The organism is Tardiphaga sp. 709, assembly GCF_032401055.1.
In the GTDB taxonomy this organism is placed as follows: Bacteria; Pseudomonadota; Alphaproteobacteria; order Rhizobiales; family Xanthobacteraceae; genus Tardiphaga.
Genome location: NZ_CP135529.1, coordinates 5,361,964 through 5,823,336, shown reverse-complemented (window position 1 = coordinate 5,823,336; position 461,373 = coordinate 5,361,964). Strand labels below are relative to the sequence as shown.

The following is a 461,373-nucleotide window of genomic DNA, read 5'->3' as shown; positions in this document are numbered from 1 at the left end:
TGCGGCGGATGTTAAATGGAAATGGTACCGCATGATCCGGCGCCTTGCTGGCCACTTGCGGCAGTGTCTTCAGATAGGCAAACAGGTCCCTGATATCCTCCACCTTCATGTGCTGATAGGACGTGTATGGGAACGCTGGAAAGTAGTGCGAGCCGTTCGGCGAAGTGCCTTTCATCAGTGCCGTGACGAAATCAGCTTCACTCCAGCGTCCGATACCGGCGGCAGGATCAGGCGAGATATTGGGCGCATAGAATATACCGAACGGCGATGTCAGCGGGAGCCCGCCCCCGAGCTTGAGCCGATCCTGCTGCGCCGGCGTCGCATGGCATGACGAGCAACCACCGGCATTGAAGACCACCGCGCCATTGCCGGGATTGGGCGTGTGCGGCGGCAGCGTGCTCGCAGCCACTGTCACTGGGATCGTCAGCCACCAGAACACGCCAAGGCCGATGATGGCCGCGACAAATGCGAGAAGGAAAAGCCGTTTCAGCACGTGCATGTCTAATCGGTATCCTGGTCAAACTTCAGCACATAAAGCGAGTCGAACAACCGCTGCCGGAACGAAACCGTGATCCATCCCTTAGGCTCCGGGGGGAATGAATTGGCGTCTCGGATGTTTCCAGCCATGACGACCTCACCATCATCAGGGAGAAAACCATGTCACCTCGTTCGATCAAGCTCGCGTCCCTCGCACTCGGCGCCAGCATCGCCCTCGCCGGCCCCGCTTCCGCCGATAAGATGAAGGCGACGCTCGACGGCGCCTCCGAAGTGCCCGCCACAACCACCGCCGGCAAGGGCACCGCCGATATCGACTTCGATCCCGCCACCAAGAAGCTGACCTGGAAGCTGACCTATTCCGGCCTCACGGGTCCTGCGACCATGGCGCATTTCCACGGCCCCGCCGAAGCCGGCAAGAATGCCGGCGTCGCCGTACCGATCACGCCGGCCACCAGCGGATCCGAAGGCAGCGCCACGCTGACCGACGCACAGGCCGCCGACCTGTTGGCCGGCAAGTACTATGTCAACGTCCACACTGAGGCGAACAAAGGCGGCGAGATCCGCGGACAGGTGACGAAGTAACATTCGAAGCGAAGATGGTTGAACAAAAGGGCGAGCGCTGCGGCGTTCGCCCTCTCATTCAGAGTTCACAATTGAGTTCAGACCTTTAGCCTGAACGTCTCGTGGCAGCCGCCGCATGCCTTGCCGATGCCGCCGACATTCGCCTTGAGGCTGTCGAGATCCTTGATCTTGGCCTTGGCGTCGGTGACGGCCTTGGCGAAGGTGACGATGTGGGCATCGAAACCGGCCTTGTCTTCCCAGACCTTCGGCGACGTCGAATAGTCACCCTCGGCCTTCAGACCCTTGGTGCTGTCCGGAAACAGTGTCGGCAGCTTCTTGGCGGTTTCGTCCAGCACGGTCAGCGCGGCCTCGACCGCGGCCTGATCATAGGGCTTGTCGCCCTTGGCCATCGCGCTGAGCGTGCCGCCAAGAGCGCGACCATTGGACTTCATCAGCGTCTGGCGTTCCTTGACGATCTCCTGCTGGGCCGAGACCGCCCCCACACCCAACAGCAAAGCTCCGACAACGAGAAGCGCACGTTTCATCAACCAATACCCCTGTTTGGAATTCAACTAGGACTAGTTCGCAACATGTAGATGAACCCCGCCGCCATCCGGCTATTCCCGGCGGCGGCGCTCTACAGCGTGTGGAGCCGTTCGTGCTCGCGGATCGCCATCCACACCCGCTCCGGGGTTGCAGGCATGTCGATGTGCTCGATTTTGTATTCGCGATAGAGACCATCGATAATGGCGTTCACTACGGCGGGACAGGAGCCGATGGCTCCGGCCTCGCCCGCCCCCTTCACCCCCAGCGGATTGGTCACGCAGGGGATATTGTGGGTCTCGAACGAAATCGGCGCGCCGTCGGCCGCGCGCGGCAGCGCATAGTCCATGAAAGTGCCAGTGACCAGCTGGCCGTCCTCGGGATCATAGACCGCCTGCTCCATCAGCGCCTGGCCGATGCCCTGCATGGTGCCGCCATGAACCTGGCCGGCCAGCAGCAACGGATTCAGCGTGACGCCAAAATCGTCAACGATGACGTAATTGACAATGGCGATCTTGCCGGTCGCGGGATCGATCTCGACTTCGACCAGATGGGTGCCGTTCGGAAAGGTGCCGTCGGCGCTGCTGAAGGTTTCGGACGCATTGAGCTTCGACGGATTGGCCTTCTTAGCGAGATCGGCGAATGACACAGAGCGGTCGGTGCCGGCGATCTTCACCACGCCGCCATCGATTTCTAGGTCGGCGGCGCTGGTTTCCAGCACATCCGCCGCGAGCTCCTTGAGGTTGATACCGAGCTGCCTGGTGGCGCGCTGCACGCTGACGCCACCGGTCGGGATCGATGCGGAGCCGCCGGTGCCGAGACCGGTCGCGACCTTCGCCGTGTCGCCCTGAATGATGTGCACGCGATCCGGCGTCACGCCGAACTGTTCGGCAACGATCTGCGCGTAGGCCGTGTGGTGGCCCTGTCCTGTGGATTGGGTGCCGATCAGGATGGTGATGTCGCCATCAGCGCCAACAGCAACGTTGGCGGTCTCGTCGCCCATGGTGCCGCAGACCTCCACATAGGTGGCCATGCCGATACCGCGAACCAGGCCCTCTTTCTTCGCAGCCTTGGCCCGCTTTGGAAATTCCTTCCAGTCCGCCACATCCATCGCGCGTTTCATATGCGCGGTGAAATCGCCGGAGTCGTACACCTTGCCCGTCGCGGTCTTATACGGCATCGCCTTCGGCAAAATGAAATTCTTGCGGCGGATCGCATCCGGCGTCATGCCGAGCTTGCGCGCGCATTGATCGACGAGACGCTCGACGACATAGGCCGCCTCCGGACGGCCGGCGCCACGATAGGCATCCACCGGCACTGAATTCGTGAACACCGTGCGGACGCGGCAATGGAATGTCTGGATATCGTAAAGACCCGGCAACATGCCGGCACCGCCATGCGGAATGTACGGCCCGAAGGTCGACAGATACGCGCCCATGTCGGCCATCAGGTCGACATCCATGGCGAGAAACTTGCCATCCTCGCTGAGCGCCATGCGTGCATGGGTAACGTTGTCACGGCCCTGCGCGTCGCCGAGGAAGTGATCGGTGCGGTCCGCCGCCCACTTCACATTCTTGCCGAGCTTCTTGGCGGCAAAGGCCACCAGCGCATATTCACGGTAGGGAAACAGCCGCGTACCGAAACCGCCGCCGACATCGGGACAGATCACGCGCATCTTGTCCTTGGGCATCTTCAGCACATTATCGCAGAGGATGTCGCGCAGACGATGGCTGCCCTGGCTGCCGATGGTCAGCGTCATGTAATCGCGCTTGGCGTCGTATTCACAGATCGCCGCGCGGGTCTCCATATAGTTGATGATGACGCGCGGATTGACGATCTTCACTTCGGCAATCACGGGTGCCTTGGCGAACACCGCATCGACCGCCTTCTTGTCGCCGATCGGCACATCGAACAGCACATTGCCGGGATGCTCGGCCCACACCTGCGGCGCGCCTTTGGCGACGGCATTGACCAGACCGTTCACGGACGGTAGCGGCTTCCAGTCGACCTCGATCGCCTCAATCGCATCGCGCGCCTGCGCGACAGTCTCCGCAACCACGAAGGCCACGGCGTCGCCCACATGGCGGACTTCCTTGGCAGCGAGGATTGGATAATCCGGCCCGGTGAAAGGATGATCTTCGAGATTGAACAGGCACGGCAGACCGCCGAGGTCCTTGGTGTCCTCCGCCGTCAGAATCGCGGCGACACTTGGAAGCATGCGCGCCTTGGTCACATCGATGGTGAAATGAGCATGGGCATGCGGCGAGCGCAGCATCAGGGCATGCAGCGTGACGGGCGCATGATCGTCGGTATAGCGGCCACGGCCACGAATGAGGGCGTCGTCTTCTTTGCGCAGGACACTCTGTCCGACGCCGAATTTGATGGGGGCCATCGTTCCTCCGCATGCAGTTTAGACTCAATCTACACTGCGGGAGGACGGCGGCAAGTGGCACGGGGCGTCGCCCTGCCCGACTTTGGGACACGATGAAGCGAGCTATCTGGCGCGGACCAGGCTGCGCAACCAGCTTTTGCCGAAAAGCGTCAGGACCAATGCCGAATAGACCAGGATGGTCACGATGATGAGAACTCCCAGCGTCGCTTCGTCGCGGAGGCTGGTGAGGCCCGCGAACTGCTCCGCCGCAAGACGCGCGGTCCCCCATAGCGCCGCAGCGAGGACCACGCCGGTCAGCGCGAATTTGCCGAGCGCCAGCATAAAAGCGCGATCGAATTCGAGATAGCCGGCCCGCATGGCGAAGAAGATGACCAGCAACAGATTGATCCAGGCTCCTGCCGCGGTGCCAAGCGCGAGGCCGATCTGCGCCAGAGGTCCCATCAGCAGAATCTTCAGCGCGACGTTGACTGCGATGCCGGTGAGCGCGGCAATCATCGGCGTCGTGGTGTCCTTGCGGGCGTTGAAAGTTGCAACCGCGCTGCGGATCATCACGAAGGGGATGAGCGCAATGGCATAGGCGGCGAGTGTCGCCGCAGCGACGGCAGCATCAGCCTTGGTGAAGGCCCCGCGGGCAAACATCGCGCGCATGATGACATCGGGCACCACGAGGAATGCAGCGACGAAGGGCAGCGAGAACAACAGCGTGAACAGGAAGGCGCGGCGCTGCGCGCCCATGGCGCCGACATGATCGTCTGCCGCCATCCGCCGCGACATTTCCGGCAAGAGTACCGTGCCGATGGCGATGCCGATTACCCCGATCGGCAACTGGTTGAGACGGTCGGCATAATACAGCGCCGACAGCGCGCCGACCGGCAGGAAGGTCGCGATGATGGTGTCGGCAAACAATGCGACTTGCGTGCCCATGGAGCCCAGCGTCGCCGGGCCGAGCGCGCGGAAGAAGCCGCGCACGTCCTCGTCGAGACGCAGCGGCGCAAAACGAGGAAGTCCGCCATGACGCTGCAAGTCACCGGCGAGCAGGAAATATTGCAGAAAGCCCGAAATCAACACGCCCCAAGCCGCCGCGTGACCTGAACTCGGAAAGAACGCGGCCAGCGCCAGCGTCGCCATCATGGAGATATTGAGGAAGATCGAGGCCGCCGCGGCACTGGCAAAGCGCTGCATGACGTTCAGCATGCCGCCATAGAGCGTCACCAGCGTGATCAGCAGCAGATAGGGAAAGGTGATGCGTGTCAGCTCGATGGCGAGATGACGCTGCGCGGGATCATCGGTGAAGCCCGGCGCGAGGACGCTCATGGCCTGCGGCATGAACAAAATAGCCAGGATGAGCAGCACGACCTGTGACGCAAACAGCAGCGTGAAGATGCGGTCGGCAAACAGATGCGCCGATGCCGGGCCGCCCTTACCGGTCACATGGGCATAGGCCGGCACAAAAGCGGCATTGAACGCGCCTTCGGCGAAAATAGCGCGGAAGTGATTGGGCAGTCGCAGCGCCACGAAGAAGGCGTCAGCCACCGGCCCGGCACCAAGGATCGCCGCGAGCATGATGTCGCGCGCGAAACCGGTGATCCGCGAGAGCAGTGTATATCCGCCGACGGTGAAAATGCGTCCCAGCATCAGCCGCTTCTACAGCATGAAGCGGCGGTGCAAAACGCTCAACTTAGGTCGCCAGCGCGTCGCGCACAGCCTGGATGACGCGGTCCTGGGTGGCCTCGTCGAGATAGGCGTGCACCGGAAGACTGATGACGTCGGCCGACAACGCCTCGCAGACCGGCAGACCGCCATCGACAACCGGATAATCCCTGTAGGCGGTCTGCATATGCATCGACTTCGCGTAATAGATCGCAGTCGGCACGCCCTGTGCCTTCAGCGCATTGGCGAAGGCGTCGCGGTCGGTGCCCTTGGGCAGGCGGATCACGTAGCAGGCCCAGATCGACGTATTGCCTTCGGCGACACGCGGCACCGTGACGATATTGCCAAGGCTGCGGGCGTAGCGGTCGGCTACTTTGTTGCGGGCGGCGATTTCGTCGTCGAAGATCTTCAGCTTTTCCAGCAGCACCGCGGCCTGGATGGTGTCGAGGCGGCCGGTAATGCCGAGGCGGATATTGTCGTATTTGTCGGAGCCCTGGCCATGGATGCGGATGCTGCGCAGGTCCTCGGCGAGTTGGTCGTCATCGGTGAAGATCGCGCCGCCGTCGCCGAAGCAGCCGAGCGGCTTGGCCGGGAAGAAGCTGGTGGTAGTGGCCAGCGCCGAGGTGCCGACGCGCTTGCCCTTGTAGGTCGCGCCGAAGGCCTGCGCGGCGTCTTCCAGCACGAACAGCCCCTCAGCCTCGGCGATGGCGTTGATCGCGTCGAGATCGGCGGGCTGGCCGAACAGATCGACCGGGATGATCGCCCGGGGCTTCAGGCCGGCCTTCCTAGCCGCGGCAATGCCACGTTTCACGGACTCTGGGCTGATGTTGAAAGTGACGTCGTCGACTTCGACAAATACGGGCGACGCGCCAACCAGTGCCACAGCCTCGCCGGTGGCGCAGAAAGTGAAGGACGGGCACAGCACGGCATCGCCCGGGCCGATCTTCTTAGCCATCAGCACCATCATCAGCGCGTCGGTGCCGCTGGCGCAGCTGATCACATGCTTGGCGCCGCAATATTTGGCGAGTTCGGCCTCTAACTTGGTGACTTCCGGGCCGTTGATGAACTGGCAGTGATTGAGCACGCGGGTGACCGCCTCGTCGATCGATGTGCCGAGCCGCTGACGCTGCGCATTGAGATCGATGAAGGGAACGGGGTCGATACGGGTGTGCTGGTTCATGATGCCTGGCCTGCAGAATGTCGTCTTGAAGTCTGAATACTGGAAACCGGCGCATGCTTGCGCCGGGTCGCGCTTGCGTCAGCCAACCACCTTGCGGGGCGCCGGGCGTGATGCCGTGGCCGCGCGCTTCTTCGGCGCTTCCAGGCACTGGATCGCGATCTCGAGGGAGGCGACGCCCTCCTCGCCGGTCACAGCCGGCACGCCGCCGGTGCGCACCGCATCGAGAAACGCCATCAATTCGGCGCGCAACGGCTCGTCCTGCCCGACCGGCAGATGGCGCATCGAATAGCTGCCATCGGTCTTGAAGCCGAAACATTCGGTGACCTGCCGGGTCAGCAGATCTCCCATCACATATTTGCCGCGCGTTGCGACCGTGACGGTGCGCGCCTTGAACGGCGTCAGCCAGTTGGTGTTGATATGGGCAAGCACGCCGGATGCCGTGCGGAACTGCAGCAGCGCGATGTCTTCGCGCTCGGCGACGGCGGAGGCGAGCTGCGGCTGCACCTCGACGATGTCGCTCTCGGTGAACCAGCGGATCAGGTCGATGTCATGCACGGCGAGATCGATGACAACGCCGACATTGGACATGCGCGGCGGGAACGGGCCGACGCGTGTGATGCCGATCGACAGAATATCCTCGCCCTCGATCGCCTTCTTGATGGTGGCGACGGCGGGGTTGAAACGCTCGACATGGCCGATCATCAGAGTCACGCCAGCCTTTTGCGCGGCATCGACGATCTCGCGTCCCTCTTTCACGGTCGATGCTATCGGCTTCTCGACCAGGACATGGATGCCCTTGGCGATGCAGGCGAGCGCAACTTCGTGATGCAAGTGAGTGGGCGCTGCGATGGTCACGGCATCGACGCCAGCGGCCAGCAGTGCGTCCAGATCGGCAAAGGTCTTGCAGCCGATCAGTTTCTCGGCGCGGGTGCGATGTTCGAGCATGGGATCGACGATGCCGACCATTTCGATGCCCGGCAGCCCGGCCAGCACGCGGCCATGATTGGTGCCCATGACACCTGCGCCCACGACGCCGACACGCAGCGTGCGCACCGCATCCTTCGCTGCGGAAGTTTCTTTCGACACCATTCAACAAACCTCAGAATTCTTAAGAGCCGGCGCGGCGATTCACCATACTTGCGCCGCGAGTTCTCCTAGCATGCCCGCCACAGATGTGGCGATTGCCCCGCGGAGCTACCCAAACACGTTTTGATTCAAAGAATTACACCAAGTCGTGAGACCGGCCAACCGCCCCTCATTAACCCGGCCCATGGGCGCCCCATCCATTGATATGACAGCACTTTTGCTGCATCCTTGGGATGTCGCGACGCGCTGTTATCACCCGCCAATCGAGAGAAATTCCATGTTTCGGAAGCCGGTCGTCGCGCTGAGTCTCGTCATAAGCACTCTGGCGGGAACCGGTTCCGGAACCGCCCTTTGGGCGCAGACGCCCTCGCCGGTGCCGCCTGCAGCGACACCGTCTGTCGTCGAGCGGACCGCCAAGGGCCCGACCGCGCGCAACTTCCAGGTCGGCGTTTATCTTAACGTCCAGCCCGACTGCACCTCGGGCACCCTGCCCGCTTTGCGCATGGTGACCCCACCTGCGAACGGCACCGTCAGCATCAAGCGCGGCAAGGTGAGCGCCACCAACTACAAACAGTGCCTCGCGCTCGAAGTGCCAGGGTTCATCGCCTTCTATCAATCGAAGGCGGACTTCGTCGGCAGTGATGAAGTGACCATCGAGGTGAAGTATCCGGCCGGGCGCACGGAGGTGCAGCGGATCAGGATCGATGTGGGCGGGAGTGGCAGCGTTCCGGCGGGGCCGAAGACACCGGCGGGGCAGAAGATTTAGGTACACCAACGAGTTCAATCATACGTAACCAAATGAAAAGCCCCCGATCATCGGGGGCTTTTGCAATTCGTTGAAGCAACACGGCCGGGATCGCCAGCCGCGTCGGTCATCAGACAGTCATTGAGTGATCTGTGTTCTTGAACACCATGTTCACGATATCAGCATTGCTGGTGCCATAGCCGACCAGCGTTGCAACATCATGCGTGTTGCCGGAGAAATTGCCGGCACCGGTCGTATCGACCTGCACGAGGACATTGCCTCCGTTCTGCGTCAGATGAACGTAGTTATTGATGTTCGAACCATCCGCTTGCACGCCAGCAATGCCGTCGAGCAAGCCCGATATATCGATCTTGTCGCCTTCGGCGTTGCTGAAATCGAGGATCGAATCGAGGTTCGCCGCGCCAATGTGACCCGCACCGAACTTGAACGTGTCGGCTCCCGAGCCGCCCCGCAAGACGTCGTTACCAAGCCCCCCCATCAAGATATCGTCTCCGGCTCCGCCCTGGATCAGATCATTCCCGGCACCGCCCGACAGTGTGTCATTCTGGCTGCCGCCGAAGATCAGATCCTTGGCGCCGCCGCCCGTGATCACGTTGGCAGCACCATCCTCGCCCGCAATGAAGTTCTGCGCGGACGACGCGGAGAGGTCGATCGTGCGGGCACCGCCTGCGTTACTCGGATCGGCGTTGCTGATGGCGTAGGAGGAGGTACCTAGGTCGTAGCCGTAGACCGAGCCACCATCGAATGCGATCGATTCGATCGAATTCGCGCCCGACGAACCGCCGTCAAAATGATTCATCACCGTGACCTGCTGGCCATTGTACTGGATCACCAGATCGCCGTGCGTGGTGCCGTTGTTGTTGTCCGTCGCCGTGAGCATCGACATCGCGGCACCGTGCGTTGCGATGAAGATCGCATCGGTACCGCTGACGTCGGTAATCCGATCGGTCCCGTCGGTCATGCCGAAAGCGTAGACGTCGTTGCCAGTACCGGCGCTGAGCGTGTCATCGCCATGTCCGCCAACGATCAGATTATTGCCGTTTCCGCCGGCGAGGATATCGCTCTGGTCTCCGCCGAAGATTAAATCATTACCGCTGCCGCCAGTGATCTTGTTAGCGGTATCAAGTTCGCCGGCAACGAAGTTGTTTCCAGATGACAGGGAAATCGTGCGGTAGCCGTTGACTTCGGACGGATCCGCAGTGAGGCCGTTCACGATCGCATAGTCGCTGGTCCCGAGGTTGTAACCGTATACCGAACCACCGTCGAAGTTGATCAACTCGACCTGGAAGCCATTCATATAGAAATGGTTCTGAATCGTGACCTGTTGGCCGTTATACTGGATCACCAGGTCGCCGTAGAACGTATTGGGATCATTGTCATAGGCGAACAGACCGGACATCGCCGCGCCACCTGTCTTGATGACGATACGGTCGAAGTCGCTATTGCTGGCCCAGTAATCATTGATCGTGTCGTTGCCGTCGGCGAGGCCAAACACATAGGTGTCGCTTCCGTTTCGACCGCTCAGCGTGTCGTCGCCGAGACCCCCGACGATCAGATCGTTGCCGAAACCGCCGGTGATGGTGTCGCTGCCGCCGTTACCGAACAACAGGTTGTTGCCGTTGGAATTGAGAGTGCTGATGGTATCTCCCGCCTCCGATCCAGCGATAATGACCATGCCAGCGGTCGTGGTCGTCATTGCGCGCGACACAACATAGGCAGACGACGAAAGCGAGTACCCCAAGTAGCTCCCACCATTCTGAAATTGGAAACTCTCGAACGTATTATTGTTGCTGCTGCTGGTGAAGACATACTCGTCAAGCAGTGTCGCATACCCCGTCGCAGAACTGGTAGACCAGCCAACCTCAAGATTGTTGCTGCTCTGCAGGAAGTTCAGGTTTGTGAATGTCGTAGCCGACGACGCGTTGATGCGAAGCGTATCGCCGCTACCGCCGTTCTCGAAGTAAGAGACGTAGCCGGAGTTCAGCGTAACCTGGGTTGTATCCGTGCTCCCACCGCTTGCCGTAGTGTCAGTACGATCCGTCCCGTCGAATGCAAGAGTCATGGTACGGGCCGTGGCGTCGCTCATGCCAGTTGCGTCCTTTACCTTGAAGGTGAAGGTGCCACTGCCGCTAAAGTTATTATCCTTCGGCGCAAAACTCAGCATGCCGGCAGCAATGTCGGCCGCAGAGATGAACTGGTTAGCCGTGACCGCGGAACTTCCATACAGCAGTATGCCCCGGCTGCTGCTGATCGATAGCGATGTAATGGTCACGCCCGCGGCTACGTCGCCGTCGGCATCGCTGTAGCCGAAATCGCTCAGCGTCAGGACGCGCGTCACGTCTTCGGTAATAGCGAGCGTACCTGCTTGACCCGTCGGTGCGACCGGCTCGTTGGTGCCGTTGATCGTGATCGTCACCTGCTGGGACGTGGTGCCGCCCTGGCCGTCATCGATCGTGACCGTATAGGTCTCGGTCAAGGTCTGGCCTGCGTTCAGGAACTGGATCGCACTGTCAGCGATGCTGTGTTTCCACGCGACTGATCCCTGTCCGGTCCCCGTGCTGTCGGTCGCGTTCAATGTCAACGAGCTGGCATTTGTCAATGCGGTGATCTGGGCCTGCGACAGCGAGCCGCCCGACCATGTGAACGTCGGCCCACTCGCCGCGACGGTGTGGGTGTCCATCAAATCGGCGTCGGTATAGGTGATCGTTCCCGCGTTCGTTTCGATCCCCTCGACGATGTGCTTGGTTCCCGCCTGGACCGAAACTTCGTCAATGTCGGCGCCGTTCACGCCCGTGGTGGCGAAGGACAACACGGTCGATGTCGACGTCGCAGTAAACGTCACCGAATATTCTGTCCAATTCGGGACGACGTTGCTCGTTGTCCAGACGGGTGTTCCGTTGACGCTGACGCTGAACGGCGTGCCGTAATTGTGCATGAAGAAGTCGATCGTGTAGGTCGTTCCGATCTGCGTCGTGATGGTCTGGCTGAGCGTCGTGTTTTGATCGAGGTAGGCTGCATCGACGCTGCCGTTGGCGCCGCTGCCATAGATGTGCGCCACGCCGGCACCGCTGACGGTCCACGGCGTCAGCACAGGATTGTAGATGTTCGGCAATTCGAAGGTCGGGTTCTGGACCAGATTGACGATGCCGACCGACGCATCCTCGGTTGCAAAGCCGGCCTGGGCCGACGAGGTGATGACCGGCGCCGCGTCGATATGCTTGGCAAGCGTCACCGTCACGTTCTGCGTATCGAACCCGCCATGGCCGTCGTCGATCTTCAACGTGTAGGTCTGATCGACAGAATTGGAGGACAACGCCTGCAGGGCACTGTCGCTGGCGTAGAAAGTCCACTTGACCTGATGGGTGGCCTCATCGACCGTCGACACGAAGTTGCCGATATAGTTGCTTCCCACCGGCGTCGTGACCGTTACCGAGTGAACGTCCGACACATCGGCGTCGCTGAACGCGATCGTTCCGCTGGTCGCTTCGTAATGCGTAGCCGGCGTCAGCGAAACCGCGTCAAACCGCCAGGAATCGTAGGTTGCAGGATTGTTGTTCGGATCGTCGACGGCGAACTGAAGGGTGTCGTGTCCTGTCCCCGTGACCGTGGCGGTGAAGGTGTGATAGCCGCCTATAGCCTGACCAGTTGCAACGGCCAGGACCTGCGTGCCGTTCCAGTTCACGAAGACATGGCCACCGGGGGTCGTCGACACCGTATAGACTTGGAAAGACAAGGTGTATTGGAGACCCGGAAGCGTATCGACGACCTGCGTCAATTGCGTCTGGATGCCTGTGACCTGGCCAAATGAGTTGGCGGTGAAATTCCCCGAACCATCAGCCGGGAAGTTCGACGAGAAGGCCGCGCCACCTGCCTGGCTTGCAACGGTCCATCCCGTGCCCCCTGACTCGAAGCTGCCGTTGACCAGCGCGCTGGCTGGCAACGCATGTACCTGCCCCGTCACCGTGCCACCGTAGGTCCCATTGACGAGATCTGGCGCATGGTTGTTGTCGGTACCAAGGATGTTCACGGTCAAATCATGCGCGGTGCCGTCGGCCGAGTGGACCGTCAGCTTGTCGGTGTAAGTCTGACCCGCGACGAACTCGCCATGCGCCGAGTTCATCGTGTAGGTCCAGGTGCCGTCGGCATTGACGTTGAAGACGCCGTAGTTGTTGCTGCCTGCCGCGTTGGCCTGCGGCACGAGCGTGTCGGCGCCGTCGACGTCATTGACAACAAGCGTGCCGCCGGTCGACTGGGCCACGTTTGACTCGGTCAGACCCGTCGTATCGATGCCGGTGAACACCGCGGGATCGTTGCCGCCGGTGATGTGGAACGTCAGGAAACCGCCATGGGCACTGTTGCCGTCCGATGCGCCGTACTTGAACACGTCAGTGGCTGATACGCCCGCTCCGAGCGCATCGTAGTTCGCATTGGGCGTATAGGTGTAGGTGCCGTCCGGATTGATCGTGAGATCACCATAGACGCCGTGCGCAACCGTCGTGGCGCCGTTGAGATAGGTCGGGCCTGACTGCGCATCTGGCCGGATCGTGATCACCGTGAGCGGGTCGTTCTCTGCGTCGTGATCGTTGGCCAGAACACTGCCGGCAAACGTTTTCACCGTACCCGCGTCGATAGCCGCGGTATCGGTCAGGTTCTGATCGTCGTCGACCGGGACCGGAGTATCATTAACACCGGTGAGGTGAACCGTCAGGTACTGCGCGACATCGCCGCCGTTACCGTCGGTCGCGACATACTTGAAGACGTCGGTCTTCTGGACGCCATCCGCCAGCGCATCGAAGGCGGCATTCGCTGTATAGGTGTAGCTACCGTCCGAATGCATCACGAGATCGCCGTAGATGCCATGCGAAGTCGCATTGCCGCCCGGAGCGATGGCGATGGGACTTTCATCGGTCGGGACGCCGTTCGCCGCCCGGATGGTCTTGACGCTGAGCGTGTCGCCATCGACGTCGTGATCGTTGCTCAGGATATTGCCGGTCGTGCTCAGCAGCCCGGCGTCCGTGCCCGCCGTTTCGGTGAGCGTCGCATCGTCCGCCGTCAGCACCGGCGCATCGTTAACAGGATTGACCGTCACTGCGATCGTGCCAGTCGACGTCGCAGTATCGGTTACGAGGCCCGTGGTGAGCGTGGCGTGATCGACGACCGTCACACTTACACCGAGGTTGAACGTACCGTTGTAATTGGTGGGTGTCGTTGCGGTGAGGTGCGCGAGGTCGATCCCGGCAGGATTGTCGATGACCCAAACGCCGCCCTGCAGCGAACCCTGATTGAAGGTCGTCCCGGCGGGATAACCGCTGAGTTCGATATGGGTGGCCTTCTCCGAACCGTCGGTATCGCCCAAGGCAATGTGGATGGCAAAGGCGTTGTCTTCGTTGCCGCCCGAGGCCGTCAGCACCGCCGCGTCGGCGACGGGGCGAACATTGACCGTGATGGTGCCCTGGGTTGACAGGGTTCCGTCGGATGCCTGATAGGTCAGGATCACGATGCCGCTACCGTTCACGGTGGGCGTTACGGTCAGATCACCGCTTTGCGTCAGACTCGCCGATGCAAACGGCCCCAAGAAGCCACCGAGATTGCCGACCCTCTGGAGGGTACTGCCCTCGGGATCGCTGTCGTTCGCCAGAACGTTGACGCCCGTCAGGATCTGATCTTCATTGATGGTGTAAACGTCATTCACCGTCACCGGCGCATCGTTGGCGCCGTGGATGGTGACCGTCACCACTTGCGGCGTGCCATCCGCGGTCTTGACCGTAAAGGTGTCGGTCAAGACCCCACCAGCGCCGAGCGCCTGAACCGTCGGATTGGCGTTGTTGAGCGTATAGGTCCACACGCCCCCAGCAGTCAGCGCATAGGTGCCGTAACCACCCGTTGTGGCCGCACCGGCCGCGACCGCCTGGAACGTATTCGGCGTGTTGTCGACGTCCGTATCCGTCAGCGTGCCGGTCGCCGTCGGCGTGCCAACAATGCCGTTGTCGACGCCACCAGCCTCGATCACACTTCCGGAGGTAATGCCGGAGATCACTGCGGCATCGTTGGTGCCATTGATGGTCACGGTCACCACCTGCGACGTGCCATCCGCCGTCTTGACCGTGAAGGTATCGGTCAGCGTGTTACCAGAGTTCAGCGCCTGAACCGCAGGATTGCTGTCGTTGAGCGTATAGGTCCACACCCCGCCGGCAGTCATCGTATAGGTGCCGTAACCATTGGTCGTGCCGGTCGCGGACGACACTGCCTGGAAGGCGTTCGGCGTGTTGTCGACGTCGGTGTCGGTCAGCGTGCCCGTCGCAGTGGGCGTGCCAGCCGTCGCGTTGCTGACACCGCCGGCCTCGATCACACCGCCGGTGGTCGTACCCGAAATCACCGCAGCATCGTTAGTGCCGTTGATAGTCACGGTCACCGCCTGCGACGTGCCATCCACCGTCTGCGCGGTGAACGTGTCCGTCAGCGTCTGGCCGACATTGAGCGCCTGCACCGCGGCGTTGGCGTTGTTCAGCGTGAAGGTCCACACCCCGCCTGCGGTCATCGTATAGGTGCCGTAACCGTTGGTCGTACCGGTCGCCACCGATACAGCCGTGAAGGTGTTCGGCGTATTGTCGACATCGGTGTCAGTCAGCATGCCTGTCGCAGTAGGTGTGCCGGTTACCGCGTTGTTGACACCTCCGGCCTCTATGACCGAGCTCGTGATCGTGCCCGAAATCACTGCCACATCGTTGGTGCCATTGATGGTGATCACAAGTTGGGCGGTATCGGTCAGATTGCTCGGATCCTTCACCGTGTAGGTGAAAGTATCGGTCAGCGTTCCACCGACATTCAGCGCCTGGACGGTGCCGTTGTTATCGTTGAGAACATAGGTGTAGCTGCCGTTAGCATTCAGCGTCAGCGTGCCATAAGTGCCCAGCAGCGACGAACCAACCGTGCCGGACGCGCCGCTGCCGGCTTCCGTACCGGTCCGAACGGCAGAGACGATCAGCGATGCGCTGGGAGTCTCGGCATCGGTGTCGTTGCTCAGCACATTGCCGGTAGCGTTGCTGCCGCCGGTGCCGTTGGCCACGCCGCCCTTTTCGGTCGCCGCGCCGGTGTCGTTCACCGCCAGCGGTGCGTCATTGACAGCGATCACATGGACGACAGCCGTTCCGGTATTGGAATTGTCGTGTCCGTCATTGACGGTGATCTGGAACGAGCGATCCGTCGTAGACGGATTCTCGCTGGTGCTGGCGTATTTCACCGCCTCGATGGCCAGCTCATAGGCCGCCTTGGTCGCGGCCCCGCTGAAGGTAATGGTGATTGCGCCAGCGGATTCCGCCACCAGGTAGGACACGCCGTTCACGGTGCCGGTCGAACCGTTCGACAGAGCCGTGCTGTTGATCCAGAGCTGATCACCCGCTTGCTTGTTGGTCAGGACAACTGTGGCCGACGCCATGTTTGCATCGTCGACATCGGACAGCGTCGCGTTGGTGATAATCGCGACCGCCGAGCCGTTCTCGGTGAAAGTTGGCTCGTTGCTGTAGGAGATATTGACGTTATCGAGATAGACGTAATCGCTGTCGCCAAGCCCACCCGACGCCACAAAGCGAATCGTCGTTGTGCTCGAACGGTAGGCTGAGAGATCTATGCTGGCGCTCAAGAAGCCATTGTCGTCGAAGTTTCCACCACCGATCACAGCAATTTGCGTGAAGTTCACGCCATCGGTCGAGACCTGCACGAAAACCTGGTCACTCGAACTATCGAGATCAACGCGCCGATAGTCGAAGGTCAGCGTGGCCGACGACGTCCCACTGAGATCGACCGTGCGTTGCAAGGATGAATTTGAACCGTCGCTATCACCCAGTCGGACGTAAGAGTTACCGCCGCTGGATGAAATTCGGATGTCGCCGTTGCTTGATGAGTTGTTGTCGCCGACTTCGGTCCAGTTGGTGGTCCACAGGTTCGGGCTGCCGGTCGAGCCGGTATAGCCGCCGCTCTGGAAGCCGTCGCCGATGCTGCCGCTGCTGCCATTGGTCACGGTCAGCACAGGCGCGTCATTTGTGCCGGCGATGTTGATCACAACCGTGGTCAGGGTGCCATCCGCTGCGCTGACAGAGAACGTGTCGGTATAGGTCTGACCGACCTGGAACTCGTCATGGGCGTTATTAGCGGTGTAGGTCCATGCCCCTGCAGAGGTGATGGAGAACTTGCCGTAAGTGCCGTTGACATTGTTCTGGGCGACAAAGGTCGCAGGGTTGTCGACGTCAGTGATCGTCAGCGAGCCCATGGTGCTGATGGACGCAGCCGAATTGGTCTCGGTGAGGTTCACCGTTGCGGAAGACACAACTGCAGCGTCGTTGGCACCGTTGATGGTAACGTCGATCTGCTTCGACGTACCGTCCGCCGTTGTGACGGTGATCAGGTCGTGAAGCGTGCCGCCGTTGTTAAGGCCCTGAACCGTGCTGTTGGCGTTGTTCAGATTATAGGTCCAGGCGCCGTCGGCACCGATCGAGAAGGTGCCGTAGCTGGTCGTGACATTGCTCTGCACCGTGAAGATCGCAGCATTGTCCACATCGGTCACGTTGAGATCGCCGGTCGCAGTCGGGATTCCGGGCGTAGCGTTGGCAACGCCGCTCGCTTCCGTCACCGAGCCGGTGACGTTACCGGTGATGACAGCCGCGTCGTTGGCGCCATTGATCGTGATCACGAGCTGGGCTGTGTCGGTAAGACCACCCGCATCGCGCACCGTATAGGTGAAGGTTTCGGTGACAGACTGACCGACGTTCAGAGCCTGGACCGTGCTGTTCGTTTCCGTGACCGTGTAGGTGTAGCTACCGTCGGAATTGAGCTTGAGGCTGCCATACTGGCCAGCCAGTGACGAACCGACTGTACCTGCCGTGCCCGTGCCGGCTTCTGCGCCGGTGCGAACGGCAGAAATGACCAGCGAGGATGTCGTGTTGTCGACATCGCTGTCGTTGGTCCGCACATTGCCCGTCGCGGTGACACCGCCGCTACCGTTGCTGACGCCGCCCTTTTCGGTGGCGCTGCCCGTATCGTCGGTCGCCACCGGTGCATCATTGGCACCGTTGATGGTGATCGTGAGCTGGGCCGTATCGATCGCACCGCTCGGATCCCGGACCGTATAGGTGAAAGTATCCGTGATCGTGCCATTGACGTTCAGTGCCTGCACCTGCGCATCGGTCTCGTCGATGACATAGGTGTAGGTCCCGTTGGCATTGAGGACCAGCGAGCCATGCGCGCCGGTCAGAGTCGAACCGACGGTCCCGGTGCTGCCAGCGGTGCCGACGCGCACGCCGGAGACCACCAGCGAGGTCTGGAGATCGTCGACATCACTGTCGTTGCTGAGCACGTTGCCGGTGGCATTGCTGCCGCCGGTGGCATTGGCAACGCCGCCCCTCTCCGTAGCCGAGCCCGTGTCGTTGATGGCAACCGGCGCATCGTTCACCGGCGTCACATGGATGGTGACAGTCGACGTATCGGACAACGCCGGGCCGCTGCCGTCATTGCCGCCGTCGTTGAAGGTAACGGTCACCGTACGATCTGCTCCGGTCGGGTTCTCAGAGGTCGACTGATAGGCGAGAGCCTTCAGCACCGTTTCCACATTGCCGTCGGTGGCGCCGGCCGCGAGGCTGATCGTCATGTTTGAAGTGCCGTAACCGCTCACGGTTCCGACCACGGTGAAACCAATCCAGATGACATTGCCGACCAGCGAGACGCCGCTACTACCGGCGAATACCAGCTGGTCGCCGCTGACCGCGGTCGCACCGAGCGAGGCGGTGATCGAACCGCCCACGAAGCTCGACGGGCTATCCGGATCGGTCACAGATGCAGTCGGCATCAGCTTCAGCGCGCTGCCGTTTTCCGTGTAGCTGACGGAATTCGAGTTCGGCGCCAGCACCGGCGCTTCGTTCACATTGGTGACGGTGACGTTGATGGTCTGAACGGCCGTACCCCCATTCCCGTCCGACACGCGAACGTCAACCTCGTAGGTGTTGTTGCCGTTGGTGCCGCCAACATCGGTCGGATTCTCGTAATCGGGCGCGTTGACGAAGCTCAGGGCGCCTGTAACCGGATTGATCGTGAACTTCGCGAAGTCGGTGCCTGCGGTCTGCACAATCGAATAAGTCGGCGTGCCGCCATCCGGATCGGTCGAGGTCACAGTGGTGACCGCCGTGCTATTTTCAGCGACCGAAACCGAGCGCTCGGAACCGCCGGCGATCACCGGCGCATCGTTGACCGGCGTCACATGGACGGTGACGGTTGAGGAGTCGGACAGTGCGCCGCCGCTGCCGTCATGGCCGCCATCATTGAAGGTGATGGTCGCCGTGCGGTCCACGCCGGTCGGATTGTCGGAGCTCGAATAGAACGCCAGGCTGCGGACGACAGTCTGCACATCAGCCACATCGGCATTCGAATTCAGTGTGATAGTGACGGACGTACCGCCGAAGCCGCCGGCCGAAATCGTGCCGATCGTCGTCCAGCCGCCGAAGCCGTTGGAGATCTGCACGTTATTACCTTGCAGGCGCACATTGCTGTTGTCAGCAATCTGCAGCTGGTCGCCAGCAACGGTGTTGCCGAGCGTGACGGAGATGAAGCCGCCATTGAGCGAGGTCGGGTTGTCCGGATCGGTAATCACTGCGTTCGACAGCAGCTTCAGATCGTTACCGTTCTCGATATACGAGACTTCACGCGTTTCCGGCGTGATGACGGGCGCATCGTTCACCGGGTTGATGGTAATGGCGATCGTATCGGTGTCGCTCTTGGCGCCCCCCACGCCATTATTGCCGTTGTCGTTGGTCACGATCGTTAGCGTATCAGCGCCGTTGTAGTTGTCGGACGGCAGATAGCTCAGGCCGTTCAGCGCGGAATTGATTGCCGCAACCGTGCCTGTGACGGTTACATTGCCCGTGCCATTTCCGGTCACGGTGAGACCGCTCAGACCCGACAACGTCAGATTGCCGTGCAGCACCGACAGCGTGACGGTTTCGTTGCCACCGTTGTGATCGGCATCCGCGATCGAGATCGCGTTGTTATTGCCGGAGCTGAAAACGATCGCCGTGTCTTCATTCACAACGCGCGCGGTCGGAACGGTGTTGGTCGGCGCGTCGTTCACCGCGGTGACGCTGATGACCAGATTGGCGCCGGCGGTGTCCTTATCGCCATCGATCAATGTGTAGGAGAACGTTTCGGTCGTGTTGGTCACGAGCTGGGACGGCGCGTTGTAGCTCCAGGCGCCGGTCGAGAAGTTGAAGTTCAGGTGACCGTTGATGCCTGTGTCGATCGACAACGCATTGCCGGAGATCGTACCGGTTTCCCCCCACTCTTGGTGATGGTCGACGAGCCGTTCCAGGTATAGGTGACGCTGCCGATCATGATGGACAGAATCCGCCCGCCATCGGCGCCGAAGTGGTCATTGCTGAGAATATTGCCGGCAACCGAGGTCGGCAGCGTCGGCGTGATGGTGCCGAGCAGCGCCGGATCGTTGGCCGTTGTGATGATCAGCGGTGAGCCGGGATAGGCGACATCGTTGAGGTCGGGATCGTTGGCGCCGATGCTGTTACCCACGCCGACGGCGTAGGACGTCATGCTCTTGCTTTGCAGGAAGCTTTCCCATGCAGCACGTTCCGTGCTGTTGAGACCGCCGCTACCTGTCGGCTGGCCATCGGTGAAGAAGTAGACCGAGGTACCGCCAGACGGAATCGTGGCGCCCTGGATTGCGGCCGTGGCGTTGTCGTAGTCCGTGCCACCGTTCGTTCCCGGGAACGAGTTGCTGTTGATATACGCGATCGCCTGCGCCTTGGTCATCCAGGACGAGGACGTGGCGTTGTCCGAGAATGTCACAATCAGAACCTGATCGGCATTACTCGTATTCAAGAGATTAATGGCTGCAGCCTTCGCCAGCGCAAGGCGCGACGAGAAACCACCCGAGCCATCCGGATCGTCACTCATGCTTCCCGAGCGATCGAAAGCCAGAATGATATTGCCGGTGCCCACAGCCGGCGACGCTTCCGCCACCGTGGCGGTTTCGCCAGCGGCAGTCGGAGCATCGTCGTTGACGGTGACCTTGAAGGATGACGTGGCCGTATCGCCATCGCTGTCCGTCGCGGTGAAATTGAAGGTCAGGTCGATATTGTCTTCGGTTGTCGTGTCCGGATGGTCGAGCTTGCCCTTGAGCGTAAAGATGTACGAACCGTCGTTCTGGTCGGACAGCGTGACGCTGAACACTTCCGCCGTACCGGCCATGCCCTTCAGCACCGTGCCGTTGTTGCTGATGACATAGGTCAGCTCAACGCCGCCCTGAGAGAGATGCTGCGAGGTCAGCGCAGCCGTCGTCGCGCTATCGAAGGTGACGGCGCGATCGCCGTTCACCGACGCGCCGCTAACGCCGCCGTTGACGGAGCTGTTGCCGTCGTCGGCGCCCCACGAAATGCCGAGCTTGCCGCCCACGGTCAGTCGGCTGCTGTCGGTATCGACCGTCACATCAGTGATCGGCACAAGGCCATCATGATTTCCGGCGGAGAGATCGTCCTCATCGACTCGCGATGCAGCCGGGCTGCCGATGGTGGGAAGATCGTCGTTGACGGCGACCGCAAAGGTGGAGGTCGCCTTGTCGCCATCGCTGTCGGTGGCGATGAAACTGAAGGTCAGATTGAGACTATCTGCCGTGCCGTGGGTCGGATGATCGAAGCTGTCGACAAGCGTGAAGATGTATTTACCCGAACCGTCATCCGACAGCTGCACCGTGAACACGGTCGCGCCGTTGGCCTTCGCCGTCAGCAGTGAATTACCCGAGCTGTAGCTATAGACCAGAGACGTACCGTCATGGGTCAGATGAAGCGCGTTAAGTGCCGTATTGGTCGCGTTCACATCGAACGTCACGGCGCGATCGCCGTTGACCGAGGAAGCACCGGTAATGCCGACATTGCCGAGATTGTTGCCGTCGTCGGCACCCCAGGAGATATTGAGTTTGCCGCCGACCGTCTTGCTGTTGCTGTCGGTATCGACGCTCGAGTCCGTGATGATCGACAGACCTGACACATTGCCGAGCGCACTGTCATCGGCCTGGGTCGATGCCGGAGTGCCGATCACAGGGCTATCATCGTTGACCGCAACATCGAACGTCGCAGTCGTTGCATCGCCATCGGAATCCGTCGCGATGAACTTGAAGGTCAGGTTCAGATTGTCCTCACCCGAGTGGTCGGGATGGTCGAGGTTACGCGTCAGCGTGAAGATGTAGGAGCCGCTGTCGACGTCAGACAGCTTGACGTTGAAGATCTCTTCGCCATTCGCCTTCGCAGTCAGGGTCTGGCCGTCGGCACTGATCTGATAGCTCAGCGCCGCTCCGTTATGCGTCAGGTTCAGGCCAAGCAGCGTCGTGATATTCGACGCGTCGAATGTCACGGCGCGATCGCCGGCCACCGGAGCGCCGGTGATGCCGCCATTGACGACCGTATTGGAATCGTCGCTGCCCCAGGAAATGTTGAGCTTGCCGCCGACTGTGCGGTTGTTGTTATCGGTGTCGATGGCACTGTCCGTGATCAGGCTGAGCCCGGCCGGATTGCCGAATGCGTCCTCGTCCGCCTGAGCGGACGCAGGTGTCCCGATCGTCGCCTTGGTGTCTGCGACGGTGATCGTGAAGGTGCGATCAACCGTATCACCATCGCCATCGATCGCATGCGCCGTAAAGGTGAGCGTCAGGCTGCTGTCGTTACCAGCGCCTACATGGTCGAGATTCTGGAACAGCGTGGCAGCGAAGGCCGGATTGACCAGACCATTCAGCGCAACGATGAAGACCGGATGGTCCACAGTGTCGCCGACCTTGTAGGCGACGAGCTCTTCATCAACACCGTTGGCCGCGAGGCGCACAGTGTAGGCAAGCGCAACACCGTCCGAGGTCAGACCCTGCGGAACGATGGCCAGGCCATTGGAATCCTTTGCGAATTCAAGATGGGCCGAACCACGATCATCGGCATTCCAGTCGATGCCAAGGTTACCAAAGGTCGACGAGACTGTCGGCAGCCCCGCTTCCGTGAGCGCGCCGATGTCGGCATTACCGACCAGCAACGGCACGTTGTCGGTAACGACAATGTTGAAATTGGAAACCGGCGTGGTGTCGCCGTCGCTGTCGGTCGCGGTGAAACCGAACGAGAGATTGAGCGACGTCCCGTCGCCCGTCTTGTGATCGAGATTGTCGTAGAGCTTGAACGTGTAGCTGCCGTTGCCGAGATCCGACAGTTGCACGCTGAACACGCGTGCAGCATCCGATGGCGAGGTACCGAGATTGCCGCCACCGACTCCGATATAATTGGTGCCGTCGAAACGATAGGCCGTCAGCCCGGTGCCGTCAGCCGACAGCACATAGATCAAGGCAACGCCGTTCGAAGTCAGACCGCTCGGTGCCGTACCGGCGAGCGCGGCATCGAAGGCGACAGAGCGATTGAACGCGCCGGAATTGTTGTCGTCCGCGCCCCACGAGATATTCAACGAAACGTCAGACAGAGTCTGAGTCAGGAAGGTATTGGAGAACTCGGTGCTGGTGGTTTCTGCAATCGTCTGATCGCCGATCTTGCCGATCGACGGAGCGTCGTCGTTGACCAGAACCGCAAATGAAGTGGGAATGCTGTCACCATCGCTGTCAGTCGCACGAACCGCGAAGTTCAGCGTCACGTTGTCTTCGACCGAATGCAGCGGGTGATCGATGGTGCCGGTCAGCGTGAAAGTGTAGGAGCCGCTGTCCACGTCGGACAGTGCGACGTGGAAGATCTCTTGCTCTCCTGCCGAGGCGATCAGCTTGGTGCCGTCGGCAGAGATTTGATAGGTGATCACGGTGCCGTTGTGGGTCAGGCCCAAGGCCGACAGTGCGCTCACATTCGACGCATCGAAAGTAACGGCGCGGTCACCATTCACGGGCAAGCCCGTGATGCCGCCATCAACGACGCTGTTGCCGTTGTCTGAGCCCCACGAAATATTCAGCGCATGAGTGACCACGGTCGCCTGCCCGGCGACATCGCCGACACCGCCTGCCACGCCGTTGGCCAAACCGTCTTCATCGACGATGCCGACCGCCGCCGCCGTCAGGCTGACATTAGCGAGGAAGGTGCCGCTGTTATCGATGGCGCCCGTTTCCTTGAACGACAGCGTGTTGCTGGTGCCATCGGCAACGACAGTCAGATCAATGGTCTGCATCGCGCCGGTTTGTGGCGAATAACTGCCAACCAGGGTGCCGTTCCAATACACTTCCAGATGTGCACCATACGGCCCCGTCGCTTCGCCGATCGCGAAGGACAGATGATAGGTCTGGCCGGTGGTCATGTCGCCAATGGTCTGGGACAGAGTCAGGTCGCCGGGCGAGGCTTCCAGATCCACCATGTGACCGCCATTCGGCAAGGTCGCACCTAGATAGCCACTATTGACGCGCTCGAGACGGTCGCCGGTGATGGTCCAGCCGGTGACATTGGTGCTGTAGTTGCCCCAGCTCGCGACGCCCGACCAGTCGCCGGCGGAGAAGTCGCCATTGACAATCAGATTGACCGGCGTGGTGACTGGCACCACTGGCGCGTCGTCGTTGATCGTCACCGAAAAGCTCGAAGAGATCGCGTCGCCGTCGCCGTCGCGCGCCGTGAAATTGAATACCGGCGTCAGATCGTCTTCAACGCCCGAAATCGGGTGATCGAGATGACCCAGCATCGTGAAATTGTAGGAACCGTTGCCCTGATCGGACAGCGTGACGGTGAACACCTTGTCGCCATCGAGACGGCCTGAACCCTGATAGGCCGTCAGCGTCGTACCATCGGTCGACAGGATATACTGCAGCGCGACGCCATTCGACGTAAGGTTCTGCGCCTGAAGCGAACTGACGGCATTGCTCGCAAAGACCACCGAACGGTCGCCAGCACTACCAGTGAAGCCGCCATCGACCACGTTATTGGCGTCGTCCGCGCCCCACGCGATGTTCAGCGATGCAGTTGCGGTCTTGGCTTCGCCAGCGAGATCGCCGGACGCATAGGTGTCGCCGGCATTGCCCTCCTCATCGACAAACTGGGGCGCGACGCCTTCGGAGGTGAAGGACGGAGTTTCGTCGGTAATGTTGACCGTGAAATTCGCTGGAGCCGTCGTGTCACCATCGCTGTCGGTCGCAATGAAGCCAAATGTCAGCGCCTGGCTGCCTTCGGAGCTGCCCCGATGGTCCAGATTGTCCAGCAAGGCGAAGTCGTAGCTGCCATTTCCGCTGTCGGACAACTGCACGGTAAAGATGGTGCGCGCGCTATGGCCTTCGGTAGCAGCAGTCGTTGCCGTCAGCAAAGTGCCATCCGCGGAGATCGTGTAGATGATCGTCGCGCCGTCGGAAGTCAGGCCGAGGTTCTCGAGAGCGGTTTGCGTCGCAGCGGTGAATGTGACCGAGCGATCATGCGTAGCACCCGGGGTGTTCGGATTTTGATTATCCGAACGCCAATCGATGTGCAGTGATACGGCGCCGGTGTCCTTCGGCGTAAACGAACCGCCGACCACCAGCAAAGAGGGCATGTCCTCGCCACCTTCGCTCGGCGGCGTTTCGCCGTTGCCTTCGCTCAGTGTGCTTGCGTCGGCCGGACCGGTCACAACCGGCACCGTATCCGCGATCACCGCATGCAGCGTGCCGTTGACCGTATCGCCATCGCTGTCCGTCACGGTGAAGTTGAAGGCTAGATCGATGTTCTGGAACGTGGCTGAACCATTGTCGTGATCCAGCGAACGATACTGGGTGACGACATAGCTGCCGCTATTGCTGGCGTCGGACAGGGTCACGACGAAGACGACGTTGTTGGCAATCCCGCCTTCGCCACCCTCGCCTTCACCGCTCGGCGTGCCGCTCTGCTGCAGGCTGGCAAGACTCGTCGGTGCCGTGTCGCCGGTATAGGCGACCAGCACAGTCCCGTTTTCGAGCAGCACGTAGTGCACCGTCTCGCCATGCGACGTCAGCGTGCCGATCGCCGTCGTGCCGTCGCCAGCGGCCGTCACCTGCGTGTTGGCAAACACGACCGAGCGATCGCCCGTTGCGCCGGTGGTCGCGGATACGCCGCCATCGACATGATCGTTATAGCGGTCGGCGCCCCATGAGATGCCGAGTGAGCCCGTCTGCGTCGCTGGATTGCCGGACAGCGGATCCGTCAGCGCGGCATCGGCAGGCGTGCCGATCACCGGCGTATCGTCGTTGATGCCGATCGGAATCGTGACGGCCACAGTGTCGCCACTACCATCCGTCGCGATCACGTTGATCGAGAGATTGATCGTGTCTTCGGTGCCATGGATCGGATGATCGAGCGGACGCAACAGCGTGAAGGTGTAGCTGCCCTGCAGCGATGAAGCATCGAGGGATACCGTGAAGACCTGATTGGCAGCGACATTGAAATCGCCACCGACATAGCCGATCAGCACGGGCTGGCCGTTCACGGTGGTGAAAGCGAGCTGAACGGTCTGACCATCCGAGGTCAGGCCGGCCAGCGTCGGCTGATTGAGCGAGAACGCGAAGCTGCGATTCGAACCATCGGTACCGAAATCGACATTGAGCGAACCGGTCACGGACGTCGCGGTGCCGCCCGTGTCACCGGTGCCGCCGAGATTGCCTTCCGCAAAGCCGTCTTCATTCAGCGTCACAGCCGTCACGCCGCCCGGAATCGGCGACGGATTAGGCGTTCCATCTTCCAGCGGATCGAAGCCGCCGCCAGTGTCTTCGCCCGTCAACAGCGCGAGACGCGCGCCCGAGGCACCGAGCGCACCAACGGTCGCATCACCGAAATTCGCGCCGCCCGTCGGGCCCGTTGCACCGCCGGCTGCGGGCAGAACGGACTGATCAGTGGTGATCGGAAATGTTTGCGCGAACTGCTCGCCTGTCAGCGTGCGATCGGAGCCCATGTCGAATGCGAGATCGGTGAGCGGCTTGCCCATCGAGTCGAACACTGGATCGACAGTCACCGTCGACTGATTGTCGAAGAGGATGATGAGCTTTTCACCGACCTTGACGAAGGTCAGCTTCTCGCTCGCGATATCAGCAAAATCGAGCTTGGTGTTCCCGTCTAGATGAACCGAAATCGCCTGCCCATTTTGCGGCTTCTCGAGCTTCAGGTTCTTCGGAGACTGCGGGGTCTGCGTGGTGGAACCGGCGAGCTGCGCGAGCAATACGGGAGCGTTCATGACTACAACCTCAAGCTGATCGGACCGAAAAACGTCCAAGTCCTGCGAGGGTTAAAATATTCTTAAGAACGCAGAGACGTCAATGAATACCTGTAAAATTTGAAGCGTTTTCGTTGCATTGGTTAAGTTCAAAAATGAAACAGCGAATTAATAAAGATGAACCGCTCGACAGTAATACTTCTTCTAGACAGTCTATTTTTGGGAATGCCCGGAAAAATCCACAAATCACGGCGTATCTATTGTAAAAATAAGAAAGTATTCGAAAAAACGACTTATTTTATACTTTGCAAGATGACTTCTCATTTCGCACTGAACAACGAAATCAGCTCACAACCACAGGCACCTCCGCCAATATTGGACGGGCGGCTGAATTTGCTTTCGCGAGCCGATATCGACAGTCGCGCGAACCGTCGCGTAGTGGTCGCCCTTCGCGAGCAAATTTCGAAATGGGACAGTTGCTTAAAGCGCATTCGCATCACAGCCAGATGGCAAGGTCGCCATTTGCAGTGCGCATTCCGCGAATCTCTGGGATCGCGGACTTCTTCTCCGGGCACAGACGTGAATCAGCAAGCTGCGCAGATACGCAACTCGCTATCGCAGGACTGCTATCGCAGGAGATAATTGATAGGATAAAAGTCTAGATGCGGGTAACGACGCACGCGACCGGGCTATACTTGGCCCGATACAACAGCGCGTGCTCGCGAATGCCATCCAGCCATACGCCACGGCCTGCATAGCGATATCCTTCACCCATCGGGATCAGGCGAACAGGCATTGCACGGTGCGGTGTCAGGTACAGATGGCCGGTGACGATATCACCGGGAAAGGTCACACGGCCGGAGGTCAGCTTGTAGACCGCCCCATTCTGACAATCGACGGAGAAGGCAGCGCCTGGAAGCAGGCCTTCGGCATGCGAGACAGTTGCACCGGAAGCCATTCCAGCCGCCACCAACAAACCCAACAGCGTGTGCTTGAAGCGCATCTCAATCCCCTCGTCGACCTCACCCTGGCGCATTAAGAGCCCAAGATGCACGGAAGTACAAGATCGCGAAGCGCATAAAACGTCGATATCAGGCCGATTGTCGACGTTGTGTTGTCGAACTATCTCAGAGCGCCAGCGGCAAGGAAGAGCCGCCGCCGAAGCCGTCCACCTCGGCCGCGGGCAACATGTCGGTCTCGCTCTCATGATGCGGACGCGCGGCATAGGGCGCGGCGAACAGGCTGACGCCTTTGTGGTCGATAGCGAAAAGCGGCATGAAATGCGGCAGATCACGTGTTTCCGACAGTCGGGAGTAGCGATTGTCGAGAACCAGCCAGCGGCCATCGACACGGACGGTGAGCACCGCATGGTCCTGGCGCACCGCCATGTCACGCACCAGCATCATCTTGATATCGGCCTCCGGCACGCCCGTTGCGGCGAGCATGGCGAATTTGGCGATCGCATAGTCTTCGCAGTCGCCGATACCCGCGGACAGCGTCTCCAGCGGCGAACTCCACAGATCGGCGACGCCGTGCTGCTGATAGTCCCCGACATAGCGGATCGCATAGTTGACGTCGCGATTGATCGCCTCGACGCGTGTGCGCAGATCCAATTCGGCAGCGGAACGCGTGACGGCGACAAACTTGCGCGCACCGGCGACGCAGTTCTCGCTATCAGCCTTGCAATCCTCGATCGATTTCAAGTCGGCGCGCATACGCGTTTCCACACCGCGCCATTTCGTCCATAGCAGCCCTTCAGGCGCGCGGAACGTGAACAGGCCGAACGGCTCCTCGCTCGTGGCAGGCAGGATCGCGGCCGGAGACGGCGCATCACTGATCACCTTGGCATCTGATCCCTGCGGCGCGTCCAAGGATGCGAGTTCGATATTGCCGGGCTTTGCACGGTTCTCGCTGTCCCGCTTGGCCAGCACCTGGTTGATCGTGAAGAACCGGACCGGCGGCGCGGTCATGCCCGCGATCGGCGTGTCCATCACGGAGCGCTCAAGCACCGTCTTCTTCGCGCGTGATTTTGCAAATGCTCCATCGCAAGCGCTGACGCTTACGACACCGGCGAGCACAAACCCCAGCGCACGCGGGAATGCCCGCGCCTGATCGATACGCAACATGACTGACGCCCCGTTGTCCGGAGCATCGGCCGACGTCATTGCGTCGATCCCCGTCCGGATCTTGTGGCATCAGGGATAAATCGGGGGCTGCTTCAGGCCGGTTAAAACACGTCAACCTGTGCGGGTATGTCGTTGAACGCGCTCAATCGGCTACCAACGCATTCGCTCGAATTTTAGCGAAACCTGCGTTTTAAGAGTTCGTTGACTCTGACGGGCTGGGAGCAAGGTAACATACGGAGCAGCGGAAATGCTCCGTAGCGCTATCAGCGTTCGCGAAACGCCTCATCACGCAGCATACGCGCAGGCTTCACGAGATAATCCAGCACCGACTTCTTGCCGGTCAGGACTTCCACTGTCGCCACCATGCCGGGAATGATCGGCAGCGGCTGCTCGGCAGTGCCGAGGTGGTTCTTTTCGGTGCGCACCATGACGCGGTAGAACGTCTCGCCGCGCTCGTTCTTGTCACCCTTCTCGTCGGTGATGGTATCGGCGCTGATACGTTCGACCCGGCCGTGAAGCGATCCATAGACCGAAGAGTCGTAGGCGCTGAGCTTCACCACCGCCTCATGGTCCGGACGGATGAAGGCGATGTCCTGCGGACGAATGCGCCCCTCGACCAGCAGCGTATCCTCAAGTGGCACGATCTCCATCACGCTGGCGCCAGGTGCAACGACCGCACCAATGGTGGTGACGTTAAGTCTGTTAACGATGCCGTAGACCGGCGACCGCAGTTCGGTGCGCCGAACGCGATCCTGCGCGGACTTGATGTTTTCGTCGAGGACCGCGAGATCGCCGCGCGATTTCGCGAGATCATCTTCCGCCGTGGAACGAAATGCCGTGGTGATATTCAAAAGCCGCGACTGCGCTTCCTTCACGGCGGCCTCGGTCTTGACCATGGTTGCCTGCACCACCGCGAGCTGACCGCGCATGTCGGTGGCCTGCCGGTCGGACCGCAGCATCTCGATCTCGGGAACGACCTTCTGCTCATAGAGCCGGCGCGTCAGCAAGGTTTCGCGGGTCAGCAGCGTCAGCGTCTCGGAGAAGCGGGTTTCCGACGCACGGAGCTCGTCGATTTCCTTTTTCTTCTGCCATTCCTGCTGGGCAATCACGTCGATGTCCTGCGCAAGCTTGCGCATATGGGCGTCGAATACGCTGCGTTCGGTCTGAACCGCACGCGGTGCAAGCTTCGTGAGTTCTTCCGGAAACTCGACGTTGGTCTTGCCGAAGGTCTCTGCTTCCAGTCGGATCACGCGGGCAGCCATGGCACCGCGCCGCTCGCGGATTTCGCCGAACTGCGCCGCGAAGTTGGTATCTTCGATGCGCGCCAGCGGCTGATCTTTCCCGACGATGGCGCCTTCCTGAATCAGCAATTCGCTGATGATGCCGCCTTCGAGCGATTGCACCACCTGGGTCTGGCGCGACGGCACCACCTTGCCATTACCGCGCTTCACTTCATCCAGCACGGCGAAGTGTGCCCACAGCAGGAACACGACGAGCAGACCGGTGACGGTCATCAACAACATCCGCGCCGTACGCGGCGTACGCATTTCCATGGCCGCACGAACGTCGTTCGAAAATGCGAAATCAGACTGCGACATTGACCGGCCTCCCCGCGGCTTGAGGAGCCTGCGGCTGCGGGCGCAAGCGCGTCAGGATCTGATCGGCGGGGCCGTCGGCGACGATCTTGCCGTTGTCGAACACGAGAATGCGATCGACTAGCGACAGGAGCGACGGGCGATGCGTCGAGACGATAATGGACATCTCACCCTTGGCGAGCGTCTTAAGGCGATCGAGGAATTCACCTTCACTGCGCACGTCGAAATGCGCAGTGGGTTCGTCGAGAAACAACACGCGCGGCTTGCGGATCAGCACACGCGCGAGGCCGATCGCCTGTTTCTGGCCGCCCGACAGGCTACGGCCGCCTTCGGCAACCATCATGTCGTAGCCCTGCGGATGACCGGCGATGAAGGTCTCGACGCCGGACAGCCGTGCAGCCGCGAGCACTTCCTCATCGGTCGCATCGGGACGGCCCAGCGTGATGTTGTCGCGCAGCTTGCCATAGAACAGATCGGTATCCTGCAGCACAAAACCGATGCCGGCGCGCAGGTCCGCCGGGTCGTATTGCCGGATATCGATGCCATCGATCAGGATGCTGCCTTCGCTCGGCGGATAGAACGCCGTCGCCAGACGGCCGACCGTGGTCTTGCCTGAGCCGACTCGGCCGATGATGCCGATCTTCTCGCCAGGCTTCACGTGGAAAGAGATGCCCTCGAGGGCTTTCGCCGGGCTGTCCGGATAGGAAAAGCTGACATTGCGGAATTCGATGCTGCCCTTCGTGATCTCGCGGGCCACGAAGATCTTTTCCGGCGGCCGCTCGCGCTCCGTCGCCATCAGGCGATCGATTGACCGCAGGGCCGACATGGTCTGTGTCGCGCGCGTCATCACGGCCGCGATGCCGGCGATGGGACCGAGAATGCGGCCCGACAACATATTGGCCGCAACCAGCGCACCGACCGACAGTTTGCCGTCGAGGATGAGGAACACACCGACCACGACCAGCAACAGGCTGCAGAGCTGCGTCGCCACGCTCGCACTGGTCATCGCCAGCGAGGACCAGAACTGCACGCCTTCGCTGGAACGTGCCGTCGCTGCGACGGAACGTTCCCACACTGTCTGGACCCGGCTCTCGCCAGCAACTGCGCGAACGGTCTCGATGCCATTCAGCGACTCGATGAGAATGCCGTGACGCGCAGCCGACTCTGCCTGCAGGCGCTTCATCGCACGATCGAGCGGCCGCTGGATCAAGAGACCGACGAGGATCATCACAGGCAGCATCGCGAGCGGGATCCAGGCCAGCGGGCCGGCAATCACGAACAGCACTGCGATGAAGATGATCGCGAATATCATATCGGTCGCCGACACAACCGTGCCTGACGTGAAGAATTCGCGGACCGAGTCGAAGTCGCGCATCTGATTGGCGAGAATGCCGACCGAGGGCGGACGCTTGTCCATCTTCAGCGCCATCACATGTTCAAAGATGTTCGACGCCAGCACCACGTCGATCTTCTTGCCGGTCATGTCGATGATGCGGCTGCGGACCACCTTGAGCAGGAAATCGAAAGCGATCGCCAGCGACAGGCCGATACCAAGCGCGACCAGCGACGGGATTGCGCCATTCGGGATGACGCGGTCATACACGCTCATGGTGAACAGCGGCGCGGCGAGCGCCAGCATGTTCACGATGAAAGCTGCAATGGCGACATGGCTGTAGTTCGAGCCGAACCGGCTGACGACAGACCAGAACCAGTGCGCCTTCGGCAGATCGCCGGCGGCGATCGCGCGCGGATCGCTGACGGACGCCGGACGGACGAAATAGACGAAGCCGGCATATTTCTCTTCGACGGCTTCGATCCGCTCCATGGCGATCGCACCGTCACCGACGGGGGTTGCCAGTGTCAGACGGCCACTCGCCAGATCGATGCCGCGCAGAATCCGCGTCGAACCATCGTGAAACAGAAGCACAGCAGGCAGGACCAGCGCAGGGATATCCTTGAGCGGTCGCTCGTTCAGTTCGGCCTCGAGGCCCGCCCGCTGCGCCGCGCGCTCATACAGAGCCGTTGTCAGCACGCCGCGCTCGACCGGGAGACCGGCAAGCAGCGCACTGCGGCTGACAGCTCTGCCGTGGTGAGCGGCGAGATAAAGCAGGCTGTCCGTTAACGGATCGGCATGCTGATGCTCGACCTCCGCTACGGGCGCAGCCGGCAGGTCCATTGCAATATCGAACTGGGGTGAGCGAATGTTCAATGCAGCCTCGGAAATTCCAGGCGCCTTGTATGACCCGTGCGCGGATCTACTGGCCTTACAAAATATGACTTGCCAGCTTTACAGGCGATCCTTGCGGAGCGCCTGTACTATTTCGCGGTTCAGACGAATTGCTGAACTTACGGTAAACCCGACCGCGGATTATGAATCTGCGTACTTAACTGGTTAACGGCGCCCCGCAGAAGCATCGGCCGACACGCTGCCCTGCCCGACCTGGCCCGATGTCACGAACAATGCGTTGGCGTTCGACAGATCTTGCGAGGCCCAGCGATCACCGAACAGCACGGCTTTCGGTTCCAGCGCCGGTGCGAAAGGCGAATTCCAGGTCTGGAAGGGCAGAACCGTATTAAGCGGTTCGGATCCCGGCTCCGGCGCCGTCAGCAGGATCGGCGGCAGGCGATACGGGATAAGACCGGATGCACGGCTCTCGATCGGCTCAGACTCCGGCGGCTTGCCGGTCTTCAGATAGGACAGCAGCTGTCCCATGGCCGCCAGCAACTGATAGTCGGCGAACACGGTGACGCCGCGTGCAGACACCAGCGAGACGTTGGCGTTGAAGTACTGGTTCTGCGAGTTCAGCAGATCGATCAGCGTGCGCTGGCCGAGCTCGTATTCCTTGTTGTAGGCTACGAAAGTACGGCGGGCAGCTTCAACTTCACGCACCAGCGCTGCTGCACGCTCCGTCGTGATCGTGCGCGCAGCCCATGCCTTGTCGAGCGACTCTAGCGCATCACGCTGCAAGCGTGCATGGCGCTGCTGCTGCTCGATCATGCGTTCGCCAGCTTCGGCGCGCTTCCACGCATCCTGACCGCCGCGGAAGATATCCCAGCTCACAACAACCTTGCCGCTGACTTCGTCGCGATTACCCGGATAGGTGATCGAGTCCTTGCCGCGCAGCGCGCGGCCTTCCAGGGCGACGTTCGGAACGAATGCGCCGGCGGTCGAGTCGAAAGCACGCTTGGCCGCATCGACATCTGCACCAGCGGCGCGGATCGTCGGATTGTACTTGAAGGCGACGTCGAGCGACTCGTTCTTGGTTGCCGGCATATCCGGCAAGCGACCGGGGAAACGCACATTGAACGGTTCAAGACCAACGGTCTTGCGATACTTGGCGCGTGCATAATCGAGGCTGAGGCGGAAATCCGACAGCACGGCTTCCGCTGCGGCTACACGCTCTTCCGCCTGCTGGGTATCGCCCTCACCGGCGCGACCACCAGCGAAACGCGCACGGACATTGGCGCGCAGTTCGAGATGAACCTTGAGATTTTGTTCGGCAAGCGCAACCAGTCGCAGATAGCGCGTCACATCGACATAGGCTTCAGCCGCATCGAGCGCGATCAGTTCGGTCCGTTCAAGCACCCGGAACGCCGCAGCATCCACGCGCGCAGCCTGACGCCAGATGTCGTTGATCGACGCAAAGCCGTCGAACACCAGCTGGCGCACCGTTACCGACGCTTCGCTGCCGTTGACATAGGAGCCATTGCCGGCCGGCGCAGGAACGATCGCCCGGTTCAACATCTCGGGGCCGGTATTCGCCTGCAGCCTGATCTGAGGCAGCAAAGTACCTTGGCTCTGGCGAAGTTCGGCTTCGGTGGCACGGCGATTGGCAGACGCCTCGCCGACACCTGGGTTCGTCTTTACCGCCTGATTGATGGCGTCAAGAATGAAAAATGGCTCGGCTGCATGAGCGAACTGGCCGCTCGATCCTAGCAATACAACTACAAGGAAAATCTTTGCGATCTGCTTCATGGATTGAGCGCTAACAAGAAACGGAACTTGCCGCAATCCGAAAGCCACATTTTGGATCGAAAACTGACTCATTGTTGCAAGAATGCATTACCTCGTCCGGAGGCGGCACGGTCCGCTTATCCGTCACGGCACTGTCATTTTCGTCCCTGATTTCAGGCGTTTATCAATGCCTAACAACAGGTTAACACGATTTCGTGAGTGGCAGAACCGCCCTCAGGACGATGAATGCGCGCTGGGCGGGCCAGAGCGCGCCCAATTGTGGCAATCATCGCTATTTCGTAAAATGGAAAAAGATACGACATGAAGGGATCGTGGTAACCCCTCACCGGCACCAATTCAGGCGAATGCACGCTGTGGGTGCATTGATTCGGGCGAGTATCGCCCGGCGGCCGCTAGTTCCGCTTATAGTCATCCTCGATGCGAACGATGTCGTCCTCGCCAAGGTAGCTGCCCGTCTGCACCTCGATCAGCTCGAGCGGGATTTTACCAGGGTTTTCCAGACGGTGCGTGGCACCGAGCGGGATGTAGATCGACTCGTTCTCGTGGACGGTCTTGATCTGATCGTTGATCGTCACCTTCGCGGTACCACGCACAACGATCCAGTGCTCGGAGCGATGGTGGTGCATCTGGAGTGACAGCCGCTCGCCGGCTTTCACCACGAGGCGTTTCACCTGATAGCGCTCGCCATCCTCAAGGGCCTGCACAGATCCCCACGGGCGATGCACCTTGAGATGATCCTCGGTGACCTGCGGCGCCGTGACCTTCAGCTTCGCCACAAGCCGTTTCAAGCCGTTGGCATCCTTCTGACGGGAAACCAGCACGGCGTCGTGCGTCGCCACCACCACGAGATCGTCAACACCCTCCAGCGCCACCACCGGACCATCGCTGGCCACATTACAGTTGCGCGAGTCCTCGAACACCGCCACGCCCTGCGCGGCATTGCCCTGCGCATCCTTGTCGGACAGCTCCCACACTGCGAGCCACGAGCCGACATCCGACCAGCCGCAGGACACCGGCACCACAGCCGCCTTCGTCGTCTTCTCCATCACGGCATAGTCGACAGAGATCGATTTTGCCTTCCCGAAAGCGTCCGCATCGAGCGTAAAGAAGCCGAGATCGCGGCCGGCCTTCGCCACAGCGCTGGTGATGGTCTCGACACTATCGGCGTCGACACCACGATATTCATCGAGCAGCATCCCCGCCCGAAACATAAAGTTGCCGCTGTTCCAGAGATAGCCGGCCTCAATATAACCGGTTGCCGTCTGCAGGTCCGGCTTCTCGACGAATTTGGCGACGCTCTTCACCTTGTCAGAAAGCGATTGGCCTGGTGAAATATAGCCGTATTCGGTGGCCGCACGCTCCGGCTGCACGCCGAACGTCACGATATGCCCGGCATCGGCAACCACCAGACCTGCGCGGCACGCCGCCACGAAAGCCGGGACATCACGCACCACATGATCGGCGGCAAGCGCAAGCACGACCGCGTCCTCATCGCGGGTCTGAGCGAACGCGGCACCGGCGGCAATGGCCGGACCTGAATCGCGCCGAGCCGGCTCGAGCAGGATGTCTGCATCGAGCCCGATCTCGGCGAGTTGTTCGCGCACCATGAACCGATAGGCGGCGCTGGTGATGACAATGGGACGATCGAACAAGCCAGCATCGGATACGCGAATCACCGTGTCCTGAAAGGTCGAGCGCGGTCCGAACAATGGCAGAAATTGCTTCGGGCGCCCCTCACGCGACGACGGCCACAGGCGCGTACCGGCACCGCCACACATGATCAGGGGAATAATGCGCTTGCTCATCAGTCGCTCTCAACCCTTCGCGTTCAGATTACCGTAGTGGCTGCGGTACCACGTCACGAATTGCCGAATCCCCTCCTCGATCGAGGTATCCGGCTTGAAGCCGACGTCACGCATCAGATCGTCCACATCGGCAAAAGTCTCAGGCACATCGCCCGGCTGCATCGGCAGCATCGTCTTGATCGCCTCAAGCCCCAGTTCCTTCTCAAGAACCGAGACCACATGCAAAAGGTCCTCTGGCTTGTGGTTACCGACATTGTAGATTCGCGCTGGCGCCTCGTCCTCACTACCGGTCGGCACATGATCAATCAGCCGCCCGATAGCACCGACAACGTCGTCGACATAGGTAAAGTCGCGTCGCATGTTACCGTGATTGAAAAGCTTGATCGGCTGCTTGTCGAGGATCGCCTTGGTAAACAGGAAGATCGCCATATCCGGCCGGCCCCATGGACCGTAGACGGTGAAGAAGCGCAGCCCGGTGGTCGGCAGGCGATAGAGATGGCTGTAGGAATGCGCCATCAACTCGTTGGCCTTCTTCGTCGCAGCATAGAGACTGACCGGATTGTCGACCCTGTCGCTGACGGAGAACGGTTTCTTCTTGTTGGCGCCATAGACCGAGGATGACGACGCATAGAGCAGATGCGCGCAGCCATTGTGCCGGCATCCTTCGAGGATATTGAGAAAGCCCTCGAGATTGGCATCGGCATAGGCGTGTGGCTGCTCGATGGAATAGCGCACACCCGCCTGCGCAGCGAGATGAATGACAACAGGAAATTTGTATTCGCTGAACAACGCCGAGATCGCGGGACGATCTGCCAGATTCGCCCTCACAAAGGTAAAGCGGGGCTGGCCCTCCAGCAGCTTCAACCGCGCCTCCTTCAGCGCCGGATCGTAATAGCTGTTGACGCTATCGAGGCCAACGACCGTGCGGCCTTCGGCCAGCAGTTGCCGCACCACATGGAAACCGATGAAGCCCGCAGCACCGGTGACAAGAATGGGTTGTTCAGACATCGTGTCCCCAGACATTCGCCAGGAGTCGCCACATTGCATGACGATCCGTGTCGCATACCATTAGCCATCCAGGCGATTATGCTGCAACACTTCGGCATCGCAACACCCGATTGCGTCAGAAGCGCGGCCTTCGCCGCTACCTATGCCGTAGAAACAGGATAAGAAGAGCCGCCGTGCATAACTCCGAACTATTTGTCTCATTGCGACCCAAATCTTCCTTGCAACGCATGTCATTCCTGCGACCAATGTCATCCCGATGTCGTCATTTGAATTGATTACAACCTTCGTCGCCCTGGTTGTAGCCGCCGTTCTGTCCGCGGTTTGCATCAAGGCCATTCATCCGCTGCTGATCCGCTACGCAATGGCGCGACCGAATGCCCGATCGTCCCACAAGGTGCCGACCCCGCAAGGCGCAGGCATCGCGGTGATATCAGTCACGCTGCTGGTTGCCGGGTGCTCGATTGCAGTTCTTCCCGTTTCAGCAATACCGGCACTGTGGGTAATGTTCGGGGCAACGATCCTGATCGGGGCCATCGGCGCGATTGATGATCTGCGTCCGATCTCCGTGACGCCGCGACTGCTGCTGCAAGCCGTCAGTATTGCCGCGATCCTGTTTGCCCTGCCCGCGACATTGCAGATCGCACTGGCCCTGCCTCTCTGGATCGAACGCGGCTTGCTGCTGTTGGCCGCACTCTGGTTCGTCAATCTCGTGAATTTCATGGATGGGCTCGACTGGATCACAGTGGCCGAAGTGATTCCGATCACCGCGGTGCTGGTACTGATCGGCTTCTCCGGGCAACTGCCGTTATCGACGGCGCTCATTGCCGCTGCACTTTGCGGCGCCACGCTTGGCTTTGCGCCGTTCAATCGGCCCGTCGCGAAGATGTTTCTGGGCGACGTCGGCAGCCTCCCCATCGGGCTGTTGCTGGCCTGGTGCTTCCTGCAGCTGGCCTATGCGCACCATCTGGCTGCCGCCATCCTGCTGCCGCTGTACTACCTTGCCGACGCGACCATCACCCTGCTCCGGAGGCTGGCAAAACGCGAGCCGGTATGGCTGGCGCATCGCTCGCACTTCTATCAGCGCGCGACGGACAATGGCTTCGCCGTGATCGAGGTTGTGCGAACGGTGTTCGTGCTCAATATCGGCCTGGCGGCACTGGCCGGGCTGTCGATCTATTTCCGCTCAGGTGTCGCCGACGCAGCTTTGCTTGTACTTGGCAGCGTCGCCGTCGCCACGGCATTGCGGGCATTCTCGACGCCGCGCCGCTGACGCAGACTCACTGTGCCGCCGCCCGATATTCCGGCACCGCATCCTTCAGCGTCGCCACAGCGACCTCGTGTTGATCCGCATCAATGGCTTTTCGCAAGATCGCAAGCCAGCTGTTCAGCGTCTCCAGCGGCAGTTCGTTCGGGCGGGCAGCGACGATGCCGGCGATACCGATCTCGCTGGTTGGCTCCTGCTCGGCGAACAATATCTCGTTGAGCCGCTCGCCCGGTCGAACACCGGTGAACACTATATCGATATCGTAGCCGGGCTGAAGGCCGGACAGCCGGATCATGCGGTCGGCGAGATCGACGATCTTCACCGGCTGCCCCATGCTGAGCACATAGACCGACGCATCGGCATGCTGCGCATTCATCGCATGGGTTGCAGCGGTGACAACCAGATCGCAGGCCTCGCGGATGGTCATGAAGTAGCGCACCATATCGGGGTGCGTCACCGTCACCGGCCCACCGGCTTCGATCTGCGCCTTGAACTTCGGCACGACGGACCCATTCGACGCCAAAACATTACCGAACCGCACCGAGATTAGCCGCATGGGTGATTTGGCGTCACTGCCGCTGATGGCGTCGCCATCGAGCGCTTGGCAATACATCTCGGCAAAACGCTTGGTGAGACCGAGCATCGACACCGGCTCGATTGCCTTGTCGGTCGAGATCATCACCATCGCATCAGCGCCCGATGCGAGCGCCGCATCGGCGACATTCACAGAACCGAAGATGTTGGTCTTGACACCCTCGCCCCAGTCACGCTCCAGGATCGGCACATGTTTCAGCGCGGCTGCGTGAAACACCGCATCCGGCTTGAAGGCGATCATCAGTTGATGAATGCGCTCGCGGTCCCTGACATCGGCGATGCGGCCCTCGATCGCTGCGCTGGTGACTTTGGCCGCCAGCTTTTCCATAGCCGCATGAAGCGCCGGTTCTGAATTCTCGATAATGAGCAGCCGTGCCGCGCCGAACGTGATGACGCGGTCGCAGATCTCGTAACCGATCGAGCCGCCACCGCCGGTCACGACGATCGCCTTGCCGCGCACGAAATTCTCCAGCCGGGCATAGTCGATCTTGACGCTCGGTCGCAGCAACAGATCCTCGACTGCCACCGGCGCCAATTGCGGCGTATCGCGGCTTTCCTCGAGTGACGGAATCCGGCTGACCGTCAACCCGAGCTTGCGCGCACGCATCAATACCGACTCGGGCAACGCCTCTGCTTCAAACGCCGACGGCGTCATCACGATCCGTTCGATCGGGCGTTGCCGCGTGCTGAAGTCATCAACGACATTACCGAGATCATCGATGCCGCCCAGGACCGGCACACCTCGGATCGCCTGTCCGCGATCGGACATCGCCGGCGACAAGATACCAACCGGCCACATGCGCTTGACGGCACCACTCTCAATGCCGCGCAAGAACACCTCGGCATCGGCCGCACGACCAATCAGCAGTGCCGGTGACGCATCCATCGCGCGCGCCTGATTGCGCGTACGTGTATAACGAAAATAGCGATAGGCCAGTCGCGATCCGCTCAGAAAGAATATCTGGATAAACCAGTAGATGATGATCGTTGTCTTGCCGAGGAAGAACGTGCCGTACACGTTCGGCGCCAGGAAGATATAGTCGAGCACCAGAAGCGCGCCCGTCAGCACCGTGGATGCCTTGATGATATTCAGCAAATCGGGCAGCGAAATGAAGCGCCACTTCGTCGTCGTCAGATTGAACAGGTAACAGACGAAAAAGCTGAAGACGACGAAGTACGGCAGGATCTTCAGGAGCAGCGGCAGCCGATCCCACAGATTTTCGCCATCGAAACGCAGCACGAAGCTGAGAACGACCGCGGCCGCCGTGACGATGGCGTCATGCGTCGCAATCAGCCAGTTGCGGGCAGAAAACTGTGTGATGCGTGTCATGACTGTCCGCTGCGCGCGCGCTCGACCAGCGACGTCGTGCTGTGGCCTTGCAGGATATCGATCAGGATCACCTCTCCGCCGTTGGCGGCGACAACCTCATGGCCGACCACCTGCTCTCGCGTGTAATCGCCGCCTTTGACCAGCGTCGCCGGCGCGATCTGCGTAATCAGGTTCAGTGGGGTATCCTCTCCGAAAATCACGACCAGATCGACCGCTTCCAGCGCCGCAAGCACTTCTGCGCGAGCGCGTTCGTCCTGCACCGGGCGCCCCTCGCCCTTCAGACGCTTCACCGACGCGTCGCTGTTGAGGCCGACGATCAGGCGATCACAGGTCGCGCGCGCTGCCGTCAAAACCTTCACATGGCCGGGATGCAGGATGTCAAAACAGCCATTGGTGAAACCGATCCGCAACTGTTGTTTGCGCCAGTCGACCAATTGCGCATTGAGCTCAGTTGATGCCACGATTTTCTCTTCGGCGGCCAGAAACGCATGCGGCAAAATCCGGCGGCGCAATTCAGACGGTGTCACCACCGCCGTTCCTTTCTTGCTGACGGCGACAGCGGCAGCGGCAGTTGCCGCGCGCAATGCCGCTTCCCAATCTGCCCCGGCCGCCAGTGCCACGGCCAACATGGCTGCAACAGTGTCGCCGGCACCCGAGACGTCGCGCACCTTGACCGGCAGCGCCGGCACATGGACGGGCTCGCCATCGCGTGGCACCAACGTCATGCCATGCTCGCTCTGGGTCACCAGCATCGCGGCGCAATCCGCCAGGATCATCGCTTCCTGCGCAGCGGATGCGATGTTGATGTCGCTGTCGGCGCGACTGCGTGTTGCCTCGGCGAATTCCTTGCGATTCGGCGTCAGCAAGGTCGCGCCACGATAGATCGCAAAATTTGCGCTCTTGGGATCGACGATGACGCGCTTGCCGAGCTTCTTTGCCGCGTCGATGACGTTGCGGATCACCCGCGCGGTCAGCACACCCTTGGCGTAATCGGACAACAACACGATATCGGCGCGCACGAGCTGCGGCAGAATCGTATCGATTAATTGCTTCTCGATGACCGCAGACGCCGGTGCAGCCAGCTCCCAATCGGCACGCAGCATATGCGTTGAGAAATGCTCGGACACGAAGCGCACCTTGCGCGTCGTCGGACGCGATGAATCCCTGACCAGCAATGCTTCGATCAGAGACTCCTGCGCGAGCGCATTCTTGAGCGTTGCGCCGGCATCGTCCTCACCGACCAGGCCGACAAAGATGCATTTCGCGCCGAGGGCTGCAATATTGCGTGCGACATTGCCGGCACCGCCGATATTGATCTCGCTGCGCTGAACCGCGATGACCGGCGCAGGCGCTTCCGGCGAAATGCGCGACACCTCGCCATAGACGAATTCGTCGAGCATCAGATCGCCGACACAGAGCACCGTCTGATCGGCAATCGCGTGCGACAGGGCGTCGAAATCAAACATCACACCGGTACCTGTTGCGCGTTCAGCGGAAGCGATCGGGCTGATCGAGAAAGCCCTTCACATAATGGGAGACGGCATCTTCCAATGTTGTAAAATCGCCGTTGTAGCCGGCGCCGCGCAACCGATCGACTTCGCTCTGCGTGAAGTACTGATAGCTGCCGCGAATCTGCTCGGGCATGTCGATATAGTCGATGTTCGGCTTGGTGCCGAGTGCAGCATAGGCTGCCAGCATCAAATCCTTGAAGCTGCGTGCGGTTCCCGTCCCGACATTGAAGATGCCGCTGACATTGGGTGACGCCAGCAGCCACATCATTACGCGGACGACGTCCTCGACATAGATGAAGTCGCGGCGCTGATCGCCATCGGCAATACCTTCGCGGTGCGACTTGAACAGCTGAATGCCGCGGCCGGCCTTGATGTCGTCGAAGCGCCGCGCCAGCACGCTCATCATCGAGCCCTTGTGGTACTCGTTCGGCCCGAACACGTTGAAGAACTTCAGGCCTGCCCATTGCGGCGGCATCTTTTCGCCCTTGGCGACGCGCTCGGCCACCGCGAGGTCGAACAGGTGCTTGCTCCAGCCGTAGAGGTTCATCGGCCGCAGTTTTTTGAGTTCGGGAATGGTCTGCTCATCGCGAAAGCCCTGCGCACCATCGCCATAGGTCGAAGCGGACGATGCATAAATCAGCGGCGTCGCATTGGCCGTGCACCAGTCCAACAAGCGCATCGACAGCCGGAAGTTCGTCTCGATCACAAGATCGCCGTCGGTCGCTGTGGTTTCCGAAATCGCGCCGAGATGAATGACCGCATCGAGCTTCCTGCCCTTCAGCCAGTCCGTCAGCTCGGCTGGCGGCACCACATCCGCAAGTTGCCGCTTGGCGAGATTACGCCATTTTCCATCATGGCCGAGCACATCGCAGACAGCCACGTCCGCGCGGCCGGCGTCGTTCAACGCAGCCACGACATTCGATCCGATAAAACCGGCTCCCCCGGTCACAAGCAGCATGAAGTCCCCGATCTCATGATTGACCCACCTTTGCCTCAACGCTGCCCCACAGGCAACTTGGGCAACGGGATGTTCGTTGCCGCCATGGGGACATGGTTGGAAACATCCCAAATGGCTTTACCTGCAGGAATGGAGCGGGTACCGACGTGAGCCGGATATAGCCCGCGGCAGAACAGCGAAGTCCTTGAAAGAATGAACGTAAATTCCCCATACCAGGGCGTGATGGTCGATCCGGATGATACCCGGCCGATCCTGGTCGTGCCCTATATGTGGATCGGTGATTTCGTCCGGGGTCATACGGTCGTCCGGGTCCTGAAAGAGCGCTGGCCGAACCGGCCGGTCGATTTGCTGGTGACCAAACTGGTCGCCCCGCTCGTCGACTACATGCCGGGCGTCCGCTCAGGCATCGTCTGGGACCTGCCCCGCAGCCAGCTCGCGCTCGCCAAGCAATGGGAATTGGCGGCCACCCTCCGCGCACGGAACTATGGCACCGTACTGGTGATGCCCCGGACCTGGAAATCGGCGCTGGCCCCCGCTTTGGCCGGTATCCCGGAGCGCATCGGCTTTGTTGGCGAGGCCCGCTTCGGCCTGATCAATCAATGGCGCTGGGGCGAAAAGAAGCTGCCGCGCATGATCGACAAGAAATGCGCGCTGGCGCTGCCGGACGGCACGCCGCTGCCACCGGAATGGCCGGTGCCCCAGTTCCGCGTGCCCGCCGACGAGATCGCGCGCTGGCGGCAGACCAATGGGCTGGGAACCGGTCCGGCCGTGGCGCTCGGGCCCGGCTCGGTGGGCTCGTCCAAGCGCTGGACCTATTATGCCGAGGCCGCAAGACTGCTGGTCGAGCGCGGGCTGGACGTCTGGGTCATCGGCGGTCCTGGCGAGAAGGACCTCGCCAATGAGATCATTGCCGCCGCTAGTCCCCGCGCCCGCGATCTTACGACCAACGACCTGCGCAATGGCGTGATCGGCATGGCCGCCGCCAATGTCGCCGTGGCCAACGATTCCGGCCTGATGCATATTGCTGCGGCTGTCGGCACGCCGACCATCGGCATTTTCGGACCGACCAGCCCGCAGCTTTGGGGACCGCTCAATCCGCTGGCGGCGACCGTGCAGACGAAGACCATCGTTCCGTGCCAGCCGTGTCACAAACCGGTCTGCACCATGAACAATCATGCCTGCATGCGCGACATTCCGTCCGACGATGTCGCCGGGATTATTCAAGGCGTGATGGCCGAGACATCCAACAGAAGCGCGCAGATATGACCACTCAAGCAAAGCCCGCAGCGTTTCTCGATCGCGACGGCGTCATCAATTACGACGACGGCTATATGGGCACATCCGATCGCATCCGCTGGATGCCGAATGCGGCCAAGGCCATTCGCAGGCTCAATGACGCCGGCTATTTCGTCTTCCTGTTTTCGAACCAGTCCGGCGTCGCACGCGGTTATTTCACCGAAGACGAACTCAATACGCTGTTTAAGTGGATGCGTTCCGAACTCGCCGCGCAGGGCGCCCGCATCGATGATGTCCGCTATTGCCCGCACCATCCGGCCGGATCAGTTGCAGGCTATCTGGAAGATCATCACTGGCGCAAGCCGAGCCCCGGCATGATCCTCGACCTGATGCACCACTGGCCTGTGCAACGCAAAGGCAGTTTTGCCATCGGCGACCGCGATACGGATATCGAAGCGGCCAAGGCCGCGCATCTGCCCGGCTTCCTGTTTGCAGGCGGCGACCTGGACGCGTTCGTTGCGGATATCCTGCAGGGTCAGAGCAGCCTGCGATAAACCTCGGCGATTCCCCGCGCTTCCGCATCAAGGCTGAATTTGTCGAGCACACGCTGGCGCGCATGTGTGCCCATGGCTGCAGCGGCATCGGGATCGCGCATCAGCGGCTCCAACGCCTGCGTCAGTGCTGCCGCATTATCGGTCGGGACGAGTTTCCCGGTAACCCCCTCTTCAACGGCAATTTCAGCAGCGCCGGCCCGCGTCGCGACGAGCGCCGCGCCCACCGACATCGCCTCGATCAGTGTCAGACCGAAGCCCTCATTGCGCGAGGTAAATGCGTAGATCGTCAGGCGTCGATACCATCGCTCGACCTCTTCGATCGGCAATTCGCCGGTGATGACGATGCGCGACTGCAGACCGGCGTCAGCGATCTTCTTCTTGAGCTCATTGGCAAAGCCGATCTGGTCCGGCGTGATTGCCCCGACAATGACAGCGGTGAAATCCGGATAGCGCGGCAACAACTCGCACATCGCGTCGACAAACAGATCAGTGCCCTTCTGCGCACGCACGCGGCCGAAGCAACCAATCGCATAGCGCCCCGGCAGGTTCGTTTCCGCAAACGCCGCCGCACGATCAATGGGCGGCGCGTAGCGATCGGTATCGACACCATGCGTCACCACGGTCGCAGACCGTTTCAGATATGATGCGGAGATCTCGCTGGTCGCGATGATGGCGTCCATCCGGTTGATCAGCCAGCGCGTGATCCAGGTATGATGGCGCTGCGCTGCCGAGGTGAAGAGCAGTTTCAGCGGCCACCCGAGGGCCTTCAGCAGAACGCCGGCAATCATCTCGTTGTTGCGCCGCGCGTGCCAGATCACCGGCTTGCGGCGCAGCCACAATTTCACGAGATCGCCGATATCCATGCGCGCAATGCCAGCGGGCGCGTCGGATCCGAGCCATGCCGCGTCGAACATGTCTGCGAGTTTCGGCGCCACCATGCGGTTGGTTGCCGTCACACCGGAGTAGCGCCAGTGCAGATTCGTGACGATCAGCTGCAGTTTATCGGCCGTTTTGCCCGCAATCGGCACAGGTGACTCCATTTCGCCTGATTTCCTATACGCAATATTAAGCATAGTGGCCAGTTGCCGGCCGTCGAAACCCACTCTTCACCCCGGGCGCGATAGCGTTCCCAAAACGGGAGAGTGAGTAAATCCAATGACCGTCCTTGTCACCGGCGGCGCCGGTTATATCGGAAGTCACATGGTCCATGCGCTGGTGGAAGCCGGCGAGAGCGTGGTCGTGATCGACAATTTGTCGACGGGCTTCTCAGCATATCTCCCCGAGGGCGTTCCGCTGTTTATCGGCGATGTCGCTGATGAGAACCTTGTCGAGGGCGTCATCGCTGCCCATGGCATCGACGCCATCATCCATTTTGCAGGCTCTGTCGTCGTGCCGGAATCGATGCGTGACCCGCTTGCCTACTATCGCAACAACACGATGACGACACGCAACCTGCTCAGCGCAGCAGTGAAGTGCGGCGTCAAGAAATTCATCTTCTCATCGACCGCTGCCGTCTACGGCAATCCCGATTTCACGCCGGTGGCAGAAGATGCCCCAACGCGTCCGCTGTCGCCTTACGGATCATCGAAGCTGATGACCGAGATCATGCTGCACGACATCGCACCGGCCTATGGCATGGAGTTTGTCGCGCTGCGTTACTTCAACGTCGCCGGCGCCGATCCGCAGGGCCGCACAGGCCTCGCCACCATGGGCGCAACGCATCTGCTCAAGATCGCCGTGGAGGCCGCCACCGGCCAGCGCAGCAAGATCGACGTGTTCGGAACCGATTACCCGACGCCCGACGGTAGCTGCATCCGCGACTTCATCCATGTGAGCGACCTCGTTCAGGCCCACCGCGCCGCATTGAGCTACCTGCGCGAAGGCGGCGCATCGACTACCCTGAATTGCGGTTACGGCCGCGGTTATTCGGTGCTGGAAACCATCGAAGCCGTGCGCCGTGCATCCGGCCGAAATTTCGCGGTTCAATACGCCCCGCGCCGCGACGGCGACATCATGACCATGATCGCCGATACCACCCGAATCCGCGCGACGCTCGACTGGACGCCCCAATACGACGATCTCGAAACCATCGCCCGCCACGCGCTGGCCTGGGAAGAGAAGCTCGCCCGCGAGCGCCATGGCATCGAATTGATGGCGAAATCGGCCTGAGTAGTTAGATCAGCGCCGGCACTGCGTCGGCGTCTCGCCGAAACGCCGACGAAATCGCTGATTGAAGTATGAGATCTCGTTGAAGCCACTGGCTAGCGCGATTTCACTGATCTTCAGCCGATCACCCTGCTCGTTCGTCAGCAAACGCATTGCATGTTGCAGACGGCGCTCCAGAAGGCGTTCGGTGAAACTCGATCCGGTATCTTGCAGAAGGTCCTGGAGATAGCGCGGCGACACATCCAGTCGGCGCGCGACCTGCCCCACCGAGAAACCCGGCTCCGCGAAATGGCGATCGATCTCGGCGATGATTTCCTGCGTTCGCGACGCGCGCAGACCGCGCATCGACGCAAGTTGTGCAGCGTCGCCGCGGGCACCTAGCGCGAGCGCCGTCAGATCCAGCAATGTCGTGCTGATATGGCTGTCGAGCTCCGCATCATGCGGATCGCGCAGCAGATCGACCGAGATGTCGATGTAGCGTCGCAGATGAGCCACGGCTGCGCGCCGTTCGTCGAGCGGCTGGATCAGGAGATCGTCGACATTTCCAATGAGAGGCAACAGGCGCTCCCTACTGACGGTCAACGTCGTCGACGAGAAATCCGCATCTGATCGCAAATCTGCCGGACGTCCGTTCGTGCCGAGAAAAGCGCAGTCTGACGACAAGGCCGTTTCGCGCCCCACCTGATCGACGACCAGCGTCCCCTCGCCTCGATGAAACATCAAACAGAAATCATCGTCCGGCCCGCGCGAGATTGCCGTTCTGGATCGTCGGATTCGACTGAACGTGCCGCCGAACCGGGTGACCCGCACATTCGAATAATCTGCCCAGTGCACGAAAGCCGAGAATGGCCGATCTTCAGCACGTGTGATGTCCACGCAGCAGGTGAGCGCTTCCATGTTCTCGCACCACAGCGCGAATTTCTGGTGATCCAGCAATTCCGGATCAAATCCATCTGAGACGAAACTGGCCTGATGCATATGTCCAACTCATGTCCGACGAATAGTGTAGCAACACAGAACAAACTCATCACGAAAAATCTCGGCAGAGCGGCGTTCTGTAACCGTAGTTGTATAGTGCGCATATGTGCTGTTGCGACAACGCCACATCGACGCGAAGTTTGGTGACGGTGCGCGAGAACTAAAATCTGCTACGCGCGTGAACAAGACCTCTCCGCCAGCCCTGTCATTGTGCACGTGGAAGCCGCGAGTCCCGGCATCATTCGCAGATGCCTTGGCTCGACGACACTTCACATGCGATCGCCGATGACGGCGAAGCATCGGAAATCACTTGCCGTGCGCAAGAAACTGAGGGGCCTGATCATGAAGAGATTATTCGCTGGCGCAGCACTGCTTGTCGGTGCAGCCGTTCCTGCCGTTGCGGCCGACATGCCTTATCCGGTGAAGGCGCCAGTCGCGCCCGTCCAGGTGTTCTCCTGGACTGGCTTCTATGTCGGCGCCAATGTCGGTTTTGGCGGTGACAAGTTCGACTATCCATTCCAGGCTACCCAACGGCAGTTGCAGGCCGAGGCAGCCGCGCGCGTTGCCAGCACAAGCGGCAATTTCAGCCTGACCTCAAGCGGCTTCTTTGGCGGCGGACAGGCTGGCTACAACTATCAATACAATGGTGGCTTCGTCATCGGCATCGAGACGGACTTCCAGTGGTCCGGCATCAAGGGTCGCTTCGAGGGCAATCAGACGCTGAACAATAACGGCGTGACCACGTCCGCGGCATTCGGCACCGGCTCCGAAGTCGAATGGTTCGGCACGATTCGCGGACGGCTCGGCTATGCATGGGACCGCGTGTTCCTGTACGGCACCGGCGGCGGCGCCTATGGCCGGGTCAACACCAACGGGAACTTCACTCTGACCGGCCCGAATGGTGTGCTCGGCCAGGTTGTGGCGGTATCGGCCGGCCAGACACAGTGGGGCTGGACCGCCGGCGCGGGCCTCGAATACGCATTCGCCCCGCAGTGGTCGTTCAAGACCGAATATCTCTATGTGGACCTCGGCCGGAGCACGCTGTTCTCCACTGCCGTCAACGACGTCGCCAATGGTTTCTCCTCCAACTCCAGCATCTCGGTCGATACCAGGTTCCACACCATGAAAGCGGGTGTGAATTACCGGTTCTGATCGGGTTACACCCCGCCAACCGGAAGCACGGCGCGTACCCGTCGCGTGCCGTGCTTCCGAGAGATTCTGGGACCAAAACGGCCCGAATCCGGCGGGGGACGCCATTGAGCCAACGGGTTAACAAAGTCTTGGCAAGCCCGATTTTGGCTTGAAAAACCGCGATTTAACGGGCAATCAGGCGGCTGTTTCGCAAGCTGACCGGGCTCCCTGGCAAATCCCTGCCCGGCGCCGTCGCTGGACCGCGGATGGCCAAGATTACTCGCAAAGTCACTGACGATCCTTACGGCGCCTGGGCGCTGATCCGCCGTCTGATCGCCGAACAGGCGGTCACCTATTGGCGGCGCTACCTCTTAGCCTTCCTGCTGATGGCCGTCTCCGCCGCGACCACCGCGGGCGCCGCCTATATGCTCGGTGAGGTGATCAACCAAGCCTATGTGGACAAGAGCATCGAGCGCATCGCGCTGTTCTCGGGTTTCGTGGTGGTGATCTTCCTGATCAAGGGCGCCTCAACCTACGGCCACACCGTGATTCTCTCGAAGATCTCCAACGCGATCGTCGCGAACAATCAGCGCCGGCTGTTCGCCAAGCTGATGAACGAGAGCATCGGCTTTTTCTCGGAGCGGCATTCGTCGGAATTCCTGCAGCGGCTCACTGCCGGCGCCAATTCGGTGACGCAGGTGCTCAGCCTGCTGATCAACGCCGTCGGCCGTGACCTGCTGTCGCTGATCGCGCTGGTCGGCGTGATGGTGATGCAGGACCCCTATATGGCGCTGTTCGGCTTCCTCGTCGCGCCGCCCGCGATGCTGGTGCTGCGCAAGCTGGTCCGCCGCATCAAGGGCCTCGCGCGCAACCAGTTCACCGGTACCACCGAAATTCTGGAAGTGATGCAGGAATCGCTGCAGGGCATCCGCACGGTGAAGGCCTTCACGCTCGAAAAGACCATGCAGCAACGCATGGAAGCGAGCATCACGGCTGTCGAGCAGAACGCCAACAAGATGGCGCGCGTCTCCAGCCGCTCCAGCCCTCTGATGGAAACCCTCGGCGGCTTCGCCATCGCCGCATCGCTGATGTATGGCGGCTATCGCGTGGTCGCGATGGGCGCAACGCCCGGGCAATTCTTTTCCTTCGTCACCGCCTTCCTGCTGGCCTATGAGCCGGCGAAGCGGCTGGCACGGCTGAACATCGACCTCAACAGTCAGATCATCGGCGCGCATACGCTGCTGGAAATCGTCGACAGCCCGGCTTCCGAACCGAATGACGACCACAAGCCGGCGCTCAAACTAACCGATGCGCGCGTCGAGCTGCATGACGTGACGTTCCGCTATCGCCCCAACGAGGTCGTGCTCAACCGCATGAGCTTCGTCGCCGAGCCCGGCAAGGTCACCGCGCTGGTCGGTCCGTCCGGTGGTGGCAAGTCCACGGTGCTGGCACTGCTGCTGCGGCTCTACGAGGTCAGCGAAGGCGACATCACAATCGACGGCCAGTCGATCGGCCAGGTCTCGCGGCGCTCACTGCGCGGCCAGACCGCCTATGTCGGACAGGATGTCTATCTGTTCCGCGGCACGATCCGCGAGAACATCGCCTTCGGCAAACCCGGCGCCACGGAAGACGAGATCGTCGCGGCAGCCAAGGCCGCCTGCGCCCATGATTTCATCATGGGCTTCCCGCTCGGATACGAGACCCCGGTCGGCGAGCATGGCGCACAACTCTCAGGCGGCCAGCGCCAACGCATCGCCATTGCGCGCGCGCTGGTGAAGAACGCGCCGGTCATCCTGCTGGACGAGGCGACAGCGGCGCTGGATTCCGAATCCGAGAAATCGGTGCAGGAAGCCATCGAGCATCTCTGCCAGAATCGTACCACGATCGTCATTGCGCATCGCCTGCACACCATCATGCATGCTGATGCCATTCTGGTGGTCGAGGGTGGCGAGATTGTCGAGCGCGGCCGCCACGACGACCTGTTGCGCCGTGGCGGGCGCTACGCCTCGTTCTTCCGCTTGCAACATCGTGATGCTTCGCCGCTGGCACCGCTTGATGCGTCGGCGTAAGACTTGCTTCTGTTTTCTGCCGCGCAAGCGCGGCATCCGTTTTGATCCCCGCCTTCACAACCAGCCCGAGAGCCGTCCATGACCGCATCGTTCGTTATCGCTCCTCCGCCGCAGGCCGCCATCGCCGTTCAGGGCGAGACGTCGAAATTCCCGGTGCGCCGTGTCTGGTGCGTGGGCCGCAACTATCTCGAGCACATCCGCGAACTCGGCAATGACGAGCGCAACCCTCCCTTCTTCTTCGCCAAGCACGCCGACATGATCGTGCCGGATGGCAGCGAGATCCCTTACCCGACGCTGACCAAGGACATGCAGCACGAGGTCGAGCTCGTCGTCGCGCTGAAGAGCGGCGGCCTCAACATCTCGCCGGAAAAGGCGCTCGATCACGTCTGGGGCTATGGCGTCAGCGTCGACCTCACCCGCCGCGACTTGCAGACAATTTCGCGCAAGAAGGAGCAGCCCTGGGAGATCGGCAAGTCGTTCGACATGTCGGCACCCACCGGCGCGCTCGTCCCCGCTTCGAAGGTCGGCCATCCCTCCAAGGGCAAGATCTGGCTCTCGGTGAACGGTACCGAACGTCAGAAGGGCGACCTGTCCGAGATGATCTGGAACATCGCCGAAATCATTTCCAAACTCTCGCTGCAGGTCGAACTCGGTGCCGGCGACGTGATCCTGACCGGCACCCCGGCTGGCGTGGCCGCGCTGCAGCCCGGCGACAAGGTCGAATGCGGCGTCGATGGCATCGGCACCTTGAAGTTCGAAATCACCAAACCCAAGTAAGGCACGCACGCCTTCATTGCGAAAGGCCGCGCATGATGCGCGGCCTTTTTCGTTTTGGCTCCATCAGGGAAGCTATCCATGCCGCTCGAACTAGGTCTCGACACGTTCGGTGACGTCACACGTGGCGCAGACGGCGAAATGCTGTCACATGCACAAGTCATCCGGAATGTCATCGACGAGGCCGTCCTCGCCGATCAGCTCGGCGTCGACTTCTTTGGTGTCGGCGAGCATCACCGCGCAGACTTTGCCGTATCAGCGCCCGAAGTCCTGCTCGCGGCCATCGCCGCACGCACCAAACGCATTCGCCTCGGTTCCGCCGTGACCGTGCTGAGCTCCGACGATCCGATCCGCGTCTTCCAGCGTTTTGCCACCGTCGATGCTGCCTCGAACGGCCGCGCCGAGGTCATTCTCGGCCGCGGCTCGTTCACCGAATCCTTCCCGCTGTTCGGCTTCAAGCTCGACCAGTACGAGACGCTGTTCGAGGACAAGCTCGATCTGTTCGCAGCGCTGGCGTCCGAGCCGGAAGTAACCTGGAGCGGCACGACCCGCCCGCCACTCACCAATCAGCGCGTCTATCCGCCGATCGAGGCCGGCAGGCTGATGACCTGGATTGGCGTCGGCGGCAGTCCTGAGTCAGTCGTTCGCGCGGTGCGCTATGACATGCCTTTGATGCTGGCGATCATCGGCGGCGAGCCCGAGCGATTCAAACCCTATGTCGATCTCTATCATCGCGCCTATGCCGAGATTCAGCGACCGGTGAAGCCGATCGGCGTGCATTCGCCGGGCTATGTCGCCGCCAGCGACGAGCAGGCGCGTGAGGAACTGTGGTCTGATTACAAAGCAATGCGCGATCGCATCGGCAAGGAGCGCGGCTGGCCACCGATGCAGCGCCGCGAATTTGATCAGGAAGCCGAACACGGATCGCTCTATGTGGGATCGCCAGAGACCGTGGCGAAGAAGATCGCGAAAACCGCAAAGGCACTCGGCATTTCGCGCTTCGATCTGAAATACAGCGCGGGACCATTGCCGCACGAGAAGCTGATGACGTGTATCGAGCTGTACGGCCGCCGAGTCATTCCGATGGTGCGGGAGATGTTGGGCTGAGGCTGCCGCTCCGCCGTCTGTCGGCGCGCGCGCATCCGTCTTGCATCGTCGTGCCATTCAGGCGCGTCGATGCGGAGCGATATCAGGAACGGTAAGTCCTGATGTGTTGCCAAAGCGCAATGCGCGCATTAGATATATGAACAACTTTAGGTTTATTGCGTTTGCTGGTCAAGGAGGCGTCCGATGGGCACCAAGTTGAGCTTTGCCTTTTGGTGCGCAGTGCTGACCATGATCGGCGGCAACGCCTCCGCTGCTGACATGCTGGTTAGGACCCCTCTTGATGCGCGCGTGTGGATCAATCCCATCCTCATCGCGAATACGCAGGTCGGCCTTGGCGTTGTCGGGCATCGCGTCGACTACAACGAGACGACATCGCAAGCTCCGCGCTTCAGCAGCGAAAAAGGCTGGCTGCCGGGCCTGCAACTTGGCGTATCGGCCATGGCTCCCATCGGCGCGGTGACCAACATCTACTTCATGGGCGTGTTCACATGGATCGCGGGAAAAACGGAATACGGCGCGTCAGGCGGTCCCGTAACCAAGGATTTCAGCGGCGCCGATATCAGAAACCTGGATCTTCGGTTCGGCAAAGGTTTCGATGTCGCTGCTGACTGGATGATTACGCCCTATCTCGGCGCCGGCTATCGCGGATGGGAACGCAATCTAGGCAACGGCAACAGTCCTTCCGGATATCGCGAACTCTATGAGCACGGTTATGCCGGTGGCGGGTTGCTGGTTCAATGGGCCGCGAGCGACAGGATCGTTTTATCCGCCTCCGGCTTGATCGGAACAACGCTTGCCCCGAAAATGACGACGTCGTTCAACGGCGGCGTGCCTATCAATCCACTGACCTACGATCTGGGCAGTTCAACCATGTATATGGCTGGACTCTCGGCAGATTACGCCATTACGCGGGAATGGCACGCAAATGTGGGTATCGACTTTCTCAACTTCCGATATGGCGCATCCGCCGTGGCATTTGACGGCTCGCTGGAACCGGACAGCCGGACCTCGAATTGGACCATCAAGGCGGGCTTTGGCTACAGCCTCTTCAAACCAGCCGTGATCACGGCAAACAACTGACGATCGAACCAGCAAAAAGCCCCGGATCGCTCCGGGGCTTTTCTTATTCAATACGGCAAACCAAACTCAGTAGCGGTAGTGATCCGACTTGAACGGACCTTCCTGCTTCACGCCGATATAGTCGGCCTGGTCCTTGCGCAGCTTGGTCAGATTCACGCCGATCTTGGCGAGATGCAGCATCGCGACCTTCTCGTCGAGCGACTTCGGCAGCACGTACACTTCCTTCTTGTACTTGCCGTCGTTGTTGTTGGCATAGAGCTCGATCTGCGCCAGCGTCTGGTTGGTGAACGACGCCGACATCACGAAGGACGGATGACCCATGGCATTGCCGAGGTTCACCAGGCGGCCTTCCGACAGCATGATGATGCGGTGACCGTCAGGGAACGTGATTTCGTCGACTTGCGGCTTGATGTTGTCCCACTTCAGGTTCTTCAGCGACGCGATCTGGATCTCGTTGTCGAAGTGACCGATGTTGCAGACGATGGCACGATCTTTCATCGCGCGCATGTGCTCGATGGTGATGATGTCCTTGTTGCCGGTCGCGGTGACGAAAATGTCGGCCTGGGGCGCGGCGTCTTCCATCGTGACGACCTGATAGCCTTCCATCGCCGCCTGCAGCGCGCAGATCGGATCGACTTCGGAGACCATCACGCGGCAGCCGGCCTGGCGCAGCGAAGCAGCCGAGCCCTTGCCGACATCGCCGAAGCCAGCGACCATCGCGACCTTGCCCGACATCATCACGTCGGTGCCGCGGCGGATGCCGTCGACCAGCGATTCACGGCAGCCATAGAGATTGTCGAACTTCGACTTGGTGACGGAGTCATTGACGTTGATCGCGGGCCACAGCAGCGTGCCGGCCTTCTGCATGTCGTACAGGCGATGCACGCCCGTTGTGGTTTCTTCCGAGACGCCCTTGATGCTCTCGGCAATCGCCTTGAAATAGCCCTTCGGCTTTTCCTTGAGCTGCTTCTTGAGCAGCGCGAAGAACACTTCCTCTTCTTCCGAAGCGGGCTTGTCGAGGAACGCCGTGTCGCCGTTCTCTGCCTTGAGGCCGAGATGGACATACATGGTGGCGTCGCCGCCGTCATCGAGGATCATGTTGGGGTGACCGCCGCCATGCCAGTCGAACAGCTTTGCGGTGTAGTCCCAGTATTCGGTCAGTGTTTCACCCTTGATGGCGAACACCGGAATGCCGGCAGCGGCGATCGCGGCTGCGGCGTGATCCTGAGTCGAATAGATATTGCACGAGACCCAGCGGATGTCGGCGCCGAGTGCCTTCAGCGTCTCGATCAGCACGCCGGTCTGAATGGTCATGTGCAGCGAGCCAGCGATGCGGGCGCCCTTCAGCACCTGCTTCGGGCCATATTCCTCGCGGGTGGCCATCAGGCCTGGCATCTCGGTCTCGGCGATCGAGAGCTCCTTGCGGCCGAAGGCGGCGAGGTTGATGTCTTTGACGATGTAGTCGGTGAAACCGTTGGGGGCGGTCATATTTGAATCCTTGTTCCTATAGAGCGAGAGGTTCTCGCGGACGCTCATAATTGCGCCCTCTCCCCTCGCGGGAGAGGGCTGCACAGACGGTCACGACATACTCGGTTCGGAGAGGGGCTGGTCGTAGGCCCTCTCCCGCCTTCGCTTCGCGAAGGCACCCTCTCCCGCTGCGCAAAGCTTCGCTTTGCTGGGGGAGAGGGAAAGTAAGATCAGACGTTACGCTTCAGCGCATCGACGAGGTCGGTCTTCTCCCAGGAGAAGCCGCCGTCGGCATCCGGCGTGCGACCGAAATGACCGTAGGCCGACGTGCGGGCGTAGATCGGCTTGTTGAGGTCGAGATGCTTGCGGATGCCGCGCGGCGTCAGATCCATCGCGGCAGCAACGGCCTTCTCGATGGCATCGTCAGCGACCTTGCCGGTGCCGTGAGTGTCGACATAGATCGACAGCGGGCGCGCCACGCCGATGGCATAAGCGAGCTGCAGCGTCGCCTTGTCGGCCAGACCAGCAGCAACGATGTTCTTGGCAACGTAACGCGCAGCGTAGGCAGCCGAACGGTCCACCTTGGTGGAGTCCTTGCCCGAGAATGCACCGCCACCATGCGGGGCTGCGCCGCCGTAGGTGTCGACGATGATCTTGCGGCCGGTGAGACCTGCGTCGCCATCGGGACCGCCGATGAAGAACTTGCCGGTCGGATTGATGTGCCAGATCGTCTTGTCGCTGATCCAGCCATCCGGCAGCGCTTTGCGGACGTAGGGCTCGACGCGTTCGCGCACCTGGTTCGAGGTCATGTCCTCAACGAGATGCTGATGCGAGACGACGATTTCGCGCACGCCAACCGGCTTGCCGTTTTCGTACTGCACGGTGACCTGGCTCTTGGAGTCCGGACCGAGCACCTTTTCGGTACCGGCATGACGGGCTTCCGAGATCAGGCGCAGGATCTTGTGCGCGTAGAAGATCGGCGCCGGCATCAGCTCGGGCGTTTCGTTGGTGGCGTAACCGAACATGATGCCCTGGTCGCCAGCGCCTTCTTCGGCATTGGTCGGCTGCTTGGCATCGACGCCCTGTGCGATATCGGCCGACTGCGGATGCAGCAGAATCTCGACGTCGGCGGTCTTCCAGTGAAAACCGTCCTGCTCGTAGCCGATGTCCTTGATGGCGGCGCGAACGACGGCTTCGATGTGGTCGTTGGTGACGGTGGACGGACCCCGGGTCTCGCCGGCGATCACAACCTTGTTGGTGGTGGCGAGGGTTTCGCAGGCAGCGCGAATATCCCAGGGATCGATGCCCGCCTTCGGGCCTTCGCGGAAGAACAGATCGACGATCTCGTCGGAGATACGGTCGCAGACCTTGTCGGGATGGCCTTCGGAAACCGATTCACTGGTGAAGAGATAAGACGCGCGCATCAACTGGTCCTCTTTATTTGCGCCGGGTACGGCAGCCTTCGTCACATTGTTCCGGAAATGTCAGTCGCGACGCCGCGAGATGACGTAGGATTCGTCGTAGAACCAGAGACCGTTGTGCTTGCGCAGAACCTCTCGGGTGGCATCCAGGTAACGGCCGCTCTGGGTCACTTCCGTCAAACGGTCATCCTCGATTTGAGCCACGTAAACCGCCGCGTTCCACGCTGCAAAAGCCGTCGAAGTTCCGATCGATCCGGTCACCTCGTTCGGCAGCGCCTCCATGGCGTAGCGAAAGATCGACCGCTGGTCGGAATAGGCATTGAAGTTCAGATCGCGGCCGGCTGAACCCAGCTCATATTTCACCGCCCGCAATAGCTCATGCCGGCTCACGGCGAAAGGATTTTCTTTGGGCCAGACGGCTTGAACGATCTCCATACCGGGGTCCTGCCCATGCGAATGGATACCGATCAGTCGCCCACCGGCCCGCAGTGCCCGGGCCAGCGGCGCCATGATCCGTTTGGCCCGAAATTGCACCGAAGACTTCGCCCGATAGGGCTGGGAGGCGATAATCAGATCGAAATTGGCCTCCGTGCGCCCTGCCCGCGGGATAATCGAATCCAGCAGGAACCTGTGATCCTCGCGATAGACCACCAGCGCCACGGGCCGTTCATAGGTCGGCATGCCCGATCTGGGGTTGATGCTGGCCCGCCAGTTGTCCTCAAGAAAAGCTCCAAGTCCGGCGATCTGGTCGGCGAATTCGCCGGACGAAGCCCCCCGCAGTGGAACTTCGTGCCAGATCATGGCGGCGGCAGCGACCGGCGATGCCGGGGTCAGGGTGGGCGCCTCGGCATAGTGCATGTTGGTCAGGACGAAGACCGTGGCGGGATGTTCAAACAGCCGATCCGGCACCTTGTCCAGCGTCAGCCGGACGTCCTCCAGGCTGAGCTCCTTGCCCGCGATGTAGAACGGCATATGCGGAAAACGGCCGTGCATCGAGCGCATCACCCGCGCCAGCACCGTGCCGTCGCCAACGCCCGCATCGAACACCCGCAGCGCTGGCGGGCGCGGATGGATGCTCGCCAGTTCAAGCCCGACGCGATCGGCAATCACCCGCTTTTCCGAGCAGGTATGGACGAACAGCAGGTATTTCTGCCGGTTCTCGAAGAAGCGGAAATTGCTGCGCGGATCGCGCCGTTCGATCGGCGGCTCCAGCCCGCGTGGCGGCGGCACGCCCTCTGGCATCGACTGGGCGATGAAGGCCTGGATCCGCTCCAGCGTGTCGATGGTGATGCGTTTGCCCTCGCGCAGGCGGTTGACCAGCTTGCCGTCGTTGACGGCCCGTCGACCGAAGGTCGACTCTGCCATTTCCGCCTGTCGGCAAAAATCGGAGATGATTCCGAGGATCTGATCGTTCTTCATGTGCGGGGATGTGACCGGAAGTGGGCAGAATTATGCTTGGCCCACTCTCTAGCACAGTCTGCCCACAGATGAAATGCCCGCTCGCTGCACCTGCCGTCGTGTGAAAGTCGCGCGCTTCTGTTAAGGTACGGCAACTTCAATTCTCGCCTTTCCGACTACTCAAAACGGGCTTTCCCCATGCGCATCGCGATGATCGGCACCGGTTACGTCGGCCTTGTGTCCGGCGCCTGCTTCGCTGACTTTGGCCACCACGTGACCTGCGTGGACAAGGACAGCAGCAAGATCGACGCCCTGCTCCGTGGCGAGATCCCGATCTTCGAGCCCGGCCTGGACGCGCTGGTGGCCAGCAATGTGAAAAGCGGCCGGCTCGGCTTCAGTCTCGACCTCAGTGAGGCCGTGAAGACGGCGGATGCCGTGTTCATCGCGGTCGGAACCCCGTCCCGCCGCGGCGATGGCCACGCCGATCTCAGCTACGTCCACGCTGCCGCGCGCGAGATAGCCGCCAACCTGCGCGATTTTACTGTTGTGATCACCAAATCGACCGTGCCGGTCGGCACCGGCGACGATGTGGAACGCATCATCAGGGAAGCCAATCCCGACGCCGACGTCGCCGTCGCGTCAAACCCGGAGTTCCTGCGCGAGGGCGCCGCGATCCGCGACTTCAAGCATCCCGACCGCATCGTTGTCGGCACCGACGACGAGCGCGCACGCACAGTGATCTCGGAGATCTATCGCCCGCTTTATCTCAATCAGGCCCCCATCATGTATACGGGTCGGCGCACCGCCGAGCTGATCAAATACGCCGCCAACGCATTTCTCGCGACCAAGATCACCTTCATCAATGAAATCGCTGATCTGGCCGAGCGGACCGGTGCGGATGTCCAGGACGTCGCGCGTGGCATCGGCCTCGATAACCGCATCGGCGCGAAGTTCCTGCATGCAGGCCCCGGCTTCGGCGGCTCGTGTTTTCCGAAGGATACCCGCGCACTGGTCAAGACCGGTCAGGACTACGACGCGCCGTTGCGGATCGTCGAGGCTGTCCTCACCGTCAACGATAACCGCAAGCGCGCCATGGCCCGCAAGGTCTCTGCCGCGCTTGGCGGCAATCTGCGCGGCAAGACCGTCGGCGTGCTCGGACTGACGTTCAAGCCCAACACCGACGACATGCGCGAGGCGCCGTCGATCCCCTTGATCACCGCGCTTCAGGATCTCGGCGCAACCGTGCAGGCCTACGATCCCGTCGGTATGGAACAGGCCAAGCACGAACTGCCGGATATCACCTATTGCGACGATGCCTACGCATGCGCGACTGGCGCCGACGCGCTCGTGATCGTGACCGAATGGGAGCAGTTCCGCGCACTCGACCTCGCGCAAGTGAAGCAGAAGATGAAGCAGCCGGTCATCGTGGATCTGCGTAACATCTACCGCCCCGAGGAGATGGAGAAGGCCGGCTTCACCTATGAAAGCGTGGGCCGCGGCAAGTCTTGAGAGCTCATCGTCAGGAGGCTGAAATGCAAATGCCCGGCAAAAGCCGGGCATTTGTGTTGGCGAGCCGCCGGTCAGGCGACAGCGGGCTTACTTGCCCCAGAGCTCGTTCGCGACATCGACAGCGAGCTTCAACTTGGCCCACTGCTCTTCCTCGCTGAGGATGTTGCCTTCCTCGGTGGAGGCGAAACCGCATTGCGGCGACACGGCAAGCTGGTCGAGCGGCGCAAACTTCGCAGCTTCCTGGAGGCGAGCCTTGATGTCTTCCTTCTTCTCGAGCTCACCGAACTTCGAGGTGATAACACCGACCACGACGACCTTGTTGCCCTTCGGCAGGAAGCGCAGCGGTTCGAAGCCGCCGGCACGATCCGAGTCGTATTCGAGAAAGTAGCCGTCATAGTTGGTACCGGCGAGCAGCGTTTCAGCCACTGGTTCGTAGCCGCCCGACGAAATCCAGGTGGAGCGGAAGTTGCCGCGGCAGACATGCGTCGTGATCACCATGTCCGCAGGACGCTCGGCGATCGCGTAATTGATGATGCGCGAATAGATCTGTTGCAGATTGTCAGCATCCTCGCCGCGCGCACGGACCTTGTTCAACTCATCTTCCGAGCAAAGATAGGCCCAGACGGTGTCGTCGAACTGCAGGTAGCGGCAGCCGGCGTCGTAGAACGCCTTCACCGCCTTGCGATAGGCCTTGGCGAGATCCTCGAAGAACACTTCGATATCCGGATAGACCTCCTTCGAGATCGCGTTGCGACCGCCGCGGAAATGCAGAACTGCCGGCGACGGGATGGTCATCTTCGCGGTGACGCCCGCCGTGTCGCAATGCTTCTTCAGGAACTTGAAGTGCGCCAGCATCGGATGATCGTCGGGGAAATCCACCTTGCCGATCACGCGCACCGAGTCATGACGGGTCTCGACGCCGGTGAACTGGATGCCGGTGTCGGGATGATAGAGCTCGCAGCCGGTCAGCTTGGCGAGGAAGTCGAAGTGCCACCACGAACGACGGAACTCGCCGTCGGTGGCGAGCTTGAGGCCGGTCGAGGCCTGGCGATGCACAATCTTCTCGATCTCGATATCTTCGACCTTGCGCAGATCGTCGGCCGAAATGTCGCCCTTCTCCAGCTTGGCGCGTGCTTCCTTGATCGATGCTGGCCGCAACAGGCTGCCGACTTCGTCGGCACGGAACGGGGCTTTGGTTCTCTGCATAGTCGTTACTCCAGGATGCTCGGTTTGCAGATTAGCCGGGTGTGCCGGCCGTGTGATTATTCTTGCTGCCGGCCGCGCCGGCGACGCCGAGGAAATGCTCCAGCACGCCAGGATCAGATTTCAACGCTGCACTCGTTGCATCATGCACGATGGTACCGCGTTCCAATATCACGACACGATCGGCGAGCCCGAGTATTTTTTGTGCATTCTGTTCCACGATGATAGAACAGATGCCGCCGGCACGTGTGATCTTGCCCAGCGCTGCCAGCAATTCATCGACGATGATCGGCGCAAGGCCTTCAGTCGGTTCATCCAGCAGCAGAACCTGCGGATTGAGCGTCAGCGCACGGCCGATCGCCAGCATCTGCTGTTCACCGCCGGAGAGTTGGTTGCCGAAATTATTCTTGCGCTCTTCGAGCCGCGGAAACATCTCGTAGATCTTCTTGACGTCCCATGGCCCAGGCTGCGCCACAGCGGTCATGTTTTCTTCCACGGTGAGCGAGCGGAAGATATTGCGCTCCTGCGGCACCCAGCCAATGCCGGCGCGGGCGCGCTGGTCCGGCCTCAGCGACGTGATGTCCTTTCCGCCGAGCTTCAGCGTGCCGCTGAAGCGGCGGGTGACGCCGACGATGGAATTGATCAGCGTGGTTTTGCCGGTGCCATTGCGTCCGAGCAGTGCCAGCACCTGGCTTTCGCCGAGTTGCAGCGTCATCTTCGGAATGACCACGGCTTCGCCATAGCCCGCGCGCAGGTCATTGATGTCGAGAAGATCAGACATCGGCGCCCTCGCCCAGATAGACGGCCTTGACGCGCGGATCGCGCGCCACTTCGTCCGGCGGGCCTTCCACCAGCATGGCGCCCGCGACCAGCACAGAGATGCGATCGGCAAAGGAGAATACCAGATCCATGTCGTGCTCGATCAGCAACACGGTGACGTCGCGCGGCAGGCTGGCGACGGCCGAGAGAATATCGTGGCGCTCGCTTTCCGGCACACCCGCAGCCGGCTCGTCGAGCAGCAGCACACGCGGCTTGGTGGCGATGGCGACGGCGATCTCGAGAAGGCGCTGCTTGCCATAGGGCAATGTCGCCGTCGGCTCATTCATGACGTCGAGCAAATGAAAGCGCGCGAGGTTTTCCGCGATCGCGTCATTGACGTCACTGCGGGTGCCCATGCGACGCCACCAGTCGCTGCCATGTCCGAGATGTTCGGACGCAGCGAGACCGACCGTCTCCAGCGGCGTCATGTCGGGATAAAGCTGATTGATCTGGAAGGTGCGCGACAACCCGCGCAGCACGCGCTTGTGAACCGGCAGGCCGGTGATGTCGTTGCCTTCGAGCAGGATGCGGCCGGAGTTGGGCTTGAGCACGCCGGTCAGAAGATTGATCACCGTCGTCTTGCCGGCACCGTTCGGACCGATCAGCGCATGGCGCGCGCCGGCCTCGATCTTGAGCGACAGATCGCGGGTGACCCGGAGCCCGCCGAAGGACTTTTCGAGATTGACGGTTTCCAGCGCGATGGTCATGGCGCCTCACCTTCCGGCGCAACGACCGGCGTCTTGGCACGGCCGAACTTGCTCGCGATCAGCCGCGGCAGAAACAGCGCCCAGCGATGCATCCGGTCGCGGCCGATCAGCACGATGACCACCAGCACGGCGCCGATCCAGAACTGCCAGTATTGCGGCGTCAGCGTCGAGAACAGCTCCTGCAGCAGTTTGAAGATCACTGCACCGATCAAGCCGCCATAGAGATAGCCGGTGCCGCCGATGATCAGCACCAGCATCAGGTCGGCCGAGCGATCGAAGGCAAAACCGTCGAGCGAGGCGAGCGCTGTCGTCTGCGTCGAGAGTGCACCGGCAACGCCCGCATAGAAGGCGGCGATAGTGTAGATCGCGATCAGCCGGCGATTGACGGGAATGCCGATCGCCGAGGCGCGCAGCGGATTGTTACGGATCGCTCGCAGCGACAGGCCGAATGGCGAATGCACGATGCGGCGTGCCAGCAGGAACAGGACAAACAGCACGCAGAGGCAATAGATGAAGCCGACCTTGCCGAAGATATCGAAGGAGAACTGGCCGAGGATCGGCGCCATCTCGATGCCCTGAAGGCCATCGGAACCACCGGTTATGTTTGAAAAGCGGTTGGCGAGTTCGCGCAGCAACAACGCGATTCCGAGCGTCACCATCAGCCGCGTCAGATCCGAACCGCGCATGACGAGGAAGCTTGTCACAAAGCCGAGCGCCATCGCGGCAAGACCAGCCACGACCAATGCAATCACCGGTTCGGTGACGATGCCGTGCAATGCGAGCAGTCCCGCCGCATAGCCGCCGAAGCCGAAGAATGCGGCGTGGCCGAGCGAAACGATGCCAGCATAGCCGAGGATGAGATCGAGCGAGAGCGCGAACAGCGCGAGCCAGGCGATCTCGGTGAGGATCAGGTAGCGGTTCGGAAACAGCAGGATGCAGCCTGCAGCGGCGAGCCAGAACACGACTTCGGGCCAGCGCCATTGCGCGCGCGCCATGGCGAAGGTGCCGACTTCCGGATGGGTGGTGCTGTTGGCTGTCATGACGCCCTCACCGCGCCGCCGTACGGCCAAACAGGCCGTTCGGGCGCCAGATCAGGATGACGATCATCATGGTGTAGATCACGAAGGCGCCAAGCTTCGGCACGTAATATTTACCGGCGACGTCGCCGATGCCCAGCAGCAGCGAGGCCAGGAACGGCCCGGTGATGCTGGACGAACCGCCGACCGTCACCACGATCAGGAAGTAGATCATGAACTTCAGCGGGAAATACGGATCGAGGCCGAGGATTTCCGCGCCAAGTGCGCCGCCCATGCCAGCCAATCCGCAGCCGAACGCGAAGGTCAGCGCGAAGACCTGCGGGACGTTGATGCCCAAACCTGACGCAGCCCGCGGATCGTCGACCGCGGCGCGCAACCGACTGCCGAAGCGCGTTTTCGACAGGATCATCTGCAATGCGATGGTGAGCAATCCGCAGATCACAATGATCATCAGGCGATAGCGACCGACGCCAAGGCCGAACAGATTGATCTGGCCCTGCAGATAATCCGGGAGATGGATAAAAGTCTGCGCCGAGCCCATGAAGTAGTCCATCGCCGTCACGGACATGAAGACGAGGCCGATGGTGAACAGCACCTGATCAAGATGGCTGCGCGTATAGAGATGGCGATAGAGCGATCGCTCAAGCACGGCGCCGATCGCCGCGCTCACCACAAAAGCAATCGGCAAAGCCGCAAAGAATGGCAGGCCGGCGCGATTGACCAGGATCGCGCAAGCATAGCCGCCCGCCATGGCGAAGGCGCCGTGCGCGAGGTTGACGAAGTTCATCAGCCCCAGCGTCACCGCCAGCCCGCACGCCAGCACGAACAGCAACATGCCGTAGGCGACGCCGTCGAACAGAATGGTGAGAAGGGTCATGAAAGCGAGTTAGCCGTGATTAGAGAAACGTGAGATCGATATTTTAAAGCGACGTCATGGCCGGACTTGTTCCGGCCATCCACGCCTTGGCCAAAACGAAGACGTAGATGCCCGGGACATCCCGCGAAGCCGCGCTTCGCGCTTTGCCCGGGCATGACGTGGAGAGCGCGGTGCCAAACACGCGCTCCCTCCACGCAGCATTACTTCTTCGTCTTGCCGGGATCCTTCACCGCCTCGAACGTCGCGAATTCGATGTTGTAGAGTTCGCCGTCCACCTTCTTGACCTCACGGATATAGATGTTCTGCACGATGTCGCGGGTCTCCGGATCGATGGAGATCGGGCCGCGTGGACTTTCCCACTTCATGCCCTTCATCGCCGCGATCAGGCTGTCGCCGTCGGCCTTGCCGCCGGTCTTCTTCAGCGCCTCATAGACGAGATGGATGCCATCCCAGCCGCCGACTGCCATGAAGCCCGGACGGGTGTTGTAGGCCTTCTTGTAGGCCGCGACGAACTCCTTGTTCATCGCCGAGGGATGCGCTGCCGAATACAGATGCGCGGTGACGGCGCCAAGCGCTGCATCGCCCATGTTGTTGAGCAGGTCGTCGTCCATCACGTCGCCGGGTCCGATCACCTTGATGCCGGACTTGTCGAGGCCACGCTCGGCATACTGCTTCATGAAGTTACCGCCCTGCCCGGCAGGCACGAACACGAACACCGCGTCGGGCTTTGAGTCCTTCATGCGCTGCAGGAACGGCGCGAAATCGGGATTGGCGAGCGGCACCTTGACCTCTTCGACGATCTCTCCGCCGCCGGCGGTGAAGTGTTCCTTGAAGAATTGCAGTGCGTCGTTGCCCGGTGCGTAGTCGGAGGTCAGCGTCGCGACCTTCTTGATGCCGTTCTTGGCGGCCCAGTCACCGATAATGGTGGAGGACTGCGCCAGTGTGAACGAGGTGCGCACAATATAGGGCGAGCGCTCGGTGATGATCGAGGTGCCAGCGGCCATCACGATCTCGGGCACCTTCGCCTGGGTCGCGAGCGGCGCAGCGGCGAGCGCAGCCGGCGTGACGCCGAAGCCGGCGATGATGTTGACCTTCTCGTTGACGATCAGTTCCTGCGCGAGGCGCTTGGTGTTGTCAGGCAGCGCCGCGTCATCCTTGAGGATGATTTCGACCTTCTTGCCGGCAACGGTGTCGCCGTTCTTCTGCTGATAGAGCTTGATCGCGTTGTTGATCTGCTGGCCGGTCGAAGCCTGACCGCCGGTCATCGGCACGATCAGACCGATCTTGACGGTCTCCTGCGCCTGCGCAAAAGCGCCGATGGACAGCACGCCGACAGCAGCCACGGTCGCGGAAATGAAATTCCTCAGCATTAATTCCTCCTCTGTAGGTGATGCCGGCTCTTCAAGGCCGTGAAGTCATAGTCCCCATACGCTGTCGCCCGCGATGATGATCGCCCGCGATAACGGAGCCATGTTGACCTGTCAACGGCTGGGTTGACAACACAACGCGGTCTGTTGAACTGCGTAATTCCGACGCATCGTGGCATGCTGCTAAAGTCTAGCCAAGCATTCACGGGCCGCTCGATTTCCGTTCATTTCAGATTGCAGATCGTATCCAGATGACAAAGCCGGTGATCAACCATGGACGATATGTACCGGCGCTCATCAATTTCCTGGGCAACAAGCTCGCCGCGGGTGCCTCGAGCGCCTATCGGCGCGAATTCGGCGTCGGCGTCACGGAATGGCGAATCCTCTCGAAGCTCGCCAGCGAAGACGCGTGCACCGCACAACAGATTTGCCAGTATTTCGATCTCGACAAGGGGCTGGTCAGCCGCACGCTTAAATCTCTGGTCGATAACGGCAGCGTGACAGTGACCGATCTGGCCGGCGACAACAGGCGCGTCGTCATCCTGACCAAATCCGGCCGCGCGCTGCATGACCGGATCATCGAGCTGGCGCTGGACCGCGAACGGGTCCTGCTGGATTGCCTCGATGAGAAGGAAGTCGAAAAGCTGATCGACATGCTGGGCCGCCTGCTGGCACAGGCACCGGCGGTCAATGCGGTACAGGTTCGCAAACCCGCCGCACCGAAGCGCAAGACCACGGCGTGAGACGACAGGGCTGAGTGCGGCCACGCGCCGTCCTTGCCCGCGCCTGAGCGCCTGAGTGGCAGTCCCCGGTGGCCTCCCTCAAGAATGAGGGAGATGAAGCGCCGAAAGGCGCGACTTGGGTACAGTGCCGCAGCGTGCTGTCCGGATCGCCGGACATCAGAGGCCGCGGAAACGCCTTTCGACGCTCCATCGTGGCGATTTCTGTCCTCGGGACCGTTCTTCCGGGCAAAGGCGCAGACCTCCGCAGTCCGCTTATCCCGACGGTTTCCCGCCGTTCACCAATGCCACGTCCAGCCAGCATGAGTGGCAGACCCCCGTAGTGGGGCCGGACGGTGACCCAAGGCCTCCCGAGTGCGTGAGGGAACGTCTCCCTCCCGCCCGCAGGCGCCACATCCCGCCCCGCGCTAACAAGCGTCCCTGGCAACGCCCCTCAAAGTGGGACGGGATGCAGGAGAATATAATCTGAATTGAAACGACGTCAAGGATTATTTTCAGATTTTTGCCGAACGAATGCGCGCAGCGCACCGCGCCCTCGGCACCTGCTACCACGTATAACGCGCAACACCCTTGCCGGCATAGCTGCGCGTCACATCCGAGAACTCGCCCTCGAACGTCGCGGCCAGCGAGAAGCCGCTGACGAAGCTCATCTCGGCCGAGGCCGTGGTCAGCGCCGCGTCGCGTGCCGGCGCTGCGCCTGCCACCGTGAACGATGCGCCGGGCAGCGACTGGAACGTGGCGGCCACGCTGCGATCGCTGTTGAGGTCATGCGCCCATGCCGCGCGGCCACGCAGCGTCAGGATCGCATCAGCCACGGCGAAGGATTTGTCGGTGCGCAGGCCGAGTTCGCTGCGGGTCGATGTCACTGTCTTGCCCGCGTAGTTCAGCGCAAAGGTGCTGGCTCCGCCGTTGACGGTTTCCGCATAGGACGGCAGGTCGAATGCGATCACCTGCGCGGCGACATAGGGCGTCACGCCGACACCGCCGAGCCATGAACTCACTGTGCGGTTACCGCCTTCGACCCGCGCAGAATAGGAATTCGCATTGAACTGCGCATGCAGGCGATCGATACCGGCGACGGTCACGATGCGATCGGTAGTGATGTCCTGCCAGCCATAGGCGGCCGCGGCGGTGATGTAAGCGGACGACATGCTGTGACGCACGAAGGCACCGGCCTGGAACATATCCGAATGGCCGCTGCCGCCATTGGCCACGGAGAAATTCGTGCCGCCGCCAGCGAGCGAGAAACCGGCAATGGTGGTCGGCGACAACAGCACATCGGCACCGACGGCGGTGCCGCCGATGCTGCTGCGCGCGGTGTTCGATCCCGTCGTCGCATTGCCGTCGGTGGTCTGCGAGCCGCCGAAGCCCGCGGCCCACACGCTCCAGCGTGGATCGTAGGATTTCGCGAGCGGCGCCTTGGTCAACATCGCGAAAGCGTCGGCAGGTTTACGCGTATCCGCATATTCCATCGCGCCCGGCGTATCAAAACCCCTGCCCGCACTGAACGGATCGGTCATCAAGCCAATGAACTGCGTCATGGCGTTGAAGGTCGTCTGCTGCGATCCCGTCGCCGTCTCGCCCGAGGCCTGGGTCAGCGCGTTGCGTAGCGCGTCGCCGGTGAGCGCAAACAGCGCGTTGAACTGGTCCGGCATCGTGCCGCCGCTCATGAGCGCATTGTCGATGGCGGTTGCGACGCCTTTCTGATTGCGGCCGGCACTGTCCGGCACGTTCGGGCTGAGCAGACCGGGATCGAGGGTCAGCAGCACCGCGTTGCCCACATAGCTCAGCCGCGCGTTGCGCGCGAAGCTGTTGACCACGGTTGTCGTGTCGAAGCTGCCGCTGAGCGCGCCAGCATTGAGGATCGTATAGGTCGTCGTCGCGGCGAGGCGCGCCAGCGGATCGACTGCGAGTTTGCCAGCCAGCGTCGCGGTGCCGGTGACGATGGTCTTGTCCGATGATGCTCCGGAGATCTGCACCAGATAGGTCGATGCCGCTGTCATGGTCAGGCTGCCAGTGACATTGAGCGTGCCGATCGAATTGCCCGGCGCCAGCGTGCCGCCATTGATCAACGTGTCGCCGACAAAGCCGTTGCCGCCGAGCGTGCCGCCTGAATTCACCGTGGTCAGCGACGACGACGCAATCGAACCGTTGACGCTGAGCGTGCCGGCGTCGACTGTCGTCGTGCCGGTATAGGTGTTGATCCCGCTCAGCACGGTGTTGCCCGCACCGGTCTTCACCAGTTTGCCCTGGTCGGCGCCGCTGTCGGAAATGACTCCGTCGAAGCTGTAGAAGTTCGAGCGATTGAAGATCAGCGTGCCGCCGTTGGTGACATCGCCGACAATCGAACCGGTGGTGCCGCCATTGCCGATCTGCAGCGTCGAGCAGAAGCAGATCGCGGTGCCGCCGGTATAGGTGTTGGCGCCGGTCAGTGTCGTGACGCCGGTGCCGTCGATCCACAGCGACATCTTCGCCGCCGCGCCATCCTTGATCACGCCGGCAAAGGTCGTGCTGCTGTTGTTGAGGCCGACGACCAGAACCGCATCGGCGGCGTTGGCATTGGTCACGCTGCCGGCGCCGGCCAGCGAGCCGATAAACTGGAACGGGCTGTCGAGGGCCAGCGTGGCGCCGGCCGCGATCGTATAGGCGCTGTCCGGGCTGAGCGAGCCGCTCGCGAGCAGCGTGCCGGCAAGAATATTGGTGGCGCCCGTATAAATGCTGTTGCCGGTGAGCGACAGTGTACCGGCGCCGGTCTTGTTCAATGCGCCAGGCGTCCCGCCGCTGTCCGCGATATTGCCGGACAGTTCGAGAGTGCCGGTATCGACCTGCAGGGTGCCGCCGCCAGTGCCCAAAGCAATGCTGCGCGCCGATGAAAAGCCGGCAGTCGTCTGCAGCGTGCCGCCATTGAAGGTCAGCGCACCCGCTGCACCGCCGAGGTTGGCATTCTGCGCGACGCTGATGGTTCCGCCGGCGAAAGTGGTGCCGCCGGTATAGGTGTTGATCCCGGACAGGATCATCGTGCCGGTGCCGGTCTTCACCAGTGAGCCGCCGGTGCCGCCGTCGGCGATGACCCCGGTGACGTTGGTCGAGAGGTTGTTGCCGCCGACCGTCAACTCGTTTTGGCCCAGTCTGAAAGTGCCGCCGCCGTTGATCGAGCCGGCGCTGAGCTTGTTGTCGCCAAGGGGGCCGGTCGATCCGCCGAAATCCGTAGTGCCCGCCGCGCCATTGGTGATGGCCGCGTTGCCGGCCGTGCTGGTGTTGATGAATTGCAGTTGGAAGTTGTTGGCGATGGTGGCACTGCCGGCCGTGCTGGAGTTGGCGAAAGTCATTACGCTGTTGTTGGTGATGTCGACTGAGCCGCCGTTGACGACGATGCCGGCACCGACGAAAAAGAGACTGCTGCCGACGGTGAAGCTGTAAGACGAAGCACCGGCATTGAAGGTCCAGCCGCCGAGGGTCGTAGAGGCCGAAAATGACAGCGCGGCGACGCCGGACGAGCCGAAGAACGCGGTGCCGGTCGGCACCACGGCCGGGCCCCAGTTCGCTGCCGTGTTGAAGTCACCACTGGCGGGCGCGTTCAGCCAGGTGGCGTCCTGCGCCGCCGCAGGCAGCGTCGCCCAAAAGGGCGCCAGGCACAGCGCCGACGAGGCCAGCAAAATGGCCCGCCACCGGCGCGCTGCGCCGAATCGATCGTTGAGACCCCGTATCGCCACCCGCTCACCCCGTTGCATTTCGACGCTCAAGGGCGCGGCGAAGCCGTATATCGGAGCGGACCCTGCCACAATGGAACCGCGCCGTCGTCGCATTTTGCGCAAAGCGACGCGCGGGCCCCCAAATTGGTCGGTTCGGCAGGAGATTCCCCCGCAATGTCGCCCGAAAGTCACAGCCCGTTGGCGTCCTTGCACGACGACCGTGCCGACGCCGCCCGTGAAGGTTCAATCACCATGTGTAGCGCACCACGCCCTTGCCGGCATAAGAGCGCGTGACACCCGAGAACTCGCCTTCGAAGGTGGCGGCGAGCGAGATGCCGCTGACGAATGTCATCTCGGCCGACGCCGTTGTCAGCGCGGCATCGCGCGCCGCTGCCGCGCCGTTGACCACAAACGACGCGCCGGGCAGTGCAATGAACGTCGCCGATGCGGCGCGGTCGGTATTGAAATCATGCGCCCAGGCGGCGCGGCCGCGCAGCGTGAGGATCGCATCGTTGACGGCGAAGGACTTGTCGGTGCGCAAGCCGAGTTCGCTGCGGGTATCGGTCACGGTCTTGCCGGCGTAGCTGAGCGCAAATGCGTTGCTGCCGCTGAAAGCGGTTTCGGCATAAGCGGGCAGCGCGATGGCGGTGACCTGAGCGGCGGCATATGGCGTCAGACCGAGGCCGCCGAACCACGAGGTGACGGTGCGGTTGCCGGCCTCGAAGCGTCCCGAGAACGTGTCGGCGTTGAAGTGCGCCTGCAATTGATCCGTGAACACGGTGCGATTCGTCGTGACGTCCTGCCAGCCATAGGCCAATGCGCCGGACAGATAGGTCGAGCCGATGGTGTGGCGCACGAAGCCGCCGATCTGGAACAGATCGGAGCGGCCAGAGCCGCCGCCTATCACGCTAAAGTTCGTGCCTCCGCCGGCCATCGCGAAACCGGCGACGGTGGCGGGCGATATCAGATAGTCGGCGCCAACGGCGACGCCATAGATGCGGCTGGTCGATGTATTCGAACCGGCAGCACTGTTGCCGTCGGTGGTTTGCGTACCGCCGAAGCCCGACGCCCACACGCTCCAGCGCGGATCATAGGCTTGCGCCAGCGGCGCCTTGGTGAACATCGCAGTGGCATCGCGTGCGGCGCGGCCCTTCTCTGTCGATGCATAGGCGCTGGCATTGCCTTCGTCGGCGAATCCCATCGCGCCCGGCGCAGTGCCGCCGCGACCTGCTGCAAAGACGTCGGTCATCGATCCCATGAACTGCGTCATCGCACCTATGGCGATCTGCTGCGATCCCGTCGCGGTCTCGCCGGAAGCCTGCGTCAGCCCGGTGGGTGTCAGTCCGCCATAGACCAGCGGAATGCCGCCATTGCGGTTGAAGTAACTGACCAGCGCGTTGCCGACGCCGGACTGGTTGCCGCTGAGGCCGGTGTTCGGCGGCGCAACGAAGGCAAGCGCCAGATCCAGATAGGCATTGTTGGCGTCGTAGCTCAGGCTGGTCCTGAAGCCTGACGGCAGATTGCTGTTAACGAGCGCGTTGAAGGTGGTGCCACCAAGACCGCCGGTAGCGTTGAGGATGGCGTATTGCCTGACAACGTAAGAGCCCGCCGCGAAGCTGGCATTGACAGTGCCGCCGTTCAGCGTAGCGCTGCCGGTGACATTGGTGCGGTCGGATGAATACGGCGAGACCTCGACATTGTAGTTCGACCCGGCGCCGAAGGTCAGGTTGCCATTGACGGTGATGGTGCCGATCGAGTTGCCCGGCGCCAGTGTGCCGCCCGATGCAATCGTCGTGTTGCCGAGCGTGCCGGTGCCACCGAGCATGGCGCCATTGTTGACGGTGAGCATCAATGACGAGGCAATCGAGCCATTGACGATCAGCGCGCCGCCATTGACCGTGGTCGCACCGGTATAGGTGTTGGCGCCGGACAATGTCAGCGTGCCGGTGCCGGCTTTGACAAGCGACCCGCCGATGCCGCCGGCGCCATGGCCACCATCAGCAATGATTCCGGTGACATTGGTCGACAGATCATTGCCGCCGACGGTCAGTTGGTTGGCGCCGAGGGTGAACGAGCCGCCGCCGGCAATCGAACCGACGCCAAGCGCGCCGACATGAGCGCTGAAATCCGTGACGCCTGCCGCGCCATTGGTAATCGCAGCGGTGCCACCCGTACTCGTACTTATAAAGTTTAGCAAACCGCCGTTGGTTATCGCCGCACTGCCGGCCGTGGAGGCGTTGTAGAAATACATCAAGTTGACATTGAGAATGGACGCGTTTCCGGCGCTGCTTGTGTCAAGAAAACGCAGCAAGTTTGAATTGGTGATCGTGGCGCCGCCAGCCGTCGCACTATTACTGAAAAACAGGTCATTGGTACTGGTAATGGTCGCGCTGCCGGCTGTGCTGCTCGCGTTGAAAGCGAGATTGCCGGTATTCGTGATCCTCGCATTGCCCGCTGTCGTCGTTCCGTTGAACGACATCGAATTGCTGCTGTTGATGGTAGCGTTTGCGGCCGTGCTGTTATTATAAAACCCCAAAACGTAGGTGTTGACGATATTGGCGCTGCCGGCCGTGCTGGTTTGATTAAAAGACAAAATACCCGGGTTCGTCAGCGTGGCGCTGCCAGCGGTGCTGGCATTGTTGAAATTCAGCAGTCCGCCATTGATAAAATTGACGCTGCCGCCAAGGACGGAAATGCCGCCGCCGCTGAACTCAAGCGTTCTGAGATTGTCGCTTGAGAACGTGTAGGCCGGCGCCCCGGCGGAAAAAATCCAGCTGTCGAACACAATATCGGCAGTGATAACCACAGAGGCGGCGTTCGTGACTCCGAATGTCGCGGTGCCGGTCGGCACCCCCGCGCTCCAGTTACCAGCCAGGTTGTAGTTGTTAGAGCCGGGATTGAGCAGCCAGGTCGAATCCTGCGCCGCCGCCGGCAGCGCCGCCAAAACGGGCGCCAGGCCCAGTGCCGACGACGCCAGCAAAATGGCCCGCAGCCGGCGCGCCGGCCCAAGTCTCTGGTTGGCGAGTCTCTGGTTGAAAAGCCCTAGCGCCACCCGCCACCCCATTCCAGTTCGCCGTCGCTCGGGCATTTCGGCAACCGAAGGCCCGAGACGGCAGAATCAACGTCGCACGGGTGGCGCGCGGGCGTCCTGAAGCAGCGCGCGTATTTTCTGAACTTTTTCTGATATCTTGCGATCAGACGCCCGCACGGCGCGTTTTCTGGTAATTGCTGGCCCCGGACGGTTTCGGGAAACCGCGGAGGCACGGTGTACCGTTTTGCTGGCTTTGAATTTGATCGGCTGCGCGCCGAGCTGCGCGGGCCAGACGGCAAAGCCATCAAGCTTCGGCCGAAAACCTTCGATATGCTGGCGCTGTTCGCAGCCAACGCCGGCCGCATCATCAGCAAACAGGAGCTGATGGAGGCGGTCTGGCCGAACGTCCATGTCGGCGAAGACAGCCTGTTTCAGTGCATCCGGGAGCTTCGTACCGCGCTGGGCGACGATCAGCGGCAGGTGATCAAGCTCGTGTCCGGCCGCGGCTATATGTTCGATGTCGAGATGTTGGCCGAACCGGCCGCCGTGGAGACGCCAGCCGCGTTGCCGCTGGCCGCCTTGAGCGGGGAGCCTGCCCGCGCCGTGGCCGCCGCTGAACCCGTCGAACGGCGGCGGTTGTTCGGCTTGCGCGGACCCGCGGCACTCGCCGCAATGGCGGGGCTCGGCGCGATCGTTGGACTGGCCGTTGCCGCCCCGATCTTCGGTCCGGATGTCATCTTCGGGCGAGCGCCGCCGACCATCGCCGTGATGCCGATCGCCGGTGTGGGCAGCGACAGTCAGGTCGCCGAGACGGCAGCGAACGTGACCACGCGTCTCGTCGATGGCCTGGCGAAGATCGACAATATTCGCGTGATGACGCAAACCGCGCCGCAGCCGGCATCGCCACTTGCGACACAACCGGACTTCGTCGTGAATGGCGAACTGGCGAAAGGCGAGCGGTCGTGGGAGCTGCGTGCGCGCATGACTAGGACGGCGACCGGCGAAGTGGTGTGGACTGTGCCGGTGGCCGTCAGCTTCAAGGATTCAGACCTGGAAGAGCCAGACCTCGGGATGCAACGGTCCCGGCTGGCGGCGGGACTTGGACATCCGCTCGCGCTTCGCATCAACGCGCTTCTTGAGCCGGGTGCACGAACCGCTGCAACCGTCGGCCGTTCGCCCGGCAATGCCAGGGTTGCGATCGAGCAGGCCATCGCCTCAATCAACCAGACCACACGCGAGCGTTTCGCCACGGCGCAGGCGATGCTGGACAAAGCGCTCGCCGAAGAGCCCAACAATGCCGACCTGCAAGTCGCGCTCGCGGCGCTGCAAATGCGCGGCATCCAGATGGTCTGGTACGGCCCGGACGACGCCGCCGCAGCGGAGAAAAATGCCAAGGCCATGCTGGAGCGCGCGGTGCGGACCAGACCCAGTTCTATTCCGGTGCTCGAAGCCTATTGCCGCTTTCTCAACGCGACCAATGAATTTGTCGAAAGCCTGGTGGTTTGCGCCAGAACATTGGCGTTCGATCCCTGGAACGGAATGGCGTTGTACCACATAGGCCTCGGGCAACTTCCGCTTGGCCGGTTCGAGGACGCGCTGGCAACGTTCAAGCAAGCCAACCGGTTTGATACGCCGCCGGTGTCGCGCTGGACCTGGCTGCTTGGCGCGGGAGTGAGCTACCTGATGATGGGCCGCGACGAAGAAGCATTGCCCTGGCTGCAACGGTCCATCGCCATCACGCCGGCCTCCGGGCGTCCGCTTGTGCTGCTGGCCGCGGCCTACCAGCGGTTGGGCCGCACGGACGAAGCACAGGCGGCTTTGACGCAAGGCTTGAAGCTGCGGCCCGGTTCGACAGTGAGCAACATCGGGATCCCGACCAAGAATGTCAGCGCCGCATATATGGAAGCGCGCGGCCGGATCGAACAGGCGCTCATCGCGGCCGGATTGCCGGAGCGCTGAGGCCGTCCAGCCACGCTCCGTAATATTTGACCATTGATTTGCCGTGAATTCTCGGCAAATCCCGTCGCAGATCTGCTATATTCCGCAGACCGCCTCAAATGATGTTGCCGCCATGCCAGTATCCCGCCGCGTACCCGCCCTCGCCTGTCTCGTGCTGCTGTCCTGCAGCCTTGGCGGTTGCGGCTCGATCAGTTCGTTCATGGCCGGCGGCATGGCCGACCTGATCCCGGCATGGGCTGGCGGCCTGCCAGCGGACGCGCCGCCGCGTCCGGGCTCTCCCGAATACGAAGCCTATGCGAAGCGGCACGAGCAGCAGCAATCCGGCGCCATGACGGGGCCGGACCCCGCCACATCGCCCTCTGCAGAGGCTGTTCGCTGATCGCGCTATCGTCCGACGCCGCGACGGCGTCGCTCAGTTCATGAAAACGACGGTCTTCTTGCCGTTGAGGATCACACGATCCTCGAGGTGATACCGCATGGCGCGCGCCAGCACGCGGCGCTCGATGTCGCGGCCCTTGGCCACGAGTTCTTCCGGCGTGTCGCGATGGCTGATGCGCTCGACATCCTGATCGATGATCGGACCTTCGTCGAGATCGCTGGTCACGTAATGCGCTGTCGCGCCGATCAGCTTGACGCCGCGCGCGTGGGCCTGGTGATAGGGCCGCGCGCCCTTGAAGCCCGGCAGGAACGAGTGATGGATGTTGATGCACTTGCCGGACAGTTTCGCCGACATCTCGTCCGACAGGATCTGCATGTAACGCGCCAGCACCACGAGCTCGGTTTCGGTCGTGCCGACCAGATCCCAGATCGCCTGCTCCTGCTCGCGCTTGGTCTCCTTGGTGATCGGCATGTGGTGGAACGGGATGTCGCCGAAATCGAGATCCTTGAAGGCGTCGCGCGGATGGTTCGAGACGATCGCGGTCGGGATCATGTCGAGATCGCCGGTGCGCCAGCGATACAGGATATCGACGAGGCAGTGATCGGACTTCGACACCAGCAGCATGACCCGGCGACGGGTCGCCCGGTCGCGCATCTGCCAGTCCATCTTGAAGCGCTCTGCAATGGCCCCGAAGCCGGTCTTCAGCGCCGCCAGCTCGACATTCACATCCGCGGCGTTGAATACCACGCGCATGAAGAAGTGGCCGGTCTCGACATCGTTGAATTGCTGGGCATCGAGAATGTTCTGGCCATTTTGGGCCAGGAAGGTCGATACCGCGGAAACGATGCCAGGGCGGTCTGGGCAGGACAGGGTCAGGACGAATTGATGGGACATGGCTTATAAGAACCTGGGGCGAGCTGATCTGCTTCAAGTGAAGCGGAAATTGGAGCCCTGCTCTATCATCCGCGACGGCCTTGCGCCAATCCAATTGCGCGCTGCAATATGGACGTCATTGCCAGCGAATTAACGTGCGAAAACAGGCAGAAAACAGAGATGGCTGACAAGCTCAACGGTTACCGCATCCTGATCCTGGAGACCCGCGAGGAAGCGCAGTTCTCCCGCCTGCTGACCGAACAGGGCGCCAATGTGCTGCAATGTCCGATGTTCAACATCGAGGACGCGCCGGATCCTGCCCCGGTCGAGGCCTGGATCGGCCGGTTCATCGCTAACCCGTTCGACGACCTCGTTCTAATGACCGGCGAAGGGCTTCGCCGGATGATGAAAATCGTGCGTCACCGCGGCATCGAAAAAGAGTTCGTTGCGGCCGTCGGCCAATCCCGCAAATTCGCACGCGGCCCGAAGCCCGGTCGCGCCTTGCGCGAGATCGGGCTAGAGGCCGATGTCACCACCGAGAAGCCGACCTCCGAAGGCGTCGCCGAGATGCTCTCGCGGCTCGATCTCAAAGGCCATCGCCTCGGCCTGCAGCTCTATCCCGAGAAGGATCACAGCGTTCTGATATCAGCGATCACCGCGTGCGGCGCCGAGGTCGATACGGTGCTGCCTTACGTCTACGACTCCAAGGCTGCTGAAACGAATATTCTCTCGGCCATCGACGAAATGGAAGCGGGCCGCGTCGATGCCATCGCGCTGACGAGTTCGGGTCAGGTGCGTCGCCTCGTCGATGCTGCGAAGGCGCATGCCCGCGAGGATCAATTGCGCAGTGCACTTGCGAAAACACCGATCGCATCGGTCGGTCCCGTCGTGTCGGACGAGTTGAAATCGTACGGCCTCGAAGCCGACATCTATCCGGCCAATGATGCGTTCTTCATGAAGCCGTTGATTTCGGCAATGTCGATCGCGCTCGACAAGGCCGCCGCGCGCGCCGAATGACTTGACGCCTGCACGCATCTCGACATGATGACCCGACATAAGAAAAGATCGGGTGGAAATGCAGAAACTGCCATTGTCGGAATTGCGCGTCGTGGAAATCGGATCTGGCGATACGCTAGATTACTGCGGCAAACTGTTTTCCGATTTCGGCGCCGAGGTCATCAAGATCGAACCATCCGGCGGCGATCCTGCGCGGCACTATCCGCCGCTCGTCGATGCCGGCGACGGCCGCCGCGAGAGCGGATATTTCGCCTGGCTGAATACCAACAAGCGCAGCGTCATCGCCGATCTCGACAAGCCCGATGATGTGGCGCGTGTTCGCGCATTGCTTGCGACATGCGACCTGCTGCTCGATGCACGCGCGCCTTCGGAGATTCCGAACTCACTCCTGACGCATGACGACCTGCGCAAGGAACAACCCGGCCTCGCCATCACTGCCATCTCTTGGTTTGGCGAACACGGACTCTACAGCAATTATCAGGCAACGGACTCCGTCTGTCGCAGTCTCGCGGGCAGCGTGAAACTGGTCGGTGCGCAGGAAGGCCCGCCGGTGCTGCCGCGCGACGGACAGATCGCCGTCATGGCCGGCCTCACCGCGTTCATTCCGACGCTGGCCGGCATGTATGGTCGCGACACCGGCGCGCGGCGCTTTGCCGTCAGCGCGCATGAAGCGATGCTGCAGATCAGCGAATTCGATACCGGTCTCGCGCTGGAAGTCGGCTTCACGCGGCCGCGCATGGCCATCAACCGGTTCGGCCGCGGCTATCCCGTCGGCAATTTCCCGACCAAAGACGGCTGGCTCGGCATCACCGTAGTGACGCCGGCGCAATGGGCTGCGTTCTGCGTGATGCTCGGCCTTCCCGAACTAGAGACAGAGCCGCAGTTCAACGACGGTCTCGCGCGCACCAATAATTCGAAGGCGCTGTTCGATATCTTCCAACCGATCCTGATGCACAAGAGCGCAAACGAATGGTTCGAGAAAGGCATCGAGCTGCGTCTTCCGCTCGCGGTGGTGCCGGACATGGAGACGCTGCTGAAGCAGCAATACTACCGCGATCGCGGCGCCTTCGCGAAAGTCGAGATTGGAACAGCATCATTCGATGCGCCGGTACTGCCGCAGACTCTTACCGGCTCACGGCCGAAGCCGAATGGCCGCGCGCCATTTGCCGGTGACGACAAGATCGACGCCCTCCCTACGCGTCAGCGCATGGCGACACGGCAGGCAACACCAGACGATCCGCAGCCGCTGAAGGGGCTGCGCATTATCGATCTCACCATGGGCTGGGCCGGCCCATCGGCAACGCGGCAGATGGGCGATCTCGGCGCCGACGTCATCAAGGTGGAGTCCTGCCAGTATCCCGACTGGTTTCGCGGCACCGATCCACGCGGCCCGTATTTTCCGGAACGCACCTACGAGAAGATCTACTGGTTTCAGCAGATGAACCGCAACAAGCGCGGCATCACGCTGGATCTCACCAATCCCCGCGGCAAGGAGCTGCTGAAACAACTGCTCGCCGGCGCCGATGCTGTGATCGACAACTATGCAGCCGATGTGCTGCCACGCATGGGCCTCGATGCTGCAGCGATGCACAGGATCAATCCGCGTCTCGTGGTCGTGACCATGCCCGCCTTCGGCATGACCGGTCCATGGAGCGGCGTGCGCGCCTATGGTTCGACGCTGGAGCAGGCATCAGGCCTGCCATCGGTCACCGGCCGCGAAGGCGATCCGCCGACCATGCTGCATGCCGCGCTCGGCGATCCCTTCGGCGGCGTCAGTGCTGCGGCGGCATTGATGCTCGGCTTCATGCATCAGAAGAATACCGGTCTCGGACAGCACATCGATCTCAGTGCGACGGAAGCCCTGCTGCCTCTTGTCGCACCCTCTGTCATCGAGCAATCGGCCACCGGCAAATCCGGCCCGCGCATCGGCAACCGGCATCCACGCTTCGTGCCGAACGGTTGCTTTCCCTGTCTCGGCGAAGATCAGTGGATCACCATTGCCGTGCGCAGCGACGAGGAATGGCGATCGCTGTGCAAGGTCATGCATCGCAACGACCTGGCTGAAGATGCTGCACTTGCCACAGCGGAAGGACGCCGCGCCGAAGAGGACCGTATCGAGGTCGCGGTCCGGCATTGGACGACGACCGTGCGGCCGGATCTGGCCATGGTGACGCTGCAGGACGCCGGCGTGCCCGCGGGTACCGCGCGACTGCCGCTGGATCTGGCCGGCGATCCACATCTGCTCGTAGTCGGACATTGGCAGCCTGTGACCAAGGTATTTATGGGCCCACATCTGCTGCCCTCCGTTGCCTATCGCGAAGGCAGTGCAAAACTGCCCTACCCGATCACCCGTCTCGCGCCGACGCTCGGCCAGCACAATGAGGAAGTCCTGCGCGATATCCTGGGCCTCAGCGCCACCGAAATCGACGAATTGCGCGCCGCGGAAATCATTGGCGACGCTGCGATATCCAAGAAAGCGAAGGCCGCGCCTACGACCAAGTGAGGCTGCAAGTGAGGCTTGCAGCTTCTACCGCCTTGGCTCACACTCCCGGCATAAGGCCAGCGACGGATGGATCAAAAGATTCGGCGTCGCGACAACGGCCAGCACAAATGCTTCCAGGGAGAAACACCATGCGCAAACTAGCCCTCATTGCGTCTATTGCGCTGCCATTGCTCGGCAGCACGGCGATGGCGCAGGAGACCGTGAAGATCGGTTATATCGATCCACTGTCCGGCGGCGGCGCCAGCGTCGGCGAAGTCGGCCTCAAGACCTTCCAGTTTCTCGCCGACGAGTTGAACGCCAAGGGCGGCATTCTCGGCAAGAAGGTCGAAATTGTCCCACTCGACAACAAGACCAATCCGCAAGAGAGCCTGATTCAGGCGCAGAAGGCGATCGATGGTGGCATTCGCTACATCACCCAGGGCAACGGCTCGTCGGTCGCCGGTGCACTGTCGGATTTCGTCACCAAGTTCAACGACCGCAATCCCGGCAAGGAAGTGCTTTACTTCAACTATGCGGCAGTCGATCCGGTGCTGACCAACGAGAAATGCAGCTTCTGGCATTTCCGCTGGGATGCCAATTCAGACATCAAGATGGAAGCGCTCACCAACTACATCAAGACCGTGCCTGCGGTGAAGAACGTCTACCTGATCAATCAGGATTACTCGTTCGGTCAGTCGGTGCGCAGCCAGGCGCGCGCCATGCTCGGCGCCAAGCGGCCCGACGTGAAGATCGTCGGCGACGAGCTGCATCCGCTGCTCAAGATCACCGACTTCGCGCCCTATATTGCTAAGATCAAGGCCTCCGGCGCCGACAGCGTCATCACCGGCAACTGGGGTCAGGATTTTGCCCTCTTGCTGAAGGCTGCGGCTGACGCGGGCCTCAAGGTGAGCTGGTTCACTTATTATGCCGGCGGCACCGGTGGCCCGACCGCGATCAAGCAGGCCGGCCTGAATCATCAGGTGTTCCAGATCGCCGAAGGCATTCCAAATCTCGGCCATGCCTCGGCCGACGTGTTCGAAAAGGCGCTGCGCGCGAAATATGACTTCAGCCTGTTCTATCCGCGCGCTGTGAACGAGATGCGCATGTTCGCCGCCGCCGCCGAAAAAGCGAAGTCGCTCGATCCGGTGAAGGTGGCCGCAGCCCTCGAAGGCATGGAGTTCGAGGTGTTCGACGGCGGCAAGGGCAATATGCGCAAGGACGACCACCAGTTCTTCCAGCCGATGTATATCGCCTCCTTCGGCGAACGCACCGACAAGGAGCCGTTCGACGAGGAAAAGACCGGCTGGGGCTGGAAGCTGGCCGCGAAGATCGACACGCCGCAGACCGTGCTGCCGACGACCTGCAAGATGGAACGGCCGTAAGCGCGCAAGCGGACGCGATGCGGATGGCCAGGGAGCCAACCACAAACGCCGTCATGCCCGGGCTTGTCCCGGGCATCCACGCCTTAAAGTCACGACCGCAGGAAGACGTGGATGGCCGGGACAGGCCCGGCCATGACGGCGTTTTTTTCTATTCTCATTCGCGACCAGTTAGACACCGAGGTCCTTTGTGCTTGAACTGATCGTCATCTCCACGCTCAACGGCGTCCTCTACGGCATGCTGCTATTCCTGATGGCCTCGGGCCTGACGGTGATCTTCAGCATGCTTGGCGTGCTGAACTTCGCCCATGCCAGTTTCTATATGCTCGGCGCCTTCTTCGGCTTCCAGATCAGCCGATGGTTCGGCTTCTGGCCGGCGCTGATCCTTGCGCCACTGCTAGCCGGCGCGCTCGGCGCCGCCGTCGAACGCTATGGCCTGCGTCACGTCCACAAGAACGGCCACGTCGCCGAGCTGCTGTTCACCTTCGGACTTGCTTTCGCCATTGAGGAGATCGTGCAGATCATCTGGGGCAAGAGCCCGGTCGATTTCCGCGTACCGCCGCTGCTCGACTTCCCGGCCTTCACGCTGTTCTCCACCAACTATCCGGCCTTCAAGATCTTCATGCTGGTCGTCTCCATCGTGATCTTCATCGGATTGCTGGTAGTGCTGAAGCGCACGCGCATCGGCCTGATCGTGCAGGCGGCGTTGACCCATCCGCATATGGTCGGCCATCTCGGGCACAATGTCGGGCGTATCTTCATGCTGGTGTTCGGCGTTGGCACAGCGCTTGCGGCCGTCGCTGGCGTGATCGCAGGCCCGGCCCTGGTCACGCAATCCAACATGGCCGGTCTGCTGGGTCCGATCCTGTTCGTCGTCGTGGTCGTTGGTGGCCTCGGCTCGCTGCCCGGTGCCTTCATCGCATCATTGCTGATCGGCCTCGTGCAGACTTTTGCTGTGTCGATGAACGGCTCGCTGGCCGGCGCCTTCGGCCCGCTCAGCCCCGACTATGCCACCACCTGGCTGTCCGACATCTGGAACGTCACCGTCGCCCAGATCGCGCCGATCATGCCCTATCTGCTGCTGGTGCTGATCCTGATCTTCCGCCCGATGGGCCTGCTGGGAACACGCGACACATGAGCGACGCCACCGCCAAAATTCCGGCAACCATCGCGCCGCCCCGCCCCGCCGCCTCCGACCGGCTGAAGTTCTACGGCATCTGGATCGCCGCCGCGCTAGCGCTGCTGGTGCTGCCGAAACTGTTCTCGTCGGGCGGATCGCTGACCACCTTCAGCCTGATCGGCATCTCGATCATCTTCTCGCTGTCCTACAACATCCTGCTCGGCCAGACCGGCATGCTGTCGTTCGGCCATGCCGTTTATTACGGCCTCGGCGGCTTCCTCGCGATCCACGCCATCAACATCATCGCCAGGAACAAGTTCGCGATCCCGCTGCCGCTGGTGCCGCTGGTCGGCGGCGCGGCTGGCCTCATCTTCGCCATGCTGCTCGGCTGGGTGTCGACGCGGCGCTCCGGTACGGCCTTTGCGATGATCTCGCTTGGCGTCGCAGAACTCGTCGCATCCTCGGCGCTGATCCTGCGCACCTTCTTCGGTGGCGAAGCTGGCGTCTCCGCCAACCGCACAAAGGTGCTTCGTCTGTTCGACTGGAGCTTCGGCCCGCAGATCCAGATCTATTATCTGGTCGCGGCCTGGACGTTGATCGCCGTCATCGCGATGTATGCCCTCACCCGCACGCCGCTCGGGCGCATGTGCAACGCCGTGCGCGACAATCCCGAACGCGTGCAGTTCGTCGGCTACGATCCGCACATCATCCGTTATATCGCCTTCTGCTTCTCTGGCCTGTTTGCCGGCATAGCAGGCGCGCTAGCCGCGATCAATTTCGAGATCGCCAATTCGGCCTATCTCGGCGCCGTGCAATCGGGCACCGTGCTGTTCGCCACCTATATCGGCGGCGTCGGCTTCTTCATCGGCCCGATCGTCGGCGCGATCTTCGTGACGCTGCTGTCGCTCGGCCTCTCCGATCTCACGCAGGTCTGGCAGCTCTATTTCGGCCTGATTTTCATCGCCGTGGTGATGTTCGCGCCCGGCGGCATCACCGGACTGCTGATGATGCACCGTCCGCTGCTGAAAGGCGGCACGCTCAGCCGCGTGCTGCCGAGCTATCTCGTCGCCTTCGTACCGACGCTGGCGATGATCACCGGCCTGATGCTGGCGATCGAGACCACCGTCCACTTCACCGTCAATCCCGGCGAGGATTCCCACATCAAGGCGTTCGGGATTCCGTTCGATGCGGCGAACCCTGCGATATGGGCCGTTGCCGCCGTGCTGCTGATTGGCGGCTTCATTATCGCGCGCAAGACCTGGGCGCGCGTCGCCGGCAGTTGGGACGATGCCCTCACCGCGGCGCGCGAGAAGGGAGTGGCCGCATGAGCACCGCCATCGAACTGCGCGGCGTCGAAAAGACCTTCGGCATCACCTCCGTGATCCGCAACGTCAACCTGACGGTCGCGCAGGGCGAACGCCACGCGCTGATCGGCCCCAACGGCGCCGGCAAGTCGACGCTGTTCAATCTGATATCAGGCTATATGAAACCATCAGTCGGCAGCATCCTGCTGCGCGATCAGGTGATCTCCGGCCTGCCGCCGTTCCAGATCAATCGTCGCGGGCTGTCGCGCAGCTTCCAGGTTACCAACGTGTTCGCCAAGATGAGCGTGTGGGAGAACCTGCGCTGCGCTGTGCTGTGGGCGACCGGCCATCGTTACGCGTTCTGGAAGAATGTCGACAACCTGCCCGAGGTGCGCGACCGCACCGCGCAGATCCTGCAGGATATCAACCTCGTATCGCGCCGCGACGTGCCCGCGGGTCTTTTGACCTATGCCGAACAGCGCGCGCTCGAAATCGGCATCACCATTGCAGGCGGCGCCGATGTCATCCTGCTGGATGAGCCCACCGCCGGCATGAGTCACGCTGAGACCGAGCGTGCCGTGGCACTGATCCGACGGCTGACCGAGGGGCGCACGCTGCTGATCGTTGAGCACGACATGAGCGTAGTGTTCGGCCTCGCCGACCGCATCTCGGTTCTGGTCTACGGCCAGATCATCGCCTCGGGCACGCCGGAGGAAATCCGCGGCAATCCCAAGGTCAAGGAAGCCTATCTCGGCGAGGAAGTGGCGTGATGCTCCAAGTTCAGGACCTGCACGCCTATTACGGCAAGAGCCACATTCTGCAGGGCGTCGACCTACATATCGATGCCGGCGAAGTAGTCTCGCTGCTCGGCCGCAACGGCGTCGGGCGTTCGACCACCGTGAAGGCCATCATGGGCGAAGTGCCGCCACACGGCACAATCACCTTCAAGGGCACCAATATCGCCGGCCTGCCGAGCTTCAGGATCGCACATCTCGGCCTCGGTTATGTGCCGGAGCATCGCGACATCTTCCCGGGCCTCACGGTGCGGCAGAACCTGATGCTGGGCATCAAGGACCCGCGTCATCCCGGCAAGTGGAAGCTCGATGACATGCTCGGCATGTTCCCTAACCTTGCCGCCCGCGCGGACACCGCCGCCGGCGTGCTGTCCGGCGGCGAGAAGCAGATGCTGACGATCTGCCGGACGCTGATGGGCGATCCTGAACTCGTGATGATCGACGAGCCCACCGAGGGCCTTGCGCCGATCATCGTCCAGCAGGTCGGCGATCTCATCGCCGAGATCGCGCGCCGCGGCGTGGCGATCCTGCTGGTCGAGCAGAAGCTCTCGATCGCGCTGCGCATCTCGCACCGGGTCTATGTGATGGGCCACGGCCGTATCGTGTTCGAAGGCACCCCCGCCGAACTCAAGGCCAATGACGCCGTGCGCAGGGAATGGCTGGAGGTCTGAGCGTCGCTTAATCGCCGTAGCTGCCCAGTCTTTCAAGATCGACCACTGTCACGCCGCCATATTCCAGGCGCAGCAGACCCTCCTTCTCCAGCGTCTGCAGGCACTGGTTGGCCTTCTGCCGCGAAATGCCGGTGATGGCACCGAGCTCTTCCTGGGTGATATCCAGATGCCTGGTCGCGTCGCGATAGAGGATCGGGTTGAACAGCGAGGCAATGCAGCGCGCGAGACGCCCGGTGGCATCGAGCCTTCGGCCATATTCCGTCAGTGCGATGAACTGACCGAGCCGTTCGTTCAACAGCGAGACCAGGAAGCGGTTGAAGCCGACACTGTTCTCGAACAGCCACATAAATGCCGGGCGCTCCATGAATGCCAGCTTGGAGTCGCGTAGCGGGACAATGTCGTAACGTCGCGGTTCGTTCTTCAGCACGCTGCCCTCGCCGAACCACGCACCGGCCGTGAGGCCGGTGATGCTGACCTCCTTGCCGCTGCGCGAGATGGTGCCGATCTTCGCCAGGCCGCTGACAACGCCGGTCCAGTATTCGAACTGGTCACCGCGCATACAGACGAATTCATTCGCCTTGAACGACTTCTCGACGATGCCCGCGCGCGCGACCTCGATCTCCTTCTCGTTCAGGTCCCGCGCCCAGGCCGCGATGCGCTTGAGATGATCTGCAGCAATCATAGGGTCCGCTTCACTTCGAATGTTGCAGCGCAAAAGAACGCTCGCGCGACAAATTGGCAGGCAGATTGTCCGCCGCGAGACATTTCAGGATACCGATTTGACGTAGGGAAGACCACCGCGAAAGGTCATTAGTAGAATGGCTTAGCGTAACCGGGCGATATAGGCTCGGGACCATCCGAGGAACGTGGATAAAGAGCGCGACAAGCGCCGTATCTGGGAGGATTTGAGTGGCGGTTGCTCTGGACGTGCGCGGGGTGTCACTGCGCTTTGGTGGCGTTCGCGCGCTCACCGATGTGAGCTTCGCTGTCAATGACGGCGAGCTGTTCTCGATCATCGGGCCGAACGGCGCCGGCAAGACCTCCATCGTCAACTGCATCTCTGGCCGCTATCGCCCAACCGAAGGCCAGCTGTTCTATCACGGCAAGGATATCACAAGCCTCAACCCGAATGCCCGTCCGGGTCTCGGCATCGGCCGCACCTTTCAGAACCTCGCGCTGTTTCATCATATGAGCGTGCTCGACAACATCATGGTCGGGCGCCATCACCTCCTGAAGAACAACTTCCTCACCGGCTCGCTGTACTGGCTGACCGGCGCGCGCAAGGAAGAGCTTGAGCATCGCCGCAAGGTCGAGGAGATCATTGACTTCCTCGATTTGCAGAGCGTGCGCAAGGCGACCGCCGGCACGCTGCCCTATGGTCTGCGCAAACGCGTCGAACTCGCCCGCGCGATGGCGCTGGAGCCGAATCTCATCCTCCTCGACGAGCCGATGGCCGGCATGAACTTCGAGGAGAAGGAGGACATGGCGCGTTATATCGTCGATCTCAACGAAGAATACGGGATGACGGTGATGATGATCGAACACGACATGGGCGTCGTGATGGACATCTCCCATCGCGTGATGGTGCTGGATTTTGGCCGCAAGATCGCCGAGGGCGATCCGGCTGCCGTGCTCGCCGACCCGCACGTCAAGCGCGCCTATCTCGGAGAAGAAGACGAAGCCCTCGTCGATCCCGACGACACGCCTGTCGCTGCGGAGAGCGCCGCATGATGGACTATGCCGGACGCGTCAAACAGGCAGATACCTATCCGAAGCTGCTGCGCCTCAATGCCAAAGAACATGGCAGCGAGATCGCGCTGCGCGAGAAGGATTTCGGCCTGTGGCGGGAGTTCACCTGGAACGATTACCATGCCCGGGTGAAGGATTTCACGCTCGGCATGGTCGAGCTCGGCATCGCCCGTGGTGATGTCATCGGCATTATCGGCGACAACCGGCCGGACTGGGTCGCTGCCGAGATCGCCGCGCATGCCGTCGGTGGCATGAGCCTCGGTCTCTATCGCGACGTGCTCGATGAGGAAGCCGCCTATCTCCTGAACTATGGCGAAGCGAAGATCGTATTCGCCGAGGATGAAGAACAAGTCGACAAGCTGCTCACCCTCGCCGACCGCGTCCCCGCCTTGAAGCACATCGTCTACAGCGACCCGCGCGGGATGCGGAAATATGACGACCCGCGCCTGTTGGAGGCCGACAGGCTCGCCCAGATGGGCCGCGACCGCGCCACACGCGAACCCGGGCTCTACGATCAACTGGTCGATGCGACGCAGGGCGAGGACGTCGCGATCCTCTGTACCACGTCGGGCACCACGTCGAATCCCAAGCTGGCGATGCTCGCGGCAGGCCGCGTGCTCGGCCACTGCGCAGTGTATCTGTCGTTCGATCCGAAGGGACCGGATGACGAATATGTTTCGGTGCTGCCGCTGCCCTGGATCATGGAACAGGTCTATGCGCTCGGCAAAGGCCTCCTGAGCCGGATGAAGGTCAACTTCGTCGAGCAGGCCGATACCATGATGAACGACTTCCGCGAGATCGCACCGACCTTCGTGCTGTTCGCGCCGCGGGTCTGGGAAGGCATCGCGGCCGATGTGCGTGCCCGGGTGATGGATTCGTCGCCGTTGAAGCAGAGCCTGTATGAGATCGGCATGAAGTCGGGCCTTTCCGCACTCGCGCAAGGCAAGCGCTCGGCCGTTGCCGATACGCTGCTGTTCCGTGCCCTGCGTGATCGTCTCGGCTTCACACGGCTGCGCTCGGCCGCCACCGGCGGCGCGGCACTGGGCCCCGATACATTCAAATTCTTCCGCGCCATGGGTGTGCCGCTGCGCACGCTCTATGGCCAGACCGAAACACTCGGCGCCTTCACCCTGCATCCGCCGGACGCCGTCGATCCCGACACCACCGGCATTGCCATGGGCAGCGGCATCGAAATCGAAGTCCGCGATCCCGATGTGCAGGGCGTTGGCGAGATCGTGGTGAGGCACCCCAATATGTTCCTCGGCTATTACAAATCGCCCGAGGCCTCCGCCGCCGACCTGCGCGACGGCTGGATGCATTCCGGCGACGCCGGCTACTTCAACGGCAACAAGCAACTCGTCGTCATCGACCGCATCAAGGATCTGGCGCAGACCGCGCGCGGTGAACGCTTCTCGCCGCAATATATCGAGAACAAGTTGAAATTCTCGCCCTATATCGCCGAGACGGTGGTGCTCGGCGACAACCGCGATGCGCTCGCGGCGATGATCTGCATCCGCTTCTCGATCATCTCGAAATGGGCCGAGAAGAACCGCATCTCGTTTACGACCTATACGGACCTGTCGTCGCGCCCGGAGGTCTATGAGATGATCCGCAAGGAAGTCGAGACGGTCAATGCCACGCTGCCGCCCGCGCAGCGCATCGCCAAATTCCTGCTGCTCTACAAGGAGCTCGACGCCGACGACGGCGAGTTGACCCGCACCCGCAAAGTCCGCCGCAGCGTCATCAACGAGAAATACGCCGATATCATCGACGGCATCTATGGCGGCGCGCGGGATATCCCCGTCGACACAACGATCCGCTTCCAGGACGGCACGTCGCAACGCATCCGGACGCGATTGGTCGTGGTGGACATGGCGCGGGATGGCGCGCGCATGGAGGCGGCGGAATGAGACCGACAGCATGAACACGCAGTTCCTCCTCCAGCTTCTCGTCAACGGCCTCGTGGTGGGCACGCTGTATGGCGTGGTCGCGATGTCGTTCGTGCTGATCTACAAAGCCACCCAGGTCGTCAATTTCGCACAAGGCGAATTACTGCTGATCGGCGCCTGGGTGTGCTGGACGTTGCTGACCAAATATCAGGTGCCGTTCTGGCTCGGCATGCCTATGACCCTGGTGTTCATGTTCGCTTTCGGCATCCTCGTGCAGGTCGTGATCCTGCGGCCGCTGATCGGCGAGCCGATCATCTCGGTGATCATGGTGACCATCGCGCTGTCCGCCGTGTTTCAGGCGGCACTGAAATGGATTTATGGCGTCAACCCGCAGCCGTTCCCGCGCGTCTTCACCAGCCAGTCGGTGACGATAGGTAGCCTACAGATCCAGACCGTCTATGTGATGAGCCTGGTTGTCTCCGTCGCGATGATGATCGGCATGGCGTGGTTCTTCAAAGTGTCGAAGTGGGGTCTGGCGATGCGCGCCACCGCCTTCAACCAGCAGGTGGCGCAATCGCTGGGCATTTCCGTCAAAACCGTATTCGCAATGGCCTGGGCAATCTCGGCCATGGTCTCCGCGGTCGCCGGCGTCGTCGTCGCCGTCGTCAACGGCGTGTCATCCGGCCTGTCGATCTACGGCATCAAGGTGTTTCCGGCGGTCATCCTCGGCGGCCTCGACTCCATTGGCGGCGCGGTGGTCGGCGGCATCATCATCGGGCTTCTGGAGAACTTCGCGCAGTTCATCGACAGCGAATATCTGCACTGGGGCAATCTCTATGAAGTGGCGCCGTTCTACGTCCTCATCATCATTCTCATGATCAAGCCTTACGGCCTGTTCGGCACCAAAGACATCGAGCGGGTGTAAGCATCATGGCCAGTCCCTCCCTCATCCCAGCCGGCGACTTCCGCAGCAGCTATGCGGTTGACACCACCATCTTCCCGACTAGGACCAGCCGCAACGCGGCGATCCTCGGCGTGGTGCTGATCTGCTTCGCGCCGCAACTGTTCAGCGAATACTGGCTCAGCCAGCTGATCATGATCGGCATCTACGGCATCGCGGCGCTGGGGCTCAATATCCTGGTCGGCTTTACCGGCCAGATCTCCATCGGCCACGCTGCGTTCTTCCTGTTCGGCGCTTTCACCTCGGCCTATATCTCCAACAACTATCCGATCCCGGTGTTTTTCTCGATTCCCATCGCCGGCGTGGTAACGGCCATCGTGGGACTCATTTTCGGCCTGCCAGCGGCGCGGTTGAAGGGGCTGTACCTCGTTATCGCCACGCTGGCCGCGCAATACATTCTGCTCGACTTCTTCTCCCGCGCCGACTGGTTCAGTGGCGGCTCGGTGCCGGCGACGGCCAAAGCCTTCTCGATCTTCGACTATACGCTGCGCGGCGACCGGCAGTATTTCTATGTGGTGCTGGCCTATGTGGTGGCGAGCTATCTGCTGGTTACCAACCTGATGCGCTCGCGCGACGGCCGCGCGCTGGTGGCTGTGCGTGATCACTATCTCTCGGCCGAAATCATGGGCATCAATCTCACCAAATATCGCACGCTGTCCTTCGGTCTCGCGGCGTTCTTCGCCGGCATCGCCGGCGCGCTGTACGCGCATAACCAGCTCGTGGTCTCCAACGAGGGTTTCGGCATCGAGCGCTCGATCCTGTTCCTGGCAATGGTCATCATCGGCGGTACCGGCTCGATCATGGGAACGCTGATGGGCACAGCCTTCGTGGTGCTGGTGCCGGAAGCGATGGAATGGATCAGCATGGAGCTGAAGGGCGGCGTCATCGACAAGGCGCTGGCGCTCAACAACAACCTGACCTTCCTGCGCGAGATCGCCATCGGCGTCATCATCATCGCCTTCCTGGTTTTCGAACCCGATGGGCTCGCGCATCGCTGGCGACAGATCAAGACCTACTGGAAACTCTACCCGTTCTCGCATTGAGAACGGGACAGACTGGACGACACGACAAATTATAAAAACCAACGGGAGAATGCTCATGACGATGAAATCATTTCTAACGTCCGCATCCATTGCCCTGCTGATCGCGGGCGCCTCCGCCGCTGCGCAGGCGCAGATCGCCGTCGGCCACCTCGCCGATTATTCCGGCGGCACCTCCGACGTCGGCACGCCCTATGGCCAGGGCGTGGTCGACACCTATGCCTGGATCAACAAGAACGGCGGCATAGGCGGCAAGCAAGTCAATCTCGATAGCAATGACTATGGCTATCAGGTGCCGCGCGCGATCGCGCTGTACAAGAAGTGGTCCGGCGCCGACAAGGTCGCGGCGATCATGGGCTGGGGCACGGCAGATACCGAAGCACTCACCGGCTTCCTCGCGCAGGACAAGATCCCGGATATCTCGGGCTCCTACTCGGCGGCACTGACCGACCCGACCGGTGCCGGCGGCAAGGCCAAGCCCGCGCCCTATAATTTCTTCTATGGCCCGTCCTATTCGGATGCACTGCGTGCTGAGCTGACCTGGGCAGCGGAAGACTGGAAGTCCAAGGGCAAGTCGGGCAAGCCGAAATATGTCCATATGGGCGCCAACCATCCCTACCCCAACGCGCCGAAGGCCGCGGGTGAAGCGCTAGCCGCCGAACTCGGCTTTGAAGTGCTACCGCCGCTGGTCTTCGCACTCACGCCCGGCGACTACTCTGCACAGTGCCTCAGCCTGAAGAGCGCCGGCGCCAACTACGCTTATCTCGGCAACACCGCGGCTTCGAACATCTCGGTGATGAAAGCCTGCAAAGCAGCCGGCGTCGACGTGCAGTTCATGAGCAATGTATGGGGCATGGACGAGAACGCCGCAAAGGCTGCAGGCGACGCTGCCGACGGGGTGATCTTCCCGCTGCGCACGGCAGTGAGCTGGGGCGGCAACGCGCCGGGCATGAAGACGGTGCAGGAGATTTCCAAGATCTCCGACCCGTCGGGCAAGATCTATCGCCCGGTGCACTACATCGCTGCCGTCTGCACCTCGCTTTACATGAAGGAAGCGCTCGACTGGGCCGCGAAGAACGGCGGCGCCACCGGCGAGAACGTCGCCAAGGGCTTCTACCAGAAGAAGGACTGGGTGCCGGCCGGCATGGAAGGCGTCTGCAATCCCTCGACCTGGACCGACAAGGATCACCGCCCGACCACCAAGGTCGATCTGTATCGCTCGAAGGTTTCCGGCGCGACCGATGGTGATCTGAACGACCTGATGGCCAAGGGCACGATCAAGCTCGAGAAAGTGAAGACCGTTGAGCTGCCGCGCAAGCCGGAATGGCATGGCTGGTAGTCCTCCCTTCTCCCCGCCCGGCGAAGCGGAGCTTCGCTAGGCGGGGAGAAGGTGGCGCGGACGTAGTCCGCGTCGGATGAGGGGGAGCCTCCGCGGGCTCGGAGCAAGTGGAGAGTCCCCCTCACCCGCCCCGGCTTCGCTGCGCTACGCCGGGTCGACCTCTCCCCGCAGGCGGGGAGAGGTTAGCACCAGCCGATCTCAGGAGCGTCATTGATGCAGACAGCTATCGACACCAGCGCGCAAGTTTCAACAGCGCTCACCCCCGCCCCCCTGCTCGACATCCGCAACATCGAGGTCGTCTATGACGACGTGATCCTCGTGCTGCGCGGCTTGAGTATGGAGGTGCCGAAGGGCGCGATCGTCGCGCTGCTCGGTGCCAACGGTGCCGGCAAGTCGACCACATTGAAGGCGATCTCCGGTCTGTTGAAAACCGAAGACGGCGAAGTCACGCGCGGCGAGATCCTGTTCGATGGCGCGCGCATCGACGGCATCGATCCCGACAAGATCGTCCGCCGCGGCATCTTCCAGGTGATGGAAGGCCGCCGCATCGTGTCCGACATGACCTCGCTGGAAAACCTCCGCCTCGGCGCCTTCACCCGGCGCGACAACGAGGTCGCCTCCGATATCGACATGGTGTTCGATTATTTCCCGCGCCTGAAGGAGCGCACCGGCCTCGCCGGCTATCTCTCCGGCGGCGAGCAGCAGATGCTGGCGATCGGGCGAGCGCTGATGGCGCGGCCGAAGATGATCCTGATGGACGAACCCTCCATGGGCCTGTCGCCACTGCTTGTGAAAGAGGTGTTCGCCATCATCAAGAAGATCAACCGTGATCTCGGCGTCACCATTTTGCTGGTGGAGCAAAATGCCCGCGCGGCGCTATCGGTCGCGAGCCACGGCTACATCATGGAACAGGGCAAGGTGGTGCTCGACGGCACCGCTGACGAACTCCGCGATAATGAGGACGTGAAGGAGTTTTATCTCGGCGGCGCCGGCGACCAGCGCAAGAGTTTCAAGAACCTGAAGAGCTTCAAGCGACGCAAGCGATGGCTTTAGTTGCTCACGGTCCCGCAGGTCGCGATGCCGGTCTTGCGCGCAAGGATCGCACGAATGCGGCGCGACACCAGCAACAGGATGACGAGCACAATGACCAGGGTCATGGCAATCAGCACACGGTTGAGCGGCACTGGACCATCATCGAGCAACAACGCCCGTCCGGACGCACCGAGATACACGTAAAACACGATCTGCGGCAGCGTGAACAGGAAAGTGACCAGGGCGAACGGGAGCAGTCCGATATTTGTCAAACCGAACAGATAATTTTGCACCGAATTGGGCAATGGTCCGCCGAACCGCATCAGTGCGACGATCCGCCAGCCCTCGTCATCGACGGCCTGGGCAACGAGGCGCCAGGCCGCATGTTTCTCGGTCTGCCGCTCCACCCAGCCGCGCAGAACGGAGCGCGCCAGCATGAAGGCCAGAGCGGATGCAGCCGCGGCGACTGGAAGAATGACGACGAGAGAGCGCAAACCGAATGCAGCACCGGCGCCGAGCACGACGAATGTTCGCGGGACCGGCAAAAACGAAGAGGCAACCACCAATGCGGCGAGCACAACGGCAGCAGGAAGATCAAGTTGGCCGAAGCTTTCGAGCCATTGGACGATACGTTCTGACGACATGATTTCCCACTAGCACGGCGCCACAGGCTACCGGAATAACCGCGACGACACCAAACCACCAGGACACACCCAGATGCGCCACTTCGACACACTCGAAAATTGCGATCCGTCGCAGCGCCAGGCCAATCTGTTTTCGCGCCTACCGGATGTGCTGCGCCACGCGATGCAGGCGCCCGCCTATGCGGAGCATCTCAAGGGCATCGATCCCGCTGCGATCGTCAGCCGCGCCGCGCTGGCGCAATTGCCGGTGCTGCGCAAATCCGACCTGCCGGCCCTGCACAAGGCCAGCCCACCGTTCGGCGGCTTCGTGTCAGGCGCGACCGGCTCGTTCGGCCGGTTGTTCACCTCGCCGGGGCCCATTTTCGAGCCGGAGTCGAAACAGGCCGATCCCTGGCGCGGCGCGCGGGCGCTCTATGCCGCGGGTTTCCGCGCGGGCGACGTGGTGCTGAATACTTTCAGCTATCACCTGACCCCCGGCGGCTTCATCTTCGACGGCGCCGCGCGGGCGCTGGGCTGCGCCGTTATCCCCGCCGGTCCCGGCAATGTCGAGCAGCAGCTGGAATTGATCGAGGCCTATCGTCCATCAGCCTATAGCGGCACGCCGGATTTCCTGAAGATCCTGCTCGATGCCGGGAAAGCCGCCCAGCGCGACATGTCATCCATCAAGCGCGCCATGGTGTCCGGCGCGGCCTTCCCACCCTCGCTGCAGGCCGAGATCGCATCGCGCGGTGTCGAGGCCTATCAGGCCTTCGCCACGGCCGACCTGGGCTTCATCGCCTATGAGAGCACCGCCCGCGATGGCCTGATCGTCAATGAGGACCTGATCCTGGAAATCGTGACCCCCGGGACCGGCGCGCCTGTGGCCGAGGGCGATGTCGGCGAGATCGTGGTGACGTCGCTGGATCCACACCACCCGTGGATCCGGCTGGCGCTGGGCGACCTGACGGCCGCCCTGCCCGGCCCCAGCGCCTGCGGCCGGAGCAATATGCGCATCCGGGGCTGGATGGGCCGCGCCGACCAGGCCACCAAGGTCAAGGGCATGTTCGTGCGACCCGAACAGGTCGCCGAAATCGGCAAGCGGCACCCGGAACTCGGCCGGCTACGGCTGGTCGTGTCCCGAGACGGCGAGAATGACGCCATGGTGCTGAAAGCCGAAGTGGCGGCCCAGGACAAGCCCGGCCTGCAGGAAGCCGTTACAGCCACGCTCAGGGCCGTCAGCAAGCTCGGTGGGGCCGTGGAGCTGGTGGCGCCGGCCTCGCTGCCTAATGACGGCAAGATCATTGCGGACGAGCGCGGGAACTGACCGGGCGGGACTGCCGCGGCGCATCATAAAAAGCCGGACTTCCCCGGGCGATCCTGCTATGCAGCCGCCCAGATCGAGGATGCCTGCTGCCGTGAGACTGATTTTACCACAAATTGTCGAGACCTGGCTGTCGCGCCCCACGGTGTCGAAGATCATCAGCTTCGGCGTGATTGGCCTCGGCAACACCCTCATCGATCTCGCCATCTTCACCCTCGCCTATCAGGTGCTGAAGCTGCCGCTGGTGCCCGCCAATGTCATAGCGTGGCTGGTGGCCGTATCGTGCTCCTACGTGATGAACACCATGATCACGTTCCGCGCCGAATCCGGCCGCGTGCTGCGACGAAAGGATTATCTCAGCTTCGTCGCCTCGGGTGTATTAGGCGTGATCGCAACCACCACCACGCTGGTGGCGCTGTCGCACTTCATGCCGGTCTATGCCGCCAAGCTTCTGGCCATTTTGGTCAGCTTCATCGTGAACTTCACGATGTCGCATTTCGTGGTGTTCCGGACCAAGCCGACGGATCCGAACGAAGCCATCCGCTAGATCGCACAGGCAGTCAGGCGCCGAGCACCCGTTCGGCTTCGGCAACCGCGCATAGAATATGATAGAAGGATGACGCCGGGATCGCATCCACCAGCGAGCGTCCCTCACCGTCGAACTGATCGTACCAGCCGCCTTTGACGGGATGCTGCAGATAATATTTGTCGAGCCGCATCAGCGCCGCCCGTGCCTCGTCGGCTGCGCCCTCGACGCCTGATTCCGCCTGCGCGACGAAGGCCTTGATGATCTCGGTCTGCGGCCAGCAGCGCCGTGTTGCCTTGACGATATTGCCCTGGGCGTCGCCTTCGTCCACCAGACAGCCGGTGGCGTCACGATAGCGCAGCGCGGATTCGAGCAACGCGGCACGCTGCTTGCCGGTCGGGCAGCCGGTGATGCGCTCGAAGCCCTTGAGCAGCCAGACCCATTCGGCCTGATGGCCTGGCTCGACGCTGACCGGCTCGATCCGCGACCAGTCCTGTTCGAAATATTCGCCGAGCACACCCTTCTTTGCATCGAACAGATTCGACGAGAACAGACCGAACAGATCGCCGGCCCGCGCCTGGAATGCCTGATCATGGGTCGCGTCAAAGGCGGTGATGAAGGCCTCCAGCAGATGCATCTGCGGATTCTGCCGACGCGGCATCGAAGCCGGCACGCCCTCGAGATAACCGCCATCTGGCGAGCGCAGTTGCGTATCGATGAACTGCATCAATTCGTCGATCTCGGCGCGCACCTCTGCATCGCGATCCAGCTGATAAACCGTCGCCAGTGCCAGCAGGACGAAAGCGTGGTCATAGGTGTCACGCAGCGGGTTCAGCACCGAACCATCGGGCGCGAGAATATGCACGAAGCCCGGCTTGCCATCCGGCGCCTTCGCCTTGGCCAGCATGTAATCGAGACCCTTGCGGGCAATCTCGGCCCCCTGCGGATACCATCCGAGCTGCGCCGCCTTGGCGAAACAGTAGATCTGGCGAGCCTGAACGCGGACACGGCGAGGGGCGGATGTGTCGGGCGTGCCATCGGCAGCAAGACGTTCGATGAAGCCACCGGCTTGTGCATCCCAACCTTCCAACGACCAGAGCGGCAGTGCATCAGCGACCATCCGGGATTTGAGTACGCCGACAATATTGCCTGTGTTGGCGTTCGGATTCGTCATGCCTGCATGCTCGCTCATTTCAACCCTTGCGATTGTAAACTGCCATCGAAGGTACTCCTATCACCTTCATGAGGCTTTTGCTTGGCGGATGTTCCCATACTTGCCCGAACGAACCAAACCGTTGTAGCTGTCCAAGGCGGGGCGCACAGTATTTGCGTCCATCAGCAACCACCCGAATCCCGTTCTCTCTCTCTTCATGAGCTTGCGCGCTCAAAGGACATTTCACCAACGTGGCATTAGAGCGGACGATCAAAGTTGGAATTGAAATGAGGGTCATGGCCGGTCCGATGACCGGGATCGGCAATTATTCGTTTCATTTGATTCAAGCGTTGTTGAAAGATGAGCCGCGCCTGCACTTTTCGGGATTCGGCCTCACGTCATGGCTATCGCTCGACGCCGGTGAACTGGACCGCCTCAGCGCTTCGAAAGAAGCCGCGCGCGCAAGCAAGCCTGCCGCCAAAGGCATCGGCCGGTTGCGAAATCTTGCCGTCGAGAAACTTCGTCAATCGAAGCTGGCGCCGGCAATCTATCGCGCGCAATTCGTGCGAACCGTGAAGCGACAGTCGTTCGATCTCTTCCACGCCTTCAATTTTCTTCCATTCGCAGATCCAGGCGTCGTCACTCTTCCCGTCGTCTACGATCTCTCCTTCGTTCGCTATCCGCATACGCATCCACGGGAGCGCTTGCGGCGGCTTGAACGGCTGCCTCAGTTTCTCGAGGATGCACCACTCGTGCAGACGATCTCGGAATTCAGCAGGGACGAAATCACCAGCGTCTTCGGCTGTCCGAAGGACAAGATCATCGTCGCCCCCCCCGCCGCTAGCGATATCTTTCGACCGCTCGGTCCTGAGATCGTGCAGTCGCAGCTCGCGCAAATGGGAATCACCGGGGATTATTTCCTTGCCGTCGGCACACTTGAACCGCGCAAGAATTTGCGCACTCTGATCCAGGCTTTCGGCCGGCTTTCAAAGACGGAGCGCGCGGCGGCGCCCCTGCTGATCGTCGGTGGCGGTGGATGGGGCGCGCTGGAGCTTCCGCCAGAAACCGAGGCACTTCGATCAGAGGGAAGTCTCCGATTTCTGGGGACGGTGTCCAACGCCGAGCTCAGGACCCTGTACGAAGGCGCACTCGCACTGATGTTTCCATCGATCTATGAGGGCTTCGGCATGCCCGTGGTGGAAGCCATGGCCTGCGGAACCAGGGTTGTGCACAGCTCGGGAACGTCCATGGACGAGATTTCCGACGGATTGGCCATCAAGGTGGGAGCGCTCGACATCGACGCGTGGACTGCCGCATTCCGCGCCCTGACCGATTCGTCCGAAGCAACTTTGGATGGTTCCACGGCGTTGCGCGCGCGCGCAGCTCACTTTGACTGGCATCGCAGTGCCGCCCGGATCAAAGACGCCTATACGACACTCGTGAACACCTAGCGTATCGCCACGATCCGCGATTGGCCGCCCCGACGATCCATGCACAGGGCTAAACCATATGGACTCGGTAACAGAGATCATTATAACGGCCCGCGTGTCAGGGTCGTGCGGGCACCCCTTTGCCTTGATCCGGAAGCAGATTTCGCCGTAGCTCCATTACATTCATCTATCGGTCACAAGCCCGATGTGGATGTTTTTCCCATCGACGTCAACCCAATCGCCTCGCTCAACCGTTCCCTGCCTGCGAGGTGAGTTTTCATGAGATCAAAATGAACTCCGTGAACCAGCCTCCGCGCATTTCGATTATCGGTCTCGGCAAGCTCGGGTCGCCGATGGCAGCCGTGATGGCAGCCAAGGGCTTCGACGTCATCGGGCTCGATCTAAACGACAAGCTGGTCAACGCGGTCAATCAGGGCCAGGCAGCGGTCGATGAGCCGCAGCTTCAGGAGTACATGGACAAGGCGCGTTCACGGCTTCGGGCAACCCATTCGTGGGACGAAGTCGTCCAGGGCTCCGACGTCACATTCATCATCGTTCCGACTCCCAGCGGCAACGACAAGCTGTTCTCGAACAAGTTTGTGCTGTCGGCTGTGCGCTCGATCGGTGAAGCGCTTCGCAGCAAGAAAGAGCGCCACGTCGTGGTCGTGACGTCCACCGTGATGCCCGGCTCGACCGGCGGCGAAATCCAGAAGGAACTCGAAGACGCGTCCGGTCGTGTCGTCGGTCCGCAGCTCGGTCTCGCTTACAATCCCGAATTCATCGCCCTCGGCACCGTGGTGCGCGACATGCTGCGCCCGGACTTCATCCTGATCGGCGAATCCGACACCACCACCGGTGAAATGCTCGAACGCCTCTACAAGCAGTCCTGCGACAACGACCCGATCATCCGCCGCATGAGCTTTGTGAATGCCGAATTGACGAAGATTTCGGTCAACACCTATGTGACGACCAAGATCTCCTACGCCAACATGCTCGCAGAGATGTGCGACAAGCTTCCGGGCGCCGACGTCGATGTCGTCTCCACGGCTGTCGGCTCCGACACCCGCGTCGGATCGAAGTATATCAAGGGCGCCATCGGTTACGGCGGCCCCTGCTTCCCCCGCGACAACAAGGCGTTTGCGGCGCTCGGCCGCATGATCGGCGCCCGCTGCGATCTCGCCGAAGCAACCGACAAGATCAACGATCACCAGATCGAGCGCCTGATCGGTGCGGTTCAGGCCCACGCCGAACCGCCGAGCCGCGTCGCCGTGCTCGGTCTGTCGTACAAGCCCGATACGCCCGTGGTCGAGGAAAGCCAGGGTGTCGCGCTCGCAGCCCAGTTGAGCGCAGCCGGTTATGTGGTGACGGTCTACGATCCGCTGGCCATGCAGGCCGCCGAAGTCGTTCTTGTCGACCAGGTCCTGTTCGCGAATGATCTGGCCGACGCCGTCGCCGCCGACGTCATCGTGATCACGACCCCATGGCCGCAGTTCAAGGGCCGCAACCTGTTCGATCTGGGCGCCAAGCCAAAGGTGATCATTGATCCATGGCGCGTGGTGAGTGCCGAGGACGTGCCGGCTGGCACGACGCTGGCCCGCATGGGCTACGGCAGCCGCTAACAAAAAGGGCCGGCCCGGACATTGTCCCGGCCGGCCCGTTCATTTGATGAGCGAACGCTTCGTCGCGAGGTACCGCCTAACAGCTTATCGCCTCGCTCGGCACATCGATCTACGAACTTTTCGGGCTCGCATCGCCTATACGGGAAACCTTGATCGATTGAACGACGCCGCCGGCACCGCCAAGCGCCTGCAGGCGGATTTCGACCGGCACGCTGGCGTCTGTCTCGTTCGGATGAAGTTCGAACGCCACGCGGCTGTTGCCCTGCGCTCCATTACCACCGATCTCGCCGGTGGCACGCACTGCGTCGTCGGAGACCACCTCGGCGCGCAGGAACGGCCGGTCGCCCTTGCCCTTGAACTGGATCACTGCCTCATAATGCCCTGGCTTCAGGGCACGCGATCCACTGTTGGCGATCGGCCCGCTCTCGCCTGAACCGACAGACAGCGCTCCGCTCGCAGTCCAACGACCGAAGAGACGGCGCATCTTAGTGCTCCCCTGCGGCGAAACACCGACAACCGAAGCGCCCAGCAGCCAGTCGACATCTGCGGCAGGATAATCCATCCAGGGTGAATCCTGTACGGAATCGCCCAGCCGCCGAATTCGCAGATACTTGATCCGGCCACGATGCCCCAACGCATGGATGAAGAATTCGACGGGGATCTCGCCATCGGGCGACTCGTCGACATGCACCTCGAATTCACGCCGGATTTCGCCGGCGCGCGCGTCTTGCCCGGTGATGAAATCGGCGCACCGGACGCGACCCTTCGAATGCACGCCGAAAAACAGCCAAGGCTGATCGGCCGGCGCTGCCGTCTCGAGACCAATCAACATCTCATAGCGTCCCGCCATGAGCAATGCCTGGGGACCGGTGGCAACCGACGACCGAGGGCCGGCAAGCAGCATGCGTGCGGTGCTGAGCAGGTTACGTGCGGCGTAAGCGACGTCCCGCTTGTCGGATTTGCGCGCACCAGCCGCGGCGATCAGGAAGCGGGCAGCGTCGGGCAGCAGATCCTTCGCTCCGCCGGCAACGGTAACGCTCAGATCCTTTCGCCAGCGGCCCACCGGACCGAGGCGGAAAGCGGACAGCCAGTCCGAACCGCCGCCCAACGACCGAACATCCGAAAACGAGAAACTCTCGACGCGCTCGCAAGTCAAGGACAAGACGGTCAATCCAATGGCCCGCGACGCGACGACTCTGGTCTGCAGCAGGCTTGCCGACTGGCCAAGCAGCATCTTGTCGGCTTCCAGCTCGAAGGAGACCTTGCCTGCGGCAACATCCGCGAACCGAATGGGCACATAACCGAAGTTGTATTCGCTGCCGATGAGCTCGATCACACCTGCCGGCGCATGCGACGGCGCATAGGCAGGCAACTGCCCCGACAGCTTGAATTCAATCCGGTACCCCCCTTGGAGAGATGCTGGTATGGGCCAAAGCAGATCATGCCGGTTGCGTCTGGCCGCGCACGAATGACTGTTCCTTCCCGCTCCGCAGCGTCCGTCGGGCGAAGCAGCGCGGTCCAGTCCTGCGGTCCCACGATCGGAGGCAGCACGAAGCCGTGACGCATTCTGGTCGCGAATGGCGTCAGGCCGGCGGCCACGTTCGCCGCGACCAGGGATTCATAGGGCGTATGAATGGCGTTCAGCGATACCACGCGCCGGGGGGCTTTCCCGCTCGCCATGCTGGCGCGCTCTGCTTCCACCGTCTCAAGGAACAGATAGGTCAGCATGTTCTTTTGCGTCGACGTGAGCTGTGCGCCGATCTTCGGCGCACCGAAATCGATCACGAACGCACCGGCGCGCGCGAACAGATCCACCTGACTCACCGCAATAACGTTAGGAATGTCGTTCAGATTGCTGCCGCGGGCCAGTGTTTCATCGACCAGGATCGGCTGGACGAAGCCCTGCTTCGCCCAGACTTGGGCGAACATTTCGAGCGTCTCGCGCCGGATTCCCATCCATCCGATCACCATCGTCTGCACATTGGCGGTGATGAAGATATCTAGCAGGAATGAGAGGATATGCTTCGGATCGTAGTCGACGAAGCCATACGACTCCGATGAGTACTTGACGATCGGCGGCTTCTCCAACGGCGCTCCGATGGCGGAGCGCAGCGCTGCGACGTAACCGGACGAGAAACCGCCGGACAGCCTGACCTCTTCGATATCCTCACCATTGCAGCCCCAGATGTCGGACTGCTCGGGAACGCCCGGCTCCTCAACATTGTCGATGAAGCGCCGCCAGTCATTTTGCGTGCGCGAATGGCTGTGCATCGGCGTGATCTGCCGGGTGTGGTCGCAGTGATAGCCGTAGACAAGTTCCCCGAGATCGCCCACCGTGCCGTGCACGAGATAGAGACGCTTGGCGATGTTGGAGTCGACGTGCCAGCCGAGGAGCATCTCCTCATGGAAGCCGTCGTAGCGGAACAGATCGGAGCGCTCCATCAACTGAAAGTCGCCGGGACCATCGTAAAGGATTGTCTTTGCACCGAGGACGATTTCGTTGAGGTGCAGCGTCGTGCCCCAGTCCTTGATCATCTCGATCGCGCCATGAGAGTTCTGGCGGTCGAGCCCCTCCCACAGCGTCTCGGGAATCTCCAGGCGTGGCGCGTGATAGAAACCATAGGGTAGATCGCGCGATATGTCGGACAGCGACCACTGTCCGGTCTGCGGCACGAAAATCATGTCGGTATTGGTCGACAGGATCCAGCGGTTCGCCGGGTTTGAACGGCGGACGGCGACATTGCGTGAGATCGGCTCCAGCGCGACGAGACGCGTCTTGCTGCGAAACCGTTCATGGATGCCCGGCCGGACACGCAGGATGCGCAGCCGCTTGCGCGCCAATGGCGTTAGCGTGTCCTGAATGGCTTCGGGGAAAGTCGGGAAGTCGTCGGGCGTATTGTAGTCGACGAACAGGATCTCATCGTCATCATCCGTCAACAACTCGGCCATGCAATTGAAACTAAGCGCCGCGCGCTTGTGCAGGTTGTATCCGTAGCTGTCATTGCGGCCGTAAAGAACGATGGAAATCATGAAAGCACAACTTTCCTGAGACAGGTACGGTGCCGCCGAACTGGCGGCGGAAATATGTTGCTGTCGAATAATCCAGTTGTACTTCAGGAAGCAAGTCGTCTGACCGGCAATCCAAGGAACATCGTCTTATTCTGTCGATGACCACCGCATTTCCAGTGCCCCGCAGGACAGTCCGGCATACAAATCTTCCACCTCGGTAACGTGGACTATAATCTCCGCGAAATACACATGGAAATGCTGGTTTCCGCTGAAACCGGGAACTCAGGACGGTGCCAAATAAACAGGCCGTTCAATGAGATAGCTTTCCAACTCAACCTCCACCGCGCGCCGCGAACGACAGTGAACTGAGGCGCTTTTGTGGTTGGCAATCCAGCGCTGATCGACTAGCTTCCGCCGAAATTTCGTCCCTGACAGACACCCCAATTCATAGGTTCCCATGAGCAACTACAAGCTGGAAAAGAATGATCCCGTGCTGATCACGGGAGCCGGTGGTTTCATTGGTGGCCATCTCGTGTCGGACCTGCTTGGCCGTGGCTTCACGCGCATTCGCGCTGTGGATCGCAAGCCGCTGAAGGACTGGTACCAGCATTTCCCGGAGGTCGAGAGCCTCGTCCTCGACGTAAGCCTGCTCGACGATTGCCGGAAGGCGACCAAGGATATGGTCAACGTCTTCAATCTCGCTGCCGACATGGGCGGCATGGGCTTCATCGAGAACAACAAAGCGCTCTGCATGCTTTCGGTGCTGACGTCGACGCACATGCTGATGGCAGCACGCGATGCCGATGTGAAGCGCTTGTTCTATTCATCATCCGCTTGCGTCTACGCCGCCGGCAAACAAACCGATGCAAACGTCACCGCGCTCAAGGAAGCTGATGCCTATCCGGCCATGCCGGAAGACGGCTACGGCTGGGAGAAACTGTTCTCCGAGCGCATGGCGCACCATTTCATGGAAGACTTCGGCATCCAGAGCCGTGTCGCGCGCTACCACAACGTCTACGGCCCCTGGGGCACCTATGATGGCGGCCGCGAAAAGGCCCCGGCCGCGATCTGCCGTAAGGTCATTCAGGCCCAGTTGTCTGGCTCCAACGAAATCGAGATCTGGGGCGACGGCGAGCAGACCCGCAGCTTCATGTATATTGATGATTGCGTTCAGGGCACCAAAGCGATCCTCGAAAGCGAAATCCTGTATCCGATCAATCTCGGTTCCAGCGAGCTCGTCTCGATCAACCAGCTGGTCTCGACGGTCGAGACCATTTCCGGCGTCAAGCTGAAGCGGAAGTACAAGCTCGACGCGCCGAAGGGTGTCCGCGGGCGCAATAGCGACAACACGCTTATCGTGTCCGAGCTCAACTGGGAGCCATCGGTCAAGCTGATCGACGGCATGGCGAAGACCTATGCCTGGATTTACGACCAGATGGCAGGCAGCGCCAACTCCAAGCAGCGCAATCTGACCTTCGTCAGCTAAATCGCATCGGGCGAATGATCTTCTCGCCTTGCTTTGGCACCAACATGAGCGTCGACCGTGACATTCGGCCGGCGCTTTGTTTTGAATATGTATTTACATCGCCGCGCCGCTGAACTTTGCTGCGCGACGCACGGGATGAGCAATAGCGCCACCTGAATATCGCTTATCAATAATAAGGGGCCGTGGTAGGGGTCGATCATGGAAATGCTTGGTCACCGCGGCGCGTTCGCTGCATTCATCGCAAAGTCTCTCAAGGACGAAGATTTCGTACTGGTCGACGTCGGATGCGGCGGCGGCATCGACGGAACATGGCGCGTGTTTGGTGACCACCTCGCTGCCGTCGGCTTCGATCCGAACATCGACGAGGTTGAGCGCCTTCAGCGCGCCGAGACCTCGAAGAAGATCAACTACAAGGCTGCATTTGTGGGCGTGCCGGCAGAAAATCCGATCAGCATTCGCCGCGGCGGCCGACTGCCCAATTCGCGCAATCCATGGAACCGGTTTGCGGTGAACCGGACCATGAGCATCATGGCCGAGCAGATCAAGAACTTCTCCCCCACCGAAAAGGTCGAGATTAATGCCTGGCCACAGGCAAAACTGACGGAGCCGGACAGGCTATTCCTGCCGGACTATCTCGATCAGATCGGCTTCGGTTCAGTTGACTTCATCAAGATCGATATCGATAGCGACGACTACGACGTTCTGCAGTCGCTCGAGGAAAGCTTGAGCAACCGGCGTATTCTGGGACTTTGCGCAGAAGTGAATTTCTACGGATCGGATGATCCGACCGAGCACACATTCCACAATACCGATCGCTTCATGCGCAAGAACGGCTTCGATCTGTTCGGTCTCACGACGCGATCCTATTCGGCGGCTGCGCTTCCGCACCGCTATGAGCTCCGCATGCCCGCACAGAGCATCGCCGGCCGGCCCTATCAGGGCGACGCGCTCTATCTTCGCGACGTCGGCAGTGAGGAGTGGAGCAAGTCCGCGCCGTCTTTCGGACCGGAAAAACTGTTGAAGCTCGCAGCCCTGTTTTCACTGTTCGGCCTGCCCGATTGTGCGGCGCAGGTTCTAGTCACCTATCGCATCCGGCTGCAGCCCCTGATCAATGTCGATGCCGGCCTCGATCTTCTTGTGGCGGAAACCGATCTCGGCGCGTCCACCGGCATGAGTTACAAGGAGCTCATGGCGGCCTTCGAAGCCAATCGTGATATTTTCTACCCCGGGAACTCGTCGAACGCGCCTGCAGCCGGCATGGTGCAAAGCGTGGCGCCTGCACACCCCCTGCTCCCGCCATGACAAGGCTGCATCCGCGCCGCATTGCACGCGCGCTATTGTCGCGTATCGCGCCCCGTAACTGAGAGGCCGCGGGCCATCGGGTCGGGCACGGACGACAGAACCGGCTTCCGCGCCTCAGGCCCGCGCCCGCTTCAACCGACCGGCTCTGTGGCCGATCTGCGCTAACGTCCCAGGTTCTGCAAAAGGGTCGGCGACAAATAGAGTCGACCAAGACTACAAATCGGTCCCAGCGAGTTTACAGAGGCGTATTGATCATGGACAAAGCAATTACACACGTGCCTGGCCATGAGCCGATCGAAATGGTGGCCTATTACGAGAGCTTCACCGATTACTATCCGTACTGCGAATTGCAGACCAAGCGCTGGTTCGTCGAAACGGCACAGCCGGATTGGACGATTTTCGATATCGGCGCCAATGTCGGGTACTATTCGATCCTGATGTCACGGCTCTGCCCGCAGGGACAGATCCACTCCTTCGAGCCGACCTCCACCATTGAGCTTCTGAAGAAGAACGTTGCCCATCACGGCCGCACCAATATCACGCCGCATCAGATTGCCCTCGGAGCACGCTCGGGACGACACGAAGACGGCATCTTCCGCATCTGGGGCAAGGATGCGGAGAAGCAGGAATACGACTTCCTGACCCTCGACGATGCCGTCAAGCGGCTGAACGTCAAGCGCCTCGACTGCATCAAGATCGACGTCGACAGCTTCGACTTCGAAGTGTTGCGCGGCGCCGAGAACACGCTGCGCAAATTCAATCCGTGGGTCGTTGTCGAGCTCAACCATGCGCTCGACAAGCGCGGCCAGAGTGCGAATGAGGCCTTGGAATGGCTGGTCTCGCAGGGCTTCCGCAATGCGCTCGTGCTCGACCACGAAAACTTCGTACTGCGCCGCGCCGATGCGCCCGCGCCCGCCACCGGCGGCCTGTCGCTCAGCTTCGAACAGCGACCGATTTTCATTGAGAGCCAGTTCAAGAAGGATCGGCCCCTTCCCGAATTCTTCAAGCCCGCGCCCCAGTCGCACAACGATGGTAAGGTCAGTGGCAAGCTCGGCACGGCCGAAGGCGTGACGCTCGACCTGATCGCGCCGCGCTGGTCGTATGGGCTGTCATTCGTCCGCAGCACCGGCTATGCCGACCTGAAGGAGCCGATTGTCGTCGAAGTCGAACTGGAGGTGAAGACCGGTTCGCTCGGCATCGGCTGCGTTGGCGAGGACTACTCGACCTATGCCGGCGTTGAAGTAGCGGTCAAGGCCTCTGGCGGCACGCAGAAGATCTCGCTTGCTGTGCCCAAGCCTGAGCTCCTTCATGCCATCGTCTTCCGCAATGTCGATGAATTCGAGACGTCTGCAACGGCCCGCATCATTGATATCCGCGCTTTTACAGGAAACACCGTCGTGACGAGCTCGACCGCTTTCGCGCTGCGCAACGATATCAGCACGCTCACCCAGGGCGATCTCAAACGCATGGTTTCGATACCGGCCGAACCTGCGGCCGCCGACGTAACGATCGATATCGTACCCTCGGAGACGCTAGGCTCCTATCTGGGCTATGCAGAGAACTTCATCACGCCTTTCAAGACCTATTACCGTCCGCTGTCGTCGTTCAAGATGGAAATCGACGACGCGCCGATCCTGAAATATCTGTACAGAAACGCCCAGCCCAAGCGTCATCTGGAATTCGGAACGTGGCAGGGCTTCGGTGCTACGCTCTGCGCCGATGCCTGCGACGCCGAGATTTGGACCCTCAATCTTCCGGAAGGCGAACGCAGCCAGAGCGGAGAGATGGTCTATTCGTCTGGCCAGGATGCATCCGATTCTGGCGACATGATCGGCTGGATGTACCGCGCCGCCGGACATGGCGCGCGGGTGCATCAGATCCTCGCAGACAGTCAGCAGTGGGATACGTCAGGTTTCGAAGCCGGTTTCTTCGACAGCGTGCTGGTCGACGGCGGTCACACGCCCGACGTGGTCAAGAACGATACGGAGAAATCGCTCCCACTGCTCCGGTCCGGTGGCATGATGCTGTGGCACGATTTCTGTCCAGATCAGGACACCGTGGAGGCACTTTCGGCCAGCCGCGGGGTTGTGACGGGCGTCACCGAAAATCTGGCCGCCTGGGCACCTCATTTCAGCAAACTTTTCTGGATTCGCCCGAGCTTCCTGCTCATCGGCATCAAGGCTTGATGTGAGGCCCTCGTCCACGGCACGAGGGGTGATTGGTTGCACTAATTTAAACTCGTTGGGCCGGGGGGCTTGAATGTCTTTTTCGATTGCTATGCGGCGACCGAACCGCGCTGAACTGATCGAACATCTGCTCCCGCTCGCAATCTGCTTTGGATTCGCTCTCCTGATCGTGTCGACCGCTTCGACACTGATTCTGCAGGCCGGCTTCCTCGATCCCTATGTCTATGCCGGTTACGTCAACGACTACTTCGGAACCTATCACCGATACGGTCACACCTACTATTCGTCGCGTATCGCCTATATTCTTCTCGATCGTGCATTCCTGCTTGTGTTCGGCCAGACCAATGGGCTGTTTCTGTGCCGTCTGCTGGTGCTCACCTCGGCAGCCTATGCGGCCTTTCGGATAGCGCAGCGCTATTTCGGCTTCGCCACGGCGGTCCTCACAATATCCTGGCTCTGCTTCATTCCATGGCTGCTTCGCTCGATTTCGTGGACGCACTATGATGGATTCGCGACGGTCTACTTTCTGGTGGCACTCGCATTCATTCTCGTTCCTCAACGCCATCGCGTTCCGGCCTATGTCATCGCGGGCTTTTCGCTCGCTCTCGCCGTCAACTGCAACCTACATCTCCTGATGATCGCTGGTCTCTTCGTCCCCAGTTGGTTCTGGATGAATCGAAAGATCGGCATTCTTCCGGCAATCCGCCTGACGCTTGCGATCATCTTCGGCTTCATCGCCGGCTATGCCATGCTCCAGGTGCTGTTTTCGCTTGCGACCGGCACTTCGCGCGTCTTCATTGAAGCCGCCGCGTTCAATTCTGCACGCACCCTTCTCGGCGGGCAGATGTCGAACTGGTTCCATTCGCTGAGCAACATCATTGCGATCGGCAACCTGATCTTCCTGCTGCCGATTTTCTTCTGCGTCGCCGTCATCCTCGCCACGGCGCTGAATAGGTCTGCGCTCCAGCAGGAGCAGCGTGACTTCTGCATCGGCGCGGCGCTGTACATTACGCTTCTCACCACCGCCGTGTTCGGCCTGCATTTCATGGGCCATGGCTGGCTGTCGTTGTTCTATTACGTGGTCTACCTGCTTCCCGGCTGTCTCCTGGCTCTGATTGCCATCGCCGGAATAGCCTCAACCCGCACGCCGACCATTTTCCGGGTCATCTGCATCGGCACCGCCGTCGGGCTCGCGGGACTCTGGTTTGCGCGGCAGGCCATGCCCCCCACGATCCCCAACGACATACGGATCTGGATTGCCCTGGCTGCCATCACAGTGGTGCTCGCCCTGCTCCGTCCACGGATCACCTCGGCGCCGGCCCTGCTCGCGGGCCTGATCGTGTCCACCACCCTCATGTTCTATTGGCAGCCGCGGGTCATAATCCAGTACGCGTCCTGGCCCGGCCTCAAAGAGAAGGCAGAGCTTGAAAAAGACGTCTATGCGGGCGCGGTATTTCTGCAGAAATTCGTGCGAACGCACGTGCCGACGCCTACGGCAATCGGATTCTGGTACAGCAACGCGCCAGAGAACGTCAATTTGAACTCGATGCAATCGATGTTTCTCTGGGGTTACAGCCGCGTTCAGGGCTTTACCGGTCCGGGCATGCCGGTGATCGACGACGCCGTCAGGCAATCCGTGCATCAGAAGCCGTTCATCGGCGTTATCGCGCGTAACGACAAGGAGCTCGACGAGGCCTTCGCAGCACTGAAGAGCATACCCGCGAACTTTACCGAGATCGCGCGCGCGAACTACACGGCGCCCGTCGAGTCCTACGTGATCGCCATCGTCGAGCTTGCTCCCGTCGCGTCGCCCATAGGCGCCCGGATCGGGGAACTCGCCCTCTATCCCATCATGCCTCAGAATGGCGGCGCGATCGGAATCGCTTCCAACGGCATCGCCTTGACAATGCCCGCATGCCAGTGGTGCTACGGAGCAACCGCTTTGTTGTCCCCGGAGCACATCGAAGGGCTGCAGCACATCATCATGCGGGTGACCCTGACGGTCAGCGAAGGCCAGATCGGAATTGCAACCGCAACCTCCGACAACATCAGCGCGCTGCAAAATCCTGTATCGGTCGGCGTCCGCGCGATCGATCAGACCGTCGATATCAGGCTTCCGATTCCGGCCAATAATCCGACCCTTGTTTTCAGAAACGAGTCACCCAACGGCATCAGCCGGGCGACAGTTCGGTCGATCGAATACTACAAGGAAAACTAGGCCCAGAACGCCGGATCAGGGCCCGACCGCACCCTGTTCCTTGGATGGAAAGACAAAATACTTCAGCAGAAAGAAAATCGGAATCGCAATCACCACCCCTAGAACGGCCTGAACCAGAAAGTGACTGAATCCCAAAGAGGTCGTCGCCCACTCCAGCAGAACGAGATTCAGGGCCAACGCGAATATGTAGACGCCCATATAGCGCACGAACTGCCAGTTCAGGTGATCGCGATCCCGGAAGACAAATGCCTTGTTGAACCAGAACGCATAGACCATTCCGAAAACAAAGACGATCACCACAGCGGTCTTGGGCCCTACCCCAGCCAGCGCGAGCAGAACATAGAGCAAATAGTAAACTGCGTTGCTCTTCAGCCCGACGATCACGAACCGGACGGCTTGCAGGCGCGCCCCGTCGTCAGCAACAAACGCCTTGAAGGCGCGGGAGAGCGCACTCTCGCCGGGACCAAGGTCGCTCATTTGCTCTGCGGCTTGCGCGCGATTGCAATGAGGCTGGTGCCGGCAGGAAGCGAATATCCGCTGGAGATCGCGCCAATCTCGAAACCGGACAGCGAGCCGATCAGACGGGAGACGAGCCCCTCCTTGTGATGGGTGACCGCCTGATCAGCCGAAGTTACTTTCCTCCGGCCAAATCTGCTCGGCAGAGTGCGCAATAGTAATAGTGGCAAAACCAGCAGTAGAAAGAACCCGCTCACCTGAACAATCTGAAAGCCGGAAACTTCAAGCACTGAAGCCAGCCCCGACCGTGTATAACGCCTGTAGTGACCGGCATATTCGTCGTCAGCAGACCATAGCGCCGGTTGCGCTGGAACTGAAATATAAACAAACCCACCGGGCTCCAGAGCGCGTAGACAGGCAATCAGGAACTCCTTGTCATTGGGTACGTGCTCAATCACATCGAAGAGTCCAATTGCTGGCAAGCTATCAGCAGCAAAGAGATCATCAGAAAACGCACTATTGACGACCGTCAGCCCGCGTTCAGCGGCAATCGCGGCTCCATCCACGCCTGGCTCCACAACCACGGTGGAGACGCCGGCCTGCTGGAGCCCAAGCGACACAAAGCCATTGCCGCCACCAATTTCTAAAAGAGGTCCCGTCTTCGAGAAGCGCTTCACAACCGCCGAAATGATCCTGTTTCGGTGACTGAACCAAAAAGATGAGCTCTCGACATTGGCAAGCGCCGTATGAGCGCCGCCCGGATATGAAACTGGCGCCACATCCGATGCGCACCAGAAGTTTGGGCGCACCTCTGTCAGGCCTGATGCGGTCCTACGCAGAAATGCATTGAGGTCATTGTCCATCTTCATAAATTCCCAGCCGCGCCATTCTCGAGCTCAAGAACAATGTCGGCATCCGCGACACGAACGACATATTCGGCAGAATTTTCAGACAAGATCGTACCCGGCTCAACTAAGGATGGCTCCAGAATTTGCGTGAGCCGACGGACCCGACGCCCCCCCAGCAAAGCCAAAGGCCAATCTCGCAACGCGTTAACATGCCGTCGGATCTGATCAGCGCTTTCGTTGGTATCTATTTGGAATGCCGCCTCATCCAATCGAGGGTAAGATGTCGCAAACCGGGCATCCTGTTCTTTGAATACCAGCGTTTCACTTCGAAATTGATTCACGATGTCCACCGACATCTTTCCGGCCACGTGAGCTAACCTATGACGTAAAAGGGTCTGGGTCTCGTTCGGACCGACATCAATCGATGCTTGCATGCAGATCGGCCCATCATCGACCCCTTCGGTTAATGCATGAGCAGATACTCCAGCCGATTTGTCGCCGTTTCGAAGTGACCAGAAGAACGGATTAGACCCTCTGTTATGCGGAAGTAATGAAGGGTGAAGATTGATCGCCGTTTTGAAATTCTGCAACACATTGCGACGTATAATCCGATGATAGGTCGCAACTAATAGTAACCCATCGCTACACGAGGCGAACGACTGATCATCCGGTGAGCACGTATTCCAAGGCACGTCGCTTGAAGATGCAAGATCACCAATGAAGGGAATAGGCTCGTAGGGATACGCGCCTTTTTCTTCTCGGGTGATCAGCAGGTCCGGTCGAATTCCGCGATCCAACAGGGTCCGCAAAACAACATTTCCTAAGCCAGTCAATGCGAACAGAACGAATTTCACGCTTTCTCCGCCTCCAACTTTCTGCGGTCATCTAGACTTCAGAACTACCTTAGATTCCCCGCCGCAATTCAGGAGAAGATCAAGAGCTGAGAGATGAGAAACAAACTCTCCATGAAGCTGCGGATAGATGGGATGGGTATATCCGTGCCACCTCACCTCAATACCATGATCGGAGAACAGCCCTATATCGAGATAGTCACGTGCTGCATCGCCAGTCAGATATTTGGTCGCACCAACGAGCTCACACAATTTCAGCAGCCTTTCGTTCTTATCTCCGGCGATTCCAAGTTCGGACGAACGAAGCATGCGGGTCTCAATTCGGAACGCCTGTAACAACATGTCTGTCATCGCCAAATTGAGATCCACGAGAGATTCCCATTTTCGATCGATGACTTCCGTCAGTTTTGGCAGCCAGTCCTTGAGATACGGTGCCGATGCATACATTTGCTTGATCGTCGCCAAATGCTTGCGTTGCCAGTTCTGCTGGGGGTCAATTCTCACCTCGTTTATCAACTGGCCGAACTTTCCTGAGTGAAGAACCGGAACGGTAAGCCAAACGGGCCCATTGAGAGCCTTGACGCGATTCCTATTCCGCCAGCCATGCTTATCGAACGGCACGTCATCATAGTGAACGAAATAGTCAGCTTGTGTGACCTGATCAAAATATCCGAGCCATGGCAAATATCCCGGTTGAAGAACTGCAAGGGTGGTCACAGCAGTGACCATGCTATGGAGCCATGGCACCAGAACATGCCATCAGTTTTCTTCATCATCGTCACCACCTCTGCGTTAGCGCGTTAACTCACTGATCACATAGAGCGGACGACGCTTCGTCTCCTCAAATATCCGACCGATATAAATGCCGATAATTCCGAGTGCGATGTTGGTTATCCCCCCGATGAACAACACTGCCGTAAACACGCTGGGCCAACCCGGAAGAGGTTTTTCGGGATACATCACCTTCTCGAAGAGAATCGCCGAGCCCATGACGAGGCTTAAAAGCGCTAACAAAAAACCCAACGAAATCGACAAGTAGAGCAGTCTGGTCGAGAACCCGATGATGAGCTTGAGAGCCCAGAACACTCGCCTTTTGATGTTGTAGTTGGTTGATCCAGCTTGGCGGGTTCCGTGTTGCGCAAGAATGCTGGTCTCGGGAAAGCCAAGCCACGACAACATGCCACCATAGAATCGCGAAGATTCAGGCAGTGATCGAAAGGCGATGACTACCTTTCGGGAAATAATCGAAAAGTTTCCATATAGCCGGTTGTACTCTTGTCCCGACAAAAGATTCAGAACCTTGTAGAAAAAGCGAGCGCCTCCTCGATACAGCAGCGACTCTGGTCGCAGCTGCCGTCTTACAAATACGACATCAAAACCTTCGAGCGCCTTTGCATATAGCTCGGGAATTACTTCCGGCCGATCCTGCAGATCGGAATCCATTACAATAACCCAATCGCCCTCAGCCTTATCAATTCCGGCGGAGATAGCCACGTGCTGGCCGAAATTGCGGGCGAACCGCAATCCGAGAACGCGAGGCTCATTCGAGCTTGCTGAGCGTATGGCCTCCCACGTCTCCCGTTTACTCCCATCATCGACGAGTATGATTTCGTAGTCGTCGGTGATATCGGCGACCGCTAGCGCAACTCTGCTGGTTAGCGCTGTAACGGTGCTCAGAGGCTCGTTATAGACCGGGGCTACAATAGATAGATGAGGCATTACCGCTCCAACACCTGCACAGTTCGAGCCGATCGGCGTCTAAATCAAGGAAATTCCGCTCGCGAAGCGAGTTCGCTCACCTCAATGCATCATGATCTCGCCGGACGAGGTCTTGATCGGGATCTCACGCATCCACTTCTGCTTCTCCCACCAGGACACGTTGTTCCGGAACCAGTCGATGGTGCGGGCGAGGCCCGTGTCCCAGTCGACCGCGGGCTTCCAGCCAAACTGCTTGGCAATCTTGCTGCCATCACCGGTGTGTCGAAGGACCTGGCCCGGCCGATCACCGATATTCACGATCAGCCCGGGATCGCCGCCCATGGTGCGAATGATCTCGGCCGCGATGTCGCCCATTCCGCGGTCGATACCACTCGCTACGTTGTACACTTCGCCCGAGATCTGCTCGACGGGTGCATGCATCAAAACATCAATGGCACTTGCAGTGTCGTCGACATACACGAAATCGCGGGCCGCCGATCCGTCCCCATGGATGGTGAGCGGAGACTTCGTCAGCGTATTGGTGATGAAGCGCGGGATTGCCTTTTCGAGATGCTGCCGCGGGCCGTAATTGTTGAACGGACGCACGATGACAGCGGGCAATTTGTATGTCGACCAATACGAATAGACCAGACGATCTGCTCCGCATTTGGCGCTGGCATAGGGGCTCGCGGGATTGAGCGGATGATCCTCATCGATCTGCGGCAAAACTGCTGTGCCATAGACTTCCGACGTCGAGATATGGATGACGCGCTCGATTCGCTTCGAATGCTTCAGCACGGCATTCATAATGGTCTGCGTGCCGATTACGTCGGTCTGGAAGAACAACAGATTGTCGTAGATCGACCGCGTGACGTGAGTCTCGGCCGCGAAATGCACGATGATATCGGACTGTCCAACCAGTGTGTCCATCAGCTCGGCGTTGCAGACATTGCCATACCAAAACGCGAAACGGTCGTTGTTCATCGCGTTGACATCCGGCGGCAAGTTATCAACCGAGCCGGCATAAGTGAGCGCGTCCACCACTATGATCCGGTAATCGGGGTAACGATCGTACAGATATCGCACGAATCCCGACCCGATAAATCCTGCGCCGCCTGTCACCAGCACGGTCTTGCGCGACTTCTGCAACTCAATACCCCCAGCCATTCTACTCTCCAAAAATCTCAGCGAACGTCAGCCAGCCGCCGCCTGAATACAGTATTGACGATCAGCGCGAGGCAGCCGACTGCTCTCGCTCGATCATCGGTACGATCTGATTGAGCACGGTCTCAACGACATGCGTCTGCTCATCCTTCGTCAGGGACGGAAACAGTGGCAGGCTGATCGCGCCAGCGCCCCATGCCTCACTGACAGGATAGGCGTTCGGCGCAAAGCCGTATTTCTCGCGATAATAGGTCACTGTGGGAACCGCGCGATAGTTTACCGTCACGCCGATGCCGTGCTCGCCCAGAACCTGAATGGCATCGTCCCTGATGGATGGCGGCACGTGGATGACGAACAGATGGCGGGCATGCCGCGAATTACCGATGGTCGACGGCAGCCGGATCGGCGCACCCGCGAAAGCGCGCTCGTAAACGGCAAACAGGTCGTCGCGCCGCGGCAGTCGTTGATCGATCGTATCGATCTGCGCCGGGAGCAGGCAGGCGAGCAAATCCGGAAGATTGGCCTTCATGCCCATCTGCTTCATGTCCCAGTGCCGGTAGCCACCGAGCTTGAAGCGGTCGATCGCGCCCGCCGACATGCCGTGCATCCGGGTCTGCAACAGCCGCTCGTACAGCGCCGTATCATTGGTCACCAGCGCACCGCCCTCGCCGCAGGTGACATTCTTGGTGGCATAGAACGAGAAGATCGCGCAACTCGAGCGCTTGCCAGGCTTCTCACCGTTCAATTCGCCTTCGAAGCAGTGCGCAGCATCTTCGATAATGGTGATATCGGGTCGGTCTTCCAGCGCGTCCTGCAGCGCGGCGATATCGACCATCTGTCCATACAGGTGCACCGGGATGATCGCGCGGGTACGCGGCGTGATCGCCGCGCGAACGCTGTCCGGATTCATCAGCAGTGTCGCGGGGTCGACATCGACGAACACGGCCTTCGCGCCGATCAGTTCGGCCACATTGGCGGTCGCAATGAACGTCTGGGCAGGCACGATGACTTCGTCGCCGGGACCGATATTGAGTGCCAGCAGGGTGGCAACGGCACCATTCGTCCAGCTATTGACGAGCAAGGCATGCTTTGTGCCGAAATATTCGCAAAGGCGATCCTCGACGGCACGACCCACATTTCCCGAGGTCAGAAACGGGGTTTGCAGAACGCTCGCAACGGCGCCGGCGTCGGCGGCCGTCAGGTCATGCCGATAGAAAGGTACGTTCATCCAGAAGGGTCTCCCCGCCACCAGGTTTTCTGCCGCTCTCATACAGCAATTCCCGCAGGAGTCGAAGGCCGAGGCCACCGAAATCCGTTCCATTAACTGGAAATCCCTAGATTCATCATCCGCTTGTGGCCCCCGAGCTCATAAGCCGGTTTGATTGTCGGGCTGAACCGGATATGACATCCCCGGTCTCACAAATGCGTCCTAGCAGGACCGCTCGGGCCCGCTCCTTCGGGAACTCAGATTATGAAAGGGTTAGCTTTGCCGAACGATCACGCGACCTCCAAGCCGCGAACCGTGGAGCGCAGCAGGACCCCGATTTCGCCCTGGGTCAATCTCGAGGCGGTTTCGGCCATCATGCCCGGCGGCACCGAACCTGTGACCTATCACGCGATCGGTCAGGCCGATTACGTCCAGGTGCTGTGCCTGCATGAAAACGGCTCGGTTGTACTGGTCCGGCAATATCGCCCGATCGTCGATTGCTGGACCCTCGAATTCCCCGGCGGCCTGCGGGACGGCGACGAGCCGGCCTCCGAGACCGCCCGCCGCGAGGTTGAGGAAGAGACTGGCCTCACCGTTCTGCACACGGTGAGCCTGCTGGACTGCTTTGCCGACGTCGGCCGGATGACCAACCGCGTCTACGGCTTTGCGGCACTGGTCCGCGGCGACTTTCACCAGACCGAGCCCGGCGTAGAGGCGATGTTCGTGGCTGGCCCCGAATTACGTCGGCTGGCGAACGAGGGACAGCTCGCAATTCCGGGCAATCTGGGCCTGCTGTATCTGGCCGCGGGCAATCCCGAGCTACCCACCATATGCGAGCAGCATGGAATTAGCGAACCGCCGTGGATGATGATTTAGATACAAGCTGCGATGCCCCGTGGCACGACGCCTGCCCAGCATAAGGCCCACCGATGTTCGATAATATCTACAATCATGGCTTCGCACGCGTCGCGGTCTGCATTCCGCAGGTCAAGGTTGCCGAGCCTGCCGCCAATGCGGCCGAGACGATGCGGCTGGCCCGCGAAGCCCATACCATGTCATGCGCCCTCGCCCTGTTCCCGGAACTTGGCATCTCCGCCTACACGAACGAGGATCTGTTTCATCAGGACGCCCTGCTTGAAGCGTCCGCGCGCGAGATCAACGGCATCATCGAGCAGAGCCGCGATCTGATGCCCGTGCTGATCGTCGGAGCGCCCTTTCCTCTTCAGGGTCGCCTGTTCAACTGCGCTTACATCATTCACCGCGGCAAGCTGCTGGGCATCGTCCCCAAATCCTATCTGCCGAACTATCGTGAATTTTACGAAAAACGTCACTTTGCCGCGGGATGGCTGCAAGGGTCGCGCGTCGTACAATTCGCGGGACAGGATACGCCGTTCGGCACTGACCTGATCTTCTCCGCGAAGGACATGCCCGACTTCGCTATCCATGTGGAAATCTGCGAGGACGTCTGGACCCCCGTCCCGCCGTCGACTTTCGGCGCGCTCGCCGGGGCGACCGTTCTAGCCAATCTCTCGGCGTCCAACATCACCGTCGGCAAAGCCGACAATCGCCGGATGCTGTGCCGTTCGCAGTCCGCGCGGTGCATTGCCGCCTATCTGTACTCCGCATCAGGCCCCGGCGAATCCACCACCGATCTGGCGTGGGATGGACAGGCAGCCGTGTTCGAGCTTGGCGAGCAGCTCGCGGAAGCCGAGCGCTTCCCGCAGGAGTCCCAACTCATCACCGCGGATATCGATCTTGAGCGGCTGCGTCAGGAACGCATGCGTGTCGGATCGTGGGGCGATTGTGCGGACTCACAGTCCGACAAGGTGACAACCTTCCGGAAAATCGAATTCGCACTTGCGCCTCCCGTGGAGGACCGCGTCTGCCTGAACCGAGCCATCAACCGCTTTCCGTTCGTGCCGGACGACGCCAAGCTGCTGGATGAAAGCTGCTACGAGGCTTTCAACATCCAGGTCCACGGTCTGGTCACGCGCCTGCGCGCGACCGGAATGACCAAGGTCGTCCTCGGAATTTCCGGCGGACTGGACTCGACCCACGCTCTCATTGTCGCCGCCAGGGCGTTCGATCGTCTGAACCTGCCGCGTCAGAATATCCTCTGCTACACGTTACCGGGCTTCGCGACGTCCAAGCACACCAAAACCAACGCGCATGCCCTGATGAGCGCCATGGGTGTGAGCGCCGAGGAAATCGATATCACGCCGGCCTCGCGACAGATGCTGAGCGATCTCGCGCATCCCAATTCGAAGGGACTGCCCGACTACGACGTGACATTCGAGAACGTTCAGGCCGGTGCACGCACCTCCTTGCTGTTCCGCCTCGCCAATTTTCACAACGGCATCGTTGTCGGCACCGGCGACCTATCCGAACTGGCGCTCGGCTGGTGCACCTATGGCGTCGGCGATCACATGTCGCACTACAACGTCAACGCTTCGGTTCCCAAGACGCTAATCCAGCACCTGATCCGCTGGGTGGCTGACCGCCGGGAATTCGGCGACAGCGCATCGACCATCCTGCGGTCGATCCTTGCCACCGAGATTTCGCCCGAGCTGGTTCCCGGCGACGGTGACCGTCCTGCCCAAAGCACCGAACAGATTGTTGGCCCGTATGCCCTGCAGGACTTCAACCTCTACTACATCACACGATTTGGCTTCCGGCCGAGCAAGGTCGCCTTCCTGTCCTGGAACGCTTGGCGCGATGCGAAGGCGGGCGAGTGGCCACCCGGCATGCTGGAGCAGGACAAGCACTCATTCGAATTGGCGGTCGTCAAGAAGTGGCTGCGGACCTTCGTGTACCGGTTCTTTCAGATCAGCCAGTTCAAGCGCTCGGCCATTCCGAACGGCCCCAAGGTCGCATCAGGCGGCTCACTATCGCCGCGCGGCGACTGGCGCGCACCCAGCGATTCCTCGGCCAGGATCTGGACTGCGGAACTCGACGCAAATGTTCCGGATGAGGCCTGACGACGTCTAGTCAGGCCTGCTTGCATTGGCTTCGTCATTGCGGCAGTGGTATCAAATGGCTACCAAAACGGCGTCCGGCCGGCCGTTTCAAAAGACATTTTGACAAAGCTCTTTGAGAGATCTGCAGTTGTTCGGACGCGTCCCACCCATCTTTCAGAACCTTGCCCGACGACGCTACGGCGCGGCGCTGATCAGCGCCGGCATTCCGCTCGGCCTTGTCCAGCGACTTAACAAGGCATCAGGACGCGGCACTACAGCAGAGCGCGGCGTGCGTCTTGCACGTTTCCTGACGGTCAAGGCGCTGGTTCGCGCCGGGCTGATGAAGCAGCCGGTGCCGGTCAATCCGCGGGTCAAATCCGCGGGCGCATTGCAGGCAGCCGTCCCGTATGTCGGCGGGCGCACGCAGATCCGCACGGTGCATCAGTTTCATTCCGGATCCGCCGTAGGCGACGCGGTGACGAACTCGCTTTTTCTGGTTCAGCGTCTTCTGCGCGGTCTCGGCTATGAGAGCGAAATCTTCGTCGAGCACCGCGACCCGAGATTGTCCGACGTGCTTTTTCTGGCGGACGACCTGCCCAATCACGACGACTACGTTCTGATTGTCCATCACTCGATGGGTCATGGCATTCTCGACTTCATCCTGTCGCTCGATGCCCGCAAGATCCTGATGTATCACAACGTGACGCCGCCTGAGTTTCTCGGCGATGCGCCATGGATGATCCCCTATTCCGAACTAGGCCGACGGCAACTGGTCGATATGCGTCCACATATGCTGGCTGCGCTTGCGGACAGCGAGTTCAACATGCTGGAGCTACAGCGTTGCGGCTACGAGAGCCCCGCGGTCAGTTCGCTTCTGTTCGATCTCGACACGTTGCGGCCGCGTGACGCCGGGCAGCCTCCTGCCAAACCGAACGTGACGAACGCCGATCCGTTTACGGTGCTGTTCGTCGGGCGGGTGACGAAGTCAAAGGGACAGGCCGATCTCGTCGACGCCTTCGCGGAATTCGCACGACGATATGCTCGGCCATCGCGCCTTGTCATCGTCGGACGCTTCGACTCGATAGAGGACGCCTACCCCGCCGAAATTCGCCGCCGCGCCGCGCAACATCATCTGGATGAGCACGTTATCCTGACAGGCGCCGTCTCCGATGAGGAACTGCATCGCTGGTTCAATACGGCGCACGCCTATGTATCCCTGAGCTACCACGAGGGCTTCGGCGTTCCGCTGATCGAGGCCATGGCGCACAGCCTGCCGGTCATTGCATGGCCCTGTTCCGCGATCGCCTATACGATCGCGGATGCAGCCATCTCTTTGACCGAACGTTCTGCCAATGCGGTGGCGGACGCTTTGATGCAACTCGCAACAGATCAGGACTTTCGGGACCGGGTCGTCGCACGCCAGCTCGCCTTCATCAGTCGATATGAGCTCAACCGTCATGTCCCGGCGCTGCTGCGCGCACTGGCAGCGGCCGGCGCGAGACTACCGCTCGACCCCGATACGAGGCGTGGGATATTCCGCAATCTGCACACAACATTCGTCGGCCATGTACAAGGCGCCTACAGCCTCGCCGCCGTGAATCGGTCCATGGCGACGACGATGGAAGCTGAACGTCCGGGCCACCAGCGCGTCATACCCTGGGAGAACGGCCCCGTCCCGGACTTCGGCGATGAATCGGCGGCGCAGGCCAACATCATCGCATCGCTGGTGTCACGCGACGAGCCACCGACAGAACCGCAGATCGTCATCAGCCAGCATTATCCCATCTACGTGCCGGACGTGCCCGGGCACAAGTTTGCGATGCTGTTCTGGGAAGAGTCCCTGCTACCGCCGGCCATCGTGGAGGCGCTCAATGAGGACTTCGAGGCCATCCTGGCTCCAACCACATTCGTCACGAAGTCGCTGATCGACTCCGGCGTCTGGCGTCCGATCCTCGATGTCGGCTATGCGCCCGACCTGAGCGGCTATCGCAAGATCGGCCTCGAGCGATCCGCAACGCTTGCCGAACGGCCGTTCACCTTCTTGCACGTGTCGTCCTGCTTTCCCCGAAAGGGCGCAGATGTCCTCATCGCCGCCTATGCGAAAGCTTTTCGCCGGGAAGACACGGTGCGGCTGATCATCAAGACCTTCCCCAATCCTCATAGCGACATCGCCGAACAGGTCGCCAGACTGAGGCGTGAAGATCCGGAGATCGCGGATATCACCGTGATCGAACAGGACTTCGACGACGATCAGATGCTCGCGCTGTTTCGCGACGCCGACGCCATGGTGCTGCCGACCCGCGGCGAAGGCTTCAACCTTCCGGCCGCGGAAGCCATGGCGGCAGGCATGCCGTTGATCGTCACCGGCTATGGCGGCCACGCGGACTTCACGTCATCGGACTATTGCCGCTTCGTGGCATTCCATTTCGCACGCTCGGCAAGCCACGTCGCCGACAATTCATCCTTGTGGGTCGAGCCGGACCTCGACGACCTCACAGCCGCCTTCCGCGAAATTCACCGGGAGCGTCTCGACAGCAACAGCGCGTCAAGGCAGAAGGCCCGGCGCGCGGCCGCCGATATCGAACGCTCGCTGGCGCAGGCACCCTGGGTCGAACGTCTGGTGAACGGCGCCGTGGACGTCATCTCCACACGCGCCAAAATACTGCGCGTCGGCTGGATATCGACCTGGGACGTAAAATGCGGCGTGGCCGAGTATTCGCGCTTCCTGCTCGACAGAATGATTGAGAAGACCGCTCCGGACGCGATCAAGCTCACGATCCTGAGCGACGACCGGACACGGGTCAAAGACGGCGCCACCAGACCGCAGATCGTTCCCGCATGGACCATGCTCGAAGAGAGCGGCGTCATGGATCGTCTGGCGCGCAGCGTGTCAGTCAGTGATCCTGAGGTTCTTGTCATTCAGCACCAGCCCGGCCTGATATCATGGCAGGACCTCGCAAAGCTGCTCCGGGACACACGCCTCGCCACGCGGGTTACGGTCGTCGTGCTGCACTCCGTCCCGACCCTCGCAAAGCTCCCTGAAGACGAACGAAACTCGATCATCGCGGCGCTTCGCCGTTCGACGCGCGTTCTCGTTCACCAAATCGCCGACCTCAATCGCCTCAAGGATTGGGGCCTGATCGCCAACGTCACATACTTCCCGCATGGCGCACCGCAGCGTTTCAATGCTTCCGAAGCTCGCCAACTGATCGGAAGCAGCGCACCGGTCATCGGCTCTTATGGCTTCTTCCTGCCCGGCAAGGGGCTGTCGAAGCTCATACACGCTTTGGTCAGCCTCAGGCAGAAATGGCCGAACATTCGGCTGCGGCTCGTCAACGCCGAGTATGAATCGGCGACATCCACAGACGAAATCGCGCGCTGCAAGGCGCTGGCAAAAACGCTTGGCGTGTTTGAACTGATCGAGTGGAAGACGGATTTCCAGACCGACAACAACAGCCTTGCCCAGCTCGCAGAATGCGACCTGTTGATCCTCCCCTATGATGAGAGCCCGGAATCCGCCAGCGGCGCCGTTCGCATTGCGCTGGCCAGCGGCACTCCGGTCGCTGTCACGCCCGCGGCCATCTTCGACGAGTTGGGGACCGCAGTCGTGAGGTTCGATGGATTTGAGCAGGACGCCATCGACCGCGGCATCGCGCAATTGCTGGGCGATCACGACGCGAGGAAAAAATGCAAACCAATGCGGCCACATGGCTAGCGCAGCGCAACTGGCAGGTTCTGGCGAGCCGCTTGAACGGCATGCTCCGCGGGCTCCATGCGAGCCGCGCCATAGACCGGTCCTAGCCGCCCTGCAGGATGCGGATTCGCTCATTCACCATCATGTCGACCAGCGCATCGAAACTGACTTTCGGTTTCCAACCAAGCCGCGCAGTCAGCTTTGACGCGTCCGCCTGGGTAAAGGGTGTGTCGACGTTGCGCTCCAGCGCCTGATCGACGACCACGTGGTCCTCCCAGTTAAGGCCGACATGGCGAAACGCCTGCTCGCAGAATTGCGCGATCGAGCGACTCTCGCCAGTGCCGATGATGTAGTCGTCCGGCTGGTTGCTGGTAACGATCAGATGCATCGCCACCACGACATCGCCAGCGAAACCGAAATCCCGGCGAACATGGATATTGCCGAGATGCAGCTTGCCTTCGGCAACGATCGGCCGCTCGCGTTCATCTAGCTCACGAGTCTCCCGCATTCCCAACGAGATAGCCGCCGCCGCATGGGCGATTTTCTGCGACACGAAACTGAGCCCGCGACGCGGGCTTTCGTGATTGAACAAAATGCCGCATGACGCGTGCAAACCTCGCTGTTTGCGAAATGCGCCGACGGTCCGATGCGCGAATGTCTTCGATATTCCATAGGGCGACTGCGGATTGAACGGCGTGGTTTCGCTCTGGGCCTGCCCATGTTCGCCATCGAACATTTCAGACGTCGAGGCTTGAAACAGCCGGCATGAAGAACCTGCCTGAGCCAGCAGGTCGCAAATGCGCTGCGGCACCAGAGCATTCAGAACTGCCGTCTGCTCCGGGTACTGCCACGACAATCCGGGGCGCGTGATCGCTGCAAGATTGTAGATCTCATCGGGCGAAGTGTCGCCGATCAATCGCTTCAGAAATTCGCTGTCAGCGATGTCGCCAGCGTGCCAGGTGACCGCCGGTCTGGTTTCGACAGCCCCGGCCGGATCGCGCGACTGCGCGTGCACGTGATAGCCACGCTCAAGCAACAGCTCGATCAGATAGCTACCGTCCTGTCCGGACGCACCGGTCACCAAAGCTGTCTTGCTCAACGGTCATTCCGATCGAAATCCGGGTTCAACATTTTCAGCGTTTCACAGTTGTTTATCGCAGGACCTGCGTTGTCTCGTCAGTCTAGCGGAATGATACCGATAGCGGAAACGCCCAACGTACCGTTACCCGCAAAGTGCGTCCGGGCCTCGAGATTGATCACGTCACTGGGAAGATCGACGTCGACCGTCACCTCCTGCCCGACCTTGTCGGTTGGGGCAAACGTGCCTTTCGCCAATGTACGCATGCCCTTGCCGGCATCCGGCACTACGACGTCCCATTCCTGCTGACCGGAGCTCGGACCGTATTTGAAGACAAACCTGTATTTTCCGCGCGACAGTGACGCATAGGGCCCGAAGGTGAGATAGCCCGTCTTCGATTTGCCGTCCGCCAGGCGGCCTTCACCGCGGATCGTATCTCCCTCGATCGTCGAAGAAAGCATCGATGCCGGGATCGCAGAACTCTGTTTCTGAAACTTTGCGAAAACGGCGGGAAAGCCGATCCGGTTCGTTACCTCGAACTGCGACACATAAAATGTACTGCTCGATGCGCCCAGACGGAACGACGCGATCGGCTCGATCTTGTCCACATTCGGCCCAAGCAATCGCGCGGCCTCATTGGGATCCTTGATGGTCGAGCTAAGCAAAAACACCTTGCTCTTGTACCACATCGCCTGCGGCGGAAGCTCCGGAAAATTCTGTCCGTGCATCCACCATGCCCGCTCGGTGAAGGTGCTGATCACACAGGCAAGAATAGACCCATAGAGCGGATCCTTGTCCGACGTAATGAACCGCGGAAGGTCATTTCCGGCCAGCAACTGAATGAGCGCATGGGCTTGATAGATCGTCTCGTTCTGTGCGAACGGCCACACAACGAAGAAACGCGCGACAATGACGACAACCAGCGCGGCTGCCATGATCGCCGCCCGCCGCACATAGAAACCCAGACTGAGGGCCAGCGCGATCACCGCCGCCAGAATGCGTCCATCGACGAGATGCTCATCGAGATGCAGGCGCAGATTGGCTGCTAGCGCGAGGACGCAGATCGCAACCACGGAACTGGTAGCCCAACGCGGTAGCGTCCCCCCGATGAGAAACGGCAGACAGAAATACGACGCTGTTAGGAAGAAGGTCATGCGCAAACCTTCACGCATGGTGAAGTTCGAAAAGCCTGCCGCATCGACCGCAAAGAGTGCCGCATAGAGGACGACGACAGACGACAGCCAGACGATGGCTGGACGTTCGAAGCGCACCCGGCCGAGCAGGTTGAGGATCAGCGCCGCTACGGATGCGAGCCAGATGCCAAAGTGGACGGTGACCCAGGGACCATTCCGCAGCAGCGCAAACGGGGATTCCCAGCTCGGATTCGTCTTCAACTCGATCTTGCCGACCGCCAGTTGCTCAAAGAGGAAGAAGAAGCGGCTGCCCCAGATCGCCTTGTTCAGAATGCCGAACAGCAACTGCGCAATGACGGCGCCGACCACGATCCCGGCAATGGTCCAGTTCATGCCCCGGCGTGTGCGTGCCTCCGGGATGCGATACCAGACATAGGCCAATGCAGGCGCAGCGAGGATGGTCGAGCCCAAGTGAATGAACAACATGCAGGCAAAGGCAAATCCCGCCAGCGCCAGTTTGACGAAACGTCCCGCCTGCTCCTTGCCCGCCCACGTCAGCGCGGCCATACCGATGGTGAAATAAGCGAGAACGCCGATATCGACATAGTTCCAACCATAGCCGCGAACGAAGAAAACATCCGTCGCGAACAGCGCAGTGACCAGCATCGCCTTCTGGCGGTCGAAATTCGCAGCGACGAGATAATAGAAACTGGCGGTCGTCACCGCATAGCTCAGGTAGGCCAGAATGAACTTGGCCCATGTCTCGGAGAACAGCGAGAAGATGATGTAGCCGGGAATGAGGTATGGCAACCGGGTCTGGTAGTAGTTGTTGCCGATGAAGGCATCGACATTGCGGTACTGCCCCAGCGACGTGAAGTGGCCGTAATAGAACCAAGTGTCGATATCCGCGACGCGATTGCCCAGCACCTCATAGTTCGCGAGAACCACGACAATCGGAAGAATGGCGAACAGAGCAAGGATGACGCGAGACCCGCCAGAGGACGGAAGCAAGGATGGCAAGAAGGAGGTCCGCGTCATAGTCACCTTGTCGTCTTCAGGTCCTGTTTCGGCGGTCGTTCAGCGCGAGAATCTCGGTCGAAAAACCGCCGACATCACGCCACTGGCGTCGCCGAACTCAACTCGTTCCGTGTTTAGTCGCAACGATACTCAGAAATGTGTAGCTGATCCGCGACAGGTCTTCATCGACATACGCTGATAGTGACACGGCGGCGCCCGGGAAGAGCGCCTTGTAGCGCTCAGCAGTGCGGACATACTGGCCGCGATCCCAGTCTAGCAGCGTCTTCCGGAACAGCGTCTGTCCGGGAATATAGCATCCGTCCAGCGTGAAAATTCGGCCGCCCGGGCTCAGCGCGGAAACGGACGCCGCCAGAAGATTGCGTGCTTCGTCGTCGGTCAGGTGGTGCAACAACCCGTTCATCATGATGATATCGACAGGAGTAACTTCGGCCGCTGCAGCCTCGTCGAAGATCTGGCAACGATAGCGATCCTGCGGCTGCTGCGTTTTTCGCGCGCGCGCGATGTAGCGCTCGTCGGTGTCGAAGCCGAAATACTGAGAGGATCTCGGCAGAAAATCCCGCAAGTAGCCGGGACCGCAACCCACGTCGACGATCCGGGTATCCTCCGCGATGGGCAGATACCTCTGCATCGCGGTCAGGCGCGCGCCAAAGAAGCCACCGGCCCTCTGAAAGCCTTGATAGATTTGAGGAATCGCAAGAACGTCACGCAGATCAGCCACTTCATCGTCCTTAGAAAGCCGCGTCGGTTCTAGGTGGAAAGACCCAGTAATTCAACAGCGTGAACGTCAGGACCGGCGCCACGACGATCCCCGAGGCGATGACCGCATAGGTCGGCCATTGCATGACATTGGCGGCAATGTAGGAGACCCCGGATACAACCGACATCACCCCGGCCTGGGCGACGCCGTATTTGACCATCTGGCGTTTCCAGGAACCGCCAACCAGAAACGTGAAATTCCTGTGCATTAGAAAGCCCGCCGCAAGGCCCGCGAGGTAGCCGACGCACGACGCAGCAGAACTCGGCAAATTTAGAAACCGTAGTGCTGCGAGAAATCCGGCAGCATAGACCATGCCGTTGAACAGACCGGAAACTGAAAACCGCACGAGCAACAGACCAAGACGGCGACGATCAGCCGCACTCGGCATTAGCATCAAACGTGGCCCATCGAGAAATATTGAGCACCCAGCGGGAGCCTTCCGAACGACTGATCCAGCATGCGCGTTACCTTGTTGAATGACGGGATGGTCAGAATGAAGCGCGACCGGACATCCTTGAAGCCGCCATTCGCGAGCAACCCTTCGGCTTCAGCGCTCTTCAGAAGAATAGCGTCCTTGTCAAACACGCAACGATTGACCACGCGCATCGTCAGCGGGTTAATGGGATTGTGCTCGAAGATGACGAAGATGCCGCCATCGCGCAGCACGCGCCTGGCGTCTTCGATCAGCGCCGCCCGCGCCGCGACGGGAATATGATGAAACACGCAGACGGCGAACACGACGTCGAACGAGTTCTCCGCGAACGGAATATCCGAGCCATCGAACGCCTTGTAGTTCACATCGGCATTTCTGGTCGTGGCGATCTTGATGCTTTCGCTCGAGACGTCGATGCCCGCAAGCGACCGGAGCGAAGGCCGGAGCAGTGCGTGATAATTTCCGATCCCGCAGCCGAGGTCTAGCACGTCGACCTCTGTCTTGCCGAAGGTCTTGAGCAGAATGTCCTTCAGATACTCTGCCTTAACCCGCGTAAAGTAATCGACGTCCAGCCCCGAAAACGCCAACGATTCGTTGACGAGGGACTTGTAGTCGTTGCTATAGGGATCAAATTCTGGGGCGCTCATGGCGTTATCCTACGACCATTTCTTCCACGGAGGATTCTCGGACCAAAGCTGCTCGAGTTCCCGCTTGTCGCGCAGCGTATCCATGGGTTTCCAGAACCCGGAATGTCGGTACGCGACCAGTTGTCCGTCCTTGGCCAGCTTCTCGAGCGGCTTGCGCTCCCAGATCGTGGTCTCATCCTCGATATAATTGAGCGCTTCCGGCTGCAGAACGAAGAAGCCTCCGTTGATCCAGCCCATCTCCGCATGCGGCTTCTCCAGAAATTCATCAACGCCGCCACCTGCATTGATGTCGAGAATGCCGAAGCGACCCGGGCTCGGTACGGCAGTGATCGTAGCCAGCTTGCCGTGCTTCTTGTGCGCGTCGATCAGCGCTGCGATGTCGATGTCCGAAACGCCGTCGCCATAGGTCACGCAGAAGGCTTCATCTTTCACTAGATGACGAACTTTCTGAAGGCGCCCACCGGTCATTGTTTCAAGACCGGTATCGATGACGGTAACCTTCCAGTGTTCTTGCACCGACGTCGACAGGTATCGAATGCTTCCCGTCAACGTGTCGACTTCGATGTCGTTTTCTTCGAGGCGATAGTTCGCGAAGTAGCGCTTGATCATCGAGGCCTTGTATCCGCCGCAGATGATGAAATCCCGGATACCGGCGGCATCATACATTTTCATGATGTGCCACAGAATGGGGCGGCCGCCGATCTCGACCAACGGCTTTGGCCGGAGATCGGTCTCCTCCGAGAGTCTGGTGCCCAATCCGCCGGCGAGAATAATGGCCTTCATTTGGATCGAATCTCCATGTTCTCTTCATGCTCGATAGCAAAGGAATCGATGCGGTCGGAGACAATTGCAACGGGACCGCCGCGTACGGTGCTGAATATTCGGCCGATATATTCACCGAGCAACCCGACGAAGGCTGCGTTCAGCCCGATGGAAGCCAAGGTCAGGAGAACTAGCGTCGTAAAGCCGCGCGGATCGGTTCCGCTGGTGAAGATATAGTCAATCAGATACGCGACCATCAGCAGGATTGAAATGCCGCAGACCGCGAAGCCGAACATCGTGATGTATTGCAGCGGCTTCGTCGACTGGCTGCACACGCCGTCGATCGATAGCGTCAGCAGCTTGAAGAAATTGAACTTGCTCTTGCCGACGGTTCGCTCTGCACGGTCATAGACGATGCCGGCCTGCGCATAGCCGATCGACGCGATGATTCCGCGAAGATATGGCGACCGATCCTCGAAGCTGCGTAGGTGCTCGATGACCGAACGATCGATCAGGCGGAAATCGCCCGCATCGACAGGGACTTCGACTTCGCTCAGCATTCGCAGCAGCCGGTAGTGTATCTTACGCGCCCACAGCAACGCGAGATTTTCCTTGCGCTTACGGCGGATGCCATAAACGACCTTGAAACCGCGCTCCCACTTCTCGAGAAACTGCGTGATCAGTTCGGGCGGATCCTGCAGGTCGGCATCGACCTGAACGGCGGCATCGCCTCGGGTATTCAGCAAATTGAACAGGATCGAGCGCTGGAAGCCGAAATTACGCGAGAACTTGAACACGCGAAGCCGAGCTTCTGCTACCGCATGTTCGGCGAGCTTCGCAAATGTTTCATCGGTGCTGGCATTGTCGGTGACGACGAACTCGAAATCATATGCGGGATTATCGCGGGCAACGCCCTGCAGACGCAGGATCAACTGGTCGATATTTCCCTCTTCGTTGAGAACGGGTACCGAGATAGAAATCAGCCGCCGTTTTATTTGCTCAGCAGTACCGTTCATGTTCTCGCTCGAATTGTCATACCGTCGATTGCCGCACGTATCCCGCTCGCTAATGTGTGAGCGGGCTTCCAGCCCGTAAGCTCAAAAAGGCGCTGCGGGTCGCCTGCAAAACAGGCAACGTCGTCCGGCCTGGTGTCGATATCGCCGAAACCAAGCAGGGATCGCGGCGCCTGCAATGTGTCCGCGACCATTTCGGCAAACGCGCGCACCGTCTGCGCATCCCCCGAACTGATATTGACGACGACCTGCGGCTCTCGTTTGACGCACAGCGCCAGTTCGATCAGGGCCGCAACTGCATCGTCGACATATAGCGCATCCCGGCGCTGCAAGCCCGCCGACAGCCGCACGCGCTCATTGTTCTGTAGACTATTCACCAGACTGGGCAGCAGCCGGTGCGGCGCTTCTCCGGGGCCAAATACGCCAAACAGCCGCCCCACGACAAGGGGCAAACCGAGATCTCGCGCCATGGCCAGCGCGCAGAGGCTCGCGGCGGCCTTGGAAGCCCCGTACAGCTTGAATGTTTCGAGAGGCTGCTGCTCCGTCACCGGACTGGTGACGCCCGCGAGGTCGTATTCGCCCCCGCTGCCGCTGATGACCGCAGCCTTCGCCCCGCAGAATTTGGCCTGCTGCACCACACTCCGCGTCACATCGACATTGACCCGAAACATGGCCTCTGCGTCGCGCTCGGTAGGGTTGACGCCATAGCTAGCCAGATGGAACACGAGATCGAAGGACTGGCCGGACAAGGCATGCGCAATGGCCGACGGCTCGAATTCCGGCACTACGATAGTCGCGCTCACACCATCGACGGGGGTATCGGAGCGCTGCAGCGAGGTGACGGCATAGCCCAGCCCCGCAAGATGCCGGGCCAAGTGGCGACCGATGAAGCCGGTCGCTCCGGTTATCAGAACTGCGCCGGAATGGGTCAACGGTTCGGCGCCATCATGTTCTGGAACGACTTGATTTGCGCGAATGTCATATCGCGTGCGCGCGCAGGAGCTTCATAGTAATCCCTGTACCAATCAACGGTCCACGTCAGCGTGTCTTTGACCGCGAGACGCGGTCGCCAGTTCAGGCGCTGGAGCGATTTCTCGATATTCAAGCGCAGCAATTGCGCCTCGTGCAGCGCCGCGCGCTCCACTTCCACCGGATGCTCGGGCAGCTTCCATAACGCCAAGGCCAGCTTGACGAGTTCGCTGACGGTCAGTGTGCTTTCAGCCATCGGGCCGATATTCCAGGCGTCGGCAATATCGCGCTCATCGGCAAACAGTCGCGCGCCCAGCTCCAAATAGCCCTCGCACAGTTCGAGAACATGCTGCCAGGGCCTGACGGCGGCAGGATTGCGCAGCTTCAGCGGTTGCCGCGCGGCCAGCGCGCGCACTATGTCCGGGATTATCCGGTCCGCGCACCAGTCCCCACCCCCGACAACATTGCCGCCACGGGCTGTCGCGATCAGAGGCACGCCACCAGCGCGATGAAAATTGCGCTGGTACACATAAGCGACCAGCTCCGCGCAGGCCTTGCTGGCGCTGTAGGGGTCGAGCCCGCCCAGCCTGTCGCCCTCGACATAAGGATGATTTTCTTCCTTATTCAGATAGACCTTATCGGTTGTCACACAGACAACCGCTTTCACTGAGCCGCATTGTCGGCAGGCATCGAGCACAGCCGCAGTGCCAACGACATTCGTCGCAAATGTTTCAATTGGGTCGCTGTAGGACTTGCGGACCAGCGGCTGCGCGGCGAGGTGAAAAACAATTTCCGGTGCACAGGCCTCGACGGCCTGCCTGACATCGGCAGCATTACGGATATCGATGATCTCCGAATGCATCAGATCGCCAAGACCTATCGCGTTGAACAGGTTGGGAGTTGTGTCCGGCTCGAGGCTCATGCCGTAGACATCGGCACCGAGCAGATGCAGCCAGCTGGACAGCCAGCCCCCTTGAATCCGGTATGGCCGGTGACCAGTACCTTGCGGTTCCTGTACACAGTTTCAAATTGGGACGACATCGTCTCTCTCGGTATTCCGGATCGCGGACAGGCTCCGGCCCAACCGCCCTCAAATTCGCACAATCTACCGCGAAGGCTTACCTGCTTATGGGCTCCGCGGATATGCTCACAGGTAAAAAATCAGTGGGATTGCATGGGATTTGATCGCCATGCTAAGGCGTGCCGGTCCGATCAAAATAGTTGATTTGACTGGCAAATTGACTATTCACTGGGGTTGCAGTCGACAGCTCCCATCGCAACAATCTGAGACCCAATCTCCCTTAGCAGAGCGGCTTGCACCATGTCTTCTAAAACCGCATTGATTACCGGTATCACCGGCCAGGATGGCGCCTATCTGGCGGAACTCCTGCTGGCCAAGGGCTATGCGGTGCACGGCATCAAGCGGCGAGCCTCGCTCTTCAATACTGATCGGATCGACCATCTCTATCTCGACCCGCACGAGCAGAATTTCGACCTCACGTTGCATTATGGCGATCTGACGGATTCCTCTGCATTGGTCCGGATTGTTGCCGAGGTGCAGCCTGACGAGATTTACAATCTCGCGGCCCAGAGCCACGTGGCCGTGTCGTTCGAGGAGCCGGAATACACCGCCAATTCGGATGCGCTCGGCGCGCTCCGCATGCTCGAAGCTATCAGGATAGTGAAGCGTGAGAAGACCACCCGCTTCTACCAGGCATCGACATCGGAACTCTATGGCCTGGTACAGGAAATTCCTCAGAAGGAGACCACCCCCTTCTATCCGCGATCGCCCTATGCAATCGCAAAACTGTATGCCTACTGGACCACGGTCAATTACCGCGAGGCCTACGGGATCTATGCCTGCAACGGCATCCTGTTCAATCACGAGTCCCCTCTGCGCGGCGAAACGTTCGTCACGCGCAAGATCACGCGCGCACTCGCGCGCATCCACCTGGGTCACCAGGAGCGGCTGTATCTCGGCAATCTCGACGCCAAGCGCGACTGGGGACACGCCCGCGACTACGTCGAAATGCAGTGGCTGATGCTACAACAGGAGACCGCGGAAGATTTCGTGATCGCGACCGGTGTCCAGCATTCGGTGCGTGATTTCGTCGACCTTGCGGCCGCCGCGATCGATCTCAAGATCCGGTGGGAAGGCACCGGCGTCGATGAAAAGGGCTACGATGCCGCATCCGGGAAATGCATCGTTGCCGTCGACCCACGGTACTTCCGTCCCACCGAAGTTGCGACCCTGCTAGGTGACGCCTCGAAGGCCAAGCAGAAGCTCGGTTGGCATCCGAAGACCACCTTCGAAGAACTCGTGACCGAGATGATGACGGAAGATCTCAAGCTCGCAAAGCGTGACGAGCTGATCAAGACCCACGGCTTCCGCTACTTCACGCGCCGGGAATGACGGCTGATCGCTTCGGCACATGGCTCGAAGCACTCTCGATCGTCATAGAGGCTCTAGACCCCGCGCGGTCCCTGCAACAGACGCCTCCCTTTTCGCTCCGCTCTGTCTGAAGCCATTCGTGGCGGACGTCCCTCGGATAGGATAGTCCGTCTCCGACTGAAACATCTCATCATGAAAGTCCTTCACAGCTACAAGATCTATCGACCCGACGTGGATGGCGGCATCCCATTCGTGATCGCCGAGCTGTGCAAGTTTCCACACGATAAGGTTGACAACGCTATCCTCGTCGCTCGCCGCAAGGGCTTGTCACGCGAATACGAGAATGATGGCGTGCCGGTGGAAGCCGTGACGTCTCTCGGAACGTTTTTCTCGACGCCATTGGCTCCAACATTTCCACTTCGACTGCTGCAGCGCGGGAAGTCCTGCGACGTTGTCGTCCATCATGCTCCCTTCCCGCTCTCGGACCTGGCAGTTGCCCATCTGCCCGCAAGCACGGCGCTGATCGTCTACTGGCACGCCGACATCGTCGGCTTTTCGCTGCTCAGCAAGCTGGTCACGCCGGCGATCATGGCGACGCTGCGCCGGGCCGATAAAATCGTCGTCAGCCATGAATCGACGGCGCAAAGCTCACCGATCTTGGCAAGCTTCCGCGAGAAATGGGTCGTCGTTCCCTACGGCGCCGACGTTGACGCCTGGAGCAGTTGCACGGCTGAAGAGCAGGCCCGCGCGCAGGAGCTGAGGCAACGGTATCCTCGGATGATCCTCGGAATCGGCCGCCTTGTCCCCTATAAGGGATTTAAGCATCTGATTGCAGCGCTTAGCGACCTTGATGCGCAGCTTGTACTCATCGGCGAAGGCGAACTGCGCAGCGAACTCGAACAGATGGCACTGAGACTGGGAGTTGCGGATCGTGTGACATTCGCCGGCCGGATACCAACCAGCGAGGTTAAGGCCCATCTGTATGCCGCACGCGTCTTCGCGTTCCCCTCGGTGACACCCGCTGAAGCGTTTGGTATTGTCCAACTTGAAGCGATGGCGGCCGGATTGCCCATCGTGAATACTGCACTCCCCACCGCCGTTCCGCACGTCGCCAGGGATGGTCAGGAAGCCATCACCGTGCCGGTCGATGACGTTGCAGACCTGACGTCGGCGCTTGAACGTATCCTTGACGATCCCTCGCTGGCCAAGCGTCTTGGCGATGCCGGTCGCAAGCGGGCACACGAAGAATATGGCCGGGAGCGGTTTCTCTCCCGCATGAAAAACGTCTACGAAGATGCAGTTCGCCAGCGTCGCTCGGGGCGATGACGAAAGATCGGGTATCTCTACACATGTCACAAACGCTGCACGCACATAGCAGTTCAAACGCCCCCGTTGTCAGCCACAGCGGCGGCGACAACGCACTGTCGACCGCGACCGAAGACATCGTATCGGGACTCGGGATGTGGCGGCTTTGGGTGCGGCTCGGGTGGAACGATATCCTCCAGCGCTATCGCCGATCGCTGTTGGGACCGTTCTGGCTGACGGCCAGCATGGCCATCATGGTGGTCGCGCTCGGCGTCGTCTATGCCGAGCTCTTCAAATCGCCGATCGACGAATTTCTTCCGTTCCTCTGCGTGGGACTTCTGGTCTGGACGTTCCTGTCCAGCTTTCTGACCGAGGGCGGCACCCTGTTCACGGGCGCCGAGTCCTACATCAAGCAGATCCGGCTGCCCTACACGGTCTATGTCTATCGATCGACCTGGAGCAAGTTCGTCATCTTCGCTCACAACTTCGTCATCTACTTCGGCGTGCTACTGTACTTTCAGATCTGGCCCGGGCCCGTGATGTTGCTGGCGATCCCGGGACTGTTCTTCATCGTGCTCAACGGCGCGCTCGCCACCATGTTTATCGGAATGCTGTCGGCGCGCTTCCGTGACATTCCGCAGCTCATCAATTCGATGGTTCAGATTGTCTTTTTCATCACCCCGATTTTCTGGAAGCCGGAGCTACTGAAGAACAAGGCCTTCGTTGCCGACCTGAATCCGTTTTTCCATCTCATCGAGATCGTTCGCGCGCCGCTGCTTGGCACCGCACCATCCATGAAAAACTACGTCGCCGTTCTACTGATCACGGCGATCAATCTGACTGTTGCGGGTGCGTTCTTCACACGCTTCCGTTCACGTATTTCCTACTGGGTCTGACAGTCATGCGTATCGCCGGAAGCACATCCGCAAATGAGACGTTGCTCGCGCTCGACAACGTCAGTGTTTCATTTCCGATCTATCATGGCGGTTCTCGCTCATTGAAAAAAAGCCTACTGTTTCGCGGCTCTGGCGGACAGCTCGCCAGCGACGCCAATCAGCGGATCTCGGTCGAAGCGCTGCGGAATGTGACGCTCAACATCGAGGCCGGCGACCGCGTGGCACTAATTGGTTCCAACGGCGCAGGAAAGACAACTCTGCTGCGTGTGATGGCCGGCATCTATGAGCCTGTTGCGGGCATCGTACGGACCCAGGGACGCATCTCTCCGATGTTTGACATCAGCCTCGGAATCGACGGCGAGGTCAGCGGCTATGATAATATCAGGTTACGAGGACTCATCCTCGGCCTGACGGCTCAGCAGGTTGAAGAGCGGATCGCCGAGATCGTGGAGTTTACGGAACTCGGCGACTATCTGGATATTCCGGTCAGGACCTACTCATCGGGCATGATGACGCGTCTGACATTCGCCGTTGCCACCTGCTTCGCGCCCGAAATCCTGCTGATGGACGAATGGATCGTCGCCGGCGATGCGGGATTTCTTGCAAAGGCTCAACACCGTATCGAATCCTTTGTCGAAAGCGCCAACGTGCTTGTGCTGGCATCCCACAGCCCGGAGATTTGCAAACGCTGGTGCAACAAGGCGATCTGGATGGACAAAGGACAAGTTAGAGCGATCGGCCCGGTCGACGATATGATCGAGGCCTATACGTTCGACAAGGAAATTGTCTGAGCGCCTAGGCGCGCAAACATGACTTCGCTCACCCTCGCATGTTGTATCGCTACAGGTTATCGAAGCGCGGACGAAAACCGCGTGGATTCCAACCGAAATCCTCACGCGCGGGCCTAGCGTCAAAAGTCATGTCTTTCGACATCCGGGTTCCCATGGAGGCGTTCGCATTCGGGAGCCAGCGCTGCAGCAAGAAGAAAGCCACCCGCCAAAGCGCCACCGGCACCGGAACGATCCGTCGCGGCTTCCCAAGTCCGTCAAAGATCCGGCCCACCATTTCGCGGTAGCTGATCGTATCTCCCCCCGGCAGCGCATAGGTGTTGTTCCAAGCCGCCCGACTGGCTGCGGCTTGAAGCGCACCAACGGCCAGGTCCTGCGCGTGCACCGGTTGCCGTAGTCCTGCTCCCCACCCCGCCAAGGGCAGTACACCGAACTTCGCTATCAACCGGGCAAGTCGCGAAATATTCGCATCGCGTCCTTCATCGTAGATGATGGTCGGGCGTAAAACCGTCCATGCGATGCCTCGCTCTTCGCAAAACGCAATCGTCGCCGCCTCTCCTGCAGCCAGCCGTTGAAGTCCCTCACGCTCGTATGCCACATCGGAATTAAGCTTGGTAACGACGCTGGAGGATGTGAAAAGCACGAGGCGCTGAACGCTCGGACCTACCAGATGAGGGAGCCCGGCGGCGAGCGAGCCCGCATGGGCGGTACAGTATATTGTGGAAAAATCAGGGAGAGCCAGTGCCGAAAGGTCGGTTAGATCGCCGCGAAACCAGCACACGTTGCGGGCATCTTGCGCCGGCGGCGAACGCGACAATGCAAACGGCATTTGCCCGGCCTGCAGCAGTTGTTCGACAATGTATCCCCCGACGACGCCGGTGGCGCCTAGCACAATGCTTCGCATAAGTGTCTAATACCTTTCGGGCCATCCTATTTGACACTATGGCCCCGGAATAAAAGTCTGATCACACCGTCCGCACCCAGTACATCGGATCGAGTACTTTATAAATGCAATCGAATGCGCCTGCAGCTCCATTGGACACCAACCGGAACAACCAGTTGGACGGCCTTAGAGGATACGCAGCTCTCGTCGTCGTCGTGTTCCATACCATTCTGGGCATCGACCCGACCCAGATTTCCCGCATTCTCTATGAGAGCATTCTAAAGATCGATGACACCTACGGGCGTGCGACAAAGATCGTACTCAAGCTATTCAACGGCGAGACAGCAGTCGTTATTTTCTTTGTTCTCAGCGGAGCCGTTCTCTTCAACAGCTTGCGGAACAATACTGAACGCTTCGCACCGATGTCGCTTAAGTTTTTGGTGCGCCGTTTCCTGCGTATTTATCCCGCGCTGTTCGTCTGCCTTGTCGCTTGTGCAGTCGTGTTTCCCCCCGCAGGCATTCCTGTCTCATTCGACAGGTTTCTCCTGAATGCTACGCTCTACGAAATAACGATCAACGGTGCGACCTGGACGTTGAACGTCGAGTTCATTGCAGCGATCTTTCTTCTGCTCGCTTATGCCGGGTTCCGGCTGGGCGGCGAATGGGGCCTGTTTGCCATATCGCTCGCCCTTGTTGTGATCTTCAAGGCCGCCTGGCTGAAACCCTACATGATGTACTTCAAGCAATTCTGGGTCTGCTTCGCACTCGGCGCGCTGATCCCAACACGAGCTGGCGCCTGGATCGCGCGTTGCCTGCCGTCGTGGGGCTGGCTCGTGGCTCTTCTGATTGTGATCATCTTCAGATCGACCCTTCAGCACGTCGCTGCGGCAGCGCTGGTGACCGCACTCTATTACGGCAAGGGCGGCTCATTTGGCGTTTTCCTTGAAAGACCCGTATCCGTCTTTCTCGGACGAATCAGCTACAGTTTCTATCTCTTCAACGTCGTCTTTCTCGAAGTCATCTGCCACTATCTGCGCAGCCAGCCATGGGCAGTAGCTCGCCCGATTGAGGTCGGACTAGCGACTTCTCTTGTTATCATCCTGCTGACGATCCCGGTCGCCTGGCTGTCGGTCAAGCTGATTGAGGAACCCTCGATCCGCCTTGGCCGCCGCCTGACGTCTACCCGACCGGATCGCCACGCCCCCCTGCATTGACCCAGCCGATAGAGTCACCGGAGAGACTGGTAACGCCGCTGCACTCAGTCCCCGATCGCTCACCGCAGGCTTCCTGAGCGGGCTTCCGTTCCATTGACGAGGGCATGGCCGGTCGTTGATATGCGACGGCTTTGCCGGATGAAGGTTTCCGACAACGGCATGACGATAAAGGCCCGGTAACTGATGAACAAGCGCATTATTCCCCTGATCATGTGTGGCGGAGCCGGAACCCGGTTGTGGCCGTCATCGCGCGAAGGACGTCCGAAGCAGTTTTTGCCTCTGTTCGGAGCCCGCTCGACCTTTCAGGATACGATACTGCGTGTCACGGACCCCATTTTATTCGAGCGTCCCATCGTAATCACCAGCGCCTCCTATCGCTTCATGGTACGTGAGCAGCTCGATGAGATCGGGCTCGACGCCGATGTGCTGCTCGAGCCCACGCGCCGCGATTCCGGACCGGCGATCGCAGCTGGCGCCGCCTTCGCGCAGACACGCGACGAAGATGCTGTGGTACTGGCGCTTGCCGCCGACCATGTCGTTACGGACACGCCCGCCTTCGTTGCTGCCTGCCGTCAGGGACTGGTCGCCGCCGATAGCGGTCATATTGTGACGTTCGGCGTCAAGCCGGAACGGCCGGCCACGGAATACGGCTACATCTCGCCGGGACGGCCGATCGCTGGCGATGTGAAGAGTGTATCCAAATTCGTCGAGAAGCCCGACCTCGCAACAGCAACCGGCTATATCGAGGCCGGCTATCTCTGGAACAGCGGCAACTTCATGTTCCGCGCGGCGATGCTGCTGGACGAATATCGCAACGTTGATGCGGATAGCGTTGAAAACATCGCTGAGGCTATCGAGAAGGCCGGGCGTGACCTCGGCTTCTTCACCCTCGATGCCCGCGCCTTCGGCAAGGCGAAGTCGATCTCAATCGACTATGCGGTGATGGAAAAGACCACACGGGCCTCCGTCGTGCCGGTGTCCTGCGGTTGGTCGGATGTTGGTTCATGGCTTGCGGTCTGGGAGCTCTCTGCAAAAGACGCGCAGGGCAATGCTGCACAGGGCGTCGCAGTGTTCGAGGACTCGCGCAACTGTCACGTCGCGAGCGATGGCCCGGTGGTCGCACTGGAAGGCGTCGACGATCTTGTGGTGGTGGCGACGCAGGACGCGGTCCTGGTATCGCGCCAAAAGGATGCCAATGGCCTGAAGCGCCTCGTTACGAAGCTGAGGGTGGCCGCACCACAAGTCACTGAAGACCATCTCAAGGTACATCGCCCGTGGGGGTCGTATCAATCACTCGTGGATGGCGCGCGCTATCAGGTCAAACGTATCGTGGTGAAAGCGGGCGAGAGACTGTCGTTGCAGATGCATCACCATCGCGCCGAACACTGGATTGTGGTGCGCGGTACAGCCAGAGTGGTTATCAGCGAACTCGTCAAGATCGTTCACGAGAACGAGTCGATCTACATTCCGCTCGGTGCCATCCACCGGCTGGAAAATCCCGGCAAGATTCCGCTGGAGCTGATCGAAGTACAAACCGGCAGCTATCTCGGCGAGGACGACATCGTCCGGATCGAGGATGACTACAAGCGCGTATAGCTACAGCTTGCCGCGATGCGCTGGTCCACTTGAATGAACTGGCCATGCAGCACGTCCGCCCTCCGGGCCATCAGCCGCATTGCCAGCGTATAGCCGACCACAAAAGGATAAGTCCAAGCAGAATACCTTCAAACATACGCAAAACTCCAAATACTGCCCGAGTATTCAACCAGTTATGCGGATGCTCAAGCGATCACGCGAGCTCCTCCAAAACTGCAACCATTTATAGCGTTCCGGTCCCAAGGATTTTCGCACAGCTTACCGGGGATGCAGGCCACCCCATGCCGCTCCGGGGCATGACAAGCCTGCCGGTTTGCGCGAAAGGTAAGGCACCTTCCGACCTCCCGCCCCACGGAGCCCTCTGAATGCCCTTCCCGCGCGCCTCGCAGGCCCTCTCCCGCTTTACCGTGCTCGACCTGACCCGGATCCGCTCGGGCCCCACAGCGGTCCGGCAGTTCGCGGATTGGGGCGCCAATGTCATCAAGATCGATGCGCTGAGCGACGACGCCGGTTCCGAGCAGCCCGGGGGGCCCCGGCAGGGCTCGGACTTCCAGAACCTGCACCGCAACAAGCGGGCCATGACCCTGAACCTGAAGGACCCGCGCGGTCTCGCAGTGTTCAAGCGGCTGGTCGAGAAAGCCGATGTTGTGGTCGAGAATTTTCGCCCGGATGTTAAGGCCCGACTCGGCATCGATTATGAGAGCCTGAAGGCGATCAATCCCGGTATCGTCTATGGCAGCATTTCGGGCTTCGGTCAGGACGGCCCCTATCACAAGCGGCCGGGGTTCGATCAGATCGCCCAGGGCATGGGCGGACTGATGTCCATTACAGGCGCCCCTGGCGAGGGCCCAATGCGGGTCGGCATTCCCGTGGCTGATCTCACCGCCGGGCTGTTCTGCGCGCTGGGCGTCCTTACGGCGCTGCTGGAGCGCGACGTCTCCGGCCAGGGCCAGTGGGTCCAGACCTCGCTGCTGCAAGCGCAGATCTTCATGCTGGATTTCCAGGCAGCCCGCTGGCTGATGGAGCAGGACGTGCCGAAACAGGCCGGCAACAACCACCCGACCAGCATTCCCACCGGCGTGTTCAAGACCTCCGACGGCTACATCAATATCGCCACCACCGGCGGCAAGATCTGGGAGCGCTGCGCCCAGGCGATCGGCGCCCCCGAACTGATCACCCATCCTGATTACGCCACCGGCCCTGCCCGCTCGAAGAACCGCGACGCCCTCAACGCCGCGATCAGCGCCTGCACCGAAAAGCGCACCACCGAGGAATGGGTCAACGACCTCAATGCCGCCGGCGTGCCCTGCGGTCCGATCTACTCCGTCGACCAGATGTTCGCGGATGCGCAGGTCAGGCATCTGGGCCTCGCGCAGGACGTTCCCAACGACCAGAACCGCAAGATCACGCTGGTCGGTCAGCCCTTCACGCTGTCACGCACGCCGAGCCACATGGCTGCGCGGCCGCCGGAAGTCGGCGAGCAGACGGAGGAGCTACTCGCCGAGTTCGGCTTCGGCGCCGAAGAGATCGCCGAATTGCGACGAGGCAAGGTGGTCTGAGGCGGCGAGCTGTCAAATACTGTGAAAATTAACGTCATAGGCTGCATTAATCGGGAGCAAATCTTCGTCCGGGTGCAGTCGATCGGAGATCGTGCTGCGCCTCGAACCCGCCGGAAAGCTCCATGACCGCACCGCACCGCGTCGCTATCCTGATCCCCTGCTTCAATGAAGAGATCGCAGTCGCAACAGTCGTGAACGATTTCCGGAAGGCACTGCCCGCCGCCGCGATCTATGTCTACGACAACAACTCGACAGATCGCACACGTGAAGTCGCGTCGCAGGCGGGCGCGGTTGTTCGCAGCGAGCCCCGTCAAGGCAAGGGTCATGTCGTCCGCCGCATGTTCGGTGACGTCGATGCCGATGTCTATGTTCTCGTCGATGGCGATGCGACCTACGACGCGACATCCGCGCCAGCCATGATCGAAGCGCTGTTAAACGATCGCCTCGACATGGTGGTGGGCCGCCGCATTGAGCAGCAGGTTGCTGCCTATCGCCTTGGCCACCGTACCGGTAACTCACTGCTCACCGGCTTTCTGTCAATGACGTTCGGTCAGAACTTCAAGGATGTGCTGTCAGGCTATCGCGTATTCTCGAGACGCTTTGTCAAATCCTTCCCGGTGCTGTCCGATGGTTTCGAGATCGAGACTGAACTGAGCGTTCATGCGCTGCAGCTCGCACTGCCGGTCGCTGAAATCGAAACGCCGTATTTCGCGCGACCGCAGGGCTCCATCAGCAAGCTCAGCACGTGGAAGGACGGTTTCCGGATCCTCGGCACCATCATGAAGCTCTATCGTTCGGAAAAGCCGCTGCGCTTCTTCGGCACAATTGGCCTCTTCTTCGGCATCGTCTCCATCGGCCTCGCGATTCCCGTCACCGTCACTTATCTGGAAACAGGTTTGGTGCCTCGGCTGCCCACCGCCGTGCTCTCGACCGGCCTGATGATCGTCGGCGTGCTCTCATTTTCGTCGGGCCTCGTGCTTGACACCGTCACCCGCGGACGCCGCGAGATAAAGCTGCTGGCATATCTCGCGCAGCCGTCACTGCCGGATTAGGCCTCCATCCAGCCAGGCGCGAGCACGACTTACGTCGTCACCGGCGTCGGCCGCCAGATGCGTGCAACGGCCGCAAAGGCACGATCGATCACCGGCCAGAACAGCAGCGTAATCGCCAGCGTGGTGATGGTGCCAACGAGGCCATTGGACCAGAACACGCCGACGCTGCCGCCGGAGCCGATCATGGCGAGGCGGAATGCATCCTCGGCGCGGCTGCCAAGCACCAGCGCCAGCGTGAATGGCGCCAGGGGAATGCCGATCTTCTTGAAGACATAGCCGACCACGCCGAAGCCGAGCATCAGCCAGATGTCGAACATCGCATTCTGGATCGCATAGGCGCCGATGGCACAGGACACCACGATCATCGGCGCCACCGCCGCAAACGGCACGCGCAGGATCGAGGCGAAGACCGGAACAGTGGTCAGCACGATGACGAGGCCGACCACATTGCCGAGATACATCGAGGCGATCAGGCCCCAGACGAAGTCCTTGTGCTCGACGAACAGCAACGGCCCGGGATTGAGCCCCCACACCATCAGGCCGCCCAACAGGATGGCTGCAGTGCCCGAGCCGGGAATGCCCAGCGCCAGCATCGGCAGCAGCGCTGCGGTGCCAGAGGCGTGCGCCGCGGTCTCCGGCGCGAACACGCCCTCGATACGGCCTTTGCCGAAGCTCTCGGGATCCTTGGAGAAGCGCTTGGCGAGATTATAGCCCATGAAGGACGCGGCGATGGCGCCGCCCGGCGTGATGCCGAGCCAGCAGCCGATCACCGACGAGCGCAGCAGCGTCACCCAGTATTTCGGCAGATCCATCCAAACCTTGAGCACCGTACGCAGGCTGATCTTGGCGGCGTGGCCACGCAGCGCGAGGCGTTCTTCCATGGTCAGCAGGATTTCGCTGATGCCGAACAGGCCGATCACCGCGACGAGGAAGTTGATGCCGCGGAGGAGATTGTCCGAGCCGAAGGTCATGCGCAGATTGCCCGACACCGTGTCCATGCCGATGCCGGCGATCAGCAGGCCCAGCGCCATCGAGATGACGGTCTTGTGCTTGGCCTCGCGGCCGAGACCGACGAAGGAGCAGAAGGTCAGCAGATAGACCGCAAAGAATTCCGGCGGGCCGAATTTCAGCGCGAAGGATGAAATCATCGGCGCCAGAAATGTGATCAGCATCACCGCTACCAGCGATCCGATGAAGGACGAGGTAAATGCCGCCGTCAGCGCTTCCGCAGCCTTGCCTTGCTGCGCCATCGGATAGCCGTCGAAGGTCGTGGCCACCGACCACGCCTCGCCGGGGATGTTGAACAGGATCGAGGTGATGGCGCCGCCAAACAGCGCGCCCCAATAGATGCAGGACAGCATCACGATGGCCGAGGTCGGATCCATGGTGAAGGTCAGCGGCAGCAGGATGGCGACGCCGTTGGGGCCGCCGAGGCCCGGCAGCACGCCGACAAAGATGCCGAGCACGAGACCGACGACCATCAGCGAGATGATCTTCCAGGTCATCAGCACGGCAAAGCCGTGCATCAACAATCCAAAGGCTTCCATAGTTAAAGTCCTAGCGACCGAGAGCCGATCTCGATCGGCCCCTTCGGCATGATGACGTCGAAGGCGACATCGAAGGTGACGAACATGATCGCGGTGAACACGAAGGCGGTGAGCAGCGACTTCCACAGCGCGATCTTGCCGACCATGCGCATGAAGCCGGCGATCAGCACGAAACTCGCGACATAGATGCCGAGAAACTGCGTGGCGAGACAAAACAGTGCGGTGGGAATGAACACCAGCGCCACGCGCCGCAATTGTGCGCGGGTGACGAAAGTGCCGGAACCGCCACTGCGGGCGAAGAAGGTCGTGATCAGCCCGTAAAGGCTGGCGCCGCCGAGAATGACCGAGAGATAGAACGGGAAGTAGCCGGGCTGAGGGCCGGTGGAATCCCAGGCGATGCCGGTGCGCCAGTTGTCAAAGCCAAGCATGATGGCCAGTGCCAGCAAGACCAGCGAGACGATGATCTCGATGGTGCGCGTGCTGACGACGGAGGGAGAGTCGTCCTCCGGAGCGGTCGGATCTTCGACGATGATTTCGAGGTCGGTGTTGGACATTGGCATGGTTTCTGAGGATGGAGAAAGGATGCACACTCGTACATCAAAGAAACTTGTCATCACCCGCGAAAGCGGGTGATCCAGTATGCGGAACCGTCAGTGGCTTTCTCGCTGTCGATGTTTACTGGAGGCCCCGCTTTCGCGGGGCATGACATTCGTGGCTTACTTCGCCACGAATCCCGCTTCGGTCATCAGCGACTTGTTGAGCGCATCGTCCTCTTCGAGGAACTTGAGCATCTCCGGCCCCTTCAGGAAGATCGGCTTCAGCGCCTGCTTCTCCATGTAGTCCTTGTATTCGGCCGTCTTGGTCACCTTCTCGAACAGGTCGACATAGAAAGCCTGCTGCTCGGGCGTCACCTTGCCGGGCAGGAACATGGCGCGCAGCATCAGATACTGCACGTCGAGGCCCTCTTCCTTGCAGGTCGGGATGTCGTTCCACGACTGCGTCTCGGTGACCTTGGTCTTGTAGGAGATGCGTTCCTTGTCGAACACGCAGAGCGCGCGCACCTGACCGGCGCGCCAGACTTCGAGATTCTCACTGGGGTTATTGACGTTGGCTTCGGTGTGATTGCCGACCAGCTGCGTCGCCGCCTCGCCGCCCGACTTGTAGGGCAGATAGGAGAACTTGGCGCCGGTCTGCTTTTCCATGAACACGGTCAGCACATGGTCTTCACGCTTGGATCCGGTGCCGCCCATCTTGAACGGCGACGATGCAGCCTTGGCCGCCGCGATGAATTCCTTCACCGTCTTGGCGCCACCCGCATTGTCCCACAGCACGAACTGGTCCATCGCGACGACGGACACCGGTGTGAGGTCGCGCCAGTTGAACGGAATCTTGGCCGACAGCGGCAGCATGTAGATCAGCGAATAGGCGATCAGCACCTTGTTGGCGTCACCGTCGCTGGACTTCATGTAGATCAGCGCTTCCGCGCCGGAGGCCCCGCCCTTGAGCGACACCACCACCGGCGCTTTCATCAGATTGTTCTTCTGGATCGCGGCCTGCATCATGCGCGCCATCTGGTCAGAGGCGCCGCCGGCGCCCGCTGCAACGACGATTTCGACGGGCTTCGTGGGCTCCCAGGCGATGGCCGGCGATGTGGCCGATGAGAGGATGGGCGCACTGGCGAGCACGGCTGCAAGCGCAGCTGTGGCCCTGATCGACTTGGACATTGGTTTCTTCCCTGTAGAGACCGGCGGGCATTGGATGCCCGCCATTTTTCATTGGTTCTATTGTGCGGGGATTTTCGTGAGACTTCAAGCGTGCCGGGAGCGGGCCTGGACTGACTTTGGTCAGGGGCGGTGCGTGCCGGCCTCCAACGGCTATTTACAGACCTCTCCGACGTTGCTCCAAGGCTCTCAAAGTGTCATCACCGTGACGCCGCACAACCTCGTCCGTCCAGCGAAACCATAGAACAGCAGATTTGGAGCGAAATCGCAGCATATGCTTGGCTAATCAACACAAATTGGAAGCGGCTGCTTTCTTTCCAAGACCAGCGCGCTAAAGTCGGTTGCACAACCATCTGCCGTATCTTTGATTGGAGCTTGAATGAGTATTTCACTGCGTGACGGGCTCGAACGCAGGCGCTGGAATAATTTCACATGGTCGAGAAATTTGTCTCACCCTAAGGTGATATTTGATGTCGCGCTGATCTGTTCCATTCCACTTTTCCAAGCGCTGATAAACAGCAGCTGGATGTTTAATTCTTATGATTGGCTCGATCCGTGGTATTATCACGGGTATGGCCTCAGCTATCTGTGGCCGGATTTCCATAACGATTATTATAAGGCCGCACGCCTTCCTTGGATCTGGCTCGAGTTCGTCGTAAGAAACTTCTTCTCCCCAACGGCGGCGAGTTGGCTTCTTCAAATAAGCCTGCTCGCTGCCGGCTCGTCATTTCTCTACGCAGCTTTTTCAAGGCTGGTTGGGCGCTCATCTGCTTTCATTGCAGCAGCATTCTTTGCGTCAAACTATTTCGCCCATGCCAGCGGCGGCGCTGACTATCAGAACACCCTGGCAGGTCCGCTATTCGCCATGAGCTGGTGGATGACGATCAGGTCTGCACAGGATGGTTACAGACCCCTTGGGCTATTTCTCACTGGCGCAGCCTTCGCCGCGACCGTTCATACCAATATCGTTTTCGTCAACCTCGCGCCCATCCTGATTGCTCAGTACGTTTTTTGTTATCGCGAGCGGTTCGGCCGAATTCCGTCAATATTGCCGACCGCGATGCTAGCAATATTTGGAGCCATTGCGCTCACCGCATTTATGGGACTTGTGAACTGGCTTGTCGGCCGCGATTTCTTCTTCTTCATGAAGATATTCAACCTGGCATCTTCTTTCGTGAAAGACAGCTCACAGCAAAAGGCCTGGTGGAATCCTTGGACCACGGGTTGGTACTGGACGGCGGTGCATTTAGGGCAATTCACCGGGGGCATGATTTTGGCCGTTGCAGTTTGTGCCTGTGTCGCTCTTCGAAAGTCCGAAGCGACGACGAAAGAACGGAACGCTGTCGTTCTGGCAATTGGATTTTTGTACGCTTGGATACTTTGGCTGTGCTGGCAAACCGCTGGCCAGACCGCGCTGGACTGGGGCTATTTCGCCTACCCGATCGTCTTGCCTTTGAATGGAGCAATCGCCGCTTCGGCGGCAATATGGCTCAGGCTTCCAGAAGTGGGAACGAAGGCAGTTCTATGGAAACTCGCCACGCTCGCTCTGTTCATCGCGCCGATCCTCATCCCGCAGCCACTATTGGCACTGTGGAAACACAACACGACGTTCCTGTTTTCGGCGGCGTTCTTTGCTCTGGCTTTGGGCGCGGCCCTCTTGGCCGGCCGACGGATACTGGGAGGTCTGGTCTTCGTAGCCGCCCTATCCTACGGGCTCGCCTTATCGTATCCGTGGATCAATATCTTCATGCCGAGTTCCTGTCAGATCGGTCACCATATCACGACCATCGTCGACAACTCGCATCGTTATCTAAGACAGCGTGGCTACACTTTCAGTAGCGTCTTTCTCTGGGGGGACATGAATGAGGACATAGCGGCCGGCGCTGGATGTGTTGGAACGCAGAGCGTCGTAAAGCTGAAATATATGGCAAGCGCTATCAGAGCGACGGGGTTCTCATTCCTCGCGGACGGCGTCATGGATCAGGTCGACATCCCGGCTGAGCGTATTGCTGCTGTCGCAGAGGGGAAGCATCTTATCGGGTATGTCACCAATGATAGATCGCGCGTCGAGAAACTAGCGGCGGCATTTCAGGCATTGGGTCGGCGAACGAGTATTATCGATCCAAAAGACTTCGAATCCGGACCGATCCGGGTCCAGATTTATCTCTTGCAGATTTCGACTTAACGGATCCGGCCGGTCATGAATATCAGGAACAACGATACCGTGCAGACCTTGTTGCGGTTCGTGGTAATCGGCGGTCTTTCTACACTGACATACCTGCTGATCTCGATCGGGCTCGTCAAAGCTCTGGGCGTTCGGCCCTCGATTGCATCAATTCTGGCAATCCTTTGCGGGTTCGTTGTTTCATACGTTGGACACCATCAGTTCACATTCCGTATGACCGGCCGCCATGCAGTTCACTTGCCGCGCTTTGGCGCCATGCAGGCGACAATTTTCATCGTGTTGGGCTCTCTCAGCACATTCATATTAGAGCATCATCTGGCGGACCCGACGATGACATCCCTCGGAATCGCAGCAGCCTGGCCGCCTATCAGCTTTTTGATCAGCCGACTTTGGGTTTTCAAGCATGCGGCTTCAAAGTGAGAACCGGAAGTTCGATCTTGAATACACGAGAGCTCCGCTTTGCCGAGGCGTTTTTCTCGACACTGCAGACCTATTTGCTTTGCGGCAATCGGTCCTCGTTGGCATCCTATCAAGCGTTGCAAGTTACCAAGTGGCTGAGGAGTCGCAGGCTGATTTGAAGCACTCAGTTCAAGTGATCGAACGTTCCGAAACGGTCATCGGCAATTAGTGGGATGCCCTTGATGCTGAGCAGGTCGAAAAGCTGGCAAAGCGACCGTGCAATCCCATTTAAGGAGAAAGTCCAGGTTGTGCACTTGAATTCACTGGGGAAATTCATTTGCATCGAGCATCGCCACGACCTTAGAACAGCTAAATGGAAGGCAAGTATAGCACAGCGGCGGCTTTAAGTTGCCGTCGAATATCGTCGTGGAAATTCTCGTCCATGATCGACCCTGTTGGTGGGTAGAAGCACGGAAGAGTCGACCGAGAATTTTAAATTTGTAGGCATTTGACCTTAGCTGCCTAAAAGATAGCCGCCTGGTCGACCCAGATCGTGACGTACTCCCCACCATCGCCTAAACGGACCGTACGCCACAGGGGCAGCGACGGTCATGGTGAATTCTCAGATCTTGGGAGTTTACGCGCTGAGATTGCGAATATAATTTGCCTACAAACTAGGGGTAACATGTTCCGAATAGCCTTACGCTTACTGCCTCCTGCGTTGCGAAGAAGGATTAGCCGCGTTCGCCAAATCCACCGACTGAAAGACAGCCATTTTGATCTTTCGAAGTATCGGACATGCCGATCGTTCGAGGGGATACATGTTGCTGTAGCAGGCGTGTTCAGCGCGGGCAGCGGACTAGCGCGGGCCGCCGAACTGGTAGCAAGAACACTTGAAGACCGAGGATCGATCGTAAGCCGCATAGACTTAACCTCGTGTTTGGGTCTTACACCCAGCCCCAATGCCACCTCATACCTTTCCCCTGCAGACTGTTATAATCTGAATATCTCGGATGTCGTTTTCGTCGCCAACCCAGATCAAGCAGCAATTGCTACATTTGATAGGTCGTGGTTAGTCGAACGCACTATCATCGGTCACTGGATATGGGAGATCGAAACGCTACCTAAGTTTTGGATCAAGGCCACACGCACTTACGACGAGATTTGGGCGCCTACCGATATTCTGCAGAAGTGCTTCGCGAAAAATCTTCGTAAATTCTCCGGGCCGATCAAAGTTGTCCCATACTCGATCGCATCAGAACCTTTCCCGCTCGTCGATAAGCAACACCGGGCGGCAATCCGTGCCGACCACGGCATTTCAATTAGCTCGTTTGTTGCCGGTTATTCATTCTCGGTAGATTCCAACTACTATAGAAAAAATCCAGAGGACGCGGTGAGGGCTTTTTTCGCCGCATTTCCCGTGCGAGGCACCGAGCAGCTGCTTCTGCGTTGCAATGATCTTAACCACCGACCATTCGAAAGAAAGATGCTGGAATCAGTGATTGGTGGAGATCCACGAGTCCAGATATTCGATTCATCAAACCGAATAAGCATAGCTGATTTCTATTCGCTCATTGATGTATACGTCTCACCGTCTCGCTCGGAGGGTTATGGCCTTAATCTCGTAGAGGCATCTCAATGCGGCTTGCCAGTCATCACCGGCGGCTGGAACCTCGCAGCAGAAGTTCGCGATCTGCCGGGCCTCGTCGAGGTGCCGTTTACACTCATCCCCTTGAAAGACCCCCAAGGTCACTACGCGGACCTCACGGGGGCAGTTTGGTCCGCCCCCGACATTTCAGCTCTCGCTCAAGCCATCTGTCGTTCCAAAGAGTTGCGATTTTCCGCTTAGTTAAGGGAGCAAGACGACCACACACGGCGATCGACGTCGGCAGGACGTTCGGGTGCGCCTACCCACCGCCCGTTCCGACATCAGTTGTGAGTGAGAAAGCGTGAACATGATCAACAGGGCATTAGCGTTCCAGACTGATGGGATACCGCACGATGGCGCGACCGAAAGTTTGCCTACGCTTGGTCTAGGCAAGAGATCGCGCCCGCCCTACTAGAAGCCAAGGTGGTACAGAGAACCATCGGCGTCGGAAATTGCCGTTGAACGCGAGCCTAAATCAACCTATCAAACTTGGATCATGGTTGCGTTGGCTTCGAGATAACAATGACAAACGAAAAATTTTGGAAGATCCCGCTTTGGCTCGGCGTGCATCAGCATATAAACCGAATAGTTCGCGAGCCCGACAAGAACATTTGCACATCAAGCAAGGTCCAAGGCTCATATAGTCTAGTTTATAAAATTCCGGGGCCGATCAAAGCTTGCCGTTCCGACCTCACGGTGACCTTTGATGCCGACGTACTCTCGGGCGTTATTGGGTTCGGCGCCATCCAAAGTGACGGCTCGTCATTCCTGGCTGAGACGGCCTGCGAAGCCGGCGCGCAACCGGCTGCGTTTACTATTCAGGCGGACGATATCGCAAAGCTCGCTAACTTGGTTATTCGTAATCTCGCATCCGGCGACTCACAGTCTGAATTTGTGGTCAGATCAATCACGGCCGAGGCGGCTTAGCTGACTCGTACTACAGGGCAAGGATGACGCCCTCCCCGCCATCAGCTAAAATAGCGGGATGGCATAAGCAAAATCATGGCATTCCAAGCTGCTCGACAAGCCGAGGATGGGCTTTGTTGGAGAGGATGACTTACAAAGCCAGACGTTGAAGCGCAGCGTATCATTCTTTAAGTCAGGACGCGCAAAAGGCGGCTAGCGCGGAGACCGCGAAACGCACCTATTTGATGTGATCACAGCACTGTTAGGGTCGCAACTGATCGAAACCGTCGTGCCGCGCCGACATTTCGCGGCTCATTTGCCCTGCCAGTTCGGCTTGCGCTTGTTCAGGAACGCATCCATGCCCTCGCGGAAATCCTCGCTCATATAGGCCTTGAGCACGAGATCCTTGCCCTCCTCACGGGTCAGGGTCGGGCGCAGCCGACGCACGGCTTCCTTGGTCACTTCGAGGGTGATCGGCGCATGGCTGGCCACCAGTTGCGCGAGTTCCAGCGCGCGGCGCTGCAGCGTCTCGACATCGGGCACGATCTCGTTGATCAGGCCGAGCGCCAGCGCCTCCTCCGCCTCGATCAAGCGTGCGGTGAAGATCATGTCCTTGGTGCGGGCCGGTCCGACCAGCGCCATCACGCGGCTGATATTGGACATCGACAGGCAGTTGCCGAGGGTGCGGGCGATCGGGAAGCCCATGCGCGTGGCCGCGGTGCCGATACGCAGGTCGCAGCAGGCGGCGATGCCGGCGCCGCCGCCAGTGCAGGCACCCGCGATGGCGGCGATGGTCGGCACCCGGCAGGTCTCCAGCGCGGTCAGCACACGGTCGATGCGCGCTTCGTAATCGAGCGCGTCCTGCGCCGTCTTGAATTCACGAAACTGCGAGATGTCGGTACCCGAAGCAAAGGCCTTGTCGCCGGCGCCGGTCAGGATGATTGCCTTGATCGAGCGGTCCTCATTGGCGGCCTGGCAGATCTCCGCCATCCGCTCATACATCGAGAACAGCATGGCATTGCGCGCCTGCGGACGGTTGAAAGTGATCTTCGCGATCCCGTTCTCGACGGAATACAGCAGGTCTTCAGAAGCAGGCGTTGACGCGTTCATAGTGATTCTTCCTCTGGTGCAGAATTCTGCTGCAACATATTGAAAAGGCTGGAGCGATTATGCTCCAGCCTCCAGTAGATTGTTAGGCCTCAAAGACGGGAATTCGTGGGCTTTAAGCCACCGCCGCTTTGGTCATCGGCACCACGCTTTTGCCGGTCAGCACATCCATCGCTGCCATCACGCCGCCAGCGCGGTGCGGGACCTTGGCGACTTCGAGACCCATCTCGACGCCGGACAACGTGCCCATCAGCATCAGGTCGTTGAAGTGGCCGATATGGCCGATGCGGAAGATCTTGCCCTTCCATTTGTTGAGGCCGGTGCCGAGCGACATGTCGAAATTGTCCAGCACGACCTTGCGGAACTTGTCGGCGTCATGTCCGTCCGGCATCAGCACGGCCGTTAAAGCCGGCGAGTGATCATGCGACTCGATCGAGACCGTCTCGAGACCCCACGCCTTGACAGCGGCGCGAGCGGCAGCGCCGTGACGCTTGTGGCGCGCGAACACGTTGTCGAGCCCCTCCTCCTCCAGCATCGCCACTCCTTCCTTCAGCGCGTAGAGCAGGTTGGTGGCAGGCGTGTAGGGCCAGGAGCCGAGCTTGTTGGCGGCAATGATCTCTTCCCAGTCCCAGTAGGAGCGGAAGGAGTTGTTGGTCTTGGAGGCTGCGAGCGCCTTGTCGGACACGGCATTGAAGCCGAGGCCCGGCGGCAGCATCAGGCCCTTCTGCGAACCAGCCACGGAGACGTCGATGCCCCAGGCGTCATGTTCGTATTCGAGCGAGCCGAGGCCGGAGACCGTATCGACCATCAGCAGCGCGGGGTGCTTCACGCGGTCCATGATCTTGCGGACATCCTGCGGATGGGTGACGCAACCGGTCGAGGTCTCGTTATGGACGATCATCACCGCCTTGATGGCCTGCGACTTGTCGGCGGCGAGACGCTTCTCGATCTCGGCGAGATCGGCGCCGTGGCGCCAGTCGCCCGGCACGAAGTCGATGTCGAGCTTGAACTTCTCGGCGAGGCCGCGCCACAGCGTGGCGAATTGGCCGGTCTCGGCCATCAGCACCTTGTCGCCCGGCGACAGCGTATTGACGATCGCGGCTTCCCAGGCGCCGGTGCCCGAGGACGGATAGATCATGACCGGCTGCTTGGTCCGGAATACACGCTGCATCGCAGCAATGACGTGGAGGCCGAGCTCGGCGAATTCGGGACCGCGATGGTCCAGCGTGGGCATATCCATCGCCCGCAGCACCCGGTCGGGTACGTTGGTCGGGCCAGGAATCTGCAGGAAATGCCTTCCGGTGTGCACGGTCATGTCTCGTCCTTCCCAGGGAGTCCATTTTTATTGAAACGCCCGGATAGCACCTTTCAAACGGCTTGTCCCGCGTCTGGTATACCAGAGCGCTGAAGAAAAACGTGGGGCAGCCATGAGGATTTCTTATCCCTCCCGTATCTCCTTGTTGCCACTGCCGGAGCGCGTCACCTCTGGGTTGCCAAGCCGGAATCCGGATGCAAGACAGGACGATAGAGGGACAAGGCGGGAATCCATGGCGAAGGCGGCAATCATTCGGAGCACGGCTGCAGACAGCGCGCTGGCTGCCAGGCTGTCACGAGAAGTCTCCGGCGACGTGTTCTTCGACCCGTTCAATCGCGGCCGTTATGCCACCGATGCCTCGTTCTACCAGATCGTACCGTTCGGTGTGGTCGTTCCGCGCACCATCGACGAGGCGCTGCGCGCGCTGGCGATCTGTCGCGACGACGACCGCATCGTTACGCCGCGCGGCGGCGGCACCTCGCAATGCGGACAGACCGTCAATGACGGCATCGTCGTCGACCTCTCCAAACATCTCAACAAGCTCATCTCGCTCGACGTCGAGAACCGCACCTGCATCGTCGAGCCCGGCATCGTGCTCGACGATCTCAACCGGCAGCTGAAGAAACACGGGCTGTGGTTTCCGGTCGATGTGTCCACCGCCTCCCGCGCCACCATCGGCGGCATGGCCGGCAACAATTCCTGCGGCGGCCGTTCGCTGCGCTACGGCACCATGCGCGACAACACCATCGCGATGGATGCCGCACTGGCTGACGGCAATCTGCTGCATTTCGGCGAAGTAAGTTCCGGGGACGATGCGCCTGCTTTGTTTCGCGACATGCTGGCGCTCGGCGAGCGCGAAGCGACCGAGATCGCGGAGCGCTTCCCGCAGGTGCAGCGCCGGGTCGGCGGCTACAATCTCGATGCGCTGACGCCGCGCAACACCGCCAACAACATGGCGCATCTCCTCGTGGGCTCCGAAGGCACCCTCGCCTTCACCACGCAGGTCGAACTCAAGCTGTGGCCGCTCATCGGCAGCAAGGCGCTCGGTGTCTGTCACTTCGGCAGCTTCTATGAAGCGATGGATGCGACCCAGCATCTGGTCAAGCTCAAGCCCATCGCCGTCGAACTGGTCGACCGCACCATGATCGCGCTCGGCCGCGACATTGCGATGTTCCAGCCGATCATCAAGAGTGCCGTACGGGGCGATCCGGATGCACTGCTGATCGTCGAATTCGCGGAAGAGGATCAGGCCGCCAATGCCGCCAAGCTGAAAGAGCTCGGCGACTTGATGGGCGATCTCGGCTTTGGCTGGAACAACCCGACGCGCAAATGGGGCGGCGTCGTCGATATCACCGAGCCTGCTCTGCAATCGGGCATCGCCGAATTCCGCGCGGCCGGCCTCAATGTCATGATGTCGATGAAGCAGGACGGCAAGCCGGTCTCCTTCATCGAGGACTGCGCGGTGCCGCTGCCGCATCTGGCCGACTATACCGAACGCCTGTCCGCAATCTTCAGGAAGCACGACACCACCGGCACCATGTATGCGCACGCCTCGGAAGGCTGCCTGCATGTCCGCCCGGTGCTGAATCTGAAGCTCGACAAGGACGTCAAGGCGATGCGCGCCATCGCCGAAGAAGCCTTCGCGATGGTCCGGGAATACAAGGGCTCGCATTCCGGCGAGCACGGCGACGGACTCGTGCGTTCGGAATTCCACGCCGAAATGTTCGGCGAGCGGATCATCGGCGACTTTGCCGAAGTGAAGCATCGCTTCGATCCGCAGAATATCCTCAATCCCGGCAAGATCGTCGATCCGCCCAGGATGGATGATCGTTCGCTGTTTCGTTACACGCCGGACTATCGCGTCGGCGAACTCAAGACCGCGCTCGACTGGTCGGCATGGCCCGGCGCTGGCGGCGGCTTTCAGGGCGCCATCGAGATGTGCAACAACAACGGCACATGCCGGAAGTTAGAGGGCGGCGTGATGTGCCCGTCCTATCGCGCGACGCGCAACGAGAAGGATGTCACCCGCGGCCGCGCCAACACGCTGCGGCTGGCAATCTCCGGCCAGCTTGGCCCGGATGCGCTGACGTCGGATGCCATGGCCGACACGATGAAACTTTGCGTGTCGTGCAAGGCCTGCCGCCATGAGTGCCCGACCGGCGTCGATATGGCCAAGATGAAGATCGAGGTTCTGGCCGCGCGCGTCACGAAGCACGGCCTCACGCTACGCGATCGCCTCGTCGGGTATCTGCCGCGCTATGCTGCACTGGCCGCGCGCGCCGCGCCGCTGGCGAATTTGCGCAACAAGAGCCCGCTGCTGCGCAACCTGCTGGAACGCTATGCGGGCATCAGCGCCAAGCGCAGCCTGCCGGAATGGCGCAGCGACGTGTTTCACAGCGACGCCGAAGCCGTCGGTCCCATCGATGGCCGCGAGGTCGTGCTGTTCGCCGACACCTTCAACCGCGCCTATGAGCGCGAGAACCTCGACGATGCATTGCGCGTTCTCACCGCCGGCGGCTATCGTGTGCATCTGCCGAAGCCGGTGGATCGCAGCAGCCGCGCATTATGCTGCGGCCGTACGTTCCTCTCGGCGGGCCTTGTCGATCAAGCCCGCGCCGAACTCGACCGTCTCGTCACCACCTTTGCGCCCTTCGCGGCACGCGGCGTCCCCATCGTCGGCCTTGAGCCGAGCTGCCTGCTGACGCTACGCGATGAATTGCTGTCGCTACGTTCCGACGATACGGCCAGGAGCGTCAGCGCGCACGCCATGCTGTTCGAGGAATTCCTGGTCCGCGAGGCCGAGGCCGGCCGGCTGCAACTGCCGCTGAAGCCGATCGCGCCGAAGGCGATGGTTCATGGCCACTGCCATCAAAAGTCATTCGGTGCGTTCAAACCGGTCGAACAGGCCTTGCGCCTGATCCCGGATCTGAAGGTCGAGACCATCGAATCCAGTTGCTGCGGCATGGCGGGCGCGTTCGGCTATGGCGCCGACACCTATGACGTCTCGATCCAGATGGCCGAGGCGTCCTTGCTACCCGCCGTGCGCAAGGCCGACGCCGATACGCTGATCGTTGCCGATGGCACCTCCTGCCGCCACCAAATCGCCGACGGCGCCTCGCGCCATGCCCTGCATGTCGCGCGCGTGCTGGCCATGAGCCTCGACGGCGCCGCAACAAACGTCCATTCTTCCACGCTCAACTAGGAAACAACCGATATGGCCGACCTCACCCTCTATACAGCCCGCAAGATCATCGATGGCGCTCTCGCCAAGGTGATCGAGATGAAGCTCAAGCCGATGGTCATCACCGTGCTCGACGCTCGCGGCTGCGTGAAGGCCACCATCGCGCAGGATGGCACCAGCCTGATGCGCGGCGAAGTCGCCCACGGAAAAGCCTATGGCGCATTGGCTATGGGGCTCGGCTCGCGGGCTTTGTTCAAGCGTGCTGAGGAACAGCCGTTCTTCATCGATGCTGTGAATACCATGGCACGCGGTGCGCTGATCCCGGTGCCGGGCGGCGTTCTCATTCATGATGCATCGGGCAGCCTGCTCGGAGCGATCGGCATCTCCGGCGATACATCGGACAATGACGAGATCGCAGCCGTCGCGGGCATCGAGGCAGCCGGCCTCAAGGCCTCGACCGGCTAGATCGACGTTGACTCAGCCACCGCATCCCCCGATCGACGACAGCGCGCTCCGCCCGCTGATCGACCGTATCGGGGATGCGCATGTGCAGGCACGGCTGGAGATCGAGACCCATCGCGATCACCAGCTGTTCGGCCAAGGCCGCCTGTTCTTCAATCTCGAGAACTGGCTCACCGCACCGCCGATCGTCCGCACCGCGCTGCAACTCGCCGGCCTCTATGGCCGCGCCCGCCGCGAGGCTAACCGCGTGTTGGTCCGCGAGAATATCGTCGCCTCACCGCGCCTGCCCGCCGCGTTCGACGGCTTCACGATCCTGCATATCAGCGATCTCCACGTCGATCTCAGCGAGGATGCGCTGCGCCACCTGATCTCCTTCGTCGGCGATCTCGATTACGACATCTGTGTGCTGACCGGCGACTATCGCGGCAAGACCTATGGGCCGTATCAGCGCGCCACCGAAGGTGTCGGTGAACTGCGCGCGAAGCTGCGCGATTCCGTCTATGGCGTTCTCGGCAATCACGACAGTATCCGCATGACGCCGGCGCTGGAAGCCATGGGCATCCGCATGATGTTCAACGAATGCGAGACCATCACCCGCGGCGATGACAACATCTATCTCGCCGGTGTCGACGATCCGCATTTCTATCTCGCCGACGACATCCCGAAGGTTGCATCGCAAATTCCGACGGACGCCTTCTCGATCCTGCTGTCGCACACGCCCGAGACCTATGCCGAGGCGGCCGAGCACGATTTCGATCTGATGTTGAGCGGCCACACCCATGGCGGCCAGCTCTGCCTGCCCGGCGGCTATGCCATCAAGCTGGAAGCCGTGTTGCCACGCCATATGGGCAACGGCGCATGGCGCCATGAAGGCATGGCCGGCTATACGTCCGTCGGCGTCGGCACCAGCCTGCTCCCGGTGCGACTGAACTGCCCGCCGGAAGTGACGCTGCACCGCTTACAGAGCGAGCGCCGATAGCGCGCCGAGACACTAACGTCGCAACCATAGACTGCGGACACATTTACCTGCGATTAAGCATAAACATCCATAGTCAGCCTCGAGGCTAACGTCATGGATGGCTCAGATGGCTTCGTTCAACCAGATTTTGCGTTTGGTCAGCCTGCCAATTGCGGGCGGCGTTTTCCTGATCGCGGTTCAGCTCTCGACCGGCATGGGATTTCGATAACCGCCGCTTGCTCTGGCGGCCGCCGTCGCACGCATATTACTTCCCTGGCCACACCGGCTTGCGCTTCTCGCCAAACGCCTTGAGGCCTTCTTTCGCATCCTCAGTCATCGACAGGATCGCGATCTGGCTTTCGGTATAGGCAATACTCTCGTCGAACGACATCGCCGCGATGGCGCGCATCGCATATTTGCCGCGGCGGATCGCGGTCGGCGACTTGTCGGTGATGCGCGAGATCAGCCAGTCGACCTTGCCGTCTAGCTCGGCCGCCGGCACCACGTGATTCAGCAGGCCAGCGCCAAGCGCGGTCTGCGCGTCGAACGGCTCGCCGGTGATGCACCATTCGTTGACCAGGCGACGTGGTGCAATGGACTGCAGCAGCGCCAGCACCTGCATCGGAAACACGCCGACCTTCACCTCGGGCAAACCGAAGATCACGTTGTCCGCGGCCACCGCCATGTCGGTCATGCACAGCAACCCCATGCCACCGGCCATGCAGACGCCGTTAACGCGGGCGATCGCGGGTTTGGTGGCGTTTTGCGACAGCCGCATCAGATCGGCGAGATCCCCATTGGGCTTGGAGAAATCCATCGAGAAGGCCGCACCCGCATTCGCCAGATCAGCGCCGGCGCAGAACGCCTTCTCGCCCGCTCCGGTCAGAACGATCACCCGTATGCCCGCATCCTCGTGGGCGGTGCGATAGCCGTTGGCAATGCCGGCGATGACATCGCCATTCATGGCATTGCGCTTCTCCGGCCGGTTGATGGTGATCCAGAGTGCGGCGCCCTTCTTCTCCAAGATTACGCTATCATCGGCCATCGGTCTGCTCGCTTGGTTGAAGTTGATGCGGCTGGTATAGCCGCTCAGAAGCGGCGCTCCAAACCCAACGCGTCGCCGGCGCGGTTCTCGGACTCAACCGCGCGCAGGTAACCCTCGCGCTGCTGCAATCGCGCCCAATAGGCTGTGACACTCGGCCCGAATTGCGATGCAAGCCCGAGGCGGCTGGCCAGCATCAGCGCATAGCCGACGGAAATGTCCGCAGCGGTGAAACGGCCGGCGCAGATATAGTCGTTGTCGGTCGTGATGGTCTCGATCACGCGCAGCCGGCCAAGGAAGAATTTCGAATAGTCCTCGACCACCTGCGGATGACGGCGCTCCTCCGGCTCGAGCTTCGAATAGCGCAGCACCAGTGCCTGCGGGAAGGTCAGCGTCGCCTCGCCGAAATGCAGCCAGTTCAGGAACGGGCCGTAGTCCGGCTCGTCGATGCCGACGGCCAGCGGCGTCGGGCCGTATTTGGTCACCAGATATTGCGCGATCGCCGCCGATTCCGTCATCCGGATCTCGCCATCGAGCATCAGCGGGATAGTGCCGAGCGGATTGATGCCGAGATATTCCTTGGCAAAGACACGCGGCGGGAACGGCAGCATCTTCAGCTCATAGGGTAGCCCGAGCTCTTCAAGCGTCCATAGCGGGCGGAACGAGCGCGCGCGGGCGCAGTGATAGAGCGTGATCATCGGGCGAGACCTCCAAGCTGGCACGGACTATCGCCGTGCTGCCAGCCAATGAGAAGCAGCCGCGACGCTTCGTCAAGTCTTGCCCTTCTTCGTCAAGACTCGCCCCTCGCTACATGGTCCCGGCAGACCGGTTTCGTCCTCCCCAATCGACGACACCTGTCACCACGCGCACGTCACCGAGACCGATCACGGCGGCTTCGCGCCTTGGTTGCAACTGATGCGGCCAGCGGAAACGCTCCTCCACCGACAATGACCAGGTGTGTTCCAGCGGGTTCGGCACCGCATGCAGTGGATGATAGAAATTGAACGTGTAGGTCAGAAGGCTCAGCGTATCCGCCGGACCCAATCTGAAGATGAAGTAGCAGACGAGCACCGTGAGGTAATAGACCGGGAAGATGCGCAGCGCCCGGCGCATATAGAAGTCCTTGAAGGAGATGCGGCCGGTCTTGGCCCGTTCGCGCAGCAGCAAACGCGTGATTGGGTAAACACCACCACGCCAATCCCCCGAAAGCCGTCGAAAGCCGGAAATTTCTCTAGCCGCTTGGCGACGCCTGCATTCTCCGACATTGCGATCTCCCCGTTTGAACCGGGGATAGCAACGGTGCGAATAACGAGGGTGAAGGCGATTTACATGCCTACCACCTCAGGCGAAATGTTCGGGCCTAACGTGAATGTCCGTTTGCGCGGGAGTATTAGGGTCGACGCCGCCGCGTTTACCACAATCAGGACAATCTTCACTGCGAATCCAGCGCCGCTTACGATCCGTTAAGCATCTGGGAACAGGCTGGGAACGATCGAAATTGACTCAACTTGTATCGGCAAGTGTGAGGGCAGCAGATGACCAGGGTTCAATATCTCAGGGAACAAGCGATCCGCGCCGAACGGTTGGCAAAGACTATTCTGGATGCGGTCACTGTCACGCGACTTGTCGAAGCATCGCACGCATATCGCCAGGAAGCCGATCGCCTTGAGCAATACGAGGCGAGCGATCAGGCGACAACGATGTGGATGCCTCACTAGCGTCAAAAAAGACTGAGCGCCTGCTTGGCGCGGCCCAGATCTCAGATCACTGGGCCGCCAAGTAATAAATGCAACGTCGCTGTTTCATGCTCACACCCCATCTTTGCTAAAAGATGAGAGTGTTGCGCCGACCGGTTGAGCCCGTCGCCAGAAGCGGACATCATATCCAAATGCGGTCGCTCTCACGAAGCCGACTGCCCTTCTCAGCTCGTTCCAAGGTCGATGTTCTTGAGCGGCAAATTCCGGACTCGTTTTCCGGTGGCAGCGAAGACAGCATTCAGCACTGCGGGTGCAGCGACTGCGATCGTCGGCTCGCCGACACCACCCCAGAAGCCACCTGACGGCACCGTGATCACTTTCACCTCCGGCATCTCGTCGAGCCGCATCACGTTGTAGCTGTCGAAGTTCTCCTGCTCGATCCGGCCGTCCTTCACGGTACACTCGCCATAGAGCATTGCGGAGAGACCATAGACAAAAGAGCCTGCGATCTGCGCCTCGATCTGCTGCGGATTGACGACATGGCCGGGATCCGTGGCGGCAACGATCCGGTGGATCCTGAGGCGCCCCTTGGTCACCGAGACTTCCGCCGCGGCGGCGACATAACTGCCAAAACCCATGACCTGGGCTAGGCCGCGATAGACGCCCGCCGCCGGCTTGCTGTCCCAGCCGATGCCCGTCGCAGCCGCTTCCAGCACGGCGAGATGCTTCGGGTGATTGGCCATCAGCTTGCGCCGGAACACGAGCGGGTCCTGACCGGTGGCATGGGCTAATTCATCGACGAAGCATTCGAGATAGACAGCGTTCTGATTCAGGTTCACTCCGCGCCAGGCGCCGGGTCGTACATGCGGATTGTACATCGCATGATCGATCAGGAGATTCGGGAATGTGTAGCCGATCGCCATTTCGGCACCGCCCGGCATCAGGCCCTGGAATGCGAAGGGATCGCCATTCGCCGTCATGACCGACGGGCGCATATAGGCCATGATCGACTGGCCGGAAATGCGCATATGAAGCGCTTCGACATTCCCCGCCGGATCGAGCGCCGCGCGCATGCGGCACTGGGTGACCGGGTGGAAGCGGCCCTGCACCATGTCTTCCTCGCGCGTCCACATCATCTTCACGGGCACGTCGGGGATCTGCTTGGCGATCAGCACAGCCATCCGCACATAGTCGGTGAAGAGGCGTCGGCCAAAGCTGCCGCCGATCCGCATCGGATGAACCATGCAGGATTCGATCGGCAGGCCGGACGCGGCGGCCACGGCTTCGAGCGCCGCTTCGGCGACCTGGGTGGGGCCCCACATCTCGCAGCGTTCGGGCGTCCAGCGGATGGTAGCCGACATCACCTCCATGGGGGCGTGGTTCTGGTACGGGAAGCTGTAATCCGCCTCGATGATGCGGATTGCCTTGGCCAGCACAACTTTCGCATCGCCCGTCTTGTTGCCAACGAAGTTCGTTTCGGCGGAGAGCCCTTCGCGCAACTTCGCGGCGATAGTCTCGCTCGAAACCTTCGCACTATCTCCTTCGTCCCAAACCACTGGCAATGCGTCGAGTGCGGTCTTGGCGCGCCAGAATGTATCAGCGACCACGGCGACGGTTTCATCGTCGACCCGCAGCACATGCTTCACGCCGCGCATCTTGGATACCGCGGCAGCATCAAAGCTCTTCAGCTTGCCACCATGCACGGGACACGCCTTCGGGATCGCCACCAGCATGCCGGGCATCCGGATGTCCATGCCGTAGACCAGCGAGCCGTTCAGCTTGTCGCGCGTGTCCAGCCGCTTCAGCGGCTGTCCGGCGATGGTCCATGTCTTGGGATCCTTGAGCTGGACCTGCGCAGGCGGCGTGATCTTGTTCGCCGCGGCGGCGACAGCCCCATAGGTCGTGCTGCGCTTGCTTGCCCCGTGGGTGATGATGCCCTTGACGACGGTGCATTCCTCGGGCTTGACGCCCCAGCCTTGCGCCGCGGCCTGGACCAGCATCGAACGGGCGGCGGCACCGGCCGTGCGCACATATTCCTGCGAGCCACGGATCGCGCGCGAGCCGCCGGTGGACATGTCGCGCCACACCTTGCCGCGCTTCAGGTTCTCATGCGGCGATACCAGGTCGAAGCCGACCTTGCTCCAGTCGCATTCGAGCTCTTCCGCGACAAGCTGCGCAAGGCCCGTCAGCGACCCCTGCCCCATTTCGGCGCGGGCGATGCGGATCTGGATGCTGTCGTCAGGATGGATCACCACCCAGGCATTGACCTCGGCAGTCGCCCCTTGCGCCGCTGCGTTCATGCGCGGCGGAATCGTGAAGCCGAGCACGAAGGAGGCAGCGGCGGCACTGGCGAGGAAACCACGACGTGAGACGCTGGTGGGCGCAACATCGCCGCGTGAAAGAGTTTTCGTATTCATGTCACGATTCCCTCAGCCCTTGTTCGCAGCCATGCGCTGCGCTGCGAGTTGCACGCCGGCCAGCACCCCCGGATAGGTGCCGCAACGACAGATGTTCGAGATCTCCGAGCGGATATCGTCCTCGCTCGGCTTCGCATTCTGCGCGAGCAGTGATGACACCGCCATGATCATGCCGACCTGGCAGTAGCCGCATTGGGCGACATCGAGTTCGGCCCAGACCTGCTGCACCGGATGCTGCTTGTCGGCACCGAGTCCTTCGATGGTGACGATCTTTTGATCCACAGTCACCGCGCTCACGGGCAGCGCGCAGGAGCGCGTCGCGACGCCATCGACATGCAACGTGCACGCGCCACACTGGCCAACCCCGCATCCATATTTCGTTCCAGTGAGACCGACATGGTCCCGGATCACCCACAAAAGGGGCGTGTCCTCTTCGACATCCACGTCGAGGAGCTTGCCGTTGATGTTGAGTCTGGCCATTCGGGTCTCCCGATCGGGTTCAATATTGCGATTGCTAATTGGGCAGGGTCAGGGTCTGGAGATAGCTCACGATACTGGCGCGGTCCTGCTGGACTGACACCGCAGAAGTCACGATCGCTACGCCGATCGAAAGTAAACTGCACTTCACCATTGCGTATTACGGTTTCATTTTCGGTTGACTGGCACCGTGGTGCATCCGGTACTGCTCGTCGGTCACCTTCTCGAGCCAGTCGACCGACTTTCCGTCCTGAGCCTCGGCAATTGCGATATGGCTCATCCCCGACGATGCCGAGGCGCCGTGCCAGTGCTTGACGCCCGGAGGGATCCAGACCACGTCGCCCGCGCTCATGGTCTGGATGTCGCCGCCTTCATGCTGAACGAGCCCGGCGCCGGTGACGACGATCAGCGTCTGCCCCAGTGGATGCGTATGCCACGCAGTATGGGCACCGGGCTCGAAGGTCACGACGCCGCCGCCGATGCGGGCTGGAGCGGCGCGCTGGAAACGCGAGCCGACGCGGACCTTGCCAGTGAAATTTTCCGGAGCGCCGACACTGTCCGGCTGCGAACCGCTCCGGAGAATCTCGACCTCGCCCTCGGCCTTCCTGACTGGCGCCGGAGAGTTGACGGTCTCGAACGCCGCTTTCGCGAGCGGCACCGCCGACATGGCCTTCGGCCATCCGGCATAGAATGCCAGATGTGTGATGGTTTCCGAGATTTCGGTTCTCGTCAGCCCGTTATCAATGCCTCGCGACAGATGGAACGGCAGTTGCGTTGCTTCGCCTGTCGCGATCAGCGAGGAAATCGTCACCAGACTGCGGTCGCGCGGCGACAAATCGGGTCGTCGCCACAGGTCGCCAAACAGGACATCGTTGGTATAGGTCGCGAGTCCGGGGATGACATCGCCAACCGCGCGGTCCACCGACGCTGCGCGCCGGGCTTCACTCTCGGCATCCAGCTTGATCCGCTCGCCCGCAGCAGCGACGAGGTCGGATTGAGCAATCCCGCGCTTGTCGAACACATCCTTCGCGACGGTGACCGCCGATATGGCATTCGGCCAGCCCGAATAGAACGCCAGATGCGTGATGATCGCGGCGAGCTCGCCGGGCTTCACGCCATTGTCCAAGGCCCGATTGAGATGCCCCGTGAGTTGCGCGGTCTTTCCGCCGGCGATCAAGGCCGCCACCGTGACGACGCTGCGGTCGCGCTGCGACAGGCCGGGACGTTCCCATACCTGACCGAACAACAGTTTCTCGGTGTAATCGGCGAGTTCGGGCGTGATGCTTCTGACGTCGGCTGGGGCTTTAACTGCGGCCGTCTGCCGTTCCTGCGCGACGGCTTCTCCGATCATCGTCGAAAGTGCCGTTGCCAATATCGCGGTCATCTTCATCCGTGGTGCTCGTCAGGTGGGCCGAAGCAGGACTCGGTCCTTCACCGGTCAGTGTAACGAGGCCCGCGGAGAACGATTAGGTCACACCCACGGCATGGACTTATCTCTCCGGCTCATGAATTCCGCGCCGAATTGTCACAGCATTCCGCGTCGATCGCCTAGGCCGGCAGCTTTTTTTGCCCCGCGCTGCAACCAACGGGGCTCACGGATGTTGCAGCATTTGCTGGGTGGCCGTCCATAGGAGCGCATCCATGTGTGATTACAGCCTGCACGCGGTCGCCAACCGTCCCGCAGAGGTGGCGGATAGGTTGGTATCGGCAAGATTTCCTTCGACGACAACTAAAGGGTTCGCAAGCTTCGACGATCCAAACGTTGCGGTATGCCTTCGCCCTGGCACCGAGATCGCTTTTGAAGAAAACGTCCGAGTCGATGGATGGGTGTTTCGCCGCAACGTCAACGATCGACTAGCCCGTTTTCGCCAAATTGACATGGGCCAATATCACAATCACCACGACGCACTGGAATTCTCAAATGGCAGGATTGTTCTCGTCACAGACCTGAGGCCCGGGCAGAAGGCAACCGTGCTGCAATTACCGGTCAGTCACGCAATCCAGAAAACCAGGACCACTGAGCCTGCAGCGACGCCTCGGGTCGCCCGGAGCGCTCCCTGACGAGCCATATCGCCAGTAAGTAGAAGAGACCCGCCGGCGCTACTCGGCGGGTTTTCATTTCATGGGTAGGGCCTTCGACGCCTGGCGACGGCCGAACCGCAGACCGCCATAACCCGCTCGATACCCTCGGGCGTTTTTTTCTTTGGCTCCCTTGAACCTTTCAGCCACGTCCATCGTACCAATTTGAACTGGGGATTTGAGGGCCCAGTGTTTAGCCAACGTCGCCGGGGCGATCATACTCCGCTCCGGGCGGCGTTGCGCGTGCGATCCCCACCCGCCCTCACCCGCGGGCTTTTGCAGAACGCATGTCATCGGCTAGAATGGCGGAATGACGAACACAAAAACATGGCAGTCCAAGCTGCTCGACGAACCCAGGATCGGCTTTGTTGAAGAGCACGGTTCGCGCGCGGCCAATGCGGAGCGTGCCATGGTCGTCGAACAACAGCAGAAACCGACGCCGCCCCCTCCGCCGCCGCCGAAACACGATCCACTGGCGAAGATCCTGAACGAACCGCGCGTGGGCTTCGAGACGATCCATCGATCCGCCCCCAGGTCGCCAAAATGAAAGAGCCGCCCACTGAGGCGGCCCTACGGACGGCCATTCCTAGGCAGCCATCAAATCAGACCGCTGCCATTTCCAACCAGGCCATTGAGGTCGAAAACCGGCCAGGACGAATAGTCTAGAGCTTCGCCTGGACCGTCCAGAATGATGCATCCTTATCGGACAGATCATTGTGGATGGTGCTGTCGCTCGGAGCGTGTGGACGCAGCCGCCAGGCCTCCGAATTGATCTCCATTTCGAGCTCGTTGTGCGAAGCGGAGATCACCTTACCTGACACCCGACTTTTGTTTGGATATTCGAGCGCAAGAATTTCTCCCGGCGCGACCGATCTGGCGACGACAGAAATCACAGTACCGGTTCTGATATCTTTCTCGTTGATGTAGGCGCTGAGCATCGACAAACTCCCATTTGCGACTTCGTGACTGGACTTGAATGCAAAGCGCGCCGCACGACGGCACCAGAATGCTGTTTCTCCACATGTAGGAACGTGCACGCATCCCGGCGGTTCCATCTGGCCACCTCCCGCAGAGGCTCGGGACCAGTAGCAAAACTGGTCCGTGTTTTCGCTCGGATTCGTAAGGATCACAGGATCGGTCGCTACAGCGCGCCGAGGAGGCTCAAAGGGTTTTCGACGTTTTGGGCCTTCGTGGCTTGGTCGTCCGGCTGACTGATGGCTCAGCGAAAGAACAAAAACCGGCGACGAGTCAGAATGACGTACGACGTCCGGTCGGAACGACTGACCACCGAAATTCTAACAATCTGATTTGTTGAGATTTTTTGGTGGGCGCACTAGGGCTCGAACCTAGGACCCGGTGATTAAGAGTCACCTGCTCTACCAACTGAGCTATGCGCCCGGATCCAGATCCGGATATCCCCGTGGGGACGGCGTCGTTTAGCAAAGCGATCCGGGGATGTCCAGCGACGGCTGTCACAAAAATTGCACCGTTTTTCGCAATCGCAAAAATGCGAAAAAGCCGCTGGATTTCAGCGGCTTCTTCGTCATTGCGACCGTGGAAAACTGCTCCGGATCAGAGCCGTTCGGCGCCCGGCGCGGGGTTGCGCTCGAATCTGTCGCCGGGGCCGCCGGGACCGCGATCGCCGTCATCGCCGAAACGTGGGCGGTCGACGCCGGGAGGGCCGAATCCCTCGCCCTCGAAGCTGCCGCGCTCGAAGCCGGGTCGCGGTCCGTGGTGACGCCAGCCGCCCTCCCCGCCACCGAAGCCGTGGTCCATATGGGTCAGTACCGCCAGTCGCCGCTTCTGCCCGTCATCGAGGGTCTTGTAGAGCGGGTCGGCGGCATCGGCGATCTTCTTCAGCGCGGCCGCCGTAGTGGCCATGTCGCCGGCGCGCTGCTGCAGGCGGGCGACCGGATTGTCCGGGGTGTCGGTCCGCTTCGCGTCGTCGTCGCGGTTCTTGCGCTCTTCCATGCGCGCATTGGCGCGGTCGATGCGCAGCTTGGCGAAATCGCGCACCGCGCTCTCCACCGCCGGCCAGAGCTTCTCCTGGTCCGGCGTCAGCTTGAGCCCGGCCTTCACGGCAGCGATGCGCGCATCGGCGAAGGCAGCGCGGTCTTCCGGATTTATCCGGACGTGATGATGCATCCATGGACGGTGCTGGGCATAGACCGCGGTAGAACCGGCGATCACGGCAACTGCGGCACCGGCGAGCAAGATCTTCTTCATGGCAACCTCCTTTGGAAAGTCACCTGAAGATGATCCTGCGCTGCCGCGCGTTCAACTTACGCTTTGGCCATGTGGTGTCGCGATGTGTTGTCGCAATATTTATAGCCGCAATTTCGTCACAGCATCCCGAGAACGCGCGGCAGCCATAGCGAGATCTCCGGGATGAAGGTCACCGCAACCAGGAACATCAGCATGGTCAGCAGCCACGGCCACACCGCGATGGTGAGTTCCGTGATGCCCATCTTGGCGATGCCCGACGCGACATAGAGATTGAGGCCCACTGGAGGATGGCACATGCCGACCTCCATATTGACCACCATCAGGATGCCCAAATGCACCGGATGCACGCCGAGCTTGACCGCGATCGGGAACAGGATCGGCGCGGTGATCAGCACGATCGATGACGCCTCCATCACATTGCCGGCGACCAGCAGCAGGATGTTGACGAAGATCAGGAACGTCCACCAGTTGACGCCCATGTCGACGATCCAGGCGGTGAGCTGCTGCGGAATCTGTTCCGACGTCATCAGGAACGAGAACAGCACCGCATTGGTAATGATGTAGAGGATCATCGCGCTCATGCTGGCTGAGCCGAGCAGCACCCGCGGCACGTCCTTCAGGCCCATGTCCTTGTAGACGAACACCGCGATGATGAAGGCATAGACGGCGCTAACCGCCGCAGCTTCCGTCGGCGTGAACCAGCCACGATAGATACCGCCGAGCACGAGGAAGATCAGCAGCAGGCCCCAGATGCACTCGCGGAACGCCTTGAAGCGCTCGCCCCATGACGCCCGCGGCAGCCGCGGATAATCGAACTTCCAGGCGCGATATACCGTGGTGGCGCCGAGCAGCGTCGCCAGCATCAGGCCGGGAATGACGCCGGCGATGAACAACTGGCCGACGGACGCCGAGGTGACGCGCGCGCCATCGGGGCCGAGCGCGACGCTGCCGCCGGTCGCTACCGCATAGATCACCATCACGATCGACGGCGGGATCAGGATGCCCAATGCCCCCGACGTCGTGATGACGCCGGCGCCGAACCGCTTCGGAAAGCCCTGCGCGACCATGGCGGGCAGCAGGATCGAGCCGATCGCGATCACTGTCGCCGGTGACGAGCCGGAGATCGCCGCGAACAGCGCGCAGGCCATCACGCCGGCGAGACCGAGACCGCCATACCAGTGCCCGACCATCGAGGTCGCGAAATTGATCATGCGTCTGGCGACGCCGCCATGGGTCAGGAAGTTGCCGGCCAGGATGAAGAACGGGATCGCCATGATCTCGAAATTCTCGATCCCGGTGAACAGCTTCAGCGCCACCGCCTCGATCGGCACCTGCGTCAGGAAGAACAGGAAGGTGAGTACCGTCAGGCCGAGTGCGATCGAGATCGGCATGCCGGTGAGCATCAGCGCAATGAGCAGTGCGAAAATGAACAGCGTGGTCATCGGGCGCCCTCCGGCGTCGGACCAACCGCCGTGTCGACGTCGATGCCCTCCACATGGGTGTGATCATGATGCGGCAGATCGTCGAAGCGGAAATAGCTGTAGGCGACCTGCAGGAAGCGGAAGCACATCAGATAGGAGCCGAGCGGAATGCAGAGATAGACGATCCAACTCGGCAGCTCGAGATCGGGCGATGTCTGGTCGGTCTGCGACAGACCCATCACGAAGCTCGCGCCCATGGTGCCGATGATGCCGGTGAACAGCGCGCCGCAGAGAAGCCCGAACAGGATGGTGCCCTTGCGCCATTTCGGCGGCAGTTGCAGCACCAGCACATCGACGCCGACATGGATGCCGGTGCGCACGCCGTAAGCCGCGCCGAACTTCGCCATCCACACGAACATGTAGATGCAAAGTTCCTGCGCCCAGGACAGATGGATGCTGGCGAGAAACTTATAGGCGGCCATCGCGCCGGGCAGATTGCGATACGACACCACGAAATCGGTGGTGTAGCGATGCGCCACGGCAACGAAGATCACGACCGTCGCGGCGCCGATCAGCGTCGCGATCAGGGTTTCCTCGAGACGATCGAGGATGCGTAACAAGAGCCGCACGAGATTTGTCCCCTTCCCCACATTCCGTCATGGCCGGGCTTGTCCCGGCCATCCACGTCTGCCCCGTACGCTTCAAGACGTGGATGCCCGGCACAAGGCCGGGCATGACGACGTTGAGAGTGCGTCCGTGCTCAATTGGTCTTCGCGTTGGCTTCTTTCTGGAACGCCGCAATCAGATCCTTGCCGACGCGCGACGCCATGTCAGCGGTTACCGGCTCCAGCGCCTTCATCCATTCAGCGCGCTCTTCCGGCTTCAGCTCGTAGAAGGTGGTGGTACCGGCCTTCTTCATCGCGACGATGGCGTCGTCGTTTTCCTTCTGCGACAGGCCGTTGGCGTAGGCGGTAGCATCATCCATCGCCTTCTCGACCTGCGGCTTCACGTCGGCCGGCAGACCGTCCCAGAACTTCTTGTTCACGATCACGGCGTAGCCGATATAGCCGTGGTTCGAGAGCGTTATGTGCTTCTGCACTTCGTGCATCTTCTGGGTATAGACGTTGGACGGCGTGTTCTCGTTGCCGTCGACGACGCCGGTCTGCATCGCCTGATACACTTCCGAGAAGGCCAGCACCTGCGGGATGGCGCCGAGCGCGCGCATCTGGGCTTCCAGCACCTTCGACGACTGGATGCGCAGCTTCATGCCCTGGAAGTCGGCGACCTTATGCATCGGCTTGTTCGAGGTCATGATCTTGAAGCCGTTGTCCCAGTAAGCGAGACCCTTGATGCCCTTGGGCTCAAGCTTCGCCAGCAGGCCCTTGCCGATCGGCCCGGTGGTGATGCGGGTCAGCGCCGCCTTGTCCGGCAGGATGTAAGGCAGGTCGAACACCTCGAATTCCTTGACACCGAGCGGGCCGAACTTGGCGAGCGAAGGCGCCAGCATCTGCACGGCACCGAGCTGCAGCGCCTCGACCTCTTCCTTGTCCTTGTAGAGCTGCGAGTTCGGATAGACCTCAACCTTCACCTTGCCATTGGTGTATTTCTCGGCGAGTTCCTTGAACTTCTCCGCGCCCTGGCCCTTCGGCGTGTTCGGCGCGACGACATGGCTGAATTTGATGACGATGGGCGATTGAGCGGAGGCCGGACCGGCCAGCGCGAGCGCTGCGATCGACGCTGCGGCCAAAATAAACTTGCGCATGATGTTCTCCCTGTTGGCCGCGCGGAGCTGTTTTAAGAAGTCGCTGCGCTTGGATGCCACAGGGAGCTTTATCGTCATCGGCAATCAAACGCCATCGCTCCCTTCGCAGGGGTAGCAGCAAAAGCTTTACTGCAATGCAAAAACGCGGCGTCTTGCGACACCGCGTTTCATTGCGCGTATAGGTTTTGGGAAGCGCTCAGCTCGCGGCAGCGACCGGCACCGGCATGTCGCGCTCGCGCTTCATAACGATCTTGTTGAGCGCCCCCAGATAGGCCTTCGCCGAAGCAACCAGCGTGTCAGGGTCGGCCGCACGCGACGTCATGGAGCGGCCTTCGTGCGCCAGACGCACCGACACTTCTGCCTGTGCATCGGTGCCTTCGGTCACGGCATGGACCTGATACAGTTCCAGCTTGGCTTCATGCGGCACCAACGCCTTGATGCAGTTGAACACCGCGTCGACCGGGCCGTTGCCCTCGGCTTCCTCGATCTTGGTCACACCATCGACATTCAGCTTCATTGTGGCACGCTGCGGACCGTGGGTGCCGGCGATCACCGTCAGCGAGGTCAGCTTGATGCGGTCATGGGCCTGCACGATCTCCTGATCGACCAGCGCCTCGATGTCTTCGTCATAGATATCTTTTTTGCGGTCGGCCAAAGCCTTCATGCGGATGAAGGCGTCCTCGATCTGGTTCTTGCCCAGCTTGTAACCCAGCTCTTCCAGACGATGGATGAAGGCGTGACGGCCGGAATGCTTGCCGAGCACGATCGACGACTGTTTCAGACCGACCGAGGCCGGCGTCATGATCTCGTAGGTCGATGCGTCCTTCAGCACGCCATCCTGATGGATGCCGCTCTCATGGGCGAAGGCGTTCCGGCCGACGATCGCCTTGTTGTATTGCACCGGGAATGAGGTCGCTGCCGAGACCACCTTCGATGCCCGCGTCAGCATGGTCGGGTCGATGTTGTTCCAGTACGGGAATTTGTCGTTGCGCACATTGATGGCCATCACGACTTCTTCCAGCGCGGCATTGCCAGCGCGCTCACCGATGCCGTTGATGGTGCACTCGATCTGACGCGCACCGCCGTCGATACCGGCGAGCGTATTCGCCACCGCCATGCCGAGATCGTTATGGCAATGCACCGAGAAGATCGCCTGATCGGAATTCGGCACGCGCTCACGGATGGCGCGGAACATGCGGGTGTATTCCTCCGGCGTGGTGTAGCCGACGGTGTCCGGCAGATTCACCGTGGTGGCGCCGGCCTTGATGACGGCTTCGGTGATACGGCAGAGGAAATCGATGTCGCTGCGGGTGGCGTCTTCCGCCGACCATTCGACATTGCTGACCATGTTGCGCGCGCGGGTGACGCCGGCCACCGAGGCGTCGATCACCTGCTCCGGGGTCATGTTCAGCTTGACGCGCATATGCAGCGGCGAGGTCGCGATCACCATATGCACGCGGGCGCGGTCGCCGGCAGGCTTCACCGCTTCGGCGCAGCGATCGATGTCCTTCGGATTGACGCGGCCGAGGCCGGCGATGACCGACTTCTTCGAGCGCTTGGCGATCTCGTGGACGGCTTCGAAATCGCCTTCCGACGAGATCGGGAAACCGGCTTCGATGATATCGACGCCCATATCGTCGAGCATCTCGGCGATTTCCAGCTTCTCCTCGAAGGTCATGGTGGCGCCGGGGCACTGCTCGCCGTCGCGCAAGGTGGTGTCGAAAATGAAGACGCGGTCCTTGTCGGACTTGTCCTGAACGGACGGGGTGGTCGAAGTCATGAGATATTCCTTAGGTCGGGGCGCACGTGTCTGGGCGCCAGAGGGAGCTGATGGTTCTGAATGTCATGATCCCCTGAGTACCCAGGCCAAACGGCCCAGACGGCGCTCAGGGGCAGATAAGCAGAAGCAGCCCGCCAAGAAGGAGGTTGGAGCGCAGCGCAGCCGGAATCGCGTCGGGACCAGCGGCAACAGCCACTCCCCCGGAAACTCCAACCATGTCGCTGCGAATCAGCATTGCCACACCTTCAGGCCCACATCCTCGGCCAAAACCAGTCTCAAGGAAAACCCTTGATGGTTCGTTGCCGACCGGAGCCTGAGGTCGTTCTAGACGACAATCGCGGGAGGCTGCAACGGCTAAGAAGGTCAGAAATGCTGACCTAAATCCTCCTAGGAGAAGTTCGGGCGCGCGGCCGACTGGCCTAGCCAGAACATCGCCAACTGGACGTTTTCGCAGCCACCCTTTTGCCCTAAGACCGAACGGCAATTGCGAGGACAGGACAATGACTTTCGCTAGGGGATTATCCGCTTTCCCGATCACGCCGATGAATACGAATGGCCGTGTCGACACCCCCGCGCTGCGGCGGCTGGTGGCGCCGCTGGCCTCAGCCAAGGTCGATTCCATTGGCCTCCTAGGCAGTACCGGATCGTATCCGTTTCTCAGCCGTGACGAGCGCCGCCGCGCCACTGAAGCCACCATGGCGGAGGTGAACGGCCGCGTCCCCGTGCTGGTCGGCATCGGCGCGCTCCGCACCGACGAGACGATCGAACTCGCCCGCGATGCCAAGGCGGCCGGCGCTGCCGCAGGCCTGCTGGCGCCGGTATCCTATACGCCGCTCACCGAGGATGAAGTCTTCGAGCACTTCAAGGTGGTGGCCGGTGAAAGCAAATTGCCGATCGTGATCTACGACAATTTCGCCACCACGCATTTCAAGTTCACGCCCGACCTCGTCGGCCGCATCGCACGTATTCCCGGCGTCGTCGCGGTGAAAGGCACCTCCCCGAAGCCAGCCTCGCCGCAGATCACCTGAAGCAGATGCGCGCCGCCGTGCCATCAGGTTTCTCGGTCGGCTATGCCGGGGACTGGAATTCGATGGAGACGCTGCTCGCCGGCGGCGATGCCTGGTATTGCGTGGCGGCCGGCCTGTTTCCAAAGAGCTGTCTAGCCATCACCCGCGCGGCGCAGGCCGGCAATGCCGACGAAGCGCGCCGCCTTAACGGCGCGATGCAGCCGCTGTGGGATCTGTTCAAGCAATTCTCCAGCCTGCGCGTGATGTATGCGGCAGCCGAGCAGATGGGGATCACTGATGCGAAGCCACCGCGCCCGGTGCAGCCGCTGACGGATGCGGCGCAAGAGAAGGTGGCAAAGGTGCTGAAGGAATTGAAGCTGAGCTAGGCGTTACACACTGTCATTCCGGGGCGGGATCGTCGCCAAAGGCGACGAGACCGAGCCCGGAATCTCAACATGGGAGTCTCCGTAGAGCCAAGCACTCCGGGATTCCGGGTTCGCGCGAGCTACGCTCGCACGCCCCGGAATGACGAGCCAGATCCTAGTGTTTGGCCGCTTTCTTCTTCGCCACCTTCTGTTTGGCCACCTTCTTCTTCGCGACCTTCTTCACCACAGGCTTGCCTTCCCGCGGCGGCCCTTCCTTCTCCAGCGCCTCGCGGATCAGCGTAAAGTCCTTCTTCGCCTCGCCGTCCACGGTGGGGAAGTGCAGGTCCAGCTTCTCCAGCGCGTTGACGATGGCCGAGCCGATCACCACGCGTGAGAACCATTTGCGATCCGCCGGCACCACATGCCATGGCGCTTCCTCGCAGGACGTATGCTTGATCAGGTCCTCATAGGCCTCCTGATACTTGTCCCATAGCGCGCGCTCGGCGATATCGGCCGATGAGAACTTCCAGTTCTTCGCCGGCTGCTCGAGACGATCGAGGAAGCGCTCGCGCTGTTCTTCCTTGGAGACGTTGAGAAAGAATTTCAGCACCACTGTGCCGTTGCGCGCGAGATATTTCTCGAAGGCGGTGATATCCTCGAAGCGCTCGCGCCAGATATCCTTCGTCACCAGCTCCGCTGGAATTTTCTGCTTGGCGAGAATCTCCGGATGCACACGGACGACAAGACATTCCTCGTAATAGGAGCGATTGAAGATTCCGATACGTCCGCGCTGCGGCAGCGCGATGCTATGGCGCCACATGAAATCGTGATTGAGTTCGTTCGACGACGGCGTCTTGAACGAATGCACCTCGCAGCCCTGCGGATTGATGCCGTCGAACACGCTTTCGATGGCGCTGTCCTTGCCGGCGGCGTCCATACCCTGGAAGATCAGCAGCAGCGACCAGCGATCCTGCGCATAGAGCTTTTCCTGCAGTTCCTGCAGCCGGCGGCGGTTGGCCTCGATGATCTTCTTGCCGGTCTCCTTGTGCAGCCCGCCGCTGGCATTGGTGTCATGCGCCTTGAGGTGGAAAGCCTTCGACCCGTCGATGCGATACGGCTCGATATAGGACTTCAACGCAGACACAACTGGCTTGGCAGACATGAGATCGGCAACTCCGGGACACAGGAGCTGCAAGCGTAGCGTGCCGCTCCCGGCAATACCAGCAGATCACATCGCCGGCGTCAGTTGCGCTGTCATAAACGCTGTCACAAACAGCGGCATCGTCGGGGTGAAGTCGGCTTCGCTGCGCACCAGATGAACTCCGCTGAGCTCCGGAGCGGCCTGACCGGCAAGATTGACCTCGATGATGCTGCGCAGCGTCTCACCCGGCTGATCCGCATCGAGAAGACGCATCATCGCCACCGAGAAATCCGTCACGACGCAGGACCAGCCAGCGTCGGCGCGGTAATCGGCTTCTGTGAGGCCGAGCTCTTCCTCGACTTCACGCGTCACACTGCCAGCGATATCGACGACATCGCCGCGCAGGTCGTCCAGATCAGGCGTGCCCGCGGCAAAATAGATACGTCCGGCATTGGATGTATGCTGCCCCATCTCGCCAAGCACGAAGGCGCCGTCGCTGGCACGCAGCGCACCCATGCCAAAGCCGTTGAACACATCCGGATCGGGACAGCGCCAATCCCGCCACGCCAGGAAGCTCGCAAAATCGGTCTCGAAATATTCCGCGCGAAACTGATCGCCGGTGAACTGCGCATTGCGCGCCAGCAACACGCGCCCATTGAACAGTTGCGGCTTCTCGGCGCGCTTGCTTGCGAAGTGAGCGTCGATCTCGTCCCGCCGCTCATGCGCGAACGGCCACTGCCAATCGCTGCGCGTGAGGTCGAGTTGCGTGACGCGGTGGATGACCGGCGTCATCATGCGCAGAACCTACTTCGCATTCGTCCCCATCGTCTTGGTGAACTGTTCGACATATTTGTTGGTGTAGGTCTTGCTCACATCGATATTGGCCTTGGCCACCTCCGGCGAGCCCTCGCTGAACACAGCTAGCACAGCCGCCGCGCCCTTCGGATCCATCAGCCCCGTTTCCGAATACATCGGGATCGTGTTCTTGAGCGCTGCGAGATAGAGCTCCTTGTCCTTGCCGACGATGCCTTCGGGCATCTTCGCCATGATCTCTTCCGGCGTATGGCTGTGGATCCATTTCAGCGTGCTCATGATCGCGTTGGTCAGCCCCTGCACTTCCTTCTCGTGGCCCTTGACCCATGCGGTCGTCGAATACAGCGCCCCGCCGGGATATTCGCCGGAGAACACCGCAAGCGTGTCCTTCTGCGTCCGGGTATCGCTGAGAATCGTGAGGTCTTTGTGACTGCCCTGCAGCACGGTGACGGCAGGATCGAGCATCACCGCGGCTTCGATCTGCCCCTGCTCCATCGCCGCCACCGCGGTCGCGCCGAGGCCCACGCCGATCACGGCGGTACCGGCTGGATCGAGACCGTTCTTCTTGAGCTGATACTTCAGGAAGAAGTCTGTCGACGAGCCCGGCGCACTGACGCCGACTTTCTTGCCGGCGAGATCCTTGATCGACGTGATCTTGCCGGTGTGCTTCGGCGACACCACCAGCACGAGACCGGGATAGCGGTCATAGACCACGAAGGACTGCAGCTCCTGCTTCTTGGCGGCGAGATTGACGCAATGATCGAAATAGCCCGAGACGACATCGGCGCTGCCGCCGAGCACCGCCTTCAGCGCATCGGAGCCACCCTTGAGATCGACCAGTTCGACCGCGAGACCCGCCTTCTCATATTCGCCGAGCTGCTTGGCCAGTACGGTCGGCAGATAGCACAGGCACGCCCCGCCGCCGATCGCGATGGTCACCTTGGTTTGCGCTGCAGCGGGATGAACGAGAAACAACGACAAAAGGCTCGCAAGGAAAAAACGTGCAAGGAATAAACGGCTCAAGCCGGTTTTTATGTTTGTTGTCATTATTTCCTCCGCTGCTATCAGGCGCGGAGGATAGATGAGCCTCTGCCGGTTGGAAAGCCGGCACTGGTCAACGCATGCCGCGCGACATAGCATCCGCGCGGCAAATCACTGTCATCCAGGGGGAACGTTCATGAAGCGCATCACCGCAACACTCTCGATCACTGCCGCCTTCGCCGCCGGCTGCCTGATCACGCATCTCGTGCCCGAGGGCATCACGCCGGCACAGGCTGCGGAAAACATCACCGCCCAGGTCATCCACGTCCCCGAACTCGTCGGCGACGCGCTGGGCCCGGCCTCGCCCACCGGCTTCCGCTCCAAGATGTTCATGTCCGCCGACGGCGCGACCATCTCGGTGCAGGACGGCAATGTGGTGAAGCACATGCATCCCAACACCAACGAGATCCAGTACATCCTCGAAGGCACCGGCACCGTGTGGCTGGGCGACAAGGAAGTTCAGGTCAAGGCCGGCGACCTCATCATCATCCCGAAGGGCACGCCCCATGGCGGTACCAAGCCCGACGGCAAGCCGTTCCGCGCCATCGCCATCAAGACCCCGCCGCAGGCACCGGACGACACCAAGCCGCTGCCGTAACGACAAACTGTCATTCCGGGATGCGCGGCGTTCGGCAACGCCGGACAAAGCGCAGACCCGGAATCCCAACATGTTCATCACCTCTCGATGCTAGGCGATGAAGATATGATGAACATCTCGAGGTTCCGGGTTCGTGCGCAAAGGTGCGCACGCCCCGGAACGACTGTGTGGGACAGCCTCAACTCCGCCCGTCACCCACCACCGGCTTCCACACCAGCAACCGCTTCTCGACCACCGACACCAGCACATCGATGGCGATAACGAAGGCCGACAGCACGAACATCCCCGCGAACACGCCGGCCACATCGAACGTGCCTTCCGCCTGCTGGATGACATAGCCCAGCCCCGCCGCCGAGCCGAGATATTCGCCGACCACGGCGCCGACGACGGCAAAGCCCACCGCCGTGTGCAGCGACGAGAACATCCACGACAGCGCCGATGGCCAGAACACATGGCGCATCAATTGCCGCTCGCTCATGCCCAGCATGCGGCCATTGGCGAGCACCGTCGGCGAGACTTCCTTGACGCCCTGATAGACGTTGAAGAATACGATGAAGAATACCAGCGTGACGCCAAGCGCGACCTTCGACCAGATGCCGAGGCCGAGCCACAGCGCGAAGATCGGCGCCAGCACCACGCGCGGCAGCGCATTGGCCATCTTCACATAGGGATCGAAAATCGCGGCGAGGCGCGGCTGGCGCGCGAACCAGAAGCCGATCAGCACGCCCAGTGTCGAGCCGATCACAAAGGCCAGCACGGATTCCAGCAGCGTGATGCCGAGATGCTTCCAGATAATGCCTGACGCGAACCAGCTAACAATCTGGCTACCGACATCCCAGGGGTTGGAGAAGAAGAATGGCGGCAGCAGGATGCGGCCGAGCACCGGCACGGTGGTGAGCAGGTGCCACAGCCCGATGACGACCACGGCGACGAGCACCTGACACAGCAGCAATACAGGACGCGTCATGACGCGGCTCCCATGCCAGCCGACTGCGCATAGCCCTTCATCACTTCGTCCTTCAACACACTCCAGATCTCGCGATGGAGCGTGTGAAAATCCTTGTCGAGCCGCACCTCGAAAATATCGCGCGGCCGCGGCAGCGGCACCTTCCAGTCGCCAATGATGCGCGAGCCCGGCCCCGCCGACATGATGACGACGCGATCCGCCAGCGCGATCGCCTCTTCGAGATCGTGAGTAACGAACAGCACCGCCTTCCGATCCCTGCTCCACAGATCCAGCAGTAGGTTACCCATCACCTGCCGGGTCTGCGCATCCAGCGGCCCAAACGGTTCGTCCATCAGCAGGATCTTCGGATTACGGATCAGCACCTGCGCAAGACCGACGCGCTTGCGCTGGCCGCCCGACAGCATATGCGGGTAGCGCCCCGCGAAGGCGCCGAGCCCGACGGAGGTCAACCACTCCTGCGCCCGCGACAACGCGTCGTCGCGTGCGATGCCGGCGATCTCCAGCCCAATGGCGACATTGTCGAGGGCGGTCTTCCAGGGAAACAGCGCGTCGGCCTGAAACAGATAGCCGGCCTGCGCGTTCAGTCCGCCCAGCGGCTGACCGAATATCCGGACAGCACCGGAAGCTGGCGCCAGCAGCCCGGCAGCGACATTCAGCAAAGTGGATTTCCCGCAGCCGGTCGGCCCGACAATGGCAACGAACTCGCCATCCGCCACCCGCAGTGTCGCCTTCTCCACCGCCGTATAGATGCGATTGTCGGCGACGCCGAAGGCCACCGTCGCGTCATCAAGCGCCACCGCCATCGATGCCGCGGCCTCACCTGCCTGCACGCGCGTTCCCCAAAAGTGTTTTTGTTCCGCCACTGGCTTAGCGCTGCGGGGCAGACAATTCAACGGTGGGGCGGGTTGGTGCGGTCGAAGCCGCGTGTTAGCTTCGGAAAGCCCCATCAACATGTCGTCCCCGCGAAGGCGGGGACCCATAGCCTCAGGAGTTATAGTCTTGCGCTGTGGGACCGACTGGGCCTTACCTTCTTCCTTGGAGGTTATGGGTCCCCGCCTTCGCGGGGACGACAGCTGAGTATGTCGAGCCCTCCCCTCATCCGCTTCTCCCATGTCAGCAAGAGCTTCGACGGCGGCCACATTCACGCCGTCGACGGTGTCTCGCTCGATATCGCCGAGGGTGAGTTCCTCGCGGTGGTCGGCGGCTCCGGCTCTGGCAAGACCACGCTGATGCGGCTGGCCAACCGGTTGATCGCGCCGGACGCGGGACACATCACCATCGCCGGCGAGGACGTGGCGCAGGTTGATCCCATCGAACTGCGCCGGCGCATCGGCTATGTGTTCCAGAGCGGCGGGTTGTTTCCGCATATGAGCATCAAAGACAATATCGGCATCACGCCCAAGTTGCTTGGCACCCCCCTAAGGAGATCGCCGGGCGCGTCGATGAATTGCTCGATCTCGTGCGCCTCGACCGCACACAGCATCGCGACCGCTTCCCGCACGAACTCTCCGGCGGCCAGCGCCAGCGCGTCGGCGTCGCGCGTGCCCTCGCCGCGAAGCCGCGCATCGTGCTGATGGACGAACCGTTCGGCGCGCTCGATCCGCTGACCCGCGATGCGCTTGGCGACGACTACCGCGCGCTACATCGCAGCCTGGGCCTCACCACCATCATGATCACCCATGACATGACAGAGGCGATCCTGCTCGCGGACCGGATCGCGGTGATGCGCTCCGGCAGATTGCTGGCCGAGGGCACGCCAACGCAATTGACCGAGAGCAGCGACGCCTATGTCGGCGAGTTGCTGGGCACACCGCGCCGGCAAGCGGAACGACTTCAGATACTGCTGCCGAAGGATAGCGCGGCGCCCCAAGGCGGCGCGACATGAGCCTGTTCACCGATCCGCGCTGGAGCGATGCGCTTGGACACCTGCCGGATTATCTCGGCAGCCATGTCCGCGTCAGCCTCGCAGCACTGGCGCTCGGCCTCATCATCAGCCTGCCGCTAGCTATCATTGCGCGGCACCGTCCGGTGACGCGCGGCGCCCTGCTCGGCATCGCCAGCATCGTGCAGACTGTGCCGGGGCTTGCATTGCTGGCCCTGTTCTATCCGCTGCTGCTGGCGCTCGCAGCGCTGTCACTGCAATATTTCGGTGTCGGCTTCTCGGCCTTCGGCTTCCTGCCGGCGGTGCTGGCGCTGGCGCTGTATTCGATGCTGCCGGTGCTGCGCAACACCATCACCGGTTTGAACGGCGTCGATCCCGCATTGACCGAGGCCGCTCAAGGCGTCGGCATGACGCCGCGGCAATCGCTAACCATGGTCGAACTTCCGCTCGCTCTGCCCGTCATGATGGCCGGCATCCGTACCTCGGCCGTGTGGGTGATTGGCACCGCGACGCTGTCAACGCCGATCGGCCAGACCAGTCTCGGCAACTACATCTTCGCGGGGCTGCAGACGCAGAACTGGGTGCTGGTGATCTTCGGCTGCGTCGCTGCTGCAATTCTTGCGCTGGCCGTCGATCAATTGCTGGCGCTGATCGAAACGGGCATCCGCCTGCGCAGCCGCAGCCGCACGGCCATCGGCGTGCTCGGTATCGCGGCGCTGGTGATCGTCACACTCGCGCCGTCATTCGCCCGCTCCGGCACGCGTATCGTGGTCGGCGCCAAGACCTTCACCGAACAATACGTGCTCGCCGCCTTGATGTCGCAGCGCCTGCAGGCAGCGAACCTACCCGCCACGACGCGGCAGGGTCTCGGCTCCAGCGTGATCTATGATGCGCTGGCTTCCGGCGATATCGATGTCTACATCGACTATTCCGGCACGCTGTGGGCCAACCAGTTTCACCGCAGCGAGATCCTGCCGCGCGAGCAACTGCTGATCGAGCTGAAGACAACGCTTGCCAAGCAGGGCATCACTCTGTTCGGCGAACTCGGTTTCGCCAATGCCTATGCGCTGGTGATGCCGCGCGCAAAGGCGCAGGCGCTGGGGATCACGACCGCGACCGATCTCGCGGCACTAAGCGGCAACATGACCATCGCCGGCGACTACGAATTCTTCTCGCGGCCGGAATGGGCGGGACTGAAAGCGGCCTACGGCCTGTCGTTCAAGACCCAGCGCACCATGCAGCCGGACTTCATGTATGCCGCCGTCGCCTCCGGCGAGGTCGATGTCATCGCCGGCTATACCAGCGACGGGCTGATCGCGAAATACGATCTCGTGGTGCTGGGCGATCCCAAACACGCGATCCCGCCCTATGACGCGATCATGCTGCTAGCGCCGAAGCGCGCAGGTGATGAGAAGCTACGCAGCGCGTTGCAGCCAGTGCTTGGCAGGATCGACCTGACCTTGATGCGCGAGGCGAACCTGCGCGCAGCGGGCAATGATGCGACGAGTTCGCCGGAGAGCGTGGCGACGTGGCTGTGGGAGAAGATCGGGACGAAGTGACACTTCTCTTCCCCTCTCCCCTGTGCGAAACGAAGCTTCGCTAGGCGGGAGAGGGTAAGAGAAGGAAGCGCGTTACAAATTCTTGATCATCCCCGCATCGATCAACAGGCGATTGAATCTTCGCGCTTCCGCCCCGTCCTTGCAGGCGTAAAATAGTCCCTTGCAGCGAAGCATGATCTTCTTTTGCTCCTCGAAGGACGGGTCCAGCGGAATGCCCGCGGCCTCCTGAATGACCAGCGGCAGATACGGCCCGTCGATCGTGTCCATCACCGTCGCGCTCCTCACCGGTTCGAAATTGATCGCATCGATGGCGTAATAGGTCGCGTAGTAGCGTGGGTCGTAACTCTGCAGCTTCTTGCCGAGGCCTGCTTCATCCATGTTGGGATCGAGAATGCCCGGCGCGAACTCCGGCTGATGATCGCCATAGCGTACGATCAGAAACGGCTGCGCTGGAAACTGCTTCTTCAGCTTCGCGACGAACGCGCCATAGTGATCGACGCTCATCGCCTGTCGGCGCAGATATTCGTCGACCACCTGCACATTACCGGGCGCACGCCAGCCCGGTGTCATGTCCGGGCGAAACTTGGTTTCCCACGGAAAGTGATTAGCGGCGAGATAGACGAACATGAACAGCGGATTGGCCGGCGGCTGCTCGGCCATCAGGCGCGCCGCTGAATCGTAGAAGAAGCTGTCGGGCTCGACGCCCTTGGCGCCGAGATCCTTGGCGTCATAGAAGCGCTCGACGCCAGTGGTGGTCTGGAAGCTGCGCGCGCTCATGAAGGCGCCGAAGGCCGGATAGAGCGAGATAGTGCTATAGCCGCAGCGGCGCAGCGCCAGTGGCAATCCGCGCTCGACGCGGCCCGAAGCGATCCGCGTGACGAAATAGGAGAACGGCCCGAACGAGCGCGACGAGAGTCCGGCCAGTACGTTGTATTCGGTGAACCAGCTCGGCCCGCCATTGCTCTCGGCGAGAAATTTGCGCGCCTTGCCGTCCCATGAATTAAAGTGGCTGCCATAGCCTTTCGGCGTCTTCACGCCGGCGGCCTGACGGATGTCGAAGGACGACTCGTCATGCACCATGATGATGTGCGGACGACGTCCCGCCGGATGGCAGGAATCCTCCAGCGGCAACTTCAGCCGCTCGGTGATGACCGCGTCGGACTCCATGAAACCGTAGCTGCTGAAGTCCGACACGGCAGTGACGCCGGAGCGCGCGAATTTCGACAGATAGCCGTCATCGTAATAGCCGCGCCAGGCTTCATCGGGCCAGGCCAACGCATATCCCGTCAATGCGGCGAGGCAAGCCGTCAGTGCGGCCAGCGCCGGCAGCCGCCGGATGCGGAACGGATCGAGCCACCACAGCGCATACATCAGCGGCACCACCACCACGGCAGCGCCGATGGCAGACCAGCGCAGGTTCGGAAAGATCGTGAACAGGAAAGCCGCGGTGTCACGGTCGATCACCATCAGGTCGACGAAGTTCGCGGTCATCTGCACCACGTCGTGCTTCAGCCGCGACAGCAGCACCAAGATGACGACCAGGGTCAGCGACAGCGCCCCAGACAGCGCGGGGCGGCGCAAGAGCGCAATCCAGAACAAGTTGAGGATGGCCCAGGCCAGCACGAAGCCGATCCGCCCCACCAGATCGGTCTCGGTCTGGAACATCACCAGCAGCGCGCCGAAATGCGGCGCAGCCACGGCCAACAGCCGCCACACGCTGGTCGGCGCGGCGACAGCAGTTGTCGAGACGCTGGGTACTGGATTGAGCGGAGGCGCCATGGCGGCACGCAACACCACCGGCGAAGCCTCGGGCCTGGGCTGGCGACGGCCAGAGGGCGCATGTCGCAGCCGGAAACTGCGACATGTCATTAATTTGTAATGTAATCGTCATGAACGAGCAATGAACTTGGCTCGAACGGGACGGGCGGAACCAGCAGACACCCTGCCCTCATCACTGCAGCCGGCCGGGTCAGAGATCTTTGATCAGCCCTGCATCAATCAGCCAGCGATTGAACCGGCTCGCTTCGTCGCCGCCCTTGCAGCCGTAGAACACGCCCTTGCAGCGAAGCATGATCTTCTTCTGCTCGATGAAGGACGGATCGAGCGGCACGCGTGCGGCCTCCTGCACCATGAGCGGCAGATAGGCGGCATCGAGCACCGGCAGTGCCGATATCAGTTCGGGCCGGTAGTTCAGCGCGTCGATGGCGTAATAGGTCGTGTAGTATCTGACATCATGCGTCATGATCCGGTCGGCGCGCTTCGGCTGCGGCAGTTCGGGCTCCAGCAGTTTCTGCGCGATCGCCGGTTGATGGTCGCCGAACCGCACCAGCAGGAACGGCTCGGTCGGATGGTCCTTCTGGAGCTGCGCGACGAAGGCCTTGTAGTCCGCAGCCGTCATCGCTTGGCGGCGGATATATTCGTCCACCTCAGCCGCATTGCCCGGCGCCTGCCAGCCGGCGGGCGTGAGGTCGTCGCGATAGGTCGCGGTCCATGGGAAGTGATTGGCGGTGAGATAGACCAGCACGAAGACCGGCTGGTCGGTCTTGCTTTCGCGCGCGATAAGATCCCTGGCCTGATCGAAATAGAACCTGTCGGGCTGCATGTCCTCGCTGACGCCCATCGCCGCCATGTCGATGAAGCCATCGATGCCGGCGCCCTCTTGGAAGCTGCGCGCGCTGAGGAAATTGCCATAGGTCGGATAGAGCGAGAAGGTCTTGTAGCCGCAGCGCTGCAGCGCCTGTGGCAGGCCACGCGAGATCTTTCCGGCGGCGATACGCGTCACATAGAATTTCAGCGCACCGAAAGAGCGTGCCGACAGTCCGGTGAAGATATTGAACTCGGTGTACCAGGTCGGGCCGCCGCTGGATTCGGTAATCAACGCGCGCTGCTGGCCGTCGGCAGATTTGAAATAATCATGATAGCCCGCCGGCACCTTCACGCCGGGTGCCGCCGACACGTCGAAGGACGACTCGTCGAGCACCATCACGATGTTCGGCCGCTTCACGCCGGGCTCGCAGGTGGTCATCGGCGACGCCTGCGCCGAACTCACGAGGCTCTTGGAGTCCGCCTCGATCCAGCCGGTTGCCGTCAGATGCGAGACCGAGACGACGCCGGAGCGCGCCAGATTGGAAATGTGGTTGACGCCCTGGAACGGCTCCCATGGCTTCTCGGGATTGGCCGCCGACAGACCGACTATCCCCGCCAGGCAGGCGCCCGCACAGGCCAGCGCCGTGCGGCGGCGCAGGCGGAACGGATCGGCGCGCCAGATCAGCCACAGGATCGGCAAAGCGACGGCAACGGCGATCAGGAGCCAGGTGCGCAGCTGCGGGAAGATCGAATGCAGGAACGAGATCGTGTCGCGATCGATGATCAGGAAATCCAGGAAGGTCAGCGTCAGTTGCGTGATGCCGAACTTGAACTGTGACAGCACGATCAGCGCCGTGACCAGCAGCAGCGACAGCACCGCGCTGACGCCGGGCCGCTTGAACAACGCGAGGAACAGAAAATTCAGCAAGGCCCAGGTGAGTAGCGCCAGCGTCATTGCGAACGGGCCGTATTCGACCGAGGCCAGAACATAGAACGCGAGCGTATGGATCGCAGCGATCAGCGCCGTGCGCAGCGGCCAGTGCCGAACATACTGCCAGGCGGCCGCCAATCGCTCCTTGAAGCGGCGGCCGGCTTGCGCCGGAGAGACTGAGATCGGCGACGGCAGCATGGCTTGCCTGCGAACACCCGGCAAGAAGACTGCCCTGTCTGGCGACGACCAGCCGGCTCACACCGCGACCGGACCCTGCGGAATGTCACAAAATCGTAATACAGGCGTCATGAACGGACAATGAACCTTTCGACGCAGGCGGTGCCGGTCCGGGCGCCGCCTGCCGTCGTCATCCCTCGCCTACCGCACTGCGGTTGGCGTCTCGCCCTTGATGATCTCGCCGAAGCGCTGCCAGCGCTCGCCCTTGAAGCTCATCATCTGGAACTGGTCGATGGGCGAGAAGTCGGTCGGGCTGGTGTTGACCGTCACGCCCGGCAGCAGCCCGTCGAGCTGCACGTTCTTGAGGTTGGCGGCCTGTTTCATCAGGTTCTCGTGGGTGAGATCGTCGCCGCACTGCCGGAGCGCCTCGACCATGGTCTGGGCGATGCTGTAGCCGGACAGCACGGTGCTCTCCATCGCCTTCCCTTCCGGAATGTACTTTTCGACATAGGCGTAGAATTTCTGCATGCCCGGATCGTCCTTCCACTGCGGGTCGGTAGGATCCTTGGCGAAGGTCGCGGACACCACGTCCTGCGCATTGTCGAGGCCCGCCGGACGCAGCACACTGCCGAGCGACGAACTCGCATTAGGCACGATGTGCAACGGCTTCCAGCCGAGCTCGGCAACCTTCTTAATCGACTGCGCGGCGAACTTGCCGGTGGCGAAAGAGAAGATCGTATCGACGCCGGCCGCCTTCAGCTTGACGATGTGGGAGTCGACGGTCGGCTCGGAGACCTCGTAGCTCGTCTCCATCACGATCATTGTTGAGGCCTTGTCGCCAAGGCCTTCCTTCAGTCCCTTGACATAGTCCTTGCCGAAATCGTCGTTCTGATAGAACACGCCGATCTTGGCATCCGGCTTCTCCTTCAGGAGATACTTCGCATAGGCCGCGGCTTCGGCGTGGTAGCTCGGCAGCCAGCCCATGGTCCACGGAAACTGCTTCGGATCGTTCCAGCGGGTAGCGCCGGTCGCGAGAAACAGTTGCGGCGTCTTCTTGGCATTGACGTATTTCTGGATCGCGGCGTTCGCGGCGGTACCGACATTGCCGACGATGGCCATCACCTCGTCGCTCTCGACCAGCTTGCGCGTCTGCTCCACGGTCTTCGGCGGCGAATAGGCGTCATCATAGGAGATGAAGACGATCTTGCGCCCGTTGATGCCGCCCTCATCGTTGATCTTCTTGAAATAGGCGCCGTAGGCCTTGCCGAGAATGCCGTAGGCTGAGGCCGGACCGCTATAGGGCACCGTGTTGCCGATCTTGATTTCGGTGTCAGAGGCGCCGGGGCCGTATGTCTTCTGCGCCAGTGCGGGGCTTGCTGCCATAGCAATCGCAGCTGCGAACGCAGCCATGGTGCTGGCGGCCGCTGGCGCAGCCCTGGAAGTCGTGGTGATACGCATTTTCTGTCCTTCTTTTGCGTTTCCATAAGTGACGGCCGTTGCCGTATTCGATCCGAGCCTTCCCGTTTGTCGGGATTGTTGAACGGCTCGTCAGATGCGTGTGTTCGTCGTGATCAGTCCTTAACGTCGGAGTCCGTGGCGCCCTGCTCGGCCAGCGCTCGCACGTCTTCGGCGGCGGTCTGCACGTGGCGATGCACCAGCATCGTGGCTGTCGCCTCGTCGCGCGCTGCGATCGCCGCAACGAAAGCGCGGTGATCAATGAGCGAGCGCTGGCGGATCTCGGCGGAGGCGAAATAGCGGCGACGCCAGCCCGTGCTCATCAGCATCAGCGGTGTCAGCGTGCGCACCAGCACGCGGTTCTGGCTCGCCGCGACAACCGCGAGATGGAATGCGACGTCCTCATCGGCGAGGTTGCTGCCCTTGGCGACGAGCGCCGCATAGGTGTCGAGCAAGTGATGCAGCCGGGCGAGATCGGCGTCGGTGCGGCGCTGACAGGCCAGCCGGAACGCCTGTTCCTCGCAAAGGATTCTGGCCTCGGTGACATCGCGCGTCACCTCCGCGCTGAACGGCAGGCCAAGGTCGGCCTGCAGCACCAGCGCATCGAGCCCGCTGTCTTCCAGCGCGTTGCGCAGATAGATGCCTGATTTGGGCTTCCGCTCGGTGATGCGCATGGCATCGAGCACAGCCAGCGCCTCGCGGACGGAGCCGCGCGTCACCCCGAACCGCTCCGACAGATCCCGCTCCGACGGCAGCCGGTCGCCTTTCGCCAGCCGGTGGTGCCGGACGAATTCGAGCGTTTTCCGAACAGCGTCGGAGGTATCGGTGCTGACTGCGGTAAGCATGGACTGACCCTACCAATCTGGTAGGACCAGATCAAGACAGGTAAATGCGGCCCATAAGCGCGGCAAGACAGGTCTCGGCCGTCATCCCAGTCTTGCGGGTGCCATCTCCGCAATATAATACCTATGGTAGCAGCCAGCCAAACCGCCCTCATCGTCATCAGGATAACCACGCCAATGTTCGTCCCGTCAGGACGCCATGATGCGGGCCTGCGCGATACGCGCACCCGCTCGATCGCTTCGGCCGTATCGCTCGTACTCGCCGCACTCGTCCTTGTCGCGTTCGCGGCGCAGGTACAGGCGCGCAGTGTCGCTCATCCACCTCATGAATGCGCGAGATCCGAAGAACCGCATTGCGTTGCTCTGCGGGCACGCGTGCGAGCCGCCGAAATCGCCCGCCTGCGAACAAGCATTACCTATCGCATCCTCGGCTCCGTCCAGTATCCGCCGGAGGCGGCCATGGAGGGTGAAGGCGGCATGGCCCTGGTTCATTTCGTGCTCTTGCCGTCCGGCAGGCTGACGAACATCGGGATCATCAGGAGTTCGGGATCTGCAGCGCTCGACCGCGCGGCCCGGCAGGCCGTCCAGCTCGCCAGTCCCATCCCTCTCGGTCCCAACGGCCTTCCGAAAAAGAAGCTCGTTTTCACTGTGCCGATCAGCTTCAACAGCAGATAGCGATCACGAGGCCTGCATGGATGCGACGACATCAGACACGCTGACCTGCTTACTGCTGCACTTGGATCCGAGTATTCCCGAAAGTCCCGTCGTATGACCCGTCGTCACGCGCCTTTTCTCGCAGCCCTGTTACTCGTTCTTGTTGCACCTCTGCTTGGCCCTCCCGAAGCGAACGCACAGTCCTCCGCGCCCAGCCAACGCGGCCCGGCCATGGCGGAGTGGCGCCGCGGCGTCGATATCAAGATCAATCGCACGGCCCGCAATCTCGGCAGGCTGTCGGTGCGGGGACAAACCGTCGTCGGCTTTCGCGTCGACCGCAGCGGTCGCCTGATCGAGTCAAAGGTTCTCCGCAGCTCCGGGGATACCGAACTCGACGGTGCGTTCCTCGCCGTCGTTCGCGTGGCTGGCCCATTCCCTCCTCTTCCCTCCGGCTATCCGAGCCCGACACTGGCAACTGCGATCACGATGACGTCCGGGCCGCGCAAAGGTGATTTTCACGGCATGAGGCCGCTCAGACCCTTCCCGGCTGAGTTCTAAAAGCCAGCTCGCTTGCGCGACGCCAACCCAAGTTGGCGGCCGATCATGCGATCGAGCCAACGCTTCGGCAGCCAGCCGGCGACGAAGGTCTGGACCGGTTGCGGCGACGCCACCACGCGTAGCTTCGGGCGGGATGCGGTCAGCGCCCGATACACCAGTTCGGCGATCCGCTCCGGCGGCAGCCCGTTCTTCGCCAGCTTCATCAGCATCTCGCGCAGCTTCGTTAGCGCCGGCAGAAACGGCGACGCATCGAAGCGCACCATATCGATCGCCTCGGCCTTATCCCAGATCGGCGTGCGCACGGCCCCCGGCGCGATCACCAGCACCTCGATGCCGAACAGCATGAATTCGCGGCGCAGGCTCTCGGCCAGTCCCTCCAGCGCGAATTTCGACGTGCTATAGGGCGACAGCAGCGGATTGCCGAACTGGCCGGACACCGAACTCATCATCACGATGCGCCCGGGCGCGCCCGTCAGCGCGGGATCGGCGCCGAGCAGTGGCGCGAAGGCCTGGGTGACGATCACCGGGCCCATCACATTGATCTCGATCTGCGCGCGAAACTCATCCACCGACAGATCGAGCAGCGCGCCCGGCACCGCAACGCCGGCATTGTTGACAAGGCCTGCAAGCGTCTCGCCATTCAGCGCGGCGCGTACCTGCGCAGCGGCGGCCAATACAGCTGCCTCATCCGTGACATCGAACAGCAGCGGGACGAAGTTCGCGCCGAACTCGGCTTGCAAGCGCTCGGCATCGACCTGCCTACGCACGCTGCCGAAAACGCGGAAGCCTCGCGCAAGCAGGACTTTCGCAGTGGCGTGGCCGATGCCCGTGGAGACGCCGGTGATGACAATGGATCGCATGAAAAGCACCTGAGATGTGATGGCCCGTAAATTCGGCCGAGACCGAGACCGCATCGCCGCGGTCACAGCGAGAGTTACGGATCACGGCCTCATTGGTTTTTGACGATCGGCGCGCTCTTGTCCATCTGCGACTGCAAGCCGCGCAGGTTTGATAAGTATTCGAACGGATTTCGCCGCTCAGACAGGCTTTGCGATCCCATCAACGAACAGCGTGATGATCGCCTCCGCCATCTGATCGGCCTCGGCATTCGCGACACCCCAGCGCGGAAAATGCCCGTCGATATTCATGCGGGCGAAGCCATAGACCAGCGCGCGACCTGCGATCTTCATGATGCGGAGATCCGCGGAGCGCAACTGGCCCCTGTCCTGCGCATCGCTGAGCAATTGCCCGGTCATGTCGATCAGTTCGGCATTGTCGTCACGCACCACCGCCGACTGGTCATGGGCGAAATACTTCCCGCTCGAGATCACCTCGAAATGCGCAGGATTTTTCATCGCCCAGCGCAGATAGGCCAGGCCAAACGCGCGAAACCGAACCAGCGGATCCTCGGAGGACGTTTCGGCGATCGCGGCAGCAATCGCACTACGGAAGCGGCGCTGTGCCTCTTCCGCCACCGCGCTCATCAGGTCATTGCGGCTGGGGAAGTGCCGGAACGGCGCTCCCGGCGACACGCCGGCGCGCCGCGCGGCCTCGCGCACGCTGACGGCATCCGCACCACCTTCCTCGGCCAGTTCAAGCGCCGCCGCAATCAGCACACGGCGCAGATCGCCGTGATGATAGGTCTTCGGCGGCGGCGTTCGACCTTTGGCAGCGCGCGGCGCGGCGGATGGCTGAACGGCTCGTTTCCGGACCGGCGACTTTGGCGCTGATTTGGACGACGGCGGCTTTGCGGACCTGGACATGCCCGAGCATAGCATCACCGTATCGTGAATGTAATCACCGATTACACAATTGACCGGACCGGCCGCATCGAATGTAACTGATGATTACATACGGCAGCACAGGGGAATGTCATGACACGGGATCGTCGCAACTGGTTCGAAGGCTGGCGGCTGCTCGCCGTACTGACGCTGGTCCTCACCGCGCTCAGCGTCTGGATCGCTGGCATGCGCGGCTTCGAGGTCGATGGCATCAGGATGGTAATCCGGTTCACGGCGCGCAGCTCGCTGCTGTTCTTCTGCCTCGCCTTCGCGGCATCTGCGCTCGCCCTGCTCTGGCCCACATCCGGCACGCGCTGGCTGCGTCGCAATCGCCGCTATCTTGGGCTCACTTTCGCGGCGTCCCACGCCGTTCACGCTGTCGCCATTATCTGCTTCGCCGTGATGGCGCCCGCTGACTACGCTGCGGCAACGACGCCCGCCTCCTATATCTTCGGCGGCATCGGCTACGCCTTCATCATCGCGATGGCGGTAACGTCATTCGACCGCTCGGCGGCCGCCATTGGCCCACGTGCATGGCGCATCCTGCATACGACAGGCATCTATTATCTCTGGTTCCAGTTCATGGTGAGCTTCGGTATGCGCATTCCGCAAATGCCGAACTATGTCTGGTTCCTGATGCCGTTGCTGGCGGTGATGGGGCTAAGGATCGCAGCGGCCGTGCTGAAACGTCGCCGGGCGCGCGTGGCAGTGCCTGCAAACTAAAACGGGACCGCGTTGCCGCGGTCCCGTTGGTAGCTGCGATGTGAAAAGCGCTTAGTTCTTGGTCTTGTCGACCAGCGCCTTTTCCTTGATCCACGGCATCATGTCGCGGAGCTTGGCGCCCACTTCCTCGATCGGATGGGCGTTGTTGCGCTGGCGGGTCGCCTTGAACGAGGCCTGGTTGACCTTGTTTTCCAGCATCCAGTCGCGGGCGAACTTGCCGGACTGGATGTCGGTGAGCACGCGCTTCATCTCGGCCTTGGTTTCCGAGGTGACGATGCGCGGGCCGGTGACGTATTCGCCATACTCGGCCGTGTTGGAGATCGAGTAATTCATGTTGGCGATGCCGCCTTCATAGATCAGGTCGACGATCAGCTTCAGTTCGTGCAGGCACTCGAAGTAAGCCATTTCCGGCGCGTAGCCGGCTTCCACCAGCGTCTCGAAGCCGGCGCGGATCAGCTCGACGGTGCCGCCGCAGAGAACGGCCTGCTCACCGAACAAATCGGTTTCGCACTCTTCCTTGAACGAGGTCTCGATGATGCCGGCGCGGCCGCCGCCCACTGCCGAGGCATAGCTCAGGCCGAGGTCATGGGCGTTGCCCGAGACATCCTTGTGAACCGCGATCAGGCAGGGCACGCCGCCGCCGCGCTGATATTCCGAACGCACGGTGTGGCCGGGGCCCTTCGGCGCGATCATCAGCACGTCCAAGTCTTCACGCGGATCGAGCAGGTTGAAGTGCACGTTGAGGCCGTGTGCGAAGACGAGCGCAGCGCCCTTCTTCATGTTGTCGTGCATGTGGTCGCGATAGATGTCGCCCTGCAATTCGTCCGGGGTGAGCATCATCATCAGGTCGGCCCACTTGGCGGCCTCGGCAACTTCCATCACCTTGAAGCCGGCGGCTTCCGCCTTCTTCGCGGTGGCCGAGCCCTTGCGGAGCGCGATCACGACGTCCTTGACGCCGCTGTCCTTGAGGTTCAGCGCGTGGGCATGGCCCTGGCTGCCATAGCCGACGATGCAGACCTTCTTGCCCTTGATCAGGTTCAGGTCGGCGTCGCGATCGTAATAAACTCGCATGGGTATTTCCTCTCTTCAGCAACTATATTTCAAAGCTGCCCGTTCGAACGGGTCACCACCGCGTGGTGGATGACCATGAATTGCCGCCGGTTTCTAGGGCGACGGGTGCCGCGAGACAAGCCCGCGACGGTGATTTTACGCTGCGCGTCGGGCTCATAGCTCGACCAGCACCGGATACAGGGAGGCCAGCAGCAGCAGCCCCATGACGATATTGAACGCCCTGACCGCGCCAGGCGATTTTACCAGCGATTGCAGCGATGTGCCGCACAGCACCCAGGTTACGCAGGACACGAACCCGAGCAGGAGCGACAGGGTGACCTGCAGCAGGATGTTCCAGGGATAGTTCGCAATCGCCGCATAGGCGGTGATGGTGCCGATCACCATCACCCAGCCCTTGACGTTGACCCATTGAAACAGCGCGGCGCCGAAAAACGTCATCGGCCGGCGCCGTTCGGCGTCACCGGGATTGGGCGGACCGGACATCCCGATCGCAAAGGCGAGATAAACGAGATACGCCGCGCCGGCATATTTCAGGATGGTGTGCAGCACCGGATAGGAGGTGAAGACCGCCCCCAATCCGAGGCCCGTGACGGCGACCATGAAGGCAAAACCAACGGTGACGCCGAAGACATGCGGCAGCGTGCGACGAAAGCCGAAATTGAGCCCTGACGCGAGCAGCATGACGTTGTTCGGGCCGGGCGTGAAGAACATCACGATGGCGAACACGATAAAGGCGAACAAGAGTTGTTGCGACATGACCTCAAACCACCTCGACAAGAATGGGTGGGCGCTTCGACAGCAGCATCACCGCGATGCCCAGCACAACAACGATCATGCCGGCGAGACGCAGCGGTCCAAATGTTTCACCGAACGTGACGCTCGACGCGGCCGCGCCGATAAACGGCACCAGTAGCGCGAACGGCACGACCTGTGCGGCGGAATAATCACCCAGCAGCCGGCCCCAGATCCAGTAACCCAGCGTGGTGCCGACTACCGCGAGAAACAGCACACAGGCGAAGGCCTTCAACGAGGCATGCGTGAGCGACTGCCACGTCGCGCTCGCGCCATCGACACTGAACAGCACAACCAGCAGCGGCAGTAGCGCAACGAGACTGATCCAGGCGAACAGGTCGAGCATCGGCACGCCCTGCGCGCGCCGCAGCAGCAGATTGGAAAACGCAAAGCTCACCGGCGCGGTCATCAGCACCATGAAGGGGAACACGCTGAAGTCATAACCGACCGTGAAGCAGACCATCAGCAACCCGCCCATGGCGATGACGATACCCGCGACTTGCTGCCGCGTCGGCAATTCGCGCAGGAATAGCGCGGCAGCCCCAACCGTGAACAGCGCCTGGCTCTGCACGATGACAGAGGTCAGCCCAGCCGGCACGCCATGCGCCATGCCGTAGGTCTGCGCCAGGAATTGCGCCACCAAAAGCCAGCTTGTGGCGACGATCAGCAGCCATGACATTCTCGGCTTCGGCAGGAACAGGCACGGGAGTGCCGTGATGCCGAAGCGGATTGTGGTGAGCAGTGTCGACGACATCTCGTCGACCGCCATCCGGGTCAGCACGAAGCCGACGCCCCAGATCACGGCCACGGCTATGGCCAACGCGATGTCGAGAGGTTTCATGACTGCGATGCGCGGAGGCTACATCCCCTCCGGTCCGCGGCTGATCGCAGCGACGCCGGTGCGCGAGATCTCGACGAGGCCAAGCGGCCGCATCAGGTCGATGAACTGGTTGATCTTGCCGGTGTTGCCGGTGATCTCGAACACGAAGCTCTCGATGGTCGCATCGATCACGCGGGCGCGGAACGCTTCAGCGAGGCGCAGCGCCTCAACGCGATGCTCGCCGGTGCCACGCAGCTTGACCATGGCAAGCTCACGCTCGATGGAGCGGCCGGTCAGCGTCATGTCAACGACGCGATGCACCGGGATCATGCGATCGAGCTGATGCTTGATCTGCGTGATCACCATCGGCGTGCCTGTGGTGACGATGGTGATGCGCGAGACGTGCTTGTGGCTCTCGGTCTCCGACACCGTGAGACTTTCGATGTTGTAACCGCGGCCCGAAAAAAGCCCGATGACGCGCGCGAGCACGCCCGGCTCGTTGGCGACGAGCACCGTCAGCGTATGCGTCTCGTTGGGATCGTGACGCTCTTCCATGAAATAGGCGGAGGCAGGCTGTTCCATTGTCGTTGTCTTTCCAGAGCTTGTCAGACCAGCGCCTTACCGCCGGCAAAGGCCGCCGCGGTGGCTTCATCATTCGCTTCCAGCGGCAGCAGCATTTCGTTATGCGCCTTGCCGGACGGGATCATCGGGAAGCAGTTCTCCAGCGCCGCGACGCGGCAGTCGAACAGCACCGGCTTCTTCACCTTGATCATCTCCTGCAACGCACCGTCGAGATCGCCCGGTTTGCTGCACTGGAAGCCGACGCCGCCATAGGCTTCCGCCAGCTTGACGAAATCAGGCAGCGCTTCCGAATAGGAATGCGACAGCCGGTTGCCATGCAGCAACTGCTGCCACTGGCGCACCATGCCCATATATTGATTGTTCAGGATGAAGATCTTGATCGGCAATTCATGCTGAACCGCCGCCGACATTTCCTGCATCGTCATCTGCACCGATGCGTCGCCGCCGATATCGATGACCAGCGAATCCGGATGCGCGACCTGCACACCCAATGCCGCCGGCAGGCCGTAGCCCATCGTGCCCAGACCGCCCGACGTCATCCAGCGATGCGGCTCGTCGAATCCGAAGAACTGCGCCGCCCACATCTGATGCTGGCCGACTTCGGTGGTGATGTAGGTGTCGTGGCCGCGCGTCGCCTCGAACAATCGCTGGATCGCGAATTGCGGCAGGATGACATCGTTGTTCGTCTTGTAGGCCAGCGAATTGCGCGCGCGCCAGGTGTTGACCTGCTTCCACCAATCCTTGGTGTCAGGCTTCTTCGCCTCGGATTTGAACACCTGCAGGATGTCGCCCAGCACATTGCCACAATCGCCGATGATCGGGATATCGACGCGGATGTTCTTGTTGATCGACGACGGATCGATGTCGATATGGATCTTCTTCGAATTCGGCGAGAACGCATCGGTCCGGCCGGTGATGCGGTCGTCGAAGCGCGCGCCGACGCACAGCATGACGTCACAGTCATGCATCGCCATGTTGGCTTCGTAGGTGCCGTGCATGCCCAGCATGCCCAGCCAGTTCGGGCCGGATGCCGGATAGGCGCCGAGGCCCATCAGCGTCGAGGTGATCGGGAAACCGGTGACCTCGACCAGCTCGCGCAGCAGCTTCGAGGCCGCGAGGCCCGAATTGATGACGCCGCCGCCGGAATAGATGATCGGCTTCCTGGCACCCGCCAGCAACGACACCGCCTTGCGGATCGCATTGGCATCACCCTTCACGCGCGGCGCATAGGAGATGTGGACGTCCGACTTGCGCGGCGGATGATAGGTGCCGGTGGCAAACTGCACGTCCTTCGGAACGTCGACGACGACCGGGCCCGGACGGCCGGTGGTGGCAACGTAGAAGGCCTCATGCAGCACCTTGGCGAGATCGTTGACGTCGCGGACCAGCCAGTTGTGCTTGGTGCAGGGCCGCGTGATGCCGACGGTGTCGCATTCCTGGAACGCGTCGTTACCAATGAGATGCGTCGGGACCTGTCCGGTGATGCAGACCAGCGGGATCGAATCCATCAGCGCGTCGGCCAGCGGCGTCACCATATTGGTGGCGCCCGGACCGGACGTCACCAGCACCACGCCCGGCAGGCCGGTCGAGCGCGCATAGCCTTCGGCGGCATGGCCGGCGCCCTGCTCGTGGCGGACCAGAATGTGCTCGACCTCGGACTGCTGATAGATCTCGTCATAGATCGGAAGCACCGCACCGCCGGGATAGCCGAAGATGTGCTTGACGCCATGATCCGCAAGCGCGCGCACGATCATCGCTGCGCCGGTCATCTGATTGGGATCGTGAGGCTTGCTGTCGCTCATGGTTCGCTCCGGATGCGCTCTGCGGCGCGGCTTGGTCTGGATGGTCGCTGGGTTCGGAAAGCTTGAAGTTCAGACAATAAAAAAGGGCCCGTTCAGGACCCTGTGCACACCGCTCGGTTCGTGGGTAGCCGTCAGCTACCCCCGGCGGTGCGCCAGGGTACCACGATAATAAGGAGATTTGTAACTTTGTTGCGCACAGGATCAGTCCGACTTTTCAAAACTTGCGCGGAACATAGCCAGCAAACGGGGGATGTCAAGGGAAGTTGCCGTGATCGCGCTGATTTTGGAGCCTAGCCGGGTCTTTGGCGTTCGGCGAGCGGAAAAATCGGGCGGGCTGGTATGCGGTAAGAAGAAATGCACGCCTAAGTTCACCAATCCGAAAGCCCCCTCTGAAATTGTAGAAAAATGCTGGTTTGGCTCATCCCTCCGCTGTTCTTTTTTCTTGTCGGAGCGACGGTTGCATTGCTTGCGGCGAAACGGGCTGAGCCCCTGGTCAGATGGACTATTATCGGCATCTCGTCAGCGATACTTTTGACGTTCTTTGTCTTGGTCAAGACGAACTATGGACCGTATCGCGCGGTCAGCGATGGTTTGTACGTCTGGGCCGGCCCTCACCACGTGGGTTTGGCTTTTGCATTCGCCATTTTCTATCGGCTGATGACTGACGGGTGCGCAGCGTTACTCGTTGGATGCATCGTTGGGACGTTGAATAGCGCTGTCCGCCAACGCCAATCGCCGGATCATCGCGACACCCGCAGTGGGGTGGACTAGCGAAGCGCGGTATCCTCCAAGGTGCGCATTGCCTCCTCCACCGTCATCCATTCAAACTCCGGCAGTTGATGCCGAAACCACGTGAACTGCCGCTTGGCATAGTGCCGCGTGTCCGCCTGCCCGATTGCGCAGGCTTCCTCGCGCGAGGTCTCGCCGCGGATATGCCGTATCAGCGCAGGCACGCCATGCGCTTTCAAGGCCGGCAGCAGCGGGTCCAGACCGCGTGCCGCGAGCGCCGCGACCTCGTCCAGCGCGCCCTCATCCAGCATACGCTCGAACCGCGCATCGATCCGCGCATAGAGTTCGTCGCGCTCCGGCGTGAGAAAAATCGCGGTGAATGTGCCCGGCGGCAGCAGCGGCGGCAGGCCCTCGCCGTGCCAGTCGGCGAGCGAACGTCCGGTCGCTTCCACGACTTCCAGCGCGCGCGCGATGCGCGTGCGGTCGCGCAGATTGAGCCGCGCGGCGGAGACCGGATCAACCAAAGCGAGCTGCGCATGCAGCGCCTCCGGCCCATCCCTTTCCAGGCGCGCGCGTACATCGTCGCGCACCTCGGCGGCGACGGGTGGTACGGCCGAGAGCCCGCGCGTTAGCGCCTTGAAGTATAGTCCGGAGCCGCCGATGAAGATCGGCAGCCTGCCTTGCGCCCGCACCTCGGCAAGGACGCGCGCGGCTTCATCCACCCACGCCCCGGCGGAGAAGTTCACGGCAGCATCGACACTCCCGTAGAGCCGGTGCGGCGCCAGCGCCTCTTCCTCAACCGTCGGCCGCGCGGTGAGCACGCGCAGGTCGCGATAGACCTGCATACTGTCGGTATTGATGACCACGCCGTCCCGCGCGCGCGCCACGGCCAGCGCCAGCGCCGACTTGCCGCTGGCGGTCGGCCCTGCGATAAGCAGCGCTCTGTTGTCTGGCCTGGAACTCACGTCATGTCTCTCGTTGCGACCCTGATCTGCAACCCCGCCAATCCCGCTCTCGATAGCACGGTGGTCGACGGTCTGCGCGCACTTCTGCCGGGCGACACCGAAGCGCACTGGCTGAGCGACGGCGTCGCCGCCGACATCCTCTTCACCAGCGACCACAACGTGCTCGCGCTCGGCGACCGCCTGCGCGCAGCCCGCGGCGACATGCCGATCGACGTTGTCGTGCAGCCTGTCAGCGACCGGCGCAAGAAGCTTTTTCTCGCCGACATGGATTCCACCATGATCGGCCAGGAATGTATCGACGAGCTCGCCGACTTCGCCGGCCTCAAGGCCCATGTCGCCGCCATCACCGAACGCGCCATGCGCGGCGAGATCGAATTCGAGCCGGCGCTGCGCGAACGCGTTGCGCTCCTGAAGGATCTGAAGGTCGACGTTGTCGACGAGGTCCTGGCCTCGCGCATCACGCTGACGCCCGGCGGCCGCGAGCTGGTGCAGACCATGCGCGCCAATGGCGCCTATACGTGTCTGGTCTCCGGCGGCTTCACGCTGTTCACCAGCAAGGTCGCCGAGCTCGTCGGCTTCCAGGAAAATCGCGCCAACGTGTTGCATGTCGCTGATGGCAAGTTGACAGGCACCGTCGCCGAGCCGATCCTCGGCAAGGCTGCGAAACTCGCCACGCTGGTCGAGCTGCGCGAGTCCTTCGATCTCGACAATCTCGACACCATGGCCGTCGGCGACGGCGCCAACGATCTCGCCATGATCCAGGACGCCGGTCTCGGCGTCGCCTATCACGCCAAGCCTGCGGTGGCAGCAGCGGCAGCGGCGCGGATCGATCACGGCGATCTGACCGCGCTGCTCTATGCGCAGGGCTACAAGCGCAGCGAATTTGTGAGCTAGAGCCTCACTCCGAAAGCCCCGGTTTTCGGGCAGGATCGCGCTCCTGCGAGAAAGCCGGCTGTTTCCGTCGTCCCGGCGCATGCCAGGAGCCACGACCACCGTTAGCATGGCGAAGCGGCAGTCACGGCAGCGCTCTCATCCAAGAGCTCAATTGTCGAGCTGAAATCCCGATTGTTTGACGACCGGAGCCCAGCGCGCTGTCTCCTCCTGAATGCGGCTCGCAAGCTGCTTGGAATCGAGCGTGTAACTGTCAAATCCCATTTGCTCAAAAAATTCTGCGACCGGCTTCGCCTTCATCGCGGCGTGAACCATTTGCTGCAATTGTTCGACGATCGGCTGCGGCGTCTTGGCGGGCGCGAAGAGCCCGTACCAATCAACTCCGGTGACCTGGTCAAAGCCGAGTTCGGCGAATGTGGGCACATTCGGCAAGAAGCGCGATCGCTGCGCGCTCGTGACCGCGAGCGCGCGCAGCGCTCCTGATTCTACATGTTGGCGAATGTCGCCGGTCACCGCCATCGATGTCGGCATCGTGCCCGACAGCAGGTCCGGCACAATCGCCGCCATTCCGCGATAGGGCGCATGAGTCATCTCAATGCCGGCCTGCTGGGCAAACGCCCAGCCCTGGAAATGCATGATCGAGCCGGCAGCCGGCGTGGCATAGAACGTCTTGTTGACTTTGGCCCAGCCAATAAAATCCCGCAGTGTCTTGACCGATTCAGGGACGGCCTTTCCGACGACGAAGGTTTGCGCATTCGAGCACACTGGCGTGATCGGAATAAGATCCGCGACCGGATCATAGCTCAGCTTCGTGTAGACATGCGGAAAGATGACGATCGGCGAGGATGGCGAGAGTACGATGGTCGTGCCGTCAGGCGTGGCAGTTTTGGTGGCGTCGATCGCGATGCGACCACCAGCGCCGGTACGACCTTCGACGATGACCGAGTCGGCAAAATTCCCGCCGAGCTGATCGGCGAGCCGGCGGCCGATCACGTCGAGCGTCCCACCAGCCGCGAAACCAACCATGATCCGGGCCAGCGATGGTCGCGCCAACGCGCGACCACTCCAGAGTGCGGCTGAAGCGGCGACGCCCTGCAAGAGATGGCGGCGTGTCATGGGCATGGGTAATCCTCCGGACAAGGTCAGGTGCGGGATTGGGGCAGGTAGGCGATAGCCTTGATCTCGATCAGCAGATGCGGATGCGGAAGCTGGTGAACGGCGACCGTCGTCCGCGCGGGACCGTCGGAGCCGAAAAATTCGGCGTACACGTCGTTGTACCCGCCAAAGTCGTTCATATTGACGAGGAACGTGCTGACTTCGACGATATCGGACAGTCCGCCGCCGGCCTCGCTTATTATCCTCGCAATATTCTCGATCACCGCGCGGGTCTGTAACTGGATATCGACCGTCACCGTTCCCATGGCATCGGCGCTCGCGCCGGCTATCGTGTTATCCGCGCGTCGCGAGCTTGTTCCGGAAACGAAGACCAGGTCGCCGGCACGCTTGAAGTGCGGATAGCGACCGCGCGGCGTTGCAATGCCCTCCACGACAACTGCTTGAGGATCGGTCGTCATGTTGCTCTCGCCTCGTCGCACGTCATGCAGCATCTCGCAAATTTGTACGTATACGTCTCTTATCAAAAGCTAGCGATTGCCCCGACTACTGTCAAGAAAACGGAACTCGCACCGACTACACTGAAGTCAGCAGAAGTTACGGCTCGTATCGAAGAAGCCGAAGTATGCTGCTATCTTGTTGGGCTTTCTACGCAGTGCTAGAGCGTGAACTGCCTATTCGTGCATCGCGATGTGATCGCTCGTACGGCAATATCTGCAGATCGTGTCGGACCCCCATGACCAGAACAACGACCAAACGCCGAACCAGGATGTCGAGCTCATCGCGCAGAACGGCGACCGGCAAGGCTTCCGCATCGTCCCTGCCTTCCCGTGGCGCCGAGGCCGCGCTGACGGCGCCGGTGCGGTCCATCCTCGACCGCTTTCGACTCGAAGACGTCGTGTCGCATTTATTGCGCAGGGCACATTTCGCCGCTGAGGAACGGTTCTCGCGCGAGTTTGCCGATGAGCAGATTACCCCGCGGCAGAAGGCGACACTGGTTGCGATCTACCAACGTCCCGGCCTCAGCCAGAACATGCTTGCCGAGCATCTTTTCTTGGATCGCAATACCGTCGCCGAAATGGTGAAGCGACTGGTGGAGCGACACCTGCTTGAGCGGCGACCGGCGCCCGGAGATCGACGTGCCTATGAGCTGTTTCTGGCACCTGACGGTGCAGCCATGCTGAATCGCGTCATGACACGGGACGCGTCAGTCGAGCGAGCTATCCTGCAAAGACTCCCCAAGGGAGCCGAAAAGAAATTCATGAAGTGTCTTCGGCTGATCGTTCAGACGCCACACTAGCAAGCGCCGCTGCGCGGGCATCATGGCGCATGCCACAGGTCGTCCGGGGCAGAGAGGCCATCGATACCAAGCCCAGCAGGGTCCGCGTATCGTCCCGCCGTGCCCTGGGATGACAGTTTTTTTGGGGGGACGCGGAGCCGCATCAAACATTTTTTCCTATCTCTCGTTGACAGCATCCCCATAAGGTTTATATTCCCTTCGTCCTGCCCCACCAGAGGGGCGATCGCGATCGTCACGTTCGCGGGGTGGGATGCGGTGGACGCCGGAGATGCGGCGTTACGCGGTTTGGGGGTGACGTCTGTCTTCGGGCAGGACGGATCTGCGCCAGCACTGCCACTGGCAAGGAGACGGCCGACTCTGGGATGGAAAGACCCCTGGACAGTGTGACGGACGACCAAATCGAAACGTGTCCGGCTTTCTCGCTTGAGGCACCCTGTCCCTCCGCCCTGGGACTGTAATTTTGGTGATGGGATCGTTCGCCATGGCAACGCGCAAGCAACCGAAAAAACACCGCAGGCGGAACGCTGGGCACTTGCTCGGCGCCTCCGAAAGTCCTGATGCATAACATCATGCGGAAGACCGCATTCGCATCAGGCCCAAGGGTGCAACGGGCACCCGGCGTTCCGCACGCCCTCTCAAGGGAGGGTGGGAATGCGAAACACGACGGCGCCCCCGCGCCGCAAACAATGGGGGCGATGACGCATGTCTGAAGCACCGTGGCTGTTTGACAGTTGAATCTGAAATCGCGTGACGCGCGAACGCCCGAACCAAACGCCGTCATGCGCGGCGAATGCCGGGTATCCACGACTTGGCCACAAGCAAGACGTGGATGGCCGGAACAAGTCCGGCCATGACGTGGGGAGAGAACGGACAACCACTCGCCGCGCTCGAGGGAGGGAGAAGAAAGCGCCCTACTGCACGCTCAGCGCCACGAAGCGCAACTCGCCTTCGGCATTCGACACCAGCAGCAGCACCGACTTCTTGCCGTCCTTCTTCAAGGCATCGACGCGCTTCTTGACGTCGGCGGCATTGGTGACCGCTTCCTGCGCGACCTCGACGATGACGTCGCCGGCAGCCAGGCGCTTTTCGGCGGCGTCGGAGCCAGCATCGACGCCGGTCACGATGACACCCTTCACGCTGTCTTTGATCTTGTACTTGGTACGCAGATCCTTGCTGAGACCGGTGAGGTCGAGGCCCAGCGCCTTCTGCGTCGCCGGCTTCTCGGCTTCCGGCGTGGCCTTGATCGAGGCCTGCACCGGCTTGTCATCCTCGAGACGTCCGAGGGTGACCTGCTTGGTCTCTTCCTTGCCCTTGCGAATGATCAGCACATTGACGGCCTTGCCGACGGCGGTGCCGGCAACGATGCGCGACAGGTCCTTCGGCTCCTTGACGTCACGGCCGTCGAACTTGATGACCACGTCGCCGGGCTCGAGTCCGGCAGGCTTGGCCGGGCCCTTGTCATCGACGCCGGCAATCAGCGCGCCGCGGGCGGGCTTGATGTTCAGGCTCTCGGCGATCTCGTCCGTCACCGGCTGGATGCGCACGCCGAGCCAGCCGCGTCGGACTTCCTTGTATTCGCGCAGCTGTTCGATGACGCCGACCACGGTCTTCGACGGCACGGCGAAGCCGAGGCCGATGGAGCCGCCGGTGGGCGAGATGATCAGCGTGTTGACGCCGACCACTTCGCCATCGAGGTTGAACAGCGGACCGCCCGAATTACCGCGATTGATCGAGGCGTCGGTCTGGATGTAGCTGTCATAGGGGCTGTTGTTGCTGATCTCGCGGTTACGCGCCGAGACGATGCCCGCAGTGACGCTGCCGCCGAGCGAGAATGGATTGCCGATGGCGATCACCCATTCGCCGAGCCGCAGCTTTTCACTGTCGCCGAACTTCACGGCGACCACCGGCTTCACCGGGGTAAACTTCAACACCGCCAGATCGGTCTTCTTGTCGACGCCGACCAGCTCGGCCTTGATCTTGGTGCCGTCATTCATGATGACGTTGATCTCGTCGGCGCCGTCAATGACGTGGTTGTTGGTGACCACAACACCCGAGGCATCAATGATGAAACCGGAGCCCAGCGAATTGGTCTTGCGCGGCTGCAGGCCGCCATTCTTGTCGCCGCCCGGGCGGCCGCCGCGGTTCTTGAAGAAGTCGTCGAAGAACTCTTCGAACGGCGAGCCTGGCGGCAGTTGCGGCATCGCCCCGCGGCCACCGCCCTCCCCCTTGTCGCTGTTCTTCGCCTCGACGGTCGAGGTGGTCGAGATATTGACCACGGAATCGATCACCTTCTCGGCAACGTCGGCGATCCCGTCCGGCCCGCGGGCCGAAGCCGGCGCGGAAAACGCGGCGACCGCGGCGCCGAAACAAAGCGCCGTCAGCAGCGGACGCAGGCCGCTATACGGTGCACGGCGCGAAACGAGGCTCAGAGAGGAATGAGCGATGGACATGTCGGAAACGTCTCCAAAAGAGAGTCGGCAAATTTGACTGAGAGTGCGCCCGAACGGCGACATCGCGCAAGCCTTCGCGCGGGCCATCCGGCTGGCCCATCTGGGACGTGGATTGCGGCGGAATGCGGACGTAAACGTGCACGATCGCGTTGATCGGGAAGAGCTTTTTCGGACGCCCCGGAGAGATTACGAGCGGCGGCTAGCGCCGGATCGCCCAGATCAGGATCAGGCCGCCGACGGCCGAGACCAGACCGGCGATGCGCAGGATATTGTCAGGGCTTTGCAGCGCGCTCTTCATCGCGCGGCGCATCCATCCGGGAAATGCCAGGAACAGGATGCCTTCGAACATGAACAGGATTCCGATGCCGATGAGGAAGTCGGCAAACGCTATGGACCTCATCTGACGTCAACTCCCGAACCTTCGCACCCTGGCCGCAGTTTCTTGGCAGTTTTCTTGGCGCTTTTCTGAAAACAAATGAGGCGCACCACGATGGCGCGCCTCATCCTTAGATCAGAGTGGCAGCGAACGCAAAACAGGTATCCGCGTAAGCTTAACCGGCGACGCCGTTACTGCGGCTTTGCCGCGGGGGGCTTTCCCGACGGATTGGCGAAGAAGCGGAAGAACTCCGAATCCGGCCGCAGCAGGAAGCGGGTGTCGTTGCTCTTCAATCCGTTCTCGTAAGCCGTCATCGAGCGATAGAACGCGAAGAACTCCGGATCCTGGCCGTAGGATTCAGCGAACAGGCGGTTGCGCTCGCCGTCGCCGGCACCGCGGGTCTGTTCAGCGGTCGAGTTGGCATCGGCGATGATCACCGTTGCTTCACGATCGGCCTTGGAGCGAATCTCCTGCGCTTTCTGGCCACCACCCGCGCGGAATTCAGCAGCTTCCCGCTGACGCTCGGTCTGCATCCGCTGATACACCGCCTGGCTGTTTGCCTCCGGCAGATCGGCGCGGCGGATACGAACGTCCACGACGGAGATGCCGTAACCATCGGCTTCCTTGTCGAGCTGCTCGCGGATCTTGTTCATCAGGTTCTCACGCTCGTCGCGCACGATCTGGATGAAGGTGACCTCGCCGAGCACACGGCGCATGGCCGCATTGAGCAGCGTGGTGAGCTGGATGTTCGCCGCCTGGATCGACCCGATGCTCTGATAGAAGCGCAACGCATTCTTGATCTTGTAGCGGGCGAAGGCATCGACCACCAGACGACGCTGGTCGTTGGCGATGATTTCCTGAGCCGGATTTTCCAGATCGAGGATACGCTTGTCGATCGAGATCACGCTGTCGATGAACGGGATCTTGAAGTTCAGACCGGGCTCGGTGACCACGCGAACGGGCTCGCCGAGTCGCACCACGAGGGCCTGTTCAGTCTGGCGCACCGTATAGATCGAGCCGAAGCCCACGATGACCAGCACCAGCACTACAATCAGTGCAACGATACCTGAGATGCCGGTTTTCATCGGGTGCTCCCGCTCTGCTGAGGCTGACCAGATGGCGCCGGAGGCTGACGCCGCGGCGTCAGTTCATTCAAGGGAAGATAAGGCACGACGCCTTGCGAAGCGCCGGCGCCCTGGCCGCCGTCATAGACCAGCTTCTCGGCACCACCGAGGATCCGCTCCATGGTTTCGAGATAGATACGCTGACGGGTTACGTCAGGCGCCTTCTTGTACTCGTCATAGACCTTCAGGAAGCGCGCGCTCTGGCCCTTGGCTTCGGCGATCGCCTGTTCGCGATAGCCTTCGGCAACCTGCAGGATCTGCGCAGCACGACCGCGCGCATCGGGAACGACGCGATTGGTATAGGTCTGGGCTTCGTTCTGCAGACGCTGGGCGTCGGCCTGTGCCGCCTGCACGTCACGGAATGCATCGATCACCTGTGCCGGCGGATCGACCTTCTGCAGCTGGACCTGCTGGATCAGGACGCCGGCGCTATAGCCGTCGAGCGTCTTCTGCATCAGTTCCTGCACCTGGGTTTCGGTGGTGGTGCGTGCGCCGGTGAGGATCGGCTGAATGTTGGCGCGGCCAACGACTTCACGCATCACACTTTCGGCGACCGCTTTCACGGTGCCTTCGGGGTTCTGGATGTTGAACAGGAAGTTGCCGACACCGTCGGGCTTGATACGCCACAGCACGGTGAAGTCGACATCGACGATGTTCTCGTCGCCGGTCAGCATCAGGCTTTCTTCCGGCACATCCCGGATGGTGCGGCCACGGCGACCGGTGTCTTCCAGGATCGACATGCCGACCGACAGGGTCGATACGCGCAGCGCCTTCGGCAACAGCACGGTCTCGATCGGATAGGGCAGATGATAGTTCAGGCCGGGCTGCACGGTGCGAACATGCTTGCCGAAGCGCAGCACGACACCGAGCTCTTCGGACTGCACGCGGAAGAAACCGGACAGCCCCCAGATCACGAGCGCCACGGCGAGCACGAGCGCGATGCCCATGCCGCTGACGAAGCCGCCGGGCAGCATCGACTGCAGACGGTCCTGCCCCTTGCGCAACAGATCCTCAAGATCAGGCGGCCTCGGTCCGGACGATTGCGGACCAGAACCCCAAGGTCCCTTCGGACCAGAGCCCCATGGGCCTCCGCCTTGATTCTTCCACGGCATTCAACACTCTCCTCTGCGCGGCCGGACATACCGGTCTCGCCACGTCTGCATGGCTTTATAGGGGACGACCCCAGCTCTTACAACGCGGGGTTCTTGATCGCTGGAGCTATGCCGGAGGTCGCAAATGTCAATGTTAACGGGCGGAAAACGCGGTTAACGGGGCGCTCTCCGGCAATATGTCACATAGGAGAAATCGACGCTGTCCTCGCCCGCCGCGGCGTTCCTGACGCGCGCAACTTCTTCCCACACAGTGAGATCAACCGGCGACATAAAGGTATCGCCGGTCGGCTGCGCGTGAACTTCGGTGACTTCGAGACGGTCGGCGATCCCCATCCATTGGGCATAGATCTCGGCGCCGCCGATCACGGCAATCTCAGTGACCAAACGCCGCAGCGCGTCGCCAGTCGCCACCGCGCGTGCATCGGCAAGCGACGTGGTGACTACGGCTCCTGCGGCCTGATAGCCCGCATTGCGCGTGATGACGATATTGGTGCGTCCCGGCAACGGCTTCGGAAACGACTCGAACGTCCTGCGCCCCATCACGATCGGCTTGCCCATCGTCAGCGCCTTGAAGCGCTGCATGTCCGACTTCAGCCGCCATGGAATGGCATTGCCCTGCCCGATCACGCCATTCTCGGCGACGGCATAGACGAAGACGACCTGGGGGACAGCCGTCGTTGCGGTCAAACCGCAACCTCGGCCTTGATATGCGGATGCGGATCGTAGCCTTCGAGGGTGAAGTCCTCATAGCGGAACGCGAAGATGTCCTTCACGTCCGGATTGATTTTCATCACCGGCAGCGTGCGCGTCGGCCGCGTCAGTTGTAGCCGCGCCTGCTCCAGGTGATTCGAGTAGAGATGCGTGTCGCCAAGGGTGTGGACGAAGTCGCCGGGCTTGAGACCCGTGACCTGCGCGATCATCATCGTCAGCAGTGCATAGGAGGCGATATTGAACGGCACGCCGAGGAAGACGTCGGCCGAGCGCTGATAGAGCTGGCAGGAGAGCTTGCCGTTGACGACATAGAATTGGAAAAGACAATGACATGGCGGCAGTGCCATCTGATCGATCTCGGCCGGATTCCACGCCGTTACGATCAGCCGGCGCGAGTCCGGATTGCGCTTGATCATGTCGATGACATTGGTGATCTGATCGATACTGCGTCCGTCGGGCGCCGGCCACGAGCGCCACTGCGATCCATAGACCGGACCGAGATCGCCATTGGCGTCTGCCCATTCATCCCAGATCGAGACGCCGTGGTCCTTGAGATATTTGATGTTGGTGTCGCCTGCCAAAAACCACAGCAGCTCATGGATGATCGCCTTCAGCGACAGCTTCTTGGTGGTCAGGACGGGGAAGCCATCGCTGAGCTTGAAGCGCATCTGATGGCCGAACACCGACAGCGTGCCTGTGCCGGTGCGGTCGTGCTTCTCGGCACCGTCGCTCAGGATTCGCTCTAGCAGGTCGTGATACTGGTTCATGGTCGATCTTGCGGGCTCGTGAGCGGGCGAACTTATCGCCTCGGCCGGTGGTCGGACACGCCGATTCCCGGATTATACCCGAAAAAGTGTGTCCCTGCCCCGCAAACGGCAAGGGCTGTATCCGTGAGGACCCAGCCCTTGAAATCAATTGGTTAGCCGGTTCCCGATCACATTGCGGGCTTGAGCACCGCTGACCACTTCTCGACTTCGCTCTTCACCAGCGAACCGAGCGCAGCCTGGGTGCGGGCTTCCGGCTTCGGAATGTCCGACCCGAGATCGAGCAGACGCTTCTTGACGTTCTCGTCGTCCAGCGCCTTGGCGGCCGCGGCGTTCAGCTTGGCGGTGATCGCGGCAGGCGTGCCCTTGGGCGCGAAGATCGCGTTCCAGGCCGAGGCCTGATACTTCGGCAAACCGGCTTCGATGGTGGTCGGGACGTCCGGCAGCGACGGGTTACGATCGGGCGTCGCGATGGCATAGGCCTTGATGGTGCCGCCCTTGATCTGCGGAACCGCATTGACGATCTGGTCGCACATATAGTCGACCTGACCACCGACCAGCGCGTTCATCGCCGGACCGGTGCCATTGAACGGCACACCGGTCGGCTTGATATCCAGAACCGAGCTCAGCAATTCGCAGGACGAATACGACACAGAACCGACGCCGGCATGGGCCATGTTCAACTTGTCGCTATTGGCCTTCACATAGGTGACGAATTCCTTGAGATCCTTTGGCGCGAAATCCTTCTTCGCCAGGATCAGAATCGGCGTGCCGGCCAGCAGCGCGACGGGCTCGAAATCCTTCTCGGGGTGATAAGCGAGCTTCGGATACAGCGGCACGGCCGCAGCATGGGTGCCCATGTGGCCGGTGATGATCGTGTAGCCGTCATTGGCCGCACGCGCTGCACGCGTCGCGCCAGTCGTGCCGCCAGCGCCGACGACGTTCTCGATGATGATCTGCTGGCCGAGCGTCTTCGACATGTCCGCGGCGACGATGCGCGCGATCACGTCGGTCGGGCCACCGGCCGCGAACGGCACGATCATGGTGATGTTGCGGGTCGGGTATTCCTGCGCCTGAACAGCGGTTGCCAGTGCACCAAAGCCGGCGACGGCCGCCAGGCCACTGATCGCAACTCTGCGATTGAACAGCTTCATTTGATTTCCTCTCCGAGAATATTTTTGCCGCGAAATGCCGACAGTCGCGGGACTGAATATAAGCAAAGGCCCGAAGTCTATTCGACTTCGGGCCGTGGCGTAACGACGCAGATGCGTGGAGAGCTTCGTCAGCTCTCGGATTCGACGAAGACTTCGTCGCGCTTCTTTCGCAGTGCGGGAAGCACAGCGAGGATCAGCAGGAACGCCGAGATTGCCATCAGGGTCGCCGACAACGGACGGGTGAAAAACACCGTCGCGTCGCCACGCGAGATCAGCAGCGCACGACGCAGGTTCTCTTCCATCAACGGACCGAGCACCATGCCGAGCAGCAGCGGCGCCGGTTCGAAGTCGTGCTTGATCAGCCAGTAGCCGAGCAAACCGAACACGCCTGCGAGCACCACGTCCATCGGTGCGTTGTTCACCGAATAGATGCCGATGCTGCAGAACACCACGATCGACGGGAACATCAGGCGATACGGCACACGAAGCAGCCGAACCCAGATGCCGACCATCGGCAGGTTGATGACGAGCAGCATCAGGTTGCCGATCCACATCGAGGCGATCATGCCCCAGACGAGTTCCGGCTGCTTCTGCATCACCTGCGGACCCGGCACGATGCCATGGATGGTCATCGCGCCGACCATCAGAGCCATCACCGCATTCGGCGGAATGCCGAGGGTGAGCAGCGGGATGAACGAGGTTTGCGCTGCGGCGTTGTTGGCGCTTTCCGGTGCCGCAACGCCTTCGATCGCTCCACGACCAAAACGCTTCGGATCCTTCGACAGCTTCTTCTCAAGCGTATAGGCCGCGAAGGACGCGATGACCGCGCCGCCGCCCGGCAGAATGCCGAGAATGGAGCCGAGCACGGTGCCGCGCAGAATTGCAGGCGCAGAGTCCTTCAAATCCTTCTTGGTCGGCATCAGGCCCGTGACCTTCTGCTGCACGAGCTGGCGATCTTCCTCACCGCCCGCATCCAGGTTGCGGATGATTTCAGCAAAGCCGAACAGGCCCATGGCGACCGTGGCAAAGCCCAGGCCGTCAGCAAGTTCAGGAATGTTGAACGACATGCGCGACGCGCCGGTTTCGATGTCGGAACCGACCATCGACAACAGCAGACCGAATACGATCATCGCGATCGCCTTCAGCACCGAGCCCTTGGCAAGCACCACGGCAAAGATCAGGCCGAGCACCATCAGCGAGAAGTATTCTGCAGGACCGAACGCAAGCGCGAGCTTGGTCAGCGGCGCGCCGAGCACAGCGATAAGGACCGTCGCAACGCAACCCGCAAAGAACGAGCCGATTGCTGCAATCGCGAGCGCCGGACCGGCACGGCCCTGCTTCGCCATCTGGAAGCCGTCGAGCGCAGTCACAACGGAACCCGCTTCACCCGGAATATTGACCAGGATCGACGTGGTCGAACCGCCATATTGCGCACCGTAATAAATGCCGGCGAGCATGATCAGCGCGCCGACCGGCGGCAGACCGAACGTGATCGGCAGCAACATCGCCACGGTGGCAATGGTACCGATGCCCGGCAGCACACCGACGAGCGTACCGACCAGCGCACCGATCAGACAGAGTAGAATATTGATCGGAAGCGGGATCGACATTCCGCCGAGGAACGCCGGCGTCCACTGCACGAACTGGAAGACGGTGCTGAAGCCAAGACCGAGATTCGAAAAAAGATCACCCATGACGCCCTCGTTCTCAGCGGATCAGAAATGTCGGCCACATCTGCAACGGCAGACCAAGCGCGTACGGGAACAGCAAGGCGCAGAAGCCCGTGAGGCAGGCGCCAACGATGATCGTTTCTTTCCAGCGCGTCTCGGGCGTGCCGAGCGCAGCAATCAGAAAACTCGACATCGCCGCGAAGATCATGCCCATCGGACGAATGCCGACCGCAAAAACCAGAATGGCCAGCGCCACAAAAAACGGACCGCGCCAGTGGAACTTGGAGAGCCCAGGGCCTTCTGTGAAAATGCCGACAACGGTCACGGCTGCACCAAGACCCAGCAGCAGAATGCCGAACATCCGCGGCGCGGTACCTGCTCCGAACGAAAAGCCATGCATGCCCTGGAGATCGCTGGATGCCCACAGAGCAAATGCAGCAATCGCCACCAAAGCAAGGCCGCCGATAAAATCTTGAGGGCCTTTGACCCAGCTCGGTAAGATGGATTTCTCCGGCGCATGGCTCGGCGCATCACTCATTGGTACGTTCCCCTGTCACGAGCTTTTAGCCCAAACAACATCGTTCGGAGACCGCCCAACGGCTCCGTGGTCAAGCTTGCTAGCGATTTTCGTCAGAGAACGCCAGCGAAACCAAGAAGGCCCCCGGCAACTAACAACCATAGCGGGTTAAGCCGCGTGGCAAACGCCAAAACGGCGGCACTCCCCGTTACCAGAAACGCCATCCAGGTGGTGTCGGAAGCAAAAAGCAGAACCAGCCCGCTCGCGCTCATGAGGCCTATCGATAAGGGGACCAGCGCTGCCTGTACGATTCCCGGCCATTGCGCGTGGCCCGACCGCGCAAGCAATTGGCTGACAAAATAAGCAAACACGGCCGTTGGCCCGCACATGGCGAGTGTTGCAACCATCGCGCCGAGGATGCCGGCGACCTGATAGCCGATCAGCGTCACAATGAGAACGTTCGGCCCCGGCGACAGCTGCGAGATCGCAAACACATCGGCGAACTGCTTGTCAGACATCCAGTGGTTGACGTCGACCGCGAGCCGATGAATTTCGGGAATGGCCGAATTGGCGCCGCCCACGGCAAAAAGCGACATCAGCCCGAACGACCAGGCCAGCGTGACAAGCGATCCGGGGGTGGCGTCGTTCATGCTGCCACCCGCCGTCGCATCAACATGGTCAGGCCGATACTGACGGGAATCGATACCAGAAGAACGGTCGGCAATGGCCATCGCATCACGCCAACGGCGACAAAAACGGCGGTCAGGAGCGCCAGGCTGACCGGCTCACGCTTCTTCAGAAGAGGCAGCATCATTCGGAAAATTACCGCGAACAGCAGTCCGACGGCAGCGCATGAGACGCCGGCCAGTGTGCGCCGCAGCACTTCGATATCCCCAAAGCGTGCATACAGGATCGCCAGAATGGTCACGATGATCACGGGCGGACCTAGCAATCCCGCAAAGGCTGCAATGGCGCCAGGCACGCCGCGAAACCGCGATCCAAAGACAACCGACAGATTGACGATATTCGGCCCGGGCAAGAAGTGGCAAAGCGCAAAAGTCTCGTTGAATTCCTCGGGCGTCATCCAGCCGTGCTGGTCGACGATCGCCCGGCGCGCCCAGACCAGAACGCCACCGAAACCGGCCAGGGACATCTTTGCAAAGGCAACGAACAGCGTCAGCAGTCCCGGCGGCGATGCCGACGCGAGTTCCGCAATGGGGGCGTCAGCCTGTGGTGAACTTGGACGCATGGTCCAGAACTAGGGCCATCCGCCCATCGGGCCAATCGATTTTTGCCTGTTTCCACGCCAATCGGCGGTTGAAATGACCGCCCGGCTGTATCGCGTCCAATTTGCGTCATATATAGAGGGCGCCAGCTTTTCCGGCTGCTGACCTCGGGTCAAGACCGGGATAGAATAGATAGAACAGTATGTGACGCGAGTCGGCCTCCGACCTCGCCCTCACTCCATATATGGCCATGACCAAGACAAGCGACGGGACCGACCGATGGCAACCGATCATATTCGATACGATGTGCTGGCGCGCGACGCCCTCCGTGGCGTTCTGCGCCGCGTGCTGATCGACGCTGCCGAGCATGGCCTGCCGGGCGAGCACCACTTCTTTATCACCTTCGTTTCAACGGCCGACGGCGTCAAACTGTCGCCGCGCCTGCTGGCCCAGTATCCAGAGGAAATGACAGTGATCCTGCAACATCAGTTCTGGGATCTCGTGGTCACCGAAGATCGCTTCGAGGTCGGCCTGTCCTTTAACGGCATCCCCGAGCGCCTCGTCGTGCCGTTCAACGCCATCAAGAGTTTCTACGATCCCTCGGTGCAGTTCGGCCTGCAGTTCGAAACCGAAACCGCTGTAGAGACCCCGGCCGCCGGTGCGACATCCGCAGCCACTGCGGCATCTGCTCTCGCCGCCCCTCCGGCTCCGCCCGCGCCTGCTTCAGAGGAAGAACCGCAAAAATCGGGCGAAGGTGCAGAAGTCGTCCGTTTAGACCGCTTCCGGAAAAAATAATCGCAAGACGTTGTAAGGTGCCGGGGCCGCGTTCGCGCGGCCCCATTCTTATGCGCCGCACCCGCCAGAAGTCTCTGCAGGGAGCGCGGCATCGCAAGGACCGTACCCATGGCCAAATCCTCGAAGACCTCCGCCACTGCCATCACCCGCACCGAAACCGACAGCTTCGGTCCGATCGAGGTCGCAGCGGATCGTTATTGGGGAGCACAAACGGAACGGTCGCGACAGAATTTCAAGATCGGTCACGATCGCATGCCGATGCCGATCATTCGCGCGCTCGGCATCGTCAAGCTGGCAGCGGCCGAAACCAATCGCGAACTCAAACTTCTCGAGCCCAAGCTTGCAAAGGCCATTGTGAGCGCGGCACGCGAAGTCATCGACGGGAAGCTGGATGATCACTTCCCACTGGTCGTCTGGCAAACCGGCTCCGGCACGCAGACCAACATGAATCTCAATGAGGTCATTGCCAATCGTGCGAACGAACTCCTTGGCGGAGAACGCGGCACCAAGAAGCCAGTGCATCCCAATGACCATGTCAACATGAGTCAATCATCCAACGATTCGTTTCCGACTGCGATGCACATTGCGGCAACGCAGGGTATTGTTGAGTACCTCATCCCCGCACTAAGCGAACTACATGCTGCGCTGCGCAAGAAGGAAAAAGCCTTCGCAAAGATCGTGAAGATCGGACGCACGCATACACAAGACGCGACGCCGCTCACGCTCGGACAGGAGTTTTCAGGCTATGCCGCACAGATCGAAAGCGGCATCAAACGCCTACGAAGCGTCGTGAAGGATCTCTACCCGCTCGCCCAAGGCGGAACTGCAGTCGGGACCGGCCTCAACTCCAAGCCTCATTTTGCGAAGTTGTTCGCGAAGCACGCAGCAACAATTACCAAGCTGCCTTTCATCACTGCACCGAACAAATTCGAAGCACTCGCATCAAACGACGCCTATGTGTTTGCACACGGTGCGATCAACTCGGTTGCAACTAGTCTATTTAAGATTGCAAATGACATCCGGTTGCTCGGATCCGGGCCCCGTTCCGGACTCGGCGAATTGATACTTCCGGAGAACGAGCCTGGCTCATCGATCATGCCTGGAAAGGTAAATCCGACACAATGTGAAGCAATGACAATGGTATGCTGTCAGGTATTCGGTAACCACACGGCAATTACGGTGGCCGGCAGTCAGGGGCACTTCGAGCTCAATGTCTATAAGCCGGTGATGGCCCATTGCATGATGCAGTCCATCCAATTGATTGCGGACGTTGCGCGATCCTTCACAGAGCACTGCATCGACGGAATTCGCGCCGATGAAAAACGAATTCATGAGTTGATGGAACGATCACTGATGCTCGTGACTGCACTCGCACCGAAAATCGGTTACGATAACGCGGCGAAAGTAGCTAAGGTTGCTCATGCAAACGGAACGACATTGAAAGAGGAAGCGCTGCGGCTCGGTTTTGTTAGTGCAGCAGAGTTCGATCTTCTTGTTCAGCCGGCCAAAATGATACATCCTGGGTAAGCAAGAATATTTGCTCACAGCTTGTTGAGAATAACTCCAGAAGGAAATAGTTATAATTCATATCTGCTAAATGGTTAGAATGGTCGCATATCAGACGTTTTTCCTTGTGATACAGCAGAAGGTGATCTGGTTACGCTTCGTAGATGACTTCATTTTTCTGCGGAGCTTGTTTGGAACTACGGAGAATATTTTAGGATGGATACCGAAACCGAATTCACCCTCGTCTCGTACAACTACTGGATGGTGAAGACGACGTTTCCCACCCCATCATTTTTTAAAGACAGGAGCGATCATGGGTGACCTGATCAATCTCAATCGCTTCAAGAAGCGCACTGCACGAGAGGAATCGGCAAAACAGGCCGATATAAACCGTGTGCGTTTCGGACGAACTAAGTCAGAACGAACATTGCAGGAGCAGCGCACAGTCCGTGCGAACAACGTGCTGGATCAGCATCACATCGATGGCGAGGACGCATCATGAAATCGCCCGTAGTTAAGAGATCGATCGTTGTTGCGGGTCACAAGACCAGCGTGAGTCTCGAAGAGGCGTTCTGGAACGGCATGAAGGAGATTTCAGAATCTTCGCGACATGACGCTTTCCGAGCTGGTTGGTGAGATCGACACAAACCGTCAGCAGGGCAATTTGTCGTCCGCGATTCGGCTGTTCGTGCTCGATTACTTCCGTACACGTGCCGTTCCGCAACAGCGGATGCCGGAGCACAATCTCTCGGCGTAAACACAGCCGGCCTTAAGCGAATCGCTTCGCCGCCGGTCGTGTTTGCTGAGTCATCGTCAGAACGTCGGCCGCACTGAACTCGCGGTCGGCGGTGTCAGTACTAGCGGAGGCGCGAGCCTCGGCCTTGGTGCGCGTGCAGCACCGGGTGCCGGACGAACTTCAATGGGTGCTGGCAGCGGCGCAACCTGCTGACTTGCAACAGGCGGTGTCGCAGGACGAGGCGTAGCAGCCTTCGGTGCAAGACGGCGCGGATCGCGACCGGGAAGAAGTACATCGGAGGGCGCAGAGGCTGTCGGTGGATCGCTCGCAGGCGTCTGCGTGTCGACGGGCAGCGAGGCGGACGGCGGAGGAACGGCAACGGGCACAGCCGCCGGAGGCAACTCACCGCGTTCAAGCGAGATCAAGCCGGCGCGTCTCGCGATCGATTGCGCGCACTGCGAGCCAGGATGATAGCGCCGCCACATCTAGCGTGCGATCGAGCTTGTCAGGCGTCCCCACTGCGAAGATCTGAACTTCCGGTCGAACGCTCGACGTCCCCGCGCTCGTGCCGGTCAATGTCGCGCGCATATCCACCTGGTCGGCAACGATATCGTAACCTCCGGACACAATCGCACGCCCTCCTTCGCCATCGAGTGTCGTCGCACCAACGCGCAGACGGCTGTCCTTGATACTGAACGGCACCTGCACCGAAGCTACGGACAATGCACCGCCGGTGATCGCGGTATCGACGATCTGACGCAACTTGGCGTCATTCGTCGCCTGCCCGGAATCGCTGGCGCGAATGGCAATGTCGAACGCACGTGGATCGAGGCCATTGATGCGCGCCCCGTCGATCGTCAGCAATCCACTGCCGGACAATGCGCCTTCCAGAGCCGAGGCACTGCGCCCCTGACTGGCCAGCGTCATCCGCAGCGACGTCTTGCCCGCGGGCATTGTCAGAGAGCGATAGCGCAACGCTGCTCCATCTACGCCGGAAAATTGCACGCGGGCGCCAAGCGCATATCCGGTGATCGATGGCTTGAGATCGACATCAGCCGTGATCTCGCCGCCACCGACAGCCCCCTTGATCGTATCGATCGTCAGGGCCTGGCCATCACTCTTCACAGTGCCACTGATGGGACGCAATTCAACACCGCCGGGCAACGTCCCGCGCAGCGCCTGAAAGGCCAATTGCCCGCGCCATCCCTGCAGCACACCATGCCCGAGCGGATCCGTGGCATCGCGACCTCTCGTGCCTATAGCAAAGCCGAAGGCCGGCCCGAGTTCGATCGCATCCATGCCGATCTGACCATCGACGGCTTTCTCGGCACCAAGCGTCAGCGCAATACGGCCGCGCACGCGTGAACCAGCCAGCGTACTGTCGATATCTTCCAACGTAACTTTGTCGCCGTTCAATGTGAGCCGCGATGACAGGCTGACATTCTGCACGACGGCATCCGACGGCTTGAGAGCGACCAGCGGCGCCAGATTGGCGCGGCGTATCGCAAGCGTGAGCGATGCTTTCGGTGATCCCGCCCAAGGCTCCGCACTGCCCTGAACATCGGCATCGACATCCGTGCCAGACAGTTTTGCCGTGACGCGCAGCGGCGCGCGCCATTGTCCTTTTGCCGATCCTTCGAAATTCACAATGGCGTCGCTTGCGGCGATCACGTTACTCAGACCCAGCAATGCGAGAAGTGGTCCACCCTGCCCGGCCAATTTGGACTCGAGTGCCACATCGCTGCGCGACAGCTCATTGAGGTCGACGCCACGCATCGCCGCTATGGGAAGAGATGCGGTCAAGGTCGTCGTCCCCTTCACCTGCGACGCATCGATATCGAATACGGCGCGCGCATTTGTGCGATCGGCGCGCTGTTGATCCTTTGCCAGATCGAGCGATAGTTTGACGCGAACCGCGCCGGGCGCTGCAGCCATGGAGTTAAGCCTCGACGCAACAGATGGCGCAAGCGGCATAAGCATGTTGCTGATCTGACTCATCGATGCGGATGTGGCGTTGAGTGTCAGTCCGCCCGTGGCCTCCATGCGATCGAACGAAGCGCGGCCGTCGAGCATCAGGCCGGTGGCTTCACCGACTTTGAAGCGATCGATCAAGATCGTCTTTGGGCTGTAGGCCAGTTGCGCCACGAACGGACGCATCTCCTGCCCGGCTGACACAGCACGCGCGATATCGAGTGACATCTGCCCTGCATCTGGCCACTCGGCCTGCGGCTCGCCAAGTGATCGGATCAAAGCCACCGCTGCGTCGAGATCGAGCCGGTCGGCCTTCAGGTCGGCATCGAAGCGGGAGCCGCCAGCGGCCGACGGATACGAATATGCAGCACGACCTTCGACCGTTCCACCGTCGATCTCCGCCTTGAGTGCCTCGATGGCCAGGCGATTGGACATCGAAGTAATATTGCCGCGAATGCGTAGCGGCTTCTGATTGCGCAAGCCAATGTCGGTTCGGCCCTTGAGCCACGCAGCAAGCGCATCCGGATCGGACGACTCGACCGCGATCGCCCCCTTGAAGCCGCTCGATGCACCTGGCTGTGCTGCGCCGCCGCTCAACGTGACGCGGGTCGCGCCTGGCGCGCGAAACTCGAGACGATCGACCGTCCATGTTGCTGCATCGCTACGCAGGTCAGCGCCGATATTCTGCACAGGCTTTCCGCCGAGCATGATCTGCTCCACGCCAATCTCGATCTGTGTGGCGAAGGGCACCATCGGCATGCTCGCCAGCAGCCTGCGTAGCACCGGCAACGGTGTGACGGCATCGTTGGTCGCTTGATCCCTGGAGAGCAGGCGGTCGGCATCAAGCTGCTTTGCCGACAGCACCGCATGAAGCAGCGGCGAAGCGCCAAAGCGCATGTCAGCAAGACCAGCGAACCTGAAAGCGGTCTCTTCTGCGCCATAGCTGGCTTCAAGCGCTTCCATATGCGCAGAGGCCGGATCGGCCTTGACCTTGGCGAAGACTCGCCACGGCGTCGGCGGTTGATCGCCCGCGCCATTCGCCTTCAGGCCGGCTGGGCTTGCGAGAGTCAATGCGCCGTCGAAGCGTGGCGTGCGATTGTCGAAGTTGAGCACGCCATCGAGATCGACGGACAAGGGCTTCTCGCCGGGGTCGACAGTAAAACGAACGCGCGTGCCGTTGCCGTCACCGGTCGGCCCGGAGGACAAACGGAACGGATAGCGCGCGCCCGACAACAGGAAATTGCCGTCGCCGCGCATGGCGCCGGCCGCCAATGAGCGAACATCGCCGCTGAAGGCGACATCGTAGAATTCGAGCGTGCTTTTGCTCGCAGCATCATGGAGTGCGGCACGACCGGTGACGTTCAACCGATCTATCGCCAGCGCGCCAAGATTGAATGGCCCTGTGGAAGCCGGAAGTTCGATACGCCCCTGCGCATTGAGGCCGAGATCGACCGCAGCGCCGCCGATGGTGAGTTCTGTCGCGCGCCATTCGCCGCGCATCAGCGAACTCAGGCTGAATTCCACATCGAGATTGTCTGCACGGATCCTGCCGAGATCGTTGGGACTGCCCACCGTGATCGACTGCAGCCGCAGCGACGGCGCCGGCAGCAGCCGCGCCTCCAGCCCGCCGCTGACGCGAACGGGCGCACCGACCACGCGCGTGGCTTCAGCCTCGAATTGCGGGCGGAACTGATTCCAGTCGACGAAATAGGGCCCGACCAGAGCAGCAACCAGCGCCAGGATAAATGCAATTGCCAGGCCGAGCAGTGTCGTCTGCACCGAATCTCCCCTCAAGCGTTCCGGCAGAATGTCCGCCTGCCTGCCAGGCAAAGTGCATTGCAACACGTCACCGGGCAATACGCCTTACAGACGTTGCATGGCCACGCAGAAATACGCGGGAACGCATCTATTTATAGAACCAACTGTGGCGAAGTCACAGCACGCAATACATGGCCCAATCAGCCATCCCTCGCCATCCGCTTGCGGCAAATCGCCCGGCTTCGATCAAGTCGAAGCACCCTGCTCCAGCGGTTTCGCGGCGCCATGGGCGCGGTGCAAACGTCCGGCCACCGCCCTCACCTTGCCCGGCGACGCCATCCAGACCGCGAAGGTCGCAAGGAAGCTGACTGCGATTCCAAGGGCAAATGCAGGCGTATAGGTACCAAAGTGGTCGTGCAGGACACCCGTCACCAAGGGACCGGCGGCGCCGCCGGCCAGCGCGGCCAGCATAAGGGTGCCGAAAATACTGCCAAAATGCTCGCCCTGGAAAATCTCGGAAACCACGGCACCCATGATGGACGTCACGCCATAGCCCAGCAGGCCCTGCGAGATCACCATGACATAGACGAGTGCCAGACTCGGCACGGACTCCAGCGCAATCAGGGACGCAAAGCAGATTGCGAAACCGACACCGCTGACAGTCCAGATCCATTCGCGGCCGATGCGATCGGACAGATGGCCCAGAAATATCTGGCCGGGCACACCGAACAGACTGACCATACCGAGCGCCCAGGCGGCGACACCCGGCGTAAAGCCGATGTCGAGCAGATACTTGGTTTGATGGACCTGGACGGCATACCAGGCATACAGCCCACCGAACAGGCCGAGCGCGAGCCACCAGAACCGCGCCGTTCGTATGGCGCGTGCCAGGGTCCAGTCGATACTGGCCCAAACCGGGTCAACCACATTGGAGACATGCTTCGCCGACGAGGTCGGCGCCTGATCGCCGTCCGGCAAGAGCCCCATGTCCTGCGGGCGTTTGCGCAACAGCAAATTGATCGGCACGAGCACGACCAGCACCACGAGCCCGACCGCTGTGCAGGCCGTGCGCCAACCGGTCTGCTCGATCATCACCTGCACCCAGGGAAGCACGGTCACAGAGCCGATGCCGACGCCGGCGAATGCGAGGCCGACCGCGAGGCCGCGCTTGCGGCTGAACCAGTTCGGCAGAAACAGCGATTGTCCGGAATAGCCGAGGCAGACGCTGCCTGCGCCGACCAGAACGCCGATAGTCAGATAGAGATGCCACGGCTGCGTCGTCAGCGGCGCCAGCAACAGGCCAGCAGCCATCAGCACCGTGCCAAGTTCCATGACGGCTCGCGGGCCGCCGCGGTCCATCAGCCTGCCCATCAGCGGGCTCATGATCGCTGAAATCAGAAAGCCGAATGAAAAGGCACCGGCGGTGACGCCACGGTCCCAGCCGAACTCCTGGAGAATTGGCGGGAAGAACAGCGAGAACGATGTCCGCGCATTGACCCCGATGGCCATGGAAACGAACGTGACGGCGACGATGACCCAACCATAGAAAAACGGTAGCCGCATCGGATGATGCCTTTTTATTGGACGCATTCTGCGTCAAAGCTTTTTGATCGCACCTTCCGTAGCCGAAAAGCGCAATCCATGCTGGTATATAATTATATCCACAACTTTAAACTTTTTAAGAATAGTTAAGCATTATCGCTGCTGCCGAATTTTCCTGCCCGCATTCGGCCTGACCGGATACGGCAACCTGGCGTCACGCCTGCGGCAGGATTTTCCCCGGATTGAAGATATTGTCGGGATCGAGCGCATTCTTGAGCGCCCGCATGGCGTCGAGCGCCTCACTGCCCAGTTCGGCCTGCATGTACTTTTGCTTGCCTTGCCCGATGCCATGTTCACCCGTGCAGGTGCCCCCCATCGCCTGCGCCCGTTGAGCGAGGCGGTGCATGAAGTCCTCCGCGCGGGCGACCTCGTTGGCGTCATTACGATCGCAGACCATCGAGCAATGAAAGTTGCCATCGCCGACGTGGCCGACGATGGGCGCCAGCAGGCCGAGCCGCGCGAGATCCTCTTCCGTCGCAGCGACACATTCCGCGAGTTTGGAAATCGGCACGCAGACGTCGGTGGCCGCGACATCGGAACCCGGTCGCAGGCTCTTCACCGACCAATAGGCATCGTGACGGGCCTGCCAGAGCTTGGTGCGATCCTCCGGCTTCGTCGTCCAGGAGAAATCACCACCGCCACATTCCAGTGCGATCTCGTGAAAATTCCGCGACTGCTCGGCGACTTCGGCCTCGCTGCCATGAAATTCCAGCAGCAGCAGCGGCGTTTCCGGCAGTGTCAGCTTGGAATAGGCATTACAGGCACGCACTTGTGCCTCGTTCAACAGCTCAATCCTTGCAACGGGAATGCCGGTCTGAATCGCGAGAATCGTCGCCTGACAGGCGCCTGCCACCGTGGCGAACGAACATGACGCAGCAGCCATGGTTTCAGGAATGCCACGCAGCTTGACGGTCAACTCGCTGATAATACCCAATGTGCCCTCGGCGCCGACAAACAGATGCGTCAGGTCGTAGCCAGCCGAAGACTTCTTCGCGCGGGTGCCCGTCTTGATGATCTCACCATCGGCGCGCACGACCTTGAGCGCGAGCACGTTGTCGCGCATCGTCCCGTAACGCACCGCGTTAGTGCCGGAAGCGCGCGTCGACGCCATGCCGCCAAGCGACGCATCGGCACCGGGATCGATCGGGAAGAACAGGCCTTGATCGCGCAGATTTTCGTTGAGCGCCTTGCGCGTAACGCCGGGCTGAATCACGCAGTCGAGGTCTTCGCTGTGCACTTCCAGAATCTGGTTCATGTCGCGCATGTCGATGCAAATGCCGCCTGCCGGCGCATTGACCTGACCTTCCAGCGACGTGCCGGTGCCGAATGCGATCACCGGAACTTTGTTCGCTGCACAAATCCGGACCACGTCCTGGATATCCGCGGTTTCCTGCGCGAACACGACGCCATCCGGCGGCTGATTGGCAAGCCATGTCGTGGTATGGCCATGCTGCTCGCGAACCGACTGCGACGTCACCAGCCGATTACCAAAACGTGCCGTCAGCGCTTCAAGCGCCGTGGCCAAGGCCTTCGGCTGCGGACGTTTCAAATTGTTCGCAATACTAGCCACAGCAGTCCCTCCGACGCGGCGGGACCGTGGCAAAGGTTGTATAACGGGTCAAGAGACGTGAGAGCGGGACAGGAATTACCGATGATTGAGCCAACCGACGATCTGCTGCTGCAATCCGTCCCTTTCCGGGCGCATGTCATGCAGATCGAACCGCAATGGATCGACTATAATGGCCATCTCAACATGGCCTATTACAACGTGCTGTTCGACCGGGCGATCGACGACCTTTGGCTCAAGATCGGGATCGGCCCCGAATATATGAAGGCCCGCAACAACTCGACTTTCACGGCTGAGTGCCATGTTCGCTATGTCAGGGAGATTCATCTGGGGGATCCCGCGCAGGTGTCGATCCTGATTGTCGCCGCGGACGACAAGCGCATTCACACCTTCAAGGAGTTGCGCCACGCCACGGAGGGATGGCTGTCGGCGACGTCGGAAAACATGACGCTCCACATGGACATGACGGCCCGGAAGGTTGCGCCGTTTCCGCCTGATATCAGCGCCCGCGTGCAGGCGCTGGCCAATGCGCACCGATCCGTAGATCGTCCCGAGGGCATCGGCCGATCGATCGGGATGCCCTCGAAGAAATAACCGTCAGACCCGCGTGCGGCCGCGGACGAGGCCTACAACGGCCGAGATCAGGAACAGGACGATGGCGATGAAGAAGATCGCCTTGGCGATTTCGATGGAGGCGCCGGCGACACCGCCAAAGCCGAGAATGCCGGCAATGAGAGCAATGACGAGGAAGGTAACGACCCAGCTGAACATGGCACAAACCTCAGTTTTTGGTTTTTGACGCGGCATTCGCCGTCGCGCTTGATGCTGAAACAAGCCGGAGCGAAAACGAAAGTTCCCGACCCACGTACCAGCCAACATCACTGAAATGAGAGCGCTCCTGCGTGCCGACGGGCGTCAGATGAGCCCCATGCGGGGATAAGTCTGTCGCCAGAAGCCTCTCGCTCCTATATGCCCTCCTATCCTGCTAAGAAGGCTCCCCTTTAAGGCCCCACGGTGCCAACGTGGGCGGAATACGATTCGCATGAGTGACGCACGCAAAATGCCCGCCAACGATCTCCCTGCCTACCAACCGGCGGCGGGCGGCATTGGCGCGCGTGCGCGCGCTGCTGCGGCGCCAGCGGCACAGTATCTGAGCGGGCTCAATCCGGAGCAGCGCGACGCCGTCGAGACCCTCGACGGCCCTGTCCTCGTGCTCGCAGGTGCCGGCACCGGCAAGACCAAGGTTTTGACCTCGCGGATCGCCCATATCCTCAGCATGGGCCGTGCGCGGCCCGGTGAAATCCTGTCGGTGACCTTCACCAACAAGGCCGCGCGGGAGATGAAGCACCGGCTCGGCATCATGCTCGGCCAGGCGGTCGAGGGCATGCCGTGGCTTGGCACCTTCCACTCGATCGGTGGCCGCATCCTGCGCACGCATGCCGAACTGGTGCAGTTGAAATCCAATTTCACGGTGCTCGACACCGACGACCAGATCCGACTGCTCAAGCAGCTCCTGCAGGCTGACAATATCGACGACAAACGCTGGCCGGCGCGAATGCTGGCGAACCTGATCGACGGTTGGAAGAACAGGGGACTAACGCCATCGCAGGTGCCGTCAGGCGAAGCCGCCGTGTTCGGCAATGGCAAAGGCGGCAAGCTCTACGCCGCCTATCAGGATCGATTGAAGACACTCAACGCCGCGGATTTCGGCGACCTCCTGCTGGAATGTATCCGGCTGTTCCGCGAGCATCCGGACGTGCTGAAACAGTATCAGCAGCGCTTCAAATATATCCTCGTCGACGAATATCAGGACACCAACGTCGCGCAGTATCTGTGGCTGCGGCTGCTGTCGCAGGCGCCGGGGCAGCGTGTGCTGCCGGAAGCGGACGCGCCATCAGCAGATAACAAACCGACCGCACCGCTCAAGAACATCTGCTGCGTCGGCGACGACGATCAGTCGATCTATGGCTGGCGCGGCGCCGAGGTCGACAACATCCTTCGCTTCGAACATGATTTTCCCGGCGCCAAGGTCGTCCGGCTGGAGCGCAACTATCGTTCGACCGGCCATATCCTCGCCGCGGCCTCGCATCTGATCGCGCATAACGAGGGACGTCTCGGCAAAACGCTGCGCACCGAGGACGTCGATGGCGAGAAGGTCACCGTCACCGGCTCATGGGATTCCGAGGAGGAAGCCCGTGCGATCGGTGAAGAGATCGAACAGTTGCAGCACGAGGGCAACAAACTCAACGACATCGCGATCCTGGTGCGCGCCTCGTTCCAGATGCGCGAGTTTGAAGATCGCTTCGTCACGCTCGGCCTGCCCTATCGGGTCATTGGCGGCCCGCGCTTCTATGAGCGCGCCGAAATCCGCGACGCACTGGCCTATCTGCGCGTGATCAATTCGCCGGCCGACGATCTCGCCTTCGAGCGCATCGTCAATGTGCCCAAGCGCGGCCTCGGCGATGCCACGGTGCAGATGCTGCACGATCATGCCCGCCGGCGTCGCATTCCGCTGTCGGAGGCTGCACGTCAGGTTGTCGAGACTGACGAGATGAAACCGAAGGCGCGCGGCAGCCTGCGCGACCTGATGATGAGCTTCGAACGCTGGCGCAAGCAAAGCGAAGTGATGCCGCATACCGAACTCGCCGAAGTCGTGCTCGACGAAAGCGGCTACACCGATATGTGGCAGAAGGATCGCTCCGCCGATGCTGCCGGCCGCCTTGAAAACCTCAAGGAACTGGTGCGCTCGATGGAGGAGTTCGAGAACCTGCAGGGATTCCTCGAACACATCTCGCTGGTGATGGACCGCGAGGGCGGTGCAGACGAGGATGCCGTGTCGGTGATGACGCTGCATTCCGCCAAAGGCCTCGAATTCGACAACGTATTTTTACCCGGCTGGGAGGAAGGCCTGTTTCCGCATCAGCGGGCACTCGACGATCAGGGCCGCGCCGGGCTCGAGGAAGAACGCCGCCTCGCCCATGTCGGCATCACCCGCGCGCGCCGCCGCGCCAAACTCTATTTCGCCACCAACCGGCGCATTCATGGCACTTGGAACACGACGATGCCGTCGCGCTTCCTCGATGAATTGCCGGCAGCCAATGTCGAGATCACGGAATCAAAGGGCGGTTCGGGCTGGGGCGGCGCCGGAGGCTACGGCGCGTCGCGCTTCGACAACGTGGAATCGTTCGGATCGAGCTACTCGACACCGGGCTGGCAGCGCGCGCAGGCCAATCGTTCACGCGGCGGTGGACAGGGCGGCAGCGGCTTCAGCGAAGGCCAGTCGCCTTTCGGCGGCTCCTCTTCATCGCGGAACAAGCGGCCGATGACTATCGAGGGCGAGTTGATCGCGAAATCCACCGGCACGGAGTCCGACTTCACGCTGCAGGACCGCGTTTTCCATCAGAAATTCGGCTACGGCAGTGTGACCAAGATCGACGGCAACAAGCTCACCATCGTGTTCGAGAAGGCGGGTGAGAAGAAGGTCGTCGACAGTTTCGTGGAACGCGTCTGACAATGCCGGTCTACATCGCGCTCATTCAGAAGGATGCCAGCGGTATCTTCAACGTTTCCTTTCCCGACCTGCCCGGCATCGTCACCTCCGGCGACACCCTCGATGAAGCGATCGAGGAAGCCGAGGAAACGCTCGAATACGCGGCCGGAGACTGGCGCAATCTGGACGGCTCAAGCGGCCTTCCGACGCCGCGCACCATCGAGCAATTAACCAGCGACCCTGCATTTGCCGATGCGGCCGACGGTGGCACGATTGTCGAGATCGACTACGAAGCCGCAGAATAGCCCTAAAATCGCCTGTTCCGCGATTGCGCCGGCGCATCTTCATTCCTATGTACGCACCCCGCGCCCGACAAAGCCGTTTCGGCTGCGCCGTTCGTGCGTCCCGGTATGACCGCCCGGTCCTCTGCCTTCCCCTTTTCGAACGATCATATCGCCGATGTCACCCATCATTTCCGTTTCTAATCTGACCAAGAGCTATGCCTCGGGCTTTACGGCCCTGAAGGGTATCGACCTGGACATCAACCGCGGCGAGATCTTCGCGCTGCTGGGGCCGAACGGCGCCGGCAAGACGACGATGATCAGCATCATCTGTGGCATCGCCAATGCCACCTCCGGCAAGGTCATGGTCGATGGTCACGACATCGCCCGGGACTATCGCGCCGCGCGGTCGCTGATCGGGCTGGTGCCGCAGGAACTGCACACCGACGCCTTCGAATCGGTTTGGGCCACGGTCAGTTTCAGCCGCGGCCTGTTCGGCAAACCGAAGAACCCGGCGCTGATCGAGAAAATCCTGAAAGACCTCTCGCTGTGGGACAAGAAGGATAACAAGATCATCACGCTGTCCGGCGGCATGAAGCGCCGCGTGATGATCGCCAAGGCGCTGTCGCACGAACCGCAGATCCTGTTTCTCGATGAGCCGACTGCCGGCGTCGACGTCGAATTGCGCAAGGGCATGTGGGAAGTCGTGCGCACGCTGCGCGCTGCCGGCGTCACGGTCATCCTCACCACGCATTACATTGAAGAAGCCGAGGAGATGGCCGACCGCATCGGCGTCATCAACAAAGGCGAGATCATCCTGATCGAGGAAAAGACCAAGCTGATGGAGCAGCTCGGCAAGAAGCAGCTCAAGCTGTATCTGCAAGGCAAGGTCACGGAGATTCCAGCCAGCCTGGCTCACTACAACCTCGAACTGGCAGCGGACGGCCATCAGTTGATCTACAGCTACGACACCAAGAGCGAGCGCACCGGGATCACCAGCCTGCTCGGCGATCTCCGCGAATCCGGCATCCGCTTCTCCGATCTCGACACCACGCAGAGCTCGCTCGAAGACATCTTCGTCAGCCTGGTGAGGAAGTAACATGAACTTCAGAGCTGTCCGCGCCATCTATCTGTTCGAAATGGCGCGCACCTGGCGCACCGTGCTGCAGAGCATTGTCTCGCCGGTGATCTCCACGTCGCTGTATTTCGTGGTGTTCGGCGCCGCGATCGGCTCGCGCATCACCTCCATCGAGGGCGTCAGCTACGGTACCTTCATCGTGCCTGGCCTGGTGATGTTGTCAGTACTCACGCAGAGCATTTCCAACGCCTCCTTCGGCATCTACTTCCCCAAATTCACCGGCACGATCTATGAATTGCTGTCGGCGCCGGTGTCCTATGTGGAGGTTGTGCTTGGCTATGTCGGCGCCGCCGCGACCAAGTCGATCCTGCTGGGCCTGATCATTCTGGCCACTGCCGGACTGTTCGTGCCGCTGCACATTCTGCACCCGTGGTGGATGCTGACCTTCCTCGTGCTCACGGCCGTCACATTCAGCCTGTTCGGCTTCATCATCGGCATCTGGGCCGATGGTTTCGAGAAACTGCAGGCGATCCCGCTGCTGGTGGTGACGCCGCTAACCTTCCTGGGCGGAAGCTTCTACTCCGTCAGTATGCTGCCGTCGGGCTGGCGGACCGTCACGCTACTCAATCCGGTCGTGTATCTGATCAGCGGCTTCCGCTGGAGCTTCTACGAGATCTCCGACGTCAGCGTCGGCTGGAGCATCGGCGTCACCTGCATGTTCCTGGTGATCTGCATGTTGGTCGTCTGGTGGATTTTCAAGACCGGCTACAAACTGAAAAACTGAAATCGCTGATAACAAAAATGGCCCGGTTTGAACCGGGCCATTTTCATTTCAAATCAATATCCGCTTAGCGATAGCAGCGGAATTTGCCATGGCGGTTGTAATAGCCGCGGCACTGTGTCCGTCGACCCTCGGGAATACCGAGCACGCCCTTGACGCCGCCCACGGCCGCGCCGACGCCAAGGCCAACTGCGCCACCGACCACACCGCCGACCGGTCCGGCGGCGCGATTGCCGTCACGGTAACCTTGGTTGGCACCCTGCTCACCACCCCGGAATACGCCCTGCGCCTGCGCAAAATGCGGCATGGCGACCAGAGCCAGCACGCCCGCGGCGAACGCCAGGCGGGTCTTCATCGACGAACTGATCGGCAATACAGCGGTCTTAACGGTCATCTGGAGCTTCCCTCTGAGCGGCGAGAATTCGCCGCTTGCAATTGTGGGAGGGCAACGCGCGACCTAGGAACCGGTTCCATCTGCCTCCATGAGAAGCTTCCTATCGCGCATCCACGGGTCGGGCCGAGCCCTCTTTCGGCCCGGTCGCCGCCTTGGTGCCGCCTAGCCCAACATTAAGGATGCACGAAACTGTCACTGGCACGCGGGCCGCCCGATATGCATATTGGGTGCGGGACGGTAGGCGGTACAACAGGTTACGGCCCGGAGGCCAAGGTAAGATGCGTTCGTTTTATATGACCCTTGCGGGTCTCGCCGTTTTCGCCGCCACCAGCACTGCGCAGGCCAAGATTGCCATTACCGTCGACAAGGATGCCCAGCAGCTGACCGTCGTGCAGGACGGCGTTGAGAAATATCGCTGGCCGGTGTCGTCAGGCATCCCGTCCTATGAGACCCCGAATGGCAGCTTCCAGACATTCCGCATGGAGGAGGATCACTTCTCCAAAGAATTCGACGACGCGCCAATGCCCCATGCCATCTTCTTCACCAAGAAGGGCCACGCCATCCACGGCACCGATTCCGTGAACCGCTTGGGCTCGCCGGCCTCCCACGGCTGCGTCCGGCTGTCGCGCGAGAACGCCGCGACCTTGTTCGCCATGGTCAAGGCTGACGGGGTGCTTAACGCCACCGTCACGCTGACGGGCTCCTCGCAGGTCGCGCTCGCCCGCAATCCGCGCCCGGCGAAGCCGTCCGCCGTCGCCCGCCGTGATATCGCTCCTGCCTCACCGTCCTATGACGCCGCCGGCAATCCCATGGATCTCACGCCGCAGGTCGTGGCACCGAACCGCCGCGTTGCGCGTCAGGTACAGGCGGCCGATGATGATCGTTACATCTATCCGGCCGATGGCAATGACGGTCAGCGTTATCCGGCTCCTCCCGGCTATCGCCGCATGACGGAAGCCGAGACCCAGCAGTATTACGCCAATCGTGGCTATTACAGCCGGCAGTCTCCACCGCAGGCCTACGCGCCGCGGCCGTATCAGCCACGCGGCTTCTTCGGCGATTACTGAGCGAACATGTGTGACGCGTTTTGTTGACGCGAACCGACGTCCGCCTCGCTTGAAAACGCTTTAGTTGTCTCCGTCCCGTAGCCGGCGCCACACGGCGCCGAGCACGTTGGAGTAATCGTCGGTCCAGACCCGCTGATCGTCGTTCGCCTCAGTCAGGGCCCATTGCGATGACGTCGCGATGGAGCCGACATCGGCGGCGTCATGGGCCGAGATGACCACGTTGGTCGAGAAGATATATTCGTTGTCGCGGCCGGAATCCTCCGAATAGACCCAACTCTTCATGTCATTGGCATCGGCGATGCCGACCACGACACTGGCGAGTTCGAGATGCCGGTTCGACACATGCATGACGACGGCGCCCTGCGGGGCGAGCTTTTCCTTGTAGATCTCCATCGCCTCCTCGGTCGCCAGATGGATCGGGATCGCATCCGACGAATAGGCATCGACGATGATGAGATCGTAGACTCCGTCAGGCTCCTTCGCGAAGGTCAGCCGCGCATCGCCGATCACCGGCTTGACGTCCGGCTCGCACTTCTGGATGTAGCTGAAATATTTCGGATCCTTGGCGGTATCGACCATCGACTGGTCGATCTCGAAAAACTTCCAGTCCTCACCCGGCGCTGACGCACAGGTCAGCGAGCCCGAGCCGAGCCCGATCACCGCCACGCGCAGCGGTGCCCCCTTGCGGGCGCGCACCGCCGTGATCGCCTGCCCGATGCCGCCGTCCTTGTAATAATAGGAGATCGGCTCCGGCCGGCCGGTCACCGGCGTGCCATCGTCGTTGAGATATTTCTCGGCGCCATGGATCGTCGTGCCATGCATCAGCACGTGATACTGGTTGTTCGGCGTCACCACGATCTTGTGCACGCCGAAGAAACTACGCACGGTTTCGACCCGACCATCGTCCGCCGGGTAGAAACGAATCAGCGCCAGCGCAAGAACAGTGATCGCCACGAGCTTGAGCCGGTCGGCCCGCAGCAGGATCGCAACGATCATGCCGAGGACGGCAACGACGCTGACGACATAGACGCGTTGGGTATCGATCCACGTGAACAGCTTCCCGGTCGTGTAGCTCGGCACGATCAATGCGATTGCGGCAACCACGAGCGCGATCCAGTACCAGCGCGCCCAGCCGGAATAGCGCTCCGGCAAAGACGGCCGACACAGCACGGCAAATGCAATCAGGATCGGATATTCGGCGATCCATGAGAATGTGAACGGCGCGATGAGGCCGGCAAACAGACCACCGACCATGCCGCCGAACGACAGCGCGACGTAGTAGCCCGTGAGATACCGCGCCGCCGGACGCTGCCGGGCCAGTTCACCGTGGCAGGCCATGGCGATGATGAAGAAGGCCAGCAGATGACCGCCGAGCGTGAGCAGAAGATTCTGTTCCCCACCCACCGCGAGCAACACGATGACGCCGGCAATCGCCAGCGGCTGCAGCATGAGAATCCACGCATGCGGCAGCAGCGGCCGCGACTGGAACACCAGCACCCAGGTCAGCAGATACAGCGACAGCGGCAACACCCAGAGCAGCGGCGCGGCTGCAACGTCGGTCGAGATATGCGCGGTGACCGCGATCAGCAAGCCGGATGGGACAGCGGCAAGGAAAATCCAGCGTGCACGCAGCGCCCAGCTCGGCGCCGGCGCGTCGATGGCATCAGCACCCGGTGCAGCGACAGCAACCGGCGGCGACTTCAGCAGCAACACGCCGCAGCCGGCGATCAGCAGGATCAGCAGGCCATAGCCGGACGTCCAGATCAGGTTCTGCGTGCGCAGCGAAAACATCGGCTCCAGCAGCACCGGATAGGTCAGCAGCGCGAGAAAGCTCCCGATATTCGACGACGCATAGAGGAAATATGGATCGTGGCCGTTGGGATGACCGGTGCGCACGAACCAGGCCTGCAGCAGCGGATTGTTCGCAGCAAGCGCGAAGAACGGCAGACCGATCGACACCGCGAACAGGCCGAGCAGCCAGAACGCATAGCCACTCTCCGGCGGCGTGCCCCAGCCCGATGCGATGGACAGCGGCAGCGTCAGCAGCGCAACAACCAGCAACAGGAGATGAATGACGACCGGTACCAGCCGGCTGCGCAGCTGCATCAGATAATGCGCATAGGCATAGCCACCGAGCAGCAGCGACTGGAAGAACACCATCGCCACCGACCACACCGCCGGCGAACCGCCAAGCCGCGGCAGCACCATTTTGGTGAACAGGGGCTGCACCGAGAATAACAGGAGTGCGCTGGTGAAGATTGCCGCGGTGTAAACCACCAGAAGAAGCCGATTGCGGGAGGCCGAGTTTGGGGCGGCGACGGGCTGCGACGAACTCATGAAGGCTCCAGCATATTGCGCGGCAGAAAAGCGAGAATCCGGCCGGTAACCGGCGGGCGGGAATGGAGCATATGGCACCGTTTCGGGCAATGCGCGCTAACTATGGAACCACAATCGTGATGGGCGGCCTTGTGCCGCGCGCGCGCCTCTTCGATAAAGAGGGCCCCTAGCAGGCTTTTTGAAGCGGACATGTCAGACACCGACGTTTTGATCATCGGCGCCGGCCATAATGGCCTCACTTGCGCGGCCTATCTCGCCATGAGCGGGTTGCGCGTGAAGGTGGTCGAACGACGTTCGGTAGTTGGCGGCGCCGCGGTGACGCAGGAGTTTCATCCCGGCTTCCGCAATTCGGTCGCGGCCTACACTGTCAGCCTGCTCAACCCACAGATCGCCTCCGATCTGAAGCTTGCCGAACACGGCCTGCGGATCGTCGAGCGCAAGGCGCAGAATTTCATCCCAGCGCCGGACGGCAGCTATCTCCTCACCGGCGAAGGCCGCACGCAACAGTCGGTTGCCAAGCTCAACGCGCGCGATGCCGAACGGATCGGCGCGTTCTCGCATGAGCTCGAAGTCATTGCCGACGTGCTCAGGGATTTCGTGCTGCGTTCACCGCCGAACGTCGTGCAAGGTTTCGGTCTCGGCGCGATCAGCGAAGCCATCAATGCGCTCGGCACCGCCAGGATTCTCAACGCACTGACCATCGAACAGCAGCGCGTATTGCTCGATCTGTTCACCTGCTCCGCCGGCGAGATGCTTGACGACGTTTTCGAGCATGATCTGGTGAAGGCATTGTTCGGCTTCGACGCCGTGGTCGGCAACTATGCGAGCCCCTATGCCGCCGGCTCGGCTTACGTGATGCTGCACCACGCCTTTGGCGAGGTGAACGGCAAGAAAGGTGTCTGGGGCCACGCCATCGGCGGCATGGGCGCGATCACGCAGGCCATGGCCGCCGCGGCGCGCTCGCACGGCGTGCAGATCGAACTCGACAACGGCGTCCGCGAAGTGCTCGTGGAGAACGACAAGGTCGTCGGCGTCATCCTCGACAATGGGGAGAGTATCCGCGCGAAATATGTCGCCTCCAACGTCAATCCGAAGCTGCTGTATACGCGGCTGATGCCAGCGGATGCGCTGCCCAAGCCATTCCTCGATCGCATCCGCAACTGGCGCAATGGCTCCGGCACATTCCGGATGAATGTCGCGCTGAACGCCCTTCCCTCGTTCACCGCGCTGCCCGGTAACGGCGATCATCTCTCTGCCGGCATTATCATCGCGCCGAGTCTCGCCTACATGGATCGCGCCTGGCTCGATGCGAAGCAACACGGCTGGAGCCGCCAGCCGATTGTCGAAGTGCTGATCCCCTCCACTCTTGATGACAGCCTCAGCCCACCGGGCCAGCACGTCGCCAGTCTCTTTTGCCAGCATGTTGCGCCTACACTCCCGAACGGCGCATCGTGGGATGACCATCGGAACGAGGTCGCCGATCTGATGATCAAGACGGTGGACGACTACGCACCCGGCTTTGCCGCCAGCGTTATCGGCCGACAGGCACTATCGCCGCTCGATCTGGAGCGCGACTTCGGCCTGCTCGGCGGCGACATCTTTCACGGCGCGCTCAGCCTGAACCAGTTGTTCTCGGCCCGCCCGATGCTCGGCCATGCGGATTACCGCGGACCGCTGAAGGGCCTCTATCATTGCGGCTCCGGCGCACATCCCGGCGGCGGCGTGACGGGCGCGCCCGGTCACAATGCGGCCAAGGCGATCCTCAGGGACCACCGGGCGCTGTTCGGCTGAGGACATCCTGTGGATAAGCCTGTGAACAGGCGGTGGATGATCCCTGAATAAGCCTGGGCGGAAGCTCGGGAGGACGGCGGTATAATCGGCTTACAACCCTGTGCGCAGCCGCTGTATCGCCCCTGTATCCCCGCCGGTATAAACCCTGTACCAAGCGCGCCTCAGCTGTGCAGAGCCTGTTTACAACGCCACCCGGACCCGCGATGACCACGCCCCAAGGAACCAGCCGCGCCACCTTTGCTGTCGGCGACGAATTCAGCGCCAAGCGCATCGTCGATCTCCTCACCGAGAGTTTCGAGGAAGGCCAGGCCGCGATCGCTGCATTCGAGAGCCCCGAGGGCCGCTGGGACGTCACCGTTCATTTCGCCGATCCGCCGGACGAAGTGTCGATCCGCGACCTCGTCAGCCTCGCCTCGGACGACACCGTGGCGGCAAGCATCGTGTTCGACAGCATCGAGGCCAAGGACTGGGTCAAGGAGAGTCTCGAAGGCCTCGTTCCCGTGCGAGCCGGCCGCTTCATCGTTCACGGCCAGCACGACCGCGACAAGGTGCGCCCCAATCAACTGGGCATCGAGATCGAAGCGGCGTTGGCTTTTGGCACCGGCCATCACGGCACCACGCGCGGCTGCCTCATCTATCTGGATTATGTGCTGCGTGCGAAGGCGCCGAAACGCATGCTCGATCTCGGCACCGGCACCGGCGTGCTGGCCATCGCTGCCGCGAAGGCCACCAAGCGCCGCGTGCTGGCGACCGATATCGACCCGATGTCTGTGAAGGTGGCGCGCGAGAATATGCGGCTCAACGGCGTCGGTAATCTCGTCGATACTGTTTGCGCAACGGGCTTTTCCTCGCCGGCTTTCGGCGATCGGGCGCCGTTCGATCTGATCCTCGCAAACATCCTCGCCAATCCACTCCGCGCGATGTCGACCGACATGAGCCGGCATCTCACGCGTAATGGAATGGTGATCCTGTCCGGGCTTTTGCCGCATCAGGCGATGAGCGTGATCGCCGCGTATCGCGCCCGCGGGCTGGTGCTCCGCAAGCATCAAATCATCGAAGGCTGGAGCAGCCTTCTTATGCAGCGAACAGGCTGATACGCCATTCGTCATTTTCCGAACTCCGGAATAACGACGGGCGATCTGGCTAAAGCTGACGGCGGAGTTTGCTACTTCGGGGGCGGCACGTCGCGGCGACGGAGCGTTGCATTTTCCAGCCGTTCGACGCGCGTCACGCGGGCTTCGACGAAACGGCCCAGAATCTGGATGATGCCGCTGCGTTGATGCGGCTGACTGGGCGGCGTCTGGGTGGACTGCACCTGGGTAGGCTGGGAATGGCCAAGCGTGGCGGGTGGCGAAATTTTCTCGAACGTAAAAGCAGGCATTGTGTATCCCCTCTTCGTTGAGTTGAGACACTCTGAATGGCCAAGCATCGCACCGACAACACAAGCCGGGGGACGTGGTTCCATCCGGTTGAACACAACCATCAGCTTTCAAGCATAACTTGTGCCAAATCTGCGCAACCCTGCCCCTCGATTGCAGGCCTGACAGCGCACCCATAGGATGATCCCGCGATGTTCGAAGCCCATTTCCAGACGTTCGAAGAGCCCGAAAGCGGCGTGGCGCTGACTGCGCGGCTGGCCGCATTTCGCGAGGAATTGCTGCGCCGGAAACTGACAGGCTTCCTGATTCCCCGCGCCGATCAGCAGCAGAACGAATATGTGCCGCCCTCCGACGAGCGGCTGGCCTGGCTCACCGGCTTCACCGGATCCGCCGGCATGGCCGTGGTGCTGCTGCAGGAAGCCGCCGTGTTTGTCGACGGCCGCTATACGCTGCAGGCGGCCAAACAAGTCGATGTGAACGCGTGGAGCATCCAGTCGCTGGTCGAGCCGCCGCCGGAAAGCTGGCTTGCCGATCACCTCAAACCCGAAGATCGCCTCGGATTTGATCCGTGGCTGCACACTTCTGCGGCAGCGGAGCGGCTGGCTACCGCCTGCGCCAAGGCCGGCGCTGAACTGGTGGCGGTCGACAGCAATCCGCTCGATTCGGTGTGGGCCGAGCGCCCGGCGCCGCCGCTCGGCGCGGTATCGATTCACCCACTCAACTATGCCGGCGTTTCCGAAGCCGACAAGCTCGCCCAGATCCGCGGCGAGATGGAGCGCCTGCGCGTCGATGCGCTGGTGCTGTCGGATTCCCATGCGGTCGCCTGGGCCTTCAACATCCGCGGCGCCGACGTCTCGCATACGCCGCTGCCGCTGTCCTATGCGCTGGTGCCGAAACACGGCCGCCCGCAGATCTTCGTCGATCATCGCAAGCTCTCCAACAGCACGCGCGACCATCTGGAAGTCTCGGCCGATGTGCAGGAGCCGGATGCGCTGACATCGGCGCTCGCAGAGCTCGCTGCCTCCGGCGCGTCCATTGCGCTCGACAATGCGACCGCCGCCGATGCACTGAGCCGCTTGATCACAGCCGCAGGCGGCAAGCCCGTGCGCGGCAATGATCCCGTCGCGCTGCTGAAGGCCGTGAAGAATCCCGTCGAGATCAAGGGCACGCAGACCGCGCATCGCCGCGATGCTGTGGCACTGGCGCGCTTTCTCGCCTGGATCGACCGCGAGGCGCCGAAGGGCAAGCTCACCGAAATCGACACCGTCGAGGCGCTGGAGACATTCCGCCGCCAGACCGGCGCGCTGAAGGATGTCTCGTTTCCGACCATCGCCGGCACCGGCCCGAACGGCGCCATCGTGCATTACCGCGTCACCCGCAAGACCAATCGCCGTATCGCGCTGGGCGATCTGCTGCTGATCGATTCCGGCGCGCAATATGAAGACGGCACCACCGACGTCACCCGCACCATCGCCATCGGCGAGCCGACCGACGAGATGCGCGATCGTTTTACGCGCGTGCTGCGCGGCCATATCGCCATTGCGCGCGCTGCGTTTCCCGATGGCACGACGGGCGCGCAGCTCGATACGCTGGCGCGCCAGTTCCTCTGGCATGCCGGCCTCGATTTCGCCCACGGCACCGGACACGGCGTCGGTAGCTATCTGTCTGTGCATGAAGGCCCGGCGCGGATCTCCAAGCTCGGCACCACGCCGCTCAAGCGCGGCATGATCCTTTCCAACGAGCCCGGCTACTACAAGACCGACGCCTTCGGCATTCGCATCGAGAATCTCGAACTGGTGGTCGAAGCCCATATCGAGGGCGCCGAGCAGCCGATGAATGCATTCGAGACGCTGACACTGGCGCCGATCGACCGCCGGCTGATCAATACGCATCGCATCAGCAAGCGCGAGCTGAAATGGATCAACGACTATCACGCCCGCGTCCGCCGCGAGGTGATGCCGCTGCTCGATGATGAAGCGACGCGCGTCTGGCTCGAAGCAGCGACCGAGCCGCTGACGCAGCCGCAATAGCGAGAGAACAGCCACCACGTGAATTACAGCCCGCCTTTTCCAAAAGTCGACACCGTCGACCTCTCCAAATCGCGGGTGATGCTGCTGTTGCTGGTGGTGATGACCGGCATCGCGCCGATCTCGCTCTATATGCTGGTGCCGGCGCTGCCCGAACTCGCCCGCACCTTTGGCGCCGATATCTCGATCGCGCAGATGACGGTGTCGCTCTACATGGTCGGCCTCGCTTTCTCACAGCTCATCATGGGGCCATTGTCCGATAAATTCGGCCGGCGCCCGGTGCTGCTTGCCGGTCTCGGCTTGATGGTGATCGCCGGCATCGGCTCGAGCTTCGCGTTCACGCTGCCGCAACTGATCGCCGCGCGGTTCTTCCAGGCACTCGGCGGCGCAACGGGCATGGTGATGAGCCGCGCCATCATCAGGGATCTCTATCCGCGCGAGCGTGTCGGCGCGATGATCAGTCTCGTCATCGCCGTGATGATGATCGCACAGATGCTGAGCCCGCTGGCCGGCGGTCTCTTGGAAACCGGCTTCGGCTGGCGCGCGATCTTCTATGTGGTCACCGCATCCTCGCTGGTCGTCACACTGGCCATCGCATTTTTTCTGCCGGAGACGAGACGGCGCGCTGCCAGCGATAGCGGCGGCGGCGGCTTCATCGCGGACTCCCGGGTGCTGCTGCGCAGCCGGACCTTCATCGGCTATCTCCTGTGTTACGTCGTGGCCTCCTGGATCATCTTCACCTTTGCCGGCGGCGGCCCCTATGTGGTCGTTACGCAGATGGGCCGGACATCCGCCGAATATGGCGCATGGTTCGCGACCTCCGGCCTCGCTTACCTCGTCGGCAATCTGTGTTGCGTGCGCTTCGCGCCGCGCCGGACCATCGAACAACTGATCTGGTTCGGCCTCGCGCTGCAATTCGGCGGTGCCCTGCTCAATGTGGTCTGGGGCCTCACCGGGCTGAACCAGAATCCTGCCTGGCTGTTCCTCACCCATATGATCGTGATGTTCGGCAATGCCTTCGTGATGTCGAACGGCGCTGCCGGCGCCCTCAGCATTCGCCCGCAGGCCGCAGGCACGGCATCCGGCATGATGGGCTTCCTGCAGATGGGTCTGGGCTCGCTGTGCTCGCAATTCGGCGCCTGGCTGGGCGGCCATTTCGCAACACCAGTGCCGCTGAACATCGCGCTTGTCGTGCTGTCCTGCGGCTGCGCAGCCGCGATGATCTTCCTGGTCCCCCGCCGCAAGACCGTGGTGACGGAAGAACTGATCGAACAGGCCGAAGGCGAAGAGAGCGGGTTGTTGTAGGCGCCTTTTCTCTCAACGTTATGGCCGGACGGCGCGAAGCGAACTTCGCGATGATCTCAGACCTTTCCCCACGTCATGGCCGGGCTTGTCCCGGCCATCCACGTCTTCCTCTTTTTGCGGCCAAGACGTGTATACGCGGGACAAGCCCGCGCATGACGGCTGAGTATGCGATGACGGCTGCGCGTCGTTGCCTATTCGAATTTCAAACAGCCACTGCTCTGCAGACATGCGTCATCGCCCCCATTGTTAGCGGCGCGGGGGCGCCGTCGTCTTTTGCATTCCCACCCTCCCTTGAGAGGGCGTGCGGAACGCCGGGTGCCCGTTGCACCCTTGGGCCTGATGCGAATGCGGTCTTCCGCAATTGTGAGTGCATCAGGACTTTCGGAGGCGCCGAGCAAGTGCCCGACGTTCCGCATACGGTGTTTTTTCAGCCTGCTTGCACTTTGCCTTGGCGAACGGTCCGATCACCAAAATGATGGTCCCACGGCGGAGGGACAGGGAGCCTCAAGCGAGTAAGCCGAACGCGTTTTGATTTGGTCGTCCGTCACACTGTCCAGGGCTCTTTCGATCTCAAGACCGGCCGTGTCCTTGCCAGTGGCAGTGCTGGCGCAGATCCGTCCTGCCCGAAGACAGACGTCACCCATGAACCGCGTGACGCCGCATCTCCGGCGTCCACCGCATCCCACCCCGCGAACGTGACGATCGCGATCGCCCCTCTCGGTGGGGCAGGACGGAGGGGAATATAAACCTGATGAGGATGTTGTCAACGGAGGCTAGGAAAAAATGTTTGGGCGCTGTCCTACTGCCCCACACTGTCATTCTCCGGCAAACCAATTGGTTTGCCTGAGGGCGCGAGGAGACGCCGAAGGCGGCGTATCGCGAACCCGGAATCCCGACATGTTCAGCGCAAAACACTCTGAGATTCCGGGTTCGCATTGCAGCGGCTTCGCCGCTTTCATGCGCCCCGGAATGACGAGTGTGGATCGAGGTTCGTGCTCTGCCGGCTTCGCCGGCGACGCGCGCCCCGGAATGACAGTGGAGAGATGAGCGCCCCGCAATAGCGGCCGACCGCACCTACCCGCCGATCAGCGCCAACCACTCATCTTCCGTGAGCACCGCGACGCCGAGCTCGCGCGCCTTGGTGAGCTTCGAGCCGGCATCCTCGCCGGCCACCACATAGTCCGTCTTCTTCGACACCGAGCCTGCGACCTTGGCGCCGAGGCGCTCGGCGCCGGCTTTGGCTTCATCACGCGTGAACTTGGTCAGCGAGCCCGTGAACACCACCGTCTTGCCGGCCACCGGCGTATCGGTCTTGGCCTGTGCGACATCGAGCACCTCGATCTCACCGAGCAATTCATCGAGCGCCTTGACGTTACGCTTCTCGGCGAAGAACTCGACGACCGCGTCCGCGACGATTTCACCGACGCCGTCGATGGCGTTGAGATCGGAATAGGCTTCAGACGTATTACCTTCCGCGCCCTGCCCCGCAGCAGCCGCCAGCATCGCATCGCGGAACGTTGTGAATGATCCATAGTGTCGCGCCAGCAGCTTGGCATTGCCTTCGCCGATATGGCGAATGCCGAGCGCAAAGATCAGACGATTGAGCTCGATCTTGCGGCGATCGTCGATGGCGGCAAACAGATTGCGCACCGAGGTCTCGCCGTAACCTTCACGGTCGCGCAGCTTCTTGGTGTTGCGCTCGTCGCGCTTTTGCAGCGTGAAGATATCGACGGGATGCATGATGATCCCCTCGTCGTAGAATTCCTGGATCTGCTTGTCGCCGAGGCCGTCGATATCGAAGGCCAACCGCGAGACGAAATGCTTGAGCTTCTCGACCGCCTGCGCCGGGCACACCAGCGCGCCGGTGCAGCGCGTGACGACTTCGTCATTCTCGCGGATCGCATGGCTGCCGCAGACCGGACACTTGGTGGGAAATTCATACGGCTTTGCGCTCTTCGGACGCTTGTCGAGGTCGACATTGACGACCTGCGGGATGACGTCGCCGGCGCGTTGCACGATCACCGTGTCGCCTTCGCGAATATCGACGCCGTCGCGCAGCGGCTGGCCGTCATTGCCGATGCCTTTGATGTAATCCGCATTATGCAGCGTGGCGTTCGACACCACGACGCCGCCGACCGTAATCGGCGTCAACCGCGCCACCGGCGTCAGTGCGCCGGTGCGGCCGACCTGAATGTCGATCTTTTCCAGCACCGTCGTCGCCTGCTCGGCCGCGAATTTATGCGCGATCGCCCAACGCGGCGCGCGACCGGCGAAACCGAGCCGTGCCTGCCAGTCGATGCGATCGACCTTGTAGACGACGCCGTCGATGTCATAGTCGAGCTTGGCCCTGATCTCGCCGATGCGGCGATAGAAGGCGAGCGCATCGTCGACGCTCCTACACAGCGTGATCTCGGGATTGACCGTGAAGCCGGCATTGCCCAGCCACGCGATCATCGCATGCTGGGTCGGCTGATCCATCGGATAGTCTGACATTTCGCCCCAGGCATAGGCGAAGAATTTCAGCGGACGAGACGCCGTGATTGCCACGTCCTTCTGGCGCAGCGAGCCGGCCGCGGAATTTCTGGGATTGGCAAAGACGGTGTCGCCAGCCTCTTCCTGCTTCTTGTTCAGCGCGAGGAAGTCGCTCTTGAGCATATAGACCTCGCCGCGCAATTCGCAGGCGGTGGGGATGTGCTTGCCCTTCAGCGTCGTTGGAATGTCCTTGATGGTGCGGACATTGGCCGTGACGTCCTCGCCGGTGAATCCGTCGCCCCGCGTGGCGGCGCGGATCAGTTCGCCATTCTCGTAGCGCAGCGACAGCGACAGGCCATCGATCTTCGGCTCGGCGACGATGGCCGGGATTTCATCGAGCTTGAGGAAGCGCTGGATGCGCTCCACGAATTCGGTCACTTCCTCATCGCTGAACGCATTGCCCAGCGACAGCATCGGCACCACATGCTGCACCTTGGCAAAGCCGCGCGCGGGCGCTGCGCCGACCGTCTGTGTCGGCGACGCGCCGGTGACAAGATCGGGGAATTTGGCCTCGATCGCCTCGACCCGGCGCCGCAGCGCGTCATACTCCGCATCCGACACCGTCGGCGCGTCGTCCTGATAGTAGCGCTTGTTGTGCGCCTCCATCTCCAGCGACAGCCGCATCAGCTCGATCTTGGCTTTGGGCTTCGTGAGCGTGGAGATGTCGGGGGGAATTTTTGCGGGTTTTGCCATACGCGGTCACCGATGTTCGTCATGGCCGGGCTTGTCCCGGCCATCCACGCCTTGAAGCGCTGTTGTAAAGACGTGGATGCCCGGCACAAGGCCGGGCATGACGGAGTACAATGGTGAAACAAGGCACACGTCGCGGTTCCGGGTCCGCTCGCAAGCGCGAGCGCCCCGGAATGACGTTCAAATCAGGCCGCGCCCTTGAGCAGCCGCTCCGCCGCGGCCCGTGCTTCGGCGGTGATCTCCGCACCCGCCAGCATACGCGCGATTTCCTCGCGGCGGTGATCCTCCGCCAGCGTGTTGACGCGGGTGGCCACGCGCTTGCCCTTGTCGAGGGCGTCCTTGGAAATCAGCAGATGCTGGTCGGCGCGCGCCGCCACCTGCGGGGCGTGGGTGACGGCCATCACCTGGACCTTGCCGGCGAGCCGCGCCAGGCGGGCACCGATGGCGTCGGCCACCGCGCCGCCGACCCCCGTGTCGATTTCGTCGAACACCAGCGTCGGTGCCGAGCCCTTGTCGGACAGCACGACTTTCAGCGCCAGCAAGAAGCGCGATAGTTCGCCGCCGGAGGCGACCTTCATCATCGGGCCCGGGCGGGTGCCAGGATTGGTCTGGACCCAGAATTCGACGCGGTCGATGCCCTGCGGGCCGGGCGCCTGCGCATCGCTATCGACCTGGGTGATGAACTTGGCGCGTTCCAGCTTGAGCGGCCCGAGTTCGGCGATCACGGCCTTGTTGAGCTTCTCTGCGAACTTGACGCGCGACGCCGAGAGCTTGGTCGCCGCAGCACTGTACTTCTTGTCGGCCTCGGAGGCCGCGGTTTCCAGTCCCTTGAGCTGGCCGGCGCCGGCATCGATGGTGGCGACATCGGCAAAGTATTTCGCGGCCAGCGCGGCGAGCCCGTCGACCGGCGTCGAATATTTCCGCGCGGCGCCGCGCAGCGCGAACAGCCGCTCCTCGATGCGCTCGAGTTCGGCGGGATCGAAATCGGCGGCGATGAGCGCAGCGCTGAGATGCTGGTCGGCCTCTTCCAGCGCGTTGATGGCGATGTCGATCGCTTTCACCGCGGGCTCGACCAGCGACGGTGATGAACCGGCGCGGCGCTCCAGCCGGCGCACGGCGGCGGCCAGAGACGAGATCGGCGAATGATGGCCGGACACGGCCTCCTGCGCCTCGCGCAGATCGGCCGCGATCTTCTCGCCCTGCATCATACCGGTGCGGCGTTCCGCAAGCTTGCTCTCCTCGCCGTCCTTCGGGTTGAGCTTCTTCAGCTCATCCGCAGCGTGGCGCAGATAATCGGCATCGCGGGCGGCGCGCTCCATATTGGCGCGATGGGCTTCCAGCGCCGCATAGGCGGTCTTGCGGGCGTCCCAGAGCGTCTCCAGCGCGGTGACGTCCTTCTCCAGCCCGGCGAAAGCGTCGAGCAGCCGGCGATGGGTGGCGGCGTCCACGAGGGCGCGCTCGTCGTGCTGGCCGTGGATCTCGACCAGCGCCGCGCCGACCGCCTTCATGGTCTGCACGGAGATCGCCTGATCGTTGATGAAGGCACGGGTGCGGCCGTCGGCGAGCTGCACGCGGCGCAGAATCATCTCGCCGGAATCGTCGTCGAAGCCGTTGTCCCTGAGAATCGCCAATGCCGGGTGGCCCTTGGCCAGGTCGAACACGGCCGTCACCTGGCCCTGCTCGACGCCATGGCGCACGAGGCCGGCATCGCCGCGGCCACCGAGGGCCAGCGCAAACGCATCGAGAAGAATGGATTTGCCGGCGCCGGTTTCGCCGGTCAGTACTGCAAGACCGCGGGAAAACTCGATATCGAGCCGTTCGATCAGGACGATGTCACGGATCGACAGACGGGCCAGCATGGGAGGTCAATTCCTAACCGAGGCCAAATCTCTTGAAGGCCTTGCTCAGGTAAGACCCCTTGTTCTCGCTCGGCTCGAGACCGCCGGACTTTACAAGATTGTAGGCGTCTTTGTACCACTTGCTGTCAGGAAAGTTGTGGCCAAGCACGGCGGCGGCGGTCTGCGCCTCGCCGACCACGCCGATCGCCATATAGGCCTCGGTCAGGCGCATCAGCGCCTCCTCGACGTGACGCGTGGTCTGATACTGCGTCACCACCGTCTTGAAGCGGTTGATGGCGCCGGTGTAATTGCGCTTGTCGAGATTATAGCGGCCGATTTCCATTTCCTTGCCGGCAATCTGGTCGCGTGCGCCTTCCAGCTTCTTCTTCGCCGAGGTCGCATATTCCGAGGTCGGATATTTGCGGACCACTTCCTCGAGCGCAGCCATCGCCTTTTCGGTACGGCCCTGGTCGCGCGAGATGTCCGGAATCTGGTCGTAATGCGAGGCGGCGATCAGATACTGCGCATAGGCCGCATCCGGGCTGCCGGGATGCAGCGTGACATAGCGTGTCGCCGAGCCGATGCAGGTGTCGTAGTCGGCGGATTCGTAGGCTGCATAGGCCGACATCAGCAACGACTTGCGCGCCCATTCCGAATACGGATGCTGACGATCGACTTCCTCGAATTTCTTCGCGGCGGCCTTCGGATCCTTGTTCTGGTTCATGAGGTACAAGCCCTCATTGTAGAGTTTGTCGGCGGGCTCCTCGACGAAGGTGTCGTCCTTGGTGCCAAACTTGTCCCAGATCGCGCCGGTGCCGCAGCCGCTCAGCGGCACGGCCAACACGATGAGGCCCGCGGCAAACCGCGCCTGGCGGCCGAAACGGGTGAGCAGTGAACCACTGGATTCAAGCGTAATGCGCTGTGCCGACATATATCTGAGACCTGACGCCTTCATGCGGTGTCTGCGCGGTACGCGCACAATCACGGACCAACCGGATACGCGCCCGCAGCTTCGCTTGACCGCGTGCTCTATCTACCCGAATGACATCCGTTAACCAACCGGATACGGAGCCATTTCGCCCGGATTAAGGCGAAGGATGTGGAGATACAGGCGGTTATGGTTACCGGGGATGTCCCGATGCACGCAAAGGTCCGCGCTCGCGCAAAAGCGCAATGCAAAATACCGGCAGTAGGTAGAAGGAGGCCAAAAGCCCGATCTTAGGAAACGTCCGGGCCGAAGGCCGGGGCGATCATGCCGCCAAGCATGCCCGACGTGACATCGGCGCTGGCGCGGCCGCGGCGGACAGGGACGGCATCGGCTTCGACGATCTTCCAGGCGGACCGATCGGCCATCAGGGCGCGGAGCACGGCATTGTTGAGCTTGTGGCCGCCGCGCACCGAGCGGTAGGCACCGAGGATCGGCAGGCCGGCCAGTGCCAGATCGCCGACGGCGTCCAGCACCTTGTGGCGGGCGCATTCATCGCTGTAGCGCAGGCCTTCGGTGTTGAGCAGCTTGTCATCGTCGAACACGACGGAATTCTCGAAGGATGCGCCGAGCGCGAAACCGGCGCTCCAGAGACGGGCCACGTCGTTCATGCAACCGAAGGTACGTGCACGGGCGATATCGCGGCGGAAGGATTCGGGATTGAGATCGAGCACGTAGCTCTGGCGGCCAATCACCGGATTGGCGAAGCTGATTTCGACTTCGGCGCGGAAGCCCGCAGCGTGGGGGCGGATTTCGCCGAACGAGTCACCGATGGCAACCTGCACGGGTTTGAGAACCTGAATGAAGCGGCGACGGGCGCCCTGCTCCACAACGCCGGCCTGATCGATGGCGGCGACGAAGGCGGCTGCGGAGCCGTCCATGATCGGCACTTCTGGTCCATCGACTTCGATGGTGGCGTTGTCGATGCCCATGCCGCGCAGCGCAGCGAGAACATGTTCGGCGGTGGAAACGATTGGGCCTTCACGATCGCCGAGCACGGTGGCAAACTCGGTGGCGATAACGGATTTGGCGTCGGCCTGGATTTCGCGATCAGCACCTTCAAGACCGGTGCGAACAAAAATATAACCTGCATCGACGGGCGCAGGTCCAAGCGTGAGACTGACAGGCTTTCCGGAATGGACGCCGACACCGGTAACGGTGGCTTGCGATCCAAGCGTTGTCTGTCGGCTGAAAGTCATAAGGTACCCACCCAAGTAGCCTCTCGTCATGAGAGGGACTCTCTCAGTCGAACCTTGCGGCCTCCTGAGTCCCCGAGTCGCAGTCACATTAACCCCTGCCACAAAGTGCGCCAACTCACGCTTTTTTACCGATTGTTACCCCACCTTTGCCGCAATCAAGCCAGGGGTTTACCAATATTTCTGCCGGTTCCACGTCTGTTTCGAACCTTGGCAGAGCGCGTCGGTAAAGATTAATGACTTACTATCAATAGGTTAAGAAATCCTGCGCCTTTTGGCGGCTGTAACAAACGAAAGCCCCGGCTGATAGAGCCGGGGCTTCTGTCGTCGTCACGATTGTAACAAAGGTCAGCTGGTCTGGCGGCGCAAGAAGGCCGGGATATCCAGATGGTCGTCGCCCTGTGGCGCCGGCGCAACAGGTGCCGGGCGACCGTGCGAATCGAGGCCCTGCGGAGCCGGGCGGCGGGCGTATTCGGACACCGGTGGCTCGTTGCCCATCTGCTGGGCGACGCTGCGCTGTGGCTTACGCTCGGGCAGCGGCGGCATCGGAGCCATCGGCGGGGCCGACGGACGACCGGAGACCGGCGCTTCCGTTTCCTCGTCGCGGCGGCCGAGACCGACATTGGCCAGACGCTGCAGCAGCGACAGACGAGCCTTCTGCGGTTCCTCTTCCGATTCGCCACGCGCCTGACGGATCTCGTTCTGGGCCGGCATCGGCAGTTCTTCGAATTTCGGCATCCGCGGAGCGCGCAGCGGAGCACGTTCGGCCGATGGCGGAATGAACTGTTCGGGGATCGGCGCTTCGACAGGGGCTTCCTGACGCGGCGCTTCCGGGAACAGCGAGGGCTTCTGCGCGATCGGACGTACCATCACGTCGCCATACTGCTGCGGCGCAGCGGCTTCCGGAGCCACGGCAGCGGCGATGGCGGCGAGCGCGGCACGCTCATGGCTGGTCGCCGGCGCACGGGGCGCAGCAGCAGGCGCCGGACCGCCGGCAGACTTGGCAGCCGCTGCGGCAGCGAGACGCTGGTTGTCAGCGCGAAGACGCGCGGTCAGATCGGCCAGGCGGGCATCCGGAGCGCCGTTGCCAGCAGGAGCAGCAACGGCCGAGGTCACGGTGGTGACCGGAGCCGAGGAATTGCGGGCCAGCATGGCCTGCTCGATGCCGGTGGCGACGACCGACACGCGGATCACGCCATCGAGGCTCTCGTCGAAGGTGGCGCCGACAATGATGTTGGCGTCGGCATCGACTTCTTCGCGGATACGGGTCGCGGCTTCGTCGACCTCGAACAGGGTCAGGTCCTTGCCGCCGGTGATCGAGATCAGCAGGCCGCGGGCGCCCTTCATCGAGCTATCGTCGATCAGCGGGTTGGCGATCGCAGCTTCCGCTGCGGTCAGCGCGCGCTTCTCACCGGTAGCTTCGCCGGTGCCCATCATCGCCTTGCCCATCTCCTTCATGACTGCGCGCACGTCGGCGAAGTCGAGGTTGATGAGGCCCTCCTTGACCATCAAATCGGTGATGCAGGCAACGCCCGAGTAGAGCACCTGGTCGGCCATCGCGAAGGCGTCGGCGAAGGTTGTCTTCTCGTTGGCAACCCGGAACAGGTTCTGGTTCGGGATGATCAGCAGCGTGTCGACCACCTTGTGCAGCTCGGCAATGCCGGCTTCGGCGGTGCGCATGCGGCGCTGGCCTTCAAAGTGGAACGGCTTGGTGATCACGCCGACGGTGAGGATGCCCATGTCGCGCGCGGTCTTGGCGATGACGGGCGCTGCACCGGTGCCGGTGCCGCCGCCCATGCCGGCGGTGACGAACACCATGTTGGCGCCGGTCAGGTGATCACGGATTTCGTCGATGACTTCCTGCGCGGCGGCAGCGCCAACGTCGGGCTGCGAACCGGCGCCGAGGCCCTGAGTGACCTGCGTGCCCATCTGCACGATGCGCTGGGCCTTCGACATGGTCAGCGCCTGCGCATCGGTGTTGGCGACGACGAAATCGACGCCCTGCAGACCGGCGGTGATCATGTTGTTGACGGCATTGCCGCCAGCGCCACCGACACCGAACACGGTAATGCGGGGCTTCAGCTCGCTGATATCAGGAACGTTGAGATTGATGGTCATGAGGTTGCCTCTCGATTACGCGCGCGTTGTGTGGTCATGCCATTGGCCGGTGGCCGATGGCGTCGGAGATGGAAAAAGCACTGGCCGGAAAAATTTCATCAGAAGCCCTCTCGAAGCCATCGTCCGACCTTTCCGAAATAACCGTCACTGGTCGCTGTCTTGAGCTGCCGCGTATGCCGCGGTTCGACATGTTCAAGATGAGCGAATTGCGGATAGACCAAGAGGCCCGACGGCACCGCGAACGAAGCGCTCTTGGCTTCATTGGGCAGCCGGCCGAAGCCGAGTGGTCGTGCAATGCGAACGGACCGTCCGAGGATCTGGCTGCCGAGTTCGGCGAGGCCCGTGAGCTGCGACGCGCCGCCCGACAGCACCACGCGTGCGCGCGGTTCTGCAGCGAAGGGCGAATCCGCCAGCCGGTCCCTGACCATCTCAAAAATCTCCTCGGCACGCTGACGCACGATGTTCGCAATCGTGGCGCGGGACACGACCTGCGGAAAATCGCGATCGTTATCACCAGCCGTCGGCACGTTCATCAGTTCGCGCGCATCGGAGCCACCCGTCAGCACCGTGCCATATAACGTCTTGATCCGCTCGGCATCCGCGATGCAAGCACCGAGTCCGCGCGCAAGATCCATGGTGATGTGTTGCCCGCCGACCGCAAATCCCGAGGCATGCACGAAGCGTCCGCCGGAATAGGTCGCGATCGTTGTCGTACCTGCGCCCATCTCGACGACGGCAGCGCCGAGATCGGTCTCGTCATCGGTGAGAACAGAGAGACCTGCGACATAAGGCGCCGCAGCCATGGCTTCGACATTGAGATGGCAGCGCTCGACGACCAGCATCAGGTTACGTGCGACCGTCGCGTCCGCAGTGACGACATTCATATCGACGCCGAATTGCGAGGCGACCATGCCCTTGGGATCGCGAATGCCCTTCACGCCATCGAGCGAATAGCCGACCGGCAATGCATGGAGCACCGTGCGGCCCGGCGGCGTTGCGTGGCGCATGCCGGTCGAGGTGACACGTGCGATATCGGACGCCGTGACGGCGCCGCCCTTGATATCGGCTGACGCTTCAATCAGTTGGCCCTGCAGGCGACCGGCCGAGACCGACAGCAAAACGGATTCGACGCGAACCTTGGCCATACGTTCGGCCAGCGCCACCGCCTGACGGACGGCCTGCTCGGCCTCGCCCATATCGACGATCGCGCCGGACTTGACGCCGCGCGACTGGATCTGGCTGTAGCCGATCAGTTCAACCGCATGGCTGCGGCCGCGCAGGGCTTCGTTCGGCGCCGATGGCCGCAGACGCGCGATCATGCACGCGATCTTGCTGGTGCCGACGTCCAGCGACGCCACCAGCGCGGTGCGGTTGGCCGCCATCTGACGCGTTTTCGGCGCCTGGTTGCGATCGAGACCGGTCATGCCGCGCCAGCCTTCTTCTTGGACTTGTCTTGTGCCTTGAACAGGTCTTCGCGCGCCTTCGCGGCGTCTTCCGACAGCCGCACGGTCAGCCGATCCGATAGCCGCATGTCGATGGCGACGATGTCACGCGAGAACAGGCGATCTTCCTTGTCGAGCTTGCTGAGCATGGCCAGCGCGTTGCCGACGTCGATTTCCGGGAGGCGGATGTCGAGGCCATCCTTCAGGCGGAGATTCCAGCGGCGCTCACCGACAAAGATCGCAGCCTTGGTGACCGAGCGGACCTGCGGGTAGCGATCCAGCAGCGCGAGAAAATCCCTGGCGTTGCTGTCGGCGCCCTTGCCCACCACCAGCGGCAGCGACATGAAGCGGCGCGACACGTAGTTTTCGAGAACGGCACCGTCATCGGCGATCACCGAGAGACGACCGTCCTCCTGCCACAGCGCAAAGGCCGTGCGCTCGGTGACATCGATCTGCAGACGGTTCGGATACAGCTTCAGCACATTGGCGTCAGCAATCCACGGATTGGCCTTGAGCTTGTCGCGAACAGCCGCGGCATCGAGGAAGAACAGCGAGGAGCGACCATTGACGCCGCCGATGGCCAGGATCTCGTCCTGGGTCAGCTGCTTGCGGCCGTTGAGAATGACGGAGGCAATGCGGAAGCCGGCGGCATTGGCCGCGGCATTGCGCGTATCTTGGAAAGCGGCGACGACTTCATCGACATGGCCACCCTTGACCACGCCGAACGCAACGCTGCCCGTCAGCATCAGCACGGTGGCCGCAATGCCGACGCGGCGCGGCACGTAACGCTCGAGCATTGCGATGAAACGATTGGAGCTCTGTTCGCGGACGGCAGGCTTGGCGGCACGAAAACGCGCCCAGAAGCGGGCGAACGGGCTCAGCTGCTCACGCAGCAGAATGCCTGCCCCAAGGGCAGCCATTTTAAGATCAGCTTGGGGCCTCAAGGGTCGCACCGACCGAGAGAGGCGTCCTCCACCATCCATACCACGAGCTCGTCACAGGTTATGCCCGCATTGGCGCGGGGCCAAATCACAGGCCATGACACGGGTGACGTCTCGGTCATGCCAGAATGGATTCAAGCCTTTGAAAAAGGCCGGTTTTCCATCGATACGCGTCGTCACGGAATCCCCGCAAAGCTCACGCCTCGGCAGCCAAGCGCAACACGCGCCGCCAGCGTTAACCTTCGGCCTTCCTGGTAAACAAAGTGTAAAGGGGATGGGCGCAGAGCGCGATTTGATGCGGCTGTGGAAGACTTTAGCCGAGGTGTGGCTGACGTGCCCGAGGGAACTGCGGCAGCTTCGTGGCCGGCGTCGCCGGGTTGCCGGAATTAACGCGGGTGATCGGGTGCTGCGGCAATGCTAGCGGTTGAAACTCCGTCATGCCCGGCCTTGTGCCGGGCATCCACGTCTTCGCAGCGAAGTAAGGCGTGGATGGCCGGGACAAGCCCGGCCACGACGGAGCGAGATGGCAGACCGCCTACCCACCTGCCCGCTTCACCGCCAGATCGATCTGCCCGTTCAGGAAGTCGACGAAACTGATCCCCTGCGCGTTCAGCGCCTTGGGATAGAGCGAGGCCTTGGTCAGACCCGGAAGCGTGTTGGTCTCCAGATAGACTGGGCCTTTGGCCGACACGATGAAGTCCGACCGCGAATAGCCGCGGCAGGACATCGCCCGGTGCGCCTTGACCGCGAAATCCATGATCGCTGCCGCAATCTCCGGCGTGAAGCGGCCCGGGCAGATCTCCTGCGTCGATTTGGCGAGATACTTCGCCTCGTAATCGAAACCACCGTCGGCCGGGATGATCTCGATCGGCGGCAATGCGATCAGCGAGCCATCGGCCTGCTCGAGCACGGCGCAGGTGGCCTCAACGCCGGCGACGAACGGCTCAATCACATAGTCCTCGGTCTTGGCCGCATTGCGCACGGCGACGAGATCCTGCTTCGCATTGACGAACATCAGGCCGTAGCTCGATCCATCACGCGCGGGCTTGGCGATCAGCTTGCCGTATTCGGCGAGTGCGGCTTCCATATCGTTCAATGCGACACCTGCCGCGATCGGCACACCCGCGATGGCCGCGAAGCGCTTTGCGCCGACCTTGTCGAAAGACAGATTGGATGACGCTGAGCCGGAACCGGTGAACGGGATGCCGCGCATTTCGCACATCACCTGCAGCTCGCCATTCTCCGCAGCGCCACCATGCATGCCGAGCACTAGCACACGGTTCTCGGCTTGGGCCTTGTCGAGCGCCTGCGTCAGCACGCCGATGCTGCTGCCACCGGGCTTGAACGGATCCTCGAACGGACGATCATGGGAGAGCAGCGCCGTGCCCGATGTCTCGTAGACGCGGTCATCGGCATCCCAGAACCACAGATCCGCATCGGGCAACGCGCTGTGCAGCGCCTGTGCGGAGGCCACCGACACCAGGCGCTCCTTGTTCAGGCCACCAAACATGATGGTGATCCGCTGAGGTCTCGCCTGCTCCGTCATCGTGTCGTCTCCGAACCCATCCGCGAATCGCGCCTTTACCGACAAGGCAATAGCATCACGCTAGCCGAGTCATATAATGCCTTGTCGGAGGCGGTTTTGCGAGCCCGCCCCGCGGTGACATGGAAGCGACCTGATGATCAGAGCCTGGCTCGAACTCTCTACCTTCGGCATCTTCGCGACGCTGGGCACCATCTATTACGGAGTCGCACTGATCCTCGTGGGGCTGACCTCCAGCCGGCTGCTGTCGACGCGGCTGAGGTCCATCCACGGCATCGTCGCGCCTTTCTTTTCCTCGGTGGCCATCCTGTTCGGCCTGCTCACGGGCTTCCTTGCCAGCGACGTCGGCGACCGCAACCGCCAGGCCGTCCGCGCCGTTCAGATCGAGGCCGGCGAGCTACGCAACATCCATACGCTGAGCGTGGCATCGGTCACTGACATGTCCAACATACGCGCCGCGCTGAAGGCCTATGTGACATCGGAAGTGACGGAGGAATGGCCGGCAATGCTTCTCGGCCTGAAGTCGCCGCGCACCGATGTGGCCTATGACAGCCTGCTGCGCGAAATCAGCGATCCCGCCATCACGCGCGACGCCAGCAACACAGTGCATGGGGCGCTGATGGGCGCCTCGATCCGCGCCGGGACCGCGCGCAACGACCGGCTCAGCCTGTCGACCGACCACACCAACGATCTGAAATGGACGTCGGTCCTGCTGCTCGGGCTGATCACGCAACTGGCGCTGGCGCTGGTGCATTTGGAACGTCCGCGGGCCATGCTCGCGGCGCTCACGGTGTTCGCCAGCGGCGCCATCGTCGCGCTCGGCATTATCGCGCTGCAGGAACATCCGTTCGACGGCGCCTTCCGCGTCGCCCCTGCGCCACTGGAAAATCTGCTGAGCATCAGCGAGGCCGGGCCTGCGTCGGCACTACCGCCACCGCCGAAATAGCAGCCAAAGCGTTTCCGAGCGAAGTGGTGCCGGTTCGCGTCAAGGAAACGCGTCAGACATATTGTGCTACGGCGCAACGCCGATCCGCTTGATTTCCCAATGCAGGTCGATGCCCGACTGCGCCAGCACGCGTGCACGCACGGTCTCGCCGAGCGTTTCGATATCGCTCGCCGTGGCATCACCGGTATTGATCAGGAAATTGCAGTGCATCTCCGACACCTGCGCGCCGCCGACGCGCAGGCCGCGGCAGCCTGCAGCATCGACCAGCTTCCAGGCGGAGTGACCGGGCGGGTTCTTGAACGTCGAGCCACCGGTCTTTTCACGGATCGGTTGCGCGGTCTCGCGATGCGCCTGCACCTCGTCCATCCGCGCGCGAATGGCTGCCGGCTCTGTAATCGTTCCGCGAAATCTCGCCGAGGTGAAGATGATCGACGGTGAGACGCCGGAATTGCGATAGACGAATTGCATGCCGGCATTGTCGAAGACGTGCTTCGTGCCATCGCGGCCGATGCCGGTCGCCTCGATCAGTACATCCTTGGTCTCGTCGCCATTGGCACCGGCATTCATCCGCAGCGCGCCGCCGATGGAGCCGGGAATGCCGAAGTAGAATTCGAGCCCGCCGATACCAGCCGCTGCTGCCGTCTCCGCCACGCGCTTGTCGAGCGCAGCCGTGCCGGCGCTCACGATATCGCCTTCGGCTGATGTTGCGCCGAAGCCGCGCGGGCTCAGGCGAATGACGACGCCTTTGATGCCGCCATCGCGCACGATCAGATTGGAGCCGACGCCGACGACGGTGACGGGAATGTCGGAGGGAAGCTTCGAGAGGAAGTAAGCGAGATCGTCCTCATCCGCCGGCGTGAATAACACCTGCGCCGGACCGCCGACACGAAACCATGTCAGCGGCGCCAAGGATTCATTGGCAAGCAACCGCCCGCGCAAATCGGGCATCGCGGATTTGAGATCGGGGGCGATGTCGGGAAAGTCAGCCACGCTTAGCCCAGCGCCTTCAATTCGCCCGGCAATGCGTAAGCCCATTGCGTGATATTGCCTGCACCCAAGCACACCACCGTATCGCCGCTCTTTGCAACGCCAGCCACGAGACCAGCAAGCGCCGCAGATTCCTGCAGCGGGATCACCTCGCGATGGCCGTGGGCGCGCAGGCCGAGCACGAAATTGTCGCGATCGATGCCCTCGATCGGCGCTTCGCCCGCGGGATAGACGTCGGCGACGATCACCGTGTCAGCGTCGTTGAAGCAGGTGCAGAATTCCTCGAACAGCGACTGCAGGCGCGTGTAGCGATGCGGCTGCACCACGGCGATCACCTTGCCTGCGGTGCTCTCGCGCGCGGCGCGCAGCACGGCTGAAATCTCTACGGGGTGATGACCGTAATCGTCGATGATGGTGACGCCGTTCCACTCGCCGGTCTTGGTGAAGCGGCGCTTGACGCCGCCGAAGCCGGCGATGGCCTTGCGGATCGCCTCATCGGACATGCCGAGTTCATGCGCGACGGCAATCGCCGCCGTTGCATTGAGGGCGTTGTGACGACCAGGCATCGGCAGCAGCAGATTGTCGATCTCATGCGCGGTGCCGGCCTTACGATCGCGGAACGCGACTTTGAAGCTTGAGCCGCCATTGGCAGGTTTAAGATCGACCAGCCGCGCATCGGCCTGCGGGTTCTGTCCGTAAGTGATGATGCGGCGATCCTCGATCTTGCCGACGATGCTCTGCACCACGGGGTGATCGATGCACATCACGGCGAAGCCGTAGAACGGCACGTTCTCGACAAAGTGGCGGAACGCGTCCTGCACGGCATCGAAGGTCTTGAAGTGATCGAGATGTTCGGGATCCACATTGGTGACGATGGCGACATCGGCCGGGAGCTTCAAAAAGGTGCCGTCGCTCTCATCGGCTTCCACCACCATCCACTCGCCCGCGCCGAGCCGCGCATTGGTGCCATAGGCATTGATGATACCACCATTGATGACGGTCGGATCGAGCTCGCCGGCATCGAGCAATGCGGCGACCATCGAGGTCGTCGTGGTCTTGCCATGGGTACCGGCGATCGCGACGCAGGATTTGAGGCGCATCAATTCGGCGAGCATCTCGGCGCGGCGCACCACGGGAATGCGCTGCGCGCGCGCAGCCATCAGTTCCGGATTGTCGCGCTTGATCGCGGTGGAGACCACGAGCACGTCGGCGCCTGAGACGTTATCGGCCTTGTGGCCGACATGAATGGTGATGCCCTTTTCTCTGAGGCGATTGACGTTGGCGCTTTCGGAGGCGTCGGAGCCCTGCACGGTGTAGCCGAGATTGCACAGCACCTCGGCGATGCCGCTCATGCCGATGCCGCCGATACCGACAAAGTGAATGGGTCCGATTTCGCGCGGCAGTCTCATGGGGTGTCTCTATCGTTCGTCATGCCCGGCGGCGCGCAGGGCATCCAAGCTCGTTCGAGCAGATGACTCCTTCAAACAGACGTGGATGGCCGGGACAAGCCCGGCCATGGCGAAAAAGACGGAAATTTGGCTTGCGGATCAGACGAATCCGCCTTGAGCCCCCTATTCCGCCGGTGCTGGAACCACTGCCGGTGCGCGATCCGCACGATTGGCAATGAGCGCCACGGCGAGCCCGGCCAGCGGAGCGAGCGCCGCAACCCATGGCACCGCGCTCAGACCGCCATGCGCGATCACCGCGCCGCCAAGCCAGGCACCGATGGCATTGCCGAGATTGAACGCGGCGATATTGAAGCTCGATGCGAGACTCTGGCCGGCGCCCTGGGCCTGACGCAACACGGCCATCTGCAAGGGCGATGCGGTGGCGAAGGCCGTGGCACCAAGCAGCGCGATGGCGATGATGACGGCGACCTGATTATGCGCGGCGAAGGTGATCAGCACGAGCGTCACGGCCAAGGCCAGCAGGCTGCCGAACACGCTGCCCGCCGGCCAGCGATCGGCCAGACGTCCACCGGCGAGATTACCGACGATGGCGCCAGCGCCGAACACCAGCAGGATCGGCGATACGGCCGCATCGGAAAAGCCGGAAATCTTCGTCAGGATCGGCGCGACATAGGTGAACAGCGCGAAGATGCCGATCCAGCCCAAAATTGTTGTGAGCAGACCGAGCAGCACCTGGGGCCGCACCAGCACCGCAAGATCGTCGGACAGCTTGCTGTGTTCTTCCGGTGCCTTCACATCAGGCACCAGCAGCGCCACTGCTGCCATCGCAACCATTCCCACCAGCGTCACCGCGTAGAAGGTCGCACGCCAGCCATGGCCCTGCCCGAGCCATGTGCCGAACGGCACACCGAGAATGGTCGCCACCGTCAGGCCGGCGAACATGATGGAGATCGCCGACGCCTTCTTGTTCTCGGGCACGAGGCTCGTCGCCACCACCGAGCCCACGCCGAAGAACGTGCCATGCGCGAAAGCCGTGAGCACGCGTGCCGCCATCAGGCTCCAGTAATCCGGGGCCAGCGCACAAGCGAGATTGCCCAGCGTGAAGATGCCCATCAGCACCAGCAGCACGGTTTTGCGCGGCCAGCGACTGGTGGCGATGGTCATGATCGGGGCGCCGAGCACGACACCCAGCGCATAGCCCGAGATCAGCAGACCCGCGGCCGGGATCGACACGCCGAGGTCGCCGCCGACCTCGATGAGGAGACCCATGATGACGAATTCGGTGACGCCAATTCCGAAGGCGCCGGCGGTAAGCGCGTAAAGTGCGAGAGGCATGATCCTATCCCGTGCGTGAAACGGGCCAGATGCCCGACAGCGGGAGATGTGGACCTCCTGACATTGATGAGATAGACGTGGCATAGGCACAATATTTGTGAATTGAATTCACTCAATAGATTGAAGCCAGATGTCACGACTGGACGTCAACCGCTCCGGCGAGATGGAAGTGTTCACCCGCGTGGTCGAGCTCGGCGGTTTTTCGACCGCGGCGCGGGCCTTCCGGATGACTCCCTCTGCCGTCAGCAAACTGGTGGCGCGGCTGGAAGCAAGGCTCGGCGTGCGGCTGATCAACCGCTCGACGCGCAAGCTCCAGCTCACACCGGAAGGCAGCGCGTTCTATGAGCGCGCACTGCGCATTCTCGACGAGATGGGCGCGGCCGAGCGCGAGGCTGCCATCGGCGCAACACCGAGCGGTCTGCTGCGCGTCAATACCAGCGTGCCGTTCGGCCTGCGTCTCCTGCTGCCGCTGCTGCCGGAATTCGCGAAGCGCTATCCCGAGATCAAGGTCGAGGTCGTTCTGACTGATCTCGTGGTGGATCTCCTGGAAGAGCGCGCCGATGTCGCCATTCGCGTTGGCTTGATGCGCGAGTCACGACTGCTGGCGCGCAAACTCGGCGAGAGCCGGATGGTCGTGGTCGCCTCGCCCGGCTATCTCGCCGAGCGCGGCACACCAAAGACGCCGGACGATCTCGCTGACCATAATCTGCTGCGCTTCGGCTTCGCCAAGTGGGAGAACGGCTGGCCGTTCAAGTTCGGCGGCGAGACAATCGCCGTGATGCCGTCGGGCAATGCCCTCGTCAGCGACGGCGAAGCGATGCAGCACCTCGCCGTGGCCGGGATGGGCCTCGCGCGGCTGGCCCGCTTTCATGTTGAGGCCGACATTGCGGCGGGACGGCTCGTGCCGCTACTCGAAGCATTCAATCCCGGCGACATCGAGCCGATCCACGCGGTGTTCGTCGGCCATGGCGGACAATTGCCGGCGCGGGTGCGGGCGTTTCTGGATTATCTGGTGGAGACCGTGAGGCTGTAGCGTTTCAGCACCTCGTCGTCATGCCTCCGCTGTGCCCATCACTTGAAAGGCACTGATCGGCGGAGGTAGCCCCGGCGGTTTCTCGCCCGTGAAAAATGCGGCGAGATACATCTTTCCAAGCAGATGCCTGGTCTCCAACGCGTCGGGCGCCAGCCGCCCGTCGCGTAAGGCCTGCTGGAATTCCGCAAGTGTAGGAGCCGAGAGATCCGTGTCCGGCACCGAGCGCGACGCGGTCGCTACGGCGCTGAACTGGACGCCCGCATAAAACAGACGAGTAAGCGCGCGCATCAATTCGAGACGATCGCGCAGGCTGCGATCGGGCGGGTGACCAAGCCATGCCTGCAAAAACACCTCTTCGAGTTCAGGTGACGGCGCAAAATTGTCGAGCATGGTCGCCATGTCGACGACCGGATCGTTGCAATAGGCCGACTCCCAATCGACCAGCCACAACCGCTCGCCGTCGAACAGAAGATTGCGCGGCAGGATATCGTTGTGGCTGGAAACCGCCTCGTCGCTATTCCACGTATAGGCGCCGCGGAGGTCTGCCAGACGCTGTGTGTGGGCATCGAGCACGCCGGGCGCAAACAGATTTGTGCGGCAGACATGGGCCCACAGCCGGGCAACGATCTCGGGATATTCGACGAAGCGCCCGAACCTTGGCGTCCCCTGCAGCCGCCGCGGCATGTCTCCCAGCGCCTGTGCCAAAGCGTGAGGGCCGCCGGGATAGGTGTTCAATGGTTGCTCGACGATAAAGTCCATCACCGCGACACGTGCGGTCTCATCCACATGGTGCAGCCGCGGCGCGATCCCTGCCTCTGCAGCGATGCGCATCGACGTATATTGGTGCGGATTACGCAGCGGACTGGCAAGGCCCTCCATCCGCAACACGTAGCGGCGGCCGCCGGCATCCACGCGATAGACGAGCGCGCCCGAGACGCCACCCGGAATCGGCCGGATGGAATCGATGGTTGCAGAACCGACGGACGCCCTGAGCGCAGCCTGCGCGATCTCGCGGTGCGTCATCGGAATATTGGAAAGATACTCTCCGCTCATTGTCCCCCCGGCGAACCGCGTGGGGACAACGTGTAGCAGAACCGATGACCTAAATCTTCGCGACCTTGGCCACGAGGTCCGCCAGCCGTTCCGCTGCATCGAGCCGGCCGACCTTGCGCGCACCAGACGCCATTGCAGTCAGCCGCGCCGGTTCGCCGGCCAGTGCCGAGATTTCCGCTGCCAGACGATCCGGCGTGAAATCGGCCTGCGCAATACGAAGCGCACCGCCCGCATCCGCGAGCACGCCGGCATTGGCGAACTGATCCTGATCCAGCGCGCCGGGCAGCGGCACCAGAATGGAGGGCCGGCCGATGGCACCGAGTTCGGCGACGGTGCCCGCACCGGAGCGCGAGATCACCAGTTGGCTTGAGGCGAGACGCGCAGGGAGATCGCCGAAGAACGGCGCGAGCTCGGCCTTGATCTTAAGCTTGTCGTAGACGGCACGCACGCGGCTCATGTCTTCGTCGCGCACCTGTTGTGTGAGCACGAGGCGATTCCACAGCGCGGGCTCGAGACGCTCGATGGCGCCAGGCACGATATCAGCCATGATGCGCGCGCCCTGGCTGCCACCGACCACGAGCAAGCGGAATGGTCCGGTGAGATCCGGCGCCGCGTAGGGGACGGCAGCAGCGGCGAGGATCGCCGGGCGCATCGGCGTGCCTGTTGTGGTGGTCTTCTTCGACAATTCGGGATCGCGGTCGAGCACGCCGGGCAGCGATGTGGCGATGGCGCTAACCTTGCCGGACAGCATGCGATTGGCGCGGCCCATCACCGCATTGGAATCGTGGATCAGGCTAGGGATGCCGAACAGGCGCGCGGCGAACAACGGCGGCACGGTCGGGTAGCCGCCGAAGCCGATCACCGCCGCTGGCTTCAAACTGCGCATCAGATTCAGCGCCATCACCGTGCCGGCGGCGAGCATGATGCCGGTGCGGGCCAGCGAGATGGGATTGCGGGAGCGCACGGTCTCGCTCGGCACCACATCGATCATCTCGCGTGAAAACAGCCCGCTATATTTCAGCGCTCGCGCATCCGTCACGAGCCGGACGCGCAGCCCGCGCTTCATCAGCGCGACGCCGAGCGCTTCCGCCGGAAACAGATGTCCGCCGGTGCCGCCCGCCGCAAGCAATATGAGGGGCGCGGTACTCATCACGCGTAAGTGCGCGCGACGTGGGCGTCGATCGCCTCGACTTCGGTGCGCGGGCGCATACGCGTCAAAGCGAGCAGCATGCCGACGCTGTAGGCCAGCGAGATCATCGACGAGCCGCCATAGGAGATGAAGGGCAGCGTCATGCCCTTGGCGGGGATCAGATGCAGATTGACCGCCATGTTGATCGCCGCCTGCACGCCAAACAGGATCGCGAGACCCGACGCAGCGAAGCGCGAGAACAGATCTTCGGTGGCGTAGGCGCGCGACATTGCGCGGATCACGATGAAGGCGAACAGGCTGAGCACCGCGAGGCACAGCAGGATGCCGAATTCCTCGGCGCCGACGGCGAAGACGAAGTCGGTGTGGCTGTCCGGCAGGCTGCGCTTGGCGATGCCCTCGCCCGGCCCGAGGCCAAACCAGCCGCCATTCGAAAACGCCTCCATCGCCGTATCGACCTGGAACGTATCGCCCGAGGCGGGATCCATGAAGCGTTTGATACGGCCGGCGACGTGCGGCACCAGGAAGTAAGCCATCAATAGCCCGCCTGCCGCGGTGGCGCCGAGGCCGAATACCCAGACCATGCGCATGCCGGCGATGAAGAACAGCGAACCCCAGGCCATCAGGATCAGCATGGTCTGACCGAAGTCAGGCTGCATCACCAGCAGCGACACCAGCATCATCAGCAGGACAATGGCCATGGACGTCGCGGGCATCTCTGGCTTGCGCGCGGACTCCGAGAACAGCCAGGCGGCGATGACGACAAAAGCAGGCTTGGCGGATTCCGACGCCTGGATGTTGATGCCGAGAATGGTGATCCAGCGCTTGGCGCCCTTCACCTCCGGCCCGATCAGCAAGGTCGCCAGGATCAGCGCGATGGAGATCGCGAACACCACCAGCGCCGAGCGGCGGATCTGCCGCGGCGTCATGAAGGACACGCCGATCAGTACGATAATCGACGGCACCAGGAACAGGATGTGGCGGTTGAAGAAGTGGAACGGATCGAGCCCGATGCGCGTCGCCACCGGCGGCGAGGCGGCCAGCGACAGGATCACGCCGGCCAGCATCAGCGCGATGATCGCCGCCAGCAGCAGGCGGTCCACGGTCCACCACCATTCGCTGAGCGGTGTGCGTTGTTCGCGAGAGATCATAAGCGCGTCCTGCGGGTCGATGAACTCCTATCGATGGGCCATCGTGGTTGCCAGACGGTTAATGGATTGTGAAAATTTGGCCCCATTCAGGGCGGCCAGCGGCGGGCTGTGACTGCAGGGTGCGTGAAATCGGAATAGTCGATGACGAGATCCGCGCGGTTTTGCGGGTCGTTCTCTTGCAGATACAGGCGCTGGCCTTCGATGTAGCGCCGGTTGGACGCGGCATCCACATCAGCCGATCCGTATCCGGGGCCGCGACCGGCGCCGCGCGGGATGGTGATGGCGAATGGCGCATCCAGAAAAATCGACAGGTCCCAGACGTCCCTGAGTTCCGGGCGGTGCAGAAAAATGCCATCGAGGACGAGGACAGCATCGGGATCGGCAATCGACCAGCAAGCGGCGACCGGGGCGTTCACGGTGTGATCGAAGATGGCAGGGCAATAGACGCGCGAGCCGCCGGGTCCGAGAGGATCGAGCAGTACTTTCCGCAACTCAACATAATTATAGGAGTCCGCGTAAAAGCCATGTGGAGAGGTTTTGCCCTGCCGGTATCGGATCTCGCGCGTGTTGTGAAAGCTGTCCACGGAGGCGCGGATAACGGGCCGTCCGAGCGTGCCGATTACACGCGCGAGCGTGTCCGCGAACACCGTCTTTCCTACACCGTCCACGCCATCGATGCCGACGCGGAGGATCGAGCCCGTCGCATGATGCCGAATAAATTCGGCGATCTCTGCGATCAGCGGCGACGTGTCCTTGCGATCATCCGACGGCTCAATCATCAACGCCCCCTGCACGGTGCGATCAAATGACCTCGACTGTTGGCTCCCAACAGCCGCGTGATATTCCTTCGACTGAGCCAGAACACGTCGGCTGATACTGGATCGTGAAGATCACGCCTTAAACCGCCCTCACCCCGTCCAGCGCCAGCACCAGTTCCCTGAACCGGTCGCCTCGGATCTCGAAATTGCGGAACTGATCAAACGAGGCGCAGGCGGGCGACAGCAGCACAACGGGTTCAGCGAGCCCGGCTTCCGCCGCATCGCGCGCGGCATTGGCCACGGCGACGTCGAGACTGACGCTGATCTCGTAGGGCACCTTGCCGTCCAGCGTCTGCGCGAAATCGTTGGCGGCTTCGCCGATCAGATAAGCGCCCCGGATGCGCAGGAAGAATTCGGCCAGCGAGGTGATGCCGCCCTCTTTCTGCTTGCCGCCGGCGATCCAGAAGATGTCGTTGAAGGACGACAGCGCCTTGGCAGCGGCGTCGGCATTGGTGCCCTTGGAGTCGTTGACGAACAACGTCGTGCCCTGACGCCCCACCTGCTCCATGCGATGCGCGAGACCGGGAAAGCTGCGCAGACCCTTTTGCAGCACCGCAGGGCTGACGCCGAGCGCCAGCGCTGCGGCGGAAGCACAGGCTGCGTTCTGCGCGTTGTGCAAGCCGCGCAGCGAGCCGATACCAGCGATGTCGACGACATCGCTCTGCGCGCCGCCGGCATTGCGCACGATGGTGCTGCCCTTGATGGTGAGGCCATCGGCCAGCGGATGTTCGACGGAGACGCGCACCACGCGCTTGCCGGACTGCTCGATGCGATCGGCTGATTTGCTGCACCAGTCGTCATCGACGCCGATGATCGCCGTGCCGCCAGCCTGCACACCGGCAACGAGACGCTCCTTCACGGCAGCGTAATGCGCCAGCGTGCCGTGACGATCGATATGATCGGGCGTGACATTGAGCAGGATGCCGACGCACGGATCGAGCGAGGGCGTGAGATCGATCTGATAGGACGACATCTCGATCACATGGACGCGGCCGGCGCGCGGCGGCTCCAGCGACAGGATCGCGGTGCCGATATTGCCGCCCATCTGTGTATCGAAACCGGCCTCGCGCATCAGATGCGCGACGAGCGCCGTGGTCGTCGATTTGCCGTTGGTGCCGGTGATGGCGACGAAAGGCGCATCGGGCGCGTGCAACTTGCGCTCGCGGCAGAACAGTTCGATATCGCCGATCACTTCGACGCCCGCGGCCTGCGCGGCAACCACCGTCCAATGCGGCGCCGGATGCGTCAGCGGCACGCCGGGCGTCAGGATCAATGCGGCAAAGGCACCCCATGCCACCGTGCGCAAATCGGCGGTAATGAAACCGGCCTGCGTGGCCGCGACCATCCTGTCGATGCTGTCGTCACAGGCGATGACTTCGGCGCCGCCTGCCTGTAGCGCGTGGCAGGACGCAAGGCCGGAGCCGCCGAGGCCGAAGACGGCGACGGTCTTGCCAGCAAATGAGGTGACGGGGATCACGATCTCACCGCAGCTTCAGCGTGGAGAGGCCGACCAGCGCCAGCATCACCGAGATGATCCAGAAGCGAATGACGATCTGCGGCTCGGTCCAGCCCTTCTGCTCGAAGTGGTGATGGATCGGCGCCATCCGGAACACGCGCTTGCCGGTGAGCTTGAAGGACGTGACCTGCACGATCACCGAGACGGCTTCGAGCACGAACAGACCGCCAATCACCGCGAGCACGATCTCGTGCTTCACGGCAACCGCGATGGAGCCGAGCATGCCGCCCAGCGCCAGCGAGCCGGTATCGCCCATGAAGATCGAGGCCGGCGGCGCATTGAACCAGAGGAAGCCGAGGCCAGCACCCAGCACCGCACCGCAGAGCACGGCGAGTTCGCCGGTGCCGGCGACGTAGTTGATCTGCAGATAGTCGGAGAACACCGCGTTGCCGGCAAGATAGGCGATCATGCCGAACGAGGCCGACGCGATCATCACCGGAACGATGGCGAGGCCGTCGAGACCATCGGTGAGGTTCACGGCATTGCCGGCGCCGACCACGATGAAGGCGCCGAACAGCACGAAGAACCAGCCGAAATTCACGATCACGTCCTTGAGGAACGGGATCACCAGCGAGGAGGACAGCGGATCGCGGCCGAGCTTGACGAAAGCGAAACAGGCTGCGCCAGCAATGATAAATTCGATCAACAGACGCGTGCGACCGGCAAAGCCCTTATGGCTCTGCTTGGTCACTTTCAGATAGTCGTCATAGAAGCCGACGAAGCCGAAGCCGAGCGTCACGGCCAGCACGATCCAGACATAGGGATTGCGCGGATTGGCCCAGAGCAGCGTGGAGACCACGAGGCCGGACAGGATCATCAGCCCGCCCATGGTCGGCGTGCCCACCTTGACCAGATGCGACTGCGGCCCGTCGGTTCGGATCGGCTGGCCCTTGCCCTGGCGCAGACGCAGATTGTCGATGATCCAGGGTCCGAACAGGAATACGAACAGTGCGCCGGTGACCACCGCGCCGCCGGTGCGGAAGGTGATGTAGCGGAACACGTTGAACACCGGCACGGTGCCCGCGAAGTCGATCAGCCAGTAGAACATTCAGTCCGCCCTATACCGCGGCGTCGTCGAGCGCGGCGTTGCCGGGAAAGCGCTTTTCGAGCGCGGAGACAATCGGTTTCATCTTCGAGCCGAGCGAGCCCTTGACCATGATGGCGTCACCGGCGCGGATCGCGGCCAGCACCTGCGATTCGAGCGCCGCCGCATCCCCGGCATAGCCGCCCCGCTTGCCCGTGGAAAGAGCATCCCAAAGATTGCGCATCAGGGGACCACAGCAAAATACCAGATCGATGCCATTGGACTGCACCGCATCCAGCAGCCCGGCGTGAAGTTTCGCGCCATCGGCGCCGAGTTCGAGCATGTCGCCGAGCACCGCAATGCGGCGGCCCTTTGGCCCGATGGCTGCTGCGCCGAGCACATTGATCGCCGCCGCCATCGAGGCCGGGTTGGCATTGTAGCTCTCATCGATCAACGTCGCCTCGCCGCCCCCGACTTCCAGGACATGGCGGACGCCGCGGCCCGCGGCAGGCACGACCTGCGACAGCGTCAAGGCGGCATGGACGAGATCGGCGCCCATCAGTTCGGCCGCGGCCAGCACCGCGAGGGAATTCATCGCCATATGGCGACCGGGCATGCCGAGCTTGTAGGTGACGTCATGGCCGAGAATGTTCGCATGCACCGCCGAACAGGTCGGATGCAATGAGACGTCGAGCAGCCGTGCTTCAGCCTTCTTGTCGGCCCCGAACGAGACGATGCGCGAGACACCGGCTTTCTTTGCACTCTTCTGTAGCCGCGCGAACTGCGAATTATCGCGATTGAGGATCGCGACGCCATCAGGCTCTAGCCCGGAGAAGATTTCGGCTTTCGCGTCGGCAATGGCTTCGACACCGGCGAAGAATTCCAGATGCACCGGCTCGACGGTGGTGATGACGGCATAATGCGGCCGCACCATCTTCACCAAGGTCTCGATTTCGCCGGCATGATTCATGCCGATTTCGAAGATCGCGAAGCGCACATCGGCCGGGCAGCGCGCCAGCGTCAGCGGCACGCCCCAGTGATTGTTGAACGACGCGACCGAGGCATGTGTCTTGCCCTGCGCTTCCAGCACGCGGCGCAGCGCTTCCTTGGTCGAGGTCTTGCCGACCGAACCGGTGATCGCAATGATCGGCGCCTTCAGACGTGCACGCGAGGCGATGCCGAGTTCGACGAGCGCTGCGAGCACGTCGTCGACCACCAGCAGGCGCGCATCCGCGGGAAACTTGTCACGCTGCGCGGCTTCGACGACAGCAAGACCAGCACCGGCCTTCAGCGCGGCCTCGACGAAGGCGTGGCCGTCATGCACGTCGCCCTTGATCGCAAAGTAAGCCTCGCCGGGCTTGATGGTGCGCGTATCGATCGAAATGCCGGTGATGCCGTCGGGCAACGCGCCCTGTTTTGTGGCGCGCATCGCATCTGCCATCGCGGCCGATGTCCAAAGAAACTCGCTCATGCAGTCCTCTTGGCAAGCGCCGCTGCGGCGGCCTCGTGATCGCTGAACGGCAGCGTGCGATCACCGACGATCTGTCCCGTTTCATGGCCCTTGCCGGCAATCAGCAGGGCATCGCCGGGCTGCAGGCCTTCGACGGCCACGCGGATGGCTTCGGCGCGGTCGCCGATTTCGGTGGCGCCCTTCGCAGCCGCCATGATGGCCGCGCGGATGCTTGCGGGATTCTCGCTGCGCGGATTGTCGTCGGTGACAATCACGCTGTCAGCATTTTCGCTGGCGATCTCGCCCATCAGCGGCCGCTTGCCGGCGTCGCGATCGCCGCCGGCGCCGAATACCACGACGAGTTTCCGCTTGGCATAGGGACGCAGTGCTTGCAGCGCCTTCGCGAGCGCGTCGGGCTTGTGGGCGTAATCGACGAAGACCGGCGCGCCGTTGTGCGCACCGACCTGCTCGAGACGCCCCTTGGCGCCCTGGAGATGTTCGAGCGCGGCGAATGTCGCATCGACGTCGCCACCGGTGCCGATGACAAGGCCGGCCGCAACGAGCGCGTTCTCGATCTGGAATTCACCGACCAGTGGCAGCTTGATCTGATGGCTCTTGCCGCGATGCTCAAGTGTGAGTTTCTGCGCGAAGCCTTCGACCGTGGCATCGACAAGGCGAATACCCTCGGCTGCACCGTCGCCCTTGCGGCCGACTTTCATCAGACGCAGGTGGCGCGACTGTGCAGCATGGATCACCTGCGGCGAGTGCTCATGATCGGCCGCGATCACGGCGACGCCACCATCCACAACCAGATTGAGGAACAGCCGCAGCTTGGCACTGAGGTAGTGCGCGACGTCCGGATGGTAGTCCATGTGATCGCGCGACAGGTTGGTGAAGCCGGCGGCAGAGACCCGCACACCGTCGAGCCTGAATTGATCGAGGCCGTGCGACGACGCTTCGAGCGCGAGATGCGTCACGCCCTCGCCGGTGATCTCGTCGATCTGCTGGTGCAGCGAGATCGGATCCGGCGTCGTGAGCGAGCCATAGACGGTGCGCTTCGGCGAGACGAGACCGATGGTGCCGATGCTTGCTGAGGCATATCCGAGACGGCCCCAGATTTCGCGCGCAAAGGATGCAACCGATGTCTTGCCCGACGTACCCGTGACGGCGGCGATGACCGCGGGCTGGCGCGGATAGAATTTGGCGGCAGCCAGAGCCAGCGCAAGGCGCGGATTGGGCGTGCGCACGAAGGGCACGGACAAACTGTCGGGCTTGTGGGCACCGGCGACGGCGACGGCACCCGACGCCAGTGCCTGCGCGATGAAACGCGAACCGTCGGTTTTCGCACCGGCGAGTGCGAAGAACAGATCGCCCGGTTTCACTGCGCGGCTGTCCACAGCCAGTCCGGTGACGGTGACATCCCTTGCGGACGGCTCCATCACGGCATCAGGGTTGAACAAATCGCGTAGTTTCATGCTGCTCCGGGCAGGCCAGATCGAGTGACACATCGGGTTCCGCAACGCCACGCAAACCGCATTTTGCACCGGCTGTAAAGCGCAGATGCGGCGTTACTGAGTCACCTTGGATGTCGCAAGAATAAGGCGGTCGGACGGCGCCAGATCGAAGCGCGGCTCGAGCCCCAACAGCGGCGCGATACGGGCGATCACGTTGCCGCCCGTCGGCACCGCATTCCAGCCCGAGGTGATGAAACCATGGGTTTCCGGCAGCGCCTTCGGCTCGTCCAGCATCACCAGCACCTGGAATTGCGGATTATCCATCGGCAGCACGGCGGTAAAGGAATTCAGCACCTGCTTCTTGGAATAGCGGCCGTTGACGACCTTTTCGGCCGTGCCGGTCTTGCCGCCGAGATAGTACCCCTTGGCCCTGGCTTCTGCCTGCCGCGCCGAACCGACCTCGGCATTCAGGCGCATCATGTAGCGCACCTTGTCGCTGGTCTCTTTCTTGATGACGCGCTTGCCGATCTCCCGCGCTTCCTCTTCGGTGCGCTTCAGGAAGGTCGGCGGAATGAGCAGACCGCCATTGATCATCGCATTGACGCCCATCACCGCCTGCAGCGGCGCCACGGCCATGCCGTGACCGAATGCGATGGTGATGGTGTTCAGTTCACCCCAGCGTTTCGGCACGATCGGCATCGCGCTTTCCGGCAGTTCGGTGCGCAGGCGATCGAGCTGGCCGACTTTCTTCAGGAAGGCCTTGTGCGCTTCGACGCCCTGCCCGAGCGCGATCTTCGCAGCACCGACGTTTGACGAGAAAGTGAAGACTTCGGCGAGCGAGATCGGACGCGGCACCGGATGGGTGTCGTGGATCTTGAACTTGCCGTAGCTCAGCGGATAGCGCGCGTCATACATCGTATTGAGATTGGCCTTGCCGCTGTCGAGCGCCATCGCCAGCGTCAGCGTCTTGAAGGTCGAGCCCATTTCATAGACGCCGGTGGTCAGGCGGTTGATGCGGTCGGGATCGTGCGCTTCCTTCGGATTGTTCGGATCGAAGTCAGGCAGTGAGACCATGGCGACGATCTCGCCGGTCTTCACGTTTGACACGAGACCGGACGCCGCCTTGGCGCTGTACTTCGCCTTGGCCTTGAGCAGTTCATCACGCAGCGCGTGTTCGACGCGCAGGTCGACGGCGAGTTCGACCGGCTTCTGCAGACGATCCGAAGCAAAGCCCGCGCGATGCAGATCGGCAAGGCCATTGCTGTCGAGCCATTTCTCGATGCCGGCAATGCCCTGATTGTCGATGTTGGTCAGGCCGATCAGATGCGAGACCGCCGCACCGCTCGGATAGACGCGCTTGTTCTCGCGCAGGAAGCCGATGCCGGGAATGCCCAGCCGGTGAATGTCGCGCTGCTGCTGCGGCGTGATCTCGCGCTTCAGCCAGGCAAAGCCCTTCTTGCTCATGATCCGCTCGCGCACTTCGGCGCCATCGAGATCGGGCAATGCGCCAGTGAGCAATTCGACCGCTTCGTCCTTGTCGATGATACGGCGTGGCTCCGAGAACAGCGACGGTGACTTGACGTCGGTCGCCAGGATCGCGCCGTTGCGGTCGACGATATCGGGACGTGCGGTCGCGATGGCGTCACGCGTGGAGCGGCGCTCGGCATGGGTGTCGCCGTTGACGGCAAACATGATCAGACGCACGGCAATGATGCCGTACACACCACCGAACGCGATCATCGCAAGACCGACGCGCGCGCGCGCCTTCGCTGCACGATCGACGTTGCGTCCGTAGAGCAGACTGCGGATCAGACGCTGACGCCAGGGCTCGGGCGGCCGGGTGATCGGTTTGTTCGGGTCGAGTTGCGGACCTGTCACTGCGGATCCTCCGGCGCCGGCAGCGAGCCGGTCACGATATCCGGATCGATGGTGTGGATCATCGCGCCGATCGGATCGGGCTCACCGGGCTTGGCGAAGTTCGGCGGCCGATCCGGCAGGTTCTTCATTGTGTCGAACTGCTGCGCCGTCACCGGCTGCAGCTTGAGATGGCGTTCGGCCAGACCCTGCAGCCGCATCGGCGCATCCAGCTTGGCCCATTCGGCGCGCAGCGACGCGATGGCATCGCGCTGCTCACGAATATCGGCGTGCAGGCGCAGCACCTTCTCGGTGCGCACGGTGGATTCCATCTTGATGCGATAGACATAGGCGGCGGCGAAGACGAGAACGGCGATCACGAGAAGGTGGATGATCCGCATGGTCAGCCTCCCCTCAACACGGAGGCGAGCGTCGGCCAGCCCGGCAACGGGCCGGCATCCTGCGCCGGCGCATCGGTGCGCTCGGCGCCGCGCAGCTTCGCAGAGCGCGCGCGCGGATTGGCCTTGAGTTCTTCGTCGCCCGCAGTGATCGGGCGCTTGTTGACGAGCGAGAAGCGCGGACGGGATTGCGCGACCTCGGGCAGATGCCGCGATCCGCCGCCGGTCTTGCTGCGCTCGGTCATGAAATTCTTGACGATGCGGTCTTCCAGCGAATGGAACGAGACTACCGACAGCCGGCCACCCGGCTTCAGCACGCGCTCGGCAGCGGCGAGCGCGGTATGGAGTTCGTCGAGCTCCGCATTGACGAAGATGCGCAGCGCCTGGAACGTGCGCGTCGCCGGATGGATTTCACCGGGCTTGGCCCACACAACTTTCTGCACGATATCGACAAGCTGCTTCGTCGTCTCGATGTCAGCTTCCTTGCGTGCCGCAACGATCGCGCGCGCGACAGAGCGGGAATGCCGCTCCTCGCCGAAGATATAAATGATATTGGCGAGATCGGCTTCGGAGGCCTTCGCCACCACGTCGGCCGCGGTTGGCCCGTGCTGGCTCATGCGCATGTCGAGCGGGCCGTCGAAGCGAAAAGAGAAGCCGCGTTCGGCCTGATCGATCTGCATCGACGAAACGCCGACATCCATCACGACGCCATCGACGAGCGGCTCGCCCTGGGCAGCACACACATCAGCGAGATTGGAGAAGCGATCCTCGACCAGCGTGAGACGGCCGTCGGATGCGTCGACCAGATCGAAACCACCGGCGATGGCGGTCCGGTCGCGATCGATGGCGATGACGCGGGTTCCCTCGGTCGCGAGAATGGCGCGGGAATAGCCGCCGGCGCCGAATGTGGCATCGACATAAATACCACCGGCGCGCGGGCTCAGCATATCGACGGCTTCAACGCCGAGAACAGAGATATGCCTTGTATCGGGCGTGCTCATGCGCGGGCCTGCCGGAAGCACGCAGACAGCGCGTTCCGTTCCTTCGCATCGAGGCGCAAAATCAAACTGGACACGAACAGGCCCATGTCGCCTCAATTGTCGGCGCGGCACCCGGCTTTTCCGATCAAAAAGCCCGATCGCCGCACGATTGCGGGTTCCATTCGACGCGCCGCCCGCGTTTTGCGCGAGGCAGGCCTGATGTCCGCATGGATTCTTCGGGATTGCCATGGGATCAGAACGCCGGGATCTGAGCGTCAAAATGGAACTTTGGCCGCCCTTTTCAGGTTGGCTCTTCACCACTCAGTAACGGCACTTAGCGTTAAGAAAGCGTTGATGGGTTGGAGAGCAGTCGATCAATTGCAAGTGCCGGTTTCATCGTAGTGCTGATGCTTTAAGCCCACAGTGGATAAAAATGGGGCAAAACTGTCATGCAGTCGTTGCATAGCAAGGTGCCAGTCGAGGATAGTACGCGCCTGCGGCGCAACCCTGATGTGCCGCTGTTCTCGTGACTGATTTGAGTTTTCTGATGGCTTCACCTTCGTCCGCACCCGCTGGATCCGACTCCAAGCGTCAACGCGCCCTCCCGATTCCCAAGGGCGCCGCGGACATGCCGACCTTTACCCCGGATTCATCCGTTGTTTCCGATGTGATCCCGTCGCCGAATTTCGGTGACCGCAACAAGGGCCTCGTGCCCGATATGATCGTGCTGCACTACACCGGCATGCCCGATCCGGAAGGCGCGATCACGCGCCTGTGCAGCGCGGGCACCGATGTCTCTGCGCATTACATCGTGCTCGAGGATGGCCGTATCGTGCAGACAGTGCCGGAAGCCAAGCGGGCCTGGCACGCCGGCGTCGGTTTCTGGGCCGGCGAAGAGGACATCAATTCCTGCTCGATCGGCATCGAGATCATCAATCGCGGTCATGACTGGGGCTATCCGGATTTTCCAAGCCGGCAGATCGCCGCCGTCACCGCGCTGTGCCGCGGCATCATGCTGCGTCATGACCTGCAGCCGCATCGCGTGCTCGGCCATTCCGACGTCTCGCCCTCGCGCAAGAAGGATCCCGGCGAGAAATTCCCGTGGCACTCGCTGGCCAATTCCGGCGTAGGCCACTGGGTGATGCCGGCGCCGATCGTGCGCGGCGAAACCATGAAACTCGGCACTGCGGGCGACGACGTACTGGCGCTGCAGCATGCATTGGCGCGCTATGGCTACGGCATCGAGACCGATGGCCAGTACAATGCCCCGACCATGGAAGTGGTCACCGCCTTCCAGCGCCATTTCCGTCCCGAGCGCGTCGATGGCCTCGTCGATCATTCGACGCTGACCACGCTGCAGGCCCTGCTCGCCAGCCTGCCCAGCGAAGCGACAGCCTAGATCTCCGGATCGGTCATCTCGTCCAGCTCAGCCAATCGCCGCGCGTAAAGCCGGCGTAGCGGTGCCAGTTGCGTGGCTGCACTGGCCCGATGATACGCATCGCGGGCGGCATCGCGCCGGCCGAGGCGGCGCAACAGGTCGGCGCGCACCGCGGGCAGCAGATCGTAGCCGTCGAGTCCGCCCCTCGCCTCTAGTGCGTCGATCAGATTCAAGGCACGCAGCGGACCATCGACCATCGCTACCGCGGCGGCATGGTTGAGCTCGATCACCGGCGATGGCCTGATCCGCAGCAGGACTTCATAGAGCCCGGCGATCTGCGGCCAGTCGGTGGCTTGATAGCTTGGCGCCTGCGCATGCAGCGCCGCGATCGCGGCCTGCACCACATAGTCATCGGGTCGGCCGGGAGCGTGCAACGCGTCCTCGACCAGCCGCAATCCCTCGGCAATCTGTTGATGATCCCACCGCGACCGATCCTGCGCTTCCAGCAGCACGATGTCGCCGTCCGCCGTCGCACGACCGGAGCGGCGCGCGTCGTGCAGCAGCATCAACGCCAGCAGGCCTTTGATCTCGCGTCGCTGCGGCAGCAATGCATCGAGCAAACGAGCCAGCCGGATTGCTTCCCGCGCCAAGTCCGGCCGCATCAGATCGTCGCCTGACGTGGCAACGTAGCCTTCGGTGAAAACCAGATAGATCACGGCCAACACGCCGCGCAGGCGCTGTTCGAGCGCATCTCGCACAGGCACTTCATAGGGAATTCCGGCGATGCGGATCTTCTGTTTGGCTCGGACCAGCCGTTGCGCCATGGCGTCTTCGCCGATCAGAAACGCCCGTGCCACCTGAGCGGTGCTCAATCCACAGACGGTCCGCAGCGTCAGCATCACCTGCACCTCCACGGCGAAAGCCGGATGGCAGCAGATGAAAATCAGCCGCAGCATGTCGTCGTCGAGAACAGCGTCATCACAGCGATCGTCATTTGCGCACGCATTCAGCAACAGCTCGTGCGTCACCTGTTCCTGCTTGTCGCGAAACGATACCAGACGCCGGACACGGTCGATCGCCTTGTTGCGCCCGACATTGACAAGCCACGCGCGCGGATTTGCCGGCGGCTCGGCGGTTGGCCATTTTTCAAGCGCAACCGCAAAGGCATCCTGCAACGCATCTTCAGCCAAATCGAAATCGCCGACGAGGCGGATCAGCGTCGCCAGCGCGCGACCCGCTTCGTTGCGAAAGATCCTGTCGATTTCGGCTGACGTCATGGCGTCAGTTATAGACCCAGATAGGCCGCACCTCGATTGAACCGATCCGCGCGCTGGGAATCCGCGCCGCAATCGCCAATGCGGCATCGAGATCCTTCGCGTCGACCAGATAGTAACCAGCGAGCTGTTCGCGCGTCTCGGCGAACGGACCATCGGTGGTGAGCATCTTGCCGTCGCGCACCTGCACCGTGGTCGCTGTGGTCGTCGGCTGCAGCCGGTCAGCTGCCTTGAAATTGCCGCTCTGGACGATGGACTGGGTGAACGCGCCATATTCCTCAAGCATCTTCTTGCCTGTGGCGGCGTCCATTTTCGCGTACTCGGCTTCGTTCTGGTAGATCATCAGCAGATACTGCATTGCGTTCTCTCCTCTTGAGCGGCGCCATTCGCCGTGACATGGGCATGATCGGGTCCGAAAACTGGTTTCCATTTTCCGGGATCATGCCGTCAGTCGAACGAACCGGCAGCAGAACGACATCTTCAGGATAATTTATTTTGGCAAAGACTGCGCGCGTTCCTGGCTTGACGCCACGGCCCTGAGCCTCCATGCCTGTGCCGTCAGTCGGCTGGACGGCCGCTCCCGCTATGGTCGAAAGGCTGTGGGAGAGGAAAGTCCGGGCTCCATCGACATACGGTGCCGGATAACGTCCGGCGGGGGTGACCCCAGGGAAAGTGCCACAGAGAACGAACCGCCTCGCCTCCCTCCGCAAGGAGATGGCGCGGTAAGGGTGAAAAGGTGCGGTAAGAGCGCACCGCGTATCCGGCAACGGAAACGGCATGGCAAACCACACCGGGAGCAAAACCGAATAGGGACGGCAAAGCAGTCAGTTCGCTCACCCTGAGCGATAACACTGCGGGGCAATGTCTTGCTCGCTGTCCGGGTAGGTTGCTTGAGGCCATAGGCAACTATGGTCCCAGAGGAATGGCCGTCACGCATCGCCGATGCAAATCGGCGATGCCCTACAGAACCCGGCTTACAGGCCGGCTGATAACTTTCTGAACAACGAAGGGCCCGGCGCAACACGCCGGGCCCTTCGCCAGTTTTGGCGCCGATGACCGCACCGAAATCTGCTTCAGTCCCGTCCTGCCTGAATGATCGCCTCTGCGAGGCGTGCAGGATTGCTGAAGAACATTTCATGGCTGCCCGGACATTCGACCAGCCGAAACAGACCAAGACGTTCGGATAGTTGCGGATGCCATGGCAGGCTATGTGGCAGCGCAATGTCCTGCTGACAATTCACGTAGGATTTCCCGACCGCAAGTTCGGCGAGAGGCTTGCTCAGCGAAATCTTGTCGGTGAATGTCTTGTAGGGATGCGGATTGAGTTGCTCATAGGCTGACTTCGCCAGTCCGAAATCGGCATCGTTGATGAAAGCGTCGCGCCAAATTTCGAACGGCAGCATCACCGCGTTGTTGTTGGCGGCAGCGATGGAATCGAACAGGCCAAGGTAATGCGGCGGCACCATGTCGTTGAGCGACTGTCCGTCCAGCGGAACGAAGGCGTTGACATAGACCAGGCGCTTGATGCGTTCTGCCATACGGTCCGCAACGCCCGAAATCACCATGCCGCCATAGCTGTGTCCGACAAGGCGTATGTCCCGCAGATCTTCCTTCTCGATATAATCAGCGATCGAAGCGATAGCCTGTGCAAGCCCAACTGCGCTGCGGTCGTCATTCGCGTTGTTGCCAGCGACCGTCGGGCAATGAACGACATGCCCGCTTGCCCGCAGATGACCGGCGACCGCGTCCATCTCCTTTCCCGTGTGCCAGGCACCGTGAACCAGGACGTATAGATCTGCCATGCACTCCTCCCGATGTTCCCCGGACATTCATAAACACCGACATGCCGGGCAGATGGCCGGATTGCGCCAGCCCAATCGACGATTTGCGTCACAGGCTATCGTCGGCGTCTGAACTCGCCAGGTGTCACACCCAGATATTTGCGGCACTGGCGGATAAAATGTGATGGATCTGTCAGGCCGACCTTCTGGCCGATGCCACCGATACTCACACGGTCGAAGCGCGGCTCGACCAGCATCTTGCGGGCCATCGACATGCGGCAGTCGGCGAGCAGCCCGCTAAAGGTTACGGACGCACTGGCGAGACCGCGATGCAGCGTGCGCTCCGAGATTTGCAGTTGGGCGGCGATCGACGCTGCAGTGAGGCCGGGCTCGGCATAACGTTCGCGCAGAGCGCGACGAATCCGATCAATCAGCGTGGCCGTGCCGGACGTCTCCGCCGGCGACTGCGTCACATCGCCTTCCAGTGTCAGAGCCAGCAGGGCTCCCAATTGATCGACAAGGAGAGACGCCGGCAGCGGACTGCGAACGGCCAGTTCCGGTGACCATTGCCGAACGAAGCCGCTCAGTGCCAGTCCCCAGCCAGACTGTCCATCAATCACCCGGCCAAGATGCTGCTCGGGCGCGGTAAGCCAACGCTCGACGCATCCCATCGGCAGCTCCAGCGAAATCGTGTCCGACGTCACCGGAAAATGAAATTCATAGGGGCGCCGCGAATCCACCAGAAGAAGATCATGGGGGCGCAACATCGCCGTTCTCTCGCATTGCGTGGCCGACCAGTTCCGGTCGGTCTTGCAAAGCAGATAGTAAAAATTGGACTGGCCGCGCGAGATGGCGCGTCTGGTGCGATAGACATGCTGGGGATCGCCTCGAACGTGATTGACCCCAATCACATCGAGCTGCCCGCGCTGTAGTTCGGACGCAAAGCTCGCGGACGCGAGGCTGGCGATATCCATCTCCAGAAAGCCTTCGCAGACCGCGGAAATCCAGTAGTCCAACCGTCGTTCCGGCTCAACGAGAGCCGTGGACCATGTCTGAATGTCCGGCGAGCAATCCATCGTCGAGCCCCAATACGGTCTATACTGGTCGCAGGATCGACAGAGTGTTGCGCAAAGCAGGAACTGTCAACGACATCCGATTTTGCGACGACGGGCGTCACCGTGCGGGTGTCGCCACGATCGGCTCGCCCCACGGGGGACGAACGCATTGACGACATGCGCCGAAATGCGAACGAGGGCCAACGGCGGCCCCCGTTCCTTCCTGATATCATTCCGCGGCAGCGGTGCGATCGAGATCCAGCACCTGCCGTTCGAACAGGCCGCGATAGATGCCGTTCGGCCGGGCCGTGAGCGTCGCATGGGTGCCCTCTTCCGCGATGTGCCCGTGATCGAACACCAGAATGCGATCGAGGCTGCGCACCGTCGACAGGCGATGCGCGATCACGATCGAGGTGCGGCCTTTCATCAGCCGCTCCATCGCCTCCTGGATCAACGCCTCCGACTCTGAATCGAGGCTCGATGTCGCCTCGTCCAGAATCAGCACCGGTGCGTCCGCCAGGAATGCACGCGCCAGCGCGACACGCTGCCGCTCGCCGCCCGACAGTTTCACACCACGCTCACCAACCAGCGTGCCGTAACCTTTCGGCAACCGGATGATGAAGTCATGCGCATTCGCCAGCCGCGCCGCCTGTTCAATCGCCGCCATGGTGGCGCCGGGCCGGCCATAGGCGATGTTATCGGCCAGCGAACGGTGAAACAGGATCGGATCCTGCTGCACGATCGCAATACGACTACGCAACGACTCCTGCGTGACATCGGCGATGTTCTGACCGTCGATCATGATCTGGCCACCCGACACATCGTAGAGCCGCTGGATCAGCTTCACGAAGGTCGTCTTGCCGGAGCCCGAACGCCCGACCAGACCGACGCGTTCGCCGGCGCGGATGTCGACCGACAGCCCGTCATAGAGCGGCGTGGCATGACCGCCATAGTGGAACGTCACGCCATCGAACAAAATGCGCCCGCCGGTGATGGCAATCGGCTGCGCATCCGGCGCGTCGGCGATGCCGAGCGCGACGTCATGGATCGCGACAAGCTCCTCCATGTCGTTCACCGAACGCTGCAGGTTGTTGATGTGCATGCCGACATCGCGCAGATAGCCGTGGATCACGACATAGCTCGTCAGCACATAGGTGACATCGCCTGCCGTCGCCTGACCTTGCAGCCACAGCCACAAGGCGCCGCCGATCACCGCTGTGCGCACGCAGAGCAGCACTGCGAGCTGCACCGTGCTCGTGGTGTTGTAGCGATACCATGTCCGCGCCACGCGCACGCGCCAGCGGCCGACGACCTGCCCCAGCCGCTCGTCTTCGCGGCTTTCCGCGCCGAAGGATTTCACCACGGCGTTACAGGTTAGGGCATCCGCCAGCGTACCGCCGACCTTGGTGTCCCATGCATTCGACACGCGCGCGGCCGGCGCGATGTAACGCGTGGAGAACCACATGGTCATGGCGATATAGGCGACCGTGCCGACAGCGATCACACCGCCCAGCGCCGGCCAGTGCCAGCCGAGCAGCAGCATCGAGCCAAGCAACACCACCAGCGACGGCAGCAGCGCCATCAACAGCGTGTCATTGAGCAGATCGACCGCCCACATGCCGCGCGTGACCTTGCGCACCGTGGAGCCCGCAAAGCTGTTGGCGTGCCAGTCCGTCGAGAAACGCTGCACGCGCGCGAAGGCCTCGCGCGACAGATCCGACATGATACGCAGCGTAAACGGAACGATGGCGTGGATGCCGAGCAGCCGCAGCAGCATCGACGACGCGCCGAGCGCCACGATGGCGCCGAAGGCCACATAGGCCGCATGCCGCGCCGCCGGATCGGCGCCGCCTTTGGTGACGGCATCGACCAACTGGCCGGAGAACAGCGGCATGAACAGGTCAGCCACCGTCGCGCCGAGCAAACCCGCAGCGGTCACCGCGACACGGCCGGGCTGCCGGAACCAATGCCGGATCACGAAAGGGATCACCACGCGGATAGCGGCGGCGCGGTCTTTGGGCTTCAGAGTCATGACTTCATCCGGCAGCGCTCCTGCGCAGACCGGCTCCATGGTTTGACGCGCAACGGGCAGACCGAGCGCGAGCGTCCTAAAAGTACAGAAACGGGAAAGATCAGGATGATCGGGACATCAGGCCCGACCGGCAGAGGCGGAACCGGGGCTCAACGAGCCCGCATAAACCCGCATGCGTGCACCGAACCGAGAATTCCGGAGAGCAGATCAATCGACTTCATGCAGACTCTCCCTCGGGTTCGAGCAATGGAAGGTAGTTTTATAGATGTGCCGCCGACTTTTGGCAACATGATGGCCCGCAGGAAAGCGTCGGCTGGCGATAGAACCGCTCCAGCCGCGCCTAGTGCCCGCCGCCTGCATTGGCGGGATTGCTGGGCTTGTTCAGCAGCATCACCATGAGGCTGAGACCGACATAGAACACCGACAGCGCGAAGAACGCATCGCCAAAGCTCATCACCACGGCCTGACGATGCACGATCTGCGACAGCTGCTTCATCGCCATGCGCGAGGCGTCGCCCATGCCCTGGAACTTCTGGGTGAACATGTTCAGCGTTTCGACGGCCTTGGCGTTGCCCCAGGTCACCTTGTCGTGCAGCCGCGTGATGTGGAAGTCGGTGCGGTGATCAAGCACGGTGTTGATCAGCGCGAGGCCGAGCGCGCCGCCGAGATTGCGCGTCAGATTGAACAGGCCGGAGGCGTTCTTCAGCATCTGCGGCGCCAGCGTGCCGAGCGCAATGTTGTTGATCGGCACCATGGCCATCATCATGCCGATGCCGCGCAGGATTTGCGGCAGCAGCAATTCGTAGAAATCGAAATCGCGCGTCACCCATGTCATTTGCCAGGTGCCGGCAGCGAACAGCGCCAATCCCGCCATGATGAGATAGCGCATGTCGATCTTCTGCATCAGACGCGCCACCAGCGGCGCCGTCAGGAACATCGCAACGCCTGAGACGAACATCGTCTCGCCGATCATCAGCGCGCTGTAGCCGCGGATCTCCGCGAGATAACGCGGATAGAGATAGGTCAGGCCATAGAGCCCGATGCCGACGCAGAACGAGAACAGACAGCCCAGCGCGAAATTGCGATCTGTGAAGGCACGGATGTCAACGATGGGTTCCCGCGCCGTCAGCACGCGCCAGAAAAATGCGATGGCCGACAGCAGGCAGATGACCGCGAAGATCGCAATCGACGTGTCCTGGAACCAATCGTTACGCGGCCCCTCTTCCAGCACATATTCCAGCGAACCGAGGAAACCCGCCATGAAGCCGAGGCCCCACCAGTCGAAATGATCAAGCAGTTCGAAATGCGGCTCGTCGAAATCCACCAGCGCGAGCACGCCGATGGTGATGCCGATGCCGGGGACCACGTTGATGAAGAACAGCCAGTGCCATGACAGCGCATCGGTGATGTAGCCGCCCACCGTCGGGCCGATGGTCGGCGCCAGTGTCGCCACGAGGCCAATGATCGGGCCGACGATATGGAATTTGGAGCGCGGAAACACCGTATAAGCCGAGGCGAACACCGTCGGGATCATGCCGGCGCCGAGGAAACCCTGGATCGCGCGCCACAGGATCATCTGCTCGATCGACGAGGTGAAGCCGCACATCAGGCTGGCGAAGGTGAAACCGGCGGCGGAGATTGCGAACAGAAGACGCGTGCCGAGTGCACGCGACAAAAAGCCGGACAGCGGAATCGCGATCACTTCCGCGATCAGATAGGCGGTCTGCACCCAGGAGACTTCGCTGGATGATGCGGACAATCCGGCCTGGATTTCGGACAGCGAAGCCGAGACGATCTGAATGTCCAGGATCGACATGAACATGCCGAACACCATGATCAGAAACGCGATCAGGCGTTTCGGCGCGACATAGTCCGCAGCCGAAGCGGCCGGCGGTGCGCCTGATACGGTGGTGGTCGTGGACATCTGCTTGTCCTCGCTCAACGCGCGGGTTCTGCACCCGGCTTGGTGTTGACGCGGACATAGACCGACATGCCGGCGCGCAGCAGGTTTTCCTTGGCGACGTCAGCCGGCACCCTGAGACGCACAGGCACGCGCTGCACGATCTTGGTGAAGTTGCCGGTGGCGTTATCGGGCGGCAGCAGCGTGAACACCGAGCCCGCGGCCGGCGCGAGGCTTTCCACCGTGCCTTCGATGGCGCGGCTGCTATCGGCGTCGAGCTCGATCGAGACCGGCTGGCCCGGCTTCAGGCGGCGCAGCTGCGTCTCCTTGAAATTGGCATCGATATAGACGTCGTTGAGCGGCACGACATTGCCGAGACGCTGGCCGGCGCTGATGAAATCGCCGGTCGAAACGAGGCGGTTCGAAAAAATGCCATCCACCGGCGACTTCACGGTGGTGAAATCGAGATCACGCACGGCCTTGTCCAGCGCGCTCTGCAATTCGGCGAGCTGCGCACGCGCTTCGTTCTGCTGCGCCTTCGTCACTTCGACGCTGCTCTTGGCGGAGTCGACGGATGCCTTCGCGGCCTTGACGGCAGCCGAGGTCTGGTCGCGGTTCGACTGCGAGGTCTCGTAGACCGAGCGCGAAGCAAAACCCTGCTTGCTCAGCGTTTCCTGACGATCGAATTCAAGCGACGCGCGATTGGCGGCGGCATCAGCCGATGCGAGCTGGGCCTGCGCCTGCTCGACGGCGCTTTCCTGTGCGCCGACCTGACGGCCGATCCGTTCGATGGTGGCCTTCTGGGTGTCGATCTTGCGCTTGGCGGCATCGACGGCGATGCGATAGTCGCCGTCATCGATCCTGAAGATCACCTCGCCGGCCTTCACCGCGACGTTGTCGCCCGGCAGGATCTGCGCAATGTGGCCCGATACGCGCGCACCCAGCGTGGTGTTGCTGGCGCGGACATAGGCGTCGTCGGTCGACACGATGAAGCGGCCGACCAGATAGTAGTTGATGCCGTAATAGACGCCAGCGACGGCGAGCAGCGCGCCGACACCGAGCAGCACTTTTTTCTTCTTGCCGGACTTTGGCGCAGCGGTCTGCGCAGTTGCCGCCGGTGCTGCTGCTGTGGCGGGCTGTTCAGGTGCGGGCGCATCCGCAGGACCGCGGGCTGCGGGTTCATCCGCTGCGGGCGACACGACGCGCACCGGCGCGCTGTCAGCCTCGCCTTCGGGGCGAATGATACGGGCAGCCTGGTCGCGTGGTCCGGCCATTCCGGCCTCCTCAAACGTGAGAATGCGGAGACCATCGGACATGCTGGGTCCCCGCTTGCTGTGACATTATCTAAATTGACCGAACGGTTCGGTCAAGATATAGTTCGGCCAGTTCATCACGATTTCGCGTTATTCCGGTTTCATCGCGGGCGATATCCCGCTGATTCATCGAACAGGCTGAACGAATGGTTGCCTCCCACCCTGCCCCCTCTCGCCTGTCGGCGAGGAAGACAGCGCCAAGCGCCGCCAAATTCTCGACGGTGCGCGAAAAGTCTTCCTGGATCTGGGCTTCGACGGCGCCAGCATGGGCGAGATCGCGCGTGCCGCCGGCGTCTCCAAGGGGACGCTTTATGTCTATTTCACCGACAAGAGCGCGCTGTTCGAGTCGATCGTCGAGCAGGAGAAGCTTGAACAGGGCAAGGCTGTCTTCAATCTCGATCCGGAACGCGATGCGGTGACCACGCTCGGCGAGTTCGGCCGTGCCTATATCCAGTTGCTGTGTCGGCCCGGCGGCGGCTCGGCGATCCGTACCGTGATGGCGATCGCGGAGCGCATGCCCGATGTTGGCAAACGCTTTTACGAAGCGGTGCTGGCGCACGCAATCCGGCGCGTCGCGGACTATCTGGACGCCCGCGTGGCGGCGAAGGAACTCCGGATCAATGACACCGAGCTGGCGGCAGCGCAGTTCATGATGTCCTGCCAGGCGACGCTGTTTCAGCCGTTCATCTTCCAGGCCAAGCCGACTCCGACGCGCGCGGAAATCGACAAGGTCGTCGACAGCGCGGTGCAGATGTTCCTTGCCGCCTACCGCATCTGACGCGCTCGTCTATTCGTTCTCGTAGAAGTCCTCGTCATCGGGCGATTTACGCGTCGACTTCTTGGCCGTGCGGCCGATCGAGCCGGTCACGCCGCCGTAGTCACTGTTGCGGCTGGCATAGGGGTTGCGGCTTTGCGCGCGTGCGGCAATTTCCTCGCCCGACACGGCAGCCGGCTGGCAGATCACCGGGCGCTTGGGCCGGCGCATCAGATCCACGTGAATGTGATCGTAGTGATAGACGTTGGAGCCCGGCGCCAGCACGGTGTTGAAGACTTGGCACGCGCCGCCCTGGATGTCGCGCAGGAAGCCCTGCTCTTCCGGCATCCCCTTCCAGCCTGCCTTCACCGAGACGCTGCGACCATCGGCGAGCACGAAGGCGGAGATATCGAGCGCGTTGCCGAATGCGTGTTCGGAGATGTGTGCGCGCGAATTGCCGTTCATGCCGCGGCAGGAATAAGCGGATATCTGCTTGATCTCGGCGACACGAACGCCAAACCAGCGCATCGCCGCCGGCTGCACGGACTCCGCGAGCCACTTGTCGAGTGCCGAGACGATCGGACAGGCCAGCGTCGCCGTCGGTTTCACGACGACGGGCCCGACCGAGCCCGTAACATTGCCCTGTCCCGGTCCGAGACGCTGCGGGGCATAATCCTGCGGCGGCTGGCTCTGCTGCACACCTGAACTGTAACGGCCGTAAGGCGCGCGCGGCTGCGGCTGCGGTGCCGGCATTGTTTGCGGCGAGCCTTCCGGCGGCAATTCGATCTCGTCTTCATTCTCCGGCGGCACGCCCGGCGCGTTCAGCGAGATCGGCCCGTTATTGGCAGCGCCGCCGTAGGACGAACCACCATAGGACGGCTGCTGCGGCGCGGTTTGCGGATAGGAACTTGGATAGTTGCTCGCGGGGCGCGCCATGGTTTGTGGCTGCTGCTGCACCGGCCAACGCGGCTGGCTTGCACCGCTGATGCCGCCAGGCGGCCGCAAGGTTTCATCGGCAAAACCATAGCTGCTGCTGGCCTCGCCGAGGGCTGCGACCTTCAAGGGAAATTCTGCGCCGCAGACACCGGGCCCGGAAATCGGGTTGATCCGAACGAGATCAGCGCCCTCTTTCACCGTGCCGGATTTGAGACATGCGACTTCTGCCTCGGCACGCCATGGTTCACGTTCCTGGGTCTGAAACAGACCGCGTCCGCAACCCGCAAGCGAAACAAGGACGACGGAGCCGACGAGATACAAACGAACTCTGCGCGTCATTGGCGCAAGGTGGTCGAAATGTTTTAAAGACTCTTCAACGCATTGAATTCACATTTGATTTACCATGTTGCTGACGCTCGTACCGCTACGGCCGCAGTTGGTCGACTTCCTTCTCTTTTCTGCGGGAACGGACTGCCAGCTTTCGCGTTACTCAGCGCGACAACGTCAAAGGGAGGGTTCCCATGACTATGTTCGGCCAACTCAGCGTTGTGGCCGCCTATGCGGCAATCGCCTTCGTCGGCGCTATCGTATTTGGCGTGCTGTAGAGCCCTAATCCCATAAAGCTTTCTCATCTATGGCGTCCGCTCTCCCGAGCGGGCGCTTTTTGCTGCCGTAACCTGCCAATAGCCGATTGACAGTTTGACGCAGGCCGGGGCCTGATACCCCCGTTGCGAGCGCTTGCGCATCAGCCGGGACGATCGCCCGCGCAGTAGACCAGCGCCGAATTCAGAAGTCAGGAAACGCCTATGCGCAAATTCTTTGCCGCAGCCATTGCGGCTGTATCACTCGCCGCCGCACTTGCAGCCCCTGCTGCGGCGCAAACCCCGATCAAGATCATGGTTGGCGGTATCGACAAGCAAATCTATCTGCCGGCGAAACTCGCGGCGCAGCTCGGCTTCTTCAAGGAACAGGGGCTCGACGTCGAGCTGTTCAACTCCACCTCCGGTTCGCAGGCGGCGACCGCCCTGCTCGCGCGCGAAGTGCAAGGCGTGGTCGGCTTCTACGATCACACCATCGACCTGCAGTCCAAGGGCAAGTTCATCACCTCGGTGGTGCAATTCGCCGTCGCGCCAGGCGAAGTCGTGCTGGTGAAGGCTGCCGACGCCGACAAGCTGAAGGATCCCGCCAACTGGAAGGGCCAGACGCTCGGCGTCACCGGTCTCGGCTCTGCCACCGACTTCCTGACCCGCGCGCTCGCCGCCAAGGCGGGCCTGAAGATGCAGGACTACACGCTGGTGCCGGTCGGCGCCGGCGATACGTTCCTGGCTTCCATGCAGCAGGGCAAGATCGTGTCCGGCATGACCACCGAGCCGACGGTGGCGCGCGCGGTGAAAAACGGCACGGCTAAAGTCGGCATCGATCTGCGCACACCGGAAAGCACCCGCGCTGCACTTGGCGGCGATTATCCGGCCGCGTGTCTCTATATGGACCGCGCCTGGATGGAAGCGAACAGGGAGACGGCACAGAAGGTCGTCAATGCCTTCGTGAAGACGCTGAAGTGGATGAACAGCCACTCGCCGGAGGAAATCGCCGCGCAGATGCCGAAGGACTATTACGCCGGCGAACTCGATCTCTATGTGCAGGGCCTGAAAGAAGGCAAGCCGCAATACTCCGTAGACGGCATGATGCCGGCGGGTGCGCCGGAATCGGTGCTGAGCGTGCTGAACAGCTTCTCGCCCAACCTCAAGGGCAAGACCATCGATCTCGCCAAGACCTACACCACGGATTTCGTGGTCAAAGCCAACGCGACGAACTGAGCATGTCAGCAATTGCATCGCCCTCCGCCGTCGCGCTGAAGAACGTCGCGCGCCGCTTCGTCACGCCATCGGGTGACGTTCTCTCCGCGCTGGAGGATTTCGACCTCACCATCGCGCCCGGCGAATTCATGGCCGTGGTGGGCCCGACCGGCTGCGGCAAGTCAACGACGCTCGGGCTAATCGCCGGACTCGCCCGCCCGCAAGGCGGCGAAGTCACGTTGTTCGATTCACCCGTGACCGGCGTCGATCGCCGCGTCGGCTTCGTGTTCCAGCAGGATGCCGTGTTTCCATGGCGCGACGTGCTCGGCAATGTCATGGCCGGGCCGTTGTTTCGCGGTGTCGCGAAAGACAAGGCGGAAGCCACTGCGCGCGACTGGATCATCCGCGTCGGCCTGAAGGGCTTCGAACATCATCATCCGCATCAGCTTTCTGGTGGCATGCGCAAGCGCGTGGCGCTGGCGCAGACCTTCATCAACAATCCGCAGGTCCTTTTGATGGACGAGCCGTTCTCCGCGCTCGACGTGCAGACTAGGGAATTGATGCAGGAGGAACTGCTGCAGCTGTGGGCGCAGGCGAAATCCGCGGTGCTGTTCGTGACCCACGATCTCGACGAGGCGATCCTGCTCGCCGATCGCGTCGCCGTGCTGACCACGCGACCGGCGCGGGTCAAGTCCGTCCACACCATCGACCTGCCGCGTCCACGCGATGTCGCGACGCTGCGCTATGACGAACGTTTCATCGCCATTGCGCGCAAGATCTCTGACGACCTGCGCGAGGAAGTATTGCGCGCACGGGCGGGGCAGTGACATGACCGAGACAACAGTGACCGCCCCCCTCGCCACCGACGGCCGTATCGAAACCGCCGTTCAGCGCCTGCGCCGCCATCAACGCCTGGTGCTGGCGCTGCGGCTTGCCGTTCTCGTATTCCTGATCGGCGGCTGGGAATTCGGCGTCCGCCTCGGCGTGATCGATCCGTTCTTCTTCGGCCAGCCATCCGGCATCGTCACCAAGCTGATCGACTGGACCGAAAACGGCACCTCGATCGGGCCGCTGTGGAAACAGATCTGGGTGACGATCTACGAGGCCGGCGCCGGCTTTCTGATCGGCTCGGCCATGGGCATCCTGTGCGGCATCGCGCTTGGACGTAACCAGCTCCTGTCGGACGTATTCTCGATCTACATCAAGGTCGCGAATTCGATCCCGCGCGTCGTGCTCGGCTCGATCTTCATCGTGGCCCTCGGCCTCGGCGCGGCATCGAAGATCGCGCTGGCCGTCGTGATGGTGTTCTTCGTGGTGTTCGCCAACGCCTTCCAGGGCGTGCGCGAGGCCGACAAGAACCTGATCGCCAATGCGCGCATCCTCGGCGCCAGCAACTGGCAGATGACCCGCGCGGTGGTGCTGCCCTCGGCCCTGTCCTGGATTCTCGCGAGCCTTCATGTGTCGTTCGGCTTCGCGCTGGTCGGCGCCATCGTCGGCGAATTCCTCGGCGCCCGCGAAGGCATGGGGCTGCTGATCGCAACCGCACAGGGCTCGTTCGATTCCAACGGCGTGTTCGCCGCGATGATCGTTATCGCGATCGTGGCACTGCTGGCCGAATGGATCCTGACCATGATCGAGAACCGGCTGCTGACCTGGCGCCCGGATACCACCGTTAACGAGTGACCACCGAAGCCCGGCGCGCTTGATTCAAATCGGCGCGCCGACGGTCATTCCCGATGCAACAATGTTGCCCCTATCCCCTGCGACGACACATTTCCCCGCCGCGACGAAACCGTTTTGCAGAATTGACGCAAATCTCCTGAAACGGCCGCTGGGTACATCTCCTGCCAACGAGGCGCCGAACGGGCGCTCATTCACAGGCGCTCAAACGGAGATTCCCATGATCACCCTCGCTTCTTTCGAACGAAAAATTCGCCGTGCTGCCGTCGCAATCGGCGCGCTCCTTGCCGGCGCATTCTCCTTTGCCCACCCGGCAGCCGCAGCGCCGCTGCCGCTGTTTCCGTTCTTCATGGCGCCGCCGGTCCAGAGCGAGCCTGCACCCTATATGCAGTCGCCGCAGGTGGATGACGAACGCCAGGCCATCGAACAGCCGGCGCGCTTCAGACGGCAGATCGTCAACTATCCGACCCGCGAGGCCCCCGGCACGATCATCGTCGATACGCCGAACACCTATCTTTATTACGTGCTCGGCAACGGTCAGGCGATCCGCTATGGCATCGGCGTCGGCCGCGATGGTTTCACTTGGTCCGGCGTACAAACCGTGACCCGCAAGGCCGAATGGCCGGCATGGACCCCGCCCGCTGAAATGATCGCACGCCAGCCCTATCTGCCGCGCCACATGGCCGGCGGCCCCGGTAACCCGCTTGGCGCCCGTGCCATGTATCTCGGCGGCACCATCTATCGCATCCACGGCACCAATATGCCGGAGACCATCGGCACGCAGGTCTCGTCGGGCTGCATCCGCCTCACCAATCAGGACGTGTCGGATCTGTATTCCCGCGTCACCGTCGGCACCAAGGTCGTCGTGCTGCCGATGGATCGCCGTGCAGACAGCGCAAGCGGCAAGCGTGGCTAAAGTCGGGCACGGTTCATAACTGGCGCGCATCACCACAGCATTGTAATGTCCCCGCGTTTTCGAGCGGGGACATCATGCGTCTGAAACCAATTCTCATCGGCGTGGTGCTGGTCGCCGTCTTTTTCGTGGTCGCACTCAAGGTGATGGACTACGTGGCACCGCGCGGCGCTGGCCCGGCGCCGGTGCTGGTCGCATTGCCGCCACTGCCGCCCTCACCCGCACGCAGTTCAAGCATCATCGCGCCGGTCGCCATTGCACTCACCGCGATCCGCGATGCCGCCGACCGCGGCGCGCCGCGCAGCTTCAGCGGCACGGCTGACAATCCTGTACAGCAATTGCTACAAGATGCCGATATCAAGTGGACCGCCGCACGCGGCCCGATCGCGGCGACCGGCGCGCAGGACACACTGACCATGTCCGCGCCCCTGACCGGCACGCTCAATGTCACCGGCGCGATCTCGACGAATGTGCGCGACGCACTGGGCGGCGCGCTCGGCAGCCTGCTCGGCGGCAATGTGGCCAAGCAGCTTGGCAACATCAACATCAAGAACGTCAATGCCAATGCGGAAATCCGCGGCAATGTGGTGGTCTCGGCGCAACCACGGCTGACCCCGAACTGGCGGATCGAGCCGAACCTGGCCGCTCAGGTGACACTCGGCGATACCAATGTCGCGGTCGCCGGTGCCCGCATCAATGTGCCCGCGCAGGTCAAGCCGATGATCGACAATGCGGTGAACGAGCAGATCATCGCCCTGCAGCAGCGCCTGCGCAACGATCCCGCCTTCGAGCAGAATGCCCGGCGTGAATGGGCCAAACTCTGCCGGTCGATCCCGCTGCAAGGTGCGAGCGCATTGCAGAACCTGTTCATCGAACTGAAACCGACGCGTGCCGTCGCCGCTCAGCCGCGCATTGACGCCAGCAATTTGACGCTGACACTCGGCGTCGAGGCCGAAACACGCGTGACCTCAACACAGACGCAGCCGAATTGTCCGTTCCCTGCCACACTCGCCATCGTGCCGCCCGGCCCCGGCAAACTCAGTATCGGTGTGCCCGTGGACATGCCTTTCACTGAACTGAACAAGATCATCGAGGCGCAGCTCGCCGGCAAGACATTCCCGGAAGACAATTCCGGCGCGGTCGCAGTGACGGTGAAGAAGGCAACTGTTTCCGCATCCGGCGACCGCCTGCTCATCTCATTGCTGGTGAATGCCAAGGAGAAGCAGAGCTGGTTCGGTCTTGGCGGCGAAGCAACCGTCCATATCTGGGGCAAGCCTGCGCTCGATCAGGCGGCACAGACGCTGCGCTTTACCGATCTGGAACTTGCCGTTGAATCAGAAGCGGCCTTCGGCCTGCTCGGCGCGGCAGCTCGTGCAGCTATGCCATTGCTACAGAAGACACTGGCCGAACGTGCGACCATCGATCTGAAGCCCTTTGCCTCGAACGCACAAAAGAAGATCGCCGCCGTTATCGCGGATTTCCAGAAGAACGAAAACGGCATCCGCGTCGGCGCCGAGATCAGCAGCCTCCGCCTTGGCGGGATCGCCTTCGACTCCAAAACGCTGCGGGTGATCGCGGAGGCCGACGGCGCCATCAATGTGAATGTGACGGCCTTACCGGGGCTATAGATTTAACGCGATGACGCGGCGAAGAGCGCACCCGCGAAATGGGCGCGCTCTTATCGTTGACTTGCTGCCTATTAACTCACGTTGTCAAAACGTGACGCAAAAACGGCCTACATCGCATACTTGAACTCAGGCATCGCCTTCAGTTGATCCTTGCTGGCACCGCTGAGCACCGCATGGTCAGGGTACCAGGGATTCGCCTTGGCGGGCGTAGCGGCCGCCGGCGTAGCACCCGTGGTGGCTGCACCCGTGGTCATGCCGCTCGACGTCGAGGTCGACTTCATGCCCGAAGAACCGCCAGTTGAAGACGCCATTGTTGAGACCGGCTCGTTCACGAATTTGATCTTGTCATAAGGCACGGCGATCAGGTGTTCGCCGACGCCCAGAAAACCACCGACGCCGATCACCACCGCCTTGATGTTCCCCTGCTTGTCGGTCAGGAGATCGTTGATCGAACCGAGGCTCTCATTGGCTTCGTTATACACGCTCAGACCGACCACCTTCGATGTACGCCAGTTGCCATTGAACGTCGTATCAGATGCGGTGACCGGCGCAGCCGCCGGAGTTGTGGTTGTCGTTGTTGCGCTCGGGCTCTGCGCGAAAGCTGCAGTCGCCAACAGCGCCGAACCAACGATACCCGCCGTCATATATTTCTTGAACATATGTTCCTCCTTTCGTTGTGGGTGGTACAAAACCAACGCGGAGGTACAATGACTGTTCCGGTTCCAGCCAAAATTGGGCGTTAGAATTCCCCCCAATAGGGTGCGACGCCATAGTGGCGATGCAGCGCCTCTTCCTGCGACCTGTCGCCCCAGTCGAATTCGCGCTTCTCGGTGAATGACGGCGCGCTGCGCAATTCTTCTTCGCTGATATCAAGTTGATACGCATCGAGCGTGCGATTGAAGGTCAGCCGCGCCCAAGGCAGCGGCAGCAGATTCGAACCGAGGCCGAGAAAGCCGCCGAAGCTGAGGATGGCGTAGGACACTTTGCCGCTGATCTTGTCGATCATCAGCCGCTCGATATGACCGATGCGTTCGCCGCTCGGACGCCGGACGGCTGTTCCCTCGATCCGGTCGCTCGCAATCAGGCTATGCGGCTTCGTCATGACGTCGGGAGTCATTGTCGCCTCCATAAATCACTTGAAGGGATAACAATGCCCGGACGTGTTCCTTGTTCCGGCAATAGCGCGAAAGTGACGTGCACAAAAGAAACCACCACCTTTCCCTTGCGGGAAAGATGGTGGCGTCTGCCTGGTCGTACGCGTCGCCGTCTTCGTATCAGGTCTGGTAGTCGATCAGCAGCGCGGTGAAGGAGGTCTTGCTGCTGGATGCCGTCGTACTGGTCCCGCTCGCGCTATAGGCACTCGAGGACGAGGCCTCGAGCGATTGCTTCAGCGAGTCCAGGAACTGCTTCATGATATCGGAGATACTGGTCGCACTGTTCGTATCATCGGTGCTGTCGGTACTATCGGCGCTATCCGACGGCGGAGGGCCGCCGGGGGGTGGACCGCCGGCACCCTTTGGGCCTCCTGCCCCACCCGGGCCGCCATCGGCGAAGGCCGACTGGAACACGCCCTGCAATTCGGTGGCCTGGTCGGAGGTCAGCTTGCCGCTGGACACCTGGGCACTGATGAGATCGTCGATCTTCGATTTCATCTCGTCCGGCGACGGCCGGCTGCCGCTGCTCTGGCTCGAACGGTCGGCCTGCAGCGACGAGTCGATATCGGTTAAAGCAGAGGACAGCGCATCCTGATCGCCGCTGCTGATCTTTCCGGAGGAAAGCTCGGCCTGCAGCTCCTGCTGCAGTTTTTGAAGGGGGGATTGGTAGGAACTGCTGGACGCAGCCGAGATAGAGGTCATGATCTGCTCCAAGGTGCTTGCTTAGTGCTCGCAACATGCGGTTAACCTTCTTAACGAGGTCTTGTTATCGCCTTGCTGACATGTTGCGGGTTGTTGCGCCCCAGCCACCAGCAATAGTCCGAAACAAAAAACTTCTGCAGCCCGCGCCGATCCCGGCCAAAAGAGTTCGCATGGCAAACGTACCGAACATCCTGGTCGTAGAAGACGACCGCGAAACCCGTACGCTGATCGCGAAGTATCTGCGTACCAATTCCTGCAACGTCACCACAGCTGCCGACGGGCGCGAGATGGAAAAGGTGATGGCCGACACCCGTGTCGACCTGCTGATCCTCGACGTGATGCTGCCCGGCGAAGACGGCCTCAGCCTGTGCCGCAAGGTGCGCGCCGAGTCGCAACTGCCGATCATCATGCTGACCGCGCGCGGCGAAGACGTGGACCGCATTCTCGGCCTCGAAATGGGCGCCGACGACTACCTGCCAAAGCCCTTCAATCCGCGCGAATTGCTGGCACGCATCAATGCGGTGCTCCGCCGACAGGCCACGGCGCTCAATGCGAGCGCTACGCCGAACGCCACGGCGCTGTCATTTGCTGGCTGGCAGATCGATCTGCGCCTGCGCGAATTGCGCAATCCCGAAGGCGCCCGCGTCGCCATGACCTCGGCCGAATTCGATCTGCTGCGCGCCTTTGTCGAGCGCTCCGGCCGCGTGCTGTCGCGCGACAGCCTGCTCGATCTCACGCAGGGCCGCAGCGCCGGATCGTTCGAACGCAGCATCGACGTGCTCGTGAGCCGTATCCGCCGCAAGATCGAGATCGACCCGCAGGACGCGCAAATGATCAAGACCGTGCGTTCGGGCGGCTACATGTTCACGCCGACTGTGGAAGCGGTCGCCACGGCGACGACCAACTAGTTTCATCAGGATGTTCAGCGTCCTCAATCTGCGTCGGATCAGCGGCCAGATCACCGCCCTGGTGGTGATGTCGATCGTAGCTATCCACATCGTTCTCTCGCTGCTGTTCACGCTGATGCGGCCGGACCCGAATGATCAGGAGCGGGATCGTGGCCACGGCGAGTTGATCGCGATCGTTCGCTTGCTGAAGGCGACACCGATCGCCGATCGCCCGGAACTTCTGGTCAATCTGAAAAACGCCTTTCCCAAATTCGATATCCGGCCAGTCCCTCGGGATGCAACGATCACGACCGACAGTGGCCCCGACTATCCGCGTCACAGCTTACGCCGGCTGCTTGGTTCCGACGCGCGACTGCTGACGATCGGTGACTCGCCGGACCGGATCGGGATCACCCTCCCGGACGGCGACATGTTCTCCTTCAGTAGTCTGCCGGAGCGACGACCAGGCTTCTTTCTGGGCGGTCCCTGGGTTCTGACGTTTCTGTTCGTGGTAATCAGCCTGACCCTGCTGGGCCTGTGGGCGGCCCGCATGCTGTCCGCGCCGCTTTCGGCCTTTGCCAAGGCAGCGGAAGAGTTCAGCCTGAACGGCTCGGCTGAGCCCCTGCCCGAGCGCGGCCCCGAAGAAATTCGCTCGGTGGCACGCGCGCTGAACCGGATGCGCGAACGCATCGGCACATTGATCGACGACCGCACCAAGATGCTCGCCGCCATCAGCCATGATTTGCGTACGCCGATCACCCGTCTGCGGCTGCGCTCGGAATTCATCGAGGACGACGGCCATCGCCGTCACATGCTGCGTGACCTCGATCAGATGCGCTCGATGCTCGAAGCGGTGCTATCGTTCCTGCGCAACGACCGCCGGCTGGAAGAGATGACGCTGACGGATATCGCCACAACCCTGCAGCTGATCGCCGACCAGTTTGCCGACATCGGCCATATGGTGACCTACCAGGGCCCGTCCCATGCCATGGCGATGGCAAGACCTGACGATCTGCATCGCGCAGTGACCAACCTGGTCGAGAACGCCGTGAAGTTCGGATCGGAAGCGAATATCTCTCTGACGATGTCCGAGGGCGGCGCCATCATCGACGTCGCCGATGATGGTCCTGGCATTTCGGACGCACAAAAGAGCGCGATGCTGCAGCCCTTCGTGCGCGGCGACGACGCCCGCAACATGGATCATGAAGCTGCCGGCTTCGGTCTCGGCCTGTCGATCGCCCGCGCCGTAACGCTGGCCCATGGCGGCGAATTGACATTGCTGGATCGCCAGCCTCGTGGCCTGATCGTGCGCATCACGCTGCCGGCACGCGATACGGACAGAGCCGCAGCGTAGCGCTCAGTTCGCCTTCACCGCAGGCGCAACGCTGTGGACCGCACCCGGTTTGCGCAGATGGATCGTGGCGATGTCATCGCTATAGATCTTTTCCCAGCCATCGACGCGATCGAGCAGCTTGGTCGCCGCGCTCTGGGTTCGCAGCAAGGTCGCCTCGATGTCGTAGTCCTTCAGCAGCCGGAAAAGATCATCAGGCTCGATCAGACCGCTGGCATTGTTGTGATCGACCATCAGCTTTGTCCCGAACAATTCGGTACGGCCGTCGATGAAGGTCGGTACGCCACGCGCGATCAGATAGCCGCCGAAGTCGTAGTCGTTGAAGACGCGGCTGAGCTTGAGTTTCTGGAGTTCAGTCACGGCCTTTGCAGGCGCAGCCGCCTCGCGCGGCATGTAGCGCTGCATGGACGCCAACACGAATGTGCCTGCGATCAGACAGATCGTAATCCCAGCGAACAACAGGCCGCGCTGCGGCGATACATGATTGGCCTCTGGCCGCTGCGGTCCGCCGATCTGCAAGCCAAGCGGCGTCGCCAGGACCAGCGGCGCCAGCAACGCCAGCACTTCCGCGTTGCGCACATGGCTGAGCGCCATGAACACGAAGCCGATCACGAGCACGATGCGCATCGGCGGCAGCGTGATGCCGCGCCATAGCGCCAGCGCGAACGCCACCAGCACGGTCAGTTCCAGAGGCCCGGCATGATTGAAATTCGCAGGCCGCCACTCGCCGATCAGCGCCAGCGCTTCACCGAGATTGAGAATGCGACGCGACGCCAGCAGCGAGTCCCAGCCGTAAGGAGTCACGCAACTTGCTGCCAGCGCGGCAATGCCGAACAGCGCCCAGCGCAGCAGCAGCGCGCGCTGCATCGTCTTCGGTGCATGCCAGATCGCATCGATCCCGATCGGACCGATCAGCGCCAATCCGAGAATGAAGCCGCCATGCAGGTTGGCCCATAGCGCCATCAGCGGCAGCAGCCAGAACGATGGCACGCTCCTGCGATCCATCGCATTTACGAGGCCGGCGACCCATGCCACCGTCACCGGCATCGCCAGCAGATGCGGCCGCGCGACAACGTGCCCTGCCATCAACGCCAGTGCCGTGGCAACCAGCACTAGCGTTGCTGTGGTCGGCAGCCGTTTGTCGAGAAACCGTGTCAGCATCGCGATGGTCACGGCGACAGCGACAGCGCCAAGCACCACGGGGCCGGTCCAGCCGGCCACACCATAGACCAGCGCATAGAGCACCTGCGCTAGCCACTGCGTGGAGATCCATGGCTGGCCTCGCATCGTGAAGGAATAGATGTCGGTCTGCGGCACCGCGTGGTGATCGAGAATCCACTGCCCCACTGCGATCTGCCAATAGGTGTCGGGATCGTTGAGCAGCGCCTTGCCCGCCGCCAGCAGCAGCGCATAGACCGCAATCCCTGCCCAGAGCGGGAGCAGCCCGTGCATCGTCTTGCGGGTTACGACGGGATGGGTGGCGGACATCGTCATGCTCGGCATGCCCCTGGAAAACCGCAAGAAAAGCGCTGGAATACCGCAGCAAACCACGACAGGGCATAATTTGGGGTAAATATCGGGCCGAACTGGCGAATCTGGCCTACAGAAAGACTCAATTCGAGCCCTCATCTCGGATAATTGAATCGGATGGTTTAGGCCGTCTGAAAGACTGCCTCCGCTACTGGCGGAGAACGAAGTTTTCGAGACCATTCATGAAACGTATTTCTCTATCCCTGGCGACGATTCTGGTTGTTGCCGCGCTTCCGCAACTGGCATCCGCGCAGCAGCGTGCCGACTACGACGCCATGGTTGCCACCCATGCCCAGGCCAATGGCGTGCCCGAGGCGCTGGTACATCGTGTGATCGTGCGCGAAAGCAAGTATCACCCCAATCTGATCGGCCGCGGCGGCACCATCGGCCTGATGCAGATCAAGCTCGCGACCGCCCGCGGCGTTGGCTACACCGGCACTGCCGAAGGCCTCCGCGATCCCAACACCAATCTCACTTATGCGGTGAAATATCTCGCTGGCGCCTACCGCGCCGCGGACGGGAATCACAACCGCGCGGTGTCCTACTATGCCGGCGGCTACTACTATGCCGCGAAGCGCCAGCGCCGTGACATTTCCGCGCCGCCGCATCAGCCGATCTTCGCCAAGGATGCCGAGCGCCTGCACCTGCAGAACACGGCCAATGCCAACGCGCAGGCTCCAAAGCCCTAATTGTGCGTGATCAGGTGGAATCCCGGGGAATTCCTGGGGCGCGTTGACACGCCCATCCATAGGTTTACATTAGAGTCGTTCCGAGGGGGGCTCCGACGAGGAGCTGAGATACCGCAAGCTTGCACTTTTCCGGTTCCGGAAGAGACGCGCGAGACCGCGGTGACCCTTTGAACCTGATCCGGGTCATGCCGGCGAAGGGACAGGGATGTTTCAGACTACGCAATCTCCGCGCGGGGACTCTCCCGTGGCGGGTCAATCGATATCAGTCATTGGCGCTGGCATTGCCGGCGCTTGGCAAGCGTTGATGCTGGCCAAGGCGGGCCACGCCGTGACGCTGCATGAGCGCAGCGACCAGGGTATGCGCGACGCCACCAGCCATTGGGCCGGCGGCATGCTGGCGCCCTGGTGCGAAGCCGAGGTCTCCGAGCCCGTCGTCTCCCGCCTGGGCTTGCGCGCACTCGATCTGTGGCGCGAGGAACTCCCCGACACACCGTTCAATGGCTCGCTGGTCGTTGCGCATGCGCGCGACCGCGCCGATTTCGAGCGCTTCGCGAAAATGACCTCCGGCCATACGCGGCTCGATGCGGCAGGCGTCGCCGAGATCGAGCCCTCGCTCGAAGGCCGGTTTCGTGACGGGCTGTTCTATCCCGGCGAAGGCCATGTGGAGCCGCGCCGCGTGCTCCCGCAACTCCATGCGCGGATCACCACCGCCGGCGGCATCATCAAATACAACAGCGAGCAGCAGCCGAAAGATCTCGACGGCCTGGTAATCGACTGCCGCGGGCTTGCGGCACGTGATGATGCCAGCACGCCGAAGCTGCGCGGCGTCAAAGGCGAAATCATCATCGTCGAGACCGACGAGGTGCAGCTCTCGCGCCCCATCCGCCTGATGCATCCGCGCTGGCCGCTTTACGTGATCCCGCGCGCGAACAATCGCTTCATGCTCGGCGCCACCTCGATCGAGGGCGAAGACACCGGCGTCAGCGTTCGCTCCGCGCTCGAACTGCTCGGCGCCGCCTATGCGGTGCATCCGGCCTTTGCCGAAGCGCGCATTCTCGAATTCGGCTCGGGACTTCGTCCGGCCTTTCCCGACAACCTGCCGCGCATTGCGATCGACAAGAACATGATTGCGGTGAACGGCCTCTATCGCCACGGCTTCCTGCTGGCGCCTGCGCTGGCGGAGCTGACGCTCAACTATATCAAGCGTGGCGAGATCGACAATGAGGTGATGCAATGCAAGTGATCGTCAATGGCGAGCACCGCGAGATCGAGGCGTCGCATGTCGGCGCGCTGCTGCAGGAACTGGACTATGAAGGCACGCATTGCGCCATTGCGCTGAATTTCGACGTGGTGCCACGCAGCGCCTGGGCGCAGACGCCACTGAAGGCCGGCGACGAAATCGAGATCATTACGCCACGGCAGGGAGGCTGATTCCTGATGGTGAGTTTTTACGGCAAGGAATTCAAATCCCGCCTGCTGATCGGCAGCGCGCTCTATCCGTCGCCCGCGATCATGCAGGACGCGATCCGCGCCTCCGGCGCCGGCATCGTCACCGTGTCGCTGCGGCGTGAATCCGCCGGCGGCAAGACTGGTGATGCGTTCTGGTCGCTGATTAGAGAGCTCGACGTTACCGTACTGCCGAACACCGCGGGCTGCCGCAGCGTGCGCGAAGCGGTAACGACCGCAAAGCTCGCGCGCGAATTGTTCGGCACGTCCTGGATCAAGCTTGAAGTGATCGCCGACAACGACACGCTGCAGCCAGATGTGGTCGGCCTCGTCGAAGCCGCCGATATCCTGATCAAGGACGGCTTTGAGGTGTTCCCCTATTGCACCGAGGACTTGAGCGTCGCGATGCGTCTGGTGGATGCCGGCTGCAAGGTGGTGATGCCCTGGGCCGCGCCAATCGGCTCGGCACGCGGCATCATCAATGCCGACGCCTTGAGGCTGATGCGCGACCGCCTGCCCGATATCACGCTGGTGGTTGATGCCGGCCTCGGCGCGCCATCGCATGCCGCCGAGGCGCTCGAGCTCGGCTATGACGCCGTACTGCTCAACACCGCTATCGCCAAGGCGGCCGATCCCGTTGCCATGGCCAACGCCTTCCGCCTCGCCGTCGAGGCCGGCCGCACCGGCTATGAGGCGGGCCTGATGGGCGCACGCGACTTCGCTTCTCCTTCCACTCCAGTCATCGGGACACCGTTCTGGCATGCCGTATCCTGACCGTTTCTATCCCGTCGTCGACACCGTAGCCTGGGTGAAGCGCCTCACGCAGCTGGGCGTCGGCACCGTGCAGCTTCGCGCCAAGGATCTTGACGACGCAGCGGCGACGACGCTGTTTCGCGAGGCGCTGGCCATCACGAGCGACACGAAAACGAAGCTTGTGGTCAACGACTACTGGCGCGTCGCCATCGACCTCAAGGCGCAGCATCTGCATCTCGGCCAGGAAGATCTCGCCGAGGCCGATATTGCCGCGATCCGCAAGGCCGGCATCACGCTCGGCCTCTCCACGCATGACGAGGACGAACTCGAAACCGCATTGCGCGCCAATCCGGATTACGTCGCGCTCGGCCCGATCTTCTTCACAACGTTGAAGTCCATGCGCTTCGCGCCGCAGGGCATTCCGAAAATCTCGGTCTGGAAGAAGCGCATCGGCACCCTGCCGCTGGTGGCGATCGGCGGCATCAAGTTCGAACAGTCCGCAGAGATCTTTGCCGCCGGCGCGGATTCCATTGCCGTCGTCAGCGACGTCACCCAACACGCAGACCCGGACGCCCGCGTCCATCAATGGCTTGGCGCATCCGCCAAAGCCGCCTGACATTTCAAGAACGACAACGGAGGATTAGTCCATGAACATCCGCTCCAATCCCGACACCACCCTGCCCGCCGTCACCACCGGCAACCTGCCCTCGTCACGCAAGATCTACGCGATCCCGGAGAGCGCGCCCGATCTTCGCGTGCCGCTGCGTGAGATCATTCTGAGCGAAGGCGCCGGCGAGCCGAACCTGCCGGTCTATGACACGTCGGGTCCCTATACCGATCCGGACGTGCTGATCGACGTCAATAACGGCCTGTCCCGCGCGCGTCTCGATTGGGTCAAGGAGCGCGGCGGCGTCGAGGAATATCAGGGCCGCGAGATCAAGCCGGAAGATAACGGCAATGTCGGCGCAGCCCATGCTGCGAAGTCATTCAAGGCCTATCACAAGCCGCTGCGCGGCACCGGCGATGCCATGATCACGCAATATGAATTCGCCCGCGCCGGCATCATTACCAAGGAAATGATCTACGTCGCCGAGCGCGAGAATCTCGGCCGCAAGGTCCAGCTGGACCGCGCCGAGGCCGCGCGTGCCGACGGCGAGAGCTTCGGTGCCGAAGTGCCGCTGTTCGTCACGTCGGAATTCGTGCGCTCGGAAATCGCGCGCGGCCGCGCGATTATCCCCTGCAATATCAACCACGCCGAGCTGGAGCCGATGATCATCGGCCGCAACTTCCTCACCAAGATCAATGCCAATATTGGCAACTCCGCCGTGACCTCGTCGGTCGAGGAAGAAGTCGACAAGATGGTGTGGGCGATCCGCTGGGGCGCCGATACCGTGATGGACCTCTCGACGGGCCGCAACATCCACACCACCCGCGAATGGATCCTGCGCAATGCGCCGATCCCGATCGGCACCGTGCCGATCTATCAGGCGCTGGAGAAGTGCGACGGCGATCCGGTCAAGCTGACCTGGGAACTCTACAAGGACACGCTGATCGAGCAGTGCGAACAGGGCGTCGATTACTTCACCATCCATGCCGGCGTTCGGCTGGCCTACATCCATCTCACCGCCAACCGCGTCACCGGCATCGTCTCGCGCGGCGGCTCCATCATGGCCAAGTGGTGCCTCGCGCATCACAAGGAGAGCTTCCTCTACACCCACTTCGAAGAAATCTGCGACATCATGCGCAAGTATGACGTGTCGTTCTCGCTCGGCGACGGCCTCCGTCCCGGCTCGATCGCCGATGCCAATGACCGCGCGCAATTCGCCGAACTGGAGACGCTCGGTGAGCTCACCAAGGTGGCATGGGCGAAGGGCTGCCAGGTGATGATCGAAGGCCCCGGCCATGTGCCGCTGCACAAGATCAAGATCAACATGGACAAGCAGCTCAAGGAATGCGGCGAAGCGCCGTTCTACACCTTGGGGCCGCTGACCACCGACATCGCGCCGGGCTACGACCACATCACCTCGGGCATCGGCGCCGCCATGATCGGCTGGTTCGGCTGTTCGATGCTCTGCTACGTGACGCCGAAGGAGCATCTCGGCCTGCCCAACCGCGACGACGTCAAGGTCGGCGTCATCACCTACAAGATCGCGGCGCACGCCTCCGATCTCGCCAAGGGCCACCCCGCCGCGCAGCTCCGCGACGACGCGCTGTCACGCGCCCGTTTCGATTTCCGCTGGCAGGACCAGTTCAATCTCGGCCTCGATCCGGAAACCGCCGTCGCCTATCATGACGAGACGCTGCCGAAGGACGCCCACAAGGTCGCGCATTTCTGCTCGATGTGCGGACCGAAGTTCTGCTCGATGAAGATCACGCAGGACGTCCGCGACTATGCAGCAACCCTCGGCGACAACGAAAAGGCCGCGCTGAACCTCGGCGGCACAGCGACGATGGGCATGTCGATGAGTGGCGTGATCGAGGACGGCATGGCCAGCATGAGCCAAAAGTTCAAGGACATGGGCCAGCAGGTCTATGTACAGGCGCAAGCGGTGAAGGACAGCAACAAGGCGCTGTAAAACGGAGCATTTGAGCTATCGACGGATACGGCGCCGATATTAGAAAGCGTCGTATTCGTCTTGGTTGTATAGAGTATCTTACTCGCCTAGATTGGCGGAGGCCGACTTTGCGAGAAATATTTTATGACTGGAATCCTAGAGCCATTTACCGTTGCTACAAGCTACGAGTTGATAAAAATTGCGAAAAGGGAAGGTTGGCTCAAGCAATTGATCGACTTGGCTCGTAGAAAAAATCACGCACTGCTTCTCGGTTCAACGGGAGCAGGAAAAACTCAGTTTCTACGATCAACCAATGAGATAATTTCACCTGCAATCTCGCCAGCCGCGCGAACCGAGTTTGCGACCGTTGGACGCTTCGAGATCAACGATTCATTGTTCGACTTGATAGACACTCCGGGGCAACTAGAACACCGCCCAAGAAGGGATGCAGAAACAAAAGAGGCCATCAAACAAAAGCTACATGGAATTATAAACTTTGTTTCTTACGGATTTCACGAGTACGGCGTTCCACTTCAAGACGTAATTTCTGGCGAACAGGTTAAACCTGAGTATCTACAGGAGCATCAAAAACGAGAGATTGATCTAATAGCGGAGTGGGCACCGCTAATGTCGACCGAGTGGGTTCTTACTGTCGTCACAAAAGCGGATATCTGGTGGGACTCGCGCGAGACAGTCGCGCAACACTACCAAGGAGGAGCTTATCAGAAGCGTCTGGCTCGGCTCTTCCCGAACGCTCACCACATTGTGCGCCCCTACTCTTCAATTTCTTCGCGCTTTTATGGGACGATTCCAGGCTCTGGGAGCTTTGACGATTCAGTTCGTTCAGCTTGCCGAGCGGAAGTCTTTCGAGTTCTCGCCGAAGCAGCAAAAGCCGGTACGAAAAGAAAATGAATCTAAATGAATTAACAGAGCGCGAAGACGAAATCCGCGAAAATTACGGATCTAGTGTGTACGCGAGTGTACTCTCTCTGGCTCGTCTGACTCGACGGATTGAAAAGCTCGCGACTTTTAATTTTCTGCTGTTGATATTTCAGCTCGCCACTCTGCCATTTCAGTTTCTACAACTGAGAGGGCTTTATCCTCCATTTTCGCAAACAGAGCTGCTGTTTCTATCAAGCATTTTTTTCTATATGAGCCTAATCGCTCTTTTTATGTACGAACGATCGAGAAAGCTTGGAGACACGATCTTCAACGAAGTTAGCGACGAACTACAGTGGAATCTCATCAATGAAAGATCTGAATTTTCGCCACATGAGAGACGTGGGCGCCCTCAACTTACAATAAGAATTGCGCTTCGAAATTTTATAGCAGGCACAGACTTGCCCTTGGTAGCAGGGCGACAGGGGGCTGCTATCTATCTTACGTTTAACTTTATACTTTGGGCAGCACAGTTTGCCGGACTAATATACGGAAAGAACTCACTATACTAGCACGCCAAGTTGGATGAGTAAGACGAAGCTTCGCTATAGAAGGTTCTGCGACATAGCGTCATACGCGATCTACTCTGGCTGCGCTCGCATCACTCCCGTATCTTCGCCGCCATTACGAAGCGTGCCGCTGCTTGGCGTCGGAGACCTGATCGATGATTTCTTTTCGCGCACTCGCTGCTGCCGCCAGCGCGGCGCTCACGCTGACATCCATCACCGGCGCCGCCGCCGCGACCCAAACCGCCACCGCCACCGCCACCGAAAAGCTCAACGCCTATGTCGGCTGCGTCAACAGTCTTTCCGAGCGCACGCTGGACTCGCGGACGCGCCACTTCAGCTGGGCGCCCAAATCCGCCGCGACCGGCAAGGAGCGCATCGTCTACGGGCTCTACAAGATCTCCGCAGCAGTGTGATAACATCCATCACTGAACGACGACACGATCGGTGGAGGCCAGAACCATGCATCACCTTACGCCTCTCTCTGGAATCGTCGGCGGTGCGCTGATCGGGCTCGCTGCCTCCATGCTGATGCTGCTGACCGGACGCATCGCCGGGATCAGCGGCATTTTCGGGGGGCTACTCCAACCCGGTGCCGGCGATCGCGGCTGGCGCATCGCCTTCGTCGCCGGACTTCTGGCAGCGCCCCTGCTCGCTTCGCTTTCGGGCACACCATTGCCAGCACCAGCGATGCCGGCGAGCCTGATCGTCATCGTTATCGCCGGGCTTCTGGTCGGTTTCGGCAGCCGCATGGGCGGCGGCTGCACATCCGGCCATGGCGTATGCGGTATCGCACGCCTGTCAGCACGTTCAATCGTCGCCACAGCGATCTTCATGGCCGCAGCGATCGCCACGGTCGCCGTCGTGCGTCACGGTATCGGAGGCTGATGCAATGTTACTTGTTTTCGTCAGCTTTGCTTGCGGCCTGGTGTTCGGCATCGGCCTCCTGATCTCGGGCATGACGGACACCGGGAAAGTACTCGGCTTCCTCGATATCTTCGGGGCTTGGGACGCGACGCTGGCTTTCGTGATGGCCGGCGCAGTCGCGGTCACCGGTCTTGGCTTCGCACTGGCGCGGCGGCGCGGCACACCTGTCCTTGCCGCAAAGAACCTGTGGCCGACACGCAGGGACGTCGACACGCCGCTCGTTATCGGGGCCACGCTGTTCGGGATCGGCTGGGGCCTCGTGGGGCTCTGTCCTGGCCCAGCGCTGATCAACCTCGCGGGGCTAGGCCTTCCCGTGATTGTGTTCGTCGTGGCAATGGCACTGGGCATGCTCGGTCACGGCGCATGGAGCACACGTCGCACGCTCATGCGACAGATCGGGAAAGCGTAGATTGGGTAACGGCCTGAACCAATCGTCACCTTGAAAGCGACCAATAACAGTACCCGCGGCATGGCGTCATAAGCGGCGATCACTGGCTGCGCTCGCACCACTCCCCTATCCTCACTGACATCACAAGGCATGCCCGCCCTGTGCGCTTATCGACATGCCGGGTTCCAGGGCGCCAGGGCAGACAAAGCGACTTTCTTTGTTGCAAAATCCTGGCGGCACACCCAATGGTACCCATTGATTAACCTTTCGTTAACCAATCGCGCCCAACCTGCCGCAACGCAACGGCTGGGGGCTGTTCGTTCTCGATGTTGTTGCTTCGCGCAACGAAGCAGGCGTTGATCGGGAGATACCCATGATCCAGGAATCCCTTTACGAGTCCCTTGGTCGCCCGCGTGACGATTCGCCGGCTGAAATGGACATGTTTGCGCCCTCGTCAGATCCCAGCGAGGTCGTGACGATGCTGATCGGCGCGACTGTTCATGAGGTGGAACGCGAGCTGATGCTGCAGACGCTGGCGCGCTGCGACGGTAATCGCACCCATGCCGCCCGCGTACTTGGCGTCTCCGTCCGGACCATGCGCAACAAGATCAGGCAGTATTCGGCCGATGGCGCGGCCGTGCCGGCGCATGCACATGGATAGCTGATAGCACTATTGCAGGAGCGTGCTGGCATCCAGCACCCATGTGGAGCCCTGCAACCGGCCTTCGGTCTGCATCTCGACATCGACCAGATGCGCCTTCGGCTCAAAGCCGCGAATTCTGACAGTGAGCGGCCTGGTGAATTGCCATGCCGCGCGCGCCTGCAGCAGGCCATCCTGATACGACGCCAGAGCTTTTGAATCGCCGGCTTTCTTCAGTGCCTGCCATCGCGCCAGCTTCGCGCGATCCTCGAACCAGATCGAATCCGGTTTCACCTGCATGGACGCCCCTAGGCTTATCTCGCCGGCATGCGTTGCGCTCGTGAGGGCCAACAAAGTCAGCAGCGCCAGATATGATTTCATATGTCGTTACCCGTTGCCCTGATGAGAGCGTAAGTCGCCGCGAATCCCGTTCCGGTTCGACAGGGCTCGGCAATTCGCGGGCGCACCTTGCGTAGACCTGCTACGCTGCCTCGTCACACATGAGCGCGAGGCCTGATCATGCCCATCCAGCACTTCCCGCCCCCTCCCGGAATCAAGGCGCCGCCGCTGTCCTATGCGGCGCGGGTCGGCGATCTCCTGTTCGTCTCCGGCATTCCCGGCTTCGACGCCAATGGCCAGTTGCCGGAACAATTCGAGGCGCAGTTCGGATTTGTGGTGCGCACGATCAAACGGGTGCTGAAGGATGCCGGCACCGACATCTCGCACCTCGTCAAGGTCAACGTTCTGCTGACGCGTGCGTCCGACGTGGCTCCCATGAATGCTCTGTATGCCGAAGCCTTCGGACCACCGCCCTATCCGGCGCGCACCACCTGCGTGGTTCAAGCGCTGCCCAATCCGGCGATGCTGATCGAGATCGAGTGTGTGGCTTCGCTACCGTGAGGGCGCTCATCGGCCGGCCATCGCATCCTTCACCGTCTCGCTGACGAAATCGGCGGCGCGGCGGAACGCGGTGTCAGTATCGCCGCGGAAGGTGACGGCGCGACGCATCACCAGCTGCTCGCGCTCGACATCGAACAACTGCACCTCGCCCCATTGCACCAGCGTGCTCATCTTGCGGATGCCGCCATAGACCAGGTAACGCGCGCCGTCGCGCCGCGCTGCGGCGACCAGATCGTCGGGTGCCATACTGACGGCAGTGCAGGCGGACTGCGGACAGGCCGGACGCACCACGCGATAGTCGCGCTGCGCCAGCCCGTCGCGCAGCAGTGCAGCGAAGACGGTCATGCGGTCGCGATGCTGCGCGGACTGGTCGGCCTCCTCGCCGGACGTGTCGCTATAATCGAAATCAGCCACCGCGACGGCGAGCTGTCCGGCAGCCGCGGCCGGCGCCGGTGCTCCCAGCAGCGCTACAGCGCCGCACAGCAACCACAGGACCTGTCCTCTCCGCATGTCCGCCTCCCTGATCTTCTGTTCGTCGCCACGCCAAACTGGCGCGAGTGCCAGCAGGTCAAGCGACAACCGATGCTAGTCCGCATGTGGTGAAGCGCAACCGGCAATGTCTGTGGTGGCATGGCAGCAGCGGCGAATTGAAGCCGTCATCCATCCCCTGTTAAAAGCGGCCGGACAGAATCAATACGGAGTGTGAGGCGTGGCAAAAGATACGATCAGCCAAACCGGATTACGCGGCCCCCGCGGCGAACCGGGGCTTCCCGGACCGCAGGGCCATCCCGGCCGTCCGGGACCGGAAGGCGCGCAGGGCAAGCCGGGCCTGGCCGGCAAAGCCGGCGCCAATGGCAAGCCGGGGCCGCAAGGCAAGCGCGGCGAAGCCGGGCCGCAGGGCAAGGCTGGCGTCAATGGAAAGGCTGGCGCCGACGGCAAGCCTGGTCCGATTGGACCGCAGGGCAAGGCCGGGCCGCAGGGACCACGGGGTGAACAGGGCCTTCAGGGCAAGCCCGGCGTGCAGGGTGAACCCGGGCCGCGCGGCGAGCAGGGTCCTCCCGGCACGCTGCCGACCCTCGAGCAGATCATGCCATGGCTGCACATGGTGTTCGATGCCTGGGAAGACCACCGCCAGATGCGCGCACGCGAAGCGCAGGAGCGCGAGGAAGCCCTGCGGCTTGAGCAGCAGCAGGAAGTCGTCGAGCGCGTCGCTGCGCTGATCGAAGCCGACACCACAGCAGCCGACGAGCCGGCTGACGACAATGACGGCGAGAAGAAAAAGAAGAAGCGCAAACACAAGAACAAGGACGACTGACGCATCGTCATTGAAGCGGCACGGACATGGTCCGTGCCGTCCTGCCCTCGCCTACATGGTCCGCTGCGGCGCGGTCTGCAGCAACTCCTGCAATTGCTGTTTGTAGAATTTCGCACCGCCCGTGGTGAGATGACCGCGGGTCTCGGTGCTCGCCGGTATCAGCAGCATCTTCGCATGTTTGATCCGCTTCAGCGCGGCATCCATCAACCCGGTCTCCGGCGGATTGCGCTCGTCATCGGCAGCGTTGATCGCGAGCACGACGGATGTGATTTTCTCCAGACCTGCTGATGGATTGTAGTCGCGCGACGATTCCCACTGATAGATGAAATCATTTGCATCGGCGACAAACGGCGCCCTGAGCCGGTCATCGACATTCTTGTCGGCGGCCTCGCCGGTCGGCGCCAGCATTTGATAGGCCAGCGTGCCGCCGGCTGTTGCGATGCCATACATCACACTGGCAAATTTGATCATGCCAGGCTGGGATGTGTAGTTGCCGGCCTTGTAGTCGGGATCGGCACGCACGGTCTCGATCATCAAGCGCCGCATCATCCAGTTTCGCGCGCTCATCTCGGTCGGTTGCGACGCCATCGGCACCAGGACGTCCATCATATCAGGATATTTCGTGCCCCAGATCCACGCATGCATGCCGCCCATGGAATTGCCGATCACCATGCGCACATTCTTGATGCCGAGCCCTTCGATCAGCAGCCGGTGCTGGGCATCGACCATGTCGTCGTAATTGTACTTCGGAAATGCGGTCTTCATCCCGTCAGAGGGTTTCGACGATTTGCCGTGGCCGAGCGCATCGGGAATGATGATGTAGTATTTTGTGGCATCGAGCGGCTGGCCCGCGCCGAACATCTCGCCCGCAAAAGCTGGCGTCAACATGTTGAGCGCCGAACCGCCAGTGCCATGCAGCACCAACACCGGCTGGCCGCTCGGCTCACCCACCGTCGTGTAATGCAGCTTCAACTCCGGCATCACATGGCCGGTATGAAACTTGAAATCCTTCGCGATCCAGTCGCCCTGTTTCGGCGCCGGATAATCGGCGGCGAACGCGGTCATGGCAGCAAGCCAAGCACATGTCACGACGGCAGCAGCGCACAATGCGTGCATAGAACGGCTGGGCATCGTCATCCTCCCCGGCGCAGCCATTTGATCGGGCCGCTTGACACAGATGCTAGCATGGCGACGCAGTCTAGGAGACCAACAGATCGATACTGCAGCGCAGCGATCCCCAGCTCGTCGCTCCGGGTATAATTTTTGGGCAGGCGTCGCCGCCATAGCTCGGGCTTAATCATCGCAAGAATCCGAGTCGTCCCGTGCGGCACCCGGCGTCCGCGCGTGATGCAACACCGATGTGAGGTTCGCATGCGGGGATTGATTCAAGTGGTGCTGCTGGCAGCCCTCACCGTGATTGCGACGACCGCTCACGCCATCGATCGCGGCCAGTTCAACGATGTGCCCGACGATATCCGGAACTGGTTCAAAAGCGTGATCAGCCCTAATGGCGTGCCGTGTTGCGATATCTCCGACGGCCATCGCACCGAATATGACGTCCGCAACGGCGCCTATTGGGTGCCGATCGAAGGCATATGGACGGAGGTGCCGACGCGCGCCGTGATCCGCGATCGCGGCAACCCCGTCGGCGAAGCCGTCGTCTGGTATGTGCGCCATCGCGGCGAGATCATCATCAGCTGTTTCGTTCCAGCTGACGCCGTGTGATGACGATCACGAAACGGTGCCAGGGTGCGGCCTTGCAATCCACAGGCAATCGGGCCCAATTTGAGGCTAATTCTGCGCGCGGCGCGTTAGGTCATTCTGGCCTCGCCGTCACCTCGCCGCGGGCACTACAGGATGAAGAGAGACTGATATGACGGAAGTGACCTATGTGATCGTCGAGCATGATGGCGGTTGGGCCTATAAGGTTGGCGCCGTCTTCTCCGAACCGTATGCGACGCACGCACTCGCCACCGCAGCCGCCAAGCGCGCCGCGGCCGAGCAGAGGGTGCCGGGACGCACCGAGGTGATTGCCTATGAGGACGAAAAAGGGCAGTGGCACGAGGAAACGGCCTCGGGCAGTGATCGTCCCAACACCCACATCATCGACAAGGCCTGATCGCGAAGACAGGTGAATGATCCAACTGACGTCAACGCGTCCAATGGCGCCGGCATTCCGTATCTCGCCATGCCGGAGAAGTTGTTGCTCATCACGACCGCCTGGGCGCCCTTCGCACGCGAACTCATCATCGCCAGCGGCGTCATTGAAATTGCAGCGCTTGCACTCGTGACACGCACGCGGTTGCGTTGGTGGGCCCGCGTCATCAATTGGCCCGGGCCACACAAAGACGCCACAGACTCATAGCGAACGGGCCAAATCAGCAAGCAGCATTCGTTAGGGAGTCACATGGTGACTCCGGCGTCGGTTGCGGTGCTGTCTGCGCGACTTTTCCGCAAGGCGCCACCATGCTAGTTTTGCGTTTTCAAATCATATCGGGAGAGCAGACGTGACCGACGTCGCAGCAGACGAACTCCGCACCATTTATCCAACGCCGCATCCGCGCGTGATCGCCAAGGCGCGGCCGACGCTCGACATGCATTCCAGCAAGTTCATCTCGCTGTCCCCGTTCTGCGTGCTGGCCTCGTCGGGCCCGGATGGCACCGTCGACGCCTCGCCGCGTGGTGGCGGCGTCGGCTTCGTTCGGATTGCCTCGCCGACCGAGCTGCAGATGCCGGATCGTCCTGGCAACAATCGCATCGATACGTTCCAGAATCTGATGGCCGGCAGCGGCCATGTGCAGCTGATCTTCTTCGTTCCGGGCATCGACGACACCTTGCGTGTCAGTGGCGTCGCCAGGCTGATTAAAGATCCGGAACTGATGGCGTCGATGGAAGAGTTCGGCAAGCTCCCGCGCGCAGTGTTGAGCATCACCGTGACCGAAGCCTATTTTCATTGCGGCAAGGCACTGATGCGTTCGAAGCTGTGGTCGCCTGAGGTGCAGGTGAAGCGCTCGGTGATGCCGAGCATCTCCGAAATGGTTCACGACCAGACGAAACTCGGTGAACCGATGACCCAGGAACAGATCGACGTCGCCTATCGCCAGCAGTTGTAGCTCGTCAGCCTCGTCCGGATCCAAAAGGAGCGCCGGCAGCCGCGGCCATCCACGCACAACCTCTATTTGAAATTATCACCTAAGGTTGTATAATCACGACGCTTGGGGAGAGCGTTGTGCGTGGCGTTGCGTTGATCCAGTTGATGACGGTCGCGGGCCTCATCCTAGGCGGCTGCGTGCGTGATCCATTCGTGACGGAACGGGACGAAACCTATGCCGGCGAATGGTTGATCCCGCACCAGATCGACCGCATTACCGGGGCCGAACTACCGAGCGCCTATGTCTTTGCCGAAGCATCAAACAGCAATGTGGATTTTCCACGCGTCTCGTCATTGCTGCTGACATGCATCGATGGCGCGCCGCTGATCCGCTTCGCCTTTGATTTCAAGATCGGCAGCAACCGCAACACGGTGCTCGGCTATCGCTTCGATGGAAAACCTGGTCACGACGACGTTGGCTCGCGGGTCGTGCGGGGAAACCAGATCATCGTCATCGAAGACAAGGCGGAAATCGCAACCTTCGTCAGCGAGCTTGCCGGCGCGAAGACACTCTATGTCCGGATCAGGTCGATCAACGGCGGCCGGACAGCCGTCGAATATCCGCTGGAGGGATCGACTGCGGCGATCCGTGCGGCATTCGCGAAATGCGATATGCCGAAACCGCCCCTGCCGGAACAGGGGCGGACGACATTGTCCGGCGTCTATTGAGCCGCCACAAACGATCCAGGCTCAGAACTCGCTCTCAAGGCCACCCATGTGCTTCTGGGTGTAGAGATCGATGCCGATCCGCTCGATCAGATCGAGCTGGGTTTCAAGGAAGTCGATGTGACCTTCCTCGTCCTTCATCAGGTTTTCGAACAGATCGCGCGAGACGTAATCCTTGACGCCATGGCAATAGGTGGCGGCTTCTTCATAAAGCGTGCGGGCGCCAATCTCGGCGGCCAGATCGCATTCGATGATTTCCTTGACCGTCTGGCCGATGCGCAACGGATCGAGAACCTGCATGTTCGGGAAGCCGTCCAGGAAGAGAATGCGATCGGTAAAACGATCCGCATGATTCATCTCTTCAATGGATTCCTTGCGCCACATCTTGGCCATGTCGACCAATCCCCAGTGATTCAGGAGCCGGAAGTGCAGCCAATACTGGCTGATCGCTGTGAGCTCACTGCGCAGGCCCTTGTTGAGGAATTCGATGACCTTCGGGTCGCCCTTCATGATGTTCTCCTGTCTGCCGAACCCGTCCGAAACAGGCCCTCATCTAAATTTAGAATCCTTCTAAATCAGATTCAACAACAGGACAACCCTTCTTTGCCCAATTCGGCAAGGGGCGTGAAAAAGCTGGAAAGCTGTAGAATTTATAAGAGCTTAGGCTGCCGCTTCGATCGAGGCAATATCTGCCAGTTCGATATGCGCATGAGTCTCGGTGTGAGACTGCCCATGAGCCGCCGTATGCGGACAGCCGGCACAGCAGGATTTGGCACAAGCGCCCAGCGCTTCGTCCATGATCTTCTTGATCGTCCGTACGCACCGTCCGCACTGGGCGCTGCAGCCGAGGCATCCATAGACCTGCCCCGGCGTACGCGGCGGACGCGCTCCGGCAACGGCACTACGGACATCATGGTCGGAAAAGACGTTGCAGGAACAAACGATCATGAGATGAAGGCGAACTCGCAGGTCAGGACCCCTCTTGGATATGGAAGAGGCCGACCCGATGCAAAAGGAAAACGCCGACTTTGAAGCTATTCCAAACTACTGATCGCATGGAAGAAATTGGAACGAATCTAAAATTCGTCTGAGCGCTCGCAAGCCCGTGATCAGAAGACGGCTAGCCGACAGAATGCCCCTATCCAGCAACCGCCTGCGCCGCGGCATGCCCTTGGGGAGGGTTACGGACCTCCGTCCGGAATGGCTTTAATATCAAGATGTAACCTGGATCGCGCGGTCCCGTTCATTGATCATTCAAGTGAAGTATGAAACTTTTCGCGTCAGGCAGCGCTATGTGTGAGCGAAGCCCGATTGAGAAAGGGAATGCCATGAAGAAAACTCTGATGGCCATTGCCGCCGTTGCCACCCTGGCCGTTTCCGCCATGGCTCCTACATCGGCAAGCGCGCAGCATTGGCGTGGACATGGCGGCGGTGGCGCGGTGGCTGCAGGTCTGATTGGCGGCGCCCTGCTTGGCGGCGCGATCGCTGCCGGCTCGGGATACTATGGTCCCGGCTACGGCTATTACGGCCGTCCTGCCTATGTGGCCGGCCCGGGCTATTACGGCGACTGTTTCTGGCAACGTCAGCGTTTCTGGGACGGCTATGGCTGGCGCATTCGCCGCGTCCGCGTGTGCGGCTGAGATCGCGGGATCATGTGATCTCTGAGATCACTGTGATCTCCTGTCACGCATCGGAAACCTACGACATTTCCAGTGCGTGATGCTTGCAATGGCCCGAAAAAACCGCTTTTTCGGATCACTGACTGGCTAACGTTTACATCGAATTGACGGATGGGCGCTTCTAAGTGAGACCGCAGTTCGAATCGCAGCGTGAGTAGACCTTAAACCGTGCGTCGCTTGCGGCGCCCTTCTGGAGAGACTTGAGATGAAGAAGACGATTTCCGCCTTGCTCGCCGCCGCGACGGTTGCCGGTTCGCTGGTTGCTGTTGCGCCTGCCGCAAAGGCTGACGGTGGCCGCATCGCCGCTGGCGTTGCCGGTGGCCTGATCGGTGGCGCTCTCCTCGGTGGCGCCATCGCAGCCAGCCGTCCGGCTCCGGCCTATGGCTACGGCTACGCCCCCGCTCCGGTGTATGTCGAACCGGAATGCCGTGTCGTCCGCCAGCGCGTCTGGGACGAATATCGCGGTGTCTGGCGTTCGCGCCCGGTCGAAGTTTGCGATTGATCTGATCTGAAGGCCGCGCATTCGTGCGGCCTCTCAAATTCAAAACCCGGCCGTTTACGCGGCCGGGTTTTTCGTTGAGTGATCAGATTTCGGGCGGCTTTGATCTCGAACTATCTCGCGTTCATCGCGCGCAACACCGTCTCGCTGGGCCAGCAATCGACCTTGAGGCCCGCTGACTTCTGATAGGCGCCGAGCGCGGCGCGCGTCTTCATGCCGGCCTTGCCGTCCATCTTGTCGGCATAGAGACCAAGCTTCGTCAGGTGCCGCTGCATGGCCTCGACATCGGTGCTGCGCAACTGGTTCGATGCCGACCACGGCGTTGCAAAGGGCTGCGCATTGGCCATTCGATCACTGAGATGGCCGACGAACAGCACATAGAGATCGGAGAAATTGTATTCCTTGATGACGAAATAGTTCTTCGTCGTCAGGAAGGCCGGGCCATAGATGCCCTCTGGCTGCAGCAGCGATGCCGGCTGCGCCTGCTCCGCCGCGCTGAGCTTCTCGCCACGGACCGGAATGAAGCCGGCACGAATCCACTCCCCAATCGGCCGGGTGACCTCTGGCACACCCATCGTACAGTCGGCATTGGCCGGCGCACGCACTTCATAGGCCCAGCGCAGACCGCGCTGCCAACCCTTGTTGGTGAGTTGCTGCGCCGCTGATGCCAGCGCATCCGGCACCGACTTCCAGATATCGACACGGCCGTCGCCGTCGAAATCGACGCCGTGTTTATCCAGTTCCGACGGCAGGAATTGCGTGAGCCCCGTCGCGCCGCCCCAGGACACGCGCAGATCCTTGCGCGATACGTCGCCGCGCTCGATCAGCTTCAATGCCGCGATGAACTCGCCGCGATACTGGTCTTTGCGGCGACCGACATAGGCTTGCGTCGCCAGCACGCGAATGCCGTCATAGGGCAACGCATACCGACCGTAATCCGTCTCGCGCCCCCAGATCGCCAGAATGATTGTCGCCGGCACGCCGAAGCGCTGCTCGATGGCGGTGAGTGTCGCGCGGTGTTTCTGCAACAGCCGCTGCCCCTCGCCCGCCAGCCGGATGACGCTGGCCTCCTTCACATAATCCGCAGGCACCTGCACGAATTCTGCCTGCGACGGCGCACCGGTGGCAGGACGGCCGGGCAGAATGAGATCCGGAAGCTTGTAGTCCGGCTCCAGCCCGCGTGTGGCCTCATCGAAGGTTTTACGCGAGACGCCAGCCTGTTGGGCTTCGGGCCAGAGCGAAGCAATGAAGGTGGTGAAGCCGGCGTCAGGTGCAGCAAACGAATGAACCGGAATGATCACCAGGCACAGGACAACGACGACTGAGAGCGGTCGCAGTGTCGTCCACATGCCCGGCTTCATCTTCAATGCGCGTGGCCTCCATGGCCGTGCTTGCCGTGACCATTCTCTGGCGGATGCGAAGCAACTCCGTTCGAGAGCTTGTCGACATAGGCAATGCCGACGGCCGAGAGAATGAACACTATGTGGATGATGGTCTGCCACATCACGCCGGTCTCTGTGTAGTTCGTCGTGCGCGCGCTGGTGCTGCCCAGATTGCCGGCCTCGATGAAGGTGCGCAGCAGATGGATCGACGAGATGCCGATGATCGCCATCGCCAGCTTGATCTTCAGCACGCTCGCATTGACGTGGCTGAGCCATTCCGGCTCGTCCGGATGGCCGTTCAGATTAAGCCGCGACACGAAGGTCTCGTAACCGCCGACGATCACCATCACCAGCAGGTTGGAAATCATCACAACGTCGATCAGACCCAGCACGACCAGCATGATCTGCTGTTCGCTGAAGTCGAACGAGTGCGCGATGAGATGCCAGAGCTCCTTGAGGAACAACACGACATAGACGCACTGCGCCACGATCAGGCCGATATAGAGCGGCAGCTGCAGCCAGCGCGAGCCAAAAATCAGCGCAGGAATCGGTCGCATCGCCCCGCCTTTTCCTCTGGGTGGCAATGGCGTTTCTGGCGTCATGGACATGGGGGCTCGCTATGGGTCGAATCGGAATGCAATGGAAGCGCCGATCTTATAGCGGCGCGTACTGGACGCGATGATGTCGTGAATGCGCGGCAACTGGCCGCATCAGCTATTTGACAGCGACGATGAAGATCCGCGGAAATTTCAGCAGAACCTTGCCATCCGCCTGCGGCAAATAGCTCGCGGCGATGCGCGCGGTATACTCAGCGATGTAAGCCTTGCGTTCCGGCGGCTCGAGCGGGTCGACGAACGGACGCAAGCCCGTTCCCTTCACCCATTCCACGATGGCGGCGGCATCGGCGAGCGCATGATTGTAGACGGTGTGCCAGATCTCGACGCGTGAACACAGTGGCTGCAGCGCATCGTAATAGGCCCCGGGTTTCGGCAATGAGTCACGCAGCTCCGCAGCCTTCGAGAGCTGCGCGCGCCACGGCTCGAGATAGGCGACCTCGCGCATCAGGATATGCGAGGGCTCGTCGAGATTGTCCGGCATTTGTACGGCCAGCACGCCTCCATCAGGCAAGGCACCGACCAGACGCTTCAGCTGCTTGATGTGATCCGGCACCCACTGAAACACGGCATTGGCAAACAAGACATCGGAGCCGGCCGGCGCTACCCAATGGGCGATATTGGCCTCGATGAACGTCTGCGCGGGCAGACGTTCCCGTGCCTGTCGCAGCATATCGGCCGACGTATCGACACCGATGACCGATGCGTCGGGCCAGCGATTGACCAGAAGCTCCGTCGAGTTGCCAGGCCCGCAGCCGATGTCGACGACCTTGCGGGCATCGAGAAGCGGAATCTGCGCGAGCAGATCCCGTGCCGGCCTGGTTCGCTCATCCTCGAACTTCAGATACTGCTGCGCGCTCCAGTCGGCCATTTTAGAGTTCTCCTCAGCGCGTCAGTTTCTTGTATTTCACGCGATGCGGGATGATCGAATCCTGCCCGAGACGACGCATCTTGTCCTTCTCGTAGTCCTGGAAGTTGCCTTCAAACCATTCGACATGGCTGTCGCCTTCGAAAGCGAGCATATGGGTCGCGATACGGTCGAGGAACCAGCGGTCATGGCTGATGATCACGGCGCAACCGGCGAAGTCTTCCAGCGCCTCTTCCAGCGCACGTAGCGTGTCGACGTCGAGGTCGTTGGTCGGTTCGTCGAGCAGTAACACGTTGGCGCCGGACTTCAGCATCTTGGCGAGATGCACGCGGTTGCGTTCACCGCCGGACAATGCGCCGACCTTCTTCTGCTGATCGCCGCCCTTGAAGTTGAACGACGAGCAGTAGCCGCGCGAATTGACTTCCTTCTTGCCGAGCAGGATCAGTTCGTTATTGCCCGAGATTTCCTCCCATACGGTCTTCTTGCCGTCGAGCGCATCGCGCGACTGATCGACATAACCGAGATGAACGGTCTCACCGACGGTGATCGTGCCGCTATCGGGCTTCTCCTGGCCGGTGATCATCTTGAAGAGCGTCGTCTTGCCGGCGCCGTTGGCGCCGATGACGCCGACGATACCGCCGGGCGGCAGCTTGAAGGTCAGATCGTCGATCAGCACGCGATCGCCATAGGCCTTGGTGAGACCTTCGAAGTCGACCACGTTGTCACCGAGACGCTCGGCCACCGGAATGGTGATCTGCGCACCTTGGGTCTGCTTCTCGCTGGCCTTCTTGAGCAGCTCGTCATAACGCTGGTAGCGCGCCTTCGATTTGGCCTGACGGGCCTTGGGCGACGAAGCGATCCACTCCTGCTCACGTTCCAATGTCTTCTGGTGGGCTGCGTCTTCGCGGCCTTCCTGCGCCAGGCGCTTCTGCTTCTGCACCAGCCAGGACGAGTAGTTGCCCTCGTAGGGAATACCGCGGCCGCGATCGAGTTCGAGAATCCACGACGTTACGTTGTCGAGGAAATAGCGGTCATGGGTCACGATCAGGATCGCGCCGGGATAGTTGCGCAGATGGCCTTCCAGCCATGAGACGGACTCGGCGTCGAGATGGTTGGTCGGTTCGTCGAGCAGCAGCAGTTCGGGTGCATCAAGCAGCAGCTTGCAGAGCGCAACGCGGCGACGTTCGCCACCGGAGAGCTTGGTGACGTCGGCATCGTCAGGCGGACAACGCAGCGCGTCCATCGCCTGGTCGACCTTGCTGTCGAGATCCCAAAGGCCTTGCGCCTCGATCTCGTCCTGCAGCTTGGTCATCTCGTCGGCGGTCTCTTCCGAGTAGTTCATCGCCAGCTCGTTGTAGCGATCGAGAACAGCCTTCTGCTTGGCGACGCCAAGCATGACGTTCTCGCGGACGTTCAAAGAGGCATCGAGCTGCGGCTCCTGTTCGAGGTAGCCGACGCGAGCCCCCTGCGCGACCCAGGCCTCGCCGGTGTATTCCTTGTCGAGGCCCGCCATGATTTTGAGCAGCGTCGACTTACCGGCGCCGTTGACACCGAGCACGCCGATCTTGGCGTCCGGATAGAACGACAAATGGACGTTATCCAGCACCTTGCGGGTCGGATAGGCCTTGGTCAGACCCTGCATGAAGTAGACGAATTGGCGAGCCATCGTGATCCTTGAAAACCGTCGCGGGCGTGAAAAATGGGTTGTCGCTGATGTAGCGGCGTGGCCCCGAAAGGGCAACCGGGGGTCTTAAGGATTTGGTAACTCTGCACTTCTTCGAGGCAGCCATTATGACAATTAAAACCGCTTTTTAACGACTTCCGCCAAGAGTGCTCCCAGGGCGATCAATCATGCCCCTCGCGACTGAAGTCGCGGGCAGACAGGCGGAGCCTCGTCATGGCGATCATTACATCAGTCCCCTCTCCAGCCGCCGCCGAAACCCGCGCGGCGCGCCCAGGCCTACTCCACGAAATCCGGACGTTCTGGCAGCTGTTCTTCGTCGCCGCATTCGACCCCTACCGGCCCGAGCAGCACTACATGCGCGGCCCCGGCCCCGCCTGTCGCGCCAAGGATCCGTCCGCGCCGGTCCCGCCCTCACATTAAGCTGATCGCACTGCCGCCGACGATGCAGACGCTTGCGCACGCCCGCGAGGCGCGCAATGTGTCCATCCCCTGACGGCCTCACCTGCCGTCATCACCACACCGGATGGACGATCCCATGACGCGGCTGCGCTGTGCAATTCTCGACGACTACCAGAACGTGGCTCTGACGCTTGGTGACTGGAGCGCACTCGCCGACCGCATCGAGATCACCGTCTTCGACAAGCCGTTCGCCTCAGCGGACGAAGCGGCTGCAGCGCTGAAGGATTTCGAAATCATCTGCGCCATGCGCGAGCGTACGCCATTTCCGCGCGCGATGTTCGAGGCGCTGCCGAAACTCAAGCTGCTGATCACTTCCGGCATGCGCAATGCCGCGATCGATTTTGAAGCCGCCAAGGTTCATGACGTCACCGTCTGCGGTACCGCGATGGTGGGCAATCCGACGGCCGGCCTGACGATCGGCCTGATGCTGGAACTGACCCGCAAGATCGGCTTTGAAAACGCACGCATGAAGGCGGGCAAGCCCTGGCAGGTGACGGTCGGCGAGGACATCGAAGGCAAGACGCTCGGGATCATCGGCCTCGGCAAGCTCGGCAGTCAGGTCGCTGGCATCGGCCGCGCGTTGGGCATGAAGACCATTGCCTGGAGCACCAATCTGACGCCCGAGGCCTGCGAAAAAGCCGGCGTGACCTACGCGACCAAGGAAGAACTGTTCGCCCAGGCCGACATCATTACGATCCACCTCGTGCTGAGTGATCGCTCGCGCGGATTGGTGTCACGGGCGGATCTCGCACGCATGAAACCAACCGCCTATCTCATCAACACAGCACGCGGCCCGATCGTGGATGAAGTCGCACTGCTCGAGACCTTGCAGGCCGGGAAAATTGCCGGTGCAGGTGTCGACACCTATTCCCATGAACCACTGCCGCTCGACAGCCCGCTGCGCAAGCTCGACAACGTGGTGATCACGCCGCATCTCGGCTACGTCACCGCCGAAAATTACAAGCGGATCTATGCAGAGATGATCGAGGGCATCGGCGGCTGGTTGAACAGCGCCCCCGTCCGCAAGCTCAACTGACGCAAGCGTTCACTGCATAAAAGAAAATGGGCGCCGTGTGATCACACGGCGCCCGTTTTCTCGAAATCAGCTGAAAGAAATCAGCGAATGCTGACCGGAGCCGGTAGCGGCTGAACGGATGTCGGCTGGGTACCGGGCAGCGGCGCTGGAGCAGCGCTGGCGCTCGGACCGGGCACCGGCTGCGCGGAAGCGGTCGTTGCCGGAGCCTTGCCCGGCATTACCACCACGCGGGTACCGACCTTAACGCGCTCGAACAGATCCGAGACGTCGTCGTTGAGCATGCCGAAGCAGCCCGACGACACCGACTTGCCGATAGTCGACGGCTGGTTGGTGCCGTGGATACGATACACGGTGGAGCCGAGATACATCGCGCGGGCACCGAGCGGATTGCCTTCGCCGCCGGCCATAAAGCGCGGCAGATAGGGCTGACGCTCGATCATCTCGGTCGGCGGATGCCAATCCGGCCACTCAGCCTTGCGAGTGATCTTCTGCACACCATTCCAGGTGAAGCCGTCACGGCCGACCCGGACGCCATAGCGCATCGCGCGGTTGTTACCGAGCACATAGTACAAATAGAAGTTCGGCGTATCGACGACGATGGTGCCTGCGGGCTCCTTCGTGACGAAATTGACTTCCTGCCGGCGGAACTGCGGCGGCAACTGCGCCGGACCGGTTTCTGGCTGATCTTCCGGAGGCAGTGAAGCCACCATCACGGAGCTGCCATTGGCGCCCAGACCCTGCCCCTGAACGGAGCCGGTCACAGGGGCACCCTGCCCGCCCATGCCTTCAGGCGGACGCACTGCGCCATCACCGTTGCCACGGTTCGAATAGACCACCGCCGGCGGCGCCATCGGGCGACCGTAACGCGGGTCGTCGGGCGACATCACCGGGCCCTGCGGCATGGCGCGATCGGAATAAACCGGGGCAGCACCAGCAGGGCGACCGTAGCGCGGATCATCCGGAGACATCACTGGGCTCTGGGGCGCAATTCCGGGCGCGGACAGCCCCGTCATCGGCCGACCACCGCGAGAGGGCGGCGCGTCATCTTCGTCGAGTGCGTCAAAGTCCGGCATGGCGTCCAGCGCGCGATCGGCGCGCGAATTGGCCGGATAGCCCCCCGGGGGGTAGTTGGGGTCGGCCGGGATCGAATAGCCGCTTGGCGTGCCCACAGGATAGCCCTGCGCCACCGCAAGCGAATGACCCGCGACGCTACCGAGAGCCACGGTCGCCAATGTCGTCAAAACACGCTTGATCATCATTGCCCTTGTATAAGCTCAAGCAAAAACCGGAACATGCTGTGAGATCGCGCAGGATAGCGGCGCATTCAAGACAATTCCGGAAAAAAGCTTCCCATTTCGGTCATATTCGCGAGATCACACGCCGGCGTGGCTATCTTGCCTCACCCCCGCTGAAATCACTGCTCAGGAATGCGTCCTCTGTTGTGCATCTCACTTTTTAACAAACGGTTCCTGAGGCCGTGCGTTATCCTCAAATGGTCCTGATTCGCGACGCTTTGGCGGCAGCCGATTCTGCGGAACGGGCCGCTTCCAGTGTTGTCACCGCGTCCCCGTCGTTCGAAAGCCTTCCACGGTCTGTCCGAAGGCGGAACTGCCATTCATGCTTCCGGGTTTCCGATTTCTGTTCGCAGCCGTCCTGCTCACAGTCTCGTTGGTGGTCTTCGGCCTTGGTGCCGCAGCCCTGCTGCGCTCTGCCCATCAGGAATTCGCGACCATTCCGACCAGGCGCGCGGCGCCGACCGTCTTTGCGCAGCCGCCCGTCGAAGCTCCGCCGACATTGGCCATGCTGCGCGTCGAGGCAGCAGCCCCCACCCCTGAGACTGTCGCGCCACCAGCGGTCTCCGTGACATCCGCGGCAGAACAAGGGCCCCCCATCGCGGCTCCCGCGGAGCCGGAAAAGATCGCCTTGCCCGAGACCGCCGCGCCCTTGTCGACGCTGGCCGCACCGGTTGTCGAGATTACTGCCCCGGCGGCGGCGACGCCGAAGCCTGAAGTTGCAACGAAGTCGGAAGCAACGAAGATCGAAGAGCGGGAACCTCTAACGACGGTTGCCGTCGCACCAGCGACCTCCGTCGAACCAGTTGCTGCCCCTCCCCCCGAGCCTGCCACCATTCCAGCACCAGCCGCCGCAGCAGAGGTTGTAGCAACGCCAGCGGGGCCACAGCCAACAGCCACGCTGACCGATGACGACGCAAGATTGTCTTCGACGAAAATTGCGATGCTGGGCGGACCGCCCGTCGATACCGAGTCGGTTCCACTGCCGAAAGCGAAGCCTGCTGCAGAGCCCGCCAAGAAGATCGTGAAGAAGCACATCGTCGTCAAAAAGCGGCGTGTGGCCGCCCGGCCTATGGCGGCTGCTGCACCACAGCCAACCGACCCGTTCGGATTGCCGGTTGCGCGCTGACCTCGACCCCGGTTACGCCGGTCCGGTCGCGACGGGCGGACCGTCGGGCTGCCCCCATTCCGACCACGAGCCGTCATAGAGCGCTGAACCGCGCACGCCGAGACGATAAAGCGCCAGCGTCAACACCGCCGCAGATACGCCCGAACCACATGTGGTGACGATGGGCTTGTCGAGATCGAGCCCCGTGCCGGTGAAGGCTGCGCGCAATTCTTCGAGCGGCTTCATCGTGCCGGTCGCAGCATCGAACAGCAGATTGTAAGGCAGGTTACGGCTGGCGGGGATGTGACCGGAGCGAATGCCCGCGCGCGGTTCAGGGACACTTCCCTCGAAGCGATTAGCGGCACGCGCGTCGATCAATTGCTCTTTGCGCGAATCCAGATTGGCAACGACCTGCGCCTTGCTGCGGATGTACGACTTGTCGAGCGCGGCGCTGAAAGTGCCAAGCTTCGGTGACGACTTTCCGGTTTCTATCGCACGCCCTTCGGCCTTCCATTTCTTCAATCCGCCATCGAGCACCTTCACATTGGCGTGGCCGTAAGAGAGGAACATCCACCACGCCCGCGGCGCCGCGACCCAGCCACCCGCATCATAAGTGACGACCGTATCATCAGAGGAAATGCCGAGCGCGGCGATGTCGCGCGCGAACTGGTCAGCATCCGGATACATATGCGGCAACGGCACGGAGTGATCGGAGATCGCATCGACGTCGAAGAACACCGCGCCCGGAATATGCGCGGCGAGATAGTCATCGACCGGCAGCGGCAACACGCCGGGCATCTTGAACGACGCGTCGACAACCTTGACTTTGGGATCGCCGAGATGCGCGGCGAGCCATTCGGTCGAGACGAGAGGATCTGTGGATGTCATGCACAAGTGCCCTTTTATTTTGAAACACCGTCATGGCCGGGCTTGTCCCGGCCATCCACGTCTTCACTCGCGGCAAGACGTGGATACCCGGCATTCGCCGGGCATGACGGCCGAGAGTTACGAGTTCTTCGACGCCTTCGGCTCGACCTTCTCGACCGCACCGCCGGCATTGCGCCAAGCGGTGAAGCCACCGCCCAGATGCGCCACCGGCTTCAGGCCCATATCGGCCGCGGTTTTGGCCGCCAGCGCCGAGCGCCAGCCACTGGCGCAATGGAAGATGAACTTCTTGTCTTCCTGAAAGATCGGCTTGCCATAGGGGCTTTCCGGATCGATCCAGAATTCCAGCATGCCGCGGGTGCAGGAGAACGAGCCGGGAATCTTGCCTTCACGTTCGATCTCCCGGGGATCGCGGATATCGACGATAACGACATCCGGGCTTTCCACCGCTTTCATTACATCCTCGACGCTCATGGTCTCGATCTGCGCGTTGGCTTCGTCGAGCAGCGCCTTGTAGCCGCGGGTAATCGTCTGCGTCATGCTTTCCGCACCAGTTCCTTCATTGCGCCTTCGAGACCTTCAATCGTCAGCGGATACATCCGTTCCGAGAACAGCCGCCGAATGATGGTCGTGGACTCCGAGTAGTCCCAGTGCCGCTTGGCGACAGGATTGAGCCACACCGCATTCGGATAGGTCTGCGTGATGCGCTCCAGCCAGACCGAGCCTGACTCTTCGTTCACATGCTCGACCGAACCGCCGGGCACCATGATCTCGTAAGGCGACATCGAGGCATCGCCGACGAACACGATCTTGTAGTCATGGGCATATTTGTGCAGCACGTCCCAAGTCGGCGTGCGGTCCGTGAAGCGACGTTTGTTCTGCTTCCACACGCCTTCATAGAGGCAGTTGTGGAAGTAGAAATACTCCATGTGCTTGAATTCGCTCTTCGCCGCCGAAAACAGTTCCTCGACTTGCTCGATATGCGAATCCATGGATCCGCCGATGTCGAAGAACACCAGCACCTTGACCGCGTTGCGCCGTTCCGGCCGCATATGGACGTCGAGATAACCGTGATTGGCGGTCTCCCGAGATCGTGGTGTCGAGATCGAGCTCATCGGGCGCGCCGGTGCGGGCAAACTTGCGCAGACGGCGCAGCGCCACCTTGATGTTGCGGATGCCAAGCTCGACGTTGCCATCGAGATCCTTGAACTCGCGCTTGTCCCAGACCTTCACCGCGCGCCGGTGGCGGCTCTTTTCCTGGCCGATACGGATGCCTTCGGGATTGTAGCCCTCAGCGCCAAACGGTGAGGTCCCGGCCGTGCCGATCCATTTGTTGCCGCCTTGATGACGTTCCTTCTGCTCTTCAAGGCGCTTCCGCAGGGTTTCCATGAGCTTGTCCCAGCCCATGGCCTCGATCTGCTTCTTCTCTTCCTCGGTGAGATATTTCTCGGCGAGCTTCTTCAGCCACTCGGCCGGAATCTCCGCCTTCTCCATGGCATCGAGCAGGCTTTCCAGCCCCTTGAAGACCGTGCCGAACACCCGATCGAACTTGTCGAGATTGCGCTCGTCCTTCACCAGCGCTGCGCGGGACAAATAATAGAAATTCTCTACCGACTGATCTGCGAGGTCGGCGTCGAGCGCCTCCATCAGCGTGAGATATTCGCGCAGGGTCACCGGGACCTGTGCATCGCGCAGCGATGTAAAGAATTGCAAGAACATGATTGACAGATTGCCCGACCACCCGCGTCCGTCAAGGGCCGGATGTGGTAGAAGCCTACACAGCTCCGTGGCTCGCCATCGCGGCGCACATCCGAAATAAGCGAGATTTGTCAGTCAAACCGGGGCGAATTCCGCTCCGCGGCATGGTGAAGCAATCACTTTTCAGATTGCAGGTATTTGTTTCAACAATTCCCGCGTCAGTAACCACGCAACGCGGTGTCCCGCCATCGGCGGGCATTCTTAGCTATCGTGAAAGCAACGACGGCCATGGTGATGGCCTGTTTTGCAGTCAACATAGAACCGAATGACCGTACCCACGACACTGACCAGCAGTTCGCCGAGCCGACTCTCCGCGCCAAGTGTGATCGTCACGCTGTTCGTGCTGGCGATGAGTGCGTGCGTGCTCGGGCTTGTCGTCTGGAAGGCGCTCGATGCCCGCCAAGCCGTGCTGGCGCAAAGCGAGACCGACAGTCGAAACCTCGCACATTCGCTGGTCGAACATGCTTCGCGCTCGATACAGGCCATCGATATCGCCGTGAGCGGGATGGCAGATCTGCTGAAGTACCAAAACCCGCAGCCGGATCGCTTCAACACGTTTCTGGCCAATACGGCGAATGCACTGCCACAGCTCCGCGAAATCGGTGTATTCGATACGCTGGGGAACTGGCGTTATTCCTCGTTGCCGGAAACGCCAACGCACAATAATTCCGACCGCAACTATTTCACCTATCATCGCGATCACACCGACTCCAATATCAGGATCAACGCTCCCATCACGTCGCGACTAACCGGCCGCACGTCAATCATCCTGTCGAAGCGGATCGACGGGCCCGACGGCACCTTCAAAGGTGTGCTGACGGGCGCAATCGACAACCAGTACTTCAGCGATTTCTACAAGACATTCCAGATCGGCGAGAGCGGCGGCATCAGCCTGATCCGAAGCGACGGCATACTGCTGATTCACTGGCCATCGATGGAGGTTGGGAAGGATCTCTCCGGAACTCAGCTCATTCAGACTCGTCTGAAACACAGTCTGGCAGGCTTCTACAAGATCGATTCGCCATTTGACGGCATCGCCAAATATTTCAGCTACGAGCAAACTACGCAGTATCCGCTGATCGTCACGGTCGCGATTCCGGAAGATCAGGTGCTGGCGATATGGAAGAGCAATCTGCTCTCCGACGTTATCGTTGCTTCAGTCCTGCTCTGCACCGTGATCCTGCTCGCCGCCCTGCTATCGACCCAGTTTCGCTTCCGGCTCAACATGGAACACGCGCTCCGCGAGCGCGAGTCCCACTATCGCCTGCTTGCCGACAACATCGCTGATGTCATCATTCTGCTCGATCGCTTCGGGAACATCGTCTTCGTCTCGCACTCGGTCGAACTCGTCCTGGGACACAGTCCGAACGAGCTGCTCGGGCGGTCCTGCTTTGAACTGGTGCATCCAGACGATGTCGAAACCGTGAAGGCTGCCAGCGCGCAGCTTACAGATCTCACCGCAAACCGCACAGTGATCTTCAGGACCTATCGCCACGACAAGTCACTGGCGTGGGTAGAAGTAAACTTCAAGCTGGCCATGCGCGCGACGGATCACGAAAAGGTCGAGATTGTCGGCGTGCTGCGCGACGTCACCTTGCGCAAGAGGATGCAGGACGAGTTGACCGCGCTGAATTCCAAACTCGCCGAACTCGCGACCACCGACGGGCTGACGGGACTGGCAAACCGGCGCACGCTCGACGGCTTTATGCGCCGCGTTTATGAGCAGCATGAGCAGCTGTCGGTGCTGCTGATCGATGTCGACAACTTCAAGGGCTATAATGACAGCAACGGCCATCAGGCCGGCGACGAATGCCTGAAACGCGTCGCATCCGTCATCGCCGACGCCACGATCAATACGCCGGCATTGTCCGCACGCTATGGTGGCGAGGAGTTCGCCATCATTTTGCCGGACGTATCCGAGGCCGATGCGATCACTATCGCGGAAGCCCTGCGCCTTCGGGTCAGGGCATTGGAGATTCCAAATATGGCATCAACCCGTGGCCACCTGTCGATCAGCGTCGGCGTCGCCAGCCGGAACAGCCTAACATCGAACGAAGCCGTCCTGGTCGGCGAGGCCGATCTGGCGCTTTACGAGGCCAAACGACGTGGTCGAGATTGCGTTGTCGCCAATTCGGCGCTGCAACGCGAATATTTCAGCGCGGGCTTTTCGCACAACGGCTGATCCGCCCATTGCCGCCAGACCGCCCGGCTTTTCCCCGCCATGATATGTTCTTCGTCATCGCAAAAGGTCCCGCGAAGTGCCCGGAATGGTGGCTGGACCTGACCAATAATTCAATTAAACTTCGCCCGGAAACGTGCCGGCTGGCCAAATTGGCCGGACGGCTGATGATCACAACAGGAATGGCGCGTCACTTGATGTCGCCCGCGAAGGATTGATCCATGGGAATTCTCGCAGCATTGCTGATCGGTGCCATTGCCGGCTGGTTGGCCGGGTTGATCGTTCGTGGCGCCGGCTTCGGCCTGCTCGGCAATATCGTGATCGGCATCATCGGCGCACTGGTCGCTGGCTGGCTGCTGCCGCGCCTGGGTGTGAGCCTTGGCGTCGGGGCGATCCGCGACATCATCAACGCCACCATCGGCGCGGTGATCGTGCTCGTCATCCTGTCGCTGATCCGGCGCTAACGTCGCATCCCCTCACTCTGCGATCGCCTACCGCGATTCCTATCATTTCGGCGGCGCGCGTCCGCGCGACAAGAAGAACAAGGCAAAGTCTCCATGAAATTTACCGGCACCGAAAACTACGTCGCGACCGATGATCTCAAGGTCGCGGTCAATGCCGCCATCGTGCTCGAACGCCCGCTGTTGGTGAAGGGCGAGCCGGGCACCGGCAAGACCGTACTGGCCGAGGAAGTCGCCAAGGCGCTGGGCGCACCGCTGCTGACCTGGCACATCAAGTCGACCACAAAGGCGCAGCAGGGCCTCTACGAATACGATGCCGTCTCGCGCCTGCGCGACAGCCAGCTCGGCGATCCCCGCGTCTCGGATATCGGCAACTACATCAAGCGCGGCAAGCTGTGGGAAGCTTTCACCCACGCAGAGCGACCGGTGCTGCTGATCGACGAAATCGACAAGGCCGACATCGAATTCCCGAACGACCTTCTGCTCGAACTCGACCGCATGGAATTCCATGTTTACGAGACCGGCGAGACCATCAAGGCGGCAAAGCGCCCGATCGTGATGATCACATCGAACAACGAGAAGGAATTGCCCGACGCGTTTCTGCGCCGTTGCTTCTTCCACTACATCAAGTTCCCCGACATCGACACCATGAACCAGATAGTCGAGGTCCACTTCCCCGGCATCAAGCATCGCCTCGTCGCCGAAGCGATGCGTATTTTCTTCGAGGTGCGCGACGTGCCCGGCCTCAAGAAGAAGCCATCGACGTCGGAACTACTCGATTGGCTGAAGCTGCTGGTCAATGAGGACATGTCACCGGAAATGCTGCGGGAGCGCGACCCGCGCAAGCTGATCCCGCCGCTGCATGGTGCGCTGTTGAAGAACGAGCAGGACGTGCACCTGTTCGAGCGGCTGGCGTTTTTGAACAGACGGGAAGTCTGATCCACCATCGAGGTATACAGCCTTCACGGAAAACCGCCCTTACCGGCGGTTTTTTAATACCTATTCGCAGGTATTAGCCAATTTCAGTATACATAAATTGGTTCTCATCCTTATTTTATTGGAGTATCGTCCCTTCAAATGCCGCTCTTGTATACAGACAGGACTCAAGAATTGCACCATGGAGGAACACGATGCCCGCTTCATTCCCGCTGAACGCCTGGTACGCCGCCGCCTGGGATGCCGACATCAAGCACCAGCTTTTCCCGCGCACGATCTGCGGCAAGCATGTGGTGATCTACCGACGCTCCGATGGCGGCGTCAGCGCGCTGGAGGATGCCTGCTGGCACCGATTGGTGCCGCTCTCCAAGGGACGTCTCGAGGGCGACACGGTGGTCTGCGGCTATCACGGCCTGAAATACAACGCGCAAGGCCGCTGCACCTTCATGCCCTCGCAGGAGACCATCAATCCCTCCGCTTGCGTGCGCTCCTATCCCGTGGTCGAGCGGCATCGCTTCATCTGGCTGTGGATGGGCGACCCGGCGCTGGCGGATCCGGCACTCGTGCCGGACATGCACTGGAATGACGATCCGGAATGGGCCGGCGACGGCAAGACGATTCACGCGAAGTGCGACTACCGCCTCGTGGTCGACAATCTGATGGATCTCACCCACGAGACCTTCGTGCACGGCTCCAGCATCGGTCAGGACGACGTCGCTGAATCTCCTTTCGATGTCACCCATGGCGACAAGACCGTCACCGTGACGCGCTGGATGAAGGGCATCGAAGCGCCGCCATTCTGGGCCGCGCAGCTGCGCAAGCCTGGCCCCGTCGATCGCTGGCAGATCATCCACTTCCAGGCGCCGAGCACGGTGAATATCGACGTCGGCGTCGCACCGGCGGGAACCGGCGCGCCGGAAGGCGATCGCTCGCAGGGCGTCAATGGCTTCGTGCTCAACACCATGACGCCGGAAACCGAGACCACCTGCCACTATTTCTGGGCCTTTGTGCGCAACCACCGCATCACCGAGCAGAAGATCACCACGGAAATCCGCGAAGGCGTCTCTGCAATCTTCCGCGAGGACGAGATCATTCTCGAAGCGCAGCAGAAGGCGATGAACGAGAATCCCGACCGCGTCTTCTACAATCTCAACATCGATGCCGGCGCGATGTGGTGCCGACGGGTGATCGACCGCATGGTGGCGAAGGAAAGCACGCCACCCAAACTCCAGGCGGCAGAGTAAAATCATGAGCGAACGCGATACCGAACGCTCCGTCTCGCAGACCGTCCGCGCGCAGCTCGCACTGCGCGACATGATCCTGTCCGGTACGCTGCGCCCGGGCGAGCGCATCAGCGAATTGCAGGCTGTGGATATCACCGGCGTGTCGCGCACGCCGGTGCGGCTCGCGCTGGTGCGGCTGGAGGATGAAGGCCTGCTGCAGGCGATCCCGTCCGGCGGCTTCATGGTGAAGGCGTTTTCCGAGCGCGACATTCTCGACTCGATTGAGCTGCGCGGCACGCTGGAAGGCCTCGCCGCCCGCTTCGCTGCGGAGCGCGGCGCCAGCGCGCGCAATCTCGAACCACTGAAGGAATGCCTGTCCGATCTGGATCAGTTGGTGCGGCAGGATCCGATCTCGGTCGAGGCCTTTTCAGCCTATGTCACCATGAACGCCCGCTTCCATGCGCTGCTGACCGATCTCTCCGGCAGCGCGCCGGTGATCCGGCAGATAGATCGTGTGTCGGCGATGCCCTTTGCCTCGCCCAGTGCCTTCGTGATGGCGCAGTCGGCGCTGCCGGAAGCGCACAACATCCTGCTGATCGGCCAAGAACATCACCGCATCGTCGTGGATGCCATCGAAAATCGCGAAGGGGCACGCGCTGAGGCGATCATGCGCGAACACGCGCGGCTCGCCGTGCGCAATCTGCGGCTGGCACTGCGCAATCGCAATCATCTCGATCTGCTGCCTGCACTGGCATTGCTGACCTCGACACCGGCGGATTGACGGAGACCTTTCATGCGTTTTGCAGAACACTGGATGGGATGCCGCGTCGAGGCCACGCGTAATGTGGCGCCGAACATTCGCGAGATCACGCTGAAGCCGGATACACCGCTGCCGTCCTACCCTCTCGGCAGCCACATCAATGTCAGCCTCCTGATCGACGGCCAGCCACAGACGCGATCCTATTCGCTGGTGGGAGAACGCAGCAACGAGTTGCTGCGGATCGCTGTGCGGCTGGCACCGGATAGCCGTGGCGGCTCCAAAGCCATGTGGGCATTGCAGGCCGGCGCGCGGCTGGAGATCTCCAGCCCGTCATCGCTCTACGACATCGACTGGAATCGCGGGACATACTGCCTGATCGCTGGCGGCATCGGCATCACGCCGATCACCGGCATTGCCGCAGCGCTCCACAGCAAAGCCATCGATCTGCAGCTGCATTATGCGGTGAAGGCTCGCAACGAAGCCGCCTATCTCGATGAACTATCGACGCTGCTCGGCGACCGCCTGACGGTGCACGCCAGCCTTGAAGGTGCTCGACTGGATTTCGACGCGACCTTTGCCGCCTTGCCTCCCGATGCCATCGTCATCCTCTGTGGCCCGATGCGGATGCTGGAAGCGGCCCGGCGCGCATGGAACGCCGCCGGGCGCGCCCCCGCCGATCTGCGCTATGAAACCTTCGGCTCCAGCGGTCTCCTGCCAACCACGGAATTCCGCGTTCGGCTGAAGGGCAGCAGCGCGGAGATCGTTGTTCCGCAGGGTCGCTCGATGCTGGCAGCGCTCAACGACGCCGGCTTCGAGGTGATGTCGGACTGCGAGCGCGGCGAATGCGGCGTCTGCGCCATCGACGTGCTCGCTGTCGACGGCGAGATCGATCATCGCGATGTCTTCTTCAGCGATCACCAGAAGAGCGGCAACACGAAGATCTGTCCCTGCGTCTCGCGCGTCGTCGGCACGGTGACGGTGGATACATTGTATCAGCCGGACGCTGTCTGACCGTCAACGTTCACCGCGCAGCGACGCAATCATCGACATGATCGCGAGCAGGATGACCACGGCGCCATAGACATAGGCCACGACGGCCAGTCCGGCATATGGCACAGCCACGCCTGCAGCGAGTGCCGGCAGGCTGAAGGCCAGATAGGACAACACATAGAACGCCGCCAGCAAACCGGCGCGCTGATGCGCCTCGGCGGTCGGCAGCAGCGTGCTCAGCGAGCCGGCGAATGACGCGCCGAAGCCGAAACCTGCTATCACCGAACCAGCAAACAGCATCGCAACGCTGTGCTGCCAGATGCCGAGCAGCGAGACGAGGACGCCCAGCGACAGTGCGGCCGTGCCAATCACCAGCAACCGCTGCGCCGGAAGCTGCCGAAGGGCGGCCACGGTCAGTGCTGCGGCGAGCATCAGGGTCGCGACCACGACGCCGCCGAGCCAAGGCGCGGAGACGCCCATCGTTGTCGCGACCACCGTGGGCATCAAGGACAGACTGAAGCCGCCCAACGCCCATGTGGCGACGGTGGCCGGTGCAACGCGCAGCAGCGCGGCGCGCGACTGGCTGGGCACGCGCACATGCGGCCGCAGCGAGGCCAGCGCGCCGGATTTGCGCGACACGGTCTCGGGCATCACGAACAGCAGCGCAATCATCACGGCCGTCAACGCGAATAGAACCTCATAGACCAGATGCAGCGGATCGGGCGCGAAGGTGACGAGCGCCGCCGCGCCGAGCGCGCCGACCATCAGGCCAAGAAAGGCGGTAACGCTGTTGAGGAGCGGTCCGCGCTTGCGGTCGGTATCGAGGATCGCAGCGCCCAATGCCGTTGTCGCCGTGCCAACGCACAGGCCCTGTACGGCACGCGCGAGGATCAATTGCCCGACGTCACTGGCATAAGAGAACAGCACCATCGCGATGGCATTGAGCAGCAGACCGCCGAGAATGACCGGACGGCGTCCGACATAATCGGACAGGCCGCCGACGGTCAGCAACGCCGCCAGCAGGCTGATCGCATAGACCGCGAACACCAGCGTGATCATCAGCGGCGAGAGGTGCATCGACTGTTGGTAGAGCCGGTACAGCGGCGTCACCGCGCTACTGCTGGCCGCGACCAGTGCGGCCCCGGCGAAACTGAATGCCGTCATGGCCGACGGCTTGAACACCCAACCGGCTCTGGCGGGTGATGCTTGAGCATTGGAAACACACGTCTTTTCGGCGCTGCCTTGCATAGCTCATTCCTAAAAGCTAAATAGTTGCATTAGGCATCTAGGTCGCCCGAGACCTTAATGCAAATATTTTGCGTTAAGAATCTCATTTTTTGCACATGGCAACGCTGCCGGAGAACGAAGTGACGGTGAAAGAACGGGTCCGGATCGGTGGACGCAGCGCGCGTATTCAGAACGCCGTGCATGATGCTGTCCGCAAATTGGGGGCTCTTTCCACCCGAAACCAGATCACCGTGCCCCAGATCGCTGCCGAGGCTGGCGTGACGCCGTCAACCATCTATCGACGCTGGGGCGACCTCTCCGCGCTGCTTGCCGACGTCGCCGTGGCGCGGCTGCGGCCGATCGCGGATCCCGACGACACCGGTGCGGTCGAAACCGATTTGCGCGCCTTCATCGAGCAATATGCCGAAGAAATGTCATCTCCGGTCGGCCAGGCGCTGATGCGGGACGTGCTGTCGGCCCTCAAGGAAGGACTGCCCAGCGCCTGCGCAGGCTTCACCTGCGATCACCTCACCACCCTTAATGCACGCGCCAAAGCGCGCGGCGAGACGCCGTTCGATATCGACGAGGTGATCGACCATGTGGTGGCGCCGATCATCTATCGCGCGCTGTTCAGCGAACAAATACCGACATCCGATTATTGCAATCGCCTGATTGACCGGATTTATCCGCCTGCCCGCAAGCGACGCACCGCCAGTTGATCGTCAGTGCGGCTTCTCGTCCAGCTGATAGGTCAGATGCGCCTTCACCGTCGGCCATTCGCCGGGCAAGATACTATAGACAACCGTGTCGCGCAGCGTGCCATTCGGCGCGATCTGGTGATTGCGCAGGATGCCGTCCTGCTTGGCGCCGAGTCGCTCGATGGCACGACGGGACTGATGGTTGAAGAAATGCGTGCGGAATTCCACTGCGATGCAATCCAGCTGTTCGAAAGCATGCTGCAACAGCAGGAGCTTGCACTGCGTATTGAGCGCGGTGCGCTGAACCCATTTTCCGTACCACGTCGAGCCGATCTCGACCCGGCGGTTGGCGGCATCGACATTCATATAGGTGGTCATGCCGGCGATCTTGCCGTCGGCGTCCTTCACCGTGAATGGCAGCATTGCGCCCGATGCCTGCAATGAAAGCCGACGCTCGATCTCGGCGCTCATCTTTTCGGGCGTCGGGATCGCGGTGTACCAGATCTTCGAGAGGTCGCCTGACTTGGCGGCCTCGATCAGACCGTCGCAGTGTTCCTTGGCGAGAGGTTCGAGCCGCGCGTGAGGGCCAGAGAGCGTTACAGGTTCAAGCCACGGCATCGATCATTCCTTCGTTTAGGCGCGCGATCACGCGCAAAACCGGCTTCCGCTTTTGCTGATCGCGCTCAGGCTACTTGTTCAAGAAGTTGAGCGGTAAGCCACCGCGCGGCCAATCCATCGCAATCAGCTCGCCCTTGCCTGACAGCGTGATATAAGCCGTCTTCAGCTCGGGGCCGCCGAATGCGATATTCGTGGTGACGCGGTCGCCAGTGGGGACTTGTTCCACCAATTTTCCATCCGGCGCAATCACCGAGATGCAGCCGCTGACCAGCGTTGCGACACAGACATTGCCGGAGACTTCGACCGCGAGAGAGTCGAACATCTGGTAGCCGCCAAGGCCCGCGATGGGACGCCCGCGCTCGCCGCGATAGATCACATCAGCCGGCTTCACCTCACCGGGTGCACCGACGTCAAAGGCCCACAGCCGCGCCGTCGGCGTCTCGGCCACATAAACGGTCTTCTCATCGGGCGACAGGCCGATGCCATTCGCGGGCAACATGCCGAAATGACCTTCGACGACCTCGGTGGCACCCGGCTTCATGTAATAGAACGCGCCGACATCCATGTCGCGATGGCGACGCTTGCCGAGATCGGTGAACCAGAGCCCGCCCTGCTTGTCGAACACCAGATCGTTCGGCCCCTTCAGCGGATGCGCGCCGCATTTGTCGAACAGGGTTTCGACCTTTCCGGTGGCGAGATCGACGCGCTGGATCGAGCCACCGATATACTCATGCGGCTCCGGCGCACCGGGCATGATGGCGCCGCGCGATGCCGCCCAGCTGAAACCTCCATTGTTGCAGAGATACATTTTGCCGTCGGGGCCAAGCGCAGCGCCATTCGGGCCGCCGGGAATTTTCGCGACCACTTCCTTGCGGCCATCGGGCCAGACCCGCGTCAGCTGCTGCGCACGGATCTCGACCAGGACGACAGAGCCGTCTGGCATCACCACCGGGCCTTCGGGGAATGCGAGATCGGTGGCGAGGACGCGGATGTTGGGGCTGGACATGGAAACTCCCTGACATTTTCTTGGTTTGTTATGGCGCCTTTGGCGGGTGACGCAACGTGACCGAAGTAGAGCAAACATGTCCGGCGCTGCCAAGCCGCGCAAATGCATGGCCACTTGCGTGGAATTTCCATTCGGCTTTAGCTGCGACCAACGAAAAATCAAAAGCCCAGGGAAGCCCGATGCTGACCGACACAACAGTTGCGCCTGAAACCGATGACGAAGTGCTCTACTCCGTCATCGTCCCCAACGGTTGAACACGATCTCACGTGAGATGCTGTCGCAGCTCAGCAACCTGTTTCTGAGAGCCGATGCCGATCCCGACGTGCGCGTAATCATCCTGACGGCCACCGGCCGCGCCTTCTGTGCCGGGCTGGACATGGCCAGCGCCACCAAGAGCACCGGCATCGGCTCCGCCAATGACGCCAACAACAGCCGCACCACGCTCGATCTCAAGACTGCGCCTCCGATCGTCATGTTCAACATGGAGAACCCGACAATCTGCGCCATGAATGGCGCCGCTGCCGGCTATGGCATGGACGTGGCGCTGGGCTGCGACATGCGCATCATGGCGGAGAGTGCCAAATTCGCCGCGGCCTTCGTCAAACGCGGCGTGGTGCCTGAATCCGGTGGAACGTGGTTTCTGCCGCGCATGATCGGCTGGGCCAAGGCCGCCGAGCTGATCTTCACCGGCCGCACTTTGTCAGCGCGCGAGAGTCTCGCGATGGGCCTTACCAACGAAGTGGTTGATGATGCCGAGTTGATGACGCGCGCCAATGCCGTGGCTGCCGAGATCGCCGCCAATGCGCCGCTCGCAGTGCAGGCTGCCAAGCGCATGATGCGTTCAGGTCTGTCGGAGAGTTTTGGCGACCACGTCCATCACGTCTTTCTGCAATTGCTGCCACTGTTTCGCACAGCGGATTTCCGCGAAGGCATGGCGTCGTTTCTCGAGAAGCGCCCGGCCAAATTCACCGGCAACTGAACATATCGACGCGGTGTTGTGCGCCGCGTCACGCTTTACTGATTAAGTCAGCTTTCCAACTTCAAGGCTTGGTGCATACTCCCGCATTCGAGCCGCATCACAAAAACCTGCGTAGACGGGTCGATGCGGTTGATCGAACCACAGGGAGGACACTTGACCATGCAGCATGACTGGAAAGTTCTGCGAGTGACTTTGCTCGCCGGCGTTGTCGTAGCGCTTACGTCCACCGCAAGCCACGCGCAGAAGAAATACGATACTGGCGCCACCGATACCGAGATCAAGATCGGCAACATCATGCCGTATAGCGGCCCGGCTTCCTCCTACGCGACGATCGGCAAGACTGAGGCCGCCTATTTCAAGATGATCAACGAGAAGGGCGGCATCAATGGCCGCAAGATCGCCTTCATCAGCTATGACGACGGTTACAGCCCACCGAAGACGGTGGAGCAAGCACGCAAGCTGGTCGAGAATGACGAAGTGCTGTTCATCATGAACCCTCTGGGAACGCCGGGAAACACGGCGATCCAGAAATACATGAACACCAAGAAGGTGCCGCAGCTGTTCGTCTCGACGGGCGCCGCTAAATGGGCCGATCCGAAGAACTTCCCATGGACCATGGGCTGGCAGCCGAGCTACCAGGCCGAGGCACGGATCTACGCGCAATACGTCATGACGAATCATCCCGGCAAGAAAGTCGGCGTGCTCTATGCCAATGACGACTTCGGCAAGGATTACATCATCGGACTGCGTGAGGGCTTCGGCGACAAGGCCAAGGACTACATCGTCTCTGAGGTGCCCTACGAGACGGCGTCACCGACGGTGGATTCACAGATCGTGCAGATCAAGGCAGCAAATCCCGACGTCTTCATCAACATCGCCACGCCGAAATTCGCTGCGCAGGCGATCAAGAAGGTCGGCGAAATGGGCTGGAAGCCGGTCCATATCGTCACCAACGTCTCGGCATCGGTGGGCAGCGTGATGAAGCCCGCGGGCTATGCCAACTCGCAGGACGTGCTTAGCGCGGCCTATATGAAGGATCCCAAGGATCCGACATGGAAGAACGATCCCGGCATGCTGGAATGGTCGGCCTTTATGGACAAGTACTATCCCGAAGGCGACAAGGAAGACGGCGCCACCGTGTTTGGCTACGGCGTGTCGCAGGGCATCGTCCAGGTGCTCAAGCAATGCGGCGATGACCTCACCCGCGAAAACATCATGAAGCAGGCGGCGAGCCTGAACATGGAGATCGGCATCTATCTGCCGGGTACCAAGATCAAGACCAGCCCGACCGACTTCAGCCCGCTGGAGCAGCTTCAGATGCAGCGGTTCAAGGGCGAAAGCTGGGAGCTGTTCGGACCGCTGATGTCCGGTGAGAAGAACTCGTAAGCGATACGCGCCGGCGTCCCCCCTGAGCCGGAGGGGACGCACGCGTGCTGAGCCACGCGCTCTCGTTGCTGGCCCCCTCTCCTCAATCGTGCATACTCGACGCAAGCCGCGGCGATCGACGGTCCATTCAGATGGACCGCATCGCGGAAATACAGAACGTCAGAGGAAACGATGCACAGGACACTGGCTCGCGGGATGTCTCTCGCACTTTCCGCGCTCATGTTCGGCGCGCTGGCCACGCCATCTCACGCGCAGAAGAAATACGATCCCGGCGCCAGCGATACCGAGATCAAGGTCGGCAATATCATGCCCTATAGCGGGCCGGCGTCATCCTATGCCTCGATCGGAAAATCCGAGGCGGCGTATTTCAGGATGCTGAACGATCAGGGCGGTATCAACGGCCGCAAGATCAATTTCATCAGCTATGACGATGCCTACTCGCCGCCGAAGACCGTCGAGCAGGCGCGCAAGCTGGTCGAGAGCGACGAAGTGTTGCTGTTGTTCAATCCGCTGGGCACGGCGACCAATTCCGCGATCCAGAAATACATGAATCTCAAGAAAGTGCCGCATCTCTTCGTATCGTCCGGCGCCTCGAAATGGGCCGATCCAAAGCACTTTCCGTGGACCATGGGCTGGTCGCCCAGCTACCACAATGAGGGGCGCATCTGGGCTGCATGGATCCTGAAGAACCATCCCGATGCGAGGATCGGCGTGCTGTTCCAGAACGACGACATGGGGAAGGACTATTTCAGCGGCGTGCGCGAAGGGCTCGGCGACAAGGCGGACAAGATGATCACGGTGCAGGCGAGCTTCGAGACCAGCTCACCGACAGTGGATTCGCAGATCGTCCAGATCAGGACCGCCAACCCCGACGTGTTCCTGAACATCGCCTCGCCCAAGTTTGCCGCGCAGGCGATCAAGAAGGTGGCCGAGCTGAACTGGAAGCCGGTGCAGATGCTGGTCAACGTATCGCAATCGGTCGGCTCGGTGATCAAGCCCGCAGGCTTCGACAATGCGCAGGGCGTGATCAGCGCGGCCTATATGAAGGATCCCACCGATCCGCAGTGGAAGGACGATCCGACCATCAAGGAATGGCTTGCCTTCATGGACAAGTATTATCCCGACGGCGACAAGAACGACATCTACACGCTGTACGGCTTCGGCATTGCGCGCACGCTGGCGCATATCTTGGAGCGATGCGGCGACACGCTCACCCGGGAGAATGTGATGAAGCAGGCCACCAGCCTCGATTACGAGGTCGGCATCTTCCTGCCCGGCACCCGCGTCAAGACCAGCCCAACCGACTACAGCCCACTGCAGCAGTTGCAGATGATGCGTTTCAAGGGCGAACGCTGGGAACTGTTTGGACCCGTGCTGAGCAGCGAGTAGGACGAGCGCCCTACTTCGCCGCATCCTTGGCAGGCGCTGGCGCATCCTTGGCCGCCGGCGCGTCTTTCGCGGCAGCTGGAGCTGGAGCTTCCTTCGCAGCTGGCGCCGGCTTCTTCTGCGCCGCCTGCAGCTCCTCCACCGTTTTCTGCAGGGCAACGACGGTAGCCTTTAGCGCCTCGACCTGCCGATTGGCCGCATCCAACCGTTGTTGCTGATCAAGCCGCAGCTTTCCCAGCGTCTGCTGCAGGAAATTGACGTTGCTTTGCAGGCAGCTGGTGCGGCGCTCCATGGTCTTTTCGACCGTGCAGATCTCGATTCCCGGCACATCCTGCGCCTGCGCCTTGGCGGCGCCCAAAATGGTCAGCAATGTCGTCGCAAGGACTGTTCGGCCGCGCATCGTTTTCCCCATCATGTCCGTCATGCCGCCAAGACCAAGCGGTGTTGGCGCCCGGCTGTCAACCAGGTGTGATGGGAACGAAGAAGATGTCCGCCCGTTCCTTGGACCGGAGCACCTCATGGCGACGCGTGAACGACGGCTGGCCGAATTCGATGGCCAGGGTGATCCTGAGCCTGATCAGGTGGTGCAAGTGTTGTGCGAGGACCACAGCGGCACCTATCAGCTGCCCTTTCCTTGCCAGTTCGTCGATGGCGAATGGCGCAATGCCGAGACGGGCAGCATGGTCGAGGCACGCGTGGTCGGATGGCGGCTACCACGTACAGCGTGATGGCCGCGTGCCTGTTTTAGGAGACGGGGGTGCACTGCGCCGAGCGGCGCTTACGCGTACAGATAGCCGACAGGCTTGCCCTCGGTCCGCAGGGGACGGATGTCCTTCTGTGTAATGATCTTGGCCGCTAGGCCGTCGATTTCATCGCGCTGGGTCGGCGTCCAGCTTCGAAGCTGCTCCATGCCCTTCAGAAGGCCGAGCCGAAGGACTTGCGTATTTTCGCCCATCCCGATGAGACTGGTCGAATTCTTGCCCGCCGTCACAACATCACCGGCCGCAAGTTCGAACGTCTTCCCAGCACTATCCACGAATTCGGCCGTGCCGCGAATGACGCGATAGATGACAACCTCACCTTTCGTGAAAGACGCGGCATCCACGGCCGCCGAGGAGCTCTTAGGCAAGAGGGACTTGCCATGCGGATCGGTTGCGATGATATGACCGGTGACAAGATGACCGCTCGGAGCCTCGATGCCAATATCGCGCACATAGACGGACGCCGCCGACTTGATGGTGTCATCAGCCAGCAGCTTGAAGAGCGCGTCCAGTGCCAGCGGATCCTGAAGCCAGAAGCCTGCATCGTCCGGGCGATCATGCAGCGCATGGGTCCAGGCCATACGTGGCGTCTCGGCTTCGTTGATCTGATCCGGACCCACGATTGTCGGGTTCGGGAAGGTCGTCGGATCGGTTACGAAGGCTTCGAGAAACTTGCCGGAATAGCCCATGGAGAGAGGATCGGGCACCACCGTCTGCGGCGTCTTCAGGTTCTCCTCGGTGGACAAACCCGACCAGGTGTAAAACAGCTGGCGATGCACTATCGCGCTTTGCAGCATCACCGCCCCGGGGCCTACATTGTAGTAGCGGCCGTCGTAGTCGAAGGTGAACATGCCCGACGTGACCAACACGAGCTGGAAGCCGCCTGGTGGCAGGTGAAGATGGAAGTCGGTAGGGCCGGTGTCTTCGCGATAGATCGGCAGATTGGTCGCGACCTCATGAAGGAGGAAGGTTTCGTTGTTGGCGTGAAAGCCTTCATTCGCGCGGCTATAGAGTGCCTGCGGGCGATAAGTCGCCTCGTATGTCGTGTCTTTGTGCCGATCGATCGCTACGAAATCCCCAGGATTCAGGCGCAGAGGATCGCCGTTCGGGTGCTTAAGCCCAGGCCATTTGAGGTCGATCGCGGCATGTACATTCATGAAGATCCTCCATGTGTCTAAAAAACACCCGGGGACCGAACTGTGATTGGCGTCCAATCGATCGGCAGCCAACGCAATGCGGCTCGCGAGAAATTGTTGCTATGCGAAAATCGCGCCAGCTGGCGTCAAAGGCGTTTTGATACCAATCGCGCTCGTTTAGCAGGTGATCTGGCGGCCAAACCGCGCAAATCCCCAGGCGAGCGCTACAAATTCTGGATACAAGTTGAGCACGCCCTGCCCGATCCGTAAGCCGGCATGGCGTTGCCGAACTATCAATCAGTACTCAACTTCGAGCTCTTCGATATCGGTAGGCTCCTGCCTGGCCGCGGCAATCCATTCCTGCATTTCGGGCAGGTTCATCACCATGCTGGCATAGGCTGATAGCTGCGGATCGAGCTTGACGTCATAGGTCGCGAAGCGCGTCACCACCGGCGCATACATGGCGTCCGCCATGCTGCGGGTGCCGAACAGAAACGGCCCGTCGGACTTCGACAGACACTCGCGCCAGATCGTGCAGATCCGATCGATATCGGCTTGCGCGCGCGACCAGACCTTGAAGTTCGGAAAATGCCCCTTGATGTTGACCGGCAGCGACGCCCGCAATGTCGTGAAGCCGGAATGGATTTCGCCCGAAATCGAACGGCAATGCGCCCGCAGGATGCGGTCCGCCGGCAATAGCATTGCTTCCGGCATGATCTCGTTGAGATATTCGGCGATTGCCAGCGTATCCCAGACCACCGCCCCTTCATGGCGCAGGCAGGGCACCAGGATCGATGAGGACAGCAACAGAATCTCGGCCCTGGCGGAGGCATCGTCCGGCGCCGTAACGACCTCGTCGAACTCAAGGCCTGAGAATTTTGTCAGCAGCCACCCTCGCAATGACCACGACGAGTAATTCTTGCTGCTGATGGTGAGTGTCGCGTTGGCCATGACTTAATCCCCTTACGCCCGAACCCAGACAGCCCGTCAGCCCTCGGGTAACCGGTGCCCCGCTGCCCTTTGCTTGTGCTGCTTTAATTTTGTTCAGCAAACCACGTGCCAGTTTTCCAGACGAATTGACTCTTCTCTGGCTTCAATATTGCATAGCAACGAAGCAGGGATAGCTCCGGATGATGTCAATGATGTATCAGGCCTACCAGAATCACATGGATCTGACAGCACCTTGGCGTACCGGTGCGGCTGCCGCATTGAAGTACCTCAATCTCGTCCCGGCCGGCACGTCCGAGAAGCTGTTCGGCCGCCTCGCGGCAGCACTTGAGCTGATCTCACGCTCCGCCCTCACCTATCATCGGCCCGAATTCGACATCGGCAAGGTAATGGTCGGCAATGACGAGCATGAGGTGACGGAAGAAGTCACCTTCAAGACGCCATTCGGATCGCTGCTACACTTCAAGAAAGAGAATGCACCGGAGCAGCCGCGCATGCTGCTGGTGGCGCCGATGTCCGGCCACTTCGCGACGCTGCTGCGCGGCACCGTGAAGACCCTGCTGCAGGATCATGACGTCTACATTACAGACTGGCACAATCCGCGCGACATACCGCTCAATCAGGGCAAGTTTGGCCTCGACGAATACACCGAGCACCTGATCACATTCATGAATGAGCTCGGCCCGCGTTCGCACATGGTCGCGATTTGCCAACCATCCGTGTCGGCGCTGGCTGCAGCAGCGATCATGTCGGAGGACAATCACCCTGCGCGCCCGGCAAGCCTGACGCTGATGGCGGGCCCGATCGATACGCGCATTCAGCCGACCAAGGTCAACGAGTTCGCCAAGAGCAAATCGTTGAAGTGGTTCGAAGACAACATGATCAATTACGTGCCATTCCAGTGCAAAGGCGCGTTCCGGCAAGTCTATCCCGGCTTCATTCAGTTGACGGCATTCGTCTCGATGAATCTCGAGCGGCACATCAAGTCACATGTCGATCTCGCCGATCATCTGGCCAAGGGCGAGATCGAGAAGGCGGAAGTCATCAAAACGTTCTACGATGAATATTTCGCCGTGATGGATCTGCCAGGAGAGTTCTATATCGACACCATACGCGACGTGTTCCAGGAGCATTTGTTGCCGCAGGGCAGGCTGACCTACAAGGGCCGGACCGTGAACTGCGCCTCGATCAAGCGCATGGGGCTGATGACGGTCGAGGGCGAGAAGGATGATATCTGCTCGATCGGCCAGACTCTAGCAGCCCAGGATCTCTGCACCGGCGTGCGAGCCTATCGCAAAGTCCATCACATGCAGGCCGGTGTTGGTCATTACGGTGTATTCAGTGGACGCCGCTGGAACAACGAGATCTACCCGCTGCTGCGGGATTTTGTTCACGTGAATTCCTGAAACCCTGCGTTGTATACAAATAGTCGGGCGCTTCACCCAAATTGGTGACGCGGATGTCGCAGGAATAACCTACGTCGATACCGGGAATCGTTTAGCGGCCGCGTCAGTAACATGACAGCGGTTTCCTATTACCGCTTCGGCGGACCGTGTATTGACGACTGCACGATTTTCACCGGACATACTTACGCATCAAGGCCGGCCATCGTGCCGGCCTTTTTCGTGGATTTTTCAGGCGTCCCGGTCCGGGATCAATTGAACTCGCGGCTGACCCAGAAGCCGAACCAGGTCCACCTGCCGCTCGACACCGGTTTTCAAGAAGACGGATTTCAGCTGGGTCCGCACGGTGTTCAGGCTGACGCTCTGCATTTTCGAGATGGCGGTGACTGAGTTGCCATCGATCAAAAGGCTGGTGATCCGCGCTTCGGCCGGCGTCAAATCGAACAAAGCCTGCAGAAGCTCCGGACCCGGGCTGCGCTGCTGGGTGATCGGCGTCAGGAGCAGGATAGACACAGCGCCCGCAAAAACATCCAGGCCAGCCAGACGGAGCGGCAACACATGTGCGATCAAGGGTGAGCTGTGCTCAGTCCCAGAAATTGGAATTGAACGGCCCGTCTTCGACAGAGACAAGGGCTTGGCCAGCGCCTCGATAAACATGGCCTGAGCGACCTGCGAGACGAACTGCACCTGATCCTGCGCGCCAGTGCCGACAATCGTCGTGCTGGAACTGAACCCAGGATTGGCCGCGATAACGCGCCCCTCCTGACTGACCGCAGCGGCAGGAAGACCGATCATCTGAAGTGTCGCAACCGCCGTGCGGGCGCGCTCGAAGCCCAGCCGACCGGACAGCACCGCTGCACGGGCCAGATGGGGCCGGAGGCCATCCAGTTGATCCGCTACCGCGCGTTCAATCGGCCCTTTGGGGTAAGCCTTCTCCACCGAAATCACGAGCGTATCACCGGAGGGAGACCGTACCGAGGTACCGGCACACCAGCCGAGGCCCGCCGGCCGGAGAATGTCCCGATAGAAGCTCTCATTGTCGAGTTCTTCCATTGTGAACCGGTCCAGGTCCGTCAGAAACCACGGCTCGTTTTCTGCGATTAGTCTGGCGCTTCGTGGATTCTTGGTCGCGTACGGACTCTTGGTCCAACGATCGATCCGCTCGCGAATCTTCTCAGATGACGTCCACCGCGGAACACCCGGCGCGGACGCGAAAATCATGGCGCCTTCGGCATCTGCCAACTCCGCCAAGCGATCAAACACCTGCGGCCAACGCTCCGGCAAAACTCCCGCTTCATAAATCTCGTCAACGAGCGTTTCAAAATTCACGGATGTATCCAGCAAAACGATTCCCGGCGGCTCGCGTCTCGGTCATCACGGTCAGAAAGCAGCACCCATCATGCAACACCGCAGACACCAGACAATTCTCGAGACCATTCGGAAATCTGCGATCGCTATGCTGATGTGCGCGAAATGCCACTTTCGCCAGCCGCCGTTCAGGAGGCGAATGGTATTCACCGCCTAAATAGACCGGTCTCGCGCTGCTCGCCAGTGTAAAGCGAGAAGTTTTACGCCACAGGCGCTTTTGCTGGTGGCAACTCCCGCGGCAAAATCAATGCGGCCACGATCACCAGTGCCGACAAGGCGGCAAAGGCGTGCAACATCATGATGAAGCCACCCTGCTCGTACAACCATGCGACAAGCCCGACCGAGGCTCCCGCTGCGGTAAAGCCAACGAAATAGCGCACGGCATAAGCGCGCGAGCGCCACTCCTCGCTTGTATACTTGCCGACAATCGCCTCGTTGACGGTGATCTGCCCGAAAAGACCAATGATGATTCCGATCGCGACGACAATCAGCGAGATGTTCGACTGCGACGCTGCGAAATACAGGAACGGCGCGAGCACCAGCGATAACGGAACGCTCACCGCCCTCAGCGAGTGCTTATCGATCAGCTTGCCGATGTTGTACTGGGTGGCCGCGCCGAAGACGTAAACGCAGGCGGCAATGATGCCGAGCAATGCCGGGCTGTCCGTCATGTCGGACAGACGCTCGGCAAACAGTTTTGGCAGCGCGACGGTGATGGCGTTGAAGACGGTGGAAATCGCGACCACCGTGACCAACAGTGCAAGGATCACACGCCACATGTCGGACTTCGCGACGCGCGCTTGCGCCGCGGCCTGTTTGAATCCCGAGCGATCTTCATGTGCGACCTCGCGCATGAAGACAACACCAGCTGCAACAGTGAGGAGGCCGGGAATGATGAAGGCCCAGCGCCAGCCGAGGAACTGACCGAGTACGCCGGTGATCAGTGCGGAAGATGCCACGCCGAAATTACCGAACACGCCGTTAATGCCCATCGCGCTGCCGAGCTTGTCGGCATAGGAGACGATCATCGCCGTGCCGACCGGATGATAGATCGACGCGAATAGGCCAACCGAGAACAGCGCCGCACCAAGCTGCAAAGGCGCCTGCACCAGGCCGACAGCCATCATCGACAGACCGATGCCATAGAAGAAGATCACCATCATGTGGCGACGGCTCCAGCGGTCCCCGAGCCAACCGGTCACCAACGAGCCGGCCCCAAACGCCATGAAGCCCGGCGTCGCATAAGGCAGCAGCTCGGTATAGGTCATATTCATGGCCGGACCCATCACGAGCACCGCTGCCGCAAAGATCAGCATTGCGTAGTGATCGATGAAGTGGGCGACATTAACGAGGGTGATGACCCGGCTGGGGACGTTCATGAATCGATTCCTTGGCAACCTTGGAATGCCGTTATATGAGCTTGCTCTAACGGGATGTTGCCAATGAATGTCGCCGAACCGCCAATCCTGGACTTATCCGAGCGACGGCGCTCTGCGATCGACGGCGTCCACATCCTGGCGACGCGCTACCGCAAGGGTATCCGACTGGACACCCATGCCCATCGCGAGGCGCAACTCGTGTTCGCCGCTGCGGGCACTATGCAGGTCACGACTCCGAAGGGCCGTTGGCTGGTGCCACCGGACCGCGCGGTCTGGGTCCCGGCCCACCTGCCCCACGCCATCGATGTGCTGGCCGACATCGAGATGCGTTCGCTGTATTTCAATGTCGACTGGCTCGCGCGGGATCGACGCAATGGCGATCTCGCAGCGGAGTTCGTGGTTCGCGTGTCGCGCCTGTTGCACGAGTCGATCCTGGCGCTATTCGATGGGCGCGATGACGTCACGCGCAATCAACTATTGATCGAGATTGCCATGCTCGAACTGCATCAGGCAGGCGATCCCGCGACCTTCATGCCGCTGCCGCAAGAGCCGCGCTGCCGACGTGCGGCGGAGATGGTGCTGGCCGATCCCACGCAGACTTACGAGATCGAAACACTGGCGCGCACCGTCGGCACATCCGCACGTACATTATCGCGACTGTTTTCGGCCGAGACGCAACTGAGCTTCAAGAGCTGGTGTCAACGCGCCCGGATCGCAGAGGCGATCGAACGACTGTCGATGAACCGCAACGCGTCGGTGAAGCAGCTCGCTGCCGATCTCGGCTATGCCAGCTTCTCGGCGTTTTCACACGCGTTCCGGCAAGTGACAGGCAAGAGCCCGACAGAGTTTATCGAGGCGAAGTAGCGCCGCTTAACGCGGCACCACCGCAGTCGCCTCGATCTCGACGCGCGCAGCGAGTTCGACCAGCCGCACGACCTGCACCAGCGCCATGGCCGGATAGTGCGCGCCGAAGACTTCGCGATAGGCTTGGCCGAGCGCTTTGAGATTGCCGAGATATTCTTCCATATCGACGACATACCAGGTCAGCCGCACGAGATGCTCGGGCTTCGCGCCACCTTCCGCGAGGATGTCGGAAATGTTCTGCAGTGCCTGACGCACCTGCGATACAAAATCCGGCTTCAGCTTCTCCTCGGCGTCCCAGCCAATTACACCACCGGTCACGACGATGCGGCCATCTGCCGTCATGCCGTTGGCATAGCCTTTGGGCTTCGGCCAGCCACTCGGCTGCAATGCGCGCGAAACGGATGCTGCAACATCGCCCTTTGCGTTTGGCACCACGGTCAATGTCGGGCCCTTTGGTGCATTCACCGGGCAATCCTCCCTGAAAGAAACGTCTTCAAACTTATGCAGCAACGGTCGGTGACGCGCCCGCCGCGGCCTGCTGGCGAAGCGCAAAGCGCTTCAGCTTGCCGGTCTCGGTCTTGGGCAGTTGCGTCACGAATTCGATGGCGCGCGGATATTTGTAAGGCGCGATCTCGCGCTTCACGTGGTTCTGCAACTCGATCGCCAGCGCGTCGCTCCCCGCTCGACCGGGAGCCAGAACGACATAAGCCTTCACGATCATGCCGCGGTCGGCATCGGGGCAACCGACAACGCCGCAATCGACCACGGCTTCATGGGTGAGCAAAGCCGCTTCGACATCGGGGCCAGCGATATTGTAACCCGCCGACACGATCATGTCGTCCGAGCGCGACTGGTACCAGAAGTAGCCATCCTCATCCATCAGGAAGGTGTCGCCGGTGATGTTCCAGCCGTTCTGGACAAATTTGAGTTGACGCGGATCGGCGAGATATTTGCAGCCGGTCGGGCCCTTCACGGCGAGACGGCCTAGCGTGCCGGGTGCCACTTCGTTGCCTTCGTCGTCGATGATCTTGGCGACATAGCCGGGCACGGGCTTGCCGGTCGAGCCCGGGCGAATTTCCTCTTCGATGGCACAGATGAAAATATGCAGCATTTCGGTGCCGCCGATGCCGTCCATCAGCTTGATGCCGGTCGCCTTCAGCCACGCATCATAGGTGCCCTTCGGCAGCGTCTCGCCGGCGGAGACGCATTTGCGCAGCGTCGAGAGATCATACTGGTCAATCTTGCCGAGGATGGCCCGATAGGCGGTTGGCGCAGTGAAGCACACAGTGACCTTGTGCTTGGCAACGGCCAGAGGCAGCTCTTCCGGGCCGGCCTTCTCGAGCACCACGAAGGACGCACCGATATGCAGCGGAAATAGCACGCCGCCAAAGCCGAACGTGAAGGCCAGCGGCGCCGAACCGATGAAGCGATCTTCCGGGCTGGCACGCAACACGTTGCGCGCAAAGCCATCGCACACCGCAAGCATGTCGCGATGGAAATGCATGGTGCCCTTCGGGTCGCCCGTCGTGCCCGAAGTGAAGGCGATCAGGCAGATATCATCCGAAGCCGTATCGACAGCGGTGAATTCCGGGCTCGCCTCGGCGATCATCTTGTCGAGTTCGGCTTCGCCGGTGCCCCAGTAGACCACGCGCTTGAGTTCAGGCGAAACCGCCTTGGCCTTCTCCATCTCGTCGGACAGCTTGCTGTCGCACAGCGCCAGCGAAATCTTCGCCTTCTGCAGCGGATAGGACAGTTCCTTCGCACGCAGCAGCGGCATGGTCGACACGCAGACGCCGCCGGCCTTGATAATCGCGAGATAGGTCGCAACCATCATCGGATTGTTGGCCGAGCGCAGCAGCACGCGACCGCCGGTGACGAGGCCGAGCTTGTTGACGAGCACGTTACAGATCTTGTTCACGAGCTCGTAGAGCTGGCGATAGGTATAGCTCTCGTTCAGGCCGATCATGCACGGCGCATCGCCGCGCCCTTCTGCGACCCAGCGATCGAGAAACGGCACCACGCAATTGATGCGCGGCGGATAGTGAAATTCGGGGCGGGTAAACAGAAACTCCGGCAATTGCTCCGGCGGCGGCATATTGTCCCGCGCAAACGTATCAACATGCGCCGTATAAGGCTTTGTCAGCTGCGTATCAGCGGCCATTGCAATGCTCCCGTCACGTCAGATGCCCGGCAACGTCATCCAAATATCATTTTAGACTTAAAACAGTTTTCCGCAACTGCGGAGTCTTGCGGCACGCCGAAATTTTCGGCGGAGGATGCGAATTTGCGCAGTTTGTTTAGGCAAGTCAGCCTAAAGCGTGGCCAGCGCCTTCAGCCGCAGCACCATGGCGGACTGCGGATCGGCCAGCGGTGCCACGGCGGTAAAATGATTTGCGCCGGGAAGCGCTTCGAAGCGCGCGGGAATATGGACACCCCAGGCGTCGACGATGCTTTGGCTCTGCCGCAAATATTCGACACCCTCGTCGCCACCAACCACCGCATCGAGAGCCCCACGCGAAGGCACCGGCCAGAACAACGGACTGACCTCACGGGCGCCGGCATCGTTCAAATGCAATGCATTGTTGATGGACGTCGGCACCAACGGCGCCAGATCGAACAGCCCAGAGATCGCATAGGCGCCGACAATCAGGTCCTGCGGCAGCGCGGAGTCGAGCGCGCACCAGTCCGTTGCCAGCATGCAGGCCGCGAGATGACCGCCCGCCGAATGGCCCGACACGACGAGCCGCCGGCCGAGCTTCGCCAGTTCGCGGGTCGCCGCACGCATCTGCACGATGATATCACCGACCGAGACGGTCGGGCACAAATCGTAGCTGGGGATCGCCACGCTGATGCCATGGCTATTCAGCCCCCGCGCCAGATGGCTGAAGTAAGAGCTGTCCAGTGCCTGCCAGTAGCCACCGTGAATGAAGACGACAATCGGACCTTTGTCGCCGGCGGGGAAGTAGTCGATCGTGTGCCGTGCGCCTGAGCCATATGGAATGGCACGCATCAGCACGCCGCTGTCGCGATAGGCTTTGGCGTCTTGTGCCCAGCCGGCAATCAGCGCAGAGCTTTCCGGGACTTTTGCGCGATTGTTGTATTCGGCTTCGAGATCGATCACTGCACTCACCGCGTCGCGTTTACGGCGCCTTGCCGTTCGCTGCCTTTTGCGCCGCCTTCTGCGCGGAAGCCTTGGTCTTGGCGAGCAGCCGCATCAGTTCGCGAACATCCTTCGGCGCCAGATCCGTGAAGATTTCGGCGATCCAGGTCTCATGCTCTTCGGCCATCTTGCGGAACTCCGCGCGGCCAAGTTTGGTGAGCCGGATCACCTGCACCCGACGGTCGGTGTCGGAGGTGCGGCGATCGACGTGGCCGGATTCGACAAGACGCTCGACCAGGCCGGTCACATTGCCGTTCGACACCATCATCCGCTTCGAGACATCCGACAGGGTCATACCGTCGGGCACCTTGTCGAGCTGGGCCATCAGATCGAAGCGTGGGAGCGTGACATCGAAGCGTTCGCGCAAGCGGCTGCGGACTTCACCCTCGATCAACGTCGTACAGGTCAGGAGCCGGAGCCACAGGCGCAGCTCATCGCCGTGATCATCGGGAAGTTCGACGGCCTTGGTCTCGGAATCGAGAATCATGATGCAATCTTACCTGCTTGAAGCTCCTGCGGCGGCCGAGAGACCGGCAATCCACAATCTCGTACCGCCCCATACCGATCCTTTGACCTTCAAGGAATTTCCGTCCGACCGCAAGCCAAAACGCCGCAGCGTTGACCCCCGTCGATTTTGAATATTTCTTTAAGGTTCAAATAAATTGGCCTACGGTTTGCATAGCGTATTCGACTGATTTCTGACGCCTGGAAGTCATTTACATTGCTTGCGGCTGCGCCCGTCGTGAGCATAATCTAGGCAAAAGAACAGAATTCTGGGTTGGCACGTTTTTCGGCTGCCTGTCGCGGCCGAGTGGAGGAGAAGTTAATGAAGCAGTCTCTCAAATTGGCCGGTTTGGCCGCCCTGATGATGAGCGTTTCGGCCATCCCGGCCATGGCGCAGGAAAAGATCAAGGTCGGCGTGATCGTGTCGCTGTCGGGCGCCGGTGCCGTGCTCGGCCAGCAGGCGCGCGACGGCTTCAACCTCGCCGTCAAGGATCTCGGCGGCAAGATGGGCGGCAAGGATGTCGAAGTCATCGTCGTCGATGACGAACTCAAGCCCGACGTCGCCGTCACCAAGGTCAAGGGTCTGCTGGAGCGCGACAAGGTCGACTTCGTGGTCGGTCCGATCTTCTCGAACATCCTGGGCGCGATCCACAAGCCGGTCACCGAGAACAAGACCTTCCTGATCTCACCGAATGCCGGTCCGTCCAGCTACGCGGGCAAGGAGTGCAGTCCGTACTTCTATGTGACGTCGTATCAGAATGACCAGATCCACCAAATCCTCGGTAACGTGGCCCAGAAGCGCGGCTACAAGAAGATCTACCTGATGACCCCGAACTATCAGGCCGGCAAGGACTTCGTCGCCGGCGTGAAGATGGACTTCAAGGGCGAGATCCTCGAGGAATCCTTCATCCCGCTCGGCACGCTCGACTTCCAGGCCGAGCTCTCCAAGATCGCATCGATGAAGCCTGATGCCGTGCTCACCTTCATGCCGGGCGGCATGGGCGTGAACCTCGTCAAGCAGTACAAGCAGGCCGGCCTGCTCGACCGCATTCCGTTCCTGTCGACCTTCACCGTCGATGAATCGACGCTGCCGGCTCAGCAGGACGCGGCGATCGGCATGTTCGGTGGCTCAAACTGGGCACCGACCCTCGACACTCCGCAGAACAAGAAGTTCGTGGCAGAATACGAGAAAGCTTATAACAGCGTGCCGGCGACCTACGCCTTCCAGTCCTATGACGCGGCCATGCTGATCAACAGCGCCGTCGTTGCCGTGAAGGGCGACCTCTCGGACAAGGCCAAGGTGGCTGAAGCCATGAAGAAGGCCGACTTCCCGTCGATCCGCGGCGGCTTCAAGTTCAGCAACAACGGTTACCCCGTTCAGGACTTCTTCCTGACCAAGGTTGCCAAGCGCGCTGACGGCAAGTTCCAGACCGAGATCGTCGAGAAGGTGTTCTCGAACTACGGCGATCGCTACGCCAAGGACTGCGCTGCGCAGTAATCGCCCTGGCGATCGCTCATCACCGGGCCGTTGCCGCGAAGGCGGGACGGCCCGGTGTTTTATCGGCCCGTGTTTATCTCAGTATAGAAACCAAGTTATCTGATGACCCTCACGCTTGCCCTCGTCCAGATCCTGAACGGCCTGCAGTTCGGATTGATCCTGTTCCTGATCGCCGCCGGCCTCACGCTGGTGTTCGGCGTCATGGACTTCATCAATCTTGCACATGGCGTGCAATACATGGTCGGCGCCTATCTGGTTGCCGCCTTCACCACCATGACCGGCAGTTTCGTCGCCGGCCTCGCACTGGCGCTACCTGCTGCACTGATTTTCGGGCTCCTGCTGGAGATCCTGATCTTTCGACATTTGTATGATCGCGACCATCTCGATCAGGTGCTCGCGACGTTTGGTGTCATCATCTTCCTCAATCAGGCCGTAAAATACATCTGGGGCGCTGCGCCGCTAAATGTTGCAATTCCTGACGCGCTGTCGGGCGCGATCGAGATCACCGACGGCATGCTCTATCCGGTGTGGCGTCTCGTCATCATCGCCGTCGGTCTTGCTGTCGGCCTCGCGCTCTATCTCGTCGTCAACAAGACCAAGCTTGGCATGCTCGTGCGTGCCGGCGCCAGCAACGCTGCCATGGTCTCCGCGCTGGGCGTCAACATTCGCCTGCTGTTCACCATCGTGTTCGGCGTCGGCGCCATGCTCGCTGGCTTCGCCGGCGCCATGGTTGCACCGATCCTTTCCGTCGAGCCAGGCATGGGCGACAATGTGCTCATTCTTGCTTTCGTGGTGATCGTCATCGGCGGCATCGGCTCGATCCGCGGTGCCTTCATCGCGGCGCTGCTGATCGGTCTCGTCGATACGCTCGGACGTTTCTTCGCGCCCACGCTGCTCAAGCTGCTGCTCGATCCCTCGGCGGCCAGCCAGACCGGCCGCGCCATTGCGCCGATGCTGATCTATATTCTGATGGCTGCGGTGCTGTTCTTCCGGCCATCCGGCCTGTTCCCGTCCAAGCAGTAACGGGAGCAGACCATGAACAATCTCGTCGACCTCGACACCCCCGCTTCGCCTGCCCTCGCAACGCCTCCGCGTGCCAGCCGGGCCTATCTGCTGCCGCTGATCGTGTTTGTGATCTTCGCCCTTGTGCCGCTCTCGGCACTATGGGGATCGCAGAGCTTCATCCTCGCGCTGGTCACGCGCATCATGATCCTGGCGCTCGCCGCCATGTCGCTCGATCTGCTGATCGGCTACGGCGCCATGATCTCGTTCGGCCATGCCGCCTATGTCGGCCTTGGCGCCTACAGCGTCGCGATCCTTGCCAGCCACGGAATCACCGACGGCTTCATCCAGCTTGCGGTGGCGCTCGGTGTCTCGCTCATCTTCGCTCTCTTCACAGGCGCGATCTCGCTGCGGACCAAGGGCGTCTATTTCATCATGATCACGCTGGCTTTTGGCCAGATGCTGTTCTTCCTCGGCACTTCGCTGGCTGCCTATGGCGGTGACGACGGGCTGACGCTGGCATCGCGCAGCATGTTCTTCGGCTCGAAGTTCTTGAAGAACGATGTGGCGATGTATTACGTCGCCTTCGGCGTGCTGCTCGGCGCTTATCTGCTGCTCCGCGCTATCGTCGCGTCCCGCTTCGGTCGGGTGCTGCGCGGCATTCGCGAGAATCCCGTACGTATGGAAGCGATCGGCTTTGCGCCGTATCGTTATCAGCTCACTGCCTACGTCATTGCCGGCATGATTGCCGGCGTGTCGGGCTTTCTGCTTGCCAACCAGACCGAATTCGTCAGCCCGGCCTATACGGCCTGGCAGCGCTCCGGCGACCTGATCTTCGTACTGGTGCTCGGCGGCCTCGGCTCGCTGCATGGCGCAATCATCGGCGCCGCCGTGTTCAGCCTGCTGGCAGATATCCTGTCGCATTACACGGAAAACTGGGCACTGATCTTCGGACCCATCCTCATTCTCGTCGTGCTATACGCCCGCGGCGGCATCACCGGATTGTTCGGGAGCAAATCATGAGTAGCGCTCCGCTTCAGTTGCAGAACATCTGCAAGAACTACGGCGCCCTGCGCGTCACCGACGACGTATCGCTGAACATCGAGGCGGGCGAATTGCACGCCATCATCGGCCCCAACGGCGCCGGCAAGACCACGCTGATCCACCAGATTTCCGGACACGCACAATCGGACTCCGGCCGTATCATATTCGACGGCCAAGACGTGTCGCGGTTACCGATGGCAGAGCGTGCGCGGATGGGCCTGGTGCGCTCGTTCCAGATCACCTCGATCCTGCCGCGCTTCTCCGCACTGGAGAATGTCGCCATCGCCGTTCAGGCACGCAGCGGCTCGAGCTTCAGCTTCTTCGGCAATGCGTCGAAGGAATCAGCGCTGAACGACACCGCCATGGCGCTGCTGTCGCGCTTCGGCCTCGCCGCTCGCGCAAGCGTGCCGGCCGAGCAGATGTCGCATGGCGAGAAACGCCAGCTCGAAATCGCCATTGCACTGGCGGCGCAACCAAAACTGCTGCTGCTCGACGAACCGCTCGCCGGCACCAGCCACGATGAATCACAGCGACTGATCAACACGCTGCAGGAGCTGCGCAAGGAACTTCCCGTCGTGCTGATCGAACACGATATGGACGCCGTCTTCGCACTGGCTGACCGCGTCTCGGTCCTGGTTTACGGCCGCATCATCGCGTCCGGCTCGCCGCAGAGCATCCGCGACAATGCAGAGGTGCGCACCGCCTATCTCGGCGAGGAGGCCGCCTGATGCTTTCAGTTTTAAATCTCCAGGCTGCTTACGGCGCCGCCAAAGTTCTGTTCGATATTTCGTTGAATATCGGCACTGGTGAGGTCGTGACCCTGCTCGGTCGCAACGGCATGGGAAAGACGACCACCATCAACGCCATCATGGGGCTGATTCATCCGACTGGCGGCACCGTCACCTTCGACGACAAACCGATGGCCGGGCTGCCGTCCTATCGCATCGCCCAGGCAGGCATCGGTCTGGTGCCCGAAGGCCGCCAGATATTTCCCACACTGACAGTGGAGGAAAACCTGGTCGCTACCGCCGCCGTGCGGCATCCACCTGCGCGCTGGACGCTGGACAAGATCTACGAGCTGTTTCCGCGCCTCAAGGAGCGTCGCAGCAATCTCGGCACGCAGTTGTCGGGCGGCGAGCAGCAGATGCTGGCCGTTGGCCGCGCGCTGATGACCAACCCGAAGCTGCTCATTCTCGATGAAGCCACCGAAGGCCTTGCACCGCTGATCCGCCTCGAAATCTGGAATTGCCTGAAGAAACTCAAGGCTGAACATCAGTCCATTCTGGTCATCGACAAGAACGTCGATGCGCTCGCCGGCTTTGCCGATCGCCATGTGGTGATCGAAAAAGGCCGCGTCGTGTGGACCGGCACATCCGAGCAACTGAAGAGCGACTCGACCGTGAAGGACCGTTTCCTCCACGTTTGATCAACTGTTTTCGAGTACCACCCGACGCGTCGTAATGCGTGACCCAAGGAAGGACACCCCAATGAAAACCGAGATCGCCGGCATCACGCGTGCCAATGAGGGCATGCAGGGTATCACCTGGAACATCCTCGGCCAGACCTATGTGCCGAAGAACTGCACCGAGGATTCGTTCTCGTGGCACGCCACCTTCCCGCCCGGCACCTTCGTGCCGCCGCACATTCATCCCGACCAGGATGAGTATCTCTACATCCTCGAAGGCAAGCTCGACTTCTTCCTCGGCGGCTCCGAGACTTCGGCCACGCCGGGCGATCTGGTGCGCCTGCAGCGCGGAATTCCGCACGGCATCTTCAACAAGTCCGATCAGAACGCCAAGGTGTTGTTCTGGGTGTCGCCGAGCCGCCGGCTCTATGACCTGTTCTGGGCGATCCACAACATGAAGGAGCAGAAGCCCGAGGACGTGGTGGCGCTCGCCGCCGAATACAACATCCACTTCCTGCCGCCGCCTCCCGGCGCGTAAGAGGCGGCTCTTCGTTCAGGCCACATACCATCATCGACGTCATGGCCGGGCTTGTCCCGGCCATCTACGTCTTAAGCTGCACCCAAAACGTGGATGCCCGGGACAAGCCCGGGCATGACGAAAGCTAAATTCTCGATTTGCAGCGAGCTAGATCAGCCGTTCACCACCGCCAGCCCGGGCTGCGCTGCGAACCCTGCCTTGTGCGCATAGCCCTTCACGATGGCTTCGCGCTGCGCGTAGCTCAACACGTTCTCGACATTGTCGAACCCGTCCGGGGCGATCTGCTCCACGGCATCAATGACGCCTTCCGGACCGCCGCGGCGGTTGGAGCGCACGATCTCGGCCGTCATAGGCAGGCGCTTGCGCTCATAGGCCATCAATGCCTGGCGCGGATGCTCGGCATGAGCCAGCGAGTCGGCCAGCGCGCGCGCATCAAGGATTGCCTGTGAGGCGCCGTTGGAGCCGACCGGATACATCGGGTGCGCGGCGTCGCCGAGCAGCGTGACGCGTCCGCCAGACCAGTATGGCAGGGGATCGCGGTCGCAGCAGGGATATTCCCAGAACTCCGGGGTCGCCGTGATCAGCGCCGGCACATCGATATGAGGCACATTGAAACGCGCCACATGCGGCATCAATTCGTCGCGCTTGCCGGGACGTGACCAGTCCTCGCGGCGCGGAGGCAGCGTGCCACCCTCGCCGGTCTTCACCAGCACGGCCCAGTTGGTCAGCCGATTACCCGCAGTCTCACCTTCGGCAATTGGATAGACCACGACCTTGGCGTGGAGACCGCCAGCGACAATCATCGAATTGCCGGTGAGGAAAGCCGGCCAGTCGCGCGCACCACGCCACAGCATCAGACCGTTCCAGACTGGATGTCCTTCGTTCGGGAACAGCGTGCTCCGAACCTTGGAGTGGATGCCGTCGGCGCCGATCAGGATATCGCCGCGCGCGGTCTCGACATGATTGTTGTTGCGATCGAAGAAATAAGCGGTGACGCCGCCTTCGTCCTGCGTGAAGTGACCGAGTCGGCGACCCGTGTGGATCGCCTCGGCACCGAGGCGCTCTTCCACCGCGCGATGGATCGCGGTCTGCAGACGGCCGCGATGAATCGAGAATTGCGGCACGTCGTGACCGGCGCCGAAACCGCGCTTCTCGCGCCAGACTTCCTGACCGTGGCGGTTGAGATAATGCAATTCATCGGTGCGGATCGCGACGGCATCGAGCCTGTCGAGCAGACCGAGGCCGGCGAGTTCGCGGATCGCATGTGGCAGCGTATTGATGCCAACGCCAAGCTCGCGGATGCTGTCAGCCTGTTCGTAGAGTTCGCAATTGATGCCCCGCGCCCGCAGCATCAAGGCAGTGGTCAGACCGCCGACTCCGCCGCCCACGATGATTGCTCTCATCAGCCCTACTCCACTTTACGCAACGCCCAGAATTTAGCCGCTAAACTCGCATGCCCAATCATTCAGCTGCAAGTGGCTTTGCCGCCTCCGCACGCATCTCGGCGCGGGTCTTCGGCTTAGCCTTAATTTTCAGGTCTTCGAAATCCTGCTTGTCCCTGACGCTGTTGCGGAAAATCTGGTCCTTGCCGGGCATATATTGGGGCGGGCAATAGGCGTCTTTTGCACCATACCAAGCGGCCGCCTTGATGGTGAAGGACGGGTCGGTCAGGTGCGGACGGCCAAGTGCGACGAGGTCCGCACGGCCGGCGGCCAGGATCGTGTTGACCTGATCGGCGGACGTGATGTTGCCGACGCACATGGTGGCGACGCGGGCCTCGTTGCGGACCTGATCCGAGAACGGCGTCTGGAACATGCGGCCGTAGATCGGACGCGACTCCTTGACGGTTTGCCCCGTGGAGATGTCGGCGAGGTCGACACCGGCTTCGGCGAAGGCGCGGGCGATCTGCACCGCATCGTCGCCGGTGTTGCCACCTTCGGCCCAGTCGGTCGCCGAGAAACGAACCGACATCGGCTTGTGCGCCGGCCATGCCGCACGCATGGCCTCGAACACTTCGAGGGGGAAGCGCAGCCGGTTCTCAAGGAAGCCGCCATATTCATCGGTGCGTTTGTTGGTCAGCGGCGACAGGAAGCTCGCCAGCAGATAGCCGTGCGCCGTGTGCATCTCGAGCATGTCGAAGCCACAGCGATCGCCGCGGATCGTAGCGGCCACGAACTCTGCCTTGACGCGGTCCATACCAGCGCGATCGATCTCTGCCGGAACCTGACTATCCGGATAATACGGCAGCGGCGATGCCGACGTGATGTCCCAGGCGCCCTCGGACAATGGCCGGTCCATGCCGTCCCACATCAGCTTGGTTGCGCCCTTGCGGCCGGCATGGCCGAGCTGCAGACAGATCTTGGCCGCGGACGTGTTGTGCACGAAATCGACAATGCGCTTCCACTGCGCTTCCTGCTCGTCGGTCCACAGACCGGCACAGCCGGGCGTGATGCGCGCGTCGCGGCCGACGCAGACCATTTCGGTGAAGACGAGACCGGCACCGCCAATGGCGCGCGAGCCGTAATGCACCAGATGGAAATCGTTCGGCACACCCTCTTCCGCCGAATACATGCACATCGGCGATACTACGGCGCGATTGGCAAGCACCATATCCCGCATCTTGAATGGCTGGAACATCGGCACTTCCGGCTTATCGACATCGACGTCGAAGCCCTGCGCGCGCACCTTCTGCGCAAACGACTTGTCGACTTCCTTGACGAAGTCCGGCGCGCGCAGCGTCAGGTTATCGTAGGTAATCGCCTTGGCGCGGGTCATGACGCCGAAGGCGAACTGCACGGGGTCGAAGTCCCAAAAGCGGTCCACGTGCTCGAACCAGACTAGCGACACGTCCGCTGAATGCTGGATCTTCTCGACCTCCTCGCGGCGACCGTGTTCGTAGTCGTGCAACCCAGCCTCGACAGTGGGCGCCTTCGCCATCGCATCATACAGCGCGATGGCATCTTCCATGGCGAGCTTGGTGCCGGAGCCGATAGAGAAATGCGCTGTCGCCTTGGCATCGCCAAGCAGTACCATGTTGTCCTTGACCCAGCGCTTGTTGCGGATCATCGGGAAGTTGCGCCACATCGAACGGTTGATCAGCAGCTTGTGGTCGCCGAGGAACCACTTGAAGATCTCATGCATCCGATCGGCGGACTCCTGCTCGCCGAGGCCTTCCAGGCCGGCGCGCTTGAAAGTTTCTGGATCGGTCTCGAAGATCCAGGTCGACCGGCCTGCTTCATATTGGTAGGCGTGGGCAATGAACGGACCCCACTCGGTCTCCTGGAACAGGAAGGTGAAGGCATCGAGCGGCTTGGTTGAACCCATCCAGGTGAACTTGTTCGAGCGCAAGTCCACTTCGGGCGCGAAGTGCTCGATATATTTGTTACGGAAGTGGCTGTTGATGCCATCAGCCAGCACGATCAGATCGGCATCGGCGAAACGTGCTTCGTCGGTGATATCGACTTCGAACAGCAGATGGACGCCGAGTTCGCGGGCGCGATCCTGCAGGATCATCAGCAGCGTGCGGCGCGAACAGCCGCAGAAGCCGTTACCGCCGACGCGGTGGACAGTGCCGCGGAAGTGCACGGCGATATCGTCCCAGTAGGCGAATTCCTGGGTGATGCGCTGATAGCTCGGAAGATCGTATTTCTCGAAATTGTCTAGGGTGGCGTCGGAGAACACCACGCCGAAGCCGAAGGTGTCATCGGGACGGTTGCGCTCATAGACCGTGATCTCCGCCTGCGGTCGCTGCTTCTTCAGCAGGATCGCAGAATAGAGACCCGCCGGCCCGCCACCGATAATCGCGATCTTCATGACAGCCTCCGCAGTCGTGCCTGGATGGAGATATTTTAAACCTAAAACAATTCCTGGCAAGCCTGAGAAACCGGCAATTCGCCAGCTTTGATGCACATCAAATTATCAATTTCCACTCCGTCATGCCCGGCCTTGTGCCGGGCATCCACGTCTAAGCCGCAAATAAGAAAGACATAGATGGCCGGGACAAGCCCGGCCATGACGGCGCACTTATCGCCTTTAATTACCCTCAAACTTCGGCTTCTGCTTGTTCGCGAAGGCGTGGAACGCCCGGGCAAAATCCTCGGTGGTCATGCACAGAGCCTGCGCCACGGCCTCAGCTTCGATCGCCTCTTCCACCGACATGGCCCATTCCATCGACAGCATGCGCTTGGTCATGGTGTTGGCATAAGTCGGCCCCTCGGAAATCTGCTTGGCCAGCATCTGGGCCTGCGCCAGCACCTCCGCCGGCGCAACGATGCGGCTGAAGAAGCCCCAGCGCTCGCCTTCCTCGGCCGTCATGAAACGGCCGGTATAAAGCAGCTCGGACGCCCGGGACTGGCCAATGATGCGCGGCAGGATCGCGCACGCACCCATGTCGCAGCCGGCCAGACCTACCTTGTTGAACAGGAATCCGACCTTGGTGCCGGTCGCCGCGAGCCGCAAGTCGGACGCCATCGCCATGATCGCGCCGGCACCGGCGCAGATGCCTTCCACCGCCGCAACGATCGGCTGCGGAGCGGCTCGCATCGCCTTGACCAGATCGCCGGTCATGCGCGTGAAGGCGGTGAGATCCTTGGTGTTCATTTCGATCAGCGGACCGATGATCTCGAACACGTCGCCGCCCGACGAGAAATTGCCGCCCGCGCCGGTGACGACCACGACTTTGACGTCGTCATCCATTGCGCAGGCGCGAAAGAAATCGGTCAGTTCGCGGTAGCTCTGGAAGGTCAGCGGATTCTTGCGCTCCGGCCGGTTCAGCGTCACCGTCGCGATGCCATCTGACACGGCCAGCAGGAAATGCTCAGGCTTGAACTCGGCCAGCGGCAGCGTGACGGGATTGGCGACCTTGTTCTTGACCATGACTGACATATTGGCTCCCAGTAATTTGTTCGGTTCTTGTTGTTGCGGTTCGATCAGACTTCACCACCGGCGACGGCGATGCTCTGTCCGGTGATGGAACTGGCGCCGGCGCCGCACAACCACAACACGGCATCGGCGACTTCGCCGGGCGTCACCAGACGCCCTTGCGGATTGTGCTTCGCCAATTCGGCAACAGCTTGTTCGCGCGTACGGCCAGTCTTGCTCATGATGTTGTCGATACTGCCTTCGAGCAAATCGGTTTCGGTAAAGCCTGGGCACACTGCATTCACAGTGACACCGCTTTTCGCGACCTCCAGTGCCACCGAACGTACCAGACCGATCACGGCGTGCTTCGCAGCGCTATAAGCGCTCACATAACCATAGCCCTTGAGGCCAGCCGTCGAAGCAACCGCAACAATGCGGCCACTCTTGCGCTTGACCATCTCGGGAAGCACGGCCTGCGTTGCATAGACGACGCCCATGAAATTGACGTCCATCATGCGCTGGAACAGCGCTGCATCGGATTTCACGAAGGGCGCGGATTCTGCGGCGCCTGCATTGGCCACGAGAATATCGATCGGCTGGCGCTTCCCAGCATCGGCGATCGCAGCATTCAGCGCAGTCTGATCGGACACATCGGCGGTGATGGCGTAATGCGCGTCGCCGGCCGCGACGACCTCGTTCAGCACGGTGAGATTGCGCCCCATGATGGTCACGGTGGCACCGGCCTGCGCGAGCGAGGCTGCGATGGCACGGCCGATGCCGCGGCCGCCGCCGGTCACCAGAGCGTGGGAGGAGCGAGACAATCCGGACATGCATCACCTTCCGCAGGCTCTCCATGAGCCTGCCTGGATATTATTTTAGACTTCAAGCTTTTGCAAGAAAGCGGCAGGCCATGCTGCTAGCGGCTGCGGCGGAGCGTATCTGACGGGGTCTCGCCGTAACGGGCGCGGTAGAAGCTGGCCATCCGGCTCGGATGGGTAAAGCCAAGATCGAAAGCCATATCAATAACGCGTTCGCCCGGCGCGGCCCGCAGCAGTCGTGCATTCAAATGCGTTAGCCGGATATCGAGCAGCGCATCGGAGATCGACATGCCGAAATGCTTCTGGAAGCCGAGCTGCAGCGAACGTATCCCGATGCCGGCTGCGCGCGCGAGCCGATCGAGATCGAGCGGCTCAGTGGCATGAGCCTCAAGATAGTCCCGTGCCTTTCTCAGCACTGACGGCAGCGGACCAAGGCGCGCGAGCGTGCGATCGATAGTGTCGGTGAGCGTATGTCGCTGACCGGTCAGCAACAGTCCAATCACAGAGTCACGCAGGGTCGCCGCCATCATCGGCGAGATCTGCTGCCCTGGCCCACGATGCTCCGCGAGATCGACGAGGTATTCGATCTGGGAGCGGATCGCCAGACCAAACGGCGTATTGAGGTCGACCTCCGGATCAAACTCGATGATCGCTCCGGATCTCTCCGCAAGCGCCGCCGCGCGCTCCTCGACGAGCCGTCGTTCGACCAGCAGGATCAATTTTGCGCAATCGTCCTGCCAGACCATCTTTGTAGGCATGGTCGGTGACAGCAAGGACGCGGAACGCCCTGCCGACACCTCAATCGTCCGGCCGGCGGTATCGATCCGGGCGCCGCCATGCAGCGGCAGCTGCAGCAGAAAAAAGCGATCGAGACAGCCAGGGTCTATCGATACCGAACCGCCATAGGAGACGTAGTTCACGGAGAATCCCTCGAACGCCGCGCAATTGTGAAGCGCATGAAAATCTGGCCAGGAGCGCTGCAAGGGATCGAGCGCATGCGGGCAGAAGATGCGCCCGATCGAATCGGCAGCCTCGTCGATATCCCTGGTGAAAACGCGAGAGAATGCCGCAAGCCTTGCGGCGCGGGTCGGCTGAGCATTCCTCGATACGGCTGCGTCCAACACCATGGTCCGATCGCCTGCGTTATTTGAAACCTAGACTATCCATGTCGCATCACGCCGCATAGTCGGCGCCGCGCCGCAAATATTGCCGTGCTGCACAACGAATGCGCAGGCCAGCACGTGCGAGAGAGGCGTGTGCAGCGCAGCGTGGCCGCCCCTTCTCTGCACCGGTAATTATTTCGTCGTTTGGATAGCGGATTCGTTCAGCGGCTAGAGACAGACCGGCAGGTCACGCAGCATCCTTGCAGACGTGAAACCCAAGGGAGCAATACCATGGCGGCACTTGAAAAAGGCATCACCCAGAACGGCACGGGATATGGCGGCACCACGTGGAACATCCTCGGGCAGGTCTATTTCCCGAAGGCGGTGACCGACTCCACCTTTGCCTTCGAGACCAACAGCGATCCCGGCCAGTTCGTACCGGTGCATATCCATCCGACGCAGGAAGAGTTTATCCTGGTGCAGGAGGGTATTCTCGACCTCAAGCTCGACGGCCAATGGGTGCGCGCCCATGCCGGCGATCTGGTCCGCCTGCCCCGCGGCATTCCGCATGGCTATTTCAACAAATCGGACAAGCCGGCCCGCGCGCTGTTCTGGGTGTCGCCGACACAGAAACTCGAAGCGCTGTTCAAACAATTGCACAATATGAGCGACATCGAAGCCATCGTGCGGGTCTCTGCCGAGCATGAAGTGAATTTCCTGCCACCAGAAGCCAACGACTAGGCTTCAACAGCCGAACCCATCTTTCACGCTTCGCGGACGTTCCGCGCAGACGCTCGTCTGCGCGCATGAGCCCGCACGCGCGCGATACAGCGCTGCATTCAGACAGGAGACGAGCCATGGTCAAACAGAAGAACGTTTGCGTCATCGGCGCCGGCATCGCCGGCCTTGCCGCCGCCAAATCCTTCACAGCGCAGGGGCACAAGGTGACGGTGCTGGAACGCAGTGGCGATCTCGGCGGCGTCTGGGAGCCAGCCCGCTCATATCCAGAGGTGCAGACCCAGAGTCCCAAGGAACTCTATCGCTTCACCGGCAAACCGATGCCCGCGAGCTATCCGGAATGGCCGAAGGGGCCGCAGGTCCATGCCTATCTCACCGACTATGCACGCGACTATAATCTGATCCCGCTGATGCGTTTCAATATGACCGTGGTGAGCATGAAACGCCGCGACGATAACCTGCCCGGCTGGACACTTGAGACACGCGATGCGGCTGGCAACACCGCGCAGGAAACATTCGATTTCGTCGCGGTCTGTACCGGACAATTCAACGAGCGCAAGGAACTGCATCATCCCGGCGAAGACAAGTTCAAGGCCGCCGGCGGTGTCATCCTGCATTCGGCGGAGCACACGGATTCATCCATCGTCAAAGGCAAAAAGGTCGTCGTGCTCGGCGGCTCGAAATCGGCCACCGACATCGCCGTGCATTCGGTCAATGCCGGCGCCAGCGCCGTTACCTTTGTCTATCGCGAGCCGGTCTGGCGCATTCCCTATTTCATCGGCGGCCTGATCAACTTCAAGCGCATCCTCTATATTCGCGCACAGGAGGAGATGTTTCGGGGCTGGGGCCTGAGTGCGCTCTCCCGGCTCAATCACGCCATTGCCAAACCCTTCATCTGGGCCAACTGGCGCGGACTGGAGGCCATGTTGAAGACCCAGCTGAAGCTGAAGAAGTGCGACATGGTACCGGAAGGCCGCATCGAGGACGGTATCAACTGCTCGGTGCCGATCGCCACGCCGAACTTCTTCCCGATGGTTGCCGACGGCCGCATCAAGGCTATCCGCGGCACCTTCGATCACTACGATGGCAAGACCATCGTGATGTCAGGCGGCCAGCGCGTCGAAGCTGACGTTGCTGTGCTGGCTATTGGTTTCACGCTCGGCGTGCCATTCCTTCCGCAGCAATATCGCGACAAGCTCATCCAGGCTGACGGGCAGTATCGGCTCTATCGCGTGATCGCCAATCCGGATCTGCCGGACCTGGGATTTGTCGGTTTCAATTCCAGCTTCTGCTCGGTGCTGACAGCGGAAATGGCCGCCAACTGGCTGGTGCGCTATGCCGACGGCAAGCTGGCGAAACAGCCAACGCCTGCCGAGATGCATCGGGACATGGACAAGATGCTGCATTTCAAGCGCGTCGAACGCCCCGCAGCCGGCGTCTATGGCGGACTATGCGTGGCGCCTTACCACTTCAAGCATTTCGACGAATTGCTTGACGACATGGGCGCCACCAGCAAACGGCGCGGCGCGCTGGTGGAGAAATTCACACCACCGGATGCCGATGCCTATGCGCGTTTTCTCGCCTCGGCGCCGAACTACAAGGCGGAAGCGGCGGCCGCGTAGCTTCACCCTCCATTGTCGTCCCCGCGAAGGCGGGGACCCATAACCACGGTCAGCGTGTTCCAAACGGCAGAGTTACCTCGACCGCGTTCCGACCAGATCTCCAGCGTGTATGGGTCCCCGCCTTCGCGGGGACGACACATGGATAGATTGGCGACTAACCACTACGCCCCCGTCTGGGCGCTCTTGATCAGCTCGCGACCGATGATGACCTTCTGGACCTCGGTTGCGCCTTCATAGATGCGTAGCGCACGGATCTCTCGATAGAGCTCCTCGACCTTGACACCCGACTGCACGCCGAGACCGCCGAAAATCTGCACAGCACGGTCGATCACTGTCTGTGCCGCTTCGGTCGCAAACATCTTGGCCATGGCGGCTTCGCGTGTGATGCGCGCGGCGCCCTGATCCTTAGTCCAGGCCGAGCGATAGACCAGCAGGGCCGATGCATCGATGGACGTGGCCATCTCCGCGAGTCCCGCTTGCGTCAGCTGAAGATCGCTGAGCGTATGGCCGAACATCTTTCGCGTGACCGAGCGATGCAGCGCCTCGTCGAGCGCGCGTCGTGCGAGGCCGAGCGCGGCTGCACCGACTGTCGAACGGAACACGTCGAGTGTCGCCATCGCGACCTTGAAGCCTTCACCGTCCTTGCCGATGCGGTTCGCCAGAGGCACGCGGCAATCCTCGAATTTCAGCGTCGCCAGCGGATGTGGCGCGATCACGTTGATACGTTCCGCGATCGTGAAGCCCGGCGTGTCCGCATCGACCACAAAGGCGCTGATGCCGCGCGCGCCGGATTCGCCAGTACGCAGGAACACCACATACTGGTCGGCAATGCCGCCATTGGAGATCCAGGTCTTGAGGCCGTTGATGCGGACATGATCCGGACCATCAGGCACCGCCGTCGTCGTCATCGCAGCGACATCCGACCCTGCATCGGGCTCTGACAATGCGAAAGCCGCAATAGCCTCGCCACTGCCAACGCGCGGCAGATAGCGCGACTTCAAGGCCTCCGAGCCGAACAGGCTGATCGGGCCGGTGCCCAGTCCCTGCATCGCAAAGGCAAAGTCTGCGAGACCAGTCTCATAGGCCAGCGTTTCGCGGATCAGACACAGCGAGCGCACGTCGAAGGTTGGAAACATTCCGCCATGGCTCGCCGGCACTGCCGCGCGCAACCATCCGCCGTCACCCAGCGCCTTCACCAGACGCTTGCAGGAGCCATCGACGTCATGATGATCGACCAGACCGGGCAATGTCGTCTTGGCCCAGCGCGACAGGCCCGTGGCCAGCTCGCGATGATGGTCTTCGAAAAACGGCCAGGACAAAAATGACTGATCGGACATGGCTTCCTCCCTGGATGCGTCGGCAATCGACATTGTTTTAAACCTAAAGAAATTTCGGACAAGGGCGATTGCCGGGCACCACACCATTGCCAAGCCTGCGATGCATTATCCCTCGATTGGAGGCGTGACCGGAGAAACCGGCCGTGCCTCCGGATGAGGCAATCCACAACCCTTTAAGTCTAAAACTATCGCTTTTCATATATCTCGGACATGCTAGGATCACCTTGTCCGACAGCACAGGAGGCCTATGCGTGCCAAATTCTGCAGCCCTGACGACGAAGGACGGCCGCTTCGGTTTTGAAGCCAAAGGCTCCCCCACGGCGACACCGCTGGTGTTTCTGCACGGGATCGGCGGCGCCGGCCGCGGCTGGCGCAACCAGCTCGAGGCGTTCGGCGACCGCTACCATGCCATCGGCTGGGACATGCCGGGCTATGGCGGTTCGAAGCAACTTGAGACCCCCAGCATCCCAGCCTTCGCCGAGGCGCTGAAGGACTTTCTCGCGCAGATCGGTGCCGTGAAGCCCGTGCTGGTCGGTCATTCCATCGGCGGCATGATCGTGCAGCGACTGATGGTGGACTATCCACACATCCCCGGCGCCATCGTGCTGGCGCAAACCACTTCCGCCTTCGGCAGCTCCGACGGCGAATGGCAGAAGAACTTCATCGACGCGCGGCTTGGCCCGCTCGACCGCGGCGAGACCATGGTGTCGATGGCACCAAAGCTGGTCGCCGGCCTGATTGGTGACGATCCCGATCCCGCCGGCATTGCGCTGGCGCAGGACTGCATGGCCTCGGTCAAACCCGACACCTATCGCGCCTCGATGAAGGCGATGATCGGCTTCGATCTCCGCAAGAACATCGCGGATATCAAAATACCGACTTTAGTCCTATCCGGATCGAAAGACAACAACGCGCCCGCGAAAACCATGGCCAAGATGGCCACACTCGTGCCGGGCGCGACCTATGTCGAACTTGAAGGCGTCGGGCATCTCGCCAGCTTCGAACGCCCGCGCGAATTCAATGAAGTACTCGCCGACTTCCTCAAAACCAGCCACAACCTTTCGGGGTCATCCTCATGAACAAGCCTGCCAGCAAGCCCGATCTCGACAGCATCGTTCTCGACAAGCCGATGTTCGATCCGAAGGCCTATCGTCTCGACGACGAACAGGCCGGGCTGATCGCCAAGGCGCGCGAGCTGGCGCAGGCTAATTTCGCCGGTCGCGCGGCGAAGTGGGATACCGAGGCCACCTTCCCGCTGGAAAACTACAAGGACCTGCACAAGGCCGGCCTGCTGGGCATCTCGATCCCGAAAGCGAATGGCGGGTCGGGCGCCGGCTATCAGACCTATTCGCTTGCTGCTGCCGAAATCGGCCGCTATTGCGGCGCCACCGCGCTGACCTGGAACATGCATGTCTGCTCGACGCTGTGGTCCGGCCCGCTGGCCGACGACCTCGACATGGATGACCAGATGCGCGCCGAACAGCACCGCCGCCGCGCCGTTCACTACAAGCGCATCGTCGAAGACGGCGCGATCTATTCGCAGCCGTTCTCGGAAGGTGGCGCAGCGGCCGCAGGCGGCGTTGCATTCGGTACCGAAGCCAGGCCCGTCAAAGGTGGCTGGATCGTCAACGGCAAGAAGATCTTCGCGTCGCTGTCGGGCTTCGCAGATTACTACGGCGTGCTGTGCACCGAGGTCGCTGAGGGTGAGAAGGCTTCGCGCCGCAATACGCTGTATCTGGCGATTTCCGCCAAGTCCGAAGGCGTCTCCGTCGTCGGCGACTGGGATCCGCTGGGCATGCGCGGCACCGTTTCGCGCACGCTGATCTTCAAGGACGTGTTCGTGCCGGAAGATGCAGCGCTGATGCCGCGCGGCGTCTACTTCCAGGCCGCGATGCGCTGGCCGCACATGTTCCTGACGCTGTCACCGACGTATGTTGGTCTCGCGCAGGCATCGTACGATTTCACTGTGAAGTATCTCCGCGGCGAAATCCCGGGCATGCCGCCGGTCAAGCGCCGGATGTACCCGACCAAGCAGATCGCCGTGGCACAGATGCAGATCAAGCTCGAGCAGCTCAAGTCGACCTGGTTCCAGGCCGTGACCGAAGCCTGCGCCAATCCGTCAAAGGAGCAGGTGCTGCGCGCCTACGCCGCCCAGTACACCGTGATGGAAGGCGCCAACGAACTCGCGGCGCTGGCGATCCGCACCTGCGGCGGTCAGGCCATGCTGAAGACGCTGCCGCTGGAGCGCATCTATCGCGACAGCCGCTGTGGCGCGCTGATGCTGCCCTGGACCGCCGAACTGTGCCTGGATCGTATCGGCCGAGAAGCACTCTATGAGGCCGGTGAGAAAGACGAGTAATCGTGGATCTCGCCAGCCTCATCGCCCGCAATGCCGCATTCACACCGGACAAGCCCGCGATTCATTTCGAGGGCAAGACACTCAGCTATGCCGCATTCAACGCCCGGATCGAGGCAACCGCGAAAGCGTTGAAGGCAGAATGCGGCGTCGGTCGCGGCGATCGCGTCGCGATCCTGAGCATGAACCGGCCCGATTATCTGGTTCTGCTCTATGCCTGCGCCCGCCTCGGCGCGATCATGGTGCCGCTGAACTGGCGCCTCGCGGTCGCCGAACAATTGTTCATCCTCTCTGACGCCTCCGTGAAGGTGCTGGTGCTGGAAGAAGGCTTTGCGGCGATCCTGCCATCGCTTGCGAAGGACTTGCCGGATACCCGCGTGATCGCGCTCGATTTCGCGCCACCCGCACCCGGCCAGACATTCGACGATCTGCTGTCATGCGCATCCGGTGACGGTCGCAATCCGCATACCAACCTCTCCTGCCCCCTGCTGATCGTCTACACGTCGGGCACCACCGGCCGTCCGAAAGGTGCCGTGCTGCGCCAGGAAGCGCTGCTGTGGAATGGCGTGATGAGCCAGCACATGCACAGCATCACGTCAGACGATCACGTGCTGACCGTGCTGCCATTCTTCCATGTCGGTGGCCTCAACATCCAGACAACGCCTGCGCTGCATCATGGCGCGACCGTCACGATCCATGCGCGCTTCACGCCAGACTCAACATTGGCCGCGCTTGCCCAGGAGCGTCCAACGCTCACCGTCTGGGTACCCGCAATCATTCAAGCGATGAGCGAGCATCCCGGCTGGGCTGCGACCGACGTGTCCTGCCTCAAGGCCGTCTCCACCGGCTCCAGCATCGTGCCACCGCATCTGATCGAGCGTCTGACGGCGCGCGGCATTCCCGTGCTGCAGGTCTATGGCTCGACCGAGACCTGTCCGATCTCGGTCTATACGCGGCTGGGCGGCGACCTGTCGCGTACAGGATCGACGGGTTTGCCTGGCCTGTGCTGCGAGGCCATGATCATCAACGACGGCGGCCATGAACTTCCCGCGAATGCCACCGGCGAGATCGCGGTGCGCGGCCCCAACGTGTTCTACGAATATTGGGGCAACGAGGCCGCGACGCGCGAGGCGCTGCATGACGGCTGGTATCGCACCGGCGATATCGGCACACGCGATGATGACGGATACTTCTGGGTCCACGACCGCAAGAAGAACATGATCATTTCAGGCGGCGAGAACGTCTATCCCGCCGAAGTCGAGCGCGTGCTGCTCGAACATCCCGATGTCGCCGATTGCGGCGTCGTCGGCGTGCCCGATCCGAAATGGCAGGAAGTGCCGGTCGCCTATGTCCTGTTGCGGCCGAATTGCAGCGTAACGGCCGAGGCGCTGAAAGCCCATGTTCTGACGCAGCTCGCGCGCTACAAGCAGCCGCGCGACATCGTATTCGTCACAGATTTGCCGCGCACTGCGCTCGGCAAGGTGCAGCATTTCAAACTGAAGCAGGTTCAGGCGGCAACGCCGAGCGACGGAGAGACCAATTGAAGATCGCAGTATTGGGTGGCGGTAACGGCTCGTTCGCAGCCGCGGGTGATTTCGCACTGCAGGGCCATGACGTCCGCCTGTGGCGGCGCGATGCCGAGGCTGTTGCCGAACACAAGAAGGCCGGCTCGCGTATCAAGGTCAAGAATGCGCAGGGCACGCACGATACGCAGTTGACGCTGGTAACGACGGACATTGCGGAAGCGATCAAGGACGTCGAACTGATCCTGTGCCCTGCGCCTGCCTTCGCACAGCCCGATATCGCCAAGCGGATCGCCCCGCACCTCAAGGACGGCCAGGTCGTCTATCTGCCGCCCGCGACCTTCGGCTCGATGATCTTCGCCAAGGCTGCGCATGATGCCGGCAACAAGGCCAAGGTCGCCTTTGCGGAAACCGGCACACTGCCCTGGCTCGCGCGCAAGCATGGTCCTTTCGAGGTCGCCATCACCATCCGCGCCAAGCGGCTGCCGACCGGCGTATTCCCGCTGCATATGTTGGACTATGCCTGCAAGGTCATCGACAAGGCCTTCCCTGGCGTCATCGAGCCGTGTGGTGACGCACTGTCGGGCGCACTGATGAATGCCGGGCCGATCATCCATCCGCCGCTCATCGTGATGAATGCCGGCCCTCTTGAGCATTTTCCGACCTGGGACATTCACAAGGAAGGCACCCAGCCGGCGATCCGCCGCGTTACCGACCAGCTCGATGCCGAGCGCATCGCGATCCGCGAGGCCTTTGGTTACGACGGGGCGCATTTTCCGCTGGCGGATCACTACGCCAAGGAAGGCGAAGAGTGGATGTATGGCCGCGGCTCGCATGATCGCCTGACCGACTCGGGCGACTGGCGCGAACACATCGTGCTCACCGAACATCGCTACATGCGCGAGGATCTGCGCACCGGCCTGTCGTTCTTCCTGTCCTGCGCCACGCTTGCCGGCATTGAGACGCCGCTGGTCAAGGCGTTCCTCGCCATCGGCGGCGCGATCTGCGGCGAGAACTTCCTGCAAGGCGGCCGCACGCTTGAAAGCCTCGGCTTCGGCGACCTCGATCAGGCCGCGCTGCTGAAGCTGCTGCGCGAAGGGTTCGCTGCATGAGCCCCCGTCCCGCCATCGCCTGTCTCGGCGCCGGTCGCATGGGCCGCGGTATTGCCGTCGCCTTTGCCTATGCGGGCCACAATGTCGCGATCGTCGACTTCAAGGCGCGCGACCTCGACAAGTTCAAGGCGCTCGAAGCCGAGGCGCTTGGCGAGATCCGCAAGACCTTTGCCAGCATGGCGCGTTTCGGTCTGTTGAAAGAGACCGATATCGAAACGCTGGTGTCGCGCGTCAGCGTCGTGCCGGAAACCGGCGCGGGCGCTGCGCTGAGCAATTCGGCGATCATCTTCGAGGGCGTACCTGAGGTGCTCGACCAGAAGCGCGAGGCGCTGGCGCGGGCCTCACAACTCGCAGGCCCAACGCCGATCATCGCCTCGACCACCTCGACCATCCTTGTCGACGACATTTCCAGTGCCGTCGACCATCCCGAGCGTTTTCTCAACGCGCATTGGCTGAACCCCGCCTATCTCGTGCCGCTGGTCGAAGTCTCGCCAGGCGCCAGGACCGATCCGGCGATCACCGCGCGCGTAAAAGAGCTGCTCGAAGGCATCGGCAAAGTGCCGGTCGTCTGCTCCGCCTCGCCCGGCTATATCGTGCCGCGCATCCAGGCGCTGGCGATGAACGAAGCCGCGCGGATGGTCGAGGAAGGCGTTGCCTCGCCGGAAGATCTCGACAAGGCGATCAAATACGGCTTCGGCTTTCGCTTCGCGGTGCTGGGCCTCTTGGAATTCGTCGATTGGGGCGGCGGCGATATTCTGTATTACGCCAGCAAGTACCTGACCGGCGCGCTCAACAACGACCGCTACGCGTCGCCGGAGATCGTCGGCCGCAACATGGCCGAGGGGCGCATTGGCCTCAAGACGGGCGAAGGCTTTCTCAATTATGAGGGGCTCGATGTCGATGCCTATCGCGAGGGACGGCTGTCGGCGTTCGTCGATTTGCTGAAGCACTTCCAGTTGCAGAAGCCGCCGGTGCTCTAAAGCACTCACGCGCAACTTAAACACTGTCATGGCCGGGCTTGTCCCGGCCATCCACGACTTCCTTCGTTTCCAGCCAAAGACGTGGATGCCCGGGACAGGCCCGGGCATGACGAGTTTCAACTATTCGCAGTGAGCTACACTTCCGGGAAGCCCCTCAGCAGATAGCTGCGCAGCCAGTGCAGCAGGCTGTTCAGGATCAGACCGAGCATCGAGATCATGATCAGCGGCACGAACATGTCCACGGTCTGGAATGTGCGCGCAGCCTGCACCAGCATGTGACCGAGGCCGTCGGTCGAGGTAATCATCTCGGCGAGGAATACCACGATGCAGGAGATCACGAGGCCGATGCGGCAGCCGGTGAGAATCGACGGCATTGCGGCCGGCAGCACGACCTTGAACAGGATCTGCCAGCGCGGCGTACCGGCAGCCATCGCCGACCAGATCAGCTTCTGCTCGACCATCGACGCACCGTAATAGGTCGACAGCAGGATCGGGAACAGCGCATCCGCGGTGACCAGCGTGATCTTCGAGGCATGGTCGAAACCGAGGATCAGCAGCAGTGCGGGATACAGCGCGATCTTCGGGATCGGCGCCAGCACGCGCACCAGCGGCTTGACCACGGCATTGACCGCCGGGCTCACCGCTGCAGCAAGACCGATGAACACGCCGACGACCACGGCAATGCCGAAGCCGGCAAAGAGACGGATCAGCGTCGCGGCGATATCGTGCAGGAAGTCGCCGTTGAAGAAGTCCTTCGCGAGCTTTCCAAACACCGCGCCCGGCGGCGGCAACAAGCTCGTCGGCGCGAAGCCGAACGAGATCAGCGATTGCCACAGCGCAATGAACAACACGATCGGCGTGATGCCCAGCAGAACCGAATTGATGCGTTCCTGGTTCATGTTGCGCTCACGTGAAGCTGAGAGGCATGTCGTCACGCGGCTGCGACCAGCGCACCAGCGACAGGCGAAGCTTCTCGAAGGCCGCATCGAAGATGATGCCCATGGCGCCGATGATCAGGATCATCGCGAACACCGTGTCGTATTGCGCCATGTCGAGTGAGTTGAACAGGATGTTGCCGGCGCCGGACTGGCGCGCGATCATCTCGGAGGTGATCATGGTGATCAGCGCCAGCACGAGGCCCGTGCGGCAGCCCGTGAGAATTTCAGGCAGCGCCGCGGGCAACACGATGCGGAGCATGCGCATCGGCGCCGACATGCCCATCGCCGCACCGGACCACAGCATCTTTTCTTCGACGGCCTTGGAGCCCTGGAAAGCGTGATAGATGATCGGCAGGCTGACGCCGAGGAAGATGACGAGGATCTTGGAGACGTCGCCGACGCCCATCCACAGCATGATGATGGGCATCAGCGCCGCTTTTGGCACCGGATAGATGATCATCATCAGCGGATTGAAGAAGGCCGCCACAGCCTTGATGCGCCCCATCAGCAAACCGAGCGGGATCGCAAACATCACCGCGAGCACGAGGCCGATGGCCATGCGACGGATGGAATCGAGAATGTTCAGCAGCGATCCCTTGTCGCCGAGGATCGAGGGAATGGCCTTGATCGATTCCAGTGCCGTTGGGAAGCTTTCGGTATCCAGCCGCAGCGAGGCAATCTGCCAGACACACAGCAACCCGATGCAGGCGAACAATGGCGAAAGTGTCTTGAGCACCCCGCGCATGGTCATCACAGATGGTCCTTGCCGTCGTCGATCATCTTCTCGATATCGACAATGTATTTCTGGAAACGTGCGTCGAGCAGCAGATCGGCGCGCTTGCGCGGCCGCGGCAGATCGATATCGACGATTTCCTTGATGCTGCCCGGCGAGCGCGACATCACGATCACCTTGTCGGAGAGATAGACGGCTTCCTCGACCGAATGCGTCACGAACAGCACGGTCTTGCGCTGCGTATCCCAGATGTCGAGCAGGTCGTTCTGCAGCCGCGTGCGGGTATGCGCATCGAGCGCGCCGAACGGCTCGTCCATCAGCAGCACGGCGGGATCGTAGGCCAGTGTGCGCGCGATCGCGACGCGCTGCTTCATGCCGCCGGAGAGTTCTTTCGGATAGAAATTCTCGTAACCCTTGAGGCCGACCATTTCGAGCAGCTTGCGGCCGCGCGTTTCGGCTTCAGCCTTCTTCATGCCCTGCTGGCGCATGCCATACATGACATTGCCGAGCACGTTCTTCCACGGAAACAGCGCAAATTCCTGAAACACCGGACCGCGATCCGGACCCGGTCCCGTGATCGCCCTGCCCTTCACCTTGGCAACGCCATCGGTGGGCTGCACGAAGCCGCCGACGATATAGAGCAAGGTCGACTTGCCGCAGCCTGAGGGTCCGAGGATCGAGACGAAGGCGCCGTCTTCGATGGTGAGGTTGATATCCGACAGCGCCAGATGGCTTTGCTTGCCGGAGGTCTGGAAACGCTGCGAGACGTGATCGATTTCGATCATGGCTGAAGCGGGTTTGCGGCCGGATAAAGGTTCCGACTCGGCGTGAGCGTCCGAACGTAGCGACACCACCTGCATTCCCGGTCCTTCATTTGCCATGCACGCATTGCAATCACGACGGCCCGACTGTGTCCATCATGCTGACGGACGCAGCGTAGCCGGAAACTGCAATTACTTTAAGCTTCAAATTTATGCGGGCAACGCCTTTTTGCTAGTCAGCGCCTGCCGCGAACAGGGCAGCTTCCCGCAGCAGGGCTTTCGACGCGTTTTCCGCGTTTAGTCGCGGAAATACGGCTCCACAGGGCCCGACAGCTTGATCAGCAGCGGATTGCCGTACCGGTCCTTTGCCGCACCGGCGGGCACCTTCACCCAGCCTTCGCTGACGCAATATTCCTCGACATTGGTCTTCTCGGCGCCCTTGAAGCGAATGCCGACATCGCGCTGCAGCACTTCGGCATTGTAGAATGGGCTTCGCGGATCGGTGGACAGGCGATCTGGCAGATCGGCTGATGCGTTGGTGTTGTCGGTCATAGCAGCGCCTCGATTTTCTCTCGCAGTGATTCAGGTTTGGCGGTCGGCGCAAAACGCTCGACGACCCGTCCGGAACGGTCGATCAGGAATTTGGTAAAATTCCATTTGATTCCCGAACCCAGCAATCCGGACTTTTCAGATTTCAGGTAATTATACAATGGATGCGCCTTTGCGCCATTCACGTCGATCTTCTCAAACAATGGGAAGGTGACGTGGTAATTGGCCTCGCAGAAGCTTTCGATCGCTTTGGCGTCGCCGGGCTCCTGCGCGCCGAACTGATTGCAGGGAAAGCCCAGCACGGAAAATCCGCGCGGCGCAAAATCCTGCTGCAGTTTCTCCAGCCCCGCATATTGCGGCGTGAATCCGCAGGCGCTGGCGGTATTGACGATCAGCAGCACCTTTCCTTCGAACTGCTTCAGCGCGACCGGCTCACCGGACAGTGCATTTGCAGAGAAATCGGAGATGCCGGTCATCGCACTGATCCCTTCTCAGGCCAGAACAGGATCGCAGGGCATCGGCGGCGTGCCGCCGGCCTCGATGGCTTCGCCGGCGAGCAGACACAGATCCTCGCGATAGCGGCCGGCGACCACCTGCACGCCGGTCGGCGCACGGCCGACAAGACCCGTGGCAACGCTCAGCGCCGGCAGGCCCATGAAGGGAATACCAATCTGCGGCATCTGTGCAGCCCAGACGCGGTCGAAGCCTTCCTGGCCCTGCAAATCGAGATTGTCGGGGAACGGCAGTTCGCCGGACATCGGCATCAGCACCACGCTGTAGGTCTGCAGGAACAGCTCCCAGTCGCGCACGAAGGTGGAGCGGCGTACCAGCGCCCGTGACAGGCCGCCATTCTCGAAGTCCTTGAGCTTGTCCTTCTGTCCGCGCAGACAGACGAGTGCTGCGGGATCGCCCTCGCGTTCGGCCGCGTCCAGCATGCCCTGATAGCCGTCGCCGAACCAGAGCTGCGTCTGCAAGGCGGCAGCCTCGCGCAGGGCCGGCGTGTTCTCGACTTCCTCGACGATCCACCCTGCCCGCTCCAGCCGCTTGCCGGCATCGCGCACGGCGGCCTCGACATCGGCTGATATGGCGAGCCCGTCGGGCCGCAGACACATGGCGGCGCGCTTCTCGCGCGTCGGGCCTTCAAGCGGCGCTGGCACCCACCAGGGATCGCGCGCATCGGGCTGCGACATCGCCGCAAGCCCGAGACGGACATCATTGATGGTGCGCGCCAGCGGGCCGGACACCGCGGTGATCTGGCCGGAAATGATGCGCTCGGGCAGCGCCTGATTGTAAGCGGCGATGCGACCGAGCGTCGGACGCAGACCGTGTACGCCGCAGGCATAGGCGGGATAGCGGATCGAGCCCGCGATATCCGTGCCGTGCGCGATGTGACCGATACCGGCGGCGACCGCGCTGCCCGCGCCACCGGACGAGCCGCCCGGCGTCAGCGACGGATCGCGCGGATTCTTGGTGTCGCCATAGAGCTGATTGGTGGTGAACCAGCGATAGGAAAATGCCGGGCAATTGGTGCGGCCGATGATGACGGCGCCGGCCTTCAGCAGATTGTCGATCACCGGGCTGTTGGTCGTCGCGATGATCTCGTTCTGGATCTTCACGCCGTTCGAGGTGGGATAGGTCGCGTAGTCGATATTCACTTTGACGGTGATCGGCACGCCGCCGAGCGGACCGACATCCTCTCCATCAGCGATGGCCGCATCGACCGCATCCGCCCGTGCCAGCGCTTCATTGGGCCGATGGTCGACCACCGCATTGATGGCGGGGTTCACCGCATCGAGCCGCGCGAGCCCTGCAACAGTGGCCTCACGGGCGGACACTTTGCGGGTGCGAATGAGTGCGGAGAGGTCGGTGGCCGACAAACGCCAGAGATCGTTCATAGAATGCTCCATTGCTTGTCGCTTGTTAACGCAGGCGGGCGGAGATTGCCAATCAGACAAACGCTCGCATTCTCGCGGCGCCGAAGCGTCCGAGTTGTGCGCATTCCTTCCCGCCCCCTTGTGAGAGGGCGTGCGGAACGCCGGGTGCCCGTTGCACCCTTGGGCCTGATGCGATGCGGTCTTCCGCATGGATAATGCATCAGGACTTTCGGAGGCGCCGAGCGATTGCCCAGCGTTCCGCCTGCGGTGTTTTTTCGGTTGCTTGCACTTTGCCTCAGCGAACGATCCGATCACCGAATTAAAGTCCCAAGGCGATGGGAAGGGAGCCTCAAGCGAATAGGCCGGACACGTTTTGACTTGGTCGTCCGTCACACTGTCCAGGGTTCTTTCCATCCGAAGGTCGGCCGTCTCCCTGCCAGTGGCAGTGCTGGCGCAGATCCGTCCTGCCCGAAGACAGACGTCACCCCAAACCGCGTGACGCCGCATCTCCAGCGTCCACCGCATCCCACCCCGCGAACGTGACGATCGCGCTCGCCCCTCTCATCGGGGCCGGACGAAGGAGAATATAAACCTTATGGGGATACTGTCAACGGTGAATAGGAAAAAATGTTTGAGGCATTCTCAACTGTCGTCCCCGCGCAGGCGGGGACCCATACACGCTGCGAGAACGGTTGAAGCGAGATCGCCGTAACTCTGCCGTTCTAACCACACTGACCGTGGCTATGGATCCCCGCCTGCGCGGGGATGACAACGGAGAGTGTAGCGTGAACTCCCCTATTTCACCCTTGCGAGGAAATACGCCAGCTCCACGATCTGCGCCTCGGAGATGGACTGCATCACATCGGCCATCGTCGCATCGTAGCCGTGGCGGGAGTTGTCCTTGTATTCGCGCATGGTCTTGGCGAGGTAGTCCTCGCGCTGATTGGCAATGCGCGGGATGTTGTCGCGGCCGGAGAAATCCGCGTTGTGGCAGCTATCGCAGCGGAATTGCGAGGTCAGCGCCTTGGCGGCCTGCATCCGCGCGGGATCCCCGGCTTCGCGCGCGACAGGCTTCGGCAGCGTCGCCAGATAGTCCGAGAACAGGCGCAGATCATCGTCGGTGAGCTCCTTGGCCATGTCGTTCATGGGCTCGGCGACACGAAGCTTCTCGCGAAACATATAGAGCTGGATCAGCGAATAGGCCGGCTGCTGCGCACCGAGCGACGGCGTGTTGTCGGTTTCGGAAACGCCCTTCTCGCCATGGCAGGCAAGGCAGGGCGCGGCGCGCTCGGTGATGGGTTCGGCACTCAGTGACGGCTTGACGATAGCGGATAAACAAAGCGCAGACATGGCAAAGACAGCTAGCAGGCGCATCGGGTTCTTTCTTTATGCCTCTCACTCGTCATTCCGGGGCGCGCTGAAGCGACACCGTCGCGTAGGCGCGAACCCGGAATCTCGACATGGATGAACACTTCTGGATTCCGAGTTCACGCGCGAAGATGCGCGTGCCCCGGAATGACAGTTTGCGGCAGTGAGCGGCGGCGCGACAATGACGGCGCCGCCACGCCCGTTACTTCGCCCCCGCCACCTTCTGCTTGCCATAGGTGATGCGATAGATCGCGCCGTTCCAGTCGTCGGACACCAGCAGCGATCCGTCCTTCATCTGCAGCACATCCACCGGGCGGCCGACATATTTGTTGTCCTCGATGAATCCGGTCAGGAACGGCTCGACGGACTTCACCGTGCCGTCCTTGTTGAGCTTCGCGACAACGACGTCGCCGCCGAGCTTCTGCGTCTTGTTCCAGGAGCCATGACGCGCGATGAAGATCGCGTCCTTATAGGCCGCCGGGAACATCTTGCCGGTGTAGAAGCGCATGCCCAATGCCGCCGTATGCGCACCGAGCAGGCCGACCGGTGCGGTGTAGTCGGCGCAGGACTTGCCCCAGCCGAATTCCGGATCGAGAATATTGCCCTGCAGGCAGTATGGCGCGCCGAAATCTTCACCCGCCTTGGTGACGCGGTTGAGTTCATCCTCCGGCACCGCTTCCGACATCCAGTCGCGGCCGTTGTCGGTAAAGTACATCTGCTTGGTGGTCGGATTCCAGTCGAAGCCGACGGTGTTGCGGACGCCCTTCACATAGATTTCGGCGCCGGTGCCATCGAGATTCATGCGGCGGATCTGGCCATGGGCCTCGTCATGCAGCACATTGTTGCCAGGCTGGCCGACCGGCACATAGAGCTTGTTGTCGGGGCCGATGCCGATGAACTTCCAGCCATGGGCTTCGTCCTTCGGCAGATTGTCGTAGATCATCACCGGCTTCGGCGGATTTTCGAGATTGTCTTCCACCTTGTCGATCTTCGAGATCTTCGACAGTTCGGCGATGTAGAGCGTGCCGTCCTTGAAGGCGAGACCGTTCGGACGATAGAGGCCGGAGGCCAGCACCTTCACCTGGCGCTTGCCGTCATTGTTGATGACCGCATAGACCTTGTCGACAAGACGGGAGCCAACAAACACCGTGCCCTTGTCGCCTTCGCGCATCGAGCGCGCATTGGCCATGCCGGCCGCATAAACCTCGATATTGAAGCCCGCGGGCACTTTCAGTTTGGCAGTCGGCAGCTTGTCGGCAGCGGACGGAATCGGCGGCGGCGCGACGGGCGCGAGCTTGGCTGCGGCAGCGCCATCGGGACGACCGATCAGCGGCGAGCCGGGCGGCAGCGCCGGTGCAGCGGCAACGGCCGGTGCTGCGGGCGCCGGAGCGGCAGCCTGTGGTGCGGCCGGCGCCGGTGCAGGAGCCGCTGCGGGAGCAGCAGGCGCTGCACTTGGCGCGGCTGCAGGAGCCGGTGTTGCAGGTGATGTATCGGACTGCTGGGCAAAGGCGCCGCTTGCAAAGACGCCGATGAACGCACCGGCAAGCAATGCCCGGCGCGCGGACGTGTAAACACTCATGGATCTCTCCCCTTTTTACGGAAGCCTTCTCTGCTCGCAGCACATGAGATGCGCCGCCCCCGAGGCTTTCCGGATCGCACTGTTGGATATTTTTATGTCGCCGCGCAATCAAAACATGGCGCGCGAGCAAGTCTGCACGGATTCCCGCGATCGACTAGAGCCTTTTCGGTTCTGATAGAATCAGAACCGAGGCTCTGGCTTTTTGTATTGACGCGTTTTCTTGACGCGAACCGGTGCCCACTTCGCTCGAAAACGCTCTAATGCCGCGTTGCGGACTCATCGGTGGCATCGAGCAGTGCTTCGGTGAACGGAAATTCAAGCACGATCTCGCCGTCCTTGTCCGTGACTTCCAGCACCGCTTTGAGCAGATCGCTCGGCGTGCCCTCGGAGCGCAGCAATTGCAGGATCATCGACCGCGCCACATCCCAGGCATGATCGGGATCCCGCAGCTCCTCGCCTTCGGGATCGACCACCAGCTCGTCGTTGATGCGTGTGTTGAAGAAATAAAGCGGCATGGCAATTCTCTTGGCACTAGGCTTGGGCGCGGGCGCAGAAGACCTCAGACCACGCGAATATCCCGGAAGATGCGACGGGCTGAGTACGAAACGATGCCTTTCAACCAAAGGCCTTCGCTATCTATGGAACGTTCTCGCCATTGCAATGTTGCAGCGCAATCGATTGTGCACTGCACGCATATTGTACCCCTACCGCTTCAAATTGTGATGACGAAGTTGTTGGCGAACCTTTAAGCAGAGAATAGAGTTATGGTTATGCAGTACCTGACTGCAGAGAAGCGGGAGAGAAATATGGCCTGGAAAGCACCTAAGATCGTCGAAGTTGCAGTCGGCATGGAAATCAACATGTACGCCTGCGCGGCGCGCAAGTAAGACTTGAGCTCAAGCTAAGTTTTGGGGGCGCCTTCGTTGACGACGGGCGCCCCGCGTCTTTTTGCGAGACGCGAATTCGCATAAATTACAAATAGCCGGATTCAGGGCGATCTCATGTTGCGTGTTGTCGTTCTTGGAGCCGCGGCCGGCGGCGGTGTTCCGCAATGGAATTGCGGATGCCGGATTTGTCGTGCCGCGCGCAATGAGCGGCCAGACTTGCAGAGCGGTCAGGCCTCGATCGCGGTGTCGGCCGACAATGCCAACTGGTTTCTGATCAATGCCTCGCCCGACCTGCGACAACAGGTCACCGATACGCCCCAGCTTCATCCCCATCCCGATCATGTCAGACACTCGCCGATCGCAGGCGTGATCCTCACCAATGGCGAGGTCGATGCGGTGGCCGGGCTCTTGTCGATGCGGGAGGGTTCGCCATTTACAATCTATGCGCACACACGTGTGCTGGCGATCCTGAAAGCCAACAGCATCTTCAACGTGCTCTCGGACAAGAACGTGCGCCGCGAAGCCATCGAGATTGATATGTCTTTCGAACCGAAGCTGCAGGACGGCACGTTCTCCGGTCTTGAGGTGCTGCCTTTCGTCGTGCCCGGCAAGAGCGCATGGTATCTGGAAGGACAGGCGCATCCGGCGGGTGAGGATGGCGACGGCGATACGCTGGGTCTGCGGATCGCCGAGAAGGCCACCGGCAAGCATTTCTATTTCATCGCCGCCTGCGCGCGGGTGACGCCCGAACTGAAACAACGCATAGCAGGCGCGCCGCTGGTGTTCTTCGACGGCACCGTCTGGCGCGACGACGAACTCATCGCGGCAGGATTGGGCCAGAAGACCGGCCAGAGCATGGGGCATCTGTCGATGTCCGGCGCGGATGGCGCCATCAGTGAACTGGCCGATGCCGGCATCGCCAGAAAGTTCTTTCTACACATCAACAATTCGAACCCGGCGCTGCTGCATGATTCCACCGAGCGCGCCGCATTGACCACCGCCGGCTGGCAAATCCCCGGCAATGGCATGGAGGTCACGCTGTGAACGCCCCAAGTGCAAGCACGATCGCTGCAAACACGATCGGCGACAACGCCATTTCCGCCTATTCGATTTCGCCAGGGGTGCCGCTGGACAATGCCGCGCAACTCGAAGAGACGCTCCGCCATATCGGCGCGACGCGCTATCACAGCCTGCATCCGTTTCATAAGCTGCTGCATGGCGGCAAGCTCAACAAAGGCCAGGTGCAGGCCTGGGCGCTGAACCGCTACTATTACCAGAGCACGATCCCCATCAAGGACGCCGTGGTGATCTCGCGCTTCCGCGACCGTGCGACACGCGTGGAATGGCGGCACCGCATCGAGGATCACGACGGTGATACCGGCGCAGAAGGCGGTATCGAGCGCTGGCTGAAGCTCACCGAAGGGCTCGGCCTCGACTCAGCCTATGTGGAATCCACCGAGGGCATCCTGCCGGCGACGCGTTTCGCCGTGGAGGCCTATGTGCATTTCGTCCGCGACAGGACACCGCTGGAGGCCATCGCCTCGTCGCTGACGGAACTGTTCGCACCCAACCTGCATGAAGAGCGCATTTCCGGAATGCTGAAGCATTATGACTTCGTCAATCCGGACATCATGAGCTATTTCAGCCGCCGCCTGACCCAGGCGCCGCGCGATGCCGGCTTTGCGCTGGATTACGTCAAACTGCACGCCAACACCCCGACCGAGCGCCGCGCGGTTTGCAATGCACTGATCTTCAAGACCAATGTGTTGTGGGTGCAGCTCGATGCGCTGTATCATGCCTATGTCGATGGCCATGTGCCGCCGGGCGCGTTCGTCCCGGCCAAGTAAGAAGGCAACGATGACGGAGTTGCGCAGCAATCGTCGGATCAGTGTCAGCGAGGCCAGCAAGCCGATCTTGCCGCGCCACGCCAGGCTGAAGTTCGACGAGACGCGCCAGCGCTGGGTGATCCTGGCGCCGGAGCGCGTGCTGGCGCCGGACGATATTGCCGTCGAAATCCTGCAGCTTTGCGATGGCGAACGCAGCGTCGCCGATATCATCGATCTCCTGGTCGCCAAATATGCCGCGCCCCGCGACGATATCGGCACCGATGTCGTGGCCATGCTGCAGGACCTCGCCGACAAGGGCTTTCTCACGCAAGCGCGGGAGAAGACATCATGAGCCCCACCCTCACCGACGCCAGTCCCGTCTTCACCGATCCCGCCGACAGTCTCGCGATCATGGAGCGCACGCGCTCGACTGCGGAGACATTCGGCATTCCCCTCGCCGTGCTGGCCGAACTCACCCATCGCTGCCCGCTGCAATGCCCATATTGCTCCAATCCTGTGGAGCTCGACCGCGGCAGCACCGAGCTGACCACCGACGAATGGAAGAAGGTGCTGTCCGAGCTCGCCGAAATCGGCGTGCTGCAGATCCACTTCTCCGGCGGCGAGCCGACCGCGCGCAAGGACATCGTCGAGCTGGTCCAGCATGCGACGGATGTGGGCCTGTATTCCAATCTCATCACCTCGGCGGTGCTGCTGACGCGCGACAAGCTCTCCGCGCTCGCCGATGCCGGGCTATGCCATGTGCAGATCAGCTTCCAGGGCAATGAGCCCGTGGTGGCCGACCGCGTCGGCGGCTATCGCAATGGCCACGCGAAGAAGCTCGAAGTCGCCAAATGGACGCGCGAACTCGATCTGCCGCTGACGGTGAATGCGGTGATGCACCGGCAGAACCTGCACCAGCTCAGCGATATCATCCAGATGGCTGTCGATCTCGATGCCGACCGGCTGGAAGTCGCCAATGTGCAGTATTACGGCTGGGCGCTGAAGAACCGCGCCGCCTTGATGCCGACCATCGATCAGATCGACGAGACCAGCCGCATTGTCGAGGATGCGCAGCTGCGCCTGAAAGGCATTCTCGATATTGACTATGTGGTGCCGGACTATTACGCGCTGCGGCCGAAGAAGTGCATGGGCGGCTGGGGCCGGCAGTTCTTCAACATCTCTCCGGCCGGCAAGATCCTGCCCTGCCACGCCGCAGAGACCATCACCGGGATGGAATTCGAATCCGTGCGCTCCAATCATTCGATCGCCTGGATCTGGCAGAACTCCGAAGCCTTCAACCGCTATCGCGGCACCGGCTGGATGCCCGAACCGTGCCAGAGCTGCGCATTCAAGGAAATCGACTTCGGCGGCTGCCGTTGCCAGGCCTTCGCGCTGACCGGCGACGCCGGGAATACCGACCCCGCCTGCACGCTGTCGCCTGTTCACGCCGAAATCTTCAAAATGGCCGAGACGGAGTCCACTGAGGGCCGCGACCGCTTCATCTATCGCAACTTCAAAGGCGGCACGCTGGAGCCGGACGCGGACGACGTCCATGGCCGCTGATGTCCCCGCCCTGGCGAGCGCGGACCTGTTCGCGCCGCTGACCTCGGAACATCTCGATGTCGGCGACGGCCACGCAATCCATGTGGAGAGCGTCGGCCGCAGGGATGGCATTCCCGCGGTCTATCTGCATGGCGGCCCCGGCTCCGGCTGCCAGCCCGATCACCGCCGGCTGTTCGACCCGCAGCGCTTTCACACCGTTCTGTTCGATCAGCGCGGCGCCGGCCGCAGCAAGCCGAAAGGCAAGCGCGAGGCGAATACGCTGCCGCATCTGATTGCGGATATGGAAACGATCCGGCAGACATTCGGCTTCGACAAATGGCTCGTGGTCGGCGGCTCCTGGGGCGCAACGCTGGCGCTCGCTTATGCACAGGCACATCCGGATCGCGTGACCGGCATCGTGCTGCGCGCAACGTTTCTCGGCACACGGGAAGAATTACACGATGTCTTCAACGTCATGCTGCCGCGGCACTATCCCGGCCTGCATGGAGATTTTCTGAGCGCCCTTGCCGAAGCCGAGCGCACCGATCCGCTGCCGAACTTCTATCGCCGCATTCTCGATGCTGATCCGGCCGTGCATGTTCCGGCGATCCGCGCCTGGGGCGGCACCGAAGCCATCCTGTCGGAAATCGCGCCGAAGCGCATACGACTCGACCGTGCCGAACTCGGCAACACCACGCGGCCGATGCCGGCCACGCCGGCAATGGAAGCGCATTACTTCAAGCACGACTGCTTCATGCGGCCGCAGCAGCTCATGGAAGACGCCGGCAAACTCACCGGCATTCCCGGCGTCATCATTCAGGGCCGTTACGACTTCCTCTGCCCGCCCGCCACATCGCACGCCCTGGCCAGGCGCTGGACGAATGCCGAGGTGCGCATCGTTGAAGGCGCCGGTCACAGCCTGTATGACCCCGGCATGCGCGATGCGGTCATGAAGGCCATCGCCGATGTGGCGTCGAAATTGAAATAGGACTTCTGGAATGCCGATCAAAGGCACGGGAATGCTGATGACGTCGATGGATATCGACGCCAGCCATGAGCAGGAATTCAACGCGTGGTACGACCGCGAGCATCTTGCCGAGCGCGTCGCCATCGAGGGCTTCAATGAGGCGAGGCGCTATGTGGCCGTGAATGCCAGGCCGAAATATCTCGGCCTGTATTCGACCGCGACATTCGACGTGCTGGACAGCGACGCCTATCGCGCGGCGCTGGCGAACCAGACCAAGTGGTCGCTGACCAATATCGGCCGTTTCCAGAACATGCTGCGTTCGGTGGCGCGGATCACCGTGAGCCGCGGTCAGGGCCGCGGCGCGGCGCTGGGTCTGGTGCGCATCCGGCCACCCGCCGAAGGCGCGGACAAACTGCGCAGCGCCATCGAAGCGCAGCTCGATCCGGGCGATATCAACGGCATAATCTCGATGCATCTGATGGAGAGCGATCCCCGCCTCTCGAAGCCGCTGACCGACGATCCCGCCGCACCCAATCCCGCCGCCCGCGACTGGTATGTGATGATCGACGGCACGGATGTCGAAGCCGTCGCTGCGACCATGAAGGGCCGCTTCACTGCGGCCATTGCAGCGGCAAAGGCAGAGCTGATTTCCGAGGGGACCTACCGGCTGATGTGGGACCTGGCGAAGAGCGATCTTTGACTGGGCGATCTCTGATTGAACGCATAGTACCGCTGACGCGACCAAGGTGAACTGGCCCGCAACGGGCCGCTTCATCTTGAGAGATGCCAATGACCGTCCGTGTGCTGTCCCTTGTGGTTCTCACCGCCGCTCTGATCGTCGGCAGCCCGCTGGCTCGTGCCGAGGACGAGCCGGCCAAGGTCGATGCGGTGAAGGCAGCCGAATTCAACAAGCGCATGTTTGGCGGCCCGCTGGGTCCGAAGCTGACCTATGCCTGCTTCGTCCGGCGTTACGACGCCGAGCATCTGGCACGGCATCCCAAACAGAAGGTCAGCACCATGAAGCTGCTGGTCGTCGCCGGGCATCCGCCTGAAGAAAGCTACACGCCCTACTCGTTTCGGCTCGGATTCAAATATCGCCATCGCAAAGGCGACTGGGATTCCAGCGGCTCCTGCGGCCAGATCCAGGACACCGACAAGGGCCAGGAAGTGAAATTCGCATGTAGTGTCGATTGCGATGGCGGCGGCATTGCGATCGGCCTGGCCAAAGACATCGACGCAACGCTGGTCCGCGTCGAGCGCGTACGCATCTGGCAGAACAGCAAGCCCGATGAAGAACCCGGCACCGACGCGCTCACCGGCGGCGAGGACGACAAGATTTTCCGGCTCGACCGCACGGACCTGAAGGAGTGTGAATCGTTGATCACGGACCGCAAGGAACTCGCGGCGATGCGCAGCAAGTGAGCGTGATTGACGCCAAATCGGAGCGAACCATGAATCGACGCAGCCTATTGTGGACCGCCCTGTCGTCGGCCGGCGCGGGACTATTGGCATCGCGAGCGAATGCCGTGACGGCCGACGAGAAGCCGCCCGCCAGGCTCAAGGTCGTCTACCATCTCGCCGATGCCGACCGGGTAAATTTCGCCCTCGGCAATATCCAGAACCACTTCGATGGCGTCGGCGGCCCCGACAACGTTACCATCGCCCTGGTCGTGCTCGGCCCGGCGCTGAAATCATTCGCGCTGGCCTCGACCAATCCTGACATTACCGCGCGGATCGGTAAATTCGCCAAGGCCGGCCTGCAACTGGCCGCCTGCAGCAACACCATGAAGGCGCAGGACGTGACGCTGGACGGCCTGCTGCCGGGCTTCACGATCGCCGACCGCGGCGGTGTGGTCCGGATCGCGGAGCTGCAGTCGCAGGGGTATCTCTACATTCGTCCGTGAGCCTCTCCCAGCGCATCAAACCGACGCACAAAATTTACACAATCGTCATTTCACGCACCGTTCTGGCCAAACACGGAATTGCGATCCGGCTCCCACGACCAGAATGGAACCGTTCGGCTTGCCATGCGTATGGGTTTGGGGCGATCATTGGAACCGGGCCGCGGACGTTTCGCGCGGCGATCGGCCTTTTGATAATTGTAAGCAGAACAAGGCATCATGAATCCCGTCAAAGCACTCGAATCCCATGGTCAGGCCGTCTGGCTGGACTTCCTCGCCCGCGGCTTCGTCGCCAAAGGCGACCTCAAGAAGCTGATCGACACCGACGCCGTGAAAGGCGTGACGTCGAACCCGGCGATCTTCGAGAAGGCGATCGGAAGTTCGGACGAATATGATGCCCCGATTGCCGAGGCGCTGAAGTCAGGCGACAAGTCGCCTGCCGACCTGTTCGAGCACATTGCCGTCGAGGATATCCAGCACGCCGCCGATGTGCTGAAGCCGGTCTATGACAAGATGAAGGGCGACGATGGCTTTGTCAGCCTCGAAGTCTCGCCCTATCTCGCCAATGACACCAAGGGCACGGTCACCGAGGCCGAGCGCCTGTGGGCAAGCGTCAAGCGCCCGAACCTGATGGTGAAGGTGCCGGCGACGCCGGAGGGCCTGCCCGCGATCCAGCAACTGATCGGCGAAGGCATCAGCATCAATGTGACGCTGCTGTTCGCGCAGAAGACCTATGTCGAGGTCGCCGAAGCCTATCTGAGCGGTCTCGAAAAGTATGTCGCCGTGGGCGGCGATCCCTCGCATGTGGCGAGCGTCGCCTCGTTCTTTGTCAGCCGTATCGACGCACAGGTCGACAAGCAGCTCGACGACAGGATCGCCAAGGCGAATGATCCCTCGGAGAAGGCGCGGCTCAAGGACCTCAAGGGCAAAGTCGCCATCGCCAATGCGAAACTCGCCTATCAGGAATACCTGAAACTGTTCGCCGGCCCGCGCTGGGGAAAACTCAAGGCCAAAGGCGCCAAACCGCAGCGCCTGCTCTGGGCCTCCACCGGCGTGAAGAGCAAGGACTATCGCGACACGCTCTATGTGGAAGAGCTGATCGGCAAGAACACCGTCAACACCGTGCCACCCGCCACGCTGGACGCCTTCCGCGACCACGGCGAAGTGCGCGACAGCCTCGAAGAGAATGTCGAGGACGCGAAGAAGGTGCTGGCTGATCTCGCCAAGACCGGCATTTCGCTGGACAAGATCACCACCGAACTGGTGATCGACGGCGTCAAGCTGTTCGCCGATGCGGCCGACAAGCTGTATGGCGCGGTGGCGCACAAGCGCGCGACGTCGCTGGGTAACGGGATCGGATCGCAGAAGCTGGCACTCGGCGACGGCATCAACAAGAAGGTCGCAACCTCCACCGAAGAGTGGCGCGGTTCGGCGAAGATCCGCCGGCTCTGGCACAAGGACAAATCGGTCTGGACCGGCGCCGATGAAGACAAGTGGCTGGGCTGGCTGAACAGCGCTTCTGCCGAGAAGGCCAAGCTCGCTGATTATGCCGACTTCGCCACATGGGTGAAGGCGCAGGGATTCACCGACGCCGTGGTGCTCGGCATGGGCGGCTCGAGCCTCGGGCCGGAAGTGCTGGCGCAGACTTTTGCGAAGGTCTCGGGCTTCCCGAAATTGCATGTGCTGGATTCGACCGATCCCGCACAGGTGGCGGCCATGGGCAAAGCCGTGAAGATCGCCTCGACGCTGTTCATCGTCTCCAGCAAGTCCGGCGGCACCACCGAGCCGAATGTGATGAAGAACTATTTCTTCGACGAGGTGACCAAGGCGGTCGGCGCCGACAAGGCCGGTTCGCACTTTGTCGCCGTCACCGATCCCGGCTCGTCGCTGGAGAAGGTCGCGAAGACGCAAAAGTTTGCCCGCATCTTCCATGGCGATCCGACCATCGGCGGCCGCTACTCGGTGCTGTCGCCGTTCGGCCTCGTGCCGGCCGCTGCGGCGGGTGTCGATCTTACCAAACTGCTGGATCTGACGCTGTCGATGGTCCGCTCCTGCGGACCCGACGTGCCGCCTGCTGAAAATCCCGGCGTGCAGCTCGGCCTTGCCATGGGCAATGCCGGGCTCGATGGCCGCGACAAGGTCACCATCCTCTCATCGAAGAAAATCGCCGATTTCGGCGCATGGGCCGAACAGCTCATCGCCGAATCCACCGGCAAGGATGGCAAGGGGTTGATTCCGATCGATGGCGAAACGCTTGGCGAGCCCTCCGTCTATGGCACGGATCGGTTCTTCATCGACCTGCGCACATCGGGCGAGGACGACAAGGTACATGACGACAAGCTCGCGGCGCTGGAGAAAGCCGGTCATCCCGTTGCGCGCATCGTGATGCCGTCCATCGACCATCTCGGCCAGGAATTCTTCCGCTTCGAGATCGCGACGGCCGTTGCCGGCTCCATACTCGGCATCAATCCGTTCAACCAGCCGGATGTGGAAGCCGCCAAGATCAAGACACGCGAGCTGACACAAGCGTTCGAGAAGACCGGTTCGCTGCCGCCGGAGACGCCGGTGGTGTCGTCGAAAGAGGCCGATCTCTATACGGACGACAGCAATGCCGAACTGCTGAAGAAGGCCGGCGCCGATGGCGATCTGACCTCGTGGCTAAAGGCGCATTTCCGCCGCGTGACGCCCGGCGACTACGTCGCCCTGCTCGCTTATGTCGAACGCGACGGCGCGCATATCGACACGCTGCAGCAGATGCGGATGGCGGTGCGTGACAAGAAGAAGGTGGCAACCTGCGCCGAATTCGGACCGCGCTTCCTGCATTCCACCGGCCAGGCCTACAAAGGCGGGCCGGATACCGGTGTATTCCTGCAGATCACCGCGGACGATGCCAAGGATCTCGCCATTCCCGATTACCGCGCCTCGTTCGGTGTCATCAAGGCGGCACAGGCGCGTGGTGACTTCGGCGTGCTGACCGATCGCAACCGCCGCGCCTTGCGCGTCCATCTCAAGGGCGATCTCAAGGCCGGACTTGCTGTTCTCGACAAGGCGATTACTGCCGCATTGAACTAAACGACGACCCGCATGGCCCGGACATTGCTTCGGGTCATGCGCAATTAATAAAGGACATCACACAATGCAGCTCGGCATGATCGGTCTCGGCCGAATGGGCGGAAATATTGTCCGCCGCCTGATGAAGAACGGTCACACCGCCGTCGTCTATGACAAGGACGCCAAAGCCGTCAGCGGCCTCGCCTCCGAAGGCGCCACCGGCGGATCGTCGCTGGAAGATTTCGTCAAGAAGCTCGACAAGCCGCGCGCGGTCTGGGTGATGCTGCCCGCCGGCAAGATCACCGAGACCACCATCGATGCGCTGACCAGGCTGCTGGAGCCCGGCGACACCATCATCGATGGCGGCAACACGTTCTGGCAGGACGATGTCCGCCGCGGCCAGGCGCTGAAGGAAAAGGGCCTGTTCTATATCGACGTCGGCACATCCGGCGGCGTCTGGGGCTTTGAGCGCGGCTATTGCATGATGATCGGCGGCGACAAGGAAGTGGTCGACCGTCTCGATCCGATCTTCAAGACACTGGCGCCGGGGATTGGCGACATCCCGCGCACGCCGGGCCGCGATAACAGCGATCCTCGCGTCGAGAACGGTTACATCCATGCGGGCCCGGTCGGCGCCGGGCATTTCGTCAAGATGGTCCATAACGGCATCGAATACGGATTGATGCAGGCCTATGCCGAAGGCTTCGACATCATGAAGAATGCCAATATCGAGGCGCTGCCGGAAGCGCATCGCTTCGATCTCAATTTGCCTGACATCGCCGAAGTCTGGCGCCGCGGCAGCGTGATCCCGTCATGGCTGCTCGACCTCACCTCCATGGCGCTCGCCAAGAACGAGACGCTCGATACCTATTCCGGCTTCGTCGAGGATTCCGGCGAAGGCCGCTGGACGGTGAATGCCGCCATCGACGAGGCTGTCCCCGCCGAGGTTCTGACTGCTGCGCTGTTTGCGCGGTTTCGCTCCCGCAAGGAGCACACATTTGCAGAGAAGATTCTATCCGCGATGCGCGCCGGTTTCGGCGGCCACAAAGAGCCTGATCAGCATCCGGATCCAAAACGGCAGGACGCGCCTGATATCATCAAACCAAAGGCGTAGCCCGCATGACCGAGATACAAGCTCCAGGCCCTGCCAAATCCAAGAAGAAGCCAGATCCTTGCGCATTCGTGATCTTCGGCGTCACCGGCGATCTCGCCCACCGGCTGGTCATCGCGGCGCTGTATAACCTGCAGGCGGCCGATCTTCTGCCGGAGAAATTCTGCGTCGTCGGCATCGCCCGCAAGGACATGACTGGCGCGGAACTCCGCGACGACCTGATGAAGGGCCTGAAGCAATATGCGACGCGCCCGGTTGATGACGCCATCGCGCAGAAGCTGCTCAATTGCGTCACCTGCATCGAGGCCGATCCAAGCGAGCCGGAATCCTTCGATCGCATGCGCGAACAGCTCGACAAACTCGAGGAAGCGCGCGGCACCGGGGGCAATCGCCTGTTCTATCTAGCAACGCCGCCGTCCGCCTTCGCGCCGATCGCGCGCCAGCTCGGCCGCACCGGCATGCTGAAGGAGAACGCCTCTTGGCGTCGCCTCGTGGTCGAGAAGCCGTTCGGCACGGACCTCGAATCCGCGAAGAAGCTGAACAACGAACTGCTCGGTCTGATGAACGAGCAGCAGATCTACCGGATCGATCACTATCTCGGCAAGGAGACGGTGCAGAACATCCTGGTGCTGCGCTTTGCAAATGGCATGTTCGAGCCGATCTGGAATCGCAACCATATCGATCACGTGCAGATTACCGTGGACGAGAAACTCGGCGTCGGCCATCGCGGCTCGTTCTACGACGCCACCGGCGCGCTGCGCGACATGGTACCGAACCATCTGTTTCAATTGCTGTCGCTGGTTGCGATGGAGCCCCCCGCGCGGTTCGAGGCCAATGCGGTTCGCTCCGAGAAGGCCGAAGTGCTCGCCGCCGTCACCACGCAGACCGAAGCCGAAGCACTGCAGAATTCGGTGCGCGCGCAATATGTCGCCGGCCATGTGGGCGATACCGACATCGGCGACTATCTGAAGACCAAGGACGTCAAGGAGGGCAGTACCACCGAGACCTATGCGGCGATGAAGCTGTCGATCGACAACTGGCGCTGGGCCGGCGTTCCCTTCTATCTGCGCACCGGCAAGGCACTCGGTATCAAGCGCACCGAAGTCGCGATCAAGTTCAAGCAGGCCCCCTTCGCCATGTTCCGCGATATGTCGGTGGAAAGTCTCGCCGAGAACTTCCTCGTCATCGCCGTGGAGCCGAACGAAGGCATCTCACTGAAGTTCAATACCAAGGTGCCCGGCCCGGCCGTGGAGATCGACGGCGTCGAGATGAAGTTCCGCTACAAGGACTACTTCCAGGCTGCACCAGCCACGGGTTACGAGACGCTGATCTATGACTGCATGATCGGCGACAACATCCTGTTCCAGCGCGCCGACAGCGTGGAAGCCGGCTGGCGCGCCGTGCAGCCGTTCCTCGATGCATGGAAGAAGGCCGGCAAGGATGGGTTGAAGACCTACAACGCCGGCAGCGAAGGTCCCGAAGAAGCCAACGACCTGCTCAAGCGCGACGGTCGTAGCTGGCGCGTGCTGAGCTGACGCGATGACAGCGCCCAATCGCCATATCGTCGTGGTCGAGGATGCGGTGGCTCTCGCCGAGGCCGCAGCCGAACGTCTCGTCGAGCGCATCGAGGCCAATCCCGGCCGCATCGCCATCTGCATGACCGGCGGATCGAGCCCCAAGCGGCTCTATGAACTTCTCGCCACCGAACCCTATCGCAGCGAAATCCCCTGGGATCGCGTGCACTGGTTCATTGGCGACGACCGCTTCGTGCCGTCAGGCGATCCCAACAACAATATGACAATGGCGCGCACTGCGTTTCTGGATGCATGCGCACCGCTCGCGAATGTGCACCCGATCAAGACCGATGCGGCGGGTCCGGATGAAGCCGCCGCGCTCTATATGCGCGAACTGCAGTCTTTCTACGGCACCGACAAGCTCGATAAAGCCAAACCGCTGTTCGATCTGGTGTTGCTCGGCGTCGGCCCCGACGGCCACGTGGCGTCGTTATTTCCAAGCTATCCCGCCATCGAGGTGACAGATCGCTGGGTGGTCGGCGTGCCCGAAGCGCATGTGAAGCCGTTCGTGCCGCGCGTCAGCCTGACGCTGCCGGCGCTGGCCTCATGCCGCGAGATGCTGTTCCTGATGAGCGGCGAGGACAAGTGCGCGATCCTGACGCGCGTGCTGAAGGGCGAGGATCTGCCAGCCAATCGCGCGCGGTCGGATGGCGAAACCGTGTGGCTGTGCGACAAGGCCGCGCTGCCGGACGACGCGCGTGGCTGACACCGCGTCCAAGACTCTGGCACCCAAGGCTCTGGTGGTGATGGGCGTCTCCAGCTCGGGCAAGAGCACGATCGCGAAGACGCTTGCTGAACGCCTCGGCTGGCGCTTCGCCGATGGCGACGATTTTCACCCGAAGGCGAATATCGAGAAGCAGCGCGCGGGCCAGCCGCTCACCGACGACGATCGCTGGCCCTGGCTGCAGAGCATTGCCGACGAGATCGACCGCGTCACCGCGTCCGGCGAGAGAATCGTGGTTGCCTGTTCTGCGCTCAAGCGCGCCTATCGTGATCTGCTGTTGCACGGCCGCGACGACATTCGCATCGTCTATCTCGACGGCTCCAGGGAGCTGATCGCCAAGCGCATGGCGGCGCGAAAGAATCATTTCATGCCGCCGACGCTGCTCGACAGCCAGTTCAAGACGCTGGAAGTCCCCGGCCCAGACGAACGCCCGATGACAGTATCCATCGACGACGATGTCGACGGCATCGTCTCCGCCATCATCAAACAACTGCCGACCTGAAGGATCAGACCATGACCAAGATCGCTCTCGTGGTGTCCGATGTCGACGGCACGCTTGTCACCCACGACAAACGCCTCACCGACACGGCCAAGGCGGCCGTGAAGAAACTGGAAGACGCCGGCATCGGCTTCACCATCACGTCGAGCCGCCCGCCCGTCGGCATGCGCTTCCTGGTGAAGCCGCTCGGGATCACGCTGCCGATCGGCCCGTTCAACGGCAGCTCCATGGTGGACGGTGACCTCAAGCCGATCGTGCAGCACCTGATCCCGGAGGCCGCCACCAAGCGCGCCATCGAAGTGCTGGAAGACCACGGCGTCGATATCTGGCTTTTCACCAATGACGAATGGGTGATCAAACGCGACGACGGCAAATATGTGCCGCATGAACGCGACACCATCCAGCATGAGGCCGTGATGGTGGATGACTTCTCGCCCTATCTCGCCAAGGCCTGCAAGATCGTCGGTGCGAGCGCCGACTTCCCGCTGCTGGAACGCTGCGAGGGCGTCATGCAGAAGGCGCTGGGCGATACGGCTGTCGCGGTACGCTCGCAGAACTATTATCTCGACATCACGCCGCCCAATCAGAACAAGGGCACCTTCGTGCAGGCAATGGCGCAGCGGCTAGGCATCTCCCTTGAGGCCATCGCCACCATTGGCGACATGCGCAACGACCTTCCGATGTTCAAGGTGTCGGGCATGTCGATTGCCATGGGCAATGCGAGCGACGACGTGAAATCGCAGGCAACGGATGTGACGACGTCGAATGAGGAGGAAGGCTTTGCGGGGGCGGTAGAGATGATTTTGAAGCGGAATGCGGGCGGCTGAAGCGTACTCCGTGGACCCCCTCCCCTTGCGGGGAGGGCTGGGGTGGGGGTAGCCACACGGTACGGCGCTTGTGGCTACCCCCACCCGACCGGCCTTCGGCCGGCCACCCTCCCCGCTTAGCGAAGCTTCGCTTCGCGCGGGGGAGGGACAAGAAAGTCCTACTTCGCCCGCTCCACCTTCTTCTCATGCGGACGCTTGGCGCTTGCCAGATTATGCGCCACGGCGATCAACGCGATATGGGTCAGCGCCTGCGGGAAGTTGCCGGTCTGGCGTTTGACGCCGCTGTCATATTCTTCCGCCAGCAGGCCGACATCATTGGCGATCGCAACGACGCGATTGAACAGTTCTTCCGCCTTGGCGATCTCGCCCATCTTGATATAGGCCTCGGCCAGCCACAGGCTGCAGGCGAGGAACGCGCCCTCGGCGGGCTGCACCTCGCCGGTGACCGCGCGCGGATCGTGGCGCAGCACGAAGCCGTCACGTATCAGATATTTCTCGACCGCCGCGATCGTGCCCTTCACGCGAGGATCGTCGGCCGGAAGAAAACCCAGAGCCGGCAGCAACAGGATGGCGCCGTCGAGCACGTCCGAGCCATAGGATTCCACGAAGGTGTTTTCGCGGGGATCGAACCCCTTCTCGCAGACGTCGCGGTGAATCTCCTTGCGCAGCTCCTTCCATTTGTCGACGGGGCCTTTGAGATTAAAGGTCTCGGCGCTCTTGATGGCGCGGTCGAACGCAACCCAGCAGCCGACTTTCGAGAGCACATAGTGCTTGCCGGGGCCGCGGAGCTCCCAGATGCCGTGATCGGGCTTGTTCCAGACCGAGGCGAGATGTTCGAGAATCGCGCATTCGACCGCCCAGGTGTCGCCATCGAGTTCTAGTTTGGCGACGCGGGTCTGATGGAAGGCATCGATCAGTTCGCCATAGACGTCGAGCTGCAATTGCGCATGCGCGGCATTGCCGACGCGCACCGGCAGCGCGCCGCCATAGCCGGGCAACCAGTCGGCCTCCCATTCGAGCAGGCGGCGCTGGCCCATGATGCCGTACATGATCTGCATCTCGGCCGGTGCGCCGGCGACGGCGCGCAGCAGCCAGCGATGCCAGGCGCGCGCCTCATCCGTGTAGCCGCTGTTCATCAGCACCAGCAGCGTGAGGGTCGCATCGCGCAGCCAGCAGAAGCGATAGTCCCAGTTTCTGGAGCCGCCGAGCTTTTCAGGCAGCGACGTGGTCGGCGCCGCGACGATGCCGCCGGACGGCGCATAGATCAGCGCCTTCAGCGTGATCAGCGAGCGCATCACGAGATCGCGGTGCTCGCCTTTGTAGGTGCAGCGGCTGCTCCATTCCTTCCAGAATTCCTCGGTGTCCTTCAGCGCCTCGTCGACATTGATCGGCGCAGGCACTTTGAGATGCGACGGTCCGTAGGTCAGCACAAACGGGATATTGTCGCCCTGTTTGACTTCGAATTTCGCGACGGTCGTGAGGTTCTCGCCATGGGTCTCGACCGGCGTATGCAGCACGGTCATGTCGGGCCCGCAAATCGCCAGCACTCCGCCATCCTTGTCGCGCTTCACCCACGGGATAGCCGCGCCGAATCCGAAGCGAATAATCAGCTCCATCCGGACCGTCACCGTGCCGCGATCGCCGCGGACGATGCGCACCACATCAGAGGCGGCGCCGCGCGGCGGCATGAAGTCGATCAGCGTGATGGCGCCGTCGTCGGTCTCCAGCGTGGTTTCCAAAATGAGCGAGTCGCCGCGATAGCGCCGTTTGCACGCCTTGATCGGAGCGTCGGGCGTGATTTGCCAGCGACCGTGATCCTTGGTGCCGAGCAGCGCGGTGAAGCATGCGTCAGAATCGAAGGCCGGCCAGCACAGCCAGTCGATCGATCCGTTGCGGTTGACGAGAGCGGCGGTCTCACAATCGCCGATCAGCGCGTAATCTTCGATATTGCTGTACAATGTCTTTCCGCCACCTGACAAAATTTACGTCAATGCGGACGAACTCCTGTCCGCGGTTGCAATGTGCAGCGCGTCACGATCGATCGACGTGGCCATCGTCTCCACCGTGGCCGGCAGCCGCTGCCGCCAGTTCGGATGCTCATTGATGGTGCCGGGAATATTCGGCTGATCGATCACACCCAACAGGTCTTCCAACGCGACGGCCAGCAAACGGGTCCGCGTGCGCGCGAGAAAGTGAGCGACGGCGTAGAAGTCTTCGGTATTGATACCCTGCGTCCGCAGCGCTTCGCCGAGCATCTGCAGCGCGTAACGCCGGGCATCGTCGCTCTCGCCGGGATCTATGCCCAGCGAGCGCTTCAGCTGCAGATCGTGCAGGCTGCGCCAGCCGGCATAGGTCGGCAGATCGTGGGTATTGAAGGTCACCAGCGCATTCGGTGCGTAATAGTCGATACCGCGGAAGGCATAGCGTTCATCACGCTCGAACATCATCACCAGATACGACCAGATGCCCCAGGACGCGAGATGATCGCGGAAGCCGTCCGGCACGGTACCGAGATCCTCGCCGATCACCACGCAGCGATTGGCGACGCTCTCCTGCGCCGTCACGGCCAGCAGGGCTTCCAGCGGCATCTTCACATAGGCGCCGTTATCAGCGTCGTAGCCGTGCGGCACGACGTAAAGGCGATTGAGGCCGAGCACGTGATCGAGCCTGATAGCACCGGCATAGCGCATCGAGGCACGCAGCATGTCCTTGAACGGTGCGAAGCCCTGTACTTCCAGCCCCGCGGCATTGAAGCCCGCGAGACCCCAGTTCTGCCCGGCGGGCTGCAGCGCATCAGGCGGCGCACCCACGGAGAGATGACGCGAGATCGCGATCTGCTCGTTCCAGGCATCGAAGCCGCCGGACTGCACGCCGACGGCGACGTCCAGATAGAGGCCGACGGGCATGCCAAGCTTCGTCGTCAGATCGAAACACGCCTTGAGCTGCAGGTCGGCATTCCACTGCACATATTCGATATAAGCGACTTCCTTGCCGTCCGGCCCGGCGCGGAAAGCTTCGCAGGTCGCGTCATCGGGCAACAGCCATTCCGACGGCCAGTCCCACCATGCGGTCTGGTGCTGATGGCGCAGTACTTCGAAACAGGCAAAGCGCGTCAGCAGTGGCGCGCGTTCGGCGCGGAAGGCGGCAAAGGCTTTCTGACGCTCGGAAGTCGGATCGGCACAAAATGTCTCAAAGGCGGCAAGCATCGCTGCCGACTTCGTCGCAGCGATATCGACATAATCGACGAACTTGCTGGCGCGCAGATCGGCAAGCCTGTTGCCGCTGTCACCTGCGGCATATTCGGGCAGCGCCTCGACATCGATATAGAGCGGATTGAGAAACAGCCGGCTGTTCGGCGAATAAGGGCTGCATTCGGCAGGCCGGTCATCGAACAGCGCATGCAGTGGATTAAGGCCGACACCGCCGGCGCCGAAACTGGCGGCCAGTCTGATCAGGCCCTGCAGATCGGTGAAGTCGCCGATCCCCCAGTTGCGCTCCGAGCGCACACCATAGAGCTGCACGGCGACAATCCACGAGCGATCGAAGGTGCCGGGAAATGCCTTGGATGGTGCCACGATGAAGGGCGCTTCGTCCGGGAAGTTCCTGGCGTCGACCAGTCTGAGCTTGTGCACGCCGACCGGCAGGTCGCGCGGCCAGGTGATCTCGCGCCCCCCCGTCGTTCCCTCGGCGATAACCTTAACTCCGTCGAGAATTTTCCAGCTCAGGGGAAACGTGGCAGCCTCATTGAGGACCGTGCGGGCGCCCTCGCCGGCCCGGACCACGACCGGGCTCTCGACGAAACGATGCGGCGTGCGCACCGGCATGGCGTCCAGAATGAGCTTAAGGGCGGCTTCGCCCGTGGTGTGCCACTGACCCTGACCGTCGTGAAAACCGGTCTGGATTCCGAGTTCGGCAGCTTTGGTGAAAAGATCCATTCGGCACGCTGTTTGCAGAGCAACAATCGAAAGTTGCTGGGAAATTTCTGAATTTGCGGAAGAGGATAGCCGATTTCAACGCATCGATCTAAGCTGAGTTCCATGGGGAACCAAACCCCTGTCACGGGGCTTTGTATATGATCGCACCGTCTCTTTTTGAAAAATCGAACAGGGACGACACCTCATGATGGCATCACCGTGAACAGAACATCCCAAATCGTGGACACCGCCGGTATCGGCGGGGCTTTCCATATCGAAAACATCTATCCGATCATCGACGCTGGCCGCTTCCCGGTCAAACGCATCGTGGGCGAACCCGTCTCTGTCTATGCCGACCTGTATCGCGATGGTCACGAGATCATCGCCGCTGCCATCGTCTGGCGCCGTGAGCAGGACCGCGAGTGGAATCGGGTCCCGATGACGCTGGAGGTCAACGACCGCTGGGGCGGCTCGTTCATTCCCGATGGCATCGGACGCTATGTGTATGCCATCGAGGCCTGGACCGACGAATTCGCGACCTGGCGCCACGGCTTCGAACTGAAGCTGAAGGCCGGACAGGACGTCACGCTGGATGCGCTGGAAGGCGCCGGCCTGATGACCAAGGCGCAGAATGGCGGACCCGAGGCTTCGGCGCTCATCGTCAAGCAATGTGAGAATTTTCTGCAGACCGGCGACAATGAGCCGCTGTTGTCACCCGAGCTGCGCACCGCCATGGCCGAAGCGCAATTGCGCCCGGACCTGACGCGCTCGCCTTTGCTGCCGCTGATGATCGACCGTGAACGTGCCCGCAACGGCGCGTGGTACGAGATGGTGCCGCGCAGCCAGAGCACGGTGCCCGGCCAGCATGGCACGTTCCGCGACTGCATTGCCCGCCTGACCGACGTGCAGGCCATGGGCTTCGACGTGCTGTATTTCACGCCGATCCACCCGATCGGCAAGACCAACCGCAAGGGCAAGAACAACTCGCTGACCTCCGAGCCCGGCGATGTCGGCAGCCCCTATGCCATTGGCGGGGCCGAGGGCGGCCATGATGCGCTTCATCCCGAACTCGGCACCATGGAGGATTTCCATGCGCTGATCGCTGCGTGCAAAGAGCACGACCTGGAAGTCGCTATCGACGTCGCCGTGCAATGCTCGCCGGATCATCCGTGGGTCAAGGAGCATCCGGACTGGTTCAAGCGCCGGCCAGACGGTTCGATGAAATACGCGGAGAACCCGCCGAAGAAATACGAAGACATCCATAATCCCGACTTCGATTGCGAGGATGCGGGATCGCTGTGGAACGCGCTCCGCGACATGCTGCTGTTCTGGTGCGATCAGGGCGTGAAGATCTTCCGCATCGATAATCCACACACCAAGCCGCTGCGGTTCTGGGAATGGGCGATCCATGAGGTGCAACTGAAGCATCCCGACGCGCTGTTTCTGGCGGAGGCCTTTACGCGTCCGAAGCTGATGAAGGGCCTCGCCAAGCTCGGCTTCTCGCAGAGCTACACCTATTTCACCTGGCGCACCGCGAAGTGGGAGATCGAGCAATATCTCAACGAGCTATGCGGCTATCCCGAGCGCGAATTCTATCGCCCGAACTTCTTCGTCAACACGCCGGACATCCTGCCCTATCACCTGCAATCCGGCGAAGCCTGGATGTTCAAGGCGCGGGTGGCGCTGGCGGCCGCACTGTCGTCGACCTACGGCATCTATAACGGTTTCGAACTGCTCGAACATGAGCCGATCCCGGGCAAGGAAGAATATCTGAACTCCGAGAAATACGAGATCAGGACCCGTGACTGGAACGCGCCGGGCAATATCAAACCCTATATAACCGCGCTGAACCACGCGCGCCGCGCCAACTCGGCGCTGCAGCAGACGTCAAACCTGCGCTTCATGCCGGTCGACAACGACAACATCATCGGCTTCGTGAAGCAGTCAGTCGACGGCACCAATACGGTCGCCGGCGCCATCGCGCTGTCGCGCGATCCCTATGAATTCTGGCTGCCGATCGACACGCAAGTCACGGTCGATGGCGAGAAGCGCAACGTCGCCGCCGTCGAAAACATCATCACCGGCGAGCGCTACGGCGTCGAATGGGGCGGCATCCGCCTGCGTCTCGACCCCCAGCGCGATCCCGCCGTCTTCTTCCGTTGCCTCGCCTGAAAGCGTCACCAATGAACGTCATGACCGAAATCGACGCGAAAACGAAACAGCGCGCAGAGGAGATCGACAAGCTCTGGTACAAGGACGCCATCATCTATCAGCTGCATGTGAAGACCTTCGCTGACAGCAACCATGACGGCATCGGCGACTTTATCGGTCTGACCGAGAAGCTGGATTACCTGCAGGACCTCGGCGTCACCACCATCTGGCTGATGCCGTTCTATCCGTCGCCTGGCCGCGACGACGGCTACGACATCGCCGACTATGGTTCGATCCATCCCGACTTCGGCACGATGAAGGACTTCAAGCGCTTCATCCACGAAGCCAAGCGCCGCGGCTTGCGCGTGATTACCGAACTCGTCATCAACCACACGTCGGACCAACATGACTGGTTCAAACGCGCCCGCCGCAGCCCGGCAGGCTCATCCGCCCGCAACTGGTATGTCTGGAGCGATACCGACCAGAAATATCAGAGCACCCGGATCATCTTCACCGATACCGAAAAGTCGAACTGGACCTGGGATCCGGAAGCCAAAGCCTATTACTGGCATCGCTTCTTCTCGCATCAGCCGGATCTGAATTTCGACAATCCGCGCGTCGTCTCCGCCGTGGTGCAGGTGATGAAACGCTGGCTTGATGCCGGCGTCGATGGCTTCCGTCTGGACGCGATCCCCTATCTTGTCGAGCGCGACGGCACCAATAACGAGAACCTGCCGGAGACGCACAAGGTCATCAAACATCTGCGCGCCGAGCTCGACGCCTATGCGCCGGGCAAGCTGCTGCTCGCCGAGGCCAATCAATGGCCGGAGGACGTGCAGGAATATTTCGGCAACAGCGACGAATGCCACATGGCCTATCACTTCCCGCTGATGCCGCGCATCTATATGGCGCTGGCGCAGGAAGACCGCTTCCCGATCACCGATATCATGCGGCAGACGCCAGACATCCCCGGCGACTGCCAGTGGGCGATGTTCCTGCGCAATCACGACGAGCTGACGCTGGAAATGGTCACCGACGTCGAGCGCGACTATCTGTGGTCGACCTATGCGAACGATCCGCGCGCCCGCATTAATGTCGGCATTCGCCGTCGCCTGGCGCCCTTGATGGACAACGATCGCCGCAAGATCGAGCTGCTTGATTCACTGCTGCTGTCCTTCCCCGGCACGCCGATCATCTATTACGGCGACGAGATCGGCATGGGCGACAATATCTATCTCGGTGACCGCAACGGCGTGCGCACACCGATGCAGTGGGCACCGGACCGCAATGGCGGCTTCTCGCGCGCCGATCCTGCGCGGCTCTATGCACCGCCGATCATGGATCCAATCTACGGCTACGAGTCGGTGAACGTGGAGGCGCAGTCGCGCAGCCTGTCGTCGCTGCTGTCGGCGACCAAGCGGCTCATTGCTGTCAGGAAATCGACGCTGGCTTTCGGCCGCGGCACCATGACCTTCATCCGCCCCGACAACCGCTCTGTTCTCGCTTATGTGCGCCAGCTCGGCGACGAAGCGATTCTCTGCGTCGCCAACCTGTCGCGCGCTGCGCAGGCCACCGAACTCGATCTGTCGCCATGGAAAGAACGCGTGCCGCTGGAAATGCTCGGCCGCACCAAATTCCCGCCGATCGGCGATCTGCCTTACATGATCACGCTGGCGCCTTACGGCTTCTACTGGTTCCAGCTGCAGCTCCGCGATGTCTCCGAACATTCGCAGCCGCCGGTGGTGCCGGAATTCGAAACGCTGGTGGTGCCGCTTGGTTCGACCTGGATGACTCTCGCCCGTACGCGCGGCGTGTTCGAGCGCGACGTGCTGCCTTCCTTCCTGGCACGCAGCCGCTGGTATCCGGAGCGACAGCCAAAGGCGATCCAGCCCGTACTCACCGGCGCGATCCCGTTCTGCGAGATCGGCGACAACCGTCCATGGCTGGTGTTTTTTCAGACCACGCAGCGCAATGTGGCGACGCGCTATCTGCTGCCCATGCAGATCGAGTGGACCCGCTTCGACCGTGAACGTTATAATCCGAAGGCCTTTGCCGCCGTCCGCCAGGGCGCACGCGAAGGTACCCTGCTCGACGTCGCCACCGACCACATCTTCATTGCGCTGCTGCTGCACAATCTGCGCACGTCGCTGACGGTCGAGGAAGAAGGCAATCGCCTGGAGTTCCGGCCGACCACGAAGCTTGCCGAAAAACCTGCTGCCTCGCTCGAGAATATCCGTGCGGTGGAGACCGAGCAGTCCAACAGCACCGCTCTGGTCGATAACGACTATGTGGTGAAGATCTATCGCAAGCTGCAGGCCGGCATCAATCCGGAGATCGAGGTCAGCCGTTTCCTGACCGACATCGCCGGCTTCACCAACACGCCGGCTCTGCTTGGCAGCGTCGAACTGGTCGAGGGTGATCAACGCAGCGCCGTCGCCATCGTGCATGCCTTTGTGCAGAATCAGGGCGATGCCTGGACGGTGACATCGGCCTATCTCGACCGTTTCGCCGATGAGCAGCGCCTGCTGGCGGTGGATGACCACGCCCCGCACAGTGAAGAGCAGGTGCCGTATCTGCTCTATATGTCGCAGACCGGCCGCCGCGTCGCCGAGATGCAGATGGCGCTGGCCAGCCGCGACGACATCCCGGATTTCAAGCCGGAGCCGACATCGCCTGACGATATCAGGCTCTGGATCAATGAAATCGTCACGCGTGCGGAGCCGGTATTTAGTGCGCTCGCCCAACGTCGCAATGCTGCAAAGGATTCGGATCGCGCGCTGATCGATCAGGTGCTGGAGCTGCGCCACGGCTTGCGGGGGTGGCTGACCGAGCTGCTGCCGGAGAATATCGACGGACTGAAGATCCGCCATCACGGAGATTTCCATCTCGGCCAGATGCTGATCGTCAAGGATGATATCTTCATCATCGACTTCGAGGGTGAACCGCGCAGGCCGATCGATGAGCGCCGCCGCAAGGCGCCCGCTGCACGTGATATCGCCGGGCTCATTCGCTCGATCGATTATTCGGCAACGGCAGCGCTGGAACGCGCGCTCAAGGTCACTTCGGACGACACCGGCAAGCTGGCTGCGGCACTGGACGCCTGGCGGGAACGTGCCACCACGGCTTTCGTTGACGCCTATCGCGAGACCATGACTGATGCGCGGCTGTGGCCGGCAGACGCGGGGGCCACCAAGGAAATGCTGAACTTCTTCCTTCTGGAGAAGGCGCTTTATGAAATCGAATACGAACTCGCGCATCGGCCAGATTGGCTGCGGGTGCCACTGACTGGCATTCTGCGCATTCTGAACCAGTATTCTGAGGAAGCCGTATGACCAATTTGCCCGCCGAGGCTTACGCAATCGTCGAAGGCCGCCACTCCGATCCATTTCACTATCTCGGCCCCCACAAGGAAGCCGACAAGACAGTCGTGCGTGCTTTCCTGCCCGAAGCCGTGAAGGTCGATGCCATTGATGATCACGGTGCGACAACCGCGTTGGAGCGCGTGCATGACGCCGGGCTGTTCGTCGGCGCGCTGGCCAATGGCTCGACCAAATATCAGTTGCGTGCGCGCTATGGCGACAGATCCGTCGATCTTGAGGACCCCTATCGTTTTCCGCCAATCCTGACTGAATTCGATCTCTATCTGCTCGGTGAAGGTACCCATCAGCGGCTCTATGACAAGCTCGGAGCCCATCCGATGGTGCTCGAAGGCGTCAGCGGCGTTGGCTTCGTCGTGCTTGCACCCAATGCAAAGCGTGTCAGCGTGGTCGGCGATTTCAATTTCTGGGACGTGCGGCGTCATCCCATGCGCGTGCGCGGCGCCGGCTACTGGGAGCTGTTCATCCCGGGCGCGACGCCCGGCGATCACTACAAGTTCGACATCATCGGCCCGCATGGACAGTTGACGCAGAAATCCGACCCGATGGCCTTCGCCGCCGAACTGCGGCCCTCCACGGCGTCCATCGTGCTGGACGAAACCAGGATCCCGCATCCACGCCCTGCCCCGGATCACATCAATGCGCTGAACAAGCCGATGTCGATCTATGAGGTGCATCTGGGCTCGTGGCGCCGCAAGGGTGACAATGAATGGCTGACCTATCGCGACCTCGCGGAGACGCTGCCGCGCTATGCTCGCGATCTCGGATTCACCCATGTGGAATTCCTGCCCGTTAACGAGCATCCGTTCGACGGCTCCTGGGGCTATCAGCCGACCGGCATGTATGCGCCGACCAGCCGCTTCGGTACGCCGGCAGAATTCGCATTGCTGATCGACGCCTGTCACGCCGAGGGGCTCGGCGTGCTGCTCGACTGGGTGCCCGGGCACTTCCCCGACGATCCGCACGGCCTCGGCAATTTCGATGGCACCGCCCTTTACGAACATGCCAACCCGCTGCAGGGCCGGCACATGGACTGGGGCACGCTGATCTACAATTACGGACGAACGGAAGTCGTGAACTTCCTCGTATCCAATGCGCTGTTCTGGCTCGAGCGCTACAATGTGGATGGCCTCCGCGTCGATGCCGTCGCCTCGATGCTGTATCTCGATTACAGCCGCGAAGCCGGCGCCTGGATTCCGAACAAATATGGTGGCCGCGAGAATATCGAGGCCGTCAGCTTCCTGCGCCGCTTCAACACCGAAGTGTTCGCAAAATTCCCGAATGCGACCACTGCAGCGGAGGAATCCACGGCATGGCCGCAAGTATCGCGTCCCGTCGAATTCGGCGGGCTGGGCTTCGGCTACAAGTGGAACATGGGCTGGATGCATGACACGCTGAATTACATCAGCAAGGATCCGATCTATCGCCGCTTCCAGCACGGCGACATTCTGTTCGGGCTGCAATACGCCTTCTCGGAAAATTTCGTGTTGCCGCTATCGCATGACGAAGTCGTGCACGGCAAAAAATCGATCCTTGGCCGCATGCCCGGCGACGACTGGCAACGGTTCGCCAATCTGCGTGCGTATTACGCCTTCATGTTCGGACATCCCGGCAAGAAGCTGATGTTCATGGGCTGCGAATTTGCCCAGGAGCGTGAATGGAATCACGACACGTCGCTGGACTGGCACCTGCTGGGGCAGGACAAGCATGCCGGAATTCATTCGCTGATCCGCGATCTCAACGAGCTGTATCGCAACCAGCCGGCACTGCATGAACTCGATTGCGATCCCGCCGGCTTCGAATGGATGATCACCGACGATGCCGGCAACAACGTGTTTGCGTGGCTGCGCAAGGGCGCCAACCCGCGCACGCAATGCCTCGTGGTCGTGAACTTCTCGCCGAATGTCTATCATGATTACCGCGTGCGCGTGCCATTCACCGGCACCTGGCGCGAGGTGCTGAATTCCGACGCCGCGCATTACGGTGGCAGCAATGTCGGCAATTCAGGCGAAGTCATTGCCAAGGGGCTCGTCCCCGAACTCAGTCTGACCCTTCCACCGCTGGCCGCACTCTTTCTCGTACCGGAATTCTAGAGCATGAGATTATCCGCCGGCACGCCCTCCCGCCTCGGCGCAAGCTGGGACGGACGGGGGACCAACTTTGCCTTGTTCTCTGCGAACGCCACCAAGGTCGAACTGTGCCTGTTCGACAGCCAGGGGCGGCGCGAGCTCGAGCGCATCGAACTGCCGGAATATAACGAGCACATCTTTCACGGCTATCTCAACGATGTCTCGCCGGGACAGCTCTATGGCTATCGCGTGCACGGCCCCTATGAGCCGGAGCATGGGCATCGCTTCAATGCGCACAAGCTGCTGCTCGACCCCTATGCCAAGAAACTGGCGGGGCGTCTCGTCTGGAGCGATGCACATTTCGGCTATCGCACCGGCTCGTCGCGCGAGGATCTGTCCTTCGACCGCCGCGACAATGCGCGCGGCATGCCGAAGGCTGTGGTGGTCGACGAAACCTTCAACTGGGGCCGCAAGGAAGCGCGCCCAAGCGTGCCGTGGGAAGACACCATCATCTATGAGGCCCATGTCAAAGGCCTGACGCAGACCCGCAAGGACGTGCCGCCAGGGCTGCGCGGCACCTATCGCGGCCTGTCGTCGCCGTCGATGATCGAGCATCTCAAACGGCTTGGCGTCACCACCATCGAGCTGCTGCCGGTGCACAGCTTTGTCGATGACCGCCGGCTGGTGGAAATGAAGCTGGTGAATTACTGGGGTTACAACACCCTCTCATTCTTCGCCCCGGAAGCGCGCTACGGCACCGACAATCCGCTCGATGCCTTCCGCACGACGGTCGCGCGGCTCCATGACGCGGGCATCGAGGTGATGCTCGACGTGGTCTATAACCACACCGCCGAAGGCAATCATCTCGGCCCGACGCTGTCCTATCGCGGTATCGATAACGCCTCCTATTACTGGTTGATGCCAGATAATCCACGCTTCTATGACGACTTCACAGGCTGTGGCAGCTCGGTGAACCTTACGCATCCGCGCGTGTTGCAGATGGTGATGGATTCACTGCGCTACTGGGTTGAGGTGTGTCACGTGGACGGCTTCCGCTTCGACCTTGCAACCACGCTGGCACGCGGACCGAACGGCTTCGATCGCAATAGCGGCTTCCTCACCGCGATCCGGCAGGACCCTGTTCTCGCGAACGTCAAAATGGTCGCCGAGCCCTGGGATCTCGGCATGGGCGGCTACCAGGTCGGCGCGTTCCCGTCGCAATGGTCGGAATGGAACGACAAATATCGCAGCGCCATGCGCCGCTACTGGAGCGGCGAAGGCTCACTGATTGGCGAAGTGTCCAGCCGCATGACCGGCTCGTCTGATGTGTTCAATCATGACGGACGCAAGCAACGCGCCGGGATCAACCATGTCACCGTGCATGACGGTTTCCCGCTGGCCGACCTCTTTGCCTATAACGAGAAGCACAACGAGGCCAATGGCGAGGACAATCGCGATGGCTCCTCGGATAACCTCAGCAACAATTTCGGCGTCGAAGGCCCGACCGACGATCCCGAGCTGCTGGCGCTGCGTCGACAGCTGCGCAAGAACCAGCTTGCCTGTCTGTTTCTCGCGCAGGGCGTGCCGCTGCTGCTGGCTGGCGACGAGGTCGGCAATACGCAGGGCGGCAACAACAATGCCTATTGCCAGGACAACGAGATCGGCTGGGTGACCTGGGACAATCTCGGCGACAAGGACGAGGACCTGACCGACTTCATCGGTCATATGGCCCAGCTCCGCAGCCGTTTTCCGCAAATCACGACCCAGCGCTGGCTCGACGGCCGCCGCGCCGACGGCAGCTATGGCGTGCTGTGGCTGACCCCCTCGGCCGACGAGATGACCGAGACCGACTGGGCGTTTCCCGACGGGCGCTTTCTCTCTTATGTACTCAGCGCTTCCGGTGAAAACACCAACCCGATTTTCATCGTGCTGAATGCGGCGCCCGAGGGCATTCCGTTCAAGCTGCCGAAGATGCTGGAATACAAGAACTGGCGGCAGGTGTTGAACACCGCTGACGAAAAGCTCTCCATCGCTATCCTGCCTCCCGGTAGCGACATCGATGCGCCGCCGCGCTCGGTGCTTGCCTTTGCGGGGACGCCGGCATGAGCGCTCATTCGTTCGGACCCCGGCTGACTGAGAAAGGCGCGATCTTCCGCCTCTGGGCACCGGCTGCGCAACGCGTCGACGTGGTGCTTGGCGATCAATCCCATCCCTTGAAGCCCGGCGATGACGGCTGGTTCACCGCGGAGGTCGCAGGTGTCGAGACTGGCGACACCTATCGCTTCAGGATTGACGACAAGACCGACGTGCCCGACCCCGGCTCACGCTTCCAGCCGGATGATATCAATGGCCCGTCGCAAGTCATCGATCACGGGACATATGCGTGGCGCGCAGCGGACTGGCGTGGGCGGCCGTGGGAAGAAACCGTGCTGCTAGAAACCCATGTCGGCACCCACACGCCGGAAGGCACCTATCGCGCCATGATCGACAGGCTCGATCATCTCGTCGCCACCGGAATCACCGCGCTTGAGCTGATGCCGCTCGCGGATTTCGCCGGCAAGCGCAATTGGGGCTATGACGGCGTATTGTGGTACGCGCCGGATGCGATGTTCGGCCGCCCCGAGGACCTGAAGGCCTTGATCGACGAAGCGCATCTGCGCGGGCTGATGGTGTTTCTCGACGTCGTCTACAATCACTTCGGACCGGAAGGGAATTATCTCGGCCTCTATGCGCCGAATTTCTTCGGCGGTGCCGATACGCCATGGGGCTCGGCGATCGACTATCGTCTGCCGCAGGTCCGCGCTTATGCCATCGAGAACGCCGTGGCATGGCTGCGCGATTATCGCTTCGATGGGCTCAGACTCGACGCCGTTCATGCCATAGTCGAACAGGGCGAGATCCCGATGCTGCATGAGCTGAGCCGCGAAGTCGGCAAGCTCGTCGCCGATACCGGCCGGCACATCCATCTCGTTCTGGAAAACGACGACAACCGTGCCACCCTGCTCGATCCCGCCACCAACCCGCCGTGCGGCCAATATCGCGCACAGTGGAACGACGACTATCATCACGCCTGGCACGTGCTTCTGACCGGCGAAGATAACGGCTATTACAGCGACTACGCGCAAAAGCCGCTCGATCACATCGTGCAAGCGCTGGGCTCCGGATTCGCCTATCAGGGACAACCCTCAGCGCATCGCGCAGGCGCTGAACGCGGCGAACCATCAGGCGAACTCGCACCGGCGGCCTTCGTGAATTTCCTGCAGAACCACGACCAGATTGGCAACCGCGCGCTTGGCGATCGGCTGGAGACTTTGGCCAAACCCGAGGCCATCGAAGCTGCACTGGCCATCACATTGCTGGCGCCGATGGTGCCGATGCTGTTTCAGGGCGAGGAATGGGGCTCGAAAGTGCCGTTCCCGTTTTTCTGCGATTTCGAAGGCGATCTCGCCGATGCCGTGCGCAATGGCCGCAAGAAGGAATTCGCCAGCGCCTACGAAAAGTATGGCGACGAGATCCCCGATCCGCTGGACGAGAGCTCCTTCCGCTCGGCCTTCATCGATTGGGACAATCGCGAAACGACGGCGGGCAAGAGACGGCTGACGCTGGTTCGCGAGCTGCTCGCGCTGCGCAAGCAGCACATCGTGCCACGCCTCGCCGGCGCACGCTTCGGCAAGGCAGAGGCTGATGACAATGGATTGCTGACCGCGTTCTGGAAGATGGGCGACGGCAGCCGGCTGCATCTTGCGGCCAATCTATCCGGCACAGCGGTGACCGCGACACCGCCGACCGGCGGCACGACGATTTGGGGCAACACCAGCACCGGCGTGGGGACGCCGTGGTCCGTCATATGGCGGATCGGAGACACATAATGGCCCCTGCGATTCCCGTCGCGACCTACCGTATTCAACTCACCAAGGATTTCGATTTCGATGCCGCCGCGGGCATCGTGCCCTATCTGAAAGCGCTCGGCATCACCCATCTCTATGCCTCGCCCTTCATGAAATCACGCGCGGGCTCGACTCATGGCTATGACATTGTCGATCACACCAAGCTCAATCCAGAGCTGGGCGGCGACGAAGGTTTCGAGCGCCTGAGTGCCGCGCTGAAGGCCAACGATATCGGCCTGATCCTCGACTTCGTGCCCAATCATGTGGGCGTGCATTTCGCTGACAATCCGTGGTGGCTCGACGTGCTGGAATGGGGACAGACCTCGCCGCACGCCGTCTCCTTCGACATCGATTGGGACACCCTTCCCTATCGCGCACGCGGCGGCTTGCTGCTGCCGATCATCGGCAGCTCATATGGCCAGGCGCTGGACAATGGCGAGATCGAGCTGAAATACGACGCCGAGGAAGGCAGCTTCTCGGCCTGGTATTTCGAACATCGGCTGCCGATCGCACCGGAGCGCTACAGCGAGATGCTGCGCACCATCGTCAAGGAAGCCGATGCCGGCAACACGCCAGCCGGCCGGGCAATGCTGACACTGGCGGCCAAGCACAAGGGCCTCCGCCATCCCAACCGGCGGGAAGCGCCGGCTTTCAAGCAGCAGCTGGTGTCGATCGACGGCGCTGCCGAGGTTATCACGCGCGGCCTCGACGCCTATCGCGCCGGGCCGGATCGGGCCGCCCAGATTCAAGCCATGCACATGTTGCTGGAGCGCCAGCACTACAAGCTCGGTCAGTGGCGCCTGGCATCGAGCGAGATCAACTACCGCCGCTTCTTCGACGTCAATACGCTGGCTGGTCTGCGTATCGAGGACGCCGATACGTTCGAGGCGATCCATTCGCTCGTCAAACGGCTGATTGCCGAAGACAAGCTGCAGGGGTTGCGGCTGGACCACATCGACGGCCTTCACGATCCCTCGCAATATTTCCAACGGCTGCGCCGGCTGATCCGCGAGGCGCATGGCAACGGTACCAAACCATTCTATGTCGTGGTCGAGAAGATTCTCGGCGAGCACGAGAAGCTGGTGCCCTTCGCCGGTGTGCATGGCACCACCGGCTATGAATGGCTCAATGTGATCACGCAGGTGCTGGTCGAAGAAAAAGGCCTGGAACCACTGGGCGAAACCTGGCGACAGGTAAGCAATGTCTCACCGAAATTCGAACCGCAACTGGTGGAAGCCAAGCGCCGCGTGCTCGATACGCTGCTACTCAGCGAATTCACCGTGCTGACGCGTCTGCTGGCACGGATCGCCAACGGACATTATTCGACACGCGACTTCTCCGCCGACACGCTGCGTCAGGCTTTCGAACTCTACGTGCTGCATTTCCCGGTCTATCGCACCTATCTCTCCGCCGCCGGCCCATCGGCCCTCGATCGGCAACTGATCGCCACGACCATCGAGAAGGCTCGCGCCGAGTGGTTCGGCGCCGATGAAGGCTTGTTTGACTTCCTGCGCGACGCTCTGACGCTGGACCTGCTGAAGCCCGGCCGCCCCGCGCATAGCAAGCCGCGGGTACGACGCTTTGCATTGAAGGTGCAGCAGTTCACCGGGCCGACGATGGCGAAGTCGCTCGAAGATACCGCCTTCTATCGCTATCATCGCCTGCTGGCGTTCAACGAAGTTGGCGGCGAACCGGCAGCGGAAGCGATACCTGTCGCCACGTTCCACGAGATAATGATCACACGCGCGCTCGAGCGGCCGCATGGCATGACCTCGACCGCCACCCACGATACCAAGCGCGGCGAGGATGCCCGCGCGCGTTTGCTGGCGCTGGCCGAAATGCCCGGTGAATGGGCCAGTGCGGTCGGTCGCTGGAAGTTGCTGAACGCGCCGCATCTGGTTGTTGACGGCGAGATGCGCGCGCCCTCCGCAGCGTTCGAGTATATGTTGTACCAGGCGCTTATCGGCGCCTGGCCGCTCGGCGGGCGGGACAATTCCTTCCTCGAGCGGATGCAGGCCTATGCGCTGAAGGCGGCGCGCGAGGGCAAGCAGGAAACGAGTTGGCTCAACCCGAACGACGCCTATGAGAAGGGTCTGCGCACGTTTCTGGAGCGCATTCTCGACCCGGCCCAGTCGCCGGAATTTCTTGCAGCGCTTGAGACCTTTGCCAAACGCACATCGCTGATCGGCGCATTGAATTCACTCAGCCAGATCACGCTGAAAGCGACCATTCCCGGCATGCCAGACTTCTATCAGGGCACCGAATTCTGGGATTTCTCGCTGGTCGATCCCGATAACCGCCGCCCGGTGGATTTCGCCGAACGCGCGAAAGTGCTGGAGGCACTGCAGCAACCGGATTGGGCGGCGCTGGCGCAACACTGGGATGATGGCCACCTCAAGCTCGCCTGGACGCGCGAGCTGTTGAAACACCGCACCGAGATGGCAGCCGTCTTCACCGATGGCGATTACGAACCACTTGAAGTGACCGGACCTCATGCCACGCACATCATCGCCTTCGCGCGGCGGCATCAGCGCGACGCGGCAATCGTCGTGATCCCGCGCGTCTTTTTCGAAGCGACGCAGGGCGGGCGGCATTGGCCGGAGCCGACGGCGTTCGACGCAACCGTGATCGCGCCCGGCTACCTCGTTGAAGGTTCTCCGCCGAAGAATGGCACGAGCGAGCTTTCCGTTGCCAAACTCTTCAGGCAGATTCCGATGGCGATCGTGAAGGCACATGCTGCGCCGAAACGCATTCGTTCGACGCGTTTGCGATAGCACACACGACAAGGCCGCCCGGGATCGATGGCCGGACGGCCTGGCGGATGTCGTGCCGACTCGCGAAAGGTCGGTTCCCTTCCTCCGCGTGCTCAAAGCTTTTCATCAAATTGTTTGCGAGTGGTTTACGATCAAACTCGCGTGCGCCGCACTATCGCGCGATATTTTTATGCTGCACAGCAACAGATATTAAAGATGCGAGAGATTTTCTGCACGCCGCAACGCCGCTTCAATTCTTTTTCGTGAGCAGCAGATTTCCGCGCGATTTGATCGCTACCTGCGCCACCTCGGCGAAACGCTGCAGCAGCCAGGGCAGCACCACTTCGACGGTGACATGATCCTCGGCCACATCGACATGACCGGACGCCGCCTGGCCCAGGGCATGGACGCGGAAGATCATCCGGTCGCCGTCCCAGCGCTCCTCGTCAACTTTCAACATTGGTACATTAGTTGCTGCGCGTGTCAGTCCTGTCTTGAGCCGGCGCGCAGCTTCCTCGCGGCCGAGGCTGTGAGGGATAGAGACGACGAGCGGTGCAGACATCAAGGCATCCTTTGTTAGTTCATATGTAGGCGCGAATTCGTCCAGCGGTAGTCGCAATGAAGGTTTCAACCCTGGAACCTTGCGGGCGCCTGCGCGTTTTTACCGCATGAAGGCAGCCGGCTCGTCCGTCTGCCAGGCTGAGGAGACATTCATGTCCATTGGTACGATTATTCTGATCATCCTGATTATCGCCTTGCTCGGTGGTTTCAGCGGTATCGGCGGCGGTCCGTTCTACGGCACCGGCTATTACGGCGGCGGCGGCCTTGGCCTCATCGTGGTAATTCTGCTGATCCTCCTGCTGCTTGGTAAGCTGTAAGAGCGGATATTGATTTCAAGGCGCGCGGTCCGGAAGGATCGCGCGCTTTTCCATACGCGTACGCTCTCACCGTCATCACCCGCGAAAGCGAGTAATGACAGTGAGAGTCATTTCATTTTTCCGATCCCAGCCTTGATCGACGACGCAGCATCCTCGTAACCCGTCCACGCCTTGCTCTTCGCCAGCAGCGCCGGGACGCTGCGCACAGTGAAATTCTTCGGATCCAAATCTTTACGCAGCTGCGCCCATGTCAGCGGCATCGACACCGTGGCCCCCTTTCGCGCCCGCGGCGACAGCACCGAGACCGCGGTCGACATCCGGTCGTTGCGCAGATAATCGAGGAAAATCTTTCCACCACGCAGCTTCTTCGACATGTTGAGCAGATAGCGCTCGGGGTCGTCACTGGCCATCTGCTGGCATACGGCCTGCGCAAACGTCTTCGCCGTCTTCCAGTCAACCTTGTCCTTCGCGCCGTGCAGCAGCGGTGCCACCACATGCAGGCCCTTGCCGCCGGTCGTCTTGCAGAAACTCTCCATGCCGAGACCCGAGAGCCGTTCGCGCATCTCGCGTGCCGCATCCATGACGGCAATGAACTCCACATCAGGCGCCGGATCGAGATCGAACACCAGACGCCCCGGTGTATCCGGCGCGTCCGGCGCGCAATTCCAGGGATGCAGTTCGAGCCCGCCGATCTGCGCGACAGCTGCTAGACCCTCGATGCGGTCGATCTGCAGGTAAGGCTTGCGGTCGCCGGAGACTTTCACGAGTTCGAGCAGGTTCGATGTCCCCGGCATTGCGTGGCGTTGGAAGAACTGCTGCCCGTCGATGCCATCGGGCGCGCGCACGATCGAACATGGGCGCCCCTTGAGATAGTCCATCATCCAGTCGCCGACGGCTTCGAAATAGGCCGCGAGATCGCGTTTGGTGACCGGCTCGCCATCGCCAGCATCCGGCCATAGCTCCTTGTCAGGCTTGGAGATCGCCACGCCCATCACGACCGCGGAGCCCGCTGCCGCCCTTGCTGGCACGGCTTTCTTTGTGGAGGTTTTCGCTGCCTGCTTCATACTGCCCTTCGGCTTCGGTTCGGCGAGCGCGGTCTTCTTCGGAGTTTCAGCCTCGACCTCATCGGCCGGCTTGTCCTGCCGCAGCCCCTTGAACGACGCCTGACGCACCATGCCGGCGCTGGTGAAGCCAGCAAACTCGATCTCGGCCACCAGTTCGGGCTTGAGCCAGTGCACGTCCCGGCCACCCGGCGGCGTCTCCTTGCCGCCGAACGGGCTGGTCTTTGCCGCCGCTTTCTTCAATGCCGGCATGATACGCGTGACCTTGTCCTGGCCGAAGCCGGTACCAACGATCCCGACATAAGCGAGATGGTCGCCTCTGTTGACGCCGACCATCAGCGAGCGGAATTTTCCCACATTGCTCTTCCATGCACCGATCACGACCTCATGGCCCGCGCGGCATTTCGCCTTGGTCCAGTTTTGCGAGCGGCCCGACAGATAGGGCTCCGACAATTTCTTGGAGACGATGCCTTCCAGCGACAGTTTGCAGGCCGACTGCAGGATGGCGTCACCACCGCTCTCGAAATGATCGACATAGCGAATCAGATTTTCCTTGCGACGACCGCGGGCTTTGTCGAGTAGCGCCTTCAATCTCTCCTTGCGATCGCCGAGCGGCAGCTTCCGCAGATCTTCACCTTCGGCGAACAGAAGGTCGAACGCGAAAAAAATGAGGGTATCGGTCTCGCCATCCGACAGCGCCGCCTGCAGCGCCGCGAAGTCCGGGGCACCATTGGCATCGAGGCCGACAATTTCGCCATCGATGATCGCGTCCGGCATGCCGGTGGCTTCTTTGGCGATGGCCTGAAATTTGTCGGTCCAGTCGAGCCCCTTGCGTGTCTTCAGCGTGGCCTCATCGTCTTCGACGCGGAGTTGCACGCGGTAACCGTCGAACTTGATCTCATGCACCCAGCCATTCTCGGAGGGCGGCCGCTCCACGATGGTGCAAAGTTGAGGTGCGACGAAGCCGGGCATCTTTGCGACCTTGACCGGCTTCGCCGATGGTTTGGCCGCTTTCTTTGTCACGACTTTCTTCGCTTCAGTCTTTTGTGCAGCTTGGCCAACATCAGCCTTGGTCTTGCCGACCTTGCTGGCGCGCGCATCGGCAGCACTGCCCTCGCTGGAATCCCAGATAGCATCGGGTTTGATCTTCGCCGTCCTGGCGATCATGAACGGTTTTGGCGCCTTCCCTTTTCCTGACGCGATGACGCTCATGGTCCGGCCGGACGCAACTGACTTGTCGTTGTCGAGGACAGTGTTGGCCTTGCCCTCCTTCACGAACTCATCGCGATGCTTGATCAGCAGCCAGTTGGTCCGCTTGCCGCCATTGCGGTCATGCTTCATGCGCACCAGCACGAAGCCACCATGCAGCTTCTCGCCATCCAGCGTGAATTTCAGATCGCCCTTCTTGAGGCCCTTGTCCGGGTCGTCGCTCTCCCAATAGCCGCGGTCCCAGAGCTGCACGGTGCCGCCGCCATATTGTCCCTTGGGAATTGTGCCTTCGAAATCGCCGTAATCGAGCGGATGGTCCTCGACCTCGACAGCAAGGCGCTTGTCGGCGGGGTCCATCGATGGCCCGCGCGTGACGGCCCAGGACTTGAACACCCCGTCCATCTCCAGCCGCAGATCGTAATGCAGCCGCGTGGCATCGTGTTTCTGGATCACAAAACGGCGACGCTTCGCCGGCGCGACCACGATCTGCCCGGAGGGCTCCTTCGTCTGCGCGAAATCGCGTTTCCGGCGATAAATCGATAGCTGCTTGTCGGCCAAGGCAAACCTCACTCAACGCGTCATAAGCCGCAGGATCCGGCCCGGAACCAAAACCGGGAACTACCGTTGAAGTTCCTGGAAATCCACGCCAGCGCAATGCTTTGCGGCCTGCGTGCTTCATTTTTGTCGATCGAGTTGGAGGACGAGTATGGCCCCGCCCCGCGCCTATTGGAAAGGCTCTCTCAAGCTGTCGCTCGTCACCTGCCCGGTGGTGCTGTATCCGGCCGCGACCACGATCGAGAAAACCAAATTCCACATGATCAACCGTGAGACCGGCAATCGGCTGAAACAGCAGATGGTGGATGCCGAGACCGGCGACGTCGTGGAGAAAGAGCAGAAGGGCCGCGGCTATGAGATCAGCAAGGGCGAATATGTCGAGATCGAGAAGGAAGAGCTCGAAGCCGTGCAGATCGAAAGCAATCACACCATCGATATCGATAATTTCGTGCCGCGCGACGAGATCGACCGGCGCTATCTGAACAACCCCTATTACATCGCGCCCGACGGCAAAGCCGGCGCCGATGCATTCGCCGTGATCCGCGATGCCATGAAGGACAAGGACCGCGTGGCGCTGGCGCGCATCGTGCTCACCAATCGGGAGCACATCATCGCCATCGAGCCGCTCGGCAAGGGCCTGCTCGGCACCACGCTGCGCTTCCCCTATGAAGTGCGCGACGAGGAGGACTATTTCGACGATATCAAGTCGCCGAAGATCTCTAAGGACATGATCGACCTTGCGGTGCATATCCTCGACAGCAAGGCTGCGCATTTCGATCCCAGCAAGTTCAAGGATGAATATGAGACCGCGCTGAAGACGCTGGTGAAGCGCAAGGCCGCGGGCAAGCCGGTGAAGGTCGTCGAGAAGGAGGAGAAGCCGGACAACGTCATCAACCTGATGGATGCGCTGAAGGCGAGCCTCAAGGGTGGCAAGGGCAAGTCGACCAAACGCGCTTCGTCGTCACGACCACATGTGGCGCGCAAGCGTCCGGCCAAGAAGGCCGCGCGGTCATCAGCGCGGCACCGCAAGGCAAGCTGAGCGCATGAAGGTTTTGGGAATAATCATAGGCATCGCGTTGACGTCGACCGTGGCAGCGCAGGCGCAGCAGCTGCAGACACGGGAATGCAACGCCTCGAATATCGCCTTCGTCGCCGAAGCCATCGCCAAGATGGCCGATGGCAAGCAAAAGAAGACCGCCTCCGACGAGATCGGCCTGGCCAGCGAAGCAATGGCGGAGGGCAAGGACGATGAATGCAAGGACCACCTGCTGAAGGCGACACTACAGACAAAGTGAGGCGATGCCACTTGGGTCGAAACTGTCATGGCCAGGCTTTCCCGGCCATCTACGTCTTTTCTCCCGCCAAGACGTGGATGCCCGGGACAAACCCGGGCATGACGAAGATTGGTTCATATTCGTCGATCAACGTACATCGGCGGAGCCTCAGGCCTTCGTCGACTTTCGGGATTTTTTGGCCGCTTTCTTTTTCCCCGCCGTCTTCTTGCTGGCTTTCTTCACCGTCTTTTTCTTCGGTGCCTTCGGCACTTTCTTGCCCTCGGCGCGAGCCTCGGACAGGCCGATGGCAATCGCCTGCTTCTTGCTGGTCACCTTCTTGCCCGAGCCCCCGCTTCGCAATGTGCCGGCCTTGCGCTTCTCCATGGCCCGCGCGACCTTTGCGGCGGCCTTCTTGGAATATTTCGCCATTCCATGCTCCCTGTGATCGAAACGATCAATCGCCATCGCGAATGATGGTTCCGCGTGGGTGATGTGCGAACGAACGCACTTATGAAATCCCTATAACGCGGCACCGCCGCTCATCTCGTTTTCAAACGGGCGGCCGATCATCTTGCAGCCATTCGCTCAAGCGAATGAACTGGAGACTGCAAGTGATCACCATCGAACCTCCCTCGTGTAGCTCATCCCTCGTTTTTATAGGCAAGAATGGCCGCGGCCAGTGGGTCGCGCAGGAACAAAACGGTCTATTCGGCGGGTTGTTCGTCAGCCGCGCGAATGCCGTGCGTTATGCTCTGTTCGAGAACGGCCATCGCCCCGAAGCTATCATTGAGACGGCGGGCCTCATCGAACTCGATATGAACGCCCTGCCTTTCACGGCAGCAACCTCTGTCGAACGGTTACAACAACGGCGCGTCGCCTGAGCTTCCCGCCATGTCCACAGTTGCTCTTCGGGCTCATGCCCTCCCGCAAGCTCATGCCTCCCATCGCGCCAACGACTGGCTGCACGGCATCGTCGCTGACGTGCCGACACCGTTTGACACGCATGGCGCGCTTGATCTCGTCACTTTCGCGCGGTTGTGCGAGCGTCAGGTCTGCGCCGGCGCCAGCGCCATCGTCATCGGCGAGAGCGCTGGCGAAGCCAACACGCTCACCTCGAACGAGCGCGCCACGCTGATCCGGACTGCCGCCGGCATCGCCCGCGGGCGCATCCACATCATTGCCGGCGCGGGATCGAACTGCACCAGCCGCGCCATTGAATCGACGCGGCTGGCATGGGCCGCCGGCGCCGATGCCGTCATGTCGGTCGTGCCGTATTACAACCGCCCGACGGCAAGTGGCATCGCAGCGCATTTCCGTGCGATCCTGGAGGCGACATTGCTGCCGGTCATTGTGCATGACGCACCGTCGCGTTGTGCTCGTGCGCTGACCGACGACACGCTCATCGGTCTCGCCGCCTCGCCACGATTGATAGGCCTGCGCGACGACACCGGCGACGCCGGGCGACTGGCGCGATTGCGGTCGCTGCTGCCAGTGGGTTTCCGGATGCTGACGGGACAGGACACCGCAGCCCTGCCTTATCTGCTGCTCGGCGGCGACGGCGTTGTCTCCGCGATGGCCAATGTGGCGCCGCAGCTCTGCCGCGGCATGTATTACGCGGCCCGCCAGGGATGCCCGCGCTATGCGACGACCATCTCCGACATGCTGGCGCCGCTCGCCACAGCCCTGCCGCCGGAGCGGGTCACATCGGCAGTGAAATATGCATTGACCTTGCGGGGCCTGGGGAGTGCCGTCGTGCGCCTGCCGCTGACCGAGCTGACAGATGCCGAGCAGCAGCAGGTACACACGGCGATGGACGCGATCTGGGCACAACCCGACGACGCGCCGCCCCTGCGCCGCGCCCGCTAGGCTTGCGGGCGCTCGTTCTTCTCACGACATTTCGGGCCGGGTCCGCGCATATAATGCGCGGCCGGCCGATAGACAGCAGGTCCAATGACGAAACGCCATAGCCGGGCGAGAATGCCCGGCATGATGGTCGCATAGGAGGCGATACGCGCGAACAGCGCTGCAGAACGGTCTTCCCTCATGGCACGCTCCGGCGATCCGGAAGCACCGGCGTATCGGCGGCGCGCACACGGACGCGCGCCAGTTCACGCCGCGCGCGGCGCATCTTGTCGGCCACCAAAGCCATATGGATGGCGGCGAAGAAGCCCTTGATGTGGTTACGCGTCAGCCTGATGGCTACGCAGAGCCGCTTCCATTGGATATCACTGGAGTGATGGACGATCGGCGGCTGATTGCGGCTGATGAGGTAGCTGCGGTAGGCGCTGTCGGCCGAGAAATCGTGCAGCTGGGTATCGCGATTGTAGAACATCGTCATGGTCGTTGTCCGTCTTCTCAAATCCCTGGCGCATGAGCGCGTCGGGATGCCTGGAAGATGCGGACAACGACATATGAAATCGAGACGAGCGGCCGCGCTCGTTCATAAGCGCGGCATAAAGATCACGAGGCTGGAAGTGTCGGAAATACCAGCGCTCGCTCAGCTCTTGGCCATGCAGTCTTCGATGTAGAACCAGCGGTCGTCGCCGGCGAGGCCCTTGACCTTGACATCCTTGCGGCAGGCCTTGAGCTTGCCCTTGTTGGCGCTCCACTTCGCTTTCATGTCCTTCAGACTCTGCTTGTTCAGCTTCATCTTTGCGGGCGCAGGAGTTGCCGGCGTCGCAGGCGCCTGCGCCGAAGCAACGCCCATTGAAGTCACAACGAACAGTGCGGCCACGAGGCCCGTAGTGATGCGTGTCATCGTTATCCCCGAATGTGCTTGTTTTGAAGATCGTTCGTCAGATGTGAAACGGGACCGGAAGCTTTCGCTGCCGGTCCCGCGCAGGTTTTACTGGAAGATACGCGCGGCGCTCTGCAGCGTCAGCCAGACGCCCCAGCACAGCGGGACACCGACAAAGGCCCAGAAGGCAATGGCTGCGCCGTCGAAACCGCCCTTGCCAATGCCATAGGAGCCTCCACCGGCCGACGCCGCCTCGGCGCCCTTGGCCTGCAACTTCGCGACTTCCTCCGGCTTCATGAACCAATGCGGCGCCAGCGGCTTCACCAGCATGTTGCAGATCAGGCCGAGCACCAGCATGCCGGCGAGGATGTACATCGTGAAGTCATAGACCTGCGCCCGCGGCACGCCGGCGGCGATCTGGAATTCACGGATGTAGTTCACCACCACCGGACCGACGATGCCCGCAGTCGCCCAGGCCGTCAGCAACCGGCCGTGGATCGCACCCACGAACTGGGTGCCGAAGATATCGGCGAGATAGGCCGGGATGGTCGCGAAGCCGCCGCCATACATCGAGAGGATGATGCCGAAGGCCAGCACGAACAGGACCTTGCTGCCCATTGCCGCGAAGGTCGGCACCAGTGCATAGAGCACGATGCCGAGAATAAAGAACGTGTAGTAGGTGTTCTTGCGGCCGAGCTTGTCCGACAAAGACGCCCAGAAGAAGCGGCCGCCGATGTTGAACAGCGAGATCAGACCCGCGAAGCCGGCTGCGATGCCGGCAATCGCAGTCTTCTGCGCTGCCGAGAGTTGGCTGAAGGAGAGGTCGGGCGCGCCGATCAGCTTGCCGGCGAAGATTTCCTGCAGCATCGGCGATGCCATGCCGATGACGCCGATGCCGGCGGACACATTCAAGCAAAGCACGCCCCAGATCAGCCAGAACTGCTTGGTCTTGTGCGCATTGTCGAGATGCACGTGACCGGTGGTGATCATCGCATTCGCGGTCGCTGGCGGCGTCCAGCCTTCCGGCTTCCAGTTCGGTGGCGTGATGCGATAAGAGAACGCGCCAATGGTCATGAACACGAAGTAGATGACGCCCATGGCCAGGAAGGTTTGCCAGACACCAACATCGGTCGGGGTCTTGAAATAGTTCATCAAGAGGTTGGCGAGCGGCGAGCCGATCATCGCGCCGCCGCCAAAGCCCATGATGGCCATGCCCGTCGCCATGCCGCGACGATCCGGGAACCACTTCACCAACGTCGATACCGGCGAGATGTAGCCAAGGCCGAGACCGATGCCGCCGATCACGCCAGAGCCGATCCACAGCAGCCAGAGCTGATGCGTGTAGACGCCGATCGAACCGAGCACGAGACCGCCGCACCAGCACATCGCCGACACGAAGCCGGCCTTGCGCGGACCGACCCGCTCGAGCCAGCCGCCCCAGATGGCGGCGGAGACGCCGAGCAGCACGAAGAACAGCGTGTACATCCAGCCGAGGCTGGCGACCTTCCAGTTGCACGTTGTGGTGAAGAGCTCGGTGGCGAGGCTCATGCCGTCGCACACTTCCTTCGACGCGGGTGTCGTGATCGCCTGCGACAGTGGCAGCCAGAACACGCTGAAGCCGTAGGCCATGCCGATACAGAGATGGATACAAAGTGCGGCCGGTGGAACCAGCCACCGATTGAAACCTGCCGTCGCAATGATGCGTTCGCGTTCCAGCAATCCTGGCTTGGTGCCAGACAGTGTTCCGGCGTTGCCCACACTTGTCATGAAAGTTCTCCCCTGCAGCCGACCCTTCTGAGCCGGTCTGCGATTTGAAAAAGTCGCTTCGTCAATTCCCCTACGGCGCGCGGACAAGGATTCACGCGCACTCGCACTTTAGAACAGGGCCAGAAGCGACTGCGGGAGTCGATAGTCCAAAGGTATCAGGAGCGAAAATTTCTCAATGATTTCCACTGCATCGCAGCAATTCAATCGCGATTTGCAATCGCAGCATTTCGTTTTTCGATGAAGAAGATCATCACATCGCCGCTGCGTTCAGAGGTCTCGATCTGATCACCGCTCTGCTGGATCAACGCAGGGATGTCGATCACTGCGAGGGGGTCCGTGCAGTGGACTTCGAGCCGGTCGCCGACCGACAGTGCCTTCATCGCCTTGCGCGTCATCAGCGCCGGCAATGGGCATTTCAATCCGGTCAGGTCGAGCTTGGTCACGGGCATCGCGCAGTTCCACTTGGTGCAACTGCGTTATATCGGGCCAGCGCCAAATGTCATATGCAGCGGTATGGCGATGGCGAACACATATCCGGCCACTCTGGGCGCGCTTCTCGCGGGCGGTCTGGCTCGCCGGATGGGCGGCGGCGACAAGCCGATGCGCGAGATTGGCGGCACGACGATCCTGGCCCGCGTGATCGCGCGCGTCGCACCGCAATGCGACGGACTGGTGCTGAACGCCAACGGGGATCCCGCGCGATTTGCGTCCTTCGGACTGCCCGTGATTGCCGACGACGTCGCGGATTTTCCCGGCCCCCTCGCCGGCATCCTTGCGGGTCTGGAATGGACGGCCGCCAACCGGCCGGACGTCACATGGATGCTCAGCGTCGCCGGCGACTGCCCGTTCCTGCCGCGCGATCTTGTTACCCGTTTGCATCACGCCCGCATCGCGGAGAATGCGCAGCTTGCTGTTGCCTCGTCCGCAAGACAGTCGCACCCCGTCATCGGCTTGTGGGACGTCTCCCTGCGCCGTGAGTTACGGCACGCGCTCGTCAATGACGATATCCGCAAGGTCGGACGCTGGACGGCACGCTATCGTCTCGCCACCGTGGAATGGCCAGCCGATCCCGTCGATCCATTCTTCAATGCCAATACGATGGATGACATCGCGGAAGCCGAGCGGCTTGCATTGCTCGACGACCGGGGCTGACCTAAGCTCACTTCCATCACGCGGCCGAAGTGTCGCGACATATGGGAGAAACTTCATGCGCGGTACTTCGCTGTCCGTGATATCTGGTCTTGCCTTCGCTCTCCTCGCATCAACCGCCTCGGCGCAAATCTCCGACGACGTCGTCAAGATCGGCGTGCTCACCGACATGAACGGCCCGGCCTCGACGCCCTCCGGCCAGGGTTCGGTGACGGCCGCACAGATGGCCGTCGATGATTTCGGCGGCACCGTACTCGGCAAGCCGATCAGCATCATCATCGGCGATCATCAGTTGAAGCCCGATGTCGGCGCATCGCTTGCGCGGCGCTGGTACGATGTCGATCAGGTCGATCTCATCGTCGACGTGCCGGTGTCTGCCGTCGGTCTCGCTGTGCAGAACGTCGCCAACGACCGCAAGCGCCTATTCATCACCCATTCGACGGGCGCTGCGGACTTCCACGGCAAGTTCTGCTCGCCCTATACGATGCAATGGGTATTCGACACCCGCGCGCTCGCCGTCGGCACCGCGCAGGAAGTGGTGAAGCGCGGCGGCGACAGCTGGTTCTTCATCACCGACGATTTCGCCTTCGGCCATGCGCTGGAGCGCGATGCATCTGCCGTCGTCACCAAGACCGGCGGAAAGGTGATCGGCTCGGTGCGTCCGCCCTTCGGCGCGTCGGACCTCTCGTCCTTCGTGCTGCAGGCGCAGGCCTCGAAGGCCAAGATCATCGGCATCGCCGGTGGGCCGCCGAACAACATCAACGAGATCAAGACCGCCGGCGAATTCGGCGTGTTCAAGGGCGGCCAGCAGATGGCCGCGCTGCTGGCGCTGATCACCGACATCGACTCGCTGGGGCTACAGACCGCACAGGGCCTGCTGCTGACCACCGCCTTTTACTGGGACATGGACGACAAGACCCGCGCCTGGTCGAAGCGTTTCTTCGAGAAGACCAAGCGCATGCCCACCATGTGGCAGGCCGGTGTCTATTCGTCGACCATGGTCTATCTCAACGCCATCAAGGAGGCCGGCACAGACGAACCGCTGAAGGTCGCCGCCAAGATGCGCGAGAAGCCGATCGAGGATTTCTTCGCGCGCAATGGCAAACTGCGCGAGGACGGCTTGATGGTGCATGACCTGATGCTGGTGCAGGTCAAGTCGCCTGAGGAGTCGAAATATCCGTGGGACTACTACAAGATCCTCGCGAAGATTTCCGGAGAGGAAGCATTTGGACCGCCTGATCCGGCTTGTGTGTTGGGGAAGAAGTAGACGATCAACTACTTCGCCACCCCGATCTCCTTGAAATACTTCAGCACACCCGGATGGATCAGCGCCACATCAGGCGCTGACGCCACCGTGTTACTAGCCGTCGTCTCCTTCGCCTGTGCGAGTCGTGCGCCCAGCGTAGCTTCGGCGCCGTGCAGCGTCTTCGCCAGCCGATAGGCGACATCATCCGGCAGCGTTTCGCTCGCCAGGATGTAGCTCCACGAGCCCACCGATGCGATCGGCGCCGGCTGGTTCGGATAGCTGTTCGCTTCGACCAGCATCGACTTGAGGAAAGCGTGCTTGGCACGAATCTGCGCGATCTCCGCCGCATCGGGCGCAATGAAGCGGGCGCCGCCGGGGCTTTCGCTCATCGCCTTGAAGCCGGGCCAGCCCAGGCCTGCACCCCATAATGCGGCCACGCGGCCGTCCTGCAGCATCGCCGGACCGTCGCCCGCGCGGTCGAGATAGACCGCCTGAAAATCCTTGTCCTGATCGAGGCCGAGTCCGTCCAGCACATAGCGCGACAGGAACACGAGGCCGGAGCCTTTCGCACCGAAGGCGATCGGCTTGCCGACAAGATCGCGGATCGTCTTGTAGGGACTGTCGGCACGCACCACGAACATGCCGGGGTTGGAATACAGCGCCGTAATGATCTTCAGCTTCGTCGGCGCCCGGCCGATGCCCTTGAACGCTTCATAAGCAGGTTCACCGGCCACCAGCGCAAGATCGAGCTGGCCGGCTTCGAGCAACGGGATGTTCTCGGTCGACCCTTTGGTGTTGCGCGTCGCCAGCGTCAGCGACGGATCGGCCTTGTTCATGACCTCGGCAAAGGCATCGCCATAGAGCGGGAAACCGCCGCCGGGCGTCGCCGTACCGAGACTCAAGCTGAGAGGGGTGGTGGTCGGCATCGGTTTGGCTCCCTCCAGCGCAATGGCCGTTGTGACAGTCAGGAATGCTGCGCAAACAAGCGGCATCATTTTCATGGGGTACCTCGACGTCGTTCGGCCTGCATCGTTCGACCAAGCTTGTAGGCAAAATCCGAATTCTATGAAAGCATGGAGGTAACGGGCGGCAAGCCCGATCGAACGACGTCGCGCATCAATGCCGCGACTTTCATCTCTGGGAGGGATTATGATCGCTTTTCTGCGTGCTGCTGTGCTGTGTTTCGTCGGCTTTGCCAGCCTTGCCACGGCGACCCTTCCCGCCTCTGCCGCCGGCTATCCCGATCGCCCCGTGCGCTGGCTAATCGGCTTCGCCGCCGGCGGCCCTGTCGATATCGTGGCGCGCATCATGGCGCAGTGGCTGTCGGATCATTTCGGCCAGCAATTCGTCGTCGAGAACCGCGCAGGCTCCGGTGGCAACCTCGCCGCTGCCGCCGCCGTGACCTCGGCACCGGATGGCTACACGCTGTTGTTCGTCGCGCCGAACAACGCAATCTCGGCCTCGCTCTACAAGAAGCTGCCTTACGATTTCATCCGCGACACCGTGCCGGTCGCCAGCATCATGCAGCTCACCAATATGCTGGTGGTGTCGAATGGCATGCCCGTGAAAACGGTCCAGGAGTTCATCGACTATTGCAAGGCCAATCCCGGCAAGATCTCCTATGCGTCATCGGGCAATGGCACCTCGGTGCATATGTCAGCCGAATTGTTCAAGGCGATGACCAAATGCGACATGATCCACGTGCCCTATCGCGGCTCGGCGATCGCCTTTCCTGACATCATCTCCAACAAGGTGCAGTTGATCTTCGACAACCTGCCCACGGCGCTCGAACAGTCGCGGGGCGGCACCGTCCGCGCGCTCGGCGTCACCTCGCCGCAACGCTGGCCCATCGTGCCGGACGTCCCGGCCATTGCCGAGACGGTGCCAGGCTTCGAGTCCATCGGCTTCTACGGCATTTCCGCGCCGAAGGGCACGCCGCCCGAGGTGATTGCCACCCTCAACAAGGCTGTGGGCGAAGCGCTGAAGGATCCGAAGCTGATCGCACGGCTCGCCGAGACCGGCGGCGTGCCGAAGCCGATGACGCCTGAGGAATTCGGCAAGCTGGTTGCCGCCGAAACCGAGAAGTGGCGCAAGGTGGTGGAATTCGCCGGCGTGTCAGTCGACTGAGCCAAGGTCGGTTGATCCCGGGGCGACTGAGCTAGACACTCACGGCGACCATGGCGGGCAGCAGCTCCGAGCTGCTGACCGCCCCGGCGACCAGATAGGCGAAGCCCAGCAAAGCCAGGAAGCCGAGGAAGAACAGCGCAAAGAGGATGATCGAGAGCTTCTTGGCGAAAGCCGAGATGTTGGTGAGGCCGAGGCCGCCGGCAATCAGGGAAATGATCAGACAGATGACAGCCCAGCGAAACACCCGCGCCTCCCAACGTTGAAATTGCGCAGACAAACGCCACCGCCCGGCCAAAGTTCCGCCCCCGGGAACGCGGCATTGCCCACAGGCGATGGCCGATATAAGGAATGCCTGCACCGCCGTCCCCGGTTCTCACGCCCGCTGGACGCCGGCGGGGCCTGTAGCTCAATGGTTAGAGCCGACCGCTCATAACGGTCTGGTTGCAGGTTCGAGTCCTGCCGGGCCCACCAATGATTTCAGTGGGATAGCGTCCCTTCGCCAAGACGCTATTTCTCGCGGCCAATCATTCGGTACGCGATCCTCTGTGCTATCTGCGTTCGTTCTTTCGAGTCCAAGGATACATGTACTTTGGACACGCACGCTTGTTCAGGCGCATCATCGTCTGCCACAACTAGCTTTAGAACGCCGTGGGGGACCGTATGCGCGCCTTTTTTAGCAATGCCTTTTTTGTTGCGCTCGCAACAATTGAGCTTTGGTGGCCCAAGGTTTGGGGACGCACTAAGTGGCTGCTCGACGGGATTGGTCTCGCGAAACTGCCTGATGACCTCAGTGAAATATTCGGGGGCAAGGGCATGAGCACGCTGGGCTGGTTGCTGCTCGCCATAGCTGTAGTGGGACTATATGTGAGCAATCAACAATTCTGGCACGACCTAGTAGGTAGAAGTTCGGACATAGCCTCTGAAAAGGAAAGAAAATCTGGAATCGTGATAACTTTCAGCCGCGCTATTTTTGGCGCGCTCAAAACTAGGATTGCTTGGGTGCTTCCCATTCACGTCATAACTATTGGTATCGCAATCGTGCTTGCGGGCGTGATTTGGCAATACATGCGACCGCAAGAGCCGCGGCAAGTAGTGGCGACACATCTAAATCTAGGTCCGGAGCAAAACCTAGATAAAAAAAGCGGAGCTGTGCCGCTGCCTCAAAATCAAACGGAGGCGCGGAAGGCAGAGGTGCCTCCTCAGCGCCCTCTAACCCCTTACGAGGCGGAACTCAAACTTAGACCGATCGATCGAAGTTTAAAAATTCTCTCGATTGAAATGCAGGACTTGATCGAAAAATACCCGCCGCTCCAAAGTTGGTGGAACGCGATCAAGGACCCTACTAACAATCCTGATTTTGGTGATCGACTGTTAGCGTTCAGAGATCAGTTCAAGATCGTATGTTTGAGTCTAGACAAACTGAGAAACGATATTCCCGAGTACCAAGATATCGTCCGGTTCATTTCTCAACCGAACTATGAAAGTACGTTGAAAGATATCGAAGCGTACATGATCATGTTTATGTACGTTCAAAACTCGATCAAACTAGACGCCCCAGGTGACGCTTTAAAGGCGTTCTTAGACCCGCGCATGTCGGATTTCACGGCGTCAATGCAAAGGTGGATCACATGGCGAAACGAAACCAAGGAACATCTGCTGTCGCTCCGGCGGCAGATTTCGTCATAAAAACGCAACCAGCGAGCAAGCTTCGATCATTTGGCGCAAGCAATGGTCACTGCCCTCCGAAAATGTATAGTCAACGCTTTTTAAAGGCCACCACCTGTCCCAGTCACCGCGGCAGCACTTGCTTTGCTGGCTCCGGCGGATCGTCTGGAAAGAACCGTTTCCACCGACAAATCGAATAGCCGTGCAGATAGTCCACCATCGCTCAGTGTCGGTCGCCTCGCTCCAGGGCATCGGATCCGGCTCTGAGCCATCTTCATCGTCGGTACGCGGGATGGGTATAGGGATCGCCGGACTGGTCCACATAATGCCGCCAGGAACACTCAGCCTGGCGTACTCGCAGTCATCCGGTTCGGTGCATTCGTTGACGATGATGATCAGTTGAAGGATGTTGTCGGCCGAGAAGACCCCGACGAGATCGCGGGTCTCAATTATTCTAACGAGATAGGTTGGCATGCCATCTTACCGGCCCCGGTAAGGTCTCCCGAAACTTCATGATAACATGAGGGATCGCGCGGGTCACCTCGGCGAAGATGGTAGGATGGAGTATGTTAGCAATCATCTACGCCGGAGCTCTTTTGACAATCCTCCTCTGGTTCTCATTGCCGGCCTACATTGCACAGCCTCCGCACTCACGAATAGCACCACCTCGATCAAGACGAAAAAACCCGGACTACGCCGGGTTTTCAGTTTGGTCTTCTGGAAACTAGATAAAGCTTAGTAAGCCCAGTTGCCGAGCTTATAGTTCACGCCAACACGAACGATGTGGTCCTTAAACTCCGAGTTCGAGACCTGGCTCAAGCCAGCAGCACCGGCAACCTGAACAAAATTGGAGGTGCCTTGTGTGCCGAGGTCCATATAAAGATACTCGGCCTTGGCCGTCCAATTGCTATTCCAAAGACGGGTTTCGATGCCGCCGCCGACCGTCCAACCACCCTTCACGCTTTTAACAGATGATCCAGCGATAAAGGGAACGCCGTTCTCTGGGATGCTGCTGAAGTTGCGCTGTTCGGTTTCACCGTAAGCATAGCCGCCAGTGACGTAGAGAAGCGTGTCAGGCGTCGCGGTCCAACCAAGGCGTCCGCGGACCGTTCCGAACCAATTCAGGCGTGTCTCAGCTGAAATGGTTGCTGCTGGTGGGCCAAAGAAGGCACCGGAAATAACCGAGCTACCTTTTTGATCGGCTGCCTGAATGTCGGCCTCGATGCCAAACAGCCAATTCGGCGCAAACATCTTGTTCCAACCAATCTGGCCGCCGCCGATGACGCCGTCAGCTGTGAGCCTATCCGACGAAGCCAAAACAGATAACGGAGGCGTAAACGGAGCGACGAGCGAGTTGGTCGACGGCGATCGGCTGATGCCATAACCGACGTTGCCGCCAATATAAAATCCTGACCAGTCCCACATCGGAGCCATGGCGGGCGCCTTGGTGTATGGGCGTGCTGCCATATCAGCGGCAGAGGCCGACACCGTGCCAAGTGCGATAAGTGTGGCCGCAGCCAAAATGCTCTTCATAAGTTCACTCCCAAGATAAAAACTAAAAATCCAGTGATGGAACCGTGGAGGAGTCTGGGGATGTTGGCTGTAGCGGGGCAGCAACACACAGCTTGTTGGTCCGCCAATTACGTCAGTGGACCGTCATTTCAGCGTTATTAATTCTCGCGCGGGCTGCTGTCGGTTAAAATTGGGAGCCGAGCAACTTCTGCCGGTCCAGCAGTACAGTCGCGGCGGCTGTTACGCGGCTAGCCTGGACGGTCGATAATTTCGCGATCCTAGGAGAACGATGACGCCCTCCCCGTCATCGGGTAAAATGGCGGGATGCCGGAACGTTACGATCTGCAAGCCGTTCGTTCATCCATGGCGGCAAGGTGCGGCCACAAGGATGTGTCCGATGCCAGCCGATCAAGAAACAGCCGTCGCCCCTCACGAAACTCCACAGACCGATCACACTCCTGCCCCAGCCAAAATGCTGACAATCGGCCTCGTCGTTTGGCTCCTCGTAGGCGGGTTAGCAGTGTTAGGCGCGTATGCCTTCCTCCTTCGAGGTTGATGAAGCCGCACCTGGACCGATGGCCCTATGACCTCAATCCTTAGATGGCTCACGGAAGCCGACGCAAAGACTATGCGGCTTTGCGTAAAAATACTGCGCGTCCCCGGTGATAGCGCCGACCATCTCGTCGATTGCCTTTTGCAATGCGCGAGCAGCAATCGAGTGCGGGTTCGGTATCCACCAAGCGCTCGGGATTCTCTTTCCCCAAGAACGGCTCGCGTTGACTGGCTGCGAAGTCTACATAACGAGGTCATCTTCGGTGGACAGTATGGAGAGGACAAACCCGCTGGCGTTCACAAGAACCAGCGTCTGCGTCTCTCTCCGGAAAAAACTAGCGCGAATAACAGCGGATTCTCGGTGTCTTGCGAAATCGAGTCGTTCTCAAAGCGAAAAACGGGGGTATCGAGTCGTTCTTAAAGTCAAAACCGAGTCGTTTTCAAAATGCGGGATCGTGGAATCTCAACGAGATAGCCGAGTCGTTCTCAAAGTGGCCACACAGACTGTTGGTATCGGTTCACGAAGCGCTGAATTTCGACCGCCAACGAAACGGTGCGTGTTCTGTCCCCGGAATCCGCGCCTGTCCTCGCCGCAATTATGGGGGCTGCTTTCCTTGCTGTTGTGGCCTGGACAGTTCTGCGACAACACAGACTGCCTATCGGCGCGACTGTTCAAGACATGGTCGATGCCCAACGGCGCAAGAAGTCCTGACGCCAGTGGAACCGGCTCGTGGCCCCGCGGTCATGTAATAAGAATGGTTAGACTATGAGCAGCATGGCGGAACGCATTGCGGCCAAGCAAGGTGGGGCAAGGTCTCAGTGCTCGTTGACCGCAGCGCCGAGCTTGATCAGGCTCAGCGAGCGGTTGGCGGTCTCGCGCAGGCGGCAGTAGCTCGCACTGCCCCGGTACATGCCGGGCTCGACTTTGTCGAAGACCGCGCAGAAGCGATCACGCGACGCGGCGAAAGTTTTCTCCGAGTCCTGGACCGCCTTGATCACGTCGGCGAACCCGCCGGCCTGAACCTTCTTTAGCGTCTCATTGGTTTTCTGCGTCCAAATGGCGAGTTCGCGCGCCGCGCAGGCTTTCCATTTGGCGACATCGTCATTCACGCCCTCCGCCTTTTTGATGCAGGGGTCGGCGACGAGCCCGACACACGCGCCGCCGAAACCGCCGGTTTCCTCCGCGATCTTCAGGCAAGCATCGATCACTTTAACGTCGGCGGGCGCGGTGCCCTGGGCGAAAGCCATCGATGCGAGCGCGAGGCTTGCGGCGAGCATCGCGGCGGAAAGTTTGAGCTTCATGGAGATCTCCGTTCGCGACTTTGGTCTTCGAAGGACCAGCGTTGGTTCACCTGAATGTGGAATATGACGGTGGCCTCGATTAAATCACGCGCCGGCGCGCCGTCGGCAACGCTGGGTTCATGCGACTTAGAAGTTGAACAAAATCCCCTCCAAGACAGACCAAGGTAGCATGAAGCGCTTTCTGATTTTCGCGGCTCTCTTCCCGCCTCTCGGGATGCTTGTTTTCAACGCCCCTGACGTGGTCTCGAAAGGCATTCCATCGAGCGTAGATCTGTTGGCATGGCTGATTGCGTCGTATCCGATTGCGATTATCCCGGCGTTGTTGATGGCGGGGGTGGACCGGGCACTATCGAAAAAGCCTCTCCACGTTTTGAAAACGACGGCCGTGGGAGGTCTGATGTCCGCGTCAGTCCTGATCTTTCTCTGGAGTGGGTTCGCGGAGTTTTGGTCAGTTGTGATGGCCATTCTTTTAGGAGCAGTTCCAGCCGCGGTGTGTTCTTGGCTGTCAGATAAATCAATAAGAAGCGTAAATGCATGAGCGGCCTGGAGTCACGACCAATCCCAGTGACGCTCTATTCAAAGATTGATGAGCGCCCAATCCCATGCAGTTTTTCTTCTATGAAATTGTCGCCCGCGTTGTTTCAGCTTATTTGTGTTTCGATACCTACCGCACACTTCGCCGCGGGCTTACCGACGGGACATTCGTGCCCTTCGAACCCGATGGGGTGAACTGGATTTTGGACTCGTTTAGGGACCGAGCTGCACTGACCGTTCATCGCGACGCCACTCCAACGCGGTTTTGGGTATCCATCGGCCTGGAAGTGCTGCTTCTCCTCGCCTGTCTCTACGTCGCTATATTTGGCTGGTCGCAGACAGGCGCCTGATGAGCCGCTGCATCTCCGCGCACACGACCAATGAAAAATTGCGCAACCACAACGCGTTCCATGCCGTATGACATAGCCTCGATCAAATGCTGAAATTTACAACCAGGGCCTAGCCGATCTATTTTGAGCGGCCGGCGGCATTTCCGCTGGACATCAAGTAACTGCCCCAAGCGATGCCCGCGCTTGGGGCTTTTTTCCGCATCGACTAAAGTGGCCGGCATGAAAGCAGACAGTCGGCTAGCAGTGTTTTGTCTCGTGTGCTTCGCTATCCTGATAGCGGGCATCATGGTGGAGAAATACTGGGATTGCCGCCTCGGGACGAAGCTCTCCCAAAACGCGTGCCTGTTTGGGCCACGGTGACAGCGAAGCTACAATCGAAGAGGCGGCCTTAGCCATAGGCCAGCGCTGCATCGTTGATTGCCCTGTTCCAGCCTCGCCCCTGGTTCTGCAAACGCATCTCAGATTCACCAAGCGCATCCAGAACGATGATTGCGCGTTTGATCACAGCCTTCAGGGCTGCATGAAATTTAGGTACGGACGGTGCACTCATTTATATCACCTGCAAAACATATCGACTTGAGCAGAGCATGGGCCGGGCTAGGCTTGATTTCGCAACGACGCGCTCAGACCCGGACCATCATGCCTAAGAAGCCAATTCCCGCCGACGAGCTGATCTGGCTCTTTCACGAGAAGCTTGCAGGAACGGCCGTGCCCAGCGCCACGATTGCAATTGTCCCCGGTGGTAATAATTGGACGGCGCTGACTAACGCTGCCGACTGTCGGCGTCACCCTGAACTTGCGACCACCGTGGCGCGCATCCAAAAGCAGCTTCGCTCCCGGTACAGCCTGAAATCGGTTTGATCTGCCTTTGTGAGCAGGAACTAAGCTGGCAACTGCCTGTTCTATGGTCTCACCGACCAAGGCGGCATTTTGACCAATACGAACGGGTTTGACCGACAGAGCGCCCAAACGGGCGACGAACGAAGCCTCATCAAAGGCCGTTACTGTCGATCGATCTTGAAGGTCGCCGCGATCAGCACCGACCATGAAGCCCGCATTCTGCTTAACGGCCTGGCCACCGAGCAACCGACGCCGCACGCGTCTGCTGCGATGACCGACGCCGAACGAGCCGCCTTGGCCGCGATCCGCGAGCTTGCCGGTCATCAGCACGCCAGAAGCGCGCCCGAAGGCTCCAGCGAGTGGATGCGTGCCGCGCGAGCAATCCAGTTGTGGCTGAACGTTCAAGATCAATAGACATCGTGCGCGCGTCATGCGGGGAAATGACAGTATGGCCTAATCAAGCGCCAGACCGGTGCTACTTGCGTGCACTGGCGTGATCCCGCCTGCCCTCTCGACAACAATAATATTGAAGGGCAAATTCTCCCTAGGGCGAGGGCCACGATGTCTGCTATTGGGGCAAACTGAGAAAGGACGTTCGGGCGGCCAAGCGGCGCGCGCCTACGGCGCCGCTCAGCTCACGGCGCTTCGCCGACCAAGTCGTTGATCGCGCGAATGTCGGCTCGTTAGGATTTAGCGGACATGTACATTGCGCGCTCGTACGGACGCGAATGACTCCATCCGGATATCGCAAGCTTGCGAAGCACAGCCAAGTCTCGCGCTTTGGCCGGACAGAACACGCTTATCGCGACAGTCCGAGTACCGCCCGCGGCAGAATTACACGTCAAAACGCGCTATGATACTTAGCCTGCAACCTGGGAGGCGGCCGACATCAGCTCTCGGGGGGTCGGAGCTCCAAACATGCGACGGCCATCCTCGGGAACTTCGGTAAAGCTCCAGCGCACGATACCCTCCCGATCAAGCAGGAATTGGCCAAAGAGTTGGCCATGGCCAGTTGCCTTCATGTGCTCGTCGGCCTCGGTCATTTCGTAGCCGTCCTTATTGTTAAGGAGATCAGCCGCGGCCATTGGATTCATCGGCTCGGGCAGCTCGCCCGGCATGTCTATCCGCATGGTCATAACAGCGTCCATCCCTATCTTGTGCGGCCACTCGCTTTCACTCTCCGTAAACTCGAGATTGGGCAAGCCAAACGCGCGGTGCGAAACGCGCTCGGGGTCGGACGCGGCGAGCAGATTGGGCAACGGATGATAACGGAAATAGAGCCGCGCACGCTCGATTGGCGTGTTGACCACCACCAGACTCTCGACGCCTTTCTCGCGCAGGGCTGGGTCAAGTTGCGCTTGGGTCGCGAGATGGCGCCGGCAGAACGGGCAATGCAGGCCTCGGAATAAGCCGACCAATACTGGGCTGTGGCCGCGAAAGTCATCAAGCGCGATCTTGCCGTCGCGTGTGATCGCATCCAGCACAATGTTCGGTGCGCGGTCGCCCGGGTGGAGTGGCCCATCGACATGATGTTCGGACATGGTCAACCTCCTTCGGTTTGCTAATCAAGAAATGGCAGTACGATCAGAGCTTCAGGATCAAGCCCGTGGAGGGCGCAAACATCGTGCGCCAAAGCGAAATACCGCTCGGCCTCAGGCATGTCGCCTCGATCGAGGTTCAGCGTTGCAAGACCATCATAACATGGAAAGAGCTGCTGTGGCTCGCCCGTTTCGCGCGCCACCTCAATTGCCTCATTGTAGCAGCGGGCCGCAAGTTCCGGTTGGCCATGGCATTGATGAATTTGTCCGAGCACAATCAATGGAACAGCGAGATGCTCGCGCTGATCGAGTGCACGGTCGAGTTCGATGGCCTTTTCGGCAGCCGGCACGCCTTCGTCGGCACATCTGTCCGTGAAAGTGCAACAGGCGACAGCGAGATTGGCAAGAAGACGCGCCTGAAAGCCGAGATCTCCGATACGGCGCGCGACATCAAGGCCGCGCCGGCATACCTCCATGGCTTGAGCCGGATCGACCATCGTGTAGAGCACACTAAGATTCGTGTAACCGCGACAGGCTGCGCTGAGGAGGCCAGCGGCTTCGGCGACTGCGACGCTACGCTCCACCTCGCGTACGGCCTCCCGGCTTCGGCCCAGCCGCGCCAGTGCACCCCCTTTGGTATTGAGCGCCTCTGCGGTAGCGCGAGCCGCCTCAAGCCCGGCTTGTATATTTACGTCCGGCGGCACGGATTGAGCGTAACGCAGCGCATCGTCTGCCCATCTCGCAGCCGCGGCGTGATCGCCCGTGCGAAACGCGAGGTGGCCGCGCTCTTGCAAGAGATGCGCCCACTCGATCGGCGCATCCGTTCCCTCAAGCAGCGCAGCCGCCTCGGCGTAATGCGCCTCCGCCTTGGTTCGTTTGCCAGCGTCCCACATCAATCGACCAAGCTTGCGAAGTATCCGCGCTGCGGCGGCGCGGTCCCCGGCCGCGCGGTGGGCCCCCAATGCCGTCTGGTAATGTTCGTCGGCCGTGTCACGCCGGCCTGCCGCTCCACACAGGTCGGCAATTCGTTCGTACAGCACAAGCCGTTCCGGTCCTTGATCGCCAGAGGTCAACAAGACGGCGAGTGCCTGCTGATAGAGGCGGATGGCGTCATCGTTGGCGTAGATCGCGCGCGCTCGATCACCTGCTGCGCTCAGGTAATATGCGCCCTTCGGCTTGCTCGCACTGAGGCTGAAATGATGTCCCAGCAGCGTAAGGTCTTCGAGCCGCTCGGGATCATCCCCGCACACCCGCTCCAGGGCAGTACCGATCCGCCTATGCATCTCAATACGCCGTTGCAGAAGGAGGTTTTGGTAGATTACATCCTGAAGCAGAGTTTGCGTGAAACGATAGGATTGCAGCGAAATCGAGCTCGCCCCCGCGATCTCCTCGACGATCTCGGCGTCGCACAGCAGCTCAAGCCCTGCCTCTACTTTTACCGGGTCGGTTGCCGTGGCACCGAGAAGAGCAGCATCAAAGCGCGGGCCGATGACCGCTGCCTCCTGAGCCAACCGACGCACGTCGTGTGGCAGTCGGTCCACTCGCGCGAGCAACAAGGCCTGAATGCTCGCCGGGATGTCAGCGGCCGCTTCATCGGACTTGATCTGCCAATGCGAGCCGTCACGCGCTAAAACGCCAGCTTCGATAAGACCGCGTATGATTTCTTCAACGAACAGCGGATTACCGCTCGCGCGTTCAAGAATTCGATTGAATAGATTTCCGGAATATCCATTCCAACCGTGACCGAAGAACGCCGCGAGCAGCTTTTTTCCGTCAGCGACGCAAAGGGGTGCCAGCCGGAGTGTTGTATGGCTAATTCGACTTGACTCGAGCGGATCCATTTCAAGCGTCGGTCGGTGTGTGAACAATAGCATCAGCCGCCTGCGCTCCAGCCGATCCATCACGAACCGCAGTACCTCAAGCGACACGGCGTCCGCCCAGTGCAGGTCCTCGACAATAATCAGGAGGGGCGATATGGCCAGACGCCGTTCGAAGACTGTGCGGATCGCGAAAAAAATCTGTCGCCGGAGCTGTTCCGGCTCAACATGCTGCAAAGCGGCATCGGGGTCGCCGAGACCAAGAACATAGAAATAGAGGGGCATCAGCGGCTCGATTTCTTCGGTCGCCAGGCCAAGTTCCGACAGCGCTTCGGCCAGCTTGGCCTGCGCCTCTGCCACCGAAGCCTTGTGCGCGATGCCGTAAGCACTGCGCAGCACCGCGGCGAGGGTACCGTAGGATTGCTCACCCAAGGGCGAGCAAACGGCCCGTCGGATCGCCACGCTCGCGAAGCGGTCATCATCGCGAGCGCGGGTAACGAACTCATTCATCAGGCGCGTTTTTCCGATGCCGGCTTCGCCGACCAGCCGCACCAGTTGAGCAGCTCCGCCACACGCCAGTTTAAGGCACCCCATCATACGGGCGATCTCTGCGTCGCGTCCGATCAGCGGCGCGCTAAGGCCCAGTATTTCGAGTCCTCGTGCCGCACGCGGTGTGTCGAGAGGTCCCCTGAGACGATGTACCAGGACGCTGCCAACCTTGCCGCGAAGCGCAACGTCGCCAAGTGATTCATACGAGAATGCATGCCGCGTGAGGCGGTAGGTGAGCGGCCCCACCAGCACTTCGCCCGGGGCTGCCATCGATTGCAATCGCTGAGCGGTATTCACCGTGTCACCGGTCACTGAATAGGATTTGGCAGCGCCCGCACCAAGTCCCCCCGCAACCACGTGCCCGGTGTTGATACCGATATGGAGCACGAGCGGCGAACCTGCGTATGCCTTCAAACGTTCTCCCAGGTGCGCCGTTCGCTTGATCATGTCGAGGGCCGCGCGGAGCGCCCGCTCAGGGTCGTCTTCGTGCGCGGCCGGCGCACCAAACAGTGCGAGCAGCGCATCGCCGATGAATTTGTCCACGAAGCCGCCAAAATTTTGCACCGCTGCCGTTAATTCCTCAAACAATTCGTTCTGAAGAGTCTGCATGACTTCCGGGTCGAGCCGCTCGCTCATCGTGGTAAAGCCACTGAGATCCGCAAACAGCACGGTCACGGTGCGGCGGTTCGCTTCGGTATCGACCTTGTGGGGTGTTCGCCGAGATGCTCGCTCGATCTCGACAACCGGGCTCGGCGTGAGCGCTGGTCGATCGGGCCCTACCGGAATCGTCGGTGATGACGCCTCCCGTCGGTCGCCGGCATTAGAGGCGTCATCGACGTGGGCGCCACATTTCGGGCAATACGTAAAATCGGGTGCGCATACATAGCCGCAACTGGGGCACGAGTTCGGCTGCTTTGCACCGCACTTCGGGCAGAAAGCAAAGCCGCTCTGAACCTCGAAACCGCAACGAGAGCAGGTCATGGATCAAGACCTCTCGGGAGTCGCGATGGCGCGATCTGATCTTGGACCTCACCGAATGGGCCCTAGATCCTTGGTAAGAATGGCCTCACAGCGTCGGAAGAGCAAGCGGGGGTTCTAGTATGGACGACGAGGATCATAGCGCTGAACTTCGGCCACCAGATCCGCCAATGAAACGGTGCGTGTTCTGACCCGGGGAATCCCCCACCTTCGTTCTTCGCTCAATCACCCAACGAGACATCGACCATGTCGTTATGCATGATCGTCTGAAGGCCGCGATTGTCCCACTTGATGACGACACAGCTCCAGGTGTTCTCAGTAACGGTGCCGGCGTCGCCTACGTCGTTCTTCCAATGGACGCGATCGCCGATTTTCAGTTTTCTCGATTGATCGCCGGTCATGGACACAGCCTTTTCAGTGCATGTTAATCGAGAGAACAGCCGGATATCGGATTGCCCGCCCAGGCAGCGCCAGCCGTGATGGAGATCAAAGCCGGAGCCACAAGATGGCAGTGCCGTGGGGCGACGAGCGGCACCGTCACGTTCAAGATACGTGTCAGTGTGAGAATGGGTCCAGCAAATCGTCAAGCCCGCTTCTTAAACGGCGCCACATGGTCACTTCTCACCCGCTGAGAAGGTGATGTCGAATTGCAACGGCCCTCGCTGTTCCGCTCGCTGGAACCGAGATGCCGCTTCGTTAATCGGGGTCTGTATGTTTTGTTTAGTACGCCGGAGGGGGTTTTAAGTACCAATCGATTTTGGAATGCTCCGGCAGCCGCCGTGCGAAAATGCCGGCGGTTTTTTATTGCGAACGAGATTTTCAAACAGGCTACTGTGAACGCTGAACCGACCGCGCGTTCGGTTCGACGCGGTCCGTCCGCATGCATGAGCAAGATCGTCCAGGCGAAAAAAGCCACCCACTGAGGCGGCCCTATTTTGCGAACACGAGCGTCGCGACTATCGCAACGGGGATTAGCCCCAACACGATGACGAACACACTAAAGATGCGGTCGAATGCAGAGGACGCGCTTAGGCGCGACGCCTTGCGGGCGATCTATCGGCAGCTCTGCAAGGGTGGCGTATTGGTGTGCAACATCCAACGGAATGCAACCTCACCGATCGGGGTGGTCAGTCGTATCCTGAACTGGGCGTATCCAAGAAGCCCCGAAACACCCTGACTTTGGATCAATTTTCGAGAGTGCTGTCGGATCAGGGATTGAGGTAATTGTGAGCACGTATTCCCGGGTTTTCTCGCGGTCGCGAAAGGCGTAGCGCATCTGGCCCGCCCCATTTATGAGTTCCCGCCAAGGAGCGATGTGTCTTCGCAGCTATCGCTGCCCCGCTGACGAGATCCTCACGCTGTAAAGAGGCTGCTCGCTGGCGTCCAACACTTCAAGCCGCCATTCGTCTCCCGGGCGAAAGCCTCCGTTAAAACCCTTCATGAGCTCGCTACAGGTCATGGTAGCTTCCTCCCAAGCAGCTTCATCGCTTTCGAGCTCAAGGCTGATTGCCGCCATCCGTATTCGGTTGGGCTCAATGATGTTGAACGAATACAACGGCATCCGATTCTCCCCGGCCACCCAGTTATATCAGGTCGCACATCGATAAGTCGTAATTACGACATATAAATTTTCAGCACCTTCTGCGACTTGGCGACTTCCTTGTCCATGAATGTCGTAATCCGGACGGAAGACATGGGTTGATCCGTCTAAAGTGACGGAAGCGGAGGCGGTTCTCGGACGCCGGTATGATGACCCCGCGCCTACGGCCCAGACCGACCGGGCGGGATAGCAAGTGTCCAGAAATCCGCTCGACAACAAATTGCTGGCGAGTCTGCCACGTTTGGACTTCGACGCACTGATTCAGCGCTCAGCAGTGATCGAATTATCGCAAGGAACAATCGTCTGTGAAGCAGGCGATGAAGCGTCCGAAATTCTTTTCCCAATTTCTGGCATGATTTCACTAGTCGTGGTCATGAAGAGCGGCAAAGCCATTGAGACCGCAACAGTCGGTAAAGAAGGCGTCGTGTCTGCAATGGCGGGGCTAGGCATCTATGTATCTCAGGTGAGAGCAGTTGTTCAGATCTCCGGGTCCGCCTTAAGAGTGCATGCAGCACCATTCCGCAAACTTGTCGCAGCGTCGCCGTCTATTGGTGATCTTTGCATTCGCTACAATGAGACACTTTTAGCACAAGCGCGCATCACCACCGCATGCAACGCACTCCATGCCGTTGAAGCGCGCTTTTGTCGCTGGTTGCTTCAGACCGGCGACAGGGCCGGCCCCGAGAAGATCACGCTTACGCAAGAGTTCTTGTCGGAGATTCTTGGTGTACGGCGCACTTCAGTTACCGATGTTGCAAGACGGATTTCTGAAGCCGGCATTATAACCTACTCGCGGGGAGTCATTACGGTTCTAGATCGCAAGCGGCTCAAGGAATTGTCGTGCGAATGTTATGAGACGATGCGAGAGCAGGCACCGACGTAAGGCCAGATCATCTCCACAAAGTGATGCGCTCAGGATCGGCCTTCTGGAGCTCAACTGGGTGGTGGGCTTGGGCTCCGGGCCTGCGTCACCCGAGACCGTCCTTCGGAAGTGGTGCCCCCTGACGCCATACTGGCTGGCGATGCAGGTTTCCTCATGCCGACGTTGATCGAAATCGCCCAGTCGATAAACTTCTGGGCAGATGCCAGCGATGTGAAAATGCACATAGCAAAGCGCACGCTCAGAGCAGGCAGACCATTGAGGTTCCTTGCGTCGTGATGCGAATTATCGATGAAAAGCTTGATACCCGGAAGCATCGCTTGGCTCGGCGCTAGAGCGACCTACGCGCTGTAGTTTTTGATACTTTTGTATCAGGGAACTACACTTATCTTTACAACGTTGGATCAGTGCGACCGTAGCTCTGCTGAATGGCGGAGTGGATAGTGGCGGATTGAAACCGAGGACGTCGATGGTTCTGACAAAGCCCCAACGAGAAGCGATCGCAACGGCTGCACGATTGAGATCCATGTCTCGAAGGTGCAAAAAATTTGCTAAGTTTGTCGGATATCGGTCAGTATCAGATCGGCTGAATGCGTTGGCGATGAAATACCAGGAACAAGCTTGGGCAGTTGAGGAACGCGCTGGATTGCACTCGAACGGGAGCGATCCTGTCGGGCCCCTGTGATGATAAATTCCAAGCCCCCTTGCGCTATTTGATCAGAGACGAGATATCTTGCGTGCCGTCGGGGCAGTAGACCGAGGGGCCGCTTGGGATATTTCCGTTGCCGATCGGCTAGCCGGCCTGGGGCTAGATCCCCACCCAGCGCCGAGCCGTCTATTTAAGTGTGAGCACCGGGAGGGCTTCGGATGAAGCGCACCGTCGCTTCCGTATAACCATACGCTAGCGCAGAATCGTTGATCGCCTGGCTCCAGATTTTATCCTGACTTTAAAATCGTATCTCCGATTCGCCAAACTCAATCCAGGACGATGATCGCGCTTGATCACGGCCTTCAGAGCGGCGTGCAGTTGCTATGGGTCGTGCCGCCACCCATTGCGTATTGCTGGCTCTGTGGCACGATAAAGCGAATTTCAGCAGTCGGTTTGTGTGCAAATGATCTTTGAACCAATTCGATTGATGCCTGAGGCGCCCGGGCAAACCCCGGCGAAGAACCGCACGATCTTTTCTCTCCTGGCGGCGATCAGATGGGTCCAGCGTTACGTTGACAGCGAAGCCAAGACAACGCCGCGGTGGACGAAGCTGATCGCTGTTCTGAATGACGCGACCGTCGGGACAATTGAGCCACCCGACGTTCGAGCCGCGCTCCATGTCGCTTTAATGGCTGAAGGATGGGCGATGCCGGACGAGCTTGAGCAACCAGATATATTCACGTCTGGCCGAGCGGATTTCCCGTAACACGAGCCGGATCGCAGATCCATCGATCGCGCTGCCACCTTCAAGTGGACGCCGACATCTGCCATAGTGCAGGCCTCACTGCTCGGAGAACGCTCATGTTGTTCCCTGTCGGTAGTCGATCGCTCGCAGCAATTCTCGCGCTGACATTTTGCAGCAGCGCGAGCGCCGGCGATGTGCTCTTCGAAAATGTTCAAATCTTCGACGGAAGAAGCGCCACTCTTTCCGCTCCGTCACATGTGCTGGTCAAGGGCAACGTCATCGAGCGTATTTCTACGGCACCGATAGCAGCGGCAGACGCTCAGCGTGTCGCAGGAAGCGGGCATACGCTGATGCCCGGCCTGATCGACAATCATTGGCATGCGATGTTGATACGAGTGACGCCGGCACAGGCTTTCGGTGACGTCGGCTACAACAATCTGCTGGCTGGCAACGAAGCGACTGACACTCTGATGCGCGGCTTCACCACCGTTCGCGATGTTGGCGGGCCGGTGTTCGGCCTCAAGCGTGCCATCGACGAGGGCATCGTCAAGGGCCCGCGCATCTATCCGTCCGGCGCCATGATCACTATCACGAGCGGGCATGGGGATTTCCGGCAACTGACCGATCTGCCACGCACGATCGGCGGCATGCTCACGCGCATGGAGCAGGTCGGTGGCGCTATAGTTGCGGACAGCCCTGACGAGGTGCGCGTGCGCGCGCGCGAACAACTCATGCAGGGCGCCTCCCAGGTCAAGTTGACGGCGGGCGGCGGCGTGTCGTCCCCCTTCAGTCCGGTCGACGTAACCACTTTCACCGAAGCCGAATTACGCGCCGCCGTTGAAGCGGCCGAGAATTGGGGCACATATGTCGCCGCGCACGCCTTTACTCCGGCCGCGATCCAGAGAGCCGTCGCCGCTGGCGTGAAGTGCATCGAACACGGCATGCTGATGGATGAGGCGACCGCCAGGTTGCTGGCCGAGAAGGACATCTGGTTGAGCTTGCAGCCCCTCCCCGAGGATCTGAGGCTTGGCTTTCCGGAGGGGTCAGTCCAGCGGGCCAAGGCGGATGAGGTCTGGCCCGGCATAGCCAGGTCTTACGAGTTTGCCAGGAAGTACAAGATCAAGACGGCGTGGGGCACCGACGTGCTGTTCTCGCGCGCGCTGGCGCAGCAACAGGGCGCAATTCTGGCCTCGCTCACACGCTGGTACACCCCCGCCGAAGCGCTGGTCATGGCGACATCGACAAATGCCGAACTGCTGGCGCTGTCCGGCAAGCGCAATCCCTATCCCGGCAAGCTCGGCGTCGTGGAACAGGGCGCGCTCGCGGATTTACTGCTTGTCGACGGCAATCCGCTGGACAACATCAACCTGATTGCCGATCCCGCGAATAATTTCAAAATCATCATGAAGGACGGCGTCATCTACAAGAATACTTTGAGCAAGTGAGCCTATGCGCAGCCTCCTCTTTCTTGTCGTCATAGTGATCGGCCTCGCATCGCCTGTCCGTGCTGCGGACCATGTCGCGGCGGCGCAGAAGATCATCCGCTCCCAGGCCGATGCGCTGGTGCGCGACGACGCTGTAACTGCCTATGGGTTCGCAGCGCCCGACATCCAGAGCATTTTCACCGATCCCGACAGTTTCATGGACATGGTGCGCAACGCCTATGCGCCCATCTATCGCCATCGCAGCTTCGAATTCACCGAGAGCAATATGTCCAGTGGCATCATCGAGCAGAAAGTCCATATCGTCGATACCGATGGCGTGCCGTGGGATGCGCTTTATACGGTGGAGCCGCAACCTGATGGCAGCCTGAAGATCAGCGGCTGCATGTTGCTGAAGGTCGGCCAGGCTGTGTGACACCTCACAGCGGCATTCACATTCGCACCTCACATCATCTATAATAGGTCCTGCACGTCTCTCGTCCTACGGTTGCTTCCCGGGTGAATCTGTTGCGGTACCTGTCCCTCAGCACACTGTCTCCCATTGTTCTGGGCAGCCTGTTGGCGTGCGGGGTGTCGACCATCGCGATGGCCGACGTGCGTCGCCTGTCCCTGATGCCCGATCCGCGTGGTGAATTCATCCGGCTCTGTGCGCCCTTCATGGTGTCGCGCTATGCGCATCCCGAGGCGATCTGCGACTGCGTCCGCACCGCGCTGATCAACGAGATCGGCGATCGCGATATTCTCGACGCGATCCTGTACGGGGTCACCGAGCGCGGCGTCCCCACGCTGAACGAGAACTGGCTGCCGCCGGACAAACGAACCTTGATCCCGCGGACCATGACGGCGATTGCCGAGCCGACGCTTGATTGCATGTTCGGTAACGGCCCGGTCAAACGCGCGCTCGAAAACGTACCGATCGATGGACTTCCGGCGATGCCGCCAGTGCAGGATCTGACGCCTTAAGCGACAGACGCGCCCGGCGCGAAAGCCGTGCGGCGACGCGCGCGCAACATCAGCGCCGTGATGATAGTGACGTTGAGCGCATTCCAGGCGAGGCCGTTCATGAACGCTGCCGCGTAGGAGCCCGTGGCGTCGAAGATGACGCCGGACATCCAGCCACCAAGTGACATGCCACCCACCGTACCCAGGATAACGATGCCGACACGCGTAGCCGCCTGCGAGGCCGGCATCGCCTCGCGGATGATAATGGCATAGGCCGGCACCAGACCGCCCTGGAACAGGCCAAACATCGCCGAGATAATGTAGAGCGAAGCCAGACTGTCGAAGAACAGATAGAACAGCAGCGCAAAGCCCTGCAGCAACGAGCCAATCAACAGTGTGCGAATGCCGCCAATACGATCGGCGAGGAAGCCCGAGCCGACACGGCTGACGATGCCGCAGGCCAGCATCAGCGACAGCATCTCGGCGCCGCGTGTCACGCCGTAGCCGAGATCCCCGCAATAAGCGACGATGTGGACTTGCGGCATCGCCATGGCGACACAGCAGCCAATGCCAGCCACGAAGAGAAGCGTCGTCAGCGTGTTGTTGCTGAGCTGGAGATCGACCTTCGGCGGCGGCGCGTTGACGTGACTGCGTCGTGTGGCCGTGCCCATCTGCACACGCAGAACCGCGAGCATCAGCAGCATCAGGACGGTCGTAACGACCCCGACACTGATATGCGTCGAGCGCCAGCCGAAAGTCAGAATGCCCCAGCTGACAATGGGCGGCCAGAGCGTGCCGCCAATATAGCTGCCGGTTGCAGCGACAGTCACCGCGATGCCGCGCCGGCGCTCGAACCAGTGCGACGCCTCCGCCATCAGCGGTCCGAAGGTTGCCGACGACCCTGCCCCTATTACCACGTGAATAAGATTGAACTGCCAGAGCGCCGTGGACTGCGACGCGAAAAGATAGCCGGCGCCCATCAGCACCGTCGCAAGCGCGATCGTGGCCACGATGCCAAACCGGTCCGTGAGCCTGCCGGCGACCACGCCGCCGAGGCCGAAGCCGACCATGGTCAGGGTAAAGGCCAGCGACGCCGCGCCGCGGCTGGCCGCGAAATCGGCCTGCACGGCCGGGAGCGCCACCACCACCGACCACATGCCGACTGACCCCAGCGAGCCGATGATCAAGGCAAGCGACAGCCGGATCCAGGCCTGACGGGAATCAGGCAGGAACGGCGTCGAATCTGAGGTGGGGGTCGCGATGGTCACGGCGGCAACATCCTCGGCGTATGCCCGCAGGTCAAGCGATCTGCCGAAGGATTAGGCATGCAGAAGCAGCGCAACAGACCCGTTCGGCCAAAACTAGCTCCGGGCTGGTGGCAAAGCCGCGCAGTAACGTCTCGTTAACCCTTTGCTAACCATACACACGGCAAAAATTGCCGAGTGGAGTCGCGTCTCGTCAGCCGACCGGGGGAATGCCCGTGGATGCCAGTGCGGTGCCTCACTTGCGGATCGGCGGCCCTTCGGCCGCTGCGCAGACGTTCGGCAGTCGCGAACGACATTCGCGCGGGGAAGCGGCATCGATGACGGATTTGATCGCGGGTCAGGGTCTGGGCGCACCCAAGAGCGGCGGTTTCGACTTCGCCAGCATCAGGACGAACGTCTTGCGCGGCGATATCGGCCTGGCATTTGGCGTTCTGATCATCCTTGTCGTCCTGATCATGCCGCTGCCAGCCATCGTGATGGATCTGTTCCTCGCGATCTCCATCACCATGTCGGTGCTGATCCTGATGACGGCGCTGTTCACCCAGACGCCGCTGGAATTCTCGTCATTCCCGACCGTGCTGCTGATCTCGACCATGTTGCGGCTGTCGCTGAACCTGGCCTCGACCCGCCTGATCCTGTCCCATGGCCACGAAGGCACCGCCGCGGCCGGCCACGTCATCGAGGCGTTCGGCAATTTCGTGATGGGTGGCAACTTCGTCATCGGCATCGTCGTGTTCGCGATCCTGGTGATCGTGAACTTCATCGTCATCACCAAGGGTTCGGGCCGTATCGCCGAAGTCGCGGCACGCTTCCAGTTGGACTCGATGCCCGGCAAGCAGATGGCGATCGACGCCGATCTGTCGGCCGGCCTGATCGACGAGGCCACCGCCAAATCGCGCCGCAAGGACCTTGAAGACGAAAGTGGCTTCTTCGGCGCCATGGACGGTGCTTCCAAGTTCGTCCGCGGCGATGCCATTGCCGGCCTGCTCATCACCGCCATCAATGTGATCGGCGGGATCATCATCGGTGTCGCGCAGCAAGGCCTGTCGTTCTCGGAAGCCGGCCGCACCTATACGCTGCTGACCGTCGGTGACGGCCTGGTCACCCAGGTTCCGGCGCTGATCGTCTCCACCGCCGCAGGCCTGCTCGTCTCGAAGGCCGGCATTACCGGCGCCGCCGACAAGACGCTGATCAAGCAATTCTCCGGCTATCCGCAGGCGCTGGGCATGTCGGCCGGCGTCATGCTGACGCTGGCGCTGCTACCGGGCATTCCGATGCTGCCGTTCCTCGCACTCGGCGGCGGCGCAGCCTACCTCGCCGTCACCGCTAACAAGCGCAACAAGGTTGCACGTGCCGAGGTCGCGCATCAGGCTGCAGCGCCCGCCGCCGCCGCAGCAGCACAAGCCGCCGCCGCGGACGAGCCGATTTCCGCATCGCTGAAGATCGACGATCTCAAGATCGAACTCGGCTACGCGCTGCTGCCGCTGGTCAACGGCCCGGACGGCACCGATCGCCTGACCGAGCAGATCAAGGCGCTGCGCAAGTCGCTCGCCGTCGAAATGGGTTTCGTGATGCCGTCGGTCCGAATTCTGGACAACGTGCAGCTCGAAGCCAACACCTACATCATCAAGATCAAGGAAGTGGACGCCGGCACCGGCCGCATCTGGCCGAACCAGTTCATGGTCATGGATCCCGGCGGCAATCAGGTCAATGTCCCGGGCATTCACACCACCGAGCCGACCTTCGGCCTGCCCGCCACCTGGGTCGATGCCGGCCTGAAGGAAGAAGCCTCGCTCAAGGGCTACACCGTGGTCGATGCCGCCACGGTGCTGTCGACGCATCTGACAGAGCTGCTGAAGGGCAATATGTCGGATCTCTTGTCCTACGGCGAAGTGCAGAAGCTGTTGAAGGACCTGCCGAAGGAACAAGGCGAACTGGTCAAGGATATCGTCCCGTCGCTCATCACCGTGTCGGGCATCCAGCGCGTGCTGCAATTGCTGCTCACCGAACGTATTTCGGTGCGCGATCTCTCGACCATCCTCGAAGGCATTGCCGACGCCCTCGCCTTCTCGCGCAACCCGTCGACCATCGTCGAGCATGTACGTGCGCGCCTCGCGCGACAGATCTGCGCGCAGAACACGTCCTACAACGGATACCTGCCGCTGATCGCACTGTCGGCGCAGTGGGAGCAGGCCTTCGCGGAATCGATCATCGGCACCGGCGAAGAACGCAGTCTCGCGATGCAGCCATCGAAGCTGTCGGAGTTCATGACCACCGTGCGCGATCGTTTCGAACAGGCCGCGCGCGAAGGCGAAGCGCCGGTGCTGGTCACCTCGGCCTCGATCCGGCCGTTCGTGCGCTCGCTGGTGGAACGGTTCCGTGCGCAAACCACCGTGCTGTCCCAGGCGGAAATCCACCCCCGCGCGCGCCTGAAGACCGTCGGAAGCGTCTGATTCGGCGGCAAGAGGCTAGCAACCTTGCCCGAAACCGATGTAAATTCGTCACAGACAAGAGATTTGCCAGAATGTCGCAGCCCGAGGCCATTTCGGGGCGATGGTGCAAATCATACTCAACGCCCTGATAATAAATAATAATTCGTGAATTTCAGGACCAGGCCGGGTGCTTCAATCGCGCCAGATCACGTCTTATCACTGCTTTGTGATCGACTATTTGGAACGGAACGGCCCAACACCACGTTTCCTATGCGTGATGAGTTGAACCTGCCGACGCGGACACGACACAAACGGTCGTAGGCAGAGTAAGACGGCAGGGAGCGTTTCCAATGAACCACTCGATTTACAGCGCGGATCGCATGACCCACCTCAAGGTGGTGATCGTTGCTCTGGTCGCCGGTATCTTCGTGGCAGGCTTCGGAATCTCGGCCCGCATGAATGCTGACGAAGGCTACAGCCAGACCGCCAGCGCTCGCGTGATCAAAGCAGGCCAGCCGGTTGCTGTCACCAATTCGAATGCCAGCATGGTCCGCTAAGGAATTCAAGAATTCGCGTGGCGATGTCCCCCAAGGTCGTCAGGTGAATACATGAAGCTCCACTTCCCCCCGAGTGGACTTCTGAATGGAAAACGCCCGCTCCCCACGGGCGTTTTTCTTTTGTGGGGTGCTTTGTTTGCGACGTCATCTGCACCACGATCACGGCGTAACGGATCGGTAAAGCGCCTTCGCGAAAGCCACCCTACGACCTCCCTGAATTTGAATGTCAAACAGCACTGCCCTTCGGACATGCGACATCGCCCCTGTTATTTGCGGCGCGGGAGCGCCGTCGTGTTTCGCATTCCCGCCCCCTTGTGAGAGGGCGTGCGGAACGCCGGGTGCCCGTTGCACCCTTGGGCCTGATGCAGAATGCGGTCTTCCGCAATTGTGAGTGCATCAGGAATTTCGGAGGCGCAGGGCAAGTGCCCAGCGTTCCGCCTGCGGTGTTTTTTCGGTTGCCTGCACATCTGCCATGGCGAACGGTCCCATCACCAAAATTAATGTCCCAGGGCGGAGGGACAGGGTAGCCGCAAAGCACTTGGCCGAACGCGTTTCGAGTTGGTCGTCCGTCACACTGTCCAGAGGGTCTTTCCATCCCAAGGTCGGCCGTCTCCTTGCCAGTGGCAGTGCTGGCGCAGATCCGTCCTGCCCGAAGACAGACGTCACCCCCAAACCGCGTGACGCCGCATCTCCGGCGTCCACCGCATCCCACCCCGCGAACGTGACGATCGCGATCGCCCCTCTCGGTGGGGCAGGACGAAGGGGAATATAAACCTTATAGGGATGCTGTCAATGAGGGATAGGAAAAAATGTTTGGGTGCGCCAAACTGTCATTCCGGGGCGCGGCCGGCTCTTGCCGGACGCGACCCCGGATCTCAGCATGGGAGTCTTCAACCGCACCAAACACTCCGGGATTCCGGGCTCGCATTGCAGCGGCTGCGCCGCTTTCATGCGCCCCGGAATGACGAGTCCCTTCACCGTGCCGGCGGCACCGTTTCGATCAGCTTGCCGGTGAACACGATCGGGCCCGTGGCTGCACCGGTCGGCGAACCGCCTTCCGGCTCGACGGTCACGGCAAAAGTCGCCTGATTGACGACGTCGGGATCATAGGCAGCGAGTGCGGCACGCGATGTGAAGTCGTTGCTGCCGATCACGCCGAGCGAGCGCGGGCGCTGCAGCTTGTCGGACACAATCCAGAGCTCGTAGCTTTTGCCGGCCTGCGGTTCAGCCCCAACCTTGCGCACTGTAAAGTTTTTGGTCGCCGCATCGACAGTGAGGATGAATGCGGGCGACGCAGCGTCGGTCTGCAGCAAGGCGACGTATTGCGCCTGAGCTGGTGCGGGCGGCGCGAGCGGCGCTGGCGCCTGCACCACCTGTTGCGCTGCCTTCGGGCGTAAACCTGCCGGCAGCAATTCGGGGCGATAGGCCTGCACGGCAATCAGCGCAACAAGCATGGCGGCAATCGCGGTCATGCCTGTGGCGACACCGCGCCAGCGTTTTGCCTGGACCGAGAAATCAATCACGTTCGAACGATCGAGCGTCGAACGATCGATCGCCGGCTGCTCAGCAACAACCGCCGCTGCAGCGACCGGCTGCGGCGCTTCCGGATGCACGATCGCTTCTTGCGTACCGGCCAGACCGATCGCAACGCGGATTTTCTCCCAGACTTCAGGACGCGGCTCGACAAGGCCGACCATCTGATTCAGAACGCCGAGCTTGCGCTCCCACGCCTCGACCACAGCGGCAAAATCCTTGTCAACGGACATCATGGTCTCGACCTGCACGCGCTCTTCGGCACTGAGCGTGCCAAGCGCATATTCCGCGGCAAGCGCGATATGGTCTTCGCTATAGGCCATCATGTCAGTCCCAGACACTCCCGGATGTCCATCATACTACGGCGCAGCCACGTCTTCACTGTATTGACCGGCGCTTCGAACTTCGTCGCGAGTTGTTCGCGGCTCCAACCATTGTAGTAAGCAAGCAGCACCAGTTTCTGCCGGTCCGGCTCAAGCCGGCCCACGCACTCCAACAAGCGCTTCAATTCTTCGGTCATTTCCTGTCGCGCGAGCGGGTCAGGTGTATCGGCTGCCACTTCCATTGCAGCCGGCTCTTCCTCGATAGACGTTTCGCTTCTCTTGCGAACGACATCGATAGCGCGGTTACGAGCGATCGACGCCATCCACGTGATCGGCGAGGCAACACCGGGATTGAATTGCCCGGCGCTGTTCCAGATCTTGACATAGGCCTCCTGGATGACTTCCTCGGCGAGATCCTGTCTGCGCAAGATACGGATCACGACGCCAAAGAGTTTCGCGCGCGTCGCTGCGTAGAGTCGCTCGAAGGCGGCTTCATCCCCTTTGGCAACTGCGGCAAGAAGCCAGACCAGCTCAGCCGGCGTCAGCATTACGTCTCCCCAACCTCAATATACCTTTCGCCTTACGGAGGTGCCGCCCGGCGGTATTCCCTGTCGTAACATAGATTATAGCAAGCGGGCCATGTCGCTGTTTATGCTGTGGATAGACCACAAACAGCAAACCCGGACCTCACGGCCCGGGCTTGATGACTTCAATCTTTGAGGCTCGTTGGCCCGCCGCTTCTGCGGATCAGGCCACTGCGCCGATGCGGGCACGCATCAGGCCGATGCTGTCGAGGTCGGCCTGTTCGCGTGCGTTCTCTTCGTCGCGCGCGCGGGCCTGATCGCGCTCATCGAGCAGTTCGACCTTCTTGAGTTCTTCGAACGCTTCGGTGAGCAGTGCCTTCGCGTCTTCGAGCTGCACGCGCAGCTCATCGGCTGAGCGCGTCAGATTCTCGCGACGTTGAATCGCAGCCTTGGCGTAGGTCGGATAGGCAAAGTGAGTGGGATCCTGAATACCGGCGCGATCCTGTTCGGTCTGGATCTCGCGCTCGAGATCGACCGACATGCGCTGGAAATCCGCAATCATGCCTTCGATCTGATTGACCCGTCGGCGCTTCTCATCGACCTGGAACTTTTTCAGGCGGATCAGTGTGTCACGTGACTTCATCGACTCATACTCCCCAGAAGTCCCAGTCTCAACGCGGGACACAACCGGCCGACCGCAAGGGGCAGGCCGGCCGAAACTCGTCTCTGAGGGTCATGATGGCCTGACAAAGTTAGCGTTCCGTTTCCAAACTACCAACGATCTGTTGCAGTTGCTGATAACCTTGGGCCAGTCCGCAGACTTCGTCCTTCCGTTGCCGCAGGAATGCCTCGAGCGGCTCATGCAGCCGGATCGCCTCGTCCACTTCCGGACTGGAACCGGCGCGATAGGCGCCGAGCCGGATCAGCTCCTCCATATCGGAATAGGTCGCCATGATCTGCCGGGCCCGCGTGATCGTCGGCAAATAGGCTGGATCGCAGGACCGCGGCATGGTTCGCGACACCGACTTCAGGATATTGATAGCAGGATAGCGGCCGCGCTCGGCGATACCGCGTTGCATCACGATATGGCCATCGAGAATGCCGCGCACGGCGTCAGCAACGGGTTCGTTGTGATCGTCGCCGTCGACCAGCACCGTGAAGATACCGGTGATCGAGCCTTCGTCGGTGCCCGGCCCTGCCCGCTCCAGCAGCTTCGGCAGTTCGGTGAACACCGTCGGCGTATAGCCTTTAGCGGTCGGCGGCTCGCCGACGGACAGACCGATCTCACGCTGCGCCATGGCGAAACGCGTAACCGAGTCCATCATGCACATGACGTCCTTGCCCTCATCGCGGAAGAACTCCGAGATCGACAGCGTCAGATAGGCCGCTTGCCGCCGCATCAGTGCAGGCTCGTCCGAAGTCGCCACGACCACGACGGCGCGTGCGAGACCTTCTTCGCCCAAGTCCTCCTGCAAGAACTCCTGCACTTCACGGCCACGTTCGCCGATCAGGCCGATGACCGAGACGTCGGCATCGACATTACGTGCCAGCATCGACAACAAGACCGACTTGCCGACGCCGGAGCCCGCAAAGATGCCCATGCGCTGGCCGCGGCAGCAGGTCAGGAAGGTATTGAGCGAGCGCACCCCGAGATCGAGCGGCGCGCCGACGCGTTTGCGAGAATGGGCGGGCGGCGGAGACGCGCGATACGGCATTGGTGCCGGCCCCTGCAGCAACGGCCCCTTGCCGTCGATCGGCTCGCCCATGGCGTTCACGACGCGGCCGAGCCAGGCAATCGAGGGCCGCACCTGGCTGGCAGCATTGGCAATCACCGCCCGGCAGCCGCGACGTACGCCTTCCAGTCCGGCGAAGGGCATCACCACGGCGTTGTCGCCACTGAAACCGATCACCTCGGCGGGGATGGAACGGCTTGTCCCGGTCTCGATGGTAATTCGGGCACCGACCGACATCGCGTGGATCGGCCCGGCCACCTCAACCATTAACCCGCGAACACCGACCACCCGGCCGTAAATATTGACGCCATCGAGGTCAGTAATCTGTTCCGCAAGGGCTTTCATTGCAAAACCCTTAAGTTTCGCTTCATTGCCGGCTCGGCCTTAACCCCGTGTTTACCCGCATCGTTAATCATTACGTCACTGTCTTGGATGACTGAGAGCATTCGCGCCATCAGAATGAAGGGGCGAGTCGGTGGAGTCGGTTAAGTCCGGCTCTTAATGTGGAGCTTGAACGGGTACGGGTACAAAAAGAGTCTTTGCTGCAACATCTTATGGCGATTCGACAAAAATTGCACGATTAGAGCTTGCGCTGAAGAATCAGGTTTTGTTAACCATATCCAGTCAGGATCCGAATCAGTTGTTCGTAGGCGTTTTTTGGTGCCGCAAGTATGGCGGCCGACCTGACGCCCGGAGCGGCGACTAAAGGGGACTGGCATGCGCGTTTTGCTAATTGAAGATGATAGCGCCGTTGCGCAGTCGATTGAGCTGATGCTCAAATCCGAGAGTTTCAACGTCTATACGACGGATCTCGGAGAAGAGGGCGTCGATCTCGGCAAGCTCTACGACTACGATATTATCCTGCTCGATCTCAATCTGCCGGACATGTCCGGTTACGATGTGCTCAAGCAGCTGCGGGTGTCCAAGATCAAGACCCCGATCCTCATTCTCTCGGGCCTCGCCGGCATCGAGGACAAGGTCAAGGGTCTCGGCGTCGGCGCCGACGACTACATGACCAAGCCTTTCCACAAGGACGAGCTGGTTGCCCGCATTCATGCGATCGTGCGCCGCTCCAAGGGCCACGCCCAGTCGGTCATCCAGACCGGCGACCTGGTGGTCAATCTCGATACCAAGACGGTGGAAGTCGGCGGTCAGCGCGTCCATCTGACGGGCAAGGAATACCAGATGCTGGAGCTGCTCTCGCTCCGCAAGGGCACCACCCTCACCAAGGAAATGTTCCTCAACCACCTCTATGGTGGCATGGACGAGCCCGAACTGAAAATCATCGACGTTTTCATCTGCAAGCTGCGCAAGAAGCTGGCGAATGCTTCCGAAGGCCGCAACTTCATCGAAACCGTCTGGGGCCGTGGCTATGTGCTCCGCGAGCCGCACGAAGAAGAGATCCGCATCCCGGCTTGAGTTTCAAGCTGGCTTGAGCGTCACTCCCCGAAAGTTCTCACGAAACCCCGCCGAAAGGCGGGGTTTTTGTTTGCGTGGATGAACTCTCCCATTGCTCGCTGAGACGAATACAATAAGCGGTATCGAGCGATGTCGCTTGAAGCGCATTCGGGGGCGGAATGGTTCTGCAATCTCTGGTCGGGCTGCCAGCCTTTCTCGTTTACTTCTGCACCGGCATCGTCGCCGTGATGCTCTATCTGTTCGTCTATCTGCGCGTGACTGCACATGACGAGTTCGCGCTGATCCGCAAGGACTGCGCGCCGGCAGCGATCGCGCTGGGGCTCAGCCTGCTCGGCTTTGTGCTGCCGGTGGCTAGCGCCATCGTCCACTCCGCCAATGTGATCGACTGCCTGATCTGGGCGATCATCGCACTGATCGTGCAGATCGCCGTCTATTTCATCTTGCGCATTCCGGTGCCGCAATTGTCGGATCGCATCGCCAATGGCGAGATGGCCCCGGCCCTCTGGCTCGGCCTCGCCTCCCTTGCCGCCGGCGTGCTCAACGCTGCCTCCATGGTGTATTCGCCATGACAAGCGAGCCCGCAAAGAACTTCGGCAAGCGCCAGCCCGTGCAGCCAATGCATGAGGAGGCCCCGTCGCGCAAACGCTCCAACCATGTGGCGCTGCTGCTGATGGGGACGATGGCCCTGGGCGGCGGCGCCTATGCGCTGATGCCGAGCGAACATTGCGACCCGAACCGCGCGGCCATCGCCGGCCAGCAGCAGGAGTGTCAGCAGCGCAGTTCGTCGTCATCCTCCGGCGGCCATGGCTATTCAGGGGGCAGCAGTTCCTCGGGACGCAGCAACTTCGCCAGCACCGGATCGTCATCCGGCAGCGGATATGACAGCTCGTCATCCAGCAGCAGCCACGTAACCCACGGTGGCTTCGGCTCCTTCGCCTCGCATTTCTCCGGCGGCGGCTAGTTTCTCATGCAACGCATCGCATGTTCCGAGCGTGACGATTGGCAGGCCACCGCCGCCGCGACGGGCTTCGTGTTTCATACCGAAGCCGGCGACCGCTATTGGGATGAGCGCGCCTACTACGCTTTCACGCTGGATGAGATCGAGCGTCAGATCGAAGCCCCGACTGCCGAACTCAACGCGATGTGCCGCGAGCTGGTCAGCCGCGCGGTCAAGGATGAGCGCTATCTGCGGCTGCTGAAGGTTCCGCAGGCTTACTGGACCTTCATCGCCGCAAGCTGGCAACGGAGCGATCCCAGTCTCTACGGCCGTTTCGATTTCCAGTTCGACGGCAAAGGCCCGGCAAAGCTGCTCGAATACAATGCGGACACGCCGACCTCGCTGTTCGAAGCCGCGGTGTTTCAATGGACATGGCTCGAACAGGCGATCGAGCGCCAGATCATTCCGAAACGCGCCGACCAGTATAATTCACTGCATGAGCGACTGATCGAAGCCTGGCGCAAGATCGGCGCGGGCAAGCCGCTGCATCTCGCAGCCGCCATGGACAATGCCGAAGACCGCGGCACCGTGCAGTACCTCGCCGATGTCGCACAACAAGGCGGGCTCGCACCAACACTGATCGACATCAAAGAGATCGGCTATGCCGACACCGGGCACTTCGTCGATCTCGAGGACCAGCCGATCGACCTGATGTTCAAACTCTATCCGTGGGAATGGATGTTCCGCGAGGCATTCGGCGGCCGTCTGAAAGGCGCATCGACGCGCTGGATCGAGCCACCGTGGAAAGCCATTCTGTCCAACAAGGGCATCCTGCCGCTGCTATGGGCGATGTTTCCGAACCACCCGAACCTGCTGCCCGCGTATTTCGACGATGATGCTGCAGCCGCTGAGCTCGGCACATCCTATGTGCGCAAGCCGCTCTATTCGCGCGAAGGCGCCAATGTCACGCTGGTGAGCGGCGGCGGCGCCATCGATGCGCAGCCCGGTCCCTATGGCGAAGAAGGTTTCATCCGGCAGACGCTAATGCCGCTGCCGAACTTTGCGGATCAGTATCCGGTGCTGGGCAGCTGGCTGGTCGAAGACGTGCCATGCGGGCTCTCGATCCGCGAGGATGAGAATCCGATCACCGGCAACATGTCACGCTTCATTCCGCACGCGATCCTGTGACGGAGCTTAGCGCGCCGGCGCAGCAGCAGCCTTCAGACCCACAGGCGTCATGCTCGGCACGATCGACGGTGCGGCACGGACGACGTTCGGACGGTACAGGCCACGCTTGTCGGCATGCGGCTTGAACGCGTCGGTCAGACCGACAACGGTCTCTGCGGCGCCCAGCGCCAGGAAGCCATCGGGCTCCGTGCACTTGGCCAGACGACCAAAGATCTGCGTCTTCATCTCCTGATCGAAATAGATCAGCACGTTGCGGCAGAAGATGATGTCGAACTTGCCCATGCTGGAGAAGTCCTGAAGCAGATTGAGCGGCTTGTACTGGATCATCGACCGGATCTCCGGATTGATCTGCCACATTTCGCCGGTCTGCTTGAAGTATTTGACCAGCAGCTGGATCGGCAATCCGCGCTGGACTTCGAACTGAGTGTAGATGCCCGACTTCGACTTCTCGAGCACCTGCTGCGAGATGTCGGTACCGATAATCTCGATCCGCCATCCGGCGAGCTGGGCGCTCATTTCCTTGATCGTCATCGCGATCGAATACGGCTCCTGACCGGTCGACGCCGCCGCACACCAGATCCGCAGGCTCTTGCGGGCCGCGCGCGCCTGGATCATCTCCGGCAGCACGACATCGCGCAGATGGTCGAACGGGACCTTATCGCGGAAGAAGAAGGTTTCGTTGGTGGTCATCGCTTCGACCACGTCGGACGCGAGCGTGGCTGCGCCGTTCTTGATCTTCTGCACCAGCTCTTCAAGACCCGACAGGTTGGCCTTGCGTGCGAGCGGCATCAACCGGCTTTCGACCAGATACTGCTTGTCAGCAGACAGATCGAGACCCGAACGCTCCTTCAGAAACTTGCGCAGGAAATCATAGTCTGCCGGTGTCATGACCGATCTCCCGAGAAAAGACGAACCACTTTCGAACCGATCTGATTGAGCGGCAGGATAGCCGAGCAGATGCCCGCATTGGCGGCAGCGCCGGGCATACCCCACACCACGCTCGATGCTTCGTCCTGCGCGATGACGTTGCCGCCGGCGGCAACGATATCCTTGCCGCCGCGCATGCCGTCCGAGCCCATGCCTGTCAACACGACGGCGAGAATGGCGCCGTGCCAGACGTCGATGGCAGACGTGAACAGCGGATCGACAGCAGGCTTGCAGAAGTTCACCGGCGGACCGTCATCGAGCGCGATGGCGATGTTGGCGCCCTGCTTGACTGCGCGCATATGCTTGCCGCCCGGCGCGAGATAGATCTGACCGGCCTTGACGAGTTCACCATCGACACCTTCGCGAGCCGGACGCTTGCTGGCCCGGGCGAGATGTTCGGCGAGAATGGTCGTGAAGGTCGGCGGCATGTGCTGCGTGATCAGAACAGGCACCTTGTCGATCACGGCGCCGATTTCGGCAACCAGCGTCATCAGGGCCTGCGGCCCGCCCGTGGACGAACCGATCAGCAGCGCGCGTGGCATCGTGGCGCTGAAGGGACGCTTCACGAGCTGCGCCTGCGCGGCGACGGATGACACGGACTTGAAAGACGGCGCAGCGTCGCGCGCCGCGGGAGCCGGCACGATGGACGGCGTCGTCGCTGACTTCAGGCGCCGAACCTTCGCGCCAAGATGACGGATCTTCTGCAGCAGGTCATGCTTGAAGACGTCGGCAGCGGAAATTTCCCGGGTGCTCTCCGGTTTCGGAATGTAATCGGCGGCGCCGAGCGACATCGCCTTGAAGCTGATCTCCGCGTTGCGGCGGGTCAGCGTCGACGCCATGATGATGATGAGGTTGCGCTTTTTCGCCAGCAGCTGCGGCAGCGCCGAAATGCCGTCGAGCTCCGGCATTTCGATATCGAGAATGGCAACGTCGGGATTGATACGTTCGATCTGGTTGACAGCATCGAGACCGGTGCGAAGTGAGGCCGCGACCGACATATCCGGCTCGGCTTCGATCCAGCGCGAAATCAGGCCGCGAATGACGACAGAGTCGTCCACCACCATGACTCGCAGTGGTTCATACCGCGAATCGACGACAGGAGGACTTATCACATCAACACTCATGAACTCACCGGACGCAACACAACGCGACAAATGCACTGACAAAACAAATGCACAAACAAAAAGGCAGGCGCCGGAAGTGGAATACGCAATTCCGGCGTGAAAGTTAGATCAGGCCAACTTCCTGAAACTTCGCCGACACGATTTCCTTGTCGAACGGTTTCATGATGTATTCGTTCGCGCCGGCATGCAGAGCGCGCGCGATGTGGGCCACGTCGTTCTCGGTCGTGCAGAACACGACCTTCGGAACATCGCCGCCAGGCATGCGGCGCAGGTTACGCAGGAATTCGTAACCATCCATCACCGGCATGTTCCAATCAAGCAAAACAGCGTCCGGCAAGTTCTGCTTGCAGATTTCGAGCGCTTTCTCGCCGTCTTCAGCTTCGGTGATCTCGAAATCGAGACCTTCGAGAATCCGACGGGCGACCTTACGGATGACACTGGAGTCATCGACAACCAGACATGTCTTCATGTGAGCCTCATTTCCACCGCGGACAAAATTGTCCAAGTGCTGGTCTTAGGCGGCCAGCTTGTCGGGCGAGATTTCAAGAATACGATCGACGTCGAGCACAACCATCAGCTGGCCATCGAGACGATGGACACCATCGGCCATCTTGGCCATCCGGGGATCCAGATTGACCGGATTCACTTCACGGCTCTCATCGGCGAGCTTCAGGACTTCGCCGATCGAGTCGATCAGCAAGCCGTAGGATTCACCGCGGAGATCAACGCCCACCGCCATCGGCGGCTTGCCGTCTTCGTTCTTCGGCAGGCCGAGACGCGAGCGCATGTCGATCGCGGTCACAATTCGACCGCGCAGATTAAGCACACCGGCGACATCGCTGGAGGACAGCGGCACGCGGGTCAGGCGCTCCGGCATGAACACGTCCTGGACGCGCGAGATCGGCATGCCGAACAGCTGTCCACCGATCATGGTGGTCACGTATTCGGTGATTGCACCGTCGGCGATCGGAGCCTTGGTCGTCGTGGTGGCAGTAGTGGTGGTGGTCATTGCGATTTCCCTCACGCAGCCTGACGAACTTCAGTGGTCTGTTCTTTGAGCGCCGCGATCAGGCCGGGGCGATCGAACTTGGCGACGTAGTCATGGAAGCCTGCGAGGCGACCGCGCTCGATGGCAGCCGGAGAGATCATCGCCGAGAGAGCGATGATCGGTGTGTGGCTGAGTTTCTGATCCGCACGGATGGTCTCGGCGAATTCGAAGCCGTTCATGTCCGGCATTTCGATGTCGGTGAGGATCACGTCGACCTCCTGCCCCGAGCGCAGGAATGACAAGCCTTCCTGGGCGTTGGTGGCGACGCGCACCTTGTAGCCGGCAGCCTTGAGCACGGGCGAGAGCATGTTGCGGAAGAAGGCGGAGTCGTCGACCAGCAGCACCGATTGGGCGGTTGCCGAGACACGCATTTCCTTACGCGAGAACCAATCGGCGAAAGCCATCGGCAGGAAGTGACCGACGTCGATCACTTCGGTCGCGAGACCCTTGATGACAGCCGAGCCGAGGATCCCCTCGCGACCGCTGGCCACTTCGATATGCAGGCGCTCTTCGACGATATCGACGATTTCGTCGACGACGAGACCCATCGAGCGGCCGTCGTCTGCAAAAACGAGGATCGGCTGGGTACCCGACGTACGGACGGTCACGCCTTCCATCTGCACCAGCGGCATCAGCTGATCGCGGTACTGGACCATGTAGCGGCCGTTCGACAGCTCGACCTTGTCAACACCCACTTCTTCCAGACGCGTGACGAGACCGAGCGGCACGGCCTTCGGTTGTGCCGAGCCGGCGCGGAACACGAGCAACGATGTCAGCTGTTCTGCATTCATCGCGCGCATTGCGGCGTTCTCGTCGGCGATCTCGTGAGCGTTGGATGCCAGAGCACCAAGCTCCTGCGCGATGCCGTTCGGATCGACGATCATGATCACCGCGCCATCGCCCAGGATGGTGTTGCCGGAGAACATACCGATGTGACGGAGCTTGGTGGACATCGGCTTGACGACGATTTCTTCGGTGTGGAAGACGCCATCGACGACGATGCCGAAGGTCTGGTTGCCCACCTGGGTCACGACGATGAAGCCGTTCTCCGGATCGGCCGACGAGCCGTCATCGATCTGCAGCAGCTTCTTCAGATGCATCAGCGGCAGCAGCTTGTTGCGCAGACGGAGCACCGGGGTGTCCTTGATGCGCTCGATGCGATGTTCGGAATTGGCGCGCGCACGCACCAGTTCGACGACCGCGAGCTGCGGGATCGCGAAGCGATCACCACCGGCTTCGACGATCAGCGCGGACACGATGGCCAGCGTGAGCGGGATCTTGATGGTGACGCTGGAACCCTCGCCGGCCACCGACTTGATGTCGATGGTGCCGCCGATCTGATCGATATTGGTGCGCACCACGTCCATGCCGACGCCGCGGCCGGAGACGCTGGTAATTGCAGCAGCAGTCGAGAAGCCCGGCGCGAAGATGAACTTGTGGATCTGGGCTTCCGACATCTTCTCGATATCGGCTTCGGTGGCCAGACCGTTCGAGATCGCCTTCGCCTTGATCCGCTCGGTGTTGAGGCCACGGCCGTTGTCGGCGATACAGATCAGAATGTGGCCGCCTTCATGATAGGCGGACAGACGGATCGTGCCCTGCTCCGGCTTGCCTTCGGCAGCGCGCTCGGCCGGCGTTTCGAGGCCGTGATCCGCCGAGTTGCGCACCATGTGGGTGAGCGGATCCTTGATCAGGTCGAGCACCTGGCGATCGAGTTCGGTATCGGCGCCGTGCATCTCGAGTTCGATCTGCTTACCGAGTTCGCCGGCCAGATCGCGCACGATACGCGGCAGCTTCTGCCAGGCATTGCCGATCGGCTGCATGCGGGTCTTCATGACGCCGTCCTGCAGTTCGGCCGTCACGGTGGACAGGCGCTGCAGCGGCACCTTGAATTCGGTGTCTTCGTGACGACGGCTGATTTCCAGCAGCTGGTTGCGGGTCAGCACCAGCTCGGAGACCATGGTCATCAGATGTTCGAGCGTGTCGACGTTCACGCGGATCGACTGGTTCGCGACCTTGTCGGCTTCTGGCTGGTCGACCTCGACTGCAGTCTTCTTGGCGGCAGGCTTCGGAGCAGCAGCCTTCGGCGCGGCGGGCTTTTCAGCAACCGGAGCCGGCGGCGCGACGGGCGCTGCAGGCGCTGCAGCTGCTACGGGCGGTGCCACTTCGATGGCGGTTTCCTGGAAGGCGCGCTCAAGCTCTTCGAGCGAGACTTCGCCTGGGCGCAATTCACGCTCCAAGGTCGGAACGACCAACGGGGCCGACTCGGCCACGACAGGCGCTTCCGGTGCGATCGGAGGAGCAGATTCCGTCATCGATTCCATGCCTTTTTCGACCATGTGATGCAGTTCGCCAATCAGATCCTCGTCGACGCCTTCAGGCTCCGCTTCCGTGGCTTCGAGCTGACCGAGGATTTCCTTGATGCGATCGATCGTGGTCAGGATGAGCGTAACCGCTTCTCCGGTGACCGGCATTCCATCGCGGAATTTGCCCATCAATGTCTCGGCGGCGTGGGCCAGGGCTTCGAGACGGGGCAGTCCGAGAAATCCGCACGTGCCCTTGATGGTGTGAACCAGGCGAAAAATATTATCGAGAATTTTCGCGTTATTCGGGTCCTGTTCGAAACGGACCAGCTGATTGTCAACCGTATCCAGGCTCTCGTTGGTTTCCGTCAAAAACTCGCGGAGAAGATCATCCATGAAAATAGGCCTTCACACTCCAGGCTCGCGACTTTCGCTACGCCTTTCGAAGTCTGGCTACTTTCCCCGCAAAGCGTTTAATATTAGTTGAGCATTCCCAAAAACAATGAATGCGACATTTAGCTATATGCACGCACGCGTACGAGCCCGCCAAACGGCGGACTCGTAAAGAGTTCATTAAGAGTTGAATGAGTTTGCGATCAGATCGCGGTGACGACAATGGCGTCGCCTTCGGGCACCAAGGTCACCTTGAGGCCGCAAGCCTGCGCCAGGAGCCGCGTGTAGTAAGGCTGCACGGCATGGGCATCGATGCTGCCAACTTGTTCCGAGGCCAGCATATCGACGATGGCCTGCGGCAGGCGTGCGTTGAGGCCTGCAGCGGTGATCTTGAAACCCTGCGGCTCACCTTCGCCGATGCCATCGATCTTGAGCACGCCGCCGCGCGGGATCGTCTGCTGCGCGATGACCAGCATGTTGAGCAGCAGCTTGACCTTGTTCTTCG

General features: G+C 61.2%; 399 protein-coding genes, 2 tRNA genes, 1 other RNA gene, 3 pseudogenes and 1 riboswitch (2 of these 406 cut by a window edge). Of the genes and pseudogenes, 190 read left to right on the top strand and 215 right to left on the bottom strand.

Annotated elements, in window-relative coordinates; all coding sequences use genetic code 11:
- Nucleotides 1-493: the 5' portion of a cytochrome c gene (locus RSO67_RS27885; RefSeq protein ID WP_315841498.1), read on the bottom strand. Its footprint begins 428 nt before the window's first position; the window shows 493 of its 921 coding nt (coding positions 1-493); the start codon lies at nucleotides 491-493; its stop codon lies beyond the left edge, outside the window.
- Between the two features lie 164 nt (nucleotides 494-657).
- Here RSO67_RS27885 and RSO67_RS27880 point away from each other — a divergent pair, with 164 nt between their 5' ends.
- The gene (locus RSO67_RS27880) at nucleotides 658-1,080 is read left to right on the top strand and encodes a CHRD domain-containing protein (RefSeq protein ID WP_315841497.1); all 423 of its coding nucleotides are present in this window, start codon (nucleotides 658-660) and stop codon (nucleotides 1,078-1,080) included.
- 77 nt (nucleotides 1,081-1,157) lie between these two features.
- On the opposite strand, the gene RSO67_RS27875 is transcribed toward RSO67_RS27880, so the two are convergent.
- The 5 genes from RSO67_RS27875 to RSO67_RS27855 all read right to left on the bottom strand — a co-directional run bounded on the left by RSO67_RS27875 (nucleotide 1,158) and on the right by RSO67_RS27855 (nucleotide 7,913).
- The gene (locus RSO67_RS27875) at nucleotides 1,158-1,604 is read right to left on the bottom strand and encodes a cytochrome c (RefSeq protein ID WP_315841496.1); all 447 of its coding nucleotides are present in this window, start codon (nucleotides 1,602-1,604) and stop codon (nucleotides 1,158-1,160) included.
- 92 nt (nucleotides 1,605-1,696) lie between these two features.
- Nucleotides 1,697-3,994, bottom strand: a complete 2,298-nt coding sequence (locus RSO67_RS27870; RefSeq protein ID WP_315841495.1) for a xanthine dehydrogenase family protein molybdopterin-binding subunit — start codon at nucleotides 3,992-3,994, stop codon at nucleotides 1,697-1,699.
- 102 nt (nucleotides 3,995-4,096) lie between these two features.
- Nucleotides 4,097-5,629 carry a murein biosynthesis integral membrane protein MurJ gene (murJ, locus tag RSO67_RS27865; RefSeq protein ID WP_315841494.1) on the bottom strand — a complete coding sequence of 511 codons (1,533 nt, stop codon included), beginning with the start codon at nucleotides 5,627-5,629 and terminating at the stop codon, nucleotides 4,097-4,099.
- 43 nt (nucleotides 5,630-5,672) lie between these two features.
- Nucleotides 5,673-6,824 carry a DegT/DnrJ/EryC1/StrS family aminotransferase gene (locus RSO67_RS27860; RefSeq protein ID WP_315841493.1) on the bottom strand — a complete coding sequence of 384 codons (1,152 nt, stop codon included), beginning with the start codon at nucleotides 6,822-6,824 and terminating at the stop codon, nucleotides 5,673-5,675.
- Nucleotides 6,825-6,902: 78 nt separating this feature from the next.
- On the bottom strand, nucleotides 6,903-7,913 hold the full coding sequence (locus RSO67_RS27855) for a Gfo/Idh/MocA family oxidoreductase (protein ID WP_315841492.1): 1,011 nt from the start codon (nucleotides 7,911-7,913) through the stop codon (nucleotides 6,903-6,905).
- Between the two features lie 274 nt (nucleotides 7,914-8,187).
- On the opposite strand from RSO67_RS27855, the gene RSO67_RS27850 reads away from it, so the two are divergent.
- The gene (locus RSO67_RS27850; RefSeq protein WP_315841491.1) at nucleotides 8,188-8,676 is read left to right on the top strand and encodes a hypothetical protein; all 489 of its coding nucleotides are present in this window, start codon (nucleotides 8,188-8,190) and stop codon (nucleotides 8,674-8,676) included.
- 109 nt (nucleotides 8,677-8,785) lie between these two features.
- On the opposite strand, the gene RSO67_RS27845 is transcribed toward RSO67_RS27850, so the two are convergent.
- From RSO67_RS27845 to RSO67_RS27805, 9 genes are all read right to left on the bottom strand, one after another.
- Nucleotides 8,786-19,963 (bottom strand): VCBS domain-containing protein, encoded by an 11,178-nt coding sequence (locus tag RSO67_RS27845; protein WP_315841490.1) that lies wholly within the window; start codon nucleotides 19,961-19,963, stop codon nucleotides 8,786-8,788.
- Nucleotides 19,930-26,847, bottom strand: a complete 6,918-nt coding sequence (locus RSO67_RS27840; RefSeq protein ID WP_315841489.1) for a VWA domain-containing protein — start codon at nucleotides 26,845-26,847, stop codon at nucleotides 19,930-19,932. The genes RSO67_RS27845 and RSO67_RS27840 overlap by 34 nt, the downstream gene beginning before the upstream one ends.
- A gap of 637 nt (nucleotides 26,848-27,484) precedes the next feature.
- Nucleotides 27,485-27,829: a hypothetical protein gene (locus RSO67_RS27835; protein ID WP_089268234.1), complete on the bottom strand. Its 345-nt coding sequence runs from the start codon at nucleotides 27,827-27,829 to the stop codon at nucleotides 27,485-27,487.
- A gap of 124 nt (nucleotides 27,830-27,953) precedes the next feature.
- Nucleotides 27,954-28,991 carry a transglutaminase-like cysteine peptidase gene (locus RSO67_RS27830; protein WP_315841488.1) on the bottom strand — a complete coding sequence of 346 codons (1,038 nt, stop codon included), beginning with the start codon at nucleotides 28,989-28,991 and terminating at the stop codon, nucleotides 27,954-27,956.
- A 224-nt stretch (nucleotides 28,992-29,215) separates the two neighbouring features.
- A complete protein-coding gene (locus RSO67_RS27825; RefSeq protein ID WP_315841487.1) occupies nucleotides 29,216-30,550 on the bottom strand; it encodes an HlyD family type I secretion periplasmic adaptor subunit in 1,335 nt (444 codons plus the stop codon).
- On the bottom strand, nucleotides 30,537-32,723 hold the full coding sequence (locus RSO67_RS27820; RefSeq protein WP_315841486.1) for a type I secretion system permease/ATPase: 2,187 nt from the start codon (nucleotides 32,721-32,723) through the stop codon (nucleotides 30,537-30,539). Before RSO67_RS27820 ends, RSO67_RS27825 begins: the two co-directional genes overlap by 14 nt.
- Before the next feature lie 216 nt (nucleotides 32,724-32,939).
- Complete coding sequence (locus tag RSO67_RS27815) at nucleotides 32,940-34,523, bottom strand: TolC family outer membrane protein (protein ID WP_315841485.1); 1,584 nt, start codon at nucleotides 34,521-34,523, stop codon at nucleotides 32,940-32,942.
- 392 nt (nucleotides 34,524-34,915) lie between these two features.
- Entirely contained in the window at nucleotides 34,916-36,328 is a 1,413-nt protein-coding gene (locus tag RSO67_RS27810) for a mannose-1-phosphate guanylyltransferase/mannose-6-phosphate isomerase (RefSeq protein WP_315841484.1), read from the bottom strand.
- Between the two features lie 9 nt (nucleotides 36,329-36,337).
- Entirely contained in the window at nucleotides 36,338-37,336 is a 999-nt protein-coding gene (locus RSO67_RS27805; RefSeq protein WP_315841483.1) for an NAD-dependent epimerase, read from the bottom strand.
- Nucleotides 37,337-37,592: 256 nt separating this feature from the next.
- On the opposite strand from RSO67_RS27805, the gene RSO67_RS27800 reads away from it, so the two are divergent.
- On the top strand, nucleotides 37,593-38,606 hold the full coding sequence (locus tag RSO67_RS27800) for a glycosyltransferase family 4 protein (protein ID WP_315841482.1): 1,014 nt from the start codon (nucleotides 37,593-37,595) through the stop codon (nucleotides 38,604-38,606).
- Between the two features lie 7 nt (nucleotides 38,607-38,613).
- On the opposite strand, the gene RSO67_RS27795 is transcribed toward RSO67_RS27800, so the two are convergent.
- The 3 genes from RSO67_RS27795 to rfaD are packed head-to-tail and all read right to left on the bottom strand — an operon-like array spanning nucleotide 38,614 to nucleotide 42,993.
- The gene (locus tag RSO67_RS27795; RefSeq protein WP_315841481.1) at nucleotides 38,614-40,524 is read right to left on the bottom strand and encodes a nucleoside-diphosphate sugar epimerase/dehydratase; all 1,911 of its coding nucleotides are present in this window, start codon (nucleotides 40,522-40,524) and stop codon (nucleotides 38,614-38,616) included.
- Entirely contained in the window at nucleotides 40,521-41,990 is a 1,470-nt protein-coding gene (gene rfaE1 / locus RSO67_RS27790; RefSeq protein WP_315841480.1) for a D-glycero-beta-D-manno-heptose-7-phosphate kinase, read from the bottom strand. The genes RSO67_RS27795 and rfaE1 overlap by 4 nt, the downstream gene beginning before the upstream one ends.
- 22 nt (nucleotides 41,991-42,012) lie before the next feature.
- On the bottom strand, nucleotides 42,013-42,993 hold the full coding sequence (rfaD, locus tag RSO67_RS27785) for an ADP-glyceromanno-heptose 6-epimerase (RefSeq protein WP_315841479.1): 981 nt from the start codon (nucleotides 42,991-42,993) through the stop codon (nucleotides 42,013-42,015).
- A gap of 192 nt (nucleotides 42,994-43,185) precedes the next feature.
- On the opposite strand from rfaD, the gene waaF reads away from it, so the two are divergent.
- Entirely contained in the window at nucleotides 43,186-44,259 is a 1,074-nt protein-coding gene (gene waaF / locus RSO67_RS27780; RefSeq protein WP_315841478.1) for a lipopolysaccharide heptosyltransferase II, read from the top strand.
- Nucleotides 44,256-44,783 carry an HAD family hydrolase gene (locus RSO67_RS27775; protein ID WP_315841477.1) on the top strand — a complete coding sequence of 176 codons (528 nt, stop codon included), beginning with the start codon at nucleotides 44,256-44,258 and terminating at the stop codon, nucleotides 44,781-44,783. The genes waaF and RSO67_RS27775 overlap by 4 nt, the downstream gene beginning before the upstream one ends.
- Here RSO67_RS27775 and RSO67_RS27770 read toward each other — a convergent pair.
- A complete protein-coding gene (locus RSO67_RS27770; RefSeq protein ID WP_315841476.1) occupies nucleotides 44,765-45,823 on the bottom strand; it encodes a glycosyltransferase family 4 protein in 1,059 nt (352 codons plus the stop codon). The genes RSO67_RS27775 and RSO67_RS27770 overlap by 19 nt on opposite strands.
- 115 nt (nucleotides 45,824-45,938) lie before the next feature.
- On the opposite strand from RSO67_RS27770, the gene galE reads away from it, so the two are divergent.
- Entirely contained in the window at nucleotides 45,939-46,952 is a 1,014-nt protein-coding gene (gene galE / locus RSO67_RS27765) for a UDP-glucose 4-epimerase GalE (RefSeq protein ID WP_315841475.1), read from the top strand.
- A 9-nt stretch (nucleotides 46,953-46,961) separates the two neighbouring features.
- Here galE and RSO67_RS27760 read toward each other — a convergent pair whose 3' ends face one another.
- Nucleotides 46,962-47,846 (bottom strand): AraC family transcriptional regulator, encoded by an 885-nt coding sequence (locus RSO67_RS27760; RefSeq protein ID WP_315844379.1) that lies wholly within the window; start codon nucleotides 47,844-47,846, stop codon nucleotides 46,962-46,964.
- A 423-nt stretch (nucleotides 47,847-48,269) separates the two neighbouring features.
- On the opposite strand from RSO67_RS27760, the gene RSO67_RS27755 reads away from it, so the two are divergent.
- The 5 genes from RSO67_RS27755 to RSO67_RS27735 all read left to right on the top strand — a co-directional run bounded on the left by RSO67_RS27755 (nucleotide 48,270) and on the right by RSO67_RS27735 (nucleotide 54,088).
- Entirely contained in the window at nucleotides 48,270-49,079 is an 810-nt protein-coding gene (locus RSO67_RS27755; protein WP_315841473.1) for an outer membrane protein, read from the top strand.
- A 245-nt stretch (nucleotides 49,080-49,324) separates the two neighbouring features.
- Entirely contained in the window at nucleotides 49,325-51,127 is a 1,803-nt protein-coding gene (locus RSO67_RS27750; protein WP_315841472.1) for an ABC transporter ATP-binding protein, read from the top strand.
- A gap of 78 nt (nucleotides 51,128-51,205) precedes the next feature.
- Entirely contained in the window at nucleotides 51,206-51,904 is a 699-nt protein-coding gene (locus RSO67_RS27745) for a fumarylacetoacetate hydrolase family protein (protein ID WP_315841471.1), read from the top strand.
- Between the two features lie 78 nt (nucleotides 51,905-51,982).
- Entirely contained in the window at nucleotides 51,983-53,008 is a 1,026-nt protein-coding gene (locus RSO67_RS27740) for an LLM class flavin-dependent oxidoreductase (protein ID WP_315841470.1), read from the top strand.
- A gap of 228 nt (nucleotides 53,009-53,236) precedes the next feature.
- Nucleotides 53,237-54,088, top strand: a complete 852-nt coding sequence (locus RSO67_RS27735; protein WP_315841469.1) for a hypothetical protein — start codon at nucleotides 53,237-53,239, stop codon at nucleotides 54,086-54,088.
- Between the two features lie 66 nt (nucleotides 54,089-54,154).
- On the opposite strand, the gene ahcY is transcribed toward RSO67_RS27735, so the two are convergent.
- The 3 genes from ahcY to RSO67_RS27720 all read right to left on the bottom strand — a co-directional run bounded on the left by ahcY (nucleotide 54,155) and on the right by RSO67_RS27720 (nucleotide 58,395).
- A complete protein-coding gene (gene ahcY / locus RSO67_RS27730; protein ID WP_315841468.1) occupies nucleotides 54,155-55,576 on the bottom strand; it encodes an adenosylhomocysteinase in 1,422 nt (473 codons plus the stop codon).
- A 209-nt stretch (nucleotides 55,577-55,785) separates the two neighbouring features.
- Nucleotides 55,786-56,979: a methionine adenosyltransferase gene (gene metK / locus RSO67_RS27725; RefSeq protein WP_089268239.1), complete on the bottom strand. Its 1,194-nt coding sequence runs from the start codon at nucleotides 56,977-56,979 to the stop codon at nucleotides 55,786-55,788.
- A 60-nt stretch (nucleotides 56,980-57,039) separates the two neighbouring features.
- On the bottom strand, nucleotides 57,040-58,395 hold the full coding sequence (locus tag RSO67_RS27720) for a hypothetical protein (protein WP_309946316.1): 1,356 nt from the start codon (nucleotides 58,393-58,395) through the stop codon (nucleotides 57,040-57,042).
- A gap of 177 nt (nucleotides 58,396-58,572) precedes the next feature.
- Between RSO67_RS27720 and RSO67_RS27715 the strand changes: the two genes are divergently transcribed.
- Nucleotides 58,573-59,883 (top strand): UDP-glucose/GDP-mannose dehydrogenase family protein, encoded by a 1,311-nt coding sequence (locus tag RSO67_RS27715; protein ID WP_315841467.1) that lies wholly within the window; start codon nucleotides 58,573-58,575, stop codon nucleotides 59,881-59,883.
- An 87-nt stretch (nucleotides 59,884-59,970) separates the two neighbouring features.
- On the opposite strand, the gene RSO67_RS27710 is transcribed toward RSO67_RS27715, so the two are convergent.
- The 6 genes from RSO67_RS27710 to RSO67_RS27685 all read right to left on the bottom strand — a co-directional run bounded on the left by RSO67_RS27710 (nucleotide 59,971) and on the right by RSO67_RS27685 (nucleotide 65,896).
- Nucleotides 59,971-61,089, bottom strand: coding sequence for a cobalamin-independent methionine synthase II family protein (locus tag RSO67_RS27710; protein WP_315841466.1), 1,119 nt, complete (start codon nucleotides 61,087-61,089; stop codon nucleotides 59,971-59,973).
- A 31-nt stretch (nucleotides 61,090-61,120) separates the two neighbouring features.
- On the bottom strand, nucleotides 61,121-61,867 hold the full coding sequence (locus tag RSO67_RS27705) for an ABC transporter ATP-binding protein (protein WP_315841465.1): 747 nt from the start codon (nucleotides 61,865-61,867) through the stop codon (nucleotides 61,121-61,123).
- Complete coding sequence (locus tag RSO67_RS27700) at nucleotides 61,860-62,612, bottom strand: ABC transporter ATP-binding protein (RefSeq protein WP_089268231.1); 753 nt, start codon at nucleotides 62,610-62,612, stop codon at nucleotides 61,860-61,862. The genes RSO67_RS27705 and RSO67_RS27700 overlap by 8 nt, the downstream gene beginning before the upstream one ends.
- The gene (locus tag RSO67_RS27695; protein WP_086937157.1) at nucleotides 62,609-63,607 is read right to left on the bottom strand and encodes a branched-chain amino acid ABC transporter permease; all 999 of its coding nucleotides are present in this window, start codon (nucleotides 63,605-63,607) and stop codon (nucleotides 62,609-62,611) included. Before RSO67_RS27695 ends, RSO67_RS27700 begins: the two co-directional genes overlap by 4 nt.
- 52 nt (nucleotides 63,608-63,659) lie before the next feature.
- Nucleotides 63,660-64,526 (bottom strand): branched-chain amino acid ABC transporter permease, encoded by an 867-nt coding sequence (locus RSO67_RS27690; RefSeq protein WP_068738185.1) that lies wholly within the window; start codon nucleotides 64,524-64,526, stop codon nucleotides 63,660-63,662.
- A gap of 200 nt (nucleotides 64,527-64,726) precedes the next feature.
- A complete protein-coding gene (locus RSO67_RS27685; RefSeq protein ID WP_315841463.1) occupies nucleotides 64,727-65,896 on the bottom strand; it encodes an ABC transporter substrate-binding protein in 1,170 nt (389 codons plus the stop codon).
- Nucleotides 65,897-66,144: 248 nt separating this feature from the next.
- Between RSO67_RS27685 and RSO67_RS27680 the strand changes: the two genes are divergently transcribed.
- Nucleotides 66,145-66,636, top strand: a complete 492-nt coding sequence (locus RSO67_RS27680) for a MarR family winged helix-turn-helix transcriptional regulator (protein ID WP_315841462.1) — start codon at nucleotides 66,145-66,147, stop codon at nucleotides 66,634-66,636.
- Nucleotides 66,637-67,178: 542 nt separating this feature from the next.
- On the opposite strand, the gene RSO67_RS27675 is transcribed toward RSO67_RS27680, so the two are convergent.
- Nucleotides 67,179-70,289, bottom strand: a complete 3,111-nt coding sequence (locus RSO67_RS27675) for an autotransporter domain-containing protein (RefSeq protein ID WP_315841461.1) — start codon at nucleotides 70,287-70,289, stop codon at nucleotides 67,179-67,181.
- Nucleotides 70,290-70,572: 283 nt separating this feature from the next.
- Nucleotides 70,573-73,377 (bottom strand): autotransporter domain-containing protein, encoded by a 2,805-nt coding sequence (locus RSO67_RS27670; protein ID WP_410001788.1) that lies wholly within the window; start codon nucleotides 73,375-73,377, stop codon nucleotides 70,573-70,575.
- 213 nt (nucleotides 73,378-73,590) lie between these two features.
- On the opposite strand from RSO67_RS27670, the gene RSO67_RS27665 reads away from it, so the two are divergent.
- Both RSO67_RS27665 and RSO67_RS27660 read left to right on the top strand, forming a co-directional pair.
- Nucleotides 73,591-75,315 carry a winged helix-turn-helix domain-containing protein gene (locus RSO67_RS27665; RefSeq protein WP_315841459.1) on the top strand — a complete coding sequence of 575 codons (1,725 nt, stop codon included), beginning with the start codon at nucleotides 73,591-73,593 and terminating at the stop codon, nucleotides 75,313-75,315.
- A 112-nt stretch (nucleotides 75,316-75,427) separates the two neighbouring features.
- A complete protein-coding gene (locus tag RSO67_RS27660; protein WP_315841458.1) occupies nucleotides 75,428-75,694 on the top strand; it encodes a hypothetical protein in 267 nt (88 codons plus the stop codon).
- Between the two features lie 33 nt (nucleotides 75,695-75,727).
- On the opposite strand, the gene purU is transcribed toward RSO67_RS27660, so the two are convergent.
- The gene (gene purU, locus RSO67_RS27655) at nucleotides 75,728-76,588 is read right to left on the bottom strand and encodes a formyltetrahydrofolate deformylase (RefSeq protein WP_315841457.1); all 861 of its coding nucleotides are present in this window, start codon (nucleotides 76,586-76,588) and stop codon (nucleotides 75,728-75,730) included.
- A 159-nt stretch (nucleotides 76,589-76,747) separates the two neighbouring features.
- On the opposite strand from purU, the gene RSO67_RS27650 reads away from it, so the two are divergent.
- From RSO67_RS27650 to RSO67_RS27620, 7 genes are all read left to right on the top strand, one after another.
- Entirely contained in the window at nucleotides 76,748-77,584 is an 837-nt protein-coding gene (locus RSO67_RS27650) for a uroporphyrinogen-III synthase (protein ID WP_315841456.1), read from the top strand.
- Nucleotides 77,585-77,642: 58 nt separating this feature from the next.
- Nucleotides 77,643-80,087 (top strand): CoA transferase, encoded by a 2,445-nt coding sequence (locus RSO67_RS27645; protein WP_315841455.1) that lies wholly within the window; start codon nucleotides 77,643-77,645, stop codon nucleotides 80,085-80,087.
- A gap of 128 nt (nucleotides 80,088-80,215) precedes the next feature.
- Nucleotides 80,216-81,448: a branched-chain amino acid ABC transporter substrate-binding protein gene (locus RSO67_RS27640; protein WP_315841454.1), complete on the top strand. Its 1,233-nt coding sequence runs from the start codon at nucleotides 80,216-80,218 to the stop codon at nucleotides 81,446-81,448.
- A gap of 187 nt (nucleotides 81,449-81,635) precedes the next feature.
- Nucleotides 81,636-82,583 carry a branched-chain amino acid ABC transporter permease gene (locus RSO67_RS27635; protein WP_315841453.1) on the top strand — a complete coding sequence of 316 codons (948 nt, stop codon included), beginning with the start codon at nucleotides 81,636-81,638 and terminating at the stop codon, nucleotides 82,581-82,583.
- Complete coding sequence (locus RSO67_RS27630) at nucleotides 82,580-83,893, top strand: branched-chain amino acid ABC transporter permease (RefSeq protein ID WP_315841452.1); 1,314 nt, start codon at nucleotides 82,580-82,582, stop codon at nucleotides 83,891-83,893. The genes RSO67_RS27635 and RSO67_RS27630 overlap by 4 nt, the downstream gene beginning before the upstream one ends.
- Nucleotides 83,890-84,639: an ABC transporter ATP-binding protein gene (locus tag RSO67_RS27625; RefSeq protein ID WP_231077459.1), complete on the top strand. Its 750-nt coding sequence runs from the start codon at nucleotides 83,890-83,892 to the stop codon at nucleotides 84,637-84,639. Before RSO67_RS27630 ends, RSO67_RS27625 begins: the two co-directional genes overlap by 4 nt.
- Nucleotides 84,639-85,334, top strand: coding sequence for an ABC transporter ATP-binding protein (locus RSO67_RS27620; RefSeq protein WP_093760119.1), 696 nt, complete (start codon nucleotides 84,639-84,641; stop codon nucleotides 85,332-85,334). The genes RSO67_RS27625 and RSO67_RS27620 overlap by 1 nt, the downstream gene beginning before the upstream one ends.
- Before the next feature lie 7 nt (nucleotides 85,335-85,341).
- Here RSO67_RS27620 and RSO67_RS27615 read toward each other — a convergent pair whose 3' ends face one another.
- A complete protein-coding gene (locus RSO67_RS27615; RefSeq protein ID WP_315841451.1) occupies nucleotides 85,342-86,016 on the bottom strand; it encodes a Crp/Fnr family transcriptional regulator in 675 nt (224 codons plus the stop codon).
- 227 nt (nucleotides 86,017-86,243) lie between these two features.
- Between RSO67_RS27615 and RSO67_RS27610 the strand changes: the two genes are divergently transcribed.
- From RSO67_RS27610 to RSO67_RS27585, 6 genes are all read left to right on the top strand, one after another.
- Nucleotides 86,244-87,065, top strand: a complete 822-nt coding sequence (locus tag RSO67_RS27610; RefSeq protein WP_315841450.1) for an ABC transporter ATP-binding protein — start codon at nucleotides 86,244-86,246, stop codon at nucleotides 87,063-87,065.
- Complete coding sequence (locus RSO67_RS27605) at nucleotides 87,062-88,993, top strand: long-chain fatty acid--CoA ligase (protein WP_315841449.1); 1,932 nt, start codon at nucleotides 87,062-87,064, stop codon at nucleotides 88,991-88,993. Before RSO67_RS27610 ends, RSO67_RS27605 begins: the two co-directional genes overlap by 4 nt.
- 10 nt (nucleotides 88,994-89,003) lie before the next feature.
- Complete coding sequence (locus RSO67_RS27600; protein ID WP_092148213.1) at nucleotides 89,004-89,897, top strand: branched-chain amino acid ABC transporter permease; 894 nt, start codon at nucleotides 89,004-89,006, stop codon at nucleotides 89,895-89,897.
- A gap of 5 nt (nucleotides 89,898-89,902) precedes the next feature.
- Nucleotides 89,903-90,976, top strand: a complete 1,074-nt coding sequence (locus RSO67_RS27595) for a branched-chain amino acid ABC transporter permease (RefSeq protein ID WP_315841447.1) — start codon at nucleotides 89,903-89,905, stop codon at nucleotides 90,974-90,976.
- A gap of 55 nt (nucleotides 90,977-91,031) precedes the next feature.
- Nucleotides 91,032-92,312, top strand: a complete 1,281-nt coding sequence (locus RSO67_RS27590; RefSeq protein WP_315841446.1) for an ABC transporter substrate-binding protein — start codon at nucleotides 91,032-91,034, stop codon at nucleotides 92,310-92,312.
- Between the two features lie 213 nt (nucleotides 92,313-92,525).
- Nucleotides 92,526-93,365 (top strand): ABC transporter ATP-binding protein, encoded by an 840-nt coding sequence (locus RSO67_RS27585; protein ID WP_315841445.1) that lies wholly within the window; start codon nucleotides 92,526-92,528, stop codon nucleotides 93,363-93,365.
- On the opposite strand, the gene RSO67_RS27580 is transcribed toward RSO67_RS27585, so the two are convergent.
- Entirely contained in the window at nucleotides 93,362-93,988 is a 627-nt protein-coding gene (locus RSO67_RS27580) for a VTT domain-containing protein (protein WP_315841443.1), read from the bottom strand. The genes RSO67_RS27585 and RSO67_RS27580 overlap by 4 nt on opposite strands.
- A 73-nt stretch (nucleotides 93,989-94,061) precedes the next feature.
- Here RSO67_RS27580 and RSO67_RS27575 point away from each other — a divergent pair, with 73 nt between their 5' ends.
- Together RSO67_RS27575 and RSO67_RS27570 are read left to right on the top strand one after the other, a co-directional pair.
- Nucleotides 94,062-95,291, top strand: a complete 1,230-nt coding sequence (locus RSO67_RS27575; RefSeq protein WP_315841442.1) for a phenylacetate--CoA ligase family protein — start codon at nucleotides 94,062-94,064, stop codon at nucleotides 95,289-95,291.
- Between the two features lie 91 nt (nucleotides 95,292-95,382).
- Entirely contained in the window at nucleotides 95,383-95,835 is a 453-nt protein-coding gene (locus tag RSO67_RS27570; RefSeq protein ID WP_315841441.1) for a GtrA family protein, read from the top strand.
- A gap of 13 nt (nucleotides 95,836-95,848) precedes the next feature.
- Here RSO67_RS27570 and RSO67_RS27565 read toward each other — a convergent pair whose 3' ends face one another.
- Complete coding sequence (locus RSO67_RS27565) at nucleotides 95,849-96,988, bottom strand: AGE family epimerase/isomerase (RefSeq protein ID WP_410001787.1); 1,140 nt, start codon at nucleotides 96,986-96,988, stop codon at nucleotides 95,849-95,851.
- A 266-nt stretch (nucleotides 96,989-97,254) separates the two neighbouring features.
- Here RSO67_RS27565 and RSO67_RS27560 point away from each other — a divergent pair, with 266 nt between their 5' ends.
- Nucleotides 97,255-98,418, top strand: a complete 1,164-nt coding sequence (locus tag RSO67_RS27560) for a glycosyltransferase family 1 protein (protein ID WP_315841439.1) — start codon at nucleotides 97,255-97,257, stop codon at nucleotides 98,416-98,418.
- A gap of 269 nt (nucleotides 98,419-98,687) precedes the next feature.
- On the top strand, nucleotides 98,688-100,016 hold the full coding sequence (locus RSO67_RS27555) for a UDP-glucose dehydrogenase family protein (RefSeq protein WP_315841438.1): 1,329 nt from the start codon (nucleotides 98,688-98,690) through the stop codon (nucleotides 100,014-100,016).
- 109 nt (nucleotides 100,017-100,125) lie between these two features.
- Here RSO67_RS27555 and RSO67_RS27550 read toward each other — a convergent pair whose 3' ends face one another.
- Complete coding sequence (locus RSO67_RS27550) at nucleotides 100,126-101,352, bottom strand: hypothetical protein (protein WP_315841437.1); 1,227 nt, start codon at nucleotides 101,350-101,352, stop codon at nucleotides 100,126-100,128.
- Nucleotides 101,349-103,046: a hypothetical protein gene (locus tag RSO67_RS27545; protein WP_315841436.1), complete on the bottom strand. Its 1,698-nt coding sequence runs from the start codon at nucleotides 103,044-103,046 to the stop codon at nucleotides 101,349-101,351. Before RSO67_RS27545 ends, RSO67_RS27550 begins: the two co-directional genes overlap by 4 nt.
- A 436-nt stretch (nucleotides 103,047-103,482) precedes the next feature.
- Here RSO67_RS27545 and RSO67_RS27540 point away from each other — a divergent pair, with 436 nt between their 5' ends.
- The 4 genes from RSO67_RS27540 (at nucleotide 103,483) to RSO67_RS27525 (ending at nucleotide 110,217) form a co-directional block, all read left to right on the top strand.
- Complete coding sequence (locus tag RSO67_RS27540; RefSeq protein ID WP_315841435.1) at nucleotides 103,483-104,511, top strand: NAD-dependent epimerase/dehydratase family protein; 1,029 nt, start codon at nucleotides 103,483-103,485, stop codon at nucleotides 104,509-104,511.
- A gap of 198 nt (nucleotides 104,512-104,709) precedes the next feature.
- Nucleotides 104,710-105,813 carry an FkbM family methyltransferase gene (locus tag RSO67_RS27535; RefSeq protein WP_315841434.1) on the top strand — a complete coding sequence of 368 codons (1,104 nt, stop codon included), beginning with the start codon at nucleotides 104,710-104,712 and terminating at the stop codon, nucleotides 105,811-105,813.
- A 254-nt stretch (nucleotides 105,814-106,067) separates the two neighbouring features.
- Nucleotides 106,068-107,999 carry an FkbM family methyltransferase gene (locus RSO67_RS27530; protein ID WP_315841433.1) on the top strand — a complete coding sequence of 644 codons (1,932 nt, stop codon included), beginning with the start codon at nucleotides 106,068-106,070 and terminating at the stop codon, nucleotides 107,997-107,999.
- Between the two features lie 73 nt (nucleotides 108,000-108,072).
- On the top strand, nucleotides 108,073-110,217 hold the full coding sequence (locus RSO67_RS27525) for a hypothetical protein (protein WP_315841432.1): 2,145 nt from the start codon (nucleotides 108,073-108,075) through the stop codon (nucleotides 110,215-110,217).
- A gap of 15 nt (nucleotides 110,218-110,232) precedes the next feature.
- Here the strand turns inward: RSO67_RS27525 and RSO67_RS27520 are convergent, their stop codons facing one another.
- From RSO67_RS27520 to RSO67_RS27490, 7 genes are all read right to left on the bottom strand, one after another.
- Complete coding sequence (locus tag RSO67_RS27520) at nucleotides 110,233-110,694, bottom strand: GtrA family protein (protein ID WP_315841431.1); 462 nt, start codon at nucleotides 110,692-110,694, stop codon at nucleotides 110,233-110,235.
- A complete protein-coding gene (locus RSO67_RS27515; RefSeq protein ID WP_315841430.1) occupies nucleotides 110,691-111,536 on the bottom strand; it encodes a class I SAM-dependent methyltransferase in 846 nt (281 codons plus the stop codon). Before RSO67_RS27515 ends, RSO67_RS27520 begins: the two co-directional genes overlap by 4 nt.
- Nucleotides 111,537-111,538: 2 nt before the next feature.
- Nucleotides 111,539-112,375, bottom strand: coding sequence for a methionyl-tRNA formyltransferase (locus tag RSO67_RS27510; RefSeq protein WP_315841429.1), 837 nt, complete (start codon nucleotides 112,373-112,375; stop codon nucleotides 111,539-111,541).
- A 27-nt stretch (nucleotides 112,376-112,402) separates the two neighbouring features.
- On the bottom strand, nucleotides 112,403-113,089 hold the full coding sequence (locus tag RSO67_RS27505) for a WbqC family protein (protein ID WP_315841428.1): 687 nt from the start codon (nucleotides 113,087-113,089) through the stop codon (nucleotides 112,403-112,405).
- A 75-nt stretch (nucleotides 113,090-113,164) separates the two neighbouring features.
- A complete protein-coding gene (locus RSO67_RS27500; protein WP_315841427.1) occupies nucleotides 113,165-114,091 on the bottom strand; it encodes a glycosyltransferase family 2 protein in 927 nt (308 codons plus the stop codon).
- 81 nt (nucleotides 114,092-114,172) lie between these two features.
- The gene (locus RSO67_RS27495) at nucleotides 114,173-115,237 is read right to left on the bottom strand and encodes a dTDP-glucose 4,6-dehydratase (protein WP_315841426.1); all 1,065 of its coding nucleotides are present in this window, start codon (nucleotides 115,235-115,237) and stop codon (nucleotides 114,173-114,175) included.
- A 61-nt stretch (nucleotides 115,238-115,298) separates the two neighbouring features.
- The gene (locus RSO67_RS27490) at nucleotides 115,299-116,462 is read right to left on the bottom strand and encodes a DegT/DnrJ/EryC1/StrS aminotransferase family protein (RefSeq protein WP_315841425.1); all 1,164 of its coding nucleotides are present in this window, start codon (nucleotides 116,460-116,462) and stop codon (nucleotides 115,299-115,301) included.
- Between the two features lie 243 nt (nucleotides 116,463-116,705).
- On the opposite strand from RSO67_RS27490, the gene RSO67_RS27485 reads away from it, so the two are divergent.
- The 3 genes from RSO67_RS27485 (at nucleotide 116,706) to RSO67_RS27475 (ending at nucleotide 123,113) form a co-directional block, all read left to right on the top strand.
- Nucleotides 116,706-117,317: an NUDIX hydrolase gene (locus RSO67_RS27485; RefSeq protein WP_315841424.1), complete on the top strand. Its 612-nt coding sequence runs from the start codon at nucleotides 116,706-116,708 to the stop codon at nucleotides 117,315-117,317.
- Nucleotides 117,318-117,370: 53 nt separating this feature from the next.
- Nucleotides 117,371-119,419, top strand: coding sequence for an NAD(+) synthase (locus RSO67_RS27480; protein WP_315841423.1), 2,049 nt, complete (start codon nucleotides 117,371-117,373; stop codon nucleotides 119,417-119,419).
- 127 nt (nucleotides 119,420-119,546) lie between these two features.
- Nucleotides 119,547-123,113, top strand: a complete 3,567-nt coding sequence (locus RSO67_RS27475) for a glycosyltransferase (RefSeq protein ID WP_315841422.1) — start codon at nucleotides 119,547-119,549, stop codon at nucleotides 123,111-123,113.
- Between the two features lie 82 nt (nucleotides 123,114-123,195).
- Here the strand turns inward: RSO67_RS27475 and RSO67_RS27470 are convergent, their stop codons facing one another.
- The 9 genes from RSO67_RS27470 to rfbG form a co-directional block, all read right to left on the bottom strand.
- Nucleotides 123,196-124,191 carry a GDP-mannose 4,6-dehydratase gene (locus tag RSO67_RS27470; protein ID WP_315841421.1) on the bottom strand — a complete coding sequence of 332 codons (996 nt, stop codon included), beginning with the start codon at nucleotides 124,189-124,191 and terminating at the stop codon, nucleotides 123,196-123,198.
- A 77-nt stretch (nucleotides 124,192-124,268) separates the two neighbouring features.
- Entirely contained in the window at nucleotides 124,269-126,323 is a 2,055-nt protein-coding gene (locus tag RSO67_RS27465; protein ID WP_315841420.1) for a hypothetical protein, read from the bottom strand.
- A gap of 115 nt (nucleotides 126,324-126,438) precedes the next feature.
- Nucleotides 126,439-127,059: a class I SAM-dependent methyltransferase gene (locus RSO67_RS27460; RefSeq protein WP_315841419.1), complete on the bottom strand. Its 621-nt coding sequence runs from the start codon at nucleotides 127,057-127,059 to the stop codon at nucleotides 126,439-126,441.
- A gap of 10 nt (nucleotides 127,060-127,069) precedes the next feature.
- On the bottom strand, nucleotides 127,070-127,444 hold the full coding sequence (locus RSO67_RS27455; protein WP_315841418.1) for a GtrA family protein: 375 nt from the start codon (nucleotides 127,442-127,444) through the stop codon (nucleotides 127,070-127,072).
- 47 nt (nucleotides 127,445-127,491) lie between these two features.
- Entirely contained in the window at nucleotides 127,492-128,178 is a 687-nt protein-coding gene (locus RSO67_RS27450; RefSeq protein WP_315841417.1) for a class I SAM-dependent methyltransferase, read from the bottom strand.
- A 9-nt stretch (nucleotides 128,179-128,187) separates the two neighbouring features.
- Complete coding sequence (rfbF, locus tag RSO67_RS27445; RefSeq protein ID WP_315841416.1) at nucleotides 128,188-128,961, bottom strand: glucose-1-phosphate cytidylyltransferase; 774 nt, start codon at nucleotides 128,959-128,961, stop codon at nucleotides 128,188-128,190.
- Entirely contained in the window at nucleotides 128,958-129,956 is a 999-nt protein-coding gene (locus RSO67_RS27440) for a glycosyltransferase family 2 protein (protein ID WP_315841415.1), read from the bottom strand. The genes rfbF and RSO67_RS27440 overlap by 4 nt, the downstream gene beginning before the upstream one ends.
- Complete coding sequence (locus RSO67_RS27435; protein ID WP_315841414.1) at nucleotides 129,953-130,885, bottom strand: NAD(P)-dependent oxidoreductase; 933 nt, start codon at nucleotides 130,883-130,885, stop codon at nucleotides 129,953-129,955. Before RSO67_RS27435 ends, RSO67_RS27440 begins: the two co-directional genes overlap by 4 nt.
- On the bottom strand, nucleotides 130,882-131,868 hold the full coding sequence (gene rfbG / locus RSO67_RS27430; protein WP_315844378.1) for a CDP-glucose 4,6-dehydratase: 987 nt from the start codon (nucleotides 131,866-131,868) through the stop codon (nucleotides 130,882-130,884). The genes RSO67_RS27435 and rfbG overlap by 4 nt, the downstream gene beginning before the upstream one ends.
- Before the next feature lie 375 nt (nucleotides 131,869-132,243).
- On the opposite strand from rfbG, the gene gmd reads away from it, so the two are divergent.
- The 4 genes from gmd (at nucleotide 132,244) to RSO67_RS27410 (ending at nucleotide 136,306) form a co-directional block, all read left to right on the top strand.
- Entirely contained in the window at nucleotides 132,244-133,335 is a 1,092-nt protein-coding gene (gene gmd / locus RSO67_RS27425) for a GDP-mannose 4,6-dehydratase (RefSeq protein WP_315841413.1), read from the top strand.
- A gap of 171 nt (nucleotides 133,336-133,506) precedes the next feature.
- Nucleotides 133,507-134,640 carry a glycosyltransferase gene (locus RSO67_RS27420; protein WP_315841412.1) on the top strand — a complete coding sequence of 378 codons (1,134 nt, stop codon included), beginning with the start codon at nucleotides 133,507-133,509 and terminating at the stop codon, nucleotides 134,638-134,640.
- A 134-nt stretch (nucleotides 134,641-134,774) separates the two neighbouring features.
- Nucleotides 134,775-135,515 carry an ABC transporter permease gene (locus RSO67_RS27415; RefSeq protein WP_315844377.1) on the top strand — a complete coding sequence of 247 codons (741 nt, stop codon included), beginning with the start codon at nucleotides 134,775-134,777 and terminating at the stop codon, nucleotides 135,513-135,515.
- 5 nt (nucleotides 135,516-135,520) lie between these two features.
- Nucleotides 135,521-136,306, top strand: coding sequence for an ABC transporter ATP-binding protein (locus RSO67_RS27410; protein ID WP_315841411.1), 786 nt, complete (start codon nucleotides 135,521-135,523; stop codon nucleotides 136,304-136,306).
- A gap of 49 nt (nucleotides 136,307-136,355) precedes the next feature.
- Here RSO67_RS27410 and RSO67_RS27405 read toward each other — a convergent pair whose 3' ends face one another.
- Nucleotides 136,356-137,207 (bottom strand): NAD-dependent epimerase/dehydratase family protein, encoded by an 852-nt coding sequence (locus RSO67_RS27405; protein ID WP_315841410.1) that lies wholly within the window; start codon nucleotides 137,205-137,207, stop codon nucleotides 136,356-136,358.
- 104 nt (nucleotides 137,208-137,311) lie between these two features.
- Here RSO67_RS27405 and RSO67_RS27400 point away from each other — a divergent pair, with 104 nt between their 5' ends.
- The 4 genes from RSO67_RS27400 (at nucleotide 137,312) to RSO67_RS27385 (ending at nucleotide 142,607) form a co-directional block, all read left to right on the top strand.
- Complete coding sequence (locus tag RSO67_RS27400) at nucleotides 137,312-138,400, top strand: acyltransferase (RefSeq protein ID WP_315841409.1); 1,089 nt, start codon at nucleotides 137,312-137,314, stop codon at nucleotides 138,398-138,400.
- Between the two features lie 183 nt (nucleotides 138,401-138,583).
- On the top strand, nucleotides 138,584-139,996 hold the full coding sequence (locus tag RSO67_RS27395) for a mannose-1-phosphate guanylyltransferase/mannose-6-phosphate isomerase (protein WP_315841408.1): 1,413 nt from the start codon (nucleotides 138,584-138,586) through the stop codon (nucleotides 139,994-139,996).
- Nucleotides 139,997-140,361: 365 nt separating this feature from the next.
- Complete coding sequence (locus RSO67_RS27390; protein ID WP_315841407.1) at nucleotides 140,362-141,555, top strand: CoA transferase; 1,194 nt, start codon at nucleotides 140,362-140,364, stop codon at nucleotides 141,553-141,555.
- A gap of 122 nt (nucleotides 141,556-141,677) precedes the next feature.
- The gene (locus tag RSO67_RS27385; RefSeq protein ID WP_315841406.1) at nucleotides 141,678-142,607 is read left to right on the top strand and encodes a glycosyltransferase family 2 protein; all 930 of its coding nucleotides are present in this window, start codon (nucleotides 141,678-141,680) and stop codon (nucleotides 142,605-142,607) included.
- Between the two features lie 29 nt (nucleotides 142,608-142,636).
- Here RSO67_RS27385 and RSO67_RS27380 read toward each other — a convergent pair whose 3' ends face one another.
- From RSO67_RS27380 to RSO67_RS27370, 3 genes are all read right to left on the bottom strand, one after another.
- Nucleotides 142,637-144,154 carry a tripartite tricarboxylate transporter permease gene (locus tag RSO67_RS27380; RefSeq protein WP_315841404.1) on the bottom strand — a complete coding sequence of 506 codons (1,518 nt, stop codon included), beginning with the start codon at nucleotides 144,152-144,154 and terminating at the stop codon, nucleotides 142,637-142,639.
- A 2-nt stretch (nucleotides 144,155-144,156) separates the two neighbouring features.
- Nucleotides 144,157-144,708, bottom strand: coding sequence for a tripartite tricarboxylate transporter TctB family protein (locus RSO67_RS27375; RefSeq protein WP_315841403.1), 552 nt, complete (start codon nucleotides 144,706-144,708; stop codon nucleotides 144,157-144,159).
- A gap of 162 nt (nucleotides 144,709-144,870) precedes the next feature.
- On the bottom strand, nucleotides 144,871-145,878 hold the full coding sequence (locus RSO67_RS27370; protein WP_184514932.1) for a tripartite tricarboxylate transporter substrate binding protein: 1,008 nt from the start codon (nucleotides 145,876-145,878) through the stop codon (nucleotides 144,871-144,873).
- Between the two features lie 376 nt (nucleotides 145,879-146,254).
- Here RSO67_RS27370 and RSO67_RS27365 point away from each other — a divergent pair, with 376 nt between their 5' ends.
- The 4 genes from RSO67_RS27365 to RSO67_RS27350 all read left to right on the top strand — a co-directional run bounded on the left by RSO67_RS27365 (nucleotide 146,255) and on the right by RSO67_RS27350 (nucleotide 151,034).
- On the top strand, nucleotides 146,255-148,060 hold the full coding sequence (locus RSO67_RS27365) for a hypothetical protein (RefSeq protein WP_315841402.1): 1,806 nt from the start codon (nucleotides 146,255-146,257) through the stop codon (nucleotides 148,058-148,060).
- Nucleotides 148,061-148,075: 15 nt separating this feature from the next.
- Nucleotides 148,076-148,480 carry a GtrA family protein gene (locus RSO67_RS27360; RefSeq protein ID WP_315841401.1) on the top strand — a complete coding sequence of 135 codons (405 nt, stop codon included), beginning with the start codon at nucleotides 148,076-148,078 and terminating at the stop codon, nucleotides 148,478-148,480.
- 817 nt (nucleotides 148,481-149,297) lie between these two features.
- Nucleotides 149,298-150,308, top strand: coding sequence for a glycosyltransferase (locus RSO67_RS27355; RefSeq protein ID WP_315841399.1), 1,011 nt, complete (start codon nucleotides 149,298-149,300; stop codon nucleotides 150,306-150,308).
- A 321-nt stretch (nucleotides 150,309-150,629) separates the two neighbouring features.
- The gene (locus RSO67_RS27350; protein WP_315841398.1) at nucleotides 150,630-151,034 is read left to right on the top strand and encodes a hypothetical protein; all 405 of its coding nucleotides are present in this window, start codon (nucleotides 150,630-150,632) and stop codon (nucleotides 151,032-151,034) included.
- Nucleotides 151,035-151,325: 291 nt separating this feature from the next.
- Here RSO67_RS27350 and RSO67_RS27345 read toward each other — a convergent pair whose 3' ends face one another.
- Both RSO67_RS27345 and RSO67_RS27340 read right to left on the bottom strand, forming a co-directional pair.
- Nucleotides 151,326-152,123, bottom strand: a complete 798-nt coding sequence (locus tag RSO67_RS27345; RefSeq protein WP_315841397.1) for an enoyl-CoA hydratase/isomerase family protein — start codon at nucleotides 152,121-152,123, stop codon at nucleotides 151,326-151,328.
- A 112-nt stretch (nucleotides 152,124-152,235) separates the two neighbouring features.
- Nucleotides 152,236-153,435, bottom strand: a complete 1,200-nt coding sequence (locus RSO67_RS27340) for a pyridoxal-phosphate-dependent aminotransferase family protein (protein WP_315841396.1) — start codon at nucleotides 153,433-153,435, stop codon at nucleotides 152,236-152,238.
- A gap of 232 nt (nucleotides 153,436-153,667) precedes the next feature.
- Here RSO67_RS27340 and RSO67_RS27335 point away from each other — a divergent pair, with 232 nt between their 5' ends.
- From RSO67_RS27335 to RSO67_RS27325, 3 genes are read left to right on the top strand one after another with little or no spacing between them, the layout of a single operon-like run.
- Nucleotides 153,668-156,637, top strand: coding sequence for an FAD-binding and (Fe-S)-binding domain-containing protein (locus tag RSO67_RS27335; protein ID WP_315841395.1), 2,970 nt, complete (start codon nucleotides 153,668-153,670; stop codon nucleotides 156,635-156,637).
- Between the two features lie 12 nt (nucleotides 156,638-156,649).
- Complete coding sequence (locus tag RSO67_RS27330; RefSeq protein ID WP_315841394.1) at nucleotides 156,650-157,081, top strand: GlcG/HbpS family heme-binding protein; 432 nt, start codon at nucleotides 156,650-156,652, stop codon at nucleotides 157,079-157,081.
- 7 nt (nucleotides 157,082-157,088) lie between these two features.
- On the top strand, nucleotides 157,089-158,057 hold the full coding sequence (locus RSO67_RS27325; protein ID WP_315841393.1) for a metallophosphoesterase: 969 nt from the start codon (nucleotides 157,089-157,091) through the stop codon (nucleotides 158,055-158,057).
- Between the two features lie 244 nt (nucleotides 158,058-158,301).
- On the opposite strand, the gene RSO67_RS27320 is transcribed toward RSO67_RS27325, so the two are convergent.
- The 6 genes from RSO67_RS27320 to RSO67_RS27295 form a co-directional block, all read right to left on the bottom strand.
- Complete coding sequence (locus RSO67_RS27320) at nucleotides 158,302-159,081, bottom strand: enoyl-CoA hydratase/isomerase family protein (protein WP_315841392.1); 780 nt, start codon at nucleotides 159,079-159,081, stop codon at nucleotides 158,302-158,304.
- 44 nt (nucleotides 159,082-159,125) lie between these two features.
- Nucleotides 159,126-159,776, bottom strand: a complete 651-nt coding sequence (locus tag RSO67_RS27315) for a glutathione S-transferase family protein (RefSeq protein ID WP_315841391.1) — start codon at nucleotides 159,774-159,776, stop codon at nucleotides 159,126-159,128.
- Between the two features lie 109 nt (nucleotides 159,777-159,885).
- Nucleotides 159,886-160,245: a hypothetical protein gene (locus tag RSO67_RS27310; protein ID WP_315841390.1), complete on the bottom strand. Its 360-nt coding sequence runs from the start codon at nucleotides 160,243-160,245 to the stop codon at nucleotides 159,886-159,888.
- A gap of 754 nt (nucleotides 160,246-160,999) precedes the next feature.
- Nucleotides 161,000-163,192, bottom strand: a complete 2,193-nt coding sequence (locus tag RSO67_RS27305) for a xanthine dehydrogenase family protein molybdopterin-binding subunit (RefSeq protein ID WP_315841389.1) — start codon at nucleotides 163,190-163,192, stop codon at nucleotides 161,000-161,002.
- A 12-nt stretch (nucleotides 163,193-163,204) separates the two neighbouring features.
- Nucleotides 163,205-163,672, bottom strand: coding sequence for a (2Fe-2S)-binding protein (locus RSO67_RS27300; RefSeq protein WP_315841388.1), 468 nt, complete (start codon nucleotides 163,670-163,672; stop codon nucleotides 163,205-163,207).
- Nucleotides 163,673-163,829: 157 nt separating this feature from the next.
- Complete coding sequence (locus RSO67_RS27295; RefSeq protein WP_315841387.1) at nucleotides 163,830-165,053, bottom strand: carboxymuconolactone decarboxylase family protein; 1,224 nt, start codon at nucleotides 165,051-165,053, stop codon at nucleotides 163,830-163,832.
- A 257-nt stretch (nucleotides 165,054-165,310) separates the two neighbouring features.
- Between RSO67_RS27295 and RSO67_RS27290 the strand changes: the two genes are divergently transcribed.
- Entirely contained in the window at nucleotides 165,311-165,730 is a 420-nt protein-coding gene (locus tag RSO67_RS27290; protein WP_315841386.1) for a hypothetical protein, read from the top strand.
- Between the two features lie 328 nt (nucleotides 165,731-166,058).
- Complete coding sequence (locus tag RSO67_RS27285) at nucleotides 166,059-166,295, top strand: hypothetical protein (RefSeq protein ID WP_315841385.1); 237 nt, start codon at nucleotides 166,059-166,061, stop codon at nucleotides 166,293-166,295.
- A gap of 115 nt (nucleotides 166,296-166,410) precedes the next feature.
- On the opposite strand, the gene RSO67_RS27280 is transcribed toward RSO67_RS27285, so the two are convergent.
- The 7 genes from RSO67_RS27280 to RSO67_RS27250 form a co-directional block, all read right to left on the bottom strand.
- Complete coding sequence (locus tag RSO67_RS27280; RefSeq protein WP_315841384.1) at nucleotides 166,411-166,686, bottom strand: hypothetical protein; 276 nt, start codon at nucleotides 166,684-166,686, stop codon at nucleotides 166,411-166,413.
- A 384-nt stretch (nucleotides 166,687-167,070) separates the two neighbouring features.
- Nucleotides 167,071-167,146, bottom strand: a tRNA-Lys gene (locus RSO67_RS27275).
- A 174-nt stretch (nucleotides 167,147-167,320) separates the two neighbouring features.
- A complete protein-coding gene (locus tag RSO67_RS27270; protein WP_315841383.1) occupies nucleotides 167,321-167,974 on the bottom strand; it encodes a Spy/CpxP family protein refolding chaperone in 654 nt (217 codons plus the stop codon).
- A gap of 116 nt (nucleotides 167,975-168,090) precedes the next feature.
- Nucleotides 168,091-169,416 (bottom strand): TRAP transporter large permease, encoded by a 1,326-nt coding sequence (locus RSO67_RS27265; RefSeq protein ID WP_089267895.1) that lies wholly within the window; start codon nucleotides 169,414-169,416, stop codon nucleotides 168,091-168,093.
- A complete protein-coding gene (locus tag RSO67_RS27260; protein ID WP_315841382.1) occupies nucleotides 169,413-170,024 on the bottom strand; it encodes a TRAP transporter small permease in 612 nt (203 codons plus the stop codon). Before RSO67_RS27260 ends, RSO67_RS27265 begins: the two co-directional genes overlap by 4 nt.
- A gap of 131 nt (nucleotides 170,025-170,155) precedes the next feature.
- Entirely contained in the window at nucleotides 170,156-171,157 is a 1,002-nt protein-coding gene (locus RSO67_RS27255; protein WP_315841381.1) for a TRAP transporter substrate-binding protein, read from the bottom strand.
- 196 nt (nucleotides 171,158-171,353) lie between these two features.
- Entirely contained in the window at nucleotides 171,354-172,937 is a 1,584-nt protein-coding gene (locus tag RSO67_RS27250; RefSeq protein ID WP_315841380.1) for a 2-isopropylmalate synthase, read from the bottom strand.
- Nucleotides 172,938-173,437: 500 nt separating this feature from the next.
- Between RSO67_RS27250 and RSO67_RS30560 the strand changes: the two genes are divergently transcribed.
- Both RSO67_RS30560 and RSO67_RS30555 read left to right on the top strand, forming a co-directional pair.
- Nucleotides 173,438-173,965: a dihydrodipicolinate synthase family protein gene (locus RSO67_RS30560; protein ID WP_410001786.1), complete on the top strand. Its 528-nt coding sequence runs from the start codon at nucleotides 173,438-173,440 to the stop codon at nucleotides 173,963-173,965.
- A gap of 5 nt (nucleotides 173,966-173,970) precedes the next feature.
- Entirely contained in the window at nucleotides 173,971-174,330 is a 360-nt protein-coding gene (locus RSO67_RS30555; RefSeq protein ID WP_410001785.1) for a dihydrodipicolinate synthase family protein, read from the top strand.
- Nucleotides 174,331-174,484: 154 nt separating this feature from the next.
- On the opposite strand, the gene RSO67_RS27240 is transcribed toward RSO67_RS30555, so the two are convergent.
- The 3 genes from RSO67_RS27240 to RSO67_RS27230 form a co-directional block, all read right to left on the bottom strand.
- Entirely contained in the window at nucleotides 174,485-175,471 is a 987-nt protein-coding gene (locus tag RSO67_RS27240) for a polyphosphate kinase 2 family protein (RefSeq protein WP_315841379.1), read from the bottom strand.
- Between the two features lie 66 nt (nucleotides 175,472-175,537).
- Nucleotides 175,538-176,245, bottom strand: coding sequence for an NUDIX hydrolase (locus RSO67_RS27235; protein WP_315841378.1), 708 nt, complete (start codon nucleotides 176,243-176,245; stop codon nucleotides 175,538-175,540).
- Nucleotides 176,246-176,254: 9 nt separating this feature from the next.
- Nucleotides 176,255-177,310 (bottom strand): ABC transporter substrate-binding protein, encoded by a 1,056-nt coding sequence (locus RSO67_RS27230; RefSeq protein WP_410001784.1) that lies wholly within the window; start codon nucleotides 177,308-177,310, stop codon nucleotides 176,255-176,257.
- A 130-nt stretch (nucleotides 177,311-177,440) separates the two neighbouring features.
- Between RSO67_RS27230 and RSO67_RS27225 the strand changes: the two genes are divergently transcribed.
- Entirely contained in the window at nucleotides 177,441-177,902 is a 462-nt protein-coding gene (locus RSO67_RS27225) for a cupin domain-containing protein (protein ID WP_315841376.1), read from the top strand.
- Between the two features lie 178 nt (nucleotides 177,903-178,080).
- Here RSO67_RS27225 and RSO67_RS27220 read toward each other — a convergent pair whose 3' ends face one another.
- On the bottom strand, nucleotides 178,081-178,869 hold the full coding sequence (locus RSO67_RS27220) for an ABC transporter permease (protein ID WP_315841375.1): 789 nt from the start codon (nucleotides 178,867-178,869) through the stop codon (nucleotides 178,081-178,083).
- Nucleotides 178,866-179,672 (bottom strand): ABC transporter ATP-binding protein, encoded by an 807-nt coding sequence (locus RSO67_RS27215; RefSeq protein WP_315844376.1) that lies wholly within the window; start codon nucleotides 179,670-179,672, stop codon nucleotides 178,866-178,868. The genes RSO67_RS27220 and RSO67_RS27215 overlap by 4 nt, the downstream gene beginning before the upstream one ends.
- Nucleotides 179,673-179,948: 276 nt before the next feature.
- Between RSO67_RS27215 and RSO67_RS30550 the strand changes: the two are divergent.
- From RSO67_RS30550 to RSO67_RS27205, 3 genes and pseudogenes are all read left to right on the top strand, one after another.
- Nucleotides 179,949-180,397, top strand: a pseudogene (locus RSO67_RS30550) (ATP-binding cassette domain-containing protein); the annotation flags it as partial.
- Between the two features lie 45 nt (nucleotides 180,398-180,442).
- On the top strand, nucleotides 180,443-180,754 hold the full coding sequence (locus RSO67_RS30545) for a hypothetical protein (protein ID WP_410001923.1): 312 nt from the start codon (nucleotides 180,443-180,445) through the stop codon (nucleotides 180,752-180,754).
- The gene (locus RSO67_RS27205; RefSeq protein WP_315841374.1) at nucleotides 180,751-182,310 is read left to right on the top strand and encodes an ABC transporter permease/substrate-binding protein; all 1,560 of its coding nucleotides are present in this window, start codon (nucleotides 180,751-180,753) and stop codon (nucleotides 182,308-182,310) included. The genes RSO67_RS30545 and RSO67_RS27205 overlap by 4 nt, the downstream gene beginning before the upstream one ends.
- A 72-nt stretch (nucleotides 182,311-182,382) precedes the next feature.
- On the opposite strand, the gene RSO67_RS27200 is transcribed toward RSO67_RS27205, so the two are convergent.
- The 4 genes from RSO67_RS27200 to RSO67_RS27185 form a co-directional block, all read right to left on the bottom strand.
- The gene (locus RSO67_RS27200) at nucleotides 182,383-184,089 is read right to left on the bottom strand and encodes a sulfatase-like hydrolase/transferase (protein ID WP_315844375.1); all 1,707 of its coding nucleotides are present in this window, start codon (nucleotides 184,087-184,089) and stop codon (nucleotides 182,383-182,385) included.
- A 190-nt stretch (nucleotides 184,090-184,279) separates the two neighbouring features.
- A complete protein-coding gene (locus RSO67_RS27195; protein ID WP_315841373.1) occupies nucleotides 184,280-186,025 on the bottom strand; it encodes a sulfatase-like hydrolase/transferase in 1,746 nt (581 codons plus the stop codon).
- Between the two features lie 180 nt (nucleotides 186,026-186,205).
- Entirely contained in the window at nucleotides 186,206-187,462 is a 1,257-nt protein-coding gene (locus RSO67_RS27190) for an ABC transporter substrate-binding protein (protein WP_315841372.1), read from the bottom strand.
- 113 nt (nucleotides 187,463-187,575) lie between these two features.
- A complete protein-coding gene (locus RSO67_RS27185; protein WP_315841371.1) occupies nucleotides 187,576-188,304 on the bottom strand; it encodes a FadR/GntR family transcriptional regulator in 729 nt (242 codons plus the stop codon).
- 174 nt (nucleotides 188,305-188,478) lie between these two features.
- Between RSO67_RS27185 and RSO67_RS27180 the strand changes: the two genes are divergently transcribed.
- Nucleotides 188,479-188,976, top strand: coding sequence for an energy transducer TonB (locus RSO67_RS27180; protein ID WP_315841370.1), 498 nt, complete (start codon nucleotides 188,479-188,481; stop codon nucleotides 188,974-188,976).
- A gap of 93 nt (nucleotides 188,977-189,069) precedes the next feature.
- On the top strand, nucleotides 189,070-189,513 hold the full coding sequence (locus tag RSO67_RS27175; protein ID WP_315841369.1) for an energy transducer TonB: 444 nt from the start codon (nucleotides 189,070-189,072) through the stop codon (nucleotides 189,511-189,513).
- Here RSO67_RS27175 and RSO67_RS27170 read toward each other — a convergent pair.
- Together RSO67_RS27170 and RSO67_RS27165 are read right to left on the bottom strand one after the other, a co-directional pair.
- Entirely contained in the window at nucleotides 189,510-190,373 is an 864-nt protein-coding gene (locus tag RSO67_RS27170) for an SDR family NAD(P)-dependent oxidoreductase (protein WP_315841368.1), read from the bottom strand. The two genes, RSO67_RS27175 and RSO67_RS27170, sit on opposite strands and share 4 nt — an antisense overlap.
- A 177-nt stretch (nucleotides 190,374-190,550) precedes the next feature.
- On the bottom strand, nucleotides 190,551-191,276 hold the full coding sequence (locus RSO67_RS27165) for a TetR/AcrR family transcriptional regulator (RefSeq protein ID WP_315841367.1): 726 nt from the start codon (nucleotides 191,274-191,276) through the stop codon (nucleotides 190,551-190,553).
- A 111-nt stretch (nucleotides 191,277-191,387) separates the two neighbouring features.
- Between RSO67_RS27165 and RSO67_RS27160 the strand changes: the two genes are divergently transcribed.
- Nucleotides 191,388-192,017: a hypothetical protein gene (locus RSO67_RS27160; protein ID WP_315841366.1), complete on the top strand. Its 630-nt coding sequence runs from the start codon at nucleotides 191,388-191,390 to the stop codon at nucleotides 192,015-192,017.
- Between the two features lie 51 nt (nucleotides 192,018-192,068).
- Here RSO67_RS27160 and ilvC read toward each other — a convergent pair whose 3' ends face one another.
- From ilvC to miaA, 6 genes are all read right to left on the bottom strand, one after another.
- On the bottom strand, nucleotides 192,069-193,088 hold the full coding sequence (gene ilvC, locus RSO67_RS27155; protein ID WP_089267877.1) for a ketol-acid reductoisomerase: 1,020 nt from the start codon (nucleotides 193,086-193,088) through the stop codon (nucleotides 192,069-192,071).
- 153 nt (nucleotides 193,089-193,241) lie between these two features.
- Nucleotides 193,242-193,844, bottom strand: a complete 603-nt coding sequence (locus tag RSO67_RS27150; protein WP_315841365.1) for a LysE family translocator — start codon at nucleotides 193,842-193,844, stop codon at nucleotides 193,242-193,244.
- 4 nt (nucleotides 193,845-193,848) lie between these two features.
- Nucleotides 193,849-194,721, bottom strand: a complete 873-nt coding sequence (locus RSO67_RS27145; protein WP_315841364.1) for an EamA family transporter — start codon at nucleotides 194,719-194,721, stop codon at nucleotides 193,849-193,851.
- Between the two features lie 18 nt (nucleotides 194,722-194,739).
- Complete coding sequence (gene ilvN / locus RSO67_RS27140) at nucleotides 194,740-195,282, bottom strand: acetolactate synthase small subunit (protein WP_068738461.1); 543 nt, start codon at nucleotides 195,280-195,282, stop codon at nucleotides 194,740-194,742.
- A gap of 23 nt (nucleotides 195,283-195,305) precedes the next feature.
- The gene (locus tag RSO67_RS27135) at nucleotides 195,306-197,084 is read right to left on the bottom strand and encodes an acetolactate synthase 3 large subunit (protein ID WP_315841363.1); all 1,779 of its coding nucleotides are present in this window, start codon (nucleotides 197,082-197,084) and stop codon (nucleotides 195,306-195,308) included.
- A 767-nt stretch (nucleotides 197,085-197,851) separates the two neighbouring features.
- Nucleotides 197,852-198,778: a tRNA (adenosine(37)-N6)-dimethylallyltransferase MiaA gene (miaA, locus tag RSO67_RS27130; protein WP_315841362.1), complete on the bottom strand. Its 927-nt coding sequence runs from the start codon at nucleotides 198,776-198,778 to the stop codon at nucleotides 197,852-197,854.
- 3 nt (nucleotides 198,779-198,781) lie between these two features.
- Between miaA and serB the strand changes: the two genes are divergently transcribed.
- Complete coding sequence (gene serB, locus RSO67_RS27125) at nucleotides 198,782-199,672, top strand: phosphoserine phosphatase SerB (RefSeq protein WP_315841361.1); 891 nt, start codon at nucleotides 198,782-198,784, stop codon at nucleotides 199,670-199,672.
- A gap of 147 nt (nucleotides 199,673-199,819) precedes the next feature.
- Here the strand turns inward: serB and RSO67_RS27120 are convergent, their stop codons facing one another.
- Nucleotides 199,820-200,791 (bottom strand): Bug family tripartite tricarboxylate transporter substrate binding protein, encoded by a 972-nt coding sequence (locus RSO67_RS27120; RefSeq protein WP_315841360.1) that lies wholly within the window; start codon nucleotides 200,789-200,791, stop codon nucleotides 199,820-199,822.
- Between the two features lie 20 nt (nucleotides 200,792-200,811).
- A complete protein-coding gene (locus RSO67_RS27115; RefSeq protein ID WP_315841359.1) occupies nucleotides 200,812-201,243 on the bottom strand; it encodes a RidA family protein in 432 nt (143 codons plus the stop codon).
- Nucleotides 201,244-201,551: 308 nt separating this feature from the next.
- Here RSO67_RS27115 and RSO67_RS27110 point away from each other — a divergent pair, with 308 nt between their 5' ends.
- A complete protein-coding gene (locus RSO67_RS27110; protein ID WP_315841358.1) occupies nucleotides 201,552-202,082 on the top strand; it encodes a MarR family winged helix-turn-helix transcriptional regulator in 531 nt (176 codons plus the stop codon).
- A gap of 911 nt (nucleotides 202,083-202,993) precedes the next feature.
- Here RSO67_RS27110 and RSO67_RS27105 read toward each other — a convergent pair.
- The 11 genes from RSO67_RS27105 to RSO67_RS27055 form a co-directional block, all read right to left on the bottom strand.
- Nucleotides 202,994-204,532: a Do family serine endopeptidase gene (locus RSO67_RS27105; RefSeq protein ID WP_315841357.1), complete on the bottom strand. Its 1,539-nt coding sequence runs from the start codon at nucleotides 204,530-204,532 to the stop codon at nucleotides 202,994-202,996.
- A 199-nt stretch (nucleotides 204,533-204,731) separates the two neighbouring features.
- Nucleotides 204,732-204,932 (bottom strand): DUF2065 domain-containing protein, encoded by a 201-nt coding sequence (locus RSO67_RS27100; RefSeq protein ID WP_315841356.1) that lies wholly within the window; start codon nucleotides 204,930-204,932, stop codon nucleotides 204,732-204,734.
- 167 nt (nucleotides 204,933-205,099) lie between these two features.
- Nucleotides 205,100-205,993, bottom strand: a complete 894-nt coding sequence (hflC, locus tag RSO67_RS27095) for a protease modulator HflC (protein ID WP_089268264.1) — start codon at nucleotides 205,991-205,993, stop codon at nucleotides 205,100-205,102.
- The gene (hflK, locus tag RSO67_RS27090; RefSeq protein WP_315841355.1) at nucleotides 205,990-207,144 is read right to left on the bottom strand and encodes an FtsH protease activity modulator HflK; all 1,155 of its coding nucleotides are present in this window, start codon (nucleotides 207,142-207,144) and stop codon (nucleotides 205,990-205,992) included. The genes hflC and hflK overlap by 4 nt, the downstream gene beginning before the upstream one ends.
- Nucleotides 207,145-207,297: 153 nt before the next feature.
- A complete protein-coding gene (locus RSO67_RS27085) occupies nucleotides 207,298-207,831 on the bottom strand; it encodes a dihydrofolate reductase (protein WP_315841354.1) in 534 nt (177 codons plus the stop codon).
- Nucleotides 207,828-208,622 carry a thymidylate synthase gene (locus RSO67_RS27080; protein ID WP_315841353.1) on the bottom strand — a complete coding sequence of 265 codons (795 nt, stop codon included), beginning with the start codon at nucleotides 208,620-208,622 and terminating at the stop codon, nucleotides 207,828-207,830. The genes RSO67_RS27085 and RSO67_RS27080 overlap by 4 nt, the downstream gene beginning before the upstream one ends.
- Before the next feature lie 167 nt (nucleotides 208,623-208,789).
- Nucleotides 208,790-209,773, bottom strand: a complete 984-nt coding sequence (locus RSO67_RS27075; protein WP_315841352.1) for a tripartite tricarboxylate transporter substrate-binding protein — start codon at nucleotides 209,771-209,773, stop codon at nucleotides 208,790-208,792.
- A 128-nt stretch (nucleotides 209,774-209,901) separates the two neighbouring features.
- Nucleotides 209,902-211,467: a tripartite tricarboxylate transporter permease gene (locus RSO67_RS27070; protein WP_170849787.1), complete on the bottom strand. Its 1,566-nt coding sequence runs from the start codon at nucleotides 211,465-211,467 to the stop codon at nucleotides 209,902-209,904.
- A 13-nt stretch (nucleotides 211,468-211,480) separates the two neighbouring features.
- Nucleotides 211,481-211,981: a tripartite tricarboxylate transporter TctB family protein gene (locus tag RSO67_RS27065; protein ID WP_089268259.1), complete on the bottom strand. Its 501-nt coding sequence runs from the start codon at nucleotides 211,979-211,981 to the stop codon at nucleotides 211,481-211,483.
- A 92-nt stretch (nucleotides 211,982-212,073) separates the two neighbouring features.
- Nucleotides 212,074-212,610 (bottom strand): chromate transporter, encoded by a 537-nt coding sequence (locus RSO67_RS27060; protein WP_315841351.1) that lies wholly within the window; start codon nucleotides 212,608-212,610, stop codon nucleotides 212,074-212,076.
- Nucleotides 212,607-213,209 carry a chromate transporter gene (locus RSO67_RS27055; RefSeq protein WP_315841350.1) on the bottom strand — a complete coding sequence of 201 codons (603 nt, stop codon included), beginning with the start codon at nucleotides 213,207-213,209 and terminating at the stop codon, nucleotides 212,607-212,609. Before RSO67_RS27055 ends, RSO67_RS27060 begins: the two co-directional genes overlap by 4 nt.
- Before the next feature lie 256 nt (nucleotides 213,210-213,465).
- On the opposite strand from RSO67_RS27055, the gene RSO67_RS27050 reads away from it, so the two are divergent.
- The 4 genes and pseudogenes from RSO67_RS27050 (at nucleotide 213,466) to RSO67_RS27035 (ending at nucleotide 216,244) form a co-directional block, all read left to right on the top strand.
- A complete protein-coding gene (locus RSO67_RS27050; protein WP_315841349.1) occupies nucleotides 213,466-213,981 on the top strand; it encodes an SspB family protein in 516 nt (171 codons plus the stop codon).
- Nucleotides 213,982-214,089: 108 nt separating this feature from the next.
- A complete protein-coding gene (fumC, locus tag RSO67_RS27045) occupies nucleotides 214,090-215,508 on the top strand; it encodes a class II fumarate hydratase (RefSeq protein ID WP_315841348.1) in 1,419 nt (472 codons plus the stop codon).
- Nucleotides 215,509-215,800: 292 nt separating this feature from the next.
- A complete protein-coding gene (locus RSO67_RS27040; protein ID WP_116660764.1) occupies nucleotides 215,801-215,989 on the top strand; it encodes a DUF4169 family protein in 189 nt (62 codons plus the stop codon).
- Nucleotides 215,986-216,244, top strand: a pseudogene (locus RSO67_RS27035) (ribbon-helix-helix domain-containing protein). The gene RSO67_RS27040 and the pseudogene RSO67_RS27035 overlap by 4 nt, the downstream one beginning before the upstream one ends.
- A gap of 390 nt (nucleotides 216,245-216,634) precedes the next feature.
- On the opposite strand, the gene RSO67_RS27030 reads toward RSO67_RS27035, so the two are convergent.
- From RSO67_RS27030 to RSO67_RS27020, 3 genes are all read right to left on the bottom strand, one after another.
- Nucleotides 216,635-219,973 (bottom strand): AsmA-like C-terminal region-containing protein, encoded by a 3,339-nt coding sequence (locus RSO67_RS27030; RefSeq protein ID WP_315841347.1) that lies wholly within the window; start codon nucleotides 219,971-219,973, stop codon nucleotides 216,635-216,637.
- A gap of 225 nt (nucleotides 219,974-220,198) precedes the next feature.
- Nucleotides 220,199-221,515, bottom strand: a complete 1,317-nt coding sequence (locus tag RSO67_RS27025; RefSeq protein WP_315841346.1) for an MFS transporter — start codon at nucleotides 221,513-221,515, stop codon at nucleotides 220,199-220,201.
- 193 nt (nucleotides 221,516-221,708) lie between these two features.
- On the bottom strand, nucleotides 221,709-223,124 hold the full coding sequence (locus tag RSO67_RS27020) for an FAD-binding oxidoreductase (RefSeq protein WP_315841345.1): 1,416 nt from the start codon (nucleotides 223,122-223,124) through the stop codon (nucleotides 221,709-221,711).
- A gap of 81 nt (nucleotides 223,125-223,205) precedes the next feature.
- Here RSO67_RS27020 and RSO67_RS27015 point away from each other — a divergent pair, with 81 nt between their 5' ends.
- Complete coding sequence (locus RSO67_RS27015) at nucleotides 223,206-223,715, top strand: thioesterase family protein (protein WP_315841344.1); 510 nt, start codon at nucleotides 223,206-223,208, stop codon at nucleotides 223,713-223,715.
- A 3-nt stretch (nucleotides 223,716-223,718) separates the two neighbouring features.
- On the opposite strand, the gene RSO67_RS27010 is transcribed toward RSO67_RS27015, so the two are convergent.
- Nucleotides 223,719-223,892, bottom strand: coding sequence for a DUF1328 domain-containing protein (locus tag RSO67_RS27010; protein WP_309946607.1), 174 nt, complete (start codon nucleotides 223,890-223,892; stop codon nucleotides 223,719-223,721).
- A gap of 271 nt (nucleotides 223,893-224,163) precedes the next feature.
- Here RSO67_RS27010 and RSO67_RS27005 point away from each other — a divergent pair, with 271 nt between their 5' ends.
- The 4 genes from RSO67_RS27005 (at nucleotide 224,164) to RSO67_RS26990 (ending at nucleotide 228,754) form a co-directional block, all read left to right on the top strand.
- Nucleotides 224,164-226,632, top strand: a complete 2,469-nt coding sequence (locus RSO67_RS27005; protein WP_315841343.1) for an ATP-dependent helicase — start codon at nucleotides 224,164-224,166, stop codon at nucleotides 226,630-226,632.
- A gap of 2 nt (nucleotides 226,633-226,634) precedes the next feature.
- Nucleotides 226,635-226,916 carry a type II toxin-antitoxin system HicB family antitoxin gene (locus tag RSO67_RS27000; RefSeq protein WP_315841342.1) on the top strand — a complete coding sequence of 94 codons (282 nt, stop codon included), beginning with the start codon at nucleotides 226,635-226,637 and terminating at the stop codon, nucleotides 226,914-226,916.
- A gap of 154 nt (nucleotides 226,917-227,070) precedes the next feature.
- A complete protein-coding gene (locus RSO67_RS26995) occupies nucleotides 227,071-227,991 on the top strand; it encodes an ABC transporter ATP-binding protein (RefSeq protein WP_089268247.1) in 921 nt (306 codons plus the stop codon).
- 1 nt (nucleotide 227,992) lies between these two features.
- Nucleotides 227,993-228,754, top strand: a complete 762-nt coding sequence (locus RSO67_RS26990) for an ABC transporter permease (protein WP_093760486.1) — start codon at nucleotides 227,993-227,995, stop codon at nucleotides 228,752-228,754.
- A 64-nt stretch (nucleotides 228,755-228,818) separates the two neighbouring features.
- Here RSO67_RS26990 and RSO67_RS26985 read toward each other — a convergent pair whose 3' ends face one another.
- Entirely contained in the window at nucleotides 228,819-229,145 is a 327-nt protein-coding gene (locus RSO67_RS26985; RefSeq protein WP_089268246.1) for a hypothetical protein, read from the bottom strand.
- A gap of 278 nt (nucleotides 229,146-229,423) precedes the next feature.
- Here RSO67_RS26985 and RSO67_RS26980 point away from each other — a divergent pair, with 278 nt between their 5' ends.
- The gene (locus RSO67_RS26980; protein ID WP_315841341.1) at nucleotides 229,424-230,212 is read left to right on the top strand and encodes a L,D-transpeptidase; all 789 of its coding nucleotides are present in this window, start codon (nucleotides 229,424-229,426) and stop codon (nucleotides 230,210-230,212) included.
- Nucleotides 230,213-230,272: 60 nt separating this feature from the next.
- Here the strand turns inward: RSO67_RS26980 and RSO67_RS26975 are convergent, their stop codons facing one another.
- Complete coding sequence (locus RSO67_RS26975; protein ID WP_315841340.1) at nucleotides 230,273-232,549, bottom strand: fused MFS/spermidine synthase; 2,277 nt, start codon at nucleotides 232,547-232,549, stop codon at nucleotides 230,273-230,275.
- A 189-nt stretch (nucleotides 232,550-232,738) separates the two neighbouring features.
- Between RSO67_RS26975 and RSO67_RS26970 the strand changes: the two genes are divergently transcribed.
- Nucleotides 232,739-234,340, top strand: a complete 1,602-nt coding sequence (locus RSO67_RS26970) for an NAD(P)/FAD-dependent oxidoreductase (protein ID WP_315841339.1) — start codon at nucleotides 232,739-232,741, stop codon at nucleotides 234,338-234,340.
- Nucleotides 234,341-234,543: 203 nt separating this feature from the next.
- Nucleotides 234,544-235,434 (top strand): 50S ribosomal protein L11 methyltransferase, encoded by an 891-nt coding sequence (locus RSO67_RS26965; RefSeq protein WP_315841338.1) that lies wholly within the window; start codon nucleotides 234,544-234,546, stop codon nucleotides 235,432-235,434.
- A gap of 71 nt (nucleotides 235,435-235,505) precedes the next feature.
- Here RSO67_RS26965 and RSO67_RS26960 read toward each other — a convergent pair whose 3' ends face one another.
- A complete protein-coding gene (locus tag RSO67_RS26960) occupies nucleotides 235,506-235,721 on the bottom strand; it encodes a hypothetical protein (protein WP_120289308.1) in 216 nt (71 codons plus the stop codon).
- 189 nt (nucleotides 235,722-235,910) lie between these two features.
- On the opposite strand from RSO67_RS26960, the gene RSO67_RS26955 reads away from it, so the two are divergent.
- Nucleotides 235,911-237,749: an aminopeptidase P family protein gene (locus RSO67_RS26955; protein ID WP_315841337.1), complete on the top strand. Its 1,839-nt coding sequence runs from the start codon at nucleotides 235,911-235,913 to the stop codon at nucleotides 237,747-237,749.
- Between the two features lie 78 nt (nucleotides 237,750-237,827).
- Nucleotides 237,828-239,051: a multidrug effflux MFS transporter gene (locus RSO67_RS26950; RefSeq protein WP_315844374.1), complete on the top strand. Its 1,224-nt coding sequence runs from the start codon at nucleotides 237,828-237,830 to the stop codon at nucleotides 239,049-239,051.
- Between the two features lie 1,074 nt (nucleotides 239,052-240,125).
- Here RSO67_RS26950 and ligA read toward each other — a convergent pair.
- The 8 genes from ligA to RSO67_RS26910 form a co-directional block, all read right to left on the bottom strand.
- Nucleotides 240,126-242,276, bottom strand: a complete 2,151-nt coding sequence (ligA, locus tag RSO67_RS26945) for an NAD-dependent DNA ligase LigA (protein ID WP_315841336.1) — start codon at nucleotides 242,274-242,276, stop codon at nucleotides 240,126-240,128.
- A 182-nt stretch (nucleotides 242,277-242,458) separates the two neighbouring features.
- Entirely contained in the window at nucleotides 242,459-244,132 is a 1,674-nt protein-coding gene (gene recN / locus RSO67_RS26940; RefSeq protein ID WP_315841335.1) for a DNA repair protein RecN, read from the bottom strand.
- Between the two features lie 13 nt (nucleotides 244,133-244,145).
- A complete protein-coding gene (locus tag RSO67_RS26935; protein ID WP_315844373.1) occupies nucleotides 244,146-245,042 on the bottom strand; it encodes an outer membrane protein assembly factor BamD in 897 nt (298 codons plus the stop codon).
- A gap of 287 nt (nucleotides 245,043-245,329) precedes the next feature.
- Nucleotides 245,330-246,295, bottom strand: a complete 966-nt coding sequence (lpxC, locus tag RSO67_RS26930; RefSeq protein ID WP_315841334.1) for a UDP-3-O-acyl-N-acetylglucosamine deacetylase — start codon at nucleotides 246,293-246,295, stop codon at nucleotides 245,330-245,332.
- A 345-nt stretch (nucleotides 246,296-246,640) separates the two neighbouring features.
- Nucleotides 246,641-248,410 carry a cell division protein FtsZ gene (gene ftsZ, locus RSO67_RS26925; protein ID WP_315841333.1) on the bottom strand — a complete coding sequence of 590 codons (1,770 nt, stop codon included), beginning with the start codon at nucleotides 248,408-248,410 and terminating at the stop codon, nucleotides 246,641-246,643.
- 98 nt (nucleotides 248,411-248,508) lie between these two features.
- A complete protein-coding gene (gene ftsA, locus RSO67_RS26920; RefSeq protein WP_315841332.1) occupies nucleotides 248,509-249,834 on the bottom strand; it encodes a cell division protein FtsA in 1,326 nt (441 codons plus the stop codon).
- On the bottom strand, nucleotides 249,831-250,835 hold the full coding sequence (locus RSO67_RS26915; RefSeq protein WP_315841331.1) for a cell division protein FtsQ/DivIB: 1,005 nt from the start codon (nucleotides 250,833-250,835) through the stop codon (nucleotides 249,831-249,833). Before RSO67_RS26915 ends, ftsA begins: the two co-directional genes overlap by 4 nt.
- A 493-nt stretch (nucleotides 250,836-251,328) precedes the next feature.
- Complete coding sequence (locus tag RSO67_RS26910; protein ID WP_315841330.1) at nucleotides 251,329-252,339, bottom strand: D-alanine--D-alanine ligase; 1,011 nt, start codon at nucleotides 252,337-252,339, stop codon at nucleotides 251,329-251,331.
- 133 nt (nucleotides 252,340-252,472) lie between these two features.
- Here RSO67_RS26910 and RSO67_RS26905 point away from each other — a divergent pair, with 133 nt between their 5' ends.
- Nucleotides 252,473-253,282: a hypothetical protein gene (locus tag RSO67_RS26905; RefSeq protein WP_315841329.1), complete on the top strand. Its 810-nt coding sequence runs from the start codon at nucleotides 252,473-252,475 to the stop codon at nucleotides 253,280-253,282.
- Nucleotides 253,283-253,348: 66 nt separating this feature from the next.
- Here the strand turns inward: RSO67_RS26905 and murB are convergent, their stop codons facing one another.
- From murB to RSO67_RS26890, 3 genes are all read right to left on the bottom strand, one after another.
- Nucleotides 253,349-254,317, bottom strand: a complete 969-nt coding sequence (gene murB, locus RSO67_RS26900) for a UDP-N-acetylmuramate dehydrogenase (protein WP_315841328.1) — start codon at nucleotides 254,315-254,317, stop codon at nucleotides 253,349-253,351.
- Nucleotides 254,275-255,678 (bottom strand): UDP-N-acetylmuramate--L-alanine ligase, encoded by a 1,404-nt coding sequence (gene murC / locus RSO67_RS26895; protein ID WP_068734093.1) that lies wholly within the window; start codon nucleotides 255,676-255,678, stop codon nucleotides 254,275-254,277. Before murC ends, murB begins: the two co-directional genes overlap by 43 nt.
- Nucleotides 255,679-255,840: 162 nt before the next feature.
- A complete protein-coding gene (locus RSO67_RS26890; RefSeq protein ID WP_315841327.1) occupies nucleotides 255,841-257,013 on the bottom strand; it encodes an MFS transporter in 1,173 nt (390 codons plus the stop codon).
- A 130-nt stretch (nucleotides 257,014-257,143) separates the two neighbouring features.
- Between RSO67_RS26890 and RSO67_RS26885 the strand changes: the two genes are divergently transcribed.
- On the top strand, nucleotides 257,144-258,046 hold the full coding sequence (locus RSO67_RS26885) for a LysR family transcriptional regulator (protein WP_315841326.1): 903 nt from the start codon (nucleotides 257,144-257,146) through the stop codon (nucleotides 258,044-258,046).
- A gap of 18 nt (nucleotides 258,047-258,064) precedes the next feature.
- Here the strand turns inward: RSO67_RS26885 and RSO67_RS26880 are convergent, their stop codons facing one another.
- The 11 genes from RSO67_RS26880 to rsmH all read right to left on the bottom strand — a co-directional run bounded on the left by RSO67_RS26880 (nucleotide 258,065) and on the right by rsmH (nucleotide 270,912).
- On the bottom strand, nucleotides 258,065-259,099 hold the full coding sequence (locus tag RSO67_RS26880) for a phosphotransferase (RefSeq protein ID WP_315841325.1): 1,035 nt from the start codon (nucleotides 259,097-259,099) through the stop codon (nucleotides 258,065-258,067).
- Nucleotides 259,100-259,148: 49 nt separating this feature from the next.
- Entirely contained in the window at nucleotides 259,149-260,252 is a 1,104-nt protein-coding gene (gene murG, locus RSO67_RS26875; protein ID WP_315841324.1) for an undecaprenyldiphospho-muramoylpentapeptide beta-N-acetylglucosaminyltransferase, read from the bottom strand.
- The gene (gene ftsW, locus RSO67_RS26870; RefSeq protein WP_315841323.1) at nucleotides 260,249-261,397 is read right to left on the bottom strand and encodes a putative lipid II flippase FtsW; all 1,149 of its coding nucleotides are present in this window, start codon (nucleotides 261,395-261,397) and stop codon (nucleotides 260,249-260,251) included. Before ftsW ends, murG begins: the two co-directional genes overlap by 4 nt.
- Nucleotides 261,398-261,483: 86 nt before the next feature.
- Nucleotides 261,484-262,176, bottom strand: a complete 693-nt coding sequence (locus RSO67_RS26865; RefSeq protein WP_315841322.1) for a uridine kinase — start codon at nucleotides 262,174-262,176, stop codon at nucleotides 261,484-261,486.
- A gap of 118 nt (nucleotides 262,177-262,294) precedes the next feature.
- Nucleotides 262,295-263,692, bottom strand: a complete 1,398-nt coding sequence (murD, locus tag RSO67_RS26860; RefSeq protein ID WP_315841321.1) for a UDP-N-acetylmuramoyl-L-alanine--D-glutamate ligase — start codon at nucleotides 263,690-263,692, stop codon at nucleotides 262,295-262,297.
- A gap of 4 nt (nucleotides 263,693-263,696) precedes the next feature.
- Nucleotides 263,697-264,779, bottom strand: coding sequence for a phospho-N-acetylmuramoyl-pentapeptide-transferase (mraY, locus tag RSO67_RS26855; protein ID WP_068732324.1), 1,083 nt, complete (start codon nucleotides 264,777-264,779; stop codon nucleotides 263,697-263,699).
- Between the two features lie 10 nt (nucleotides 264,780-264,789).
- Nucleotides 264,790-266,226, bottom strand: coding sequence for a UDP-N-acetylmuramoylalanyl-D-glutamyl-2,6-diaminopimelate--D-alanyl-D-alanine ligase (locus tag RSO67_RS26850; RefSeq protein ID WP_315841320.1), 1,437 nt, complete (start codon nucleotides 266,224-266,226; stop codon nucleotides 264,790-264,792).
- Nucleotides 266,223-267,680, bottom strand: a complete 1,458-nt coding sequence (locus RSO67_RS26845) for a UDP-N-acetylmuramoyl-L-alanyl-D-glutamate--2,6-diaminopimelate ligase (RefSeq protein WP_315841319.1) — start codon at nucleotides 267,678-267,680, stop codon at nucleotides 266,223-266,225. Before RSO67_RS26845 ends, RSO67_RS26850 begins: the two co-directional genes overlap by 4 nt.
- Before the next feature lie 93 nt (nucleotides 267,681-267,773).
- Entirely contained in the window at nucleotides 267,774-269,537 is a 1,764-nt protein-coding gene (locus tag RSO67_RS26840) for a peptidoglycan D,D-transpeptidase FtsI family protein (protein ID WP_244558531.1), read from the bottom strand.
- The gene (locus RSO67_RS26835) at nucleotides 269,534-269,914 is read right to left on the bottom strand and encodes a hypothetical protein (RefSeq protein WP_089267351.1); all 381 of its coding nucleotides are present in this window, start codon (nucleotides 269,912-269,914) and stop codon (nucleotides 269,534-269,536) included. Before RSO67_RS26835 ends, RSO67_RS26840 begins: the two co-directional genes overlap by 4 nt.
- Nucleotides 269,915-269,916: 2 nt before the next feature.
- A complete protein-coding gene (gene rsmH, locus RSO67_RS26830) occupies nucleotides 269,917-270,912 on the bottom strand; it encodes a 16S rRNA (cytosine(1402)-N(4))-methyltransferase RsmH (RefSeq protein ID WP_315841318.1) in 996 nt (331 codons plus the stop codon).
- A 526-nt stretch (nucleotides 270,913-271,438) separates the two neighbouring features.
- Between rsmH and RSO67_RS26825 the strand changes: the two genes are divergently transcribed.
- Nucleotides 271,439-272,290, top strand: coding sequence for an N-acetylmuramoyl-L-alanine amidase (locus RSO67_RS26825; protein ID WP_315841317.1), 852 nt, complete (start codon nucleotides 271,439-271,441; stop codon nucleotides 272,288-272,290).
- Here RSO67_RS26825 and RSO67_RS26820 read toward each other — a convergent pair.
- Nucleotides 272,287-273,546, bottom strand: a complete 1,260-nt coding sequence (locus tag RSO67_RS26820; RefSeq protein ID WP_315841316.1) for an RNA polymerase sigma factor — start codon at nucleotides 273,544-273,546, stop codon at nucleotides 272,287-272,289. The genes RSO67_RS26825 and RSO67_RS26820 overlap by 4 nt on opposite strands.
- A 4-nt stretch (nucleotides 273,547-273,550) precedes the next feature.
- Nucleotides 273,551-273,901: a YciI family protein gene (locus tag RSO67_RS26815; RefSeq protein ID WP_315841315.1), complete on the bottom strand. Its 351-nt coding sequence runs from the start codon at nucleotides 273,899-273,901 to the stop codon at nucleotides 273,551-273,553.
- 200 nt (nucleotides 273,902-274,101) lie between these two features.
- Here RSO67_RS26815 and rnpB point away from each other — a divergent pair.
- An RNA gene (gene rnpB, locus RSO67_RS26810) (RNase P RNA component class A) lies at nucleotides 274,102-274,536 on the top strand.
- Nucleotides 274,537-274,616: 80 nt separating this feature from the next.
- Here rnpB and RSO67_RS26805 read toward each other — a convergent pair.
- The 5 genes from RSO67_RS26805 to RSO67_RS26785 form a co-directional block, all read right to left on the bottom strand.
- Complete coding sequence (locus RSO67_RS26805) at nucleotides 274,617-275,345, bottom strand: alpha/beta hydrolase (protein ID WP_315841314.1); 729 nt, start codon at nucleotides 275,343-275,345, stop codon at nucleotides 274,617-274,619.
- 95 nt (nucleotides 275,346-275,440) lie between these two features.
- A complete protein-coding gene (locus tag RSO67_RS26800) occupies nucleotides 275,441-276,340 on the bottom strand; it encodes a helix-turn-helix domain-containing protein (RefSeq protein WP_315841313.1) in 900 nt (299 codons plus the stop codon).
- A 268-nt stretch (nucleotides 276,341-276,608) separates the two neighbouring features.
- Entirely contained in the window at nucleotides 276,609-278,411 is a 1,803-nt protein-coding gene (locus tag RSO67_RS26795) for an ABC transporter ATP-binding protein (RefSeq protein WP_315841312.1), read from the bottom strand.
- 340 nt (nucleotides 278,412-278,751) lie between these two features.
- Entirely contained in the window at nucleotides 278,752-280,335 is a 1,584-nt protein-coding gene (locus tag RSO67_RS26790) for a DHA2 family efflux MFS transporter permease subunit (protein WP_315841311.1), read from the bottom strand.
- Between the two features lie 14 nt (nucleotides 280,336-280,349).
- Complete coding sequence (locus RSO67_RS26785) at nucleotides 280,350-281,585, bottom strand: HlyD family secretion protein (protein ID WP_315841310.1); 1,236 nt, start codon at nucleotides 281,583-281,585, stop codon at nucleotides 280,350-280,352.
- A gap of 304 nt (nucleotides 281,586-281,889) precedes the next feature.
- Between RSO67_RS26785 and RSO67_RS26780 the strand changes: the two genes are divergently transcribed.
- The gene (locus tag RSO67_RS26780) at nucleotides 281,890-282,402 is read left to right on the top strand and encodes a TetR/AcrR family transcriptional regulator (RefSeq protein WP_315841309.1); all 513 of its coding nucleotides are present in this window, start codon (nucleotides 281,890-281,892) and stop codon (nucleotides 282,400-282,402) included.
- A gap of 9 nt (nucleotides 282,403-282,411) precedes the next feature.
- Here RSO67_RS26780 and RSO67_RS26775 read toward each other — a convergent pair whose 3' ends face one another.
- Nucleotides 282,412-283,653 (bottom strand): extensin family protein, encoded by a 1,242-nt coding sequence (locus tag RSO67_RS26775; protein WP_315841308.1) that lies wholly within the window; start codon nucleotides 283,651-283,653, stop codon nucleotides 282,412-282,414.
- Between the two features lie 467 nt (nucleotides 283,654-284,120).
- Here RSO67_RS26775 and RSO67_RS26770 point away from each other — a divergent pair, with 467 nt between their 5' ends.
- The 5 genes from RSO67_RS26770 (at nucleotide 284,121) to RSO67_RS26750 (ending at nucleotide 289,331) form a co-directional block, all read left to right on the top strand.
- Entirely contained in the window at nucleotides 284,121-285,131 is a 1,011-nt protein-coding gene (locus RSO67_RS26770) for an ABC transporter substrate-binding protein (protein WP_315841307.1), read from the top strand.
- 2 nt (nucleotides 285,132-285,133) lie between these two features.
- Nucleotides 285,134-285,937 carry an ABC transporter ATP-binding protein gene (locus tag RSO67_RS26765; protein WP_315841306.1) on the top strand — a complete coding sequence of 268 codons (804 nt, stop codon included), beginning with the start codon at nucleotides 285,134-285,136 and terminating at the stop codon, nucleotides 285,935-285,937.
- A gap of 1 nt (nucleotide 285,938) precedes the next feature.
- Nucleotides 285,939-286,793: an ABC transporter permease gene (locus RSO67_RS26760; RefSeq protein ID WP_231077590.1), complete on the top strand. Its 855-nt coding sequence runs from the start codon at nucleotides 285,939-285,941 to the stop codon at nucleotides 286,791-286,793.
- Nucleotides 286,794-287,010: 217 nt separating this feature from the next.
- Nucleotides 287,011-287,706, top strand: a complete 696-nt coding sequence (locus RSO67_RS26755) for a L,D-transpeptidase (RefSeq protein ID WP_315841305.1) — start codon at nucleotides 287,011-287,013, stop codon at nucleotides 287,704-287,706.
- A gap of 74 nt (nucleotides 287,707-287,780) precedes the next feature.
- Entirely contained in the window at nucleotides 287,781-289,331 is a 1,551-nt protein-coding gene (locus RSO67_RS26750) for a DUF4403 family protein (RefSeq protein ID WP_315841304.1), read from the top strand.
- Between the two features lie 107 nt (nucleotides 289,332-289,438).
- On the opposite strand, the gene RSO67_RS26745 is transcribed toward RSO67_RS26750, so the two are convergent.
- From RSO67_RS26745 to RSO67_RS26735, 3 genes are all read right to left on the bottom strand, one after another.
- Nucleotides 289,439-289,990, bottom strand: coding sequence for a PRC-barrel domain-containing protein (locus tag RSO67_RS26745; RefSeq protein WP_315841303.1), 552 nt, complete (start codon nucleotides 289,988-289,990; stop codon nucleotides 289,439-289,441).
- 80 nt (nucleotides 289,991-290,070) lie between these two features.
- Nucleotides 290,071-290,448: a PRC-barrel domain-containing protein gene (locus tag RSO67_RS26740; protein ID WP_315841302.1), complete on the bottom strand. Its 378-nt coding sequence runs from the start codon at nucleotides 290,446-290,448 to the stop codon at nucleotides 290,071-290,073.
- Between the two features lie 157 nt (nucleotides 290,449-290,605).
- Nucleotides 290,606-291,187: a hypothetical protein gene (locus RSO67_RS26735; protein ID WP_315841301.1), complete on the bottom strand. Its 582-nt coding sequence runs from the start codon at nucleotides 291,185-291,187 to the stop codon at nucleotides 290,606-290,608.
- A 170-nt stretch (nucleotides 291,188-291,357) separates the two neighbouring features.
- On the opposite strand from RSO67_RS26735, the gene RSO67_RS26730 reads away from it, so the two are divergent.
- Nucleotides 291,358-292,095, top strand: coding sequence for a response regulator (locus RSO67_RS26730; RefSeq protein WP_089267366.1), 738 nt, complete (start codon nucleotides 291,358-291,360; stop codon nucleotides 292,093-292,095).
- 10 nt (nucleotides 292,096-292,105) lie between these two features.
- On the top strand, nucleotides 292,106-293,428 hold the full coding sequence (locus RSO67_RS26725) for an ATP-binding protein (RefSeq protein WP_315841300.1): 1,323 nt from the start codon (nucleotides 292,106-292,108) through the stop codon (nucleotides 293,426-293,428).
- Nucleotides 293,429-293,431: 3 nt separating this feature from the next.
- Here the strand turns inward: RSO67_RS26725 and RSO67_RS26720 are convergent, their stop codons facing one another.
- On the bottom strand, nucleotides 293,432-294,919 hold the full coding sequence (locus tag RSO67_RS26720) for a hypothetical protein (protein ID WP_315841299.1): 1,488 nt from the start codon (nucleotides 294,917-294,919) through the stop codon (nucleotides 293,432-293,434).
- A 218-nt stretch (nucleotides 294,920-295,137) separates the two neighbouring features.
- Here RSO67_RS26720 and RSO67_RS26715 point away from each other — a divergent pair, with 218 nt between their 5' ends.
- From RSO67_RS26715 to RSO67_RS26660, 12 genes are all read left to right on the top strand, one after another.
- The gene (locus RSO67_RS26715; RefSeq protein WP_315841298.1) at nucleotides 295,138-295,644 is read left to right on the top strand and encodes a lytic transglycosylase domain-containing protein; all 507 of its coding nucleotides are present in this window, start codon (nucleotides 295,138-295,140) and stop codon (nucleotides 295,642-295,644) included.
- 73 nt (nucleotides 295,645-295,717) lie between these two features.
- Nucleotides 295,718-295,862: riboswitch (TPP riboswitch) on the top strand.
- Nucleotides 295,850-296,887 carry an FAD-dependent oxidoreductase gene (locus tag RSO67_RS26710; protein ID WP_315841297.1) on the top strand — a complete coding sequence of 346 codons (1,038 nt, stop codon included), beginning with the start codon at nucleotides 295,850-295,852 and terminating at the stop codon, nucleotides 296,885-296,887. (Overlaps the previous riboswitch by 13 nt.)
- Nucleotides 296,878-297,075, top strand: coding sequence for a sulfur carrier protein ThiS (gene thiS / locus RSO67_RS26705; protein WP_068732274.1), 198 nt, complete (start codon nucleotides 296,878-296,880; stop codon nucleotides 297,073-297,075). Before RSO67_RS26710 ends, thiS begins: the two co-directional genes overlap by 10 nt.
- Before the next feature lie 6 nt (nucleotides 297,076-297,081).
- Complete coding sequence (locus tag RSO67_RS26700) at nucleotides 297,082-297,864, top strand: thiazole synthase (RefSeq protein WP_315841296.1); 783 nt, start codon at nucleotides 297,082-297,084, stop codon at nucleotides 297,862-297,864.
- Nucleotides 297,851-298,459 (top strand): thiamine phosphate synthase, encoded by a 609-nt coding sequence (locus RSO67_RS26695; RefSeq protein ID WP_315841295.1) that lies wholly within the window; start codon nucleotides 297,851-297,853, stop codon nucleotides 298,457-298,459. Before RSO67_RS26700 ends, RSO67_RS26695 begins: the two co-directional genes overlap by 14 nt.
- A gap of 31 nt (nucleotides 298,460-298,490) precedes the next feature.
- The gene (thiC, locus tag RSO67_RS26690) at nucleotides 298,491-300,419 is read left to right on the top strand and encodes a phosphomethylpyrimidine synthase ThiC (protein ID WP_315841294.1); all 1,929 of its coding nucleotides are present in this window, start codon (nucleotides 298,491-298,493) and stop codon (nucleotides 300,417-300,419) included.
- Between the two features lie 123 nt (nucleotides 300,420-300,542).
- Nucleotides 300,543-301,310 carry a GTPase domain-containing protein gene (locus RSO67_RS26685; RefSeq protein ID WP_315841293.1) on the top strand — a complete coding sequence of 256 codons (768 nt, stop codon included), beginning with the start codon at nucleotides 300,543-300,545 and terminating at the stop codon, nucleotides 301,308-301,310.
- Nucleotides 301,307-301,849, top strand: coding sequence for a hypothetical protein (locus RSO67_RS26680; protein ID WP_315841292.1), 543 nt, complete (start codon nucleotides 301,307-301,309; stop codon nucleotides 301,847-301,849). Before RSO67_RS26685 ends, RSO67_RS26680 begins: the two co-directional genes overlap by 4 nt.
- Nucleotides 301,850-302,001: 152 nt before the next feature.
- The gene (locus RSO67_RS26675) at nucleotides 302,002-302,259 is read left to right on the top strand and encodes a DUF3829 domain-containing protein (RefSeq protein ID WP_315841291.1); all 258 of its coding nucleotides are present in this window, start codon (nucleotides 302,002-302,004) and stop codon (nucleotides 302,257-302,259) included.
- A gap of 46 nt (nucleotides 302,260-302,305) precedes the next feature.
- A complete protein-coding gene (locus tag RSO67_RS26670) occupies nucleotides 302,306-302,731 on the top strand; it encodes a YeeE/YedE family protein (RefSeq protein WP_120289016.1) in 426 nt (141 codons plus the stop codon).
- A gap of 4 nt (nucleotides 302,732-302,735) precedes the next feature.
- Nucleotides 302,736-303,179 carry a DUF6691 family protein gene (locus RSO67_RS26665; RefSeq protein WP_315841290.1) on the top strand — a complete coding sequence of 148 codons (444 nt, stop codon included), beginning with the start codon at nucleotides 302,736-302,738 and terminating at the stop codon, nucleotides 303,177-303,179.
- 412 nt (nucleotides 303,180-303,591) lie between these two features.
- Nucleotides 303,592-303,819 (top strand): helix-turn-helix domain-containing protein, encoded by a 228-nt coding sequence (locus RSO67_RS26660; RefSeq protein ID WP_315844372.1) that lies wholly within the window; start codon nucleotides 303,592-303,594, stop codon nucleotides 303,817-303,819.
- Nucleotides 303,820-303,828: 9 nt separating this feature from the next.
- On the opposite strand, the gene RSO67_RS26655 is transcribed toward RSO67_RS26660, so the two are convergent.
- The gene (locus RSO67_RS26655; RefSeq protein ID WP_315841289.1) at nucleotides 303,829-304,098 is read right to left on the bottom strand and encodes a hypothetical protein; all 270 of its coding nucleotides are present in this window, start codon (nucleotides 304,096-304,098) and stop codon (nucleotides 303,829-303,831) included.
- 219 nt (nucleotides 304,099-304,317) lie between these two features.
- Between RSO67_RS26655 and RSO67_RS26650 the strand changes: the two genes are divergently transcribed.
- A complete protein-coding gene (locus RSO67_RS26650) occupies nucleotides 304,318-304,698 on the top strand; it encodes a RidA family protein (protein WP_093760584.1) in 381 nt (126 codons plus the stop codon).
- Nucleotides 304,699-304,704: 6 nt separating this feature from the next.
- Here the strand turns inward: RSO67_RS26650 and RSO67_RS26645 are convergent, their stop codons facing one another.
- Nucleotides 304,705-305,208: a DUF2380 domain-containing protein gene (locus tag RSO67_RS26645; protein WP_315841288.1), complete on the bottom strand. Its 504-nt coding sequence runs from the start codon at nucleotides 305,206-305,208 to the stop codon at nucleotides 304,705-304,707.
- A 199-nt stretch (nucleotides 305,209-305,407) separates the two neighbouring features.
- Between RSO67_RS26645 and RSO67_RS26640 the strand changes: the two genes are divergently transcribed.
- Nucleotides 305,408-306,013 carry a collagen-like protein gene (locus RSO67_RS26640; protein WP_315841287.1) on the top strand — a complete coding sequence of 202 codons (606 nt, stop codon included), beginning with the start codon at nucleotides 305,408-305,410 and terminating at the stop codon, nucleotides 306,011-306,013.
- A 51-nt stretch (nucleotides 306,014-306,064) separates the two neighbouring features.
- On the opposite strand, the gene RSO67_RS26635 is transcribed toward RSO67_RS26640, so the two are convergent.
- Nucleotides 306,065-307,129 carry an alpha/beta fold hydrolase gene (locus tag RSO67_RS26635; protein WP_410001920.1) on the bottom strand — a complete coding sequence of 355 codons (1,065 nt, stop codon included), beginning with the start codon at nucleotides 307,127-307,129 and terminating at the stop codon, nucleotides 306,065-306,067.
- A 255-nt stretch (nucleotides 307,130-307,384) separates the two neighbouring features.
- Between RSO67_RS26635 and RSO67_RS26630 the strand changes: the two genes are divergently transcribed.
- The 5 genes from RSO67_RS26630 (at nucleotide 307,385) to RSO67_RS26610 (ending at nucleotide 309,833) form a co-directional block, all read left to right on the top strand.
- Nucleotides 307,385-307,738: a hypothetical protein gene (locus RSO67_RS26630; protein WP_315841285.1), complete on the top strand. Its 354-nt coding sequence runs from the start codon at nucleotides 307,385-307,387 to the stop codon at nucleotides 307,736-307,738.
- A gap of 148 nt (nucleotides 307,739-307,886) precedes the next feature.
- A complete protein-coding gene (locus tag RSO67_RS26625) occupies nucleotides 307,887-308,132 on the top strand; it encodes a DUF2188 domain-containing protein (RefSeq protein ID WP_068732250.1) in 246 nt (81 codons plus the stop codon).
- Between the two features lie 12 nt (nucleotides 308,133-308,144).
- Nucleotides 308,145-308,378, top strand: coding sequence for a hypothetical protein (locus tag RSO67_RS26620; protein WP_315841284.1), 234 nt, complete (start codon nucleotides 308,145-308,147; stop codon nucleotides 308,376-308,378).
- A gap of 142 nt (nucleotides 308,379-308,520) precedes the next feature.
- Entirely contained in the window at nucleotides 308,521-309,126 is a 606-nt protein-coding gene (locus RSO67_RS26615; protein WP_068732246.1) for an MSMEG_1061 family FMN-dependent PPOX-type flavoprotein, read from the top strand.
- Between the two features lie 116 nt (nucleotides 309,127-309,242).
- Complete coding sequence (locus RSO67_RS26610) at nucleotides 309,243-309,833, top strand: hypothetical protein (protein ID WP_315841283.1); 591 nt, start codon at nucleotides 309,243-309,245, stop codon at nucleotides 309,831-309,833.
- Between the two features lie 21 nt (nucleotides 309,834-309,854).
- Here RSO67_RS26610 and bfr read toward each other — a convergent pair whose 3' ends face one another.
- Together bfr and RSO67_RS26600 are read right to left on the bottom strand one after the other, a co-directional pair.
- Nucleotides 309,855-310,340 carry a bacterioferritin gene (gene bfr, locus RSO67_RS26605; RefSeq protein ID WP_315841282.1) on the bottom strand — a complete coding sequence of 162 codons (486 nt, stop codon included), beginning with the start codon at nucleotides 310,338-310,340 and terminating at the stop codon, nucleotides 309,855-309,857.
- 150 nt (nucleotides 310,341-310,490) lie between these two features.
- Entirely contained in the window at nucleotides 310,491-310,778 is a 288-nt protein-coding gene (locus RSO67_RS26600) for a bacterioferritin-associated ferredoxin (RefSeq protein ID WP_068732239.1), read from the bottom strand.
- Nucleotides 310,779-311,158: 380 nt separating this feature from the next.
- Here RSO67_RS26600 and RSO67_RS26595 point away from each other — a divergent pair, with 380 nt between their 5' ends.
- Both RSO67_RS26595 and RSO67_RS26590 read left to right on the top strand, forming a co-directional pair.
- Nucleotides 311,159-311,470 carry a hypothetical protein gene (locus tag RSO67_RS26595; RefSeq protein ID WP_068732237.1) on the top strand — a complete coding sequence of 104 codons (312 nt, stop codon included), beginning with the start codon at nucleotides 311,159-311,161 and terminating at the stop codon, nucleotides 311,468-311,470.
- Nucleotides 311,471-311,714: 244 nt separating this feature from the next.
- Nucleotides 311,715-312,011, top strand: a complete 297-nt coding sequence (locus tag RSO67_RS26590) for a hypothetical protein (protein WP_068732235.1) — start codon at nucleotides 311,715-311,717, stop codon at nucleotides 312,009-312,011.
- A 110-nt stretch (nucleotides 312,012-312,121) separates the two neighbouring features.
- Here the strand turns inward: RSO67_RS26590 and RSO67_RS26585 are convergent, their stop codons facing one another.
- The 4 genes from RSO67_RS26585 to ettA form a co-directional block, all read right to left on the bottom strand.
- The gene (locus tag RSO67_RS26585; RefSeq protein ID WP_410001919.1) at nucleotides 312,122-313,357 is read right to left on the bottom strand and encodes a lytic murein transglycosylase; all 1,236 of its coding nucleotides are present in this window, start codon (nucleotides 313,355-313,357) and stop codon (nucleotides 312,122-312,124) included.
- Between the two features lie 14 nt (nucleotides 313,358-313,371).
- On the bottom strand, nucleotides 313,372-313,998 hold the full coding sequence (locus RSO67_RS26580; RefSeq protein ID WP_315841281.1) for a TIGR00645 family protein: 627 nt from the start codon (nucleotides 313,996-313,998) through the stop codon (nucleotides 313,372-313,374).
- Nucleotides 313,999-314,104: 106 nt separating this feature from the next.
- Nucleotides 314,105-314,875 (bottom strand): trans-aconitate 2-methyltransferase, encoded by a 771-nt coding sequence (gene tam, locus RSO67_RS26575; protein ID WP_315841280.1) that lies wholly within the window; start codon nucleotides 314,873-314,875, stop codon nucleotides 314,105-314,107.
- A 13-nt stretch (nucleotides 314,876-314,888) separates the two neighbouring features.
- On the bottom strand, nucleotides 314,889-316,538 hold the full coding sequence (gene ettA / locus RSO67_RS26570; protein WP_089267386.1) for an energy-dependent translational throttle protein EttA: 1,650 nt from the start codon (nucleotides 316,536-316,538) through the stop codon (nucleotides 314,889-314,891).
- A gap of 231 nt (nucleotides 316,539-316,769) precedes the next feature.
- Here ettA and RSO67_RS26565 point away from each other — a divergent pair, with 231 nt between their 5' ends.
- Both RSO67_RS26565 and RSO67_RS26560 read left to right on the top strand, forming a co-directional pair.
- Nucleotides 316,770-316,976 carry a hypothetical protein gene (locus tag RSO67_RS26565; RefSeq protein WP_315841279.1) on the top strand — a complete coding sequence of 69 codons (207 nt, stop codon included), beginning with the start codon at nucleotides 316,770-316,772 and terminating at the stop codon, nucleotides 316,974-316,976.
- A gap of 115 nt (nucleotides 316,977-317,091) precedes the next feature.
- On the top strand, nucleotides 317,092-318,051 hold the full coding sequence (locus tag RSO67_RS26560) for a D-2-hydroxyacid dehydrogenase family protein (protein ID WP_315841278.1): 960 nt from the start codon (nucleotides 317,092-317,094) through the stop codon (nucleotides 318,049-318,051).
- A gap of 80 nt (nucleotides 318,052-318,131) precedes the next feature.
- Here the strand turns inward: RSO67_RS26560 and RSO67_RS26555 are convergent, their stop codons facing one another.
- Nucleotides 318,132-319,310, bottom strand: coding sequence for a L,D-transpeptidase (locus RSO67_RS26555; protein WP_093760602.1), 1,179 nt, complete (start codon nucleotides 319,308-319,310; stop codon nucleotides 318,132-318,134).
- Nucleotides 319,311-319,668: 358 nt separating this feature from the next.
- Between RSO67_RS26555 and RSO67_RS26550 the strand changes: the two genes are divergently transcribed.
- On the top strand, nucleotides 319,669-320,472 hold the full coding sequence (locus tag RSO67_RS26550; RefSeq protein WP_315841277.1) for a hypothetical protein: 804 nt from the start codon (nucleotides 319,669-319,671) through the stop codon (nucleotides 320,470-320,472).
- Nucleotides 320,473-320,484: 12 nt separating this feature from the next.
- Here the strand turns inward: RSO67_RS26550 and sseA are convergent, their stop codons facing one another.
- The 3 genes and pseudogenes from sseA to RSO67_RS26535 all read right to left on the bottom strand — a co-directional run bounded on the left by sseA (nucleotide 320,485) and on the right by RSO67_RS26535 (nucleotide 323,055).
- Entirely contained in the window at nucleotides 320,485-321,339 is an 855-nt protein-coding gene (gene sseA, locus RSO67_RS26545; protein WP_315841276.1) for a 3-mercaptopyruvate sulfurtransferase, read from the bottom strand.
- Between the two features lie 117 nt (nucleotides 321,340-321,456).
- Entirely contained in the window at nucleotides 321,457-321,876 is a 420-nt protein-coding gene (locus RSO67_RS26540; protein ID WP_315841275.1) for a rhodanese-like domain-containing protein, read from the bottom strand.
- A pseudogene (locus RSO67_RS26535) lies at nucleotides 321,873-323,055 on the bottom strand (vWA domain-containing protein). The gene RSO67_RS26540 and the pseudogene RSO67_RS26535 overlap by 4 nt, the downstream one beginning before the upstream one ends.
- A gap of 304 nt (nucleotides 323,056-323,359) precedes the next feature.
- Here RSO67_RS26535 and RSO67_RS26530 point away from each other — a divergent pair.
- From RSO67_RS26530 to RSO67_RS26505, 6 genes are all read left to right on the top strand, one after another.
- Nucleotides 323,360-325,276, top strand: a complete 1,917-nt coding sequence (locus tag RSO67_RS26530) for a diguanylate cyclase (protein ID WP_315841274.1) — start codon at nucleotides 323,360-323,362, stop codon at nucleotides 325,274-325,276.
- A gap of 218 nt (nucleotides 325,277-325,494) precedes the next feature.
- Nucleotides 325,495-325,737 (top strand): GlsB/YeaQ/YmgE family stress response membrane protein, encoded by a 243-nt coding sequence (locus RSO67_RS26525; protein ID WP_068732215.1) that lies wholly within the window; start codon nucleotides 325,495-325,497, stop codon nucleotides 325,735-325,737.
- Between the two features lie 93 nt (nucleotides 325,738-325,830).
- Complete coding sequence (locus RSO67_RS26520) at nucleotides 325,831-326,673, top strand: AAA family ATPase (RefSeq protein WP_068732213.1); 843 nt, start codon at nucleotides 325,831-325,833, stop codon at nucleotides 326,671-326,673.
- Between the two features lie 191 nt (nucleotides 326,674-326,864).
- Nucleotides 326,865-327,914 carry an aromatic ring-hydroxylating dioxygenase subunit alpha gene (locus RSO67_RS26515; protein WP_315841273.1) on the top strand — a complete coding sequence of 350 codons (1,050 nt, stop codon included), beginning with the start codon at nucleotides 326,865-326,867 and terminating at the stop codon, nucleotides 327,912-327,914.
- A 4-nt stretch (nucleotides 327,915-327,918) separates the two neighbouring features.
- Nucleotides 327,919-328,674 (top strand): GntR family transcriptional regulator, encoded by a 756-nt coding sequence (locus tag RSO67_RS26510; RefSeq protein WP_315841272.1) that lies wholly within the window; start codon nucleotides 327,919-327,921, stop codon nucleotides 328,672-328,674.
- Nucleotides 328,675-328,686: 12 nt separating this feature from the next.
- Nucleotides 328,687-329,664, top strand: coding sequence for a PDR/VanB family oxidoreductase (locus RSO67_RS26505; protein ID WP_315841271.1), 978 nt, complete (start codon nucleotides 328,687-328,689; stop codon nucleotides 329,662-329,664).
- A gap of 3 nt (nucleotides 329,665-329,667) precedes the next feature.
- Here the strand turns inward: RSO67_RS26505 and RSO67_RS26500 are convergent, their stop codons facing one another.
- The gene (locus RSO67_RS26500) at nucleotides 329,668-330,807 is read right to left on the bottom strand and encodes an MFS transporter (RefSeq protein ID WP_315841270.1); all 1,140 of its coding nucleotides are present in this window, start codon (nucleotides 330,805-330,807) and stop codon (nucleotides 329,668-329,670) included.
- A gap of 203 nt (nucleotides 330,808-331,010) precedes the next feature.
- On the opposite strand from RSO67_RS26500, the gene RSO67_RS26495 reads away from it, so the two are divergent.
- Nucleotides 331,011-331,589, top strand: coding sequence for a TetR/AcrR family transcriptional regulator (locus RSO67_RS26495; protein ID WP_315841269.1), 579 nt, complete (start codon nucleotides 331,011-331,013; stop codon nucleotides 331,587-331,589).
- Nucleotides 331,590-331,592: 3 nt separating this feature from the next.
- Here RSO67_RS26495 and RSO67_RS26490 read toward each other — a convergent pair whose 3' ends face one another.
- A complete protein-coding gene (locus RSO67_RS26490; RefSeq protein WP_315841268.1) occupies nucleotides 331,593-332,186 on the bottom strand; it encodes a GNAT family protein in 594 nt (197 codons plus the stop codon).
- A 70-nt stretch (nucleotides 332,187-332,256) separates the two neighbouring features.
- Entirely contained in the window at nucleotides 332,257-333,192 is a 936-nt protein-coding gene (locus RSO67_RS26485) for an SMP-30/gluconolactonase/LRE family protein (protein WP_315841267.1), read from the bottom strand.
- Between the two features lie 56 nt (nucleotides 333,193-333,248).
- Here RSO67_RS26485 and RSO67_RS26480 point away from each other — a divergent pair, with 56 nt between their 5' ends.
- The 4 genes from RSO67_RS26480 (at nucleotide 333,249) to RSO67_RS26465 (ending at nucleotide 336,946) form a co-directional block, all read left to right on the top strand.
- Nucleotides 333,249-333,446 (top strand): hypothetical protein, encoded by a 198-nt coding sequence (locus RSO67_RS26480; protein WP_315841266.1) that lies wholly within the window; start codon nucleotides 333,249-333,251, stop codon nucleotides 333,444-333,446.
- 17 nt (nucleotides 333,447-333,463) lie between these two features.
- Nucleotides 333,464-334,171: an enoyl-CoA hydratase/isomerase family protein gene (locus tag RSO67_RS26475; protein WP_315841265.1), complete on the top strand. Its 708-nt coding sequence runs from the start codon at nucleotides 333,464-333,466 to the stop codon at nucleotides 334,169-334,171.
- Between the two features lie 159 nt (nucleotides 334,172-334,330).
- Nucleotides 334,331-335,557 carry an ABC transporter substrate-binding protein gene (locus RSO67_RS26470; protein WP_315844370.1) on the top strand — a complete coding sequence of 409 codons (1,227 nt, stop codon included), beginning with the start codon at nucleotides 334,331-334,333 and terminating at the stop codon, nucleotides 335,555-335,557.
- 195 nt (nucleotides 335,558-335,752) lie between these two features.
- The gene (locus RSO67_RS26465) at nucleotides 335,753-336,946 is read left to right on the top strand and encodes an ABC transporter substrate-binding protein (protein ID WP_315841264.1); all 1,194 of its coding nucleotides are present in this window, start codon (nucleotides 335,753-335,755) and stop codon (nucleotides 336,944-336,946) included.
- Nucleotides 336,947-336,956: 10 nt separating this feature from the next.
- Here the strand turns inward: RSO67_RS26465 and RSO67_RS26460 are convergent, their stop codons facing one another.
- Nucleotides 336,957-337,343 carry a hypothetical protein gene (locus RSO67_RS26460; RefSeq protein WP_315841263.1) on the bottom strand — a complete coding sequence of 129 codons (387 nt, stop codon included), beginning with the start codon at nucleotides 337,341-337,343 and terminating at the stop codon, nucleotides 336,957-336,959.
- A gap of 118 nt (nucleotides 337,344-337,461) precedes the next feature.
- Between RSO67_RS26460 and RSO67_RS26455 the strand changes: the two genes are divergently transcribed.
- Nucleotides 337,462-337,671: a hypothetical protein gene (locus tag RSO67_RS26455; RefSeq protein ID WP_315841262.1), complete on the top strand. Its 210-nt coding sequence runs from the start codon at nucleotides 337,462-337,464 to the stop codon at nucleotides 337,669-337,671.
- Nucleotides 337,672-337,721: 50 nt separating this feature from the next.
- Here RSO67_RS26455 and RSO67_RS26450 read toward each other — a convergent pair whose 3' ends face one another.
- Both RSO67_RS26450 and RSO67_RS26445 read right to left on the bottom strand, forming a co-directional pair.
- Nucleotides 337,722-338,861: a hypothetical protein gene (locus RSO67_RS26450; RefSeq protein ID WP_315844369.1), complete on the bottom strand. Its 1,140-nt coding sequence runs from the start codon at nucleotides 338,859-338,861 to the stop codon at nucleotides 337,722-337,724.
- A gap of 276 nt (nucleotides 338,862-339,137) precedes the next feature.
- Complete coding sequence (locus tag RSO67_RS26445; protein WP_315841261.1) at nucleotides 339,138-339,791, bottom strand: glutathione S-transferase family protein; 654 nt, start codon at nucleotides 339,789-339,791, stop codon at nucleotides 339,138-339,140.
- Nucleotides 339,792-339,970: 179 nt separating this feature from the next.
- On the opposite strand from RSO67_RS26445, the gene RSO67_RS26440 reads away from it, so the two are divergent.
- Nucleotides 339,971-341,194, top strand: coding sequence for a polyhydroxyalkanoate depolymerase (locus RSO67_RS26440; RefSeq protein WP_315841260.1), 1,224 nt, complete (start codon nucleotides 339,971-339,973; stop codon nucleotides 341,192-341,194).
- A 228-nt stretch (nucleotides 341,195-341,422) separates the two neighbouring features.
- Here RSO67_RS26440 and RSO67_RS26435 read toward each other — a convergent pair whose 3' ends face one another.
- Nucleotides 341,423-342,520: a helix-turn-helix transcriptional regulator gene (locus RSO67_RS26435; protein ID WP_315841259.1), complete on the bottom strand. Its 1,098-nt coding sequence runs from the start codon at nucleotides 342,518-342,520 to the stop codon at nucleotides 341,423-341,425.
- Nucleotides 342,521-342,759: 239 nt separating this feature from the next.
- On the bottom strand, nucleotides 342,760-343,938 hold the full coding sequence (locus RSO67_RS26430) for an MFS transporter (protein ID WP_315841258.1): 1,179 nt from the start codon (nucleotides 343,936-343,938) through the stop codon (nucleotides 342,760-342,762).
- 63 nt (nucleotides 343,939-344,001) lie between these two features.
- On the opposite strand from RSO67_RS26430, the gene RSO67_RS26425 reads away from it, so the two are divergent.
- Complete coding sequence (locus tag RSO67_RS26425) at nucleotides 344,002-344,802, top strand: helix-turn-helix transcriptional regulator (RefSeq protein ID WP_315841257.1); 801 nt, start codon at nucleotides 344,002-344,004, stop codon at nucleotides 344,800-344,802.
- 6 nt (nucleotides 344,803-344,808) lie between these two features.
- Here RSO67_RS26425 and RSO67_RS26420 read toward each other — a convergent pair whose 3' ends face one another.
- The 4 genes from RSO67_RS26420 to RSO67_RS26405 form a co-directional block, all read right to left on the bottom strand.
- Nucleotides 344,809-345,267 carry a RidA family protein gene (locus tag RSO67_RS26420; protein WP_410001783.1) on the bottom strand — a complete coding sequence of 153 codons (459 nt, stop codon included), beginning with the start codon at nucleotides 345,265-345,267 and terminating at the stop codon, nucleotides 344,809-344,811.
- Nucleotides 345,268-345,301: 34 nt separating this feature from the next.
- A complete protein-coding gene (locus RSO67_RS26415) occupies nucleotides 345,302-346,969 on the bottom strand; it encodes an AMP-binding protein (protein WP_410001918.1) in 1,668 nt (555 codons plus the stop codon).
- 144 nt (nucleotides 346,970-347,113) lie between these two features.
- On the bottom strand, nucleotides 347,114-347,923 hold the full coding sequence (locus tag RSO67_RS26410; protein WP_315841255.1) for an alpha/beta hydrolase: 810 nt from the start codon (nucleotides 347,921-347,923) through the stop codon (nucleotides 347,114-347,116).
- A gap of 19 nt (nucleotides 347,924-347,942) precedes the next feature.
- Entirely contained in the window at nucleotides 347,943-348,449 is a 507-nt protein-coding gene (locus tag RSO67_RS26405; protein WP_184514565.1) for a MarR family winged helix-turn-helix transcriptional regulator, read from the bottom strand.
- Nucleotides 348,450-348,788: 339 nt separating this feature from the next.
- On the opposite strand from RSO67_RS26405, the gene RSO67_RS26400 reads away from it, so the two are divergent.
- From RSO67_RS26400 to RSO67_RS26375, 6 genes are all read left to right on the top strand, one after another.
- The gene (locus RSO67_RS26400; RefSeq protein ID WP_315841254.1) at nucleotides 348,789-349,964 is read left to right on the top strand and encodes an ABC transporter substrate-binding protein; all 1,176 of its coding nucleotides are present in this window, start codon (nucleotides 348,789-348,791) and stop codon (nucleotides 349,962-349,964) included.
- A gap of 102 nt (nucleotides 349,965-350,066) precedes the next feature.
- The gene (locus tag RSO67_RS26395; protein WP_315841253.1) at nucleotides 350,067-350,987 is read left to right on the top strand and encodes a branched-chain amino acid ABC transporter permease; all 921 of its coding nucleotides are present in this window, start codon (nucleotides 350,067-350,069) and stop codon (nucleotides 350,985-350,987) included.
- A 12-nt stretch (nucleotides 350,988-350,999) separates the two neighbouring features.
- Complete coding sequence (locus RSO67_RS26390) at nucleotides 351,000-351,989, top strand: branched-chain amino acid ABC transporter permease (protein WP_315841252.1); 990 nt, start codon at nucleotides 351,000-351,002, stop codon at nucleotides 351,987-351,989.
- The gene (locus RSO67_RS26385) at nucleotides 351,986-352,738 is read left to right on the top strand and encodes an ABC transporter ATP-binding protein (RefSeq protein WP_315841251.1); all 753 of its coding nucleotides are present in this window, start codon (nucleotides 351,986-351,988) and stop codon (nucleotides 352,736-352,738) included. Before RSO67_RS26390 ends, RSO67_RS26385 begins: the two co-directional genes overlap by 4 nt.
- Nucleotides 352,738-353,436 carry an ABC transporter ATP-binding protein gene (locus RSO67_RS26380; protein WP_315841250.1) on the top strand — a complete coding sequence of 233 codons (699 nt, stop codon included), beginning with the start codon at nucleotides 352,738-352,740 and terminating at the stop codon, nucleotides 353,434-353,436. Before RSO67_RS26385 ends, RSO67_RS26380 begins: the two co-directional genes overlap by 1 nt.
- A 61-nt stretch (nucleotides 353,437-353,497) precedes the next feature.
- Nucleotides 353,498-353,953, top strand: coding sequence for a cupin domain-containing protein (locus RSO67_RS26375; RefSeq protein ID WP_089267419.1), 456 nt, complete (start codon nucleotides 353,498-353,500; stop codon nucleotides 353,951-353,953).
- A gap of 152 nt (nucleotides 353,954-354,105) precedes the next feature.
- On the opposite strand, the gene RSO67_RS26370 is transcribed toward RSO67_RS26375, so the two are convergent.
- From RSO67_RS26370 to RSO67_RS26345, 6 genes are all read right to left on the bottom strand, one after another.
- A complete protein-coding gene (locus RSO67_RS26370; protein WP_315841249.1) occupies nucleotides 354,106-355,356 on the bottom strand; it encodes a flavin-dependent oxidoreductase in 1,251 nt (416 codons plus the stop codon).
- Nucleotides 355,357-355,414: 58 nt separating this feature from the next.
- Nucleotides 355,415-357,766: a bifunctional salicylyl-CoA 5-hydroxylase/oxidoreductase gene (locus RSO67_RS26365; protein ID WP_315841248.1), complete on the bottom strand. Its 2,352-nt coding sequence runs from the start codon at nucleotides 357,764-357,766 to the stop codon at nucleotides 355,415-355,417.
- A gap of 41 nt (nucleotides 357,767-357,807) precedes the next feature.
- Nucleotides 357,808-357,966 (bottom strand): hypothetical protein, encoded by a 159-nt coding sequence (locus RSO67_RS26360; protein ID WP_315841247.1) that lies wholly within the window; start codon nucleotides 357,964-357,966, stop codon nucleotides 357,808-357,810.
- 19 nt (nucleotides 357,967-357,985) lie between these two features.
- Nucleotides 357,986-358,828, bottom strand: a complete 843-nt coding sequence (locus RSO67_RS26355) for an enoyl-CoA hydratase family protein (protein WP_315844367.1) — start codon at nucleotides 358,826-358,828, stop codon at nucleotides 357,986-357,988.
- A 53-nt stretch (nucleotides 358,829-358,881) separates the two neighbouring features.
- Entirely contained in the window at nucleotides 358,882-359,643 is a 762-nt protein-coding gene (locus tag RSO67_RS26350) for an SDR family oxidoreductase (RefSeq protein ID WP_315841246.1), read from the bottom strand.
- A gap of 86 nt (nucleotides 359,644-359,729) precedes the next feature.
- Nucleotides 359,730-360,758, bottom strand: coding sequence for an AraC family transcriptional regulator (locus tag RSO67_RS26345; RefSeq protein ID WP_315841245.1), 1,029 nt, complete (start codon nucleotides 360,756-360,758; stop codon nucleotides 359,730-359,732).
- 267 nt (nucleotides 360,759-361,025) lie between these two features.
- Between RSO67_RS26345 and RSO67_RS26340 the strand changes: the two genes are divergently transcribed.
- On the top strand, nucleotides 361,026-361,475 hold the full coding sequence (locus tag RSO67_RS26340; RefSeq protein WP_315841244.1) for a cupin domain-containing protein: 450 nt from the start codon (nucleotides 361,026-361,028) through the stop codon (nucleotides 361,473-361,475).
- Between the two features lie 116 nt (nucleotides 361,476-361,591).
- Nucleotides 361,592-363,094, top strand: a complete 1,503-nt coding sequence (locus tag RSO67_RS26335; protein WP_315841243.1) for an NAD(P)/FAD-dependent oxidoreductase — start codon at nucleotides 361,592-361,594, stop codon at nucleotides 363,092-363,094.
- Between the two features lie 161 nt (nucleotides 363,095-363,255).
- Here RSO67_RS26335 and RSO67_RS26330 read toward each other — a convergent pair whose 3' ends face one another.
- On the bottom strand, nucleotides 363,256-364,431 hold the full coding sequence (locus RSO67_RS26330) for an acyl-CoA dehydrogenase family protein (protein WP_315841242.1): 1,176 nt from the start codon (nucleotides 364,429-364,431) through the stop codon (nucleotides 363,256-363,258).
- Nucleotides 364,432-364,682: 251 nt separating this feature from the next.
- Here RSO67_RS26330 and RSO67_RS26325 point away from each other — a divergent pair, with 251 nt between their 5' ends.
- From RSO67_RS26325 to RSO67_RS26305, 5 genes are read left to right on the top strand one after another with little or no spacing between them, the layout of a single operon-like run.
- Nucleotides 364,683-365,510, top strand: a complete 828-nt coding sequence (locus RSO67_RS26325) for an alpha/beta hydrolase (RefSeq protein ID WP_315841241.1) — start codon at nucleotides 364,683-364,685, stop codon at nucleotides 365,508-365,510.
- Nucleotides 365,507-366,790: an acyl-CoA dehydrogenase gene (locus RSO67_RS26320; RefSeq protein WP_315841240.1), complete on the top strand. Its 1,284-nt coding sequence runs from the start codon at nucleotides 365,507-365,509 to the stop codon at nucleotides 366,788-366,790. Before RSO67_RS26325 ends, RSO67_RS26320 begins: the two co-directional genes overlap by 4 nt.
- Before the next feature lie 2 nt (nucleotides 366,791-366,792).
- A complete protein-coding gene (locus RSO67_RS26315) occupies nucleotides 366,793-368,331 on the top strand; it encodes a long-chain-fatty-acid--CoA ligase (RefSeq protein ID WP_315841239.1) in 1,539 nt (512 codons plus the stop codon).
- On the top strand, nucleotides 368,328-369,422 hold the full coding sequence (locus RSO67_RS26310; RefSeq protein WP_315841238.1) for an NAD/NADP-dependent octopine/nopaline dehydrogenase family protein: 1,095 nt from the start codon (nucleotides 368,328-368,330) through the stop codon (nucleotides 369,420-369,422). The genes RSO67_RS26315 and RSO67_RS26310 overlap by 4 nt, the downstream gene beginning before the upstream one ends.
- A complete protein-coding gene (locus tag RSO67_RS26305; RefSeq protein WP_315841237.1) occupies nucleotides 369,419-370,402 on the top strand; it encodes a 3-hydroxybutyryl-CoA dehydrogenase in 984 nt (327 codons plus the stop codon). Before RSO67_RS26310 ends, RSO67_RS26305 begins: the two co-directional genes overlap by 4 nt.
- A gap of 134 nt (nucleotides 370,403-370,536) precedes the next feature.
- On the opposite strand, the gene RSO67_RS26300 is transcribed toward RSO67_RS26305, so the two are convergent.
- From RSO67_RS26300 to RSO67_RS26260, 9 genes are all read right to left on the bottom strand, one after another.
- A complete protein-coding gene (locus RSO67_RS26300) occupies nucleotides 370,537-371,301 on the bottom strand; it encodes an ABC transporter permease (RefSeq protein WP_068732140.1) in 765 nt (254 codons plus the stop codon).
- Nucleotides 371,302-371,308: 7 nt separating this feature from the next.
- The gene (locus RSO67_RS26295) at nucleotides 371,309-372,085 is read right to left on the bottom strand and encodes an ABC transporter permease (RefSeq protein WP_315844366.1); all 777 of its coding nucleotides are present in this window, start codon (nucleotides 372,083-372,085) and stop codon (nucleotides 371,309-371,311) included.
- A 5-nt stretch (nucleotides 372,086-372,090) separates the two neighbouring features.
- Nucleotides 372,091-372,933, bottom strand: a complete 843-nt coding sequence (locus tag RSO67_RS26290; protein ID WP_315844365.1) for an ABC transporter ATP-binding protein — start codon at nucleotides 372,931-372,933, stop codon at nucleotides 372,091-372,093.
- 198 nt (nucleotides 372,934-373,131) lie between these two features.
- Entirely contained in the window at nucleotides 373,132-373,386 is a 255-nt protein-coding gene (locus RSO67_RS26285; RefSeq protein ID WP_068732134.1) for a DUF3297 family protein, read from the bottom strand.
- Nucleotides 373,383-373,859 carry a glutathione peroxidase gene (locus tag RSO67_RS26280; protein ID WP_315841236.1) on the bottom strand — a complete coding sequence of 159 codons (477 nt, stop codon included), beginning with the start codon at nucleotides 373,857-373,859 and terminating at the stop codon, nucleotides 373,383-373,385. The genes RSO67_RS26285 and RSO67_RS26280 overlap by 4 nt, the downstream gene beginning before the upstream one ends.
- A 15-nt stretch (nucleotides 373,860-373,874) precedes the next feature.
- Complete coding sequence (locus RSO67_RS26275; RefSeq protein WP_315841235.1) at nucleotides 373,875-375,278, bottom strand: amidase family protein; 1,404 nt, start codon at nucleotides 375,276-375,278, stop codon at nucleotides 373,875-373,877.
- Nucleotides 375,279-376,052: 774 nt separating this feature from the next.
- The gene (locus RSO67_RS26270; RefSeq protein WP_315841234.1) at nucleotides 376,053-376,631 is read right to left on the bottom strand and encodes a cytochrome C; all 579 of its coding nucleotides are present in this window, start codon (nucleotides 376,629-376,631) and stop codon (nucleotides 376,053-376,055) included.
- 196 nt (nucleotides 376,632-376,827) lie between these two features.
- Nucleotides 376,828-378,204: a PQQ-dependent sugar dehydrogenase gene (locus tag RSO67_RS26265; protein ID WP_315841233.1), complete on the bottom strand. Its 1,377-nt coding sequence runs from the start codon at nucleotides 378,202-378,204 to the stop codon at nucleotides 376,828-376,830.
- A 257-nt stretch (nucleotides 378,205-378,461) separates the two neighbouring features.
- Nucleotides 378,462-378,719, bottom strand: coding sequence for a DUF6894 family protein (locus RSO67_RS26260; RefSeq protein WP_089267437.1), 258 nt, complete (start codon nucleotides 378,717-378,719; stop codon nucleotides 378,462-378,464).
- Nucleotides 378,720-379,010: 291 nt separating this feature from the next.
- On the opposite strand from RSO67_RS26260, the gene pqqA reads away from it, so the two are divergent.
- From pqqA to RSO67_RS26185, 15 genes are all read left to right on the top strand, one after another.
- Nucleotides 379,011-379,091, top strand: coding sequence for a pyrroloquinoline quinone precursor peptide PqqA (pqqA, locus tag RSO67_RS26255; protein ID WP_089267584.1), 81 nt, complete (start codon nucleotides 379,011-379,013; stop codon nucleotides 379,089-379,091).
- Between the two features lie 114 nt (nucleotides 379,092-379,205).
- Nucleotides 379,206-380,135 carry a pyrroloquinoline quinone biosynthesis protein PqqB gene (gene pqqB, locus RSO67_RS26250; RefSeq protein WP_315841232.1) on the top strand — a complete coding sequence of 310 codons (930 nt, stop codon included), beginning with the start codon at nucleotides 379,206-379,208 and terminating at the stop codon, nucleotides 380,133-380,135.
- Nucleotides 380,136-380,185: 50 nt separating this feature from the next.
- Nucleotides 380,186-380,938, top strand: a complete 753-nt coding sequence (gene pqqC, locus RSO67_RS26245) for a pyrroloquinoline-quinone synthase PqqC (protein ID WP_410001917.1) — start codon at nucleotides 380,186-380,188, stop codon at nucleotides 380,936-380,938.
- Nucleotides 380,939-380,948: 10 nt separating this feature from the next.
- Nucleotides 380,949-381,269, top strand: coding sequence for a pyrroloquinoline quinone biosynthesis peptide chaperone PqqD (gene pqqD, locus RSO67_RS26240; protein WP_315841231.1), 321 nt, complete (start codon nucleotides 380,949-380,951; stop codon nucleotides 381,267-381,269).
- Entirely contained in the window at nucleotides 381,266-382,480 is a 1,215-nt protein-coding gene (gene pqqE / locus RSO67_RS26235; RefSeq protein WP_315841230.1) for a pyrroloquinoline quinone biosynthesis protein PqqE, read from the top strand. Before pqqD ends, pqqE begins: the two co-directional genes overlap by 4 nt.
- Nucleotides 382,470-383,447: a prolyl aminopeptidase gene (pip, locus tag RSO67_RS26230; protein ID WP_315841229.1), complete on the top strand. Its 978-nt coding sequence runs from the start codon at nucleotides 382,470-382,472 to the stop codon at nucleotides 383,445-383,447. The genes pqqE and pip overlap by 11 nt, the downstream gene beginning before the upstream one ends.
- 10 nt (nucleotides 383,448-383,457) lie before the next feature.
- On the top strand, nucleotides 383,458-384,126 hold the full coding sequence (locus RSO67_RS26225) for a DUF4286 family protein (protein ID WP_315841228.1): 669 nt from the start codon (nucleotides 383,458-383,460) through the stop codon (nucleotides 384,124-384,126).
- A gap of 89 nt (nucleotides 384,127-384,215) precedes the next feature.
- Nucleotides 384,216-384,848 (top strand): hypothetical protein, encoded by a 633-nt coding sequence (locus tag RSO67_RS26220; RefSeq protein ID WP_315841227.1) that lies wholly within the window; start codon nucleotides 384,216-384,218, stop codon nucleotides 384,846-384,848.
- Nucleotides 384,849-384,877: 29 nt separating this feature from the next.
- Nucleotides 384,878-385,330 carry a DsrE family protein gene (locus RSO67_RS26215; protein WP_315841226.1) on the top strand — a complete coding sequence of 151 codons (453 nt, stop codon included), beginning with the start codon at nucleotides 384,878-384,880 and terminating at the stop codon, nucleotides 385,328-385,330.
- Between the two features lie 216 nt (nucleotides 385,331-385,546).
- Entirely contained in the window at nucleotides 385,547-388,399 is a 2,853-nt protein-coding gene (locus tag RSO67_RS26210) for a bifunctional transaldolase/phosoglucose isomerase (RefSeq protein ID WP_315841225.1), read from the top strand.
- 64 nt (nucleotides 388,400-388,463) lie between these two features.
- The gene (gene gnd / locus RSO67_RS26205) at nucleotides 388,464-389,492 is read left to right on the top strand and encodes a phosphogluconate dehydrogenase (NAD(+)-dependent, decarboxylating) (RefSeq protein WP_315841224.1); all 1,029 of its coding nucleotides are present in this window, start codon (nucleotides 388,464-388,466) and stop codon (nucleotides 389,490-389,492) included.
- Nucleotides 389,493-389,497: 5 nt separating this feature from the next.
- Complete coding sequence (gene zwf / locus RSO67_RS26200) at nucleotides 389,498-391,024, top strand: glucose-6-phosphate dehydrogenase (protein WP_315841223.1); 1,527 nt, start codon at nucleotides 389,498-389,500, stop codon at nucleotides 391,022-391,024.
- Nucleotides 391,025-391,028: 4 nt separating this feature from the next.
- A complete protein-coding gene (gene pgl / locus RSO67_RS26195; protein WP_315841222.1) occupies nucleotides 391,029-391,769 on the top strand; it encodes a 6-phosphogluconolactonase in 741 nt (246 codons plus the stop codon).
- 40 nt (nucleotides 391,770-391,809) lie between these two features.
- Nucleotides 391,810-392,289 (top strand): gluconokinase, encoded by a 480-nt coding sequence (locus tag RSO67_RS26190; protein WP_315844363.1) that lies wholly within the window; start codon nucleotides 391,810-391,812, stop codon nucleotides 392,287-392,289.
- 11 nt (nucleotides 392,290-392,300) lie between these two features.
- Nucleotides 392,301-393,113: an HAD family hydrolase gene (locus RSO67_RS26185; RefSeq protein WP_315841221.1), complete on the top strand. Its 813-nt coding sequence runs from the start codon at nucleotides 392,301-392,303 to the stop codon at nucleotides 393,111-393,113.
- 158 nt (nucleotides 393,114-393,271) lie between these two features.
- On the opposite strand, the gene RSO67_RS26180 is transcribed toward RSO67_RS26185, so the two are convergent.
- On the bottom strand, nucleotides 393,272-395,071 hold the full coding sequence (locus tag RSO67_RS26180; protein WP_315841220.1) for a glycoside hydrolase family 15 protein: 1,800 nt from the start codon (nucleotides 395,069-395,071) through the stop codon (nucleotides 393,272-393,274).
- A gap of 24 nt (nucleotides 395,072-395,095) precedes the next feature.
- Entirely contained in the window at nucleotides 395,096-397,048 is a 1,953-nt protein-coding gene (gene malQ, locus RSO67_RS26175) for a 4-alpha-glucanotransferase (protein WP_315841219.1), read from the bottom strand.
- Nucleotides 397,049-397,246: 198 nt separating this feature from the next.
- Between malQ and RSO67_RS26170 the strand changes: the two genes are divergently transcribed.
- Genes RSO67_RS26170 through treY form a run of 6 tightly spaced genes read left to right on the top strand, consistent with a single transcriptional unit; the run spans nucleotide 397,247 to nucleotide 411,285 of the window.
- Nucleotides 397,247-399,199, top strand: a complete 1,953-nt coding sequence (locus RSO67_RS26170) for an alpha-1,4-glucan--maltose-1-phosphate maltosyltransferase (protein WP_315841218.1) — start codon at nucleotides 397,247-397,249, stop codon at nucleotides 399,197-399,199.
- 11 nt (nucleotides 399,200-399,210) lie between these two features.
- A complete protein-coding gene (gene treS / locus RSO67_RS26165; RefSeq protein WP_315841217.1) occupies nucleotides 399,211-402,510 on the top strand; it encodes a maltose alpha-D-glucosyltransferase in 3,300 nt (1,099 codons plus the stop codon).
- The gene (gene glgB, locus RSO67_RS26160; RefSeq protein ID WP_315841216.1) at nucleotides 402,507-404,648 is read left to right on the top strand and encodes a 1,4-alpha-glucan branching protein GlgB; all 2,142 of its coding nucleotides are present in this window, start codon (nucleotides 402,507-402,509) and stop codon (nucleotides 404,646-404,648) included. Before treS ends, glgB begins: the two co-directional genes overlap by 4 nt.
- A 3-nt stretch (nucleotides 404,649-404,651) precedes the next feature.
- Entirely contained in the window at nucleotides 404,652-406,730 is a 2,079-nt protein-coding gene (gene glgX / locus RSO67_RS26155) for a glycogen debranching protein GlgX (RefSeq protein WP_315841215.1), read from the top strand.
- Nucleotides 406,727-408,493, top strand: a complete 1,767-nt coding sequence (gene treZ / locus RSO67_RS26150) for a malto-oligosyltrehalose trehalohydrolase (protein ID WP_315841214.1) — start codon at nucleotides 406,727-406,729, stop codon at nucleotides 408,491-408,493. Before glgX ends, treZ begins: the two co-directional genes overlap by 4 nt.
- Nucleotides 408,493-411,285 (top strand): malto-oligosyltrehalose synthase, encoded by a 2,793-nt coding sequence (gene treY, locus RSO67_RS26145; protein ID WP_315841213.1) that lies wholly within the window; start codon nucleotides 408,493-408,495, stop codon nucleotides 411,283-411,285. The genes treZ and treY overlap by 1 nt, the downstream gene beginning before the upstream one ends.
- A gap of 229 nt (nucleotides 411,286-411,514) precedes the next feature.
- Here treY and RSO67_RS26140 read toward each other — a convergent pair whose 3' ends face one another.
- Nucleotides 411,515-411,826: a polyhydroxyalkanoic acid system family protein gene (locus RSO67_RS26140; protein ID WP_315841212.1), complete on the bottom strand. Its 312-nt coding sequence runs from the start codon at nucleotides 411,824-411,826 to the stop codon at nucleotides 411,515-411,517.
- Between the two features lie 151 nt (nucleotides 411,827-411,977).
- Here RSO67_RS26140 and RSO67_RS26135 point away from each other — a divergent pair, with 151 nt between their 5' ends.
- On the top strand, nucleotides 411,978-412,142 hold the full coding sequence (locus RSO67_RS26135) for a DUF3309 family protein (RefSeq protein WP_081422059.1): 165 nt from the start codon (nucleotides 411,978-411,980) through the stop codon (nucleotides 412,140-412,142).
- Nucleotides 412,143-412,249: 107 nt separating this feature from the next.
- Here RSO67_RS26135 and ligD read toward each other — a convergent pair whose 3' ends face one another.
- Nucleotides 412,250-414,970: a DNA ligase D gene (gene ligD, locus RSO67_RS26130; protein ID WP_315841211.1), complete on the bottom strand. Its 2,721-nt coding sequence runs from the start codon at nucleotides 414,968-414,970 to the stop codon at nucleotides 412,250-412,252.
- A gap of 148 nt (nucleotides 414,971-415,118) precedes the next feature.
- On the opposite strand from ligD, the gene RSO67_RS26125 reads away from it, so the two are divergent.
- Both RSO67_RS26125 and RSO67_RS26120 read left to right on the top strand, forming a co-directional pair.
- Nucleotides 415,119-416,006, top strand: a complete 888-nt coding sequence (locus RSO67_RS26125; protein ID WP_315841210.1) for a Ku protein — start codon at nucleotides 415,119-415,121, stop codon at nucleotides 416,004-416,006.
- Nucleotides 416,007-416,043: 37 nt separating this feature from the next.
- Nucleotides 416,044-416,262, top strand: coding sequence for a hypothetical protein (locus tag RSO67_RS26120; RefSeq protein ID WP_315841209.1), 219 nt, complete (start codon nucleotides 416,044-416,046; stop codon nucleotides 416,260-416,262).
- Between the two features lie 147 nt (nucleotides 416,263-416,409).
- Here the strand turns inward: RSO67_RS26120 and RSO67_RS26115 are convergent, their stop codons facing one another.
- The gene (locus tag RSO67_RS26115; protein ID WP_315841208.1) at nucleotides 416,410-416,670 is read right to left on the bottom strand and encodes a DUF6496 domain-containing protein; all 261 of its coding nucleotides are present in this window, start codon (nucleotides 416,668-416,670) and stop codon (nucleotides 416,410-416,412) included.
- 182 nt (nucleotides 416,671-416,852) lie between these two features.
- Here RSO67_RS26115 and RSO67_RS26110 point away from each other — a divergent pair, with 182 nt between their 5' ends.
- Both RSO67_RS26110 and dapA read left to right on the top strand, forming a co-directional pair.
- A complete protein-coding gene (locus tag RSO67_RS26110) occupies nucleotides 416,853-417,122 on the top strand; it encodes a hypothetical protein (protein WP_120289267.1) in 270 nt (89 codons plus the stop codon).
- 10 nt (nucleotides 417,123-417,132) lie between these two features.
- Nucleotides 417,133-418,107 (top strand): 4-hydroxy-tetrahydrodipicolinate synthase, encoded by a 975-nt coding sequence (gene dapA, locus RSO67_RS26105; RefSeq protein ID WP_315841207.1) that lies wholly within the window; start codon nucleotides 417,133-417,135, stop codon nucleotides 418,105-418,107.
- On the opposite strand, the gene RSO67_RS26100 is transcribed toward dapA, so the two are convergent.
- The 5 genes from RSO67_RS26100 to RSO67_RS26080 all read right to left on the bottom strand — a co-directional run bounded on the left by RSO67_RS26100 (nucleotide 418,104) and on the right by RSO67_RS26080 (nucleotide 421,194).
- Complete coding sequence (locus RSO67_RS26100) at nucleotides 418,104-418,286, bottom strand: hypothetical protein (protein WP_231077673.1); 183 nt, start codon at nucleotides 418,284-418,286, stop codon at nucleotides 418,104-418,106. The genes dapA and RSO67_RS26100 overlap by 4 nt on opposite strands.
- Nucleotides 418,283-418,579 carry a hypothetical protein gene (locus RSO67_RS26095; RefSeq protein WP_175367284.1) on the bottom strand — a complete coding sequence of 99 codons (297 nt, stop codon included), beginning with the start codon at nucleotides 418,577-418,579 and terminating at the stop codon, nucleotides 418,283-418,285. Before RSO67_RS26095 ends, RSO67_RS26100 begins: the two co-directional genes overlap by 4 nt.
- Before the next feature lie 159 nt (nucleotides 418,580-418,738).
- Nucleotides 418,739-418,999, bottom strand: coding sequence for a hypothetical protein (locus tag RSO67_RS26090; protein ID WP_315841206.1), 261 nt, complete (start codon nucleotides 418,997-418,999; stop codon nucleotides 418,739-418,741).
- Nucleotides 419,000-419,086: 87 nt separating this feature from the next.
- Nucleotides 419,087-420,745, bottom strand: coding sequence for an OFA family MFS transporter (locus RSO67_RS26085; protein ID WP_315841205.1), 1,659 nt, complete (start codon nucleotides 420,743-420,745; stop codon nucleotides 419,087-419,089).
- Nucleotides 420,746-420,945: 200 nt separating this feature from the next.
- Nucleotides 420,946-421,194: a sulfurtransferase TusA family protein gene (locus tag RSO67_RS26080; protein WP_089267468.1), complete on the bottom strand. Its 249-nt coding sequence runs from the start codon at nucleotides 421,192-421,194 to the stop codon at nucleotides 420,946-420,948.
- Nucleotides 421,195-421,264: 70 nt separating this feature from the next.
- Here RSO67_RS26080 and mobA point away from each other — a divergent pair, with 70 nt between their 5' ends.
- Nucleotides 421,265-421,897 (top strand): molybdenum cofactor guanylyltransferase MobA, encoded by a 633-nt coding sequence (mobA, locus tag RSO67_RS26075; RefSeq protein ID WP_315841204.1) that lies wholly within the window; start codon nucleotides 421,265-421,267, stop codon nucleotides 421,895-421,897.
- Nucleotides 421,898-421,952: 55 nt separating this feature from the next.
- Nucleotides 421,953-423,161 carry an ABC transporter substrate-binding protein gene (locus RSO67_RS26070; protein ID WP_315841203.1) on the top strand — a complete coding sequence of 403 codons (1,209 nt, stop codon included), beginning with the start codon at nucleotides 421,953-421,955 and terminating at the stop codon, nucleotides 423,159-423,161.
- A gap of 8 nt (nucleotides 423,162-423,169) precedes the next feature.
- Here the strand turns inward: RSO67_RS26070 and RSO67_RS26065 are convergent, their stop codons facing one another.
- Entirely contained in the window at nucleotides 423,170-424,135 is a 966-nt protein-coding gene (locus RSO67_RS26065; RefSeq protein ID WP_410001916.1) for a TAXI family TRAP transporter solute-binding subunit, read from the bottom strand.
- A 154-nt stretch (nucleotides 424,136-424,289) separates the two neighbouring features.
- Between RSO67_RS26065 and RSO67_RS26060 the strand changes: the two genes are divergently transcribed.
- Nucleotides 424,290-425,267 (top strand): tripartite tricarboxylate transporter substrate binding protein, encoded by a 978-nt coding sequence (locus RSO67_RS26060; RefSeq protein WP_315841201.1) that lies wholly within the window; start codon nucleotides 424,290-424,292, stop codon nucleotides 425,265-425,267.
- Between the two features lie 31 nt (nucleotides 425,268-425,298).
- Here RSO67_RS26060 and RSO67_RS26055 read toward each other — a convergent pair whose 3' ends face one another.
- Nucleotides 425,299-425,511: a DUF1328 family protein gene (locus RSO67_RS26055; RefSeq protein ID WP_089267474.1), complete on the bottom strand. Its 213-nt coding sequence runs from the start codon at nucleotides 425,509-425,511 to the stop codon at nucleotides 425,299-425,301.
- A 151-nt stretch (nucleotides 425,512-425,662) separates the two neighbouring features.
- On the opposite strand from RSO67_RS26055, the gene RSO67_RS26050 reads away from it, so the two are divergent.
- Both RSO67_RS26050 and RSO67_RS26045 read left to right on the top strand, forming a co-directional pair.
- A tRNA-Ile gene (locus RSO67_RS26050) sits at nucleotides 425,663-425,738 on the top strand.
- A gap of 189 nt (nucleotides 425,739-425,927) precedes the next feature.
- Entirely contained in the window at nucleotides 425,928-426,953 is a 1,026-nt protein-coding gene (locus RSO67_RS26045) for a hypothetical protein (RefSeq protein WP_315841200.1), read from the top strand.
- Here the strand turns inward: RSO67_RS26045 and RSO67_RS26040 are convergent.
- The 3 genes from RSO67_RS26040 to RSO67_RS26030 form a co-directional block, all read right to left on the bottom strand.
- A complete protein-coding gene (locus tag RSO67_RS26040; RefSeq protein WP_315841199.1) occupies nucleotides 426,948-427,406 on the bottom strand; it encodes a hypothetical protein in 459 nt (152 codons plus the stop codon). The two genes, RSO67_RS26045 and RSO67_RS26040, sit on opposite strands and share 6 nt — an antisense overlap.
- Before the next feature lie 261 nt (nucleotides 427,407-427,667).
- The gene (locus tag RSO67_RS26035; RefSeq protein WP_315841198.1) at nucleotides 427,668-428,465 is read right to left on the bottom strand and encodes an outer membrane protein; all 798 of its coding nucleotides are present in this window, start codon (nucleotides 428,463-428,465) and stop codon (nucleotides 427,668-427,670) included.
- Nucleotides 428,466-429,812: 1,347 nt separating this feature from the next.
- Complete coding sequence (locus tag RSO67_RS26030) at nucleotides 429,813-430,298, bottom strand: lysozyme inhibitor LprI family protein (protein WP_315841197.1); 486 nt, start codon at nucleotides 430,296-430,298, stop codon at nucleotides 429,813-429,815.
- Between the two features lie 169 nt (nucleotides 430,299-430,467).
- Between RSO67_RS26030 and RSO67_RS26025 the strand changes: the two genes are divergently transcribed.
- Together RSO67_RS26025 and RSO67_RS26020 are read left to right on the top strand one after the other, a co-directional pair.
- Entirely contained in the window at nucleotides 430,468-430,836 is a 369-nt protein-coding gene (locus RSO67_RS26025; protein WP_315841196.1) for a hypothetical protein, read from the top strand.
- 64 nt (nucleotides 430,837-430,900) lie between these two features.
- Nucleotides 430,901-431,182, top strand: coding sequence for a hypothetical protein (locus tag RSO67_RS26020; RefSeq protein ID WP_315841195.1), 282 nt, complete (start codon nucleotides 430,901-430,903; stop codon nucleotides 431,180-431,182).
- Between the two features lie 388 nt (nucleotides 431,183-431,570).
- On the opposite strand, the gene RSO67_RS26015 is transcribed toward RSO67_RS26020, so the two are convergent.
- Nucleotides 431,571-431,732: a hypothetical protein gene (locus RSO67_RS26015; protein WP_315841194.1), complete on the bottom strand. Its 162-nt coding sequence runs from the start codon at nucleotides 431,730-431,732 to the stop codon at nucleotides 431,571-431,573.
- An 89-nt stretch (nucleotides 431,733-431,821) separates the two neighbouring features.
- Here RSO67_RS26015 and RSO67_RS26010 point away from each other — a divergent pair, with 89 nt between their 5' ends.
- Nucleotides 431,822-432,043, top strand: coding sequence for a hypothetical protein (locus RSO67_RS26010; RefSeq protein WP_089268288.1), 222 nt, complete (start codon nucleotides 431,822-431,824; stop codon nucleotides 432,041-432,043).
- 69 nt (nucleotides 432,044-432,112) lie between these two features.
- The gene (locus RSO67_RS26005) at nucleotides 432,113-432,436 is read left to right on the top strand and encodes a hypothetical protein (protein WP_315841193.1); all 324 of its coding nucleotides are present in this window, start codon (nucleotides 432,113-432,115) and stop codon (nucleotides 432,434-432,436) included.
- A gap of 446 nt (nucleotides 432,437-432,882) precedes the next feature.
- On the opposite strand, the gene RSO67_RS26000 is transcribed toward RSO67_RS26005, so the two are convergent.
- The 4 genes from RSO67_RS26000 to RSO67_RS25985 form a co-directional block, all read right to left on the bottom strand.
- Complete coding sequence (locus RSO67_RS26000) at nucleotides 432,883-433,563, bottom strand: peroxiredoxin-like family protein (RefSeq protein ID WP_315841192.1); 681 nt, start codon at nucleotides 433,561-433,563, stop codon at nucleotides 432,883-432,885.
- 20 nt (nucleotides 433,564-433,583) lie between these two features.
- Nucleotides 433,584-436,907, bottom strand: a complete 3,324-nt coding sequence (locus RSO67_RS25995) for an adenylate/guanylate cyclase domain-containing protein (protein ID WP_315841191.1) — start codon at nucleotides 436,905-436,907, stop codon at nucleotides 433,584-433,586.
- Nucleotides 436,908-437,125: 218 nt separating this feature from the next.
- Nucleotides 437,126-437,305, bottom strand: a complete 180-nt coding sequence (locus tag RSO67_RS25990; protein WP_315841190.1) for a hypothetical protein — start codon at nucleotides 437,303-437,305, stop codon at nucleotides 437,126-437,128.
- A 926-nt stretch (nucleotides 437,306-438,231) separates the two neighbouring features.
- On the bottom strand, nucleotides 438,232-438,465 hold the full coding sequence (locus tag RSO67_RS25985; RefSeq protein WP_315841189.1) for a DUF6894 family protein: 234 nt from the start codon (nucleotides 438,463-438,465) through the stop codon (nucleotides 438,232-438,234).
- Nucleotides 438,466-438,697: 232 nt separating this feature from the next.
- On the opposite strand from RSO67_RS25985, the gene RSO67_RS25980 reads away from it, so the two are divergent.
- The 5 genes from RSO67_RS25980 to RSO67_RS25960 all read left to right on the top strand — a co-directional run bounded on the left by RSO67_RS25980 (nucleotide 438,698) and on the right by RSO67_RS25960 (nucleotide 443,183).
- Entirely contained in the window at nucleotides 438,698-439,387 is a 690-nt protein-coding gene (locus tag RSO67_RS25980) for a Crp/Fnr family transcriptional regulator (protein ID WP_315841188.1), read from the top strand.
- A gap of 1,109 nt (nucleotides 439,388-440,496) precedes the next feature.
- On the top strand, nucleotides 440,497-440,799 hold the full coding sequence (locus RSO67_RS25975) for a hypothetical protein (RefSeq protein WP_315841187.1): 303 nt from the start codon (nucleotides 440,497-440,499) through the stop codon (nucleotides 440,797-440,799).
- Between the two features lie 95 nt (nucleotides 440,800-440,894).
- Entirely contained in the window at nucleotides 440,895-442,223 is a 1,329-nt protein-coding gene (locus RSO67_RS25970; RefSeq protein WP_315841186.1) for an amidohydrolase family protein, read from the top strand.
- Nucleotides 442,224-442,227: 4 nt separating this feature from the next.
- The gene (locus tag RSO67_RS25965; protein WP_315841185.1) at nucleotides 442,228-442,635 is read left to right on the top strand and encodes a DUF4864 domain-containing protein; all 408 of its coding nucleotides are present in this window, start codon (nucleotides 442,228-442,230) and stop codon (nucleotides 442,633-442,635) included.
- 155 nt (nucleotides 442,636-442,790) lie between these two features.
- Nucleotides 442,791-443,183: a hypothetical protein gene (locus RSO67_RS25960; RefSeq protein WP_315841184.1), complete on the top strand. Its 393-nt coding sequence runs from the start codon at nucleotides 442,791-442,793 to the stop codon at nucleotides 443,181-443,183.
- On the opposite strand, the gene RSO67_RS25955 is transcribed toward RSO67_RS25960, so the two are convergent.
- On the bottom strand, nucleotides 443,180-444,424 hold the full coding sequence (locus RSO67_RS25955; protein ID WP_410001915.1) for an MFS transporter: 1,245 nt from the start codon (nucleotides 444,422-444,424) through the stop codon (nucleotides 443,180-443,182). The genes RSO67_RS25960 and RSO67_RS25955 overlap by 4 nt on opposite strands.
- 218 nt (nucleotides 444,425-444,642) lie before the next feature.
- On the opposite strand from RSO67_RS25955, the gene flhA reads away from it, so the two are divergent.
- The gene (flhA, locus tag RSO67_RS25950; RefSeq protein ID WP_315841182.1) at nucleotides 444,643-446,880 is read left to right on the top strand and encodes a flagellar biosynthesis protein FlhA; all 2,238 of its coding nucleotides are present in this window, start codon (nucleotides 444,643-444,645) and stop codon (nucleotides 446,878-446,880) included.
- Between the two features lie 329 nt (nucleotides 446,881-447,209).
- Nucleotides 447,210-447,416, top strand: coding sequence for a hypothetical protein (locus RSO67_RS25945; RefSeq protein WP_315841181.1), 207 nt, complete (start codon nucleotides 447,210-447,212; stop codon nucleotides 447,414-447,416).
- A 974-nt stretch (nucleotides 447,417-448,390) separates the two neighbouring features.
- On the opposite strand, the gene RSO67_RS25940 is transcribed toward RSO67_RS25945, so the two are convergent.
- From RSO67_RS25940 to fliI, 4 genes are all read right to left on the bottom strand, one after another.
- Nucleotides 448,391-449,272, bottom strand: a complete 882-nt coding sequence (locus tag RSO67_RS25940; protein WP_315844362.1) for an anti-sigma factor domain-containing protein — start codon at nucleotides 449,270-449,272, stop codon at nucleotides 448,391-448,393.
- Nucleotides 449,272-449,820, bottom strand: coding sequence for a sigma-70 family RNA polymerase sigma factor (locus RSO67_RS25935; protein ID WP_089267514.1), 549 nt, complete (start codon nucleotides 449,818-449,820; stop codon nucleotides 449,272-449,274). Before RSO67_RS25935 ends, RSO67_RS25940 begins: the two co-directional genes overlap by 1 nt.
- Nucleotides 449,821-450,019: 199 nt before the next feature.
- Nucleotides 450,020-450,439 carry a flagellar export protein FliJ gene (fliJ, locus tag RSO67_RS25930; RefSeq protein ID WP_092149167.1) on the bottom strand — a complete coding sequence of 140 codons (420 nt, stop codon included), beginning with the start codon at nucleotides 450,437-450,439 and terminating at the stop codon, nucleotides 450,020-450,022.
- A 109-nt stretch (nucleotides 450,440-450,548) separates the two neighbouring features.
- Complete coding sequence (fliI, locus tag RSO67_RS25925; RefSeq protein WP_315841180.1) at nucleotides 450,549-451,874, bottom strand: flagellar protein export ATPase FliI; 1,326 nt, start codon at nucleotides 451,872-451,874, stop codon at nucleotides 450,549-450,551.
- Nucleotides 451,875-452,246: 372 nt separating this feature from the next.
- On the opposite strand from fliI, the gene ctrA reads away from it, so the two are divergent.
- The 4 genes from ctrA (at nucleotide 452,247) to RSO67_RS25905 (ending at nucleotide 455,073) form a co-directional block, all read left to right on the top strand.
- Nucleotides 452,247-452,948, top strand: a complete 702-nt coding sequence (gene ctrA / locus RSO67_RS25920; protein ID WP_068737116.1) for a response regulator transcription factor CtrA — start codon at nucleotides 452,247-452,249, stop codon at nucleotides 452,946-452,948.
- A gap of 158 nt (nucleotides 452,949-453,106) precedes the next feature.
- Nucleotides 453,107-453,517, top strand: coding sequence for a DUF350 domain-containing protein (locus tag RSO67_RS25915; protein WP_089267516.1), 411 nt, complete (start codon nucleotides 453,107-453,109; stop codon nucleotides 453,515-453,517).
- Nucleotides 453,514-453,909, top strand: a complete 396-nt coding sequence (locus RSO67_RS25910; protein ID WP_315841179.1) for a hypothetical protein — start codon at nucleotides 453,514-453,516, stop codon at nucleotides 453,907-453,909. Before RSO67_RS25915 ends, RSO67_RS25910 begins: the two co-directional genes overlap by 4 nt.
- A 6-nt stretch (nucleotides 453,910-453,915) precedes the next feature.
- On the top strand, nucleotides 453,916-455,073 hold the full coding sequence (locus RSO67_RS25905) for a glutathionylspermidine synthase family protein (protein WP_315841178.1): 1,158 nt from the start codon (nucleotides 453,916-453,918) through the stop codon (nucleotides 455,071-455,073).
- Nucleotides 455,074-455,079: 6 nt separating this feature from the next.
- Here RSO67_RS25905 and RSO67_RS25900 read toward each other — a convergent pair whose 3' ends face one another.
- From RSO67_RS25900 to chpT, 6 genes are all read right to left on the bottom strand, one after another.
- Nucleotides 455,080-455,961 (bottom strand): protein-glutamate O-methyltransferase CheR, encoded by an 882-nt coding sequence (locus RSO67_RS25900; RefSeq protein ID WP_315841177.1) that lies wholly within the window; start codon nucleotides 455,959-455,961, stop codon nucleotides 455,080-455,082.
- Nucleotides 455,958-457,124 carry a chemotaxis response regulator protein-glutamate methylesterase gene (locus tag RSO67_RS25895; protein ID WP_315841176.1) on the bottom strand — a complete coding sequence of 389 codons (1,167 nt, stop codon included), beginning with the start codon at nucleotides 457,122-457,124 and terminating at the stop codon, nucleotides 455,958-455,960. Before RSO67_RS25895 ends, RSO67_RS25900 begins: the two co-directional genes overlap by 4 nt.
- A gap of 103 nt (nucleotides 457,125-457,227) precedes the next feature.
- Nucleotides 457,228-457,593: a PleD family two-component system response regulator gene (locus RSO67_RS25890; protein WP_068737128.1), complete on the bottom strand. Its 366-nt coding sequence runs from the start codon at nucleotides 457,591-457,593 to the stop codon at nucleotides 457,228-457,230.
- 45 nt (nucleotides 457,594-457,638) lie between these two features.
- On the bottom strand, nucleotides 457,639-458,133 hold the full coding sequence (locus RSO67_RS25885) for a chemotaxis protein CheW (RefSeq protein ID WP_315841175.1): 495 nt from the start codon (nucleotides 458,131-458,133) through the stop codon (nucleotides 457,639-457,641).
- 11 nt (nucleotides 458,134-458,144) lie between these two features.
- Nucleotides 458,145-460,871, bottom strand: a complete 2,727-nt coding sequence (locus RSO67_RS25880) for a hybrid sensor histidine kinase/response regulator (protein ID WP_315841174.1) — start codon at nucleotides 460,869-460,871, stop codon at nucleotides 458,145-458,147.
- A gap of 200 nt (nucleotides 460,872-461,071) precedes the next feature.
- Nucleotides 461,072-461,373, bottom strand: the end of a protein-coding gene (gene chpT / locus RSO67_RS25875) for a histidine phosphotransferase ChpT (RefSeq protein ID WP_068737134.1). 346 nt of this gene lie beyond the right edge of the window; the window shows 302 of its 648 coding nt (coding positions 347-648); its start codon lies beyond the right edge, outside the window — the gene reads right to left on this strand; its stop codon occupies nucleotides 461,072-461,074.

Coding starts and splice junctions, on each gene's coding strand:
- RSO67_RS27880 (WP_315841497.1), top strand. CDS start 658: ATGTCACCTCGTTCGATCAAGCTCGCGTCCCTCGCACTCGGCGCCAGC.
- RSO67_RS27875 (WP_315841496.1), bottom strand. CDS start 1,604: ATGAAACGTGCGCTTCTCGTTGTCGGAGCTTTGCTGTTGGGTGTGGGG.
- RSO67_RS27870 (WP_315841495.1), bottom strand. CDS start 3,994: ATGGCCCCCATCAAATTCGGCGTCGGACAGAGTGTCCTGCGCAAAGAA.
- murJ (WP_315841494.1), bottom strand. CDS start 5,629: ATGCTGGGACGCATTTTCACCGTCGGCGGATATACACTGCTCTCGCGG.
- RSO67_RS27860 (WP_315841493.1), bottom strand. CDS start 6,824: ATGAACCAGCACACCCGTATCGACCCCGTTCCCTTCATCGATCTCAAT.
- RSO67_RS27855 (WP_315841492.1), bottom strand. CDS start 7,913: ATGGTGTCGAAAGAAACTTCCGCAGCGAAGGATGCGGTGCGCACGCTG.
- RSO67_RS27850 (WP_315841491.1), top strand. CDS start 8,188: ATGTTTCGGAAGCCGGTCGTCGCGCTGAGTCTCGTCATAAGCACTCTG.
- RSO67_RS27840 (WP_315841489.1), bottom strand. CDS start 26,847: ATGAACGCTCCCGTATTGCTCGCGCAGCTCGCCGGTTCCACCACGCAG.
- RSO67_RS27835 (WP_089268234.1), bottom strand. CDS start 27,829: ATGCGCTTCAAGCACACGCTGTTGGGTTTGTTGGTGGCGGCTGGAATG.
- RSO67_RS27830 (WP_315841488.1), bottom strand. CDS start 28,991: ATGACGTCGGCCGATGCTCCGGACAACGGGGCGTCAGTCATGTTGCGT.
- RSO67_RS27825 (WP_315841487.1), bottom strand. CDS start 30,550: ATGTCGCAGTCTGATTTCGCATTTTCGAACGACGTTCGTGCGGCCATG.
- RSO67_RS27820 (WP_315841486.1), bottom strand. CDS start 32,723: ATGGACCTGCCGGCTGCGCCCGTAGCGGAGGTCGAGCATCAGCATGCC.
- RSO67_RS27815 (WP_315841485.1), bottom strand. CDS start 34,523: ATGAAGCAGATCGCAAAGATTTTCCTTGTAGTTGTATTGCTAGGATCG.
- RSO67_RS27810 (WP_315841484.1), bottom strand. CDS start 36,328: ATGAGCAAGCGCATTATTCCCCTGATCATGTGTGGCGGTGCCGGTACG.
- RSO67_RS27805 (WP_315841483.1), bottom strand. CDS start 37,336: ATGTCTGAACAACCCATTCTTGTCACCGGTGCTGCGGGCTTCATCGGT.
- RSO67_RS27800 (WP_315841482.1), top strand. CDS start 37,593: ATGTCGTCATTTGAATTGATTACAACCTTCGTCGCCCTGGTTGTAGCC.
- RSO67_RS27795 (WP_315841481.1), bottom strand. CDS start 40,524: ATGACACGCATCACACAGTTTTCTGCCCGCAACTGGCTGATTGCGACG.
- rfaE1 (WP_315841480.1), bottom strand. CDS start 41,990: ATGTTTGATTTCGACGCCCTGTCGCACGCGATTGCCGATCAGACGGTG.
- rfaD (WP_315841479.1), bottom strand. CDS start 42,993: ATGCTGCTTGTGACCGGGGGAGCCGGTTTTATCGGATCGAATGTCGTG.
- waaF (WP_315841478.1), top strand. CDS start 43,186: ATGAACGTAAATTCCCCATACCAGGGCGTGATGGTCGATCCGGATGAT.
- RSO67_RS27775 (WP_315841477.1), top strand. CDS start 44,256: ATGACCACTCAAGCAAAGCCCGCAGCGTTTCTCGATCGCGACGGCGTC.
- RSO67_RS27770 (WP_315841476.1), bottom strand. CDS start 45,823: ATGGAGTCACCTGTGCCGATTGCGGGCAAAACGGCCGATAAACTGCAG.
- galE (WP_315841475.1), top strand. CDS start 45,939: ATGACCGTCCTTGTCACCGGCGGCGCCGGTTATATCGGAAGTCACATG.
- RSO67_RS27760 (WP_315844379.1), bottom strand. CDS start 47,846: ATGGAAGCGCTCACCTGCTGCGTGGACATCACACGTGCTGAAGATCGG.
- RSO67_RS27755 (WP_315841473.1), top strand. CDS start 48,270: ATGAAGAGATTATTCGCTGGCGCAGCACTGCTTGTCGGTGCAGCCGTT.
- RSO67_RS27750 (WP_315841472.1), top strand. CDS start 49,325: ATGGCCAAGATTACTCGCAAAGTCACTGACGATCCTTACGGCGCCTGG.
- RSO67_RS27745 (WP_315841471.1), top strand. CDS start 51,206: ATGACCGCATCGTTCGTTATCGCTCCTCCGCCGCAGGCCGCCATCGCC.
- RSO67_RS27740 (WP_315841470.1), top strand. CDS start 51,983: ATGCCGCTCGAACTAGGTCTCGACACGTTCGGTGACGTCACACGTGGC.
- RSO67_RS27735 (WP_315841469.1), top strand. CDS start 53,237: ATGATCGGCGGCAACGCCTCCGCTGCTGACATGCTGGTTAGGACCCCT.
- ahcY (WP_315841468.1), bottom strand. CDS start 55,576: ATGACCGCCCCCAACGGTTTCACCGACTACATCGTCAAAGACATCAAC.
- metK (WP_089268239.1), bottom strand. CDS start 56,979: ATGCGCGCGTCTTATCTCTTCACCAGTGAATCGGTTTCCGAAGGCCAT.
- RSO67_RS27720 (WP_309946316.1), bottom strand. CDS start 58,395: ATGAAGAACGATCAGATCCTCGGAATCATCTCCGATTTTTGCCGACAG.
- RSO67_RS27715 (WP_315841467.1), top strand. CDS start 58,573: ATGCGCATCGCGATGATCGGCACCGGTTACGTCGGCCTTGTGTCCGGC.
- RSO67_RS27710 (WP_315841466.1), bottom strand. CDS start 61,089: ATGCAGAGAACCAAAGCCCCGTTCCGTGCCGACGAAGTCGGCAGCCTG.
- RSO67_RS27705 (WP_315841465.1), bottom strand. CDS start 61,867: ATGTCTGATCTTCTCGACATCAATGACCTGCGCGCGGGCTATGGCGAA.
- RSO67_RS27700 (WP_089268231.1), bottom strand. CDS start 62,612: ATGACCATCGCGCTGGAAACCGTCAATCTCGAAAAGTCCTTCGGCGGG.
- RSO67_RS27695 (WP_086937157.1), bottom strand. CDS start 63,607: ATGGCGCGCGCGCAATGGCGCTGGCCCGAAGTCGTGTTCTGGCTCGCC.
- RSO67_RS27690 (WP_068738185.1), bottom strand. CDS start 64,526: ATGACCCTTCTCACCATTCTGTTCGACGGCGTCGCCTACGGCATGTTG.
- RSO67_RS27685 (WP_315841463.1), bottom strand. CDS start 65,896: ATGCTGAGGAATTTCATTTCCGCGACCGTGGCTGCTGTCGGCGTGCTG.
- RSO67_RS27680 (WP_315841462.1), top strand. CDS start 66,145: ATGACAAAGCCGGTGATCAACCATGGACGATATGTACCGGCGCTCATC.
- RSO67_RS27660 (WP_315841458.1), top strand. CDS start 75,428: ATGCCAGTATCCCGCCGCGTACCCGCCCTCGCCTGTCTCGTGCTGCTG.
- purU (WP_315841457.1), bottom strand. CDS start 76,588: ATGTCCCATCAATTCGTCCTGACCCTGTCCTGCCCAGACCGCCCTGGC.
- RSO67_RS27650 (WP_315841456.1), top strand. CDS start 76,748: ATGGCTGACAAGCTCAACGGTTACCGCATCCTGATCCTGGAGACCCGC.
- RSO67_RS27645 (WP_315841455.1), top strand. CDS start 77,643: ATGCAGAAACTGCCATTGTCGGAATTGCGCGTCGTGGAAATCGGATCT.
- RSO67_RS27640 (WP_315841454.1), top strand. CDS start 80,216: ATGCGCAAACTAGCCCTCATTGCGTCTATTGCGCTGCCATTGCTCGGC.
- RSO67_RS27630 (WP_315841452.1), top strand. CDS start 82,580: ATGAGCGACGCCACCGCCAAAATTCCGGCAACCATCGCGCCGCCCCGC.
- RSO67_RS27625 (WP_231077459.1), top strand. CDS start 83,890: ATGAGCACCGCCATCGAACTGCGCGGCGTCGAAAAGACCTTCGGCATC.
- RSO67_RS27620 (WP_093760119.1), top strand. CDS start 84,639: ATGCTCCAAGTTCAGGACCTGCACGCCTATTACGGCAAGAGCCACATT.
- RSO67_RS27615 (WP_315841451.1), bottom strand. CDS start 86,016: ATGATTGCTGCAGATCATCTCAAGCGCATCGCGGCCTGGGCGCGGGAC.
- RSO67_RS27605 (WP_315841449.1), top strand. CDS start 87,062: ATGATGGACTATGCCGGACGCGTCAAACAGGCAGATACCTATCCGAAG.
- RSO67_RS27600 (WP_092148213.1), top strand. CDS start 89,004: ATGAACACGCAGTTCCTCCTCCAGCTTCTCGTCAACGGCCTCGTGGTG.
- RSO67_RS27595 (WP_315841447.1), top strand. CDS start 89,903: ATGGCCAGTCCCTCCCTCATCCCAGCCGGCGACTTCCGCAGCAGCTAT.
- RSO67_RS27590 (WP_315841446.1), top strand. CDS start 91,032: ATGACGATGAAATCATTTCTAACGTCCGCATCCATTGCCCTGCTGATC.
- RSO67_RS27585 (WP_315841445.1), top strand. CDS start 92,526: ATGCAGACAGCTATCGACACCAGCGCGCAAGTTTCAACAGCGCTCACC.
- RSO67_RS27580 (WP_315841443.1), bottom strand. CDS start 93,988: ATGTCGTCAGAACGTATCGTCCAATGGCTCGAAAGCTTCGGCCAACTT.
- RSO67_RS27575 (WP_315841442.1), top strand. CDS start 94,062: ATGCGCCACTTCGACACACTCGAAAATTGCGATCCGTCGCAGCGCCAG.
- RSO67_RS27565 (WP_410001787.1), bottom strand. CDS start 96,988: ATGACGAATCCGAACGCCAACACAGGCAATATTGTCGGCGTACTCAAA.
- RSO67_RS27560 (WP_315841439.1), top strand. CDS start 97,255: ATGAGGGTCATGGCCGGTCCGATGACCGGGATCGGCAATTATTCGTTT.
- RSO67_RS27555 (WP_315841438.1), top strand. CDS start 98,688: ATGAACTCCGTGAACCAGCCTCCGCGCATTTCGATTATCGGTCTCGGC.
- RSO67_RS27545 (WP_315841436.1), bottom strand. CDS start 103,046: ATGATTTCCATCGTTCTTTACGGCCGCAATGACAGCTACGGATACAAC.
- RSO67_RS27540 (WP_315841435.1), top strand. CDS start 103,483: ATGAGCAACTACAAGCTGGAAAAGAATGATCCCGTGCTGATCACGGGA.
- RSO67_RS27535 (WP_315841434.1), top strand. CDS start 104,710: ATGGAAATGCTTGGTCACCGCGGCGCGTTCGCTGCATTCATCGCAAAG.
- RSO67_RS27530 (WP_315841433.1), top strand. CDS start 106,068: ATGGACAAAGCAATTACACACGTGCCTGGCCATGAGCCGATCGAAATG.
- RSO67_RS27525 (WP_315841432.1), top strand. CDS start 108,073: ATGTCTTTTTCGATTGCTATGCGGCGACCGAACCGCGCTGAACTGATC.
- RSO67_RS27520 (WP_315841431.1), bottom strand. CDS start 110,694: ATGAGCGACCTTGGTCCCGGCGAGAGTGCGCTCTCCCGCGCCTTCAAG.
- RSO67_RS27515 (WP_315841430.1), bottom strand. CDS start 111,536: ATGGACAATGACCTCAATGCATTTCTGCGTAGGACCGCATCAGGCCTG.
- RSO67_RS27500 (WP_315841427.1), bottom strand. CDS start 114,091: ATGCCTCATCTATCTATTGTAGCCCCGGTCTATAACGAGCCTCTGAGC.
- RSO67_RS27495 (WP_315841426.1), bottom strand. CDS start 115,237: ATGGCTGGGGGTATTGAGTTGCAGAAGTCGCGCAAGACCGTGCTGGTG.
- RSO67_RS27490 (WP_315841425.1), bottom strand. CDS start 116,462: ATGAACGTACCTTTCTATCGGCATGACCTGACGGCCGCCGACGCCGGC.
- RSO67_RS27485 (WP_315841424.1), top strand. CDS start 116,706: ATGAAAGGGTTAGCTTTGCCGAACGATCACGCGACCTCCAAGCCGCGA.
- RSO67_RS27480 (WP_315841423.1), top strand. CDS start 117,371: ATGTTCGATAATATCTACAATCATGGCTTCGCACGCGTCGCGGTCTGC.
- RSO67_RS27450 (WP_315841417.1), bottom strand. CDS start 128,178: ATGAGCGCCCCAGAATTTGATCCCTATAGCAACGACTACAAGTCCCTC.
- rfbF (WP_315841416.1), bottom strand. CDS start 128,961: ATGAAGGCCATTATTCTCGCCGGCGGATTGGGCACCAGACTCTCGGAG.
- RSO67_RS27440 (WP_315841415.1), bottom strand. CDS start 129,956: ATGAACGGTACTGCTGAGCAAATAAAACGGCGGCTGATTTCTATCTCG.
- gmd (WP_315841413.1), top strand. CDS start 132,244: ATGTCTTCTAAAACCGCATTGATTACCGGTATCACCGGCCAGGATGGC.
- RSO67_RS27420 (WP_315841412.1), top strand. CDS start 133,507: ATGAAAGTCCTTCACAGCTACAAGATCTATCGACCCGACGTGGATGGC.
- RSO67_RS27415 (WP_315844377.1), top strand. CDS start 134,775: ATGTGGCGGCTTTGGGTGCGGCTCGGGTGGAACGATATCCTCCAGCGC.
- RSO67_RS27410 (WP_315841411.1), top strand. CDS start 135,521: ATGCGTATCGCCGGAAGCACATCCGCAAATGAGACGTTGCTCGCGCTC.
- RSO67_RS27405 (WP_315841410.1), bottom strand. CDS start 137,207: ATGCGAAGCATTGTGCTAGGCGCCACCGGCGTCGTCGGGGGATACATT.
- RSO67_RS27400 (WP_315841409.1), top strand. CDS start 137,312: ATGCAATCGAATGCGCCTGCAGCTCCATTGGACACCAACCGGAACAAC.
- RSO67_RS27395 (WP_315841408.1), top strand. CDS start 138,584: ATGAACAAGCGCATTATTCCCCTGATCATGTGTGGCGGAGCCGGAACC.
- RSO67_RS27390 (WP_315841407.1), top strand. CDS start 140,362: ATGCCCTTCCCGCGCGCCTCGCAGGCCCTCTCCCGCTTTACCGTGCTC.
- RSO67_RS27385 (WP_315841406.1), top strand. CDS start 141,678: ATGACCGCACCGCACCGCGTCGCTATCCTGATCCCCTGCTTCAATGAA.
- RSO67_RS27380 (WP_315841404.1), bottom strand. CDS start 144,154: ATGGAAGCCTTTGGATTGTTGATGCACGGCTTTGCCGTGCTGATGACC.
- RSO67_RS27375 (WP_315841403.1), bottom strand. CDS start 144,708: ATGTCCAACACCGACCTCGAAATCATCGTCGAAGATCCGACCGCTCCG.
- RSO67_RS27370 (WP_184514932.1), bottom strand. CDS start 145,878: ATGTCCAAGTCGATCAGGGCCACAGCTGCGCTTGCAGCCGTGCTCGCC.
- RSO67_RS27365 (WP_315841402.1), top strand. CDS start 146,255: ATGAGTATTTCACTGCGTGACGGGCTCGAACGCAGGCGCTGGAATAAT.
- RSO67_RS27360 (WP_315841401.1), top strand. CDS start 148,076: ATGAATATCAGGAACAACGATACCGTGCAGACCTTGTTGCGGTTCGTG.
- RSO67_RS27350 (WP_315841398.1), top strand. CDS start 150,630: ATGACAAACGAAAAATTTTGGAAGATCCCGCTTTGGCTCGGCGTGCAT.
- RSO67_RS27345 (WP_315841397.1), bottom strand. CDS start 152,123: ATGAACGCGTCAACGCCTGCTTCTGAAGACCTGCTGTATTCCGTCGAG.
- RSO67_RS27340 (WP_315841396.1), bottom strand. CDS start 153,435: ATGACCGTGCACACCGGAAGGCATTTCCTGCAGATTCCTGGCCCGACC.
- RSO67_RS27335 (WP_315841395.1), top strand. CDS start 153,668: ATGGCGAAGGCGGCAATCATTCGGAGCACGGCTGCAGACAGCGCGCTG.
- RSO67_RS27330 (WP_315841394.1), top strand. CDS start 156,650: ATGGCCGACCTCACCCTCTATACAGCCCGCAAGATCATCGATGGCGCT.
- RSO67_RS27320 (WP_315841392.1), bottom strand. CDS start 159,081: ATGGCCGATGATAGCGTAATCTTGGAGAAGAAGGGCGCCGCACTCTGG.
- RSO67_RS27315 (WP_315841391.1), bottom strand. CDS start 159,776: ATGATCACGCTCTATCACTGCGCCCGCGCGCGCTCGTTCCGCCCGCTA.
- RSO67_RS27305 (WP_315841389.1), bottom strand. CDS start 163,192: ATGAATACGAAAACTCTTTCACGCGGCGATGTTGCGCCCACCAGCGTC.
- RSO67_RS27300 (WP_315841388.1), bottom strand. CDS start 163,672: ATGGCCAGACTCAACATCAACGGCAAGCTCCTCGACGTGGATGTCGAA.
- RSO67_RS27295 (WP_315841387.1), bottom strand. CDS start 165,053: ATGACCGCGATATTGGCAACGGCACTTTCGACGATGATCGGAGAAGCC.
- RSO67_RS27290 (WP_315841386.1), top strand. CDS start 165,311: ATGTGTGATTACAGCCTGCACGCGGTCGCCAACCGTCCCGCAGAGGTG.
- RSO67_RS27285 (WP_315841385.1), top strand. CDS start 166,059: ATGACGAACACAAAAACATGGCAGTCCAAGCTGCTCGACGAACCCAGG.
- RSO67_RS27280 (WP_315841384.1), bottom strand. CDS start 166,686: ATGCTCAGCGCCTACATCAACGAGAAAGATATCAGAACCGGTACTGTG.
- RSO67_RS27270 (WP_315841383.1), bottom strand. CDS start 167,974: ATGAAGAAGATCTTGCTCGCCGGTGCCGCAGTTGCCGTGATCGCCGGT.
- RSO67_RS27265 (WP_089267895.1), bottom strand. CDS start 169,416: ATGACCACGCTGTTCATTTTCGCACTGCTCATTGCGCTGATGCTCACC.
- RSO67_RS27255 (WP_315841381.1), bottom strand. CDS start 171,157: ATGCGCAAGTTTATTTTGGCCGCAGCGTCGATCGCAGCGCTCGCGCTG.
- RSO67_RS27250 (WP_315841380.1), bottom strand. CDS start 172,937: ATGACTTCGACCACCCCGTCCGTTCAGGACAAGTCCGACAAGGACCGC.
- RSO67_RS30560 (WP_410001786.1), top strand. CDS start 173,438: ATGACTTTCGCTAGGGGATTATCCGCTTTCCCGATCACGCCGATGAAT.
- RSO67_RS30555 (WP_410001785.1), top strand. CDS start 173,971: ATGCGCGCCGCCGTGCCATCAGGTTTCTCGGTCGGCTATGCCGGGGAC.
- RSO67_RS27240 (WP_315841379.1), bottom strand. CDS start 175,471: ATGTCTGCCAAGCCAGTTGTGTCTGCGTTGAAGTCCTATATCGAGCCG.
- RSO67_RS27235 (WP_315841378.1), bottom strand. CDS start 176,245: ATGATGACGCCGGTCATCCACCGCGTCACGCAACTCGACCTCACGCGC.
- RSO67_RS27230 (WP_410001784.1), bottom strand. CDS start 177,310: ATGACAACAAACATAAAAACCGGCTTGAGCCGTTTATTCCTTGCACGT.
- RSO67_RS27225 (WP_315841376.1), top strand. CDS start 177,441: ATGAAGCGCATCACCGCAACACTCTCGATCACTGCCGCCTTCGCCGCC.
- RSO67_RS27220 (WP_315841375.1), bottom strand. CDS start 178,869: ATGACGCGTCCTGTATTGCTGCTGTGTCAGGTGCTCGTCGCCGTGGTC.
- RSO67_RS27215 (WP_315844376.1), bottom strand. CDS start 179,672: ATGGCGGTGGCGCTTGATGACGCGACGGTGGCCTTCGGCGTCGCCGAC.
- RSO67_RS30545 (WP_410001923.1), top strand. CDS start 180,443: ATGGACGAACCGTTCGGCGCGCTCGATCCGCTGACCCGCGATGCGCTT.
- RSO67_RS27205 (WP_315841374.1), top strand. CDS start 180,751: ATGAGCCTGTTCACCGATCCGCGCTGGAGCGATGCGCTTGGACACCTG.
- RSO67_RS27200 (WP_315844375.1), bottom strand. CDS start 184,089: ATGGCGCCTCCGCTCAATCCAGTACCCAGCGTCTCGACAACTGCTGTC.
- RSO67_RS27195 (WP_315841373.1), bottom strand. CDS start 186,025: ATGCTGCCGTCGCCGATCTCAGTCTCTCCGGCGCAAGCCGGCCGCCGC.
- RSO67_RS27190 (WP_315841372.1), bottom strand. CDS start 187,462: ATGCGTATCACCACGACTTCCAGGGCTGCGCCAGCGGCCGCCAGCACC.
- RSO67_RS27185 (WP_315841371.1), bottom strand. CDS start 188,304: ATGCTTACCGCAGTCAGCACCGATACCTCCGACGCTGTTCGGAAAACG.
- RSO67_RS27180 (WP_315841370.1), top strand. CDS start 188,479: ATGTTCGTCCCGTCAGGACGCCATGATGCGGGCCTGCGCGATACGCGC.
- RSO67_RS27175 (WP_315841369.1), top strand. CDS start 189,070: ATGACCCGTCGTCACGCGCCTTTTCTCGCAGCCCTGTTACTCGTTCTT.
- RSO67_RS27170 (WP_315841368.1), bottom strand. CDS start 190,373: ATGCGATCCATTGTCATCACCGGCGTCTCCACGGGCATCGGCCACGCC.
- RSO67_RS27165 (WP_315841367.1), bottom strand. CDS start 191,276: ATGTCCAGGTCCGCAAAGCCGCCGTCGTCCAAATCAGCGCCAAAGTCG.
- RSO67_RS27160 (WP_315841366.1), top strand. CDS start 191,388: ATGACACGGGATCGTCGCAACTGGTTCGAAGGCTGGCGGCTGCTCGCC.
- ilvC (WP_089267877.1), bottom strand. CDS start 193,088: ATGCGAGTTTATTACGATCGCGACGCCGACCTGAACCTGATCAAGGGC.
- RSO67_RS27150 (WP_315841365.1), bottom strand. CDS start 193,844: ATGTCGCAACAACTCTTGTTCGCCTTTATCGTGTTCGCCATCGTGATG.
- RSO67_RS27145 (WP_315841364.1), bottom strand. CDS start 194,721: ATGAAACCTCTCGACATCGCGTTGGCCATAGCCGTGGCCGTGATCTGG.
- ilvN (WP_068738461.1), bottom strand. CDS start 195,282: ATGGAACAGCCTGCCTCCGCCTATTTCATGGAAGAGCGTCACGATCCC.
- RSO67_RS27135 (WP_315841363.1), bottom strand. CDS start 197,084: ATGAGCGACAGCAAGCCTCACGATCCCAATCAGATGACCGGCGCAGCG.
- serB (WP_315841361.1), top strand. CDS start 198,782: ATGTCTCTCGTTGCGACCCTGATCTGCAACCCCGCCAATCCCGCTCTC.
- RSO67_RS27120 (WP_315841360.1), bottom strand. CDS start 200,791: ATGCCCATGACACGCCGCCATCTCTTGCAGGGCGTCGCCGCTTCAGCC.
- RSO67_RS27115 (WP_315841359.1), bottom strand. CDS start 201,243: ATGACGACCGATCCTCAAGCAGTTGTCGTGGAGGGCATTGCAACGCCG.
- RSO67_RS27110 (WP_315841358.1), top strand. CDS start 201,552: ATGTCGAGCTCATCGCGCAGAACGGCGACCGGCAAGGCTTCCGCATCG.
- RSO67_RS27105 (WP_315841357.1), bottom strand. CDS start 204,532: ATGTCCATCGCTCATTCCTCTCTGAGCCTCGTTTCGCGCCGTGCACCG.
- RSO67_RS27100 (WP_315841356.1), bottom strand. CDS start 204,932: ATGAGGTCCATAGCGTTTGCCGACTTCCTCATCGGCATCGGAATCCTG.
- hflC (WP_089268264.1), bottom strand. CDS start 205,993: ATGAAAACCGGCATCTCAGGTATCGTTGCACTGATTGTAGTGCTGGTG.
- hflK (WP_315841355.1), bottom strand. CDS start 207,144: ATGCCGTGGAAGAATCAAGGCGGAGGCCCATGGGGCTCTGGTCCGAAG.
- RSO67_RS27080 (WP_315841353.1), bottom strand. CDS start 208,622: ATGAACCAGTATCACGACCTGCTAGAGCGAATCCTGAGCGACGGTGCC.
- RSO67_RS27075 (WP_315841352.1), bottom strand. CDS start 209,773: ATGAAGCTGTTCAATCGCAGAGTTGCGATCAGTGGCCTGGCGGCCGTC.
- RSO67_RS27070 (WP_170849787.1), bottom strand. CDS start 211,467: ATGGGTGATCTTTTTTCGAATCTCGGTCTTGGCTTCAGCACCGTCTTC.
- RSO67_RS27065 (WP_089268259.1), bottom strand. CDS start 211,981: ATGAGTGATGCGCCGAGCCATGCGCCGGAGAAATCCATCTTACCGAGC.
- RSO67_RS27060 (WP_315841351.1), bottom strand. CDS start 212,610: ATGAACGACGCCACCCCCGGATCGCTTGTCACGCTGGCCTGGTCGTTC.
- RSO67_RS27055 (WP_315841350.1), bottom strand. CDS start 213,209: ATGCGTCCAAGTTCACCACAGGCTGACGCCCCCATTGCGGAACTCGCG.
- RSO67_RS27050 (WP_315841349.1), top strand. CDS start 213,466: ATGGCAACCGATCATATTCGATACGATGTGCTGGCGCGCGACGCCCTC.
- fumC (WP_315841348.1), top strand. CDS start 214,090: ATGGCCAAATCCTCGAAGACCTCCGCCACTGCCATCACCCGCACCGAA.
- RSO67_RS27040 (WP_116660764.1), top strand. CDS start 215,801: ATGGGTGACCTGATCAATCTCAATCGCTTCAAGAAGCGCACTGCACGA.
- RSO67_RS27025 (WP_315841346.1), bottom strand. CDS start 221,515: ATGCGGCTACCGTTTTTCTATGGTTGGGTCATCGTCGCCGTCACGTTC.
- RSO67_RS27015 (WP_315841344.1), top strand. CDS start 223,206: ATGATTGAGCCAACCGACGATCTGCTGCTGCAATCCGTCCCTTTCCGG.
- RSO67_RS27010 (WP_309946607.1), bottom strand. CDS start 223,892: ATGTTCAGCTGGGTCGTTACCTTCCTCGTCATTGCTCTCATTGCCGGC.
- RSO67_RS27005 (WP_315841343.1), top strand. CDS start 224,164: ATGAGTGACGCACGCAAAATGCCCGCCAACGATCTCCCTGCCTACCAA.
- RSO67_RS27000 (WP_315841342.1), top strand. CDS start 226,635: ATGCCGGTCTACATCGCGCTCATTCAGAAGGATGCCAGCGGTATCTTC.
- RSO67_RS26995 (WP_089268247.1), top strand. CDS start 227,071: ATGTCACCCATCATTTCCGTTTCTAATCTGACCAAGAGCTATGCCTCG.
- RSO67_RS26990 (WP_093760486.1), top strand. CDS start 227,993: ATGAACTTCAGAGCTGTCCGCGCCATCTATCTGTTCGAAATGGCGCGC.
- RSO67_RS26985 (WP_089268246.1), bottom strand. CDS start 229,145: ATGACCGTTAAGACCGCTGTATTGCCGATCAGTTCGTCGATGAAGACC.
- RSO67_RS26980 (WP_315841341.1), top strand. CDS start 229,424: ATGCGTTCGTTTTATATGACCCTTGCGGGTCTCGCCGTTTTCGCCGCC.
- RSO67_RS26975 (WP_315841340.1), bottom strand. CDS start 232,549: ATGAGTTCGTCGCAGCCCGTCGCCGCCCCAAACTCGGCCTCCCGCAAT.
- RSO67_RS26970 (WP_315841339.1), top strand. CDS start 232,739: ATGTCAGACACCGACGTTTTGATCATCGGCGCCGGCCATAATGGCCTC.
- RSO67_RS26965 (WP_315841338.1), top strand. CDS start 234,544: ATGACCACGCCCCAAGGAACCAGCCGCGCCACCTTTGCTGTCGGCGAC.
- RSO67_RS26960 (WP_120289308.1), bottom strand. CDS start 235,721: ATGCCTGCTTTTACGTTCGAGAAAATTTCGCCACCCGCCACGCTTGGC.
- RSO67_RS26955 (WP_315841337.1), top strand. CDS start 235,911: ATGTTCGAAGCCCATTTCCAGACGTTCGAAGAGCCCGAAAGCGGCGTG.
- RSO67_RS26950 (WP_315844374.1), top strand. CDS start 237,828: ATGCTGCTGTTGCTGGTGGTGATGACCGGCATCGCGCCGATCTCGCTC.
- ligA (WP_315841336.1), bottom strand. CDS start 242,276: ATGGCAAAACCCGCAAAAATTCCCCCCGACATCTCCACGCTCACGAAG.
- recN (WP_315841335.1), bottom strand. CDS start 244,132: ATGCTGGCCCGTCTGTCGATCCGTGACATCGTCCTGATCGAACGGCTC.
- RSO67_RS26935 (WP_315844373.1), bottom strand. CDS start 245,042: ATGTCGGCACAGCGCATTACGCTTGAATCCAGTGGTTCACTGCTCACC.
- lpxC (WP_315841334.1), bottom strand. CDS start 246,295: ATGACTTTCAGCCGACAGACAACGCTTGGATCGCAAGCCACCGTTACC.
- ftsZ (WP_315841333.1), bottom strand. CDS start 248,410: ATGACCATCAATCTCAACGTTCCTGATATCAGCGAGCTGAAGCCCCGC.
- ftsA (WP_315841332.1), bottom strand. CDS start 249,834: ATGACCGGTCTCGATCGCAACCAGGCGCCGAAAACGCGTCAGATGGCG.
- RSO67_RS26915 (WP_315841331.1), bottom strand. CDS start 250,835: ATGGATGGTGGAGGACGCCTCTCTCGGTCGGTGCGACCCTTGAGGCCC.
- RSO67_RS26910 (WP_315841330.1), bottom strand. CDS start 252,339: ATGACGGAGCAGGCGAGACCTCAGCGGATCACCATCATGTTTGGTGGC.
- RSO67_RS26905 (WP_315841329.1), top strand. CDS start 252,473: ATGATCAGAGCCTGGCTCGAACTCTCTACCTTCGGCATCTTCGCGACG.
- murB (WP_315841328.1), bottom strand. CDS start 254,317: ATGGGCTTACGCATTGCCGGGCGAATTGAAGGCGCTGGGCTAAGCGTG.
- murC (WP_068734093.1), bottom strand. CDS start 255,678: ATGAGACTGCCGCGCGAAATCGGACCCATTCACTTTGTCGGTATCGGC.
- RSO67_RS26890 (WP_315841327.1), bottom strand. CDS start 257,013: ATGCCTCTCGCACTTTACGCGCTTACCGCCGGCGCCTTCGGAATTGGC.
- RSO67_RS26885 (WP_315841326.1), top strand. CDS start 257,144: ATGTCACGACTGGACGTCAACCGCTCCGGCGAGATGGAAGTGTTCACC.
- RSO67_RS26880 (WP_315841325.1), bottom strand. CDS start 259,099: ATGAGCGGAGAGTATCTTTCCAATATTCCGATGACGCACCGCGAGATC.
- ftsW (WP_315841323.1), bottom strand. CDS start 261,397: ATGATCTCTCGCGAACAACGCACACCGCTCAGCGAATGGTGGTGGACC.
- RSO67_RS26865 (WP_315841322.1), bottom strand. CDS start 262,176: ATGATTGAGCCGTCGGATGATCGCAAGGACACGTCGCCGCTGATCGCA.
- mraY (WP_068732324.1), bottom strand. CDS start 264,779: ATGTTCTACTGGCTGATCGACTTCGCGGGCACCGTGCCGGTGTTCAAC.
- RSO67_RS26850 (WP_315841320.1), bottom strand. CDS start 266,226: ATGAGCGAGTTTCTTTGGACATCGGCCGCGATGGCAGATGCGATGCGC.
- RSO67_RS26845 (WP_315841319.1), bottom strand. CDS start 267,680: ATGAAACTACGCGATTTGTTCAACCCTGATGCCGTGATGGAGCCGTCC.
- RSO67_RS26835 (WP_089267351.1), bottom strand. CDS start 269,914: ATGCGGATCATCCACCTTCTCGTGATCGCCGTTCTCGTCTTCGCCGCC.
- rsmH (WP_315841318.1), bottom strand. CDS start 270,912: ATGAGCACGCCCGATACAAGGCATATCTCTGTTCTCGGCGTTGAAGCC.
- RSO67_RS26825 (WP_315841317.1), top strand. CDS start 271,439: ATGGCTTCACCTTCGTCCGCACCCGCTGGATCCGACTCCAAGCGTCAA.
- RSO67_RS26820 (WP_315841316.1), bottom strand. CDS start 273,546: ATGACGTCAGCCGAAATCGACAGGATCTTTCGCAACGAAGCGGGTCGC.
- RSO67_RS26815 (WP_315841315.1), bottom strand. CDS start 273,901: ATGCAGTATCTGCTGATGATCTACCAGAACGAAGCCGAGTACGCGAAA.
- RSO67_RS26805 (WP_315841314.1), bottom strand. CDS start 275,345: ATGGCAGATCTATACGTCCTGGTTCACGGTGCCTGGCACACGGGAAAG.
- RSO67_RS26795 (WP_315841312.1), bottom strand. CDS start 278,411: ATGACTCTGAAGCCCAAAGACCGCGCCGCCGCTATCCGCGTGGTGATC.
- RSO67_RS26790 (WP_315841311.1), bottom strand. CDS start 280,335: ATGTCCACGACCACCACCGTATCAGGCGCACCGCCGGCCGCTTCGGCT.
- RSO67_RS26785 (WP_315841310.1), bottom strand. CDS start 281,585: ATGGCCGGACCACGCGACCAGGCTGCCCGTATCATTCGCCCCGAAGGC.
- RSO67_RS26780 (WP_315841309.1), top strand. CDS start 281,890: ATGGGCGAGATCGCGCGTGCCGCCGGCGTCTCCAAGGGGACGCTTTAT.
- RSO67_RS26775 (WP_315841308.1), bottom strand. CDS start 283,653: ATGACGCGCAGAGTTCGTTTGTATCTCGTCGGCTCCGTCGTCCTTGTT.
- RSO67_RS26770 (WP_315841307.1), top strand. CDS start 284,121: ATGCGCAAATTCTTTGCCGCAGCCATTGCGGCTGTATCACTCGCCGCC.
- RSO67_RS26765 (WP_315841306.1), top strand. CDS start 285,134: ATGTCAGCAATTGCATCGCCCTCCGCCGTCGCGCTGAAGAACGTCGCG.
- RSO67_RS26760 (WP_231077590.1), top strand. CDS start 285,939: ATGACCGAGACAACAGTGACCGCCCCCCTCGCCACCGACGGCCGTATC.
- RSO67_RS26755 (WP_315841305.1), top strand. CDS start 287,011: ATGATCACCCTCGCTTCTTTCGAACGAAAAATTCGCCGTGCTGCCGTC.
- RSO67_RS26750 (WP_315841304.1), top strand. CDS start 287,781: ATGCGTCTGAAACCAATTCTCATCGGCGTGGTGCTGGTCGCCGTCTTT.
- RSO67_RS26745 (WP_315841303.1), bottom strand. CDS start 289,990: ATGTTCAAGAAATATATGACGGCGGGTATCGTTGGTTCGGCGCTGTTG.
- RSO67_RS26740 (WP_315841302.1), bottom strand. CDS start 290,448: ATGACTCCCGACGTCATGACGAAGCCGCATAGCCTGATTGCGAGCGAC.
- RSO67_RS26735 (WP_315841301.1), bottom strand. CDS start 291,187: ATGACCTCTATCTCGGCTGCGTCCAGCAGTTCCTACCAATCCCCCCTT.
- RSO67_RS26730 (WP_089267366.1), top strand. CDS start 291,358: ATGGCAAACGTACCGAACATCCTGGTCGTAGAAGACGACCGCGAAACC.
- RSO67_RS26725 (WP_315841300.1), top strand. CDS start 292,106: ATGTTCAGCGTCCTCAATCTGCGTCGGATCAGCGGCCAGATCACCGCC.
- RSO67_RS26720 (WP_315841299.1), bottom strand. CDS start 294,919: ATGACGATGTCCGCCACCCATCCCGTCGTAACCCGCAAGACGATGCAC.
- RSO67_RS26715 (WP_315841298.1), top strand. CDS start 295,138: ATGAAACGTATTTCTCTATCCCTGGCGACGATTCTGGTTGTTGCCGCG.
- RSO67_RS26710 (WP_315841297.1), top strand. CDS start 295,850: ATGTTTCAGACTACGCAATCTCCGCGCGGGGACTCTCCCGTGGCGGGT.
- thiS (WP_068732274.1), top strand. CDS start 296,878: ATGCAAGTGATCGTCAATGGCGAGCACCGCGAGATCGAGGCGTCGCAT.
- RSO67_RS26700 (WP_315841296.1), top strand. CDS start 297,082: ATGGTGAGTTTTTACGGCAAGGAATTCAAATCCCGCCTGCTGATCGGC.
- RSO67_RS26695 (WP_315841295.1), top strand. CDS start 297,851: ATGCCGTATCCTGACCGTTTCTATCCCGTCGTCGACACCGTAGCCTGG.
- thiC (WP_315841294.1), top strand. CDS start 298,491: ATGAACATCCGCTCCAATCCCGACACCACCCTGCCCGCCGTCACCACC.
- RSO67_RS26685 (WP_315841293.1), top strand. CDS start 300,543: ATGACTGGAATCCTAGAGCCATTTACCGTTGCTACAAGCTACGAGTTG.
- RSO67_RS26680 (WP_315841292.1), top strand. CDS start 301,307: ATGAATCTAAATGAATTAACAGAGCGCGAAGACGAAATCCGCGAAAAT.
- RSO67_RS26675 (WP_315841291.1), top strand. CDS start 302,002: ATGATTTCTTTTCGCGCACTCGCTGCTGCCGCCAGCGCGGCGCTCACG.
- RSO67_RS26670 (WP_120289016.1), top strand. CDS start 302,306: ATGCATCACCTTACGCCTCTCTCTGGAATCGTCGGCGGTGCGCTGATC.
- RSO67_RS26665 (WP_315841290.1), top strand. CDS start 302,736: ATGTTACTTGTTTTCGTCAGCTTTGCTTGCGGCCTGGTGTTCGGCATC.
- RSO67_RS26660 (WP_315844372.1), top strand. CDS start 303,592: ATGGACATGTTTGCGCCCTCGTCAGATCCCAGCGAGGTCGTGACGATG.
- RSO67_RS26655 (WP_315841289.1), bottom strand. CDS start 304,098: ATGCAGGTGAAACCGGATTCGATCTGGTTCGAGGATCGCGCGAAGCTG.
- RSO67_RS26650 (WP_093760584.1), top strand. CDS start 304,318: ATGCCCATCCAGCACTTCCCGCCCCCTCCCGGAATCAAGGCGCCGCCG.
- RSO67_RS26645 (WP_315841288.1), bottom strand. CDS start 305,208: ATGCGGAGAGGACAGGTCCTGTGGTTGCTGTGCGGCGCTGTAGCGCTG.
- RSO67_RS26635 (WP_410001920.1), bottom strand. CDS start 307,129: ATGCACGCATTGTGCGCTGCTGCCGTCGTGACATGTGCTTGGCTTGCT.
- RSO67_RS26630 (WP_315841285.1), top strand. CDS start 307,385: ATGCGGGGATTGATTCAAGTGGTGCTGCTGGCAGCCCTCACCGTGATT.
- RSO67_RS26625 (WP_068732250.1), top strand. CDS start 307,887: ATGACGGAAGTGACCTATGTGATCGTCGAGCATGATGGCGGTTGGGCC.
- bfr (WP_315841282.1), bottom strand. CDS start 310,340: ATGAAGGGCGACCCGAAGGTCATCGAATTCCTCAACAAGGGCCTGCGC.
- RSO67_RS26600 (WP_068732239.1), bottom strand. CDS start 310,778: ATGATCGTTTGTTCCTGCAACGTCTTTTCCGACCATGATGTCCGTAGT.
- RSO67_RS26595 (WP_068732237.1), top strand. CDS start 311,159: ATGAAGAAAACTCTGATGGCCATTGCCGCCGTTGCCACCCTGGCCGTT.
- RSO67_RS26590 (WP_068732235.1), top strand. CDS start 311,715: ATGAAGAAGACGATTTCCGCCTTGCTCGCCGCCGCGACGGTTGCCGGT.
- RSO67_RS26585 (WP_410001919.1), bottom strand. CDS start 313,357: ATGTGGACGACACTGCGACCGCTCTCAGTCGTCGTTGTCCTGTGCCTG.
- RSO67_RS26580 (WP_315841281.1), bottom strand. CDS start 313,998: ATGTCCATGACGCCAGAAACGCCATTGCCACCCAGAGGAAAAGGCGGG.
- tam (WP_315841280.1), bottom strand. CDS start 314,875: ATGGCCGACTGGAGCGCGCAGCAGTATCTGAAGTTCGAGGATGAGCGA.
- ettA (WP_089267386.1), bottom strand. CDS start 316,538: ATGGCTCGCCAATTCGTCTACTTCATGCAGGGTCTGACCAAGGCCTAT.
- RSO67_RS26565 (WP_315841279.1), top strand. CDS start 316,770: ATGGCGATCATTACATCAGTCCCCTCTCCAGCCGCCGCCGAAACCCGC.
- RSO67_RS26560 (WP_315841278.1), top strand. CDS start 317,092: ATGACGCGGCTGCGCTGTGCAATTCTCGACGACTACCAGAACGTGGCT.
- RSO67_RS26555 (WP_093760602.1), bottom strand. CDS start 319,310: ATGATGATCAAGCGTGTTTTGACGACATTGGCGACCGTGGCTCTCGGT.
- RSO67_RS26550 (WP_315841277.1), top strand. CDS start 319,669: ATGCTTCCGGGTTTCCGATTTCTGTTCGCAGCCGTCCTGCTCACAGTC.
- sseA (WP_315841276.1), bottom strand. CDS start 321,339: ATGACATCCACAGATCCTCTCGTCTCGACCGAATGGCTCGCCGCGCAT.
- RSO67_RS26540 (WP_315841275.1), bottom strand. CDS start 321,876: ATGACGCAGACGATTACCCGCGGCTACAAGGCGCTGCTCGACGAAGCC.
- RSO67_RS26530 (WP_315841274.1), top strand. CDS start 323,360: ATGACCGTACCCACGACACTGACCAGCAGTTCGCCGAGCCGACTCTCC.
- RSO67_RS26525 (WP_068732215.1), top strand. CDS start 325,495: ATGGGAATTCTCGCAGCATTGCTGATCGGTGCCATTGCCGGCTGGTTG.
- RSO67_RS26520 (WP_068732213.1), top strand. CDS start 325,831: ATGAAATTTACCGGCACCGAAAACTACGTCGCGACCGATGATCTCAAG.
- RSO67_RS26515 (WP_315841273.1), top strand. CDS start 326,865: ATGCCCGCTTCATTCCCGCTGAACGCCTGGTACGCCGCCGCCTGGGAT.
- RSO67_RS26510 (WP_315841272.1), top strand. CDS start 327,919: ATGAGCGAACGCGATACCGAACGCTCCGTCTCGCAGACCGTCCGCGCG.
- RSO67_RS26505 (WP_315841271.1), top strand. CDS start 328,687: ATGCGTTTTGCAGAACACTGGATGGGATGCCGCGTCGAGGCCACGCGT.
- RSO67_RS26500 (WP_315841270.1), bottom strand. CDS start 330,807: ATGACGGCATTCAGTTTCGCCGGGGCCGCACTGGTCGCGGCCAGCAGT.
- RSO67_RS26490 (WP_315841268.1), bottom strand. CDS start 332,186: ATGCCGTGGCTTGAACCTGTAACGCTCTCTGGCCCTCACGCGCGGCTC.
- RSO67_RS26485 (WP_315841267.1), bottom strand. CDS start 333,192: ATGTCCAGCCCCAACATCCGCGTCCTCGCCACCGATCTCGCATTCCCC.
- RSO67_RS26475 (WP_315841265.1), top strand. CDS start 333,464: ATGCTGTCGCAGCTCAGCAACCTGTTTCTGAGAGCCGATGCCGATCCC.
- RSO67_RS26470 (WP_315844370.1), top strand. CDS start 334,331: ATGCAGCATGACTGGAAAGTTCTGCGAGTGACTTTGCTCGCCGGCGTT.
- RSO67_RS26465 (WP_315841264.1), top strand. CDS start 335,753: ATGTCTCTCGCACTTTCCGCGCTCATGTTCGGCGCGCTGGCCACGCCA.
- RSO67_RS26460 (WP_315841263.1), bottom strand. CDS start 337,343: ATGCGCGGCCGAACAGTCCTTGCGACGACATTGCTGACCATTTTGGGC.
- RSO67_RS26455 (WP_315841262.1), top strand. CDS start 337,462: ATGGCGACGCGTGAACGACGGCTGGCCGAATTCGATGGCCAGGGTGAT.
- RSO67_RS26450 (WP_315844369.1), bottom strand. CDS start 338,861: ATGAATGTACATGCCGCGATCGACCTCAAATGGCCTGGGCTTAAGCAC.
- RSO67_RS26445 (WP_315841261.1), bottom strand. CDS start 339,791: ATGGCCAACGCGACACTCACCATCAGCAGCAAGAATTACTCGTCGTGG.
- RSO67_RS26440 (WP_315841260.1), top strand. CDS start 339,971: ATGATGTCAATGATGTATCAGGCCTACCAGAATCACATGGATCTGACA.
- RSO67_RS26430 (WP_315841258.1), bottom strand. CDS start 343,938: ATGAACGTCCCCAGCCGGGTCATCACCCTCGTTAATGTCGCCCACTTC.
- RSO67_RS26425 (WP_315841257.1), top strand. CDS start 344,002: ATGAATGTCGCCGAACCGCCAATCCTGGACTTATCCGAGCGACGGCGC.
- RSO67_RS26405 (WP_184514565.1), bottom strand. CDS start 348,449: ATGATTCTCGATTCCGAGACCAAGGCCGTCGAACTTCCCGATGATCAC.
- RSO67_RS26400 (WP_315841254.1), top strand. CDS start 348,789: ATGAAGCAGTCTCTCAAATTGGCCGGTTTGGCCGCCCTGATGATGAGC.
- RSO67_RS26395 (WP_315841253.1), top strand. CDS start 350,067: ATGACCCTCACGCTTGCCCTCGTCCAGATCCTGAACGGCCTGCAGTTC.
- RSO67_RS26390 (WP_315841252.1), top strand. CDS start 351,000: ATGAACAATCTCGTCGACCTCGACACCCCCGCTTCGCCTGCCCTCGCA.
- RSO67_RS26385 (WP_315841251.1), top strand. CDS start 351,986: ATGAGTAGCGCTCCGCTTCAGTTGCAGAACATCTGCAAGAACTACGGC.
- RSO67_RS26380 (WP_315841250.1), top strand. CDS start 352,738: ATGCTTTCAGTTTTAAATCTCCAGGCTGCTTACGGCGCCGCCAAAGTT.
- RSO67_RS26375 (WP_089267419.1), top strand. CDS start 353,498: ATGAAAACCGAGATCGCCGGCATCACGCGTGCCAATGAGGGCATGCAG.
- RSO67_RS26370 (WP_315841249.1), bottom strand. CDS start 355,356: ATGAGAGCAATCATCGTGGGCGGCGGAGTCGGCGGTCTGACCACTGCC.
- RSO67_RS26365 (WP_315841248.1), bottom strand. CDS start 357,766: ATGAAGATCGCGATTATCGGTGGCGGGCCGGCGGGTCTCTATTCTGCG.
- RSO67_RS26360 (WP_315841247.1), bottom strand. CDS start 357,966: ATGGCCGGGCTTGTCCCGGCCATCTATGTCTTTCTTATTTGCGGCTTA.
- RSO67_RS26355 (WP_315844367.1), bottom strand. CDS start 358,828: ATGGTCAAGAACAAGGTCGCCAATCCCGTCACGCTGCCGCTGGCCGAG.
- RSO67_RS26350 (WP_315841246.1), bottom strand. CDS start 359,643: ATGTCCGGATTGTCTCGCTCCTCCCACGCTCTGGTGACCGGCGGCGGC.
- RSO67_RS26345 (WP_315841245.1), bottom strand. CDS start 360,758: ATGGTGTTGGACGCAGCCGTATCGAGGAATGCTCAGCCGACCCGCGCC.
- RSO67_RS26340 (WP_315841244.1), top strand. CDS start 361,026: ATGGCGGCACTTGAAAAAGGCATCACCCAGAACGGCACGGGATATGGC.
- RSO67_RS26335 (WP_315841243.1), top strand. CDS start 361,592: ATGGTCAAACAGAAGAACGTTTGCGTCATCGGCGCCGGCATCGCCGGC.
- RSO67_RS26330 (WP_315841242.1), bottom strand. CDS start 364,431: ATGTCCGATCAGTCATTTTTGTCCTGGCCGTTTTTCGAAGACCATCAT.
- RSO67_RS26320 (WP_315841240.1), top strand. CDS start 365,507: ATGAACAAGCCTGCCAGCAAGCCCGATCTCGACAGCATCGTTCTCGAC.
- RSO67_RS26305 (WP_315841237.1), top strand. CDS start 369,419: ATGAGCCCCCGTCCCGCCATCGCCTGTCTCGGCGCCGGTCGCATGGGC.
- RSO67_RS26300 (WP_068732140.1), bottom strand. CDS start 371,301: ATGAACCAGGAACGCATCAATTCGGTTCTGCTGGGCATCACGCCGATC.
- RSO67_RS26295 (WP_315844366.1), bottom strand. CDS start 372,085: ATGCGCGGGGTGCTCAAGACACTTTCGCCATTGTTCGCCTGCATCGGG.
- RSO67_RS26290 (WP_315844365.1), bottom strand. CDS start 372,933: ATGCAGGTGGTGTCGCTACGTTCGGACGCTCACGCCGAGTCGGAACCT.
- RSO67_RS26285 (WP_068732134.1), bottom strand. CDS start 373,386: ATGACCGACAACACCAACGCATCAGCCGATCTGCCAGATCGCCTGTCC.
- RSO67_RS26280 (WP_315841236.1), bottom strand. CDS start 373,859: ATGACCGGCATCTCCGATTTCTCTGCAAATGCACTGTCCGGTGAGCCG.
- RSO67_RS26275 (WP_315841235.1), bottom strand. CDS start 375,278: ATGAACGATCTCTGGCGTTTGTCGGCCACCGACCTCTCCGCACTCATT.
- RSO67_RS26270 (WP_315841234.1), bottom strand. CDS start 376,631: ATGCGCCTGCTAGCTGTCTTTGCCATGTCTGCGCTTTGTTTATCCGCT.
- RSO67_RS26265 (WP_315841233.1), bottom strand. CDS start 378,204: ATGAGTGTTTACACGTCCGCGCGCCGGGCATTGCTTGCCGGTGCGTTC.
- RSO67_RS26260 (WP_089267437.1), bottom strand. CDS start 378,719: ATGCCGCTTTATTTCTTCAACACACGCATCAACGACGAGCTGGTGGTC.
- pqqA (WP_089267584.1), top strand. CDS start 379,011: ATGGCCTGGAAAGCACCTAAGATCGTCGAAGTTGCAGTCGGCATGGAA.
- pqqB (WP_315841232.1), top strand. CDS start 379,206: ATGTTGCGTGTTGTCGTTCTTGGAGCCGCGGCCGGCGGCGGTGTTCCG.
- pqqD (WP_315841231.1), top strand. CDS start 380,949: ATGACGGAGTTGCGCAGCAATCGTCGGATCAGTGTCAGCGAGGCCAGC.
- pqqE (WP_315841230.1), top strand. CDS start 381,266: ATGAGCCCCACCCTCACCGACGCCAGTCCCGTCTTCACCGATCCCGCC.
- pip (WP_315841229.1), top strand. CDS start 382,470: ATGGCCGCTGATGTCCCCGCCCTGGCGAGCGCGGACCTGTTCGCGCCG.
- RSO67_RS26225 (WP_315841228.1), top strand. CDS start 383,458: ATGCCGATCAAAGGCACGGGAATGCTGATGACGTCGATGGATATCGAC.
- RSO67_RS26220 (WP_315841227.1), top strand. CDS start 384,216: ATGACCGTCCGTGTGCTGTCCCTTGTGGTTCTCACCGCCGCTCTGATC.
- RSO67_RS26215 (WP_315841226.1), top strand. CDS start 384,878: ATGAATCGACGCAGCCTATTGTGGACCGCCCTGTCGTCGGCCGGCGCG.
- RSO67_RS26210 (WP_315841225.1), top strand. CDS start 385,547: ATGAATCCCGTCAAAGCACTCGAATCCCATGGTCAGGCCGTCTGGCTG.
- gnd (WP_315841224.1), top strand. CDS start 388,464: ATGCAGCTCGGCATGATCGGTCTCGGCCGAATGGGCGGAAATATTGTC.
- zwf (WP_315841223.1), top strand. CDS start 389,498: ATGACCGAGATACAAGCTCCAGGCCCTGCCAAATCCAAGAAGAAGCCA.
- pgl (WP_315841222.1), top strand. CDS start 391,029: ATGACAGCGCCCAATCGCCATATCGTCGTGGTCGAGGATGCGGTGGCT.
- RSO67_RS26190 (WP_315844363.1), top strand. CDS start 391,810: ATGGGCGTCTCCAGCTCGGGCAAGAGCACGATCGCGAAGACGCTTGCT.
- RSO67_RS26185 (WP_315841221.1), top strand. CDS start 392,301: ATGACCAAGATCGCTCTCGTGGTGTCCGATGTCGACGGCACGCTTGTC.
- malQ (WP_315841219.1), bottom strand. CDS start 397,048: ATGGATCTTTTCACCAAAGCTGCCGAACTCGGAATCCAGACCGGTTTT.
- treS (WP_315841217.1), top strand. CDS start 399,211: ATGAACGTCATGACCGAAATCGACGCGAAAACGAAACAGCGCGCAGAG.
- glgB (WP_315841216.1), top strand. CDS start 402,507: ATGACCAATTTGCCCGCCGAGGCTTACGCAATCGTCGAAGGCCGCCAC.
- glgX (WP_315841215.1), top strand. CDS start 404,652: ATGAGATTATCCGCCGGCACGCCCTCCCGCCTCGGCGCAAGCTGGGAC.
- treZ (WP_315841214.1), top strand. CDS start 406,727: ATGAGCGCTCATTCGTTCGGACCCCGGCTGACTGAGAAAGGCGCGATC.
- treY (WP_315841213.1), top strand. CDS start 408,493: ATGGCCCCTGCGATTCCCGTCGCGACCTACCGTATTCAACTCACCAAG.
- RSO67_RS26140 (WP_315841212.1), bottom strand. CDS start 411,826: ATGTCTGCACCGCTCGTCGTCTCTATCCCTCACAGCCTCGGCCGCGAG.
- RSO67_RS26135 (WP_081422059.1), top strand. CDS start 411,978: ATGTCCATTGGTACGATTATTCTGATCATCCTGATTATCGCCTTGCTC.
- RSO67_RS26125 (WP_315841210.1), top strand. CDS start 415,119: ATGGCCCCGCCCCGCGCCTATTGGAAAGGCTCTCTCAAGCTGTCGCTC.
- RSO67_RS26115 (WP_315841208.1), bottom strand. CDS start 416,670: ATGGCGAAATATTCCAAGAAGGCCGCCGCAAAGGTCGCGCGGGCCATG.
- dapA (WP_315841207.1), top strand. CDS start 417,133: ATGTCCACAGTTGCTCTTCGGGCTCATGCCCTCCCGCAAGCTCATGCC.
- RSO67_RS26100 (WP_231077673.1), bottom strand. CDS start 418,286: ATGAGGGAAGACCGTTCTGCAGCGCTGTTCGCGCGTATCGCCTCCTAT.
- RSO67_RS26095 (WP_175367284.1), bottom strand. CDS start 418,579: ATGACGATGTTCTACAATCGCGATACCCAGCTGCACGATTTCTCGGCC.
- RSO67_RS26090 (WP_315841206.1), bottom strand. CDS start 418,999: ATGACACGCATCACTACGGGCCTCGTGGCCGCACTGTTCGTTGTGACT.
- RSO67_RS26085 (WP_315841205.1), bottom strand. CDS start 420,745: ATGACAAGTGTGGGCAACGCCGGAACACTGTCTGGCACCAAGCCAGGA.
- RSO67_RS26080 (WP_089267468.1), bottom strand. CDS start 421,194: ATGCCCGTGACCAAGCTCGACCTGACCGGATTGAAATGCCCATTGCCG.
- mobA (WP_315841204.1), top strand. CDS start 421,265: ATGGCGAACACATATCCGGCCACTCTGGGCGCGCTTCTCGCGGGCGGT.
- RSO67_RS26070 (WP_315841203.1), top strand. CDS start 421,953: ATGCGCGGTACTTCGCTGTCCGTGATATCTGGTCTTGCCTTCGCTCTC.
- RSO67_RS26065 (WP_410001916.1), bottom strand. CDS start 424,135: ATGATGCCGCTTGTTTGCGCAGCATTCCTGACTGTCACAACGGCCATT.
- RSO67_RS26060 (WP_315841201.1), top strand. CDS start 424,290: ATGATCGCTTTTCTGCGTGCTGCTGTGCTGTGTTTCGTCGGCTTTGCC.
- RSO67_RS26045 (WP_315841200.1), top strand. CDS start 425,928: ATGCGCGCCTTTTTTAGCAATGCCTTTTTTGTTGCGCTCGCAACAATT.
- RSO67_RS26040 (WP_315841199.1), bottom strand. CDS start 427,406: ATGCCAACCTATCTCGTTAGAATAATTGAGACCCGCGATCTCGTCGGG.
- RSO67_RS26035 (WP_315841198.1), bottom strand. CDS start 428,465: ATGAAGAGCATTTTGGCTGCGGCCACACTTATCGCACTTGGCACGGTG.
- RSO67_RS26030 (WP_315841197.1), bottom strand. CDS start 430,298: ATGAAGCTCAAACTTTCCGCCGCGATGCTCGCCGCAAGCCTCGCGCTC.
- RSO67_RS26025 (WP_315841196.1), top strand. CDS start 430,468: ATGAAGCGCTTTCTGATTTTCGCGGCTCTCTTCCCGCCTCTCGGGATG.
- RSO67_RS26020 (WP_315841195.1), top strand. CDS start 430,901: ATGCAGTTTTTCTTCTATGAAATTGTCGCCCGCGTTGTTTCAGCTTAT.
- RSO67_RS26015 (WP_315841194.1), bottom strand. CDS start 431,732: ATGAGTGCACCGTCCGTACCTAAATTTCATGCAGCCCTGAAGGCTGTG.
- RSO67_RS26010 (WP_089268288.1), top strand. CDS start 431,822: ATGCCTAAGAAGCCAATTCCCGCCGACGAGCTGATCTGGCTCTTTCAC.
- RSO67_RS26000 (WP_315841192.1), bottom strand. CDS start 433,563: ATGTCCGAACATCATGTCGATGGGCCACTCCACCCGGGCGACCGCGCA.
- RSO67_RS25995 (WP_315841191.1), bottom strand. CDS start 436,907: ATGACCTGCTCTCGTTGCGGTTTCGAGGTTCAGAGCGGCTTTGCTTTC.
- RSO67_RS25990 (WP_315841190.1), bottom strand. CDS start 437,305: ATGACCGGCGATCAATCGAGAAAACTGAAAATCGGCGATCGCGTCCAT.
- RSO67_RS25985 (WP_315841189.1), bottom strand. CDS start 438,465: ATGCCGTTGTATTCGTTCAACATCATTGAGCCCAACCGAATACGGATG.
- RSO67_RS25975 (WP_315841187.1), top strand. CDS start 440,497: ATGATCTTTGAACCAATTCGATTGATGCCTGAGGCGCCCGGGCAAACC.
- RSO67_RS25970 (WP_315841186.1), top strand. CDS start 440,895: ATGTTGTTCCCTGTCGGTAGTCGATCGCTCGCAGCAATTCTCGCGCTG.
- RSO67_RS25965 (WP_315841185.1), top strand. CDS start 442,228: ATGCGCAGCCTCCTCTTTCTTGTCGTCATAGTGATCGGCCTCGCATCG.
- RSO67_RS25945 (WP_315841181.1), top strand. CDS start 447,210: ATGAACCACTCGATTTACAGCGCGGATCGCATGACCCACCTCAAGGTG.
- RSO67_RS25940 (WP_315844362.1), bottom strand. CDS start 449,272: ATGGCCTATAGCGAAGACCATATCGCGCTTGCCGCGGAATATGCGCTT.
- RSO67_RS25935 (WP_089267514.1), bottom strand. CDS start 449,820: ATGCTGACGCCGGCTGAGCTGGTCTGGCTTCTTGCCGCAGTTGCCAAA.
- fliJ (WP_092149167.1), bottom strand. CDS start 450,439: ATGAAGTCACGTGACACACTGATCCGCCTGAAAAAGTTCCAGGTCGAT.
- fliI (WP_315841180.1), bottom strand. CDS start 451,874: ATGAAAGCCCTTGCGGAACAGATTACTGACCTCGATGGCGTCAATATT.
- ctrA (WP_068737116.1), top strand. CDS start 452,247: ATGCGCGTTTTGCTAATTGAAGATGATAGCGCCGTTGCGCAGTCGATT.
- RSO67_RS25915 (WP_089267516.1), top strand. CDS start 453,107: ATGGTTCTGCAATCTCTGGTCGGGCTGCCAGCCTTTCTCGTTTACTTC.
- RSO67_RS25910 (WP_315841179.1), top strand. CDS start 453,514: ATGACAAGCGAGCCCGCAAAGAACTTCGGCAAGCGCCAGCCCGTGCAG.
- RSO67_RS25905 (WP_315841178.1), top strand. CDS start 453,916: ATGCAACGCATCGCATGTTCCGAGCGTGACGATTGGCAGGCCACCGCC.
- RSO67_RS25900 (WP_315841177.1), bottom strand. CDS start 455,961: ATGACACCGGCAGACTATGATTTCCTGCGCAAGTTTCTGAAGGAGCGT.
- RSO67_RS25895 (WP_315841176.1), bottom strand. CDS start 457,124: ATGAGTGTTGATGTGATAAGTCCTCCTGTCGTCGATTCGCGGTATGAA.
- RSO67_RS25890 (WP_068737128.1), bottom strand. CDS start 457,593: ATGAAGACATGTCTGGTTGTCGATGACTCCAGTGTCATCCGTAAGGTC.
- RSO67_RS25885 (WP_315841175.1), bottom strand. CDS start 458,133: ATGACCACCACCACTACTGCCACCACGACGACCAAGGCTCCGATCGCC.
- RSO67_RS25880 (WP_315841174.1), bottom strand. CDS start 460,871: ATGGATGATCTTCTCCGCGAGTTTTTGACGGAAACCAACGAGAGCCTG.